The following is a 429157-nucleotide window of genomic DNA, read 5'->3' on the forward strand; positions in this document are numbered from 1 at the left end:
GCAGTGCATTGATCTCATCCATCGAGCGGAAGCTCAACAGTTCGAAGTAGCGCCACATCAACGCATCAGGAATCGACACAAGCTTTCCGTACATCACACCCGGCGCTTCCTGGATGCCCACGTAATTGCCCAAGGACTTGGACATCTTCTTAACACCATCCAACCCCTCCAATAGAGGCATGGTCAGAATGCACTGAGCCTCCTGTCCATAAGCGCGCTGCAGCTCGCGCCCCATCAGGAGATTGAACTTCTGATCCGTACCACCAAGCTCAACGTCCGCGCGCAACGCTACCGAGTCGTAACCCTGAACCAGCGGATAGAGGAACTCGTGGATCGCGATCGGCTGATTGGTGGAGTAGCGCTTGTCAAAATCATCGCGCTCCAGCATGCGTGCCACGGTGTACTGGGAGGTCAGACGGATAAAGTCTGCCGGCCCCATCTGATCCATCCAAGTGGAGTTGAACGCCACTTCGGTCTTGGCTGGGTCGAGAATCTTGAACACTTGGGTTTTGTAGGTCTCGGCATTGTCGAGAACCTGCTCGCGCGTCAACGGAGGGCGCGTCGCGCTCTTGCCACTGGGGTCACCGATCATCCCGGTGAAATCACCTATAAGGAAGATCACCTGGTGCCCCAGCTCTTGGAACTGACGTAGCTTATTAATAAGCACGGTGTGCCCTAGGTGCAGATCCGGCGCCGTCGGATCAAAGCCGGCCTTGATACGCAGGGGCTGGCCACGCTTGAGCTTTTCAATCAGCTCAGCTTCGACCAACAGTTCTTCCGCACCACGTTTTATCAGCGCTAGCTGCTCTTCAACCGACTTCATAACAGACCCGCAAGGCTCAGATTCAAAAGGGAACCAACCATACAAGATCAGGGACTAATTACAAGTTTTGCCCTGCGAACGGACACCGTTCAGCAAGCCCAGCGTTCGCGAGCTTGCGCCACAGATGATTTGGTTATATTTTATACAGTTATTTCATCTTCATCATGTCATTCATCTTTTCCATTTCATCTTTTCAAAGTCAAAATTACCTATGACCACTGAACCGTCTAAAGCGCCGCCGCTTTACCCGAAGACCCACCTGCTCGCCGCAAGTGGTATCGCCGCTCTTCTCAGCCTGGCACTCCTGGTATTCCCTTCCAGTGACGTGGAAGCCAAACGGACGTCTCTGAGCCTTGACTTGGAGACTCCGGCTGAACAACTGACACAAGATCAAGACGCTTCTGAGGTTCAACAAGCCACAAATGCTCCCGTCGAATCACCCTTCGCTCAGATAGAAAGCTCTCCCGAGGACACCCAGCAAGCCGCTCAGAGCCAGCCCGCGCCGGCTGCAACCCCTGCGAAAAACCCGCAACACCGCGAAGTGATCGTTTCTAAAGGTGACACGCTGTCTACCTTGTTCGAAAAGGTTGGCCTCCCGGCCACATCCGTAACCGAAGTGCTTGCCAGCGATAAGCAAGCCAAGCAATTCACTCAGCTCAAACGTGGCCAGAAACTTGAATTCGAACTGACCCCCGATGGCCAACTGAGCAACCTGCACACCAATCTCAGCGACCTGGAAAGTATTACGCTGACCAAGGGCGCTAAAGGTTTTGCCTTCAATCGCATCACCACCAAGCCAGTGATGCGCTCCGCCTATGTTCACGGCGTGATCAACAGCTCACTCTCGCAATCCGCCGCCCGAGCCGGCTTGTCACACAGCATGACCATGGATATGGCCAACGTGTTTGGCTACGACATCGACTTCGCCCAGGACATCCGCCAGGGTGATGAATTCGACGTGATCTACGAGCAAAAAGTCGCTAACGGCAAAGTGGTCGGCACCGGCAACATTCTTTCCGCGCGCTTCACCAATCGCGGCAAAACCTACACCGCTGTGCGCTACACCAACAAACAAGGCAACACCAGCTACTACACCGCTGATGGCAACAGCATGCGCAAGGCCTTCATCCGTACCCCGGTAGACTTCGCGCGCATCAGCTCGCGCTTCTCCATGGGTCGTAAACATCCGATCCTGAACAAGATCCGCGCCCACAAAGGTGTCGACTATGCTGCCCCGCGCGGCACGCCGATTAAGGCTGCCGGCGATGGCAAGGTCTTGCTGGCCGGCCGTCGAGGCGGTTATGGCAACACCGTGATCATCCAACACGGCAACACTTACCGCACGTTGTACGGCCACATGCAAGGGTTCGCCAAAGGCGTGACGACTGGCGGCACCGTGAAGCAAGGCCAGGTCATCGGCTATATCGGCACCACCGGCCTATCCACCGGCCCGCACTTGCATTATGAGTTCCAGGTCAACGGCGTACACGTCGACCCATTGGGCCAGAAGCTGCCGATGGCCGACCCCATCGCCAAGGCCGAGCGCGCACGCTTCATGCAACAGAGCCAACCGCTGATGGCGCGCATGGATCAGGAGCGCTCTACCTTGCTGGCATCGGCGAAGCGCTAAGCGATGCCGCGCTATATTGGAGTGATGTCCGGAACCAGCCTGGATGGCCTGGACATTGCGCTGATCGAACAAGATTCGGCGATCAAGTTGATCGCCACTCACTACATCCCGATGCCAGATACGCTGCGCGCCGACCTCCTGAGCCTGTGCGCCAGCGGGCCGGATGAAATTGCCCGCTCAGCCATCGCCCAACAACACTGGGTATCGCTCGCAGCCCAAGGCATTCATGCCTTGCTGGAACAGCAGGCGCTCAAACCGACGGACATTCGCGCGATCGGCAGCCACGGCCAGACAATTCGCCACGAGCCTTCCCGAGGCTTTACGGTCCAGATCGGCAACCCCGCACTGCTCACTGAATTGACCGGAATCACCGTCGTCAGCGACTTCCGCAGCCGCGATGTGGCTGCGGGCGGCCAAGGCGCGCCTCTGGTACCGGCCTTTCATGAGGCACTATTTGGCGAGCGCACTGGCAGCCGCGCGGTATTGAATGTGGGCGGGTTCAGCAACCTCAGCCTGATCGAGACCGACAAGCCCGTCGCGGGCTTCGACTGCGGACCAGGCAACGTACTGCTGGATGCGTGGATCCATTGGCAACGGGGCGAGCACTTTGACCGTGATGGTCAGTGGGCCGCCAGCGGTAACGTTGAGCAGCAGTTGCTCAGCACACTGCTCAGCGATCCGTTCTTCTTGACCAAGGGCCCGAAAAGCACCGGCCGTGAAGTGTTCAACCTGGATTGGCTGCAACGGCACCTTGCCCGCCTACCGACGTTCGCTCCCCAAGATGTCCAGGCAACCTTGCTGGAACTGACGTCGCTGACCATCGTCGAGTCCCTGCGAGCAGCACAAAGCCACACTGAAACCCTGCTGGTGTGTGGTGGTGGCGCCCATAACACCACGCTGATGAACCGCCTGGCCGATCTACTGCCCTCCACTCACGTCAGTACGACCGCTCCATACGGCGTTGACCCGGACTGGGTAGAGGCCATGGCATTTGCGTGGCTGGCACACTGCTGCCTGGAAGGTATCCCCGCTAACCGCCCAAGCGTCACCGGCGCGCGCGGGCTGAGAATACTCGGCGCGATCTATCCCGCCTGAACCCCAGACAGCAAAACGCCGCTTGGCCGATCAAAGCCAAGCGGCGTTTTTGTATGCGCTATCGATTAGATCGAGAACGAAGACCCGCAACCACAGGTGGTGGTGGCATTAGGGTTTTTGATCACAAAACGCGAGCCTTCCAGACCTTCCTGATAGTCCACCTCAGCGCCAGCCAGGTACTGGAAGCTCATCGGATCGACGACCAGGCTTACACCCTCGCGCTCAACGATGGTGTCGTCATCGGCCACTTCTTCATCGAAGGTAAAACCGTATTGAAACCCTGAACAACCGCCGCCCGTAACGAATACGCGCAGCTTCAAGCGATCATTACCCTCTTCATCGACCAGGCTCTTCACCTTGTGCGCAGCACCGTGGGTGAATTGCAAAGCCGTGGGGGTGAAGGATTCAACGCTCATGCTGATAATCTCCCGGCGTCGCGCCGCCATATGCGTAATGGCGGGCATTATCCGCTTCTCCTAGAAAAGCGGTCAACTATTGTTACGGTATATCAATCTGCTCGGCAGGGCTTAAAAACACAAAAGGCCCGATCAACGGGCCTTTTGCAAAGTAACAGACGCCCTTACGGCAACATGCCCGCATGGGACAAGCCCAGCTTCTCATCTAGGCCAAACAGGATGTTCATGTTCTGTACTGCCTGGCCTGACGCGCCTTTGACCAAGTTATCAATCACCGACAACACCACGACCAAGTCACCGTCCTGCGGGCGATGCACGGCGATCCGGCACACATTGGCACCACGTACGCTGCGGGTTTCCGGATGGCTGCCGGCTGGCATTACGTCGACGAACGGCTCGTTGGCATAGCGTTTTTCAAACAGTGCCTGCAGGTCTACCGAACGATCGGTCACGGTCGCGTAGAGCGTGGAGTGGATACCACGGATCATGGGGGTCAAGTGCGGCACGAAGGTCAGCCCAACGTCCTTACCGGCAGCGCGACGCAGCCCCTGACGGATTTCCGGCAAGTGACGATGCCCTTTTACCGCGTAGGCCTTCATGCTTTCCGACGTCTCGGAGTACAAAGAACCCACCGCGGCGCCGCGCCCCGCGCCACTGACACCTGATTTGCAATCAGCGATCAGACGCGAAGCATCCGCCAGGCCGGCTTCAAGCAACGGCAGGAACCCCAACTGAGTCGCGGTTGGATAGCAACCCGGCACGGCGATCAGGCGCGCCTGCTTGATCTGCTCACGATTGACTTCCGGCAGACCGTACACCGCTTCTTCCAACAACTGCGGTGCGCCGTGAGGCTGACCGTACCACTTGGCCCATTCGTCGGCGTCCTGCAGGCGGAAGTCCGCCGACAGATCGATGACCTTGGTTCCCGCAGCCAGCAACTCGCCAGCCAGTGCATGGGCGACGCCGTGGGGGGTGGCGAAAAAAACCACATCGCAGGCGCCCAAGGTTTGGGTGTCCGGGACGCTGAACGCCAGGCCGTCGTAATGGCCGCGCAGGTTCGGGTACATATCCGCCACAGCCAGGCCGGCCTCGGATCGGGAGGTGATGACCACCACCTCAGCTTGCGGATGCTGAGCCAACAGACGCAGCAATTCGACACCGGTGTAACCCGTGCCGCCGACGATACCGACCTTGACCATAAACCTGCCCTCAACGAACCCACTGGAAAGCCGTCGATAATAGGGGCCGCATCGATCTGCGACAACCGCCAACGTGACGTATGGACGCATCTGCCACTACTATCCTCGCTACCGTGAACCTGGGAATAACTAAAAATGCTCTATCTATGGGTCAAAGCCTTCCACATCGTCAGCATCGTCTGCTGGTTTGCAGCGCTGTTCTATCTGCCACGCCTGTTCGTCTACCACGCTCAAAGCGAGGACACCGTCAGCAAGGAACGCTTCAGCATCATGGAGCGCAAGCTGTACCGCGGCATCATGAATCCGGCGATGCTTGCCAGCCTTGTCTTCGGTATCTGGCTGATCGCGCTGAACCCCGGCATCTTCAGCACGGGCGGCTGGATTCACGCCAAGCTGACCCTGGTCGTGCTGCTGATCGGTTACCACCATATGTGCGGCGCTCAGGTAAAACGTTTTGCCCGTGGCGAAAACACCCGCAGCCATGTCTTTTATCGCTGGTTCAATGAAGTTCCAGTTCTGATATTGCTGGCTGTCGTAATTTTGGTGGTGGTCAAACCGTTCTAACGTCAATCAATCGGGGTACATCCAATGTCGCTGCCCGCTCTGCTCCAACAACGTCTGCGCCTACCCGTGGTGGCTGCGCCGATGTTTCTGATTTCCAACCCACAGCTGGTCCTGGCGTGTTGCCGCAACGGGATCGTCGGCAGCTTTCCGGCGCTCAACCAGCGTGAAAGCAGCGGTTTCAAAGCCTGGCTGGAAGAAATCGAAGCGGGTCTGGCGCAGTTGGATAGCCCCGCGCCCTATGCCGTCAACCTGATCGTGCATGGCAGCAACCCACGCCTTGAGGCCGACTTGGCGATCTGCGTCGAGCACAAAGTGCCGATCGTCATCACTAGCCTTGGCGCGGTCAAAGAGGTGGTGGACGCGGTGCACAGCTACGGCGGCCTGGTGTTTCATGACGTCACTACCCGGCGGCACGCCGAAAAAGCTGCCGAAGCCGGCGTGGATGGCTTGATCGCCGTGGCCGCCGGCGCCGGTGGTCATGCCGGGACCTGGAGCCCGTTCGCGCTGATCGCCGAGATCCGTCAATTCTTCGATAAAACCGTACTGCTGGCAGGCTGCCTCAACCACGGGCATGAGGTTCTCGCTGCTCAAATCATGGGCGCAGACCTGGCCTATCTGGGCACCCGTTTTATCGGCACCACCGAAAGCCACGCTCCGGATGCGTATAAAGAGATGCTGCTCACATCGCGCGCCGCTGACATCGTGCACACTCCCGCTGTCTCCGGCGTGCCTGCAAGCTTTATGCGCCAGAGCCTGGAAAACGCCGGTTTCGACTTAAATGCGTTGCAAGGCAAAGGTGAAGTCAACTTTGGCTCCAAGCTCAAACCGTTGAACGACGAAGCCAAGGCCTGGAAGACTGTTTGGTCCGCCGGCCAAGGTGTCGGTGAGATTGATGATTTACCCAGCGTCGATGAACTCGTTGCCCGCCTGAATGCCGAATACCGCGAGGCGCAAAAACAGGCGACACAGTTACACTGGCCACGCTGAACAACCCTGCAAGGCCCGCGCATTGGCACGGGCCTGCACTCCCCTAATGTTTGAATGACAAGGATGCCCGCATGAGCGACAACCGTTTCAAGATTGTGTTTGATGGAGCCTTGCTCCCGGGTGTCGAAAGCACCACGGCCAAGCTGAACCTGGCCGAACTGTTCAAAAGTGACGTCGAGGCCATCGAAAAACTCTTCACCGGCCGCACCGTCGCGCTCAAACGCGACCTGTCCCGGCCGGACGCCGAAACCTACCTGACCGCGCTGAAAAACGCCGGGGTCGATGCACGCATCGAAGCCGAGCAGCCGCTGGCCTTCAGTCTCGCCGAAACTCACGAAACGGATTCCGGCTCCACCGATTTCTCCAGCCCCGCCGCATCACCGTACGCGCCGCCACGGGCTGCCGTGGGTGACAACCTGCCGGAATATGCCACCCTCAAAGTGTTCACCATCAATGGGCGCATCGGTCGCCTGCGGTACCTGGCATGGACGCTGGTACTGACCGTCGCAATGCTTGTGGCAGCCGGCATCCTGAGCACCGTGGGTTTTGCCGTGGCGACTGCCTCGCCGACTATCGCCATCATCCTCGGCTCGCTGCTGGGTTTCGCGCTATTCGTGGCGCTCGTCGTCGTGAGCGTGCAGATCGGCGTGCAGCGCTTGCACGACCTGGGCTGGTCCGGCTGGTTGTATTTGCTTAACCTCGTTCCGCTGGTCAACAGCGTTTTCCCGCTATTACTGCTGGTATTGCCGGGTAACACAGGCGCCAACCAGTACGGCGCGCCTCCGCCGCGCAACTCCACCGCGGTCAAAGTCCTGGCTTCGCTGTGGCTGGCCTTTATCCCTTTGATGTTGATCATCGTGGTCGGCCTTGGGATGAACGGCTATCTCGATCAACTCGAAAGCAACGTAGACAGCAGCTACGAAAGCAGCTCCATGACATACGACGAGGACGCCGACCAGAGCGGTACCGTCGAGGAAGAAGACACGCAAAGTGCTGACGAAGCGGCCGACCCTGTAGACTCTCCAGATCAGTAAAGAAACGCCCCGTGTCGATGATGCCCCCATCATCGGCACGGGACGTTGCGATGGAGAAACGCATGACCCGTTACGCTCTGATCACCGGTGCCTCCAGTGGCATTGGCCTGGCTTTGGCCGAAGCATTGGCCCGTCGCGGTCGCAGCTTGATTCTGGTGGCCCGCCAGCGTGATCAGTTGGAAAGCATTGCAATCGAATTAACTCAACGCTTTGGCGTAGAGGTGCTGTTTCGCGCCTGTGACCTGGGCGAGCCGCTACGTTTATCCGGGTTTCTGCTGGAGCTTGAAGAAGGCGAGCGGCAGATCGATCTGCTGGTGAACTGCGCCGGCATCGGTACCAGCGGGCCGTTTCTGGCTCAGGACTGGATGACCGAGCAGGATCTGATCGAAGTCAACATCCTCGCCCTGACCCGCATGTGTCACGCCCTGGGGAATGCCATGGCGTTGCAGGGCGGCGGGCAGATTCTCAACGTCGCCTCGATTGCGGCTTTTCAGCCGGGCCCGTGGATGAGCAGTTATTACGCCAGCAAGGCGTATGTGCTGCATTTTTCCGAGGGCCTGCGCGAAGAGCTGAAAAGCTGCGGCATCAAGGTCTCGGTGCTGTGCCCAGGGCCGACGCGCACCGCGTTTTTCGGCACGGCAAACATGGACGCCGCCAAGCTCGAACGCAGTGACCAGTTGATGAGCCCGGAGCAAGTGGCGCTCTACACCGTACGCGCGCTGGAAAAGAACAAAGCCATCATTATTCCCGGGCGACGCAACCGCTGGCTGGCATTCAGCCCTCGATTCAGCCCGCGCTGGCTGGCCCGCAAGATCGCCGGCGCAATCAATAAGGCCTATTGCCCCCGCTGAGCGCCTGAGTACACTCAACCTGCCCTTTCATCATGGAGAAACCGCTGTGGATACTCTGTTCACCAAGATCATCAACAGAGAAATACCCGCGAAGATCATCTACGAAGATGATCAAGTCCTCGCTTTCCACGACATCGCCCCGCAGGCACCGGTGCATTTTCTGGTGATTCCGAAAAAGCCTATCCGTACATTGAACGACCTCACCGAGGCCGATAAAGGTCTGGCCGGCCATATCCTGTTCACAGCCCAGCGCCTAGCCCTGGAGCTGGGTTGCGAAGAAGGTTTCCGCGTGGTCATGAATTGCAATGAGCTGGGCGGACAAACCGTTTATCACATCCATATGCACATCCTGGGTCAGCGCCAGATGAACTGGCCGCCGGGCTGATCGCCCTATAAGCCGGGGTCAAGTCTCAAGGCTGCGACCCCATGCCCTTGATGCAGCGCAAACGCGCCCCTCTCTCTTGCGGTAAACTGGCCGCCGAGATTCTTCCCGGAGGTCAGCATGACTACCCAACGTCACTACTCGCCGATTGACCGTCTGTTGCTGCAAGCCGATACGGCCATGCGCACGCTGCTGCCCTTCAGCGGCCAACCTTACCGTCCATCTCCCGCTCTGCTGCAGCCCGATGTGCAGATGAACGAGGCCGACACCCGTCACGTCGCCGGTTTGATGCGCATCAACCATACCGGCGAAGTGTGTGCCCAGGCGCTGTATCAGGGCCAGGCGCTGACCGCCAAGCTGCCGCAAGTGCGCGCGGCCATGGAACATGCGGCAGAGGAAGAAATCGACCACCTGGCGTGGTGCGAACAGCGCATCCGTCAACTGGGCAGCCACCCTAGCGTGCTGAACCCGCTGTTCTACGGCTTATCGTTTGGCATCGGCGCCGTGGCGGGCCTGGTCAGCGACAAGGTCAGCCTGGGTTTCGTCGCGGCCACGGAACATCAGGTGTGCAAGCATCTGGACGAGCATCTGGAACAACTGCCCAGTGAAGACGACAAGTCCCGCGCCATTCTTGAACAGATGCGCGTCGACGAAGAACACCACGCCGAAAGCGCCCTGGACGCCGGCGGCTTCCGCTTCCCGGCACCGGTACGCTTCGGCATGAGCCTGCTGGCCAAGGTCATGACCAAAAGCACGTACCGCATCTGACCCAAACGGCAGACGCAAAAAAGGGCGCTTTCAAAGCGCCCTTTTCTTTGGTCGACGGGTTATCAACCCAACTCGACGATCTCGTAATCATGGGTAATGGCCACACCGGCCGCGCCCAACATGATCGACGCCGAGCAGTATTTTTCGGCCGACAATTCGATGGCACGTTTGACCTGAGCCTCTTTCAACCCCCGGCCTTTCACCACGAAGTGCATATGGATCTTGGTGAAGACCTTCGGATCTTCGCTGGCGCGCTCTGCGTCTAGGAAGGCTTCGCAGCTTTCTACGGCCTGACGGGATTTTTTCAGGATGCTGACCACATCGAAATTGCTGCAACCACCTACACCCAGCAGGAGCATTTCCATCGGGCGTACACCCAGGTTACGGCCACCGGCTTCCGGCGGGCCATCCATGACCACCACATGGCCACTGCCCGACTCACCGAGGAACATGGCTTCGCCCGCCCATTGGATGCGTGCCTTCATCGCCCAGACTCCACTGCTTAAAAAGGGTCGCCAGCTTAGCACAGGGGCCGATCACGGCAGTGCATCCCATGAAAGTGAATCGATAACAGGGTTTGCTCGGTAAATTCCCTAATCGAGTCAGAATGTGTCTGTTAAGCTGGCGTCAAATCGATGGCTCATTGCCACACTTTATCCAGCTTGTCTCTGTGCCGATACGCTGCATACAACAACGCCAACCCCTTTGCGACGCCTTTTCGGGATACAACCATGGTTGCCCTTACTCCCATACCCAAGATCAAGAACATAGACAAGTTGCTGATGCACTGCCAACGCCGACGTTATCCGGCCAAGCACAACATCATCTGTGCCGGCGAGCGTTCCGAAACGCTGTTCTTTATCGTCAAGGGTTCCGTCACCATCCTGATCGAGGATGAAGATGGCCGGGAAATGATCATTGCCTACCTCAACACAGGGGACTTTTTCGGCGAACTGGGCCTGTTCGAACAGGCCGGCAAGGAACAGGAACGCAGCGCCTGGGTGCGCGCGAAGGTGGAATGCGACGTGGCCGAGATCAGTTACGCCAAATTCCGCGAACTGGCGCAACACGATCCCGATATTCTTTACGCCCTCAGCGGCCAGATTGCCCAACGCCTGCGCGACACCACGCGCAAGGTCGGCGACTTGGCGTTCTTCGACGTCACCGGGCGCGTGGCCCGTTGCCTGCTGGAGTTGTGCAAGCAGCCGGATGCCATGACCCACCCCGATGGCATGCAGATTAAAGTCACGCGCCAGGAAATCGGGCGCATTGTCGGTTGTTCGAGGGAAATGGTCGGTCGCGTACTCAAGGACTTGGAAGAACGCAACCTGGTGCACGTCAAAGGCAAGACGATGGTGGTGTTCGGCACTCGCTAGACCGGCATGAAGCTGGCCAGCATCTGGCGGTACAGCGTGTCCAATCGACTGATGGCATCCGGCGCAGGGAACGCCTCATGCAAGGCGATGTGACGGTCGGCCCGGACTCGCTGCTCCAGCCCACAGGCTTGGTTGAAGCGATTGACCGCCGCGATCAGTTCTTCGCGATCGTTTTCCAGCAACAGCGCCCCATGCACCAGCCCCACCGGGCGGCCGCCGCTCTGGCGCCAGCGCTGGGCAGTGCCGACCATTTTGCGGCCATTGAGGTTGACGTTGTAACGACCGTCACAGAAGGCACCTTCGATTTCCCCGACGGAGGCGTCGCCGCCCAGCTCGATCAACAGATCGCAGATCGGCTGGCACAAACGCTGGTAACCGGTCTCGATGCGATTCTGATCGCCTTCGCTGCGTGGTGGAGCATAGACCAGCGCAATGTTGACCGTAGCGCTGGACTGGGGCACCGGTTCGCCGCCGGTTTCGCGCAAGAGCACCGGCCAACCGGCATCCGCAGACACGCGACTGGCGACATCGAAAGCAGGCAATCTGCTCAAGCGGCGTGGCATCACCAATGCCTGATCGCTGGGCTGCCAGAACAACAACCCAAACGCCTGCTCACCCGCGCAAACGGCGGCCAATAAGGCTTGCTCCGCGGCAAGACCTGCTTCAACACGCATCGACACTGGCTGGATCAACGAGCACCTACCTATCTGAACAAACACAAACTCAAATGTGAGAGGGGGCTTGCCCCCGATAGCGGGATGTCAGTCAAGGATGCTCCCACTGAATCGCCGCCATCGGGGGCAAGCCCCCTCCCCCACTTTGATCGCGTTTCAAATCAATCGAGGGTGGAACCGCTGACCGGTACACCACGCTCCGGGAAGAACAAGCGCTGCAATTCCGCCCCTGGATTCTCAGCGCGCATGAACGCCTCGCCGACCAGGAAAGAGTACACATTGCTGATTTCCATCAGTTCCACGTCCGCGCGGTTGAGGATGCCGCTTTCGGTCACCACCAAACGGTCGCGCGGAATACGCGGCAGCAGGTCGAGGGTGGTTTCCAGGCTGACTTCAAAGGTATGCAGGTTACGGTTGTTGACCCCCACCAGCGGTGTGTCGAGGGTTTTCAACGCACGTTCCAGCTCATCGCCATCGTGCACTTCCACCAGCACATCCAGGCCGACGCTTTTGGCCACGGCAGCCAGTTCGGCCATCTTCACGTCATCCAGCGCGGAAGCGATCAACAGCACACAGTCGGCGCCCAAGGCACGGGCTTCGACGATCTGGTACGGGTCGACCATGAAATCCTTGCGGATCACCGGCAACTTGCACGCGGCGCGAGCCTGTTGCAGGAACAGGTCGGCGCCTTGGAAGTAGTCGATATCGGTGAGCACGGACAGGCATGTCGCCCCGCCCTTTTCGTAGCTGACGGCGATCTCGGCAGGCACGAAGTGCTCACGGATCACGCCTTTGCTCGGCGAGGCCTTTTTGATCTCGGCGATCACCGCCGGCTGCTTCTTTTTGGCCTGATCGATCAAAGCCTTGGCGAACCCACGCGGCGCATCCGCAGCTTTCGCTTGGGTCTCCAGTTCAGCCAGGCTGACACGGGCGCGGCGCTCGGCGACTTCTTCTGCCTTGCGGGCCAGGATCTTTTCCAGAACGGTCGGCACGCTCATCCTTCATTCTCCATCTTGAATACGGCAGTGAATGCTCCCAGCTCTTCGAGCTTCTCGCGAGCCAGACCGGTGTGCAGTGCATCGTGGGCCAATTCGACACCTTCCTTAAGACTATAGGCATGGTCTGCTGCGTAAAGTGCCGCGCCAGCATTCAGAACAATCATCTCCGCAGCCTTTTGGCCGTTTTCGGTCTTACGACGCCCCAAAGCATCACGAATCAGTTCCAACGATGCCGCCGGGCTTTCCACCGCCAGGCCGTGCAGGCTTTGGCTCTTCATGCCCAAGTCTTCAGGCTCGACCCAATATTCGGTGACTTGATCATTCTTGAGCTCGGCGACAAAGGTCGGCGCCGCCAGGCTGAACTCGTCCAGGCCATCCTTGGAATGCACCACCAGCACATGCTTGCTGCCCAAGCGCTGCAGCACTTCTGCCAATGGCCGGCACAACGCTTGGCTGAACACCCCAACCACCTGATGCTTTACACCGGCCGGATTCGTAAGCGGGCCGAGCATGTTGAAGAGTGTGCGCAGGCCCAGGTCTTTACGTGGGCCTGCGGCGTGCTTCATCGCACCGTGGTGGGACTGGGCAAACATAAAGCCGATGCCGACGCTGTCGATGCAGCGCGCCACTTGTACCGGGGTCAGGTTCAGGTAGATCCCGGCCGCTTCGAGCAAGTCGGCGCTGCCGCTCTTGCCGGACACCGCACGGTTGCCGTGCTTGGCCACAGTGCAACCCGCCGCCGCCACGACAAAAGACGAAGCCGTCGATACGTTGAAAATATTCGCGCCGTCACCACCGGTGCCGACCACATCCACCACGCCGTCGAGGGTCTTGAGTTCGACCTTGTCCGCCAGCTCGCGCATCACCGACACGGCACCGACGATCTCGTCGATGCTCTCGCTCTTCATGCGCATGGCCATCATAAAGGCGCCGATCTGCGCGTCGGTGCATTGACCGGTCATGATCTCACGCATCACATCGCTCATTTCAGCGGTGCTCAGGTCCAGATGGCCGACGATACGGCTCAGGGCAGTCTTGATATCCATGGAAAGTCCTTAGCGCGTGCCGCCGCTCTGCTTGAGAAAGTTAGCGAACAGCTCGTAGCCCTGCTCGGTGAGGATCGACTCGGGATGGAATTGCACCCCTTCGACATTCAGTGTTTTGTGGCGCAGCCCCATGATCTCGTCGACGGAGCCGTCTTCCAGCTGAGTCCAGGCGGTCAGTTCCAGGCACTCCGGCAAAGTCTCGCGCTTGACTACCAGCGAATGGTAGCGAGTGACCGTCACCGGCAGGTTCAGGCCCTGGAAAACACCCACATTGTTATGAAACACCGGGCTGGTCTTGCCGTGCATCACCTGGCGCGCGCGCACCACATCACCGCCAAAGGCCTGGCCGATAGACTGGTGCCCCAGGCACACGCCCAGGATCGGCAGCTTGCCGGCGAAATACTTAATGGCTTCGAGGGAAATACCCGCCTCGGTCGGCGTGCAAGGGCCTGGCGAAACCACGATGCGTTCGGGGTTCAGCGCGGCAATTTCAGCCACGGTCAGTTCGTCGTTGCGCACCACCTTGACCTCGGCACCCAGCTCGCCCAGGTACTGCACCACGTTGTAGGTAAAGGAGTCGTAGTTATCAATCATCAGCAACATGGGGGAACCTCAGGAATTGGGGGTCTGTTCGGCCAGCGCCACAGCGCGGAACATTGCGCGGCGCTTGTTCAAGGTTTCTTCCCATTCGAGGGCCGGCACCGAGTCGGCGACGATTCCGCCACCGGCCTGTACATGCAGCTCCCCGTCCTTGATCACCGCGGTGCGGATCGCAATCGCGGTGTCCATGTTGCCATTCCAGGCGAAATAGCCAACCGCACCGCCGTACACGCCGCGTTTGACCGGTTCCAGCTCATCGATGATTTCCATCGCACGGATCTTCGGCGCCCCCGATAACGTACCTGCCGGCAGAATCGCCCGCAGTGCGTCCATCGCGGTCAGCCCGGCTTTCAACTCGCCGGTAACGTTGGACACGATGTGCATCACGTTGGAATAGCGCTCGATCACCATCTTCTCGGTGAGTTTGACCGAACCGATTTCCGAGACGCGCCCGGTGTCGTTGCGGCCCAGGTCGATCAGCATCAGGTGCTCGGCGATTTCCTTGTCGTCGCTCAGCAGGTCTTCTTCCAGGGCCAGATCCGCTTCTTCGGTCGCGCCGCGCGGACGCGTGCCGGCAATCGGGCGCACGGTGATCAGGTTGTCTTCGACGCGCACCAGCACCTCCGGCGAACTGCCCACCACGTGGAAGTCACCGAAGTTGAAGAAGTACATGTACGGCGTCGGGTTGAAGCAGCGCAGCGCGCGATACAGATCGATCGGCGCCGCCTTGAAGTCGATGGACATGCGCTGCGACGGCACTACCTGCATGCAGTCACCAGCGAGGATGTATTCCTTGATGGTGTCGACCGCACGCTCGTAGTCATCCTGGGTGAAACTGGAGCGGAACACCGGGTCGGCCGCCGGCGGCCGGCTGAGGTCCAGGCCGCGACGCGGAGTGATTGGCTGGCGCAGCTTTTCCAGCAGCGCTTCGAGGCTGGCCAGGCCTTGCTCGAACGCGTCCGCCTGGGCCGGGTCGGCGAGGACAATGGCGTGCATCTTGCCGGCGAGGTTATCGAACACCACCACCGCGTCGGAGACCATCAGCAGAATGTCCGGCACGCCCAAAGGATCGGGGTTCGGGCACTTGCCCAGGCGTTGCTCCACATAGCGCACGCAGTCGTAGCCGAAATACCCCACCAGGCCACCGTTGAAACGCGGCAGGCCGGCGATGGTCGGCACGTTATAGCGCGCCTTGAACGCTTCGACGAAGGCCAACGGGTCTTCTACGTCGTGACTTTCGACTTCGACGCCATCGTGGGTAATGCTGATGTGATGGTCGTAAACCCGCAGCACGGTGCGGCACGGCAGGCCGATGATCGAGTAACGGCCCCATTTCTCGCCGCCCTGCACCGACTCCAACAGGTAGGAGTTGGGGGCGTCGGCCAGTTTCAGGTAGATCGACAGCGGCGTATCGAAGTCGGCCAGGGTTTCGCAGGCCAGGGGGATGCGGTTATAGCCGGCAGCGGCCAAACGCAGGAATTCTTCACGGATCATGAGGTGCCTCGTGGTGTGAGGGTCTAACAGTCAGGTAGGCAAACGTGCCGCACAGGTGCGGCCAGGATCAGTCAGGCGCGCCAACGCCAGCGGGCCAGGGCCTTGATGACTTTCATCCAGAGTTTGCGAGTGACCACCACGATGGAATTTCCAGAAGGGGACGGATCGGTGTCGGGCAACGTTATCTCAGCGCCCGCTCCCAAGCAACCGGGGATTAGCAGTCGCAGGTCATCGATCACCAATGTCGGCGATTCTTCGGCAATCGGCCGACCATGGTTATAGCCGTAACTGAGCGCCACACACTGCACGCCGGCCGCCTTGGCCGCCAGCACGTCATTGCGCGAATCGCCGACGAACAATGACTGGGAGGCCGGGATATTGGCCATTTTCATCACGAAAAACAGCGCCGCTGGGTCGGGTTTTTTCTGTGGCAAGGTATCGCCGCCGATGATCCAGCGGAAATAACGACCGATTTTCATCTGGTCCAGCAATGGCGCAACAAAGCGCTCCGGCTTGTTGGTGATCAGGGCCATTTCCACGCCCTGTTTGCTCAACCATTTGAGGGTGTCTCGCACGCCGGGGTAGACCACCGTAAGTTCGTGGCTGCCTTCATAGGCTTCATTGAACAATTCCAGTGCCCGCTCGGCCTCGACCTCATCGACACCCTGGGCATCGATGTGATTGGCCAGGGCCCGACGCACCAGCATCTGCGCGCCGTTACCAACCCATTCGCGCACCGCTTCGATGCCCACCGGCTTGCGCCCCAGTTTGAGCAGCATGTGGTCCACCGCCGCTGCCAAGTCGGGCACCGAATCGATCAACGTACCGTCCAGATCGAACATCACCAGCCGTGGCAATTTGCCGGGGAATAACTGCTCAAAGCCGCTCATGGACGCGCCAGCGCCAGTTCAGCACGCATCTTGGCGATAACTTCCTGATAGTCCGGAGCATTGAAGATCGCCGAGCCGGCCACAAAGGTGTCAGCGCCGGCAGCGGCGATTTCGCGAATGTTGTTGACGTTCACCCCACCGTCGATTTCCAGGCGGATATCACGGCCGGAGGCGTCGATCAGTGCACGGGCTTCGCGCAGCTTGTCGAGGGTGCCGGGGATGAACTTCTGCCCGCCGAAGCCAGGGTTGACGCTCATCAGCAACACCATATCGACCTTGTCCATCACGTACTTGAGCACGTCCAGCGGCGTCGCCGGGTTGAACACCAGGCCGGCCTTGCAGCCGCCTTCGCGGATCAGTTGCAAGGTGCGGTCGACGTGCAGCGAGGCTTCCGGGTGGAAGGTGATGTAAGTGGCGCCGGCTTCAACGAAGTCGCCGATGATGCGATCCACCGGGCTGACCATCAGGTGCGCGTCGATAGGCGCGGTGATGCCGTACTTGCGCAGCGCCGCGCAGACCATCGGGCCGATGGTCAGGTTGGGCACATAGTGGTTGTCCATAACATCGAAGTGGACGAAGTCGGCGCCGGCGGCCAGTACCTTGTCCACTTCTTCGCCCAGGCGGGCGAAGTCGGCGGAGAGAATCGATGGAGCAATGACGAAGGGCTGCATGACGCACCTTTTCTGAGCTAAATCACGATGGCGCGCATTGTATACCTCATGCTTTGTCCCGCGCACCGTGACCTGGCTCAATGGCTAGTAGGCGGCTCGGTAGATTTTCTCGATGTCAGCCGCGCTGAGCTTGCGCGGGTTGTTGCGCATCAAGCGCTCAATACCTGCCGCCTCCGCAGCCATGGCGGGGATGGCATCTTCGGTTACCCCGAAACTGCGCAGCCCGGAGGGGATCTCCACATCGGCGCACAGGCGCGTCATCGCCTCGACGGCCTGATCGGCGGCAGCGTTGACACTCAAGCCGGCCACATTCACGCCCATGGCCTCGGCGATGTCGCGCATGCGTTCGACACACGCCAATTTATTCCACTGCATCACGTAGGGCAGCAGCAACGAGTTACTCACGCCGTGACCGACGTTGTAGCGCCCGCCCAGCGGGTACGCCAAGGCATGCACCGCGCCCACGCCGGCGTTACCGAAGGCCATGCCGGCCATCAGGCTGGCGGTGGCCATGTCGTCACGAGCCTTCAGGTCAACCGGGTTGGCGTAGGCCTTGGGCAGCGCGTTGACGATCAGCTTGATCGCGCCAATGGCAAGCGCATCGGTAATCGGCGAGGCATTGAGCGACAAGTAGGATTCGATCGCGTGCACCAGCGCGTCCACGCCGCTGGCGGCGGTGACGCTGCGCGGGCAGGTGAGGGTCATTTGTGGGCTGATCAGCGCGACATCCGGCAACAGGTAATCGCTGACGATGCCTTTTTTCAACTGGGCGGCCTTGTCCGAGAGGATCGCCACATTGGTCACCTCCGAGCCGGTGCCGGCGGTGGTGGGAATCGCGATCAGCGGCGGGCCCTTGCGCGGCACCTGGTCGACGCCGAACAAATCCGCCAACGCACCGTGATATCCGGCGTAGGCAGCCACGCTTTTGGCAATGTCGATGGCGCTGCCACCGCCCACGCCAATCAAACCGTCGTGCCCGCCGTCGCGGTACGCCTGCATGCAGTCTTCGACAATGGCGATTTCCGGGTCGGGTTTTACGCGGTCGAAAATCTCATAGCTGCGCCCGCCCAAATGCTCCAGAGCCAGCGCCACCGTGCCGGACTGGACCAGTGCGGCATCGGTGACAATCAGTGGGTTATCCACATCCAGGCGCGTCAGCTCGGCGGCCAGTTGCTCGATGGCACCGGCGCCGGTCAGCAGTTTGTGGGCGATCTTGAATGAGGAAGAACTCATGTGCGCGGCCTCTTTTTGATGGATGGGCTGGCACAAGAGTAGCTGACTGAAACAGGTTGTCTTTCATTCAGCGGCTGAATGGTCATAGAACCTATGTGGGATGAAGCTTGCCCCTTCCCCCATAGGTTCTGCGCTGGACTTTACACCTGAGCAGTACGCAGTTTTTCGCTGCGCCCGCGCAGCCATTCCAGGGTCAGCAACAGCAGCACCGAGAACGCAATCAGCAACGTCGCCGCCGCGGCAATGGTGGGGCTGAGGTTTTCGCGGATGCCGCTAAACATCTGACGTGGCAAGGTCGCTTGCTCGGGGCCGGCGAGGAACAGCGTCACCACCACCTCATCGAACGAGGTGGCGAACGCGAACAGCGCTCCCGAAATTACCCCCGGCGCAATCAGCGGCAACGTCACCCGACGGAATGCGGTCAACGGCGACGCCCCCAGGCTGGCCGCCGCCCGCACCAGGTTATGGTTGAAGCCCTGCAAAGTGGCCGACACGGTGATGATCACGAACGGCACACCCAACACCGCATGCACCACGATCAGCGAGAAGAAGCTGTTGCCCAGGCCCAGCGGCGCGAAGAACAGGTAGCTGGCCACGCCGATGATCACCACCGGCACGACCATCGGCGAAATCACCAAAGCCATCACCAGCGCCTTACCGGGGAAGTCGCCGCGGGTCAGGCCGATGGCCGCCAAGGTGCCGAAGACCATGGCCAGCACCGTGGCCGCCGGGGCGACGATGATGCTGTTTTTCAGGGCGCGCATCCACTCCGCCGAGGCGAAGAAATCTTGGTACCAGTGCAGAGAGAAGCCTTGCAGCGGGTACACCAGAAAGCTGCCGCTGTTGAACGACAGGGGGATGATCACCAGCACTGGCAGTATCAGAAACAGCAGGATCAGGCCGCAGAGAATCCGCAAGCTGTAAAACCACACCCGCTCCACCGGTGACATATAAGGGCTCAGCATCGCAAGGTCTCCTTAGCTCAGGCGCAGGCGGCTGGCGCCGACCAGCCGATTGTAGATCAGGTACAGCAATACGGTCGCCAACAGCAGCAAGCCGCCCAGTGCCGTGGCCATCCCCCAGTTGATGCTGGTGTTGGTGTAGAAGGCCACGAAGTAGCTGACCATCTGGTCGTTCGGGCTGCCCAGCAGCGCCGGGGTGATGTAGTAACCAATCGCCAGAATGAACACCAGCAGGCAACCAGCGCCAACGCCGGCGTAGGTCTGCGGGAAGTACACGCGCCAGAAACTGGTGAACGGGTGGCAGCCCAGGGAAATCGCCGCGCGCATGTAGGTTGGCGAGATACCCTTCATCACGCTGTAGATCGGCAGGATCATGAACGGCAGCAGAATGTGCACCATGGAGATGTAGACCCCAGTGCGGTTGAACACCAACTCCAGGGGCTTATCGATCAGCCCCATGCTCAGCAGCGCGCTGTTGATCAGCCCGCCGGATTGCAGCAGCACGATCCACGCCGCCACCCGCACCAGGATCGAGGTCCAGAACGGCAACAGCACCAGGATCATCAACAAGTTACTTTTGCGCGCTGGCAGATTGGCCAGCAGGTACGCCAACGGGTACGCCAGCAGCAAGCAAATGGCAGTGATCACCAGGCCCATCCAGAACGTACGGGCGAAGATATCCAGGTAAATCGCCTGATCCGGAGTGGCCGGCGCCACTTCGCCGAGGTCGTCGATGCGGTGATCCACCGCCGCCAGCAGGTAGAACGGCGTAAAGCTGTTGGTGTTGCGCCGGATCGCCTGCCAGTACGCTGGGTCTCCCCAACGCTCGTCGAGGTTTTCCAACGCTTCTTTATAAGAGCCGGGCACTTCGGTAAACGGCAGCGCCCGTGCGGTTTTGGTCAGCAGGCTGCGATAGCCGGCCAGTTCCATGTTCAAGCGTTTGGACAGATCGCCCAGGGTCTGATTTTTGCGCGCTTCGCCCAAATCTTCGCTGAGCGCCTGGTATACCGGTTCGCCCGGCAGACCGCGCCCATCCCAGGTTTTCACCGCCACCACGGTCCGCGGCAAACCGCCTACCACTTCTGGGTTACCGACGCTTTTGTAGAGCAATGCGACGATTGGCACCAGAAACACCAACAGCAGGAACAGCACCAGCGGCGCAATCAACGCTTGGGCTTTCCAGCGATTGAGCCGCTCGGCACGCGCCAGACGCTGCTTGAGGGTGGGGCTGTTGACCTCGTTCGAGGGAACGGCGATGGCCATGGCTGACTCCGAATCTTGAAAATGAATGCAATCTTTCACACACAAGAAATCCCTTGTGGGAGGGGGCTTGCCCCCTCCCACAGGGTTATGCGGTGTTACTTCGCAGCCCAGGAGTTGAAGCGCTGTTCGAGCTGCTCACCGTTATCAGCCCAGAAGCTCACGTCGATCTGCACCTGATTGGCGATGTTTTCCGGGGTGGTCGGCATGTCCTTGAGGATGTCCTTGGCCAGCAGCGGTACGGCTTGGGTGTTGGCCGGGCCGTAGGCAATGTTTTCCGAGTAGGTCTTCTGCTGCTGCGGCGCAACCGAGAAGGCGATGAACTTCTTCGCCGCTTCGGCGCGGTCCTTGGCCAGGCCTTTTGGAATGGCCCAGGCGTCGAAGTCGTAGATACCGCCGTTCCACACCACTTTCAGGTTGCTTTCTTTCTGCACGGCGGCGATACGACCGTTGTAGGCCGAGCTCATCACTACGTCACCAGAGGCCAGGTACTGCGGCGGTTGCGCGCCGGCTTCCCACCATTGGATCGACGGTTTGAGTTCATCGAGCTTTTTGAACGCACGGTCCTGGCCATCTTTGCCGGCCAGCACTTTGTAGACGTCTTTGGGTGCGACGCCGTCGGCCATCAATGCAAACTCCAAGGTGTACTTGGCGCCTTTGCGCAGGCCGCGCTTGCCCGGGAATTTCTTGGTGTCCCAGAAATCCGCCCAGCTGGTTGGCGCGGAGGCCAGTTTGTCGGCGTTGTAGGCCAGCACGGTCGACCAAACAAAGAAGCCCACGCCGCACGGCTGGATGGCGCCCTTCACGTAGTTCGCGCTGTCGCCGAACAGTTTCGGGTCCAGTGGCTCGAACATGTCTTCGTCGCAACCGCGGGACAGTTCCGGCGACTCCACTTCCACCAGGTCCCAGGACACGCTCTTGGTGTCGACCATGGCTTTGACCTTGGCCATCTCACCGTTGTACTCACCGGCGACGATCTTGCCGTTGCCCGCGCTTTCCCACGGTGCATAGAAGGCCTTGACCTGTGCCGCCTTGTTCGCGCCGCCGAACGACACGACGGTCAAATCCGGGCCGGCCATGGCCTGTGTTGCGCCCATCAAGCCAATTGCCAGGGCCGAATACTTCAGGGATCTCAACATTGTTGTTCTCTCCACGTGCAGGGTTGGTGAAGCCATGGGGGGCGATCAATTCGCCTCTAGAAGTGGGTCGAGTGCGCGAACGTGCTCGACTTGCCAGCCAATCGGTACCACGTCGCCGACTGCCAGGGCTGGGTCCAGCTCGGCGATCGGTTGTTTCACAAAAAAATCGGCCTTACCGCAGACTTCCAGGCGCACCCGCACGTGGTCGCCCAGGTAGATAAATTCCGCCACACGCCCCGAGAAGCGGTTGACGCAGCTTTCGCTGGAGCCATTGAGGCTGACGCGCTCCGGGCGCACCGACAACGTCACCGGGCCGCCGACCTGGCCGACGTTCACCGCCAGCGCCTCGACCTTCTCGCCCCGCGCCAGCTCCACCACGCAGCGTTCGCCGCTGCGGCTGTGCAGGCGACCGTTGAGACGGTTGTTTTCGCCGATGAAGTTGGCGACGAAGGTGTTCTTCGGCTCTTCATACAGGGTGCGCGGCGCGGCGATCTGCTGGATCTCGCCCTGGTGGAACACCGCAACGCGGTCGGACATGGTCAAGGCTTCGCCCTGGTCGTGGGTCACATACACCACGGTCACGCCGAGGCGCTGGTGTAGGTGCTTGATCTCCATCTGCATGTGTTCGCGCAGTTGTTTGTCGAGGGCGCCGAGGGGTTCGTCCATCAGCACCAGTTGCGGTTCGAACACCAGCGCTCGGGCCAAGGCCACGCGCTGTTGCTGACCGCCGGAGAGCTGCGCCGGGTAGCGCTGGGCGAAGGCGTCGAGCTGGACCATGCTGAGCACGCGTTTGACGCGCTCGCTGATGTCGGTCTTGCTCAAACCGCGCACCGACAGCGGGAACGCCAGGTTCTCGGCGACGGTCATGTGCGGGAACAACGCGTAGTTCTGGAACACCATGCCGATATCGCGCTTATGCGGCGGCACGTTGTTGATAGAGCGCCCGGCCAGCTGGATCTCACCGGCGGTCGGGGTTTCGAAGCCGGCGAGCATCATCAGGCTGGTGGTCTTGCCCGACCCTGAAGGCCCGAGCAAGGTGAGGAACTCGCCCTTGCGGATCTCCAGGTTGAGGTCTTTGACGATCAGGTTCTCGCCGTCGTAGCTCTTCTGCACGCCACGAAAGCTGACCAGCACATCATTTGAATCCACCTCGCTCATACCCGCACCTTTTATTTTGGACTGCTGTGGCACAAGCGTAGTCCAGGGGCGAGGCCCCGGAAATCGGGGGCCAGGAGAGAATCTCATCAGCCGGTTGGAAGGTTGGGGGTAGGGATCGCCCTACACCGATGGCGGGCACTGGACAGTGCGGCGGCAAGACCCTCGCTGCAAGCGGCAAGAATGGGTGCGGCGCGGTTTTGCGGGGTGTCGCAAATAGATATGCCGCTACAGAAGCTTGTGTTCCATGGCGTACCGCACCAGCTCGGCCAGGGAGGTGATATTAAGCTTCTGCATCAGGCGCGCCTTGTGGGTGCTGATGGTCTTGCTGCTGAGGGCCAGTTGCTGGGCGATGTCATTGACATTGGCGCCCTGCGCCAGGCGTTCGAACACCGAGAACTCGCGCTCCGAAAGCAATGAATGCAGTGGGCGGGCATCGGTGAGGCCGACTTCGAAGACCATCCGGTCGGCCAGGTCCGGGTCGATATAGCGCCCACCGGCCGCTACCTTGCGAATCGCCGTCAGCAGCAACGCCGGATCACTGTCCTTGGTGGCGTAGCCGGCGGCGCCGACCTTCAAGGCCCGCGCGGCCATCTGCGCTTCGTCATGCATCGACAGCACCAGGATCGCCGGCGGGTTGTTCAATGCCCGAATCCGCGCAATCGCTTCCAGGCCATTGACGCCCGGCATGGAGATGTCCAGCAACACCACCTCGCAGGCCACATGGCGCAGCGTCTCCAATAACTGCTCGCCATTGCTCGCCTCTCCCACCACCTGCAGGTCTTTGGCCAGGCCGATCAATTGCTTGATGCCTTCACGGACGATGGTGTGGTCTTCGGCTACCAGTACACGGATCACAAGGCTTTCCTCTTATTGTCAGGCATCCAATGGCACCGTCACGCTCAGGGTGGTGCCCTCCCCCAGCTCGCTGTGCAGGCTCAGTTGCCCGCCCATTATCAACACCCGCTCGCGCATGCCCACCAGGCCGAACGAGGTCGCACGGCCTTGTGCCTGAACGAAGCCGACGCCGTCGTCGCTGATGGTCAGGCGCAGGTCGGTGCCTTCAATCGCCAGGCTAAGTTCCACAGTATGCGCCTGGGCATGGCGCATCACATTGGTCAGCGCCTCTTGCAAGATACGAAACAGGCCGACGGCCTTGGCGTCGCTCAGGGCCGGTAGGTTATCCGGCACCTGCACCAGGCAAGGAATGTGCGTGCGCGCTTCAAAGCGCCGGGCCTGCCACTCGATGGCCGAGGCAATGCCCGCATCGAGAATCGGCGGGCGCAGCGCAGTGGCCACGTCGCGCACCAATTGGAAAAGCTGGGCGATCAGGCGCTTCATGCTGTTCAGGCGCTCATGCAGGCCGGGGTCCAACTGCGCGTAGGCCAGCTCGCACATGGAGGTTTCCAGCTTGAGCACGGTGAGCATCTGGCCGAGTTCATCGTGCACTTCACGGGCGATACGGGCCTTTTCTTCTTCGCGCACGGTTTCCAGGTGGGCCGACAGCTCGCGCAATTGCGCCTCGCTTTGCAGCAAGGCGGCCAGGGTGCGGCGCAGTTCGGTGACGTCGTTGAGGTACACCACCAGGTACTCGGCATCGGCAAAGCGCACAAAACTCAAGGAAACGTTGGCCGGCAGGATGCTGCCATCGGCGCGCAAACAATCGGTGGCGAAATTCTGCGGTCCTTCCTCGCTGGCCCGTGCGCGTTTCCACAGATTGAGCCAGCGGTCCATGTCCAGCGTGGGGTCGAGGTCGACCAGCGGCCGCTCGATCAAAGTGCCGGGGCCATAACCGAGCATGTTTTCGGCCGCACGGTTGGCGTAGCGCACATGACTGTCCCAGTTCACCCAGAGAATGCCGACGGTGCTTTGATCGATGGAGAACTGCGTCAACCGCAACGCCTGGGCACCGGCCGCACGGGCGGCGCTTTCTTCGCGGGCGGCAAGCAGGTCGTGTTCCAGTTGGCGTTGGTGGCGACGCTGCCAGAACACCACCGCCAGGCTGGCGAGCAGCAGCAGGCACAGCAACAGGCTCAGGTTCTGCCATAGCCCCGGGGACTGCGTTAGCCGGGGATATTGGGGTTGCAGCCAGCGGTTGTGCAGTTGGTCCAGGTCACGGGCGGGAATGGCACGCAGCGCGCTTTCCATGATGCCCGCCAGTTCCGGCCATTCGCGGCGGGTGGCTACACGCAAGAGTTGCGGTAGGCCGATATCCCCCACCACCGCCAGCCCGGCGAATTCCGCTTCGGCGGACAGACGACTCAGTTGCGCTTCATCCACCACCGCATAGCGGGCCTGTTGGCTGACCAGCAATTGCAGGGCCTGGCGCTCCATGGGCACGCCTTGCAGATTGAGATTGGGGTATGTGCTGCGCAGGTAATCGGCCACGGCACTGGGCATGCGCACCGCAACGCGGGATTGATCATCGAGCTTTTCCAGCTCCACGGCAGCGCCGCCCTCACGAATGCCCACCACACGCTGGGGCACGCGCATATAGGGGTCGGTGAACAACCACAGGCGCAGGCCGGCCGGGGTCTGCTGCAGGCCGGGAGCCATGTCCACCTCGCCCTCGCGTACGGCCTCTTCCAACTGCTCCTGGGTGGGAAAGTTGCGCCACGTCAGTTCGATATTCAGCGCTTTGGCCAGCCACTGCATCAATTCGACATTGGCCCCCGACAAACGCTGTAGGCGCCGATCGTACTGCGCGTAAGGCGCTTGCAACACTACGCCGACCCGCAGCTCCGGATGCTCGGTCAGCCATTGGCGCTGCTGCGCAGTGAGTTGCGCCTGCGGTACGCCAGGCGCGGGGGCGGCGTTCGCCATCAAGGCAACGCACAAACAGCCGATAAGCAGCAGACAGCGAAAACCCATGATCCACGTCTCACATCACTGACAAATACTGACCAACCTATTAGGCTGCTGGAATCACTTCTGGCCGGGAATTAACGATGCCCTTTCACCACCGTTCGGCACTGCCAGCATTGTGCCTGTCGCTGCTCTTTACCAGTGCCTTTTCTGTACAGGCCGCTGACGCTCCCGCGCCAGAAGCCGAAAAACCCGTAGAGCGCCAGCCGCTGCCGGAGCGCAGCCAGGCTGAAGCCAGCGCCCTGGAACGCACAATCCCACAACAAGAGCAGCAGCAATTGCAGGCCGGCAGCGATTCCTTCCTAGCCCTGTGGAAACCCGCCAACAGCGCCGAACCGGAGGGCGTGGTGATTATCGTACCGGGCGCTGGGGAAAATGCTGACTGGCCGCAAGCAATCGGCCCTTTACGCCGCAAATTGCCGGATGCCGACTGGGGCAGCCTGAGCCTGTCGTTGCCGGATGTGAGCCTAGACACCCTGCCGCCGCGCGTTATGGAAGCTCCCAAAGCCACGGTCGACACCAGCAGCAAAGAAGCCAGCACCGCGGATAAACCCATCGAGCAAGCCGCCAGCGCCGAAGCCGAGGGCACCGACCCGTCGGTGGTTCCGGGCGCCGACGAGCAGGATAAGACCGATGCCTCGCGCATTTTTGATCGCATCGACGCCGCCGTGGCCTTCGCCCAAACCCAGAGTGCGCGCAGTGTAGTGCTGCTCGGCCATGGCACCGGAGCTTGGTGGGCGGCGCGCTACTTGACCGAGAAGCAACCGTCCCAGGTGCAGAAGTTCGTCATGGTCGACGCCAAGACACCCAATGGCCGTCAGCCGGACGTGCAGCAACTGGCCCCCGGCCTGAAAATGCCGACTGCCGACGTTTTCTATCAAGACAACACACAGTCCAGCAAAAACGCCATGGCTCGCCTGCAGGCGGCCAAGCGGTTGAAGAATGACGGCTATAAACAGGTGTCGCTCAAGACCCTACCCGGCAACAGCGCCGCCGAGCAGGAACAGCTGTATCGCAGGATCAGAGGCTGGTTGAGCCCCCAAACGACACAAGACTGAAGTGGGAGGGGGCAAGCCCCCTCCCATATTTTGATAGGAGTTCTATCTTCAACGGTGGCGACTAACGAAAATCCCGGCGTTCGCGAATCAACGCATAGGCGTTGTGCAACTCGCGGGTGCGCTCGGTGGCCTCGCGTACCTGCGCTGGGCTGGCGCCGGTGCCGGCGATTTTGTCCGGATGGTGACGGCTGAGCAGGCGACGGTAGGCGCGCTTAATCGTTGACGGGTCCGCGGTGGCCGTCACCCCCAGCAACCGCAGGGCGTCCTGATACGATGCGCTGCGATTGACCAACGGCTTGCGCTCGGGCGCGTAGTCAGCGGCCAGCGCCTTGAGTTGTTGCGGCGTCCAGCCGAGCCAGCGCCCCCACTGCTCGATCAAGTCGCGCTCGGCGTCATCCGCACGGCCGTCCGCCCAGACCATCCGCCAGCAGGCGCGCAGCACGCCTTCGGCCGCATGGGGCTGAGCCTTGAGCACACGCAAGTATCTGCGCACCCGGTCGGACCCGGATTTGCCCCGATTGAAGGCCGCAATCGCACGCCGCTGAGCTGATTCGGTCATGTCCAGGGCGCGCATTTCCTGCCGCGCCTGCTGAATATGCCCATCCACCACGCGGCCATTGCTCTTGGCCAGCCGCCCCAGCAACACAAACAGCAATTCGTCATTGCGTAACGCCGGGCGACCGCCCAGGCGCTCGCGCAACTGCGCCCAACTGTGCAGTTGCAGGCGACGATCCAGCGCCTGCCCCAGCAGTGCCCCCAACAAAGCCCCCGGAATACTGGCAATGGCATAGCCAGCCCCGGCGCCGATCAGCGTCCCTGGCCACAACATGTTACTGCCCCGCTATGAGCAGGGATTCGACTTGCGCCAGGCGCTCCAGCGTACCGACATCAATCCAGCGTCCTGCCATGTGCTCCCCCGTTACCTGACCTTTCGCCATGGCTGCGCGCAGCAGCGGCGCCAACTTGAAGGCACCCACGCTGCAACCCTCAAACAACTTGGGGTCGAGCACGGAAATGCCACTGAAGGTCAGGTTATCGGCACCGGGCGCCGCATCATGAAGCAGACCGTGATCCAGGTAAAAATCACCGCCCGAAGGGTGATGCGCCGGGTTATCGACCATCACCAGATGCGCCAGCCCCTTGAGCGGTTGCTTGAGCTGGGCGAAATCGTAGTCAGTCCAGATATCGCCATTGACCACCAGAAAAGGTTGATCCCCCAGCAATGGCAGTGCCTGGAAAATCCCTCCGCCGGTCTCCAGCGGCTCGCCCTCCGGGGAGTAACGGATGCGCAGCCCGAATTGCGCGCCGTCGCCCAGATAACTTTCGATCTGCTGACCGAGCCAGGCGTGGTTGATCACGACGTCGGTGAAGCCGGCCTTGGCCAGCGCCTCCAGGTGATACTCGATCAGGCGCTTGCCACCGGCCTGCACCAATGGCTTGGGGGTGTGCAAAGTGAGCGGACGCATCCGCTCGCCTTTGCCCGCGGCCAGGATCATGGCCTTCATACAACGGCCTCGGCCGGCTGGCGCAGGCTGACCAACAGCTCGGATAGTTCACTCAACTGCGGACGCTCAGCCACTACCGCTTCTATATAAGCGAAGAAGCGCGGCACGTCGGCCAGATAGCGAGGCTTGCCGTCGCGGTGGCAGATACGCGCAAAAATGCCGATGACCTTGAGATGGCGCTGCACGCCCATCAAGTCGCTGGCGCGCAGGAATTCATCGAAGTCCGATTGCACCGGGATGCCAAGTTTCATGGCCTGCGCCCAATAACCACGCTGCCATTCCCGCACGCGGGCCTGGGGCCAACTAAGAAAGGCGTCTTTGAACAGACAAGTGATGTCGTAGGTGACCGGACCATAAACCGCATCCTGGAAATCCAGCACGCCGGGGTTGGGCTCGCTGATCATCAGGTTGCGCGGCATATAGTCGCGGTGCACCAGCACTTTGGGCTGCGCCAGGGCGCTGTCGATCAACCGATCGCTGACGCACTGCCAGAGGGCTTGTTGGTGGGTATCCAATTCGATACCCAGGTGTCGGCGCACGTACCACTCGGGAAACAGTTCCAGCTCGCGCCGCAGCAAGGCGACGTCATAACTGGGCAGCGGCGCATCCATCGGCAATTGCTGGAAAGCCAGCAAGGCATCGATGGCCTCGGCGAATAATTGATCGGCGTTGTGCTCGTCGATCACGTCCAGGTAGGTTTTTGTGCCCAGGTCATTGAGCAAAAGAAAGCCTCGCGGCAGATCTTCTGCATAAATTTTCGGAACATTTATCCCAGACCTCGCAAGTAAATGCGCGATATCGACGAAAGGTTTGCAGTTTTCCTGGGGGGGTGGCGCATCCATGACCACGAAAGTTCGGCCACCTCCCTCCCAACGGAAATAGCGCCTGAAACTCGCGTCGCTGCTGGCCGCGGTCAATGTGGCCGGGGGTACGGCACCCCAGCCGTGAGCGTTGAAAAGGATCGGCAACTGCTCATCCAGCCAGACTTCCAGCTGTTGTAAACGTAGATCTTGCTCGGGCATTACAAGGGTCTCCGACGGCGCTAGCCGTCAAGCGGGTCATGCTTTATTATCACGCATCTTTTTCAGACCATCGAGAGGCGTGCGGCCCACACCGCGGGCAGATGGCACGCAGGAAGCCCGGACTAATAAGATGGCATTGAAATCCCCCGCGTTTCGTAGAAAATTTCCGTTGCTGGTAACCGGCAGTCTGCTGGCCATGCAACCTTTCGCCACCTCATTCGTGGTCGCCGCGGAACAGTATGACTGCTCAGTCTCTGCTTCGGGTGCCTGGGATTGCGCGCCGAAAACCGCCGCTGCCCCGCTACCACCGCGCCCGGTGCATGACGGTGCAGCCGTCAGCTCGGCCAACAGCACGGCGCAAGCCGATGCCGGTGGCAGCGCTGAGGCCGAGCCCAAGACCGCACTGGTCACCGAAGCCAAGGGCCGCGGCCTGCGCTCGCGCAGCGCCGACTATAGCCACTTGGACTGGGTGCCTCGCGAAAAGTTGACCGCGGCCCAACTGGCCGAAACCGGTCCTTACTGCGCCGGTGCGTACGTCGAACCGACACGTCCTGGCATGAACGACAAGACCAACAAGAGCGACGCGCCGACCTTCATCGGCGCCAAGGCCTCTCGTTACGAGCAGGAATCGCAAGTTGCGACCCTGGCCGGTGACGTCGTCATGCGCCAGGGCAGCATGCAGCTCGAATCCCAGGAAGCCAGCCTGTACCAGGCCGAGAACCGTGGCGAGCTGAACGGCAATGTGCGTCTGCGTGACAACGGTGCACTGATCGTCGGCGACCACGCCCAAGTTCAGTTGGACACCGGCGCCGCCCAGATCGACAACGCCGAATATGTGATGCACAAGTCGCGCATCCGCGGCAGCGCGCTGTACGCCAAGCGTGCCGAAAACGCGATCATCCGTCTCAAGGACGGTACGTACACCACCTGCGAGCCGGACAGCAACGCCTGGCAGCTCAAAGGCAATAACATCACGTTGAACCCGGCCACCGGTTTCGGTACGGCGACCAACGCGACGTTGCGGGTCAAGAACATCCCGATCCTGTATACGCCTTATATCTACTTCCCGATCGACGATCGTCGTCAGTCCGGCTTCCTGCCGCCGAGCTTCGCCACTGGTGGCGAAACGGGCTTTGCGCTGACCACGCCGTACTACTTCAACCTGGCGCCGAACTATGACGCCACGTTGTACCCGCAATACATGACCAAGCGCGGCCTGTTGATGGAAGGCGAGTTCCGCTACCTCACCAAGTCCAGCGAAGGCCAGTTCGGCGGCGCGTACCTGAACGACGACAGCGACGAGCGCAGCAAGCAGACCGATTACGAAAAAACCCGCTATATGCTCAATTGGCAGCATAAGGGTGGGTTGGATTCGCGGTTGTCGACTCAGGTCGATTACACCAAGATCAGCGATCCGTTCTACTTTCAAGATTTGAAAAGTAACCAAATCGGCGTGGAATCCCAGGACTTCCTCAATCAGCAGGGATCCGTTACCTATCGCGGTGATTCTTATCAGGCTCGCTTGAATCTTCAAGCTTACCAACTGGCAACTATTTCCCAGATAACGCCGTACGACAGACTGCCGCAAATCACCTTCAATGGTGCACTGCCTTATCATCCAGGCGGACTGAACTTCAGTTATGAAACAGAAGCCGTAAGATTTGATCGAGACCTGCGCAGCGGTAGGGTTCTTGACAAAGATGGCGGCCCTGCCAATTCAGATGGCACCTTTGGTGAAAGACGCCTTGATGAAAACGTCACAGGCCTAACACGTGCTAATGGCACTCGACTTAATGTTGCCCCAGCCGTTGATTACCCAATGAACTGGACCTACGGCTTCATTACACCGAAGCTCAAGTACGTCTATACCAAATACGATCTGGACCTGGACGGAACAGGCAAGTCGCAGATGGCGAATGCCGGTCAAACCTTCAAAAGCTCTCAAGATCGTGCGGTGCCCATTGCCAGCGTGGACAGCGGCCTGTACTTCGACCGCCAGACCAACTGGTTCGGCAAAGCCTACAACCAGACCCTCGAACCGCGTGCTTACTACCTCTACGTCCCGAACAAGGACCAGAGCGATATTCCTGTCTTCGACACCAGCGAGTACGCATTCAGCTACGGCTCGCTGTTCCGCGACAACCGCTTCAGCGGCTCTGACCGGATCGGCGACGAGAACAAACTGTCCCTGGGCGTAACCAGCCGCTGGATCGAAGAGAACGGTTTCGAGCGTCAGCGCGTCAGCGTCGGCCAGGCGATTTACTTCAAGGACCGTGAAGTTCAACTTCCAGGCGTACTGGCCGCTGACCGTGCCGATGCACAGTCCGACGTATCCCCTGTCGCCTTGGAATATGAGTTCCGCTTCAACCGCGACTGGCGTGCCACTGCCGATTACAACTGGGACACAGAAGAGCACAGTGCCCGCTCCGGCAGCGCAATGTTCCACTACCAGCCGGAAGACAACCCCAACAAGGTGGTCAACCTTGGTTATCGCTATCGCAACGACCAGGTGGTCTACAACCAGCTGACTGGCAAATGGCAGTTCGGTGGGGACTACGGCACCGAAGGTCAACCGAACTTCGTGAAGGATTACTACAAAATCCAACAACACGACTTCTCGATGATGTGGCCGATCATTCCACAGTGGAACCTGATTACCCGTTGGCAGTATGACTATGCCCGCAACCGCACCCTGGAAGCGTTTGGTGGTTTCGAGTACGACAACTGCTGCTGGAAATTGCGTGTCATCAACCGTTACTGGGTTTCCAACGACGAATATACCCAGCTCGCCCCGCTTAACGAAAAGGGTGACCACGGGCTCTTCTTCCAGATCGTCCTCAAAGGACTCGGCGGCCTGACCGGCGCCAAGGTAGAGAGCTTCCTCGACAAAGGCATTCAAGGTTATCGTGAACGTGAAGATCAAGCTTTCTGATTGTCTGCGCCCGCTCCTGCTGGGCGCGCTGTTCCTGGGAACCGCAGCGGCGCATGCCGCGGTCCAGCCGCTGGACAAGGTCGTGGCCATTGTCGATAACGACGTGATCATGCAGAGCCAACTGGACCAACGGGTCAAGGAAGTTCAGCAAACCATCGCCAAGCGTGGCGGTGGCGTGCCACCTACCAGCGTCCTGGATCAACAGGTACTGGAACGCTTGATCGTCGAGAACCTGCAACTGCAGATCGGCGAACGTTCCGGCATTCGCATCTCGGACGAAGAGTTGAACCAGGCGGTAGGCACGATTGCTCAGCGCAACAATATGAGCATCGACCAGTTCCGCGCCGCCCTGGCGCGTGACGGCCTGTCCTATGAAGATGCCCGTGATCAGATCCGCCGTGAGATGATCATCAGCCGTGTACGTCAGCGCCGTGTGGCCGAGCGGGTTCAGGTGTCCGAGCAGGAGGTGAAGAACTTCCTGGCCTCGGACCTGGGCAAGATGCAGCTTTCCGAAGAACTGCACCTGGCCAATATTCTGATTCCGACACCGGACAGCGCCAACTCCGAACAGCTCAATGCAGCCGCCGCCAAGACCCAAGCGATTTATGATCGCCTCAAGGCCGGTGCTGATTTTGCGCAAATGGCTATCGCCCAGTCCGGCAGCGACAACGCCCTTGAAGGCGGTGATATGGGCTGGCGTAAGGCCGCTCAATTGCCACCGCCGTTCGACCGTGAACTGAGTGCGATGGAAGTGGGCGGCATTACCCAACCAGCGCGCACGCCGGGCGGTTTCATCATCCTGAAGTTGTTGGAGCGTCGTGGTGGCCAAACCTCGTTGAAAGACGAAGTACATGTTCGTCACATCCTGGTCAAACCAAGTGAAATCCGCACCGAAGCGCAAACCAAGGAATTGGCCCAGAAAATCTACGACCGCATCCAGAATGGTGAAGACTTCGCCACCCTGGCCAAGAGCTTCTCGGAAGATCCGGGTTCGGCCCTCAACGGCGGCGACCTGAACTGGATCGACCCGAAAGCGCTGGTGCCAGAGTTCCAGCAGGTCATGGCCGATACTCCGCAAGGTGTGTTGTCCAAGCCGTTCAAGACTCAATATGGCTGGCATGTGCTGGAAGTCCTTGGCCGTCGCGCCACCGACAACACCAGCCAAGCCCGCGAACAGCAAGCGCTGAACGTACTGCGCAACCGCAAGTACGATGAGGAGCTGCAAACTTGGCTGCGTCAGATCCGTGACGAGGCCTATGTGGAAATCAAGCTGCCAGGCGCCGAGCAAACAGGCACCGACCAGGCAGTTCAGTGAAACCTCAGCGTTTCGCGGTGACACCCGGCGAGCCCGCCGGCATCGGTCCAGACCTGTGCCTGCTGCTCGCCTCGCAACCTCAGCCACACCCCCTGATTGCCATTACCAGCCGCGACCTGCTCCTTGAGCGGGCCGCGCAGCTGGGTGTGGCTGTGGATTTGCTGGACGTGGCACCGGGCAACTGGCCCAACGTGCCGGCACCGGCAGATAGCTTGTATGTGTGGGACACCCCACTGCACGCCAAGGTCGTGGCCGGGCAGCTGGATACGGCCAATGCGGCGTTTGTGTTGCAAACCCTGACTCGCGCCGGGCAAGGCTGCCTCGATGGCGACTTCGCGGGCATGATCACCGCGCCGGTGCACAAGGGCGTGATCAATGAGTCCGGCATCGCGTTTTCCGGTCACACCGAGTTCCTTGCCGAGCTGACCCACACCACACAAGTCGTGATGATGCTTGCCACCCGCGGCTTGCGTGTAGCCCTGGTGACCACGCACCTGCCGCTGCGTGAAGTTGCCGACGCCATTACCGCCGAGCGTTTGGAGCGCGTGACGCGCATCTTGCATGCCGACTTGCGCCAAAAATTCGGCATCGCCCAACCGCGCATCCTGGTCTGCGGGCTCAACCCCCACGCCGGCGAAGGCGGCCACTTGGGCCATGAAGAAATCGACATCATCGAACCCACCCTGGAGCGTCTGCGCCAAGAAGGCATGGACCTGCGCGGCCCACTGCCCGCGGACACTCTGTTTACCCCCAAATATCTGGAGCACTGTGACGCAGTGCTGGCGATGTACCATGACCAAGGGCTGCCGGTGCTGAAATACAAAGGCTTCGGCGCCGCCGTCAACGTGACCCTGGGCCTGCCGATCATCCGTACCTCCGTCGACCATGGCACTGCCCTGGACTTGGCGGGCAGCGGCAAGATCGATACCGGCAGCCTGCACGTGGCCCTGGAAACCGCCTATCAGATGGCCGAGACCCGTATATGACCGAGCATTACCAACACCGGGCGCGCAAGCGCTTCGGGCAGAATTTCCTGCACGACGCAGGCGTGATCGACCGCATCCTGCGCTCCATTCACGCCAAGCCCGAAGACCGCCTATTGGAAATCGGCCCAGGCCAGGGCGCACTGACCCAAGGCTTGCTGGCCAGTGGCGGGCAGTTGGACGTGGTGGAGTTGGACAAGGACCTGATCCCGATCCTCAATCAGCAATTCGCCGGCAAGTCCAACTTCAACCTGCATCAGGGCGATGCGCTGAAGTTCGACTTCAATAGCCTCAACGCCGCGCCTAATAGCCTGCGCGTGGTCGGCAACCTGCCCTACAACATCTCCACACCCCTGATCTTCCACCTGCTGAACAACGCAGGGATCATCCGCGACATGCACTTCATGCTGCAAAAAGAAGTGGTGGAGCGCCTGGCCGCTGGCCCTGGAGGCGGCGATTGGGGTCGACTGTCGATCATGGTTCAGTACCACTGCCGCGTCGAGCACCTGTTCAACGTTGGGCCGGGCGCCTTCAACCCGCCGCCGAAAGTTGATTCGGCCATCGTACGCCTGGTCCCCCATGCCGTGCTGCCACACCCGGCCAAGGATCATCGCTTACTGGAGCGCGTGGTACGCGAGGCGTTCAACCAGCGCCGCAAAACTTTGCGCAACACGCTCAAGGCGCTGCTGAGCAACGCCGAAATCGAAGCCGCCGGGGTAGACGGCAGCCTGCGCCCCGAGCAACTGGACCTGGCCGCGTTCGTGCGCCTGGCTGACCAGTTGGCCATCCAGCCTGCGCCAGCCGCAGACTGAAACCTGCTGTGCATGGGCCAGACGGCATGTCTGGCCTAGTGCCCACCTCTTGGCCTAGACTGATCCGCATCTGCTGTCTTCCGCTTTTGCTTTTAAGGCCTCTTGCATGTCCGATCCTCGCTACCAGATCGACGTCAGCGTCGTCACCCGCTTCCTGGCGGAACAATCGCAACCTGAACAAAACCGCTACGCCTTTGCCTACACCATCACGGTGAAAAACAACGGGCTGGTGCCGGCTAAACTCCTCTCTCGCCACTGGGTGATTACCGACGGTGACGGCCAGGTCGAAGAAGTCCGCGGCGCCGGCGTTGTCGGCCAGCAGCCATTGATCGACAGCGGCGCCAGCCACACTTACAGCAGCGGCACGGTGATGACCTCCAAAGTCGGAACCATGCAGGGCTCTTATCAAATGAAAGCCACCGACGGTCATTTATTCGACGCCATGATCAAACCATTCCGTCTCGCCGTGCCCGGAGCCCTGCACTGATGGCGACGTATGCGGTCGGTGACCTGCAAGGTTGCCTGGAGCCCCTCAAATGCCTACTGCAACGGGTCGCCTTCGACCCGGCGCATGATCGCCTGTGGCTGGTGGGTGATTTGGTCAACCGTGGCCCCGAGTCGCTGGAAACCCTGCGCTACCTGTATAACCTGCGACATTCGTTGGTTTGCGTGTTGGGCAATCACGACCTGCACCTGCTGGCAGCGGCGAATAACATCGAACGTCTGAAAAAAGGCGATACGCTGCGGGAAATTCTCGAAGCACCTGACCGCGACGAACTGCTGGACTGGCTGCGTCGGCAAAAGATCATGCATTACGACGAAGGCCGCCGCATGGCGCTGGTGCATGCCGGCATCGCGCCGCAATGGACGCTGAAAAAAGCTCTTAAATGTGCGGCCGAGGTCGAGCACGCTTTGGCCGACGATAGCCTGTACACCGCCTATCTGGACGGCATGTACGGCAACGAGCCGGTTAAATGGGATAACGACCTCACCGGCGTCGCTCGACTGCGGGTCATCACCAACTACTTCACGCGCATGCGCTTCTGCACCGCCGAGGGCAAACTGGACCTCAAGAGCAAGGAAGGCGCGGACACCGCATTGCCCGGCTATAAACCCTGGTTTGCCCATAAAGAACGCAAGACCCGTGACACCAAGATCATCTTCGGCCACTGGGCGGCCCTGGAAGGCCAGTGCGACGAGCCCGGCGTGTTTGCCCTCGACACCGGTTGCGTGTGGGGCGGCGCCATGACCCTGATGAACATCGACACCGGCGAGCGCCATCGCTGCCAGTGCCAACCCCCTCTTCCCGTTACACAGCCGGCCGCCGCCAAGCGCTAGACGCCGCTTGCCGCCCGCCCAAGGAGCCCGCCATGAGCGAATTCAAACGTATCCCTCCCGAACAAGCCAAGGCTCTGCGCGAGCAAGGCGCGGTAGTAGTCGATATCCGTGACCAGCCGACCTACGCCGCTGCGCACATTGCTGGCGCCAAGCACTTGGACAACGTCAACATCGCTGACTTTATCCGCGACGCCGACCTCGATGCACCAGTGATCGTGGCGTGCTACCACGGTAACTCCAGCCAGAGCGCAGCCGCGTATCTGGTCAATCAAGGCTTCTCCGACGTCTATAGCCTGGATGGCGGGTTTGAGCTGTGGCGTGCGACCTTTCCTGCAGACATCGCATCAGTCGATTCGCAATAATTTTTTTCACACCCCGCTACCCCGCGTGACGCTTGGGCTCGCGCCGTTTCTGACGAACGGCGCGGTCAAACTAATTACGTATCGCGCCTTGACCTCTCCGATTCCGAACTATCCTTAAGCGCAGGCCATCCGAATCAGGGGAGAGCCGGTACACCGGCGTGCGGGTCATCGGTAGCGTTTCAGGGTGTTCTGGGGGGAAAACAACCATTGGCGATCGTCGATGGTTGCCAGCATCGACTGATTGATCCGGCGTCGGCTCCACGTATCGAGCGAGGTGACGACGTCATGAGTATTTTTAGCCACTTCCAACAACGCTTCGCATCCACACAGCAGGAGGAACTCACGCTTCAGGAGTATCTCGAGCTGTGCAAGCAGGACCGCAGTGCCTACGCATCCGCCGCCGAGCGCCTGCTGTTGGCCATCGGTGAGCCGGAGCTGGTAGACACCTCGAACAATTCGCGTCTGTCGCGAATATTTTCCAACAAGGTGATCCGCCGTTACCCGGCCTTTGAAGACTTCCATGGCATGGAAGAATGCATCGATCAGATCGTCTCCTACTTCCGCCACGCCGCCCAAGGCCTGGAAGAGAAGAAACAAATCCTCTACCTGCTCGGCCCCGTGGGCGGCGGCAAATCGTCCCTGGCCGAAAAGCTCAAGCAACTGATCGAGAAAGTGCCCTTCTACGCCATCAAGGGTTCGCCGGTGTTCGAATCGCCCCTGGGCTTGTTCAACGCCACGGAAGATGGCGCGATCCTCGAAGAAGACTTCGGCATCCCACGGCGCTATCTCAATACCATCATGTCACCCTGGGCCACCAAACGCCTGGCCGAGTTCGGCGGCGATATCAGCCAGTTCCGCGTGGTGAAGCTTTATCCATCGATTCTCAATCAGATCGGCGTGGCCAAGACTGAACCGGGGGACGAGAACAACCAGGATATTTCCGCATTGGTGGGCAAGGTCGATATCCGCAAGCTGGAAGAATTCCCGCAGAACGACGCCGACGCCTACAGCTACTCAGGCGCATTGTGCCGAGCCAACCAGGGCCTGATGGAGTTCGTGGAAATGTTCAAGGCACCGATCAAGGTGCTGCACCCACTGCTTACCGCGACCCAGGAAGGCAACTACAACAGTACCGAAGGCCTGGGCGCCATTCCATTTACCGGCATCCTGCTGGCCCACTCCAACGAATCGGAATGGCACACCTTCCGCAATAACAAGAACAACGAGGCGTTCATCGATCGGATCTACATCGTCAAGGTGCCGTACTGCCTGCGGGTCAGTGATGAGATCAAGATCTACGACAAGCTGCTGTTCAACAGCTCCCTGTCCAAGGCTCATTGCGCGCCCGACACCCTGAAGATGCTGGCGCAGTTCACCGTGCTGTCGCGGCTCAAAGAACCGGAAAACTCCAACATCTACTCAAAAATGCGGGTGTACGACGGCGAGAACCTCAAGGACACCGATCCCAAGGCCAAGTCGATTCAGGAATATCGCGACTCCGCTGGAGTGGACGAGGGCATGAACGGCCTGTCGACCCGCTTCGCGTTCAAGATCCTGTCCAAAGTGTTCAACTTCGATCCCCACGAGGTTGCCGCCAACCCGGTACATTTGCTGTATGTGCTGGAACAGCAGATCGAACAGGAGCAGTTCCAGGCAGAAACCCGCGAACGTTACCTGCGGTTCCTCAAGGAATACCTGGCACCGCGCTATATCGAGTTTATCGGCAAGGAAATCCAGACTGCGTACCTGGAGTCCTACAGCGAGTACGGCCAGAACATCTTCGACCGCTACGTGCTGTATGCGGACTTCTGGATCCAGGATCAGGAGTACCGCGACCCCGAAACCGGCGAAATTCTCAACCGTGTAGCGCTCAACGAAGAACTGGAAAAAATCGAAAAACCTGCCGGCATCAGCAATCCGAAGGATTTCCGCAACGAAATCGTCAATTTCGTACTGCGCGCCCGTGCCAACAACAACGGCAAGAACCCTACCTGGCTCAGCTACGAGAAGCTGCGGGTGGTTATCGAGAAGAAAATGTTCTCCAACACCGAGGATCTGCTGCCGGTCATCAGTTTCAATGCCAAGGCCAGCAAGGAGGATCAGCAAAAACACAACGACTTCGTTACTCGAATGGTCGAGCGTGGCTATACCGACAAACAGGTACGCCTTCTTTCGGAATGGTACCTGCGGGTCCGGAAATCGCAGTGAGAGAAGCAGCTGTAAGCTTCTAGCGACACGCGGCAAGGGAAAAGCGACAGAGCCCGTCAGTGGGCTCTGCCTTGCGGCTTGAAGCTCACGACTTGAAGCTCCCCGGAGGGGCCCCATGAGCTATGTGATCGACCGACGCCTCAATGGCAAGAACAAGAGCACGGTAAACCGCCAGCGTTTCCTGCGGCGTTACCGTGACCACATTAAAAAGGCGGTTGAAGAAGCCGTCAGCCGCCGTTCCATCACGGACATGGAGCACGGCGAACAAATCAGCATCCCCGGACGTGACATCGACGAACCCGTCCTGCACCACGGCAGAGGCGGCAAACAGACCGTCGTGCATCCTGGCAATAAGGAGTTCACCACGGGTGAGCATATCCAGCGTCCCCCAGGCGGTGGCGGCGGCAAGGGTCCGGGCAAAGCCGGCAATTCTGGCGAGGGCATGGATGAGTTCGTGTTCCAGATCACTCAGGAGGAGTTTCTCGAATTCATGTTCGAGGATTTGGAACTGCCTAACCTGGTCAAACGCAACCTGACCGGCACCGACACCTTCAAGACCGTGCGCGCCGGCATCAGCAACGAAGGCAACCCCTCACGGATCAATATCATCCGCACCCTGCGCTCAGCTCATGCGCGGCGGATTGCCTTGTCAGGCAGTAGCCGCGCCAAGCTGAAGCAGGCCAAAGAGGAACTGGCGCGCTTGAAGCGGGATGAACCGGACAACTTCGGTGATATCCAGGAGGTAGAGGCGGAAATCGAAAAACTCAGTGCGCGCATTCACCGCGTGCCGTTTCTCGATACATTCGATTTGAAATACAACTTGCTGGTCAAACAACCCAATCCCAGCTCCAAGGCCGTGATGTTCTGCCTGATGGACGTGTCCGGCTCCATGACCCAGGCCACCAAGGACATCGCCAAACGTTTCTTTATCCTGCTGTACCTGTTTCTCAAGCGGAACTACGACAAGATTGACGTTGTGTTTATCCGCCATCACACCAGCGCGCGGGAAGTCGACGAAGAGGAGTTTTTCTACTCGCGTGAAACCGGCGGCACCATTGTGTCCAGTGCCTTGAAGCTGATGCAGGAGATCATGGCCGAGCGCTACCCGGCCAACGAATGGAATATCTACGCCGCCCAGGCCTCGGACGGCGATAACTGGAACGACGACTCGCCAATCTGCCGTGACATTCTGATCAACCAGATCATGCCGTTCGTGCAGTACTACACTTACGTCGAAATTACCCCCCGTGAGCACCAGGCCCTGTGGTTCGAGTACGAGCGTATCGGCGAAGCGTTTGCCGACACGTTCGCCCAGCAGCAATTGGTCTCGGCCGGCGATATCTACCCGGTCTTCCGTGAACTCTTCCAGCGCAGGTTAGTGACATGACCGCCAAAAAAGAGACTAAGCGCCAACCCCTCTCCACCGGGTCCGAATGGACCTTTGAACTGATCCAGGCCTATGACCGGGAAATCAGCCGTATTGCGGCGGGTTATGCCCTGGACACTTACCCCAACCAGATCGAGGTGATCACCGCCGAACAAATGATGGACGCCTATGCCTCGGTCGGCATGCCCCTGGGCTACCACCATTGGTCATACGGCAAACACTTCCTTAGCACCGAGAAGTCCTACAGCCGCGGCCAGATGGGCCTGGCGTACGAAATCGTCATCAACTCCGACCCCTGCATCGCTTACCTGATGGAAGAAAACACCATCTGCATGCAGGCGCTGGTCGTGGCCCACGCCTGCTATGGGCATAACAGTTTTTTCAAAGGTAATTACCTGTTCCGCACCTGGACCGATGCCAGTTCAATCATTGATTACCTGGTGTTCGCCAAGCAGTACATCATGCAATGCGAAGAGCGCCACGGCATCGACGCGGTGGAGGATCTGCTCGACTCCTGCCATGCCCTGATGAACTACGGGGTCGACCGCTACAAAAGGCCTTATCCGATTTCCGCCGAAGAAGAGCGCCTGCGCCAGAAAGAGCGCGAAGAGCATCTGCAAAAACAGATCAATGATCTATGGCGCACGATTCCAAAACGCGCCGGCAAAAATAACGATAAGGATAATGCTCGCTTCCCCGCCGAACCCCAGGAAAACATTCTGTATTTCCTAGAAAAACACGCGCCGCTGCTGGAGCCCTGGCAAAGAGAAATCGTGCGTATCGTGCGCAAGATCGCCCAGTACTTCTACCCTCAACGCCAGACCCAGGTAATGAATGAGGGCTGGGCAACCTTCTGGCACTACACGCTGATGAACGACCTTTACGATGAAGGCCTGGTTACCGACGGTTTTATGATGGAGTTCCTCACTTCCCACACCAGCGTGGTGTTCCAGCCGGGTTTCGACAGCCCCTATTACAGCGGCATCAACCCCTATGCGCTGGGCTTTGCCATGTACCGTGATATTCGGCGCATGTGCGAAAACCCCACCGAGGAGGATCGCCGTTGGTTCCCGGAAATCGCGGGCAGTGACTGGCTTTCCACGATCAAGTTCGCCATGAGTAGCTTCAAGGATGAGAGTTTTATCCTGCAGTACCTGTCACCCAAGGTGATCCGCGACCTCAAGCTGTTCAGCATTCTGGATGACGATCTCAAGGACGATCTGGTGGTACCGGCCATCCATGACGAGACGGGTTACCGCATCATCCGCGAAACCCTGGCCGCGCAATACAACCTGGGCAATCGCGAACCCAATGTGCAGATCTACAGCATCGATGTACGCGGCGACCGCTCGCTGACGTTGCGCCATCAACAGCACGATCGTAAACCGTTGGGCGATTCCACCGATGAAGTCCTCAAGCACCTGCATCGACTATGGGGTTTCGACATCCATCTGGAAACCTTACAAGGCGATCAGGTCATGAAGACCCACCATGTCCCGCCGCGCAGCGATCACAATGACAACGACTATGGCCGCCTGGACATGGCCGTCGTGCATCTCTGAAGCAGCAAAGCCTCCATCGGTCAGGCACAGGCGGTATCCTGTGCTGCTAATGGGGGCTTTTTCATGAAAATCTACAAGGTTGGCGGCGCAGTGCGCGACCGCTTGCTAGGCATCGACGTCACAGACGTTGACCGCGTCGTTGTCGGCGCGACCACTGAAGAGATGCTGGCCAAGGGGTTCAAGCCTGTCGGCGCTGATTTTCCGGTATTTCTGGACCCGAAGAACGGCGACGAATACGCCCTCGCCCGCACCGAACGCAAGAGTGGCCGGGGTTATGGCGGCTTTGTGTTCCATGCAAGCCCAGAAGTTACGCTGGAAGAAGACCTGATTCGCCGCGACCTGACCATCAATGCCATGGCGGAGGACGATGACGGCAACCTGATCGACCCTTACAACGGCCAGCAAGACCTGAAAGCCCGCGTCCTGCGTCATGTTTCCCCGGCGTTCGCCGAAGATCCTCTGCGAGTGCTCCGCGTAGCACGATTCGCCGCGCGTTATGCACATTTGGGTTTCAAAGTCGCACCGCAAACCCTCGTATTGATGCGCCAACTCAGCGAGTCCGGAGAACTGGAAGCCCTGACCCCTGAACGCAGTTGGAAGGAAATCTCCCGCGCATTAATGGAAGATCAGCCTCAGGTATTTATTCAGGTACTGCGCGACTGCAACGCGCTGAAAACCCTGATGCCTGAAGTCGACGCCCTGTTCGGCGTACCGCAGCCCGAGGCACACCATCCTGAAATCGACACCGGCGTGCATACCCTCAGCGTGCTGGAACAGGCCGCTCTGCATCGGCAACCGTTGACCGTTCGCTGGGCCTGCTTGCTCCACGATCTGGGTAAAGGCCTGACACCTGTGGATAAGTTGCCGCAACACATTGCCCACGAACATAGGGGGCTGAAGCTGATCAAGGTGGTCAATGAACGCTTCAAAGTGCCGCGGGACTGCCAGGAGCTGGCGCTGCTGGTTGGCCAGTATCACACCCACGGCCATCGCGCCCTGGAGCTGAAAGCCTCGACACTGCTGGAGTTATTGCAGAGTTTTGATGTGTATCGCCGGCCGCAGCGTTTCGAAGAATTCGTGGTCGCCTGCGAAATGGACGCCCGTGGTCGCAAAGGCCTTGAGCAACGTAGTTATCCACAGGCGGATTATCTGCGCGGTGCGGCGCAAGCGGCACGCAGCGTTGCGGTGGCGCCGCTGCTGGAGAAAGGTTTCAAGGGCCCTGAACTGGGTGAAGCGCTCAAGCGGGAAAGACTCAAGACACTCAAGGCTTACAAGGAACAGCGCGCTTTATAACAGCGCGCTCGGCGTCAATGGCTGGCCCCGCCATTCAAATGCAACCGGCGCCAGCACCTGATCGATGTGCGAATCGCGCCATAAATGCGCCATCGTCTTGCCCGCTTCGGGGTGTAGGCGATCCGGCGCCATCAAAGACAGCGGCCATAACACAAAGGCGTTTTTCAGGATTTCCGCTCGCGGCAGCACCAAACCGTCAAAGTTGCCGACCAGTTCGCCGTACAACAGCACATCGATATCCAGGGGCAACCCTTTGCGATCCGGCGCATAGCGACCGTTATCCGCTTCAATCGACTTCAACCGGCGATCCAGCTCCATCAACGGCAGGTCGGTATACGCCGACACCACCAAGTTGAAGAACGGCCCGCTCTTGATACCGACCGGCTGGCTCTCGAACACTGCCGAACAGCGTACATCCACCAGAAAGCCCGCCAGCGCATCCAGCCCCGCGCGCAAGTGGCGTTCGCGCTCGATATTGCTGCCAAGGCCAAGGTAAATCTGAGTTAGCGACATCCGCGCTCGATCTCCACGCCGACACCCTTGGCGGCCGGGACGGCTCCGGGCTTGGTCAATTTGAGGTGCAGCCAGGGAATCTGGAATTCGCCCATCAAGACTTCGGCCAGACGCTCGGCAAAGGTTTCCACCAACTGGAACTGGGATTGCTCGGCGAACGCCTGGATCCGTGCGGATACGCTCGCGTAGTCCAGCGCCAGGGTCAGGTCGTCACCGGCCGCGGCCGGGCGATTGTCCCAGGCGAAGCTCAGGTCCAGACGCAGGCATTGTCGGATGCCGCGCTCCCAGTCGTAGGCCCCGATCACGGTGTCGACTTCCAGGCCTTCGATAAACACTCTGTCCAAGCACTTTTCTCCGCAGCACGACAAGGGCGCGATGCCCCGTTAGAATCAGGGCGTCCTCGCCCGGAATAGTTAGCATGTTTTGGTCACTGGCGACTCTCGCCTACCTGCTCGGCTCGCTGTCCTTCGCCATTTTGCTCAGCCGCCTGACGGGAAATCCCGATCCGCGAATGGGTGGCTCCGGCAATGCCGGCGCTACCAATATGCTGCGTCTGGCCGGCAAGAAACTTGCGGTCCTGACATTACTAGGCGATGTGTGCAAAGGCCTGTTGCCCGTGCTGATCGCCAGCCTTGCCGGCCTGACCCTGCAACAACAGGCCTGGGTGGGCGTATGCGCCGTACTCGGCCACCTGTTTCCCTTGTACTTTCGCTTTCGCGGCGGCAAAGGTGTCGCTACGGCGGCCGGCATGCTGCTGGGGATCTACCCGCCGGCGGCGCTGCTGGCCGTACTGGCCTGGCTGCTGACGTTCTACCTGACCCGCACCAGCTCGCTGGCAGCGCTGATCGCCACGCCCCTGACCTTGCCGCTGCTGGCCTGGCAGGAACCGGCGGCGCTATTACCGATGAGCGTGTTGACGCTGCTGATCGTCTGGCGCCATCGCGGCAATTTACGCGACCTGTTTGCTGGGCGCGAACGGCATTTTTAAATACCGGCTCACACCCCCGTTACAAAGGCGACAACTGCTCCATCGGCCAGCGCGCCTGCACGCTGATCGCTAGGCTTTCATGCTGCCCCGCCTGCAAACGCTGGCAACCGGCATAGGCAATCATCGCGCCATTATCGGTGCAGAATTCAGGGCGGGCGTAGAACACATCACCCTTCATATCGCCGAGCATTTTTTCCAGAGAACTGCGCAACGCCTTGTTGGCGCTGACGCCGCCGGCGATCACCAGACGTTTCATGCCCGCCTGCTTGAGGGCGCGCTTGCACTTGATGGTCAAAGTCTCCACCACGGCCTGCTGGAACGCCAGCGCGATGTCGCAACGGGCTTGTTCGCTGTCGTCCCCGGCGCTGATACTTTGCTGCCAGGTATTGAGCGCGGAGGTTTTCAACCCGCTGAAGCTGAACATCAGACCCGGGCGATCGCACATGGGCCGCGGGAACGTGTAGCGACCGGCGACGCCCTTTTCGGCGAGGCGGGCGATTTCCGGTCCACCGGGGTAATTGAGGCCCATCATCTTGGCGGTCTTGTCGAAAGCTTCGCCGGCCGCATCATCCAAGGACTCGCCGAGGAGGGTGTATTGGCCGATGCCGTCCACCTGAACCAGCTGCGTATGACCGCCGGATACCAACAAAGCGACGAACGGGAACTGTGGCGGTGTTTTTTCCAGCATGGGGGCCAATAAATGGCCTTCCATATGGTGCACTCCGAGGGCCGGAATGCCCCAGGCGAAAGCCAACGCCTGAGCGCAAGAGGCCCCAACCAGCAGGGCTCCGACCAATCCAGGGCCGGCGGTGTAGGCAATCGCGTCAATCTCGGTCGGCACACAACCGGCCTCGGCCAACACCTGGCGAATCAGCGGCAGCATGCGCTTGACGTGATCACGACTGGCCAGCTCCGGCACCACGCCGCCATAGGCGCGATGCAAGTCGATCTGACTGAACAGTGCGTCGGCCAAAAGCCCGCGTTCACTGTCGTAAAGTGCGACACCGGTTTCGTCGCAGGAGGTTTCAAGTCCCAGTACTAGCATGGGTTTGCGCCTTGTAGAGGCTGAATTCGAAGGCGCGCATAATAGTCGCCGCTCCACTTCCCGACTAGCGGTTTTCGATCAGAGGCTTTGCATTCCGGGCAATGAGGGGTTAACATCCGCAACCCTTAAAAACCGACGACCTCAGCCGTGAATTGTTTGCGACGAGAACGTTGATCCCGGTAATGAAAGAAGGTAGCTCTGGATGCCAGCCGTCAAAGTTAAAGAGAACGAACCCTTCGACGTAGCTCTGCGTCGTTTCAAGCGCTCCTGCGAAAAAGCCGGTGTACTGGCTGAAGTTCGTAGCCGCGAATTTTACGAGAAGCCAACTTCTGAGCGTAAGCGTAAAGCAGCAGCCGCTGTTAAGCGTCACGCCAAGAAAGTTCAGCGCGAACAGCGCCGCGCCGTTCGTCTGTACTAATACACAGACGATCGTAGCAAGCTTCTGCCAAGCCCGGCCCTCAGCCGGGCTAATGGCATTTGCGGATAACGCTTGATGCTTCATCGTCGACGCCGCACATGCGACCGAGACACTGCTTCACACGTCAGGACTGGCTCTTCTGCCAGCGGTGCACGTCTCTTCTGACGAGCCTAACAAGGCTACTGACGAGCACACTTATTTTTTACAAACAGGCGATCAACCGTGTCGGCTGTGCCCATCACCGAGCTTCCGAGGCCCACCATTGGCCAAGACCGGATGCCTGGGCGACATTTCCAAGCCGAAGACTGATAGACACTAACGTCAGCGAATGTTCGGCAGATACACTTCCTGACAGTCCAAGCAGAGAATTGATGATCAAGCCACCTGACGTGCGCTTGAATACTTCATGAGCCCTCATTTACACGCAGTGATGACGAGAACGCCATGGCCGGGCTAATTCCCCAGAGCTTTATTGACGACCTTCTGAACCGCACCGACATCGTCGATGTTGTCAGCTCGCGCCTGCAAATGAAGAAAGCCGGCAAGAACTACACCGCCTGCTGCCCATTTCACAAAGAAAAGACCCCATCCTTCAGCGTCAGCCCCGACAAGCAGTTCTACTACTGCTTCGGCTGCGGCGCAGGCGGCAATGCCCTCGGCTTTATCATGGACCACGACAACCTGGACTTCCCCCAGGCCGTCGAGGAGCTGGCCAAAGCCGCCGGCATGGAAATCCCCCGCGAAGAAAGTGGCCGCCCGCACAAACCGCGACAGCCCACCGATTCACCGCTGTACCCGCTGCTGACGGCCGCTGCCGACTTTTATCGTCAGGCGCTTAAAAGCCACCCACAGCGTAAAGCGGCCGTTGACTACCTCAAGGGGCGCGGCCTCACCGGTGAAATCGCCCGCGACTTCGGGCTTGGCTTCGCCCCACCGGGGTGGGACAACCTGTACAAACACCTGAGCAGCGACACCCTGCAGCAGAAAGCCATGATCGACGCCGGCCTACTGGTGGAAAACGCCGAGACCGGCAAGCGCTATGACCGTTTTCGCGATCGAGTGATGTTCCCGATCCGCGACAGCCGCGGACGGATCATCGCTTTCGGTGGCCGCGTACTCGGCGACGATAAACCCAAGTACCTGAACTCCCCGGAAACGCCGGTCTTCCACAAAGGCCAGGAGTTGTACGGGCTATTCGAGGCGCGCAAAAACAACCGCAACCTTGACGAAATCATCGTGGTTGAAGGTTACATGGACGTGATCGCCCTCGCCCAACAGGGCCTGCGCAATGCCGTCGCCACCTTGGGTACTGCCACCAGCGAAGAACACATGAAACGCCTGTTTCGCGTGGTGCCCAGCGTATTGTTCTGCTTCGATGGCGATCAGGCTGGCCGCAATGCCGCTTGGCGCGCACTCGAAGCCACGCTGTCGAGCCTGCAAGATGGCCGACGCGCACGCTTCCTGTTCTTGCCCGAAGGCGAAGACCCGGACACCCTGGTACGCTCCGAAGGCACCGACGCCTTCCGCGCACGCATCAATCAACATGCGCAGCCGCTGGCGGACTATTTCTTCCAGCAACTGACCGAAGAAGCTGACCCGCGCTCCCTCGAAGGCAAGGCCCACATGGCCACCCTCGCAGCGCCGCTGATCGACAAAGTTCCCGGCGCTAACCTGCGCACCTTGATGCGCCAGCGCCTTTTGGAAATCACCGGACTCAGCGGCGAAGCCGTAAGCCAACTGGTCCATAGCGCACCGCAGGACGCCCCGCCCGCCTACGACCCCGGCATGGACTATGACGCCATGCCGGACTATGCCGACTTCCATCCACAGCAGGAGGCTTACGCCCCGCAGCAGGAATGGACACCGAAAAAACCCGGCGCCGGCGGCAAGAAGTGGGACAACAAGAAACCCTGGACCAAGAACGGTAAACGCGGTGATCGCGATGAGGCATATGCCCCACGCACACCGGTCGCTGTAGAAGCGCCAACGCTGATTGCCCTGCGCACACTTATTCACCACCCGCAATTGGCGGGCAAGGTTGAAAGTGCGGATCATTTTGCCAACGAGAGCAACACTTACGCCCAGGTACTGATCGCACTGATCGAGGCGATGCAGAAAAATCCTAAGCTAAACTCTATTCAGCTGATGGCTCGTTGGCATGGCACCGAACAAGGCCGACTGTTGAAAGCGCTCGCGGAAAAGGAGTGGCTAATTGACGGCGATAACCTTGAACAACAGTTTTTAGACACCATTACTAGGTTATCCGCGGGTCAGCATACGCAGACCCTCGATGAACTTATCAAGAGAGCAAGGCAGCCTGGATTATCGGCTGAAGAGCAAATTCAGATAGCAAAACAGATGCGCGACCTCTTAAAACAGAATGTTTCCGCATCAAACCCGACCTCAGCTGGCGTGTGAGGTCATAGCTCGGGTATAATCCTCGGCTTGTTTTTTGCCCGCCAAGACCTTCAGTGGATAGGGTGTTATGTCCGGAAAAGCGCAACAGCAGTCTCGTATCAAAGAGTTGATCACACTGGGTCGTGAGCAGGGTTACCTGACTTACGCGGAGGTCAACGACCACCTGCCTGAGGATATTTCAGATCCAGAGCAGGTGGAAGACATCATCCGCATGATTAACGACATGGGGATCAACGTATTCGAAACTGCGCCAGATAAGGATTCCCTTATGCTGGCCGACGCCGATACCGACGAAGCCGCCGCTGAAGAAGCTGCCGCCGCGTTGGCTGCGGTGGAGACCGATATCGGTCGCACGACGGACCCTGTGCGCATGTATATGCGTGAAATGGGTACGGTCGAGCTGCTGACACGTGAAGGCGAAATTGAAATCGCCAAACGTATCGAAGAGGGCATCCGTGAAGTGATGGGCGCAATCGCGCACTTCCCAGGCACGGTTGACCACATTCTCTCCGAGTACACCCGTGTGACCACCGAAGGTGGCCGCCTCTCCGACGTCCTGAGCGGTTACATCGACCCGGATGACGGCATTGCGCCGCCTGCCGCCGAAGTGCCACCGCCTGTCGATGCGAAAGCCGCGAAAGCCGACGACGATTCCGATGACGACGATGCTGAAGCCAGCAGCGACGATGAAGAAGAAGTCGAAAGCGGTCCGGACCCGATCATCGCTGCCCAGCGCTTCGGTGCGGTTTCCGATCAAATGGAAATCACCCGCAAGGCCCTGAAAAAGCACGGTCGCGCCAACAAGCAGGCCATTGCCGAGCTGCTGGCACTGGCTGAGCTGTTCATGCCAATCAAGCTGGTACCGAAGCAATTCGAAGGCTTGGTTGAACGCGTTCGCAGCGCCCTTGAGCGCCTGCGTGCACAAGAGCGTGCAATCATGCAGCTCTGTGTCCGTGATGCACGCATGCCACGTACAGACTTCCTGCGCCAGTTCCCGGGCAACGAAGTGGACGAAAGCTGGACCGACGCACTGGCCAAAGGCAAGGCGAAGTACGCTGAAGCCATCGGTCGCCTGCAACCGGACATCATTCGCTGCCAGCAGAAGCTGAGCGCGCTTGAGGCCGAAACCGGTCTGACGATTGCCGAAATCAAGGACATCAACCGTCGCATGTCGATCGGTGAGGCCAAGGCCCGCCGCGCGAAGAAAGAGATGGTTGAAGCCAACTTGCGTCTGGTGATCTCCATCGCCAAGAAGTACACCAACCGTGGCCTGCAATTCCTCGACCTGATCCAGGAAGGCAACATCGGCTTGATGAAGGCTGTGGACAAGTTCGAATACCGTCGCGGCTACAAGTTCTCGACTTATGCCACCTGGTGGATCCGTCAGGCGATCACTCGCTCGATCGCCGACCAGGCCCGCACCATCCGTATTCCGGTGCACATGATCGAGACCATCAACAAGCTCAACCGCATTTCCCGGCAGATGCTGCAGGAAATGGGTCGCGAACCGACCCCGGAAGAGCTGGGCGAACGCATGGAAATGCCTGAGGATAAAATCCGCAAGGTATTGAAGATCGCTAAAGAGCCGATCTCCATGGAAACCCCGATTGGTGATGACGAAGACTCCCACCTGGGTGACTTCATCGAAGACTCGACCATGCAGTCGCCAATTGATGTCGCCACCGTTGAGAGCCTTAAAGAAGCGACTCGCGATGTACTGTCCGGCCTCACTGCCCGTGAAGCCAAGGTACTGCGCATGCGTTTCGGCATCGACATGAATACCGACCACACCCTTGAGGAAGTCGGTAAGCAGTTTGACGTGACCCGCGAGCGGATCCGTCAAATCGAAGCCAAGGCGTTGCGCAAGTTGCGCCACCCGACGCGAAGCGAGCATCTACGCTCCTTCCTCGACGAGTGATACCAAAACCCCCGGCCCAGGCCGGGGGTTTTGTTTTGCCTAGATAAAAATCCCCGCTTCACCCCTCCTGCGAAATGCCCGTCTACACTCGAAACATTCCCCGTGCCATAACGAGACCGTTATGCCCAGTTTGCCGACCGTGATACTGCTGTCGCTGCTGACCTGGACCGCAACGGCTGGCGCGTTGACTCTCACTGATGATGAGCGTGGCTGGTTGGCGGACCATCAGGAGCTGCGCCTGGGGGTGGACACTTCGTGGCCGCCCTTTGAATACCGTGACGAGAATGGCCGCTACCAGGGCCTGGCTGCGGACTATGTCCGCCTGATTCAGGATCGCCTGGGCATCAAGATAAAACTGATCGAACCAGCAAGCTGGGGCCAGGTGTTGGAGCAGGCTCGAAACAGTCAACTCGATCTCATACCGGGTGTTATGTCCACACCGGAGCGCCAGAACTATCTGGCCTTTACTCGACCTTACATCGACTTTCCGATGGTTATCCTTGCCCACGAAGGTGGGGCGCGCCCGCGCACGCTCAAGGAGCTCTATGGGTTGAAAATTGCCGTAGTGGAACACTACGCCCCTCATGAATTACTGCGTACCCATCATCCCGATATCAATCTGGTCGCCTTGCCCAATGTCAGCTCCACGCTACAGGCGCTGGCCACCGGGAAGGTGGACGCCGTAGTCAGCGACCTGGCCTCCAGCGTCTGGAGCCTGCGCGAACTCAAACTCGAAGGCTTGTATGTCAGTGGTGAAACGCCCTACCGCTATCAACTGGCGATGGGCGTACCCCGTAACGACAAAATGCTGGTAAGCATCCTCGATAAAGTACTGGCGGACCTCAGCCCTGACGAAACCAGCGCAATCCAACACCATTGGGTGGGTAACTTCTCGGATAACCGCACTTTCTGGAACGATCTGCTGCTGTACGGCCTGCCCGCACTGCTATTGATGAGCGCCGTATTGATCATCGCGATTCGGATCAATCGCCGGCTCAGCTCGGAGATTTCCCGCCGCGTCGCACTTGAACAAGAACTGCGCAGCAGCGAATACCACTACCGCAGCCTGGTGGAGAGTTTGTCGGCCATTGCCTGGGAAGCCAGCATCGCTGATTTCACCTACAGCTATGTGTCCCCCCACGCCGAGGAACTGCTGGGCTATCCACGCGCCCATTGGCTGATTCCAGGATTCTGGCGCAATATCATCCACCCCGCCGACCTGACCCGCACCGAAGCCTATTGCCACCGTGAAACCCGCGCCAAGCGCGATCACAGCGTTGACTACCGCGTAATCACTGCCGACGGCCGCTGCCTGTGGGTACGCGACATCGTTAGCCTGATCGAACACGGCCATGAGCCCGTCCTGCGCGGCTTGATGATTGATATCAGCGAAGCCAAGCGCACCGAAGAGGCGCTGCAGCTGTCCGAGCAGAAGTTCGCTTCGGTGTTCCAGCAATGCCCTGACATTCTGGTGATTGCCCGTTTCAGCGATGGACGTCTGCTGGAGGTCAATAAAGCGTTTGAAGACCAGATCGGCTTAAGCGCTGCTCAAGTACTGGGCAAAACCGCCACTGAATTGAACATCTGGGGTATCGACGACGCAGGGCCCGACTTGCTGCACCGCGTGCAGACCACCAGCATTCGCAACCTGGAAATGTCCTTTCGACGTAGCAACGGCCAAGTCTTCACCGGGCTGATTTCCGCGGAGCCGTTCCAGCTCGACACAGTGGAAGCCATTGTCGTGGTGGTGCGCGACATCACCCAGCTCAAGGAAACCCAGCAACAGCTGCAAACCTCCGAAGAGAAATTTGCCAAGGCCTTTCATGCCTCGCCCGATGGCTTGCTGCTCAGCCGCCAGCGCGACGGGCTGCTGATTGAGGTCAATGAAGGTTTCAGCCGCATCACCGGCTTCACCGCTGCCACGTCCATCGATCAGACCGCCTTGGAACTGGGGATTTGGGTCGACCTCAACGAACGCAAACACCTGCTGGAACTGATGCGCCGCGACGGGTTTGTGCGCGATTTCATCTGTCATATCCGCCGTGCCGACGGCCTGATACGCCTGTGCGAACTATCCAGCCGCCCGCTACCCATCGGCGACGAGGACTGCATGCTCACCATTGCCCGGGACATCACTGAACGCCAGCTGATGCAAGAGAAGCTGCAGCAGGCCGCCACCGTGTTCGAGAGCACCGCCGAAGGCGTCCTGATTACCGACACTCGGCAGAACATCAGCGCCGTCAACCGTGCCTTCAGCGAGATCACCGGCTACAGCGAGGCCGAAGCCTTGGGCCAGACACCACGCCTGCTGGCCTCCGGTCTGCATGACAGCGCCTTCTATGCGGCGATGTGGCATCAGTTGACCACTCACGGGCACTGGCAGGGCGAGATTTCCAACCGGCGCAAGAGCGGCGAGCTCTACCCCAGCTGGTTGACCATCAGCGCCGTGCGTAACCGTGACAATGTCGTTACCCACTTTGTGGCGGTTTTCGCCGATATCTCCAGCCTCAAACTGGCCCAGGCCCGACTCGACTACCAGGCCCACCATGACCCCCTCACCGGCCTGCCCAACCGCACGCTGTTTGAAAACAGGCTACAAGCCGCGCTCAACGGCCATCAGCAAACCGGCAAACAAGGCGCTGTGCTGTTCCTCGACCTCGATCGCTTCAAGCACATCAATGACAGCCTCGGCCACCCTGTCGGCGACCTGCTGCTTAAAGGCATCGCGCTGCGCCTCAAGGAGCAACTGCGCGACATCGACACCGTCGCGCGTCTGGGCGGCGACGAATTCATCATCCTGTTACCCGGCCTGCAACATGAGGGCGATGCCGAGCACTTGGCCAATAAACTGCTGGCATGCTTCACGCCGCCGTTCCAGGCCGGCGAACATGAGTTCTTTATCAGCGCCAGCATCGGCACCAGCCTCTATCCCCAGGACGGCACTGACGTCGCCACCCTGGTCAAGAACGCCGATGCCGCGATGTACCGCTCCAAGGCCAAGGGACGTAATCGTGTCGAGTGCTATACCCGCGACCTCACCGTTCAAGCCAAGGAGCGCGTAGCCTTGGAACATGAGCTGCGCCGTGCCATCGAGCGCAATGAGTGCAGTCTCTACTACCAACCCAAACTCTGCCTGAAGACCCACGCCCTGATTGGCGCCGAAGCCTTGATCCGCTGGCACCACCCAAGCTTTGGCGACGTGCCGCCCGAACACTTCATCCCGCTTGCCGAAGAGAATGGCATGATCCTGCAGATCGGCGACTGGGTGCTGGAACAAGCCTGTCGCCAGCTTCACGCCTGGCAAGGCACGTTCGACGATTTCGGCCCGCTGTCGGTCAACCTCGCCGGCGCACAGTTGCGTCATCCCAACCTGCTGCCGCGCATCGAACAACTGCTGCACGACTACCGCCTGGAGCCCGGCTGCCTGCAACTGGAGATCACCGAAAACTTCATCATGAGCCAGGCCGAAGAAGCCCTTGATGTGCTGCACGAACTCAAACGTTTGGGCGTTCAATTGGCGATCGACGACTTCGGCACTGGGTATTCCTCCCTCAGCTACCTCAAACGCCTGCCGCTGGATTTCCTCAAGATCGACCAATCCTTCGTTCGCGGCCTGCCCGACGACCCCCACGACGCCGCCATCGTGCGCGCCATTATCGCCCTGGGCCACAGCATGCAATTCACCATCATTGCCGAAGGCGTGGAAAACCCCGCACAACAAGCCTTCCTTGCCGACGAAGGCTGCGAACAGATGCAAGGTTACATCGTCAGCCTGCCTTTGCCGCCGGAGCTTTTTGCCGCCACGTTCCTTCGTATGACAGTTGAGGACTTTTCGGATAGCACAGCGAGGAAACCATCGCTATAATCCGCGACCTGTTAAGGGCCTATAGCTCAGTTGGTCAGAGCAGAGGACTCATAATCCTTTGGTCCACGGTTCAAGTCCGTGTGGGCCCACCAACTCCAAAGCCGCGCATTGCGCGGCTTTCGCGTTTCTGGCGTTTGATAAACAGCAGCCAATAATCTCAAAAAGCCTGATTCCGCCCACAAAACGTCCATAGCTCACTTGGCGAACAACTGCCCAATATCTTTGAACGCCTTGAATTCCAGTGCATTCCCGCACGGATCAAACAGGAACAACGTGGCCTGCTCCCCCACCTGCCCCCTGAAGCGAATATGCGGTTCCAGCACGAATTTCGTCTGCCTGGCTTGCAGGCGCTCGGCCAGGGCATGCCAGTCTTCCCACCCCAACACCACACCAAAATGCGGCACGGGCACGTCGTGGCCGTCGACTGCGTTAGTGTGCGCCGCTTGCTGGGACGCGGTCTGCGGGTGTTCGTGGATCACCAGTTGATGGCCGAAGAAATTGAAGTCGACCCAGTGTTCGCTGGAACGCCCTTCCTCCAGGCCGAAGACCTCACGGTAGAAGTACCGCGCGGCCGCCAGATCGAATACAGGAATTGCCAGGTGAAAAGGAGCGAGTGCCATCAGGTCAACCCTCTTTTGGATTTTTGAATGCCTGGGAGTTTAGCCTTGCTCCCGCCGATGCTAAGACGATAGTTTTCGCGCCAAGCTCAAATAATTTCGATGATTTAAGGGGCCGAAGCTGCGCGAATCGCAGCCCTCGTCTCGGTCTCTCGCCATGGCACCTTTGCGGCCACCAGGCTACTTGCTGGCCGGCGCAAGCCTGTAACATGCCCGCCTATCGCCGCCTTCACTGGAGTTCTGCCCTTGTCTGTTCTGGATGAAATCGATCGCCAACTGATCGCCGCGCTGCAGATCAATGCCCGCGAAAGCGTGGCCATGCTGGCCCGCCAACTGGGCATCGCGCGCACCACGGTCACCTCGCGCCTGGCGCGCCTGGAGAAAACCCAAGTGATCACCGGTTATGGCGTGCGCCTGGGCCAGCACGTGGTGGATGGCGGCCTGCAGGCCTATGTTGGCATCACCGTACAGCCGCGCTCCGGTAAAGAAGTACTGCGCAGGCTCAGCGCCATGGCTCAGGTGCAACAGCTGTGCGCGGTGAGCGGCGAGTTCGATTATGTGGCCTGGTTGCGCACCGATTCGCCGGAACAGTTGGACCAACTGCTGGACCAGATCGGCAGCGTCGACGGTGTGGAGAAAACCACCACGTCGATCATCCTCAGTAACAAATTGGATCGCGGCCAGCCAATTTGACTATTCATCTCGTCATATTGACTAAAATCAATCCAATCCGACGACACATTGCGTCTTATTAACGATCACAACCCTCCCTAAACTGGCTGCCATCTTTTCCTATACTCAGCGGGTCGCGTCCCGCCAAGCCGTCAGTAAGGTCAGCCATGAGCATTCCGTCCAGCACCATCAGCAAGACCAATCGCCACCCCGCAGACGGCAAAAAACCCATCACCATCTTTGGCCCGGACTTTCCGTTTGCGTTCGATGACTGGATCGAACATCCAGCCGGCCTGGGCAGCATTCCCGCCGAACACCATGGCGCCGAAGTGGCGATCGTCGGCGCCGGCATCGCCGGGCTGGTTGCGGCTTACGAGCTGATGAAGCTGGGCCTCAAACCGGTGGTGTATGAAGCCTCGAAAATGGGCGGCCGCTTGCGTTCCCAGGCGTTTGAAGGGGCCGAAGGCATCATTGCCGAACTCGGCGGCATGCGCTTCCCGGTGTCGTCCACCGCTTTCTACCACTATGTAGACAAACTGGGGCTGGACACCAAACCGTTCCCCAACCCACTGACGCCTGCCTCCGGCAGTACCGTGATCGACCTCGAAGGTCAGACCCACTACGCACAAAAATTGTCGGATCTGCCGGCCCTGTTCCAGGAAGTGGCTGACGCCTGGGCCGATGCGCTGGAGGCCGGTTCGCAGTTCGGCGATATCCAGCAGGCCATCCGCGACCGCGACGTACCGCGCCTCAAGGCCCTGTGGAACAAGCTGGTGCCGTTGTGGGACGACCGCACGTTCTATGATTTTGTCGCCACTTCCAAAGCCTTCGCCAAACTGTCGTTTCACCACCGCGAAGTGTTCGGCCAGGTCGGTTTCGGCACCGGCGGCTGGGACTCGGACTTCCCCAACTCGATGTTGGAGATCTTCCGCGTGGTGATGACCAACTGCGACGACCACCAGCACCTGGTGGTCGGCGGCGTGGCCCAAGTGCCCATGGGCATCTGGCGCCATGTGCCGGAACGTTGCGCCCACTGGCCGGCGGGCACCAGCCTCAGCACACTGCACCGTGGCGCGCCACGGGCTGGGGTTAAGCGTATCGCCCACGCCGCCAATGGCCGCTTTGCCGTCACCGACACCTACGGCGACACCCGCGAATACGCTGCCGTGCTGACCACCTGCCAGAGCTGGCTGCTGACTACCCAGATCGAGTGCGATGAAACCCTGTTCTCGCAAAAGATGTGGATGGCACTGGACCGCACTCGCTACATGCAGTCCTCGAAAACCTTCGTAATGGTCGACCGCCCGTTCTGGAAGGACAAAGATCCGGAAACCGGCCGCGACCTGATGAGCATGACCCTCACCGACCGCCTGACCCGTGGCACTTACCTGTTCGACAATGGCGACGACAAGCCTGGGGTGATCTGCCTGTCCTACTCGTGGATGAGCGATGCGCTGAAGATGCTGCCGCAGCCCATCGATAAACGGGTGAAACTGGCTCTGGACGCGTTGAGCAAGATCTACCCGAAAGTCGACATCAAGGCGCGCATCATCGGCGACCCGATCACCGTGTCCTGGGAGGCCGACCCGCATTTCCTCGGTGCTTTCAAAGGTGCGCTGCCTGGGCACTATCGTTATAACCAGCGCATGTATGCGCACTTTATGCAAAAGGACATGCCTGCCGAACAACGCGGGATCTTCATCGCCGGGGACGACGTGTCTTGGACACCCGCGTGGGTGGAAGGCGCGGTACAAACCTCACTGAATGCCGTATGGGGCATCATGAATCACTTTGGCGGTCGCACTCACCCCGAAAACCCGGGGCCAGGTGATGTGTTCGACGAGATCGGACCAATCGCCCTCGCCGATTAAGGAGCCAGGCCATGCGTGTTGCGATCTACCAATGCCCACCGCTGCCGCTGGATGTGGCCGCGAACCTTAAACGCTTGCACACCGTGGCGCACGAGGCATCCGGCAGCGCCGATGTGCTGGTGCTGCCGGAGATGTTTCTGACCGGCTATAACATCGGGGCCAAAGCCGCCGGGGCGCTGGCCGAAGCGCCGGACGGGGACTCGGCGCAAGCGATTGCCAAGCTGGCGAAAAACGCCGGCCTGGCCATCCTGTATGGCTACCCGGAACGGGCCGATGACGGGCAGATCTACAACGCCGCGCAACTGATCGACGCCAACGGTCAGCGTCTATGCAATTACCGCAAGACTCATTTGTTCGGCGATCTGGACCACTCGATGTTCAGTGCCGGGAACGATGATTTCCCGGTGGTGGAACTCAACGGCTGGAGGCTCGGGATACTGATCTGTTACGACTTGGAGTTCCCGGAAAACACCCGGCGCCTGGCCCTGGCCGGCGCCGAACTGATTCTGGTGCCCACCGCGAATATGGTGCCGTTCGATTTCGTCGCCGACGTAACCGTGCGGGCGCGGGCTTTCGAGAACCAGTGCTACGTGGCTTACGCCAACTATTGCGGGAACGAAGAGGACATTCACTATTGCGGGCAGAGCAGCCTGGCAGCACCGAATGGCGAGCGCATCGCCCTCGCAGGTCTGGATGAGGCCTTGATTGTCGGCACCGTTGATCACCAGGCAATCCTCAACGCGCGCATGGCCAATGACTATTTGCAGGACCGTCGCCCCGAGCTGTACGGCACGCTGCACAAGCCCTGATCCCGCAGGTTTGCTAGCATGAGCGCTTCCCACGCTTTGGAAGTGCCCATGCCCGCCCCGGCCTACCCTCACCCTGCCACCCTGACTCTGGCCAACGGCCTGCGTGTCACCCTGCACGCTGCACCCCATTTAAAGCGCTGCGCCGCTGTGGTGCGGGTGGCCGCCGGTAGCCATGACGCGCCCTTGGCGTGGCCGGGGTTGGCGCACTTTCTGGAACACCTGTTGTTCCTGGGGACCGAGCGCTTTCCGACGGGCGAAGGGCTGATGACCTACGTGCAGCAGCATGGCGGACAGGTCAACGCCAGTACCCGTGAACGCACCACCGAATTTTTCTTCGAACTGCCGGTGTCGAACGTTGCACAAGGGCTGGAGCGGTTGGCGGATATGCTGGCGCGCCCACGCCTGGCACTGGACGATCAGCTACGGGAGCGCGAAGTGCTGCAAGCGGAGTTCGTGGCCTGGTCCCAAGACGCCAAGGCCCAGCAGCAAGTGGCCTTGCTCGAAGGTGTGGCGAACGGTCATCCGCTGCGCGACTTCCATGCCGGCAACCGGGATAGCCTGCCGGTGGAAACCGAGGCCTTTCAGCAAGGCTTGAGAACATTTCACGCGCAGTTCTATCAGAGCGGGCAGATGACACTGAGCCTGGCCGGGCCCCAACCGCTAGATCAACTCCAAGCCCTGGCGCACCGTTTCGGCGAAATCATCATTCCCGGTTCCGGACACCCACAGGTGGCACCACCAGCCCTGATGCAAAGCCAGCCCCAGGCTTATCGCCATGTCGCCGGAAAGCATCTGCACCACGTCATCGCCTGCAACGCACCACGCGAAGCCCTGGAGTTCCTGTGCACCTGGCTCAACAACCCAGCGCCCGGCGGACTATTGGCTGAACTGCAAGCCCAAGGCCTGGCCACCGCGTTGCACGCCAGCGTGCTCTACCACTTCGCCGGGCAGGCGCTGTTGGACATCGACGTTACGCTCAGCCAGCCAGGCGAGCCGGCGGCTCAGGTTGAAGCGTTGCTGCACGACTGGCTGGGCTTTTTCGCACACAGTGATTGGACGTCACTGCGCGAAGAGTTCACCCGATTGACCGCGCGCCAGCGGCAGGTCCAGGGCGCATTGGCCCTGGCCCGCAACGACCGCGAAGCCCTGTCGGATCAGGACATCACCGCGCTGCACACGCTGCTGGATTCACTGCACCTGCCATCCGCTCGACACTTATGGCAACTGCCCCCCCACAACCCTTTCCTGCGCCCGCCGGTCAAAGACCAACGCGCCGGCTTGATTCGTGGCCAGACCAGCGCCCATCGCGGCTTGCGCACCTTTGCCCAGGACCGCTCGCGGGGCCGTAGGGACGCAGCCGCGCTGACCTTCAGCCAGGCCTTACCCATAGACGGCCAGGAAGGTGCGCTGTATTTGAACTGGCGATTTGACTCGCACGCGCCATCCGGGCTGGAAGGTGCGCTGCATGCTTTGAGCGAAAACGCTCGCCAAGCAGGGCTTGAGTTGACCGTTGAAACGATCGGCCATGATTGGCGGGTCAGCCTGGTCGGGCTTCACGCGCTCATGCCGACGGTACTTGAAGCGTTAGCGCAAAATCTGACGCAAGCACAGGAAACACCCGACACCACGCCGCCGCTGCTCGCCATTCGTACGCTGCTTAAAGCGCTGCCCGCCTGCTGCGCAGAGACCACGGCCGCAAATGCAAATAACACCGTGTCCTGGAGCACCGCGCGTTGGCATGGGCTGGGAGTAGGTTTGCCGCCGGCGTGCGAGGCGCTGATAAAGACAGCGGCCGCGCGACTGCCGGGGCAACCGACGAGCATTGAACGCCATACCCGTGACCTCAAAGGCGAACGCGTATGGCATGAGGTCAACACTGATGCCAGTGAAGCGGCCCTGCTGCTGTTCTGTCCGACACCCAGCCCCTCCCTGGCAGATGAAGCCGCGTGGCGCCTGCTCGCTCATCGGGTCCAGGAGCCGTTTTACCAACGCCTGCGGGTGGAACAGCAGATCGGCTACGCCGTGTTCAGTGGTATCCGACAGATCAGCGGGCAGACCGGCCTGTTGTTTGGCGTGCAATCGCCCCATCTGTCGCTGGATGAAATTGTGCAGCACCTGCACAGTTTCCTGGCGCAGCTGCCTGGGCTGATCGAAGGCGACACCGACTTGGGCAACGCGGCCCTGGCGCAGCAGTTCGCTGTCGATACCCTTCCCACCGCACAGGCGGCGCAACTGATCTGGCACGCGCACCTGGCGGGCCATCCGTCGGATTACCTGGCGCTGCTTCAACAACACATCCGCGACTGTACGCCCCCAGACCTGCAGCACGCCGCCCAGCAGTTGAACCACGCCGTCGGTGGCTGGCACTGCGTAGCCAACGGCCCACACACGACGAACGCCTGGCCGCTCAAAAATTGATCATTGCCAACCCTGCAACAGCCTTTTTCCATCAAGACAGCGCTAACTTGAAAAGAATTAAGTAACATTCCCACGCACGCATCTGAACATCTCCGACAGGAGGTGGACTATATGTATTACTTGGTAGTAAACGTCCCATCACTTCGTAGGAGTAAGAATATGACCTGGTCCAAACCTGCTTACACTGATCTGCGCATCGGTTTCGAAGTCACCATGTACTTCGCCAGCCGTTAATCCGCTGGGTATTACAACGCCTCGGTTCGCCCGGGGCGTTTTTGTTTTGAGCTTTGTTTGATGGAGCGACCATGTTTGTCCAGATCCTAGGTTCCGCCGCCGGCGGCGGTTTCCCGCAGTGGAACTGCAATTGCGTGAACTGCGCAGGCTTTCGTGACGGTAGCCTGAGGGCCCACGCGCGCACCCAGTCGTCCATCGCGATTTCCGATGACGGCGTCAATTGGGTGCTGTGCAATGCCTCGCCGGATATTCGTGCGCAACTGCAAGGCTTCGCGCCCATGCAACCGGGCCGCGCCCTGCGTGACACCGGCATCAGCGCGATCATCCTGATGGACAGCCAGATCGACCACACCACCGGCCTGCTGAGCCTGCGCGAGGGCTGCCCGCACCAAGTGTGGTGCACCGACATGGTCCACGAGGACCTGAGCAGCGGCTTCCCGTTGTTCACCATGCTGACCCATTGGAACGGTGGCCTGGCCTGGAACCGTATCGAATTGGATGCCAGCTTCACCATCCCTGCTTGCCCCAACCTGCGTTTCACTCCGCTGCCCTTGCGCAGCGCGGCGCCGCCCTACTCGCCGCACCGCTTCGACCCACACCCGGGCGACAATATCGGTCTGATCGTCGAAGACCTGCGCACCGGCGGCAAACTCTTCTATGCCCCGGGCCTGGGCAAAGTCGATGCGCCATTGCTGGACATCATGGCCAGCAGCGATTGCCTGCTGGTGGACGGCACGATGTGGGACGACGATGAAATGCAGCGCCGTGGCGTCGGCACCCGTACCGGCCGCGAGATGGGCCACCTGGCACAGAACGGCCCCGGCGGCATGCTGGAAGTGCTTGAGCAGTTGCAACAGCAGCGCAAGGTGCTTATCCACATCAACAACACCAACCCAATCCTCGACGAAGATTCCCCCGAGCGGGCTGAGCTGGTACGGCGCAATGTGGAAGTGGCTTACGACGGCATGAGCATTGAATTGTAGGAGCAAGCGAAATGACTGATACACCGCTGACGCGCGAAGCATTCGAACAGGCCCTGCGGGCCAAGGGCGCCTTCTATCATATTCATCACCCCTACCATGTGGCGATGTACGAAGGCCGCGCCACCCGCGAGCAGATCCAGGGCTGGGTTGCCAACCGCTTCTACTACCAGGTGAACATTCCGCTGAAGGACGCCGCAATCCTGGCCAACTGTCCGGACCGTGAAATCCGTCGCGAGTGGATCCAGCGCCTGCTCGACCACGATGGAGCGCCCGGTGAAGACGGCGGCATCGAAGCCTGGCTGCGCCTGGGCCAGGCCGTGGGTCTGGACCCCGACCAACTGCGTTCCCAGGAACTGGTACTGCCCGGCGTGCGCTTTGCGGTGGACGCTTACGTCAACTTCGCCCGCCGCGCCAGCTGGCAGGAAGCGGCCAGCAGCTCGCTGACCGAACTGTTCGCGCCGCAGATCCACCAGTCGCGCCTCGACAGCTGGCCACAGCATTACCCATGGATCGACCCGGCCGGCTACGAATACTTCCGTACCCGTCTGGGCCAGGCTCGCCGCGATGTGGAACACGGTCTGGCGATTACCCTGCAGCACTACACCACCCGTGAAGGCCAGGAGCGCATGCTGGAAATTCTCCAGTTCAAACTGGACATTCTGTGGAGCATGCTGGACGCCATGAGCATGGCCTATGAACTGAACCGCCCGCCGTATCACAGCGTGACCGACCAGCGGGTGTGGCATAAAGGGATCACCCTATGAGCTTTGATCGCAGCAAGACACCCACCTGGCGTCCGGGTTATCGATTCCAATACGAGCCGGCGCAAAAGGGCCATGTGCTGCTCTATCCCGAGGGCATGATCAAGCTCAACGACAGCGCGGCGTTGATCGGGGGGTTGATCGACGGTGAGCGCGACGTCGCGGCGATCATCGCCGAGCTGGATAAACAGTTCCCCGGCGTGCCAGAGCTGGGTGACGACATCGAGCAATTCATGGAGGTCGCCCGTGCAGAGCACTGGATTACCCTTGCCTGAGAAACCGCCGATTGGTCTGCCGCTTTGGCTGTTGGCTGAGCTGACCTATCGTTGCCCGCTCCAATGTCCGTACTGCTCCAACCCGCTGGACTTCGCCGAGCAGGGCAAGGAGCTGAGCACTGAGCAATGGTTCAAGGTGTTTCGCGAAGCCCGCGAGATGGGCGCCGCGCAACTGGGTTTTTCCGGGGGCGAACCGCTGGTGCGCCAAGACCTTGCGGAGCTGATCGGCGAAGCGCGCAGGCTAGGGTTCTATACCAACCTCATCACCTCCGGCATCGGCCTGACCGAGCAGAAGATCAGCGACTTCAAGAAAGCCGGCCTGGATCATATCCAGATCAGCTTCCAGGCCAGCGACGAACAGGTGAACAACCTGCTGGCCGGCTCGAAAAAAGCCTTTGCGCAAAAGCTGGAAATGGCCCGCGCGGTAAAGGCACATGGCTATCCGATGGTGCTGAACTTCGTCACCCATCGGCACAATATCGACAAGATCGACCGCATTATCGAGCTGTGCATCGCCTTGGAAGCGGATTTCGTCGAACTCGCCACCTGCCAGTTCTACGGCTGGGCGCAGCTCAATCGTGTGGGGCTTTTGCCGACTCGGGAGCAACTGGTACGCGCCGAGCGCATTACCAATGAATACCGCGCCAAGCTCGAAGCCGAAGGCCATCCGTGCAAATTGATCTTCGTAACGCCGGACTACTATGAGGAGCGCCCGAAAGCCTGCATGAACGGCTGGGGCAGTATCTTTCTGACGGTGACGCCGGACGGCACTGCACTGCCTTGTCACGGCGCCCGACAAATGCCGGTGCAATTTCCCAATGTGCGCGACCACAGCATGCAGCACATCTGGTACGACTCTTTCGGTTTCAATCGCTTTCGCGGCTACGACTGGATGCCCGAGCCGTGTCGTTCATGCGATGAGAAGGAAAAAGACTTCGGTGGCTGCCGCTGCCAGGCGTTCATGCTCACGGGCGATGCCAGCAATGCCGACCCGGTGTGCAGCAAGTCCGAGCATCACGGCATCATCCTCAATGCACGGGAAGAAGCCGAACACGCCACCCAGACCATCGAGCAACTGGCCTTTCGCAACGAGCGCAACTCACGGCTCATCGCGAAAGGCTGAAGCCTCAACGCTTGGCGATGATATACACCGCATGGACGATGCCTGGGATGTAACCGCACAGGGTCAGCAGAATATTCAGCCAGAACGCGCCGCCGAAACCTACCTGCAGGAACACACCCAATGGCGGCAACAGAATGGCGATGATGATACGAATGAAATCCATGGGTCAGCTCCAATCAATCGGCTCGTGCGAGCCGTGTAGCTAATCGACCTTGGGTGTTCGTGAGGGTTCAGTGGATCTGGCACGAAGCCATGCGTTAACGATCAGGCAAAAAAACACCCCCAGCCAAAAGAATCAGGCTGGGGGCGTTGCGGATACCGCGAGACGGTTCAGGAATTGGGGTTAAACGGCAATGCCTTTGCGGCACTGCAATTGCGCGGTGCGCACGCGGGAGAAGGCGCGGGCCAGACGCAGGAGCATTTCGTCGATGTTGCTTTTGCTCACGGTCAGCGCGGGGGTGAAGCGCAGGCAGTCGGGCTGTGGCGCGGTGAGGATCAGTCCTTCATGCAATGCCGCGTTGACCACTGCATCCGCGGAGTCTTCCGACAACGTCAGCCCCCATAGCAGGCCTTGTCCGCGCAGGGCGCCATGGTTATAGCGGTAAGCCAGGCGAGCCAGGCCTTCGCTCAGATAGAGGCCGGTCTCACACACCTGCTCAAGAAAACCGTGTTCCAGCACGCTGTTGAGAACGGCGACACCGGCCGCCGCCATCAGCGCATTGCCATGATGGGTGCCTTCCAGCTCGCCGACGTCGAAGCAGCACGCGTTGCCACGCGCCAGCAGCGCCGCCAACGGCACACCGCCGCCCAAGCCCTTGCCCAGGGTGATGATGTCGGCGCGCACGCCATAACGCTGCTCGGCCAGTAATGTTCCGCAACGGCCGATGCCGGTTTGCACCTCGTCGAGGATCAGCAAAATCCCTAATTCCCGGCACAGCCGTTCGACGCCCTTGAGGTAGTGCTCGCTGGCGGGCACCACGCCGGCGCCCTGGATCGGCTCAAGCATGATCGCCACCGTCTGAGCGTCCACGGCCGCGTGCAACGCCGGCAAATCGTTAAATGGCACATGACTGAAGCCTGGCAATTGCGGCTCAAAGCGGTTTTCCTGGGCACCAGCCGAAGCGGCGAGTGCCGCAAAGCTGCGGCCATGTCGAGCGTTGCTCGCACTGATAATGCGATAGGCCCCGCCGCGGTGCAGTTGGCCCCACTTACGCGCCAGCTTGACGGCGGCTTCACACGCCTCCGCGCCGCTATTAAGCAGGTACGCCTGGTCGCTGCCAGTGCGATGGCACAAGCGTTCGACCAAATTGAGTTGCGCACGGTTGTGCAGGGCCATGCCGGGGTTGATCAATGCTTGGGTCTGGTCGGCCAGGGCGTTGATCAACACCTGTGGGCTGTGGCCGAGGCTGTTGGCGGCATTGCCCTGACTGAAATCCAGATAGGCGCGGTCGTCGCTGTCCCACAACCAAGAGCCCTGGCCGCGTACGAACACTTGCGGGGGCTTGGCAACGGTGGGCATCAGCGCATCACTGGACGATTCATCAGGCGCCGAATCCAGTACCAAGTCATCCAGGCTTGGCGCGGGCCGGCGCAAGGTAAACAGATTCACACTTCACCCCCGACAGCAAGCGGATATTGCCCACTCACGACTTGGATGTTTTTTGAGTTGCCTATGTAAACGCTATTAAAAAGAACGCTGCTCATTGCACGATCCGGCCCTGTAAGCCCTGCGAATAGGCGCTAGACTAGGCGCCCCGGCGGCCTTCGGCCATTTCGTTTTTCCAGCTTTTTCGATAAGCAAACCTTATGGATTTTAAGCAACTGCGTTATTTCGTCGCGGTGTATGAAGAAGGCCATGTGGGCCGAGCCGCAGAACGTCTCTCGATCTCTCAGCCGGCGCTGTCGCAGCAGATCCGCCATCTGGAACAGCACTTGGACGTAAGCCTGTTCGAACGCAGCAGCAAACGCCTGCTGCCGACGCTGGCGGCGCACACGCTGTATAACCATGCACTGCCGCTGATCGATGGCATGCAACACGCCGTCGAAGCGTTGCGCAACTTCAAAGGCCAGGCATTGCGCACGTTGGCCATCGGCGTGCTGCAAACCGTGCATACCAGCCTGGTGCCACAGATGCTCGAACGGGTGCGCAAGGCCCAACCGCATCTGGTGGTGCAAATCTACGAATTGACCGGGCTGGAGATTGAACGGCGACTGCTCAACGGCTCGCTGGACATAGGCATCAGCTACCTGCCGCCGCGTCAGCCGGGGTTGCAAGGCGTGTTGCTGTACGAAGATGAGCTGAAGATGGTGATCCCTGAGGATCATCCTTTGCGGGAATTCAAGAAAGTGTCGCTGAAACAGGCGGCTGAGTTGCCGATGTTGCTGCTGGGGGAAGAGTTTCAGATCCGACAAATCTGGCAAGGCCAACTTGCCAACCTCGGGCGGCGCCCGCAGGTACAGGCCGAACTCAATACCATGGTGGGGATTCTCGACAGCTTGCCGCACACCCGGTTGGCCACCGTGCTGCCGGGACGCTCCCAGGACGAACACAACAGTCAGTCACTGCTGTGGAAACCCTTGAGCGAACCAAGGGTGCCCTTGAAAGTCGGGCTGGTGTGTCGCGATGTGCAGCGCCAACAGGCAACGATGGCTTTGTTGCGCACCTTGCTTGAAGACGTGATGAACGCCCCGCAGACGCCCGCCTGACTTTTTCGCGGGCAAAAGAAAACCCCGCCGAAGCGGGGTTTTGCAGACTGTTTCCCTGACATCCATTTCACTCCGCCGTCCTGGCAGAATCCTACGTGTCCGTGTTGTTGCTTTGCGCTTCCTGCGCGACGTCCATGTGAAGTAGATTATCGATGGATCCAATGTGGCGATAGAGGACGATTAGCAGCACGTCATGTAAGAGATTGCTTACACGCCCTCCAAGCCTTTAGAACTGGGCTTCATCCAGCAAAAATAGCGATTCGCTACCGGCTTTTACCGACGCACACAACGAGTGGATACGCGGCAGCAGGCGCGCAAAGTAGAAGCGTGCTGTGCCCAATTTGCTGGCGTAGAAGTCGTCCTCGGTTTCCTTGCCCCATGCGGCCTTGGCCATGCGTGCCCACATATAGGCATAGGCCATGTAACCAAACGCATGCAAATACTCCACCGACGCCGCGCCGATTTCGTTCGGGTTGGTTTTGGCGCGATCGAGCACCCAGGCCGTCAGCTCATCCAGGTTATCCACCGCCGTATTCAACGGACGGATGAACTCGCCCAGCTCAGCCCCGGCGGTCGCGGTGAACTGGCGAACCTCGTCGGCGAACAAACGATAGAACGCGCCGCCGCTGCCAACGATCTTGCGCCCCATCAAGTCCAGGGCCTGGATGCCATTGGTGCCTTCGTAGATTTGGGTGATGCGCACATCGCGCACCAATTGTTCCTGGCCCCATTCGCGAATGTAGCCGTGGCCGCCAAACACTTGCTGACCCAGCACGGTGGTTTCCAGGCCCAAGTCGCTGAGGAACGCCTTGGCCACCGGCGTGAGCAAGGCCACCAGGTTGTCGGCGCGCTCGCGGGCGGCGGCATCGTCGCTGAACTTGGCGATATCCAATTGGGTGGCTACGTAGGTGGAGAACGCACGGCCACCTTCGTTCGACGCTTTCATGGTCAGTAGCATGCGGCGCACGTCGGGATGCACGATGATCGGGTCGGCCACTTTGTCTTTGGCCTGGGCGCCGGTCGGCGCACGGCTTTGCAAGCGGTCACGCGCGTACTCGATGGCGTTCTGGTAGGAACGCTCACCGGACGCCAACCCCTGAATACCTACCCCCAGACGCTCGTAGTTCATCATGGTGAACATCGCCGCCAGACCACGGTTCGGCTCGCCCACCAAATAACCCACGGCTTCGTCGAAGTTCATCACGCAGGTAGCGGACGCCTGGATGCCCATCTTGTGTTCGATGGAGCCGCAGCTCACTGGGTTACGCGCGCCCAGGCTGCCATCGGCATTGACCATGAACTTAGGCACCAGGAACAGCGAGATGCCCTTGGGACCGGCCGGCGCATCGGGCAACTTGGCCAACACCAGGTGGATGATGTTTTCGGTCAGGTCGTGCTCGCCGCCGGTGATAAAGATTTTGGTCCCGCTGACCTTGTAGGAACCGTCCGCCTGCGGCTCGGCCTTGGTGCGGATAATCCCCAGGTCGGTACCGGCATGGGCTTCGGTGAGGCACATGGAACCGGCCCACTCGCCGGAATACATCTTCGGCAGGTAGGTGGCTTTCAAGTCTTCGTTGGCGTGGGTCGCGATCGACACGCAGGCGCCGGAGGTCAGCATCGGGTACAGACCGAACGCCAGGCTCGACGAGTTGATCATCTCTTCAACCTGAGCCGACACCGCCTTGGGCATGCCCATGCCGCCAAACGCGGGGTCGCCACCCACGCCCACCCAACCGCCTTCGGCGTAGGTTTTATAGGCCTGTGGGAAACCATCCGGCGTCGATACCACCGTGTCCGCCCAGCGGCAACCTTGCTCATCACCGCCGCGGCTAAGCGGGGCAATGGATTTGGCGGTAACTTTGCCGGCTTCTTCGAGGATCGCCTCAACGGTTTCGGCATCTACGCTGTCTGCCAACGCCGGCAACTGAGCCCAGGTGTTGGCGACGTCGAACACTTCGTTGAGGACGAAGCGCATATCCCGCAGCGGCGCTTTGTAATCAGCCATGGCAAACCTCGTTAGAACGTAAAAGGTGATTCGGTAGGATCGGTTTTACAGGCCCCGAGTGTAACCGAACAACTTTTGAGACACATAGGGTCTACTTGTGACTGACAGGTATTTTTAAGTCACCCAAGCAAAAAAGCTTCCGCAGGCAGACTCATCAGGCAGTCACTCCCCGCCTCCACCGCCGCACGATGGGTGATGGTGCGCGGCAACAGGCGTTTGAAGTAGAACTCGCAGGTGGCCAACTTGGCCTTGGCGAACTCGCCGTCGCTGTGGGACTGCGCGGCAATGGCCATGCGTAGCCACAAGTAGGCGAGGATGATGTACCCGCTGTACATCAAGTAATCCACAGCCGCCGCGCCCACTTCGTCCGGGTTCTTCATCGCGGCCATGCCCACCTTGGTGGTTAACTCGCCCCATTCCTGGTTCAACTGATTGAGCTGCGCCACATACCCCTTGAGCTGCGGGTGCTCGGCATTCGCAGCGCAGAACTTATGCACGATCTTGGTAAACCCACGCAACAACTTACCTTGGCTGCCCAGCACCTTACGGCCCAGCAGGTCGAGGGCCTGGATGCCGTTGGTGCCTTCGTAGATCGGTGCGATCCGCGCATCCCGCGCCAATTGCTCCATGCCCCATTCGCGGATATAGCCGTGACCGCCGAAGATCTGCATGCCGAGGTTGGTCACCTCCAGCCCGGTATCGGTCATGAAGGCTTTGCAGATCGGCGTGAGGAAGGCCAACAGGTCTTCGGCCTCCTGGCGCTGGGCGGCGTCGTCGCCCAGGTGGGCGGTGTCCAGCAGTTGAGCGGTGAAATAGGCCAGCGCCCGATTGCCTTCGTTGAAGGCCTTCATGGTCAACAGCATGCGCCGCACGTCGGCGTGCACGATGATCGGGTCGGCAGGCTTGTCCGGGGCCTTGGGGCCGGTCAGAGAACGCATTTGCAGGCGGTCATTGGCGTACTTGATCGCGCCCTGGAAACTCGCCTCGCCATTGCACAGCCCCTGCATGCCGGTGCCCAGGCGCGCGTGGTTCATCATGGTGAACATGCAGTTGAGGCCTTTGTTGGCCTCGCCGATCAGAAAGCCTTTGGCGCCGTCGAAGTTCAGCACGCACGTAGCCGAGGCCTTGATGCCCATTTTGTGTTCGATGGAGCCGCAGTGCACCGCATTGCGCTCGCCGGAATCAGCGTGGAACTTGGGCACGATAAACAACGAAATACCTTTGGTACCTGCCGGTGCGTCCGGCAGTTTGGCCAGCACCAGGTGGATGATATTGGCGCTCAGATCGTGCTCGCCGGCCGAGATGAAAATCTTGCTGCCGGTGACGGCGTAGCTGCCGTCCGCCTGGGGCACGGCGCGGGTCTTGATCAGGCCCAGGTCGGTGCCGCAGTGGGCTTCGGTCAGGCACATGGTGCCGGTCCATTCGCCGGCGGTGAGTTTGCTCAGGTAGGTGTCTTTCTGTTCGGCGGTGCCATGGGCGTGGATCGCCGACATGGCGCCGTGAGTCAGGCCGGGGTACATGCCCCACGACGTATTGCTGGAGCCGATCATCTCGCTGAGCACCAGGCCCAGTGATTGCGGCAAGCCTTGACCGCCGTAGGCCGGGTCGGCCGCGACACCGTGCCAGCCACCTTCCACATACTGGGCGAACGCTTCTTTGAAGCCCTTGGGTGTGGTCACAACGCCATTGTCGAAATGGCAGCCCTCTTCATCACCGCTACGGTTGAGCGGCGAGAGCACGTTCTCGCAGAATTTCGCACCTTCTTCGAGGATTGCACTGACCATGTCCGGACTGGCGTCCGTCGCGCCCAATGCCGCGTAGTGACCGTGGAAATCAAACACGTTGTCGATCAGAAAGCGCATGTCGCGCAGGGGAGCTTTGTACTCAGGCATGGCGATGTCTCCGGCGGCAGATCGCTCCAACCTACCGCCGGCCGGCACGCCGTTCAATCACTGTAGGGCCGCTGAATACACCGCCATCACTCAACCGGCAGCGCTCTGGGTGCGTACCGCGCCACGGCGGTTCTGGCCGGCCGCGATCACACAGTTACGTCCCGCGCCCTTGGCCGCGTACAGCGCCTGGTCGGCGGATTTGAGCACTTCTTCCGGCGTGCGCTGCTCCATCTGACGCTCGGCCACACCGATGCTGACCGTCACCGAGACACTCGACGCCCCGCTACCCGCCCGACGTTGACGGCCCTGTTGGTCATCCTGCGGGCGGTCCGAGTTGCGCAGCTTGATATCGTAGTTGGCGACGATCTCGCGGATTTCCTCCAGGTGCGGCATGCACTCATCCAGGGTCTTGCCGGCGAATACCACGGCAAACTCTTCCCCGCCGTAACGGTACGCGCGCCCGCCGCCGTTGACCTTGGACAGCTTGCTCGCCACCAGGCGCAACACCTGATCGCCCACATCATGGCCGTGGGTGTCGTTGAAGCGCTTGAAGTGATCGACGTCGGTCATCGCCAGCACATAGTTGCGCCCTAGGCGCTGCATGCGCTCGTTGAGGGCCCGCCGCCCGGGTAGGCCGGTCAACTCGTCACGGAACGCCATTTGATACGCCTCATGGGCCACGCCGGCGGCGATCATCAACATGACCTGGCTGCACATGATGTTCAGGGTGAACGGCAGGATGAACGTTTGCGGCAGCATCCAGAACAACCCCATCACACCCACCAATTGCGCCGCATGCAGCGGACGCGGCTGGTACCAGTACTGCGCGGCAAGGGTGACGAAACCAATCAGAAACATCGGGTATGACAGTTGAATCAAGCTCATCCAGTTGCCATGCAGCGCCGGCCAGCGAATTTCCGCCAGCCAGTTCAGCAGCGCCTGGGGATAACTTTGCTCCAAGGCCAGCGCGACACTGCCGACGGCCAGCAGCACGGCGCAGCGTGCGACAAAGTCGCGGAACAGATGGGTTTTTTCCTGCCACAGCGCATAAATGCTGAACAGCAACGGCAACAACAGGCAGCACAGATGAAACACCACCGCCGCGTCTTCACGCACGCGGCCGTTATCGCGGTAGTAATCGGTCTGGGTATCGAGCAGGAAGTAAGCGACGTACACCGTGATCATCAGAAACAGTTCGCGCTGACGGCGGTACACCGCGCAATACGAGCCGCCGAGCAACAGCACCAGGGTCGGCAACACGTTGAACAACGACGTGAAGAACACGTTGAGGTCCTTGACGTACGCAGCCGAGAGCCCGGCCAGTAAAAGCAGCAACGAAGGAAGGAAATGGCTGAAACGTACAGCGGACACGCGTGACAAGGGTAAAGCTCCGACCCGCAAAAAGTAATGGCACTTTGCCGTAGCGCAAACAGTTAAGCACACCTTGCGCGGGATGCGTCACATTGCCATCACTGTAACGGCAGCCAGGCGCAATCCCTGAGCGCTGAGCTGCGTTTTTTAACCGTCGAAAAAAAACCGCCGCAGCCTGTGGGCTGCGGCGGTTTCCAAGAAACCCGGTAAGGCTTAGTAAGCCAGGCCGAAGTTTTCTTCTTTCATATCCATCAGGTTGCTGGCGCCCGACAGCATGGTAGCCACATGAGTACGAGTACGCGGCAGGATGCGCTGGAAGTAGAAGCGCGCGGTCTGCAACTTGGCGGTGTAGAACGCCTCGTCGGTAGTCCCGGCGGCCAGCTTTTCAGCGGCAACCCGTGCCATATCGGCCCAGAAGTAAGCCAGGCAGGCGTAGCCGGAGTACATCAGGTAGTCCACCGACGCGGCCCCGACTTCTTCACGGTCTTTCATCGCCGCCATGCCGACCTTCATGGTCAGTTCGCCCCACTCTTTGTTCAAAGCCGCCAGCGGTGCGACAAACTCGCTGACCGCTTCGTTGCCTTCGTTGGCCTGGCAGAACTTGTGCACGATCTTGGTAAAGCCCTTGAGCGCTTCGCCTTGAGTCATCAGCACTTTACGACCCAGCAGGTCCAGGGCCTGGATGCCGGTGGTGCCTTCGTACAGCATCGAAATGCGGCTGTCGCGAACGTTCTGCTCCATGCCCCACTCGGCGATGAAGCCGTGGCCGCCGTAGATCTGCACACCGTGGTTGGCGGATTCAAAACCGACTTCGGTCATGAACGCCTTGGCGATCGGGGTCATAAAGGCCAGCAGGCCATCGGCCTGTTTCTTGGCTTCGTCGTCGGTGCCGTACTTGACGATGTCCACTTGCTTGGCGGTGAAGTACACCATCGCACGGTTGCCTTCGGCGAAGGCTTTCATGGTCAGCAGCATGCGACGAACGTCAGGGTGCACGATGATCGGATCAGCGGCCTTGTCCGGCGCTTTCGGGCCCGTCAGGGAACGCATTTGCAGGCGATCGCGAGCGTATTTCAGGCCGCCCTGGAAGCCGATCTCGGCGTGGGCCAGGCCTTGCAGCGCGGTGCCCAGGCGAGCGGTGTTCATAAAGGTGAACATGCAGTTCAGACCTTTGTTCGCCGGGCCGATCAGGAAACCGGTGGCCGCGTCGAAGTTCATCACGCAAGTGGCGTTACCGTGGATGCCCATCTTGTGTTCCAGGGAACCACAGCTCACCGCGTTGCGCTGGCCGATGGTGCCATCGGCATTCGGCAGGAACTTGGGCACGATAAACAGCGAGATGCCTTTGGTGCCGGCCGGCGCGTCCGGCAGGCGGGCCAGCACGATGTGCACGATGTTATCGGCCATGTCGTGTTCACCAGCCGAGATGAAGATCTTGGTGCCAGAGACTTTGTAGGAGCCGTCGGCCTGTGGCTCGGCCTTGGTGCGCAGCATGCCCAGGTCGGTGCCGCAGTGCGGCTCGGTCAGGCACATGGTGCCGGTCCATTCGCCCGACACCAGCTTGGTCAGGTACGCCTCTTGTTGCTCGGGCGTGCCGTGCTCGGAAATGGTGTTCATGGCGCCATGCGACAGGCCTGGGTACATGCCCCACGACCAGTTGGCTTCGCCGACCATCTCGCTGACTGCCAGGCCCAGGGATTCCGGCAAGCCTTGGCCGCCGTGCTCCACGTCGTGGGCCAGGCTTGGCCAGCCGCCTTCGACGAACTGTTTGTAGGCTTCTTTGAAACCGGTTGGGGTTTTAACGCCCGACTCACTCCAGGTGCACCCTTCCAGGTCGCCCACGCGGTTCAGCGGTGCCAGCACTTGCTCACAAAACTTGGCGCCTTCTTCAAGGATGGCGTCGACCATGTCCGGGGTAGCGTCCTGGCAAGCCGGCAGGCTCTGATAGTGCGCTTCATAGCCAAGCAGTTCGTCACGAACGAAGCGAATATCACGCAAGGGGGCCTTGTAGTCAGGCATAGCGATAAACCTCTGCTGATGTATCTGGAATGAACAACCGCGTGGATGAACTGTGGCGGTCAAACAGGTGTTTGAAACATACGTTTACGACCTGGGGATGTCAAGCACCGCTCGGATGCCGTTTGTCATGACGGGCATCAATGCCACGCACGGCAATGCTTGCGGCACGACGCCACAGGGGGTGAGTGTAGGAAATCATTAAGAAAGACGCGCGGTAAGCGAACTCATGCGCGTGGGACTGAGGGCAGTCACGAGTGTGACCGCCTCACTAGATCGGGAGAGATTAGGTATTCAGATGTCGGGCTGCTACGCAGGCCCGCTCAACAGCAAAAGTGCGGGCTAAGCGTAGGTGTCGATCAACGTACCGAGCATTTCATCCGAAGCCTTGGCAACTTTGACACCCAGCTCCACCTGAAACTTACCCTCGGCCATTTCGACCATATTGCTCGCCGAGTTGGACGGCTGGGCCCGGTCGTTGGCGCGCAGCCGGTCAACCTGTGCATCCGACGGCTGAGTCGTTGCGGCGCTGGCGATTTTACCGGCGGCCTGGTCGACGCGGTTCTGCCCCGTCTGAATGGTGCTCAGGCCCGAATAAAACGCACTGCTTCCTGAGATTTCCATGGCGTTAACCTGCCTTTAGAGAATCGTGAGCCCCGATTGAACCAGAGATCGTGGCAAAACACCCGTCAATAACACTAATGGCACAATGCCTTGCTGATAGCCAAAATCAGTCAAGCAGGTCCAATTGCAGGTAGTCGGCTACTGCCTCAGCCGTGGCCTGCTTGAGCTTGGGCACGCGCCCCAGGCATGGCGCGGGCAAGCGTTCGGCGAGGGTGGCAAGGTTTTCTTCCAGACGGGAGGTCTTGGGGTCGATGATATTGGCCACCCATCCCGCCAGCGGCAAACCGTCCCGCGCAATGGCTTCGGCGGTTAGCAAGGCATGGCTGATACAGCCCAGGCGTACGCCGACCACCAGGATCACCGGCAGCTTGAGCGCAATGGCCAGATCCGACAGGTTGGCCTGGTCGGTCAATGGCACGCGCCAGCCGCCCGCTCCTTCGATCAAGGTGAAATCGGCCTGCCGCGCCAAAACCTGTTGCATGGGTTTGAGCAGCGATTGCACCGTCAGCGCAACGCCCGCCTCCCGCGCGGCCAAATGCGGAGCGATGGCCGGTTCGAACGCCAGTGGGTTGACCTCGGCGTAACTCAGCGGCACCGAGCACTCGGCCAATAGCGCCAACGCATCGGCATTGCGCAAGCCCTTGCTTGTCACGCTACACCCGGACGCCACCGGCTTGCCCGCCGCCGTGCTCTTGCCGGCCTGCCGGGCCGCGTGTAGCAGGCCGGCGGCGATGGTGGTCTTGCCGACATCGGTATCGGTGCCGGTAATGAAATAAGCGGCGCTCATAGAGGTTTCTCCAGTACGGCATACACCACTTGGTAAGTCGCCGGCAGGCCCTGGGCCTGACGGAACTGCTCATACGCCTGGATCAGTGCAGCAACGCGCGCGCGGCCCGTCAAGCCGCCTGGCCGACCGGGGTTCAGATTGTGCGCACCGAGCGCCTTGAGTTCGTGGGTCAGGCTGCGCACGTCCGGGTAGTGCAGCACGTGGGGCTGGCGTTCCAGACACCGCACACGCAAACCGCTGGCGTCGCACAGTTGCCGATACGTGTCGAAGGTACGGAATCGATTGACGTGCACCAGACCATCGGCGGCGCGCCAGCTTTCGCGCAGTTCCTCCAAGGTCCCCACGCACAGACTCGCGAACGCCAGCACCCCGCCCGGCTGCAACACGCGGTGGGCCTCGCTGAGCACCGCATCGAAATGGGCACACCATTGCACCGCCAGGCTGGAGAAGATCAGGTCGCAGCTTTCATTCTTCAGCGGCAGCCGTTCGGCATCTCCGGCGATGAAGTGCGCCGCGCCGCCCAATGGCCGCGCGTGATTGAGCATACCTTCTGCGATATCCAACGCCACGCCGTGGCTGTCGGGCAACCGCTCACCCAACGCTCGACTGAAATAACCGGTGCCGCAGCCCATATCCAGCCAACGCGCTGGCGCGATACCGGCCGGCAAACGCGCCAGTAATTCGCCGCCCACCGCCCGTTGCAACTCGGCAACGCTGTCGTAACTGGCCGCCGCGCGCGAGAAAGACGCCGCCACCTGGCGTTTGTCCGGCAAAGTGCCGGGCAGCGGGGGAAGGGATAAATCAGTCATCTACGCACTCATGCAAAAAAGCCTGGATGGCCGCCGCAACACCGTGGGGGTCTTCCAGAAGAAAAGCGTGGCCGGCCTGTTCAATCAGGCCGATTTCAACATCGGGCAGCAGGGCCAGCAGTTCGCTGGCGGCTTCGGCGGGCACCAACTCGTCCAGGCCGCCAAACAGGTGCAATTGCGGCCCGCGATAAGCCAGCAACGCATCGCGGGTGTCCAATTGCGCGAGCAGCTCAAGGCCGGTCATCAATACGGTGGAAGGCGTAATCGGCGCACCACTGACCAACAAGCGCGCCAGACCGCGCGGGTCGTCGGCGCCCTTGGCACACAACAAGCCGAAGCGTTTGAGGGTGACCTGGGAGTCGGCGTGGCAACCGGCGAGGAAGGCATCGAACGTTTCAGCGGGCATCGCGCTGGGCCAGTGGTCATGGGCGACAAAACAAGGGTTGCTCGCCAGCGTCAGGAGCCCGCAGCAACGCGTGCCGCGCCGCGCGGCCAGCTCGGCGGCGAGCATTCCACCGAGGGACCAACCGCCCAGCCAGGCGTTGTCCGGCAGCGTGGCGTCGAGCTCGTCGAGCCACTCATTCAGGTCGCTGGAGTCCAGCGCAGGCAGCGGTTCGATATGCACCTGCAAGTGCTCATCCAAGCCACGCAAGGCAGCGGCCAACGGCTCCAGCGGTGAAACGCCGAGGCCCCAGCCCGGCAGCAAGATCAATCGATCACGCACGGTCGGGCTCCCGCAAACAGGCTTGCAACGCCTCTAACAATTGCTGCACCTGCGCCGCGGTGTGGGCGGCGGTCAGCGTCACACGCAAACGCGCACTGCCGGCGGGCACGGTGGGCGGGCGGATCGCGGTGACCATCAGGCCGCGCTCGCGCAGCATCCGGGACAAGCGCATCGCCCTGGCGCTGTCGCCGATCAGGATCGGCTGGATCGGCGTAAAGCTGGGCATCAAGTCCAAACCTAGCTGCTCGGCCCCCGCGCGGAATTGACGGATCAGTGAGTCAAGGTGCTCGCGGCGCCAGTGTTCGGTGCGCAGCAGCTCCAGGCTTTTCAACGTGGCGCAGGCCAGCGCGGGCGGTTGGCTGGTGGTGTAGATGTACGGCCGGGCGAACTGGATCAGGCTCTCGATCAGGTCATCACTGCCCGCCACAAACGCACCGGCGGTGCCGAACGCTTTGCCCAGGGTGCCGACCAGTACCGGCACATCGTCCTGGCTCAGGCCGAAATGCTCGACAATCCCGCCGCCGTTGGCGCCCAGCGGGCCGAAGCCGTGGGCGTCATCCACCATCAGCCAGGCGCCTTTGGCTCTGGCGGCGCGGGCCAGTGCGGGCAGGTCCGCGAGATCGCCGTCCATGCTGAACACGCCGTCGGTCACCACCAGGGTGTTGCCGGTGGCTTTTTCCAGGCGCGTGGCCAGGCTGGAGGCGTCGTTATGCAGGTAACGATTGAACCGCGCCCCGGACAACAGCCCCGCATCCAGCAACGACGCATGGTTGAGGCGGTCTTCAAGCACGGTATCGCCCTGCCCCACCAGCGCCGTAACCGCGCCGAGGTTGGCCATGTAGCCGGTGGTAAACAGCAGCGCCCGTGGGCGACCGGTCAGGTCGGCCAGGGCCTCTTCCAGTTCATGGTGCGGCGTGGCATGGCCGACCACCAAGTGCGAAGCGCCACCGCCTACGCCCCAGCGTGCCGCACCAGCGCGCCAGGCTTCGATCACCTGCGGGTGATTGGCCAGGCCCAGGTAATCGTTGTTACAGAACGCAAGCAAGGGTTGGCCGTCTACCACCACCTGCGGGCCTTGAGGGCTGGCAAGCAACGGCCGTTGGCGATAAAGGTGTTGGGCACGGCGGGCAGCGAGGCGCGCGGCGAGTTCGAAAGACATGCTGGCCTCGGTTTGGCAGGTTTAACTCGGTCAAAATGTGAGAGGGCGCTTGCTCCCGATGAGGGTGTGCCAGCCAGTGCATGTAATGACTGACCCACCGCTATCGGGGGCAAGCCCCCTTCCACATTTGGATCGCACTTCAATTAAACGACGGCGTTGTAGAACTGCTCGCTGCTTTTCTGCTCCACCAATGCCTGTTCGATCGCCGCCTGATGCACCTCATCGGCGTGCTCTTCGCGAGCCTCCGGCTGGATGCCCAGGCGCGCGAACAGTTGCATGTCCTTGTCAGCCTGCGGGTTGGCGGTGGTCAGCAGTTTGTCGCCGTAGAAGATCGAGTTGGCGCCGGCGAAAAACGCCAGGGCCTGCATCTGCTCGTTCATGGCTTCGCGGCCGGCCGACAAGCGCACATGGGATGTAGGCATCAGGATGCGCGCCACCGCCAGCATGCGAATAAAGTCGAACGGGTCGATGTCATCGGCATTTTCCAGCGGCGTACCGGCCACCTTCACCAGCATGTTGATCGGCACCGACTCGGGATGCTCTGGCAGGTTGGCCAGTTGGATCAGCAGGTTGGCGCGGTCGTCGAGGGACTCGCCCATGCCGAGAATGCCGCCGGAACAGATCTTCATCCCCGACTCGCGCACGTAGGCCAGGGTCTGCAGACGCTCGCTGTAGGTGCGGGTGGTGATGATCGAGCCGTAGAACTCCGGCGAGGTGTCGAGGTTGTGGTTGTAATAGTCGAGGCCCGCCTCGGCCAACGCGGCGGTCTGGTCCTGATCGAGCCGACCGAGGGTCATGCAGGTCTCCAGGCCCATGGCCTTGACGCCTTTGACCATCTGCAGCACGTAGGGCATGTCTTTGGCCGATGGGTGCTTCCACGCGGCGCCCATGCAGAACCGGGTCGAGCCGATGGCCTTGGCGCGCGCGGCCTCTTCGAGGACCTTCTGCACTTCCATCAGCTTTTCTTTTTCCAGGCCGGTGTTGTAGTGGCCCGACTGCGGACAATATTTGCAATCTTCCGGGCAGGCGCCGGTTTTGATCGACAGCAGGGTCGACACCTGCACGCGGTTAGCGTCGAAATGCGCGCGGTGCACGGTCTGCGCCTGGAACAACAGGTCATTGAAGGGCTGTACGAACAGCGCTTTGACTTCGGCTAACGACCAGTCGTGACGCAGGTGGGCGGTGGTGCTGGCGCTCATGGGCGGTTCCTTGATTATGCTTTGGCAAACGCTGCGGGCATGCAATACCCACAGGCACGACACGGATGCTCGGCATATTTAAGGAAGATTCATGCGCTGTCAACTTGGATACAAACACCAGGTTTACAACTGGTTAAAAAACGAACATAGCTGTTTAATCTGCGATGAAACCACCGAATCAGCGCTTTGTGTGTGCAACGTCTGCGAAACCGAATTGCCGTGGCTGCTGGACCAGTGCGATGTCTGCGCCCTGCCCTTGCCGATGGAAGGGCTGACCTGCGGTCAATGCCAGAAAAAGCCGCCTGCGTTTAAACAGGTGATCGCGCCCTGGTCCTACAGCTTTCCGGTCGACAGCCTGATCAGCCGCTTCAAGCACCAGGCACGCTGGCCGTTGGGGCACATGCTCGCACGACTGCTCGCGCAGCATGTGCAGCACCGCTTCGACAACACTGACCTGACGCGCCCCGACTACCTGCTGCCAGTGCCCCTGGCCCGCAAGCGCTTGCGCGAACGGGGCTACAACCAGGCATTGATGCTTGCGCGCTGGCTCAGCCAAGACCTGGGCATCGCCCACGATGAACAGCTGTTGCTACGCCCCCATGAAACCCTTGCGCAACAGGCCCTCGACGCCAAAACCCGCCAGCGCAATCTGCGCGGCGCATTTGCCCTTTGCGCCAATGCGCAGGTGCAGGGCCGCCATTTTGCCCTGGTGGACGACGTGCTCACCACCGGCGCGACGGCCCATAGCCTGAGCCGCCTGTTGATCAGTGCCGGCGCCCGCCAGGTCGATGTGTATTGCCTGGCCCGCACGCCAAAGCCCGGCGGCTGACTTGACGGCGCTCGGTCTTGCCCGCAACGTTCGGTCGATCCCACTCAAGCGTATTGCCATGCCTTTGCCGACGCCCCTCAGCCAGCACATCATCCGCCGCCCCCAACGCATCGCGTTGCTGGCCCATATTGCCGAACAAGGCTCGATCACACGCGCCGCCAAAAGCGCCGGTCTGAGCTACAAGGCCGCGTGGGACGCCATCGATGAACTGAATAACCTCGCGCAAAAGCCCTTGGTTGAACGCAATGTCGGCGGCAAAGGCGGTGGCGGCGCCAAGCTGACCGTGGAGGGCGAAAGAGTGTTGCGCCTATATCAGCGCCTGCAAGCGCTACAGGCCCAAGTGCTGGCCTCGGACGAAGCCGCCAGTGACTTCAACCTGCTCGGCCGCCTGATGCTGCGCACCAGCGCGCGCAACCAGTTGCATGGCCGGGTGGAAGCCATTGAGGCCCAGGGCCGCAATGACCTGATCCACCTGCGTCTGGCCGGCGGTGTGACAGTGAAAGCGCAAATCACCCACGACAGCACGCAACGGCTGGAACTGGAACCGGGCGTGGAAACCGTCGCCTTGATCAAGGCCGGCTGGCTGGAACTGCTTGCGGCCGATCAACCCGCAACACCTGGAAACAATTGCCTGAGCGGCTTGATCGACAATGTTCTCGACGCCGACGACGGCCCCAGCGAAGTGCGCATCAGCCTGCCCAATGGCCTGGTGCTCTGCGCTTTAGCGCAGACCACCGCACTTGCCGCATTGGGCGCCACGGTCGGCCAACCGATCCAGGTGCAATTCGCACCGAGCCAGGTGTTGCTGGGGACGCCGGTGTAAGCGGCAGCTTTCTTCAAACTGCAACAATTTCGTCACGGCGGCTGCTTAAGGTGTTGGCAAAAAGCACTCAAGGAGCCCGAGATGAGCCTATTAGAAGAGAACCAAGCCACCGACCTCGAACAGATGGTCGGCCTGACCCGCCGCCGCTTTATCGGGGCCGGCGCCCTGTGCGGCGCCGCAATGTTCCTGGGCGGCAACCTGCTCAGCCGCAGCGCCCTGGCGGTCAATGCCGCCAACGCCAGCCCACTGCTGGGGTTCGACAGCATCGCCGCCGCCACCAGCGACACCATCAGCCTGCCGCCAGGCTACAGCGCCTCGGTGCTGATCAGTTGGGGCCAGCCGCTGCACAAAAATGCGCCGGCCTTCGACCCGTCCGGCAACGGCACAGCAGTGGCGCAGGAGCAGCAGTTCGGCGACCACAACGACGGCATGAGCCTGTTCCCGTTCCCCGGCGACAACAACCGCGCGCTGATGGCGATCAATAACGAATACACCAACTATCGCTATCTCTACGCCCACGGCGGCGCGCCGCAATCGGCCGAAGAGGTGCGCAAGGCCCAGGCCAGCGAAGGCGTGTCGGTGATCGAAATTCGGCGCAAGGGCGACACCTGGCAGTTCGTTCAGGACTCACGCTACAACCGCCGCATCCACGGCAACACGCCGATCCGCCTGAGCGGCCCCGCCGCCGGCCATGACTGGTTGAAGACCAGCGCCGACAAGTCCGGCAAGAAAGCCCTCGGCACCTTCCAGAACTGCGCCAACGGCATGACCCCCTGGGGCACCTACCTGACCTGCGAAGAAAACTTCACCGATTGCTTCGGTAGCAGCAACCCGCAGCAAGCCTTTGACGCCGGGCAGAAGCGCTACGGCGTGGTGGCGGCCAGCAAGGACATCAACTGGCACCTGCACGACCCGCGCTTCGACATGGCCAAGAACCCCAACGAACTCAATCGCCATGGCTGGGTGGTGGAAATCGACCCTTTCGACCCGCAATCCACCCCGGCCAAACGCACCGCCCTCGGCCGTTTCAAGCACGAGAACGCGGCGCTGGCGCAGACCCGCGACGGTCGTGCTGTGGTGTACATGGGCGACGACGAGCGCGGTGAATTCATCTACAAGTTCATCAGCCGCGACAAGATCAATCACAAGAACCCCAAGGCCAACAAGGACTTGCTCGACCACGGCACGCTGTACGTGGCGATCTTCGACGCGGGCGACGGCAACGCCGATCATCCTCGCGGCAAGGGCCAGTGGGTCGAGTTGACCCACGGCAAAAACGGCATCGACGCCAGCAGCGGGTTTGCCAGCCAGGCTGAAGTGCTGATCCACGCGCGCCTGGCCGCCAGTGTGGTCAAGGCTACGCGCATGGACCGTCCGGAATGGATCGTGGTCAGCCCCACCGACGGCCAGGTCTATTGCACCCTGACCAACAACGCCAAACGCGGCGAGGACGGCCAGCCGGTGGGCGGGCCTAACCCGCGCGAGAAAAACGTCTACGGCCAGATCCTGCGCTGGAAGGCCAATGCCGACGACCACGGCGCCGACGACTTCAGTTGGGACCTGTTCGTGGTGGCCGGTAACCCAGCGGTACATGCCGGCGCACCCAAGGGCGGCTCGTCGAATATCAACCCGCAGAACATGTTCAACAGCCCCGACGGCCTGGGCTTCGATAAGGCTGGGCGTCTGTGGATTCTCACCGACGGCGACTACAGCAACAGCGGCGACTTCGCCGGCATGGGCAACAACCAGATGCTCTGTGCCGATCCAAACACTGGGGAAATCCGTCGTTTCATGGTGGGGCCGGTGGCGTGTGAAGTGACCGGCATCAGCTTCGCGCCGGACCAGAAAACCCTGTTCGTGGGCATTCAGCATCCGGGCGAAACCGGTGGCTCGACCTGGCCGGAGCACTTGCCCAACGGTAAGCCGCGTTCGTCGGTGCTGGCCATTCGGCGCGATGACGGCGGGATCGTCGGCGCCTGACACGGCCTTATCGGGGGCAAGCCCCCTCCCACATTTTGACCGGTGATTACCTTCAAAGGTGGGGGGAGCTTGCCCCCGATGACAATGGCACAGTCGCCCCCTATCTCCAGCCGCGTGCGTTACCATACCCGGCCGGACGCGGCGCCCTGCTGCGCGCAGGAGTTCGCATGGCCCACCCGTTTGAAACACTCACCCCCGATCTGGTGCTCGACGCCGTCGAAAGCATCGGTTTCCTCAGCGACGCCCGCGTGCTGGCGCTCAACAGCTACGAAAACCGCGTCTATCAAGTGGGCATCGAAGACTCCGAGCCGCTGATCGCCAAGTTCTACCGGCCCCAGCGCTGGACCAACGAAGCGATTCTTGAAGAACACCGTTTCACCTTTGAATTGGCCGAGTGCGACGTGCCGGTGGTGGCGCCGCTGATCCATAACGGCGAGAGCCTGTTCGAACACGCGGGGTTCCGCTTTACCTTGTTCCCCCGTCGTGGCGGCCGTGCGCCGGAGCCGGGCAATCTGGATCAACTCTATCGGCTGGGGCAGTTGCTGGGGCGTTTGCATGCCGTGGGCTCCACGCGACCGTTCGAACACCGCGAAGCGCTGGGAGTGAAGAACTTCGGGCACGATTCGCTGACCACGCTGCTTGAGGGCAACTTCATTCCCAAGAGCCTGTTGCCGGCCTACGAGTCGGTAGCGCGCGACCTGCTCAAACGGGTGGAGGAGGTATACAAGGCCACCCCACACACGAACATCCGCATGCACGGCGATTGCCACCCGGGCAACATGATGTGCCGCGACGAGATGTTCCATATCGTCGACCTGGACGATTGCCGCATGGGCCCAGCGGTGCAGGACCTATGGATGATGCTCGCCGGCGATCGTCAGGAATGCCTGGGGCAACTGTCGGAATTGATGGACGGCTATCAGGAATTCCACGACTTCGACCCGCGCGAACTGGCCCTGATCGAACCCCTGCGCGCCTTGCGCCTGATGCACTACAGCGCCTGGCTGGCACGGCGCTGGGACGACCCGGCGTTCCCCCACAGTTTTCCGTGGTTCGGCACCGAGCGGTATTGGGGCGATCAGGTCCTGGCCCTGCGTGAGCAACTCTCGGCCCTCAACGAAGAGCCGCTGAAACTCTTCTGAGTGCTTTTAATGTGGGAGAGGGCCTGCCCCCTCCCACACAAAGCAAACCTCGTGACCAAGTCAGTCCCATTGGTTGACAAATATCCTTACAATCGCGCTTTGTTAGCTGCCTAAGCAAGGATTCCGCATGCACGCCGCCAACCCCCGCAAAGGGTACATTCTGGGCCTGAGCGCCTATGTCATCTGGGGCCTGTTCCCGCTCTACTTCAAAGCCATCGCCAGCGTGCCCGCCGCCGAGATTATCGTGCATCGGGTGCTGTGGTCGGCGCTGTTCGGGGGCTTGCTGCTGATGGTGTGGAAGCACCCCGGCTGGTTCCGCGAGCTGCGCGACAACCCCAAGCGCCTGGCGATTCTGGCACTGAGCGGTTCGCTGATTGCGGCCAATTGGCTGACCTATGTGTGGTCGGTCAACAGCGGGCGCATGCTCGAAGCGAGCTTGGGTTACTACATCAACCCGCTGGTGAACGTGCTGCTGGGCATGCTGTTGCTGGGCGAACGTCTGCGCCGCTTACAGTGGGTCGCCGTGATATTGGCCGCCGTGGGTGTGGCGCAACAGGTGTGGCAAGTGGGCAGCTTGCCGTGGGTTTCGTTGGCGCTGGCGTTGACCTTCGGTTTCTACGGATTGATCCGCAAGCAGGCACCGGTCAAAGCATTGCCGGGGCTGGTGGTGGAAACCTGGATGCTGGTGCCGATCGCGGTGGCGTGGCTGCTGTTCAACCCCAGCGCACATAGCGCGCAACTGGCATTCTGGAGCACCTCCGAAGCCTGGTGGCTGGTGGCCGCAGGCCCGGTGACGCTGATCCCGCTGGTGTGTTTCAACGCCGCCGCGCGGCATTTGCCTTACACCGCATTGGGCTTTTTGCAGTACGTGGCACCCACATTGGTGTTGCTGGAAGCGGTGCTGCTGTTCGGCGAACACTTGGCGCCGAGCACGCTGCTGGCGTTCGCTTTTATCTGGGCCGGCCTGGTGGTGTACAGCGTGGATGCCTGGCTGAGCGTGCGCAAACGCTGATCAAATAACGTACAAACCTCTGCAAGCCACAGCCTGGGTGGCTTGCAGCCATTCACCCCAAGGTTATCCACAACCTGGTCCCCGCCATTTGTGCACAAGCCATTGAAACTGCTCGTTTTTTGCTCAGCTGAGCAAGAGCCACGGCGGACGTGGCCTGGCGAGGGGTCTCTACAGGTTATCCACAGGCCCATGCAAGATTTCCATGGATAACCCTGTGGCGATTACTCCTCGTGATGCAGCTCGACCATCAGGTCGTCGGCCAAGGTTTCCAGGGAGGCTTGCAACGTCTCAAGGGGCAAGCTCGAAGGCACCTGCAACAACGCCTCGGCGTTGAACAACAGGTCTCCGCTCATCGGTGCTGGAGTTACGCCGGTACTCAGGCTTTCCAGGTTGACCCCCTGGCGGCTCAACAACGCGGTGATCTCACGCACTATCCCCGCGCGATCATTGCCCACCAACGTCATCACGATGGGTTTGGACGCCGGCGCCTGCGCGGTGCTGCCCTCGCCCACCAGCACGCGAATGCCGTGTGTGGATAAGTCCTCCAACGCCCCCACCAACGCCTGACGATTGTCTGCCGGCACACTTACCCGCAGGATCCCGGCGAACTGCCCGGCCATATGGGCCATGCGGCTGTCCAGCCAGTTGCCGCCCTGGGCGGCGATGGTCTGCGCGATACGTTCAACCAGGCCGGGTTTGTCGGCGGCGATAATTGTGAGTACAAGATGGTCCATGGCGAAGCCCTCTGGAAGTCAGCCTACAAGGTGGACCCAGGGTGCCGCGAAAACAAATCGTGTACCATTTTTATATTTATCTGGAACAATCCTGTAACTTTTTGAGAACATACCGTTCTCCGCTGTGACCGTACGACCAAAGTGGGTCGCTAAACGACGTATTTAGTCTAATTTTCACAACCGCAAGTCATCATGTAGTATGCCCATCCGAGCACTACATAATGAAAATCCGAAACAGCGCATAAGCTCCGCAGAGTGAGGCAAGCAATGACTGAACACGTTCAAGTCGGTGGCCTGCAGGTCGCCAAAGTCCTGTTCGACTTCGTGAACAACGAAGCCATTCCCGGCACCGGCATCACTGCCGATCAGTTCTGGGCCGGTGCCGATAAGGTCATTCACGACCTGGCGCCGAAGAACAAAGCCCTACTCGCCAAACGCGATGATTTCCAAGCACGGATCGATACCTGGCACCAGACCCATGCCGGCCAGGCCCACGACCCGGTGGCCTACAAAGCCTTCCTGCAAGACATCGGATACCTGCTGCCAGAAGCCGCAGACTTCCAAGCCTCGACCCAAAACGTCGATGACGAAATCGCGCGCATGGCCGGCCCGCAGTTGGTGGTGCCGGTAATGAATGCCCGCTTCGCCCTCAACGCATCCAACGCCCGTTGGGGTTCGCTGTACGACGCGCTGTACGGCACCGACGCCATCAGCGAAGCCGACGGCGCCGAGAAGGGCAAAGGCTACAACAAGGTGCGCGGCGACAAGGTCATCGCCTTCGCCCGCGCCTTCCTCGACGAAGCCGCGCCGCTCAGCGCCGGCAGCCATGTCGACTCCACCGGCTACAAGATTGTCGACGGCAAGCTGATCGTCAGCCTTAAAGGTGGCAGCAACAGCGGCCTGCGCGACGACAGTCAATTGATCGGCTTCCAGGGCGACAGCGCCCAACCGATCGCGATCCTGCTCAAGCACAACGGCCTGCACTTCGAAATCCAGATCGACGCCAGCACCCCGGTCGGCCAGACCGATGCCGCCGGTGTCAAAGACGTGCTGATGGAAGCCGCGCTGACCACCATCATGGACTGCGAAGATTCCGTCGCCGCCGTGGATGCCGACGACAAAGTGGTGATCTACCGCAACTGGCTCGGCCTGATGAAGGGCGACCTGGCCGAAGAAGTGGCCAAGGGCGGCAAGACCTTCACCCGCACCATGAACCCTGATCGTGTTTACACCGGCGTGAATGGCCAGGACGTGACCCTGCACGGTCGTTCGCTGCTGTTCGTGCGTAACGTTGGCCACTTGATGACCATCGACGCGATCCTGGATAAAGACGGCAACGAAGTGCCGGAAGGCATTCTCGATGGTCTGATCACCAGCCTGGCGGCAATCCACAGCCTCAACGGCAATACCAGCCGCAAGAACAGCCGCACCGGTTCGGTGTACATCGTTAAACCGAAAATGCACGGCCCGGAAGAAGCGGCATTCACCAATGAGCTGTTCGGCCGCGTCGAAGACGTGCTGAACCTGCCGCGCAATACCCTCAAAGTCGGGATCATGGACGAGGAGCGCCGCACCACGGTCAACCTCAAAGCCTGCATCAAGGCCGCCAGTGAGCGCGTGGTGTTTATCAACACCGGTTTCCTCGACCGCACTGGCGACGAAATCCACACCTCCATGGAAGCCGGCGCGATGGTGCGCAAGGCGGCGATGAAGTCGGAAAAGTGGATTGCAGCGTATGAAAACTGGAACGTCGATATCGGCTTGAGCACCGGCCTGCAAGGTCGTGCGCAGATCGGTAAAGGCATGTGGGCGATGCCCGACCTGATGGCGGCGATGTTGGAACAGAAAATCGCTCACCCGCTGGCCGGCGCCAACACCGCGTGGGTACCTTCGCCAACGGCCGCCGCGTTGCACGCACTGCACTACCACAAGGTCGACGTGTTCGCGCGTCAGGCCGAACTGGCCAAGCGCGAACGCGCCTCGGTGGACGATATCCTGACCATTCCCCTGGCCAGCAATACCGACTGGTCCGAAGAGGAAATCCGCAACGAGCTGGACAACAACGCCCAGGGCATCCTCGGCTATGTAGTGCGCTGGATCGACCAGGGCGTCGGCTGCTCGAAGGTGCCGGACATCAACGACGTCGGCCTGATGGAAGACCGCGCGACCCTGCGCATCTCCAGCCAGCACATCGCCAACTGGCTGCGCCACGGCATCGTCAATCAAGCGCAAGTGATGGAAAGCCTCAAGCGCATGGCGCCGGTGGTGGACCGTCAAAATGCCGGGGATGCGTTGTATCGCCCGCTGGCACCGGATTTCGACAGCAACATCGCCTTCCAGGCGGCGGTGGAACTGGTGATTGAAGGGACCAAACAGCCTAACGGGTATACCGAGCCGGTGTTGCATCGTCGGCGTCGGGAATTCAAGGCTAAGAACGGCCTGTAAAAAGAAAAGCCCTGATCGTGAGATCAGGGCTTTTTCTTTGAGGCCTGGGCTGACCGCAATGGCGCCATCGGAAGCAAGCGCCCTCCCAGCGTGGGCGGATGTAAGGAGAAATCAGGACGCCATCCCCAACTCCCGCTTCACCAACCTCGCCAGTTTCACGCTATCAATCGGCTTGAGCAAAAAATCCACCACGCTCAAATGCATGGCATCAATGACATCCGGCGCTTCGGCGTCCCCGGACATGATGATGATCGGCAGCGCCGCGCGGGTGGATTCGCGCACTTGCTTGATCAGTTCCAGCCCGTTGCTGGGTTGCATGCGCAGGTCGGTAATCAACAAGCCGATGGAGCTGCTGGATTTCAACAAGTCCCACGCGCGCTCGCCACTGTCGGCGGTCATGCAGCGAATACCGTCCAGGCCCAGGATTTCCGCCAGCAACTCGCGCGCGTCCTTGTCGTCGTCGACAATCAACACGCGTTGTGGCGGCAGATCGGGCTCCAGCATCACGGCGCTGAGCGCCTCGCGCTCGGCATCACTCAAAATATCGTGGTCGGACATACGGTTCTCAGCGGTTCTAATCAATCTCCCAGCACTCGTCAGACATCTGCGGAAGGGCGAACAATGTGCACTTCGTCGGAAAGTTTGCCTAGTGGGCGTTCTACGGGGTTCGGACGATAAACATGTAGGGTTTTTCCCTAGCTCAGCGTCTTTTACACCGACCTAGACTTACGTCCAATGGGCACCCGCCGCGCAGGAGTCGACCATGCAGCTCGATAACGACAAAAAAACTGCGGTCACTGTTATGAGTAAAGCTGATGCCTTCGCCCAGGCGGGGAAAACTGCCGTGCTGCAAAATATCCAAGGCACGCTGCAGTTTCTACAACGCTTCCCGCCCTTCAACCAGATGGAAAACGCGCACCTGGCGTTTCTGGTGGAACAATGCCAATTACGTTTTTATGCCCCCGGTGACAGCATCCTCAAACCGTCGGGCGGGCCGGTCGAGCATTTCTACATCGTCAAACAAGGCCGCGTGATCGGCGAACGACCGGACACCACCGAGACCACCTTCGAAATCACCACCGGCGAATGCTTCCCCCTGGCCGCGCTGCTGGGCGAACGCGCCACGCGCACCGAGCACAAGGCCGCCGAAGACACGTTCTGCCTGCAACTGAACAAACCGGCCTTTATCAAGTTGTTCGCCCTTTCCAGCCCGTTCCGCGACTTCGCCCTGCGCGGCGTCAGCAGCCTGCTGGATCAGGTCAACCAGCAGGTGCAGCAAAAGGCCGTGGAAACCCTCGGCACCCAATACTCCCTCAACACGCGCCTGGGTGAATTGGCCATGCGCCACCCGGTCACCTGCAACCCGCGTACGCCCTTGCGCGAAGCAGTCACGCTGATGCACGAGCAGCAAGTGGGCAGCATTGTCATCGTCGACGACAACAAGGCGCCTCTGGGGATTTTTACCCTGCGCGACTTACGCCATGTGGTGGCCGGCGGTGTCAGCGATTTCAGCCAGGCCATCGACGCGCACATGACCCAGGCACCGTTCTTTTTGACGCCGGACCACAGCGCCTTCGACGCCGCCATCGCCATGACCGAGCGGCATATCGCCCATGTGTGCCTGGTCAAGGACCAGCGCCTGTGCGGCGTGGTGTCCGAGCGCGATCTGTTTTCCCTGCAACGGGTGGACCTGGTGCACCTGGCCCGTACCATTCGCAACGCCCCGCGCATCGACAACCTGGTGGCGATTCGCGGCGAGATCGGCCAGTTGGTCGAGCGCATGCTGGCCCACGGCGCGTCGTCCACCCAGATCACCCACATCATCACCCTGCTCAACGATCACACTGTGTGCCGGGTGATCGAGCTGAGCCTCGCCGAAAAAGGTGACCCTGGCGTGCCTTTCAGTTGGCTGTGCTTCGGCAGCGAAGGCCGTCGCGAGCAGACGCTGTACACCGATCAGGACAACGGTATTCTGTTCGAGGCCAAGGACGCCGCCGAGGCCGCCGCGATCCGTGGCCGTCTATTGCCCCTGGCCCAACACATCAACCAGAGCCTGGCGCTGTGCGGTTTCAGCCTGTGCAAAGGCAATATCATGGCCGGCAACCCGGAGCTGTGCCTGTCGCGGGCCGAATGGGCGCGGCGTTTTGCGGCGTTCATCCGCGAGGCGACGCCGGAGAACCTGTTGGGTTCGAGTATTTATTTTGACTTGCGCGTGGTGTGGGGCGACGAGCAAGGCTGCGAGGTATTGCGCCAGGGCATTCTCGATCAGGTCGCGGATAACCGTCTGTTCCAACGCATGCTGGCCGAGAATGCGCTGCGCCAGCGCCCCCCGGTTGGGCGTTTCCGTGACTTTGTGCTGACCCGCAAAGGTGGCGAAAAAGCCACCCTGGATCTCAAGGTGCAGGGCCTCACGCCTTTTGTCGACGGCGCGCGCCTGCTGGCCCTGGCCAATGGCATTCACGCTAACAACACCCTGGAGCGCCTGCGCCAACTGGTGGTCAAGGAAGTCATCGAGCCGCTGGACGGCGCGGCGTATGAGGAGGCCTATCACTTTATCCAGCAGACCCGCATGCAGCAGCACCAACTGCAAAGTCGCGAAAACCAGCCGTATTCCAACCGCGTCGATCCCGACAGCCTCAACCACTTGGACCGGCGCATCCTGCGCGAATCCCTGCGCCAGGCCCAGCGCCTGCAAAGCAGCCTGACCCTGCGGTATCAACTGTGAGCCTGTTCGCCTGGCTGCGCGCGGCCAAACCCCAGCTGGATGCAACCCAACAACGGCGCTTGGCGCAACTGCCCAAGCCTGCGACGCTGAGTGAAGGCGGCTTGCGCAGCCAACGCTGGGTGGTGGTGGACCTGGAAACCAGCGGCCTGAACCTCAACCGCGACCAGGTGCTGTCCATCGGCGCGGTGGTGATCGAGGATGGCGCGGTGGACTTCTCCCAGTTGTTCGAGCGCACCCTGCAACGCCCCGAAACCAAACTCAGCCCCAGTGTGCTGATCCACGGCCTGGGGCCCAGCGCCATTGCCGCCGGCAGCGATCCGGTAGAAGCCTTGTTGGACTTTATGGAGTACGTCGGCGACAGCCCACTGCTCGCGTTCCACGCGCCGTTCGATCAACACATGCTGAGCCGCGCACTCAAGGACAGCCTGGGTTATCGCCTGACCCACCCGTTTCTGGATGTGGCCGACATCGCCCCCCTGCTGTGCCCCGAGGCGCCAATCCGTGAGGCAGGGCTGGACGATTGGGTCAAACACTTCCACCTGGAAGTCGGCGAACGCCATCACGCCAGCGCCGACGCCTTGGCCACGGCGGAGCTGATGCTGATTTTGTTCAGCCGCGCGCGCCAGCAGTCAATCGATACACCGCTCGCGCTGCACACGCGGTTGAGCCAATGGAAACGCCGGCAACAGGCGCCATCGTTTTAATCTCATCTCCCCGACAGACGCCAATTGCGCCTATTCCACGCCTCTGACACAATCGCGAATAATTCTCGTTAGTTTAAACCTCTTGTTTATTCGGTGATGCCTTGTCGTCGGTCCAGAACCCTCACAGTGAGCGGGTTGGTGCGTTGTATCGCGACCATCGCGGCTGGCTGCTGGCCTGGCTGCGGCGCAACGTGGCGTGCCCGAGCCGGGCCGAAGACCTGAGCCAGGACACGTTCATGCGCCTGTTGGGGCGCGACACGTTGCCGGAACCGCGCGAGCCAAGGGCATTTCTGGTGGCCATCGCCAAGGGCCTGTTGTTCGACTATTTCCGGCGCGCGGCATTGGAGCAGGCTTACCTGGCCGAATTGATGCTGATCCCGGAAAGCGAACACCCCTCCCCCGAAGCCCAGCAACTGATCCTCGAAGACCTCAAAGCCATCGACCGATTGCTCGGCACGTTGTCGAGCAAGGCCCGCGCGGCGTTTCTCTACAGTCGTCTCGACGGCCTGGGCCACGCGCAGATCGCCCAACGCCTCGGCGTATCGGTGCCCCGCGTGCGCCAGTACCTGGCCCAGGGCATTCGCCAGTGCTATATCGCACTGTATGGCGAGCCGACATGAGTGCAGTCGGCGCCAAACCGGTCTCGGCCCGCGTGCTGGATGCGGCGATTGCCTGGCAGTTGTCCCTGGATTCGGGCGACGGCAGCGCGGTCGAGCGTGAAGAGTTCAGCAAATGGCTGGCCAGCGATGAGGAACACGCCCGCGCCTGGCGCCAGTTGGGCATGCTCGACCAACGTTTCAGCATCGCCTCGGGCCCTGCGCGCGCCGCGTTGTTGCAGTCCCGTCAGGCCATCCGTCAACGGGTACGCAAGCTCGGCAGCGGCCTGGCGAGCATTGCGCTTATCTGCGGCCTGGGGTTGCTGGTGGGCGAACGCTATGTGCCGATCCACTATTGGCTGGCCGACCAACGCACCGCCACCGGCGAGCAGCGCACGCTGAAACTGGCGGACGGTACCCAGATCAACCTCAACACCCACAGCGCCATCGACGTGCGCTTCGATGAAAAGCGCCGGCTGATCGTGTTGCAGGACGGTGAAATCCTCGTCGAAACCGGCCATAACGATGCGCGCCCGTTCTACGTGCAGACCCGCGACGGCCGCCTGCGGGCGCTGGGTACGCGGTTTATCGTCAAGCGCGAAGACGACGCCACGCGCCTGAGCGTGCTGCAGTCCGCCGTTGCGGCGCAGCCGGAGGCGCTGCCTCAGGAACAGGTGTTCAAAGCAGGCCAGCAAGTGCTGATGCGCAGCGACGGCCTCGGCCCGTCCCTGGCCGTCACCCCCGCCACGGATGCCTGGACGCGCGGCATGCTGGTGGTGGACAACGCGCGCCTGGGCGACGTGGTCGAGGAATTGAGTCGCTACCGCCCAGGCTATCTAGGCGTGGATAAAGACGTGGCCGACTTGCGCATCACCGGCAGTTTCCCGCTGCACGACACCACGCTGGCGCTCAATGCGCTGCTGCCGACGTTGCCGGTGCAAATCAGGCAGCACACGCCGTGGTGGGTGACGGTGGGTGCCAAGCGTTAGGCATCAGTTAGGCCTGGGTTGAGGCTATCGGGGGCAAGCCCCCTCCCACATTGACCTGAACAAAACCCGATCAGCTGTGGGAGGGGGCTTGCCCCCGATAGGCCTGCAAACACACCGAAAAATCCCCGGCAAAAAATATTTTCATCCAGCCCTATCACTTTTCGAATCTCGCTCGGCACATAGGCAATTGCGAATTACTTCCATTCAGGAGCCGCCCTATGTCCCGCACGCTAGACACCCTGCTGCGCCCCAGTCTGTTGGCCGTGGCCATTGCCCTCAGCACACCGCTGATCACGCCTCAGCTATTGGCGGCCGAACAGGCCTCCAGCGTACGTGCCTATAACTTGCCGGCGGCGCCTCTGGCCAGCACGCTCAACCAGATCGCCAGCCAGGCCGGCCTGGCGCTGACCCTCGATCCGGCCCTGGCCGCCGGTAAAACCTCCGCCCCCGTAAACGGCCAGTTCGATGCCCAGAGCGCGCTGCGCCAGGCACTGCGCGGCACGGGGTTGCAGCTGGAACAGAGCAGCGCCGGAACCTTCACCTTGGTGGCGATTCCGGACGGCGTAGTGGCATTGCCGGAAACCAACATCACCGGGCAAGGCAGTTATGAAAGCGCATGGGGCCCGGCCCAAGGCTACCTGGCGACACGCACCGCCGCCGGCACCAAGACCGACACCGCCCTGGTGGAAGCGCCGCGCTCGATCTCCGTCGCCACCCGCCAGCAGATGCAGGATCGCAGCGTTCATACCCTCGACGACGCGGTGAAATACATGCCCGGCATCGTGTCCGCCAGCTACGGCAGCGACACGCGCTACGACTGGATGCGCGTACGCGGCTTTGAGCCGACGCAATTTCTCGACGGCCTGCCGTTGCCGCGTGGCGTGTATGCCAACCCGAAAGCCGAGACCTGGAACCTCGATCGCCTGGCCCTGCTGCGCGGACCGGCCTCGTCGGTGTATGGCCAGACTCCACCGGGGGGCCTGCTGGACATGGTCAGCAGCCGTCCCAGCGAGCAGGCCAGCCACGCGGTGCAAGTGCAGTACGGCAGCGACAATCACCGCCAGATCAACTTCGCCAGCACCGGCAAGATCGACGACGACGGCCAGTTTCTCTATGGCCTGAGCGGCGTGGTGCGCGACTCCGGCACCCAGGTCGATCACATCGACAACAAGCGCTACAACATCGCCCCCAGCCTGACCTGGAACATCGACCCCGACACCCGGCTGACCTTGCTGTCGCAGTTCACCCGCGACGATACCGGCACCACCAGCCAGTTCCTGCCGATCCAGGGCACCAAGATCAAATCGCCGCTGGGGGAGGTGTCCCACCACAAGAACCTCAGCGATCCGGACTATGAGTTCTACGACCGTACCTACTACGCGCTGGGCTATGCCTTCGAGCATCGCCTCAACGATACCTGGCAATTCAAGCAGAACCTGCGTTACACCAAGTCTGAGCTGTCGTTCCAGCAACTGACCGTGGGCTCCTACGCCTTCTCGCCGGCCGACGCGGCGGGCAATATCAGCCGGTCCACCACCAATGTGGACGAGAACATCGGCCAGTTCGCCGTGGACAACAACTTCCAGGCCGACTTTGCCACGAGGGACATCACCCACACCCTGCTGCTGGGCCTGGATCATCAGCGTACCGACACGTCCTATCTGTCGATCTTCGGTCTGGCCTCGGGCACCAATATTTTCAACCCGAGCTACGGGGGCCCGACCGTCCGTCCTGCGCGCTCCACAGCGTTCTATGACTACAACCAGAAAACCGTGCAAACCGGGCTATACGTCCAGGACCAGATGGCGTTGGACAACTGGCGCCTGACCTTGGGCGGCCGTGAAGACTGGGTGCACCAGGGCACCACCTACTTCAACAAGAACGACGCGACCAACACTGACCGCAGCAAGAACTTCAGCGGCAACGCGGCCTTGAGCTACGTGTTCGACTCCGGTTTCGTGCCGTACTTGTCCTACGCCGAGTCGTTCCAGCCGGCGAGCAACGCCAGCGTTGACCCCGTGAAGTCGTATAAACCCACCGAAGGCAAGCAATGGGAACTGGGGGTCAAATACCAGCCGCCCGGCTCCAACACCCTGCTGAGCGCGGCGGTCTATGACCTGACCCAAAAGAACGTGCTGGTGACCAGCTTCCAGGCCGGCGGCGTTTCCGTCACCGACCAGACCGGCGAAGTGAAGGTCAAGGGCCTGGAATTGGAAGCGGTGTCTGACGTGACCGATAACCTCAAGGTGATCGCCGCCTACACCCTGGCCAAATCCGAGGTGCAAAAAGGCCAATACAAAGGCAACCGCCTGCAACTGATGCCCAACCAGCAAGCGTCGCTGTGGACCGACTACACCTGGCACACCGGGGTGCTCGATGGCTTCGGCATCGGCTTTGGCGCGCGTTACACCGGCAACACCTACGGCGACCAGGCCAACACCTGGCTGGGTAAGGCCAACGCCTACACCGTGTTCGATGGCGCGGTGCATTACGACCTCGGTCGCCTGGACAACAGCCTCAAAGGCGCGTCGCTGAAGGTGAACGCCACCAACCTGTTCAACAAGGACTACCTGTCCACCTGCGATGGCAACTACTGCTACTTCGGCGACCAACGCAGCGTCGTCGCCAGCGCCACGTACCAATGGTGATCGGCGCAGAGGCTGCAGGCTGAAACATGAAAAGCACAACCATCCGCCGCTGGTCCTTCGTCCACACCTGGACCAGCCTGATCTGCACGGTGTTCCTGCTGCTGCTCGCCCTCACCGGCCTGCCGCTGGTGTTTCACCACGAGATCGACCATCTGCTGGGCAACGAACCTCAGCTCCAGCAGATGCCGGCCGATACGCCGCGATTGAACCTGGAACAACTGGTGAACAAGGCCCTGGCCCATCGCCCCGGAGAGGCCCTGCAATACCTGGCCTGGGATGAAGACGACCCGAACGGTGTGATCGCGATCATGGCCGCCACCGCCGGCACGGAGCCAAACGCGTCCCACACCTTCATGCTCGATGCGCGCAGCGGCGACGCGCTGGAGATGCCCTCAGCCAATGGCGGTTTCACCTTGTTTTTGCTGCGCCTGCATGTGGATATGTTCGCCGGTCTGCCGGGCAAGCTGCTGCTGGCGTTTATGGGTGTGCTGTTTATGTTGGCGATCATTTCCGGCACGGTGCTGTACCTGCCGTTCATGCGCCGGCTGAAATTCGCCAGTGTGCGCCGGGACAAAACCACCCGCCTGCGCTGGCTCGACCTGCATAACCTGATCGGCGTGGTTACGCTGACCTGGGCCCTGGTGGTGGGCGTGACCGGCGTGATCAGCGCCTGCGCCGACCTGCTCATCGCCGCCTGGCGCCAGGACAGCCTTACGGCCCTGATCGAACCGTACAAGGACGCGCCGCCGCTGACCTTACGCGCCCCAGCCAGCGAGTTGCTGAGCATCGCCGCACGCGCCGCACCCGGTATGCAGCCGGACTTTATCGCCTTCCCCGGCACGCGGTTCTCCAGCGAGCACCACTATGCGGTGTTTATGAAGGGCAGCACGCACCTGACTTCGCACCTGCTCACCCCGGTGCTGATCGACGCCAGCACCCTGCAAGTCACGGCGATTGCCGAACGGCCGTGGTACATGGACGCCATGGGCATGTCCCAGCCGCTGCACTTTGGCGACTATGGCGGCATGCCGATGAAGATCCTGTGGGCGCTGCTGGATGGGCTGACCATCATCGTGCTGATCAGCGGAATTTACCTGTGGATCGCCAAACGCAGGGCGGGCAAGGCATGAGGCCGCGCCAGTCGAGTTTCTGGAAGGTGTTCGGCATTCCGTTGGGAATCGGCCTGCTCAGCGCCGCCGGGCTGTTTGCGGCGTTACTGGGGGATGGCGGGTGGGATGCGTTGAGTTGGGTGGGGTTGGGTATACCAGCGGCCATTGGTAGTTGGGGGTTGTTCAAGGGGCGTGGCTGAGGGCCTCATCGGGGGCAAGCCCCCTCCCACACTTTGAATGTGTTCACAAATCAAAAATGGGGCTTGCCCCCGATGAGGCCCTCAACCTGCCCCTCGCCAGCCACCGCACGACCCTCTAGGCTAGCCACAGTCAATCCAGAGGAATACCCATGTCCACGCCCAGCATGACCTTGTTCCACAACCCTGCATCGCCGTTCGTTCGCAAAGTCCGCGTGCTGCTGCTCGAAACCGGCCAGCAGGACCGCGTGGCCCTGCACGCCTGCATGCCGACCCCGGTCAACCCCGATGCGCAGTTGGTCGACGGCAACCCGGTGGGCAAGATCCCGGCGTTGCGTCTGGCTGACGGCTCGGTGCTGCACGACAGCCGGGTGATCCTCGATTACTTCGACCACCAGCACGTCGGCAACCCGCTGATCCCTCGCGACGGCTCCGCACGCTGGCGCCGCCTCACATTGGCCTCGATGGCCGACGGCATCATGGATGCCGCCGTGCTGGTGCGCTACGAAACCGCCCTGCGCCCGGTAGAGAAGCACTGGGATCAGTGGCTCGACGAGCAGCGCAACAAAATCCGCCGCACCCTCGCCGAGCTGGAACAGAATGCCATCGCCGAACTGGCCAGCCACTTCGACATTGCCGCGATCAGCGTGGCCTGTGCCCTGGGTTATCTGGATTTTCGCCATCCGGATATGCAATGGCCCGTGGACAACCCACAGCTTGCCGCCTGGTATGCCGACGTCAGCCAGCGGCCTTCGATGCAGCAGACCCAGCCACCGGCCTGACCTGCACACCGACCCAATGTGGGAGCGGGCTTGCCCGCGACTGCGGTATGTCATTCAGCACATCGGTTTCTGAACCACCGCTATCGCAGGCAAGCCCAATGCCACAGTGGGCAGTGGTGACAGCAAGGAATGTGGCGATCCTTGTGGCTAACTGCGCGCCTACTTGTCGATCCTCGCGCAAGCCGATCATTGCACCGCCTCCAGATCAAACTGCAGCGGCTCGCTCGCCTTGCGCTTGCCCACCCCGTACCAGTCCAATTTGCGCGTGAGCACCATCACCGTACCCAGCAGGCCGAACAACAGCAGCGAACCCATCAGCAGCGCGTAATCCTCCGCACTCAACAACCCGTACAACAAGCCATACAACGCCGCGAGCCCCGCTGAGAACCCCAGGCCGTGGGCGACGCTGCGCAGCACATGGCACACATAGAAACCGATCAACACCACACACGCACTCGCCGAGATCAGATACGCCAGGGCAAACCCCAGGTGCTCGGACAGCGACAACAACAGCAGATAAAAGAACGCCAGCGCCACCCCCACCAGGGCGTATTGAATCGGGTGCACCGCCAGGCTCTTGAGCACTTCGAACAGAAAGAAACCGGCAAAGGTCAGGGCGATAAACAGCAGCGCGTATTTGATCGCACGATCGCTCTTGAGGTACTGGTCCACCGGGTCGATGAAGTTCACGCCGAAGCTGCGGTTGTTGAAGTCGTCACAGCCTTCACGGTCCAGGCAGGTTTGCAGGGCCTGTTCGAGGTTGGTGGAGAAGAATGAGGTCTGCCAATTGGCGGTGAAGCCTTTGTCGGTGATGTCACGCTGGGCCGGCAGGAAGTTGCCGATAAAGCTGGGGTGCGGCCAATTGGACGCCAGCGATACCTGACTGGTCTTGCCCACCGGCACCACTTGCAGTTGTTCGGTGCCTTGCAGGCGCAGGTCGAAGGCGAAGTCCACCACCGCCGGTTTTTTACTGTCCTGCTCCGGCAGCGTGACATGGACGCCCTCCCCCAGCCAATCCACTTGGGTGCCCGGCGAGAACTCCAGGCGTTGGCTGCCTAGCTCCAGCTTCAGGGCGTTTTCGATGCCACGGATATCGCTGATGCCCACCGCCAGAAACGCCGGTTCGAAGCGGTAGTCTGCGAAATTTTCGTTGATGCCCAACTGCGCGGGCAGCTCGAAGCGCCCACTGATGCGGCTATCGGCATGGAACAGCCGTGCCTGGTAAATCCCCCGAGCGCGCAGTTCGGTCTGCACCTGGCCGTCGAGTTCAAAACGGTCCGGCAGGAAATACAGGCGCCCGCGTTCTTCACGGGTTTCCTCGTAGCGCTTGTTGAGTTTTTCGTTGAGTTTCCATTCACGCACGGTCTTGCGATACGGCACCACCATGACCGGGCCGGTCAGGCGCTGGGCGAAGCTGGAACTGCGGGCGATGTCCATCACGACACCGTCGCGCAGTTGCTGGCGGTCACTGATGATGCCGTTGATCATCAACAACGGAATCAGTAACAGCAGGATCAGTAGCGCAATGGCGCCAAGTTTGAAAAGCAGGCTGCGGTTCATGGGGCTCTCCCTGTTTTGATGGGCAGAGCGTGAGCCGCGCGCGTGGGGGTTTTATGTGGGTACTGTGGAGACTGTGTGGAGATGCAGCACCACCTGCACTCCACCCGGCACATTGCCGATCAGCAACGCACCGCCGTGCAGCTTCATCACTTCCTCAACGAAGTTCAAACCCAGGCCCGTGCTCTTGCGCCCACTGGCCGGACGCGGCAATGAATAGAACCGCTCACTCAAACGCGGCAAGGCATAGTCGGGAATCGGCGCGGCCTGGTTGAACAGGGTCATCTGCACATCGTTGTGCTGGCGGCTCGCACTGAAGCGCAACGTGCCACCCGGCGGGGTGAAATCCAACGCGTTATCCAGCAAGTTGCCCAGCGCCTGGCGCAACAGGAACGGCTCGCCAAACACGTTCACATCCGCCGCAATCCCTTGCTCGACGTGTAACCCAGCGCCTTCGATGCGCGCGCATTGGGCATTGAGCACATCGCTCACCAGGGCCGCCAGCGGGATGCTCACCTGCTCTTCCAGGCCCTGGCGTTGTTCGACCTGTGCCAGGTTCAACAGGCGTTCGATCAACTGCTGCAAGCGTGCGCTTTCGCTGTCGATATTGCCGACAAAACGCTGCTGTTGCTCGCGGGTCATGTCGCCCTGCAACAGCTCCGCCGCGCCGCGAATGGCCGCCAGCGGGCTTTTCAGTTCGTGGGTCAGGGTGTGTACGTAATGTTCTACGTAGGCTTTGCCTTCCAGCTGTGTGCGCATGTGCTCCACAGCGGTGGACAGTTGCTTGAGTTCGCCGCCACGGTAGTGCGGCAGCTCGGCGCGGCGGCCCTCGCTGACGGCTTCGGCATAGGCGGTCAGACGGCGCAGGGCGGCGCTCACCCACCACGACAACAGCGCGCCGAGCAGCAAACCGAGGATGACCAGCCCGGCGCCGTACCAAAGCAGGCGCCGCTCGGTACGGTCGACATAGGGCTGCAACGAGCTGTTGGGCTTGGCCACAGTGACCACGCCGATGATCTGGCCGTTATCGCGGATCGGCGCGCCCACATGCATCACCGACGAGGTGGCGTCCTGCGGGTTACTGCGGGTGGAACGCGCGCCGTATTCGCCGCGCAGGGTCAGGTAAACGTCGTTCCACTTCGAATAGTCCTGGCCCACCGCCACGCCGCTGGAGTCGAGCAACACGGTGCCGTTGGCGTCGGTGACGTAAATTCGATGGTTAACCTGGTTTTTCGGTAGCCCCCAGATGGTCGCGCCCGGCTGACGATTGCCGTAAGCCTTGAGCAGCGCGGGCCAGTGGCTCTGGCCGAGGGTGCCGTTTTTGACGTCATCGCGCAGGATCTCGGCCAGCAGGTTGGCGGTGTCCACCAGGGTTTCTTCGGTGGATTGGCGCACGCCGGGGCGGATTTCCTTCATCACGGTGCTGAGCACGAAATAGCCGGTCAGGCCGATAAACAGCGCGTACACCAGGAACATCCGCAGCCCCAGGCGCATCAGCTGTGGCTCGGGCTGTAGCTGTAGCCGAGGCCGCGGTGGGTCTGGATCGGTTCGGCTTGGGCGGCAATGCCGCGCAATTTGCTGCGCAGGCTTTTGATATGGCTGTCGATATTGCGCTCGTAGCCGGCATCGGCAGGCACGCCCACGGCGTCGAGCAACTGTTCGCGGCTGAACACCCGCTCCGGTTGTTCCAACAGGCTCTGCAGCAGACGAAACTCATGGCGCGTCAGGCTCAAGGGCTGGCCGCGATAGGCGATCTGCATGCGCTCCAGATCCACCTGAAACAGCGCCGGCGCCACACCAGGGCCGACGCGCTTGAGGATCGCCTTGACCCGCGCCGCCACTTCCCTTGGGCTGAACGGCTTGACCACGTAATCGTCGGCGCCGATCTCCAGCCCCACGACCCGGTCGATCTCACCGTCGCGGGCACTGAGGAACATCACCGGCACTTCGCTGAAGCGGCGCAATTGCTTGCAGGTTTCAAAACCACTGATGTCCGGCAGGCCGATGTCGAGGATGATCAGGTCGGCCGGGGTCTTGCGCTGATGCTCCAGCGCCGCCTGGCCCAGGCTCAGCCAGGTGGTGCCGAAGCCCTCGCCTTGCAGGGCGAATATCAGCGTGTCGGCAATCGCCGCTTCGTCTTCGACAATCAGGATGTGGGGCATGGCAGTCCGTCAGCAGTCCGGTTTGTCGGCAGTGTACCGACGGGCCGGGTTCACCGCAGCGCCGAATTCACGCAGGGCCTTGGCACCGATCAGCAACGGGTAATTGAAGCTGCTGCGGTCGGTGAGGTTGACCTCGACGGTACGCTTGACGTTGCCCAGGCACATTTCCAGATCGATCACTGGGCGCTTGGCCACGCTGGCTTCATCTTTTTCGTCGTCTTCGTCGGCGCGGCTCTTGATCTTGCTGATGCGCGAGACTTTGTGTTCGAAGACCTTATCGGATGCGTCCTTGCCGCCCAGGCGGAAACGAACCCAGTCATCACCATCGCGGGTGAAGGTTTCGATGTCGCGGGCCGACAGCGAGGCAGTCAGCGCGCCGGTGTCCATCTTGGCCTTGAAGGTTTCGCCGATCTCCGGCAACTGGATGTATTCGTAGCGACCGTAGAGGGTCGGTTCGGCGGCCATGACCGGCAGGGCAACCAGGGCGAGGGAGGCAAGGAGCAGTTTCACGAAGTGATTCCTCGGAAAAGAAGTAGGCGGATTCTAGACCGCATAAGCGCTACTTAGTTAGATCACCCGGCGTTTTGTGATTTGGCCTCTAGACTCAAGCTGCTTATCATGGCCCGCCCACACAATTCCAAGAGTTGCTTATGCGCCGCCTGCTCACCGGCTGTTTGGTTACATTGCTGCTGTTACTCAATACGCTGGTCCTGATCGGACCGCTGATGGTGTTCGCCCTGCTCAAACTGGTGGCGCCTGGCCGCTCTCGGGACTACATGTCCTGGGCGGTGATGTGGATCGCCGAGACCTGGGCCGAGATCGACAAACTGATCTTCGCCCTGTGCATTCCGACCCAGTGGGATATCCGCGGCGGCGATGAGCTGCGCCGTGACACGTCGTACCTGGTCATCAGCAACCATCAATCGTGGGTGGATATTCCCGCGCTGATCCAGGCCCTCAACCGTCGCACGCCGTTCTTCAAGTTCTTCCTGAAAAAAGAGCTGATCTGGGTGCCCTTCCTCGGCCTGGCCTGGTGGGCGCTGGATTACCCGTTCATGAAGCGCTACACCAAAGCCTTCCTGGCCAAACACCCGGAATTGGCGGGCCAGGATTTGAAGATCACCAAACAGGCGTGCGAGCTGTTCAAGCGCCAGCCGGTGACAGTGGTCAATTACCTGGAAGGCACGCGCTTCAGCCAGGCCAAACATGCGCAGCAGGCTTCACCGTTCAAGCGGCTGCTCAAGCCCAAGGCGGGCGGTGTGGCGTTTGTGCTGGCGGCAATGGGCGAACAGCTGGATGCGATTCTCGACGTGACCGTGGTGTACCCGTCGCAGAAGATCCCGGGGTTCTGGGACTTGATCAGCGGCGCGGTGCCGAAGGTGATCATCGATATCCAGACCCGCGAGCTGGACCCGGCGTTGTGGCAGGGGGATTACGAGAACGATCCGGCCTTTCGCCAGACCGTCCAGAGCTGGGTGAACCAGCTCTGGAACGAGAAGGATGCGCGTATTGACGAACTTATCCAGTGACCTGTCGGCACCAACAACTGACGCGTGGCCGACTCACTCGGTCAGAACGAAATTGACGCATCATTATCTGCGCTAAAACCCAAGCTCCCAACGCTCCCGGAAGCTTGCGCGCCGGCGGAAACCCCAACACCGCCCTCCCCAGCTTGGCCGCTGTTTTTCATGTCAGCGAACGTCATGAAACTATCACCCTCGGCTGGCTTGTCGCAGCCGCAACCTTGTGCCGACCCGTATGTAGAAAAGGAATTAAACATGTTCTGCAGTACATTGAACTCGCTCATCGAACGGTCTCCAGAAGTGGTTGGACGTCTACCCTGATACGCCACATTCGAACGTACCAGACAGCATCGATAAGTGGATAAAGCCTTGCCGCCAGTTCCTAGCTCGGCCGAATTATCGATAGATCAAAAGGCCGCCCAACAAGGGAACGGGTCGCAAGGCGACATAAAATCAGAGCCTTTCAGTTGTCAGTGCCCCAAGCCGAGGCCAGCTTGCCCAGCACCGAACTGTTGGCGCCCTGGCTGCCCAGAAATTGCAGAATCACCGGGGCAAACTGGCCGACCATGCCACTGTCCATGCCCAAGGCGCTGAAGGCGGTGTTGAGGTCGTTGGTGTTTTTTACATTGCCGAGCAGGCCGTCCAGGCCGCTGGTCTTGCTGCCGCCGGTCTGGCCGAGCATGCCGCTCAAGGCTCCAAGGCTGCCGAGGGCATTGTTGCCCGACAACTGGTCAAGCCCTGGCACGCTCTGGCCCAACTGCGAATAATCTTTGCCGCTCAACTGATTGCGCGCCAGGCCGAGCATCGCGCCGGTGCCGCCGATGGCTTGCTCCGGGGTAACGTTCAACTGCGAGGTCAGGGTGCTCAGCAGGTCGGCCGTCTGGGACGACGGTGCGGCAGCAGCGGCTTTGTTGTTACCACCCTGCATACCCGCAATGGCATTGGCCGCGTCGCCCAGGCTGAAGCCTGCGGCCAGTGCGGGCCCGGCGGCCAACGTCATCAGGCAGGACAGGGCGAAACCGCGTGAAATCTTCATGGATACAACCTCAGGATGTAGGGGCGAAAGCAGGTTTTTGACTGGGTAACCGGTCGGTTGTTCCGAGCCAGGGAGGAACCGATCCGGCCTAAGCGAGTCCATGAACTGACTACAAAATTTGTCAGGAAGAGACTTATGACTGCGATCAAACCCCAAGTGATTGAGCACAAGCCTCCATTCTGGAGCCGCCCTCGCCTGTTCATCGGTGCCTGTGTCGTGGTGGTTGCCGGTATCGGCGGCGCGATCTACACCCAGGACAGCGTCAAATCCGCTGCCACCCTGGTGACCACCACCCAGCAGCCGGCCGCGCAAATCATGGCGCACAAAGACTACCTGGAAGTGCAACCCATCGCCGCCGCCGCCGCAGAGCCGGACAAGAGCCTGGAACTGTGGGCGATTCCCAAAGACGGCACGCCGATCTCCCTGGGCCTGTTGCCGGAGGACGGCAAAGGCATTATCGGCCTGAACCCACGCCAGCAAGCGTCCATCAGCAAACCGGTGGAGTTGATGGTGAGTTCGGAAACCAAAGGCGGCTCGGTGAGCAAACAACCGACCGGGCCCACTGTCTATCAGGGCGCACTGGCCAACCGCTGATATCCCAATACCACAAGCCAATGTGAGAGGGGGCTCGCCCCCGATGGCGTCGATTCAGTCACCTGTTTACTGACTGAATCAATACCATCGGGGGCAAGCCCCCTCCCACATTTGGCTCTTGCTGTGCCTGGGTTTTACGCCGCGCTGAACAACTTGTGCGGATCAATCACAAACTTCTTCGGCACGCCCGCATCGAACTCGCCGTAGCCCCGTGGTGCGTCGTCCAGGCTGATCACCTGCACGCCGACGATCTCGGCGATGTTGATGCGGTCCCACATGATCGCCTGCATCAGCTGGCGGTTGTACTTCATCACCGGGGTCTGGCCGGTGTGGAAGCTGTGGGATTTGGCCCAACCCAGGCCGAAACGGATGCTCAGGCTGCCCATTTTCGCGGCGGCGTCGACGGCACCCGGATCTTCGGTGACGTACAGGCCTGGGATACCGATCTTGCCCGCTACGCGCACTACGCCCATCAACGAGTTGAGTACGGTGGCCGGGGCCTCTGCCTTGACGCCATCGTGGCCATGGCCGCGCGCTTCAAAGCCCACGCAGTCGACCGCGCAGTCCACTTCCGGCTCGCCCAGCAACGCGGCGATCTGTTCGTGCAGCGGCGTATCGGTGGACAGGTCCACTACTTCAAAACCCTGGGCCTTGGCGTGGGCCAGGCGGATGGAGTTGACGTCACCGACGATCACCACTGCCGCACCCAGCAGACGCGCCGACGCAGCAGCGGCCAGGCCAACCGGGCCGGCACCAGCGATGTACACAGTGCTGCCTGGGCCAACGCCGGCCGTCACCGCGCCGTGGTAGCCCGTCGGCAGAATGTCGGAGAGGCAGGTCAGGTCGCGGATTTTCTCCATGGCCTTGTCGCGGTCCGGCAGTTTGAGCAGGTTGAAGTCGGCGTACGGCACCAGCACGTACTCGGCCTGGCCGCCAGTCCAGTCGCCCATGTCGACGTAGCCATAGGCGCCACCGGCACGGGCCGGGTTGACGGTCAGGCACACGCCGGTGTGTTGCTCTTTGCAGGAACGGCAGCGCCCGCAAGCCACGTTGAAGGGGACGGAAACCAAGTCGCCGATTTTCAGGTTTTCGACGTCGCTGCCCTTCTCGATCACTTCACCGGTGATTTCGTGACCGAGCACCAGGCCGGTCTGGGCAGTGGTACGGCCGCGCACCATGTGTTGGTCGGAGCCGCAGATATTGGTGGAGACCACGCGCAGGATGACGCCGTGCTCGATCTTCCTGCCACGGGGGTCCTGCATTTTGGGATAGTCGATTTTCTGTACTTCGACCTTGCCGTTGCCGAGATACACGACACCACGATTACCAGACATGTCAGTCACCTCTATATTTATCGTTGTTGAGAGAGTGGAGCGAGCTTCAAGCGGCAAGCTACCAGCCGCAAGAAGTGTGCAGTGCCGCTTTTTCCTGCGGCTTGAAGCTTGCAACTTGCCACTAAAGAACGACCGTCCTGTTAGCGTTCAAGAACACACGTTTTTCGATGTGATACCCAACCGCCCGGGCCAGTGTCAGCCCTTCGATATCGCGGCCCTTGGCAATCAAATCCTCGGGATAGTGGCTGTGATCCACCACCTCCACGCCCTGGGCGATGATCGGGCCTTCGTCCAGGTCGTTGTTGATGTAATGCGCAGTGGCGCCCACCAGTTTCACGCCCTTGTTGTACGCCTGGTGATACGGCTTGGCGCCCTTGAACCCCGGCAGCAATGAGTGGTGAATGTTGATGGCCTTGCCATCGAGCTTGCGGCACAGCTCCGGCGACAGCACTTGCATATAGCGCGCAAGAATCACCAGTTCGGCACCGGTGTCTTCCACCACTTGCCACACCTGACGCTCCTGGGACGGTTTGTCGTTGGGGTCGAGGGGGAAATGGTAGTAGGGAATCTGATGCCAGTCGGCCAATGGCTTGAGATCGGGGTGGTTTGACACCACCGCCACCACGTCCATCGACAATTGGCCGATACGCTGGCGGTACAGCAGATCGTTCAAGCAGTGATCGGCCTTGGACACCATGATCACTACCTTTGGCCGGTAGTTCGGTGCCGTCAGCTCGAAGATCATGCCAAACGCTTCGCCCCGCGCAGCCAGCCCATCGCGAAAGGCTTGCTCGTCGAACCCGTCGGGCTGGCGGAATTCCACGCGAATGAAAAACCGGCCCGAGAGGCGGTCATCGAACGAATGGTGCTCGGTGACGTAGCAGCCCTGCTCGAACAGGTAGCGGGTGACCGCGTCCACCGTGCCGAGCACGCTGGGGCAGTCGGCGGTCAAAATCCATGTATCGGGTGCGCGGCTCATGGGTTATTCCTCAGGCTTGGACACTCAGGCCGAATTCCGCCGAGGCATCCTGCAACCACAGCCACCAGTAATCCGAGAAGCTGCGACGGATCACCAGCTCCCAGGTGTCTTCGGCGGTATGGCGGATCACCAGTTGCGACTTGGCGAACACCGTGCCTACCGCTTTGCCCACTGGGAAATTATTGGGGTGCACGTCGTAGCTGGTGGATTTCATCAGCACATCGCGCACGTTCGGGCCGCTGAGTTCGAGGATCTGCTGGCCGCCGCTGACGTTGACCACCTGAATATGCAGGTCGCCCAGCGCGGCACGCAGGTTCTGCTCTGCGGCGAATTCCTCACCGCTCGGCACCACCAACAGCCACTCATCCGGGCCGAGCCATTGCAGGCTGGTTTCGCCTTTGACAATAACTTGCAGGGCGCCAGGCAATTCGATGCCCAGGGCCTTATGCACGCCGGCGGCGAACGCGGCATCGTGGCCATCGCCACGAATGGTCAGGTGGCCGAGCAGTTTCTTTTCGCGCACGGTCACACCGGCGTTCTTGCGGCCCTTACCGACCAGGCTGGCGAGGTCGGCATGGTGCAGCGACGACTCGGCCTTGGCACCGGTAGTGGGGCGTTGTTGGTACACATTGGCTGCTGTCATAAAGCACCTGTTCTGAATTCTGTTGTGTGGCTACTGGCGTCATCGGGAGCAAGCCCCCTCCCACAGGGGAATGCATTCCAAATGTGGGAGGGGGCTTGCTCCCGATGGCCGCGCCTCGGTCTATCAAATGTTCTGGCGATCACCTTTCGGGTCGAAGAACACCGAAGACACAATCTCAGCCTCGATCACGCTGCCATCGGCCTGGGGCGAGAACACCCGTTCGCCGATGCGCTTCAAGCCGCCTTTCACCACGCCCATGGCAAACGAATAGCCCAGGGAGTTGTGCGCGTAGCTGGAGGTGACGTGACCAACCATCTTCATCGGGATCGACTGCTTCGGATCGAGCACCAGTTGCGCGCCCTCCGGCAGCCACACCTTAGGATCAATCGGCTTGAGGCCCACCAGTTGCTTGCGCTCTTCGCGCACGCAGTCTTCACGGTTCATGCCGCGCCAGCCGATCCACGAGAACGGTTTGGTACGGCCAACGCACCAGCCCATGTTGAGGTCGTCCGGGGTCATCGAGCCGTCGGTATCCTGGCCGACGATGATGAAGCCCTTCTCGGCCCGCAGTACGTGCATGGTTTCGGTGCCGTACGGAGTCAGGTTGTACTTCTTGCCGGCGGCGACAATCTGTTCCAGCACGCCCATGGCGTAGTCGGCCTGCACGTTGACTTCGTACGACAGCTCACCGGTAAACGAAATGCGGAACACCCGCGCCGGCACACCGCCCACCAAACCTTCTTTCCAGGTCATGAACGGGAAGCCGTCCTTGTCCAGGTCGATGTCGGTGACTTCCGCCAGCAGCTTGCGGCTGTTGGGGCCGGACAGGGTCATGGTTGCCCAGTGGTCGGTGACCGAGGTGAAGTACACCTTGAGGTCCGGCCATTCGGTTTGCTGATAGATTTCCAGCCACTGCAGCACGCGGGCGGCGCCGCCGGTGGTGGTGGTCATCAGGAAGTGGTTGTCGGCCAGGCACGCGGTCACGCCGTCGTCGAAGACCATGCCGTCTTCCTTGCACATCAGGCCGTAGCGCGCCTTGCCCACGTCGAGCTTGGTCCAGGCGTTGGTGTAGATGCGGTTGAGGAACTCACGGGCGTCCGGGCCCTGGATGTCGATCTTGCCGAGGGTGGACGCATCCAACAGGCCGACGCTGTCGCGCACGGCCAGGCATTCGCGTTTCACCGCGGCGTGCAGGTCTTCACCGTTGCGCGGGAAGTACCAAGGACGTTTCCACTGGCCGACGTCTTCGAACTCGGCGCCATTCTTGACGTGCCACGCGTGCAGCGCGGTGTAGCGCACGGGTTCGAAGATATGCCCACAGTGCCGGCCCGCTACGGCGCCGAAGGTGACGGGCGTGTAGTTGGGGCGGAACATGGTGGTGCCCATCTGCGGGATGGTCACGTTCAGCGAGCGCGCAGCGATAGCCAGGCCGTTAACGTTGCCCAACTTGCCCTGGTCGGTGCCGAAGCCCAGCGCGGTGTAGCGCTTGACGTGCTCGACCGACTCGAAGCCTTCGCGGGTGGCCAGTTCGATGGCGGCAGCGGTAACGTCGTTCTGCAGGTCGACGAATTGCTTCGGCGCCCGTGCGGTCGCTTTGTCGTGCGGCACCTGGTAGATCGCCAGGGTAGGTTCTTCCAGACGGCTCAGGGCCTTTGGCAGAGTGCCTTCCACCGGCGCGAAACCGGCTTCGCTGGCGGCGCGCACGCCCCCTTCGAAACCATCGGCCAGGGAATCGCCGAGGCCGTAGACGCCGTTGATACCACCGACGCACACGCGTTTCTGCGGCGCTTCGCCAGGGACGAAACCAAGAATGTCTTCACGCCAGATCGGCTTGCCGCCCAGGTGCGAAGCCAGGTGAACCACCGGGCTGTAGCCGCCGGAGCTGGCCACCAGGTCGCAGTCCAGCCACTCGCCGGGGCTGGTGACTTTATGCGCCTTGACGTCAATCGCGGCGACACGCGCAGCGGTCACGCGCTTGGTGCCACGGGCTTCGACCACGGCGCTGCCGGTGAGGATGCGGATACCTTTGGCGCGAGCTTCTTCCACCAGCGCACCGCGTGGGTTGTGGCGCACATCGGCGACGGCCACCACGGCCAGGCCGGCGTCGAACCAGTCCAAGGCCACGCGGTAGGCGTGATCGTTGTTGGTCGACAGCACCAATTTTTTACCCGGTGCCACGCCGTAACGGCGCACGTATGTGGAGACCGCACCGGCGAGCATGTTGCCCGGCACGTCGTTGTTGCCGTACACCAGCGGACGCTCGCACGCGCCGGTGGCCAACACCACGCGTTTGGCACGCACACGGTGAATGCGCTGGCGCACCACGCCGATCGGCGCACGGTCGCCGAGGTGATCGGTGAGGCGCTCGTGAATGGTCAGGAAGTTATGGTCGTGGTAGCCGTTGACCGTGGCGCGGGGCAGCAGCACCACGTCCGGCAGGCTTTTCAATTCGGCGATCACACTGGCGACCCACTCGCTGGCGGGCTTGCCGTCCAGGCTTTCGCGGGAGTCGAGCAACGAACCACCGAACTCTTCCTGCTCATCGGCGAGGATCACGCGGGCGCCGCTACGCGCAGCCGCCAGCGCCGCCGCCAGCCCGGCAGGGCCTGCGCCCACCACCAGCACGTCACAGTGACGGTTGAAGTTGTCGTAGGTGTCCGGATCGTTCTCGGTCGGCGAGCGGCCCAGGCCGGCGGCCTTGCGGATGTACTTCTCGTAGGTCATCCAGAACGATTGCGGGTACATGAAGGTTTTGTAGTAGAAACCCGGCGGCATCAGCTTGCCGCCGACCTTGCCGAGAATGCCCATCATGTCGTTGTTGACGCTCGGCCAGCCGTTGGTGCTGGTGGCGACCAAACCTTGATACAGCGCCTGTTGTGTGGCGCGTACGTTAGGAATCTGGGTGGCTTCGGTCGCGCCGATCTGCAGCACTGCGTTCGGCTCTTCGGCACCGGCGGCAAAGATGCCGCGAGGGCGCGAGTACTTGAAGCTGCGGCCAATGATATCGACGCCGTTGGCCAGCAACGCGGCGGCCAGGGTGTCGCCTTCGAAGCCTTTGTAGGTCTGGCCGTTGAAGCTGAAGGTCAGGACCTTGTTACGGTCGATCCGGCCACCGTTGGACAGGCGATTGATCTGGCTCATACCTTCTCTCCAGAAGCCTTGGCGGTGAATTGCGGCTTCTCGCCAATCTTGTAGGTTTCAAGAATTTCGTAGGTCACGGTGTCGCGGGTCGCGTTGAAATACTGGCGGCACCCGGCGGCGTGAATCCACAACTCGTGGTGCAGGCCACGGGGGTTGTCGCGGAAGAACATGTAGTCGCCCCACTGCTCGTCGGTGCAGGCGTTCGGGTCTAGCGGGCGCGGGATGTGCGCTTGGCCGGACGCGTGGAATTCCTCTTCGGAGCGCAGTTCGCCACAGTGAGGACAGAAGATATGCAACATAGGGAATTTCTCCTGTTAGTGGGCGACGGCGGCAGCGCCGTGTTCGTCGATCAACGCACCGTTGTGGAAACGGTCGATGGAAAAAGGTGCCGCCAATGGGTGCATTTCACCCTTGGCGAGGCTGGCGGCAAACACGTTGCCTGAGCCCGGCGTGGCCTTGAAGCCACCGGTGCCCCAACCGCAGTTGAAGAACATGTTTGGCACCGGGGTCTTGGAGATGATCGGGCACGCATCCGGGGTGGTGTCGACGATGCCGCCCCACTGGCGGTTCATGCGTACGCGCGACAGCACTGGGAACATCTCGACGATGGCCTGGATGGTGTGCTCGATCACCGGGTACGAACCGCGCTGGCCGTAGCCGTTGTAACCGTCGATACCGGCACCGATCACCAGGTCGCCCTTGTCGGACTGGCTGATGTAACCGTGTACGGCGTTGGACATGATCACGCTGTCGATAATTGGCTTGATCGGCTCCGACACCAGCGCTTGCAGCGGGTGGGATTCGATTGGCAGGCGGAAACCGGCGAGCGAAGCCATGTGACCGGAGTTACCGGCAGTGACCACACCAACGCGCTTGGCGCCGATAAAGCCCTTGTTGGTTTCCACACCGATGCACACGCCGTTTTCCTTGCGGAAGCCGATCACCTCGGTTTGCTGGATCAAGTCCACACCGAGGGCATCGGCGGCGCGGGCGAAGCCCCAGGCCACGGCATCGTGACGGGCCACGCCGCCACGCCGTTGCACGGTGGCGCCGAGCACCGGGTAGCGGGTGTTTTTCGAGCAGTCCAGGTACGGAATCTCGTCGGCTACTTGCTTGGCATTCAGCAGTTCGCCATCCACGCCATTGAGGCGGTTGGCGCTGACGCGGCGCTCTGAGTCACGGATGTCCTGCAGGGTGTGGCACAGGTTATAGACGCCACGCTGGGAGAACATCACGTTGTAGTTCAGGTCCTGGGACAGGCCTTCCCACAGTTTCATCGCGTGTTCGTACAGGTGCGCCGACTCGTCCCACAGGTAGTTGGAACGCACGATGGTGGTGTTGCGCGCGGTGTTACCGCCGCCCAGCCAACCTTTCTCGACCACGGCCACATTGGTGATGCCGTGTTCCTTGGCCAGGTAGTAAGCGGTCGCCAGACCATGCCCGCCGCCGCCGACGATGACCACGTCGTACACCTTTTTAGGGGTCGGCGTGCGCCACATCTTCTGCCAGTTTTCGTGATGGCTGAGTGAGTGCTTGAAGAGGCCGAAGCCCGAGTAGCGTTGCATAGTCATTACTCCAATACCGCGCTCAGCGATAAACCGGGAAATCAGCGCACAGGGCAGACACGTGCTTGGCCACGTTGGCCTCGACATCGGCGTCGCCGAGGTTGTCGAGGATGTCGCAGATCCAGCCAGCCAACTCGATGCACTGCGGCACTTTGAAACCACGCGTGGTCACCGCCGGGGTGCCGATGCGCAGGCCCGAGGTCACGAACGGCGACTGCGGGTCATTCGGCACGGCGTTCTTGTTGACGGTGATATGGGCGCGACCGAGGGCGGCATCCGCCTCTTTGCCGGTCAGGCCCTGACGGATCAGGCTGACCAGGAACAGGTGGTTATCGGTACCGCCGGACACTACATCGTAGCCGCGTTTGATAAACACGCTGGCCATGGCCTGGGCGTTGTCGATCACTTGCTGTTGGTAAGCCTTGAAACCCGGCTCCAGCGCTTCCTTGAAGCACACCGCTTTGCCGGCGATCACATGCATCAGCGGGCCGCCCTGGGCGCCAGGGAACACGGCGGCGTTGAGCTTCTTCTCGATCTCTTCGTTGGCCTTAGCCAGGATCAAACCGCCACGCGGACCGCGCAGGGTTTTGTGGGTAGTGGTGGTGACCACATCGGCGTAAGGCAGCGGGTTCGGGTACAGACCGGCGGCAACCAGGCCGGCGACGTGGGCCATATCGACGAACAGCAGCGCGCCCACCTTGTCGGCGATCTGACGGAAACGAGGGAAATCCAGAGTCTTGGAGTAGGCGGAGAAACCGGCCACCACCATCTTCGGCTTGTGCTCCACCGCCAGGCGCTCGACTTCGTCGTAGTCGATCAGGCCGGTGTCGGTGTTGATGCCGTATTGCACCGCGTTGTACAGCTTGCCCGAGGACGACACTTTGGCGCCGTGGGTCAGGTGACCGCCGTGGGCCAGGCTCATGCCGAGGATGGTGTCGCCGGCATTGATCAGCGCCAGGTACACCGCGCTGTTGGCGGACGAACCGGAGTGCGGCTGCACGTTGGCGTAATCGGCACCGAACAGTTGCTTGGCGCGCTCGATGGCCAGGGCCTCGACTTTATCCACATGCTCGCAGCCACCGTAGTAGCGCTTGCCTGGGTAGCCTTCGGCGTATTTGTTGGTGAGGCCGCTGCCTTGGGCTTCCATCACCCGCTTGCTGGTGTAGTTCTCTGACGCGATCAGCTCGATATGATCTTCCTGGCGCTGCTCCTCGGCATTCATCGCCGCCAGCAGTGCGTCGTCATATCCCTGAATCTGGTCTTGTTTGCTGAACATCGCGTCTCTCCCAGCCTTTCGTATTGTTAAGGCCCTCGCAGGGCCCTTTGATGCGATGGTAGGGCTGGCGTAGACAGGTCAAATGCCTGCGCACGCCACGCAAAGGTGCGTTTACGACATTACCGAATCAACACCAAATAAATGTGGGAGGGGTTAGGCAATGATGTGGCGCAGGAGTAGCAGCAGGAGGAAGTGCGTGGGATACAGGGCGTAGGCCCAGCGGCGCATTGCTGGCGGCGAGGTGCTGTGGGCATGTCGCAATAAGACCAACCCCGCCCATGGCGCAATCAGGCACGCGACCAGCCCCAACAGCGCCACCGGCGTGCCGCTATTGAGCAGGATCTGCCATTGATTGGCGGCCACGCAGACCAACCCTGGCAACACACTGAAATACCAAGGCCGGCGAAATACCAGCAACATCGCCAGCGGCAGCAATACACCCAACAAACCGAACATTAAGTGCGCTGAAAATACCGCCGCTATCGTGACCGCGATCAACGCCAATCCTCGATCAATAAACGTCTTCTGCTGCCATCCTCGGGCAACCAGCAGGCCCAGCGCGAGGGTCGGCAACACGTTCAACGTATCGGCATCCTCGATAAACAAGCGATACGGCACTTCGCTGATCACGCTGAACAGCAGCAACCAGCCCAGGTAGCGCCATTGACCGGTTACCGGGGCGTTGCGAACCCGGTGCAGGTTCGCCGCAATCGCCAGGCAAAACCACGGGAACGCCAGCCGACCCGGCACGTACAGGCCGTCCAGGCTCAAACCGACATAACGCAGGTGATCCAACACCATACTGAGCAGCGCCAGCCACTTGAGCAGGTCCAGAGCGCCGTCTCGGATGGGTCCGACAGGCAAGGTGTGAGCGCTGTGCATAATTCCCCAGTGACTTTGCATTTACAGTGCGTGCGCACGCCCAACAATCTTGGTTACAGTGCGCACCAATATCGACCACAGGAACGGGCCATGACCGACAAGAGCCAACAATTCGCCAGTGACAACTATTCGGGCATCTGCCCGGAAGCCTGGGCCGCCATGGAACAAGCCAACCACGGCCATCAGCGCGCCTACGGCGACGATGAATGGACCCACCGCGCCGCCGACGGTTTCCGCAACCTGTTCGAAACCGACTGCGAAGTGTTCTTCGCCTTCAACGGCACCGCGGCCAACTCCCTGGCGCTGTCGTCTTTGTGCCAGAGCTACCATAGCGTGATTTGCTCGGAAACCGCCCACGTCGAAACCGACGAATGCGGCGCGCCGGAGTTTTTCTCCAACGGCTCCAAGCTGCTCACCGCCCGCACCGAAAACGGCAAACTGACGCCGGAGTCGATCCGCGAGATCGCCCTCAAGCGCCAGGACATCCACTACCCCAAACCCCGCGTAGTTACCCTGACCCAAGCCACCGAAGTCGGTAGCGTGTACACCCCCGAGGAAATCCGCGCCATCAGCGCCACCTGCAAAGAGCTGGGCCTGAACCTGCACATGGACGGCGCGCGCTTCTCCAACGCCTGTGCGTTCCTTGGCTGCTCGCCGGCCGACCTGACCTGGAAAGCCGGGGTGGACGTGCTGTGCTTTGGCGGCACCAAAAACGGCATGGCCGTGGGCGAGGCGATCCTGTTCTTCAACCACAAGCTGGCCGAAGACTTCGACTATCGCTGCAAACAGGCCGGCCAACTGGCCTCGAAGATGCGCTTCCTCTCCGCGCCTTGGGTGGGCCTGCTGGAAAACGACGCCTGGCTCAAGCACGCCCGCCACGCCAACCACTGCGCGCAGTTGCTGAGCAGCCTGGTCGCGGATATTCCCGGCGTGGAGCTGATGTTCCCGGTGCAGGCCAACGGCGTGTTCCTGCAACTGTCGGAACCGGCCATCGCCGCGCTGACAGCCAAGGGCTGGCGCTTCTACACCTTTATCGGCAAAGGTGGGGCGCGCTTCATGTGCGCGTGGGATACCGAAGAAGAACGCGTAAGGGAACTGGCTGCGGATATCCGCGAAGTGATGAACGCCTGAGACGGGCGAATAGTGGCGCTGTGCCGAGACTGTTATTGGTTATTTCCGACAGCAACACAGCGAGTTTTCATTGACTAGCCTCTTGGAACCCGCAAGGAAATCGCCGCTGCAGCGGCTACCCTCGCGGGTATTACCATCCGCCGAACAATCGGCTGGAAACGGAAATCCAGAAGAGGTTTGAATCATGGAATATCAAAGCACCGGCAATACCCTGAAAAGCGACGGCACTGTCACCACCACCGTTATCGACTGGGACGAGTTCAGAAAAACCGCCCAGGTCGGCGACACCATCCGCGAGCCGTCGAGGACGCTGCGGATCTATGACAAAGTCTATGAATTGACAGCGTCAGGCCAGCACTTCGTGGTGCATATCTATGCCCAGTGATCGTTAACACTTGAGACTCGCGTCGCAGGCCAGCACTGCGACGCAGAGCTAGCAGATGCCTCCCTCCTCGCCGGCTTTTCGATATCGCCGTACGGTATAACAACTCGACATATAAACTCTGTCGCAACTGCAATTAAATTACTGACGCAATATTAAGTAGTAGTTGGGACAAGCAGTTACCCTAACCCACCGCACCCCATAACAAAAACCAAAACAAAAAACAAGCTGTCACTATTCACAGTTTACCAATCCACAGAGATTGTTAATTCTTACGGTGCGCGCACTTCAATGAACACCCACCCAAACCAATTGAAGGAATTTTAATCATGACAACTCAAAAAGCGGCTCCTATTCCGTATTCAGTCAAAACAACCGAAGAAAAACTTATTCTGGCCGTAAGGGAAAACGATATCATTGAAATAGATGGCCGAACTGCTCACGCAAAAAACGTGAAATACACGTTCAATTCAAATGGCGAGTTCATTAAGTCTTTTACGGCAGACCCTCATCAACCTTAAGTAATAAAAACGCTAATAGCACAGGGTGCCTCTTGTTCACCCTGCGCTATTAGTGACCCAATCAAAACTCACCCAACACTGGCGGTTATCGGCGTGTTTCAGAACTCAATCCGTACATCCCCCTTCGGCACACTGCAGCACGAAAGGATATAGCCTTCGGCTTCATCATCCTCGGTGATCCCACCGTTGTGCTCCATCTCCACTTCCCCACCCAGCTTCAGCACCTTGCACGTGCCGCAGATGCCCATGCCGCAGGCTTTGGGGATCATCAGGCCAAGCTTGGCGGCGGCGGCGTGTACGGTTTCGCCCGGCGCCACGCGGATGCTCTTGCCCGAGGTAATGAACTCCACCTGGTGCAGGTCCGCCAGGTCGACTTCCGGCGCGTCGGCGGCTTGTTCGGCTTGCTCCACCGCATCGGCGCGGGCTTCGGGTGGCGTGGCGCCGAAGGATTCCTCGTGGTAGCGCGTCATGTCGAAACCGGCGGCTTCCAGCAGGCGCTTCACGGCGGTCATGTAGGGCGTTGGGCCGCAGCAGAACACTTCGCGCTCCAGGAAGTCGGGCACCATCAGTTCGAGCATCTTGTGGTTCAGGTAACCCCGGTAACCGGCCCATGGTTCGCCCAGGCCGTGCTTTTCGCAGATCAGGTGCAGGCTGAAGTTATCGATCCGCGACGCCATGTGCTCCAGCTCGCGGTGGTAGATGATGTCTTTGGGCGAGCGGGCGCTGTGGACAAAGGTCATGTCGACATTGGCATTGGTGTCGTAGAACCAGCGCGCCATCGACATCACCGGCGTAATCCCCACGCCGCCGCTGAGGTACAGCACTTTCGGACTGGGGAAGTCGATGGCGTTGAACAGCCCCACCGGTCCGTGCACCGCCAACTCCTGGCCTTCATGCAAAGTGTCGTGCAGCCAGTTGGACACCTTGCCGCCAGGCACGCGCTTGATGGTCACCGAGAAGCTGTATGGCACCGATGGCGAGCTGGAAATGGTGTAGGAGCGCATGATCGGCTGCCCGTCGATTTCCAGCTCCAGGGTCACGAATTGCCCTGGTTTGAAAAAGAACAGGATCGGCTGGTCGGCCATAAAGCAAAAGGTGCGCACATCCCAGGTTTCCTGGATGACTTTGACGCAACGGACGATGTGCCGACCATTGGCCCAGGTCTGGGTGGTTACCGGATTCAGGAAATTATTGGACATGTTGTTCTCCACCGCCGAGGTCGGCCTTATGGTGGCGATTCTGCGTAACGCGAGAACCGCCCACTTACCTATCTGCGACATTCACATACTTATCGCGACCAGCCCCCATACCACGGGGCTTGCGCGTCGGGATCAGAGTGGGCCATGTCGCTCATGGATAAGGTTCGCCGCATCAGCAGCCCCACACTCGCTCCCAACAACGACGCTTTCTTTACGCCTTGCTGCACACCTGATCAGCCACTATTCGCCGGCCACACAGAATGGCCATGAGGACCTACACGATGGACGTCACCGCAACCTTAAGCTTGGGCGATCCGCTGGAACCCGCACGCAAGGCCACCGCGCAAATGCTGCAAGAGCGCGAGCGCACTTTTTCGCTGCCGCAGCCGTTCTACTGCGATGAGCGTTTGTTCGATATCGACATGCAGGAGATCTTCCAGAAAGAGTGGTTGATCGCCGGCATGACCTGCGAGATTCCGACCAAGGGCAACTACCTGACCCTGCAAGTGGGCAAGAACCCGATCATCGTGATCCGTGGCGCCGAGGGCGTGGTGCATGCGTTCCATAACGTGTGCCGTCACCGTGGCTCGCGCCTGTGCACCAGCGACAAGGGCAAGGTGGCCAAACTGGTCTGCCATTATCACCAGTGGACCTACGAACTGGACGGCCGCCTGCTGTTCGCCGGCACCGAGATGGGCGCCGACTTCGACATGAATCAATACGGCCTCAAGCCGGTCAACGTGAAGACCGCCGGCGGCTATATCTTCATCAGCCTGGCCGAAAACCCGCCGGCCATCGATGACTTCCTGTCGACCCTGAACCACTACATGGAACCCTACGACATGGAGAACACCAAGGTGGCGGTGCAAACCACCTTGATGGAAAAGGCCAACTGGAAACTGGTGCTGGAGAACAACCGCGAGTGCTACCACTGCGGCGGTTCGCACCCGGAGCTGCTCAAAACCCTGCTGGAATGGGACGACGTCACCGACCCACGCGCCGACCAGGCATTCAAGGACCACGTCGCCGCCTCGGCCGCTGCCTGGGACGCCGAGAAGATCCCGTACGCCCACGCCAGCTTCGGCCTGCGTAACCGCATCGTGCGGATGCCGCTGCTCAAGGGCACCGTGTCGATGACCCTCGATGGCAAACAGGGCTGCGCCAAGCTGATGGGCCGCATCAAGAACCCGGACCTGGGCTCGATGCGCATCCTGCACCTGCCACACTCGTGGAACCACTGCATGGGCGACCACATCATTGTGTTCACGGTGTGGCCGATCAGCGCGCAGGAAACCATGGTCACTACCAAGTGGCTGGTACACAAGGACGCGGTCGAAGGCGTGGACTATGACGTGGAGCGCATGCGCCAGGTCTGGGACGCCACCAACGACCAGGACCGTCGCCTGGCCGAAGAGAACCAGCGCGGCATCAACTCCACGGCCTATCAACCGGGCCCGTACTCCAAGACTTATGAGTTCGGCGTGGTGAACTTCGTGGACTGGTACAGCGAGCGCATGCTGAGCAACCTCGGCGCGGCACCGGCGCCTTACCTCAAAGGCGTGGCGGCACACGAATAAACGCTCCTAATCGTTGGAACTGTGGGAAGGGGCCTGGCCCCCTCCCACAATCGAACCTCGCACTGCTTACTATTTGATCAGTTCCCTCCCAGCCCCCTGCCCGCCTGCCCTCCAGCCTTTGCCCAACAACTTATCCACAAAGCCACCCACAGCAATTGTGGGCAACTGCGCCAACTACCCGAAAATAAGTGAAGAAAATCCGTGACTTATTCAAGTTACGGGTTGGGACGTGCATTTGATCATTTTTCGATCAATACGCTACAACCCAATAAAATCGTGGCTTTCAGCACTACGTGAACACCTTATCCACAGAAGCGCCAACAGAGTTTGGGGGCAACTTGCACAGCACTGTGGAAAACCGCGGCAACCCTGCATAAATCCAGGCTTTGGCACTGCTCCAGCGCTTCAGCCACGAAATTGATCACTTTTTAATCATTTCGATCAAAGCCTTTATCTTTAAGGCCTGTAGCCGATAGCGAACATCTTATCCACAGAAGCGCCAACAGACTTTGGGGGCAAGTACACATACCCCATCACGCTTATCCACACGGAAAACGCTTCAAAAACCGAGGCTTAGCCTGGTTATTTTTCATACAGCAGGCTGCAGCCCTTAATTTACGTGAGCTACAGGCACCCACGAACACCTTATCCACAGCCAGACACACAGCGATTGTGGGTAACGTGCCAGGCGGTATTCGTCTGTACAAAAAATACTCAGCATCTACACTCACCTTTGCAGTTAATTTCACAAGCCTGGGTTAACGCGGAAGTCCTTGGCGGGATAAACGGGAGGAACAACAGTGATGTGGCAGGGCACACCCAGCCATCACTGCGCCAAAGGTTTTACGCTGATTGAATTACTACTGACGCTGGCCTTACTGGCCACGCTGGCGACAGTGGCTTATCCGCTGACGGCATTGATGGGCAAACGCGACCGAGAACTCGACTTGCAACGTTCGTTGCGAGAGATACGCCGCGCCATTGATTCCTACAAAGAAGCCAGCGACGACGGGCGCATCGAAAAGAGCGTCACTGACAGTGGTTACCCGCCCTCTTTGCAGACATTGGTCGATGGCGTCACCGACCAGACCAACTTGCAAGGTCAAAAACTCTATTTTCTGCGACGCATTCCTCGCGATCCTCTCTGCGAATGTCCCGAACTGGCAGCAGAAAAAACCTGGCAATTGCGCAGTTACAAGAGCAGCGCCGATAACCCACAAGAGGGAGAAGATGTATTTGACGTTTCATCCCGCAGCACTCGGGAGAGTTTGAATGGAACGTTGTACAGCCAGTGGTGAGCGCGGTTTTACCCTGATCGAATTGCTGGTGGTGATGGCCATCATCGCCACACTCATGACGCTGGTCACCCCCCAGTATTTTCGCCAGCACGCCAAGGCCCAAGAGACGGTGCTGCGCCACAACCTCTCCACCATTCGCCAGGCGCTGGATCAATACCGCGAAGACCACGGCGATAACCCCGACTCCTTGCAAGCCCTGGTGGACCGCCGCTACCTGCGCGAAATCCCTCTGGACCCGCTGACCGGCAAGCGCGACACCTGGCAACTGCAACCCTCCGACGAACAAGGCCTGGGCGACGTACGCAGCGGCGCACCGGGCACCGCTAACGATGGGACGGCCTATGCAGACTGGTAAGCAGCGCCAGCACGGCTCGGTGTTCATGGGCATGCTGGTGACGGTGGCCGTCGTGGCCGTGATGCTGATGGAGACGGGCACGCTGTGGTCCAGCGTGTTGCAGCGCGAACGCGAATTGGAACTGCTGGCGCGCGGCAACGAAATCCGCCGGGCCATCGGCCTGTACTACAAGGCCGGCAATGCCTTTCCCAAGTCCCTCGAAGACCTGGTGCTTGACCGGCGCCAACCGACCGTCAAGCGCTACCTGCGCCGGGTCTACACCGACCCGCTGACCGGCACCACCGAGTGGGGCGTCGTGCCAGGGCCGGGCGAAACCATCATGGGCGTGTTCAGCCAGGCCAAGGGCACGCCGTTCAAGCAAGGCAACTTTGCGGTCATCAATCAAAGTTTTACAGGGCAAGGCAGTTATCAAGGGTGGGTGTTTCTGTATGGCTCTGTACAGAGTAACCCTGCAACCCGCGTCACTCCTCTGGGAGATCAGCCGACTCAATGATTTCAACGATATGAACACACTGATCGTTCCAGCAGTTCGGAACTTGTTTATCTGGATTGAAGGTGGACTAGAGCATGAGAAACTTACACAGATATATGCGTGCCGCCCTTAAATGGGTACTGGCAGGAATCGTGGTATTGCCGGCCTTGGCATTGGCCCATGTGGCGACAGATACGCCGGTGGCACGACAATTTTACTGTCGGGGTCAAGCGGACTTCTGGAGCCCTAATCCGTCCGATGCGGGATGCCGGGCGCTCTTGGAAGCAAATAAGGATCTCCCACACTACCCAGGCCAGCAATGGAACCAGGTATCAATTGAAATTCCGAAACCGCAGTACGAGGATCAGGCAGTCGTCGAGCAGTACATACCAGATGGAAAACTCTGCTCCGCCAACAATCCAGAAATGCGTGGCCTCGATCAGCCTTCAGATAAATGGCACAAAACTCCAATCACACCTAAAAATGGCTTTCTACAGGTCATTATTTCCGGTACGGCTCCCCATGTAAGCAGTGATGTTTATATCTATCTGAGCAAACCTGGCTATAACTCCGCGACCATGCCGCTGAAATGGAGTGACCTCGAACTGCTGAAAAAAGAAAGAGTCGATAAGGCATTGCCTGATGACGGGACGGCGCTGAACCCTCTAGGGCTAATGCAAGGCTATTTTAGAATAAACGTACCGATTCCAGCCGGTCGCTCGGGAAATGCGGTTCTATACACTCGATTTCAGCGAGACGACCCTAACGGCGAAGGTTTTTACAACTGCAGCGATGTTACATTCAGCGGTGGGACTGCCCCTGAGTGGTACGCCAAGGGGCCCTTCCTGTTGCCTGGTTTTACCCCACATCCGGGAGACAAGATCCGCTTTCGCGTACTGGGTGCGGATGACTCGCATGATGAAGTCGTAGACATCCGGCATCCCGTTACAGATGCGAATCCGGCCGTTTGGGGGCTGGGGCTGGTACAAGCGCTATCGTCATTCAAAACAATTGTGCAGATAGGTGAACTCAAAGGCACAAGCATCATCTACAACACCGTGGAGCCAGGGAACAACCAAATCTTCCTTGCCGACAAAAATGCCTCTATAGGGATGTCGATTATTACCGACGACGGTGGAACCCCTGTAGATCAACGCCCTCCTGTTGCCAATATCCAAGGCCCAGCCGAAGCCACAGAAGGTGAAACCGTCACTTTCGACGGTGGAAGCTCAGTCGGATACAACGGCAAACTTACCTATATATGGTCTACAAACGCTGCGAAAGACGCGTCAAATATACCCAACCACGAGAGCACCTTTTCTTTCACAGTGGCTCCGTATTTCGACGCCATTCCGGGTGGTCCGCAGCCTGACCACAACGTTTCCTTAACCGTTTATGATCATAAAAATCTGAAAAACGACCCGAAAAAAGTTGTTTTCGTGATCAAAAAGGCTGGGGGCGATGACGGCTTCCCTCAGTGGAAACCGAATGGCGGCTACAACAGCGGCTCACAAGTATCCAATTATGGAGTGAAGTACCGGTGCAAACAGGGATCGGCAGGCGCATGGTGCGGGCAGAATGAAAATGAACCCGGCAAACCCGGTTCCACTTTCTGGCAGCGCGCATGGGATGTTGTTCCTTGAGCCACTGGCATATGCACTGACTTGATAACAGCAAGTGCCAAACGTTATAGGGCGCCTTACGGCGCCTTATATCGCGCAACGCTACAATTGGAAGCAGTACTGGTTATAACGCAGTCCTACCGGCGGTGCCCGCTTCCCCAGCGGGCCGGAAGAGTTGATCACAACCGCCGAGTATCGCCATGCGCACACGCACACTTATTACCCCCTTCCAACGCGCCTTCACCTTGCTGGAGCTTTTGGTCGTCCTGCTGATCATCGCCCTGCTCGCCGGCTATGTCGGACCCAAGATGTTCGACCGCCTGGAGCTGGCCAAGGTGCAAACCGCCCAAGGCCAGATGAAGTCCCTCGCCGATGCGTTGAACCAGTACCGCCTGGACAACGGCAACTACCCCGACGAAACCCTCGGCCTGAATGCGCTGACCACGCGGCCCGCCAATGCGGGCAATTGGCAGGGGCCTTACTTGAAGACGTTGCCGCCTGACCCCTGGGGCAACCCATATCTCTACAAAAACCCGGGCACCCCGCCCAACGACGCCGAGATCATCTCCCTGGGCCGCGACGGCAAGGCCGGTGGTATCAACACCTACGCCGACATTGTCTACGGGCTGTAACGGACCATGTGCGCGCTGCGGATTGTTCTGCTGCTGCTGTGCCTTTCGGGCACCGCCCAGGCCAATTGCTGGCAACTGGCGGCCAGTCGTTATCACGTTGATCCGCTCTTGCTGTACGCCATCGCCAGGGTCGAGTCCGGCCTCAACCCCCGTGCGCGCAATATCAATGCCGACGGCAGCCAGGACATCGGCCTGATGCAGATCAACAGCCGCCACTTACCGGCACTGGCGCGGTTCGGCATCACCGAACAGCACCTGATCACCCAGCCTTGCACCAGCGTGATGGTCGGCGCGTGGATCCTGGCCGGTTTTATCCGCGAAAAGGGCTACGGTTGGCAGGCCGTAGGCGCCTACAACGCCGGGCCCAAGCCGGACCGTGAGGCGCGCCGCACGCGTTACGCACTGGCAGTGTGGCGTTACTACGACGAGTTGCTGCAACAGCGCCGGCAACTGGCGAGGCAAACGCCATGATCGAAATAGACGCCCGCATCATCCGCGACGGTCATTTGCAGTCCCTGCACCTGCAAGCCTTTGACCTGGCCCAGGCGCGCCAGCAATTGCAGGCCGACGGCGCCCAGGTCATCTCGCTCAAAGCCCGTCGCCAACTCAAATTGCCGAGCCGGCGCTCCAAGTTCGCCCTCGGCTTGTTCATCCAGGAATTGGTGGTGCTGCTGGACGCCGGCCTGGTGCTGGTAGAAGCGGTGGAAACCCTGCGCGACAAAGCACCGCCGGGGATCAATCGGCAGGTGATGAGCGAGCTACTGGCCTCGATGTATGAGGGCAACTCGCTGTCCAGGGCGATGCAGCTCAAGCCGCAGACGTTTCCTTCATTGCTGATCGCCACCGTGGCGTCCTCCGAACACAGCGGCCAATTGGCCGTGGCCCTGCGCCGCTACCATCACTTTGAAGCGCATTTGGAAACCGTGAAAAAACGCGTCAGCGGTGCCCTGATGTACCCCTTGGTAGTGCTTAGCGTGGGTGCGCTGATCCTGTTGTTTTTGCTGTTCTTCGTGATCCCGCGTTTCGCCTCGGTGTTCGACGCCGTCGCCGACTTACCCGCCACCGCGCGCTTCATGGTGTGGTGGGGCGCGCTGGTGGACGCACGCGGCATGGAGTTGCTGATCGGCCTGGCGCTGGCGGTGGGTGCGCTGGTGCTGCTGTTTCGCAGCGCCGGGTTCAAGCGTCGCGTGGCCGAGCTGTTCTGGAAGATTCCCAGCCTGGGCGCCCAGCGCACGCTGTTCATCCTGGCGCGTTTCTACCGCACGGCGGGCATGTTGCTGATGGGCGGGATGCCGGTGGTTACGGCGGTGGAGCTCTCCGGCGCCTTGCTGCCGGTAGAACGCCAAGCGGCCCTGCGCCAGGCCATGATCGATATCCAGGCCGGTCAGCCACTGTCCACCTCCCTGGCCCGCCAACAACTGACCACCGCCGTCGCCGAACGCCTGTTGCGGGTAGGCGAGCAAAGCGGCGAATTGGCAGCGATGTGCGAGCGCATCGCGCAGTTTCACGATGAAGCCTTGGAGCGCGCCATCGAGCTGTTCAGCAAGGTCTTCGAGCCATTGTTGATGCTGGTGGTGGGCGGGCTGATCGGCCTGATTGTCTTCATGTTGTACATGCCGATTTTTGAACTGGCAGGTTCCATCCAGGGGTGACGCAATGAGCGACAACACGCACAAGTGGCAGGCGCTGGCGAGCCAACGGGGCATCACATTGGCGGCCTACCTCACCGAATTGCTCAACACCGCTCCAGACCAACTGCACACGGTCGCCGAGCCGTTGGGGCTGCTCGCCATCAGCCCTGAGCAGCTCAGCGAAGACTGGCGTTTCGACCTGTTGCCCCTGCCCCAGGCCCTGATGCATAACGTACTGCCTCTGGATCACCTGGGCCAACCCTGCCTGGTGCTGGGCGACCCCTTTACCCTGGCCAGCCGACACTGGTTGCAGTCTTCCAGTACCTTGCGCCAACTGCCTCTGGCCATGAGCCTGCCCGGTGCGGTCAACGCCCAGTTGACCAAAGCCGAAGCCAGCCAGCGGGTGATGCAACCCTTCGGCGAAGACGACCCTGACGCACCAATCGGCCAGGCCGCCCAGGAAATCTCCTTGAGCAGCATCGCCCGCGACGACAATCCGGTGGTGCGTCTGGTCAATTCCATGCTGTTCGATGCGCTACAAAGCCGCGCCAGTGACATCCATGTGGAAACCACTCCCGGCGGCCTGGTGATCAAGTACCGCATCGACGGCGTGTTGCAGCAGATGGGCCAGGCCAGCGGCATGGACATGGCCGAGCAGGCGCTGTCGCGGATCAAGGTGTTGTCGGAGCTGGATATCGGTGAGCGACGCGTGCCCCAGGACGGGCGTTTCAAGATGAAGATCCAGGGGCGCGAAGTGGATTTTCGCGTGTCGATCATGCCCAGCATCCACGGCGAAGACGCGGTGCTGCGCATCCTCGACAAATCCCAGCGCGGCGAATCCCTGAGCCTGGAGGCCCTGGGCCTGGCCGCCGACACCATCGCCCGCATCCGTGCCCTGGCCAGCGAACCCTACGGTATGCTGCTGGTCACCGGCCCCACCGGCAGCGGCAAATCCACGACCCTGTATGCCGCGTTGTCGGAGACCAATACCGGCGAGAAAAAAATCATCACCATCGAGGACCCGGTGGAATACGAACTGCCCGGCGTGCTGCAAATTCCGGTCAACGACAAGAAGGGCCTGACCTTTGCCCGTGGCCTGCGCTCGATCCTGCGCCACGACCCGGACACGATCCTGGTGGGCGAAATCCGCGACGGTGAAACCGCGGGCATCGCCGTGCAGGCGGCGCTGACCGGGCACCTGGTGATGTCGTCGGTACACGCCAACAGCGCGTTCAGCGTGCTCGAGCGTTTTACTTATATGGATGTGGACCCGGCGAGTTTCGTCGAAGCCCTCAACGGCGTAGTCGCCCAACGCCTGGTGCGGCGCATCTGCGCGGATTGCGCGGTGGAGGCCGAACCCGACCCGGACATTGCCCGTCTCGCCCAACTGCCCGAGGCCCAGTTAAAGCAAGGCCGCTACCGCGTGGGCAAGGGCTGCGAGGCTTGCCGCCACACAGGCTATCGCGGCCGGCTGGCCCTGGCAGAGGTTCTGAGCATGAACGACACGATCAAGGAGGGACTGTTGGTGCGCAGCTCAGCGTCCACTCTGCGGGAGCTGGCCCGGGAAGCCGGCCATGTGTTTATTCGCGACATAGCCCTGGCCCACGCCGCCCGGGGCGACACCACGCTCAAGGAGATCCACCGTGTCATTTCCCTTTATTGAGCATGTGGTGTGGCTGCATCGCGACGCAGCTGAATGGGCCGCACGCGCGCGCTGGCGTGGTGCGCCTGTCTGGCATGCGCAATGCCAGGGTACGCCGCTGGCCGCCTGCGCCGAACTGTTGGAGCAGGCGCCGCGCGGGCGCGTGAAGTTCCTCGACCGGGCCACGGTGCTGCTGGGTTTTCCCCATGTGCATTACCTGATGCTGCCCTGGCAACCCGAGGTGTACAGCCCCCAGGACTGGCAAGGCCTGGCCGAGGCAATGTTCAGCCGGCAAGCCAATATCGATGCCGAGCACTGGCAAGTGCAGGTCGCCGATAGCTCGTTCGGTCAACCGCGCCTGGCGGTCGCCACACCACGGGAGTTACTGCTGGACCTGCGCGAACTGTTCCAGCTCAACCGCTTGCCGCTGGTGACCTGCACCCCCGTGCTGACGGCGGTCGCCCAACAGTACTGGCGGCACCTGCCTGACGATTGCGTGGTGGCCGTGCCCGAGGCCGGCAGCCTCAGTTGCATGTATCGACACTTGGGCATCATCGATCAGGTATGCGTGATCCCCACCCAACCCGGCAGCACCTTGAGCGACAACTTGTTTACCGCCGACCTGCTGGTCGAGCGGCATGCCCCGGCCACGCTCGTGGTCAGCAACGCGCCGGCGGAGCATCGCCTGGGGCCCGTGCACCCGTGGCTGGAGGAGGCGCCATCATGAAAGCCAGGCTCGCCGGTGTCTGGCAGCAATTGCGCGCGCCCCGTGCACCGCGTGTCGATTTCCAGCGCCCCGCCCCCACCCATCGCGCCCTGGTGGCCGCGCTGTGGCTAATGGCGAGCCTGTTGCTGGTGAGCACTTGGCATCACTGGCAACGCATGGTGCATCAGCAGCAACAGACCGATGTGCTGGAGCAGCAATTTATCCAACTGACCCGCCGTCAGGAGCAGTTGATTCAGGCGGCCATCCGCTTGTCGCCCCAGCAAAGACAACAACTGGCGAGCTTCGCCCAGCAAAAGGTCACACCGTTTGCCTTGATGGATGGCGTGGCCCAGGCCTGGTCCAAGGAGATCGCCCTGACCCGCGTAGAGGTCAACACCCAGGCCCAATTGCTGCACCTGGATCTGGAGGTCAAACAACTGGGCGATGCCTTTCGCTTCGTGGACCGGCTCAAGGCCCAGCCTGGGGTGCGAGTGAACCTGCAACAAAGCGCACTGAAGAGCAATGACCCGCAGCATCCGGTGCAGGTCAAACTCACCGTTGGCGCAGGGTAGCCGGCCATGGACACCCTCGTTCGCCACCTGCCGCGCCTGCGCTGGCACCTGATGCAATGGCGCCAGCGCCTGGGCTTCTGGGGCCTGTTGGCGGTGGGCGTGATGGCGGCGGTGCTGTTGATCGAAGTCGTGCTGATTCAACCGGCCAGCAGCGCCGACAGCCAGCGACGCCAGGCGCTGCAAGCGGGTATCGACGAGCAGCCCCAAGACGTTCAAGTGACTGAACCGGCAGTAGTGGAAGCCCTGCCCACGGCACAAGACTTTGCCCCGCGCCTGGAAAAACTGCTGGGCCTGCTGAGCCAACGCGGTTTCATCATTGAGCAAACCACCCTGGCCTACTCCACGCCGGGGGATACCGGCCTGCAACGCCTGGATGCGCAGATCCCCCTCTCCGGCCCCTACTTCCTACTGCGCGAGGCCTTGACCGAGATCGCCAAAGAGCCGGCGGTACGCATCGAAAACCTCACCCTGGAGCGCAAGGAAATCACCAGCGGCCTGCTCACCATCGACCTCAAAATCAGCGTGCTGGGGGTGGTGGAATGAAACTTCCGTTGTACCTGCGCATCCTGCTGGTGCTGACGTTGATCGGTTGCGGCTGGCTGTTCTGGCAAGACCAGCCCGAGCCCCTCGACAGCGCACCGCCCCCCGTCACCACCAAGGCAGCGCCGAGCGAGCCGGCGGCGCCCACACCCACCGCCGAACCCGCGGAGACGATCGTCGACCTGTTTCCCATACAGACCTGGACCCCGCCGCCGCCCCCCCCACCAGTGGACAACGCACCGCGCAGGCCGCCAGCGCTGCCCTTCAAGGTCAGCGCGCAATGGCGCTACGAGAACCAGGCGAAAATCGTCGTGCTCAGCGGCAACGGCGCCCAATACACCTTATGCAACCGCTGCTCGGTGCCGGGGCGCATTGTGCCCGGCAAGATGCTGGACGCCCATTACCGCTTGGACAAACTCACTGACACCGCCGTGGTGCTGACCTACATGCCGTTGAAGCATGTCAGCACCCTGCGCCTGGACAAGCACTGACCCGGGAGGGGCACGATCATGCGGCTTAGATGGATTCCCTTGGGCCTGGCGCTGTGCGCAGTGAGTGCGTGTGAAACCCAGCGGGCGATCAAGCAAAGCGATGAGTTGCGCCAACAGGGCGATATCGTGCGTTCGGTCGAGGTGCTGCAAGCCGAGGCCAAGGAAGACCCCGACGATATACAGCTGCGCACCGCGCAGTTCAGCAAGCTGGAGTTGCTGGTGGCCCAGTACAGCCGTGAAGCCAACGCCGCCATGGTGCGTGGCGATGACACCGCTGCTATCCGCGCCCTGCAGACCATCCTCAAGTACGACCCCAGCAACCTGGGCGCACGCCAGCAAATCCAGAGCATCCAGGCGATGAAGCAACTACGCCCGCAACTGGCGCGGGCCTATGAGATGAAACGCTCCAACCCGGTGGAAGCGCTCAACCTGGTGCGCCAGATCATCGCGCAGAAGCCCAACTACCGAGAGGCCCTGGACCTGCGCAACGCCTTGACCCGCGAGCTGGTGAGTGCCGACCACCTCAGCGCCGACCTCTCCGAGGCCATGCGCAAGCCTTTGAGCCTGGAGTTCAGTTCCCAAAGCCTGACCACGATTTTCGAGACCATCGCACGGTTATCGGGGGTCAATTTCGTCATCGACAAAGACGTCAACCCCAGCGCGTCGGCCAGCATGACCGCCAGCCGCACCACCGCCGAAGATGCGCTGAACCTGTTGCTAACCACCCAGGGCCTGGACAAGAAGATCCTCAACAACAACACCGTGCTGATTTACCCAAAGCGCCCGGACAAAGAACGTGAATACCGCGAGCTGGCGGTGCGCACCTTCTACCTCAGCCATGGCGATGCCAAGGTCGTGGCCGCTGAGATCAAGCAAGTGCTCAAACCCAAGGAAGTGCTGGTGGACGAGCGCCTAAACGCCGTTCTGGTGCGCGATGGCCTGGACACCCTGAGTGCCGTGGAAAAACTGGTGGAGGCCATCGATATCGCGCAGTCGGAAGTGACCATCGATATCCAGGTGCTGGAAGTCAGCCTCAGCGACGAACTGAACCTGGGTATCCAGTACCCCGGCAGCATCGGCGTGTCGGTCGGCAACCTGAGCAATGTCCCGGCCGGGCTGGCGGGCATCCCGATCAGCGCCCTGCGCGGCATCAACGGCGACAATATTCTGCTGGATGCCAACAGCACCGAGGCGCGGATCAATATGCTGCAACGCAGCGGCAATACGGTGACCCTGGCCAACCCCAGGGTGCGCGTGCGTAACCGTGAAGAAGCGCAGGTGAACATCGGCGATAAAATCCCGGTGGTGACCACCACCACGGCCAACCAGATCACCACCTCGTCGGTGTCTTACCAGGATGTGGGGCTGCAGATCACCGTCAAACCGATCATCAGCCTGAGCGATGAAGTGAACCTGGAACTGAACGTGGAGATGAGCCATATCACCAAGCGCATCCCCAGCTCGGACAACGTACCGGCCACCTTTGAACTGGGCTCGCGCGCCACCAAGACCCTGCTCACCGCCCGCAACAATGAGACCCAGGTGGTTTCAGGCCTGATCCGCACTGCCGACGTCGACGAGGGTTCTGGCCTGCCCTGGTTAAGCAAAATCCCGTGGATCGGCAAAAAACTGTTCGGCACCAATGTGAATACCCAGCAGAAAACCGAAATCATCCTGCTGCTGACGCCCCGGATCGAACGCAACCTGGACTTGCCGATTTCCCAGATCAGCACCTTTCACAGCGGCACCGAAGCGCGCAGTTCGACGCAGGGCATGATCCTGCGCGACACCACGGAAAAGATGATCCTCAAACCCACCGGAGGCGACCCGACGCCCGCGCTGCCGCCACCGATGCAGCAACCGGACGCCAACTGGCAGCCCTTGCCGCCGCCGTTACCGGATCTGGTGCCAAAGTCCGAGCCAGCCGCCCCTTAATCTCAGACCCTGAAGAGGATCAAAACTGTGGGAGGGGGCTTGCCCCCGATATAGGTGAGTCAGTCAATGATGCTGTGACTGTCCTACCGCTATCGGGGGCAAGCCCCCTCCCACTTTGATCACCTTGAGCCGCTTGGGCCGGTTTACCGGATCTGGTGCCGAAGCCTGAGCCAGCCGCCCCTTAATCTCAGAACTTGAAGAAGATCAAACTGTGGGAGGGGGCTTGCCCCCGATAGCGGTGGTTCAGTTAAAAATACTCAGGCTGACACACGGCAATCGGGGGCAAGCCCTCTCCCACACTGATCACCTTGAGCCGCTTGGGCCGGGGTTACCGGACCTGGTGCCGAAGCCCGAGCCAGCCGCCCCTTAATCTCAGACCTTGGAGAAGATCAAACTGTGGGAGGGGGCTTGCCCCCGATATAGGTGAGTCAGTCAATGATGCTGTGACTGTCCTACCGCTATCGGGGGGCAAGCCCCCTCCCACTTTGATCACCTTGAGCCGCTTGGGCCGGGGTTACCGGACCTGGTGCCGAAGCCCGAGCCAGCCGCCCCTTAATCTCAGAACTTGAAGAAGATCAAACTGTGGGAGGGGGCTTGCCCCCGATATAGGTGAGTCAGTCAATGATGCTGTGACTGTCCTACCGCTATCGGGGGCAAGCCCCCTCCCACTTTGATCACCTTGAGCCGCTTGGGCCGCTTGAGCCGCTTGAGCCGGGGTTACCGGATCTGGTGCCGAATCCCGAGCACGCCGCCCCTTAATCTCAGAACTTGAAGAAGATCAAACTGTGGGAGGGGGCTTGCCCCCGATAGCGGTGGTTCAGTTAAAAATACTCAGGCTGACACACGGCAATCGGGGGCAAGTCCCCTTCCACATTGGTTTTGCAGTATGGGTGGGTCAGCGTACGACGCCTTCTTCGATCAGCAACTTGAGGATGGCTTGGGCGCCTTCTTCGGCGCTGACGCCTTTGAGCACCTGCCCACCGCCGCCACTGGCCTTGGCCGTGGCCGCTTTCATGCGGTCGGCGCCGCTCTTGGCCTTGATCACCTTGAGCCGCTTGGGCCGGGGCTTGGCCGGTTGCAGGGTGGCACCCATCAACAGCGCATCGTCTTCGACCTCGACCTCATGGGCCGCCAGTTCCCCGCGCTGGCCCGGGCCATAGGCGCTCTGTCGTGGTTTGGGCGCGGCATTATCCACCGTGGCTAGAAACGGCAGGCGCACCTTCAAGCGCCGCCGCTGGCCCCGTGGCAAGGCTTGCAGCACATGCGCCACGCCGCCGTCGATGGACTCCACCTGGGCCAGCCCCACAATCAGCGGCCAACCCAATTGCTCGGCCAGCAAAAACGGCAGCATTCCCGAGCCTTCGCCGGTTTCCGCCTGGCTGCCGGTGAGCACCACCTGGGCTCCGGCATCACGCAGGTACTCGCTGAGTACCGGCAGTGCGTCGGCGGTGGCCGGTTGCTCCAGCACATGCAGTTGCGGCAAACCCATGCCCAGATAGCTGCGCAGGGTCGGCTCGGCGATGTTGCCGGCATGCAGCACCTGCAACTTATCCCCAGCCAGCTGCAAACCCAGCTCGACCGCGCGGGCGTCCTGCTCGGCGCGGCGCGGGCGACCGGAAGTCGGGTGGGCGCCGATGGACACCAGGCTGATTACATTCGTGCTCATGCTCATATCCTCAAGCCGCGTCGCGCTTGGCGCCGTTGCGGTAGGCCTCGACCGCATCGATCAAGGCGTGCAGTATCGCGGCGCTTTCGCCGATCACCGACAGGTCGGCCCGCTTGATCATGTCGCAACCCGGGTCGAGGTTGATCGCCACCACCTTGTCGCAGGCACCGATGCCTTGCAGGTGTTGGATCGCCCCGGAAATCCCCACGGCCACATACACCCGCGCGGTGACCCAGGTGCCGCTGGCGCCGACCTGGCGATCACGCGCCATAAAGCCATCGTCCACCGCCACCCGCGAGGCGCCTTCGGTGGCGCCCAGTGCGGCGGCAGTCTGGTGGAACAGGGCCCAGTCCTTGACGCCGTTGCCGCCGGAGAAAATAAATTCCGCTTCGGCCATGGGAATGGCCGCCGGGTCCACCGCCACCGCGCCGAGATCCTCGATACGCGGCAAGCTGCGCGCCAGGGTTGTGGATAACTCCACGGGCAACACTTCGTGGCGGGTTTCGCTGACCGGGTCGGCACATTCGGCGGCGGCCAGAATCAGGCGTGGCAGCGGCCGCGCCAAATCCTCCTGGCCCGCGCCGGCGCGGCCGGTGCAGGTGTTGTCTTTGATCTGCCACACCCGCGTGGCCGGGCGCTCCTTGAGGCTGGCGGCAAAACGCCGGCCCAGCTCGCCGCCACCGCTGCGACTGTCAGGCAGCAGCCAGTGGCGTGGATTGAATTGGTTATCCACAGCCCGCAGACCTTGCACCCGTTGTTCCGGCGAATAACCGTCGAATTCGGCGCCGTCGAGCACCAGCAGGCGATCAACGCCGGCCGTGGCAAACGCACTTTCCTTGTGTTCACCAAACACCACCGCCAACACCGCGCCGTCGTCGCCGGCCAGCTGCCGAGCCAGGCCAAGCAGGTCGCGGTCATGGCTACTCAGGCGGCCACCGACCATGTCCGGCACCACGTTGATATAGAACACCGGCGCAGCGACTTGATGCAGCGGCAATTGCACTTCGGCGGCTGCGGTACGTTTACTGGCGCCACCTTGCTGGGCGCCGCTGCGGTCGATGCGTTTGATGCCGTTGGGGCCGATAAAACCGATGCCATGCACGTTCTTGCGGATGACGCCATTGGGCCCCATCCAGCTGTGCTGCACCGGCTGCATCGCCGCATGCAGCGGGTGCAGGCGGTTACGGGCGATCCATTCGGCCCGTGGGTCGCGGCGGATTATGTCGCTCATCAGTGCACCTCCGCAGGTTCACGCTTGGTCGGTGATTTGGCCGGTTGAGCCTCCTCAAGCAAGGCGTCGGCCACCAGTTCGGCGATGTCCTTGATCAATGGGCGCGGTTCGACCACCCCTTCGAGCATCGCGGTGCATTGCGGGCAGCCAACGGCCACCAGCTCGGCGCCGGTTTCGCGGATGTCTTCCATGCGCATATCGGGGATCCGTTGCTTGCCGGGAATGTCAGTGATCGGCGCGCCGCCACCGCCACCGCAGCACCGTGAGCGGAAACCGGAGCGCTGCATCTCCTTGACCTCGATACCCAATGCCCGCAGCACTTGGCGCGGCGCTTCGTACTCACCGTTGTAACGGCCCAGGTAGCACGGGTCGTGGTAGGTCACGCTGTCGCCTTTGTGCTGGCCCAGGTTCAGCGCGCCTTCGCCGATCAGCTCGGCCATAAAGGTGCTGTGGTGTTGCACAAGGTAGTTGCCGTTGAAGGCGCCGTACTCGTTCTTCAGCACATGGAAGCTGTGGGGGTCACAGGTGACGATGCGTTTGAAACTGTACTTGGCCAGGGTCTGGATATTGCGCGAGGCCAGCAGTTGGAAGGTCGCTTCATCGCCCAGGCGCCGCGCCACGTCGCCGCTGTCGCGTTCTTCGAGGCCCAGCACGGCGAAGTCGACCTTGGCCGCTTTCAGCACTTTGACGAACGCACGCAGCGTACGTTGGTTGCGCATGTCGAAAGCGCCGTCGCCGACCCAGAACAGCACGTCGGTGCTGCCTTTTTCGCTGAGCAATGGCAGGTTCAGGTCCGCCGCCCAGTTCAGGCGACCGCCCGGAGCGAAGCCGCCGGGGTTGTCGGTGGCGATCAAATTTTCCAGGACTTCGGCGCCTTTGTTCGGCGTCGCGCCTTTTTCCAGGGTGAGGTGGCGGCGCATGTCGACGATGGCGTCCACATGCTCGATCATCATCGGGCACTCTTCCACGCAGGCGCGGCAGGTGGTGCAGGACCATAGGGTCTCGGCGTCCACCAGGCCGTTGACGATCGGCTGATGCGGATTGCCGCCGTGCTCGCCTATGGCTTTGCCCGGATACGGGCTGCCGGCGAACTTGGCATCGGTGCCGCCCGCCAGGCCGACCACCATGTCCTGGATCAGCTTTTTCGGGTTCAGCGGCTGGCCGGCGGCGAACGCCGGGCACGCGGCCTCACACTTGCCGCACTGCACGCAGGCGTCGAAACCGAGCAGTTGGTTCCAGGTGAAGTCCTTGGGCTTTTCCACGCCCAGGGGCGCGGCTTTGTCGCTCAGGTCCAACGGTTTCAACCCGGTGGAACGGCCGCCGCCGAAGCGCTCGGCGCGGCGGTGCCAGGCCAGGTGCAGGGCACCGGCGAAGGCGTGTTTCATCGGGCCGCCCCAGGTCATGCCGAAGAACATCTCGCTCACGCCCCACAGCACGCCCACGCTGAGCAGCGCAGCCAGCAGCCAACCGCCAAAGTCCGCGGGCAGGATGCCCGCCACCGGCAGGGTCACCAGGAAGAAACTCACCGAGAACGCCATCAGGCTTTTCGGCAAGCGCATCCACGGGCCTTTGGACAGGCGCGACGGCGGGTTGCGCCGACGCAGGTACACGAAGGTGGCGCCGACAAACATCAGCACCGACGCCAGCAGCAAGGCGTAGCCGAGGATCCGGTTCTGCAGGCCGAAGCCGTGCACCAGGATCGCCAGCAGCGCCGACAGCACAAAGCCCAGCGCCGTGGCGACGTGGGTGTTGGCGATGTATTTGTCGCGGGCGACCACATGGTGCAGGTCGACCATGTAGCGCTTGGGCATGGCCAGCAGGCCGCCCAGCAGGTCGACCTTGGACGCGCGGCCACGGCGCCACATGTTTACCCGGCGCAGGGCGCCGAGGACGGCGAGGCCGAGGGCGGCAAACAAGAGAATAGGCAGCAAGGTGTTCAACATGGTGAAGCTCCCACAGACCGCACAGGTCTACTGTGAAACTGGCCCGAATGTGGGAGGGGGCTTGCTCCCGATGGCGGACTGTCAGTTGGTACAGTTGTCGCTGAACCACCGCTATCGGGGGCAAGCCCCCTCCCACATTTGACCGCGTTCACCTCATCAAAAGTCTTTGCACAGGCGCAGGGCGTCGTAGATCGCAGCGTGGGTATTACGCTGCGCCACACAGTCACCGATGCGGAACAGCAAGTACCCATCGCCCGTCTCGCTCAGGCACGGCTGCGGTTTGATCGCGAACAAGGCTTCCACGTCGATCTGGCCTTTGTTGCGCGAACCTTCCTTGAGCCCGTAGTAAATGGCTTCGTCCGGACGCACGCCGTTCTCGACCACCACCTGATCGACCACCCGCTCCTCTTTGGCGCCGGTGTATTCGTTTTCCAGCACCGCCACCAACTTGTCGCCCTCGCGGTAGACCTTTTCCAGCATCATGTCGCCGGTCATGATCACTTCCTTGGGGTACATGCTGCGGTAGTAGGTCGGGAACGACGTACCGCCGATGGCCACGCCAGGCTTGATGTCGTCGGTGACGATCTCCACCTGGCTGCCTTTGTCCGCGAGGAAATCCGCCACCGACATACCGGTGAATTCGCAAATGGTGTCGTACACCAGCACGTTCTTACCCGGCGCGACTTTGCCGTCGAGCACATCCCAACTGCTGACCACCAAACCTTCGGCGGCGCCCCAGTGTTCGTTCTGCTCGATGTACGGATGACCGCCGACGGCCAGCACTACCACGTCTGGACGCAGGTCCAGGATGGTGTCCGCATCGGCGGCCACGCCCAGGCGCAGGTCGACTTTCAGGCGCGCCAACTCCAATTGGTACCAGCGGGTGATACCGGCGATCTGATCGCGCTGCGGGGCTTTGGAAGCCGTGGTGATCTGCCCGCCGATAAACTCTTTTTTCTCCAACAGGGTTACGTCGTGGCCACGTTCGGCGGCTACGCGCGCCGCTTCCATCCCGGCCGGGCCGGCACCGACCACCACCACCTTGCGTTTCGGCCCGGTGGATTTCTCGATGATGTGCGGCACGCCCATGTATTCACGGGAGGTCGCGGCGTTCTGGATGCACAGCACATCCAGGCCCTGGTACTGGCGGTCGATGCAGTAGTTGGCGCCGACGCACTGTTTGATCTGGTCGACCTGCCCCATTTTGATCTTGGCGATCAGGTGCGGATCGGCGATGTGCGCACGGGTCATGCCGACCATGTCCACATAGCCGCCTTCGAGGATACGCGTGGCCTGGTTGGGGTCCTTGATGTTCTGCGCGTGCAGCACCGGCACCTTGACCACTTCCTTGATCCCGGCGGCCAAATGCAAAAACGGCTCCGGCGGGTAGCTCATGTTGGGGATCACGTTGGCCAGGGTGTTGTGGGTGTCGCAACCCGAACCCACCACGCCGATGAAATCCAGCATGCCAGTGTCGTCGTAGTACTTGGCGATCTGCTTCATATCTTCGTGGGACAAACCGTCCGGGTGGAACTCGTCGCCACACAGGCGCATGCCCACACAGAAGTCGTCACCCACTTCGGCGCGCACGGCTTTCAACACTTCCAGGCCGAACTTCATGCGGCCTTCGAAGCTGCCGCCCCATTCGTCGGTACGTTTGTTGACCCGTGGGCTCCAGAACTGGTCGATCATGTGCTGGTGCACGGCGGACAGTTCCACACCGTCCAGGCCACCGGCCTTGGCGCGGCGCGCGGCCTGGGCGTAGTTGCCGATCACGCGCCAGATTTCTTCCGGCTCGATGGTCTTGCACGTCGCACGGTGCACCGGCTCGCGCACACCGGACGGCGACATCAGGGTCGGCCAGTTGAAGCCGTCCCAACGCGAGCGACGGCCCATGTGGGTAATCTGGATCATGATCTTGGCGCCATGCTTGTGCATGGCGTCGGCCAGGTTCTGGAAGTGCGGGATGATGCGGTCGGTGGACAGGTTCACCGAACTCCACCATTCCTGGGGACTATCGATGGCCACCACCGAGGAGCCGCCGCAGATCGCCAGGCCGATGCCGCCCTTGGCTTTCTCTTCGTAGTACTTCACATAGCGGTCGGTGGTCATACCGCCGTCGGTGGCGTACACCTCGGCGTGGGCGGTGCTGAGCACGCGGTTGCGGATGGTCAGTTTGCCGATCTGGATCGGCGCGAACATTGCTTCGAAAGCCATGGCAGGGTTCCTCGACTTACAACGGCTTGACGATGAACAGGCCGTCGTCGTGGCCTTCTTCGGAGCCGCCGTAGACTTGCTCGGCGACGGTGCGCAGGCTGCTGCCGCGCGCTTGCAGAATCTGATCCATGGCCCCGGCGAACCAGCCGGTGAACATGTAATCGACCTTGCGCCCGACCTTGCCGTACACGTAGACGAACGCCGAGTGTTCCAGCTTGACGCTGGCGGTGCCCTTGTCGAGGTCGATGTCTTGGATCTTGAACAGGCCCCAGCCGCGTTGCGACAGGCGCTTCATGTAGTGCTCGAACACCGCGACGCCTTCCAGGCCATGGCATTCGGCTTCTTTTTCGCACCAATGCCAGGCGGATTTGTAGCCGGCTTTGTAGAGGATCTCGGCATAGGCTTCGGCGCCCAGCACCTCTTCGATGCCCATGTGGTTGTTGACGAAGAAATGACGCGGCACATACAGCATCGGCAAGGCGTCGGAGGTCCAGACACCGGTTTCGCTGTCGACTTCGATAGGCAATTGCGGGGCGATCTTGGCCATGGAAACTTAACTCCAGAAAATTCGTGTTGATGCCCGTCGCGCGGAGGGCGACGGGTTAAGGATGAGGAGAGCGGCGGCTTATTCGCCCCACACGTCTTTAAGGACGTTGACCCAGTTTTCGCCCATGATCTTGCGCACCACGCGCTCGCTGTGGCCGCGCTTGAGCAGGGTCTCGGTGAGGTTGGGGAACTCGCCCACGGTGCGGATGCCCAGCGGGTTAATGATCTTGCCGAAGCTGGTCAGGCGGCGGGCGTAGCCTTTGTCGTGGGTCAGCATTTCAAAGAAATCCTGGCCATGGCCCTGGGTGAAGTCGGTGCCGATGCCGATGGCGTCTTCGCCGACGATATTCATGGTGTATTCGATGGCTTCGGCGTAGTCGTCGATGGTCGAGTCGATGCCCTTGGCCAGGAACGGCGCGAACATGGTCACGCCGACGAAACCGCCATGGTCGGCGATGAACTTCAATTCTTCATCGGACTTGTTGCGCGGGTGCTCTTTAAGGCCGGACGGCAGGCAGTGGGAGTAGCACACCGGCTTTTTCGATTCGAGGATGACTTCTTCGCTGGTCTTGGAGCCGACGTGGGACAGGTCGCACATGATGCCGACGCGGTTCATCTCGCCGACGATCTCACGGCCGAAGCCCGACAGGCCGCCATCGCGCTCGTAGCACCCGGTGCCCACCAGGTTCTGGGTGTTGTAGCACATCTGCACCACGCCCACGCCGAGCTGCTTGAAGATCTCCACGTAGCCGAGCTGGTCTTCGAACGCATGGGCGTTCTGAAAGCCAAAGATGATGCCGGTCTTGCCTTGTTCTTTAGCTTTGCGGATATCGGCGGTGGTTTTTACCGGGATCACCAGGTCGCTGTTCTCGCGGATCAGGGTCTGGCTGGCCACGATGTTATTGATCGTGGCCTGGAAGCCTTCCCACACCGACACGGTGCAGTTGGCGGCAGTGAGGCCACCTTTGCGCATGTCCTCGAACAGGTCGCGGTTCCACTTGGCAATAATCAGCCCGTCGATAACGATGCTGTCGGCGTGCAATTCGGCTGGGCTCATCAGGCGTCCCCTTATTGGCGATTCATGCGCCGAATCGTATGCCGGCGCTTTGGGGTCAGCATATGCCCAGGGACTGAACGGACCCGGTGCAAAAACGACAGGGGAATTGCCGAAAGCGTCAATCCACGACAAAGGCTATGCAGACGCGTCAGACGGGTGACTGTTCTTTGTCTTACGCTTGAGCCAGAATTCGGCCATCCACTGATATGAGACGGCGCAATGAAATCGATTTTCCTGGCTTTGGCACTCATCGCAACCGGCGTCCACGCGGCCGAAGACACCGACAGCACGCCCTGCGACGGCATCGAGAACGACAAACAAACCCTGGAATGCGCCACCTATAACAAGACCACCGCCGAGCAATTGCTCAAGGACAACTACCAGAGCCTGCTCGAACGCATGGGTTCGACCTACGGCAGCAACAAGACCCAACTGGCCGACATTACCGCTCGTCTGAAGGACGCCCAGCAGAAGTGGGAAAAACTGCGGGATGCCGACTGCGCCGTGGACACCTTCCCCGCCAAGCCCGGCACCAAGGACTACGCGATTGCGCAGAACGACTGCCTGGCGCGGATGAGTGATGAACGGTCGGAGTTTTTGGAGTCGATCGGGCAGGAATAAGCGACAATCGCCGCCACTTTTTAATCTGACCAAGGCCATTCATGACCCTCTGCGGCATCGAAATCAAAGGCAGCGAAGCCATCATCGCAGTCGCCTCCCTCGACAACCAGGCGCTGACCCATGTCGCCCTGGCCACCAAAAAAATCGCTCTGGAAGATGACGACGAGGCGGCGAATGTCAAAGCCTTCGCCGCACAGGTGAAGGCGTTTGTGCAGGACAATGCCATCACCCGCATCGCCATCAAGAAACGCAGCAAAAAAGGTGAATTCGCCGGTGGGCCGACGACGTTCAAGATCGAGGGAGTGTTTCAGTTGCTCGACGGTGTGGAGGTGACGCTGCTGTCGCCCCAGACCATCAATGCGCAGAACAAGAAACACAACTTTGAACTGCCCGCGACGCTGAACAAGTATCAGCATGAGGCGTTCAAGACGGCGTGCTCGGCACTGCTGAAGAAATAAGCCCCGCCGAAAATCCAATGTGGGAGGGGGCTTGCCCCCGATAGCGGTGGGTCAGCCAAATCAGTATCCACTGACAGCCCGTCATCGGGGGCAAGCCCTCTCCCACATTGGATGTGTGTTGTTTTTAGTGGGGGGTATGGCGCTTGTACAGCAGCCAATCCCCGAACGACTTGTCCTCCAGGGCATACCCGCCCCGACCCGATTTCCACACCAGTTCCTTGTCGCGCAGGGCATCGATGCAGGCCTGGATGGTCTGGGTGCCCGGCACCACGTCGCTGCCCATGTCCTCCAACGCCTTGCTAACCGCGGTGAGGGTGCTGTCGGTAAACGGCGCGAAAGGTTCGTTGTTCAGCGAGCGTTCCACCATCACCTGCAAGACGGCGCGTTGCGGGATGGTCAGGGCGTTCCAGGCGCTTTCGAATTCGGTCCACACACCTGCGCGCAGCAGTTCGGCGCGACTGTGCAGCAACTGGCCCAAGTTGCTGGCCTCGCCCAGCTCCAGCGCTACTTCACCGATGATCGTACGCAGCATCTCGGGTCGGCGGCCGACCAACTCGAAGGCTTCATCGATATCGGCGGCGTTGAATTGGTTGGTCGGGGCCAGGTTCGCGTTGAGGTGTGCGGTGTAGGCCTGGGTGAAGGCTTTGCCCAGCAGTGGAAACGGCGTGATGCTGGAGCCAAAAAACGGCTGGCTTTTACCCAATACCAGATAGGCCAGCTTGTCGCGATTGGAACCGGTAAAGACTAAATGCAGGCCGCTGCCCTCCTCGTCACGCCCTTGGTTGAGCTGATCCCGGGCGGCCTTGAGCGCGAACATGGCGTTGATCCCCGAATCGCTGGTCAAGGCATGCTGGGCTTCATCGATCACCAGCACGACGGGTTTTTCCGCCGCGTGGTGGAGCAACTCCAACGCTTGGGTCAGGGTCGCGCCCACCGGCAATTGCGGCTTGCTGAAGTCCCAGGACAGGGTCCGCAGAAAACTCAACCTTTCGATGCCAAGGTTCTTGGCCAGCTTGCGAATGCCCTTTTCGTAGGGCGCAAGCGCGGCGGCAATGGCGCTGGCGATCAACTCCGCGGGATCTTTTTCTTTGTCGGCCCACAGATCCACATACACGGTGAGCCAACCGCGCAGTTGGCACTCCGGGATCAGGTCTTCGCGCAAGAACGTACTTTTACCAGTGCGACGTGGCGCGGCGAGGAACAGGCCAGAGGTGAAATCCTGAAGGCCGGCGCCCACCAGGCCATCGGCAATGCTGCTGGCCAGCGCGGGACGGCGGAACACAAAACCGCTGAGCTTGGACATGGCTTATACCAAATTATTGAAACGGCTATAAATTATAGCCTTGAGTATAATCAACTATAATTGCCCGTCAAACCGACTCCCGTCGCCGATCCTCCCTGGGGCATTTGGCAAACCGCGCCCGGTAACTGCGCGTGAAATACGACGGCGATTCAAACCCGCAGGCAATGCTCACTTCCAGCACGCTCAAACCGCTCTGGCGCAGGAGTTGCCGGGCTTTTTCCAGGCGCAGGCCCAGGTAGAAATTGCTCGGGGTGTCGTTCAGATGCAGGCGGAACAGGCGCTCCAACTGGCGCCGGGTGACCTTGATCGCCTCAGCCAAGGCGAGGGTGCTCAGGGGCGGTTCGGTGTGCTGTTCCATCTCGCCGATCACTTGCACCAGTTTCTGATTGTTGATGCCGTAGCGCGTGGCGATCTGCATGCGCTGGTGGTCTTTGCGTGGGCGAATGCGGCCGAGCACAAACTGTTCGGACACCTGAATGGCCAGGTCGGCGCCGTGGGCCTGGGCGATCAGGTCGAGCATCAGGTCGATGGAGGCGGTGCCACCGGCACAGGTGATGCGGCGGCGGTCGATTTCGAACAGCTCTTGGGTTACCGCCAGGTGCGGATAGGACTCTTTGAAGGCGTCGATGGCTTCCCAGTGCAGGGTCACGCGATGGCCGTCGAGCAGACCGGCTTGGGCCAACACACAAGCGCCGGTGTCGATACCGCCCAGCGTCACGCCATCGTGATCGAGACGGCGCAGCCACTGTTCCAGTGCGGGTGTGGCGAACTGCAGAGGCTCGAAACCGGCGACCACCAGCAGGGTGGTGCCCTTTTTCAGCGGTTCCAACGCGGCGTCGGCGTTGACTGACATGCCGTTGCTCGCCAGTACCGCACCGCCGTCGGCGCTCAGTACATGCCAGCGGTACAGCTCGCCGCGAAAACGGTTGGCCACCCGCAGCGGCTCAAGGGCCGAGATAAAGCCCATCGCCGAGAAACCCGGCATCAGCAAAAAGTAGACATCCTGGGACATGGTGGCGCTCTCATCGGACGGCCAGCGTGGCACTGTGATACTCCCGTTCAGAGGTGGATTCAAGGGGTCAGGTCGCTGCAGTGCAAGAGTCGGTCGCCGCCGTGCGTTTTGTCGCCCTACAAGCTGCGTAACGTGGCGTCACGGTGCACAAAGACACCGGCAACCACAACAACAACCTGCCGAGGGCTCCACCATGAACCGACTGATCCGCCGCTGCGTGTTCGCACTCAGCGCCAGCGCCATCTTGAGCACCAGCGTTCTCGCGGCCGATGCCGCCTCTTGCAAGAACGTGCGCATGGGCGTGGTGAACTGGACCGATGTGATCGCCACCAGCGCCATGACCCAAGTGCTGCTCGATGGCCTCGGCTACACCACCAAGCAAACCAGCGCTTCCCAGCAAATCATCTTCGCCGGCATCCGCGACCAGCGCCTGGACCTGTTCCTCGGCTACTGGAACCCGTTGATGACCCAGACCATCACCCCGTTCGTTGACGCCAAGCAGGTCAAAGTCCTCGACAAGCCCAGCCTGGAAGACGCCCGCGCCACCCTCGCGGTGCCGAGCTACCTGGCCGAGAAAGGCCTGAAAACCTTTGCCGACATTGCCAAGTTCGAGAAGGAGCTGGGCGGCAAGATCTACGGCATCGAACCCGGCTCCGGCGCCAACACCCAGATCAAGGCGATGATCGCCAAGAACCAGTTCGGCCTCGGCAAGTTCCAGTTGGTGGAATCCAGCGAGGCCGGCATGCTCGCCGCCGTCGACCGCGCGGTGCGCCGCAAGGAAGCCGTGGTGTTCTTCGGCTGGGCGCCGCATCCGATGAACGTCAACATTGCCATGACCTACCTCACCGGCAGCGACGACGCCCTGGGCCCGAACGAAGGCATGGCCACGGTATGGACAGTGACGTCGCCGAACTACGCCGAACAGTGCCCCAACGTGCACAAACTGCTGACCAACCTGACCTTCACCGCCGCCGATGAGAGCCGCATGATGCAGCCGTTGCTTGACCACAAAGACGCCCTGGAATCAGCCCGGCAGTGGCTCAAGGACCACCCGCAGGACCAGGCGCGCTGGCTGGAAGGTGTGACCACCTTCGACGGCAAACCGGCGGCGGCCAACCTGCAACTCACCAGCAAATAAGCTTTTTCCGAACCACCGTTTCGCGGTCATTACCGACCGCGAACGGCATCACCACGCCTGTAAGGAACCTGCCCCATGAACCACGACGTCATCATCACCTGCGCACTCACCGGTGCTGGCGACACGACCGCCAAGAGCCCACACGTGCCGGTCACCCCCAAACAGATCGCGGCCGCCGCCGTAGAAGCCGCCAAGGCCGGCGCTACCGTCGTGCACTGCCATGTGCGCGACCCCGACACCGGCAAATTCAGCCGCGATGTGGCCCTGTACCGCGAAGTGATGGAGCGCATCCGCGAGGCTGACATCGACATCATCGTCAACCTTACCGCCGGCATGGGCGGAGACCTGGAGATCGGCAGCGGCGAAAACCCGATGGAATTCGGCCCCAATACCGACCTGGTCGGGCCGCTGACGCGCCTGGCCCATGTCGAAGAGTTATTGCCGGAAATCTGCACCCTGGACTGCGGCACCCTCAACTTCGGCGATGGCGACACCATTTACGTGTCCACCCCGGCACAACTGCGTGCCGGCGCCAAACGTATCCAGGAACTGGGCGTAAAGGCCGAGCTGGAGATTTTCGACACCGGCCACCTGTGGTTCGCCAAGCAGATGATCAAAGAAGGCCTGCTCGACGATCCGCTGTTTCAACTGTGCCTGGGCATCCCTTGGGGCGCCCCGGCCGACACCACCACCATGAAGGCCATGGTCGACAACCTGCCGGCAGGTGCAGTGTGGGCCGGCTTCGGCATCGGCCGCATGCAAATGCCGATGGCCGCACAGGCGGTGTTGCTGGGCGGCAACGTGCGAGTCGGTTTGGAAGACAACCTGTGGCTGGACAAAGGCGTGCTCGCCACCAATGGCCAACTGGTCGAACGCGCCGGCGAAATCCTCAGCCGCCTGGGCGCGCGGGTCATGACCCCGGCGGAGGGTCGCATCAAGATGGGCCTCACCAAGCGCGGCTAGCCCCCGCCAAAACCTCATCAAATATGTGGGAGGGGGCTTGCCACCGATAGCGGTGGATCAGTACCGAAGATATCGCTGACTCAGCGTCATCGGCGGCAAGTCGAATCGTCGCACCGCCCCTTCCACAAGGGATCACTGAACTCTTTAGGACGTCGCCATGCGCTTTATCACTGAAATCAAAACCTTCGCCGCCCTCGGCAGCGGCGTTATCGGCAGCGGCTGGGTGGCCCGTGCCCTGGCCCATGGGCTGGATGTGGTGGCCTGGGACCCAGCGCCCGGCGCCGAAGCCGCGTTGCGCAAACGCGTGGCCAATGCTTGGGGTGCCCTGGAAAAAAATGGCCTGGCGCCCGGCGCGTCCCAGGACCGCTTGCGCTTTGTGAGCACCATCGAAGACTGCGTAAAAGACGCTGATTTTATCCAGGAAAGCGCCCCGGAACGCCTGGAGTTGAAACTGCAACTGCACAGCCAGATCAGTGCGGCGGCCAAGCCCGATGCGCTGATTGGCTCGAGCACCTCAGGGCTGTTGCCGAGTGAGTTCTACGAGAGCTCGACCCACCCGGAACGCTGCGTGGTCGGCCACCCTTTCAACCCGGTCTACCTGCTGCCGCTGGTGGAAGTGGTCGGCGGCAAGCACACCGCGCCCGAGGCTGTGCAGGCGGCGATCACAGTGTATGAATCCCTCGGCATGCGCCCCTTGCATGTGCGCAAGGAAGTCCCCGGTTTTATCGCCGACCGCTTGCTGGAAGCCTTATGGCGCGAGGCGCTGCACCTGGTGAACGACGGCGTGGCAACCACTGGCGAAATCGACGACGCAATCCGTTTTGGCGCCGGCTTGCGCTGGTCGTTCATGGGCACTTTCCTCACCTACACCCTGGCCGGCGGCGATGCTGGCATGCGCCACTTCATGGCCCAGTTCGGCCCGGCGTTGCAGTTGCCGTGGACCTACCTGCCGGCGCCGGAGCTGACGGACAAGTTGATCGACGACGTGGTCGATGGCACCAGCGCTCAACTGGGCACCCACAGCATTTCGGCGCTGGAGCGCTATCGTGATGATTGCCTGCTGGCGGTACTCGAAGCGGTGAAAACCACCAAAGCCAAGCACGGCATGACCTTCGCCGAATAATGGAATGCAGACAATGCCCGCACTGACCACCTACACCACACAGATCCAGCCCGATTGGGTGGACTACAACGGCCACCTGCGCGACGCGTTCTACCTGCTGATCTTCAGCTACGCCACCGACGCGTTGATGGACACCCTCGGCCTGGACAGTGAAAACCGCGCAGCCAGCGGCCATTCGCTGTTCACTCTGGAGTTGCACCTGAACTACCTGCATGAAGTGAAACTTGGCGCCGAGGTGCAAGTGCAGACCCAACTGATCGCCCATGACGCCAAGCGCCTGCACCTGTATCACAGCCTGCATCGGGTTGGGGATGAGCAGGCACTGGCCGGCAACGAACAGATGCTGCTGCACGTCGACCTGGCCGGGCCGCACGCGGCGCCGTTTACCCAGGCGACGCTGGAGAAAATCGCGGCCATCCGCACCGAGCAAGCCGACCTGCCGCCCCCGGCGCTGCTCGGACGCGTGATCGGTTTGCCACCGAAGAAATAGCGCAAAAAAAGCCCCGATCCAGCCGTGACAGGATCGGGGCAGAGGAGGCCTTGTGAGAGCGATGCATTTCGAGGGTGACCAAACCTTCAAGCTGCTTGCTGAGGCCAGTGTGCCGATTAGTGCAGCCGGCAAGTGGCCCGAAAACGACCTGTTCATAGCCATCTAAGCCATCCGGGCCACACGCCCTTGCCGATGGCGTCGGGGGCTACCAGAATCCAGGCAGATCCCCGCTCCCCTAACCAGGATAAACGTCATGATGCACGCGGATTTGATTGACCAGGATGACCTGCTGAGCCAGTTGCGCTCGCTGGGTTTCGAAGTATCCAGCGGCGCCAGCGCCGAGCAGGCGTGTGAGTGCGCGGTACGCGGTTTGAGCGAAGCACGGGCCAAGGCGCTCAAGGGCATGGTCGAGCGGATGTACGGCGGCAGCGCGACGATTTTGCCGGCGGTGCGTCAGGCTATCGATAAGCAGTTGTTGCCGGCGTTGATGCAGTTCAAGCAGAACTCTGGGGCCTGACCGATGGCTATCGGGGGCAAGCCCCCTCCTACCTTTGACTGTGTTCACAAATCAAAATGTGGGAGGGGGCTTGCCCCCGATACAGACGCCTCGGTCTAGAGCCTTACACTGGCAAACGTCGACTCATTGCGCGCCTGGCTCAATGCCGACATCGGCCCCGACAACGGTGACAACACCAGCGCCTGCGGAATCGGCATCATCGCCACTTGTTGGGTGGTGTTGGAACCGACGCGCTCATCCCGTGGCGGGATGCCGAAGTATTCGCGGTAGCACTTGGAGAAGTGCGGCGTGGAGACGAACCCGCACACCGAGGCCACTTCGATGATCGACATCGGTGTTTGCTTGAGCAACTGCCGCGCACGGATCAGGCGCAACTTGAGGTAGTAACGCGACGGCGAACAGTGCAGGTACTTCTGGAACAGCCGCTCCAGTTGACGCCGGGATACGGCGACGTAGACCGCCAGTTCGTCCAGGTCGATGGGTTCTTCCAGGTTGGCTTCCATCAGCGCGACGATTTCCTGCAGTTTCGGCTGGTTGGTGCCGAGCATGTGCTTGAGCGGAACGCGCTGGTGGTCTTGTTCGTTGCGGATGCGTTCGTACACGAACATCTCGGAGATCGCCGCCGACAGTTCACGGCCGTGATCGCGGCTGATCAGGTGCAGCATCATGTCCAACGGCGCGGTGCCGCCGGAACTGGTGAAGCGGTTGCGGTCGAGGGTAAACAGGCGCGTGCTCATGGACACACGGGGGAAGGCTTCCTGCATCGACGCCAGGCATTCCCAGTGCACGCTGCAATCGAAACCGTCCAGCAGGCCGGCACACGCCAGCGCCCAACTGCCGGTGCACACCGCGCCGAGGCGACGGGACTGGCGCGCTTGGCTTTGCAGCCATGACACATGTTCACGGGTAACGGTGCGCTGGATGCCCACGCCGCCGCACACGATCACGGTGTCCAGCACCGGGGCTTTGTGCATGGCCGCGTCAGGGGTGATTTGCAAGCCATCGCTGGCCCAGACCTGGTTGCCGTCGACACTCAGTGTGGTCCAGCGGTACAGCTCACGGCCGGACAGCTGGTTGGCCATGCGCAATGGTTCCACTGCGGACGCCAGGGAAATCAGCGTGAAATTGTCCAGCAGCAAAAAGCCGATGGATTGAGGCGCACGGTTCTGGGGTTGGGCCCCTGAGTTGAACGACGTCATCGCGGTATCTCCTCACACAAAGCAGGTGATGGCCTCAGGCGAGGCTCTTGTTATGGCGCTCTTCATCCGGACAAGGTGAGAGGCTTTGAATGGATAGAGCAATTGCCGTGCCTAAACTTGAATACCTATTCAATAAATCCTGAAAACGACCTGCTGACGCGTCTATATAGCCCTTGCGTAGAGTACGGAATATGCCCGGGAAGGGGCATAGAAGGGGCAACCCTCAAGGGGTGTGAGCAGTTCGGTAGCACTTGTGGGAAGGCGCTTTCAGCGCGTAGGAAAAGTCTGTCACCACACGCACGGGGGACGGATGGTCGGAGGGAAAATCGTTCGTGAGCTACTTATCTGTTTGCGACGCGCTAAAAGGTGGCGCGTTGGGATGCTGGTGTTCACTTTTTGAGCAGTTTTGTTTGAACTGCCGCTATCGGGGGCAAGCCCCCTCCCACATTTAAATTGGTGAACACAGTCACAGAGTGGGATGGAGCTTGCCCTCTCCCACATTCTGATTTGTGAACACAGCCAAGGGTGGGCAGGAGCTTGCCCCCTCCCAATTCTGATTTGTGAACACAGTCAACAGTGGGAAGGAACTTGCCCTATCCCACATTCTGATTTGTAAACACAGCCAAGGGTGGGCAGGAGCTTGCCCTCTCCCACATTCTGATTTGTGAACCCGGTCAAGGGTGGGAGGGGGCTTGCCCCCGATGCAGGCGGCTGGGTCTTAACACTCGACCGCGCTTACCGCCAACCCACCCCGCGACGTTTCTTTGTACTTGTCATGCATATCCGCCCCGGTATCGCGCATGGTGCGGATCACCCGGTCCAGGGAGATAAAGTGCTGGCCGTCGCCGCGCAGGGCCATTTGCGCCGCGTTGATCGCCTTGACCGCTGCAATCGCGTTGCGCTCGATGCACGGCACCTGCACCAACCCGCCCACTGGGTCGCAGGTCAGGCCGAGGTTGTGTTCCAGGCCGATTTCGGCGGCGTTGCACAGTTGCTCCGGCGTGGCGCCGAGGATCTCCGCCAGGCCGGCCGCCGCCATTGCGCAGGCAGAACCCACCTCGCCCTGACAGCCCACTTCGGCACCGGAGATGGAGGCGTTCTTCTTACACAGAATCCCCACCGCCGCCGCACCGAGCAGGTAGTCGACCACGTTGGCTTCGGTGACCTCTTCGCTGAACTTCATAAAGTAGTGCAGCACTGCCGGGATGATCCCCGCCGCACCGTTGGTAGGGGCAGTGACCATGCGCCCACCGGCAGCGTTTTCTTCGTTGACGGCCAGGGCAAACAGGTTGACCCATTCCATGGCGCTCAAGGTTGAGCCGATCACATTGGGCTTGTTCAATTCCTGCAGGCTACGGTGCAACTTGGCGGCGCGGCGGCGTACGTTGAGGCCGCCAGGCAAGATGCCTTCATGCTTGAGGCCCTGCTCCACGCAATCCTGCATGGCGTGCCAAAGCTTCATCAGGCCGCTGCGGATTTCTTCTTCGGAACGCCACACCTTTTCATTGGCCATCATCAATTCAGCGACGCGCAACTGGTGGGTGTTACACAGCTGCAACAGCTCAACAGCGCTGGAAAAATCGTAAGGCAACTCAGTGCGGTCCATGTCCGCCACACCGCTTTGCGCCTGGGCTTCATCCACCACAAAACCGCCGCCTACCGAGTAGTAAGTGTCGCGGTGCAGCTCACCGTCATCGCCGTACGCCACCAGTGTCATGGCGTTGGGGTGGAACGGCAGGTTTTCGTCCAGCAGGCGCATGTCCCGGGCCCAGACGAAGGGCACCGGCAAGCGCCCGTCGAGCAGCAGTGTGTCGGTTTCGCGCAGGGTGCTGATGCGACCGGCGATCTGCGACGGGTCGATCGCGTCGGGCCACTCGCCCATCAAGCCCATGATGGTGGCCGTGTCGCTGCCATGGCCGATGCCGGTGGCCGACAACGAGCCATACAGCTGAACTTCGACACGCCGCACCCGTTCCAACCACTCACGTTCACGCAGTGCTTGAACGAACAACGCTGCGGCGCGCATAGGGCCGACGGTGTGCGAACTCGAAGGCCCGATGCCGATCTTGAACAGGTCGAAAACGCTGATAGCCATTAACGTGAAACTCCTCGATAAGCACGGGCCGGGCTCGAACGAGGTGCTACGCTCAGATCGCCCAGATGGCGGCATCATCAAGGTTTTATTCGCTGCCTCGGCGTCTCACACCGACGTAACCATGCTCACCAGCGTCGCTTGCATGTGATCACCTGTTTTGGCCGTTTTTAACGGTGCAGACGGGCAAAAACAGCAGTTTTGCCCTGGTAAAAACCTGTAAACGACGTCACCAACACTGGATACGACCCTGCCTGTACTGGATACGACGCCCCCTGTAGGCGTCAGATTTTCACTGGTACATGATCAGTTCCGACTCGTTTGCAAGGCACCGTGCCAGAGCTGTCATCGCACGCTCCAACCGCAACACTGAATAAAGCGCGGCAGATGCCGCCAGAAAAAACACAGGAGTCTAGCCTCATGAAAGCTTCACCCTCGTTGTTGTTGGCCGCCATGCTGAGTCTGCCAGTCCTGGCGCACGCGGCAGAACCGGAACAGTGCAAGACCGTCAACTTCTCCGATGTCGGCTGGACCGACATCACCGTCACCACCGCGACCACCAGCGAAATCCTCAAGGCCCTGGGCTACAAGACCAAAACCACGATGATTTCGGTACCCGTGACCTACAAGTCCCTGGCCGACGGCAAGAACATGGATGTGTTCCTCGGCAACTGGATGCCGACCATGGAAAACGACATCAAGCCGTACCGTGATGCCGGCACCGTGGAAACCGTGCGCGCCAACCTGGAAAACGCCAAGTACACCCTGGCGGTGCCCGAGGCGCTGTACGAAAAAGGCCTTAAAGACTTCGCAGACATTGCCAAGTTCAAGGACCAACTGGGCGGGAAGATCTACGGCATCGAACCGGGTAACGACGGCAACCGCACCATCCAGACCCTGATCGACAAGAACGCGTTCGGCTTGAAAGACGCAGGCTTCAAAGTGGTCGAATCCAGCGAAGCCGGCATGCTGTCCCAAGTGGAACGGTCTACCAAGCGTGACCAGGCCATCGTGTTCCTCGGCTGGGAACCGCATCCGATGAACACCCGCTTCAAGATGAAGTACCTGACCGGCGGTGACGATTCGTTCGGCCCCAACTACGGCCAGGCCACCATCTACACCAACGTGCGCAAGGGCTACACCCAGGAATGCAGCAACGTGGGCCAGTTGCTGAAAAACCTGGTGTTCACCCTGAACATGGAAAGCACGCTGATGGGCAATGTCCTGGACGACAAGATGAAGCCCGACGCCGCCGCCAAAGCCTGGCTGCAGAAAAACCCGCAAGTGCTCGACACCTGGCTCGCCGGCGTTACCACCGTCGACGGCAAACCCGGCCTTGAGGCCGTCAAAGCCTACCTCGCCAAATAACACCCGCTGACCCCGGGGCGGTGCGCTGCCCCGGGATGTTTTCCCCTTCGCATGTGGACATTCACTACCATGCTGACTGAACAGAAAATCCCACTAGGCCAGTACATCGCTGCCTTCGTCGAATGGTTGACCCAACACGGCGCCAACTACTTCGACGCAATCGCATCGACACTGGAAACGATGATCCACGGCGTGACGTTTGCGCTGACCTGGTTCAATCCGCTGGCATTGATCGGTCTGATTGCGCTGCTGGCTCACTTTATTCAACGTAAATGGGGCCTGACGGTTTTTGTCATCGCCTCCTTCCTGCTGATCCTCAACCTGGGGTACTGGCAGGAAACCATGGAAACCCTCGCGCAGGTGCTGTTCGCCACCCTGGTCTGCGTGGTCATCGGTGTGCCGCTGGGCATTGTTGCCGCGCACAAACCGTTGTTCTACACCATGATGCGGCCGGTGCTCGATCTGATGCAGACCGTACCGACCTTCGTCTACCTCATCCCTACCCTGACCCTCTTCGGGCTGGGTGTGGTGCCTGGGCTGATTTCCACGGTGGTGTTCGCGATTGCCGCGCCGATCCGTCTGACTTACCTGGGCATCCGTGATGTACCGCAAGAGTTGATGGACGCCGGCAAAGCCTTCGGCTGCTCGCGCCGTCAATTGCTCTCGCGCATTGAACTGCCACACGCCATGCCGAGCATTGCCGCCGGCATTACCCAATGCATCATGCTGTCGTTGTCGATGGTGGTGATCGCGGCCCTGGTGGGTGCCGACGGCCTCGGTAAGCCGGTGGTCAACGCACTCAACACCGCCGACATCGCCCTGGGCTTTGAAGCGGGCCTGGCGATCGTATTGCTGGCCATCATGCTCGACCGCATCTGCAAACAACCCGATGCCAAAGTAGGGGGTGATGCATGAGCATTATCCGATTCGACAAAGTCGACGTGATCTTCTCCAAAGACCCACGCGAAGCGCTCAAGCTGCTGGACCAGGGCATGAGCCGTAACGAGATTCTGAAAAAGACCGGGCAGATTGTCGGCGTTGAAAAGGCCAGCCTGGATATCGAAAAAGGCGAGATCTGCGTGCTGATGGGCCTGTCGGGCTCCGGCAAATCCAGCCTGCTGCGCTGCATCAACGGCCTCAACACCGTCAGCCGCGGGCAGCTGTTCGTGGAGCATGAAGGTCGGCAGATCGACATCGCTTCCTGCACCGACGCTGAGCTGAAAATGATGCGCACCAAGCGCATCGCCATGGTGTTCCAGAAGTTCGCCCTGATGCCCTGGCTGACGGTGCGCGAGAACATCAGCTTCGGCCTGGAAATGCAGGGCCGTCCGGAAAAAGAACGGCGCAAGCTGGTGGACGAAAAGCTCGAACTGGTGGGCCTGGCCCAGTGGCGCAACAAGAAGCCCGACGAGTTGTCCGGCGGCATGCAGCAGCGCGTCGGCCTGGCCCGCGCCCTGGCGATGGACGCCGACATCCTGCTGATGGACGAACCTTTCTCCGCCCTCGACCCGCTGATCCGCCAAGGCCTGCAGGACGAGTTGCTGGAACTGCAACGCAAGCTGAGCAAAACCATCGTATTCGTCAGCCATGACCTGGACGAGGCGCTCAAACTGGGTAGCCGTATTGCGATCATGAAGGACGGCAAGATCATCCAGTACAGCGTGCCGGAAGAGATCGTGCTGAACCCGGCGGACGACTATGTGCGCACCTTCGTCGCCCACACCAACCCGCTGAACGTGCTGTGCGGCCGTAGCCTGATGCGCACCCTGGACAACTGCAAGCGCGTCAACGGTTCGGTGTGCCTGGACCCGAGCGGCGACTCGTGGCTGGACCTGGCCGAAGGCAACACTATCCAGGGCGCCCGCCAGAACGGTGCGGTGATGAACCTGCAGAACTGGGCACCGGGGCAACCGGTGGAAGGTCTGGGCCGCGTACCGACCTTGGTGGATTCGAATATCGGCATGCGTGATGCGCTGCAGATTCGTTATCAGACGGGTAACAAGCTGGTGTTGCATGACAACAACCAGGTGGTGGGGATCCTCGGCGACAGTGAGCTCTACCATGCCCTGCTGGGCAAAAACCTGGGCTAGCACACACTGCAAAACAACGGTGGGAGGGGGCTTGCCCCCGATAGCGGTGGATCAGTAACAGACGGACTGACTGACACACTGCAATCGGGGGCAAGCCCCCTCCCACATTTTTTGCCCCAGTGGGGTCAGTGACACCACCGGGCTTTCAACGCATCAGCTATAGACACGGCCAAGGAGCTGCCGATGGCTTTCAAACTGATCGAGCACATCCCGGGTGATTTGCTCCGGGGTGAAGCCCATCAGGTCGTATTCCTGAGGCCCGTTGTGCAGGTAGACCTCGGCACGGTAATAGCGCGTGCGCTCTTCTTCGGGCACATCGTTGGGCGCCGACGAGTAAGCATCCAGGCTCACCTCATAAACGAACGGATTGCCCTCTTCCATCTCGATGCGCACACCGATGCAGCGCTTGGACTTGCCCAACAGTGTCTGCACTTGCAAACCTTGTTCACGCAGCGCAGTCGCCGCTTCTTCCAAGGCCGGGGTGACGTGCTTGTCCATAAAGCGCTGCACCGTGGCCTGGCTCGGTTGCAAATCCAGTGCGGTCAAACGCTCGCTGAAGCCACGACGCCCACGTTCGGCCAGTTGCGCCTGCTCCTGTTCGACCGCCACGTCCTGACGCATGGCCTTGTGCAAACCGAACATAAAGAAAATCAGCACCACCGAGAACGGCAGCCCCGCCAGCACCACCATGGTCTGCATGGCTTCGAAGTTACCGGCGAACAGCAGGCCGATGGTCACCAGGGTGATCACCGCCGACCAGAAGATCCGCAGCCAGTGCGGCGCATCTTCATCTACGTTGCCGCCTTTGCAGGAAAGGTTGGCCATCATCACCGCGCCGGAATCCGCCGGGGTCAGGAACAGTACAAAGCCGACAAAGATCGACACACCAATCACGACTTTCGACGCTGGGTAGTACTCCAGCAATTGGTAGATCGCCATGGACGGCTGTTCCAACGCCGTCTTGCCCAACTCCACCGCGCCATGGTTCAGCACCAGGTCCAGCGCCGAGTTACCGAAGATCGACAACCACGCCAGGGTAAAGCCCAGCGGAATCAACAGTACGCCCGCCACCAGTTCACGCACCGTACGGCCACGGGAAATCCGCGCGATGAACATGCCTACGAATGGCGCCCAGGAAATCCACCAGGCCCAGTAGAACAGAGTCCACAGGCCCATCCAGCGTTCGGTCTTGGCACCGTCGCCTTCGTAGACGTACAGGTCGAAGGTTTTCAACACCAGGCCGTTCATGTAATCGCCGATGTTCTGCACGAAGCCGTTGAGCAGGTGCAGGGTCGGGCCGAACAACAACACAAAGATCAGCAAACCGCTGAACAGCACGATGTTGAGGTTGGACAAACGACGGATACCGTTCTCCACCCCCGACACGGCGGCGATGGTCGCCACGGTGCTCATCACGATGATCACGATCAGCAGGTTGGTGTTGCTGTGCTGCATGCCGAACAGGTTTTCCAGGCCGGACGACACCTGCATCGCGCCGATGCCCAGGTTGGTCACCAGGCCCAGCAGGGTCACGAACATGCCGAAACCGTCCACCGCGTGGCCGGCCGCGCCCTTCACCCAGCGCTCGCCCACCAGCGGGTACAACGCCGAGCGCAAGGCCAGCGGCTGGTTATGCCGGTAGGCGAAGTACGCCACGGCCAGGCCGACGAGGGCGTAGATCGCCCAGCCGTGCAGGCCCCAGTGCAGAAAGGTCAGTTGCAGCGCCTGGCGCGCGGCCAGGTTGCTGCCGGCCACGCCTTCGGGCGGGTTGAAGTAATGGTCCAGCGGCTCCGAAGCGCCGAAGTACAGCAGCGAAATGCCGATCCCCGAGGAGAACAACATGCCGGCCCAGGCGCCGTAGCTGAAGTCCGGGGTGTCGTCCTTGCTGCCCAGTTTCAATTTGCCGTAGGACGAAAACGCCAGCCCCACCACAAACACCAGGTAAGCGGCGATGACTACCATGTAGTACCAGCCAAAGCTTTTGGACAGCCACGCCTGGGCGACCCCAAGCATGCGCCCGGCCTCCTGCGGGGCGGCGATCAGGACAGCGGTCAACAACAGAATCAGCGCGGTGGAGGTGTAAAACACCCAACCGTTGACCCGGACCTTTTCCGGCGGGGTCTTTATAAGAGAGGCAGAACTCATGGCGCAGATGCTCCGGGCAGTGCGAGAGAGAAACACAAGGCAACGGTTATCCCGGGACATCGATTTTTCGGCAGTCGACGGACGGGTGTTATAAAGACACCCCGAAAATCCCCGCCCCCGCGAAAGCGGCGGCAGGCCCTTGAGCGGGCCCTTCCAGGGATGTTCCAGGTGTCAGATGTCGCTGTCAGAACGGGCTGAAAACCTGCCAGCAGCGACGATTTGTCGCAGAGCTTATTCTTTGTTGATTGAACGTTCAATCAAAACAAAATAGACTGGCCTTCAAGCCGATGGACGTGATCGCCCGCCGGCAGGCCTAAGGAGACGTGCTACATGCCCAAGGTCGGTATGCAACCCATACGCCGCCAACAGTTGATCGAAGCCACGTTGACGGCCATCGATCAAGTGGGGATGGCAGACGCCAGCATTGCGCTGATCGCCCGTCTGGCCGGTGTATCGAACGGCATCATCAGTCACTACTTTCAAGACAAGAACGGCCTGATCGCCGCAACGATGCGGTACTTGATGAATGTGCTGATCGAGAACGTCTACGAGCGCAGGCTTGCGCTGAAGGATGACAGCCCACGGGCACACATTCAGGTGATCATCGGAGGCAACTTCGACGCCAGCCAGGTCAATGGCCCGGCAATGAAAACCTGGCTGGCCTTCTGGGCCGCCAGCATGCATCACCCGTCATTGCACAGGTTGCAGCGGATCAACGATCAACGTCTGTATTCCAACCTGTGCTGCCAGTTCCGCCGAGCGCTGCCGCTGCCCGAAGCCCGCAGCGCGGCTCGCGGCCTGGCGGCGTTGATCGACGGTTTGTGGTTGCGCGGCGCTCTGTCGGGAGACGCTTTCGACACGGAGCAGGCGCAACGCATCGCTTACGAATACATGGATTTCCAATTGGCCAAGCAGGTGAGTTAGAGCCCTTATAAATGCTCAACCCCTGAACGTCCGCCGCGCAGTGATGCCACACCCTCATGGCCCACTGTCGGCGGGTAACGCCAACCACTTATGCACTTGCGAGGACTTTATGGCCCGTTTCGACCTGCAAAAACTCTACATTGACGGCGGCTACAGCGACGCTGGCAGCGATGTCACTTTCGAAGCCATCAACCCGGCTAACGGTGAAGTTCTCGCCCAAGTGCAACGTGCAACGAAAGAAGACGTTGAACGTGCCGTGGTCAGCGCTGAAAAAGGCCAGAAAATCTGGGCCGCAATGACTGCCATGGAGCGCTCGCGCATCCTGCGTCGTGCCGTCGACATCCTGCGCGAGCGCAACGATGAGCTGGCCGCCCTGGAAACCCTGGACACCGGTAAAGCCTTCTCCGAAACCAAGTACGTCGACATCGTTACCGGCGCCGACGTGCTGGAATACTACGCAGGCCTGGTGCCGGCCATCGAAGGCGAGCAGATCCCGCTGCGCGACACTTCCTTCGTCTACACCCGCCGCGAACCGCTGGGCGTGGTCGCCGGTATCGGTGCGTGGAACTACCCGATCCAGATCGCCCTGTGGAAATCCGCCCCGGCCCTGGCCGCCGGCAACGCGATGATCTTCAAGCCGAGCGAAGTCACCTCGCTGACCACCCTGAAACTGGCCGAAATCTACACCGAAGCCGGTGTTCCCGCCGGTGTGTTCAACGTCCTGACCGGCAGTGGCCGTGAAGTCGGCACCTGGCTGACCGAGCACCCGCGCATCGAAAAAGTCTCGTTCACCGGCGGCACCGACACCGGCAAGAAAGTCATGGCCAGCGCGTCGAGTTCCTCGCTCAAAGACGTCACCATGGAACTGGGCGGCAAGTCCCCGCTGATCATCTTCGACGACGCCGACCTGGATCGCGCCGCCGACACCGCCATGATGGCCAACTTCTACAGCTCTGGTCAGGTCTGCACCAACGGCACGCGCGTGTTCGTGCCCAAGCACCTGCAAGCGGCGTTCGAAGCCAAGATCGTCGAGCGCGTGGCGCGCATCCGCATCGGCAACCCGGAAGACGAGAACACCAACTTCGGCCCGCTGGTCAGCTTTGCCCATATGGAAAGCGTGTTGGGCTACATCGCCAAGGGCAAAGAGCAAGGCGCACGCCTGCTGTGCGGCGGCGATCGCCTGACCGATGGCGACTTCGCCAAAGGCGCATTCGTGGCACCGACCGTGTTCACCGACTGCACCGACGACATGACCATCGTGCGTGAAGAAATCTTCGGCCCAGTGATGAGCATCCTCACCTACGAGACCGAAGAAGAAGTGATCCGCCGCGCCAACGACACCGACTTCGGCCTGGCCGCGGGTCTGGTGACCAAGGACCTGAACCGCGCCCACCGCGTGATTCATCAACTGGAAGCGGGCATCTGCTGGATCAACGCCTGGGGCGAGTCCGACGCGAAAATGCCGGTGGGCGGCTACAAGCAATCGGGTGTGGGCCGTGAGAACGGCATCAGCTCGCTGAACAACTTCACCCGCATCAAATCGGTACAGGTTGAGCTGGGCGATTACGCATCAGTGTTCTGATGAGCCTCAAGCGGCGAGCTTCAAGCTGCAAGCTCGCCGCACCTCCCAGATACACCGCTCGCTGCTCTTTCTTGCAGCTTGAAGCTTAGAGCTTGCCGCTCTAAAGGAGACCCCATGACTCAAGAATACGACTACATCATTGTTGGCGCAGGTTCTGCGGGCAACACTTTAGCAACCCGCCTGACCGAAGACGAAGGCGTCACCGTCCTGCTGCTGGAAGCCGGCGGCCCCGACTATCGTCTGGATTTCCGTACCCAGATGCCAGCCGCCCTGGCGTTCCCGCTGCAAGGCCGTCGCTACAACTGGGCCTACGAGACCGATCCAGAGCCACACATGGACGGCCGCCGCATGGAATGCGGTCGCGGCAAGGGCCTGGGTGGTTCGTCGCTGATCAACGGCATGTGCTACATCCGTGGCAACGCCATGGACTACGACAACTGGGCGAAGCTGCCGGGTCTGGAAAACTGGACTTACCTCGATTGCCTGCCGTACTTCCGCAAGGCAGAAACCCGCGACATCGGCCCCAACGACTACCACGGTGGCGACGGTCCGGTCAGCGTAACCACGCCCAAGGCCGGCAATAACCCGCTGTTCCACGCCATGGTCGAAGCCGGCGTGCAGGCCGGTTACCCGCGCACCGAAGACCTCAATGGCTATCAGCAGGAAGGTTTCGGCCCGATGGACCGCACCGTCACGCCGAACGGCCGCCGCGCCAGCACCGCGCGCGGTTACCTGGACACCGCCAAGAAGCGCTCCACGCTGACCATCGTCACCCACGCGCTGACCGACAAAGTCTTGTTCGAAGGCAAGCGCGCCGTGGGCGTGCGTTACCTGATCGGCGCCGCCGAAGAACGCGTTGAAGCCCGCGCGCGCAAAGAAGTGCTGGTGTGCAGTGGCGCAATCGCTTCGCCGCAACTGCTGCAACGCTCCGGTGTTGGCCCGGCCAAATTGCTGGAAAGCCTGGATATCCCGGTGGTCCACGACCTGCCCGGCGTCGGTGAAAACCTGCAGGACCACCTTGAGCTGTACCTGCAATACGCCTGCACTCAGCCAGTGTCGCTGTACCCGTCGCTGCTCTGGTACAACCAGCCGGCCATCGGTGCCGAGTGGCTGTTCAACGGCACCGGCATCGGCGCCAGCAACCAGTTCGAAGCGGGCGGTTTTATCCGTACCCGTGAAGAGTTCGAATGGCCGAACATCCAGTATCACTTCCTGCCGGTGGCGATTAACTACAACGGCAGCAACGGTGTGAAAGAGCACGGTTTCCAGGCGCACATGGGTTCCATGCGTTCGCCGAGCCGTGGCCGTGTGCAGCTGAAATCGAAGAACCCACGGGACTACCCGAGCATCCTCTTCAACTACATGGCCACCGAGCAGGACTGGCAGGAATTCCGCGACGGCATCCGCCTGACCCGGGAAATCATGCAACAGCCGGCGCTGGACCCTTTCCGTGGCCGCGAAATCAGCCCAGGCATCGACGTGCAAACCGACGAGCAGCTCGACAAGTTCATCCGCGAACACGCCGAGACCGCGTTCCACCCGTCCTGCTCGTGCAAGATGGGCACCGACGAGATGGCGGTGGTGGACGGCGAAGGCCGCGTGCATGGCATGCAGGGTCTGCGCGTAGTCGATGCGTCGATCATGCCGATCATCACCACCGGCAACCTGAATGCACCGACGATCATGATCGCCGAGAAAATCGCCGACAAGATCCGTGGCCGCCAGCCGCTGCCACGCAGCACCGCCGAATACTACGTGGCGGGCGACGCGGCGGTACGTGGCAAGCCGTTGCGTGAAGTGGGGCCGACTGCGCAGTAACTGATACACCGCGGTGCCTTCATCGGGGGCAAGCCCCCTCCCACATTTTGACCGTGTGTGGGAGGGGGCTTGCCCCCGATAGCGCCCGACCCGCCAATGCAAAACGCCTCCTTGATAAGCTACTCTGTTGCCTGCCCGCACCGAGCCGCCCACAAGGAAGGCCCTATGTTCGACCACCACGCCACACTCAAAAAACATTTCGGTGCCCTGCGCACCACCGCTGACTTCTTCTCCCTGCGTTACGTACGCGAGTCCGGCCAATACCTGTCGGTGCGCAAGAATGTCGCCGAACCGCCGCACATGAACCACGACGAGGGCGTCATGCTCACCGTGCGTCTCAACGGTGTGGAGGCTTACGCCGCGACCCACGATATTTCCCTGGCCGGCCTGCAAGCCGCCCTCGAACGCGCCGAACAGCAGGCGCTGCGGATCAAGCCCCATGCGCTGCTCGACCTGCGCGCTCAGCAGGTGTCCAGCGACGTGGCCGACTATCTGTCGCCCGAACTCAACCAGCCCTTCCCGTCCTTGAGCGACTGCTATCAATTGCTGGGCGACGAGTCTGCCGCCGTGCCGAAAGACGAGCGCCTGGTCAGTTGGGACGTCAGCCTTGGCCTGACCCAGGTCGAGCAGATCTACCTCAATAGCGCCGGCGCCGAGTTGCGTCAGGCCCAACGTTTTGTGTTCCCCGGCGTGAGTGTCACCGCCTACGACAGCACTGACAGCCAGACCCGCACCCTGGGCGGTACCAACTTCGGCCAGCAAGGCGGCTATGACGTGATCCGCCGCTTCGGCCTGGTAGGCGCCGCACCACGGGTGGCCGACGAAGCCCTGCAACTGTTGCTGGCGCCCAACACGCCCCAGGGTCCGCGCGACCTGCTGCTGATGCCCGACCAGATGATTCTGCAGATCCACGAATCCATCGGCCATCCGCTGGAGCTGGACCGCATCCTCGGCGATGAACGCAATTACGCCGGCACCAGTTTCGTCAAGGCCAGCGACTTCGGCCACCTGCAATACGGCTCCCGCCTGCTCAACGTAACGTTCGACCCGAACATCCCCGAACAGCTCGCCAGCTACAGCCATGACGACGATGGCAGCGCCGCCAGCAAGCAGTTCCTGATCCGCGAAGGCTTGCTGCTCAAGCCGTTGGGCGGTGCGTTGTCGCAATTTCGCGCCGGCATGGGCGGTGTGGCCAACAGCCGGGCCAGCAGTTGGAACCGCCCGCCGATCGACCGCATGGCCAACCTGAATATCGAGGCCGGCGACCAGAGCCTGGCGCAAATGATCGGCGGTATCGAGAGCGGCATCCTGATGTCGACCAACCGCTCGTGGTCCATTGATGACGCGCGCAACAAGTTCCAGTTCGGCTGCGAATGGGGCCAGTTGATCGAAAACGGCGAACTCAAAGGCGTGGTGAAGAACCCCAACTACCGCGCGATTTCCGCGCAGTTCTGGCGCAACCTCAGCGCGGTGGGCGACGCCAGTACCTTCCAGGTGCTGGGCACACCCAACTGCGGCAAGGGCGAGCCCAACCAGGTGATCCGTGTCGGCCATGCCTCGCCGGCCTGCGTGTTCAGCAACGTCGACGTTTTCGGAGGAGATGCCTGATGAATGATTTCAAGGCATTGGTGCAGTGGCTCACCCAAGCCATCACCGACAAGGAACAGTTTCATCTGGGCTATGCCGCCGAAGCGTCGGAGTTCGTGCGTTTCAACCACGCCAAAGTGCGCCAGGCCGGGCAGGTGCAGCAGGCCAGCGTGAACCTCAAGTTGATCAGTGACGGGCGTCACGCCGACCTGAGCATCACCCTGGCCGGCGATTCGGAACTGGATCGCCAGCGTTTGGCCGAAGGCCTGCAGCAGTTGCGCGAAACCTTGCCGCTGCTGCCACCGGATCCCTACCTGTTGCTCAACCACGACGCCTGGCACAGCCACAACGAACAAGCCCAACCCTTGCCGGAACTGGCCCAGGTGTTGGCCGAAATCAGCCAGGCCGCAGACGCGCTGGACCTGGTGGGCTTCTATGCCGCCGGCCCAATCAGCCGTGGCTTTGCCAGTTCCGACGGCGCATTCGGCTGGCACCAGGCCAATAGCTTCAACTTCGATTTCAGCCTGTTCCATGCCAATGGCGAAGCGGTCAAAGCCAGTTACGCTGGGCACACCTGGGACAGCGCCGAGTTCGCCCGGCGCTTGCAGCAAGCCCGCGACCAGCTCGACTTCCTCGGCCGGCCGCTGCACACCCTGGCACCGGGTCAATACCGCGCTTACCTGGCACCGGCAGCGCTTGAAGAAATCATCGGCATCATCACCTGGGGCGGTTTTTCCGCCCAGGCTATCGCCAGCAAAGGCAGCTCGCTGCAACGTCTGTATGCCGGCGAGCAACACCTCAATGAACGAGTGACGGTGCAAGAACGCATCAGCGGCTCCCTGAGCCAGGCGTTCTCCAGCGAAGGCTACCCGCGCAGCGATGTAACGCTGATCGACGCCGGCCAGGCGAGCGGCCAACTGGTCAATTCGCGCAGCGCCGCCGAATACGGCCTGAGCGCCAACGGCGCCAGTGGCGACGAATCCCCCAGCGCCCTGCAAATGGCGGCAGGCGACCTGGCCCACGCCGACATCCTCAAGCAGTTGGGCACCGGGCTGTATATCAGCAACCTGTGGTACCTGAACTACTCCGACCTGCCGGCCGCGCGCCTGACCGGCATGACGCGCTTCGCCACGTTCTGGGTGGAGGACGGCGAGATCAAGGCGCCGGTCAGCACCATGCGTTTTGATGACAGCGTGTACAGCCTGCTCGGGTCGCAGCTGGAAGCACTGACCGCCGAGCGGGAGTTACTGCTGTCACCCAGTACCTACGGTCAGCGCAACACAGCCTCCAATCTGTTACCGGGGGCGCTGATAAAACGCCTGACCCTGACGTTGTAAAGACTCTCCCTGTGGGAAGGGGCTTGCTCCCGATAGCGGTGTTCAACCAAGTGCTCATTGACTGACACACCGCTGTCGGGGGCAAGCCCCCTCGCACATTGTCTTGTGCTGGTTTCAGACAGCTCGGCTTTACCCATTCCTACGGTCATTTCTCTTGCACATCGTGCGCGCGGGCAGCCTGTTGTCGCCTGCAAAAAACCTCGTTATAAGGGTTAGTGGCATCCCGCCACCCTACCCGCGTGCCCGCACGCAAAGCATTACCTTGTCCGGGGAAGGACAAGCTGGAGCGTTGACATGAACCATGGAAGTTTTGTCATTGAACGGCTGTACAAGCACTACAACGTCCACGTTGAGCGACTGGGAAACGATCCACACAAGAACACCGTCCTGCTGGTCAATGGGGCGCTCTCCACCACGCGGTCTTTCGCGCGTACCAGCAAATGCCTGGCCGAACACTTCAATGTGCTGCTGTTCGACCTGCCGTTCTCCGGCTATTCACGCGAACACAACGGCGACCTTGACCTGGTCACCAAGGACGACGAGGTGCAGATCCTGCGGGCGCTGGTGGAGCGTTTCGAGGTCAACCATTTGGTGTCGGCTTCCTGGGGCGGCATTTCCACCCTGCTCACCCTGGCGCACAACCCGCCCTCCATCAAAAGCTCGGTGGTGATGGCCCTGGCGCCCAACCTCAACCAAGCCATGCTCGACTACGTGGACCGCGTGCGCGTGCTGATCGAGGCCGATGACAAATCCGCCGTCGGCCATTTGCTCAACGAAACCGTAGGCAAATACCTGTCGCCGCGTCTCAAGCGCAATAACCATCGGCACCTGTCGAACATGGCCACCACCGAATACCGGCAAGCGCGCTTTCATATCCACCAGGTGCTGGCATTGGGCGACGGCAATTACCTGCCGGCGCTGCGGCAAATCGAAACGCCGGTGCATTTTCTCAACGGCGCGCTGGACGAATACACCCCCGCCGCCGACGCTCAATTGTTCAAGCAATACGTGGGGCGCAGCAGTTTTGCGGTGGCGCAACACACCGGTCACCTGTTGGATCTGGAATCCCGCGAGGCCGCCCTGGCGGTGCATCGCGCGCTGTTGGACTTCCTGGTGGGCGAGCACGCGGTGTTGTCGGACTTAGACCAACCGCCAGTGGGAAAAGGCGCGATGGATGGCGCATAATCGCCAACACATAGCCGGCTAACAAAAAGGTCCCCCATGCCCGATCGCGCCCCTCTCGATGCCAAGACCGCCCGCTGGCTCCCCTGGGTGGTGGCGATTGCCTTCTTTATGCAGTCACTCGATGGGACGATTCTCAACACCGCCCTGCCGGCCATGGCCAGGGACCTGGCGGAAAACCCGTTGCGCATGCAGGGGGTGGTGATCGCCTACATGCTCACGGTCGCCTTGCTGATCCCGGCATCGGGCTGGATCGCCGACCGTTTCGGTACCAAGAAGATCTTCTTTGGCGCAATCATGCTGTTCAGCATCGGCTCGCTGCTGTGCGCGCTGTCCAGCAGCCTGACCATGCTGGTGGGGGCTCGGGTCGTGCAGGGTCTGGGCGGCGCGCTGATGCTGCCGGTGGGACGCCTGGTGGTATTGCGCGCCTACCCGCGCTCCGAGCTGGTGCGGATCATGGGCTTCATCACCATCCCTGGCCTGCTCGGCCCGCTGCTTGGCCCGACCATGGGCGGCTGGATGGTGCAATACCTGACCTGGCACTGGATCTTTCTGATCAACCTGCCGGTGGGCATGATCGGGTGCTACGCCGTGTGGAAGTTCATCCCGGACCTGCGCGGCAGTGAACGCACGCGCTTTGACGGAATGGGCTTTGTACTGTTCGGCGCGGCGATGGTGCTGATCACCATCGCTATGGAGGGCCTGGGCGAACTGCACCTGCCGCACCTGCGGGTGATGTTGCTGCTGTTCGGCGGGCTGGCGTGCCTGGCGGCGTACTGGCTGCGCGCCGGGCATATCGATAACCCGCTGTTTTCGCCGGTGCTGTTCAAGACCCGCACCTTTGCCGTGGGCATTCTGGGTAACCTGTTCGCCCGCCTGGGCAGCGGCGCGTTGCCGTTTCTGGTGCCGCTGCTGTTGCAGGTGGCGCTGGGGTATTCACCGTCGGAGGCGGGCATGAGCATGCTGCCGTTGGCGGCGGCGGCGATGTTCGCCAAGTCCGTGGCGCGGCCGCTGATCGAACGCCTGGGCTACCGCGTGGTGCTGACCGGCAACACCCTGGCGCTGGGCATCATGCTGGCGAGCATGGGCCTGGTCAGCGAGCAGACGCCCTACCCGCTGCTGCTGGGCATGCTGGCGGTGCTGGGGGCGATCAACTCCCTGCAATTTACCGCGATGAACACCGTGACTTTGATCGACCTCGACGACGCCCAGGCCAGCAGCGGCAACAGCCTGCTGTCGGTGGTGGCGCAATTGTCCCTGAGCCTCGGCGTGGCCTGCGCCGGCGCATTGCTGGGCGGGTTCACCGCCGAAGCCGGCAATGACGGGGTCAATACCGTGCTCGGCGCGTTCCAGTTGACCTTCCTCACCGTGGGCGTCATGGCGATGTTGGCGGCGGCGATTTTCCTGCAACTGTCGCCAAAAGACGGCAAACGGGCGGCCAGCCCGGAGCAGCACATTGAGCATTGAAGTAGTTGCGAGCGTTAAGCGTTAAGCTTCAAGCTTCAAGCTTCAAGCTTCAAGCTTCAAGCTTCAAGCCTTAAGCTTCAAGCTTGCCGCTTGCCGCTCATAACTTGCCGCTGCCCCCCCCCCCTCGTCTGAACCATGCGAAAAAACCTACGGGGGGCTGCTACACTGCGCGACATTTTGTTTTTGCAGAGCCCGCCCCGTGACCACCATCGCCACCGCTTTTAATACCTTGCCGCTGTCCGCCGCCATGCTGGCTAACCTCGACTCGCTGGGTTACGTCGAGATGACGCAGATCCAGGCACAAAGCTTGCCGGTGATCCTCAAGGGGCTGGACCTGATTGCCCAGGCCAAGACCGGCAGCGGCAAGACCGCCGCCTTCGGCATCGGCCTGCTGAACCCGATCAACCCGCGCTACTTCGGTTGCCAGGCCCTGGTGATGTGCCCGACCCGCGAGCTGGCCGACCAGGTGGCCAAGGAAATCCGCCGCCTGGCCCGCGCCGAAGACAACATCAAGGTGCTGACCCTGTGCGGCGGCGTGTCCCTCGGCCCGCAGATCGCTTCGCTGGAACATGGCGCCCACGTGATCGTCGGCACCCCGGGCCGTATCCAGCAACACCTGCGCAAGGGTTCGCTGGTGCTGGACGGCTTGAACACGCTGATCCTCGATGAAGCCGACCGCATGCTCGACATGGGTTTCTATGACGCCATCGAAGACATCATCAGCAAGACCCCGCCACGCCGTCAGACCCTGCTGTTCTCGGCCACCTACCCGGTGAGCATCAAGCAGTTGGCCTCCAAGTTCATGCGCGCGCCACAGCAGGTGAAGGCCGAAGCGTTCCATTCCGACGAGCAGATCGAGCAGCGTTTCTATGAGATCTCCCCGGAAGAACGCATGGACGCGGTGACCAAGGTGCTGGCGCATTTCCGTCCGGCCTCGTGCGTGGCGTTCTGCTTTACCAAGCAGCAAGTGCAGGAAACCGTCGACCACCTGACGGCCAAGGGCATCTCCGCCGTCGGCCTGCACGGCGACCTGGAACAGCGCGACCGCGATCAGGTACTGGCGATGTTCGCCAACCGCAGCACCTCGGTGCTGGTGGCCACCGACGTCGCCGCCCGTGGCCTGGACATTGACTCGCTGGACATGGTGATCAACGTCGAACTGGCCCGCGACTCGGAAATCCACATCCACCGCGTCGGCCGCACCGGCCGCGCCGGTGAGACCGGCATCGCCATCAGCCTGGTGGCGCCGTCCGAGGCGCATCGTGCCCAGGCCATCGAGCAGTTGCAAAAGTCGCCGCTGAACTGGGACCAACTGGACAACCTCAAGCCACAAAGCGGTGGTCCGTTGCTGCCGCAGATGAGCACTCTGTGCATTGCCGCTGGCCGTAAAGACAAAGTGCGCCCAGGTGACATCCTCGGTGCATTGACCGGCGAAGCCGGCATCCCCGGTGCCCAGGTTGGCAAGATCGCGATCTTCGACTTCCAGGCGTTCGTGGCCGTGGAACGGGGCATCGCCAAGCAAGCACTGCAACGCTTGAACGACGGCAAGATCAAGGGCCGCTCGTTGCGCGTGCGGATCCTGTAACCCGATCTGCGACCTATATGAATATCCAATGTGGTAGGGGGTTTGCCCCCTCCCACCGTTTTGATTGCATTCAGACCCGTATTTTTATGAGGACATTGCTGTGCGCTCGACCGAAGTTGTGATCATTGGCGCCGGCGCCGCAGGCTTGATGTGCGCACTGACCGCCGCTGGTCGTGGGCGCAAAGTGATGTTGATCGACCATGCGAACAAGGCCGGCAAGAAGATCCTGATGTCCGGCGGTGGCCGCTGCAACTTCACCAATATGTACACCGAGCCGGCTAACTTCCTGTCCCACAACGCGCACTTCTGCAAGTCGGCCCTGGCCCGTTACACCCAATGGGACTTCATCGGGCTGGTGGCCAAGCACGGCGTGCCGTACCACGAGAAGAAACTCGGCCAACTGTTCTGTGATAACAAATCCAGCGACATCCTCGGCATGTTGCTCGATGAGTGCATCCAGACCGGTGTAAGCCTGCACCTGGACACCTCCATCCAGGAAATCGCTAAGCTCGACAGCGGCTATCAGCTGCAAACCACCCTCGGTGAGCTGCGCTGTGAATCCCTGGTGATCGCCACCGGCGGCCTGTCGATCCCAACCCTGGGTGCCACAGGTTTTGGCTATCAGGTGGCCAAGCAGTTCGGCCATGAACTGCTGCCGACCCGCGCAGGATTGGTGCCGTTCACCATCACCGATCAGCTCAAGGCGCTGTGCACCGAGTTGTCCGGCACCTCCGTGGATTGCGTGGCCAGCTGCAACGGCCAGAGTTTTCGCGAGAATCTGCTGTTTACCCATCGCGGCCTGAGCGGGCCGGCGATCCTGCAGATTTCCTCATACTGGGAACCGGGCGATACGGTCGAAATCAACCTGCTGCCCGAGCACGACGCCCACACCTGGCTGCAACAGCAACAGGTCGAGCGGCCGAACAGCGAGTTGAAGACCCTGCTCGGTGAGATCTTCACCAAAAAGATGGCCAACCTGCTGGCAGACACTTGGTTCGCGTCCAAGCCGATGAAGCAATACACCCATGCCGAAGTCGCAGACATCGCGCAGAAGTTGTCGAGCTGGCAGTTCGTGCCCGCCGGCACCGAGGGCTATCGCACCGCCGAAGTGACGCTGGGCGGTGTGGACACGCGGGAAGTCTCGTCCAAGACCATGGAGTCGCTGAAAAGCCCAGGGCTGTACTTTATTGGCGAAGTGCTGGACGTGACCGGCCACTTGGGCGGGTTTAACTTCCAATGGGCCTGGGCATCGGGCTACGCCGCCGCGCAATACGTCTGACGAAGCCTCCCATCTTCCGATTTGCGGTGTGCCTGGGGAATAATTTGCGGTGAGATGTGATCACCACGCTTGCCGTGGCGTCCTTACTGCCTCAATTTAGCGGCATCGTTCCGGAAGACTCCAGCCTTCATGTCATCGACCTCGTTCAAGCAGTCCATGCGGCGCCTATGGGCGCTGGATAAATTCAGCTACAGCGTTCGGGTGTTCATCGCCCTCACCGGCAGCATGGCGCTGTGCTGGTACCAGGATGAAATGACCCTGCTCATCCCGCTGTTCCTGGGGATTATCGCCAGTGCTCTGGCCGAGACCGATGACAGCTGGCAAGGCCGCCTCAATGCCCTGGCAGTAACCCTGGTGTGTTTCAGCATTGCCGCGCTGTCGGTGGAACTGTTGTTCCCCTACCCCTGGCTGTTCGCGATTGCCCTGGCGCTGGCGAGTTTCTGCCTGACCATGCTCGGTGCCCTTGGCGAGCGCTACGGTGCGATTGCCTCGGCGACGCTGATTCTGTCGGTCTACACCATGATCGGTGTGGATCAGCGCGGAGGGGCGGTGTCGGACTTCTGGCACGAACCACTGCTGCTGGTGGCCGGCGCTGCCTGGTATGGCGCGTTGTCAGTGTTGTGGCAGGTGCTGTTTTCCAACCAGCCGGTGCAACAGAGCCTGGCGCGTTTGTTTCGCGAGTTGGGGCGTTACCTCAAGCTCAAATCGTCGCTGTTCGAACCGATCCGCCAACTGGATGTAGAAGCCCGTCGTCTGGAGCTGGCCCAGCAGAATGGTCGCGTAGTCGCTGCGCTGAATGCGGCCAAAGAAATCATCCTGCACCGCGTGGGCAATGGTCGCCCGGGTTCGAAGGTCAGCCGCTACCTGAAGCTGTACTTTCTGGCCCAGGACATCCACGAACGCGCCAGTTCTTCGCACTATCCCTACAACGCCCTGGCGGAGGCGTTTTTCCACAGCGACGTGCTGTTCCGCTGCCAGCGCCTGTTGCGCCAGCAAGGCAAGGCCTGCCAGGCCCTCGCTGAGTCGATCCAATTGCGCCAGCCGTTCGTCTACGACGACAGTTTTGCCGAAGCCCTCGGTGACCTGAACGCCTCCCTGGAACACCTGCGCATCCAGAGCAACCCGGCCTGGCGCGGCCTGCTGCGCTCGTTGCGCGCCCTGGCGGCCAACCTGTCGACCCTCGACCGCCTGCTCGGCGACGCCAGCAACCCCGACGCCCTGGCCGACGCCACCGACAGCAATCTGCTCGATCGCGCGCCGCGTAACCTCAAGGAAATGTGGACACGGCTGCGCACGCAGCTGACGCCGACGTCATTGCTGTTCCGCCATGCGTTGCGCCTGTCGTTGGCGCTGACCATCGGCTACGGCACCTTGCATGCGATTCACGCATCCCAGGGTTACTGGATCATCCTCACGACGCTGTTCGTGTGCCAACCCAACTACGGCGCCACCCGGCGCAAACTGGGCCAACGGATCGTCGGCACCGCCATCGGCCTGACCGTGGCCTGGGCGCTGTTCGATCTGTTCCCCAGCCCGCTGGTGCAATCGATGTTCGCCATCGCTGCCGGCCTGGTGTTCTTTATCAATCGCACCACCCGCTACACCCTGGCCACGGCGGCGATTACGCTGATGGTGCTGTTCTGCTTCAACCAAGTGGGCGATGGCTACGGGCTGTTCCTGCCACGGCTGTTCGATACGTTGCTCGGCAGCCTGATCGCGGGGCTGGCGGTGTTCCTGTTTCTGCCGGACTGGCAGGGCCGGCGCCTGAACAAAGTGCTGGCCAACACCCTGACCTGCAACAGCATCTACCTGCGGCAAATCATGCAGCAGTACGCCGCCGGCAAGAGCGACGACCTGGCCTATCGCCTGGCCAGGCGCAATGCGCACAACGCCGATGCGGCGCTGTCCACCACCTTGGCCAACATGCTGATGGAGCCGGGGCACTTTCGCAAAGAAGCCGACGTGGGCTTTCGCTTCCTGGTGCTGTCACACACTTTGCTCAGCTATTTGTCGGGGCTGGGCGCACACCGCGACACCGCACTGCCGGCCGACGTGCGCGAACACCTGATCAACGGCGCCGGCCACAGCCTGGCGGCCAGCATTGACGAAATCGCCACGGGGCTGGCCAACAAACAACCGATTGCGATCCAGAGCGACGCCGAAGAAGCCCTGGCCGCCGAGCTGGAGCAGATGCCGGATGAGATCGACGAAGGGCAGCGCTTGGTGCAAACGCAACTGGCGCTGATCTGCCGACAGCTGGGGCCGTTGCGCACACTGGCGGCACATTTGATCAAGGACACCGACGCGGCTTAGGTCGCTATCGAGGGCAAGCCCCCTTCCACATTGATCTGATTCACACGGTCCGCCCGATAAGGCCCGCACAGGCACTACATACCATGGGCCTTCATCAACCGCTCGTAACTGCCATCGGCTTTCATCTTGGCAATTTCCCGGTCAAAGCCCGCCACAATCTGTGCATGCTCGGGGTGCTTGAGGCTGACCAGAATGTGCAGGCTGTTTTCACTCAGCGGCTTGGGCAAAAACTCTATGGCGTTGCGCACCCGGGGCGATTCGCGGGACAGGTAATAGCGCGCCACATACTCATCCTCCACCGTCAGCCGCACCCGCTGCGCCGCCAGCATGCGTACGGCCATGGCGAAGTTATGCACCGGTACTTTCTGCAGTTGCGCGTCCCCGTCGAACGCCGCCGAATAGGCATAGCCGCGCACCACGGCAATCGGGAAATCGTGTAGTTGCTCCAGGGTCTGGTAGTCGATAGGGTCGTCGCGACGCTTGATGAAGCGCACGCGGTTGATCAGGTATTCATTGGAGAATTCGCCCAGTTGCGTGCGGGCGTCGTCGTACCAGGCGTTGATCAGCACGTCATAGCGCCCGTCGCCCACGCCCATCAATGCCCGGGCCCAGGGCACCTGTTCGAATTCACTGGCATAACCTGCACGGGCCAGGGCCGTGGTGACGATATCGGTGGCCAGCCCGCCATTGATCAAGGTCGCATCGGTAAACGGTGGCCAGGCATCCGCAACCAGGCGCAAACGCTGCGCAAACGCCGGCTGAGCCAGCAACAACACTCCAATTAAAGCAACGGCACGAGAAAATCGCGGCATGCTCAAAATCCTTGGCGAGCCTAGCTCAGGCCATACCTGAGGTGTTAACAGTAGCCCAGATTACACAAAGAAACGGGGAAACAGAGCACTCAGTGATGGCTAATTGATTTCATTCACCACAATAGACCATTTAGACAGAGTTGCCCGTCGCGCTTACTATCAAGAACAGACATCTATTCGAGAACACACCATGACAGTTGATTGGGTCTGCAAACACCACAATGACCTGGGCAAGGATCAGCTCTACGCCATCCTGCGGTTACGCAACGAAGTCTTCGTAGTGGAGCAGAAATGCATCTATCAGGACGTCGACGGGCAGGACTTGATCGGCGACACCCATCACCTGATGGGCTGGCAGAATGACGAGCTGGTGGCCTACCTACGGCTGCTGGACCCCGATACCCAAGGGGGTGACGTGGTGGTCGGCCGAGTGATCATTGCCCCAGCGGCACGGGGCACCGGGTTGGCGCACCGGATGATGGAAGAAACCCTCAAGCAGATTGACGATATCTGGCCTGATACGCCGATATTTCTGTCAGCCCAAGCGCATTTGCAGGGTTATTACGGCCGCTACGGTTTCGTGGTGGCGGGAGAGGAATACCTGGAGGACGACATTCCTCATATCGGCATGCGGCGCGCCTGAGAAAGCCACCCAGAGCACTGCGATCAACTGCGGGAAGGGGCTTGCCCCCTATGATGCCAGTGAATCAAACAAGACCTCAGGGATAACCCAGCACGCGCTTGATCGAGGCCAGATTGGCTTCGATCCAGCGCCGATCGATCGCGCCCCAATCGCGAATCCGATAACACCCGGCATGGTTGCGGGCGCCGTCTTCCTGTTCGAACTCACACACGATATCCAAGTCGGCGAGCGCGGCAATGGTGTCCTGGGCCGTGCGCCGAGGCATGCCGGTCATCTCCGTCAGCGCCGGTACGTTGCTGGCCTGGCCGCTGTCGATCAGGTAGGCCACGTAGAGGCGGCGGTAGAAGCTGCTTTTGGTCTTGCTCACATCCATGGTCATTGGCCTTGTGCGGTCAGGGTTTGCCCAGCAGGTCGCGATACGTGAGGTATACCCGCAGGTCGAATTCCACCTGATGGTAATCCGGCATCATGTATTGGCAGAGTTTGTAGAACGCCTTGTTGTGGTCCGATTCCTTGAAGTGCGCCAGCTCATGCACCACGATCATGCGCAGAAATTCCGGCGCGGCCTCTTTGAACAAGGCGGCGATGCGAATCTCTTTCTTGGCTTTGAGGTTGCCGCCCTGCACCCTGGAAATGGTCGTGTGCAGGCCCAGGGCTCGATGCGTCAGGTCCAGGCGGTTATCGAACAGCACTTTGTCGATAGCCGGCGCGTTGCGCAGGTGTTCCTGCTTCAAGGCCAGCGCGTAGGCATACAAGGCCTTGTCGCTCTGCACCCCATGGCGCTCGGGATAACGCTGTTCCAGATAGGCGCCCAATTGGTCCTTGGCGATCATCTGGCGCACTTGCTCCTGAAGAGTGACAGGGTAGGCCTGGAGGTATTTCAGCGTAGTCATGGCGTGCGCGGCAGGATTCAAAGGGCGTCAGTGTAACCAATTCAACTCACGCGGGTGCGGGACCAGTCGACCATTTCCTCGGCCATCAACGGCAATGCCGCCCATGGCCCTTGAACGAACGGACAGCCGTGCGCCCTGAGCCAGTGGGCCTGCTCTTGGGTTTCCACGCCCTCGGCCACCACCAGCACTTCAAAATGCGCACACAACTCAATAATGCTGCGGGCCATGGCCGCATCGCGCGCCGAGCCCGGCAGGCGCGCCACTAATTTCGGATCGAGCTTGAGGGTGTCGAACTCCAGATCGCGCAGATGGGCCAGGGAACACTGCCCGGAACCAAAGTCATCCAAGGCGATACGCACACCAATGCGACGCAACAACTTGAGTTGCTTGATGGCCTCCTCGCGGTTGCTCATCAGGCAATCCTCGCCGATCTCCACCTCCAACTGACGCCCGTTCAAACCGTAGCACTCCAGCATCTGCTGCAGCTGGTTGGCCAGGTTGGGCATATTGAACTGGCTGCTGCTCAGGCTCACGCTCAGCACCAGCTCTTCATCGAAAGTGCTGTGCCAGGCATGACGCTGGGCGGCGACCTGCTGGTAGATCCACGCGCTCAATTGGCTGATCAGCCGCGCCTCCTCCAGCAATGGCAGGAACAACCCCGGCGGCACGTCGCCCACACTGGGGTGTTGCCAGCGCAACAAGGCTTCCACGCCGCGCAAGCGCCCATCCTCCAACGACACTTGCGGCTGGTAGACCAGGGTGAACTCTTTATTTTCGATTGCCGTGCGCACGCTGTCTTCGAGCATCAAGCGTGAGCGGGCACGCCCGTTCATTTCCTGGTCGAAATAGCGATATTGCTGACGCCCTGCGCGTTTGGCTTCGTACATAGCGATATCGGCCGCGCGCAGCAGACCATTCAAATCCGCGCCGCAGTCCGGAAACGTGGCGATGCCGATACTCACGCCGAGCATCACATCCAAACCGTCGACTTGCTGACAGACAGACACCCGTTCGATCAGTTTTTCCGAAATTTTTGCCGCCTGCTCCGGAAACTCCAGCTCCACCAACGCGGTAAATTCATCACCGCCCATGCGTCCGATGATGTCGTAGGAACGCAGGCAACCTTGCAATTGTTCCGAGACCCAGCGCAGCACCCGGTCCCCAGCATCATGGCCCAGGGAATCGTTGACCCTCTTGAATCCATCGAGGTCCAGGTACAGCAGCACCAGCGACTGCTCCCCCCGCTCGCCACGCAACAGGCTGTTTTCCACGGCTTGATAGAACCCACGGCGATTGAGCAAACCAGTGAGTGGGTCGGTGACCGCTTGAAACTCCAGTTGCTGATGCAGGTGGCGCACCTCGGACATGTCCAGCACCGTCACCACCATCGCCTTCTGCTCGGACGGCAGCGGCGCGCAGGATAACGCCACAGGCACCTGCTGACCGCGACCGGTGCGCAGCAGGGCATCATGCAGGCGCCAGGTCTGGCCCGTTTGGTAACCGGCATACATCTGCGAATCCTGCCAACTGGGCACATGGGGCTTTTGCAGAAAACTCAGAAACGGCTGGCCCTGCAGCTCATTGTGCGTGGCGTTAAGCAAGCGCGAGATCGCCGGGTTGGCGTACTGAATCACGCCCTCCTCGCTGACCACCAGAATGCCTTCGGCAGCGTTGTCGAGCACCGAGGCATTGAAGGCGCGGGCCGACTCCAGGTCGTGGCTCAAGCGCTGCAAAGCCCGGCGGTTGCGCTGGTGCTCCAACAACGCCTGGACCTTGGGTTTGAGAATATGTGGGTCGAAAGGCTTGAACAGGTAATCGATGGCGCCGCTGGCATAGCCTTCCAGGACGGAAGCAGGCGATTGCGCATTGGCACTCAGAAAAATGATCGGGGTCATGCGCGTACGTTGACTGCCGCGCATCAGGCGGGCGACTTCAAAACCGTCCATGCCCGGCATCATCACGTCCAGCAATACCAAATCGACGTCATGCTGCAGCAGCAATTCCAGCGCTTCCACGCCGGACGCGGCGGTCACCACGTGCCAATCCTCGCGTTGCAGAAGGGCGCGCATGCTGATCAGGTTTTCGGGGTAGTCGTCGACCACCAGAAGAACCGAACTGCCATCGCCGTGGTGTGGAGCGCATTCCATGCTACGTCTCATCCTTAGATTGCCGCTCCGGTCACTTCTGAGATAAAACCCGGATAAACACTGAGGCTTCACTCTAGCTCTGGTTCTGAAAAATCAGAAGGGAAGTGGATGCCATCATTGCGCCAAAGTTCGGGCAGCCGACTAACGGTCAACCGCTACAGCCCCCGATTCATGGGAAACATGGCATTTTGACATTCCGTTGACGCCAATAAACTGCCATCGATTGTTTAACAATTGGACAGCCACCGCCTATAAAGAACGTTTAAGGCCCCGTGCCAGAGCTTTCACCCCCCGTAAAAGGCCAATGCCATGATCGACCTCTCTACTTGGAACCTGAGCATTCCGGTCGGCTCGCCCCCCGCGACCATCGAAACCCCGAAACTGCTCAGCGGCTTCAACGACCAATATTTCCAGGCCGAAGGCAGCAATGTGCAATTCTGGACACCCGTCACTGGTACCCGCACCGAAAACGCCATCTACCCCCGCAGCGAACTGCGCGAAACCTACGCCGATGGACGCCTGCGTAACTGGACCTACCCCGACGCCGACAACTTCCTACGCGCCACCCTCACCGTCAACCAGGTGCCTTCCACTGGCAAAATCGTGATTGGCCAAATCCACGCGTATGAGAGCCAGAAACCGCTGATCAAACTTGAGTATCAATTCAAGGAAAAAACCCAGACCGGCAACATCGTCGCCAAAGTGCGCATGCGTCCGGACGAAGAGGAGAGCCGCGTGATCACCGTGGCCTCCAACGTACCGCTGGAAAAGAGCTTCACCTACGTGATCAACCTCAACAAGGCCGGACTGCTGAGCGTCTACGCCGCCGATGGCGAATGGAACGAACGCATTGGCGCCGCCTGGGGCGCCAAGCCGCTGTACTTCAAGGCCGGCGCTTATGTGCAGGACAACAGCGGGGATAGCAAGGAAGGAGCGAAGGTGACGTTCGACAAGCTAGATATTGATCACGAGTAAAGGATTCTGTGGGAGCCGGCTTTGCTCGGCCCCCACATTTGCGAGGGGCTTTTCACCTGCTTATTGCACAGGCAATTTAATCGGAGCAGGTCCTTTTGAATTCATTACGTTAAAGGCGCATTTAGAAACACTGCTCTGGATACATTCGTTGTTCTCATTCCAATTAGAGCCCTGTGCCACGGGAGACGAAACGAATCTCTGGGCCATTCTCAAGTAGTCGTCACTTCCTGCTCCGACGTAATTACAAGCCACATAGTAATAAGCGTGGCTGGTCTCACTATCTGTACCTTGTTTGATGGCTGCACCTTGGAACTTAAATGCGGCTGTAATAGAACTGTCTTCCATGTTCTGCTCACCCTTCCAAACACCGCTCTGATCCGCAAACTGGCGACTGACAGCCTTGATGGTCGAGACCTCAGGGCAATTAAACTCCACTCCGTATACCTGCCCTATAAGCATAAAAGCACCGATTGCTGCACCCATTTTCAAGCACTTTGAAAGTGTCATGACCGCGTACTCCTTTACTGGATTGATAGCCCAATAATGAGAACAAACCGCAATCGATGACACTGTAAACTTTGACAGTCTTATAGATGAATTCGAAATAACCACAAACCCATAGATAACCTAATGATAGGTCAGCACACCGCCCCCATTAATGAGCCTGGTAGGGGCTCGGTTTCTCCGATCAAGCTCTCGAAATTAAGCCACAAAGAAGACTATGTGAATCACAACGACAATCAGATCTTTCGCACATATGCAACCAAATATTACATAACTGCGTATTGCTTAATATTTTCAAAAATCAGCGGTAGCGCGAAATGTAGGAAATATCAATCAGAATAACCCGACAAGCTCATACAAAAAAACAAACAAGAACTTAGCTAAAAATAATACAGCTGAAAAAAACACATTGACAATCAAAATAAACCTTCATACGGTTTGAGTGCATCGCCAATCTGCGAATGCAATAACACTGGGGAACTATATATGAAACGTGTAATTATAGAACCTACGTTCAACAATCAGTCAAACGATGCATACCAGCCCCTCACTTTTCTATTAAGACAGAGAAAATCTCGTTAGATTAAACAAAATCAAGAAACGCGAAGGGTTTCGCACTATAGCTCCGATATGTTTAGAAGAATGTATGGCTGAATACTTCTATCCCCCTGACCCCTCACCCTTCATGCTGGAATTTCGCAAAGTTATCTCAGCTAGCATACCGGCGGTGACACACGTCGATAACTCAGCGCGTCCGCAATCAGTCAATAAATTACAGAATATTCGTATGCACCAATTACTCAGCACCTATCATGCCGTATCAGGAGTCGGCGTACTTTGTAACACCTCTTTAAATTTCAACGGATGCGGCTTTATAAATAGACTAAGCGACTTGTATCGATTCGCCAGTGAAAATGAACTGGATGGCTTCGTATTTGAAGATACGCTTTTTCTGCATTCAGACCGTCATAATGAAAACGTCAAGTAAGCTTATTTGCGTGCAAGCGCTATCCAGTTTCTCACTGTGGCTCGATATTTTTTTAATTTTCACGGTTCCCGTTTATCTATGGCATGCCTCTCCTTCTTCGATAGCGTTCCTGGCTTTTTGCCTGGGTGCGCCTATGTTGTTTCTAGGTCCGATTATAGGATCGCTGATAGATCGATATGATGTAAGGAAAACACTAGTATCCGGCGCTTCACTCCGCATACTGTCTACTTTAGGGCTAGCAGTGTCTCCAGACCTTAACAGCTTTTTGCTTTTCGTCATATTCAAAGGCATGTCAACCTTATTTTACCTTCCATCAATAACCATTCTTGTTCGGCAATTGATACATGCTGATGAGCACAAATCTTTTTTCAGCCACGTAAGTTTATTTGATCAATCGTCAAAAATTCTTGCACCTTTACTTGCAGGCGTGTTAGCGGCAGTATTATCACCTAAAGATTTATTCTTTTTCTCGGCTACCGCAGTTTTATTAACCTTTCCACTCCTGAGGTCTATTTGCCTGTCACTCCGAACGCAAATGAAGGCCAGCTCCATCAAAGCCTTACCACTTTATCTCGATATAATAAGAGGACTATCTATATTCAACGCCTTACCTTTTCAACTACGCATAGGCTTTTTGTACTCCCTGCTTACATCGTTGGCTTTAGGTATTTATGACCCACATTTGGCGTCTTTTCTGGCGTATGAAGGTTTACCTCCAGTCAATTTTTCAATAATCGTATCAGCGACGGCAGGAGGTGCGATATGTGCCGCATTGATGATGAAATTTAAATTGAGAAACTTCGATGAAACTCTTCTTCGGTCAGGCGCATTACTTATTTTCTCTACAGCATTAATCCTGACCGCAATTTTAGTATTTTTTCAAATACCTGGAAGAGCCTATTTTTATCCAATAGTTTGGTTTTTGAATGGCTTCGGCTATGAGACGCTCATAATATCTTCAAATATAATTCTTCAGCAATTATGTCCTACAGACAATATTGGAAGAATATCCCTATCATTTAGAAGCATTCAAATACTGTGCGTGATAACGGGCCCCTCTTTAGGAACAATGCTAATAATCGCGGGTGGTCGCCCAGCACCTTTTATTGTGGCAGCAGGCATGGCATTTCTAACTGCGTCGGCGTCCGTTATGGTCTATTTATACTTGCAAAAAAAACAAGCGCACACACCTGTCAGCTAGTGCAGAATCAAAAAGTTCATTCCGTGAATCTCCTGTCTTGCGAACCCACCTAGCCAAATCTCAACAAGAAAAAGCCCGCATCACTGCGGGCTTCTTTTTAAACGCCTGAGGCTTAGTTCACCTTAGCGTTCAACTCACCTTTCAAGTAACGCTGGTACATGGCTTCCAACGAGATCGGCTTGATCTTCGACGCATTGCCCGCAGTACCAAATGCTTCGTAACGAGCGATACACACATCACGCATCGCGGTGACGGTGGCGCCGAAGAATTTGCGTGGGTCGAATTCGCTCGGGTTGGTGGCCATCAGGCGACGCATTGCGCCGGTGGAGGCCAGGCGCAGGTCGGTGTCGATGTTGACTTTGCGCACGCCGTACTTGATGCCTTCGACGATTTCTTCAACCGGTACGCCGTAGGTTTCTTTGATGTCGCCGCCGTACTGGTTGATGATCGCCAGCCATTCCTGCGGTACCGAGGAAGAACCGTGCATCACCAGGTGGGTGTTAGGGATGCGCTTGTGGATTTCCTTGATACGGTCGATGGCCAGTACGTCGCCGGTCGGCGGCTTGGTGAACTTGTAGGCGCCGTGGCTGGTGCCGATGGCGATGGCCAGGGCGTCGACCTGGGTCTTTTTCACGAAGTCAGCCGCTTCTTCCGGGTCGGTCAGCATTTGGCTGTGATCCAGCACGCCTTCGGCGCCGATGCCGTCTTCTTCACCAGCCATGCCGGTTTCCAGGGAACCCAGGCAGCCCAACTCGCCTTCCACCGAAACACCGCAAGCGTGGGCCATGGCCACGGTTTGCTGGGTAACGCGGACGTTGTATTCGTAGTCAGTAGGGGTCTTGCCGTCTTCGCCGAGGGAGCCGTCCATCATGACCGAGCTGAAGCCCAGTTGGATGGAGCGTTGGCACACGTCAGGGCTGGTGCCATGGTCTTGGTGCATGCACACCGGAATGTGCGGGAATTCTTCGATCGCGGCCAGGATCAGGTGACGCAGGAACGGCGCGCCGGCGTATTTGCGGGCACCGGCCGAAGCCTGGACGATCACTGGGGAGTCGGTCTTGTCAGCGGCTTCCATGATGGCGCGCATCTGCTCAAGGTTGTTGACGTTAAAGGCTGGGACGCCGTAGCCGAACTCGGCTGCGTGGTCCAGCATTTGACGCATGCTGATAAGTGCCATTGTGTTGTCTCTCCCGGTCGAGGGTCGTTAATCGTGCAAGCCTGCCGTAGCGGCGGCTGCTATTCAAGTTATTGCAGGCCAGGCGTTATGGGCCTGGCCTGCTGAATCGTTACTGCTGTGTCCGACCCACAACCTATGCCACTTTGGAGCCGGATTTAATGTGGGAGGGGGCTTGCCCCCGATGACAGTGGATCAGCCAGCACATGGGTGTGCTGAAAAACCGCTATCGGGGGCAAGCCCCCTCCCACATTGGATCTCACCAAATTTGAAATCTTATTGGGCCTTGCAGCCACGCCCGATCAAATCGTCGGTGGCGACCCAGTAAACCAGGCCTTCCTCACCTTTGGTGTGAAACGCCAGTTGGTCGTTGCTGTACAGCACGCCCGAGGCGGCAACCTCCTGTTTAAGGCGGTAGACCTGGTCGGAACCGCCGAGGCGCACATCCACCTCGCTGCGGGCCGCATTGGCAAAGCGCCAGTTAACCTCGGCCTTGCTGTCGCAGGTCCAGGTGGTCCACTTATCGGCAGGCTCTGCCTTATTGAACATGTTGATGCTGCTGCAACCGGCCAACAGAGCCAGTGCCGCCACGGCGAAAACGCCTTTCATTGCCAATCCTCGAACGGCGACCCAAAGGCCGCCACTGCTGTCGGTTAGTTGATCAGACCCGTCAAGGGCAACCCTGTTCCTGACCGTTGGGCGCGGAGTCGTATTTCTCCAGCCGTTCATTGCCGATGCGCTTGTTGATCACCGGCATGGTTTCAGCCTGCCAGTCAGCCTGGTAGCAGCTCTGTTTCTGCTGCGCCGCAGGCTGTTCGGGCGTCGACGCCGCAGTGGGCGCGCTGCCGCAGCCGGCCAGCAGGCCCGCCGCGAACACCAGTGCCAATGACTTGATCATAGGAATGCTCCTTTTCCGGATCACGAGCCTTAACCCTTGGCTCGGGTTTCCAGCACTTCAACGGCCGGCAGCACTTTGCCTTCGACGAATTCGAGGAATGCGCCACCACCGGTAGAAATGTAGGAGATTTGGTCAGCCACGCCATATTTATCGATGGCCGCCAGGGTGTCGCCGCCACCGGCGATGGAGAATGCCGAGCTGTCGGCGATGGCCTTGGCCAGCACCTTAGTGCCGTTGCCGAACTGGTCGAACTCGAACACGCCGACCGGACCGTTCCACAGAATGGTCTTGGAGGCCTTCAACAACTCAGCGAAGTTAGCCGCGGTTTGCGGGCCGATATCCAGAATCATGTCATCGGCGGCTACGTCAGCGATCAGCTTGACGGTAGCTTCGGCGCTTTCGGCGAATTCCTTGGCCACGACCACATCCACCGGCAACGGCACGCTGACTTTGGCGGCGATGGCGCGGGCGGTGTCGAGCAGATCCGGCTCGTACAGGGACTTGCCCACCGGATGGCCAGCTGCGGCCAGGAAAGTGTTGGCGATGCCGCCGCCGACGATCAACTGATTGCAGATCTGGCTGAGGCTGTTAAGTACGTCCAACTTGGTGGACACCTTGGAGCCCGCCACGATGGCGGCCATCGGCTGTGCCGGCGCGCCCAGGGCCTTGCCCAGGGCTTCCAGCTCAGCGGCCAACAGAGGGCCGGCAGCCGCAACCTTGGCGAACTTGGCCACGCCGTGGGTCGAACCTTCGGCGCGGTGAGCGGTGCCGAAGGCGTCCATGACGAACACATCGCACAGCGCAGCATATTGCTGGGCCAGTTCGTCGCTGTTCTTTTTCTCGCCTTTGTTGAAGCGCACGTTTTCGAACAGCACGATATCGCCGGCCTTCACGTCAACGCCGCCCAGGTAGTCAGCCACCAGCGGCACTTCACGGCCCAGGGCCTTGCTCAGGTAATCGGCTACCGGCTTGAGGCTGTTTTCAGCGGAGAACTCACCTTCGGTCGGACGACCCAGATGGGAGCAGACCATCACGGCCGCGCCTTTTTCCAGGGCCAGCTTGATGGTCGGCAGCGAGGCCAGGATTCGCGCATCGCTGGTGACAACACCGTCCTTGACTGGGACGTTGAGGTCTTCGCGAATCAGTACGCGCTTACCTTGCAGATCGAGGTCGGTCATCTTCAACACGGTCATGGGTCGCAGTTCCTGAATTACTGTTGAGGTTGTTTAGAGGCGATGTGCAGATAATGTTCCGCAACATCCAGCATTCGGTTGGCAAAACCCCATTCGTTATCGAACCAGGCCAGGATGTTCACCAGCCTCGGGCCGGAAACGCGGGTCTGGCTGGCATCGACAATCGCCGAATGCGGGTCATGGTTGAAATCGCAACTGGCGTGGGGCAACTCGGTGTAGGCCAGCAAACCTTTGAGCGGACCGCCGGTGGCGGCCTCGCGCAGGATCCGGTTCACCTCCACGGCATCGGTGTCGCTGACGGTTTGCATGGTGATATCCAGGCAAGACACGTTCACCGTCGGCACACGTACGGCTTTGGCCTGGATTCGCCCGGCAAGTTCCGGCAGCAAGCGTTCGATGCCGCGCGCCAGGCCGGTAGACACCGGAATCACTGACTGGAACGCCGACCGCGTGCGGCGCAGGTCTTCGTGGTGGTAAGCGTCGATCACCGGCTGGTCGTTCATGGCCGAGTGGATCGTGGTGATCGACACATAATCCAGGCCGATCGCCTGATCCAGCAGGCGCAACAACGGCACACTGCAGTTGGTGGTACAGGACGCATTGGACACCAACCGCTCATCGCCAGTCAGGCAATCCTGGTTGATGCCATAGACGATGGTGGCGTCGACATCCGCCTCGCTGGCCATCGGCTGGGAAAACAGCACACGCGGCGCGCCGGCGTCGAGAAACCGCTGGCCATCGGCGCGGGTGTTATAGGCACCGGAACATTCCAACACCAGGTCGACGTCCAGCGCCGCCCAGTCGATGCCCTCGGGGGTGGCACTGCGCAGGACTTTCACGCAGTTGCCATTGATATGCAGACAATCGCCGTCGACCCGCACTTCGCCGGGGAATCGGCCATGGGTGGAGTCAAAGCGTGTCAGGTATTCGATGCTGGCCATGTCGGCCAAATCGTTGATGGCAACAATCTCGAACCCGGCTGCCGCCCCTCGCTCGAACAGAGCACGCAAGACGCAACGACCAATGCGGCCGTAGCCGTTGAGTGCAACTTTGTAGGGACGCGTTTGGGGCATGGGGCTCTCGATCAATAGTTCGCTCAGTGTTGAATGTTCCGACGCCATCGCGGGCAAGCCCGCTCCCACCTTCAGATCGCGATCCAATGTAGGAGCGGGCTTGCCCGCGATAGCGCCAGTACAGACAACGCAGACTGACTTAGTCTTCCAGCAGCTCTTCAGCCTGACCCAGGATGTTTTCCAGGGTGAAGCCAAACTCTTCGAACAAGGCTGGCGCCGGCGCCGACTCACCGTAGGTGGTCATGCCGATCACGCGGCCTTCCAGGCCCACGTACTTGTACCAGTAGTCGGCGTGTGCCGCCTCGATGGCGATACGCGCGCTGACCTGCAACGGCAGCACCGATTGCTTGTAGCCGGCGTCCTGGGCTTCGAACACGCTGGTGCACGGCATGGATACAACGCGCACGTTGCGGCCCTGCTCGGTCAGCTTGTCGTACGCCTGAACCGCCAGGCCCACTTCAGAACCGGTGGAGATCAGGATCAGCTCCGGCTCGCCCACGCAGTCCTTGAGCACGTAACCGCCACGGCTGATGTCGGCGATCTGCGCGTCGGTGCGCGCCTGGTGCTGCAGGTTCTGACGGGAGAAGATCAGCGCCGTAGGGCCGTCCTTACGCTCGATGGCGTGCTTCCAGGCCACGGCGGATTCCACCGCGTCGGCTGGGCGCCAGCAATCCAGGTTCGGCGTGGTACGCAGGCTGGTCAGTTGTTCGACCGGCTGGTGCGTCGGGCCGTCTTCGCCCAGACCGATGGAGTCGTGGGTGTACACATGGATGACGCGCTTCTTCATCAGCGCGGCCATGCGCACGGCGTTGCGGGCGTATTCCATGAACATCAGGAAGGTTGCGCCGTAAGGCACCAGACCACCGTGCAAGGACACGCCGTTCATGATGGCGCTCATGCCGAACTCGCGCACGCCGTAGTACATGTAGTTGCCGCTGGCGTCTTCGGCCGTGACACCTTTGCAGCCTTTCCACAGGGTCAGGTTGGACCCGGCCAGGTCGGCCGAACCACCGAGGAACTCAGGCAGCAGCGGGCCAAAGGCGTTCAGGGTGTTCTGGCTGGCTTTACGGCTGGCGATGGTCTCGCCCTTGGCCGCAACTTCGGCGATGTAGGCAGATGCCTTTTCCGAGAAGTCAGCAGGTAGATCACCGGCCAGGCGGCGGACCAGCTCGTTGGCCAGTTCCGGGAATTCGGCGGAGTAGGCAGCGAAACGCTGGTCCCACTCGGCTTCGGTGGCCAGGCCTTTTTCCTTGGCATCCCATTCGGCGTAGATGTCAGCCGGGATTTCGAACGGGCCGTGGTTCCACTTCAGCGCTTCGCGGGTCAGGGCGATTTCCGCGTCACCCAGTGGAGCGCCGTGGCAGTCTTCCTTGCCTTGCTTGTTCGGCGAGCCGAAACCGATGGTGGTCTTGCAGCAGATCAGGGTCGGCTGCGCGCTCTTGCGGGCGGTGTCGATCGCGGTTTTGATCTCTTCCGGGTCGTGACCGTCGACGTTGCGGATCACCTGCCAGTTGTAGGCTTCGAAACGCTTCGGGGTGTCATCGGTGAACCAGCCTTCGACTTCGCCGTCGATGGAGATGCCGTTGTCATCGTAGAAGGCGATCAGCTTGCCCAGGCCCAGGGTGCCGGCCAGGGACGCGACTTCGTGGGAAATGCCTTCCATCATGCAACCATCACCCAGGAACACATAGGTGTGGTGATCGACGATGTCGTGGCCAGGGCGGTTGAACTGCGCGCCCAGCACTTTTTCAGCCAGGGCGAAACCCACGGCGTTGGCCAGGCCTTGGCCCAGCGGCCCGGTGGTGGTCTCGACGCCTGGGGTGTAGCCGAATTCCGGGTGGCCCGGCGTGCGGCTGTGCAGCTGGCGGAAGCTCTTGAGGTCGTCGATGGTGACGTCGTAGCCGGTCAGGTGCAGCAGCGAATAGATCAGCATCGAGCCATGGCCGTTGGACAGCACGAAACGGTCACGGTCGGCGAACGATGGGTTGTTCGGGTTGTGTTTCAGGTAGTCACGCCAAAGCACTTCGGCGATATCCGCCATGCCCATCGGGGCACCGGGATGGCCGCTGTTGGCTTTTTGCACGGCATCCATGCTGAGGGCACGAATGGCGTTGGCACGCTCACGACGGCTGGGCATCGCTGTTCTCCTGCGGATATAGAAAGAAACGGAAAAAAGGACCGGCATTTTCCCTCAGCCACCGCCTGCGGGCAATGACAGATAGTCACTTGAGGCGGTTTTTCCTGTGGTTTGCGCGGTAATCGTCTGCGCAAACCTTTCATGTGTTCGTCTAAAGGTTATAGCGACTGCTTATAACCGCCACTTATCGATCAATATCAAAACTTTTTGATATTGACCTTGCGAGCGACCAGCCCCACCACTAGACTGCTGGCCTTATGAACCTATCTGTGCCCTCCCTGCGTCCCGACGATGGTGAAGAGCTGGCCGCTTTGTGCAAAGCCGCCGGCGACCCCTTGCGCCTGAATGTTTTACGGGCCCTGACCAACGATTCTTTCGGAGTGCTGGAGCTGGCGCAGATTTTCGCCATCGGCCAATCGGGCATGAGCCATCACTTAAAGGTGCTGTCCCAGGCCGAGTTGGTCGCCACCCGCCGCGAAGGCAATGCGATTTTTTACCGCCGCGCCCTGCCCCACACCGACCTGCTCGGCGGCAAGCTGCACGCCGCCCTACTGGAGGAAGTGGACAACCTGAGCCTGCCGAACGATGTCCAGGCACGTATCGGCCAGGTCCACGGGCAACGTGCCGCGGCCAGTCAGGACTTTTTCGCACGGGTCGCCGAGAAGTTTCGCGCCCAGCAGGATTTGATTGCCGGTTTACCGCAGTACCGCGACAGCGTGCTGGCGTTGTTGGACAAGCTGAGCTTCAGTGAAGAGGCCACGGCACTGGAAGTCGGCCCCGGCGACGGCGGTTTTCTGCCGGAGCTGGCACGCCGCTTTCAGCAAGTCACGGCGCTGGACAACAGCCCGGCAATGCTGGAGCTGGCACGCCAGCTCTGCGAGCGAGAAGCCTTGGGCAACGTCAACCTGCAGTTGGCCGACGCCTTGAAAGACAGCAGCCTGCGGGCCGACTGCGTGGTGCTGAACATGGTCTTGCACCATTTCGCCGCCCCCGCCGACGCCCTCAAGCAAATGGCCGGGTTACTGCACCCCGGCGGCAGCCTGCTGGTGACGGATTTATGCAGCCACAACCAGAGTTGGGCCAGGGAGGCCTGCGGTGATCTCTGGTTGGGTTTTGAACAGGACGATCTGGCCCGTTGGGCCACCGCTGCGGGACTCGTTCCCGGGGAAAGCCTCTATGTAGGTTTACGTAATGGTTTCCAGATCCAGGTCCGCCACTTTCAGCGACCGGCTGGCGACACTCACCATCGGTAAATATCAGGAAAACATCGAGATGAGCGAATACTCCCTTTTCACCTCCGAGTCCGTGTCTGAAGGGCATCCGGACAAAATCGCCGACCAGATTTCTGATGCGGTGCTGGACGCCATCATCGCTGAAGACAAGTTCGCCCGCGTGGCGTGCGAGACCCTGGTGAAAACCGGTGTAGCGATCATCGCCGGCGAAGTGACCACCTCCGCCTGGGTCGACCTGGAGCAACTGGTCCGCGACGTGATCACCGACATCGGCTACAACAGCTCCGACGTCGGCTTCGACGGCGCCACCTGCGGCGTGATGAACATCATTGGCAAGCAGTCGCCCGACATCAACCAGGGTGTCGACCGCGCCAAACCGGAAGACCAAGGCGCAGGCGACCAGGGCCTGATGTTCGGCTACGCCAGCAACGAAACCGACGTGCTGATGCCGGCCCCGATCACCTTCTCCCACCAGTTGGTCAAGCGCCAGGCCGAAGCCCGTAAATCCGGCCTGCTGCCTTGGCTGCGTCCGGACGCCAAGTCCCAGGTAACCTGCCGTTACGAAGGCGGCAAAGTCGTCGGCATCGACGCGGTGGTGCTGTCGACTCAGCACAACCCGGATGTGTCCTACGCCGACCTGCGCGAAGGCGTGATGGAACTGATCGTCAAACACGTACTGCCGGCCGAACTGCTGAGCAAGGACACCCAGTTCCACATCAACCCGACTGGCCAGTTCATCATCGGCGGCCCAGTGGGCGACTGCGGCCTGACCGGTCGCAAGATCATCGTCGACAGCTACGGCGGCATGGCCCGCCACGGCGGTGGTGCGTTCTCCGGCAAAGACCCGTCCAAAGTGGACCGTTCGGCCGCCTACGCCGGTCGTTACGTGGCCAAGAATATCGTGGCCGCCGGCCTGGCCGAACGTTGCGAAATTCAGGTTTCTTACGCTATCGGCGTGGCTCAGCCTACGTCGATCTCGCTGAATACCTTCGGCACCGGCAAGATCAGCGATGACAAGATCGTCAAACTGGTGCGTGAAGTCTTCGACCTGCGCCCCTACGCGATCACCACCATGCTTGACCTGCTGCACCCGATGTACCAGGAGACCGCAGCCTACGGCCACTTCGGTCGTACGCCTGAGCAGAAGACTGTCGGCGATGACACCTTCACCACCTTCACCTGGGAAAAAACCGACCGCGCCAACGACCTGCGTACCGCCGCCGGCCTGTAACAGTCGCGCTACTCAAACAGCCCTGCCCGGTCCGCCCGGCAGGGCTTTTTATTGCCCGATGAATCGGGCGGGCGTTCACATTTTTTGGCTCCCAACCTTGCAGGCAAAATAATGGCTCTCTAGAATCCGCGCCCTCTCGGGCCCCCACCCTATTTGGATATTGCCTTGCGCCAGTCCGGGATCACCCGGCGCGGCAATCGAACATTGAGGTTTTTCATGCGCATCTCCACGCTCGCCCCCGCCGCCCTTCTGCTCAGCTTGTTCGCCCTGCCGGCCCACACCGCCGATCTGAGCGCACTGAGCAGCGTCCTGGGCGCACATACAGGTGGCGGCAATGCCGGCGACTGCCAGAAGCAAGCCAACGACCTGCAGGCCAAGATCGATGCGGCCAACGCCCAGAACGACGTGTTGAAAGTGCGTGCGTTTGAAGCCGCGCTGGAACAGGTCAACAAAGGTTGCAACAAATTGGCTGAGTCCCAGGCCAAGGCCGACGCCAAGCAGCAAAACCAGGCGGCCAAAGCGGATAAGAACGATGCAGTGAAAGCCCTGGGCGGTCTGTTCAAGTAAACAGAAACACCCGGTAAAAAGCCCCGCACTGTCGGGGCTTTTTTGTGGGCAAACCGATCATTTAGGCTAGGCGCCCCTTCCGAGCAAGGATGCTCATGATGCGTTTTTTGATTGCTCTTTTACTCAGCGCGTTAACCTTTGGGGCCTTGGCCGAGGGCTGCCCCGACGAAGCCCGTCATCAGGTCGATGCCCTGGCCGAACAGGTACGCGTGTGGGACGACCGTTACCACCGCCTCGGCCAATCCCCCGTCAGCGACGAGCTCTACGATCAAGCCCGCCAACGTCTGGCTCATTGGCGCCAATGCTTCCCTTCCCCCACTGCTCCACCCGACCGGCCGCTGGCCAGTTCACGCGGCACCTTGCGCCACCCGGTCGCTCACACCGGCCTGGAAAAACTCTTGGACGAACAAGCAGTCGGGGCCTGGCTGGCGACGCGGCAGGACGTGTGGGTTCAACCCAAGGTAGATGGCGTCGCGGTGACCCTGGTTTATCGCAAGGGTCGGCTGGCGCAGGTGATCAGCCGTGGCGATGGAGTGCTTGGCCAGGACTGGTCGGCGTCTGCGCGCAAGATTCCCGGAATTGTCCAGCAGTTGCCAGACCCCATCGACCTGGTGTTGCAAGGTGAACTCTATTGGCGCCTGGATGCCCATGTGCAATCGCTACAGGGCGGGCTGAATGCTCGCAGCAAGGTGGCCGGGCTGATGAACCGCCGCCAGTTGAGCGACGCCGACGCCGCAGGTATTGGCCTGTTCGTCTGGGCCTGGCCCGATACCCCTTCTGGGTTCAGCGAGCGTCTGGCGACCCTGGCGCGCTGGGGCTTCACGGACAGCCAGCGCTACAGTCACCCCGTCCAGAGCCTCGACGAAGCCGCGCACTGGCGCACCTATTGGTATAACCATGCGCTGCCCTTTGCCAGTGATGGGGTCGTGTTGCATCAGGCATCGCGCGCGCCCGCCGAACGCTGGCAAGTCAGCACGCCTTACTGGGCCGTAGCCTGGAAATATCCGGCCACCAAGGCGCTGGCCCTGGTGCGCCAGGTGCGATTCAAGATCGGTCGCACCGGGCGGATCACTCCCCTCCTGGAGTTGGAACCGGTGCGGCTGGACGACCGGCAGATCAAACGGGTCAGCGCTGGCTCCCTGAAGCGCTGGCAAACCTTGGATATTCGCCCCGGCGACCAAGTGTCCATCACGCTTGCGGGCCAGATCATTCCGCGGTTGGACCAAGTCATCCTGCGCAACCCCAACCGAGTCGCCTTGGCCGTCCCCAATCCACAGGACTTTCACGCTTTGAGTTGCTGGCAACTGGACCCAGGCTGCGAAGAGCAATTGCTCGCGCGCCTGACCTGGCTCAGCGGCAACCAGGGCCTGGCGCTACCTCATATGGGCCGCGAGACCTGGAACGTATTGATCCAGGCCGGTCTAATCGCAGGCTTTCTCGATTGGTTAACCCTGGATGCGGCGCAGCTTGCTAACATTGATGGCTTTGGTGAGCAAAGCCGCACGCGGGTGCTCGACAGCCTCCACCGCGCTCGACAACGGCCCTTTGCGCAATGGCTCAAAGCCTTGGGCGTCCCGCCTGTGGCACGCAACAACCTCAAGGGTGACTGGCACACGCTGGTCGCCCGCGACACCCAAGCCTGGATGGCCGAAGATGGCATCGGGCCGGGTCGAGCGGCGCAATTGAGCGCTTTTTTTCACGACCCGCAGGTGCGGGTCTTGGCGGAAACACTACATGCGGCCGGGATAGACGGGTTCTGAACCCGCCAGACACCGCTTTAACAGTCGGCAGAATTCATCCTGCCATTTGCGATCCAGGAGTTCCCTATGAAATGTTTAGCCCCATTTGCCTTATCGATTGTCGCAAGCCTGATGACCACGCCGTTGCTGGCGGCCGATGATGCAGAACCCCTCACCGGCTGCGCCGCCAAGCGCCAAGCCATCAGCACCCAGATCGAGCAAGCCAAGGCCCACGGCAACAGCGAACAGCAAGCCGGCCTGGAAAAAGCCCTGAGCGAAGTCACCGCCCATTGCAACGACGCCACCCTGAAAAAAGAGCGGGAGAACAAGGTGCTCGACGCCAAGCATGAAGTCAGCCGTCGTCAGGCCGACCTCGACAAGGCCATGAAAAAGGGCGACCCAGACAAGATCAACAAGCGCAAAGACAAGCTGGCCGAGTCACGCAAAGAGTTGCAGAACGCAGTGGAAGAACTCGACCAGTAATACCGATCAATGGTCCCGGAACTGTTTATGGCAGGCACTGCAGGCATCTTCGACTTTCTGCACCGCAGGCCCGAGGTTGTTGGCCTTGTAAGGCTGAACCTGGCTGGCGATCACCAATTCACCGGTGGCCGCTTCCAGGTCGCGCGCCAGTTGCTGGAACTGCGCCTGCTTTTGCCACACGTCGTCCTTGGCGCTGGTGTGATCTTCTTCACGTACGCTCGGAAAGTGCCGCCACGGTTCGTGGGCCAACGTATCGAGTTTGGCCGCGCCTTCGGCGAACTTCGCGCCATCGAACGGGATACGCCCACGCAACATGCCGCCCAAGTCTTCGCTGGTCTTGAGCATCTGTTTGAAGATCGCCTTGCGCTGACCCAGAGGCGAATTCGGATCCACTCCGCCACAGGCGGACAAAGTCAGGCAGGCCAGCAATACAACGGTCAGTCTTTTAAAAGTCATGATGGCTTCAAGGTCACGGGAAACGGCGGCCAGTATCCTCGCCCCGTCCGCAAAGACCAATAGCCCTATTAATAATAAGGGTTGCCCAGCGCCGCTTCGGCGTGGGTGATCGCTTCAGGAATTGCTTGGATGACTATCACATTGAAACCCTGGAGCCGCCGTCTGGCGTGGGCTCTACCCCTCATCGCGCTGCTGGCCGGCTGCGACGCTGGCAAGGACACAGGCAAAGAAGTCGGCAAAGATGAAACCGTCAAACCTCACGCCGTCGCCACCTACGTGAATACTCCGTGGGAAGCCTTGCCGGTGGTGTCCGACAACGACTTAATGGCCGGTTTCGAAGCCTGGCGTAGCGCCTGCCAACGCCTCAAGGCCGACCCGGTCTGGGGCGCGACCTGCGCCGCAGCGGCTACGGTCCCGGCCGATGCGCCGGCAGTGCGCGGTTTTCTCAAGGAGCGCCTGGACGTTTTCGGCCTGCGCTCGGCGGACAACACGCCCAACGGCTTGATCACCGGCTATTACGAGCCGGTCTACCCCGGCAGCCTGACCAAGACCGCCACTGCTCACGTGCCGGTCTACGGGGTGCCGGATGATCTGATCATCGTCAATCTGGAGAGCATTTACCCCGAACTCAAAGGCAAGCGCCTGCGTGGTCGCCTGGAAGGCCGCGTGCTCAAACCGTATGACGATGCCAGTGTGATCAACGGCCAGGGCTCCAGCGCCAAGCCGATCGCCTGGCTCACCGACCCGATGGACCTGCAATTCCTGCAGATCCAGGGTTCGGGGCGCATCCAACTCAAAGGCGGGCGCCAATTGCGCGTGGGTTACGGCGACCAGAACGGCTACCCCTACCGCCCTATCGGCCGCTGGCTGGTGGAACAGGGTGAACTGAAGAAAGAAGAGGTCAGCATGGGTGCCATCAGCGCCTGGGCCAAGGCTCACCCGCAACGCATTCCGGAACTGTTGGCAAGCAACCCCAGCTATGTGTTCTTCAGCGCCCGCCCCGACAGCAACGAAGGCCCACGGGGCTCGCTGAATGTGCCGCTGACCGCCGGCTACAGCGTGGCGGTGGATCGTAAGGTGATTCCGTTGGGCAGCCTGTTGTGGCTGTCGACCACCAAGCCAGACGGTTCGCCGATTGCCCGCCCGGTCGCCGCCCAGGACACCGGTGGCGCCATCACTGGCGAAGTGCGTGCGGACCTGTTTTGGGGCACCGGCGATGCTGCGGGTGAGTTAGCGGGGAATATGAAACAGCAGGGCCAGATCTGGATGCTATGGCCCAAGGGCGCAACGTTGCCGCAAGTGCCGGACGCGCCCACCGGCACCTGACCAACGCTGAAAGCCCAATGAGGGAGGGAACACACCTCTCCCACATTGGGCAGCGGCGCCGCGCCTCAGATCGAGACGAAGAAGAAACTCGCGATCAACGCCATCCCCACCGCCCACACCAGCGAACGCAGGATCGCCCAGTCCGCCAGGTAGCAAATGATGTACAGCAGACGGCTGGTGATAAACAGCACCGCCAGCACGTTAATGGTCACCAATTCGGCCGTACCCGCCAGATGGGCGATAATCACCGCCGCCGCGAATGCCGGGGTGACCTCAAAACCGTTGAGCTGCGCGCTGTGGGCACGCTTGGCCACACCGTCCAGGCCCTCCAGAAAAGCCCGCGGGTCATGGTTGTGGCGCAACCCGAACTTGCCCCCACTGAACTTGGCCACCCCCGTGCACAAGTACGGCAAAAAAATGGCGATCAACACACACCAGAAAGCGACTGTCATGACTTATTCCTTTTGTCGTTTTATGCAGCGATTAGAGTTCTAGCACTACATACGCAAAACCGCACGTATCCGCTATGAGCCATGGCACACCGAAAGGTTCTATCGCACGATTGCCCGAGGTTCACTGATTTTTGTCGATACGCTGCGGATGTCGCGGGTCCGCAGCTTTTTTGTTTGGCAGGCTGCTCTCGCTGCGAATCTGCGCATGGCTGATCAATGCGAAGATAAAGCTGCCACCGATGATATTGCCGGCCAGGGTTGGGCCGGCAAACACTAGCCAGAAGTCATGCCACGACAGTTCGCCGGCAAACACTAGGTACGAAACCTCTGCCGAGCCCACGACGATGTGCGTGAAATCCCCCAGGGCCATCAGGTAGGTGATCACAATGATGATCCACATCTTGGCGCTTTCCATCGACGGGATCATCCACACCATGGTGGCAATCATCCAGCCCGAGACGATGCCCTTGGCGAACATCTGGCCGGCGTCGTTTTCCATGACCTTGCGGCCGATCTCCAGGAAGGCCTGATCGGTCTTGGTGTCGAAAATCGGCAAGTGCAGCATCACGTAGGCCACCAGCAAGGTGCCGCACAGGTTACCCACCAGCACCACCGACCACAGCCGCAACAAGCGCCCGGCATTGGCCAAAGTCGGCTTGCTCATCACCGGCAGCACGGCGGTCAGGGTGTTTTCCGTAAACAGTTGCTGGCGCGCCAGGATCACTGCGAGGAAACCTGCGCAGTAGCCGAAGCTGGCGATGACCTTGAACGCCTCACCGTCGGGCAGGCGCGAATTGAGCAATCCCATGGCCATCAACGACAACCCCATGGTCAGGCCGGCGGCCAGCGCCGACCACCATAGGGCGGCGACGCTGCGCTCCAGTTCCTGATCGCCTTGGGTGCGGATGATTTCGTGCAGCACCGCCGCGCGGGGTGGTTGGTTCTCGTCGACATCCTGCTGCTCTTCCTGCGACAGGTTCGGAGTTTTACCGTCTTCGTGTGTGGCCATGATTTACCAGAGTCCAAGGGATGCCTGTAGCTACGACACGCCGTGACAGTGGCTGTTCAGTGGCCAGGCAACTAAACCGGTATACGCCAGGCTTTGGCCATCTCTATCGTCGTGGCGCTGCTCGGCTCACGCCAAGGTTTGTTGCGCGCCCTGTAATTGCGAATGATGCCGTCGAGCACTTGGTTGAACTCGGCTGGCGTGGTTGCCTTGGCCAATTCGCGGGCCGCTTGCTGCAACAGGTTGACATTGCTATCTGGCTGGCCCAGGCGGTATTGCGAGGGATAAATGACTTCTCGGATGAAGCGCTCGGCCTTCACCGCGATATCGCGCTTGCCCATTTCAATAACTGCCGCTCTCATGACCTTGGATAGAGGTGTGTCATCCAGTCCGCCCTTGGCACACACTTGCAAAAGTTGCTGAAAATTGCGCTGCCCCGACACGTTAAGGTGCCGTGACAACCATTCAACATGCTCCGGACGACAGGCAAGTGCATCCAGGTTGCGCACAGCGCTAGCCAATTTCGGTGTGAGCGTCAGGGTATTGCTCGATTGATTAGCCTCGCAAATCGCACTGTCCAGTTGGTGCAGCGCCTGCTGCGCCTCCTTGCGAAAACGCACGACATCCATGGCCGCGGGCTCGTTCTTGAGCGAGTCTTGCACACTGGCCAGCATTTCATCATCCATCGCCAGAACCGCCTGTTCCAACGTGGCGAAGTGGTGATGCTCACGGATCGTAGCGCGCTTTTCGAGGTGGGCCGCCACTGTTTGGTACGCTTGGTCCTGCAGGTGGTCTTTCTGTGCAGGCGTCATGGTGAAATTGACAGTACCGTGCATGCCACGAAAGTCACCTTCGACGGTATTCATGGGTAATGTCACCGTCTGATCGGCAAGCGCAATGAGCCGGTCATTTTGATAGGCGTCAGCAGCCGTGTGTGAGGTTCCGGTGAAGGTATCGACCAGATGACTGAAAAGTCCGCCGGCCCTCGTTGGCTCCGCCGGTTGTTCGGATTCGAATTGAACAATCAGCGACCTGTCTTTGCTCAGAGGGCTTTCTGGAAACGAACGCTCAATCACACCCGGTGCCGGGACGTTGACCAGCAGTCCGCCGTCCTGAAAAGCGCTGACGTCAGTGGCTGCCTGGAACGCATGCCCCTGCTCAAGCGGGCTCTTGAACAGCACAGGCAATGCCCCTGAGATATGTGCGGCGCGAGCGATATCCATGTCCGGGGTCAAATCGGCGTTGAACACCACCAATTGAGGGCGGCCGTCGAACATGCCGGTGCCGGTGATATTGAGTTGCTTGATAGCAGGGATATGGCGACTCAAGGTGGCGAGGTCGGCGAACGTAGGGTCGCTTCCAGCGCTCAGCCGGTCGGCAATCTTCATCAGTTCGGCAGGCCGGGTAGACCTGGGCGTGTCGGCAACATGGGTGAGAATCGATTGGCGTGCCTGGTCGCGCAACATCGCTTGCAATGCAGGCGCCTCAGTCTGCAGACGCGGTATCAGAGTCAAGAGCAATTGGGAAATGCCGCCGCCCGGCAAGTGACGAGTAACATTGCCCAGTGCAGAACTGGCGTTTTGCAACCAAGCCGTTACAGGGTCCTGACTGTTGAGCAGGCTGGGCAAGTCGATACGGTCCAGTAGTAAGTCGAACGCATCGCCCCCCAATCCACTGGCAATCAGCACGCCGGAAATCGCCCCGGCTGAAGAGCCGGAAACCACCCTGATATCTTGCAGCTTCCCAGTGTCTTCAAGCGCCCGCATCATGCCCGAGAAGGCAACGCCTTTGGCGCCGCCGCCGCTGAGTACAAGATGCTCAGGTGCAGCGGGCGATAAAAACACATCCACCCGCCCGCTGGCATCGCGATAGATATCCAGCTTGCGCGGACCTGCCCCCTCGACTAACGGCACATCAGCATGCCGAACCAAGTTTGCGGGCCATGTTGCTTGATGCTGGACGGCCGAGCTGGACACTTTCATATACGGACTCCTTTCACTTCAGTTGTAACCCTGAGTGAGCAGAGTCCGCAGAAAGGTCCATACGGAATAATTCAGTAACCTAACTGATGGCTGCCAAGGCGTTACTGGGGAAGCGTGTCGTCCTTGAACTGATCCTTCACGTACTTGATCTCGGTCCGCCCATGGGGCGCCGGCAACCCGTCTTCGCCCAGGTTGACGAATACCATTTTTTCCACGGTGAGGATGCTTTTGCGGGTGATCTTGTTGCGCACTTCACAGGTCAGGGTAATCGAGGTGCGACCGAATTCAGTGGCGGTGATACCCAACTCAATGATGTCGCCCTGGCGCGAGGCGCTGACAAAGTTGATTTCGGAGATGTACTTGGTGACGACCCGCTGGTTACCCAACTGGACAATCGCATAGATCGCGGCTTCTTCGTCGATCCAGCGCAGCAGGCTGCCACCGAACAGTGTGCCATTGGGGTTGAGGTCTTCAGGCTTTACCCATTTGCGGGTGTGGAAGTTCATGGGGGCGGACTCCGAGGTGTTTGAGAGACGCCAGCTTCAAGTTTTAAGCGACAAGCTGCAAGTTAAAAGCCGATTCGCTCTTACTTGCCGCTTGTAGCTTGTCGCTTGCCACCAGCCAACCAAAGAAAGCTATAATCGCCCCCGATTCCGAACGGCTACTGCCGTTTTCCCGCCACCTGTCCGAGGGGCGCTGCAGCAGGTTCAACCTGTCAGGCTCGGATGGGGCGTTGTCCGGCCTGGTTGCCCTGGCCTGATACTAAACGCACAACGGCGCCCATTCGCACACTACGAATGGAGGCTCTTCATGAGCGCTGTCAACACGCCTGCAGATTTCACCGACTACAAAGTCGCCGATATGTCCCTCGCTGCCTGGGGCCGTCGCGAAACCTTTATCGCCGAATCCGAAATGCCTGCCCTGATGGGCCTGCGTCGCAAGTACGCCGCCGAGCAACCGCTCAAAGGCGCGAAGATTCTCGGCTGCATCCACATGACCATTCAGACCGCCGTGCTGATCGAAACCCTGGTTGCCCTGGGTGCCGAAGTGCGTTGGTCGTCCTGCAACATCTTCTCGACTCAAGACCAGGCCGCCGCCGCTATCGCTGCTGCCGGTATTCCGGTGTTCGCCTGGAAAGGCGAGACCGAAGAGGAATACGAGTGGTGCCTGGAGCAAACCATCCTCAAGGATGGCGCACCTTGGGATGCCAACATGATCCTTGACGACGGCGGCGACCTGACCGAGCTGCTGCACAAGAAATACCCGCAGATCCTCGATCGCGTCCATGGCGTGACCGAAGAAACCACCACCGGCGTACACCGCCTGCTGGACATGCTGGCCAAGGGCGAGCTGAAAATCCCGGCCATCAACGTCAACGACTCGGTAACCAAGAGCAAGAACGACAACAAGTACGGCTGCCGTCACAGCCTCAACGACGCCATCAAGCGCGGCACCGACCACCTGCTGTCGGGCAAGCAAGCCCTGGTGATCGGTTACGGTGACGTGGGCAAGGGTTCGTCCCAGTCCCTGCGTCAGGAAGGCATGATCGTTAAAGTGTCCGAAGTCGACCCGATCTGCGCCATGCAGGCCTGCATGGACGGTTTCGAAGTGGTTTCGCCATTCATCGACGGCGTCAACGACGGCAGCGAAGCCAGCATCGACAAAGCCCTGCTGGGCAAGATCGACCTGATCGTCACCACCACCGGTAACGTGAATGTCTGCGATGCCAACATGCTCAAGGCCCTGAAAAAGCGCGCCGTGGTGTGCAACATCGGTCACTTCGACAACGAGATCGACACCGCTTTCATGCGCAAGAACTGGGCGTGGGAAGAAGTAAAACCTCAAGTGCACAAGGTTCACCGTACCGGCGCTGGGGATTTCGATCCACAGAATGACGATTACCTGATCCTGCTGGCCGAAGGCCGCCTGGTTAACCTGGGCAACGCCACCGGCCACCCAAGCCGCATCATGGACGGCTCCTTCGCCAACCAGGTGCTGGCACAGATCTTCCTGTTTGAACAAAAGTACGCCGATCTGTCGCCTGCCCAGAAAGCCGAGCGCCTGACCGTGGAAGTACTGCCTAAGAAACTCGACGAAGAAGTGGCCCTGGAAATGGTTCGCGGCTTCGGCGGCGTGGTGACCAAGCTGACCAAGACCCAAGCCGATTACATCGGCGTGACTGTCGAAGGTCCGTTCAAGCCGCACGCGTATAGGTACTGACAGCAGCGGCAAGCTTTCAGCTACAAGCGGCAAGTAAAAGCGTTTGTGTGAAGGCTTGCTACTTCCTTGCTCTTTAAGCAGTTGTGGGTTGAGAGCTTCATGCTGCAAGACAGGCACACCGCCCTCTTGCAACTTGAAGCTCGCAACTTGCAGCTGGAGACCCCCTCCATGTCCCAAGACCGTCGCTACAGCTTCGAGTTCTTCCCGACCAAGACCGATGCTGGGCATGAAAAACTGATGGCCACTGCCGCGCAATTGGCCAGCTACCAACCCGACTTTTTCTCCTGCACCTACGGTGCCGGCGGCTCGACCCGCGACCGCACGATCAACACCGTGTTGCAGCTGGAAAGCCAGGTCAATATTCCCGCCGCACCGCACTTGTCGTGTGTGGGCGACAGCAAGGCCGACCTGCGCGGCCTGCTGACCCAGTACAAAGACGCCGGGATCAAGCGCATCGTCGCCCTGCGTGGCGATTTGCCGTCCGGTATGGGTATGGCCAGCGGTGAGCTGCGCCACGCCAATGACTTGGTGAGTTTCATCCGTGAAGAAAGCGGTGATCACTTCCATATCGAAGTAGCTGCTTACCCGGAGATGCATCCACAAGCACGTAATTTCGAAGACGATTTGCAGAATTTCGTGCGTAAGGCTAACTCCGGCGCCAACAGCGCGATCACCCAGTACTTCTTCAACGCTGACAGCTACTTCTACTTTGTCGAGCGTGTACGGGCTCTGGGTGTAGATATCCCAATCGTGCCGGGCATCATGCCGATCACTAACTACAGCAAATTGGCGCGTTTCTCCGACGCTTGCGGCGCAGAGATCCCACGCTGGGTTCGCAAGCAACTGGAAGCCTATGGCGACGACGTCAAGAGCATCCAGGCGTTCGGTGAGCACGTTATTACCGAAATGTGCGAACGCTTGTTACAAGGCGGCGCACCAGGGTTGCACTTCTATACCCTTAACCAGGCTGAACCCAGCCTCGCCATCTGGAATAACCTGAAGCTGCCACGCTGAAGTCATTCCAAGCAGCAAATAGGCCTCCGTACTACGGGGGCCTTTTTTTGAAGGGTGTGTGCTCCTACTCGATCCACCCGTTGTAAACCCAACCCCCATGCCAGAGCTTCTCTTTAACGCGATGGCGTCGTAACCTCAGGGCATGCACGCCCTTCTCAAGTTGTTGACCGCTGCGCTTTTCACTTGCCTGAGCCTGGCCGCTTATGGCGAGAAGCTGCGCATTGTCACCGAGCCGTGGGCGCCTTATGTGTATGAAGACCAGGGCGCCATGTACGGGCTGGACTATGAAACCACCGTTATCGTGTTCCAGCGCCTGGGGATTGAGGTGCAGTGGCAATTTCTGCCTTGGAAACGCTGCCTGGTCATGCTCGATCAAGGCAGCGCCGACGGCGCGTTGGATATTTTCCACAGCCAGGAGCGCGACGCCCAGTTGCTGTACCCCAGCGAACCGCTGTCGGACGTGGACTTCGTGCTGTTCTATGCCAACGAGCGCCCCCACCCGGCGCAGCATCTGGGTGACCTGCGCGGGCTGACAGTGGGCACCTCGCCGGGCTATCTGTACGGCGCTGAATTCAGCGATTCGGCGCTGTTCAACCGCGAACCCGCGCCCAGTCACGAGGCGAACTTCGGCAAATTGCTGCTGGGGCGTATCGATCTACTGATCACTGATCGCCGGGTCGGCCAGCATCTGATCAAGACATTGGGCCTGGAGGGCAAGGTCAGCCAGGCGCCGCTGGTGGTCAGCCGCCAACCGCAGTTTCTGGCCGTACGCCGTGGCGCGGGCATGGACCTGCTGGTGCAGCGTTTTGCCGCCGAATTAAAGCGCTTCAAACAAGAGCCAGGCTACGCCGCCTTGAGCGCACGTTACGGCGGAATTCCAAGTATTGCAGCTGCAGAACGCACCGTTGAGCAGCAGGAAAGCGGCGCGCCGTGATTGCTCTGTTATACTCCGGCCTTTCCGCCAGGCTTACGCCCGGCCGCTGAGGTCTTGAAAAAGGCACCCAACCCCGCTACAGCGCAGCTTTGCAGCCCGCGCGAGCCGGTGGAGTGCTCGCCAGACGCAGCAGGACCGGACGGGATTTCGCTCCCCTAAGCGCCATTCACGCCCGGCAAGATTATCCCTTTGGGCCAAGCCCTAACTAAAACAGGATTACTCATGTCCTTTGCTTCCCTCGGTCTCTCCGAGGCTTTAGTCCGCGCCATCGAGGCAGCGGGCTATACCGAGCCTACTCCCGTGCAACAGCGGGCCATTCCCGCCGTGTTGCAAGGTCGCGACCTGATGGTCGCAGCCCAGACAGGTACTGGTAAAACCGGCGGTTTCGCCCTCCCTATCCTGGAGCGGTTGTTCCCCAACGGTCACCCGGACAAATCCCAGCGTCACGGCCCGCGCCAACCGCGCGTACTGGTCCTGACCCCTACCCGCGAACTCGCCGCCCAGGTCCATGACAGCTTCAAGCTGTATGCCCGCGACCTCAAGTTCGTCAGCGCCTGCATCTTCGGCGGCGTCGGCATGAACCCTCAGGTTCAGGCCATGTCCCGTGGTGTCGACGTGCTGGTGGCGTGCCCCGGTCGTTTGCTCGACTTGTGCGGCCAGGGCAGCGTCGATTTGTCCCACGTAGAAATCCTCGTGCTGGACGAAGCCGACCGTATGCTCGACATGGGCTTCGTCCATGACGTGAAGAAAGTCCTCGCCCGCCTGCCGGCCAAACGTCAGAACCTGCTGTTCTCGGCAACGTTCTCCCAGGACATCACCGCCCTGGCCGGCAAGCTGCTGCACAACCCGGAGCGCATCGAAGTCACGCCGCCGAACACCACGGTCGAGCGTATCGAGCAACGCGTGTTCCGCCTGCCCGCCAGCCACAAACGTGCGCTGCTGGCCCACCTGATCACCGCTGGCGCCTGGGAACAGGTCCTGGTGTTCACCCGCACCAAGCATGGCGCCAACCGCCTGGCCGAGTACTTGGACAAGCACGGCCTGACCGCCGTCGCCATCCACGGCAACAAGAGCCAGAACGCGCGCACCAAAGCCCTGGCCGACTTCAAGGCCGGCACCGTGCGCATCCTGGTGGCCACCGATATCGCCGCCCGCGGCCTGGATATCGACCAATTGCCACACGTGGTCAACTTCGAGCTGCCGAACGTCGATGAAGACTACGTGCACCGTATCGGCCGTACCGGCCGTGCCGGTCGTTCGGGCGAAGCCATCTCCCTGGTGGCGCCGGACGAAGAAAAACTGCTGAAAAGCATCGAGCGCATGACCAAGCAGAAAATCGCCGACGGCGACCTGATGGGCTTCGATGCCAGCACCGTAGAAGCCGAGAAGCCTGAGGCGCGCGAGCGTCCCGATGTGCGTAACCCACGCAACCCGCGCGGTCCGAAGGGCGATGGCCCGAACGGCGGTGGCGGTGGCGGCGGTCGTCGCGACAAGGGCAAGGACAAGGGCAAGGAAAAATCCGCCAGCAACGGACGTGGCGAACGCCCGGCCCGTGAGCAGAAGCCCCGCGAAGGCACCCCGGCCCGCGAACAGCGCCAGCCGACCCAACCGCCACGCGCCGCCGCTGACCGCGCTCCGGACGAGTTCCTCGACGACGATGTGGATAACTTCGGTAACCGCGTTGACTACGTCCCTCAGGCCAAGCCGGCCCAGGGCCGTGGCCGTCGCCCAGGTGCTCCGGCACAGGGCGCGGGCGCTCCCCGCGGCGGTCAGCCACAGGGCGGCCGTCAGAATGGTCCGCGTAACAGCAGCGGCGGCACCACCGGCACCCCGCCAGCCAAGCGCAATGGCCCACGCAACGGTGCACCGCGTGATGGCCAGGCCCGTCGCGAAGACTCGCGTAATCGCCGCCCGGCCCGTGACGACCAATCACGTTCGTCCGAGCCAGCCGTGCAAAACCCGCGTGGCGGCCCCGCTCCGAAGATTATCCACAAGGAGTCGAAGGTCGATCGTTTCCCGACTCCAGAGCAATTGGATCAATTGCCCGGCCGTCCTCGTGGCGAGAAACCAGCGTTGCTGACCCGCAACCGCTGAGTTTCTACACAGTATAAAAAATGCCCCGCTCTTTCGAGACGGGGCATTTTTTTGGGCTCAACAAAACAAATATGGGAGGAGGCTTACCCGATAGCTGTGTATCAGTATCAGCCGGCAGACCGAGCCAATGACATCGGGAGCAAGCTCCCTCCCACACTGAGCGCATTCCAGACACAAAAAACCGGATCCTGAGATCCGGTTTTTTTAACTGCGCAGAATTACTTCTGCTTCACGCCTTCCAGCGAGATATCCAGGTCCAGGGTCTGGGAGGACGGGCCTGGGCCTTTGATGCCGAAGTCGTTCAGGTTCAGCGTGGTCTTGGCGTTGAAGCCGGCACGCTCGCCGCCCCATGGGTCTTTGCCTTCACCGTTGAACGTGGCCTTGAAAGTAACAGGCTTGGTCACGCCGTGCAGGGTCAGGTCGCCGGTCACGTCAGCAGTTTTGTCGCCGGTGGATTTAACGGCGGTGGACACGAACTTGGCGTCAGCGAACTTGGAGACGTCGAGGAAGTCTTTGCTGGCGATGTGCTTGTCACGCTCAGCGTGGTTGGACCACAGGCTGGCGGTTTTCACGTCGACTGCAATTTTGCTGGCTTCTGGCTTGGCCGAATCCCAGCTGAACGTGCCGTCCCAGTCCTTGAAGGTACCGTGGATGAAGCTGTAGCCCAGGTGGCTGATTTTCCAGTCGATGAAGGCGTGCTGGCCTTCTTTGTCGATCTTGTAGTCAGCCGCCATGACCTGGCCTGCGGACAGCAAAGCAGTACCGATTGCCAGTGCAGCGAGTGTCTTTTTCAACATGCTTTCTATTCCTTGTGAGTCGAGGTTGAACATCAGGCTTTGCGCCCCAGCATTCGCGTCAGGGTCGCATCACGATCGATAAAGTGGTGTTTCAACGCAGCCACGCCGTGCAAACCGGCGAAGACCACCAATACCCAGGCCAGGTACAAGTGCACCAGACCCGCGTTGTCTGCCTGGTCCGGTAGACCGGAAACCAAGGCAGGAATTTCAAACAGGCCAAACACCGGAATACCGACACCGTCTGCGGTGGAAATCAGGTAACCGGCGATCATTACCGCAAACAGGCCGACGTACAGGAACATGTGGCCAAACGCCGCGCCGATACGGGTCAGGCGGCTGTAACTGGCCAGCGGCGGTGGCGGCGGGCTGATCAAGCGCCAGACGATCCGCACCAGCATCACGGCAAACAGCGTGATACCAATGCTCTTGTGCAGGTCCGGCGCCTCTTTGCGCCAGGCACTGTAGTAATCGAGTCCGACCATCCACAGGCCCAGGGCGAACAAACCAAACACCACCAGGGCTACGCCCCAATGCAAAACCATGCTGACCCAGCCATACCGGGCCGGTGAGTTACGTAGCTGCATGTACTTAATCCCGTAAGAGCTGCGCCCAAGACTAGCGTGTTAACTATCGAATTAAAGCGGAAAATTTCGCTTTGAAATATCGAGAAATGCGATCTAGAGCCTAGGCACGATAAGTTAACCAAGGATTAAGGACTATTCCTGAGAAACGTGACAGTCCGTCCTGTGTTTACTGCCAATTCACACGCCATGGGTTGTGACACCGCCCTGCTTTGCATAGGCTTGCGCGATTGTTTCACCTGCGCCGGTCGCAGGACCGCTTCGAGGAGAGACACGATGGGCCTGAACAACCAGTGGATGCAACGCGACCTGGCGGTGCTGTGGCATCCCTGCACCCAGATGAAAGACCACCAGCAATTGCCGCTGATCCCCATCAAGCGTGGCGAGGGCGTGTGGCTGGAAGACTTCGAAGGCAAGCGCTACCTCGACGCCGTCAGCTCCTGGTGGGTCAACGTGTTCGGGCATGCCAACCCGCGCATCAACCAGCGCATCAAGGACCAGGTCGATCAACTGGAACATGTGATCCTCGCCGGTTTCAGCCACCAGCCGGTGATCGAGCTGTCCGAGCGCCTGGTGGCGATGACGCCCGAGGGCCTGACCCGTTGCTTCTACGCCGATAACGGTTCGTCGTGCATCGAAGTCGCGCTGAAAATGAGCTTCCACTATTGGCTCAACCGCGGCCTGCCGAACAAAAAGCGCTTTGTGACCCTCACCAACAGCTACCACGGCGAAACCATCGCCGCGATGTCGGTGGGCGATGTGCCACTGTTCACCGAAACCTACAAGGCGCTGCTGCTCGACACGATCAAAGTACCCAGCCCAGATTGCTACCTGCGCCCCGAGGGTATGAGCTGGGAAGAACACTCACGCACGATGTTCCTGGCCATGGAACAGACCCTGGCCGAGCACCATGCCACGATCGCTGCGGTGATCGTCGAGCCGCTGATCCAGGGCGCCGGCGGCATGCGCATGTATCACCCGGTGTACCTCAAGCTGCTGCGCGAAGCCTGCGACCGCTACGGCGTGCACCTGATCCATGACGAAATCGCCGTAGGCTTCGGCCGCACCGGCAGCATGTTCGCCTGCGAACAGGCCGGCATCCGTCCGGACTTCCTGTGCCTGTCCAAGGCCCTTACCGGCGGCTATCTGCCCTTGGCCGCCGTGGTGACCACCGAGGACGTGTACAGCGCGTTCTACGACGACTACCCGACCCTGCGCGCCTTCCTGCATTCCCACAGCTACACAGGCAACCCGCTGGCGTGCGCGGCGGCGTTGGCGACCCTGGATATTTTCGAAGAAGACAACGTCATCGAGAACAACAAGGCCCTGGCCCAGCGCATGGCCACCGCCACCGCGCACCTGGTGGACCACCCCCATGTGTCAGAAGTGCGCCAGACCGGCATGGTGCTGGCCATCGAGATGGTCCAGGACAAAGCCACCAAGACCGCCTACCCATGGCAGGAACGCCGTGGCCTGAAGGTATTCGAACACGCCCTGGAGCGCGGCGCGTTGCTGCGGCCGTTGGGCAGCGTGGTGTATTTCCTGCCGCCCTATGTGATCACGCCGGAGCAAATTGACTTCCTGGCCGAAGTGGCCAGTGAAGGCATAGACATCGCCACCAACAGCAGCGTCAGCGTCGCAGTGCCACAGGACTTCCACCCAGGCTTTCGCGATCCGGGTTGATTCCCCACCTTTTTAGGCACCCTCGCCACCGTTATCTTGCTCCTGCACAGAATTTTCCAGAGAACAGAAATGAGATTGTCCCGCTTTTTCACCGACACCCCGCTGAGCCTCGGCGACGTAGAACTGCCCGAGGCCCAGGCGCATTACATCAGCCGCGTGTTGCGCATGGTCGAAGGCGACGCCGTGCAATTGTTCGACGGCTCGGGCCAGGAATTCCTCGGCAGCTTGCTGGAAGTCGGCAAGAAGCGCGTCACCGTGCAACTGAGCGAAAGCTTCGCGGGCCAGGCCGAATCCCCGCTGCACATCCACCTCGGCCAGGGCCTGTCCCGGGGCGAGCGGATGGATTGGGCGATCCAGAAAGCTACCGAGCTTGGGGTCAACGCGATCACGCCGATTTTCAGCGAACGCTGCGAAGTGCGCCTCAAGGACGAACGCGCCGACAAGCGCCTGCTGCACTGGCGCCAGGTGGCGATCAGCGCGTGCGAGCAATGCGGGCGTTCGACGGTGCCGGTGATTCACCCGCCGCTGCTGCTGGCCGATTGGTTGAAGCAAACCGCGGCGGACCTGAAGCTGGTGCTGCACCCGGTGGCTGAACCGATGATCAGCCATGCCAAGCCGTCGAGCCTGGCGTTTTTGATCGGGCCAGAAGGTGGGCTGACCGACAATGAAGTCGAAACAGCCCAAGCCGCCGGCTACCACGCCGCCCGCCTTGGGCCGCGGGTGTTGCGTACCGAAACCGCTCCCGTTGTTGCATTGGCCGTGGCCCAACAACTCTGGGGCGACTTCTAACGCCCTTACTTTGCAAACCCAATCAAAACTGTGGGAGCGGGCTTGTGTGGGAGCCGGGCTTGCCCGCGATGCAGTCACCTCGGTCTTTCAGTAACACTTGAGTGATGCTATCGCAGGCAAGCCAGCTACCACAGTTAGATTGGGTTACCACATCAGCACATCACTCCAACGGGTCGCTGACCGGCTTGGCAATGATCGCCTTCAGCTCGCTGGTCATCGGGAACTCAAGGTTCAAGCCCTTGGGCGGAATCGGCTGTTCAAACCAGCGCTGGTAAATCCCGTTGATTTCCCCGCTGCGGTACAGGTCACCGAGGGTCTCGTTGACCACCGCCAGAAACTGCGGGTCATCCTTGCGCACCATGCAGCTGTAGATCTCCCGCGACTGCTCCTCGCCTACCACCACCCAGTTGTGCGGGTCTTTGGCCTTGGCGCGTTCGCCGTAGAGCAGCGCGTCGTCCATGTAGAACGCGGCCGCGCGGCCAGTCTCAAGCATCTTGAATGCCTCGCCATGGTCCTTGGCGCTGATCACAAAGATATTGGCCTTGTGCTCGGCGTTGTAGCTCTTGAGGAAGCGCTCGTTGGTGGTGCCGGCGGTGGTCACCACGTTCTTGCCCTGCAGATCGGCAAACCCCTTGATGCCGCTGTCTTTGGCAGTCAGCAACTGGCCCTTCACGTAGATAAACCCGTAGGAAAACGCCACCTGCTTCTGCCGTTCGGCGGTCACGCCGGTGGAGCCGCATTCCAGGTCGACGGTGCCGTTCTGCACCAGCGGGATACGGGTCTGGGAGGTCACCAGGTTGAATTTGACGTTGAGGTTGGGCACCCCGGTTTTCTGCTGGATGCGTTCGACGATCTTGTTCGCCAGGTCCACCGAATAGCCCATGGGTTTGCCGCTATGGTCGCCCACGTACGAAAACGGTACCGAGGCGTCGCGATAACCCAAGGTAATCGACTTGGCGTTGGCGATCTTGCTCAGCGTACCGCTCAAGGCCGCTTCGTTTGCCACGGCCTGCGCGCCCCACAACAGCCCCATCGCGCAGCCGGTCAACAGGATTTTTTTCATTGTTATGCTCCGTTGGTTTTTTTGGTTATTTACGTACAGCAATCACACTGATTTCCACCAGCACGCTCGGCCGTGCGAGCTGGGCTTGCAGGGTGGTCCGGGTGGGCGCCATCCCCGGCGTCAGCCACGCGGACCACACTTCATTCATCGGCGCAAAACCGCTGTCGATGTCCTTGAGATAGATGGTCGCATTGAGCAAGTGGTCCTTGTCGCTGCCGGCCTGGGCCAACAGCGCGTCGATCCTGGCCAAGACTTCGCGGGTCTGGGTCGCCACGTCCTGGCCGTCACCCGGCACCTGGCCCGACAGAAACACCAGCTCATTGAAAGTCACAGCGCCGCTGAGGCGTTCGTTGGTGTTGATTCGTTGGAGGGTCATGGATGCGTCCTCACGCGGCGCGGGGCGAAAGGCCCTGCATATCGATGGAAGGTTGGTGCTGGCCGATCAGTTCGGCGAGCAGTTGGCCGCTGCCGCAGGCCAGGGTAAAACCGAGGGCGCCGTGGCCCAGGTTGAGCCACAGGTTGCGGTAAACGCTCGCGCCGATCAGTGGCACACCGGTTGGCGTGGCCGGGCGCATGCCGGCCCATTCCAGCGCATGGCTATAGTCACCAGCGGTAGGAAAAGTCTCGATCGCCTGGCGTTTCATCAGCGCCAGGCGCTTAGGCTCAAGGCTGGCGTCGAAACCGACGATATCCACCATGGCCGCCACCCTCAATTGTTCGCCGATGCGTGCGTAGACGATCTTGCGATCGTAGTCGGTGATGCTCACGTTCGGAGCGCGATGCTGCTCGCCTATCGGCACGCTCAGGCTGTAGCCCTTGAGCGGATACAACGGCAGCGACACGCCAGGCAACGCCAATTCAGCGCTGCGGTGCCCGGCGGCCAGCACCAGGTGCTCCACCGGCATGACCTCCTCGCCCAGTTCCAGCGCCTGCACCGCCCCCTCGGCATGACGAATACCGGTGACCTTGCGCCCCAACATAAATGTGCAACGCCCTGATGCCTCCAGGCGCGCCGCCAGACGCTGACAGAACGCATGGCAATCGGCGACTTCCTCGTTTGGCGTGTAGATACCGCCGACAAAACCGCCCGCCGCCAGCGTCGGCTCCAGGCGTGCGCAGTCCAGGGCGGACAGCACCTGTTGTTGCAGGATGTCGGTGACCTTGCTGCGCGCATGCTCAAAGGTCGTCGCGTTGCGAAAGGCCACCAGCTTGCCATTGCGCCGCCAGTCGAAGCCGTCCAGGCGATCGTCGACGCGCCATTGCTGCAAGGTGTTTTGGCTCAGGGTCGCCAGACGCAGCAGGTGCGCGGCGTTGCGTTTATTCACCGAGCCTCGGCAGGCGCCGACAAACGCCGCCATCCAGCGCCATTGTTGGGGGTCCAGACGCGGGCGCAGTTTCAACGGCGAGTCACCGCGCAGCAGCCAGCCAATCGCTTGCAGCGGCACACCGGCATCGGCCAGCGGCGCGACGTAGCGGTAAGACAATTGCCCACCGTTGGCAAAGCTGGTTTCGCTGCCGAGGCGCTCGCGCGCGTCGATCACCGTGACCTCATGACCGGCACGCACCAGCGCGTACGCACTGGCCAAGCCGATGACCCCACCGCCGATAATGCAAACCTGCCTGGCCATGCTCGCCCCTGCCGTTGATTGAGAGGGCCCCAGCGTAGGGGCAGGTGACACGCCACCGACAATGAATAAAGATAGGTCGCCTATAAACAAAGGTTATGGACGTGCCATGCGCTTGCGTCATATCGAAATCTTCCAGGCTATCCGCCAGACCGGCTCCGTCAGTGCCGCCGCGCAGTTGCTGCATGTATCGCAGCCGGCGGTGACCAAGGTGCTGCAACATGCCGAAATGCAGCTGGGCTTTCCGCTGTTTCTGCGGGTGCGCGGTAAATTGCAGGCAACTCCGGAAGCCTTGGCGCTGGAGCGGGAAGTCGAGAAAGTCACCGAGAGCCTGCAAGGCGTGCGGCGCCTGGCCAAGAGCCTGCGCAGCGCACCGGGGCATAGCGTGCGCATTGGTGCGATTCCGGCATTGGCCCTGGCCCTGCTGCCGCCGGCGATTCTGGAATGGAAGCGCGACTACCCGGACATTGCCTGCGAACTGTCCAGCGACCATAGCCGCGAGCTGGTGCAAAAACTGTTGATGCGCGAGATCGACCTGGCGTTGACCCTCAACTTCTCCGGCCATCCGGGCTTGACCACCCAAGTGCTGGCCAACGGTGCGCTGGTGGCGCTGGCCTCCAAGGGTTATTGGCCCGAGGAGGCGCTGAGCACGCCATTGGCCCTGACGGACCTGGCCGGCGCGCCGCTGATTGGCCTGTCCAGCGCCGACCCGCTGTCGGCCAGGCTCGACAATTATCTGGAAAGCGTCACGCCACCACCGCGCGTGACCCTCTCGGTGCAGACCTACGCCCTGGCGCGGGCCATGGTCGAGTCCGGCGCCGGGCTGACGGTAATCGACCCCTTCACCGCCCTCGGCGCTTCCCCCGCCACCACCTGCATCCGCACGCTGACCCCACCGCTGCCGATCACCCTCTACGCCCTGACCCGCGCCGATGAGCCGCCACCGCACACGCTGGCCAAGCTGTTGGAGATCTTCGGCCAGCGCGCCGACGCGATGCTGCAGCGGCTATAGCACGTAGTGCATGATCGCCACGAAATGCAGCACGCTGCCGCCGATCACGAACAAATGCCAGATCCCATGGGAATGCCGCAGGCGGTGCTCCAGGGCAAAAAAGATGATGCCAACGGTGTACAGCACGCCGCCCGCTGCCAGCCAGATAAACCCCGCCGTGCCCAGCGCGGCCATCAGCGGCTTGACCGCCACCAGCACAATCCAGCCCATCACCGCATAAATGACGATGGACAAAATGCGCGCCTCGGAACGCGGTTTGATCTCCTGCAAAATGCCGATCACCGCCAGCCCCCACACAATCCCGAACAGCGTCCAGCCCCATGGCCCGCGCAGGGTCACCATGCAAAACGGCGTGTAACTGCCGGCAATCAACAGGTAGATGGAAAAGTGATCGACCTTCTGCATGATCTCTTTTCGCCGCCCCTGCACGCTGTGGTACACGGTGGACGCGCTGTACAGCACCATCAGCGTAAAACCATAGATCGCCACGCTGACGATCTTCCAGGGGCTGCCATCCAGACTGGCCACCACCAGCATCCATACGGCGCCAATACACGCCGCGACAGCACCGAGCAAATGGCTCCAGGCGTTGAATCGTTCCCCGTGGTACATGTGTCACTGACCTCCCGTAACCGTTGACGACTGGCCGCAAGCCTCCGGCCTTGGGCATCAGAGTGCAAGTGCCATGTGACGTTCCGAGGACGCCGCGCGCATTTGCGGGCACAATCGAGCCCTTGCGAACCCGAGCCACGGCCATGCTGATCGACGAAGAACTCACCCTCAAGAAACTCGAAATCTTCCTGGCGTTCATGCGCACCGGCAACCTCACCCGTGCCGCGGCCGAGCTGCAGACCAGCAACGTCAGCGTGCACCGAGCCATCCATTCCCTGGAAAACGCCCTGCGCTGCCCATTGTTCAAACACGAGGGGCGCAACCTTACGCCGCTGGAAAGCGCCTACGTATTGGAAGAACGTGCGCAGAGACTGGTAGCCGACGTGGTCGACAGCGTGCGCCTGACCCGCGAAGCCGCCGGGTTCTCTGCCGAGCGTTTCAAGTTGGGCTCGCTGTATTCGCTGACTGTCAAAACCGTGCCGCAGTTGATCATGGGCCTGAAGATTCGCCGCAGCGAACTCAATATCGACCTGATCCTCGGCTCCAATTTCGACCTGCTCTACAAGCTCAAGAACATGGAGGTGGACGCGATTCTCATCTCCCTCGACGAACACGCCAGCGACCCGGACTGCGAGCAGATCGAGCTGTTCTGCGACGATATTTTCCTCGCCACACCGGCCGACTCGCCGTTCGACCGCGAACAGCAAATCGACCTGGCGGACGTGCGCGACGCCACCTTCATCACCCTCACCCAAGGCTTCGCCACCCATCAGGATGGCAATCGGGTGTTCAAGCAGGCGGGGTTCGAGCCGAAGGTGGCGATGCAGGTCAATGACATCTTCACCTTGCTGAGCATGGTCAGTTCAGGCGTGGGCTATGCACTGTTGCCGGGGCGGATTGCGGCGGTCTATGAGAACCGCGTGAAGCTCATACCACTGCAACCGCGCTATCGGTTGCAGCAGCATATCGGCGTAGTGTTTTTGAAGGCCAAGGAGCGCGACCCGAACTTGCTGGCGTTGCTCGCGGAGTGTCGGATGTATGCCAATCGCGGTAGTTAACCGGCAAGCCCACGCACAATCAGAAACAACAGCGACGGGCCCAGCAAGCACCCCAGCGCGGTGTAAAACGCCGCAGTCAGGCAGCCATAGGGCACCAGTTTCGGATCGGTCGCCGCTAACCCGCCGGCCACACCGCTGGAGGTGCCCATCAAGCCTCCGAAAATCACTGCGCTGCGCGGGTTATTAAGGCCGATGAACGGCGCCACGAACGGCGTCAACACCATCACCAGGATCGCCTTGATCAACCCGGCGGCGATGGACAGCGCCATGACTTCGGAGCTGGCACCGATCGCCGCCCCCGTCACAGGGCCGACGATGTAGGTGACCGCGCCGGCACCGATGGTGGTCAGGCTGACCGCGTCGGTGTAGCCAAACCCGATGGCCACCGCCACGCCAGCGACAAACGAGGAGCCCACCCCGAAAAACAGCGCAAGCACGCCCACGAACCCTGCGCGCTTGAGCTCATCGACGCTCACGCCGAAAGCCGTAGCGACAATGGCGAAGTCGCGCAGCATCGCCCCACCCAGCAGGCCGATGCCCGACAACAGCGGGATGTCCACGACCCCCTTGGAGCCCCCGGTAAATGCTCCGCCCACGTACGACAGCACCAACCCCAGCAGAATAGCGATGGCCGAACCGTGCAAACGCCCTTTGGTAAAGGTATCGGAAAGCCAGTACGAGACCCACATGGTCAGGCCAATCACGGCGAAACCGCTGATCAGGCCGTAGCCAGTAATCACTTTCATCATGGATTCATACATGGCAATCACCCGGCTTCTTTAGTGTGAACGGTCGCGCTCGGCTCGCGATTGCCGATACGCACCAGCACGGGTACCAGGGCAAAGCCCAGTACCACGGCCAACGTTCCAGCCAGTATCGCCATGGGGCCGCCGCTGATGGCGCCATAAACGTTCTGCTGGGCGGCCATGGCCACCACAATCGGAATGTAGATTGCGGCCCAAAAGCTCACACCTTGCTCGGATTTGCCGGTAAACAACCCGCGGTTACCCAGATAACTGCCCAGGCCGATCAACAGCAGCATGGCAATCCCAACCCCGCCGACGTTGGCCGGAATGCCCATCCACTTGCCCAGCAGTTCACCGATAAACAAGCCGGTCAACGTACACAGCGCCAAAAACGCCACACCGTAAATAATCATTGTTGTTGTCCTCAAAGTGCTCGATCGAAATTGTTGTTGTTGTGCTTCGAAAGCCTTGGGTAGTGCTTTATCGGTGGCGGCGCTCCTCCTCTTCCAGCAAAGCCTGCAGAGTGTCCAGACGTGCTCCTTCGCAGGCGATCACCGTGCCTTGCTCAAACACCCGGCGCGAGAGGCCAGTGAGCACGGCGCCCGGTGGCAGTTCGATCTGCAAGCGCACACCGCGCTCGTAGGCGCTTTGCACAGTGCCGCGCCAGTCGACCACGCGGCACAGGTTGAAGGCCAGGTCGTCGCGCAGGTGTTCGGGGTTGTGAATCGGCCGCGCGCGGGTGCTGCTCAGGTAGGTGGTGCGCGGCGCTTTGAGCGATACCTGGGCAAACGCTTCGGCCAAGCGCTGGGCGGGTTGCTCCAGCAGCGCGCAGTGGGACGGCACACTGACCGCCAGGCGCCGCGCAACGCCGTTACCTTTGATGCGTTCTGCGACACGCTGCATCGCCGCGTCGCTGCCGGCGATCACGGTTTGGTTGTCGGCGTTGATATTGGCCAGGTACACCGGGGTCTGCGGCGTGTGGACCTCGGCCAGTAGCGCCTCGACCGTGGATAGCGCCGGACCGATCAACGCGGTCATGCCGTAGCCCTGTGGATAAGCCTGCTGCATCAATTCGCCGCGCAGACTGACCAGCCTGACCGCGTCGGCAAACTCCAGGGCACCGGCGACCACCGCCGCCGGATAAGCGCCGATAGACAGGCCGGCGACGTAATCCGAGGTGCGTTGTAACTGGCGTGCATGGCCCACACCGGCGATCAACAGGCACAGTTGCACGGCGCGGGTGCTGGCCAGGGCATGGGCTGAATCGAGCTGGCGTACATCTTCGCCCAGGGCATCGCTGGCTTCTTCCAGCACAGGTTCGGGCAAGGACTGGAGCATGCCTGCTCGCTGGGCACCCTGCCCTGGGAACACCAGCAGGCTGCTCATGCCACGGCCTGCCAGGGGTCGAGCACAAGCTGTGCGCCGCTGGCGGTCTTCAGCAGCACGCGGCGTGAGCCGCTGGCCCATTCGCGCAAGGCGACTGCGCCGAACGGGGTTTGCAATTGCAGATCGACGGGGCACACCGTCGTGTCCAGGATTGCCAGCAGGTCTTCAGCATCGGCGCGTTCAAGACGCTTGGGCGTACGCAGGATCAAATCCAGATCGCTTCGGGCATGCAAGGCTTCGATACCGGTGGCCAATTCAAACCCTGCGCTACCGCTGACGCCCCATGTCTCTTGCTCCAGTACCGAACGCAATTGAGCGAGCGCTTGCAGCGCGGGTAAATCCCGTGACGAAACCACGTCGCGCAGGGCTTCGGGGGCCACGCGCCGCTGCACCGCCGCCAGCGGCATCTCGGCGGCGAAACGCTGCTCACGCAAGCGTCCGCGCACACCGACCGCCACGTAACCCAGTTCGGCGATGGCACGGCGCACCACCACCGGGTGACCGGCGCTGATCGCGTCTACCGCCCAGGCCGGTGCATCGGCAGGCAGGTGCGCCGGGCTCATGCCCCAGAGCAGGTCATGGGCGTTCACCATTGCTCCCGCAGCAGTTGGCGCACATGGCTGGAGGCCGCGCGGTTCGTCGCGCCCAGGCGCCCGCGCAAATCGCTGCTGCCGACATCCTTGATCGCATTCACCAGGCAGTCACTGACCCGCGCCACATCGTCCGCCGTGGGCTGTTCGATCCGGCTGACCGACAAGGTCTCCCACAGCAGACCGAGGCTGGCATAGCTGTCGATGTCATAGGCCATGGGCGGCACGCTGGCGGCCAGGGCTTCGAGCTCCTCAACGCTGCGCAAGGTCACCCGCGCGGCCGAGACCTTGCCCATGGCGTGCACCATCACACCCGGGTCGCGCAGGGCGATCAGGCGGTTGGCCTGATAACCGTGGGCAAGAAACGCACCCGACATGGCCTTGCCCACCAACAGCGCAATCACCGGGTGCCCGGCCAGACGTGCACGGGCATAACTGTCGGCGGCAGCGGCCAGGGCCTGATGGATACCGAGGGCTTCTTCGCGACGGCCGTAGGCTTGGCTGGGCACATCGACGATGGCGATGATGGGGCGTTTGTCGCCACGGGCGATGACCTCATCGACGGCCTTGGCCAGCCCCCAGCCTTCGAGCAGGCCGACTTCGCCATTGCGCGCCCGAGGGAAGCGGTTTTGTACGTCCGTGACCACGGCGACAAAGCGCACCGGTTGCTCACCCAATACACCGTCGGCAACCCTCAGCGACTCCGGCAAACCGTCTACCAGTGGAGCGCCGGCGCTCAATGCGTTGAACCACTGCAACCCTCTCATGGGCGTTCTCCCTGATACAGTTCGCAAACCGCCGCCGGGACGATTTGCGCCGTGGTGTCCAGCTCAGCCAGGCGTGCGAGGTAGAAATCGACCTGCCGACTGCGCTGTTGAGCGGGCAAGCCTGCGTGCATCAACGCGGTGACGGTCTGTTGGATCTGCGCCATATCGTCGGCGACATAACGGTCGACCAGGCCACTGTTGAAGCGCTGCTCACCACCGGTCAGGCTCCAGATAAACGGCCGATCGCGCGAGTCGTATTCGTCCAACCCGGCTTCCTGTTCGATCACCTGCGGGCCATTGAGGCCCAGGCGTGCCTCGCGGGTCACCACCAGATAGCTGCATAACCCCGCGGCGATGGACATACCGCCAAAGCAGCCAACGCTGCCGGCCACCACACCGATCACCGGCTGGTACTGGCGCAGGTCGACTATGGCCGCGTGGATATCGGCAATTGCGGCCAGGCCCAGATTGGCTTCCTGCAAGCGCACACCGCCGGTCTCCAGGAGCAGCACGGCGCGGGTGGGGATGCCGTTGCGGTTATCGTCGGCGGCCAGTTCCAGCGCACCGGCGATTTTTGCACCGCCGACTTCACCGAGGCTGCCGCCCTGGAAGTTACCTTCGATGGCCGCTACTACCACCGGCATGCCACCGATACTGCCCTTAGCGATGATCACCCCGTCATCGGCCTGGGGCACCACGCCCTGGCGGCCGAGCCAGGGCGACATGACCCGTTGAAACGGGTCGATCAACTCGCGAAAGGTGCCGGCATCCAACAGGGCCTTGGCCCGTTGCCGAGCGCCCAGTTCCACGAAGCTGTGTTTGGTCAGCAGGTCAGTCATGGCCGATCTCCTCGAAACCCTGTTCCAGGCGTAGACGCACCACGCCGGGGGTGGCACCGAAGTCATGGATATCAATGTGCATCGCCGGTGGCATCTGTTCTTGGAAGATGCGCTCGAAAAGGTGCTGCCAACGCTGTTCGGCACCGTTCACCGATGTTTGCACCTCAATGGTCAGTCGCCCGGGCGTGCCCGGTTCCAGCAGCACTTCCAGGTCACCGGAGCCCACGCACCCGACCAGCGCGCGGCCTTTGAGCGGCTGCCCGGCGGGGAATTCAAAGGATAAGGTTTCCATCACAACGCTCCGTCGAGGCGGTCGATAAACAGGCAAGCGGCCAGCAAGTCGGCGGCGCCGCCAGGGGACGCATTCAGAGCCAAGAGTTGGTTGTCCAGTTCGTGTAGACGGCGGCGGCCGGCCAGGGTGGCGCTGCCGCCGGCGTCGAGCACCGCTTGGGCGCCGTGTTGCATGGCTTGTAGGCCTTCGGTGCCGGCGCGGTAGAGCACACAGGTGTCGGCCAGCTCGGTCATGATTGCGAGCAAGGCGTCAAGACGCGCGTTCTGCTCACCGGCGTTCTGGCGGCGACTCTTGTGCAGTTGCGGCAAGCCGCGTTGGGTCACGGCGGGGAAGCCCAGCTGCGCTTCTTCACGGGCACCGCGCGCGCCGTAACGTTGCTCGACCTGGGCGCCGTGGCTCAGCGGTTGAGGTGCGTAACGGTCGTTGAGCAGCGCTAAGCGGGCGGCGGTCAGCGTTATGGCACGCGGGGCCAGAGCGGCCGATGCGGTCAGCAAGCCGAGGGCCCAGATCGCACCGCGATGGGTGTTCACCCCACCGGTGGTGACGAGCATGGCCTGCTCGCCGTCGCGGCCAATACGACCGAGGGCTTCGCGCAGTGGCAAACCGACTTCGCCGAACTCAATCGCCGCTTCGGCCATTTCCTTGAACATCGGCCACAGCGACAGCGCCGACGCGTGCATCAGGCCCAGGTGCAAATCGCAGTGGGCGCCATTACCGCGACGGTCCACCAGCGCGGGTTTGGGCGACAGGTCGGCTTCGTCGATCAGGGCATCGACGGCCATATCCGCCAGGCGATCGGCCAGACTCAGTTCGTGCAGTTTGAGGGCGCGCATTTACCAGCTCCTGAATTTGGCGGGCGGGTTGTACAAGCCACCGGACCAGTCCACCAGGTCGGCCACGCTCTTGGCGGCCAATAGCTCACGGGTGGCGTCGGTGCGGCGGATGCCGAGGTCTTCGGGCAAGGCGATCAAGCCTTCGCGGCGCATGCGCGCGGTGTCTTTAGGGTTGTGACGCAGACCAATGGCCGTCACCCCGGCGACGGCGGCGATCATCGCCTGGCGCTCTTCCAGGGACCGCGCCTTGTACAGGTAGGCGATGCCTTCTTCGGTGAGCAAGTGGGTAACGTCGTCACCGTAAATCATGATCGGCGCCAGGGGCATGCCGCTTTTGCGCGCCACCTCCACGGCATCGAGGGTGTCGACAAAGGTCGGTTTACCGCCCTCCTGGAAGGTTTCAACCATCTGCACCACCAGTTTTTTGCCGCGTTCGAGCAGCGCTTGCGGTGCGTCGCCGTGGCGCATATCCAGCCACGCCGGGGTGCCATGGCGACGGCCGCGCGGGTCGTGGCCCATGTTCGGCGCCCCGCCAAAGCCGGCAAGGCGACCACGGGTCACGGTGCTGGAATGCCCGTCGCCATCGACTTGCAGGGTGGCGCCGATAAACAGGTCCACCGCGTATTGGCCGGCCAGTTGGCAGACCATGCGGTTGGAGCGCATGGAGCCATCGCGGCCGGTGAAGAACACATCCGGGCGCGCGGCGATGTAGTTTTCCATGCCCAGCTCGGTGCCGAAGCAATGCACGCTGTCCACCCAACCGCTTTCGATGGCGGGGATCAGCGTTGGGTGCGGGTTAAGGGTCCAGTTGCGGCAGATCTTGCCCTTCAGCCCCAGGGATTCGCCGTAGGTGGGCAGGATCAGTTCGATGGCGGCAGTGTTGAAACCGATACCGTGGTTGAGCGACTGCACGTTGTGTTTTTCGTAGATGCCCCGAATCGCCATCATCGCCATCAGCACATGCACGGGCTTGATGTGGCGAGGGTCGCGGGTGAACAGCGGCTCGATGTAGAACGGCTTGTCGGCCACCACCACAAAATCCACCCAACTGGCGGGGATGTCGACACGGGGCAGGTCGGTGACGTCGTCCACCAACTGGTTGACCTGCACGATCACAATGCCATCGCTGAAGGCTGCGGGCTCGATCAGCGCGGGGGTGTCCTCGGTGCTGGCGCCGGTGTAGATATTGCCGGCGCGGTCGGCCATAAAACCGGCGGAGAGTACGACGTTGGGGATCAGGTCCACCACCAGTCGCGCATAGAGTTCGATGTAGGTGTGGATCGCACCGATTTCCAGCAAGCCATCTTCGAGCAACTGGCTGATGCGCAGGGATTGGGTGCCGGCAAAGGAGAAGTCGAGCTTGCGCGCGATACCTTTTTCAAACAGATCCAAGTGCTCGGACCGCCCGACACTGGGCATGATCATGTGCAAATCGTGAAGTATGGCCGGGTCGGCTTTGGCCAGGGAGCGGGAGAGGAAGTCAGCTTGCTTTTGGTTGTTGCCCTCAAGCACCACACGGTCGCCGGGGAGGATCAGCGCCTCCAGCGCTTGCACGATTCTGTCACTGGGCAACACCGCCCCGTCTGCATACTGCTTGACCCGCCCGAGCCGCCGTAGCTTCTCGTCGCGCCGCCGCGTCCAGCGCGAGTCGGGGGTTATTGTTGTTGTCATGGTCGCTCCACGGGTTTGCTGTCGTGGGCTGTACCTTAGGAGCGATTCAGGGGGCCATCAATCAAGCTGGGCGGCGAACCATTACGGCTGGAGTAATGGAGTATCAGCAAAGGCTTGGCCGAGCCAAAAGAAAATCTAAATGTGGGAGAGGCGCTTGCCCCCGATGGCAGTAGGTCAGCTAAGTGATGTATCAACTGACACTCAGCCATCGGGGGCAAGCCCCCTCCCACATGTGCTCATATGGACCCAAAATCTTGCAGGAGAAATCCGAAGCCCCCAGGCCTACAGCCTCATATCAATGCTCACCGTCCCCAAGCCTTCAAGCGGATAGCTGCGGTATTCATAAACCTCCCCACGAACAATGAGATGGAGAGCTCCATCCTTCTGGATCACTTGGACATCAGGCTCTTTGGTTTTTAGAAATGGATGTGCCGAGACCAATGACGTGAGTATTTCGTAATCATTATCCAGATCCATATGCACGTAATACCTGTAGGAAAAACCTACTGTCGCGCCACCCTGACTATCCCGCACGCCATAAAGGGAGTTGCCGTTGCCCAAGGAGTGCTTGAGTACCACCTCATCCAACTCCGGTGTACCGGGACTCATCAACCAACCAACGCCCAAGTACCCGAGAAACACCACCAGCAGCCCATTGAGCAAGACCTGGACCGGCCACTCAATACCTTTGAGCTCTGGCATATTCGATGCCCTCCTTGATCCAGTGCTGGTCGCTATGGTCATCGCCATAAGGCGCTTCACCCCACCAGTCTCCAAACTCCGGCCGAGATGCCCCCGCCGTTTTTTGCGCAGCACCGGCTGCTCTCAATAACACGCCTTCAGGAATCCCCAACACCGTACCGGTAACCCCACAGTTAAAGTTACCGAACGCCTCGTACTCGCGACTGTTCTGTTTGTAATCCCAAGGGCCACGCCCTCTGACTTGTGAATAAAACCATGAATAGGTGAACGCCGAACCAGGCTTCATATGCATCCTGCGGTTGTTGGCCAGGGCGATATTGTCTTGCAGCGAAACGCCTGGGGGCATTGGAGGGACAGCCATTTGCGAGTCCTTGCTGATGGGGTTGAGCGTCAAAAGCTAGCACTCAAAAATCAACAAAAACGCCGAGGCCGTACTTACAGAAATTTCAGGCAGCCATTCGATCCAAGCCTTACGTATACCCGGGCCTCAGGCAAAGTGCCCAAGACTTGTAACAGGCAGAGCATCGGGAGCCGCCGATGATTGAGCGGTTTGCGCGGATTGAGTGAACCTTACAGGCTGTGGGAGGGGGCTTGCCCCCTCCCACATTGGTCTTCACAGGTTTTAGAGTCAGGCCAAGCCTGACTCGACCAGCAAGGCTTCCAGCCCCATCAAATCCGGCACCTTCGCCACATGTTCGCCCACCTGCACCGCTGCCAGCTCCAGCGGGCTGAGCGGCACGTCCACGTAGCTCAACTCGCTGTCGAGCTTGTAGGAGCGTGGAATGCCTTGGATCACCAGGGCGATGAACTTCAAGGTTGGCCGCCCGCCCAGGGCATTCAGCACCACGATGCGTGAGCGTTCGCCGACGACAAGGGCTTCGCCGCAAGCAGCTTCAAAGCTGATCAGGGGGATTTGCCGCTCACGCCAGGTGACTTGCCGCAAGTACCAAGGCGGGGCGTCGCTGGCCGGTTCGCCGCGTTGGAAGTCGATCAGTTCGGCGATGGCGACGTTGGGCAGGATCAAATGCCGGTCGGCCAGGGGCAGCAGCAAGCCGGTGACTTGGCTGGCGCGGTGGTCAAGCATGGGACTTGCTCCAGTAGGCGATGCTCTCCAACAGCACCGACTCCTGGTACGGCTTGCCCAGGTAGTCGTTGACGCCGATGGCCATGGCGCGGTCGCGGTGTTTCTGGCCGGTGCGCGAGGTGATCATGATGATCGGCAGGCGCATCAGCCGTGGGTCGTTGCGCACTTGGATCGCCACTTCGAAGCCGTCCATGCGGGGCATTTCGATGTCCAGCAGCATCAAGTCCGGGGTGTGTTCTTCAAGCACGGCCAGGGCGTCGATGCCGTCCTTGGCGGTGAGCACGTTCATGCCGTTGCGTTCCAGCAGGCGGCTGGTGACTTTGCGCACCGTCACCGAATCGTCGACCACCAGCACCAGCAGCGGGCGTTTTTTCAACGGGTCGTTGAGGATCAGCGGCGCATCGCTCGCCTGGGCCGGCAACACTGGTGGCCGGGCGCGGATATGCGCCAGCAGGTCGATGATCAGCACCACGCGACCGTCCCCCAGAATGGTCGCCCCCGACACGCCTTTTACCCCGGCAAATTGCGGGCCCAGGCCCTTGACTACAATCTCGCGCGTACCGGCCATGGCGTCCACATGCACCGCCACATGCCGCTCATTGCACTGCACCAGCAGCACCGGCACCGGCTGGTACTGGCCCAGCAGCTTCGGCCGCGTGACGGTGTGCAGCAGGTCGCCCAAGTAGAACAGCTCATAGCGCTGGCCGGCGTACTCGTAGCACGGCGGGTCCTGCTGATAGTGGCCCGCCAGTTCATGGGGCAGCACACGCACCAGGCCCTCGATGGTGTTGAGCGGGATCGCGTATTGCTCGTCCGCGCACTGCACCATCAAGGCACGATTGACCGACACGGTGAACGGCAGGCGGATGCGAAAATGCACGCCCTGTCCCGGCGTCGAGTCGATCACCATCGAACCGCCGAGCTGGCGCACTTCTTCATGCACCACGTCCATGCCCACGCCGCGCCCGGAAATCTGGGTGATTTTTTCCGCAGTGGAAAAGCCCGGTTGCAGGATGAACTGCAACACGTCGCGGTCGCTGATCTCTTGCTGAGGGCCCAGCAGGCCGCGCTTGATCGCCTTGCGCCGCACCGCGTCCAGCGGCACGCCGGCGCCGTCGTCGCGCATGTCGAAAATGATATCGCCGCCTTCGTGGGTCAGGTCCAGGGTGATGCGGCCCTTCTGCGGTTTACCGGCGGCCAGGCGCACCTCCCGAGACTCCAGGCCGTGGTCGACGGCATTGCGCAACATGTGCTCCAACGGCGCCACCATGCGCTCCAGCACGTTGCGGTCCATTTCGCCCTCGGCATTGCCGACGACGAACTCGACATCTTTGCCCAACTCACTCGCCACCTGCCGCACGATGCGTTTGAGCCGTGGCAGCATGCGTTCGAACGGCACCATACGGGTGCGCATCAGGCCTTCCTGCAACTCGGTATTGATGCGTGCCTGTTGCTGCAACAAGTTGTGCGCATCCTGGTTGCGCCGCTCCAGGGTTTCCTTGAGGTCGAGCAAGTCCGAGGCCGACTCGAACAACGCGCGGGACAGCTGTTGCAGTTGCGAGTGGCGGTCCATTTCCAGCGGGTCGAAGTCTTCATAGCCCAGGCGCTCAGCCTCGACCTGTTGGCGACTGAGAATGCGGCCCTGGGTTTCGGTGTCCAGGCGGCGCAATTGGTCGCGCATGCGCTCGATGGTGGTTTCCACCTCGTTGAGGGCGACACTGGCATCGTTGATCTGCTGCTCGATGCGCCCGCGGAAGATCGAGGTTTCGCCGGCCAGGTTGACCAGATCATCGAGCAGATCCGCCGAGATTTTCACCGTATCGGCGGCCGGGTCCACCGCCGCCTCGGCCTTGCCCGCCGGCAATGCCACCGGTGTCGGCGATTCGTTGCTGGGGTGCACCAGGCTCTTGATGCGCTCGATCAGTTTGTCCACCGAGCCCACCGGCAAGCCGTCGGCCACCGCGTCGATCATCTGCGCCAGGCGGTCGTGGCAGCCTTGCAGCAGCGCGAACAGCTCCGGGCTCGCAACCAGTTGGCCAGCGGACAACCCTTCGTAGAGAAACTCCAGTTCATGGGCCAGGTCGCCAATCGGGCCGATCTCGACCATGCGCGCGCCGCCCTTGAGGGTGTGCAGGTCGCGCAGCAGGGTTTCGACCTCCTGGCGGCTGCTCGGCTCGGCCTGCCAGCGCAGCAGCGCGGCGCCGGAGCTATCAAGGATGTCGGCGGCCTCTTCGAGGAAAATCTCCAGCAGTTCCGGGTCGGCGCTTGATGCTTCCACCGCCGGTACCGGGGCCGTGGGGGTGCCGTTATGACGCAACGCCCGGACCTTGGCGACCAGTTCCGTGCTGTCGCTCAAGGGCTGGTGCTGGTGCAGCTCTTCCAGTTGCAGCGCCAGCCGTTCATGGCTGGCCATCAACACCTGTGAGAGTTCGTTGGAATAGTTGTAGCGACGGTCGACCAGGCCTTCGTAAAGGCATTCCAATTCGTGGGCCAGCTCGGCCACCGCGTCGATCTCGGCCATGCGCGCGCCGCCCTTGAGGGTGTGCAGGTCACGCTGCAACGACGACAACGGCGCCATGCTCTCGGGCTCCAGCAACCAGCGCTTGAGGGACTGCCCGGCGCTGTCGAGGATATCCACCGCTTCTTCCAGGAAAATCTCGACGATCTCGTCGTCCACAGTGGTGGCGTGATCCAACTGCCGCGTCGCCGCGCCCAGTTCGGCGATGCTCGGCGCACCGCCGCCCTGGTGGGTGATCAGGCCGGTGGCGGACGGATCGAGGGCTTCGTCCAGCAGCTCGCGCAAGGCGTGTACCCGGGCCGGTGCGGGGCTGATTTCCTGGCCGGCGGCGAGCTGGTCGAGCATGTTGATCAACGCGTCATGGGCCTGTTCGGCCTCTTGGAAAAACCGCGCGCTGACTGCCAGGCTGCTTTCTTCCACGGCGCCGTACAGGTCGAGCAAGGCTTCGCAGAGTTCGTCGATGGCATGCAGGTCGGCGTGCTGCGCGCCTTCGCCGAGGGTGGTCAACTCATCCAGCAAGGCCGTGAGTTCCTGGCGCTCGCCGGGGTGTTGCTGCCAGCGACGCAGCAGGTTTTCGGCGTCGAGCAGGATATCCATGCCCTGGGCCAGGAAGTCAGCGATCAGTTGCGGATTGCGCTTGATGCGCGGGCCGGCGGTGGGCGCATCAAGCAGCGCCTGGAGCTGGCGTTCGAGCAACTGTTGGGTGCGAGCGATCAGGTCCGCCGCGCCTTTGATCGGCGCCAGGGGGTTGCTGTCCAGCTGGCGCAACCCCCGCTGGAACAGGCCTTCGGCTTCCAGCAGCAGTTCCACTTCATCCAGATCCAGCGGCAGGCGGTGAGCCTTGTATTCGCGGGTCAGGTGGTCGAGCGGCCGCGCCAGTTCGGCGATGGGCGACACACCGGCCATGTAGGCACTGCCCTTGAGGGTGTGCAGGGCGCGTTGCAGTTCATCGCTGACTTGCAGCGGCACATGCTCGGCGGCTTGCTCCAGGAAGTGGTTGAGGCTGTCGAGATGGCTCTGGGCTTCGTTGCGGAAAATCTCCAGCAGCATCGGGTCATGGGCTTCGGCGGACGCTACCGCGGCACCGCTGGCCAACCCATGGGCACGAGCGGCCAGGGCGTCGACTTCATCGCGCTGGCGTTGGACGCCCTGGGCAAAATCGTCGATCAACTCCGGCAACAGTGCCACGGTTTCATCCAACACCTGTTGCACCTCGGGGCCCAGAGCCACGCTGCGCTCCAGTACGCGGTTGAGCAGGTTCTCCACCGCCCAGGCCAGCTCCGCCAGCACCAGAGCGCGCACCATGCGGCCACTGCCTTTTAGGGTGTGGAACGCGCGGCGCATCTCCCCTTGGGCGGTTTTATCCGCGCTGTTCGGCAAATAGCGGTGCAGCACCTCAAGGACTTCCTCAGTCTCTTCGAGGAAGACCTCACGCAGCTCGTCGTCGATAGGCGCTTCGTCGGCGGGCGGCGGCAACAGGCTGCCGGGGCGCTGCAACGCGGGAGGGTTGAGGCGCGAGGTGGGGCTGGCCAATGCGTCGAGTTGGGATTGGTTGGGGGCCGTGTCGGTGGAGAGTGCGCCGTCCGGTGCGACCAGCGCCTGGCGCCAGGGTTTTTCCTCCGGCAGGTATCCGAGGGCAGCCAAGCCCTGGGTGGCCAGTTCCAGCACCCGTTCGCCGGCTGCATCCGGGTCTTGGAGCATGCGTTCGAGGTAGTACTCCAGGCTGCTGATCACGTCGGCGAAGTGCGCCAACTGCGTCTCGCTCGGCGGCTGTGCGTCGATCATCAACTGCGCATTCACGTAATCGCTGCAACCGCGCATCAGGCTGGCCGCCCGTGGCAGCGGGATCATGGCCAGCGCGCCGCGCACCTGGCTCAGCAGTTCCGGCAGGGATTCCAGGCGCTGCCGGTCCCAGTCGGCGTCGAGGCAATCGATCACCAGTTCTTTGGCCTGGCGCAGGCACTGGCAGGATTCACGGATCACCAACTGGTGGATCTGGGTCAGGTCGGTGGTGGGCAGGCGGCTTTCTTCGCGGCTTTCCGGCTCAACGGTTCCGGCCATACCGGCCAACGTGGCTTCGACATACAGCAACGCGCCGGCCACATCCATCAGCACCGCATCGTCTGGTTCGCGATGCCCCTGGGCCAGGCTCAACACCACGGCGAGCTGGTCGATGATCACTTTGCGCGGCTGGCCGAAGCCCAGCACCGCCAGGGTATCGGCGATCTGTCGCAACGGCGCCAGCAGCGCCTCAAGGTCACTGGCGTGCTGACGGTCGCTGCGCACGAACAGGTCCAGACGCTCCTTGACCCGCACCAATTCCTCGCACAAGGCGCCGAGCACCGACCCCATGGCATTGCGATCGGGCCCGGCCATGCGCGCGCGCTCGGCATCCACCACAGCGCTGTCGGGCAAGGCTTCGTCCAGGCCGTAACGTTCTTTCAGGCTCTGCATGCGCGGCGTCGGCCGGGTGACCTTGGCGACATAGAACAGCAGGCTTTTGAGTAACTCATCCGGTGCCGGTTGGTTGATGCCGTTGATGCCTTGGGCCAGCAGGCGCTTGAGTTGCTTGTCGCTGGCCTTGAGCAGGCTGCGCAGCGCCGGGCTGTTGGCAATCACACCAGTGAGCATGCCCTCGACCAGCGCCGAGGTCACTTGCCAGAGCGGCAACAGTGGCGCGCCCTGGCACAGCGCTTCGAGACGCGCGAACACCCGCGCCATGTCTTCCAGATTGCTCGGGCCGTGATCTTCGCGCAGCAGCCCGACCAAGGCCTGTTGCAGCAGGTGGTGCCATTGGCGCAACTGGGTCGGCAGATCGGGCCCGGCGCGCTGAGCCAGGGCTTCTTCGGGTAAAGGTGCGATCGACAGCAGTTGCGGGCTGAACAGGCTGGTTTCCGAGAGCAGGCTTTCACCGCGCGCACTGCGCAGGTCGTTGAGCAGCGGCAGCACCACCAGCGGCAGGTCGCGGCGGGCGCTGTGTACGCGTTCGAGGTACAGCGGCAATTGGCCGAGCGCTTGTTGCAGCAGGCCGATGCTCTCATCGCGCTGCCCCACCTGCCCGTCGCGCAGGGCCAGGGCCAGGGCCTCGATCTCCTCGGCCAGCAGCGCCGCGCCGTAGAACTCGACCATTTGCAGCGCGCCATGCACCTGATGGATACCGGCCAGGCATTCGTCGATCACATCGCCGTCGGCGGTTTCGACATAAGCGTCCAGCGCCGAGCGGGCGTGTTGCAGGGTCTCGGCAATGTCGCCCTTGACCCATTCGAGGGCCACGTAGTCGTGCCGGTCAACCATAACTGCTCCGCTTTGAATTCATGAGTTGCTGGTGTTCTTGAAACCTGTACCTATCAACTGTCGATCGGTTTGGGCGGCGGCAGGGTGAAGCCCGACACCGACCGGCGTAACTGGCTGGCCATCTTCGCCAGGTTACCGATGCTCTCGGCAGTGGCGGTGGAGCCCGAGGAGGTCTGCGTGGTGATCTGCTGGATCACATTCATGGTCAGGGAGATCTGCCCCGCCGACGAGGTTTGCTGTTGCGCCGCGTTGGAAATGCTCTGGATCAGCGCCGCCAGGGTTTTCGACACGCCTTCGATTTCCTCCAGCGCCACCCCGGCGTCCTGGGCCAACCGCGCGCCGCGCACCACTTCGGTGGTGGTCTGCTCCATGGAGATCACGGCTTCGTTGGTGTCGGCCTGGATCGCCCGCACCAGGGTCTCGATCTGCCGAGTGGCGGCCGACGAGCGCTCGGCCAGGCGTTGCACTTCATCGGCCACCACCGCGAAGCCACGCCCGGCATCCCCGGCCATGCTGGCCTGGATCGCCGCATTCAGGGCGAGGATGTTGGTTTGGTCGGCAATATCGTCGATCAGGCTGACGATATCGCCGATCTCCTGGGACGATTCGCCCAGGCGCTTTATGCGTTTGGCGGTGTCCTGGATCTGTTCGCGAATGTTGTCCATGCCATGGATGGTGTTGTGCACCACCTCATTGCCCTTGTTGGCGATTTCCACCGAGCGCTCGGCCACGGCCGAGGATTCGGCGGCGTTGGCCGACACCTGATCGATGGACTGGGCCATCTGATTGATCGCGGTGGACGCCTCGGCGATCTGCTGAGCCTGGTGCTCGGACGCCTGGGCCAAGTGCATGGCGGTGGCCTGGGTTTCCTGCACCGCGCCGGCCACTTGGCCGGCGGTGAGGTTGATGGTGGCCACCAGATCGCGCAACTGATCCACGGAGTAGTTGATGGAATCGGCGATGGTGCCGGTGAAGTCTTCGGTGACCGACGCCGTCACGGTGAGATCGCCGTCGGCGAGGTCTTCGATTTCATCGAGCAGGCGCATGATCGCGTTCTGATTGCGCTCGTTCTTCTCGGCGGTTTCGTGCAGTTGGCGATTGGTCTCGCGCACCATCACCAGGCCGATCAGGATGATCGAGGTCAGCGCCAGCAAGCCCAGCACATAGCCGCCGATAGTGTCGAAGCTGCGCCCGCTGGCCAGGTTCTCGAAACCGGTGGCCAGGTGCGAGGCTTCATCGAGCAGGGTCTGGGACAGGTTGAAGATATTGCTCGCCGAGGCGCGCACCTGAAACAACTGCGGCGAGGTTTCGAGGATTTCATCCACCGAGCCGGACACGAACTCGAACAACTCGGAGATTTCCGCCAGCCGCGCGCGGGCATCGCGGTCTTCAACCTGGGTGATGCGCAGTCCTGGGTTGCCGTTGAGCATGCCATTGAGCACCTGGCCGAAGCGGTTGGCGTCACGGCCAAAGGCGTCGGCGGCTTGCACGGCGGTTTCGTCGCCGGCCAGCACGGTGTTGACCGCGCCCAAGATACGTTCGGCCAGCAACGATTGGCGCTGGGCCACGGCCACCTGGCTGGCGGGCGCGCCGCGCTGCAACAGGATCTCGACGACCTTTTCCGACTCCATCTGCAATTGCGGCACGGTTTCGGCCAGGGTCGCGGCCACTTGATGCAGGGACAGCACCGTCTGCTCGCTGGCCAGAATCGCGTCAGTGTTCTTCAGCAGGGCTTCCCAATCGGTCTGCACCGCACGCATTTCGGCGCGCACGGCGCTGGGGGCGGCGGGCAGGCCGGTTTGCGGGTCGCCTTTTTTCAGGTAGCCCCAGCGCTGGGCAAAGTCGTTGCGCGCTTCGCCCAGCAGCTTGAACGCCGCGGCTTTGCCGGCGGCGGCCTCGGTGGCGTTCTTGGCGATACGTTGGGACAGCACGCGCAATTCACCGGCGTGGCCGATGTACTGTTTGTCGTAGGTGGACTGGGTATTGAGGTAGGCGAAGTTGGCGAACAACAGCATGATGAACACGATCAGCGCGATAAACAGCACGATGATCTGCGAGCGGCTACGCGAGCCGGCCTGGGGTTTGACGGTGGTCGCGGTGGTCATGGGGCAACATCCATGAAACCTGGCGTCTGGGCCAGGGCGAACGGGCTGAAGACCTGCCACGACGGGTCGCCGTCGAAATGCCCCTGAATAAACGGCGCGCCCGGCGCGGCGTTGGCCAATAAGGCGTCCTGTGCGAAATGCTGCATGCCCACCACCTCGTCCACCAGCAACCCAACAAACAGGTCATTGAATTCCACCACCAGCACCCGCCGTTGCTTGCGCGCCCTGGACAGCGCCTCGCCAAGGAACCCACCAAGGTCCATCACCGGCAATAAACGCCCGCGCAGGTTAGCCACACCTCGTACCCAGGTCTTGACCCCGGGCATTAAAGTGCAACGTGGCTCATGCAAAACTTCGGCGACTTCTCCCATTGGCGCCACGAACCAATGGGCGCCCACCCGAAAGCCGATCCCGCTCCAGCGCTGCAAGCCGGCCTCCTGGGAGGGCAGGTCGGCGGCCAGCAGGCGGCAGCGGCGGTCGATGTCCAGCAACAGCTCGAAGGCGGTTTGCGACTCGGTCATGATGGCGTGCCGTCAGCCGGCCAGCACCTTGTTCAGGGTGGCGATCAGGGTGTCTTCGTCCACCGGTTTGGTCAGGTAATCCTTGGCACCCTGGCGCGCGCCCCAGATTTTGTCGGTTTCCTGATCCTTGGTGGTGATGATGATGATTGGGATGCCGTTGGTTTCCGGCTCTTTGGACAGCTGACGGGTGGCCTGGAAGCCATTGAGGCCCGGCATCACGATGTCCATCAGCACGGCGTCGGGTTTTTCCTGGCGGGCCAGGGCCACGCCGTCCGCGCCGTTTTCGGCCTTGAGCACTTCGTGGCCGTGCTTTTCCAGCATGCCGGTGAGTTTGTACATTTCGGTCGGCGAATCGTCGACGATCAGAACACGTGCCATGGTTTTTCCCCACTACATTGGTCGGCGCCGGCCCTTGTGAGGCGACGTCAGTGTGCTTGTTCCACTGCGGCGAACCCAGGCACATAGGCCTTGATTGCACCCAGCAGTTCTTCCTTGCTGAAAGGCTTGGTCAAAAACTGATCGACCCCCACGATGCGTCCCTTGGCCTTATCGAACAGGCCGTCCTTGGACGACAGCATGATCACCGGGATCGCCTTGAACGCCGGGTTGTTCTTCACCAGCGCGCAGGTCTGATAGCCATCCAGGCGCGGCATCATGATGTCGACAAAGATGATGTGCGGGTGATGATCCACGATCCGCGCCAGGGCATCGAAACCGTCGATGGCCGTAATGACATCGCACCCCACGTTCTTCAACAGCGTCTCGGCGGTGCGGCGGATCGTTTTCGAATCGTCGATCACCATCACTCTCAAGGCGTTGGAATGCTGTTCCATATCTGCTCTACCATCGCCACAGCGAATCGGTTTTCGGTGTGTACTGCCTGACATTGCCCACGATGAACGCCGCAAGCCTTGGAATTCAAGGGCTGCTGCGCCGTGGCAGCCTTTTTAGCACAGTCTCGGGGAGCAATCTATCGAGGCACTGGCCAGGTGGTTTTTCCTTGACCCACAACAGCGTCAGCGCCACTCTGACGCCACTTTTATGCGCCCCATTTGCTAGAGGAAATCCCCCATGAGCGTTCGCGTCGGCATTGTCATGGACCCTATCGCCAGCATTTCCTATAAAAAGGACAGCTCGCTGGCCATGCTCCTGGCCGCCCAGGCCCGCGGCTGGACCCTGTTCTATATGGAGCAGCGCGACCTGTACCAGGGTGAAGGCCTGGCCCGCGCACGCATGCGCCCGTTGCAGGTGTTCGCCAACCCTGAAAAGTGGTTCGAACTGCAAGACGAAATCGACAGCCCCCTGAGCGACCTGGACGTGATCCTGATGCGCAAGGACCCGCCGTTCGACATGGAATTCGTCTACTCCACGTACCTGCTTGAGCAGGCCGAACGCGACGGCGTGCTGATCGTCAACAAGCCGCAAAGCCTGCGCGACTGCAACGAAAAGCTGTTCGCTACCCTGTTCCCACAATGCACCCCGCCCACTGTGGTGAGCCGCCGCGCCGATGTGCTGCGTGAATTTGCCGCCAAGCACGGCGACGTAATCCTCAAACCCCTGGACGGCATGGGCGGCACTTCGATCTTCCGGCACCGCGCTGGTGACCCCAACCTGTCGGTGATCCTGGAAACCCTGACCGTGCTGGGTAGCCAGCAGATCATGGGCCAGGCATACCTGCCGGCGATCAAGGACGGCGACAAGCGCATCCTGATGATCGACGGCGAGCCGGTGGACTACTGCCTGGCGCGCATTCCTGCCGCCGGCGAGACCCGTGGCAACCTGGCCGCCGGTGGGCGCGGTGAGGCGCGGCCGCTGTCGGACAAGGACCGTTGGATCGCCGCCCAGGTCGGCCCGACCCTGCGGGAAAAAGGTCTGCTGTTTGTCGGCCTGGACGTAATCGGCGAGCATCTCACCGAAATCAACGTGACCAGCCCGACGTGCATTCGCGAGATCGACAACGCATTTGGCACGAACATCGGCGAAATGTTGATGGCCGCGATAGACGCGAAGCTGCAGGTGGCAAGCTCCAAGCGGCAAGTTTAAGGCCGACCGCGCCAAAGCTTGCAGCTTGTAGCTTGTCGCATGAAGCTAAAAACCAACATTGCGTTATCATGCCGAACCTCGAAATACGCGATGTTGGTTTTATGTCCCGCCGGTCCGAAACGCATTTGGCACGAACATCGGCGAAATGTTGATGGCCGTGGTAGACGCGAAGCTGCAGGTGCCAAGCTCCAAGCGGCAAGTTTAAGGCCGACCGCGCCAAAGCTTGTAGCTTGTAACTTGTAGCTTGTCGCATGAAGCTAAAAACCAACATTGCGTTATCACGCCGAACCTCGAAATACGCGATGTTGGTTTTTATGTCCCGCCGGTCCGAAACGCATTTGGCACGAACATCGGCGAAATGTTGATGGCCGCGGTAGACGCGAAGCTGCAGGTGGCAAGCTCCAAGCGGCAAGTTTAAGGCCGACCGCGCCAAAGCTTGTAGCTTGTCGCTTGTCGCATGAAGCTAAAAACCAACATTGCCTTATCACGCCAAACCTGGAAATACGCGATATTGGTTTTTATGTCCCGCCGGTCCGAAACGCATTTGGCACGAACATCGGCGAAATGTTGATGGCCGTGGTAGACGCGAAGCTGCAGGTGGCAAGCTCCAAGCGGCAAGTTTAAGGCCGACCGCGCCAAAGCTTGTAGCTTGTAACTTGTCGCATGAAGCTAAAAACCAACATTGCGTTATCATGCCGAACCTCGAAATACGCGATGTTGGTTTTTATGTCCCTCCCGTCCGAGCTGCCCCCCGAACTCTCCCACAGTGGCGTGCGCCCGGCTGATCGGCTCGGTTTCACCCTGTTCCTGGCGGCGTTGATTCACCTGGCCGTCCTCCTCGGCGTGGGTTTCACCATGGTCGAGCCCAAGCAGATCACCAAGACCCTGGAAATCACCCTCTCCACCTTCAAAAGCGAAAAAAAACCCGAGAAGGCCGATTTTCTTGCTCAGGACAACCAGCAAGGCAGCGGCACGCTGGACAAGAAAGCCATCCCCAAGACCACTGAAGTGGCGCCTTTCCAGGACAACAAAGTCAATAAAGTCACGCCGCCGCCAGCGCCCAAGCCCGAGGTCAAACAGGCTGCGCCCAAAGCGGCCGTGACCACCGTCGCCCCCAAGCCGCAGAAAGCCCCGACCACGCGCGAAAAGACCAAGACCGAGCCGCAGCCCGAACCGGTGAAACCGGCGCCGACGTTCGACAGCTCACAGTTGTCCGATCAGATCTCCAGCCTGGAAGCCGAACTGGCCAACGAACAACAGCTGTACGCCAAGCGCCCGCGTATCTACCGCCTGAACGCCGCCTCCACCATGCGCGACAAAGGCGCCTGGTATAAGGACGAATGGCGCAAGAAGGTCGAGCGCATCGGCAACTTGAATTACCCGGAAGAGGCCCGCCGCCAGCAGATCTACGGCAATTTGCGCCTATTGGTGTCGATCAACCGCGACGGCACCCTGTATGAGGTGCAGGTGCTGGAATCCTCCGGCCAGCCGCTGCTGGACCAGGCCGCGCAACGCATCGTGCGTCTGGCTGCGCCGTTTGCGCCCTTTACCGGGGACTTGAACGATGTGGACCGCCTGGAAATCATCCGCACCTGGAAATTCGCCAGGGGCGATCGCCTTTCCAGCAACTGATCAGCGCTCACACCCGGCTTGTCAGTTCGCCCCTGCGCCGCCACACTAGCGGGCATGAAAAATGTTAGCCCGACCTACCTCAAGCACCAATTCCTGATCGCCATGCCCCATATGGCCGACCCGAACTTTGCGCATACCTTGACCTACATCGTCGAGCACACCGCCAAGGGTGCCATGGGGTTGGTCGTCAATCGCCCGCAAGAGCTGAACCTGGCCGATATCCTTGAGCAATTGCGCCCCGAAGTAGACCCGCCTGCTCGTTGCCAGGGCGTGCCGATCTACATTGGCGGCCCGGTGCAGACCGATCGCGGTTTCGTGCTACACCCCACCGGGCCAACGTTCCAGGCCACGGTGGACCTGGACGGTGTGTCGCTGTCCACTTCCCAGGACGTATTGTTCGCCATCGCCGACGGCGTGGGGCCCGAGCACAGTGTGATCACCCTCGGCTATGCCGGCTGGGAGGCAGGACAACTGGAAGCCGAGCTGGCCAGCAACGCCTGGCTGACCTGCCCGTTTGACGCCGAGATTCTGTTCGGCACCGCCAGCGAACTGCGCCTGGACGCAGCGGCGGCCAAGCTGGGGATCAACCTCAACTTGTTGACCAGCCAGGCGGGGCACGCCTGATGGCTTTGCGCTTGATCCTCGGATTTGACTACGGCACCAAGCAGATCGGCGTGGCGGTCGGCCAGGTCATCACCGGCCAGGCCCGCGAACTGTGCACGCTCAAAGCCCAGAACGGCATCCCGGACTGGAATCAGGTCGAAGCCCTGATCAAGGAATGGAAACCCGACGCCGTGGTGGTCGGCCTGCCCTTGAACATGGACGGCACGCCCAGCGATATGTGCCTGCGTGCGGAAAAGTTCGCCCGCCGCCTCAATGGCCGCTACAACATCCCCTTCTATACCCACGACGAACGCCTGACCACCTTCGAAGCCAAAGGTGAACGCAGAGACCGTGGCGGGCAGAAGGGCAGCTACCGCGACAATCCCGTGGATGCCATCGCCGCCGCCTTGCTGTTGCAGGGTTGGCTGGATGAAAACACTGCTTTATTTGAATCCTGACTGACGCGGCTTGCCGCGTCTTTTTACGTTTGAGCCCGAACCCTGCCGCCACCTCGACGCGCAAGGCCTAGAAGGAGCCACCATGAGCCTGCCCAATCCCGCCGAACTGATCAGCCAGATGGCGATACGCCTCAAGGCGCACCTGGAACACCGCGGCATCCGCGAACCGCGTTTTATCGGCATCCGCACCGGTGGCGTATGGGTCGCCCAGGCGTTGCTCGAAGCGCTGGGCAGCGACGCGCCACTCGGCACGCTGGATGTGTCCTTCTACCGCGACGACTTCAGCCAGAACGGCCTGCACCCGCAAGTGCGCCCCTCCGCCCTGCCCTTTGAGATCGAAGGCCAGCACCTGGTGCTGATCGACGACGTGCTGATGAGCGGCCGCACCATTCGCGCGGCCATGAACGAATTGTTCGACTATGGCCGCCCGGCCAGCATCACCTTGGTGTGCCTGCTGGATCTGGATGCCGGCGAGCTGCCGATCAGCCCCGATGTGGTGGGCGCCACCCTGTCTTTGGCGGCCCATCAGCGGGTAAAATTGTCCGGTCCCACGCCGCTCGAACTCGAACTGCAAGACCTCGCCCCTTAAACCGCCTTGTAAAGAGTCCCCGCGATGACGCCTCTAGATGCCAAGCGCCCGCTGCAGCTCAATGCTCAGGGCCAGTTGCAACACTTCTTGTCCCTCGACGGTTTGCCCCGCGAACTGCTCACCGAAATCCTCGACACCGCCGATTCGTTCCTCGAAGTCGGCGGCCGGGCGGTGAAGAAAGTCCCGTTGCTGCGCGGCAAAACCATCTGCAATGTGTTCTTCGAGAACTCCACGCGCACCCGCACCACCTTTGAACTGGCGGCCCAGCGGCTATCGGCCGACGTGATCACGCTGAACGTGTCCACCTCGTCGGCGAGCAAGGGCGAAACCCTGCTCGACACCCTGCGCAACCTGGAAGCCATGGCCGCCGACATGTTCGTGGTGCGCCACGGCGACTCCGGCGCCGCGCACTTCATCGCCGAACACGTCTGCCCGCAGGTGGCGATCATCAACGGCGGCGACGGCCGTCACGCCCACCCGACCCAGGGTATGCTCGACATGCTCACGATCCGTCGGCACAAGGGCAGCTTTGAAAACCTCTCGGTGGCCATCGTCGGCGACATCCTGCACTCGCGGGTGGCACGCTCGAACATGCTGGCCCTGAAAGCTCTGGGTTGCCCGGATATCCGCGTAATCGCGCCGAAAACCCTGCTACCCATCGGTATCGAGCAGTACGGCGTGAAGGTCTACACCGACATGACCGCAGGCCTCAAGGATGTGGACGTGGTCATCATGCTGCGCCTGCAACGCGAGCGCATGGCCGGCGGCCTGCTGCCGAGCGAAGGCGAGTTCTACCGCCTGTTCGGCCTGACCACCACGCGCCTGGCCGGCGCTAAGCCGGATGCCATTGTGATGCACCCGGGGCCAATCAACCGCGGGGTGGAGATTGAGTCGGCGGTGGCCGACGGCAACCAATCGGTGATCCTCAACCAGGTGACCTACGGCATCGCCGTGCGCATGGCGGTACTGTCCATGGCCATGAGCGGGCAAACCGCGCAACGTCAATTCGAGCAGGAGAACGCCCAGTGAAGCTCAGCATTCTCGGCGCCCGAGTCATCGATCCGGCCAGCGGCCTGGATCAAATCACCGATCTTCATGTGGAAGCCGGCAAGATCATCGCCATCGGCGCCGCCCCTGGCGGTTTCAGTGCCGGTCAGGTTATCGACGCCAAAGGCCTGGTGGCCGCACCTGGCCTGGTGGACCTGAACGTCGCCCTGCGCGAGCCGGGTTACAGTCGCAAAGGCAGCATCGCCAGCGAAACCCGCGCCGCCGCCGCCGGTGGCGTGACCAGCTTGTGCTGCCCGCCGCACACCAAGCCGATCCTGGACACTTCGGCGGTGACCGAGCTGATCCTGGACCGCGCCCGCGAAGCCGGCAATTGCAAAGTATTCCCCATCGGCGCCCTGAGCAAAGGCTTGGAGGGCGAGCAACTGGCCGAGCTGATTGCCCTGCGCGATGCCGGTTGCGTGGCGTTCGGCAACGGCCTGGAAAGTTTCCGCAGCACCCGCACCCTGTGCCGCGCTTTGGAATACGCGGCCACCTTCGACCTGACGGTGATCTTCCACTCCCAGGACCGCGACCTGGCCGAAGGCGGCCTGGCCCATGAAGGCGCCGTGGCCAGCTTCCTCGGCCTGCCGGGCATTCCCGAAACCGCCGAGACCGTGGCCCTGGCCCGTGACCTGCTGCTGGTGGAACAAAGCGGCGTGCGCGCGCATTTCAGCCAACTGACCAGCGCCCGGGGCGTGGCCCTGATCGCCCAGGCCCAGGCCCGCGGTTTGCCGGTGACGGCGGATGTGGCGTTGTATCAGTTGATCCTGACGGATGAGGCGCTGATCGACTTCTCCAGCCTGTACCACGTACAACCGCCCCTGCGCACCCTGGCCGACCGTGACGGTTTGCGCGCAGCGGTGAAGTCCGGCGTGGTCTCGGCGATATCCAGCCATCACCAACCCCACGAGCGCGATGCCAAACTGGCACCGTTCGGCGCGACCGAGCCCGGCATCAGCAGCGTCGAGCTGTTGTTGCCACTGGCGATGACATTGGTGGAAGAAGGCTTGCTGGACCTGCCGACGCTGCTGGCACGCTTGAGCAGCGGGCCTGCCGAGGCATTGCGCCTGCCGGCGGGCAAGTTGGCGGTGGGGGCGGCGGCGGACCTGGTGCTGTTTGATCCGGCCCGCTCCACCGTGGTGGGCGAGCAGTGGCTGTCCAAGGGCGAGAACTGCCCGTTCGTCGGCCATAGCCTGCCTGCGAGCGTGCGCTATACCTTGGTGGATGGGCGCATCAGCTACCAGGCCTAAAAGGTCGTCGCGAAAAAGGGTGGGAGGGAGCTTGGCCCCTCCCACCTTTTCAGCTTGAGAGATCAGCGCCCGTTATTGCGCTCGGCATTGCGGATGGATATCTGGGTATTCAACGTCCAGAAGTCATACAACACCCCCACCAGGAATAAACCACCGGTCAGCAGGTAGATCAGCCCGGTGATCCATTTGCCCTGGTACATGCGGTGCACGCCGAATACGCCTAGAAATGCCAACAGTATCCATGCGACGTTGTATTCGATGGGCCCGGCAGTAAATCGCAGGTCAGCTTCGCGGTCCATGGCGGGGATCAGAAACAGGTCGATCAACCAACCGATACCCAGCAAACCAAACGTGAAAAACCAGATCGTGCCGGTCACGGGCTTGCCGTAATAAAAGCGATGGGCACCGGTAAAACCGAAAATCCAGAGCAGGTAACCAATCACCTTGCTGTGGGTATCTTGCTGCGGACCAATCTGTTGATAGGTGTTCATCGCGTACCTCTTTTGCCTCGATAGATAAATTTTTTCACTTTCTTTGTGACTTTTTTACAGGCGCCCGACGTACGGCAAATGGTATCTTCGCTTCCCTGAAAGCCTTATGCCACCTGACCTGTGTAGGACAATTGCGGCGATTCGTCGCGTTTTTCCTGAATTTGACCCCAAGGTTCAGTCGACAAACGGCCTGAGAACGACACAAAAAGCTGTTATAAAGTTGCGCGCAAACCCATAAGAGCCACGCCTAATGCGACCATTTTTCAAGACATGGCTAACCATTTGCCTATTAATGCCACTGGCCGCCCACGCCACCAATCGTGAGCAACGACTTCCCAACGTCAACGGTTTCACCCCTAAAGTCCACAGCACACCGAGCACCGCCAAAGCGGCCAAGCCGACCGTCAGCCGTCCGACTCAACTGAGCAAGGCCCACGGTAAAACGACGCCAGGCCTGATGGCCGTCAACACCAAGCAGAGCAGCAACGTGCTCAGCCGCGCGGTGAATGTGCTCGGTACTCCTTATCGTTGGGGCGGCAGCAGCCCAAGTAAAGGGTTCGACTGCAGTGGTTTGGTGAAATATGCCTTTAACGATGTAAAAGCGGTGGATTTGCCACGCACCTCCAACGCCATGGCTGCCGGCCACGGCTTGAAGGTCGACCGCAAAGACCTGAAACCGGGCGATCTGCTGTTCTTCAAGTTGAAGAGCCGCCAGGTCAACCACGTTGCCATCTACCTGGGCAATGACCGTTTCATCCACGCGCCACGGCGTGGCAAGTCGGTGAGCATCGACACGCTGAAAAAGCCGTTCTGGGACAAGAACTACGTGATTGCCAAGCGGGTTCTGCCGAAAGAGCAGAACAACAACCTGCGCATCGTGCAACGCTGATCCTGAGCTGAAATGCAGTAGTAAATGTGGAAAGGGGCTTTTGGCCCCTTTCCACATTTGATTTGTGTCACCCACAAACCGTCAGATATCTCCAGGCGCCCTCGCCTTCTCCCGCGCCTCGTCCCGACTGATCACGCCCTGGGCAACCAGCGCCTTCAAACTCATATCCAGTGTCTTCATACCCAACGCCGCGCCGGTCTGCATCGCGGAGACCATCTGCGCCACCTTTTCCTCGCGGATCAAATTACGAATGGCTGGCGTACCCAGCATGATTTCATGAGCCGCCACGCGCCCGCCGCCGAGTTTTTTCACTAACACTTGCGATACCACCGCTTGCAGCGACTCCGACAGCATCGAGCGCACCATAGCCTTTTCCCCTGCGGGAAAGACATCCACCAGCCGATCCACAGTCTTCGCCGCCGACGTGGTGTGCAAGGTGCCGAACACCAGGTGCCCGGTCTCGGCGGCGGTCAATGCCAGGCGGATGGTTTCCAGGTCGCGCAGCTCCCCCACCAGGATGACATCCGGGTCTTCCCGCAAGGCCGAGCGCAACGCGACTGAAAAACTGTGGGTATCACGGTGCACCTGTCGTTGATTGATCAGGGCGGTTTTCGGCGTATGGATAAATTCGATGGGGTCTTCCAGGGTCAGGATGTGCTGGCGACGGTGCTGGTTGAGGTGGTCGATCATCGCCGCCAGGGTGGTGGACTTGCCTGAACCGGTAGGCCCGGTCACCAGCACCAGACCGCGTGGCAACTGGGCGATACGCTGGAATACATCGCCCAGGCCCAGTCTCTCCAAACTCAGCACCTCGTTGGGAATGGTGCGAAACACGGCCCCCATGCCACGGTCCTGTTGGAACACATTGACGCGGAATCGCGCCACGCCGGGCAATTCGAACGCAAAATCCGTTTCAAGAGATGTTTCGAAATCCTTTTGCTGATAGTTGTTCAGCAAAGGGCTAAGCAGATCGGCCACTTCGGGCGCAGAGAGTGCCGGCCAGTCCATCGGCCAAACCTCTCCATCCACACGTAGCATCGGCGCCAGGCCGGCCGATAAATGCAGGTCGGAGGCGCCACGGCGCACGCTGGCCTCCAGCAATTGAGTGATATCCATAGGGCTTTCCATTTCCAGTAGAATGCCGCGGACTCCATATCCACGGGCGCAACTTGAATGTCGACGATAGCAGACAACATTGGCGCGGTTAGCCAGCGCATCCGCGCCGCGGCCGAGGCCGTGCAACGTGACCCCGACAGCGTCCACTTGCTGGCCGTGAGCAAGACCAAACCCGCGCAAGCCGTGCGCGAAGCTTACGCCGCCGGCCTGCGTGACTTTGGCGAGAATTACCTGCAAGAGGCGTTGAGCAAACAGGTCGAATTGACCGACCTGCCCTTGAGTTGGCACTTCATCGGCCCCATTCAATCGAACAAGACTCGTGCGATCGCCGAGCACTTCGCTTGGGTGCATTCCGTGGACCGTCTGAAAATTGCACAACGCCTGTCCGAACAACGCCCAGCCGAGCTGCCGCCCCTGAACATTTGTATTCAGGTCAACGTCAGCGGTGAGGCCAGCAAGTCCGGCTGTACGCCCGCCGACTTGCCGGCACTGGCCAACGCCATCAGCGCCCTACCGCGCCTGACGTTGCGTGGCCTGATGGCTATTCCGGAGCCGACCGATGATCGCGCCGCGCAAGACGCCGCGTTTGCCACGGTGCGCGACCTGCAAGCCAGCCTGAATCTGCCGCTCGACACACTTTCCATGGGCATGAGCCACGACCTTGAATCGGCCATCGCCCAAGGCGCCACTTGGGTGCGGATCGGTACTGCCCTGTTTGGCGCCCGCGACTACGGCCAGCCATGAAATGGCTGACTTCCCTCTGAGTAAGGACCTGTCATGAGTAACACGCGTATTGCCTTTATCGGCGCCGGTAACATGGCGGCCAGTCTGATCGGCGGTCTACGGGCCAAGGGGCTGGAGCCGGCGCAGATCCGCGCCAGCGATCCGGGCGCCGACACCCGTGCCCGCGTCAGCGCCGAGCACGGCATCGAAACCTTCGCCGATAACGCCGAGGCCATCCGTGGCGTCGACGTGATCGTACTGGCGGTCAAGCCGCAGGCCATGAAAGCGGTGTGCGAAAGCCTGCGCCCCCATCTGCAGCCGCATCAGTTGGTGGTGTCCATCGCCGCCGGCATCACCTGCGCCAGCATGAACGCCTGGCTTGGCGCACAGCCGATCGTACGTTGCATGCCCAACACCCCGGCGCTGGTGCGCCAGGGCGTGAGCGGGCTGTATGCCACCGCCCAAGTGAGCGCCGAACAGCGCGACCAGGCGCAGGAACTGCTGTCCGCCGTGGGCATTGCCCTGTGGCTGGAGCAGGAGCAGCAACTGGACGCAGTCACCGCCGTGTCCGGCAGCGGCCCGGCGTATTTCTTTCTACTCATCGAATCCATGACCGCCGCCGGCGTGAAACTGGGCCTGCCCAAGGACGTCGCCGAGCAACTGGCCGAGCAGACGGCCCTGGGCGCCGCGCATATGGCCGTGTCCAGCGATGTGGACGCCGCAGAGTTGCGCCGCCGCGTGACCTCGCCGGGTGGCACCACCCAGGCCGCCATCGAAGCGTTCCAGGCCGGTGGCTTTGAAGCCTTGGTGGAGAAAGCCCTGGGTGCCGCGGCACACCGTTCGGCCGAGCTGGCCGAGCAACTGGGCAAATAATCGTCCCTTACGAAGGAATTAATGATGCTTGGACTCAATGACGCCCTCATCTTCATCATCCAGACCCTGGGCAGCCTGTATCTGCTGATCGTGTTGATGCGCTTTATCCTGCAACTGGTGCGGGCGAACTTCTACAACCCGCTGTGCCAGTTCGTGGTCAAGGCCACCCAGCCGCTGCTCAAGCCGCTGCGTCGGGTGATCCCGAGCCTGTTCGGGCTGGACATGTCGTCGCTGGTGCTGGCGCTGCTGCTGCAAATCCTGTTGTTCGTGGTGGTGCTGACGCTGAACGGCTACCAGGCCTTTACGGTGCTGCTGTTGCCTTGGGCGCTGATCGGTATCTTCTCGCTGTTCCTGAAGATTCTGTTCTGGTCGATGATCATCAGCGTGATCCTGTCCTGGGTGGCCCCAGGCAGCCGCAGCCCAGGCGCCGAACTGGTCTACCAGATCACCGAGCCAGTGTTGGCGCCGTTCCGTCGCCTGATCCCTAACCTGGGCGGCCTGGATATTTCGCCGATCTTCGCGTTTATTGCCATTCAACTGATACAGAGTTGGGTGATTCCGCGCCTGGCGTTCTATGCATTCATGCCCAAAGAGCTGTTTGGCCTGATCTGACGCGCCGCAACGGTGGGAGGGAGCTTGCTCCCTCCCACTTTTTGTATCTGCGCCATTGGATTGCATCCATGCAGGCCTTTGCTTGCCGCTGGGGTCCCCGCTCTTTAGACTTACGCCTCATTTAAACGAGAGCAGGGTCGATGCCAGCTGCCTTCCCCCCCGATTCTGTTGGACTGGTGGTGCCCCAAGTGGCGCACTTCAGCGAACCGCTGGCCCTGGCCTGCGGCCGGTCGCTGCCAGCCTATGACCTGATCTACGAAACCTACGGCCAACTGAACGCCACGGCGAGCAACGCCGTGCTGATCTGCCACGCCTTGTCCGGCCATCATCATGCGGCGGGCTTCCACAGCGTCGACGAGCGCAAGCCAGGCTGGTGGGACAGTTGCATCGGCCCCGGCAAGCCCATCGACACCAACAAGTTCTTTGTGGTCAGCCTCAACAACCTCGGCGGTTGCAACGGCTCCACCGGCCCCAGCAGCCTCAACCCGGAAACTGGCAAACCATTTGGCGCCGATTTCCCGGTGCTCACCGTGGAAGACTGGGTACACAGCCAGGCCCGCCTGGCCGACCTGCTGGGCATCAGCCAATGGGCCGCGGTGATCGGCGGCAGCCTGGGCGGCATGCAGGCGCTGCAATGGACCATCACCTACCCGGACCGCGTGCGCCATTGCCTGGCTATCGCTTCGGCGCCCAAATTGTCGGCGCAGAACATCGCCTTCAACGAAGTGGCGCGCCAAGCCATCCTCACTGACCCCGAGTTTCACGGCGGCTCGTTCCAGGAAGCCGGCGTGATTCCCAAGCGCGGCCTGATGCTGGCGCGCATGGTCGGCCACATCACTTACCTGTCCGATGACTCCATGGGCGAGAAATTCGGCCGTGGGCTCAAGAGCGAGAAGCTCAACTACGACTTTCACAGCGTCGAGTTCCAGGTGGAAAGCTACCTGCGTTATCAGGGCGAGGAGTTTTCCGGGCGTTTCGACGCCAACACCTACCTGTTGATGACCAAGGCCTTAGACTACTTCGACCCGGCCGCCCAATTTGATGACGACCTGGCGAGAACCTTCGAAGCCGCTAAGGCCAAGTTCTGCGTGATGTCGTTCACCACTGACTGGCGTTTCTCGCCGGCCCGCTCCCGCGAGCTGGTGGACGCCCTGATGGCCGCGCGCAAGGATGTCTGCTACCTGGAGATCGATGCTCCGCAAGGCCACGATGCCTTCCTGATCCCGATCCCGCGCTACCTGCAGGCCTTTAGCAACTACATGAACCGCATAACTGTGTGAGAACGCCATGAGAGCCGACCTGGAAATCATCCAAGACTGGATACCCGCCGGCAGCCGCGTGCTCGACCTGGGCTGCGGTGATGGCGAACTGCTGAGCTGGCTGCGGGACAACAAGCAAGTCACCGGTTACGGCCTGGAAAACGACCCGGACAACATCGCCGAGTGCGTGGCCAAAGGCATCAACGTGATCGAGCAGGACCTGGACAAGGGCCTGGGCAACTTTGCCAGCAACAGCTTCGACATCGTGGTGATGACCCAGGCCCTGCAAGCCGTGCATTACCCGGACCGCATCCTCGACGAAATGCTGCGCGTGGGCCGTCAGTGCATCATCACCTTCCCCAATTTCGGGCATTGGCGCTGCCGCTGGTACCTGGCCACCAAGGGCCGCATGCCAGTTTCGGATTTCCTGCCCTACACCTGGTACAACACGCCGAACATCCACTTCTGCACCTTCGAAGACTTCGAAGCCCTATGCGGTGAGCGGGAAGCCAAGGTGATCAACCGCCTCGCCGTCGACCAACAGCACCGTCACGGCTGGGCGAGTAAACTATGGCCCAACCTGTTGGGCGAAATTGGCATCTACCGGGTCAGCAGCCCCGGTCTGGCCGACCACAAGATTGCCGTCTAATCACTTTCAAGAGGGACGCTCATGAGCCGCCTGGCTGTATTTCTATTGACCGCGTGCCTGGGCGCCAGCGCCATGGCCGCAGACGCTATCGACGCTAATCGCAAGAAAGACTTCGGTGATATCACCGTCCACTACAACACCTTCACCTCCAGCTTCCTGCAACCGGAGACCGCCCAGAACATCGGCGTGGTCCGCAGCAAAGAGAAAGGTCTGATCAACGTCACGGTGATCAAGGGCGTCACCCCGGTGGCCGCGCAAGTAACGGGCACTATCAAGGATTTGGGCGGCAAGAGCGAAATCCTCACCTTCAAGCAGATCAACGAAAAAGGTGGCATCAACTATCTCGCGCCGTACTCAGTGACCCAGCGGGAATACAAAACCTTCACCATCAACGTTGAAACCGGCGGCAAAGCGCATAGCTTCCAATTCAACCAAGAACTGTTTCCGGCCGAATGATGAACCTTAATCAACTGGTACTGGCCAGCCATAACGCCGGCAAACTCAAAGAACTGCAGGCGATGCTCGGTCAATCCGTGCAACTGCGCTCGATTGGTGAATTCAGCCAGGTGGAGCCGGAAGAAACCGGCCTGTCGTTCGTCGAGAATGCCATCCTCAAGGCCCGCAATGCCGCGCGCATCTCCGGCCTGCCGGCGTTGGCGGATGACTCGGGCCTGGCCGTGGACTTCCTAGGCGGTGCCCCGGGCATCTACTCGGCGCGCTATGCCGACGGCAAGGGCGACGCGGCCAACAACGCCAAGCTGCTCGATGCTCTTAAGGACGTACCGGATGCCGAGCGCGGCGCGCAATTCGTCTGCGTTCTGGCGCTGGTGCGGCACGCCGATGACCCGCTGCCGATCCTCTGCGAAGGCTTGTGGCACGGGCGCATCCTGCACGCGGCCAGTGGCGAGCATGGGTTTGGCTATGACCCGCTGTTCTGGGTGCCGGAGCGCAATGTTTCCAGCGCCGAACTGAGCCCGGCCGACAAAAACCAGATCAGCCATCGCGCCCGTGCCATGGCGTTGCTGCGCCAGCGCCTGGGCCTGAAATGACCCAGAACACCTCCGCGCAGCCGCTGATCCACGGCGGCGCGCAAACACCTCGGGCAGCCTTGCCGGTGCTGCCGCCCTTGGCGCTGTACATCCATATCCCGTGGTGCGTGCGCAAGTGCCCCTATTGCGACTTCAACTCCCACACCGCCGGCCCGGCGTTGCCGGAAGAGGCGTATGTGGAGGCCCTGCTGGCCGATCTCGACCAGGATCTGCACGCGGTCTATGGCCGAGAATTGAGCTCGATCTTTTTCGGCGGCGGCACTCCAAGCCTGTTCAGCGCGACGGCACTGGGCCGTCTGCTGGAGGGCGTGCAAGCGCGCATCCCGTTCGCCGACGATATCGAGATCACCCTGGAGGCCAACCCCGGCACCTTCGAGCAAGAGAAATTCGTGGCCTATCGCAAGCTGGGGATCAATCGCTTGTCCATCGGCATTCAGAGTTTCCAGCAGGACAAACTCGAAGCCCTGGGCCGCATCCACAACGGCGACGAGGCCATCCGCGCTGCCGGCATGGCGCGGCAGGCCGGTTTCGATAACTTCAACCTGGACCTGATGCACGGCTTGCCCGATCAGTCCCTGGATGACGCCCTGAGCGACCTGCGCCAGGCCATCGCGCTCAAACCGACGCACTTGTCGTGGTACCAACTGACCCTGGAACCCAACACGGTGTTCTGGAACCAGCCGCCGGCGCTGCCGGAAGATGACACGTTGTGGGATATCCAGGAAGCCGGCCAGGCCCTGCTGGCTGAACACGGTTACGCGCAATATGAAGTGTCGGCCTATGCCCAACCGGGGCGCCCGGCGCGGCATAACCTCAACTACTGGAGCTTTGGCGACTTTATCGGCATCGGCGCCGGGGCCCACGGCAAGCTCAGCCATCCGGATGGGCGCATCGTGCGCACCTGGAAAACCCGCGCACCGAAGGACTACCTCAACCCGTCCAAAAGTTTCCAGGCCGGCGCGAAGGAGCTGACCAACGAAGAACTGCCATTCGAGTTCCTGATGAACGCCCTGCGCCTCACCGATGGTATCGACGCCAGGCTCTACACAGAGCGCACAGGCCTGGACCTGGCCAGCCTCGACGAAGGGCGCCGCGACGCAGAACAAAGCGGCTTAATGCAGGTCGAACCGTCACGCCTGGCGGCGACCGACCGCGGGCAACTCTTTCTCAATGACCTGTTGCAGAAGTTTTTGAGCTGACGCTCTAAGGAATTCGAATGGATTTGGTACTCGACCTGCTCGCCACCGTATCCCGCTGGAGCCGCAGCAACCTATCGGAAATCTCCCTGGCACTGGTCGGCTGCTTGCTGGTGCTGTTCGGCGCCGACATCAAAGGCTGGGTCGAAGCCCGCCTGGGCAGCATCGCCGGCGCCTTGCGCGTGCCCTTGATGGCGCTGGTCTGCATGATCGGCAGCGGCGCCGCGCTGATCTACGCCACCCCGTGGATCGTGCGCGGGTTGAGCCAGTTCAACAACTACAGCCTGGCGCCGGTGCTGGTGGTGGTGCTGGTGTTGATTGGGGTCGTCGCGGATCGCCGCTGATCTCAAATCCAACACAAAAAAATGTGGGAGGGGGCTTGTCCCCTCCCACATTGAGTTGCCTTTCAAGTCAGTAGCGCGTTACGCCAACTTCTCGAACTTCAAATCCCACACTCCATGCCCCAACCGCTCGCCACGGCGTTCGAACTTGGTAATAGGGCGTTCGGCCGGGCGCGGTACGCATTTGCCGTCTTCGGCCAGGTTGCGGTAGCCGGGGGCGACGTTCATCACTTCCAGCATGTACTCCGCGTAGGGCTCCCAGTCGGTGGCCATGTGCAGGATGCCGCCCACTTTCAGCTTGCTGCGTACCAGCTCCGCGAAGGAAGCCTGCACGATGCGGCGCTTGTGGTGACGGGCTTTGTGCCATGGATCGGGGAAGAACAGCATCAAGCGGTCGAGGCTATTGTCGGCGATGCAGCGGTTAAGCACCTCGATCGCGTCGCAGTCGTACACCCGAAGATTGGTCAGGCCCTGGGTTAGCACGCCGTTGAGCAGCGCGCCGACACCCGGACGGTGCACTTCCACCCCGATGAAATCCTGGTCCGGCGCAGCGGCGGCCATTTCCAGCAAGGAATGGCCCATGCCGAAGCCGATCTCCAGGGAACGCGGGGCCGAACGGCCGAACACCTGGTCATAGTCCACCGGCGCGTCGGCAAGCGGCAGCACGAACAGCGGCGCACCTTGCTCCAGGCCCTTTTGCTGGCCTTCGGTCATGCGACCGGCGCGCATCACAAAACTCTTGATGCGGCGGTGCTTGGACGCGTCGTCGGCTTCGGGTGTGTTCGGCGTTTCGTGTGATTCAGTCATCAATGGCTCTTACTTGATCAGACCATCCAGCGGCGAAGAGGCGCTGGCATAGAGTTTTTTCGGCATGCGCCCGGCGAGGTAGGCCAGGCGACCCGCGACGATGGCGTGGTTCATGGCTTCGGCCATCATGATCGGTTGCTGGGCATGGGCGATGGCCGAGTTCATCAGTACCGCGTCGCAGCCCAATTCCATGGCAATGGTCGCGTCGGAGGCGGTGCCAACGCCCGCATCCACCAATACCGGGATCGTGGCTTCTTCGAGGATGATCTGCAGGTTGTAGGGATTGCAGATTCCCAGGCCTGAACCGATCAGGCCGGCCAGCGGCATCACCGCGATACAGCCGATCTCGGCCAATTGGCGCGCGATGATTGGGTCATCGCTGGTGTAGACCATCACGTCGAAACCTTCCTTGACCAGGGTTTCGGCGGCCTTGAGGGTTTCGATCACGTTGGGGAACAGGGTTTTCTGGTCGGCCAGCACTTCCAGCTTGACCAGGTTATGACCGTCGAGCAGCTCACGGGCCAAGCGACAGGTGCGCACGGCTTCGACGGCGTCGTAGCAACCGGCGGTGTTCGGCAAGAAGGTGTAGCGGTCCGGCGACAGCACTTCGAGTAGGTTCGGCTCGCCCTCGATCTGGCCGAGGTTGGTGCGGCGTACGGCGAAGGTCACGATTTCGGCACCGGAGGCTTCGATGGCCAGGCGTGTTTCTTCCATGTCGCGGTACTTGCCGGTGCCGACCAGCAGACGGGACTGGTAGGTACGGCCGGCCAGGACGAAGGGCTTGTCGTTACGAACGATGCTCATGGGAAATCCTCGTAATGGGGTGAGGTTCTGCAGAATCCGGGGCGGCGCCATCGCGCCAAGGGGGCGACTAGCCGCCGCCGATGGCGTGGACCACTTCGACCTGGTCGCCGTCGCTCAACGTGGTGCCCTCGTGCTGGCTACGCGGGACGATGTCCTGGTTGAGTTCCACTGCGACGCGACGCCCGGTCAAGTCCAGGCGGGTCAGCAGGGCCGCGACGGTTTCACCGTCGGGCAGTTCAAAGGATTCGCCGTTCAACTGAATGCGCATGCCACGGGCCGCCATCGTTTTAAGGGGCCCGCATTCTAGCTCGATTGGCCGCCAAAGGTCAGCTCCAAGCGTCAAGCGGTCAGTTGCATGCGCCAGGCAGCCAGGCCCAGAAAGAACCAGCCAAGCAGAAAGGCCAGGCCACCGAAGGGGGTGATGATGCCGAGCTTGCTGATACCGGTCATGGTCAGCACATACAGGCTGCCGGAGAACAGCAGGATGCCGACGACAAACGACACGCCCGCCCAGGTCACCAGCCGACCGGGAATGTGAGCGGCCAGCAAAGCAACGCCGAACAGTGCCAGGGTATGCACCAACTGGTAGGTTACGCCGGTGTGGAAGATCGCCAGATAATCGGCGCTCAGGCGGTTTTTCAGGCCATGGGCGGCGAAGGCGCCAAGAGCAACGCCCGTGAAGCCAAAAAAGGCAGCCAACATCAGAAAACTACGCAGCATGGGAACTCCAGTCAGACTCATCGGGCAGGGTCTGTATAATGGCCCGCTCAACGGGTTCGGCCAAGCCATCTCTATGCTGCGTGTCCTCTTCAGTCGCTTACTCAAAGTCGTGAAATGGTTTGCCATTGGCAGTGTGTTGCTGGTGCTGCTGTTCCGTGTCGTCCCACCGCCGTTCACTGCGCTGATGGTGGAGCGCAAGATCGAGTCTTGGGTCGACGACGAGCCCATCGACCTGCAGCGCACCTGGGTGCCATGGAATGAGATCTCCGACGAGCTCAAGGTGGCGGTGATAGCCGGCGAAGATCAACGTTTCCCACAGCATTGGGGCTTTGATTTCGGCGCGATCCAAGCGGCATTAGCTCACAACGAGCGCGGCGGCTCGATACGCGGCGCCAGCACATTGAGCCAGCAGGTGTCGAAGAATTTGTTCCTCTGGTCCGGCCGCAGTTACCTGCGCAAAGGCCTGGAAGCGTGGTTTACCGGACTGATCGAGGTGCTGTGGCCCAAGCAACGGATTCTTGAGGTATACCTCAACAGCGTGGAATGGGACGACGGGGTGTTTGGCGCGGAAGCGGCGGCGCGGCATCACTTTGGAGTGAGTGCCAAAGGGCTTACCCGTCAGCAGGCCAGCTATCTGGCGGCCGTTCTGCCTAACCCTCGCGTGTGGAGTGCCAGTCACCCAACAGCGTACGTGGCGCGACGCGCGGCGTGGATTCGACAACAGATGAGCCAGCTGGGCGGGGATGGTTATCTGGCGGAACTGAACAACGCGCGAAAAGCCCCCTGGTCCGACTGACTCAACACAGAACAAATGCAGGAGGGGGCTTGCCCTCGATGACGGAGTGCCAGTCAACTTCTGTGTGACTGATCCACCGCAATCGGGGGGCAAGCCCCCTCCCACATTGTTAAGCGGCGATGGACAATTTCAGCTTGTTCATCGCGCTTTTTTCAAGCTGGCGAATCCGCTCAGCCGACACGTTGTACTTCTGCGCCAAGTCGTGCAGCGTGGCTTTCTCTTCCGCCAACCAGCGCTGGTAAAGAATGTCACGGCTGCGCTCGTCCAGCACTTCCAGCGCTTCGTGGAGGTTGTGATTGGAGTTGTCGCTCCAGTCCGCATCTTCCAGCTGACGCGCCGGGTCGTACCGGTGGTCTTCCAAGTAATTGGCCGGCGATTGGAAAGCGCTGTCGTCGTCCGCTTCGGCGGCCGGGTCAAAGGCCATGTCATGGCCAGTCAGACGGCTTTCCATCTCGCGCACTTCACGGGGCTCCACGCCGAGGCTTTCGGCCACGCGGTGGACTTCCTCGTTGTTCAGCCACGCCAGGCGTTTTTTCTGGCTGCGCAGGTTGAAGAACAGCTTGCGCTGAGCCTTGGTGGTGGCGACTTTCACGATGCGCCAGTTGCGCAGGATGAACTCGTGAATTTCCGCCTTGATCCAGTGCACGGCAAACGACACCAGGCGCACGCCCATTTCAGGGTTGAAGCGCTTGACCGCCTTCATCAGGCCGACGTTACCTTCCTGGATCAGGTCTGCCTGGGCCAGACCGTAGCCGCTATAGCTACGGGCGATATGTACGACAAAACGCAGGTGGGCGAGCACCATCTGCCGAGCCGCCCCCAAATCCTGCTCATAGTAGAGACTCTCGGCCAGTTCACGCTCCTGCTCAGGCGTCAGCAATGGAATGCTGTTGACCGTGTGCACATAGGCTTCCAGGTTCGCACCTGGGACCAAGGCATAAGCAGGTTGCAAAGAAGTGGTCATACGAAAAAACCTCCGACTCACATAACTCGTGCAGTTCAGCACTGCGAAAATTGACCGGAAACCGTAGGACAAGTTCCCTAAACCACTGATACGGTCAATACAAACGAAACCACATTAATCTGACATTAACTACTTCGGTGCCAGCTCACGTAAATGCCGTGCGACCGCAATCCACGCACCGATATACCCCAACAATACCGCGCCGAGCAAGAGTGACAGACCATCGGCAACCGGCACGCCCGCCAGGGCGAAATCGCTGCCGTACAGCCCGGCCAGCCCGACCACCGCATCGTTCAGCCAGTTCAGCCCGAACGCCAGCACACCCCAGGACAAAATCCCCGCACCGAAGCCATAAAGCGCGCCCATGTACAGAAAAGGCCGACGCACATAGCTGTCCGTGCCGCCGACCAGTTTAATCACTTCTATCTCGGTGCGACGGTTTTCAATATGAAGACGAATGGTATTACCTATCACCAAAAGTAATGCAGACACCAACAACACCGTCAAACCGAACACAAACCGGTCACCCAGCTTGAGAATCGCGGCCAGGCGCTCTACCCAGACTAGATCAAGTTGCGCTTGTTGCACCTTGGGCAGCTCTGCGAGTTTTTGTCGCAGGGCTTCAAGGGCGGTCTTGTCGACCTCGTTCGGCGTCACCAGCACCACGCCCGGCAGCGGGTTCTGCGGCAGCTCCTTGAGCGCCTCGCCCAGGCCGGACTGTTGCTGGAACTCCTCAAGCGCCTGATCACGGCTGACGTACTCGGCATCCGCCACGCCCGGCATGTTCTTGATGTCATCGCGCAGCGCTTCGCCCTCCTTGGCGCTGGCGTCCAGATTCAGATACAGCGAAATCTGCGCCGCGCGCTGCCAGGAACCACCCAGACGCTCCACATTATTGAGCAACAGCGACAAACCCATCGGCAGGCTCAGGGCCACGGCCATCACCAGGCAGGTGAAAAAGCTGCCGATCGGCTGCTTGCCCAGGCGACGCAGGCTGTCCAGCAAGCTGGCACGATGGCTTTCGATCCACGCGCGCAACAGGGTGCCGAAGTCCGGCCCGTCGTCATCGTCGTGTTTTTTCTTCTTCGGTTGCGGATCGGCGGGCTTGGGGGCCACGCGCTCGGAAACCTTGGGACTGCGTGTTGCACTCATACGCCAGCCTCCCCGTCACCGATCAAACGACCGCGCTGCAAGGTCAGCATGCGATGGCGCATGCGCGCGATCAGCGCCAGGTCGTGACTGGCGATCAGCACGCTGGTGCCCAGTCGGTTGATATCTTCAAACACCCCCATGATCTCGGCGGCCAGGCGCGGATCGAGGTTACCGGTGGGTTCGTCCGCCAGCAGCAAGGCCGGACGGTGGACGATGGCGCGGGCGATACCGACGCGCTGTTGCTGGCCGGTGGACAGGTCGCCGGGGTAAAGGTCGGTCTTGTCCGACAGCGCTACGCGCTCCAGGGCCGAATCCACGCGCTTGATGATCTCGGCCTTGGACAACCCGAGAATCTGCAACGGCAACGCGACGTTATTGAACACCGTGCGATCAAACAGCAACTGGTGATTCTGGAACACCACGCCGATCTGGCGGCGCAGGAAAGGAATCTGCGCATTGCTGATGGTGGCCAGATCCTGGCCCGCCAACAGCAGCTTGCCGGTGGTCGGGCGTTCCATGGCCAGCAGCAGGCGCAGCAGGGTGCTTTTGCCCGCGCCCGAATGGCCGGTCACAAACAAGAATTCGCCGCGACGCACTCGAAAGCTCAGCTCATGCAAGCCGACATGCCCGTTGGCATAGCGTTTACCGACCTGTTCGAATCGAATCATGAACGCTCCCGCTCGGCAAACAGTGCCTGGACAAAGGGTTCGGCTTCAAAGGTGCGCAAGTCGTCGATACCCTCACCGACACCGATATAGCGAATCGGCAACCCGAACTGTTTGGCCAGGGCGAAGATCACGCCGCCCTTGGCCGTGCCGTCGAGCTTGGTCAAGGCCAAGCCGGTCAACTGCACCGTCTGGTTGAACTGCTTGGCCTGACTGATAGCGTTCTGGCCCGTGCCGGCGTCCAGCACCAGCAGCACTTCATGGGGCGCGTCGGCATCGAGCTTGCCGATCACGCGACGCACTTTTTTCAGCTCTTCCATCAAGTTGTCTTTGGTGTGCAGGCGACCGGCGGTATCTGCAATCAGCACATCAATGTTGCGGGCCTTGGCGGCCTGCACAGCATCGAAGATTACCGACGCAGAATCGGCGCCGGTGTGCTGGGCGATGACCGCGATCTTATTGCGCTCACCCCAGACTTGCAGTTGCTCCACGGCAGCGGCGCGGAAGGTGTCGCCGGCGGCGAGCATGACTTTTTTGCCTTCCGACTGCAGCTTCTTGGCCAACTTGCCAATGGTGGTGGTTTTACCGGCGCCGTTGACGCCCACCACCAGAATCACAAATGGTTTGTTCGGCGTGATCACCAGCGGAGCTTCGACCGGTTTGAGCATCGCTGCCAGTTCGGCCTGCAGAGACTTGTAGAGCGCGTCGGCGTCGGTCAACTGTTTGCGCGCGACCTTCTGGGTCAGGCTCTGGATGATCACCGCAGTGGCTTCGACGCCGACGTCAGCGGTCAGCAGACGGGTTTCGATGTCTTCAAGCAGTTCGTCATCGATGGTCTTGCGGCCCAGGAACAGGCTAGCCATGCCTTCGCCGATGCTGGCGCTGGTCTTGCTGAGGCCCTGCTTGAGGCGGGCAAAGAAGCCAGTCTTGCTGGTTTCGGCGGGCGCCGGGGCGATGACCGCAGGCGCGACCTCCTGCACTGGCACCGCAGCGGGCGTCGGCTCGACGACCACAGGTTGCAGCTCGGGCTCGATCACCGGCGGAATCGGCGGCACCACATGCTCAGCCTGCACATCGTCGACCAGCGCAACAGGCTCCTCGGCCACCGGCAGTTCCGGCCACGGCTTGTGCTCTGGCTCTGGCTCTGGCTCTGGCTCTGGCGCCGCTTCGACCACCGGCTGCAATACCGGCTCGGCCAGAGGCAACACCACGGGCGCCGGTGTCTCGGCAACCGGTGCGGCTTCTATCAGAGGCTCGGGAATAGGCTCAGGTTGAACCTGGGGCTGTTCGACGACGGTTTCCTGCGGCTTTTTGCGCAGCCATCCGAACAGGCCTTTTTTCTCGCCAGCCGCAGCTGGGGTCTTCTTGTCGTCGTTGGAACCAAACATGGAGGACGGCTATCTCAAAGTAGCGACGCGCCAGGGCGCCTCGGTAAATAAAATTCGATGCAGAACAGACTGCTTTAACGCCCGCTTGTTCATGCGCAACATTTTTTAAGGCCAAATAAAGCCTCAGGAAAACGATTCAATACAGGGCTTTAGCGACACAAAATCGGCGAAAAATAGAATAACGTCAGGGAAAACCACTGTTTATTCCATGATTCCTACGGCTGCATACGAGGCGACGTAAGCACCCCGAGCCTGATAGCCGTGGCCGTCGTTAAATCGGATCAGTATCCTAGCACCTCCTCGCCCGCCGACGCTAAGACCAAGCGGGCCGCCCAACAGGTTAAAAAACGAATGAATGCTCTCGCCCGCCGCGCCGCAGGCCTGCTGTTCAGCACAGTTTGTCTGCCTCTTTCAGCCTTGGCTGCCGATCCACAACCGACCCATGAATTCACCCTCGATAACGGCCTCAAGGTGGTCGTACGCGAAGACCATCGCGCGCCTGTGGTGGTTTCCCAGGTTTGGTACAAGGTCGGCTCAAGCTATGAAACCCCGGGCCAGACCGGTTTGTCCCACGCTCTGGAGCACATGATGTTCAAGGGCAGCGCCAAGGTCGGCCCGGGCGAAGCCTCGCTGATCCTGCGCGACCTCGGCGCCGAAGAAAATGCGTTCACCAGCGACGACTACACCGCCTACTACCAAGTACTGGCCCGCGACCGCCTGGGCGTTGCCTTCGAGTTGGAAGCGGACCGCATGGCCAGCCTGCGCTTGCCGGCCGATGAGTTCAGCCGCGAGATCGAGGTCATCAAGGAAGAGCGCCGTCTGCGTACCGACGACAACCCGATGTCAAAAGCCTTCGAACGCTTCAAGGCGATGGCTTTCCCGGCCAGCGGCTATCACACGCCGACCATCGGCTGGATGGCGGACCTGGAACGCATGAAGGTCGAGGAGCTGCGCCACTGGTACCAATCCTGGTATGTGCCCAACAACGCCACCCTCGTGGTGGTCGGCGACGTGACCCCGGACGAGGTGAAGAACCTGGCCCAGCGCTACTTCGGCCCGATCCCCAAACGTGACGTGCCACCGGCCAAGATCCCCATGGAGCTGGCCGAACCCGGCGAGCGCCTGCTGACAATGCGCGTGCAGACCCAACTGCCAAGCGTAATCCTCGGCTTCAACGTACCCGGCCTCGCCACTGCCGAAGACAAACGCTCGGTGCAGGCCCTGCGCCTGATCTCGGCTCTGCTGGATGGCGGCTATAGCGCGCGTATTTCCGAGCAATTGGAACGTGGTGAAGAGCTGGTATCCGCCGCCTCTACCAATTACGACGCCTATACCCGTGGCGACACCCTGTTCACCCTCTCGGCCACGCCGAACCAGCAGAAGAAAAAGACCATCGCCCAAGCCGAGGCCGGCCTGTGGCGCCTGCTGGACGAATTGAAAGCCAAACCGCCGACCGCTGAAGAACTGGAACGCATCCGTGCCCAGGTCATCGCCGGCCTGGTCTATCAGCGGGACTCCATCACCAGCCAGGCCACGGCCATCGGCTCCCTGGAGACGGTGGGGCTGTCATGGAAACTCATGGACAGCGAACTCGCCGACCTGCAAAGCGTGACCCCGCAAGACATCCAGAAAGCCGCCCGCACCTACTTCACCCGCGAACGTTTGAGCGTCGCCCATGTTCTGCCCGAGGAGACCGCTCATGAGTGATCGCAAAAGCAGCCGTCTGATTCTGCCCGGCCTGATCGCCGTTACCTTGATCGCCGCGAGCGCCGTGTACTTCCTGCGGCCCAGCGAGTCGGTGGCCAGTCAGGCGCTGGATCAAGCGCAATCGGCCAACAAGCTGCAATCCCTGGCAGAACTGGACGGCAAGGCGCCGACCAACCGCAAGCTGGATGTGCAGACCTGGACCACCGCCGAAGGCGCCAAAGTGCTGTTCGTCGAAGCCCATGAACTGCCCATGTTCGACATGCGCATCCTGTTCGCCGCCGGCAGCAGCCAGGACGGTGACGTGCCAGGTCTGGCGTTGATGACCAACGCCATGCTTAACGAAGGCGTGCCGGGCAAGGATGTCAGCCAGATCGCCAGTGGTTTTGAAGGCCTGGGTGCCGACTTCGGCAATGGCGCCTACCGCGACATGGCGCTGGTGTCCCTGCGCAGCCTCAGCGACAGTGCCAAGCGCGATGCAGCCCTGGCGCTATTCGACCAGGTGATCGGCCAACCGACTTTCCCGGCCGATTCCCTGGCGCGCATCAAGAACCAGATCCTCGCCGGCTTCGAGTATCAGAAGCAGAACCCCGCCAAACTGGCGAGCCTTGAGTTGTTCAAGCGTCTATATGGCAATCATCCGTATGCCCATGCCAGTGAAGGCACGCCAGAAAGCGTGCCGAACATCACCCTGGCGCAGTTGCAGGCCTTTCACGCCAAAGCTTATGCCGCCGGTAATGCGGTGATTGCGGTAGTGGGCGACTTGTCCCGCGCCGAAGCCGAAGCCATGACCGCCAAGGTGTCCGCCTCGCTGCCCAAGGGCCCTGCCCTGCCGAAAATCGCCCAGCCCGACGAGCCCAAGGCCGGCCTGAGCCATATCGAGTTCCCTTCCAAGCAGACTCACCTGCTGTTCGCCCAACTGGGCATCGACCGCGCCGACCCGGACTACGCAGCCTTGTCCCTGGGCAACCAGATCCTCGGTGGCGGCGGTTTCGGCACACGCTTGATGAGCGAAGTACGCGAGAAGCGCGGCCTGACCTATGGCGTGTACTCCGGTTTCTCGCCGATGCAGGTGCGTGGCCCGTTCATGATCAACCTGCAGACCCGCGCCGAAATGAGCGGCGGCACCCTGCGTCTGGTGGAGCAAGTGCTGGCCGATTACCTCAAGACCGGCCCCACCCAGAAGGAGCTGGATGACGCCAAGCGCGAGCTGGCCGGCAGCTTCCCGCTCTCGACCGCGAGCAACGCCGATATCGTCGGCCAGTTGGGGGCGATGGGTTTCTACAACCTGCCGCTGAGCTATCTGGAAGATTTCATGAAACAATCCCAGGCTTTGACCGTAGAGCAGGTCAAGGCTGCGCTGAACAAACACTTGAGCGCCGACAAGATGGTCATCGTGACCGCCGGCCCGACCATTGCGCAGAAGCCACTACCGCCCCCTACTGATAAACCCGCCGAGCAGCCGCTCGGGGTCCCGGAGCATTAATGGCCAGTTCATCTCGCCCGAAAAAACCTGTCCACAACGTACATAACGGTGTGGGCCAACTGCGCATCATTGGCGGTGAGTGGGGCAGCCGCAAGCTAAGCTTCCCCGACGTGGTGGGCCTGCGCCCAACACCGGATCGCGTGCGCGAAACCCTGTTCAACTGGCTCGCGCCGTACATCGGCGGGGCCAAGGTGCTGGACCCGTTTGCCGGCAGCGGCGCGTTGTTCCTGGAAGCGTTGTCCCGTGGCGCCGCCCAGGCCCAGGCGCTGGACGCCAGCAATGTCGCGGTGTCCAGCCTCAAGGAGCATCTGGGCACCTTGCGCTGCACCAATGGTCAGGTGCAAACCGCCGACGCCCTGCGCTATCTGGAAACCCAGCCCGCCAGTGAATACGACGTGGTATTCCTCGACCCACCGTTCAACCAGAACCTGTTGCCCACGGTGTGTGCGCTGCTGGAAGAACGCCAATGGCTGGCAGCCGATGCGTGGATCTACACTGAAAGCGAAACCGCACCCTCTACCCTGGGCCTGCCTGGCGCATGGCGCCTGCATCGGGAGCAAAAATCCGGGCGGGTGTTTTACGCGTTGTGGCATCGGTTGGTCGAAAGCGGCGCTTAATGCTTTTCAGCACGCGGATTCTTGTGGCGGGCAGGCTCGCCACAGACTGAGAGTTTCATGACACCGACCTCCGACCTGTTCACCCCCGCCTTCGGCCTCGGCAACCCCCACCTGCAAACACTGTGGGGGCCGCTGTTGCGCCCCACAACCCACATTGAGCGCCAACGCGAGCGTCTGTGGCTGGACGACGGCGACTTTCTCGACCTTGACTGGCATGGCCCTCACGACGCACACGTGCCGCTGGTGCTGGTGCTGCATGGGCTGACCGGCTCATCCAACTCCCCCTATGTCGCGGGCTTGCAGAAAGTCCTCGCCGGTCAGGGCTGGGCCAGTGTCGCGCTGAACTGGCGGGGCTGCTCCGGCGAGCCGAACCTGTTGGCGCGCAGCTACCACTCCGGCGCCAGCGAAGACCTCGCGGCGACCATTACGCACCTGCGCGCCAAGCGACCGTTGGCGCCCTTGTACGCGGTGGGTTACTCCCTGGGTGGCAACGTGTTGCTCAAGCATTTAGGGGAAACAGGGGAAATGTCCGGCCTGCAAGGCGCAGCGGCGGTGTCGGTGCCGTTTCGCCTGGATCAGTGCGCCGATCGCATCGGGCTGGGGTTTTCGCGGGTGTATCAGAAACACTTCATGCGCGAAATGCTCGCGTATATCCGCGTCAAGCAACGCCGCTTCCTACAGGATGGCCAGGTGGAGGGACTGAAAACCCTGGAGGCCCTCGGCTCGCTGGAGAAGATGCACACGTTTTGGGACTTTGACGGCCGGGTCACCGCGCCGCTGCACGGTTTTCTGAGTGCCGAGGATTATTACCGCCGCGCGTCGAGCCGTTACTATCTGGGCGGCATCCGCACCCCAACCCTGATTATCCAGGCCGCCGACGACCCGTTCGTGTTTGCCCATAGCTTGCCTGAGGCCAGCGAGCTATCGGATTGCACCGAGTTTGAGCTAACGACCAAGGGTGGCCATGTGGGCTTTGTCGATGGCTCACTGAAACGCCCCGGCTACTACCTGGAGCGTCGAATCCCCCAATGGCTATTGGCCCAGCACGGCTAAACGAGTGGGCGATCAATCGCCCGTAGCAATCGCCCGCTTCGAATCGGTGATCCACTCGCTCCACGACCCCGCATACAACTTACCCAGTGGATAACCTGCCAGGCTCAGGGCGAACAGGTTGTGGCACGCCGTCACTCCCGAACCGCAATAGGCCACCAGTTCTTCCGGCGAGCGCCCCTGCAACTGCGCAGCGAAGCGTTGCTTGAGTTGTTCGGCCGGCAGAAAGCGCCCGTCGCTGCCGAGGTTTTCATTGAATGCCGCGCACTGCGCACCGGGAATATGCCCGGCAATTGGGTCGATGGGTTCGACTTCGCCGCGAAAACGCGCGGGGGCGCGGGCATCGATCAAGGTCATGCCCGGCTGGCCCAGGCGTTTTTGCAGGTGTTCGGCGTCCAGCAGCAGATGATTGTCCGGCTGGCCGACAAAGCTCCCCGGTTCGGTTACCGGCACGTCAAGGCTCAATGGGAACCCGGCGCTGTGCCAAGCCTTGAGGCCGCCATCCAGAATGGACACGCCGTCGCGCTTGCCCAGCCAGGCCAGCAGCCACCATGCCCGCGCGGCATAAGCGCCGGGGCCGTCGTCGTACAGCACGATATCGGTGTCGGCACTGATGCCCCAGGCCCGCAGTTGCTCGGCGAAGGTGTCCGCCGCCGGTAAAGGGTGGCGGCCGGTCACGCCTTTTACCACCGGACCGCTGAGGTGGCGCTCAAGATCGGCATATTGCGCGCCCTCGATATGGCCTTCGGCATAGCTGCAACGCCCGTATTCCGGGTCTTCCAGGGCGAAACGGCAATCCAGCATCACCAGGCCTCCGGCCTTGCGGCGCTCGGCCAATTGCTGGGGGCTGATCAGTTGGGCAAGCGGCATGGCGGACTCCTGTAAACAGATTCGAGAAAGGGCCTACTTCACTTCTTCCAGTGCCTGATTCAACGGCACGTAAAATTCTTTGAACAGTGCGTCCACCGCATCTTTCGCCTGGGGCGTGACGAAGCCGGCCTCCAGCACCAGCACCTGATACACCCCGCGCTTGATCGCTTCGGCACTCAGGTGGGCAGAATTCTCATTGGTGGTGCACAGAAAACGCACCCAGGACGTGAGAATAATCCAGGCATTCAGGGTCAGGGCTTCGGTTTGCACCGGGTCCATATTGAGAATGCCGGCATCGACAAACCCCTGGTAGATAGCGCCGCCCTGGATCAGGCAACGCTGGGAAAAACGCCGATAGCCAGTGGCCAATTCCGGGTCGCTTTCCAGCAGGTGCTCAAGGTCGCGGTGCAGGAAACGGTAGCGCCACATGCCGGCCAATACGGCTTGCAGGTAGAAACGCTTATCCTCCACCTGCATCGCACGCCCTTGGGGCGGACGCAGGAAACTGTCCACCAGCGCTTCGTACTCGCGAAACAGCACGGCGATGATCGCCTGCTTGTTGGGGAAGTGGTAGTACAGGTTGCCCGGCGAAATTTCCATATGGGCGGCGATATGGTTGGTGCTGATACTGCGCTCGCCCTGCTGGTTAAAAAGCTCCAGGCTGGTTTGCACAATACGCTCGCTGGTCTTTACTCGTGGTGCCATAGGGGATCAGCTTCTATACACGGGATGGAGCATCTTACGGGCTATCCCGGCCTGGATAAATCCATCATGTTGCTGCAATGTTATTTGACAATTTAGAGTAATGACTCTAAAAATCCACGCAGACCAATAACAATCGGTACTGCGCCATGTCTGCCAACGTTGCCTACCTGCAAGATTCTCAGGCACTGGATCAACTCCAGGGTCTGTTCGACGCACAGCAGCGTGCCTACGCTGCCAATCCCATGCCGCCGGCTGCGCAGCGTCAACAATGGCTCAAAGCCCTGCGGGATCTGCTCAGCAATGAACGCCAGGCGTTGATCGATGCGATCAGCCAGGACTTCAGCCACCGCAGTGCCGACGAAACCCTCTTCGCCGAACTGATGCCCAGCCTGCATGGCATTCACTACGCCAGCAAACACCTCAAGCGTTGGATGAAACCCTCCCGACGCGCCGTAGGCATTGCCTTCCAACCGGCGTCAGCCAAAGTCATCTATCAGCCGCTGGGCGTCGTTGGCGTCATCGTGCCGTGGAACTACCCGCTGTACCTGGCCATCGGCCCGTTGGTCGGCGCGTTGGCGGCCGGTAACCGGGTCATGCTCAAGCTCAGTGAATCCACGCCGGCCACCGGGCAACTGCTCAAGACGTTGCTGGCGAGAATCTTCCCCGAAGACCTGGTGTGCGTGGTGCTCGGCGAGGCCGATATGGGGATCGCGTTTTCCCGGCTGCGCTTCGATCACTTGCTCTTCACCGGCGCCACCAGTATCGGCAAGCATGTAATGCGCGCGGCGGCGGAACACCTCACGCCGGTGACCCTGGAACTGGGCGGCAAATCGCCCGCCATCGTTTCCACGGAGGTACCGCTCAAGGACGCCGCCGAACGCATCGCCTTCGGCAAAGCGCTGAACGCCGGGCAGACCTGCGTAGCGCCGGATTACGTGCTGGTGCCAGAAGACCGTGTCGAGGGGTTTATCGAGGCTTACAGCAACGCCGTTCGCGGGTTTTATCCCACGCTGGCCGACAACCCGGACTACACCGCAATTATCAATGAGCGACAACTGGCCAGGCTCAACGCGTACGTCAAAGACGCCACAGACAAGGGCGCCACCCTGATCCCGCTGTACGACCAAGGCCAGGGGCGACGCATGCCTCACAGCCTGCTCCTTAACGTCAGCGACGACATGACCGTGATGCAGGACGAAATCTTCGGCCCGGTGCTGCCGATCGTGCCGTATCGCGGCCTCGATCAGGCCTTTGCCTACATCAACCAACGGCCTCGCCCGCTGGCGCTGTACTACTTCGGCTACAACAAGGGCGAACAACAGCGCGTGCTGCACGAAACCCATTCCGGTGGCGTGTGCCTGAACGACACCCTGCTGCACGTAGCCCAGGACGATATGCCGTTCGGCGGCATCGGCCCCTCGGGCATGGGCCACTACCACGGTCACGAAGGTTTCCTGACGTTCAGCAAGGCCAAGGGGGTGCTGATCAAGCAACGTCTGAACGCGGCGAAGCTGATCTACCCGCCCTACGGCAAGTCCATACAGAAGTTGATCCAGAAGCTGTTCGTCCGCTGATTCCGCCACCTACGGGATAACAACAACAATGAACCCTAGCCTCACGGATTCCCCCGCGCTGTCACGGCGCGGCGTCTTGAAAATCGGCCTGTGCGCCAGTGCCTTCCTGGCCACAGCAGGGCTGGGCGCCAGCCTTACTGGCTGCTCCAGCAGCACTCCGGCCAGCGGCTTTGCCATGCTGCGCAACAGCGATCTGCCGTTTTTGCGCGCGGTGATCCCTGTCTTATTGGAGGGCGTAGCAAGCGCCCAGGCGGTCGCCAGCGGCATCGACGGCACGCTGAAAAAACTCGACTTCAGTCTGCAGCACCTGTCGCCGGAAATGTTCAAGCTCACCCAGCAATTGTTCGACGTGCTGAGCATGGGCCTCACTCGCGGCCCGCTTACCGGAATCTGGGGCAGTTGGGAAAACGCCAGCGCTGAACAGATCCGCCACTTTCTGCAGCGCTGGGAAAACAGTTACCTGAACCTGCTGCGCATGGGCCAGGGCTCGCTGCTCAAGCTGGTGATCATGGCCTGGTACTTCCAGCCGGTGTCCTGGGCCCATTGCGGCTACCCCGGGCCGCCGAAGATCTGATCCGCATCCCCCACAATAAAAACAAGAGACGACCCTGATGCCCGTACCCGATCTGTTCCGCGAAGGCCTGGCCCGTGGCTGGAAAACCCACAATGGCAGCGCCCTCGATCAAGACCTGACCCTGGAAGCCGACGTGGCGATCATCGGCAGCGGCGCTGGGGGCGGCACCACTGCTGAAATTCTCAGCGCGGCCGGTTACAAGGTGCTGCTGATCGAAGAAGGCCCGCTCAAGACCAGCAGCGACTTCAAGTTGCTTGAGGACGAGGCCTACACCAGCCTGTATCAGGAAGGCATTGGCCGCATGAGCAAGGACGGGGCGATCACCATCCTCCAGGGCCGCGCGGTGGGCGGTACGACACTGATCAACTGGACCTCAAGTTTTCGTACACCGGACGCGACCCTTTCCCACTGGGCCAGCGAATATGCGGTCAAGGGCCACAGCAGCGCCGAGATGGCGCCGTGGTTCGAAAAAATGGAGCAACGCCTGGGCATCGCCCCGTGGGCCGTCCCGCCCAACCCCAACAACGATGTGATCCGCAAGGGCTGCGAAAAACTCGGCTACAGCTGGCATGTGATCCCGCGCAACGTGCGTGGCTGCTTTAACTTGGGTTATTGCGGCATGGGCTGCCCGGTCAATGCCAAGCAATCGATGCTGGTCACCACCATCCCCTCCACCTTGGAACACGGCGGGGAGCTGCTCTACCTGGCGCGGGCCGAGCATTTCAAATACCGCGGCGACACCGTCAGCAGCCTGGAATGCATGGCGATGGACGCCCGCTGCGTAGCACCCACAGGGCGCAAAATCACGGTCAACGCCAAACACTATGTACTGGCCGGGGGCGGCATCAACAGCCCGGCGTTGCTAATGCGTTCGGACGCGCCGGACCCACATTCGCGGCTGGGCAAGCGGACCTTTCTGCACTTGGTGAATTTCTCCGCGGCGCTGTTCGACGAGGTGATCAACCCGTTCTACGGCGCGCCGCAGTCGATCTACTCCGACCATTTCCAATGGCAGGACGGCACTACCGGTAAAATGTCCTACAAACTCGAAGCGCCACCGCTGCATCCGGCGCTGGCCAGCACTCTGCTGGGCGGCTACGGCACACAGAATGCGCTCGATATGAGCCAGTTGCCCAATACCCACGCGATGCTGGCGTTGCTGCGCGACGGTTTCCACCCTGACAGCCCGGGCGGCAATGTGGAACTGCGCGGCGACGGCACGCCAGTGCTCGACTATCAGGTCTCAGATTACGCCTGGGACGGTCTACGCCGGGCCTTCCAAAGCATGGCCGAGATCCAGTTCGCGGCGGGTGCCAAGTCGGTCAAACCGCTGCATCACGATGCACGCTATGTGAAAACCCTGGCCGAAGCCCGCACGCTGATCGAGGGTCTCAATCTGGAACTGCACCGCACCTGCCTGGGCAGCGCTCATGTGATGGGCGGTTGCGCCATGGGTGAAGACCCCAAAATGGCCGTGGCCGACAGCCTTGGCCGTCATCACCAATTGCGCAATCTGTCCATCCACGATGGCTCATTGTTCCCCACCAGCATCGGAGCCAACCCGCAATTATCGGTGTATGGATTGACCGCGAAACTGGCGACTTCATTGGCCGAACGTCTGAAAACGGCGTGAAAACACCTAGGATTCACGGCATTTATCTACGTAAGTCGACTTGGCCGACCGGGAAGGCTGCGATACCATCCGGTTCCCCAACGGACTCCGCCAGGACGACGCGATGAACCGAGTGTTGTACCCAGGTACCTTCGACCCGATTACCAAAGGCCATGGCGATCTGGTCGAACGCGCCTCTCGCTTGTTCGACCATGTGATCATCGCGGTCGCTGCCAGCCCCAAGAAAAACCCGCTGTTTCCCCTGGAACAGCGCGTGGAGCTGGCGCGTGAGGTCACCAAGCATTTGCCTAACGTGGAAGTCGTCGGCTTCTCCACGTTGTTGGCGCATTTCGCCAAAGAGCAGAACGCCAATGTATTCCTGCGTGGCCTGCGGGCGGTGTCGGACTTCGAATACGAATTCCAACTGGCCAACATGAACCGCCAACTGGCGCCGGATGTCGAGAGCCTGTTCCTCACGCCGTCGGAGCGTTATTCGTTTATTTCCTCGACGTTGGTCCGAGAAATCGCGGCATTGGGCGGGGATATCACCAAGTTCGTGCATCCGGCCGTGGCCGATGCGCTGACGCTGCGCTTCAAGAAGTAAGACCGCTCAATCGGCGCCTGCTCGCACTGCGGGCGCCAATGCGGCACAATTGCGCGCATTCGTTTTCAGATGCCTTGGCTGACGGCCTTGGCAGGAGTTTCCATGTCCCTGATCATCACCGACGATTGCATCAATTGCGACGTCTGCGAACCCGAGTGTCCGAACGCTGCAATCTCTCAAGGCGAAGAGATCTACGTGATTGACCCCAACCTCTGCACCCAGTGCGTCGGCCATTACGACGAGCCTCAATGCCAGCAGGTGTGCCCGGTAGATTGCATTCCGCTGGATGAAGCCCATCCGGAGACGCACGAGCAGTTGATGGATAAGTACCGGAAGATTACCGCTAAGAATTGAGCCTATTTAGTGCCTGTTAGGGCCTTATCGGGGGCAAGCCCCCTCTCACATTTTTTGAATGTATTCACAAACTGTGGGAGTGGGCTTGCCCCCGATAGCGATACCAGCCATCACCCAGCAATCAGCTCTGGCACCTGGGGCAAAACACACTGGCCCGCTGCCCCAGCACCACATTGCGCAGCTCAGTCCCGCAGACCTTGCACGCCTCGCCGCCTCGGCCGTAGACGAACAGTTCCTGCTGGAAGTACCCCGGCTGCCCGTCGCCACCAATGAAATCCCGCAACGTCGTGCCGCCGCGCTCGATGGCCGCCGCCAGCACGCGCTTGATCTCGATCGCGAGCTTTAAATAACGCCCGCGTGAAATGCCGCCGGCCGCGCGACGCGGATCGATCCCCGCCGCAAACAACGCTTCCGTCGCATAGATATTGCCCACACCGACCACCACCGCGTTGTCCATGATGAACGGTTTGACCGCCATGGACTTGCCGCGCGACTGTTGAAACAGGCGCTCGCCGTCGAACAGGTCGGTCAACGGTTCCGGCCCCAGGCGCAGCAGCAGCTCGTGGTTGTGCGGGTCCTGGCTCCAGAGCATCGCGCCGAAACGCCGCGGGTCGGTGTAGCGCAGGGCCAGGCCGGATTCGAGTTCGATGTCCACATGCTCATGCTTGGCCGCCGGCATGCCGGTTTCCACCAGACGCAAATTACCGGACATGCCCAAGTGGCTGATCAGGGTGCCCACTTCGGCATTGATCAACAGGTACTTGGCGCGCCGTTCAACCAGCACGATGCGCTGCCCGGAGAGGCGCACATCCAGGTCTTCGGGAATCGGCCAGCGCAGGCGCCGCTCGCGCACCACCACACGGCTGACGCGCTGCCCCTCCAGGTGCGGGGCGATCCCGCGTCGGGTGGTTTCGACTTCAGGTAACTCGGGCATGTACGCCTCTTGGGTAATAAATCAGTTCGCGCCCAATTCGCGGATCGACAACTTCATGCTCTCGAAGTCGTAGTCCGACAGGCCCACGTAATCGAGCACCAGGTGGCCGACGGCATTCCACTCATGGTCCACCGACTGGTTGCCCAGCACCCGATAGGACGCGCAGATGTGCTCGGCCATTTTCAGGATCGCCAACAAGTTCTTCAGCGGCGCATTGCGCGAGGACTCATCGCTGAAAACCGCCAGGGCGTTGTGGTGGTTGGCAATCGCGTCGGTCACATGTTCCGGCAAACGCCAGGACTTGGCGGTGTAGTAACCCACCACCGCATGGTTGGTATTGAACGCGTTGTTCTCGGTATCGACCACGCGGCAGTCCGGCCCGGCGTTGGCGTAGGCCTCTTCGAGCACCGGCATATAGTTGGGGAACCGTTTGAGCATCAGCGGCACGCCGCAATCGTGGAACAGCCCCAGAGCATAAGCTTCGTCCACCGCCTGAGAACCGGTGCGTTTGGCCACGCTCAGGCTGGTCATGGCCACATCCTGGGCGGTGTCCCAGAAACGGTTGAGGGTGACGATGGTTTCATCGCTCATCTCGCCCCGGATAGACAGAGCGTTGATTAGGTTGATCACCGAACGGCTGCCCAGCAGGTTCACCGCGCGTTGGATCGAGGCGATCTTGTTGCTCAGGCCGTAATGCGCCGAGTTGACGATTTTCAGCAGCGCGCCGGACAGGCCCGGGTCCTGGGAGATCAGCCGCGCGATCACGTCCAGATCCGGATCGGGCATGTACTGCTCCATCTGCAAATCCACCATGATCTGCGGCTGCGGCGGCACGCTGATGCCTTGCAGGGCCTGTTGAATCTGTTCGGCGGTAAGCTCTTGGGACATAAGTACACACTCCGGGCTAGGCCGCGATTCTAACCCTTAAGCAAAGCTGACCGACACCTCAAAAACCCGATCAATGTGAGAGCTGGCTTGCCTGCGATAGCATCGCCGCCGTACGTCAGATACACCGCGCCGTCGGCATGCAGGCAAGCCAGCTCCCACATGAACCGGCGCGCAAAGGGTATACTCCCGCTCTTTTTTCCGGAGCGACGTCATGTCCCTGCCAAGCCTGCGTCTCAAAGCCAACGCCGATCGTCGTTTGCGCAACGGCCACCTGTGGGTCTACAGCAACGAAATCGACGTGGCCGCCACCCCACTCCACGGTTTCCAGGCAGGCGACCAGGCCATCCTGGAAGCTGCCGGCGGCAAGACCCTGGGCATCGTGGCCATGAGCCCGAACAACCTGATCTGCGCCCGCCTGCTGTCGCGCGACATCAAGTTGCCATTGGACAAGTCGCTGCTGGTGCACCGCCTGAACGTTGCCCTGTCCCTGCGTGATCGCCTGTTCGACAAGCCGTTCTACCGCCTGGTCTACGGCGATTCCGACCTGCTGCCGGGCTTGGTGGTCGACCGTTTCGGCGACATTCTGGTGGTGCAGATCGCCTCGGCGACCATGGAAGCCCATAAAGACGACGTGATCGCCGCGCTGACCCAAGTGCTCAAGCCCAGCGGTATCCTGTTCAAGAACGACTCCGCCGCACGCGACGCCGAAGGTCTGAACCGTTACGTCGAAACCGTGTTCGGCCTGGTGCCGGAGTGGGTGGCGCTGGAAGAAAACGGCGTGAAGTTCGAAGCCCCGGTGATCCAGGGCCAGAAAACCGGTTGGTTCTACGACCACCGCATGAACCGTGCCCGTCTGGCGCCGTATGCCAAAGGCAAACGCGTACTGGACCTGTACAGCTACATCGGCGGCTGGGGTGTGCAAGCCGCGGCGTTCGGCGCCAGTGAAGTGTTCTGCGTCGACGCTTCGGCCTTCGCCCTCGACGGCGTGGAGCGCAATGCCGCGCTGAACGGCTTTGCCGAGAAAATGACCTGCATCGAAGGCGACGTCTTTGAAGCCCTCAAGGAGCTCAAAGCCAGCGAAGAGCGCTTCGACGTGATCGTCGCCGACCCACCGGCCTTTATCAAACGCAAAAAAGACATGAAAAACGGCGAAGGCGCTTACCGCCGCCTCAACGAGCAAGCCATGCGCCTGCTCAGCAAGGACGGCATCCTGGTCAGCGCTTCGTGCTCCATGCACCTGCCGGAAGACGACCTGCAAAACATCCTGCTGACCAGCGCACGCCACCTGGACCGCAATATCCAGATGCTGGAGCGCGGCGGCCAGGGCCCGGACCATCCGGTGCACCCGGCGATTGCCGAGACGCGGTATATCAAGAGCATTACGTGCCGGTTGTTGCCCAATAGCTGATGCTGGCCTGACCGTTCATTTGTAAACGGCTCATGTGTGGGGGCAGCCGCCCCCACACTTCTTTGCGAAATTTCAGACAACACTGATCGCCCTATGAGGCATTGACCGGGTCTCTCTTCAAATCGATTCTCAGCCCTCATTCAAGGTCTGAGCACCCCTCGATGACCCACCTGACCTCCCCCGCCCGAAAAACCGCCGCCATCGCCTTGCTGATGAACATGACGATCCTCGGCGTATTCCCCCTGGACGTGATTCTGCCCTCCTTTCCCTCCATGGCTCGCTACTTCGATACGGCCGTGGCCGATATCGCGTTATCGGTGAGTCTGTTTTCAATCGTTTTATCGTTGTCGCTGCTGCTGGTCGGACCATTGTCCGACCGCGTGGGGCGCAAGCGTGTGTTGATAATCGGTATGGGCGTCGCCGTCATGGGCTCGGCGGGTTGTGCCATGGCGCAGGACTTTGCCTGGTTTATGGTCTTCCGAATGATCCAGGCGGTCGGGTGCGGCAGTTTCGTACTGTCCCAGGCACTGGTGCAGGATCTATTCATCGGCAAAGAACAAGAGCGATTGCGCATTGCCATGGTCACGGCCAGCGGCATCTGTATTTCCGTGTCACCGTTGTTCGGGAGTTGGCTGCAGACCTGGCTCGACTGGCGCGGCAGCTTTCAGGTGTTTGTCATCATTGGCCTGCTATTGATCCTCAAGGCTTGGCTCCTGCTCGACGCTCCAAGCCCGCCCTCCGATACTCGACTCTCGATTGTGAACGCGTACCGACAGGTGCTGCGTGATCGAAGTTTCGTCGGTTACTGGCTGATCTCGGCACTGGCCTTCAGTTGCCATTTCGCCTTTATCGTCGTGTCGCCCATCATCCTGATGGAGCAATTGGGCCTTACGCCTTATCGGTTCGCACTGGTCTTGCTGCTCTATGGCGCCGCCTACGTGCTGGGTGGCATCGCTGCGGGCTGGATGAACCGATGGATGGACGGCAATACGCAGATCGTCACCGGTCAGCGACTGATCGCATCGGCGGGCGTATTGATGCTGGCGCTCTATCACTTGTGGGGCCTGACGGTCATGACAGTGATGCTGCCGATGATCCTCTGTACCGCCGGAACGACCATCACCCGCCCCATTGCAACCTCCCGCGCCATGGGCCGATTCCCCCTGGCCGCCGGGACCTGCGCGTCGGCGGGAAACGTGATTATTTTTGTCTGTGGCGGTTTGGTCAGCAGCCTGGTCAGCCAGTCGGGCGAACAGGTGATGGACGTGCTGGCGGTCACCTTTATGGTTCTGAGCGGTATCGGCATGGGCCTGAACGCCAGAGAGCAAAGGTCTGCGCACGCGGCCTAAGGGCTCACTTCACGCTTGCGCCCATTCCCTCCAGCCGCCAGCGGTGTAGAATCGGCCCTATTCATCGCCAGTCATCCCCCGGCGGGTTTATGAGCTCAAGGCCACGGCGCGCGGCGATCCCGCAGCGTTAGAGGCAACCTCCGGACACACGGCTATTTCTGAGTGTTCCAGACGTCAATAGAAGCTCACTCCCCTGTTTAGTACCTGATTAGCCGCCCGGAGTGCTCCATGCCAGATTACCGCTCGAAAACATCCACCCACGGCCGCAACATGGCCGGCGCCCGCGCATTGTGGCGCGCCACGGGGATGAAAGATGACGACTTCAAGAAGCCGATCATCGCGATTGCCAACTCCTTTACTCAGTTCGTACCCGGCCACGTCCACCTCAAGGACCTGGGCCAACTGGTCGCCCGCGAGATCGAACGCGCCGGTGGCGTGGCCAAGGAATTCAACACCATCGCCGTGGACGACGGCATCGCCATGGGCCATGACGGCATGCTGTATTCGCTGCCGAGCCGCGAAATCATCGCCGACTCCGTGGAATACATGGTCAACGCCCACTGCGCCGACGCCATCGTGTGCATTTCCAACTGCGACAAGATCACCCCCGGCATGCTGATGGCCGCCCTGCGCCTGAACATCCCGGTGATCTTCGTCTCCGGCGGCCCGATGGAAGCCGGCAAGACCAAGCTCGCCTCCCATGGCCTGGACCTGGTGGACGCCATGGTCATCGCCGCCGATTCCAGCGCTTCTGACGAGAAGGTCGCGGAATACGAGCGTAGCGCCTGCCCGACCTGCGGTTCATGCTCCGGCATGTTCACCGCCAACTCGATGAACTGCCTCACCGAGGCCCTCGGCCTGGCGCTGCCGGGCAACGGTTCCACCCTGGCCACCCACAGCGACCGCGAGCAATTGTTCCTGCAAGCCGGTCGTACCATCGTCGAGCTGTGCAAGCGTTACTACGGCGAGAACGATGAGTCGGTGTTGCCGCGCAATATCGCCAACTTCAAGGCCTTCGAAAACGCCATGACCCTGGACATCGCCATGGGCGGTTCCACCAACACCATCCTGCACCTGCTGGCCGCGGCCCAGGAAGCCGAGATCGATTTCGACCTGCGCGATATCGACCGCCTGTCCCGCCATGTGCCGCAACTGTGCAAAGTCGCGCCGAACATCCAGAAGTACCACATGGAAGACGTGCACCGCGCCGGCGGGATCTTCTCGATCCTCGGCTCCCTGGCCCGTGGCGGCCTGCTGCACACCGACCTGCCGACCGTGCACAGTAAGACCATGGCCGAAGGCATCGCCAAGTGGGACATCACCCAGACCGACGACGAAGCCGTGCATACCTTCTTCAAGGCCGGCCCGGCGGGCATCCCAACCCAGACCGCATTTAGCCAGTCGACCCGCTGGGACACCCTCGACGACGACCGTGAAAGCGGCTGCATCCGCAGTGTCGAGCACGCCTACTCCAAGGAAGGCGGCCTGGCCGTGCTGTACGGCAACATCGCCCTCGACGGCTGCGTGGTCAAAACCGCCGGGGTGGATGAGTCCATCCATGTGTTCGAAGGCAACGCCAAGATCTTCGAAAGCCAGGACAGCGCCGTACGCGGCATCCTCGCCGACGAAGTCAAAGAAGGCGACATCGTGATCATCCGCTACGAAGGCCCCAAAGGCGGCCCGGGTATGCAAGAGATGCTCTACCCAACCTCGTACCTGAAATCCAAGGGCCTGGGCAAAGCCTGTGCGCTGCTGACCGACGGGCGTTTCTCCGGCGGCACCTCGGGCCTGTCCATCGGCCACGCTTCGCCGGAAGCTGCTGCCGGTGGCGCGATTGGCCTGGTGCAGGATGGCGACAAGGTGCTGATCGACATTCCGAACCGCTCGATCAACCTGTTGATCAGCGACGAAGAACTGGCGGCGCGCCGGATTGAGCAGGACAAAAAAGGCTGGAAGCCCGTGGAGAAGCGTCCGCGCAAGGTCACTACCGCGCTGAAGGCTTACGCCCTGCTCGCTACCAGTGCCGACAAAGGCGCTGTGCGTAACAAGGCGATGCTCGACGGTCTGTAAGTCTTGCGCCCATAAAAATGCCCCGCCAAGTGCGGGGCATTTTTTTGCCTGGCCAAATCTCAATGCCAGCGTGGCAGTTAGCACATTTGCAACTGAACTATTGCAATCGGGGGCAAGCCGCCTCTCACATTTTTGATCAGTTACTGAATCTCCTCCGGCTTGACGATCACCCAGTTCTTGTCTGCCGTCACCGGCAAGCCTTCCTTGGCCTGGGCCGCGGCGTGCTTGGCCATCATGCCGTTGAGCTGGGCCATGTATTTGTCCTTGCGGTTGACCCACAGGTGGATACCGCCCTTGGCCACGTCCACATCGTGGAACAACATGTAGCCGTCGCTGGTCGGGGTGTCGCCGCCGACGATCACCGGCTTTTTCCATTCGTCGATGTAGGTGAGGATCGCCGCGTGCTTACCGGCCATCCAGGTCGCCGGGGTCCACAGGTAGGGGGTGAGCTCCAGACCGAGGTTGGCCTTCTCGTCATACTTGCCGGCGCTGATCTGTTTGCGCGCGGTGGTCAGTTCGCCGGTCTTGCGGTCCTTGAGCAAAGTGGTCACGCCAATGACGTTCTCGGGTTTGACGTTGTAGCCGTACTTCGGATCGGCAGCGACCATGCGCACCAGCTCTTCGGAAGCGGCGGTCATCACATACACCTCGATGCCGTTTTCCGTCAGCTTGTTGTACAGCTCGGCCTGGCCGGTGAAGACTTTCGGCGGCTGCACTTCGGACGTCTTGACCACATCGCCTTCGTAATAACTGACCGGCACGGGCTTGCCGGAGGCCATCAGTTCGTCGACCTGGACCTTGAGCTCCTTGAGGGTGAAGCCGGAGAACACTTGAGCGACCCATGGGTAGCAGACCATGTCGTCCACTTCGCACAGGCGATAGTAGTAACTGAACAGGCTTTCCTTGTGGTCGGCAGTGTCTTTGAACGGCATCAGCTTGAGCGATGGATCCAGGCTTTCGCGGGTGATGAGCCCCTTGTTTTCCATGTAGGGCAACAGCGACTCTTCGAGGTCGTAGCGGTAGCTGGTGTTGTCCATGTCGAACACCGCGAAGTTACCTTTATTGGCATTGGCGGCGATCATCTCGTTCAGTTGCTTGGCGGCCGGGGCGGGCCAGTGTTTCAACTCGGTGGCGGCGAACGCCTGGCTGGCCAGGCCAAGGCAGAATGCGGCGGATACCAATAGTGTCGGCGCGAGCTTCATAGGCGTTGTCTCCCTGAGTGAAAGACACCGACGCTAGCAAATCCCTGTGACAATTCCCGCTTCGAGCGCGACCGCACGCGTCCCGTTTCCGTCAAGGCCATGCGCGTGAGCGTCAAACACTTATTCCAAAAACGACAGTTACCATTCCATATCGGTATTAATTCATTATTTATCAAGCTGTTAGGCTCCCCGGTTGGCAATCGCAGGCTCACGCGATTGGCGCACTCACAATGGAGTTCAAATGAATCTGCCGCTGATTCTCAACCTACTGGTGTTCCTGGCCCTGTTGCTGGGCCTGGCACAAACCCGCCGCACTCAGTGGAGCCTGGCCAAAAAGGTTCTGTTGGCGCTGGTACTGGGCGTGGTGTTCGGCGTGGTGCTGCATGCCATCTATGGCGCCGGCAACCCGGTGCTCAAAGCCTCCATCGGATGGTTCGATCTGGTCGGCAATGGCTACGTGCAACTGCTGCAAATGATCGTGATCCCGCTGGTATTTGCCTCGATCCTCAGCGCAGTGGCGCGCCTGCATAACGCGGCGTCCCTGGGCAAGATCAGCTTCCTGACCATCGGCACCCTGCTGTTCACCACCGCAATTGCGGCGATGATCGGTATCGGTCTGACCAACCTGTTCGGCCTCACCGCCGAGGGCCTGGTGGCCGGTACTCAGGAAATGGCGCGCCTGCAGGTGATCCAAAACGATTACGCCGGCAAAGTCGCCGACCTGAATATCCCGCAGCTGCTGCTGTCGTTCGTACCAGCCAACCCATTCGCCGACCTGGCGCGGGCCAAGCCGACGTCGATCATCAGCGTGGTGATTTTCGCCGCGTTCCTGGGGGTGGCCGCGCTGCAACTGCTCAAGGACGATGTGGAAAAAGGCCAGAAAGTGCTCAATGCCATCGACACCCTGCAAGCCTGGGTGATGCGCCTGGTGCGCCTGGTGATGAAGCTCACGCCCTACGGTGTGTTGGCGCTGATGACCAAGGTCGTGGCCAGTTCCAACCTGCAAGACATCATCAAGCTCGGTAGCTTTGTGCTGGTGTCCTACCTGGCCCTGGGCCTGATGTTCGTGGTGCACGGCCTGCTGTTGTCGGCGGCCGGGATCAATCCGCTGCGCTTCTTGCGCAAAGTGTGGCCGGTGCTGACCTTCGCGTTCACCAGCCGCTCCAGCGCAGCGACCATTCCCTTGAGCATCGAAGCGCAGACCCGTCGACTGGGCATCCCGCAGTCCATCGCCGGTTTCGCCGCCTCGTTTGGCGCCACCATTGGCCAAAACGGCTGCGCAGGCCTCTACCCTGCCATGCTGGCCGTGATGGTGGCGCCGACCGTGGGCATCAACCCGCTGGACCCGCTGTGGATCGCAACCCTGGTGGCAATTGTGACCTTAAGTTCGGCAGGCGTTGCCGGCGTGGGCGGCGGCGCGACCTTTGCCGCGCTGATCGTGCTGCCGGCGATGGGCTTGCCGGTGTCACTGGTGGCGCTGCTGATTTCCGTGGAGCCGCTGATCGACATGGGCCGCACGGCGTTGAACGTGAACGGTTCGATGACAGCCGGTGCGATTACCAGCCAGATCATGGGGCAGACGGATAAGGGGTTGTTGGAGGCGGATGAGCATGCGCAGTTAGCGCAGGCCTGATAGACCGCTATCGGGGGCAAGCCCCCTCCCACACTTGAAGGTATTCACAAATCAAAATGTGGGAGGGGGCTTGCCCCCGATGCTTTTAGGCTTTTTCCCAGACTTCAAAGTTGTAGGCTGGCTTGTCGCCCTCAGCCGCATTCTCAGCATTCGACACCAGCGTCCACTGGCTGCGGTCAAACTCCGGAAACCACGCATCCCCTTTCGGACTCAACGCCACCCGCGTCAAATACAGGCGATCGGCCTGTTCCAGGCCCTGCGCATACAACTGCGCGCCGCCGATCAACATCAGCTCGTCCACGCCCTGCTCCAGTGCCCATGCCTCGGCGCGCTCGACGGCGGCCTCCAGTGACGGAAAAACTTCCGCACCTTCAAGCGCCAGGCCGGTCTGACGGCTGACCACCAGGTTCAAGCGCCCCGGCAGCGGTCGGCCCAGGGAGTCCCAGGTTTTGCGCCCCATGATGATCGGCTTGCCGAGGGTGGTGGCCTTGAAATATTTGAAATCCCCCGGCAAATGCCAGGGCATGCGGTTGTCGACGCCGATCACGCGGTTTTCACCGAGGGCTGCGATCAGGCTTAGAGGGAGAGTTTTTTTCATGGCGACGAGAATACCAGAGCCGCGAGTCAGCGGTTATGCTCCAGGCTCACTTGCTCAACAGGACAGCGCGTGACTGCACTGAACTCGCTCCACACACTCTGGCTGACCGAAACCGTGCGCCTGCGTGAAGAACACGCCGGCAACCTCGAAGACTTGGAAGCCAACCGCCTGACCCGCGCGGCCGGAGGCGACCTGCCAACGCGCATTCAACGCCGCGCCTTGCACCTGGCCGAGCGCGATGGCCTGGTGGCCGCCCTTACCCGCTGGTTACAAGGCGCGCGCCTGGCCCTGGTGCTGCTGGCGATATTCGCGGTGGTCAGCGGCGCCGGCCTGGCGTTTGCCGCGCTGGGCAACGGATCGGCGCCAGTGAACGTGTTCTGGGCCTTGGGCAGCCTGCTCGGCCTGAACCTGATTCTGCTGATCAGTTGGGCCTTGGGCCTGCTATTTGCCGGCGAACATAGCGCCAGCGTCGGGCGCCTGTGGCTGTGGCTCAGCGAAAAATTCGCGCGCGATGCCAAGGCCGCGCAGTTGGCGCCGGCCCTGTTACTGCTGTTGCAGCGGCAGAAACTCAATCGCTGGGCCGTAGGCGTACTGGTCAACAGCCTGTGGCTGCTGGCATTGCTCAGTGCATTGGTGATCCTGCTGACATTACTCGCCACCCGTCGCTACGGCTTCGTGTGGGAAACCACCATCCTCGGCGCCGATACTTTCGTGGCCGTGACACAAGCACTGGGCACCTTGCCTGCCCTGCTCGGCTTCAATGTGCCGACTGTAGAGATGATCCGCGCCAGCGGGGATTCCGCCCTGAATATCGAGAGCGCCCGCCAAGCCTGGGCCGCCTGGCTGGTCGGTGTGTTGCTGGTCTACGGCCTGCTGCCGCGCCTGATCCTAGCCCTGCTGTGCCTGTGGCGTTGGAAACGCGGGCGCGCGGCGCTGCGCCTGGACCTCAACCTGCCCGGCTATAGCCAACTGCGCGAACGCCTGATGCCGAGCAGCGAGCGCCTTGGGGTCAATGATGCTGCGCCCGAACACCTGCACGCCGTCACTGGCGGCGTGAGTGAACAGCACAGCGCCGGCGCCCTGTTGGTAGCCATCGAGCTGGACGACCAATACCCCTGGCCGCCCAAACTGCCCGCCAGCGTCAGTAACGCCGGCATCCTCGACAGCCGCGAATCGCGCCACAAACTCCTCGAACAGCTCAGCCGCTTCCCGCCCGCGCGCCTGGCCATCGCCTGCGACCCTCGGCGCTCGCCGGATCGCGGCAGCTTGGCGCTGATCGCCGAACTGGCCCGCAGCGCCAGCGCCACCCGCGTCTGGCTGTTACAGGCGCCGCCCGGCCAGGCGCTGGACGCCGAGCGCCTGGGCGACTGGCACAACGCGCTGCAACAGCTCGAACTTCCCTTCGCCGACTGCGCGCCGCTGAACTGGCTGGAGACCGGTCATGACTAAGCCTCTGAAACTCGCCGTGGTCGGCCACACCAACGTCGGCAAAACCTCGCTGTTGCGCACGCTGACCCGTGACGTGGGCTTCGGCGAAGTGTCCCATCGCCCCAGCACCACGCGTCATGTGGAAGGCGCACGCTTGTCGGTGGACGGTGAAGCCTTGCTGGAGCTGTACGACACGCCCGGCCTGGAAGATGCCATCGCCTTGCTCGATTACCTGGAACGCCTGGACCGTCCGGGTGAACGCCTCGACGGCCCGGCACGCCTGGCGCGCTTCCTGGAGGGCAGCGAAGCGCGCCAACGCTTCGAACAAGAAGCCAAAGTGTTGCGCCAACTGTTGGCCTCGGACGCCGGCCTGTACGTGATCGATGCCCGCGAACCGGTGCTGGCCAAGTACCGCGACGAGCTGCAGGTGCTGGCCAGTTGCGGCAAGCCGTTGTTGCCGGTGCTCAACTTTGTCAGCAGCAGCGACCACCGCGAGCCCGATTGGCGCGAAGCCTTGGCCCGCCTGGGTTTGCATGCGCTGGTGCGCTTCGACAGCGTGGCACCGCCCGAAGACGGCGAACGGCGTCTGTATGAAAGCCTGGCACTCCTGCTCGAAAACGCCCGGCCGCAGTTGGAGCGGTTGATGCTCGATCAGCAAGCCCAGCGCCAGGCTCGCCAGCAAAGCGCCGCGCGGTTGATCGCCGAGCTGCTGATCGACTGCGCCGCGTGCCGGCGCAGTGTGGTCAGCGAGGACGAACACAACGCCATCGGCGAACTGCGCAAGGCCGTGCGCCAACGGGAACAAAAGTGTGTGGAAGCCTTGCTCAAACTGTTCGGGTTCCGCCCCCAGGACGCCGCCGCCAGTGATTTACCGTTGCTGGACGGGCGTTGGGGCGACGACCTGTTCAACCCGGAAACCCTCAAGCAACTCGGCGTGCGCGTCGGCGGTGGCATCGCTGCCGGTGCGGCGGCCGGCGCGGGGGTGGACCTGCTGGTCGGCGGCCTGACCCTCGGCGCCGCCGCCCTGGCCGGCGCCATCGCTGGGGGCGCGCTGCAAACCGCGCGCAGCTACGGCAATCGCTTGATGGGCAAGCTCAAGGGCCACCGCGAGTTGACCGTGGACGACAGCGTCCTGCGCCTGCTCGCCCTGCGCCAACGCCAGTTGCTCAAAGCCCTCAACCTGCGCGGCCATGCGGCGATGCACAGCATCAAAGTCGACACACCCCAGGACAAAACCTGGCGCGAAGGCAAATTACCCGACGCCCTGCATAAGGCCCGCGCCCACCCGCAATGGTCGTCCCTCAACCCTCACGCCAAACTGAGCCAGGCCGAGCGCCAGGAACAGATCGACGCCCTCGCCGAGCGCCTCGATCAGGACTGAGCCGTCAGCAACCGCCGAGCCTTGGCTTTGAGCCATTCAAGGTCGAGCAGCGGCACGTTGGCCTGCTTGGCCTGCTCATCCCAATACCGCAGACGCACACTCACCGCGCAGAGCGGGTCCTGTTCGAAGGCCCGGGCCTCGACGGCACTCATCACGCCGCCTTGATACGCCAGGGTGCGGCGGCTGGCCTCGCTCAGTTGTGCGTAGTAGTCGGGCTGGCTGAAGGTCAGGTAACGCTTGGCCTGGACGTGATATTCCACAAGCCTGGCCAAGCGTTCGCTGAAACCGGCCCGGCGCAGGTAATCCGCCCCCAGCCGCTCATGACTGACCACGCCGTAACCGCCCATGCTCTCGGCACGTTGGTCGCAGAGATGGCCGATATCGTGGAAAAACGCCGCCAATACCACTTCGTCATCGAAGCCTTCGGCCACGGCCTGTTGCGCGGCCTGGGACATATGTTCGATCTGCGACACCGCTTCGCCGATGTAGTCCGCCGTGCCGTGCTGTTCGTACAGACCGAACACCTCGGCAATCACCTGTTCAGGATGCATCACGCCTCACCCCACAGTGCCGCGACGTTGCGCTCGCCCAGCGCCGGCCCCACGCTCATGCCCACGCCGGTATGCATCAACGCGGCACTGACCCCCGGCGCCGCCCGTACGAAAGAAAACGGTCCCGGCCCGCGCGCGCCATAGACCCCCTGCCAGCGCTCGACCACCTGGATCCCACAGCCCAGGGTCTGCTCGGCCAGTTCGAGCATCCAGTTGTCCACCTGTTCGCCGTTGAAGGGCGACGCATCCAGGCCGTAATCATGGGAATCGCCGATGATCAGCTCGCCATAGGGCGTAGGACTGATCAACAGATGAATTCCGTGCTCGTGCAGGTGCGGCGCTTCGCGCAGGATTTGCGCCTGAACCGCCGCCGCTTCCGGTAAGTCGGCAAATGCGCCGTAATGCACGCAACTGAGACCCGTAAGCAAGGCATGCTGCAGGTTCAGATTCAGCGCCGGTCGCGCCCGCAGCATTTGCAGGCGGCAGATACTCGGATTGAGCTCGGCCAGCGCTTCGGCCAATAGGGTTTGGTAGTCATGGCCGGAGCAAACGATGATCTGTTCGCCGCGAAAGCTGCCGGCGGTGCTGTGCAACAGGCCCGGCTCGACATCGCGCACCAGGGTGGAAAAGTGAAATTCCACGTTCAGGTGCTGCCTCAGGTAGCGGATCAGCGCCGGGAGCGCCTCGCGTGAATACAGTTGCTGATCGTCGCGGCCATGCAAAGCGGCCCGGTGATGGCGGAACTGGCCGCCGTACAAATCGCGCATCGCCGCACCTTGCAGCAACTCCACGTTGTACCCGTGTTCCTGCGCGCGCCCGGCGCAGAAGGCTTCCAGCAGGTGTTCTTCCGCTTCGGTGCGGGCGAACAGGTAGGCGCCGTTGCGCTTGAGTTGCAGACCCGCCACCTGAGCCCAATGCCCCCAGATATCACGGCTTTGCTGCGCCAGATCGAGCATCGCTCCCGGTGGCTGGCCAGTGACCAAAGCCTGGCCGAAGTTGCGTACCGAGGCGCCCAAGGGCGTAGCGCTGCGTTCGAACACCTTGACCTTGAGGCCGCGTCGAGCCGCGGCGTAGGCGTGGGAAAGGCCGAGGACGCCGGCGCCGACAATCAGTAGGTCGCTGTGCTGTGTCATGTAGTGATGTCCTGTTTTCAAGACCGCTATCGGGGGCAAGCCCCCTCCCACCTTTTGAATGCCTTTCAATGTGGGAGGTGGCTCGCCCCCGCTAGGACCTTCAGCCAAAACCGAGTAATTACTGGCCCGCGACCTTCTCCGACTTACCGTCATAGCGCTTGCGCCATTCGGCCAGGATGCTGTCGCGGTTTTTCGAAGCCCAGGCAAAGTCATTCTTGATCAGGCGTTGTTCGTAGTCGGCCGGCAATTCGGTTTGCGGCTTGGCAATGCCCGGCTGGGCGAGGACTGCGAAGTTGTCCTTGTACAGCTCCATGGCTGCGGGGCTGGCGGAGAAGTCGGCGAGTTTTTTCGCCGCATCGGCATGGGCGGTGCCTTTCATCACGGCGGTGGCTTCGATGTCCCAGCCCAGGCCTTCCTTGGGCAGGATGATGTCCAGTGGCGCGCCCTGGCGTTTCAACTGCACGGCCGGGTACTCGAAGGAAATCCCGATCGGAAACTCACCGGAAGCCGCCAACTTGCACGGCTTGGAACCGGAGTGAACGTACTGGCCGATGTTCTGGTGCAGGTCATCCATGTACTGCCAGCCTTGCTTCTCGCCATAGGTCTGCAACCAGGCGCTCACGTCCAGAAAACCGGTGCCGGATGAGGCCGGGTTGGGCATCACGATCTTGCCTTTGTACTCAGGCTTGGTCAGGTCTTGCCAGCTCACCGGCTTGGTCAGGCCCTGCTTCTCGGCTTCGACGGTGTTGAAGCAGATTGTCGCGGCCCACACGTCCATGCCGACCCACGCGGGCGGGTTGGCAGGGTCGCGGTAATTCTTGCCGATCTTGTCCAGGTCCTTCGGCGCGTAGTTATCCAGCATGCCTTGCTGGTCGAGGATCGCCAGGCTCGATGCAGCCAGGCCCCACACGGCATCGGCTTGGGGGCGGTCTTTTTCGGCCAGCAGCTTGGCGGTGATGATGCCCGTGGAATCGCGCACCCATTTGATCTCGATATCGGGGTTGGCCTGTTCGAAGGCCTTTTTATAGCTCTTCAACTGCTCGGCTTCGAGGGCCGTATACACGGTGAGATCAGTTTTGGCGAAGGCATTCAGGCTGAATGCGGTGAGTACGGCAGCGACCAGCGCCAGGGGCTTGAACATGAGGAACCTCCTTCAGGGTTGTTTATTGGCCGGGCGCGCTCTGGCGCCAGGCTTGGGAGCGACGCAGCGCGCCGCGCGATGCCCACGCCAGCAGCAGCGAAACGCTGGCCGAGGTGAACAGGATCAGGGTGGACATGGCCGCCGCACCGCCCACGTTCCCGGCGTCGTCCATGTTCAACACGGCGACGGCGGCAAGAATGGTGTCGGGGCTGTAGAGGAAAATCGCGGCGGACACGGTAGTCATCGCCGACACGAACAGGTAGCGCACGATATCCAGCAAGGCCGGCAGGCAAATCGGCACCGTGACTTTCAGGTAATGGCGGTACAGCGGCGCCTTGAGGGACAGCGCGGCGGCTTCGAATTCGGCATCGAGCTGACGCAGCGCGGTCGTGGCGGTCATCTGCGCAGTGGTCAAATAGTGAGCAATGGTGCACACCACCAGCAGGGTCATGGTCCCGTAGAACACATGCAGCGGGTTGCCGTTGAGGTTGAAAAAGAACACGTAGCCCAGGCCCAGCACCAACCCCGGCACCGCCATCGGTACGAAGCTGAGCATGCGCAGCGCTAGGTTGAGGTGCTTCTGGCCCTTGGTCTTTTCCATCAGATAGGCGCCGGTGAAGATCAGGACGCTGCCGATCACGGCCGTACACAGCGCCATGGTCAGGCTGTTGCGGTAGGCCAGCCAACCACCGCCGGCGGTGTCCTCGAACTGGTAATGAGCGAGGGACAGCGACAGGTTGTACGGCCAGAACTTCACCAGCGAGGAATACACCGCCATGCCAAATACCAGCAGCAACAGCGCGCAGATCAGCAGCACGATGACCAGGTAGCAACCGTCCCTCAAGCGCGACGGCGCCGGGCGGAAGACTTGGGCGCGGCCGCTCATGGCATCGCCGTGGCGACGGCGCAACCAGGCGTCCACAGCGAAGCTGAACAGCGCCGGCACCAGCAACACCATGCCGATCAACGCACCGCGACCGAACTGCTGCTGGCCGACCACCGCCTTGTAGGCTTCCAGCGCCAGCACCTGATAATCGCCGCCGACCACCACAGGCACGCCGAAATCGGTGATGGTCAGCGTGAACACCAGGCAGAACGCGGCGAACACCGCCTGGCGCGTGGCCGGCCAGGTGATGCTGCGAAACGCCCGCGCCGGGCTGGCCCCCATACTTGAGGCGGCATCGAACAGGCGCGCATCGGCCAGCGAGAGCGCCGACAGCAAAATCATCAGGGCGTGTGGGAAGGTGTAGATCACTTCACCGAGCACGATGCCCCAGAAGCCGTAGATATTTTCCGCGATCAACCCGCGCAACAGGCCTTGGTTGCCGAACAGGTACACCAGCGCAATGCCCGGCAACATCGACGGCGCCATCAGCGGCAACAGCGACAAGCCGCGCCAGATCGCTTTGCCGGGGATCAGCGTGCGTTGCAGCGCGTAGGCAAACAGATAGGCCAGCGGTACGACGATGGCCGCCACGCTGAGGGAGACTTTCAGGCTATTGCCCAGCAACCAGTGGAAGTTGGCGCCGGTGAGCAGTTCCCGCGCCGCGACCAGGCCGCCACCCTGCCCGGCCTCGTTGCTGAAACCACGCCAGAAGATCGCCAGCAACGGCAGCAACACCGCGACACTCAGCAGGCTCAGCCAGAGCCATTTGCCGCCGACCACAAAAATGCGGTCGCCCCACTCGGCACGGGACACCTGACGCATCGCAGGCAAGCTCATCACTGCGGCCATCTCAGGCAAACACCTGTAGGCTGCGCGGCGGCAAAGCCACCCAGATGTCCTGGGCACCCAGGCGCGGCATGGCTTCGGGGGCGAGTTCGGCCAGCAGCGGATGACCGGGCAGGTGCTCCAGCTCAAAACTCATGCGGCAGCGGTTGCCGAGAAAGGTGATCTCACGGACCTTGGCCGGGAAGAGGTTTTCTTCGTGCACGGGAGGGTTGACGCTGATCGCTTCCGGGCGGCAGAACAGCCGACCGGACTTGGCTCTACCGGCGTCATCGGCCAGGCGCATCGTCATCCCGCCGACCTGAGCATGGCTGATGCTGTTGCGGCTGAACGGCAACCAGTTGCCCTGGCCGACAAACTCCGCCACGAACGGCGTGGCCGGGCGGTCGTAGATTTCCTGCGGCGTGGCGTATTGCTCGACCTTGCCGTTGTTCATCACGGCAATGCGGTCGGCCATCAACATGGCTTCGTCCTGGTTGTGGGTCACCATCAAGGTGGTGATGCCCAGGCGCCGTTGCAGCTGACGCAGTTCGGTGCACAAGTGCTCGCGCACCCGTGCATCGAGGGCCGACATCGGCTCATCCAGCAGCAGCAACGACGGCGCCGGCGCGAGCGCGCGGGCCAGGGCGACCCGCTGCTGCTGGCCGCCGGAGAGTTGACCGGGGTACTTCTTTTCGCTGCCGAGCAGGCCGACCAACTCCAGCATCTGGCCGACACGCTGGCGCACTTCGTCGCGGCCGCTGCCGGTGAGGCCATAGCCGATATTCGCTTCGACGGTCAGGTTGGGAAACAGCGCGTAGGACTGAAACAGAATGCCGTAGTCCCGGGCCTGCGGCGGCAGCAGGGAAACGTCACGGCCGCCCAGGTAAAGTTCGCCGTTGTCCTGGCGCTCCAAGCCGGCAATGCAGCGCAACAAGGTGGTCTTGCCGCAGCCGGACGGGCCCAGCAGGCACACCAGTTCGCCAGCGGCGACGTCCAGGGAGACGTTGTCCAGCGCGGTGAACGCGCCGAAGCGCTTCTGGATACCGCGCACTTTCATGGGCGCGCCGGGTTGGGTCAGGGCTGTGTTCATGGTGGCACCTCATCAAACTGATGAAGGCCATGCTAGGCAGGCAATGCGTCGCTCTTGTGGCAGGAAGGCAAAACGCGGCGATAGTGGTATTCGCAGATTTGTGTAGGACTCTTCGAAGTGAGTTGCTGGGGTATCGCCAATCGGGGGCAAGCCCCCTCCCACACTTGAAGCCATTCACAAATCGACATGTGGGAGGGGGCTTGCCCCCGATTGGCCCTCCAGGCCGCCAAAAAAAGCCTAGATTGGCGACATTTCCTGGGCCAACCCCAAAAACGCTGCCGGCAGGCGAGCGCCTTTTCGTTCTTTGAGGCAGTACAGATACTCCGGAATCTGCGGCGCATGCTCAAGGGTCAGCACCTTGAGCTGCGGGTCATGGGGCACTTCCTGGCGGGCGATGATGCTGATGCCGATATTGCGCAACACCGCCTCGCGGATCGATTCACGGCTGCCGATTTCCAGCAGCGGCCCGTAGTTCACCCCGGCGCCGCGCAGCATGTCTTCGGTCAGGCGGCGTGTGGTGGAGCCGACCTCGCGCATCAACAGGGTGTGTCCGGCGAGCGCACTCAGCGGCACATGATCGAGTTTGGCCAGGGGATGGTTGCGATGCACCGCCAGCACCAGCGGGTCGGTGCCGAGGACGCGACGTATCAGCCGTGGGTCGTCGAGCAGCTGTGAGGACGCCGCCACATCGACGCGGTAGTCATCCAGCGCTTCGAGCACCTGTTGGGAGTTGCCGATTTCCACCGACACCTCCACTTGGGGTAGGCGCTCGCGAAAGGCTTTGACCAGATCCAGGATGTAGTACGGCGCCGTTGCGGCAATCCTGAGTGCGCCCTGGACCTGACCGTTGTTGCGCAGGAAAAACTCGATATCGGCTTCCTGCTGCAACAGCGCCTTGACCATCGGCAACAGCCGCGCGCCTTCGTCACTGACGGTGAGGCGGCGCCCGCCGCGATAGAACAGCTCGACGCCGTATTGGCTTTCCAGGTTGCGGATCTGGGTAGTGACCGTGGGCTGGCTCAGGCCGAGTTTTTTCGCCGCCTGGGTGATGCTGCCCAGGCGGGCGACCATAAAAAACGCCTTCAGCTCGGCACTCAGCACACCACCCTCTCTTGTCTATTTGCGCAACAGGCGCAGGCCATTGAACACCACCAGCAGGCTCACGCCCATGTCGGCGAACACCGCCATCCACATGGTGGCCATGCCCATGAACGTCACCGCGAGGAAGATCGCCTTGATCACCAATGCCAGGGCGATGTTCTGCTTGAGGATACTCGACGTTTGCCGCGACAACCGAATGAATGCCGGAATCTTGCGCAGATCATCGTCCATCAACGCCACGTCGGCGGTCTCGATGGCGGTGTCGGTGCCGGCGGCGGCCATGGCGAAGCCGATTTCGGCGCGGGCCAGGGCCGGAGCGTCGTTGATGCCGTCGCCGACCATGCCCACTCGACGGCCTTGGGTGTAGAGGGTTTCGATGGCGTGGAGTTTGTCGGTGGGCAGCAAATCGCCCTGGGCTTGATCGATACCTACCTGCGCCGCAATCGCCTGGGCGGTGTGGGTGTTGTCGCCGGTGAGCATCAGGGTCTTGATGCCCAATTCATGCAACTGCTGGATGGCTTCTCGGCTGCTGTCCTTGACGGTGTCGGCCACGGCGAACAGCGCCATCGGGCCGGATTTGTCCAGTAGGAGCACGACCGACTTGCCTTGTTTCTCCAGGGCGAAGAGTTTCTCTTCCAGCGCTGGCGAGCACAGGCCCAGGTCCTCCACCAGGCGGTGATTGCCCAGGTGATAGGTTTCGCCGTTGATATCGCCTCGCACGCCGCGCCCGGCCAGGGCCTCGAAGTTATCCACAGTATGGGTCGGCAGGTTTTTATCCACAGCTGCGTTGGCGATTGCCAGGGACACGGGGTGGTCGGAACGCCCAGCCAGGCTGGCGGCGAGGGCCGGCGCGCTGTCTTCGACAGTGGGGAACAGCGCCAGGTAGTCGGTCTGCACGGGTTTGCCGTGGGTGATTGTGCCGGTCTTGTCGAGGGCCAGGTAATCGAGCTTGTAACCGCCCTCCAGGTACACGCCGCCCTTGATCAGGATGCCTTTGCGCGCCGCAGCGGCCAGGCCGCTGACAATGGTCACCGGCGTGGAGATCACCAGCGCACAGGGGCACGCGACCACCAACAGCACCAGCGCGCGGTAGATCCAGTCGAACCAGGCGCCGGCCATGAACAGCGGTGGAATCACTGCCACGCCGAGTGCGAACAGGAACACAGCCGGGGTGTAGATCTTGGAAAAACTGTCCACAAAGCGCTGGGTCGGAGCCCGCGCGCCCTGGGCTTGTTCCACCGCGTGAATGATCCGCGCCAGGGTGGAGTTGTTGGCCGCCGCCGTCACGCTGTATTCCAGGGAACCGGCCTGGTTGATGGTGCCGGCGAAGACTTTATCGCCCACCGTCTTCTCAATCGGCAGGCTTTCACCGGTAATCGGCGCCTGATCGACAGTGGATTGACCCGCGGTCACCTCACCGTCCAGGCCGATGCGCTCACCGGGCTTTACCCGCACCACAGCGCCCAGTTCAATGCTTTTAACCTCCTGTTCAACCCAACTGCCGTCCGGCTGCCGCACGGTGGCCTGTTCCGGGGTCATCTGCATCAAACCGCTGATGGCATTGCGCGCGCGGTCCAGGGACTTGGCTTCGATCAGCTCGGCCACGGTAAACAGGAACATCACCATCGCCGCTTCCGGCCATTGGCCGATAAGAATCGCGCCGGTGACCGCGATACTCATCAGCGCGTTGATGTTCAAATTGAGGTTTTTCAGGGCGATCCAGCCCTTTTTATAGGTGCCAAGGCCGCCGCTGAGGATCGACACCAGCGCCACCAAGGCAATCACCCAGGTCGGCGCGGCATTGGTGAAGTGCAGCACTTCGGCGCCCAACGCCCCAAGACCCGACACGGCCAGCGGCCACCAATGTTTCTTGGCCGGGGGAGTAGCGGCGGGCGCGCCCTCTTCGATGGGGTCGGCTTGCATGCCGATGGATTTGATCGCATCGATAATCGGCGCAGTACTCGGCAGGTCGTGGGTGACGCCGAGAATGCGGTTGATCAGGTTGAATTCCAGCTGCTGCACGCCAGCGAGCTTGCCCAGCTTGTTCTGGATCAGCGTCTGCTCGGTGGGGCAGTCCATGGCTTCGATACGGAAGGTGCTCAGGCGCGAACCGGCGGTGGGTGCTTCGCTCAGTGTCACCACCGCAGGCGCGGGGCCACCGGAACAGCAGGAGCCGCCGTGGCCGTGATTGTGTACGGGCGTGAGTTTTTCAGTGCCATGATCGTGGGTGTGATCATGTTTATGCGGGGTGTGGTGGGAATCGCTCATGCTGTGGCGTCCGTAAGAGTGCTTGTTGCCAAGTAAAGACCCTGTAGCCACTATAGGGTCAAGCACCCATTTGGAGATTGCTGCGATGAAGATCGGCGAACTGGCCAAACTCACCGACTGCCCGGTGGAGACCATCCGTTACTACGAGAAGGAAGGCCTGCTGCCGCCCCCGGCGCGCACCGATGCCAACTACCGCGTGTACACCCAGGCGCACAGCGAACGGCTGGTGTTTATCCGCAACTGCCGCAGCCTGGACATGACCCTTGAAGAAATCCGCAGCCTGCTCAGCCTGCGCGACAGCCCTCAGGACCAGTGCGAAAGCGTCAATGCGTTGATCGACGAGCATATCCAGCATGTAAAGACGCGCATCGACGGGCTGCTGGCCTTGCAGGAGCAATTGCTGGACCTGCGCCAACGCTGTGGGGGCGGGGATCACTGCGGGATTTTGCAGCGGTTGGAGGTCAACGGCGGGGTAGTCGCCAGCGAGGCCGAGCCCTCACACGTAGGCAGGAGCCACGGGCATTGACTCAAGCGAACACTGTTCGAATGTGGGGTGGGGGCTGCCCTGGATGCGGAATTTCAGCTGACCCACCGCAATCGGGGGCAAGCCCCCTCCCACATTTAACAGCGTCAGGCTCTAACCCTCTCCCACTTCGGACAGCGTCAGGCTCTAGATAGCGACATCGGCCTTGATGCTCGGATCGGCGTCGTAACCCACGATCTCGAAGTCTTCGAACTTGTAGTCGTAGATCGACGCAGGTTTACGCTTGATCACCAATTCCGGCAGCTTCTTAGGCGTGCGCGCCAGCTGGGTCTGGATCTGTTCCATATGGTTGCTGTAAGCGTGGGTGTCGCCGGTGGTGACGATGATCTCGTGGGGGATCAGGTCGCACTGTTGAGCCAGCATATGGGTCAGCAACGCCAGGGCGGCGGTGTTGTACGGCAAGCCGAGGAACACATCGGAGCTGCGGATATACAACTGCATCGACAGGTGACCGTCATGCACGAACGCCTGATACAGCAGATGGCACGGCGGCAGGGCTTGTTTGCCGTTGCGCGCGTTTTCCTGGGGGCTCTTGGTTTCGTCGGGCAGGTACTCGACGTTCCAGCCGTGGAACAGGATGCGGCGGCTGTTGGGGTTGGTCTTGAGGGTGTGAACCATATAGTCGATCTGATTGATCGTGCCGCCGTCCTTGGTCGGCCAGGCGGTCCATTGCTCGCCGTAGACCGGGCCCAGGTCGCCGTCTTCGGTGGCCCATTCGTCCCAGATGCGCACGCCGTTTTCATTGAGCCATTTGATGTTGGTGTTGCCGCTCAACATCCAGATCAACTCGTTGGCGATGCTTTTGAAGTGCAGCTTCTTGGTGGTCAGCAGCGGGAAGCCGTCGGCCAGGTTGTGCCGATACTGGCGAGCGAACACGGCCTTGGTGCCGGTGCCGGTGCGGTCGCCCTTGGTCAGGCCATTGGTCACGACGTCGTGCAGCAGTTCGAGATATTGCTTCATGTGGATACCCGTTTCGTTGAAGCCTGGGCCCATCGCGGCTGGGCCCAGGCGTTCGAATTTAAAGCGCGGTGTTCTTCAGCGGCTGCGGGCGATTGTACGCCCACCACAGCAGGCCCAGGCCGACCAGGATCATCGGCAGGCTGAGGATCTGGCCCATGGTCAGCCAGCCCCACGCCAGGTAACCCAGCTGCGCATCCGGCACCCGTACGAATTCGACGATAAACCGGAAGATCCCGTAGAACAGCGCGAACATGCCGGACACGGCCATGGTCGGGCGCGGTTTGCGCGAGAAGATATACAGAATCAGGAACAGTGCCACACCTTCCAAGGCGAACTGGTACAGCTGCGACGGATGGCGCGGTAACTGGGCCGGGTCGCTGAACGGCGGGAATACCATGGCCCACGGCACGTCGGTCGGCTTGCCCCACAACTCGGCGTTGATAAAGTTACCGATGCGCCCGGCGCCCAGGCCGATCGGCACCAGCGGCGCGACAAAGTCCATCAATTGGAAGAACGACTTGCCGTTGCGCCGACCGAACCACCAGGCCGCGATCATCACGCCGATAAAGCCGCCGTGGAACGCCATGCCGCCCTTCCACACTTCGAAAATCAGCATCGGGTTGGCGATATACGCCGACAGGTCGTAAAACAGCACATACCCCAGGCGTCCGCCGACGATCACCCCCATCGACAACCAGAACACCATGTCGGAGAGTTTCTCCTTGGTCCAGGTTGGGTCGAAACGGTTCAGGCGCCGAGACGCCAGCAGCCACGCGCCGCCGATGCCGATCAGGTACATCAACCCGTACCAGTGGATTTTCAGCGGACCGATGGCCAGGGCCACCGGGTCGATCTGCGGGTAAGGCAGCATTGCGACTCCTCGTTAAATCATTCGTTATGGCGTCCGGACCATGCCCGGGCGCGATTAAGCCTTCGTTACAGCAAAAAATTCAAACCGACGCACAATAGCAATCCGGCAAACAGCCGCTTGAGCAGGCGGGGCGACAGCCGGTGCGCCAGGCGTGCACCGAAGCGCGCGAACACCATGCTGGTCAGGGCAATGCCCAGCAGGGCCGGCAAATACACGAACCCCAGACTATGAGCGGGCAACAGCGGGTCATGCCAGCCCAGAATCATGAAACTTAATGCACTGGCCAGCGCAATCGGCAGGCCGCAGGCCGACGACGTCGCCACTGCCTGCTGCATCGGCACGCTGCGCCAGGTCAGGAATGGCACGGTCAGCGAGCCGCCGCCAATCCCGAAAATCGCCGAGGCCCAGCCGATCACGGTGCCGGCCAGGGTCAGACCGACCTTGCCCGGCACCGTTCGACTGGCCTTCGGCTTGACGTCCAGGCCCAGTTGCAGCGCCACCAGCAGGGCAAATACGCCAATGATCTTCTGCAAGTGCGGCCCGGAAATCGCTTCGGCGGTCAGCGCGCCAAAACCGGCGCCGATCAGAATGCCGACGGTCATCCACACAAAGATCGGCCAGCGCACCGCGCCACGCCGATGGTGCTCGCGCACGGCATTTACCGAGGTAAAGATGATAGTCGCCAGGGACGTCCCCACCGCCAAGTGCGTCAGTACCTGCGGGTCGAAGCCCTGCAAGGTGAAGCTGAACACCAGCACCGGCACGATGATGATCCCGCCGCCCACACCGAACAGCCCGGCGAGCACGCCCGCACAGGCGCCAAGCACCAGATACAGCAGAAATTCCATGGGAGCCCCCGAAACAAGTCCGGCATGTTAACGGATGGAAGGCATGCGACCCAACTGGAGACGATGGAACGCTTCTGCTTGAGTGAGTAGAGTGGCAAAAAACACAAAAGGGATCGCCTGATGTGCTTGATCGTTTTCGCCTGGCGGCCGGGTCATGCCCAGCCGCTGATCGTCGCGGCCAACCGCGATGAGTTCTACGCCCGCCCTACGCTGCCGCTGGCCCAGTGGCCGGATGCGCCTCACGTGTATGCCGGCCGCGATCAGGAAGCCGGCGGCACCTGGCTGGGGGTGAGTGCCGATGGGCGGTTTGCGGCACTGACCAATATCCGCGATCCGCACCAGCCGCCGGCGCGTAAGTCCCGCGGCGAGCTGGTGGCGCGGTTTCTCAGTGGTTCGCTGCCGATTGACCAGTATTTGGCCGAAGTAAATGGCCGATCCATCGAATATGCCGGCTTCAACCTGCTGGTGGGGACGCGGGAAGAGATGTGGCATTACAACGCCAATCACACCGAGCCTGCCCGATTGGAGGCGGGAGTGTATGGGTTGTCCAATGCCGGGTTGGATACGCCGTGGCCGAAGCTGCTCAAGGCCAAGGCAGCGTTAAGCCAGGCGCTGGATAATCCGCACCCGCATACCTTGCTGGCGTTGTTGAGTGACCCGCAGACCGCACCGTTCGCCGAGTTGCCGGATACCGGCGTGGGGCTGGCGACTGAAAGCCTGTTGTCGAGCGTGTTTATCGCCAGTCCTACTTATGGGACCCGAGCCAGCACAGCATTGATCGTGAATGCCGACGGCACACGGTGGATGGTGGAGCGTAGTTTCGGGCCCAAGGGCGGGCGGCTGGGCGAAGTGGAGATCAATCTCTAGCCACACCACAACGCCGATGTGGGAGGGAGCAAGCCCCTCTCACAATTCTGATTGGTGTCAGCGTTATAGGGTTTTCGCCGAAGCCGGATTGATCATCCGCGTCAGCCCCAGATTTTTCAGGGCCAATTGCAGCGAGCTGTGGATAACTTGCGGGTTGTCGATGGTCATCACCTGCGCCAACAGATCCTTGGCCATGCTCAGGTTGACCTGGCGCAGCAGCCACTTCACTTTCGGCAGGTTGGTGGCGTTCATCGACAAGCTGTCAAAACCCATCGCCATCAACAACACCGCCGCCGCCGGGTCGCCGGCCATTTCGCCGCAGATACTCACCGGTTTGCCTTCGGCATGGGCGTCGCGAACCACATGTTGCAGGGCTTGCAGCACGGCCGGGTGCAGGTAGTCGTATAGGTCGGCAACCCGAGGGTTGTTGCGGTCCACGGCCAGCAAATACTGAGTCAGGTCGTTGGAACCTACCGACAGGAAGTCCACCTGCCGCGCCAGCTCCTTGGCCTGGTACACAGCTGCCGGGATTTCGATCATCACGCCAATCGGCGGCATCGGTACGTCGGCGCCTTCGTCGCGCACTTCACCCCAGGCCCGGTGGATCAGGTGCAACGCTTCTTCCAGCTCATGGGTGCCGGAGATCATCGGCAACAGAATGCGCAGGTTGTTCAGGCCCTCGCTGGCCTTGAGCATGGCGCGGGTCTGCACCAGGAAAATCTCGGGATGGTCGAGGGTCACGCGAATACCGCGCCAGCCGAGGAACGGGTTGTCTTCCTTGATCGGGAAGTACGACAGCGACTTGTCGCCGCCGATATCCAGGCTGCGCATGGTCACCGGCAACGGGTGGAACGCCGCCAACTGCTCACGATAGATCGCCAGCTGTTCCTTCTCGCTCGGGAAACGCTGGTTGATCATGAACGGCACTTCGGTGCGGTACAGCCCCACGCCTTCGGCGCCTCGCTGTTGCGCGCGGGCTACGTCGGCCAGCAAGCCCGTGTTGACCAGCAGCGGCACGCGGTGGCCGTCGAGGGTCACACACGGCAACTCGCGCAGCGAATCGAGCCCCAGCGCCAATTGCTTCTCTTCTTCCACCACCTCGGCATATTGCTTGCGCAGCACTTCGCTGGGGTTGGTAAAGACTTCGCCGCGATGGCCGTCGACGATCATGTCGATGCCGTCGACTTTGGAATACGGCAGGTCCACCAGGCCCATCACCGTCGGAATACCCATGGCCCGAGCCAGGATCGCGACGTGGGAGTTACCCGAACCGAGTACCGACACCAGGCCCACCAGCTTGCCTTCCGGCACTTCGCCGAGCATGGTGGCTGTCAGTTCTTCACTGATCAGGATGGTGTTGTCGGGGTAGACCAGGTTGGTGCTGCGATCTTCCTGCAGGTAGGCCAGCAGACGGCGACCGAGGTCACGCACATCCGAGGCGCGCTCACGCAAGTAGGCGTCGTCCATCATTTCAAAACGGTTGACGTGATCGCTGACCACCTGACGCAACGCGCCCTGGGCCCACTGGCCGGTCTTGATCACGGTCTTGACTTCGTTCCCGAGGGACGCGTCGTCAAGCATCATCTGGTACACCTCGAACAACGCCCGCTCTTCGGGGCGCAACTGGGTGGCCAGCTTGTTCGACAGGTTGCGCATGTCGGCGCGCACGCCTTCGAGGGCGGTCTTGAACAGTTTGATTTCGGCGTCGATGTCGGTGATGGCTTTGTCCGGCACCACATCGAGGTCGGCCGGCGGCAGCATGACCACCGCCGTACCCACAGCAGCACCTGGCGAACCCGGCACGCCGACGAACTTGGCTTCCTGAATACCCTTGCCCTGACGGCCCAGGCCACGGATGGAACCGGTGGCCTCGGCGTGGGCGATAACCCCGGCCAATTGCGCGCTCATGGTCACGAGGAAGGCTTCTTCACCTTCGTCGAACTGGCGGCGTTCTTTCTGTTGAATGACCAGCACGCCGACAACGCGGCGGTGGTGAATGATGGGTGCGCCGAGAAATGAGGCGTAGCGCTCTTCGCCGGTTTCGGCAAAGTAGCGATAACGCGGGTGATCGGCCGCATGTTCAAGGTTCAGGGGTTCTTCACGCGTCCCCACCAAGCCAACCAGACCTTCATTGGGCGCCATGCTGACCTTGCCGATGGAGCGCTTGTTCAAGCCCTCGGTGGCCATCAGCACAAAACGGTTGGTCTCGGGGTCCAGCAGGTAAACCGAGCAGACCTGGCTGCCCATGGCTTCCTTGACGCGCAACACAATAATCCCCAACGCCGCCTTGAGATCCTTGGCGGAGTTAACTTCCTGGACGATCTTGCGCAGCGTATTGAGCATGGCTCGGGGTCGAACTCCGTCGTCAGTCGCGCGCTAAAAGGCGCGGGGCAAGCTCTTTGAGAGCGCGACGATAAACTTCGCGCTTGAATGTCACCACCTGGCCCAGCGGGTACCAATAACTGACCCAACGCCAGCCATCGAACTCCGGTTTACCGGTCAAATCCATCCGCACCCGCTGCTCATTGGAGATCAGGCGCAGGAGAAACCATTTCTGCTTCTGGCCGATGCACAGCGGTTGGCTGTGGGTACGCACCAGGCGTTGCGGCAAACGATAGCGCAACCAGCCACGGGTACAGGCCAGAATTTGCACATCTTCGCGCTCAAGGCCGACTTCTTCGTTCAACTCACGGTACAAGGCGTCTTCAGGGGTTTCGTCGGGGTTGATTCCGCCCTGAGGAAACTGCCAGGCATCTTGGTTGATTCGGCGAGCCCATAGCACCTGTCCGGCATCATTCGTAAGAATAATCCCGACATTTGGACGGAAACCATCGGGGTCGATCACGGCAACAACCTCGCAAACGCATGTCGCCGCATTGTTCCACAAAGCTTGCGCAAGCGGCAACGAGGCTTCTTAGCTTATGTGCACTCTTGTGAAAAGACCGTATTCTGGACGCCTTTTTACAGACATTTCAGCGAGTAACTGCAATGCGCCTGGCTTTATTCGACTTGGACAACACCCTTCTCGGCGGTGACAGCGACCACGCCTGGGGCGATTACCTGTGTGAACGCGGGATTCTCGACCCGGTGGCCTACAAGGCTCGCAACGACGAGTTCTACCAGGATTACCTGGCCGGCCAACTGGACAATGCCGCTTACCTGAACTTCTGCCTGGAAATCCTCGGCCGCACCGAGATGGCCCAGCTGGACGCCTGGCATAACGACTACATGCGCGACTGCATCGAACCGATCATGCTGCCACGCGCCTCAGAACTGCTGGCCAAGCACCGCGACGCCGGCGATAAGCTGGTGATCATCACCGCCACCAACCGTTTCGTCACGGCGCCGATTGCCGCACGCCTGGGCGTGGACACCCTGATCGCCACTGAATGCGAGATGGAAAACGGCCGCTATACCGGACGCAGCACGGATGTGCCGTGTTTCCGTGAAGGCAAGGTGACGCGTTTGAATCGTTGGCTGGAAGAGACCGGGCATAGCCTGGAAGACAGTTACTTCTATAGCGACTCGATGAACGACTTGCCGCTGTTGGAGCAGGTGGCGAACCCGGTGGCGGTCGACCCGGACCCGAATTTGCGCGCCGAAGCCGAGAAGCGGGGTTGGCCGGTGATTACCCTGCGTAGCTGATAGCGCTATCGGGGCAAGCCCCCTCCCACAAGGACTCGGTTAAATGTGGGAGGGGCTTGCCCCCGATACAGGCGACACGATCCAACGGGTTAAACCGGCTTGGCCCCCATCAACCCGGCAATCGCCACAAACCCCACCAGGCTGACCACCGCTAGCACCAAAGTGAAATTCAGGCTACCGCCCTCGCCCTTGCGCAACCGGTTGAGCCGCGCTACCAGCCAGAACCAGGCCAGCGCCGCCACGGTGTAGAGCAGGCTGGAGCCCAGAATCCAGGTCTGCCCCAACGGCCAGCCCACCAGGTGCACCAGCCACCAGCCGGTAAACGGCATGCTGAGCAGACAAACCCCCATCAGCAACCATACGAACGCCCAAGGGCGCTGCACGACCACCGCCGGACCGACGCTGCGTTTGCGCCATGCCAGCAGCGCCAGGCCCAGGCCGCAGAGCAGCAACACCGCAGTGGCCGCAATGTGGATAACTTTGAGGGTGATCAGGGTTTGCATGTGTCTATTCCTTAAAGGCCGCCCCAATCAGCGTAGTCGCTCAACCGAGGAACAGTTTGTAGGCCGGGTTATCGCTTTCGTCCCAGTACGGGTAACCGATTTCCGCCAGGGCCGCCGGTACCAGGTGACGTTCGTTCGCCGGCACTTGCAGGCCGGCGACCACACGGCCATCCGCCGCGCCGTGGTTGCGATAGTGGAACATTGAGATGTTCCAGCGCCCGCCCAATTTGTTAAGAAAGTTGAACAAGGCCCCCGGCCGCTCCGGAAACTCGAAGCGCAACACCACTTCATCGCTCACCTTGGCCGCATGCCCACCGACCATATGGCGGATGTGCAACTTGGCCAATTCGTTCTCGGTCAGGTCCAGCACCGGAAAACCCTGCTGGGTGAGGCTGGCGATCAAGGCGCTGCGCGGGTCGCTTTCCGGATGCGTCTGCACACCGACGAAAATGTGCGCTTCGCTGCCGGTGTGATAGCGGTAGTTGAACTCGGTAATCTGGCGTTTGCCCACCGCCTCGCAGAACGCCTTGAAGCTGCCAGGCTTCTCGGGAATGGTCACGGCGATGATCGCTTCGCGGCCTTCACCCAGCTCGGCGCGCTCGGCCACATGGCGCAGCCGGTCGAAGTTGACGTTGGCGCCGGAATCGATAGCCACCAGGGTTTGCCCGCTGACGCCTCGGGTTTCCACGTATTTCTTGATGCCCGCCACGCCCAGCGCCCCCGCCGGCTCGGTGATGGAACGGGTGTCGTCGTAGATGTCCTTGATCGCCGCGCAGATTTCGTCGGTGCTGACGGTGATCACTTCATCCACGTAGTCCTTGCAGATGTCGAACGTGTGCTGACCGATCTGCGCCACCGCCACGCCATCGGCAAACAGGCCCACGGTCGGCAACACCACGCGCTCGCCCGCTGCCATCGCGGCTTGCAGGCAGTTGGAGTCATCCGGCTCGACACCGATGATCTTGATTTCCGGGCGCAGGTATTTCACGTATGCCGCAATACCCGCGATCAGGCCACCACCGCCCACCGGTACGAAGATCGCGTCCAGCGGCCCTGGGTGCTGGCGCAGAATCTCCATCGCCACGGTGCCCTGCCCGGCAATGGTGTGCGGATCGTCGTAGGGGTGAATGTAGACGTAGCCTTTTTCGTCGACCAGCTTGAGCGAATAGGCCAGGGCTTCCGGGAACGAATCGCCGTGCAGCACCACTTTGCCACCACGGGAGCGCACGCCTTCGACCTTGATCTCGGGGGTGGTCTTGGGCATCACGATAGTGGCCTTGACCCCCAGCACCTTGGCCGCCAGGGCCAGGCCCTGGGCGTGGTTGCCCGCCGAGGCGGTGACCACACCGCGCGCACGTTCTTCGGCGCTCAGTTGGGTCAGCTTGTTGTAGGCGCCGCGAATCTTGAACGAGAACACCGGCTGCAGGTCTTCCCGCTTGAGCCAGACCTTGTTGCCCAAGCGCTCGGAGAGCTGGCGGGCGGTCTGCAACGGGGTTTCTACGGCAACGTCGTAGACGCGCGAGGTGAGGATCTTTTTGACGTACTGTTCAAGCATCGGAAAGCATCACTGGGCGGGTTGGGCAGGGCCAAGGAGTCTAACCCGGCTTTTAGCCATACGACCACACGAATCCCGAGGTTTTGTTGGGGTATACTCGCCGCCCTCGATAACTCCCCGCCCGTTCCGGAGCCCGCATGACCCAGGATCAACTCAAACAGGCCGTGGCCCAGGCCGCCGTCGATTTAATCCTTCCCAAACTCGACGACAAGAGCATCGTCGGCGTCGGCACCGGCTCCACCGCCAACTGCTTTATCGATGCGCTGGCCCTGCACAAGGGCGCGTTCGACGGCGCCGTGGCCAGCTCCGAAGCCACCGCCGCGCGCCTCAAGGGCCACGGCATTCCGGTGTATGAGCTCAACACCGTTAGCGACCTGGAGTTCTACGTCGATGGCGCCGATGAAAGCGACGAACACCTGCACCTGATCAAAGGCGGCGGCGCAGCCCTGACCCGCGAGAAGATCGTCGCGGCCGTGGCCAAGACCTTCATCTGCATCGCCGATGCCAGCAAACTGGTGCCGGTGCTCGGTACATTCCCACTGCCGGTGGAAGTCATCCCCATGGCCCGCAGCCACGTAGCCCGGGAATTGGTGAAGCTGGGCGGCGACCCGGTGTACCGCGAAGGCGTGTTGACCGACAACGGCAACATCATCCTCGATGTGTTCAACATGCAGATCACCAACCCGGTCGAACTGGAAACCCGGATCAACGCCATCGTCGGCGTGGTCACCAACGGCCTGTTCGCCGCGCGGCCGGCGGATGTGTTGCTGCTGGGCACGCCTGAAGGCGTGAAAACCCTCAAGGCTTAAGCACAGGTTGACTGTGGGACGGAGCCAGCCTCCTCCCACAGCCCCTGTCCATGTAACAAAAACGCTACCTTTCGCAGCACCCCTCTCCAAAATCGTGCGCCAAATCACGACATTCAATGCCGTCGCTGGTATCAAATCCGTTACAACTTACAACCACGCGACCCCGCCGTTTAACAATGCGCCAATTCACAATCGCCCAGGGAATGAGGCGCACATTGTGCAAAGGGTCTCGGCTCAACAACTCCGTCACTTCAAGGAAGACCCTGTGATAAAGCCCCTCGCCTTCGCGATCGGCGCGACCTGCGCCCTGGTGTCCCTGCAAGCCTCAGCCTACGAATACGGCGAGCACGCCAACACCACCCTGGAAAAGCTGATCAACGACTACCCCGGCCGGTATCGTGGCACGGCCAATTTCGCCGGCGCGGCCGACTGGATGCAAAGCCAGATGGGCACGGCCTACACCATCAGCCGTCAGGACTTCACCTGGAACAACGGCAGCCGCGCCTCGCAGAACGTAGTGGCCTACGCCGCCGGCACTCGGCCGCAGTACGTGGTAATTGGCGCGCATTTCGACACTTACTTTGGCCGCCCTACCCTGCAAGGCCTGGATGACAACGGTTCCGGCGCCAGTGTGCTGACCGAAGTGGCGAAGAACCTGGGCGGTCTGCAGCTGGAAAACGGGCTGCAGGTTGTCGGTTTCGGCGCGGAAGAAGAAGGCTTGCGCGGCTCCCGGGCGTTCGTCGACTCGCTGAGCGCCAGCCAGCGCGCGAATATGCTGGCGATGATCAACCTCGACAGCCTGATCACCGGCGACATGATGTACGCCCACGCCGGCCAGAACAGCACCGCCAACCCCGCACTGGCGGCATTGCGCGAACACACCTTCCAGATCGCCAAGGAATTGAATATTCCTTTGTTCACCAACCCCGGCCTCGACCCGCAATACCCCACAGGCACAGGTTGCTGCAGCGACGGCGAAGCATTCGAAGCGCTGAACATACCAATTCTCTATATAGAGGCCACTAACTGGGAACTGGGCGACCTGGACGGCTATACCCAGACCAATAACCCGAAAATCCCCGGCGGCTCGACCTGGCACGACCCTGCCGAAGACAACAAAGCAGTACTCACCGATGCCTTCGGCCAAGCGCGCATTGACCAGCGCCTGCGCGACTATTCGCGCCTGCTCAGCCGCTTGGTGCTGGAGCTGACCAACGCTGACCTGCTGGCCTCAACCGCTTCCGGCGGCGCCGTCGCGCGCAATATGCAGGACAACCTGCAGCGCCAGCACCAAGCGATGGTGCGCCTGCACGATCGCCGCTGGCTGACCTTGCAATCGGCCAGCCGCGAGGTAGGCAGCTTTGACGGCGAGATTGGCGTGGACGGCGAATACAACCCCGACAGTGGCTTCGACACGGCGCCCAACCCAGAGGCCCGGCGCGTGGGCCTGCACGCCCTGGGCGATTACCAACTCAGCGCGAGCCTGAACATCGGCGCCAGCCTCAGTTACCTCAACGGCCGCGACAAACTGGAGCACCGCGGCAAACTCGACAGCGACACCTGGCAAGCTGCCGCCTATGCGCTGCTTAACGATGGCGGGCCGAGCTGGCTGGCCGGCGACCTGAGCATCGGCCACAGCCGCTTCGATAGCCGGCGCAACCTGCTGATCCAGGCCAATGGCGGGCCGATCCTGCTCAATCAACAGCTGACCGGCAGCACTGACGCATTGACGCTCGGCGCGCGGGTGCTGGGCGGCTACGACTTTGACCTCGGCGCAATCAAGAGCGGCCCGTTCGCCGGCCTGGACTACAGCCACTCACGCATCGATAAATTCCACGAGAAACAAAACCTGCGCACCGCCCTTGAGTACGAGGAACAATCCTTCGACTCCCTGGAAGCCAGCCTTGGTTGGCGAGTACGCGGTACCGTGGCACTGCCTCATGGCCTAAGCCTGATGCCCTACGGCGACATTGCCTGGGTTGAGGAATTGGCCGACGGCCGCCTGGACGATCTGCAATTGACCGCCCGCGCCGATGGCCAGGCGCGTACCGCGCGACTCGGCGCTGTGGATAAGCATTTTGGTCGCGCCCAACTGGGCAGCCAGTTGGCGATTACCCCACAGCTGGGGGTGTATGCCGAGGTCAATAGCCGCCTGGGCCATACCGAAGGCAGCCAGACCGGCTATTCACTGGGTGTGCAATGGATGTTCTGATCAGGGCTTTTTGAATACGTAGAACAGGTTCGGCTCGCTGACCAGGTACAGCGCGCCATCGTCATCCATGGCAATGCCTTCGGCCTGGGGCACGCGTTTTTTCAAACCTTGGCGCCCGTTAAGCAGAGACAGACTGCTCAACGGGCGACCGTCGATGTCCAGCTCCAGCACCAGAAACGACTCATCCGACAGCGCCAGTAAATGGCCGCTGCGCTCGTCGTATTGCAGGCTCGACAGGTCGCGCACAAACAGCCCGGCGTCACGCTTGGGGTTGTTGATCACATGCACCGAGTAGGTTTTTTCCGGCTTGAAATGAGGAAAGCCGTGCACCTCGTAGATCAGCATCGGGTCGCGCTCCTTAGCGACGAACAGACGCTTGCCCACCGAATCGTAGGCCAAACCCTCAAAGCCCTTGTTGCCGCCGACATGCACGCCCAAGGTCATTTGTTCAGCGTCGGCCGCGTCGAGGAATTCGGTGTCATCGTCCACATGCACTTTGATCAGCCGTTGCTGGCGCTCATCGCTGATAACGTAGATGTTCTCGCTGATGAACTCCACGGCCTCGGCATCGCCAAACCCGACCAGGGGAATACGCCGCAGGATCTTGCCCTCCAGGGACAGCTCGATCAGCTCGGCGTTTTTATTGGTCACGGTAAACAGGCTTTTGCGGATCGGATCGTAGGTGAGGGCTGACACGTCGTCGTCCAACCCCTCAATCACCTGCGCCTCCAGCACCACGCGGTAATCCGCCAGGCCAATGGATTGCTCATTGGTAGGCTGGCGCCACGCCTGCCAGTTGAACCAGGCGCGCTCAAAGAGACGGAAGTACTGCGCAACAGCGACGGCGCTGATCACGATGACCAGCGCAAGCATCAAAAGAATAGGTTTGGGGCGGGCAAGTCGACGCATTGGGCGAGCTCAAAGTCAAAAGTGGCGAATAAATATCACGCCGGTCTGAATTTAAACTTAAACGCGCCCCACTGTCTGGCGAATGCCGTTGAAAGAGAAATGTCCGACGTATTTCGTCAGCTACTTCTGCTTTTCGAAACGATAGAACAGGTTCGGCTCGCTCACCACGTACAGGTTGCCATCCTCGTCCATGGTCACCCCTTCGGCCCGCGGAATCGTGTCCTTGAGGCCATTGAAGCCACCGAGCAAGGTCATGAAGCTGACCTGATCGCCCTTTTCATCCAACTCCAGCAACAAGTGAGAGTCGGCCGATAACACCAGTAGATGGCCCGTGCGTGGGTCGACGGCCAGGGCCGAGAGGTTGCGCATGTCCAACTCTTTGCTGGCCAGCTTTTGTTTATCGCCAGTCAGGCTCTGGCTGCCGTCGCTTTTCCAGGTGAACAATGCCGGCGGACGCTCCTCACCGAGCACCAGTTGCTGAGTGCGCTTGTCCCAAGTCACGGCCTCAAACGCTTTGTTCTGGTCCTTGGAGGGGCCCAGGTCGTAACTGGTGAAGTCGGCTTTGTTCAACTGCTGGGTCGTGGCATCGACCTTGACGATGGTCAGCGTGTGTTGACGTTCATCGACCACCGCCATCAGGCCGTTTTCCAGCATCGCGACGCCTTCCGGATTACTCCAGCCGTTGAGCGGCATCTTGCGTAGCACGTCGCCTTGCAGGTTCAGCTCCACAAGAAACGGGTTTTTGCCCATGACAGAGAACAGGGTCTTGGTCTGTGGGTTATAGGTGAGGTCCGACGCTTCGTCTTTTTCCATGCCCGGCAGCACCTTGGCATCGATCACCGCCTGATAGTCCGGCAGCCAGACACTTTCCTTGCGCTCGGCAGCGCTTTCAAATCGCTCCAGCACCCACAGCACGCCTCGATCGTCCCAATGCATGGCCCACGCCACGCCATACACCACCGCCCCGACCAGAAACAGCCAGGAATACCAGCGCAGGGCAAAGCGGGAGCGGGGCTTGGATGATGCAGAGGGCAGAGGCACGGCCATTGAGCGCTTTTCCGAGAAGTGATTAGGGGATTAGCACAGGATCAATGGGCTCGCGTGCTGGAGCCTGAAGATTATCCGGATCGCGTGTGAAAAAAATGCAAAAGCCGTGATGTGAGACGTGCTCGCCCCCCTTTTATAGAAGGGGGCAAGCCCCCTCCTACGGCGTGCTTAGCGGACGACGCTTTCGAAGCGACTTACGCCCGGCAATTCCAGCACCAGTTCATCGCCTGCATTCAACGGGCCTACGCCGGCCGGGGTGCCGGTGAGGATCACATCCCCCGCCTGCAGCGAGAAGCAGCCGGCCATGTACTGGATCATCGGAACGATAGGGTTGAGCATCTGCGCGCTGTTACCGTCCTGGCGCACTTCGCCATTGATGGTCAGGCGAATGCCGATGTCGGTCAGGTCCGGGAAGGTGCTGCCGACCACGAAGGGCGCAATCACCGCCGCGCCGTCGAACGACTTGGCGACTTCCCACGGCAGGCCCTTGGCTTTCAGTTCGGCCTGCTTGTCGCGCAGGGTCAGATCCAACGCCGGGGCGAAGCCGGAAATGGCATCCAGCACTTCTTCACGGCTGGGCTCGGCCGACAATGGCTTGCCGATCAACACCGCGATTTCCGCCTCGTAATGCACCGAACCACGCTCTGCGGGAATAGCGAAACCGCCTTCCAACGGCACCACGCAACTGCCCGGCTTGATGAACAGCAAAGGTTCGGTCGGCACCGGGTTATCCAGTTCCTTGGCATGTTCGGCGTAATTGCGCCCAATACACACCACTTTCCCCACAGGAAAATGGATATTGGTGCCGTCGACATACTTGTGCTGGTAGCTCATGAAACGACTCCTTCAGGGGCGGTTTAAACAGCGAAGATCTTGCCGGGGTTCATGATCCCGTTCGGGTCGAACACCGCTTTGACGGCTTTCATGTATTCGATTTCAACTGGCGAACGGCTGTAGGTCAGGTAATCGCGTTTGGTCATGCCCACGCCGTGCTCAGCGGAGATCGACCCGTTGTATTTCTCGACGGTTTCAAAGACCCACTTGTTGACGGTGGCGCACTTGGCGAAGAACTCATCCTTGCTCAGATTTTCCGGCTTGAGGATGTTCAGGTGCAGGTTGCCGTCACCGATGTGGCCGAACCAGACGATTTCGAAGTCCGGGTAGTGTTCGCCGACGATTGCGTCGATTTCCTTCAAGAATGCCGGCACTTTACTGACGGTCACCGAAATATCGTTCTTGTAAGGCGTCCAGTGGGAAATGGTCTCGGAGATGTACTCGCGCAGTTTCCACAGGTTGTGCAATTGGGTTTCGCTTTGGCTCATCACGCCGTCCAGCACCCAGCCCTGCTCGACACAGTGCTCGAAGGTTTCCAGGGCATGGTTGGCGACTTCTTCGGTGGTGGCTTCGAATTCCAGCAGCGCGTAGAACGGGCACTCGGTTTCGAACGGCGCCGGCACATCGCCACGCCCGAGGACTTTGGCCAGGGCCTTGTCGGAGAAGAACTCGAAAGCCGTCAGGTCCAACTTGCCCTGGAAGGCATGCAGCACCGGCATGATCGAGTCGAAATCGGTGGTGCCCAGCACCATGGCGGTGAGGTTCTTCGGTGCACGGTCCAGGCGCATGGTGGCTTCGACCACAAAGCCCAGGGTGCCTTCGGCGCCGATAAACAGCTGGCGCATGTCATAGCCGGTGGCGTTCTTGATCAGGTCGCGGTTCAGCTCCAGCACGTCGCCCTTGCCGGTGACGACTTTGATGCCGGCCACCCAGTTACGGGTCATACCATAGCGAATGACCTTGATCCCGCCGGCATTAGTGCCGATATTGCCGCCAATCTGACTGGAACCGGAGGATGCAAAGTCCACGGGATAGTACAGGCCGTTTTCTTCGGCGACGTTTTGCAACTGCTTGGTGACCACGCCCGGCTGGCACACGGCGGTGCGGTCGGTGAGGTTTACGTCGAGGATCTGGTTCATATAGTCGAAAGACACCACCACCTCGCCATTAGCCGCAACGGCTGCGGCCGACAGCCCCGTACGCCCGCCGGACGGCACCAGCGCCACCTTGCGCTCATTGGCCCAACGCACAACCGCCTGCACCTGCTCGATGGTCTTGGGAAACACGATGGCGGTCGGCGCGGGAGCGAAGTGCTTGGTCCAATCCTTGCCGTAAGCCTCCAGGGAGTCGGCGTCGGTCAGCACTTTGCCGGGCTCAACCAGGGTCTTTAGCTCATCAATCAGGGCAGGATGGGTCATCGACAGAACTCTCGAACAATTCATGGTCATCCTGAGAACGCTTCACGTCGCAGGATAGGTGTTTAGCGGGGCGCATATGCTAGCATACCGCCCCCGCAGGACAGAGCCCAAGGGCGTTTCTGCGGTGACGGCTTTCCTGCCGTCCGGGTCAGCTTAAGTGATCCGACTCCCTGCCATTTTTCTCCGGGATACAGGTTTACGCAGATGAGCAAGACTTCTCTCGATAAGAGCAAGATCAAGTTCCTTCTTCTGGAAGGCGTCCACCCATCGGCTGTCGACGTTCTGAAAGCCGCCGGGTACACCAGCATTGAGTACATCACCAGTTCTCTGCCGGAAGCCCAGCTCAAGGAAAAGATCGCCGACGCGCACTTTATCGGCATTCGCTCACGCACTCAGTTGACCGAAGAGATCTTCGATCACGCCAAGAAACTCGTGGCGGTCGGCTGTTTCTGCATCGGCACCAACCAGGTCGACCTCAACGCCGCACGCGAGCGCGGTATTGCGGTGTTCAACGCACCGTACTCCAACACCCGTTCCGTGGCGGAGCTGGTGTTGGCCGAGGCGATCCTGTTGCTGCGCGGCATCCCGGAGAAGAACGCTTCCTGTCACCGTGGCGGCTGGATCAAAAGCGCGGCCAATTCCTTCGAAATCCGTGGCAAAAAGCTGGGCATCGTCGGTTACGGTTCGATCGGCACGCAGTTGTCGGTGCTGGCTGAAGGCCTGGGCATGCAGGTGTTCTTCTACGACACCCTGACCAAGCTGCCGCTGGGCAACGCCACTCAGGTGTCGAGCCTGACCGAGTTGCTGGGCATGTCCGACATCGTGACCCTGCACGTTCCGGAAACCGCTGAAACCCAGTGGATGATCGGCGAGAAGGAAATCCGCGCCATCAAGAAAGGCGGCATCCTGATCAACGCCGCGCGCGGCACCGTGGTGGAGCTGGACGCCCTGGCCGACGCGATCAAGGACAAGCACCTGATCGGCGCCGCCATCGACGTATTCCCGGTAGAACCTCGCTCCAACGACGACATCTTCGAAAGCCCGCTGCGTGGCCTGGACAACGTGATCCTGACCCCGCACATCGGCGGTTCCACCGCTGAAGCCCAGGCCAACATCGGCCTGGAAGTGGCCGAGAAGCTGGTCAAGTACAGCGACAACGGTACGTCGGTCTCGTCCGTCAACTTCCCGGAAGTGGCCCTGCCGGCTCACCCTGGCAAGCACCGCCTGTTGCACATCCACCAGAACATTCCGGGTGTGATGAGCGAGATCAACAAGGTTTTCGCGGAAAACGGCATCAACATCTCCGGTCAGTTCCTGCAGACCAACGAGAAAGTCGGCTACGTGGTAATCGACGTCGACGCCGAGTACTCGGACCTGGCGCAAGAGAAGCTGCAGCACATCAACGGCACTATCCGTAGCCGCGTGTTGTTCTAAGGCTTTAACCGCTGCACAAAAAATGGGAGACCCGCAGGGGTCTCCCATTTTTTTGTCCGCAGAACGCTTACTTGACGTTAACGGTGATGACTTTCGAGGCGACCGTTGGCTCGAACTGGCGATGCACGTTGTCGCCAGCCACCAGTTGCAAGGTGTGCTTGCCTGGGGCCAGGGTGAGTTCGGTTTCGGTTTGCGCCTTGCCGAAGTGGATCGAGGTGGCGGTGGCCGGGATCGCCTCGTCGGCTTTAAGCGCCGTCACGTCCTGATCGACCAGCAGGTGATGGTGGCCGGCGTTAGGCACTTGCTTATCGATAGGTTCCAGGTCCAGGTTCTTGACGCCGAATTTGACGGTGAAGGTTTTGTCGACGGTCGCGCCATCCTTCGGCGAGACGATAAACACTTCGGCACCTTCAGGCGCCGGCGTACGTGGAAGGTCGGCGGCGCTGGCCAACATCGAGGCACCCAGCAACAGGCTGGCAATCGTTGCACGGGACAAAAGGGCTTTCATTCGCTTCTCCAGTTTTTCTGTGAAATCTGTAGGTTTATGACAACTTCGCGGCAAATTGCTGTCCAAGGCACTCAACACCATAGCAAAGCGATGCTGAACGGCGCCTCGCACATTCGAATTCTCTAGGAGTGACCATGCGCTTTTCGCCTGGCCTGTTACTGCTGCTTCCTCTTCTGAGCCCTTTGGCCCATGCCGAACTGATCGACGATGTGAACGATCGCGGCGAACTGCGCATCGCCCTTGAAGCCACTCACCCGCCGTTCAACTTCAAGGAGGGCGACAAGCTCACCGGCTTTGAAGTGGAGCTGGGCGAGCAACTGGCCAAGGAAATGGATGTGCGCCCGTCCTTCATCACCACCGATGACACTGACTTGCTGCAAGGGGTGGAAAGCGGCAAATACGACGTGGCCATCAACCATATCGCTATGACTGCCGAGCTGCGTGATCGGTTCGATTTCAGCGAGAGCTATAACCAGGCGCCTGACCTGGCGATCCCGTTCCAGAAGGGCAATCCGGCGTTCAAGGCCAGCCTGGACAAAGCCTTGGAGCGGGTGAAGGCGGATGGGCGGTTGAAGGCGCTGTCCCACAAGTGGCTTGAAAGCGACGCCCAGTAACGCCAATGCGCTGGCAGCCCTCTCCCGCCTTTTTGATTAGGTCGGGATTGAAAGCTGAGCCAGCGCGGTGGCAGCCTCGGGCAACTCCAGCTCGCTGAACACCTGCACGCCATGGCGCTTGAGTAGCGCCGCCGTGACCCCTTCGCCGCTGACTTTGACGCCTGTGAACGTACCGTCATAGGTGAGCAGATTGCCGCAGGAGGGGCTATTGGCCTTGAGCACAGCGATACGGATGCCGTGGCGCTGCACCAGCGCCAATGCCTGGCGCGCGCCGTCGAGGAACGCGGCGCTGAAGTCTTCGCCCGCGGCGGTGAGCACCTGGGCCCGGCCTTCCCACACATCGATGCCCTGCCCGCCCGGAATCTCCGCAGACGGGCGCGGCGTCGGCAAGCCGCCCGCGACTTCCGGGCAAACCGCCACTACCCGCCCTTCTGCCTGCCAAGCCGCCAATTGGTCGAACGGCCCACTGGCCCCACCGTCGTAGCGCACCTTATGCCCGAGCAGGCAGCGGCTGATCAGTATCTTGTGCATGCTCAGAACGGCTCGTTGCCCCGCCGACGGAACCAGCCGGTCAGGGACAGCCGTTCGCGCGTGGCGGGCATGACTTCGTGGGGGATGACGCCGGACAGGAACACCACCAGGCAACCGCCGACAGGGGTCACGTCGTATTCGACGTCGTCCTTGAGGTACATGCGCAACTGGCCGCCGTGTTCGGGCAGCCAGGCGTCATTCAGGTAGATCACCGCCGAGACCATGCGCCGGTCATCATCGCGAAAGCGATCCAGATGTTTGAGGTAAAACGCCCCTGGCGGGTACATGGCGAAATGGCTTTCGAAATCTTCCAGGCCGAGGAACAGCCCCCGGTTCATCGCCAGGCGGAGGCTATCCATCACCGCCATGTAGGTGTCGCAGACGGCGGCGTCACCCTCCTCCAGCCATTGGATACGGTCGCCGCGAATACCCTCGCGGATCTCCTGGGCCGGGCCGCGCCCAACCGCCGCGGGCGCCAATTCACCCTCGGCGGCACGTTTACGGCACTCAGCCGCCAGTTCCAGGGTCAGAGCCTGGGGCAGGAAGCCGTTCTGCTGCGACCAACCTTTCTCGGCCAGGTCGTCGACAATACGTTGCAGCAGGGGATGATCGAAGGGTATTTGCATGGCGCGCATAGTATCCATACGCCTGTGAATCCGACAGAGCCGCCGAGCGTCTGAACACAGATTAGTTCATGTGACTGACAGGATTTCTCGACAAATCCTACGCCCCACACGGACAATAGTGGCCGACTGACAGGAGTCCATATGCGTCGTTTGTTTTTTTCCTTGCTGATGTTCTGCGTTTTGCCCGCCTGGGCAGACGGCCATGACCAGTTGTACAAGGTTGCCGGCTGGGCCGAACAACGTGCGCATTTCACCGATGCCCTCGCGGCGGCCCAACAGCGCTACCGCAATAGCCTGCCGCCGGCGGTATATCAGGCACTGGTGGACAACAGCAACCAACGCTTCGCCGCCCAGGCCATGGATCAGCGCGCCGAAGCGCAGTTGCGCAAGCACCTGGCGGACCCGGCACCGGCGCTGGCGTTCTTTCAGTCACCCTTGGGGCGCAAGATCGTCGCCGCCGAATTACTCGCTACCCGCCGCGATCAATTGGCCAAAAACGCCCAGGGCCTGCCGAAGATCCAGGCCGACGCCACCCGCAGCCTGATCATCGGCCACCTGGCCCAAGCCCTGCCCGCCCGTGAGGCCGGCGCAGAGGTCAGCCTGGCGATTGCCGGCGTGGCGGCCGACAGCCTCAGCCAGATGATCCCTGGCCTGCTGGGCGGCGGTCAGGCCCAGGGCATGTTGAATGGCCAACGTGAGCGCTTGATGCAGCAGATCGGTAATGACCTGAACAACACGTTGCTGTACGTCTATCGCGATTTGTCCGACCCGGAGCTGGAAGAATTCGCCACGTTCGCCGAGTCGCCGGAGGGTAAGGCGTATTACCAGGCGGCGCTGGCGGCGATTCGCGCAGGCCTGGCAGTCGGCCAGAGCACCTCAAGCCTGACGCAGTAGAAATGTGGGAGGGGCTTGCCCCCTCCCCCACTTGCACCGCGTTATTTCAGATGGTCCGTCAAATACCGGAAGTACTCTTCGCGAATCTCTGGAATCTCATTGGCCAGGTGATGCCGTCCACGGGACAGCATCAGCACCTCGGGCCGGTCGAACTTGCCGCGCAGCACGTGCAGGTTGTGCTGCCAGTCCACCGTCATGTCTTCCTCCCCCTGCACGATCACCGGCCGCCGCGTGCTGCGCGGGGCGGCCTCGATGCGTTTGATCCAGCGCGCCAGGGCGCCTACCCAGGCGGTGGGCAGTTGCCGCGGCTGCAGCGGATCGGCTTCCAGGAACGGCCGGAAGGCCGGGTCGTTGGAGTTGTCGCTGAACCGCCGCGCAATACCTTTGACGAACGGCCTCAGCAGGTAATAGCTGACCTGGGACCAGCCCCACGCGCGCGGACGCACCAGCGGCGACAGCAGCAGCACTTTGCCTTGCGCCGGGCTCTGGGCGCCGTGATAAAGCAGATGATCCACCACGATCGCGCCGCCGGTGCTTTGCCCGAACAGGTGCCAGGGCTTGGGCGGTTGCAGTGCCTCGGCCTGGGCGAACAGGGCTTGAACCACATCTTGGTACACCGCGAAATCATCGATGCTGGCGCGCGCGCCACTGGACAGGCCATGCCCCGGCAAATCGCAGGCGATCACAACGAAGCCCTGGTCCAGTGCCCAGTCCACTACGTTGCGGTACAGCCCCATGTGGTCGTAGAAGCCGTGAAACAAAAACATCGTCGCCACCGGCACCGGCGGCCACCACACCTGCGCCACCACGTCGAAACCGTCCACCTCAAAGCGCCCCAGGCGACTCACCGCCGGCACTTTGCGCGCGGGCAGGTCCAGCCCGTAAAAACGCTGGTAGACCCGCGCCTCGGCGCTGAGCGGTTGCGCATCCGACAAGGGGCGCAAGCTGTCGCGCAGATGATCCGGGTCAAAGGTGACGGGCATAAAGGATTTCCAGGCTCACAATATCGAGCTGCGATATTCATCTGTCAGGGCAGGCATGGCAAGCTACGCGACCTGCGAGGATAGATCCGAATGCGACAGACCCACCGTACCGCCCTGTTCGCCAGCCTGATCCTGATTATCTGCACCGGCGTGCTGTGGACGGCGTATGACTGGTTTCAGGGCCGCTATCTGCGCGCTTTCAGCGAGCACACGGCGGTTTTTTCCGGCGATGCGCTGCAACTGCCTGCCGAACTCAGCGGCCCAGGCCCGATCCGCCTGGTGCATTTCTGGGACCCGGCGTGCCCGTGCAATGTGATCAACCAGCAACATCTGGGCGAGCTGATCGAGCAGTACGCGTCCAAAGGCGTTGAGTTCTACGCCCTGCAAAAAGCCGGCAGCCATGGCCAATTACCGGACAACCTGCGCCAGATGAAAATCCTCACTGCCCTGCCCGGTGCCGACCAGGTGCCGGCCAGCCCCGCCGTGGGCATCTGGGACCGCAGCGGCAAGCTCGCGTATTTCGGGCCCTACAGCGAGGGCCTGACGTGCAATGCCAACAACAGTTTTATCGAGCCGATCCTGCAAGCGCTCGACGCCGGGCGCGAGGTGAATGCCACGCACACCCTGGCGGTGGGCTGCTATTGTTCGTGGTCAACCGGGCCGTAGGCCGCCACCCCATTCTTGGTAAGGACTCTTCATGAAGCGCGTCTTGCAGGCTCTCGCGGCTGTGGTGGTACTGCTCGCTCTCGGCGCCGGTTGGTATGTGTACAGCAAACAGCCCACGCGCCAGGGCACGGTGACACTGGCCCATCTGCAAGGCTCAGTCACAGTGCGCTATGACGACCGTGGCGTGCCGCATATCCGTGCCGAGAACGAAACCGATCTGTATCGCGCCCTGGGCTATGTGCACGCCCAGGACCGGCTATTCCAGATGGAGATCATGCGCCGCCTGGCCCGTGGCGAACTCGCTGAAGTGCTGGGCCCCAAGGTGGTCGACACCGACAAACTGTTCCGCAGCCTGCGCATCCGCGACCGCGCCGCGACCTATGTGGCGCAACTGGATCATGCATCGGCGCACTGGAAGGCGCTGCAAGCCTATCTGGATGGGATCAACCAGTATCAGGACAGCCACCCCAGCCCGATGGAGTTCGACGTGCTGGGCATCCCCAAGCGGCCCTTCACGGCTGAAGACACCATCAGCGTGGCCGGGTATATGGCCTACAGCTTTGCTGCCGCGTTTCGTACCGAACCATTGCTGACTTACATCCGCGATCAATTGGGCAGCGACTACCTGAAGGTTTTCGACCTCGACTGGCAACCCAAGGGCGCCCTTAACCTGGCCGCCAGCGACTGGCAATCCCTCGGCGCCCTCGCCGCCCTGAGCGACCAGGCCCTGGCCGACAACGGCCTGCCGCAGTTCGAGGGCAGCAACGCCTGGGCCATCAGCGGCAGCCGTACCCGCAGCGGCAAACCGTTGCTGGCGGGCGACCCGCATATCCGTTTTTCCGTGCCGTCGGTGTGGTACGAGGCGCAACTGTCGGCGCCGGGTTTTGAGTTGTACGGCTATCACAATGCATTGGTGCCGATGGCATTCTTGGGGCATAACCTGGATTTCGGGTGGAGCCTGACCATGTTCCAGAACGACGACCTCGACCTGATCGCCGAGAAGGTCAACCCGGACAATCCCAATCAGGTCTGGTATCAGGGCCAGTGGGTCGACCTGATTCGCAGCGAACAACAGATCGCGGTCAAGGGCCAGGCACCGGTCACCCTCACCCTGCGCCAGTCGCCCCATGGGCCGATCATCAATGACGTGCTTGGCGAGACGGCAGGCAACATTCCCATCGCGATGTGGTGGGCGTTTCTCGACACTCAGAACCCGATCCTTGAAGGCTTCTACCAGCTCAACCGCGCCGATACGCTGGCCAAAGCCCGCGCTGCTGCGGCCAAGGTCTCGGCACCCGGCTTGAATATCGTGTGGGCCAATGCCAAGGGCGATATCGGCTGGTGGGCGGCGGCGCAGTTACCGATTCGTCCGGCAGGCGTGAACCCCGGGTTTATCCTCGACGGCAGTACCACCCAGGCCGACAAACTCGGCTTCTACCCCTTCAGCGCCAACCCCCAGGAAGAAAACCCGGCGCGCGGCTATGTGGTCTCTGCCAACGCCCAGCCAGCGTCGCCTACGGGCATGGAAATCCCCGGTTATTACAACCTGGCCGACCGTGGCCAGCAGTTGAACGCCCAGTTGAGCGATGCCCGAGTGAAGTGGGATGTGACCAACAGCCAAGCCTTGCAACTGGGCACCACCACCGCGTTCGGCCCGCGCCTGCTGGCACCGCTGCTGCCAGTGCTGCGTGAGGTGGTCAAGGACCCGGCGCAACTCAAGCTGGTGGACCAACTGGCCAACTGGAAAGGCGACTACCCGCTGGACTCCATCAGCGCCACGCTGTTCAACCAGTTCCTGTTCAACCTCGCCGATGCGGCCTTCCACCCCAAACTCGGCGACGCGATGTTCAAGACCCTGATCAGCACCCGCGTGATCGACGCGGCCCTGCCACGCCTGGCCGCCGCTGCGGACTCGCCCTGGTGGGACGGCAAACGCACCGACACCGTCAAGCTCGCCTGGGACAGCAGCCTCGCCCACCTCAAGGCCACCCTCGGCGACGACCCGAACCAGTGGCAGTGGGGCAAGGCACATACGTTGACCCACGGTCATCCGCTGGGCATGCAGAAGCCACTGGATAGGGTATTCAACGTCGGCCCGTTCCCCGCACCGGGCACCCATGAAGTGCCGAATAACCAATCCGCTGCCATCGGCCCGGCGCCCTGGCCAGTGACATACGGCCCATCCACCCGCCGCTTGATCGACTTCGCCGATGTAGCCCACGCCCTGACCATCAACCCCGTGGGGCAAAGCGGCGTGCCGTTCGACAAGCATTACGGCGACCAGGCCGAGACCTATATCGAAGGGGGTTATGAGCAGGCGCATTTGAGCGATGAAGAAGTCACGGCCAATACCCGCGGCACGCTGAAGCTATTGCCCGCTCGATAACGGCTAGAAGCGCGAGCAAAAAAGTGTGGGAGGGGGCTTGCCCCCGATAGCAGTGGGTCAGTCACTTCATCTGTTGACTGATTCACCGCTATCGGAGGCAAGCCCCCTCCCACATTTGGATCGCGTAGATCTTTAGACCGGTGCTGGCGCGCGGCGCTTGTCCGGTTGCTGCCAGCCGTCGGCGGCGGCCTCTTCGATGGCTTGTTGGATGGCCTTCTTGCGCATCTCTTCGGCACGCCTGCTGAAGAACCACACCAGGAAGGTCACCAGCGACACTGCCAGCAGAATCAGGCTGGCCACGGCATTGATCTCGGGCTTAACCCCCAGACGCACGGCCGAGAACACTTCCATCGGCAGGGTCGTGGAACCTGGGCCCGACACGAAGCTGGCGAGTACCAGGTCATCCAGGGACAACGCGAACGACATCATGCCGCCCGCCGCCAATGACGGCGCGATCATCGGGATGGTGATCAGGAAGAACACCTTCCACGGCCGCGCGCCCAGGTCCATCGCGGCTTCTTCGATCGACAGGTCCAGCTCACGCAAGCGCGCCGACACCACCACCGCCACATACGCGGCACAGAACGTGGTGTGGGCGATCCAGATGGTGACGATGCCACGCTCCTGGGGCCAGCCGATCATCTGCGCCATGGCCACGAACAGCAGCAACAGCGACAGACCGGTGATCACTTCCGGCATCACCAGCGGCGCGGTCACCAGGCCGCCGAACAGGGTGCGGCCCTTGAAGTGGCTGATGCGCGTAAGCACAAAGGCCGCCAGGGTGCCCAGCGCCACCGCAGCGATTGCGGTGTAGCAGGCGATTTCCAGGGAGCGGGCCACCGAGCCCATCAATTGGGTGTTATCCAACAGGCCCACGTACCACTTGATCGACCAACCGCCCCACACCGTCACCAGTTTGGATTCGTTGAACGAGTAGATCACCAGAATCAGCATCGGCAGGTAGATGAACAGCAACCCCGCCACCAGCATGAAGCTTGAGAAACTGAAGCGCTTCATATCTTGCCCTCCATCTCTTTGGCTTGGCTGCGGTTGAACAGGATGATCGGCACGATCAGGATCGCCAGCATCACCACCGCCAGTGCAGAGGCCACCGGCCAGTCACGGTTATTGAAGAATTCCTGCCACAACACTTTACCGATCATCAGGGTTTCCGGGCCGCCCAGCAGTTCCGGGATCACGAACTCGCCCACCACCGGAATGAAGACCAGCATGCAGCCAGCGATGATGCCGTTCTTGGACAGCGGCACGGTGATCTTCCAGAAGCTGTTGAAGGTGCTCGAACCCAGGTCAGACGCGGCTTCCAGCAGGCTCTGATCGTGCTTCACCAGGTTGGCGTACAGCGGCAGGATCATGAACGGCAGGTAGGAATAGACCACGCCGATGTACACCGCGATGTTGGTGTTGAGGATCTGCAACGGTTCGCTGATCAGCCCGATGGACATCAGGAATCCGTTGAGCAAGCCGTTGTTGCTGAGGATGCCCATCCACGCATACACGCGGATCAGGATCGCGGTCCAGGTCGGCATCATGATCAGCAGCACCAGCACGGTCTGCATCTCTTTGCGCGCGCTGGCGATGGCGTAGGCCATCGGGTAACCGATCAGCAGGCACAGCAGCGTGCTGAAGAACGCCATTTTCAGCGAGCCCAGGTACGCGGCGATGTACAACTCGTCGTCGCCAAGCATCGCGTAGTTGGCCAGGTTGAGCACCAACTGCAGCTTCTGCTCAATGAAGGTGTAGATCTCGGTGTACGGAGGGATCGCTACATCGGCTTCGGCAAAGCTGATTTTCAGCACGATGAAAAACGGCAGGGCGAAGAACAGGAACAGCCACAGGAATGGAATCCCGATGACCACCTGCTTGCCGCTGGGGACGATGCGGAGCAAGCGCCGCTTGAGCTTCTTCATGTTCATGAGCGAAGTACCACGCCGCTGTCGTCTTCCCACCAGACGTAAACCTGATCACCCCAGGTGGGCCGCTGGCCACGGCGCTCGGCGTTGGCCACGAAGGACTGCACCAGCTTGCCGCTCGGCAGCTCCACATAGAACACCGAGTGGCCGCCCAGGTAAGCGATGTCGTGGACCTTGCCGCTGGACCAGTTGTGTTCGCAGGTCGGCATTTCGGTGGTAACCAGCAGTTTTTCCGGGCGGATGGCGTAGGTCACCGACTTGTCTTCCACCGAGGTGGCAATGCCGTAGCCTACGTAAATGTCGCGGTCCAGGTCCGCGCACTTGAGCACCGCGTGGCCTTCGGCGTCGTCCACCACTTGGGTGTCGAAGATGTTGACGTTGCCGATGAACTCGCACACCAGGCGGCTGGTGGGGGTTTCATAGATATCGATCGGGCTGCCGATCTGGGCGATCCAGCCCAGGTGCATGATTGCGATGCGCTCGGCCATGGTCATGGCCTCTTCCTGGTCGTGGGTCACCATCACGCAGGTCACGCCGACGCGCTCGATGATTTCCACCAGCTCCAGCTGCATCTGCGAACGCAGTTTTTTGTCCAGGGCGCCCATAGGCTCATCGAGCAGCAACAGCTTCGGGCGCTTGGCCAAGGAGCGGGCCAGGGCCACGCGCTGACGTTGGCCGCCGGACAACTGATGCGGCTTGCGCTTGGCGTACTGGCTCATCTGCACCAGCTTGAGCATCTCGGCCACGCGGGCGTCGATCTCGGCCTTGGGAATCTTGTCCTGTTGCAGGCCGAAGGCGATGTTCTGCGCCACGGTCATGTGCGGGAACAGCGCATAGGACTGGAACATCATGTTGATCGGCCGCTCATAGGGCGGCATATCGGTGATGTCCACACCGTCGAGGTAGATGCGGCCTTCCGTTGGCCGTTCGAAGCCCGCGAGCATGCGCAGCAAGGTGGATTTGCCCGAACCCGAACCGCCGAGCAAGGCGAAGATCTCGCCTTTCTTGATTTCCAGGGACACATCGTCCACGGCAATCGTCTCGTCGAACTTCTTCGTGACCCGGTCGATTTTGACCAGCACCTTTTTCGGTGTCTGGTCGCCCTCGAGGGCTTTCTTATAGGCGCCGGAGGCAACTGCCATTTACGAAACTCCCAAAAAAATAGACTGCGGTTCACCCGAGGCGGGCGAACCCAGGAAAGTTGTGCCTTATTTGCCCGTCTTGACCTTGGTCCAGCTACGGGTCATTAAACGCTGCACCTTCGGGGGTAGCTCGAAGTTGACGAATGTCCGGTCGAGAACCGCCTGCGGTGGGTAAACCGCTTCGTCGGTGCGTATCGATTGCTCCATCAGCTTGTCCGCCCCGGGGTTAGGGTTGGCGTAGCCGACGGCGTCACTGACCTGAGCGATCACCTCAGGTTGCAGCAAATAGTTGATGAAGGCATGGGCCTCCTTGACGTTGGTGGCATCCTTGGGGATGGCCAGCACGTCGAACCACAGGTTGCCGCCTTCTTTCGGAATGACGTAGGCGATGTTCACACCTTTGCCCGCCTCGCTTGCGCGAGCCTTGGCCTGGAACACATCGCCGGAGAACCCGGCGGCCACGCAGATATTGCCGTTGGCCAGGTCAGAGATGTATTTGGACGAGTGGAAGTAGGTCACGTAGGGCCGCACTTTCAGCAGCTTTGCTTCGGCCTTTTTGTAGTCTTCCGGGTTGGTGCTGTTGGGGTTCAGGCCCATGTAGTTGAGCACCGCCGGCAGCATTTCATCCGCCGAATCCATGAACGACACACCACAGGTGGCCAGTTTTTTCATGTTTTCCGGTTCGAACAGGACGGCCCAGGAGTCGATATGGTCGACGCCCAGCACTTCTTTGACTTTGTCGACGTTATAGCCGATGCCATTGGTGCCCCATAGGTACGGCACGGCGTACTGGTTGCCCGGGTCGTTCTTTTCCAGGCGCTTGAGCAGTGCCGGGTCGAGGTTGGCGTAATTGGTCAGCAACGATTTGTCGAGCTTCTGGAACGCCCCGGCCTTGATCTGCTTGCCGAGGAAGTGGTTGGACGGCACCACCACGTCGTAGCCGGTGTGCCCGGCCAGCAATTTGCCTTCCAGGGTTTCGTTGGAGTCGAACACGTCGTACACAGGTTTGATGCCGCTCGCCTTCTCGAAGTTGGCCAGGGTGTCGGTGCCGATGTAATCCGACCAGTTATAAATATGCACAGTCGGCGCAGCCTGCACGCTGACAGCCAGCGTGATACCAGCGCCCACCAACATGGCTTTGCGAAATAAAGAAATTGGCAAGTGGAGGTCCTCTTAAATAGTTGGGCCCAAAGTTGTTGCCCGGCAACAAAACCGGCGCGCAACTTACCCTCGATAAACCGATCCGGCAAAACTTTCTGTCATTTAATTAATGTGTGGGAGAGCGTTTCCCCCTCCCACAGGTTTCAAGGCTTACTTGCCCGATTTGATCTTGGTCCAGCTGCGTGTCATTTCACGCTGGGTCGCGGCTGGTAGGTCAGCAATGGCATAGAGCTTGGCTTGCACATCCGCCGGTGGATAGATGCCTGGGTCGCTGGTGATGTCTTTGTCGACCAGGGCGGTGGCCTTCTCGTTACCGTTCGGGAAACGCACGCTGTTGGTGATCGACGCCATGACTTCCGGCTTGAGCAGGTAGTTCATGAACTTGTAGGCCGCGTCGACATTTTCGGCATCCTTAGGAATGGCGACCATGTCGTAGAAACTGCCGGCGCCTTCTTTCGGAATGTCGTACGCCACTTTGACCTTGCCACCGGCTTCAGCCGCGCGGGACTTGGCCTGCTGGATGTCACCCGAATAACCCACGGCTACGCAGATGTTGCCGTTGGCCAGGTCGGAAATGTACTTGGAGGAGTGGAAGTAACCGATCGAAGGACGGATCTTCAGAAACAGTTCTTCGGCTTTCTTCAGGTCGTCTTTCTTCTGAGTGTCGGTCGGCAGGCCCAGGTAATGCAGGGCAATCGGCAACATTTCGGTCGGCGAATCAAGGAAGCTCACGCCGCAGCTTTTGAGCTTGGCGATGTTTTCAGGCTTGAGCAGCGTGTCCCACGAGTCGATCTTGTCCACGCCCAGCGCAGCCTTGACCTTCTCCGGGTTGTAGCCGATGCCGATCGAGCCCCACATGTACGGGAAGGCGTGCTTGTTGTCAGGGTCGCTGACCGACACGGCTTTGAGCAGGGATTTGTTCAGGTTGTCGTAGTTGGACAGCTTGGACTTGTCCAGCTCCTGATAAACGCCGGCCTTGATCTGCTTGGCGAGGAAGTTGTTCGACGGTACGACGATGTCATACCCGGACTTGCCGGCCAGCAATTTGGCCTCCAGGGTCTCGTTGCTGTCGAACACGTCGTACACCACTTTGATGCCCGACTCTTTTTCAAAGTTGGCGATGGTGTCCGGTGCGATGTAGTCGGACCAGTTGTAGACGTGCAGCACTTTATCGTCTGCCTGGGCCGCGCCTGCCATTGCGCCCATCAGGGACAAGGCGAGGAGGGTCTTGCCCGCGTTCTTCAAACCTAATGCCTTCATTTGGTGATGCTCCAATTTTTTCTTTTTTGGGCCACAAGCTATGTATGTTCCGCAGCCCAGCCAATGGGCAACAAAACAGGGCGACAGTCTGGCAAGTTCAGGGGCCGGCTTTCAACCAAAGCCCCCACATTTATAACCACTCGGTGCGCTGAGCACTGAGCCTAGCACTTAGCCTTGCAATGCCGCCAAAGTCAGGTCCAGGCACTGGCGAGCCTTGGTCACCAGCTCGTCGATTTCCGTCTTGCTGATCACCAGCGGCGGCGAAATGATCATGGTGTCGCCCACGGCGCGCATGATCAGGCCATTCTCGAAGCAGAACGTGCGGCAAATCATGCCAACGCCCTTGCCTTCGTAACGCTTGCGCGTGGCCTTGTCCTGCACCAGTTCAATCGCACCGAGCATGCCGACGCCACGCACTTCACCCACCAGAGGGTGATCCGCCAGCTCCCTCAGACGTTTCTGCAAATAGGGTGCCGTTTCGTCATGTACACGCTTAACAATCTGTTCATCGCGCATGATGCGGATGTTTTCCAGCGCGACTGCCGCCGCTACCGGATGACCGGAGTAGGTGAAGCCATGGTTGAAATCGCCGCCTTCGTTAAGCACGGCCACCACGTCATCGCGCACGATCAGGCCGCCCATGGGGATGTAACCCGAGGTCAGGCCCTTGGCGATGGTCATCATGTGCGGCTTGAGGCCATAGAAATCGCTACCGAACCACTCACCGGTACGGCCGAAACCGCAGATCACTTCGTCGGCGACAAATAGAATGTCGTACTTGGCGAGGATTTCCTTGATGCGCGGCCAGTAAGTCTCAGGCGGTACGATCACGCCGCCGGCGCCCTGGATCGGCTCGGCAATAAAGGCACCGACATTGTCCACGCCCAGTTCCAGGATCTTCTCTTCAAGCTGGTTGGCAGCCCACACGCCGAACTCTTCGGGGCTCATATCGCCGCCTTCGCCGAACCAATACGGCTGGGCGATATGGACGATGCCCGGAATCGGCAAATCGCCCTGCTCGTGCATATAAGTCATGCCGCCCAGGCTGGCGCCGGCCACGGTGGAGCCGTGGTAGCCATTCTTGCGGCTGATGATGGTTTTCTTGTTCGGCTGGCCTTTGATCGCCCAGTAGTGGCGGACCATGCGCAACATGGTGTCGTTGCCTTCGGAGCCGGAACCGGTGAAGAACACGTGGTTCATGCCGGCTGGAGCGATGTCGGAAATGGCCTTGGCCAACTCCAGCACCGGCGGGTGAGCGGTCTGGAAGAACAGGTTGTAGTACGGCAGTTCTTTCATTTGCTTGGCGGCGGCGTCGGCCAGTTCATCGCGACCGTAACCGATCGCCACGCACCACAGGCCGGCCATACCGTCGAGGATCTTGTTGCCTTCGCTGTCCCACAGGTATACGCCGTGGGCTTTGGTGATGATTCGTGGGCCTTTCTCTTTCAATTGCTTGAAATCGCTGAACGGCGCCAGGTGGTGATCACTGCTCAAGGATTGCCATTCACGGGTTTGCGGGTTGTTGCTGGACATACCGATCTCCTAGACTTTTCAGTGAAGGGCGCACCGTTCAAAGGGCGCGCCCGGCGCATCAGACGGCAAAGAGCAGGAATTCCCGCTCCCACGAACTGATGACGCGCTTGAAGTTTTCATGCTCGGCCCGCTTGACCGCGACGTAGCCTGTGATGAATTTGTGCCCCAGGTATTTCTCGATGGTCTTGCTGTTTTCCATACGCTCCAGGGCGTCTTCGATGGTCAGCGGCAAGCGCAGATTGCGCCGCTCGTAACCACGACCCACCACCGGCGCGCTCGGGTTATGGCCTTCGACCATGCCGATAAAACCGCACAGCAGGCTGGCGGCAATCGCCAGATACGGGTTGGCATCGGCGCCCGGCAGGCGGTTTTCCACGCGGCGGTTCTGCGGGCCGGCATCCGGTACGCGCAGGCCCACGGTGCGGTTTTCTTCGCCCCATTCCACGTTCACCGGCGCCGAGGTATCCGGCAGGAAGCGGCGGAACGAGTTCACATTCGGCGCAAACAACGGCAGCAATTCAGGGATGAATTTCTGCAAGCCGCCGATGTGGTTGAGGAACAGCTCACTCATGGTCCCGTCTTCATTGGAGAAGACGTTCTTGCCGGTGGTGATGTCGATGATGCTCTGGTGCAGGTGCATGGCGCTGCCGGGCTCGCCGGTCATGGGCTTGGCCATGAAGGTGGCGGCCACATCGTGCTTGAGCGCGGCTTCACGCATGGTGCGCTTGAACACCAGAATTTGGTCAGCCAGGGACAGCGCATCGCCGTGACGGAAGTTGATTTCCATCTGCGCGGTGCCGTCTTCGTGGATCAGGGTGTCGAGGTCCAGTTCCTGCAGCTCGCACCAGTCGTAGACGTCTTCGAACAATGGGTCGAATTCGTTGGCCGCTTCTATAGAGAAGGACTGGCGACCGGTTTCCGGGCGACCGGAACGACCAATCGGCGGTTGCAGTGGGAAGTCCGGGTCTTCGCAGCGTTTGGTCAGGTAGAACTCCATCTCCGGCGCCACGATGGGCTGCCAGCCTTTATCGGCGTAGAGCTTGAGGACTTTCTTGAGCACGTTGCGCGGCGACAGCTCGATGGGGTTGCCTTGCTTGTCATAGGTGTCGTGGATCACCTGTGCGGTGGGCTCGATGGCCCAGGGCACCAGGAACACCGCGTTCTGGTCGGGGCGACAGATCATGTCGATGTCGGCCGGGTCGAGCAATTCGTAATAAATGTCGTCTTCGACATAGTCGCCGGTCACGGTCTGCAACAGAACGCTCTCGGGCAGGCGCATGCCTTTTTCGGCGATGAACTTGTTGGTCGGCGAAATCTTGCCTCGGGTGATACCGGTGAGGTCGCCAATCATGCATTCGACTTCTGTGATCTTGTGGTCTTTCAACCAATCGGTGAGCTGGTCGAGGTTGTTACTCATAAATGCCTCTGGGCTGGGTTTCCTGGCATCCATTAAAGGCCAGGCGTTGGTTGACGCAGCATCCGCGTCGTTTCTTCACTCAGGGTAGGAGCTTACCTGCCATTTGGGGTGGTAATGCATTCCTCACGCCAAAGTCGTGCAGAATCATGAGCGGCACCCGGGGTCGGCGCCCTTCAGAGGCGAAGGCGCGGTGAGTGAAGGGGGAGAAAAAAGGTCGCCCGAGGCGTCAAGAATATTGGCCGGGGCATGGGTATTCACGCAGGATGGGTGAACGGATGACAAAGCCCGTGAGAAGCAGGCCGAGACGCCGATTAGCGGCAGGCGAGACATGAAGCACCCCGGTATTATTGCTGTTATGGGTTTGAATCGAGCTTAGCCTTGTTCATTTTTTTACACAACACCCCCGTAAAAAATACAACACGGCCCGCTCAAGCCTGCGGTGCCCAAGCCGTTCAAAGCGGAAAAAACGCCCCGAAAAGCCCCAAAAAAGCCGTCACGGCGCTTTTTTAGGGCAAAAAAGGCCTCGCTTGACTTCGGCATGCCGTTCGGGTTGACTGAAACCAGAAAAGATCAATGATTGATATTTTTAACAACAAAGGTGTTGCATCATGTCGGTACCCCCGCGTGCCGTTCAGCTTAACGAAGCGAACGCGTTCCTTAAGGATCATCCTGAGGTTCTGTACGTAGACCTTCTAATTGCGGATATGAATGGTGTGGTGCGCGGCAAGCGCATCGAACGCACCAGCCTCCACAAGGTTTACGAGAAGGGCATTAACCTGCCTGCCTCTTTATTTGCCCTGGATATCAACGGCTCGACGGTGGAAAGCACCGGCCTGGGTCTGGACATCGGCGATGCTGACCGAATCTGTTATCCAATCCCCGACACCCTGTGCAATGAACCTTGGCAAAAGCGCCCTACCGCGCAGCTGCTGATGACCATGCACGAACTGGAAGGTGAACCTTTCTTCGCCGATCCGCGCGAAGTCCTGCGCCAGGTTGTTAGCAAATTTGACGACCTTGGGCTGACCATCTGCGCCGCCTTCGAACTTGAGTTCTACCTGATCGACCAGGAGAACGTGAACGGCCGCCCACAACCGCCCCGCTCGCCGATCTCCGGCAAACGCCCGCACTCGACACAGGTCTACCTGATCGACGACCTCGACGAATACGTCGACTGCCTCCAAGACATTCTGGAAGGTGCCAAAGAGCAAGGCATCCCGGCCGACGCCATCGTCAAGGAAAGTGCCCCGGCGCAGTTCGAAGTGAACCTGCACCACGTCGCCGACCCAATCAAGGCCTGCGACTACGCCGTGCTGCTCAAGCGCCTGATCAAGAACATCGCCTACGACCATGAGATGGACACCACCTTCATGGCCAAGCCTTACCCAGGCCAGGCAGGCAACGGTTTGCATGTACACATTTCGATCCTGGACAAGGACGGCAAGAACATCTTTGCCAGCGAGGATCCCGAGCAGAACGCCGCATTGCGTCACGCGATCGGCGGTGTGCTGGAGACCCTACCCGCCCAAATGGCGTTCCTGTGCCCTAACGTCAACTCCTACCGCCGTTTCGGCGCACAGTTCTACGTGCCGAACTCGCCGTGCTGGGGCCTGGACAACCGCACCGTGGCGATTCGCGTACCAACCGGTTCGGCCGATGCGGTGCGTATCGAACACCGCGTGGCGGGCGCCGACGCCAACCCTTACCTGCTGATGGCTTCGGTCCTGGCAGGCGTGCACCACGGTCTGACCAACAAGATCGAGCCTGGCGCTCCGGTGGAAGGCAACAGCTACGAGCAAAACGAGCAGAGCCTGCCGAACAACCTGCGCGATGCCCTGCGCGAGTTGGACGACAGCGAGGTGATGGCCAAGTACATCGATCCTAAGTACATCGATATCTTCGTTGCCTGTAAGGAAAGTGAGCTGGAAGAGTTCGAACACTCCATCTCCGACCTTGAATACAACTGGTACCTGCATACCGTGTAAGCGGTTGCGGCGATAAAAAAACGCCACAGGCTTTGGGTCTGTGGCGTTTTTTTATGGGGCTGTTCTGAGAGACCGGGTCGGTCTTATCGGGGGCAAGCCCCCTCCCACATTTTGGATCTGTGAATACATACCAAGTGTGGGAGGGGGCTTGCCCCCGATAGCTGCCTGGCAGACAACACAGATTCCTGCTCATACAATGCCCGCTGCCTTGTAGGAGACTTCCATGACCACCCGCCCCGCCGCCCCTCGCAAACCCCGCGCCCGCAGCCAGGCGCGGATCGATGCGATTCTCGATGCCGCCCGCACCCTGCTGGCCGCCGAAGGCGTGGCAAGTCTGTCGATCTACAGCGTGGCCGAACGCGCGCAGATTCCGCCGTCGTCGGTGTATCACTTCTTCGCCAGCGTGCCGGCGCTGCTGGAGGCGTTGACCGCCGATGTGCATGGGGCGTTTCGTGCGGCGATTCAGGCGCCCATCGATCACGAACCCCTCAAGCAATGGCGCGATCTGTCCTGCATCGTCGAGCAACGCATGCTCACCATCTACGACCAGGATGCCGCCGCGCGCCAATTGATCCTGGCGCAGCATGGCCTCACCGAAGTAACCCAGGCCGACCGCCAACATGATCTGGAACTGGGCGACCTGATGTTCAAGGTTTTCAACCACCACTTCGAGGTGCCGACACTGCCCAGCGATGTGGATGTGTTCGCCCTGGCGCTGGAGCTGAGCGACCGCGTGTATGCGCGCTCGGTGCATCAGCATGGGCTGATCACGCCGCGCATGGCCGAGGAAGGCATGCGGGTGTTCGATGCGTATGTGGGGCTGTATCTGCCAGCTTACTTGCCCAAGCGTTGAGCCTTGCGTTGACTGGGGCGATCCCATCGGGGGCAAGCCCCCTCCCACACTTTGACTTGTGAATACTTTCAAAAGGTGGGAGGGGGCTTGCCCCCGATGACGACCTCAAGCCTGTTCACAACTTGGCGATCGACACCTCGGTTGATTTCACAAAGGCAATCACTTCACTGCCAATGACCAGCTCCAGCTCTTTGACCGAGCGAGTGGTGATCACTGAGGTGACGATGCCGGAGGCGGTCTGCACGTCGATTTCCGACAACACGTCACCGACCACGATTTCCTTGATGGTGCCTTTGAACTGGTTACGCACGTTGATGGCTTTAATAGTCATGTCGTTCTCTCTTCATGGGGATAGGTGAGTTATTGCGCCCAACGCAATTGCGTCGGCAGCGGTGAAACAGGTTCGGGGTCGGGCGGTGTACCGGGCAGTGACAGCACGCGGTTGAGTACCTCGGCTTCCAGCGCGGCCAGGCGGTGGGAGCCACGGGCCCGTGGGCGGGGCAGGTCAACGATCAGGTCCAGACCGATTTCACCGTCTTCGATCAGGATCACCCGGTCGGCAATCGCCACGGCTTCGTTGACGTCATGGGTCACCAGCAGCACGGTAAAGCCATGCTGCTGCCAAAGGTTTTCGATCAGTTGCTGCATCTCGATGCGGGTCAGGGCATCCAGCGCGCCCAGCGGCTCATCCAGCAACAGTAGGCGCGGCTGGTGGATCAGCGCGCGAGCCAACGCCACGCGTTGCTTCTGGCCACCGGACAAGGCCGCCGGCCATTCATTGGCGCGCTCGGCCAGCCCCACCGCGTCCAAGGCTTGCAGTGCTTTGGCACGCCAGTCGCCTTTGAGGCCCAAGCCCACGTTGTCGATGATCTTTTTCCACGGCAGCAGACGCGCTTCCTGGAACATCAATCGCGTGTCTTCACGGGCCGCGCTCAGGGGTGCGGAACCGGCTAGCAGCTCTCCGCCGCTGGCGTCGTCCAGCCCGGCCAGCAGGCGCAGCAAGGTACTTTTGCCGCAACCGCTGCGCCCCACCACGGCGACGAATTGCCCCGCCGGAATGTGCAGATCGATGCCCTTGAGCACTTCCCGCGTGCCGAAGGCTTTGCGCAACTTACGCACCGCCAGGGGAATCCCCTTGAGCAGGCGTGGAGGTTGTTGAGCGGTCATGCCGCACCTCCTTTATGCATTTGGTACGCCGGATGCCAGCGCAGCCACACCCGCTCCAGACCGCGCGCGGCCAGGTCCGCCAGTTTGCCGAGGATCGCGTACATCACGATCGCCAGCACCACCACGTCGGTTTGCAGGAATTCGCGGGCATTCATCGCCAGGTAACCAATACCGGAACTGGCCGAAATAGTTTCCGCCACGATCAGCGTCAACCACATAAAGCCCAGCGCAAAGCGCACGCCCACCAGGATCGACGGCAACGCACCCGGCAGGATCACCTGCCAGAACAGGCTGAACCCGGACAACCCGTAACTGCGCGACATCTCCACCAGCGCCGGGTCGACGTTGCGAATGCCGTGGTAGGTGTTCAGGTAGATCGGGAACAGCGTGCCGAGGGCCACCAGGAAAATCTTCGCCGTTTCGTCAATGCCGAACCACAGGATCACCAGCGGGATCAGCGCCAGGTGCGGCACGTTGCGAATCATCTGCACCGAGCTGTCGAGCAGGCGCTCGCCCCATGTCGACAGCCCGGTGATAAAGCCCAGCGCCAGGCCGATAGCGCCGCCGATCACAAAACCCAGGCCCGCGCGCCAGCCGCTGATGGCCAGGTGCGTCCAGATTTCACCGCTGCGCACCAGGTTAACCCCGGCCTCGATCACCGCGCTCGGCGCCGGCAGGATGCGCGTCGACAACCACCCCGCCGACACCGACACCTGCCACACCGCCAGCAACAGCAGCGGCAGCACCCAAGGCGCCACGCGATGGCTCACTTTTTCAAGGTTCATCGCGCCGCCTCAGCTCTGTGACGCCGCTTTGGGAAGGATATCGTTGGCGACCATTTCGCCGAACGGGCTCACGTATCCGGCGCTTTTCGGTAATTCGGGACGTTCGATATCCAGGTGCGGGAACAGCAATTCGGCCACGCGGTACGACTCTTCCAGGTGCGGATAACCGGAGAAGATGAAGGTGTCGATACCCAGCGCTGCGTACTCCTTCACGCGCTCGGCCACGGTTGCGCCGTCGCCTACCAGCGCCGTACCCGCCCCACCGCGAACCAGGCCGACGCCGGCCCACAGGTTGGGGCTGACTTCGAGGTTGTCGCGGTTGCCGCCGTGCAAGGCGGCCATGCGTTGCTGGCCCACCGAATCAAAGCGCGCCAGTGAGGCTTGGGCGCGGGCGATGGTGTCGTCGTCCAAGTGGGAAATCAGTTTGTCGGCAGCTTTCCAGGCTTCGTCATTGGTTTCGCGCACGATCACATGCAGACGAATGCCGAAGCGCACAGTGCGCCCGAGTTTGGCGGCCTTGGCCCGCACTTGTTCGATTTTCTCGGCCACGGCGGCCGGTGGTTCGCCCCAGGTCAGCACCATTTCCACCTGCTCGGCCGCCAGGTCCTGGGCCGCTTCGGAGGAGCCGCCGAAGTACAGCGGCGGCCGTGGCTGCTGGATCGGCGGGTAGAGCAATTTGGCGCCTTTGACGCTGATGTGTTGGCCGTCGTAATCCACGGTTTCGCCTTCAAGTACGCGACGCCAGATACGGGTGAACTCCACCGAGGCCTGGTAGCGATCTTCGTGGCTGAGGAACAGGCCATCACCGGCCAGTTCTTCGGGATCGCCACCGGTCACCAGATTGAACAACGCCCGCCCGCCGGACAAACGATCCAGGGTCGCGGCCTGGCGCGCGGCCACCGTCGGGGAAATGATCCCCGGGCGCAGTGCGACCAGGAACTTGAGACGTTGGGTCACCGGGATCAGAGAAGCGGCCACCAGCCACGAGTCTTCGCAGGAACGCCCGGTGGGGATCAGCACCCCGCCGAAGCCCAGGCGATCGGCAGCCTGGGCCACTTGTTGCAGGTAACCGTGATCCACGGCGCGAGCGCCTTCGGCAGTGCCAAGGTAATGACCGTCGCCGTGGGTAGGCAGGAACCAGAAAATATTGAGGCTCATGGAGTTGTCTCCTGAAGAAGTCGGATTACGGCGCTTTAGCAACAGCGGCCGGAGGCGTCCAGATCACGTCCTTGATGCTCAAGGGCTTGGGGATCAATTTGAGTTGGTAAAAGCTGTCGGCGATTTTCTGTTGAGCGGCCACCACTTGCGGGGTCAGGAACAGCGCGCCGTAGCCCTGGCGTTTTACCGAGGTGAGGGTGATGTCGGCCGGCAGGCCGAGCAGCGGTGCGACTTGGTCGGTGACTTCCTGCGGGTTGGCTTTGGACCACTCGCCCACGGCACGCACCTCTTCCACCAACGCGGTGATCACGTCGGGGTGCTGTTCGGCGTAGGGTTTGGTTGCCAGGTAGAACTGATGGTTGTCGGCGATGCCAGTGCCGTCACGCAGGGTACGTGCTTGCAGTTGTTGCTCGGCGGCGGCCTGGTACGGGTCCCAGATCACCCACGCATCCACACTGCCCCGCTCGAACGCCGCACGGGCATCGGCAGGCGGCAGGAATACTGTCTGCACATCGCTGTATTTCAGGCCGGCGTCCTCCAAGGCGCGCACCAACAGGTAATGCACGTTGGAGCCTTTGTTGAGCACGATTTTCTTGCCCTTGAGCTCGGCCACCGATTTGATCGGTGAGTCTTTGGGCACCAGGATCGCTTCGCTGGTCGGCGCCGGTGGCTCGTAGGCCACGTAGAGCAGATCGGCACCGGCCGCCTGGGCGAAGACCGGCGGAGTTTCGCCGGTCACGCCGAAGTCGATGGAGCCGACGTTCAGACCTTCAAGCAACTGCGGGCCGCCAGGAAACTCGGTCCACTGCACCTGCACGCCTTGGGCCGCCAGACGTTTTTCCAGGGTGCCCTTGGCCTTGAGCAGGACCAAGGTGCCGTATTTCTGATAACCGATCCGCAGGGTCTCGGCGGCGTGAGCTTGAACAATGGCGCCGAAGGACACAGCCGCAGCAAACAGTGCGACCAGACCACGACGCAAGATGACAGTGCGCATGGCGCTCTCTCCAAAAATGCGATGAGGGGTTTTGGCTGCACCTGCTTGGCCGTTGGCGGCTGAGTAAGGTGAGTGTTTCCAGGTTTCAGGTACGGCTTAAATGCTCCAGCGAGCACTCAACAAACGTTCATTCAATACATGCGGATCAAGGGGTTTCGGGCGACGGGCCATGGCGCCGTAGAGCGTCTCCAGCGCCTCGTACAACCGCTGCTCCAGCACCGGCACCAGTTGCGCCTGGGCGCTGCCTTCGCCATAGGCGATCTGGCTGTCTTCGGCAAAAATGCCGTGGAGCAACTCCTGCGCCTTGAGCGCCGACAGCACTGGCTTCAACGCGTAATCCACCGCCAGCATGTGCGCGATGCTGCCGCCGGTAGCCATTGGCAGCACCACCTTATGGGCCAAGGCCCGTTCAGGCAGCAGATCGAGCACGGTTTTCAACGCACCGGAGAACGAAGCCTTATAAACCGGCGTGGCGATCACCAGGCCGTCGGCGTTGGCCACCTGCTCCAGCAGGTCGATGACCTTTGGGCTGTCGAACCGCGCGTGCAGCAAGTCTTCGGCCGGGAAGTCCCGTACCTGGTAACTCACTACTTCCACGCCTTTGTGTTGCAACCACTGACGGGTTTTTTCCAGCAAGACCCCGGAGCGGGAACGCTGGCTGGGACTGCCTCCGAGTGTTACGACCAACATGCAGGAATTCCTTGAGCAAGTGCCGGCGGTTCGCTGAAGTGGCGATGGCGCCAAGATGGAACAGACCTTATCAGTTGATTCATATATCTATAAATCTTATTTTTTCATTTGTTTATTCCTTAAAAACATATGCACTTTATCAATCGCCAGGCGAAAAAAAAGGCCGTGGAAACGGCCTGAAAACCCCTGCTTTGATTCAGTTACAGATGCGGTGCATCGACGGTGGTAGGGGGCTTGCCACCAGAGCGATATCCGCGTCAACGATTGGGCTGCGGGGTCAGCCGCAAGTACGGCTTCACTGCTCGATAGCCTTTTGGAAAGCGTTTCTTGATCTCGTCTTCGTCCTTGAGCGACGGCACGATCACCACTTCATCACCGTCCTGCCAGTTGGCGGGCGTGGCGACCTTGTGGTTATCGGTCAATTGCAGCGAGTCGATCACCCGCAGGATTTCATGGAAGTTGCGCCCGGTGCTGGCCGGGTAGGTGATGGTCAGGCGAATCTTTTTGTTCGGGTCGATTACGAACAACGATCGCACGGTGAGGGTATCGCTGGCATTGGGGTGGATCAGATCGTAGAGATCAGAGACCTTGCGGTCGGCATCGGCCAGGATTGGGAAGTTGACGGTGGTGTTCTGGGTTTCGTTGATGTCTTCGATCCACTTGTGGTGCGAGTCCACTGGGTCAACCGACAGCGCGATGGCTTTGACGCCGCGCTGGGCGAATTCGTCCTTGAGCTTGGCGGTAAAGCCCAGCTCGGTGGTGCATACCGGCGTGAAGTCGGCCGGGTGGGAAAACAACACTCCCCAGCTATCGCCCAGCCACTCGTGGAAACGAATTTTGCCGGCGCTGGAATCCTGTTCGAAGTCGGGGGCGATATCGCCCAGTCTTAGGCTCATGGTGTGGCTCCTGATGAGTGCTTATGGAGCCCACTGTGCATGGGTTGTGGCTATTTTAAAAAGAATAAATATCGATTTATCTAGATGATAAAAGAATATTAAAAATCGTTCATTGGACGCTCAACCGGGTGCAAGGCACCATCGTCACCAAGGTTCGAGAAGGCCTTGAGACGCTGTAAAAGAGGGGTTCAGGAAGGGCTTACGGGGGTGAGCCTGACTTGAAAAGCAAGACACCTTGCCCGGCGTTGCGCCGGGCAAGGTTTTGACGTCTTACAACTGCTTAGAACAGTGGCAGAGAGTAGCTGACGATGAGGCGGTTTTCATCCTGGGAACGAGTGTTCGCCAGGTCGGTGCGCCACATTGCGTTTTTCCAGGCTACGCCGAGGTTTTTCAGCGGGCCTTCTGGAATCACGTAGGCAACGGTGATGTCACGCTCCCACTCGGACTGGCCAGTGGTTTCTGTGCGGGCAGCAGTGTTGGCAATGGTATCGATGTCGCTACCTTTGAGGTATACGACACCTGCAGTCAGGCCCGGAACACCCACTTTGGCGAAATCATAAGCGTAACGCGCCTGCCAGGTACGCTCACCGGCGCGGGCGAACTTCTGGATTTGCATGTCAGTGGTCAGATAAGCCGAAGAACCATCGCCTTGGTTCAACCAAGGGAAATCACTGCTGCCGTTGCTCACCTGGTAGCCACCACCAAAGGTATGACCTTCCACGGTGTACAGGAACAACCCGCTGTACAGGTTGTTATCAACCTTGCCCTTACCCGCACGGAAACCGTTGTAGTTACCGTTGGTGTAGTAAGCGGAGTTATTGCCGTTCAGGCCATCATCGGAGCTATTGAAGTAGCGCAGGTCAGATTTCAATACGCCCGGGCCGATCGCCCAGTTGTGGGTCAGGCCGAGGAAGTGCTGTTTATAGAAGTCTTCCAGATTGCCGTAGTAGTACTGAGCGGTAAGGTCTTTGGTGAGCTTGTAGTCACCACCCGCGTAGTAGAACTTGTTAACGAACTTACCGGCGGTGTAATTGGAGCTGCCGTTAGCGCCACCCAGCGACAAACCTTCGTTGTTACTGGAGTTACGACCTTTGGCATGCTCGATCTGACCGCCAACCAGCGTCAGATCCTTGATGTCGTTGGACGTGATCTGACCACCTTGGAAGGTTTGCGGCAGCAGACGACCATCGTTGGTCACGATAACAGGCAGTTTAGGCTGCAGAGTACCCAGCTTAAGCTCGGTCTGAGAGATCTTGACCTTACCGGTTACGCCCAGGCTGGCGTAATCATGAACAGCCTTGTTGCCGTCGCTTGGGAACACAGTGCCGCCGGATGCGGTACCACTGTAGTTACCATGCTCGGCACGGCTCGAATCCAGTCGTACACCGTACAGGCCGATGGCGTCGACACCGAACTGAACGGTACCTTGGGTATAACCCGAGATGAAACGCAGATCGAAGCCCTGGCCCCACTCAGCGTTCTTGTTGCGAGTAGTCGTGCCTGGGGCGCCATCACGGTTATCCGTGTTGATGTAAAAGTTACGCAGCCCCAGAGTTGCCTTGCTGTCTTCGATGAAACCAGCAGCGCCTGCGTGCTGGGCGATTACGCCCAAAGCGACAGACAGTGCCAAGGTGGACTTCTTCATGTACCGCTCCTCTCGTTTCTAATTTTTGTAGTTCTTTGGTCTCGGGTCTGACGCCCTCGATCCACAGATGCGCGATTAGCGCCAGATAGTGACTACCAAGTCAATCGTAACCTAGTGTGTCTACTACTTTCGTCTAACCACCGTTGATTTGGTCCCTGCAGGGTAATGAGTTTTTCATACACCCAAAAAGAATTGTTTCATTCTTTTTCATACAAATTTGGAATAAGCCTTTGCGTAGATCGGGTTGGTCAGCGTAGACGAACCTATCGAAATGCTAATTCCTAAAAAGTATTTTTTAACGCCATCTAGATCAGTAAAGAATAAACGTAACGCTGCAAACGTCACCTACGATCAAAAAAGCGACGCCATGATGGCCAAACGCATATCCTCCAGTCAATTTGTTACAGTTTTTGTATCGGAATAGTTTCTTTTGATGACAAGCCCGGCACTCAACGGCCGAGCAACACCTTCTTCACGCAATCTGCTCCTTGCCGCGCTTACCGTATCGGCCCTTACCGAGCGTTCTGAAGGGTTTATAGCCCTTTATGACAGCCACGTTGTCGCACCCCGGCACACGGCGAGGTCTGAAGGAACCTAAAAAGGTTGGCGCGAGCTAGCTCGCGCCTGCAACAAGGTCGCGAGGGTTAGAGGGCTTTTTCGAAAATCTTCGAATTGCGCTGGTAGTTGTACAGCGAGGCGCGCGCGGACGGCAGACGGTCCACGCTGCTTGGCACAAACCCACGCTCCCGGAACCAATGGGCAGTGCGGGTGGTGAGGACGAACAACGTCTTCAAGCCCTGGGCCCTGGCGCGGGTTTCAATGCGCTCAAGCAGTTCATCGCCGCGCCCGCCGTGGCGGTATTCGGGGTTCACTGCCAGGCACGCGAGTTCACCGGCATCCGAATCGGCGATCTGGTACAGCGCCGCGCAGGCGATGATCATGCCTTCGCGTTCGACCACGCTGAACTGCTCGATTTCGCGCTCCAGCACTTCCCGCGAACGGCGCACCAAAATGCCCTGCTCTTCCAACGGGCTGATCAGGTCGAGCAGGCCACCGACGTCTTCAATCGCCGCCTCGCGTACCAGTTCGAATTGCTCCTGAGCCACCAACGTACCGCCACCGTCGCGGGTGAACAGTTCGGTGAGCAGCGCGCCGTCTTCGGCATAGCTGACGATATGGCTGCGCCCTACCCCGCCCCGGCAAGCCTGGGCCGCTGCGTCGAGCAATTCGGCCTGGTAGTTGCTGCTGCCCAGGCGCTGCAGATGTGCCGGCACCTGCTGCGGACGCAGCTCGCGCACCAAACGCCCATGTTCATCGATCAGGCCGAGATCGGCACCGAACAGCAGCAATTTATCGGCCCCCAAGTCGATCGCGGCGCGAGTAGCGACATCTTCGCAGGCCAGGTTGAAAATCTCTCCGGTGGGCGAGTAACCCAAGGGCGACAGCAAGACGATAGAGCGTTCGTCCAGCAGGCGATTGATGCCCTTGCGGTCGACCCGGCGCACTTCGCCGGTGTGGTGGTAGTCCACGCCTTCGAGTACGCCGATGGGGCGTGCAGTTACCAGATTGCCGCTGGCCACCCGCAGGCGCGAGCCCTGCATGGGAGAAGAGGCCATGTCCATCGACAGGCGTGCTTCGATGGCGATACGCAGATGGCCAACCGCATCGATCACGCACTCCAAGGTGGCGGCATCGGTGATGCGCATGCCTTCGTGGTAAGACGGGGTGAGGCCGCGCGCTTCAAGGCGCGCTTCGATCTGTGGACGCGAACCATGCACCAGCACCAGACGCACGCCCAGACTGTGGAGCAGCACCAGGTCGTGGACGATATTGCCAAAGTTAGGATGGTCCACACCATCGCCCGGCAACATGACCACAAAGGTGCAGTCGCGGTGGGCATTGATGTAAGGGGAAGCATGACGAAGCCAATTGACGTATTCGGGCATAACACCTGGGCCTGTAATAAAAAGCAGCCAAAAAAGGATGAATCGTGAAAGCGCACGGCGGGCTGATGGTTATCGTCGGAACAGGCTTGGCGACACGCTCACTCTCCTTCTATGTACGAACAGGCAGGGGTTAATTTATGCGGGTTTCAGGCAGTAATGTTCGATCAATTCCCGCAATAGACGCACTGTAGGCGTCAGGCGTGACATTTCGAGGTATTCGCCCGGCTGGTGCGCACAGGCGATATCGCCAGGGCCGAGCACTAGGGTTTCACAACCAAGGCGCTGAAGATAAGGCGCTTCGGTGCCGAACGCTACTGCTTCGGCACGATGACCGGTCAAACGTTCCGCAACCCGCACCAGCTCTGCGTCTTCCGGCTGCTCGAATGGCGGCACCGCCGGGAACAGCGGCGCGTAGTCGATCTTGACTTCATGGCGCTCGGCCAACGGTTGGAGCTTCTGCCGAATGGCATCGCGCAACACTTGAGGGTCCATGCCGGGCAGGGGGCGCAAATCGAACTCCAGGGAGCATTGGCCACAGATGCGGTTGGGGTTGTCACCACCGTGGATGCAGCCGAAGTTCAGGGTCGGTTGCGGCACGCTGAATTGCGGATTGCGGTACTCGCGCTGCCAGGCCAGGCGCAGGCCGCGCAGTTCACCGATAGCATCGTGCATAGCCTCAAGGGCGCTGCGGCCGAGGCTGGGGTCCGACGAATGGCCGCTGCGACCGAGAATGTCGATACGCTCCATCATCACGCCTTTATGCAGGCGGATCGGTTTAAGGCCCGTCGGCTCGCCGATCACCGCCGCGCGGCCCAGCGGGCGACCGGCCTCGGCCAGCGCACGGGCGCCGGACATGGAGCTTTCCTCATCGCACGTAGCGAGGATCAGCAAGGGCTGCTTGAACGGTTGATCCAGCAGCGGCAACAGCGCCTCGATGATCAAAGCGAAAAAGCCCTTCATGTCGCAACTACCCAATCCTACCCAGCGACCGTCGATTTCCGTCAGTTTCAGCGGGTCGGTTTTCCACAACGCGGGGTCATAGGGCACGGTGTCGCTATGCCCGGCCAGCACCAGGCCGCCAGGGCCGCTGCCGAAACTGGCGAGTAGATTGAATTTGCCTGGGCTGACGGTCTGGATGTCGATGCTGAACCCCAGATCGCCCAGCCAGCCGGCAAGCAGGTCGATCACGGGGCGGTTGGTCTGGTCCAGGGACGCCTGGGTGCAACTGACCGACGGCGCGGCAATCAACGCGGCGAACTGCTCTTTCATGGACGGCAACGGCATATACAGTCTCCCCACTTCCCGGATGAACCTCACTATAGAGGCATCTGCACGACACAATAAACCGTTGCGGCGCGTTGCCGGGCTCAGTCCTGTACACTGCACGACCTTGGCAGCCACTCTTTTCCCCGGCTGCGCTCCCGATCCTGGATTTTCCGGCCATGCAGAAAGAAACCGAAATCAAGCTCCGCGTCAGCCGCGAAACACTCGCCGCGCTGCGTGAGCACCCGTTACTGAAAAAACGCAACAAAAGTGGCTGGGAACGCCGTGAGTTGATGAACCAGTATTTCGACACCCCCGAGCGCGACCTGGCCCAGGCCAAGGTTGCCCTGCGCCTGCGCAAGGACGGTGACGACATCATTCAAACCCTCAAGACCCGTGGCCAGAGCGTCGCCGGCTTGTCGGAACGCAACGAGTACAACTGGGACTTGCCCAAAGCCAAGCTCGACGTGAAGAAACTCGACGGCGAGTGCTGGCCCGAGCAACTGGCCGAACTGGACAAAAAAACCCTCAAGCCGATTTTTACCACCGACTTCGTGCGTGAACGCGCCGAAATCGCCTGGGGCCGCGGCAAGGCCAAGGTGGTGATCGAAGCGGCTCTGGACCTGGGCCATGTAGTGGCCGGCAAACAGAAAGAAGAAATCTGCGAGCTGGAACTGGAACTGCGCGAAGGCGAGCCGGCCGCCCTGCTGGAACTGGCCGCCGAACTGGCCGCCACCCTGGCGCTGATGCCATGCGATATCAGCAAGGCCGAGCGCGGCTACCGCCTGTATGACGCCAGCAGTTACTCCCTGAGCCTGCCGGCGCCACAGCTACACGCCGAAATGCCGCTGGACGATGCTTTCGCCGCCCTGATGTGGCACCTGCTCGGCAGCAGCCAGCGCCTGGCTGAACAATACCGTTTCAACGGCCACTGGCGCCTGCTGCAGGACTGGGTCGATAACCTCGGCGAACTGCGCGCTCTGGTCGGCAGCCTCGGCCAGGCCGCGCCCCGCCAGTCCACCAGCGAACTGCGCACTGCGCTGGACGCGCTGCTGGAAGACTGGCGCCCACTGGTGCAGGCCGGTGACGATGATGAAGACATCCGTAAAGCCGCACCGGAACAATTCGCCGAAGAATTGGAAGACGTGCGCTGGGGCCTGTTCTCACTCAACACGTCGCGCTGGCTGATGGCCCGCACCTGGACCGCCGACCGCAACGTGCGTGGCAACCGCCAGGGCGCCGCGCAAATCGCCAACTGGTTGCCGCGCCTGCTGGCCGACGACGCCGTCGCCTTGCAACTGCCACGCTACCAACAGCAGCCGGAAGACTTGGCCGAGCAACTGCCACGTATCGAACGCATCCAGGCCTGGCTGCACCACGCCCGCCATGTGCTGGACATTCCGGAACTGGATCGTCTCTACGGCGAGCTGAACAAGTTGGCGCTACTGGCCAACCAGCCGATCACCGATGAGTCGCTGGATGCGCGGATGCACCAGGCGATTGCGGTGTATCAGAACCGTGCGTGGAAGACCCTGCTGCGTTTGTAACATTGCAATCGGCCGCCAGCCCTCCTTCCACATATGAAATGCATTCCAAGTGTGGGAGGGGGCTCGCCCCCGATAAGATCCACCCGATCAGCGCAATACTGGCAGGCTGGTGGTCGACTTGATTTCAGACAGCGCCACAATCGAATTGACCTCCTGAATCCCAGGCACCATCGACAGCTTCTCGAAGAAAAACCGTTCGTACGCCTCGATGTCCGACGTCACGATGCGCAGCAGGAAATCCACCGCGCCCATCAGCACGTAACACTCCAACACTTCCGGAAACCCGCGAATCGCCTCGGTGAACTCAGTGAAGTTGGAACGGCCGTGGGCGTTGAGTTTGACCTCGGCGAATATCTGCGTGTTAAGGCCGATTTTCTTGCGATCCAGCAACGTCACCTGACCGCGTATCACCCCTTCCTCCTTGAGCCGTTGAATCCTGCGCCAACAAGGCGACTGGGACAGACCGACCTGCTCAGCGATCTGCGCGCTGGACAGCGACGCATCTTCTTGCAGCAAGGCCAGGATGCGGCGATCGTAGGCGTCCAATTCACTGTGCATAAAAATACCTTCTTTGGACCGTCTATTGGATTGAATACGTTTTTATGTCCGTATTTACGCCAATATTAGATAAGAAATCTCCGAGGTTGGATGTAAAAATTCCTCCACTCAATTTGGAGAGTCAGCATGCACGCCGTCGAAACCACTCCGCCTGTCACCCGCGTCGATGCATGGGCCGTCAACACCGCCCACTGTCAGGCCCACTACCAGATCGTCGCCGAAGCCGAGCCCGATGTGCTGTGCCGCGTGCTCAACTATTTCGCCCTGCAATTTCTTACGCCTCGGCAGGTCTCGGTGAGTCGAGACGTAGACGTACTGAATATCCAAATTGTGCTCGATGGTCTGAGCTGGCATCGGGCCCAGGTGATCGGCGAAAAGATTCGAAACCTGATCAGCGTATGTTCTCTGGACGTGTGGACGCCCGATGCACTGGGGGCCGGCGTCCAGATGGCGATGGCCAGGTAAAAACCTGCAACACAGGTTGACGGGGCGAGCGTCGGAGGCTGACTAGCCTGGGAGAACATCCAAGGCCATCCGGAAACCTCTTCATGCCTGCTGATCGTCGTTTGGAACTGCACCCGTTGCTGCCTCCCTTGGTGGAATATGGGCTGATTACGCCCGACATCGCGCACCGCTTATCGGCGTTGCCAGCCGATACGACCCGCCACCCACTGGAGCGCATCGCGGAGCTGGGGCCATGCCTGGAACGCCTCACTCAGTGGCTTGCCGAGCAGGCCGGGCAAATCTATCTACGCATCGACCCGCTGAAGATCGACGTCGCGACGGTGGTGCCGCTAATGTCCCATGCGTTCGCCCAACGCCACGGCATCCTGGCGGTGGCCGTGGACGCGCAAACCGTCACCGTTGCCAGCGCGCAACCCTATGTGACCTGCTGGGAGGCCGGCCTGGCGCAGGTGCTCAAGCGTTCGATCACGCGCGTGGTGGCCAACCCGCAGGATATTCAGCGCTGCATCGGCGAATTCTATCGGCTGGCAAAATCGGTCAACGGTGCTGAGCAGAAGGTCACCGCGCCAGGCCATCCGGACCTGCTCAACCTTGGGGGCAGCGATCAGGAGCCGGACGCTAACGATGCGCACATTGTCCATATCGTCGATTGGCTGCTGCAGTACGCCTTTGCCCAGCGGGCCAGCGATATCCATATCGAACCCTGCCGGGATCAAGGTCGCGTGCGCTTTCGCATTGACGGGCTGCTGCACGATGTCTATCAATTCCCACCCCAGGTTGCGGTGGCTGTGGTCAGCCGCCTCAAGAGCCTGGGCCGCATGAACGTGGCGGAGAAACGTAAACCCCAGGACGGTCGGGTGAAGACCAAAAGCCCGGCGGGTATGGAAATCGAGTTGCGCCTGTCGACCCTACCCACGGCCTTCGGCGAAAAACTGGTGATGCGGATTTTCGACCCTCAGGTCCTGCTCAAGAGTTTTGACCAGTTGGGTTTGTCGGATGACGACCGGCACCGCTGGAATGCCATGACGCGCCAGACCAACGGCATCATCCTGGTCACCGGGCCTACCGGCTCAGGCAAAACCAGCACGCTCTACACCACGCTCAAACAGCTCGCGACCCGTGAGGTCAACCTGTGCACCGTGGAGGACCCGATCGAGATGGTCGAGCCGGCGTTCAATCAGATGCAGGTGCAACACAATATCGACCTGACCTTTGCCAGCGGCATCCGCGCCCTGCTGCGCCAGGACCCGGACATCATCATGATCGGCGAGATCCGCGACCAGGAAACCGCAGAAATGGCTATCCAGGCCGCGCTGACCGGGCATCTCGTGCTGTCCACCCTGCACACCAACGACGCGCCCAGCGCCATCAGTCGGCTACAGGAGCTGGGTATTGCTCATTATTTGATCAAGGCTACCTTGTTGGGGGTGATGGCGCAGCGCTTGGTAAGGGTGCTTTGTCCTTATTGCAAGCGTATGGGCGATGACGGCCATGAAGCGGTGGGATGTGCGGAGTGCCGTCACAGCGGTTACCGGGGACGAGCCGGTGTTTACGAAATCATGATATTGGACGAGTCGCTCAAAGCGCTGATTACCCCGGGCGCCGATGTTCAAGCCCTGCGTCAGGCGGCGATGGCGCACGGGATGTGCAGCTTGCGCATGGCGGGCATGCAGAAGGTCAGGACGGGGCAGACCTCCTTGGCTGAAGTGCTGCGGGTCACCCCCTCAGATTCAGTAACAAATCCCTAGATTACGGCGCGGACAGATCGTTCTTATCGCAGACAACACCATTACAATCAGCAAACGTTGCGTCACTGACATCATCAGATAGGGAATCGTCATGCAAATCGGAACCGTACTGCTGCTCTTTGTAGGATTGGCCATCGCCATTCTGTTCATGGGCTTCAAAGTCGTGCCCCAGGGTTACCAATGGACGGTCGAGCGCTTTGGTCGCTATACCAACACCCTCAAGCCAGGCCTGAACATCATCATCCCGGTCATGGACCGTATCGGTCGCAAGATCAACGTAATGGAAAGCGTGCTGGATATCCCGCCGCAGGAAGTCATCACTGCCGATAACGCCACCGTGCAGATCGATGCCGTGTGTTTCTTCCAGGTGGTCAATACCGCTCAGGCTGCCTACGAGGTCAACAACCTCGAACACGCCATTCGGAATCTGCTGCAAACCAATATCCGAACCGTACTCGGCTCGATGGAACTGGATGCCATGCTGAGCCAGCGCGATGGCATCAATGAAAAACTGCTGAAGACCGTGGACGAAGCCACCGCGCCCTGGGGCATCAAGATCACACGTATCGAAATCAAAGACATCAGCCCCCCGGCCGACCTGATGGCAGCCATGTCCGGTCAGATGAAAGCCGAGCGGATCAAGCGTGCGCAAATCCTCGAAGCTGAAGGGCTGCGGGCATCGGCGATCCTCACCGCAGAGGGTAAAAAGCAGGCCCAGATTCTGGAGGCCGAAGGTAGCCGGCAAGCGGCGTTCCTCGAATCCGAAGCCCGTGAACGCCAGGCCGAGGCCGAAGCACGGGCAACCCAAGTGGTGTCGGAAGCCATCGCCTCGGGCAACGTGCAGGCGGTCAACTACTTCGTCGCGCAAAAGTATATCGACGCCCTGGGCAAGCTGGCCTCGGCCAACAACAGCAAGGTCATCCTGATGCCGCTTGAAGCCAGCCAGGTGATCGGTGCGGTCGGTGGCATCGGCGAGATCGTCAAGGCAACGTTCGATAACAAGAAGGGCTGAGGCCATCGCCATGTGGGATTTCCTGCTGCACCTGTCGTTTTGGGATTGGCTGGCCTTGGGCACGGTGCTGTTGATTCTTGAGGTCTTCGGCGCCGGTGGTTACCTGCTATGGATGGGTATCGCAGCGGCAGCCGTGGGCGTGATCAAGTTTCTGGTTCCGCCCCTCGCGCTGGAATGGCAACTGCTGTTGTTTGCCGTGCTGTCGATATTGACGGCGGTGTACTGGTGGAAGCGCCAGCGCAGTAGCGCCAAGGTCAGTGACCAACCGGGGCTGAATGAACGCGGCTCAGAGTTGATCGGCCGCACATTCGTGGTGCACCAGGCGATTGTGGATGGAAGAGGTAAGGTGAAGGTCGGCGATGGTGTGTGGATGGTCAGCGGCCCCGACTGCCCGGTAGGCGCTCAAGTACGCGTGATTGCCCAGGAAGGCGTGGTGTTGAAGGTTGAAACTGTTTAGTCAATGACGGAACTCGATTGGGCTAACCACGATCCAAACGTACAGATCACCCACCCGGAGTCACCCATCATGCGTCTCAAATATGCTGTCGCAACCCTCGCTGTGCTTTCCCTTCCTGTCGGTTCAGCCATGGCCGACAGTTTCTGGCGCAATGTCATCTCTTCCGGTGCCACCACCGGCTCGACCTACCTGACATTCAAAGACCACAAACTGGTGGTCGCCGCTCAAGATGACGCCGGCAGCTTCGTAGCCAGCGACGGTGGTATCCGTGGCCCTTACCTGGAGGCCGCAATGCAGAAAGTCCGCGCCGACAACCCAGGCTTGCAAGCCACGGACATGGAGTTGGCCAACGCCATCCTCGCGAAAAACGCTGTCACCGAGTGATAGCTTCTCGCTGAAAAATGCCGCTTTTGAAGCGGCATTTTTTTGCCCGTAAGGTGACGATTCATTCACAGGCGACAGGCTATATTCAGTCGAACCGTGCAACCATGCCGGTGCGCACACGCCTCACCACCATCGCCAATCAGAACGGATGCCGTCATCGTCATGAGCCAACAGCCTTTCCTGCCGTTTTCCAAACCCACCATCGATGAAGCCACCATTTCGGCGGTAGGCGACGTATTGCGCTCCGGCTGGATCACCAGTGGGCCGAAGGTGCAGGCGTTCGAGGCGCAACTGTCGGAATATTTTGGCGGCCGTCCGGTGCGCACGTTCAACTCCGGCACCTGCACCATGGAGATTGCCTTGCGCATCGCGGGCATCGGGCCGGGCGATGAAGTCATCACTACACCGATCTCTTGGGTAGCCACCGCCAACGTCATTCTGGAAGTCGGCGCCACACCGGTATTCGCCGATATCGACCCTGTTACCCGTAATATCGACCTGGCCCAAGTGGAAGCCGCGATCACACCACGCACCAAGGCAATCATTCCTGTCTATCTGGCCGGTTTGCCGCTGGACATGCCGATGCTTTATGCACTGGCCAATAAGTACAACTTGCGTATCGTCGAAGATGCCGCCCAGGCGCTGGGCTCCACCTGGGACGGCGAGCGCATCGGCGCCACTGGGGATTTCGTGTCGTTCAGTTTCCAGGCAAACAAGAACATTACCTGCTCCGAGGGCGGCTGCCTGGTGCTGAACAATGCCGATGAGGCGCGGCTGGCCGAAAAGTACCGCCTGCAGGGCGTGACCCGTACCGGCTTCGACGGTCTGGATGTGGATGTACTAGGCGGCAAGTTCAATATGACCGACATTGCTGCCGCCATTGGGCTGGGACAATTCGCTCATATCGAGCAGATCACTGCCCATCGCCAGAATCTTGCGCGTCACTACTTCAACTGTTTTGGCAATGACTTCGAAGAAAAGTACGGGGCGCAACTGCCGCCGGCCGACTTCGAAAACAGCAACTGGCACCTGTTCCAACTCGTGCTGCCGGAACGCCAGGACGGTTTGCCCGCCCGCGCCACATTTATGGAGCGGATGCAGGCCCACGGTGTTGGCATTGGCTATCACTACCCGCCGATCCACCTGCTGAGCCTGTATCGGGCGCAGGGGTTCAAGGAAGGCATGTTCCCGGTGGCGGAAAAGGTCGGGCGTTTGATCGTGTCGTTGCCGATGTTCATGGCGATGACGGAGGCGGATGTGGAGCGCTCGGTGGCGGCGGTAAAGGCCGTCTTGACGGCGAGCTGAACACTCACGGCTCAATGTGGGAAGGAATTGTCGCCCTCCCACATGAGACGTGCGTTATTCGCCGATGGAAGCTTTGTAGCCGGCGGCATCCAGCAATTGGTCCAACTCAGCCGGATTGCTTGGCTTGAGCTTGAAGATCCATGCCGCGTACGGGTCGGAGTTCAGCAGTTCAGGGCTACCGCTCAATTCCTCATTGACGGCAGTCACTTCACCTGCGATCGGGGCGTAGATATCCGAAGCCGCTTTCACCGACTCAACCACCCCAGCCTGGCCGCCGGCCGCGAACGTGGCGCCCACCTCAGCCAACTCAACAAACACCACATCCCCCAACGCTTCCTGGGCGTGATCGGAAATACCGACGGTCACCGTGCCGTCAGCTTCCAAACGGGCCCATTCATGACTCTCGGCAAAACGCAGGTCGGCTGGGATATTGCTCATTGTCTGTGTCCTCAAGAAGAAATGTCAGCGGCCATTGGCCCGCCGGAATAGTTAGATCAAGGTTTTGCCATGACGTACAAAGGTCGGTTTGACCACTCGAACCGGGTACCACTTGCCGCGGATTTCCACTTCGGCCCGGTCGGCGGTTGCCTTCGGTACACGCGCCAGGGCAATGGATTTGCTCAGCGTAGGAGAGAAACTACCACTGGTGATCTCCCCTTCGCCAACATTGGCGATACGAACCACCTGATGAGCGCGTAAAACCCCACGTTCTTCCAGCACCAGCCCCACCAATTTGAACCGCACACCCGCCGCCTGCTCTGCTTCCAGCGCGGCGCGACCGATGAAATTGCGCTCGGCCGGCTCCCAGGCGATGCTCCAAGCCATATTGGCGGCCAGGGGCGAGACGTCTTGGTGGATGTCCTGGCCATAGAGGTTCATACCGGCCTCAAGGCGCAACGTGTCACGAGCGCCCAGGCCGATGGGCGAGATGCCGGCGCCAACAAGGTCGTTGAAGAAACCCGGCGCCTGATCGGCAGGCAGCACAATTTCCAGGCCGTCTTCGCCGGTGTAACCCGTGCGGGCGATAAACCAATCGCCATCGGCCTGGCCTTCGAAAGGCTTGAGTTGATGAATCAAGGCGCCACGCGACTGAGTGACCAGCTCGGCAATTTTATGCCGGGCTTGGGGGCCTTGGATGGCCAGCATCGCCAGTTCCGGCCGTTCACGCAGTTGCGCTTGGTACTCGCCCAGTTGCGCCTGCATCCAGGCCATGTCCTGGTCACGGGTGGCGGCGTTGACCACCAGCCGATAACCGGTTTCGGTGCGGTACACGATCATGTCGTCCACCACACCGCCCCGCTCGTTGAGCATGGCGCTGTACAACGCATGGCCGCAGCCATGCAAACGACCGACATCATTGGCCAGCAGGTGCTGGAGCCATTCCTTGGCCTGGGGGCCTGTGACATCGATCACGGTCATATGAGATACATCGAACACCCCGCAGTCGCGTCGCACCTGATGGTGCTCTTCAACTTGCGAGCCGTAGTGCAAAGGCATATCCCAACCGCCAAAATCGACCATTTTCGCGCCGAGGGCGAGATGCAGGTCATACAGAGGCGTACGCTGTCCCATGGGTTTCTCCTTCCGGGCTTGGCGAAGGTGCGCAGCGTTACCAAGCGTGCTGGAGGCCTTGAACGACAAGGTCTGCATGACGCTCAGCGCGCCGATCCGAAGGATGGACCGCACCGAATGCCGCGCATTGTAGCCGCAAGCCGTAGGACTGGCACCTAACCGATTTGCCGAGCTGAACGACGGATCAGCCCGATGACCGGCAGCAGCCCCACCAACACCAGCGTCAATGCCGGCAGAGAGGCCCGCGCCCACTCGCCCTCACTGGTCATTTCAAACACGCGTACCGCCAGCGTGTCCCAGCCGAACGGGCGCATCAGCAGGGTCGCGGGCATTTCCTTGAGCACATCGACAAACACCAACAACGCCGCGCTCAAGGCGCCGGGAAGCAACAGCGGCAGATACACTTTGCAAAACAGTCGCGGACCACTCACACCCAGGCTGCGCGCAGCCTCCGGCAACGACGGACGGATTCGCGCCAGGCTGTTTTCCAGTGGCCCGAACGCAACCGCCAGGAAGCGCACCAGATACGCAAGCACCAACGCGGCGAGGCTACCGAGCAGCAACGGTCTGCCCGCACCGCCCAGCCAGACAGACAGCGGCACCACCAGTTCGCGGTCCAGATAGCTGAAGGCCAACATGATCGACACCGCCAGCACCGACCCCGGCAAGGCATAGCCCACATTGGCCAGGCTGATCCCGGAACGAATCGCCCGAGTCGGCGACAGACGATTGGCGAAGGCCAGCACCAAGGCCACGCTCACAGTAATCAGCGCCGCGATACCGCCGAGATACAGGGTGTGGACGATCAAGCCGGCGTAGCGCTCATCCAGGTCGAAGCGACCGCGTTGCCAGAACCAAGCCACCAGCTGCAGCAGCGGAATCACAAAGGCGCACGCAAATACCAGCCCGCACCAGGTACTCGCCGCCGCCGCTTTGAACCCTCGCAGGTGATACAGCGCCTTGCTCCGCGGCCGTTCATTGCTGGGGCGGCTGGCACCTCGCGCGCGGCGCTCACCGTAGAGCACCAGCATAACCACCAGCAGCAACAAGCTAGCCAGCTGGGCTGCGCTGGACAGGCTGAAAAATCCGTACCACGTCTTGTAGATGGCGGTGGTGAACGTATCGAAGTTGAACACCGACACGGCGCCAAAATCCGCCAGGGTCTCCATCAGGGCCAGGGCCACACCCGCCCCGATTGCCGGTCGCGCCATGGGCAGCGCCACACGCCAGAACGCCTGCCAGGGCGATTGCCCCAGCACCCGCGCGGCTTCCATCAAGCCCTTGCCCTGGGCCAGGAACGCGGTGCGTGCCAATAGGTAGACATAGGGATAGAACACCAGCACCAACACGATGATCACGCCACTGGTGGAACGCACCCGGGGCAGGCGCAGGCCCGTACCGAACCACTCACGCAGCAGCGTCTGCACCGGACCCGAAAAGTCCAGCAAGCCGACAAAGACAAAAGCCAGCACATAAGCCGGAATGGCGAAAGGCAACATCAATGCCCAGTCGAGCCAGCGCCGTCCGGGAAATTCGCAGAGACTGGTCAGCCAGGCCAGGCTAACCCCCAGCAGCGTCACGCCTACGCCCACACCCAGCACCAACGTGAGGGTATTGCCCAGCAGGCGTGGCATCTGGGTATCCCAGAGGTGAGACCAGATTTGCGCGTCGATGCTTTGCCAGGACAACACCAGCACGCTCAGCGGCAGCAGCACCAGGGCGGCGACGGTAAAGACCGGCAGGTACCAGCGGCGTTGGGCGGGGTGGGCCAAAGGGGGGCTCTCGGTAATGAATATCTTGAAATCACCGCAACCCAATGTGGGAGGGGCTTGCCCCCGATGGCAGAGTGTCAGTCTACTGATCAGTGACTGATCCGCTGCCATCGGGGGCAAGCCCCCTCCCACATTTGGATCTGCGGCGTCCTACAAATTGTACTTAGTTCCAGCCGGCGCGATCCATCAACCGAATGGCTTCTGCCTGACGTTTACCTGCGACTTCCACCGGCAGGGTATCCGCAACGAACTTACCCCAGGTCGCCACTTCGGCCGACGGCGGCACTGCCGGGTTGGCCGGGAACTCCTGGTTCACGTCGGCGAAAATCTTCTGTGCTTCAGGAGTGGTCATCCATTCCACCAGAGCCTTGGCGGCGTCCGGATGTGGCGCGTATTTGGTCAGGCCGATGCCAGACAGGTTCACATGCACGCCTCGGTCGCCCTGGTTGGGCCAGAACAGTTTTACCGGCAGGTCAGGCTTCTGTTTGTGCAGACGGCCGTAGTAGTAGGTGTTGACGATGCCTACATCGCACTGGCCCGCATTGATGGCCTCCAACACGGCGATGTCATCGGAGAACACGTCGGTAGACAGGTTATTGACCCAGCCCTTGATGATTTCTTCGGTCTTGGCCGCGCCGTGGGTTTCGATCAGGGTCGCGGTCAGGGACTGGTTGTAGACCTTTTTCGCCGTGCGCAGGCACAGGCGACCCTCCCACTGCTTGTCTGCCAGGGCTTCGTAGGTGGTCAGATCGCTGGGTTTAACCCGGTCGGTGGAATACGCGATGGTCCGCGCGCGCAGGCTCAAGCCGGTCCAGGCATGAGCCGATGAGCGGTATTGAAGGGGAATGTTCTTGTCGATCACCGGGGAGGTGAACGGTTGCAGGATGCCCATTTGCTCGGCTTGCCAGAGGTTGCCGGCGTCGACGGTGAGCAACAGATCGGCGGTGGCGTTTTCACCCTCGGCCTTGATGCGCTGCATCAGCGGGGCTTCCTTATCGGTAATGAACTTCACCTTCACGCCGGTCTTTTGGGTATAGGCGTCGAACACCGGCTTGATCAGTTCGTCGATGCGCGAGGAGTAGACCACCACCTCATCAGCGGCCTGCGCGGCGCAGGTGCCGACGAGCGTAAGTGCCAGGGCAGTCAGGAGGCGCTTGGGTACCAGCATGGGGGCGGTCTCTCATTTGCAAATAGAGGGCAAATGATAAGGACTCACATTTGGTACCTCAATCAATCGCTCGGCGGAGGCGTTACCAGATGTTGCACGACCCGTTCAGGGCCTGGCCAACTCCGGCAAGTCCCCGCTCAAGCCCAGGGCCTGACGCACGAACAGCGCTTTGGCTTCCGGCATTTGGTCGACCATTTTCAAGCCCGCATTGCGCAACCAGCGCAGCGGCAGTTGGTCGGCCTGGAACAACCGCTCGAATCCCTCCATCGAGGCCATCAGCGCCAGGTTATGCGGCATGCGGCGCCGCTCGTAGCGGCTCAGCACTTTCACATCCGCCAGGCGCTCACCGCGCTCAGTGGCCGCCAGCAGCACTTCGGCCAGCACCGCCGCGTCGAGAAACCCCAGGTTCACGCCCTGCCCCGCCAGCGGATGGATGACGTGGGCGGCATCGCCGATCAGCGCCAGGCCTTCAGCCACGTAGCGTTTGGCATGGCGCTGGCGCAATGGCACGCACACCCGCGGGTCGGCGCTCACCACGCTGCCCAGGCGGCCTTCGAAGGCGCGCTCCAGTTCACGGCAGAAGCTGTCTTCATCCAATGCCATCAAGCGTTCGGCTTCAGTCGGCGTGGTCGACCAGACAATCGAGCACCAATCCTGCTGGCCGTCACGCTCCAGCGGCAAAAACGCCAGGGGGCCAGTATCGGTAAAGCGCTGCCAGGCCGTGCGCTGGTGCGGCTGACTGCTGCGCACGCTGGTGACGATGGCGTGATGCAGGTAATCCCACTCACGGGTCGCGGTGCCGGTAAGGCGGCGCACGGCGGAGTTCGCTCCGTCGGCAGCCACCACCAGCGGCGCCCGCAGCGTGCGGCCATCGGCCAGGGTCAGCAGCCATTCATCGCCGGAGCGCCGCATCTGCTCAAGTCGCGCATTGGCCAAAAGCCCGAGGTCGCAGTCGTGCAGGCGGTCGAGCAAAGCGTCCTGAACCACACGGTTCTCGACGATATGCCCGAGCACCTCGGCGTGCACGCTGGCTGCCGAAAAGTGGATCTGCCCCGTGCCGCTGCCGTCCCACACCTGCATCTGGCCATAGGGGCTGGCGCGGCGCGAGGCGATGCCGTCCCAGGCGCCCAGTTGTTCGAGAATGCGCTGGCTGGCGGCCGACAACGCGCTCACACGGGGTTCGAAGGCCGCGTCGCGGTCGAACGGCTTGACACTCAGCGGGCTGCCATCGAGCAGCAGCACCTGTAGGCCGCTGCCTTGCAACGCCAGCGCCAGGGCGCTTCCGACCATTCCGGCCCCGACAATCAGCACATCTGCGCGCATGTCCATGCTTTAAGCCTGTCTCGCTGGCGGCTTGCGCCGCACGTAAAGGGTTTTGTCGACTCGCGCCACCAGGGTGCCAGAGCCGTCATGAATCTGGACCTTGAGGTGGGGCAAGTATTTATCGCCCCCTTCGGTCTGGCGACGCACCTCGTCGAGCAAGGTTTCGTCGATAAAAAACTCGGCATACACCGGGCCTTTACCCGGCGAGATGAAATCGATGCTGGCCGCTTTGTCCCAGACGATGTAATCGCGCCCCAGGTTCTCCATGAGCATCAGCATGTAGAACGGGTCGACCATCGAATACAGGCTGCCGCCGAATTGCGTTCCCACATAATTGCGGTTGTACCACCCCAGGCCCATGCGCACTTTGACGTGCCGAAAGTCGGCGCTCATGTGCTGCACGCTGATGCCCGCGCCCAGGTACGGCGGGTACAGGGTCATGACCCAGCGCAACAGACGCGCCTTGCCCAGGCGCTCGATCAGCCATTTACGCATCGGGGCGCGTACCCAGGCCCATGGCCTGACGGGCAAACCAGCGCTTGGCCGGCGGTAGAAGATCCAGGCCCAGCAGGCCCACATTGCGGCCCAGCGCCACCAAGGGTTGCGCGCTGCCGAACAAGCGCGTGACCTGGTCGGAGAAGCCCACGGTAAGCTTCTGGTCCATACGTTGGCGGTCACGATAGGCTTGCAGGGTCGCCAGATCGCCTGGCACGGCCGGCCCAGCCAGCAGCGCTTCGGCTAAAGCATGGGCGTCACGCAGGGACAGGTTGAAACCCTGTCCGGCAATCGGGTGCAGGCTGTGGGCGGCGTTGCCGATTATGGCCAGGTGCGAGCGCACTTGTTCTTCGGCTTCCACCAACGTCAGCGGATACAGATGACGCGCGCCAACCTGCTTGAGCGTGCCCAGGCGATAGCCGAACACGCCCTGCAACTCGCTGAGAAAACTGCGCTCGTCAAGGTCGGCCAGGCGCTGGGCGTCCATGCCGACACGGGTCCACACCAGCGCGCAGCGGTTGTCCGGCAACGGCAGCAAAGCCATCGGACCATCATCGGTGAAGCGCTCGAAGGCTTCGCCGTTATGGGCTTCGCTAGGGGTGATATTGGCGATCAGCGCACTCTGGTTGTAGGGCCGGGTTTTCACGCCGACGCCCAGTTGCTCGCGCAAACCGGAACGGCCGCCATCGGCCAGCACGGCCAAGTCGCACTCCAGCTCGGTTTCATCGTCGAGGGTCAGGCGATAGCCATCGGGCAGCGGCACCATGCGGGTAACTTGCGCGGGGCAGCGCCAGCTCACCACGTCGCTGTCCAGGCCTTGCCACAGGCACTGGCCCAGCCAGGCGTTTTCCACCACATAGCCCAAGGCCGGCACGCCCTCTTCCATGGCGGACAAGCGCGCAGTGGAAAAACGCCCACGGTCCGACACATGAATCTGCTTGATCGGCTCGGCGCGGCGGGCAATGGCCTGCCACAGGCCCAGCCGCTGATAGATCTGCCGAGCGCCAAACGACAGCGCCGAGGAGCGCGCGTCGTAGCTGGGCTGGTAACTGTCGCCGGGGGCGAACGGTTCGATCAGCACGATCTTCCAACCGCGCGCCTTGGCACCGGCCTGCAACGCCAGCGCCAGGCTGGCGCCCACCAAGCCGCCGCCGATAATCGCCAGGTTGACCCGGCTCATCGGGCGGCCGCCATCAATGCTTCGATATCGGCGACGGTCTTGGGCACGCCGCCGGTCAGGATTTCACAGCCTTGCTTGGTCACCACCACGTCGTCCTCGATGCGCACGCCAATGCCACGCCATTTCTTTGCTACGTTCTGGTTGTCCGGCGAAATATAAATCCCCGGTTCCACCGTCAGCGCCATGCCGACTTCCAGCACGCGCCACTCACCGCCCACTTTGTACTCGCCCACATCGTGCACATCCATGCCCAGCCAATGGCCGGCGCGGTGCATATAGAAAGCTTTGTACGCTTCGCTGGCGATCAATTCGTCGACATCGCCTTGCAACAACCCCAGTTTCACCAGCCCGGCGGTGATCACCTGCACGGTGGCCTCATGGGCCTGGTTCCAATGCTTGTTGGGGGCGATCTGGGCAAACGCGGCCTCTTGGGAGGCCAGCACGATTTCATAGATCGCCTTCTGCTCCGGCGAAAACCGGCCATTGACCGGCCAGGTGCGGGTGATATCGCTGGCGTAGCAGTCGATTTCACAACCGGCGTCGATCAACACCAGATCGCCGTCCTTGAGCAGTGCGTCATTTTGCTGGTAGTGCAGGATGCAGCTGTTGCGACCAGCAGCGACGATAGACCCATAGGCCGGCATCTTTGCGCCGCCCTTGCGGAACTCGTAGTCCAGCTCGGCTTCCAGGCTGAACTCGTACAAACCGGCGCGGCTGGCCTGCATCGCTCGCACATGGGCGGCACAGGAAATCCGTGCAGCTTCGCGCATCACCTTCAGTTCCGCCGCCGATTTATACAGGCGCATGTCGTGGAGCAAATGATCCAGGGCAACGAATTCGTTCGGGGGCTGGGCACCCAGGTGGGCCTTGGAGCGGATCACGTTGATCCATTCCATCAAATGCCGGTCGAATTCGGCATTGCTGCCCATGGCTGAGTACACGCGGTCGCGGCCCTCAATGAGGCCCGGCAGGATGTCGTCGATATCGGTGATGGGGAAGGCGTCGTCGGCGCCAAAGTCACGGACCGCGCCTTCAGTGCCGGCGCGCAGGCCGTCCCACAGCTCGCGTTCGGCATTGCGCTCGCGGCAAAACAGCACGTACTCGCCATGTTGACGACCGGGCATCAGCACAATGACTGCTTCTGGTTCCGGGAAACCGCTCAGGTATTGGAAGTCGCTGTCCTGGCGGTAAACATGCTCCACATCGCGATTGCGGATAGCTACGGCGGCGGCTGGCAGGATCGCGATGCTGTTGGGTTCCATCTGCGCCATGAGCGCCTTGCGGCGTCGGGTGTATTCCGCTTTGGGGATATGGATCATGGGCAGATGGGCTTCCTTTCTCAGTGCAGCGACGGCTTGGGCGCGGCAGGTTCAGCGGATTTCTTGGTCTCGGTGAACAGCAGCAGCGGCGCGACGCGCAAGTACTCCATGACTTCCATGTAATCGCTTTCGCCGTCCTCGGACTCTTCCAGGGCGTCTTGCACCTGAGAGATGGCGGCCAGGTCCTGCAACACTTCCTTGGCGTCGGTGCTCAGCTCCAGGCCGCCGGCGTTCACGCCGAAACCGTGGAGGAAGCCCTGGCACCATTGGCCCACCGCTGCGGCGCGGTCGGCCAGCGGTGCGTCGTCAGTCGGCAGCAGCAGGACCACGGTGATGTCATCACCGGTCAGTTCGCCCTTGACCATTTCCTGCAGGCCGACCAGCGCATTGCGCACGTTATCTTCGGGCTCTTTTTCCAACAGTTCGGCCACATCGGCCAACCAGTTGTCGGGGTCGAAGCCGACACCGGTGCAACTGCGGCCCAACAGCACGCCGTGCAGTTCGGCCGGGGAGCAAGGGTGGCCGCTGGCGTTCAGCAGAGCGGAGAAAGCGTCGTATGGGGAATTCTTAATGGGCATGATGAGCTAGGCGCCAGGCGGCGCGATGTCTAGAATGAAGCGCTGTATCCTAGCACCGGCAGACGCACCCGACTATCAAGGGCGTCAGATCGTTTATCCTGCAGTTGCCATTCATCAGACAAATCCAGTGGAACCCAATGGAAGACACCGACCTGCAAGCGCTGATGGCCAGACTCGAGCTGCTAATTACTCGGGTCGAGCAACTTAAGAGTCAAAACAGACTCCTATTAGCTCAGGAAAAGACCTGGCGCGAGGAACGCGCTCACCTCATTGAAAAAAACGAAATCGCCCGGCGTAAGGTCGAATCGATGATTTCGCGCCTGAAGGCCCTGGAGCAAGACTCATGAGTTCAAGCAATAGCGTCACCGTGCAGATCCTGGATAAAGAGTATTCGATCATCTGCCCCCAGGAAGAGCGCAACAACCTGGTGAGCGCCGCCCGCTACCTGGATGGCAAGATGCGTGAAATCCGCAGCAGCGGCAAAGTCATCGGCGCCGACCGCATCGCTGTGATGGCTGCGCTGAACATTACCCATGACTTGTTGCACAAGCAGGAACGCCCGGACGTACAGGCCAGCGGCTCGACGCGCGAGCAAGTGCGTGACCTGCTGGAACGCGTGGATCTGGCGCTTGCCAGCGACTCGGATGCACCCAAGGGCTGATTGCCGCGTCTGTTTAAGGTATACTCGCCCTCACTCCCTGGCGTGTTTGCCAGTCGGCGATGTCCCTGAGCCGATTCGCACTACCCTGGAAGTTGCACGTTGGGCTGGTGTGCATGTCCGCTAGACGGAAAGCCTTAAAGCCTACTGCTTCTTCCACCTTGAACTTTCGGGTTCAAGGGCTAAGTCGACAGCGGCTCTGTCGGGGAGCCTGAATTCCCAAACTCAATGCCAGTCTCAGGACTGGCATTGTTTTATGAGCCGAACAGCCATGACCGAAACTGCGCCGCTTTCCCGTCCGCAACTTCGACGCCTGTTGCGCAAGGCCCGCCGCGCCCTCACGCCGAGCGAGCAACGCCAGGCCGCTCAGGGCCTGTACCGGCAGCTGGCACAGCACCCGCTGTTTCGCCGAGCCAAACATATCTCCCTTTACCTGCCCACCGACGGTGAAATCGATCCGAGCCTGCTGCTGCGTGCTGCGCAGCGCCGGGGCAAAGCCACGTATCTGCCGGTGCTTAGCGCTTGGCCGCGCACGAAGATGGTATTCCAGCGTGTGCGCCCCGGGGAAAAGCTGCTGCCCAATCGCTTTCGCATCCTGGAGCCACGGGTGAATATCCGCCGGCAACGCAAGGTGTGGGCGCTGGACCTGGTGCTGATGCCGCTGGTGGGATTCGACGATGAAGGTGGCCGCCTGGGTATGGGTGGGGGTTTCTATGACCGCAGCCTGGCGTACCTCGCACGCCGCCAGCGCTGGCGCAAGCCGACGTTGCTGGGCCTGGCCCATGAATGTCAGAAAGTCGATCGGTTGGCGCAGGCAAGTTGGGATGTGCCGATGGCTGGCACGGTGACGAATAAGCAATGGTATATCGCAGAAGCGTCGCTGGAATCAGCGACGCCTTGAAGTCGTATTAACGCTTGTACTGTTGTTGCACTGGTGACAATTCAACTGGGGCATCGGTCTTGTTCGACCACAGACTTTGCGCATACCCGGTGGTCACGACGCCCAGACCAAACAAAATAACCAATATCCATAGTAAATCCGGTTTACGTTGCATCGATTGCCCCCCTTCAGGCACCTCGTACACGATGACAACAACGTTCCAAAGTAGTCCGTTGCAGCTGAGTCAAGCTTAAAATCCCGGCATTTTGCGTTAACGTGAACCAACACGCAAACCTTGACGCCAACCGACTGTCGGTTTGTGCGGCAATTGCCCGACAACTTGCCCAATGCCTGTTTGAGGAGCCTAAAAATGGCCTATTGGCTGATGAAATCCGAGCCCGACGAACTGTCCGTCAAGGGCCTGGAAAAACTCGGAAAAGCCCGCTGGGATGGCGTGCGTAACTACCAGGCACGTAACTTTCTGCGCGCCATGGCGGTGGGTGACGAATTCTTCTTTTACCATTCCAGCTGCCCCGAACCGGGCATTGCCGGCATCGGCAAAATCATCGAGGCGGCCTATCCAGACCCGACCGCACTGGAGCCCGACAGCCATTACTTCGACGCCAAGGCCAGCCCGGAGAAAAACCCGTGGAGCGCGATCACGGTCGCCCATGTCCAGACCTTCCCCAAGGTGCTGGGCCTGGGTTACCTGAAACAGCAGGCGGCACTCGCCGAACTGCCCCTGGTGCAAAAAGGCAGCCGCCTCTCGGTCATGCCGGTGACCGCCGAGCAATGGGCCGCCGTACTGGCTCTGCGCTAGGCGCCAGAACCCTACAGTCACGCTCGCGACGCATGCGCTTGGGCCGCAATCGCGCTAGGCTTGCGCTTCATTTGACCGGTATCAACGCCCACAGCGGCAATACCGTCAAACTAGGACGCTAACGCCGCAGGATGCTTCCATGTCGACGAACCATCGCACCTCTCAGCTGTTTGCCACGCTCCTGATCGCATTGTTGCTCGCCGCCGGCGGGTTCGGTTACTGGAAATCCACTCAAGACCGCCTGCCCGAAGGCCTGAGCATGGGCAATGGTCGCCTGGAATCCACCGAAGTGCAGATCGCCGCCAAAATTCCCGGTCGCCTGGCCGAAGTGCGGGTGGACGAAGGCGACAAGGTGCTCAAGGGCCAATTGCTGGCGCGCATGGACACCCGCACGCTGGAGGCCCAGCGCGCCCAGGCAGAAGCCGAAGTGTTGCGCGCCAAGGAAAATCTCGCCGCCGCCGAAGCCAATGTGCAATTGCGCCAGAGCGAACAGTTGCTGGCCAACCAGGAACTCAAGCGCACCCAAGAGCTGTACAAGCGCGGCTTCGCCAGCAGCCAACTGATCGATCAGCAACAGGCGCGGCACAACACCGGCAATGCTGCCGTAGTCGCCGCACAGGCCCAGGTCAATTCGGCCAAGGCCGCCATCGGCGCCGCCCAGGCGCAGGTGGCCCAACTCAGCAGCGAAATCGATGACAGCAGCCTGCGCGCCCCCATCGACGGCATCATTCAACTGCGCCTGGCCGAGCCCGGTGAAGTGCTGGGTGCCGGTGGCCGCGTGTTGCTGCTGATCGATCCCGAAGATCAATACATGAACCTATATTTGCCCGCGTCGGTGACCGGTCGCCTGACGGTGGGCAGCGACGCCCGCATCCTGCTCGATGCCCTGCCCCAGCAAGCGCTGCCGGCGAAAATCACCTTTGTCGCGGCCAAGTCGCAGTTCACCCCCAAAGAAGTGGAAACCCGCGATGAGCGGCAAAAACTGGTGTTCCGCGTCAAGCTGCGCCTGACCCAACCCAGCGCCGTGCCCCAAGCCAAACCCGGCATGCCGGGCGCAGGTTACGTGCGCACGGCCGACATAGACTGGCCGGCCAACCTGCAATGACGGGCCTGGCGCTGCACGCCACGGGGATCAACCACCGCTATGGCCAGCAACAGGCGCTGGTCGATATAGCCTTCAGCCTGCCCGCCGGTACGCGTTGCGGGCTGATTGGCCCGGACGGCGCGGGCAAGTCCAACTTGCTGGGCTTGATTGCCGGGGTTAAAAAGCTGCAGGACGGCCAGCTCGACGTACTCGGCGGCTCCATCACCGACCGCCGCCACCGCAACAGCTTGTACCCGCGCATCGCCTTCATGCCCCAGGGACTGGGCGGCAACCTGTACCCCGAGCTGTCCATCTGCGAAAACATTCGCTTCTTCGCCACTCTGTTCGGGTTGTCGAAGGCCGAGTGTGACCAGCGCATGCACAGCCTGCTGCTGGCCACCGACCTTGAACGCTTCGCCGAGCGCCCTGCCGGCAAGCTGTCCGGCGGGATGAAACAAAAGCTCGGCCTGTGCTGCGCGTTGATCCATGAACCAGACCTGCTGATCCTCGACGAGCCCACCACTGGTGTCGACCCGCTGTCGCGCCGACGTTTCTGGGAACTGGTCGAAACGGTGCGCGGCGAACGTCCGCAACTGACGCTGCTGGTCGCCACCGCCTACATGGAAGAAGCCGAGCAGTTCGAACACTGCCTGATGCTTGATCGCGGCACGCTGATCGCCAATGGCTTGAGCCGTGAACTGGCCGCCGCCACTCCCAGCGGAAAATTGGATGAAGCATTCACCCACTTTCAGGGCGACGGCGCTCACGACAAACCGCCGCTGGTGATTCCACCGAGGGAAAGCACCAGCGCCGACATCGCCATCGAGGCCCACGACTTGACCCTGCGCTTTGGCGACTTCACTGCGGTCAACAAGGTCAGCTTCGCGATTGGCCGAGGGGAAATCTTCGGTTTCCTCGGTTCCAACGGCTGCGGCAAGACCACCACCATGAAGGTCCTCACCGGGCTGATGCCCGCCACTGAAGGCAGCGCGAAACTGTTGGGCAAGACGGTGGACGCCAAAGACCTGGCCACCCGCAAGCGCGTGGGGTTCATGTCCCAAAGTTTTTCCCTGTATGGCGAACTCAGCGTGCGCCAGAACCTGGCGCTGCACGCCCAACTGTTCGACTTGCCCAAGGCCGACAGCGGCCCGCGCATCGACGAACTGATCCAACGCTTCGAGTTGGGCGACGTGGCCGGGCAACCGTCGGGGGAGTTACCCCTGGGCCTGCGTCAGCGCCTGTCCCTGGCGGTCGCGGTGCTGCATCGCCCGGAAGTGCTGATCCTCGATGAGCCGACCTCCGGCGTCGACCCGGCCGCCCGGGATGATTTCTGGCGGTTGCTGATCGAGCTGTCCCGCGAGCAAGGGGTGACGATATTTCTGTCCACCCACTTCATGAACGAGGCCCAGCGCTGCGACCGCATCTCACTGATGCACGCAGGTAAAGTGCTGGCCTGCGACACGCCGCACGCGCTGCAACAACAATTCAAGGGCGAGACCCTGGAAGCCGCGTTCGTCACCTGCCTGGAGCAGGCTCAAGGCGAAGCCGAACCCGCCGCGCCGAGCCAAACCGCCAGCGAAGCCAGCGCACCGCCGCAGAGCAAGCGCGGCTTCAGCCTGGCGCGCCTGTTGGCGGTGGCCAGCCGTGAAGGCAAAGAGCTGTTGCGCGACAAAGTGCGCATGGCCTTCGCGCTGCTCGGGGCGATGTTCATGATGGTGATCTTTGGCTACGGCATTTCCCTGGATGTGGAAAACCTGGCGTTCGCCGTTTATGACCAGGACCAGACCCCGCAAAGTCGCGCCTACTTGGAAGCGTTTCGCAGCTCGCGCTATTTCGCCGAACGACCGCCCATTCAAGATGCGAACGAACTGCACCGGCGCCTGCAACGCTCGGAAATCAAACTGGCATTGGAAATCCCACCGGGCTTTGGCCGCGACCTGTACGCCGGGCGCCAACCCACGGTGGCCGCATGGCTCGACGGCGGCATGCCGTTCCGCGCGGAAACCAGCCGTAACTATGTCGAAGCCGTACACCTGGGCAACCTCCAGCAATTGGCCGAGCTGAGCAGCCTGCCGCGCGGCAGCCAGGGCGCCGCCAAACTCGAAACCCGCTTTCGCTACAACCAAGACGTGGTCAGCGTGAACGCCATCGGCCCTGGGGTGATGGCACTGATCCTGGCGTTTATCCCGGCCATGCTTACCGCGTTGGGCATCGTGCGGGAAAAAGAGCTGGGCTCGATCACTAATTTTTACGCAACACCCCTGACGCGCCTGGAGTTTCTGCTGGGCAAACAGGCGCCATACCTGGTGGTGAGTCTGGTCAACCTGGCCGTGCTGGTGGCCATGAACCGCTGGCTGTTTGGCGTGCCGTTCAAGGGCAGCGGCCTGACGCTGGCGTTCGGTGGGCTGCTGTATGTGCTGGCCACCACCAGCATGGGCCTGCTGATTTCTGCATTCACACGCACCCAGATCGCGGCGATCCTCGGCACGATGATCATCACCAGCCTGCCGACCATCCAGTTCTCCGGGCTGATCGTGCCGCGCTCATCCCTGGAAGGCGCCGCGGCGCTGATGGGCATGCTGTTTCCGGCCGGGCACTTTTTGGATATCGCGGTGGGCACCTTTACCAAGGCTCTGGATCTGCGCCAGCTGTGGCCGCAATGCCTGGCGCTGTTCGGGTTCTTTGTCGGGTTCACCGGGTTGAGCCTGGTCATGCTCAAGAAGCAGGAGGTCTGATGCATAAGTTCGCGCACATCCTGCGCTTGGGCCTGAAAGAACTCACCAGCCTGCGCCACGACAGCGTACTGCTGCTGTTTCTGTTCTACGCGTTCACCGTGGCCATCTATATGCCCGCCGCCGGCTCAGTGATCGGTGTGCATAACGCCAGCGTGGCGCTGGTGGATGAAGACCACAGCGCCCTGTCCCGACAACTGGGCGAAGCGCTGCAACCGCCGGAGTTCCAGACGCCAGTGCCGTTGCCTTACAACCTGTTGGACAAGGCCATGGACAGCGGCGAGTACACGTTCGTGATCAATGTGCCGGCCAATTTCCAAGCCGACTTGCTGGCCGGGCGCCAACCCAGCGTGCAGGTCAACGTGGATGCAACGGCCATGAGCCAGGCATTCATGGGTGCCGGTTACATTGGCAGGATTTTCCAGCGCGAATTGTTGAGCTACAGCGGCCAGGCCGATGCCGCCGCACAGACACCGGCGCTGCTGACCACCCGCTCGCTGTTCAACACCAACCTGGAAGGCGGCTGGTTTTTGGCGGTGATCCAGATCGTCAACAACATCACCATCCTGGCCATCGTGCTGACCGGCACCGCCCTGCTGCGCGAACGCGAACACGGCACGCTCGACCATTTGCTGGTGCTGCCCCTGACGGCGCTGGAAATCATGCTGGCAAAAATCTGGAGCAACATGCTGGTAGTGGTGCTGTGCACGTGGGTGTCATTGGAAGTGGTGGTCAAAGGCTTGCTGGGTGTGCCGCTGGCCGGCTCATTGGGGTTGTTTCTGTTTGTGACGGCGTTGTACCTGTTCGCCAGTACGGCGCTGGGGATTTTCCTCGCCACCCTCGCCCGCTCGACCCCGCAATTCGGGCTGCTGGCGATTCCGGTGATCATCCCGATGCTGTTGCTATCAGGCGGCAGCACGCCTTTGGACAGCATGCCGGAGTGGCTGCAATGGGTGATGCAGGGCTCGCCGTCGACGCATTTTGTGAGTTTGAGCGCGGCGATTCTATTCCGCGATGCGGGGGTAAGCGTGGTATGGCCGGATTTGCTGGCGCTGGCGGGAATCGGCCTGCTGTTTTTCGCCGTGGCGCTGGCGCGGTTCAGGAAGAGCCTGGCGTCCTGAGACCGCGCACCTGGCGCGCTTACTGGATGATCAAGTTGTTGAACAACAGGTCTTCGACCATGGGCTTGCCGGTCTCGTCGTTCATCACTTGCTGGGTTTGCTTCAGGGCTTCCTGGCGCAGTTTTTCCTTGCCCTCCACGGTGCTCATCGCCTCGTTGGTCTGCTGGGTGAACAACGCCACCAGTTGATTGCGGATCAACGCGTCGTTGGCTTTAACGGCGGCGGCGGCTTCGGTGCCGGTCACGCGCAGGGCGATGTCGGCCTTGAACACCTTGAGTTTCGCCGTGCCATCCAGGCCGTAATTACCCACGAACGGCGGGCTCAAGCTGATATAGCTGACTTTCGGCGCCTCGCCCTCTTTGCCTTCCTTGGCTTCTTCGGCCTGTACCGCCATCGGCAGGATCAGGGCCAGCATCAACAGAATCCGCGCTTTCACAATTCATTCCTCACATTCGGTGCCCGGTAGCATAACGCTAGCAAGGCTGAGCACAAGCTTATGGCGACTTATCAGGCCGGGGCATGCTTGTTGACCCTGGGGCCTGCCCTCCTACACTTATCGGCCACGACGCCAAAAGGAATAGTCCGATGAAAGCTGTGCTGTGCAAAGCCTTCGGCCCCGCCGAAACCCTGGTGCTGGAAGATGTCGCCAGCCCGGCGATCAAGAAAAACGAAATCCTGCTGGACGTGCATGCCGCCGGGGTCAACTTCCCGGACACGCTGATTATCGAGGGCAAATACCAGTTCAAACCGCCCTTTCCGTTCTCGCCGGGTGGTGAAGCCGCAGGGGTGGTCAGCGAAGTGGGGGAGAAAGTCAGTCACTTGAAGGTCGGCGATCGGGTCATGGCCTTGACCGGCTGGGGCAGCTTTGCCGAACAGGTCGCAGTGCCCGGCTATAACGTGCTGCCGATCCCTGCCAGCATGGATTTCAACACCGCCGCCGCGTTCAGCATGACCTACGGCACCTCAATGCACGCGCTCAAACAACGGGCCCACCTGCAACCCGGCGAAACCCTGCTGGTGCTCGGTGCCTCCGGTGGCGTGGGCCTGGCCGCGGTGGAAATCGGCAAAGCCATGGGCGCCCGGGTGATTGCTGCCGCCAGCAGCGCCGACAAGCTCGCAATCGCCAAGGCTGCGGGCGCCGACGAATTGATCAATTACAGCGAAGCCAGCCTGAAGGATGAGATCAAGCGCCTCACCGACGGCAATGGCGCGGATGTGATCTACGACCCAGTGGGCGGCGACCTGTTTGACCAGGCTATTCGCGCGATTGCCTGGAACGGCCGCCTGCTGGTGGTGGGGTTTGCCAGCGGGCGCATTCCCGAGCTGCCGGTGAACCTGGCGCTGCTTAAAGGCGCGGCGGTGGTCGGCGTGTTCTGGGGCTCCTTCGCTCAGCGCCAGCCGCAGGATAACGCGGCGAATTTCCAGCAATTGTTTGGCTGGTATGCCGAGGGCAAGCTCAAGCCGCTGGTGTCGCAGGTGTATCCGCTGGAACAGGCGGCCCAGGCTATCAACGATCTTGGGCAGCGCAAGGCTGTCGGGAAGGTCGTCGTCCAGACCCGCTGATCGCCATCTGAATGTGAGTAATGTGGGAGGGGCAATCCCCCCACATTCCTAGAAAAGCCTAAAACGACATAAACCTGCCTATTTGCGGCATGTTCATAAAAGAACATGCAGTTACGCCGTTTTCCTGTGTTTGACCTCAAGAGGCGATGCTATTTTCGGTAACGAAACTGTAACATTCGCATCCGCAGTCAAAACAAGAAATCTGGAGCTCTTGAATGTTTGCTTTCTTTCGTCCTGCCGCGCACCAGGCGCCCCTGCCTGAAGAAAAAATCGACAGTACCTACCGACGTCTACGCTGGCAGATCTTCGCTGGCATTTTCTTCGGTTATGCCGGGTACTACCTGCTGCGCAAAAACTTCTCCCTGGCCATGCCTTACCTGATCGAAGACGGTTACAGCCGCGGCGAACTGGGCTTGGCGATGTCGGCTATCGCGATTGCCTACGGCCTGTCCAAGTTTCTGATGGGCCTGGTGTCCGACCGTTCCAACCCGCGCTACTTTTTGCCCTTTGGCCTGTTGGTCTCGGCGGGCGTGATGTTCATTTTCGGTTTCGCGCCTTGGGCGACGTCCAGCGTGACCATGATGTTCATATTGCTGTTCATCAACGGCTGGGCCCAGGGCATGGGTTGGCCGCCGAGCGGGCGCACCATGGTGCATTGGTGGTCACAGAAAGAACGCGGCGGCGTGGTGTCGGTGTGGAACGTGGCGCACAACGTCGGCGGCGGCCTGATCGGCCCGCTGTTCTTGCTGGGCATGGCCTGGTTCAACGATTGGCACGCGGCATTCTACGTGCCTGCCACGGTGGCCTTGGCAGTGGCGGCGTTTGCGTTCATCACGATGCGTGACACCCCACAATCGGTTGGCCTGCCGCCTATCGAGCAATACAAGAACGACTATCCCGAAGGCTACAACGCCAGCCACGAAGACGAATTCAGCGCCAAGGAAATCTTCGTCAAATATGTGCTGCGCAACAAAATGCTCTGGTACATCGCCTTCGCCAACGTATTCGTCTACCTGCTGCGCTATGGCGTACTGGACTGGGCACCGACTTATCTCAAGGAAGCCAAACACTTCACGGTGGATAAATCCTCGTGGGCTTACTTCTTCTATGAGTGGGCGGGTATCCCGGGCACGCTGCTGTGCGGCTGGATGTCGGACAAAATCTTCCGTGGCAACCGTGGCCTGACCGGCATTGTGTTCATGGGCCTGGTGACCGTGGCGACGCTGGTGTACTGGCTCAACCCGCCGGGCAATCCGACGGTGGACATGATTGCGCTGGTCTCGATCGGCTTCCTGATCTATGGCCCGGTAATGCTGATCGGCCTGCAGGCGCTGGAGCTGGCACCGAAGAAAGCCGCCGGCACCGCCGCGGGTTTCACGGGTCTGTTCGGTTACCTGGGCGGCTCGGTGGCGGCAAGTGCGGCCATGGGCTACACCGTTGACCATTTCGGCTGGGACGGCGGCTTCGTGCTGCTGATCGGCGCGTGCCTGCTGGCCATCGCATTCCTGATACCGACCCTGTGGCACACCAACAGTGTCAGCTCGGCCCGTTAAGCGCCTGAGCATCCTTTTGCACACCGCTTGAGCCGCGCCTCCAGGTTTTTATCTGGCATGGCGTGGCTGCGCAGGGCGTTGACGGTCTGCTCGACATAATCGCGGGTCGTACCGTAACGCCCACTCGCGCTTTGCAGCACATGGTTGAGCACGATATCAGGCAAGTTGCCGGCGTAGCTGGGCAAATGCCGCTCCAACACAAACCCCAGCGCTTGCACCTGCGTGCCATCCTCCAACCGACAACTGAGCCAGTGCGGCCGGTACGAGGGATAGGGCATCTCGCGCTGCCACAAGGCATACAGCGAGGCTTCCAGTTGATCTTCCGGCAAGCGATAAGCAAACCCGCTGCATGACCCACCGCGATCCAAACCGAATACCAACCCTGGCAATTCCGGCGTACCACGGTGCTCGTGGGACCACAAATACAGGCCACGGTGATATCCGTGGACCCGGGCCCGTACCCGCTCGGTCGACGAGCATTCCGGCCGCCAAATCAATGAACCATACGCAAATAGCCAGACCGGCCCACCCTTATGCCGGGCCATGGTGGCCTGCATGGAGCTCATCAACTGTTCGTGGGTAAGTTGCGGTCCCAGATCGAGCCGCGGAGGGTAAGCCAACTGCAGAAGATCGGTTTCAATGGCGGTCATGGCGAAAAGCGGTGCGCCTCCTGTGTAACCAGCTGTAAGCGACTTTAGCGCAATAAAACGCGCCGCAGGAACCGTTTAGGCCAAAAGTATGGGGTGTGCTGAACCTGCGGCCTTGGGGATATAGCTTAGGGATATCCACCGGGGACAATAAATACCGGAAGTGAATAAGCAGAGATATAAGGCCAACGGCCATTCGTCAGGATTGAAACCCATAATCCCGCTACTTTCAGCCCCGGTTCAGCCTGGGGCACGTTCCTGCCGTCAAAATGATGTGCCGATCACGACCCACTAGCCGCCGCCCCCACCGACTACCGAGGTCGCCCCATGAAAAAATTTCGACTGCCAGGACTGTTGTTTCTGGCCCAGGCCACCACCGCACTGGCCGCCGAAGCGCCGCCTGGCGAAGACGACAAAGGTTTCTGGTATGCGCAGACCAGCGTCTACACCCGGCATTTCTCCCCCGACCCAGACCACAATAACCATCAGGACCTGATCGGCCTTGAACGCAATGAAGCCTCAGGCTGGGTGTATGGCGGGGCGACCTTCCGCAACTCGTTCAGCCAGCGTTCGTACTACGTCTATGGGGGCAAACGCTATGACATGGCGGATTACCCGGTGTACGTAAAACTGACCGGCGGCGCGCTTCAGGGCTATCGCGGCAAGTACCGCGACAAGATCCCACTGAACGGCCTCGGCGTGGCGCCGGTGATCATTCCATCGGTGGGCACCCATTACGGGCCGGTGGCGGCGGAGCTGGTGCTGTTGGGCTTCAACGCGGCGATGCTCACCGCGGGCGTGCGCTTCTAGGGTCGGGGGGCGTAGGCAAATACGTCAGCGCGCATCTGATGCGCGTCCATGCCGGCTTCGACCAGCGCATCCAACGTGCCATAGATCATCGCCGGTGAACCGCTGGCATAGACATGCACGGCCTTCAGGTCGCGGATGTCTTCGCACACCGCTTCATGCAATAGCCCACAGCGCCCTTCCCAACCGCACAGGTCGCTGACGACCTTGTGCAGAAACAGGTTGGGCAGTTGCTGCCATTGCGTCCAATGCTCGATTTCGTAGAAGTCTTCCGGGCGGCGCACGCCCCAGTACAGGTGTACCGGGTGCTTGAAACCGGAAGCGCGGCAATGCTCGATCAGGCTGTGCATCTGCGCCATACCGGTGCCTGCGGCGATCAGCACCAGCGGGCCGTCGGGCAGCTCGGCCAGGTGAGTGTCGCCAAACGGCAGTTCCACACGCGCTATCTGATCACGCTGCAGTTGGGCCAGCAGGTTGCGTGCGCTGTCTTCACGGGCAAGTACATGCAGTTCCAGCTCACGCCCAGAATGGGGTGCCGAGGCCAGGGAAAACGCCGACTTCTCCCCGTTATCCCGTTCGATCATCAGGTATTGCCCGGCGTGGTAACGCACCGCCTTGCCGGCAGGCGCGCGCAGGCGCACTCGCCACACATCGCCACCCACGTCGACGCACTCGCTCAATTGGCACGCCAACTTGCGCAGCGGCAGCTCGCCGGGGGCCAGCACGCCGTCCCACAACACAACGCAGTCTTCCAGTGGCTCGGCGATGCAGGTGAAGAATTCACCGTGGTCACGCACTTCACCGGCTTGCTGCACGCGGCCTTCCACCAGCAGCGCGGCGCACACATGGCATACACCGTTGCGGCAGGCCTGGGGGCATTCATAACCCAGGCGACGGGCGCCTTCGAGAATCCGCTCGCCAGGGACCAGTTCCAGTACAGCACCGGAAGGTTGCAGGGTTACACGCATCAATCTATTCCCAATTCTTTCCAGATCGCATCGACACGCGCGGTCACGGCTGCATCCTTGACGATCACCCGGCCCCATTCGCGGGTGGTTTCACCCGGCCATTTATGGGTGGCATCCAGGCCCATCTTCGAGCCCAGGCCCGACACCGGCGACGCAAAGTCGAGGTAGTCGATTGGCGTGTTATCGATCATCACCGTATCGCGCTTGGGGTCCATGCGCGTGGTGATGGCCCAGATCACGTCGTTCCAGTCACGGGCGTTGATGTCGTCGTCGGTGACAATAACGAACTTGGTGTACATGAACTGTCGCAAAAACGACCACACACCCAGCATGACCCGCTTGGCATGGCCTGGGTACGACTTCTTCATAGTGACCACGGCCATGCGGTACGAGCAGCCTTCCGGCGGCAGGTAGAAATCGGTGATTTCCGGAAATTGCTTCTGCAGAATCGGCACGAACACTTCGTTGAGGGCCACGCCGAGGATGGCCGGCTCATCCGGCGGACGGCCGGTGTAGGTGCTGTGGTAGATCGGCTTGATCCGATGAGTGATGCGTTCGACCGTGAACACCGGGAAGCTGTCGACTTCGTTGTAATAACCGGTGTGGTCGCCATAGGGGCCTTCATCGGCCATCTCGCCGGGGTGAATCACACCTTCCAGGATGATTTCCGCGGTGGCCGGCACTTGCAGGTCGTTGCCACGGCACTTGACCAGTTCGGTGCGGTTGCCACGCAACAGTCCCGCGAAGGCGTATTCGGAAAGGCTATCCGGCACCGGCGTTACGGCACCGAGGATGGTGGCCGGGTCGGCGCCCAAGGCCACGGAGACCGGGAACGGCTGGCCGGGGTGTTTTTCACACCACTCACGGAAGTCCAGAGCGCCGCCACGGTGGCTCAGCCAACGCATGATCACTTTGTTACGGCCGATCACTTGCTGGCGATAGATGCCCAGGTTCTGGCGATCCTTGTTCGGGCCCTTGGTGACGGTCAGGCCCCAGGTGATCAACGGGCCGACGTCGCCGGGCCAGCAGGTCTGCACCGGGAGCATGCCCAGGTCGACGTCATCGCCTTCGATGACCACTTCCTGGCACACGGCGTCCTTGACCACTTTGGGCGCCATCGCAATGATCTTGCGGAAAATCGGCAGCTTGGACCAGGCATCCTTCAAGCCTTTGGGCGGCTCGGGCTCCTTGAGGAACGCCAGCAGCTTGCCGATTTCACGCAACTCGCTGACCGACTCGGCACCCATGCCGAACGCGACGCGCTCGGGCGTGCCGAACAGGTTGCCCAACACCGGGATATCGAAGCCGGTCGGCTTTTCGAACAGCAGCGCCGGGCCCTTGTTACGCAGGGTGCGGTCGCAAATCTCAGTCATTTCCAGCACCGGGGAAATCGGCATCTGGATACGTTTCAACTCTCCGCGCTGCTCAAGTTGCTGCACGAAATCCCGAAGATCCTTGAATTTCATTAACCATGCCACCCGTAAAATAGGCGTACATCCTACCTGCTCTTACGAGCGCTGGCAGCTTATTGAACGACATTGCGGCTTACATCCGACTCAATCGACGCGTTGCGCAAGGTACGGAAGAAGGGCTCGAGAAAACCTTGTACGAACAGGGTGCCAGAGATCGAGAGATGGTTGTCATCGGTATACAACGACTTGCCAGCCAGTTCGACCCGACACCATCCATTTGTATCGCAGAGCTTCGGCGCAGGGTCGAGCAACTGAACGCCTGAGTCGGCCGCCGCCATGCGCTCAAATAGACTGCTGATATAGGCCTGTCGCTGCATGTGCTCGGCCAGAGGCAGACCTTCTCGGTCGGTCGGGCGCCCCAACATCGCCAGGCGGCTGAGCCGGTATGGCACGTTGAAATCCTGCAACGGCACCTCTTTGACCAACCATACGCGGTGCCCCTGAGCACGCAGCTGCTGCACCAGCGCGCCAAGCCCTTCGGTGAAGAGCTGCTCAGCGGTGGCACGGTCATATTTCCCCGTTGCCGGATCATGAATAGAAGCGCCCGTATCACCATTGCGCTGACCATACACGTAGAGACTCCAGCGAGCCGCCAGTACCACATCGCTGAACGGTTCGTCCTTTATCAACTGCGTTACACGATCATTGAACGCTCTGCAGCCAGGCGTATTTTCTTTGCGATAAAACGGCAGACAACCGGCGTAACCAGCCTGGGTAATGTTGAGGTGATACTGGTTCGCGCTGTCTTTCAACGCAGGAATCAAGGCCGATGCGTGACTGTCACCCCAGACCAACGCCTTGGGCGCCGCGGCCTGAGGACCGAAATGGCAGAACGCTCGGTGCTTGTTTTTTTTGTCATCCGACAAGCAATTCATGAGTGCCGGGCTCCAAGTGTGGGTTTGCGCGAACTGCAAGGCCTCGGGCGACAATCGCCACGCAACCCCGCTCGACCACACCAAGCCTTTGCCCATCATGCCCAGGCCCAGCAGCACGATGACACCCGTTACCAGAATCGAGCGGTTCCCGGCCAAGAGTCGGCGCTCACGAAACGGCCCCTCCACAAATCGCCAGGATAAATACCCTAGAACCAGGCTGAGTACGAACAGCGCTGCGAGCGCCCAAGTCGACAGCCCATAAATACTGGCGTACTTGCCAAAAACCAGTACCGGCCAGTGCCACAGGTACCAGGAATAGGAAATCAAGCCTATGCCCACCAGCACACGGCTACCCAGCAAACGTGCGACCAGTGTGGGGTGTTGGCCATTAGCCCAAATCAGCCCGACCACGCCCAATACTGGCAGTAAGGCTGCAGCTCCAGGGAAGGCCGTGTCCGCGTCGTAACCCAATATAGCCACAAGGATCAGGCCCAGGCCGAGCAAACTGACTGTTTGCGCCAACGCTGGGCTCATTTGTTTGGCCCGTACCGGCATAACCGCCAGCATGGAGCCTGCCAGCAGCTCCCAGGCACGCATGGGTAGCAGGAAAAAAGCCTTTTCCGGGTGATGAAACACCGCCCAGGCGCTCGCTCCAAACGACACAAGCATCAGTACGCACAATACGCTGCGCCATTGCTTGATCCGACTCGATACAAATACCAGCACGAGCGGAAAGGCCAGGTAGAACTGCTCTTCGACAGATAAGGACCAGGTATGCAGCATTGGCTTCATATCGGAGGCGGTCTCGAAGTAACCGTCCTGACGCATGAAGAACAGGTTGGAGATAAAGATCACCTGATTGTGTATCGAGCGCCCCAACTCGGAGTAATCCTTTGGCGCCATCAGAAACCAACCAACCACCAACGATATGGACATCATGACAATCAGCGCTGGCAGGATACGCCGGGCTCGCCTTGCCCAAAAATCGAGAAAGCTGAAACGTCCAGCTTCACGCTCGCGCCAGATGATCGACGTGATCAGAAATCCTGAAATCACGAAAAACACATCAACGCCGACAAATCCCCCGGAAACTCCTGGAACCCCATAGTGGAACAGAACGACAGCCAGGACAGCGATAGCACGCAGGCCGTCGATGTCTCTGCGGTAAGCAAGAGTGGTCATAAGAAATGTGGTCAGTCTCTGACGAAAGGGATAAGCGTAGTCGCGCGTACAATTTTTGTTACTTAACGGACAGTTATGCCATGAGAAATGCTGCATCAGGACGCAAAAAAAATGGCGCCCTATTCGGGCGCCATTTTTTTAAGCTGAAGCGTCGTATTACTTGCGCTTCATCGACAAGAAGAACTCATCGTTGGTCTTGGTGGTTTTCAGTTTATCCACCAGGAACTCGATGGCTGCCACTTCGTCCATCGGGTGCAGCAGCTTGCGCAGGATCCACATACGCTGCAGCTCGTCGTCGGCGGTCAGCAACTCTTCGCGGCGGGTGCCGGAACGATTGATGTTGATAGCCGGGAAGACGCGTTTTTCCGCGATACGACGGTCCAGGGGCAGTTCCATGTTGCCGGTACCCTTGAACTCTTCGTAGATCACTTCGTCCATCTTCGAGCCGGTCTCAACCAGCGCGGTGGCGATAATGGTCAGCGAGCCGCCTTCTTCGATGTTCCGCGCGGCGCCGAAGAAACGCTTGGGTTTCTCCAGGGCGTGGGCATCGACACCCCCGGTCAATACCTTGCCGGAGCTAGGGATGACGGTGTTGTAGGCACGGGCCAGACGGGTGATGGAGTCGAGCAGGATCACCACGTCTTTCTTGTGTTCGACCAGGCGCTTGGCCTTCTCGATCACCATCTCGGCAACCTGCACGTGGCGGGTTGGCGGCTCATCGAACGTGGAGGCAACCACTTCACCGCGCACGGTGCGCTGCATCTCGGTCACTTCTTCCGGACGCTCATCGATCAGCAATACGATCAGATGAACTTCAGGATTGTTACGTGCGATGTTCGCTGCAATGTTCTGCAGCATGATGGTCTTACCGGCTTTCGGCGGCGCAACGATCAAGCCACGCTGGCCCTTGCCGATCGGTGCGCAAAGGTCGATCACGCGGCCGGTCAAGTCTTCGGTGGAACCGTTACCGGCCTCCATCTTCATGCGCACGGTCGGGAACAGCGGCGTCAGGTTCTCGAAGAGAATCTTGTTTTTCGCGTTCTCGGGACGATCGAAGTTGATCGTGTCGACCTTGAGCAGGGCGAAATATCGCTCGCCTTCCTTCGGAGGACGGATCTTGCCCACGATGGTGTCACCGGTGCGCAAGTTGAAGCGGCGGATCTGGCTCGGCGAGACATAAATATCGTCTGGGCCGGCGAGGTAGGAAGCGTCTGCAGAGCGGAGGAAGCCGAAGCCGTCCTGGAGAATCTCCAGCACGCCATCACCGGAGATTTCCTCGCCGCTTTTCGCGTGCTTTTTCAGCAGGGAGAAAATCACGTCCTGCTTGCGCGAACGGGCCATATTTTCTATGCCCATTTCTTCGGCCAATTGGAGCAGGTCGGTAATCGGCTTTTGCTTGAGTTCAGTCAGATTCATATAGGAATGACGTAATCATTTATGGAGGGGGAAATTAAGCTTTTGGCTTAATGAGGCCGCGCCGCGGAGAAGGCGACAGGATCGCGTACTAATCGAAAAGGAGTGCGTCGGCGACGGCTTGCAGGGGGCAGTGGAGAAACCAGTGCGGGGCCGAATGTAACACCTGAATTTCGGAGCGTCTAGCCCTGTTTTACGAAAAAGCCCCGCTATTTGCGGGGCTTTTTTGACGACGCTTAGATGTTCGCGTCGATGAATGCAGCCAACTGCGACTTCGACAATGCGCCTACTTTGGTCGCTTCAACGTTGCCGTTCTTGAACAGCATCAGCGTAGGAATACCACGTACGCCGTGTTTGGCAGGCGTTTCCTGGTTGTCGTCGATGTTGAGTTTGGCAACGGTCAGTTTGCCTTCGTAGGTGGTTGCAATGTCGTCCAGAACCGGAGCGATCATTTTGCAAGGGCCGCACCACTCAGCCCAGTAGTCAACCAGCACCGGGCCTTGAGCCTTGAGTACTTCGGCCTCAAAGGTCGCGTCCGTGACGTGCTTGATAAGATCGTTGCTCATGGATGTCTCCGGATTGTAAGCAAAAAAAACGTTGCCCATCATAGCCGCCCTTCCCCCGTTCAGGAAGCCGCCTCTGATTGAGTCTCGCTATGGCGATCAATGAGTTTGGATATTGCCTTATTCAGGGGGTGGCAGGGGTCAGGAACGCGATGCCGGTACGTAACGCCGCGTTGCGTACGTGCTGCTGCATGGTTTTCTGCGCTGCTGCACTGTTGCGTTGAGCCAGGGCGCGGAGGATTTTGCGATGCTCTTGCCAGGTTTCCATGGCCCGCTCCGGCCGGATGAACGGTAGTTTCTGACTCTCCAGAAACACCTCGGCGCTGGCACTGAGGATGCTGACCATCGCTCGGTTACCGCTGGCGAGGAGAATGCGCTGGTGAAATTCAAAGTCCAGCCGCGCAGCCGCTTCGAAATCACCGGCCTTGAGCACCTGACGCATTGCCTCGACGTTGTCTTCCAGGCTGTCTAACGCCTCGATGGTCAGCGTGACCGCCGCCAACCCCGCGGCAAAGCCCTCCAGGGCATAGCGCAACTGAAAAATCTCCAACGGCGTGGCCTGCGCCGCGAAAGGCCAGGCAAAACCCGCCGGCGGCTCCTGCGCGGTTTGCACGAACACACCTTTACCCGGTTGCACACTGACCACACCCAGAGCGCTCAGGGACGACAACGCTTCGCGCAATGACGCCCGACTCACGCCCAGTTGCACGGCCAACTCACGCTGAGACGGCAGGGCATCGCCTGGGCCGAAACCCTGCTCCTTGATCAGTTTGCGGATGGCCTGCAACGCCGCCTCCGGTACCGCTTGGGCGATGGAATTCATAAAAAACTCAAGGTTTCAGTCAACTGAGCGGCTAGTTGTAAAGCTATTCGCAGTCGCCGGCAAGCCACGCCCTAAAGGCGCTCGCGAGGTTTTAGCGGCGCTCGAAAAGGGTGCAAAAAACTTGCTTACTGTTCAGACCAGTAAGACCAATACACGCCAGTAAAACCCAGCCTCGCAGCGCAATCGGCTACGACTGGCATGGGCTGTGCACTGACCACTGACAGAACATTCCTTCGCCTTTCTCGGAGAGTTGCCATGACCAAGCGCTACAGCGCCCTGCTGACTGCCCTGTTTGCCAGTCTGATGCTGAGCCACGCACCCGCCCAGGCCAACGGGCTGGACGATATCGTGGCCCGTGGCACCTTAAAGGTTGCCGTGCCGCAGGATTTCCCGCCGTTCGGCTCGGTCGGCCCGGACATGAAGCCCCGTGGCCTGGACATCGACACCGCCAAGCTGCTGGCCGACCAGCTCAAGGTCAAGCTGGAGCTGACCCCGGTCAACAGCACCAACCGTATCCCCTTCCTCACCACCGGCAAAGTCGATCTGGTGATATCCAGCCTGGGTAAAAATCCCGAGCGCGAGAAGGTCATCGACTTTTCCAAGGCCTACGCGCCCTTTTACCTCGCCGTGTTCGGCCCGCCCGAGGCCGCCATCGCCAGCACCGACGACCTCAAGGGCAAAACCATCAGCGTGACCCGTGGCGCCATCGAAGACATCGAGCTGACCGCCGTGGCGCCCAAAGAAGCCACGATCAAACGCTTCGAAGACAACAACTCGACGATCGCCGCCTACCTGGCCGGCCAAGTCGACCTGATCGCCAGCGGCAACGTGGTGATGGTGGCGATCAGCGAGCGCAACCCCAAACGCGTACCGGCGCTGAAAGTGAAGCTCAAGGATTCGCCGGTGTACGTGGGCGTGAATAAAAACGAGCCGGCGCTGCTGGAGAAGGTCAATCAGATCCTGGTCGCGGCCAAGGCTGACGGCAGCCTGGAAAAGAACGCGATGCAATGGCTGAAAGAGCCGCTGCCCGCCGATCTGTGAAGCCACGGAGCTGACTGATGGCGTATCAATTTGACTTTGTTCCGGTGCTGGCCAACACCGACCTGTTGTTGCGGGGTGCGCTATTTACCCTGGAATTGACGGCTATCGGCGCGATCCTCGGCGTCGCCCTGGGCACCGTCGGTGCAGTAGTGCGTGCCTGGAAAATCCAGCCTCTGGCCTGGTGCTTTGGGGTCTATGTCGAGTTGATCCGCAATACGCCATTCCTGGTGCAGCTGTTCTTCATCTTCTTCGGCCTGCCGTCGTTGGGATTGAAAATCACCGAATGGCAAGCCGCCGTACTGGCGATGGTGATCAACCTGGGGGCTTATTCCACGGAGATCATCCGCGCGGGCATCCAGGCCGTTCCTCGCGGGCAACTGGAAGCCGCCGCCGCACTGGCGATGACCCGCTTCGAAGCCTTCCGTCATGTAGTGCTGCTGCCGGCGCTGGGCAAGGTGTGGCCAGCCCTGAGCAGCCAGATCATCATCGTGATGCTAGGGTCGGCGGTGTGTTCGCAGATCGCCACCGAAGAATTGAGTTTTGCCGCCAACTTCATCCAATCCCGCAATTTCCGCGCCTTTGAAACGTATGCCCTCACCACGCTGGTGTACTTGTGCATGGCGCTGATGATTCGCCAGTTGCTCAATTGGATCGGCCGTCGCTTTGTGATGAGGAATAGCCGATGAGTGATTTTTCATTCTGGGACATTGTGCGCAACCTGCTTACGGGCCTGCAGTGGACGTTGCTGCTGTCGCTGGTGGCATTTATCGGCGGCGGCCTGATCGGTTTGCTGGTGATGACTCTGCGCATCAGCAGCAAGGCATTTCCACGCAATGTTGCGCGGACCTATATAGAGCTGTTCCAGGGCACACCGCTGTTGATGCAGTTGTTCTTGGTGTTTTTCGGCATCGCGCTGCTCGGCGTGGATATTTCGCCCTGGCTGGCGGCGGCGATCGCCCTGACTTTGTTTACCAGTGCCTACCTCGCCGAGATCTGGCGCGGCTGCGTCGAGTCAATCGCTCATGGGCAGTGGGAAGCCTCCGCCAGCCTGGCACTCAACCCGCTTGAGCAACTGCGTTATGTGATCCTGCCTCAGGCCCTGCGTATCGCCGTGGCGCCGACCGTGGGGTTCTCGGTACAGGTCGTAAAAGGCACCGCCGTGACCTCGATTATCGGCTTCACCGAACTGACCAAGACCGGCGGCATGCTCGCCAATGCCACGTTCGAGCCCTTTATGGTCTACGGCCTGGTGGCCCTTGGTTACTTTTTGCTCTGCTACCCCTTGTCCCTCAGTGCGCGCTACCTGGAAAGGAGACTGCATGCCTCTGCTTAGAATTTCGGCCCTGCATAAGTATTACGGCGACCATCATGTCCTCAAAGGCATCGACCTCACGGTTGAAGAAGGCCAGGTCGTGGCGATCATCGGTCGCAGCGGCTCGGGCAAATCCACCTTGCTGCGCACCCTCAATGGCCTGGAGTCGATCAACGATGGGGTGATCGAAGTCGACGGAGAGTACCTCGACGCCGCACGCGCCGACCTGCGCAGCCTGCGGCAGAAAGTCGGGATGGTGTTCCAACAGTTCAACCTGTTCCCGCACCTGACCGTGGGCGAAAACGTCATGCTCGCGCCCCAAGTGGTGCAGAAAGTGCCCAAGGCCAAGGCCGCCCAACTGGCTCGGCAAATGTTGGAGCGCGTTGGGCTGGGTGAGAAATTCGATGCCTTCCCCGATCGTCTGTCCGGCGGCCAGCAACAACGGGTCGCCATTGCTCGCGCCCTGGCCATGTCGCCCAAGGTGCTGTTGTGTGACGAAATCACCTCGGCCCTGGATCCGGAACTGGTCAACGAGGTACTCAGCGTGGTGCGCCAGTTGGCCAAGGACGGGATGACGCTGATCATGGTGACCCACGAAATGCGCTTCGCCCGGGAGGTCGGTGATAAGTTGGTCTTCATGCACCAGGGCAAGGTGCATGAAGTGGGCGATCCCAAGGTATTGTTCGCCAACCCACGTACCCCCGAATTCGCGAACTTTATCGGCTCAGTGGAGCAGTCGGGCTGACCAGCTCGAAACGGCCCCTCCCCTCCAGCACCGCGTGACTGCGCACCTGCAGGGCGTCGGAGGGCAGTTCGGTGTCGATTTGCACCTGGGCGGTCAAGCGCTTGCCAACCGCCCGGGTGGACAGTACCTGCCCTGGCAATAGCTGCCCGCCAACGGGCTCACCGGCAAGCTGTACCGGCGCCCAATCGACAGCATGCCCATCCACCTGGGCCTGCTTGAGTGTCAGACGGAAGTGCCCCTGACGGCCAAACCGGAAACCTTGCCCATCGGCTGCTCCGACAAATCGCAGCGCGATGGTCGCAGGCTCCATGCACAGCACGCTCAAGTGCAACATGCGCGTTCCCAGTGCGAGGGTGGGGCTGTGTGTCAGCGGCTCATTGCGAATCACCCCATAGTCGACCGTCGGCTGGCTCACGGACAACCGGCAGTTCTGCGCCTGTACTGCCTCGCTCATCGCCATCGTGCAGAACAGTAAGAGGCCCAGTTTCTTCAGCTTAACGGCCATGGCACACCGCCGATGTTGTCTCGTAGAACGTGTCATTGTCGGGCTGGGTCCCGGGAGTAAGCCTGAGCTGGCAAGTAGAAGAATCCGACAAAGAAACCCGCAACGCCTGGGAGTCGTTCATGTCATTCAGGAAAATCATGCCGTCACCCACGACGCTGGTCAGGAAACGGTTGTTTTTATCGAACACCGAAGCACCCTGAGGCAATGGTCGGCCCTGTTCATCGGTGCCGGTGACCAGCACCCGGCGCACTTTCACCACGTCGAACGCCACGCTGTTCACCGACCCGCGGGCGGCAGCGAGGGTGTGCGTGCCGTTCTTCAGGTCCACACGTTTGGGCAAGGACTGGGTCTGTACTTCGATACGACTGTCGGTATAGGCCGGCAACCCGGGGATCACCGCCTGCCCGCTGAAATCGGTCCATACCGGGCCGTGCGGGGTACTGATTTTGGCGGCTCCGATATCGCCCACCGAGACAATGCCAAAGGTGTCCTGCACGGCATACGGCGAGAACGTCAAACCGCCTCCGTGGGCCACGACGCCGCCGCGCAACTGCCCGGAATAATCGGTGCCCTGGGGGTTGCGACTGACCCCCATGCCCACTCGGGTGTAGCGTGGCATCAGGTCCAACTGACCGCGCAACGTTTGCTCCCGCGCACTGAGGTCACGCTCGACGCCCACTTCGTAGTTCACGTAGTCGTTGACCCGCTCGGTAAGGGCGGTGCCAGCCCGCGCGCGGTCCCCACGCCGACTGATATAGCTGTTGACCCGACGATCACCGCCCAGGGGCACGGTCACCTGCAAGCGCACAGACAGATCATCGTCGGGCGCCGAATCACGCCGGCTACCGCCTTGGGTAACGTCATGCCGTTTGCGGGTGCCACCCACCTGCGAATCGGCGATCAAGGTGACGTCGGCATGGCTGAATGAGCGGTTCCATGAGGCGAACAGATGCTCGGTGGTGTGCCCGTCGAATGAGTTGCTGCGCGTATAGCCCAAAGAGAATGCCCCCAGCGCGGGGTCGATCCAGCTCACTCCGGCGGTGTATTGATGCTTGAAACGAGAGTCCAATTCATCGGTCTTGGACGAGCGACCCGCCTCAAGCACTTCGCGATAACCACGCGTCTGGGTGGTAGCGCTGAGGCTCAGGTCAATATCGGCGGACACCGGGCTGCTCACGCTTAGGCTGCTGCGTGAACCGGACACCGCATTAAGACTATCTCGGGAAAGGTTATGGCGAGCACCCACGTTCACGCGTTGGAAAAACACGCTGCTCAGCGTGCCTCCGGCCGCCCAGTAATCATCGGTACTCAACAGGCCAAAGCCGGCGGATGAGTCGCGCCCCAGGCCCCAGGTGCCACTGCCCATGGCGACGATGGGTGACGGCGCGTCTTCATGGGTGTTCTCACGCACCTTGCCCAAGGCGAAGTAATAGCCGGGTGCCGCGGGAGCAGCACCGGCAAACGAAGCCGCCGGCACCACAAAACTGCGCGTGCCTCCTCGCACATCGATCACGCTGACTTCCAGGTCGCTGGTGCCATTGAGCAGCGGCAAACCGGTCAACCGAAAAGGCCCTTCGGGCACCAGCGTGCTATGGATCAAGGCACCCGACTGACGCACTTCGATCCTCGACTGGCTCTGGGCCAGCCCCTCAACCACGGCATTGTTGCTGCCCGCCGGCACGCGGGATTGACCATCTGGAAAAAACTGCACACCGGACAGTTGGAGGCCACCGAACTGAGGGTTATTGCTGGACAACTGGCCGACCTGGAAGGTCGATTGCAACGCGCCGATATCCCGCTGGGCATAGGCATTCAAATGTTCGGCGCGGGCCTCGCCATTGTCGGACACATAGTATTGGCGACTGCGAACGATCCAATCTCCAAGGTTGAACCCCGCCTCGGTATAAGCCGATACGAACCGGCTCGCACCGCTGCGCGAATGGCTATCGAACCCCTGCACGTCATAGTTGAACAGCGCCGCCGCCCCGCCCCGGGCAAAGTGCCCAGCCTCCCATTGCGGCTCGCGCAGCGCCTGCGTCGGCACCACCAGCGCGACCTCATCGTTACCGGGCCGCAGCCGCACCATCGTATTAGGGAAAGCCCCCAGGAAGTCATGACAGGCCTGAGTCGCATCAGCCGTCTCTTGGATAATGCCACTCGGTTTGACTAACCCGGCCTTATCGAGCAGCCCGGCGGTAAAACACAGTTGCCCATGCGCATCGAACCGCGCCTCCACCAACCCGAGCGGGTTGCCATTGAGCCGCAACCCGACCACATGCACACCCTCACGAAAACGCGGGGCCGTGCGGAAATAGTCGGAGACCTTCGGATCAATACCGTGGGCAGTCAGCGCCGCCAGGTCAAACCCCTCGCCCAATTCCAGGGCAGGCAGCGCGCCAGGCAAACTCCACAAAGTCGCGACCCCCATCAACAGCGTGGGCCGACAGGGCCAGAGCGATGCCAGAAGTCGGTTACTCGACAGGTTTATCATGAGTCGATCAACCCTCGCCGGCATTGATCAAAGCTCGGTAGTTGTCTGCGGAAAAACCGTAGACAGTGGCGGGCTGAATCTCTACAGCAGCCACCCCCTCCAGAGCGCCTTCGACGCTCAATGTCAGCGCCTCCCCCGGCAAAATGTAGGTTCGGGGCAATGTTGCCAGGGCCTTCTGTGGCAGCAGCAGCACCTCCGGCGCTAGACGCACGACGTAGGCACTGTCGTTGTGAACGCTGAGCGCCTCGCCCACGTGCTTCCACTTCAACAGCTCCCAGGGGCTGTGATGCAGAGGCAGACCGCGCGGATGCAGGATCAGCGGCAAGTTCTGCCGCAAGGTGATACCGATGGTCGCACGGCCTGGCGCACGGGCCTGGGGGATGCCTTCGAAGGACACGCGTTTCAATCGCTGGGTTTTCAGCGGCTCCTTCAAGGTGCCGATGAAGCGCACCAACTGGGTTTCGCCCGCCTCCACGCGCGTAATGGGCGGCGTCACGATTAAAAGCGGCTCCACATCTTCCGGTACGTTTTCGATCACCGAGTGAAGCAACGCCGGCGTCGCGTCAGTATTTTTGATAGATATCGTCGCTTCGCCCTGGTCTTCATAAAATACAACTACCGTGGTCTCCGGCAACATACCGTCTGCTATCACAGCACCGCTAAACCAAAGGCAAAAACTGGCACATAACACACGCGCACTATTTATTACTGAAAGACTAAGCACTCAGTGTTCCCCACGCCCTTTAAGTTGACCATTGATAGCCAAGCCCACCTATAAAAACAGCCGATCGGAAATAGGAAACTTCTGATCGGCCGCAAATAAGTGGCTTAGATGTAACTCAACTCAAGCGTCGCACGCCCATCCAGAACGGTATCGCGCGACAGGTCCAGGTCCTGGCCCCGATTAATGACGGCGCGCACTTCGAGGGTGCCGGTCAGTTGACTGATCGCGGCTGGAGTGACAGCCGTGGTGCTGCGCCAGGAATACTGACTAGGGGCCTGGGCCACTTTGCCATCCGAGTTTTGCCAGGCGCCGGTGCCGACACGCACGATGGGAGCCAGCGTGCTGGTGGACGAACGCAGGTCTTTGAGGGTGATGGCGAAACCACCGGTCCTGCGGCCGCCAACGGCACCCAGGCCATAGTTGTGGGCTTCGGTATAGCCGGCCCCCAACGCATTGAGGATGCCAGGCACCTTGCTGGCGCCCTGCAGGTCGACGAACTTCAATCCGAACTTGGCTGGGGTAGTGCCGCAGTTGATGCTTAGGGGAGCGGTCTTGGGCAGCAATGGGTTGAACGCCGTTGGCAGCAATTGGCCGGAAGGGATGGTGCCGTAATCGACAATGCCGCCACCGGTCATGCTGAGGTTGCAGGCAGCGGGTTTGATCGTGCCCCTGACGATCAGTTCGGCGCTGCTGGAAGCGTGGGCGTTGATGGCCGCAGCCAGGCAAGCGATACCGAAAGTCAATCCAACAATCTTTTTCATAAGGGTCCTGTCACAGAAGTTATCAGGCGCATTTATTTATTGTTCCTAACGGCAACAATAAATAAATAACACCACGGCACTATTGCCGAGTGACAGTCTGTCCCTTTAGCACCCGACTAAAAAATGAGACAACACCTCAGTTACTGTGGGAGCGATAAAAGATTATTGTCGGCCAAGCGTAAACCCAGGGTAGGCCCCGACAAGGCAATAAATAAAATACCGACATGAAAGGTGTAGGCAAAATCATAATTCGCACTACAACAGGCAAAAGTTAAAACTTCCTACAAGAACACACGAGGACGCTACAGCCACCAAGAAAGATAACCTACTTTTCCTACAGCCAATTCTTATGGGCGGCCTCGGTGCAATTCCCTAAGCACTACGCGTTGGCGTCAGCGGTCGATCGTGGCACGATGGCGAGGTTATCGACCGAGACCCCCAAACCATGCCGCAATCCCAAGCCAAGAATCTGTCCCTGATCGCCGCCATCGACCTGGGCTCCAACAGCTTTCACATGGTCGTGGCCAAGGCCCAGAACGGTGAGATCCGCATCCTTGAGCGGCTCGGCGAAAAGGTGCAATTGGCCGCCGGGATCGACGACGAGCGCCAGCTCAATGAAGAATCCATGCAGCGCGGGCTCGATTGCCTCAAGCGTTTCGCTCAATTGATCAACGGTATGCCCCTGGGCGCCGTTCGAATCGTAGGTACCAACGCCCTGCGCGAAGCGCGCAACCGTGGCGAATTCATCCGCCGCGCCGAAGAAATCCTCGGCCACCCCGTGGAAGTCATCTCCGGCCGTGAGGAAGCACGCCTGATCTACCTCGGCGTGTCACACACCCTGGCCGATACCCCCGGCAAACGCCTGGTGGCGGACATCGGTGGCGGCAGCACCGAGTTCATCATTGGCCAGCGTTTCGAGCCGCTGCTGCGCGAAAGCCTGCAGATGGGCTGCGTCAGCTACACCCAGCGTTATTTCAAGGACGGCAAGATCACCCCGGCGCGCTACGCCCAGGCCTATACGGCTGCGCGACTGGAGATCATGAGCATCGAGCACGCCCTGCACCGCCTGACCTGGGATGAAGCCATTGGCTCATCCGGCACCATCCGCGCCATCGGCCTGGCTCTCAAGGGGGGCGGGCACGGCACCGGCGAGGTCAACGTCGAAGGCCTGGCGTGGCTCAAGCGCAAACTGTTCAAGCTGGGGGATGCCGAAAAAATCGACTTCGACGGCATCAAGCCCGACCGACGCACGATCTTCCCGGCCGGCCTGGCGATTCTCGAAGCGATTTTCGACGCCCTCGAACTGCAACGCATGGACCACTGCGATGGCGCCCTGCGTGAAGGCGTGCTGTATGACCTGCTGGGCCGTCACCACCATGAAGACGTGCGTGAGCGCACGCTCAGCTCATTGATGGAGCGTTATCACGTCGACCTGGAGCAAGCGGCCCGCGTTGAACGCAAGGCGCTGCATGCCTTCGACCAAGTGGCCGAGGACTGGGGCCTGGAAGACGGCGTCTGGCGCGAACTGCTGGGCTGGGCGGCCAAGGTGCATGAAGTGGGCCTGGACATCGCTCACTACCACTACCACAAGCATGGTGCTTACCTGATCGAGCATTCGGACCTGGCCGGTTTCTCCCGGGAAGACCAACAGATGCTCGCGCTGCTGGTGCGCGGCCATCGCCGTAATATCCCCAAGGACAAATTCGCGGAATTTGGTGACGACGGCATCAAACTGATTCGCCTGTGTGTGCTGCTGCGTTTTGCGATCCTGTTCCACCACATCCGTGGCACGCAGGAGATGCCCCAGGTCAAACTGCGGGCCGATGGCGACAGCCTGGAAGTGATGTTCCCCAAAGGCTGGCTGGAGGAAAACCAGCTGACCCAGGCGGATTTTGCCCAGGAAGCAGAATGGCTGACGCGGGTGGGGTTCAGTCTGAACCTGCGCTAGAGAACACCGAAAACAAATTTGGGAGGGGGCTTGCCCCCGATGAGGGAGTGTCAGTCAACAGATTCATTGACTGCTCCACCGTCATCGGGGGCAAGCCCCCTCCCGCCTTTCAGACATCGTCGGTTTTTAGTTCACCGCCAGGATCGGGCTACCCAACTTTTCCAACAACGTTGCCTGCGCGCTGCGCGGGTTCTGGTTGCCGGTCGGGGTGTTGCGCACGTAGCGCCCGTCGGACTGCAGGCTCCAGCTGTGGGTGTTATCGGTCAGATAACTCTCCAGCTCTTTCTTGACCCGCATGATCAGCTTCTTGCCTTCCACCGGGAAACAGGTCTCGACGCGCTTATCGAGGTTGCGTTCCATCCAGTCGGCGCTGGAGAGGAACATCTGCTCTTCGCCGCCGTTGAGGAAGTAGAACACGCGGGTATGCTCCAGGAAGCGACCAATGATCGAACGCACATGGATGTTGTGCGAAACCCCGACGATTCCCGGACGCAGGCAGCACATGCCACGCACCACCAGGTCGATACGCACACCGGACTGGCTGGCCTTGTACAGCGCACGGATGATTTTCGGGTCGGTCAACGAGTTGAACTTGGCAATGATGTGCGCCGGTTTGCCGTCGAGGGCGAACTGGGTTTCGCGGGCAATCATGTCGAGCATGCCCTTCTTCAGGGTGAACGGCGCGTGCAGCAGCTTCTTCATGCGCAAGGTCTTGCCCATGCCGATCAACTGGCTGAACAACTTGCCGACGTCCTCGCACAAGGCGTCGTCGGAGGTCAGCAGGCTGTAGTCGGTGTAAAGCTTGGCGTTACCGGCGTGGTAGTTGCCGGTGCCCAGGTGGGCATAACGCACGATCTCGCCGGCCTCGCGGCGTAGGATCAGCATCATCTTGGCGTGGGTTTTGAAGCCCACCACGCCGTAGATCACCACCGCACCGGCCGCTTGCAGGCGGCTGGCCAGTTGCAGGTTGGATTCTTCGTCGAACCGCGCACGCAGTTCGATAACCGCGGTAACTTCCTTACCGTTACGCGCAGCGTCCACCAGCGCATCGACGATTTCCGAGTTGGCGCCGGAGCGGTACAGGGTCTGGCGCACCGCCAATACATGGGGGTCCTTGGCGGCCTGACGCAGCAGGTCCACCACAGGCGTGAACGACTCGAAGGGGTGCAGTAGCAGAATGTCCTGCTTGCTCACCACGCTGAAGATGTTCTCGCTGTTTTGCAGCAGCTTGGGGATCTGCGGGGTGAACGGCGTGTATTGCAGCTCCGGGTGGCTGTCCAGACCGGTGATGCTGAACAGACGCGTGAGGTTGACCGGGCCATTGACCTGATACAGCTCGCTCTCGCCCAGGTTGAACTGCTTGAGCAGGTAGTCCGACAGGTGTTTGGGGCAGGTATCGGCCACCTCTAGGCGCACCGCATCGCCGTAGCGCCGCGAGAACAGCTCGCCGCGCAGGGCACGGGCCAGGTCTTCGACGTCTTCGGAATCCAACGCCAGGTCGGCGTTACGGGTCAGGCGGAACTGGTAGCAGCCCTTGACCTTCATGCCTTGGAACAGGTCATCGGCGTGGGCGTGGATCATCGACGACAGGAATACATAGTTGTCGCCAGCGCCCCCCACCTCTTCCGGTACCTTGATGATCCGTGGCAACAAGCGCGGCGCCGGGATAATCGCCAGGCCGGAGTCGCGGCCAAAGGCGTCGATGCCTTCCAGTTCGACGATGAAGTTCAGGCTCTTGTTCACCAGCAGCGGGAACGGGTGAGTCGGGTCAAGGCCGATGGGGGTGATGATCGGCGCGATCTCGTCGCGGAAGTAGCGACGCACCCAGGTCTTGATCTTGGTGGTCCAGTGACGGCGACGGATAAAGCGAACCTGATGCTTTTCCAGTTCCGGCAGGAGAATGTCGTTGAGGATCGCGTATTGGCGATCCACATGGCCGTGGACCAGCTCGCTGATGCGCGCCAGCGCCTGGTGCGGCTGCAGGCCGTCGGCGCCGGCCTGTTCGCGGGCAAAAGTGATTTGCTTTTTAAGGCCCGCCACGCGGATTTCGAAGAACTCATCCAGGTTGCTGGAGAAGATCAGCAGGAACTTCAGCCGCTCCAGCAAGGGATAGGACTCATCCAGCGCCTGCTCCAACACGCGAATGTTGAATTGCAGTTGCGACAGCTCGCGATGAATGTACAGGCTGCTGTCATCCAGGTTGACCACCGGCGGCGCCGGGGCTGGCACCGGCACTTCAGCAGCGACGACGGGCGCGAGCGGCTCATGTTCCGGGGGTGTCTCGGAGACTTGCTCCACCACCGGGTGGGCGTCTTTTACGGCAACTTCGGAGAGTCCTTCGGTATTCATCGAGTGTCCTGTGAGAGCTACGGTTGCGCTCTAAGCAATTGGGCGGCGCGGGCGGCAAAGTAGGTCAGAATGCCATCAGCTCCGGCACGTTTAAAGGCAGTCAGGGATTCAAGGATCACTCCCTCACTCAACCATCCATTCTGTATTGCGGCCATGTGCATCGCGTATTCGCCGCTGACCTGATAAACGAAGGTCGGCACCTTGAACTCCTCTTTGACCCGATAAAGGATGTCCAGGTACGGCATTCCGGGCTTGACCATCACCATGTCAGCCCCTTCGGCCAGATCGGCGGCCACTTCGTGCAAGGCCTCATGGCTGTTGGCCGGGTCCATCTGGTACGAAGCCTTATTGGCTTTGCCCAGGTTCAGCGCCGAGCCCACCGCGTCGCGGAACGGGCCGTAGTAGGCGCTGGCGTACTTGGCCGAGTAGGCCATGATCCGCACATTGACGTGACCGGCCAGCTCCAGGGCTTCGCGAATCGCCTGGATGCGCCCGTCCATCATGTCCGACGGCGCCACCACCTGCGCCCCGGCCGCGGCGTGGGACAGCGCCTGCTTGACCAGCGCATCGACGGTGATGTCGTTCTCAACATAGCCGTCGGCGTCCAGAATGCCATCCTGACCATGGGTGGTGAACGGGTCCAGCGCCACGTCGGTGATCACCCCCAGCTCCGGGAAGCGTTCGCGCAATGCGCGGGTGGCGCGCTGAGCAATACCTTGCGGGTTCCAGGCTTCGGCAGCATCCAGGGACTTGAGTTCAGTGGGCGTGACGGGAAACAACGCCAGCGCCGGAATACCCAGTTCAACCCAGCCAGCCGCCTCCTCAAGCAGCAGGTCGATGGTCAAACGCTCCACCCCCGGCATCGACGCCACAGCTTCGCGGCGGTTCTCACCGTCCAGCACAAACACCGGCAGGATCAGATCATCGGTCGTCAGCACGTTTTCACGCACCAGGCGGCGAGAAAAATCATCACGGCGATTGCGACGCAGGCGGGTAGCGGGGAACAGGCGATTGGCAGGGGTAAAGCTCACGACAGACTCCTGAGCCCGGGTTCACGGGCGAGCGTTGCAGTTATAAGCGGCCATTATGACGAAGGAATGACAGTTGTGCTTATCGATGCGACCTGTCGTCGCATTCGTCGTTTATGTAGGAATTGTTCACTTCGTGACACATCTCGATACTTTCATGAATGTTCGCGAAGGCGTAGGCTGCGCGTTCATTTCGCCAGCACCCAGACCATGCTTCAACAATTTCTGCATGACTTCGGCTACTTTGCCCTCTTCCTCGGCACCTTCTTCGAAGGCGAAACCATCCTGGTGCTCGCAGGCTTTCTGGCGTTCCGTGGTTACATGGATATCAACCTGGTGGTGGTCGTTGCCTTCTTCGGCAGCTACGCCGGCGACCAGCTCTGGTACTACATGGGACGCAAGCATGGCCGCAAGCTGCTAGCGCGCAAGCCGCGCTGGCAACTGATGGGTGACAAGGCTCTGGAGCATATCCGCAAGCATCCGGACATCTGGGTGCTGAGCTTTCGTTTCGTCTATGGCTTGCGCACCGTGATGCCGGTGGCGATCGGGCTGTCCGGCTACCCGCCGTTGCGCTACTTGATCCTTAATGGCATCGGTGCCGCGATCTGGGCCGCCGCGCTGGGCGCAGCGGCTTACCACTTTGGCGCCGTGCTCGAAGGCATGCTCGGCAGCGTCAAGAAGTACGAGCTGTGGGTGTTGGGCGCATTGCTGGTACTGGGTTTTGGCCTGTGGGTGCGCCGCCGCTTCAAAAACGCGCGTATCGCCCGTCAGGCATGCGCCGACGCACAAGCCCAGAGCGCTGCCGAGCCGGTGCCGGTGGAGAAACCTAAGACGCCAGTCGAGTAAGCCGGCTTCTGCAGCAGTAGAGGCCGATCATGCTGAGCAGGCTATAACTGGCCAGGCCCAGCCAGCCCAGGCTGCTTGCCGGCCATAGCCCGACCAACGGCGCCAGCCATACCAGCGGCGCATTCAGCGCCAGGCGCAGCAGCTCAGCCTTCAACGCCCACGGGCGATTCTCCAGGGCCACGCCTAAGGTAAACAGCCCCAACGCCATCGCCCCCCAGCCCAGGACCAGCGCCGCCGTGGGCAGACCTTCGCCGACGTTCATCAAGTAACTGCCAAACCCCACATACGCCGCAAATTGCACGGCGACGTACACCTGCTGACGCACATCCAGCGGCACTTCGTATTTGCGGAACTGGCTCAAGTCGGGCTTGGCCAATGGGTATTTGGCCTTCACATCCGCCGGGCGCCAGCCGGTGCGCATAAACCAGATACGCAGCTTGTCCCACAGGCTCTGCGTTCGCCGCGCATCGCTACACAGTTGCGCATAGAACTGCAGATTGGCCCACAGCGGGTTCCAACTGGCCAGGGGCGTGGTCACGCCGAAAATCACCGGTTCGTTTTCGTCTTCTTCTTGGAAACTGCCGAACAGGCGGTCCCAAATAATGAACACCCCGCCGTAGTTGCGATCCATGTAGAGAGCGTTCTGTGCATGGTGGGCCCGATGATTGGACGGAGTAACGAAGAACCACTCGAACCAGCCGAGCTTGGGCACATGCCGTGTATGGACCCAGAATTGATACAGCAAATTGAGCGACGCCACGCTGATAAACACCACCAATGGCACGCCGGCCACCGCCAGGGGCAGGTAGAAGATCCAGCTCAGCAGAAACCCCGTGCTGGTCTGGCGCAGGGCGGTGGTGAGGTTGTAGTCCTCGCTCTGATGGTGCACCGAGTGCGCGGCCCACAGAATATTGCGCTCATGCCCCATGCGATGCAGCCAGTAGTAGCAGAAGTCATAGAAAACAAAGGCGAACAGCCACGTCCAAGGGCTCTGCGCCGGCAAATCGAACAGCGCCAGATGCTTGAGAGCGAACGCGTAGGTCAACACGCCCACGCCCTTGGTCAACAGGCCCGTGGTGGTAGACAGCACACCGGTGCTCAGGCTGTTGATGGCATCCGCCACCCGGTAATTGCGCTGTCCGCGCCAACGGTCGGCAAGCAGCTCCACCACGATCAAGGCAATGAAAAACGGTACCGCGTAAGGCACGAAGTCCATGGGCAAGTCCGGTCTATTTTTGTTACATCAAGATTAGGTGCAGCGCTGTGAGATCCCATTGGCAACAGGTTACAAATTAGTAGACATTTAACGCCAAGAACCCAGGAGAAATGCCCATGAGCAAAAAGATTGCAGTGATCCTTTCCGGCTGCGGCGTGTACGACGGCGCAGAGATCCACGAAAGCGTGATCACTTTGCTGCGCCTGGATCAGCGCGGCGCTCAGGTCCAATGTTTCGCACCCGATATCGAGCAACACCACGTCATCAATCACCTGACCGGCGAGGAAATGCCAGAAACGCGCAACGTGCTGGTGGAGTCGGCGCGCATCGCCCGTGGCGAGGTGAAGGACATCAGCCTGGCCAATGTCGACGACTTCGATGCTCTGATCGTACCCGGCGGGTTTGGCGCGGCGAAGAACCTGTCGAATTTTGCCAGCGAAGGCACCGCATGCAGCGTCAACCCGCAGGTACTGGCGTTGGCGGAGGCCTTCGCCGAGGCGAGCAAACCCGTAGGGCTGATCTGCATCTCGCCGGCCCTGGCCGCGAAGATCTACGGCCCGGGCGTAACCTGCACCATCGGCAACGATGCCGACACCGCAACCGCCCTGGGCAAGATGGGCGCCACTCACCAGGAGTGCACGGTTGAAGACATCGTCGAGGACAAAGCGCGCAAACTGGTAAGCACGCCGGCCTATATGTTGGGCAAGAACATCGGCGAGGTGGCGTCAGGCATCAATAAGTTGGTGGATCGCGTGCTGGAGCTGACCCACGAGAACGACGAGTGATCGCCTGACCGGCCCGATGCGGTAAGCCGCTCCACCCTCAACCCTGGCGCATCAGTTGCGTAAGGATTCGGTCCAGCGCATTGGCAAACGCCTGCTTATCCTTCTCCCCATGGGGCGGTGGTCCGCCGCCCATCTGGCCCTGTTCACGCAAGTCGGTGAACAGGTTGCGCACCGCCAACCGCTCGCTCATGTTCGCCGGGCTGAACTCCTTGCCTCGCGGGTCCAGCGCGGTGACGCCCTTTTTCACCAAGCGATCGGCCAGTGGCACGTCGCTGCAGATCACCAACTCGCCGGGCACCGCGTGCTCCACCAGGTAGTCATCGGCGGCGTCCGGGCCGCTGGGTACCACGATCAGCTTCACGCAGGCAAAAGCCGGCTTGATCTGGCTCTGCCCGGCCACCAGCACCACCTCGAACTGGCGCTTGAGGGCGAACTTCACCACCAGGTCCTTGGCCGCGCGCGGGCAGGCGTCGGCATCGATCCAGACGCGCACGGTTATACCGCCACTCGGCGCTTCTCGGCCAAACGACTGCGGCCGTACAGCACCACAATCGCCAGGATCGCCACCACCTGCGCACTCAGCGAGTAAGCGTCGGCGTGGATGCCCAGCCAGTCGAAGTCAAAGAACGCCACCGGCCGTGTACCGAAGACACCCGCCTCCTGCAATGCCTTGACACCATGCCCAGCGAACACCACCGACAGCGCGCACAGCAGCGCCGCGTTAATACCGAAGAACAGCGCCAGCGGCAGCTTCGCCGAGCCGCGCAGGATCACCCAAGCCAAACCCACCAGCAGCACCAGTGCGGTGGCGCCCCCCGCCAGCACTGCGTTATGCCCAGCCGGGCCGGCTTGCAGCCACAGGGTTTCGTAGAACAGGATCACTTCGAACAGCTCGCGGTATACCGAGAAAAACGCCAGCACCGCAAAACCGAAGCGCCCACCGCCGCCCACCAGGCTGCTCTTGATGTAGTCCTGCCAGGCCGCTGCGTGGCGCCGGTCGTGCATCCACACTCCCAGCCATAGCACCATCACGCTGGCGAACAACGCCGTGCACCCTTCCAGCAATTCACGCTGGGCACCGCTGACATCAATCACATACGCCGCCAACGCCCAGGTAGCCAGGCCGGCCAACAGCGCCAAACCCCAGCCGGCGTTGACGCTACGCACCGCCGATTGCTGGCCGGTGTTACGCAGGAACGCCAGGATCGCCGCCAGCACCAGGATCGCTTCCAGGCCCTCACGCAGCAGGATCAGCAAACCGGAGATATAACTCAACGACCAGCTCAGGCCATCGCCACCGAGCAAACCGGCCGATGCGGCGAGCTTGGCCTTGGCCACGTCCAGGCGCTGCTGCACTTGATCGATCGGCAACCCGTCCTGCAACGACTGCCGATAGGCCATCAGGGCCTTTTCGGTGTCTTTGCGCACGTTGGCGTCGACGTTGTCCAGGGAGCTTTCCACCAGCTCGAAGCCTTCCAGGTACGCCGCTACCGACAGGTCATAGGCTTGTTCGTGATCGCCATTGCGGTACGCGGCCAGGCTCTTGTCTAAGGTGCTCGCGGTGTAGTCGAGCAACTGTGCCGGGCCGCGCTTGACCTGCGGCGGCTGCGCACGCTGGGCGCGGAAGGTCGCGGCAGCTGCGGCACCGTCAGCGGCCAGCACTTCATTGGGGGTACGACGGGCCAGGTCGGCGAGGTTGAACGGCTGCTCGCTCTTGGCGGCCGCCGGGTCGGCGGTAAATTCGGCGATGTAGGTGGCCAGGTCCCAACGCTGGCGGTCATCCAATTGATCGGCGAACGCCGGCATGTCGGTGCCTTCGACGCCCAGGCCCAAGGTGTTGTAGATCGCGTAGAGACTCAGGCGATCCAGCCGCGCGGCGTCCCGCAGATTCGCCGGCGGCGGCGTAAGGCCCACACCTGCCGGCCCATCGCCAGCGCCAGAATTGCCGTGGCACACCGAGCAATGCTGGGCGTAGAGGGGTGCACCGCGCGTTGGGTCGGGCGTGATGGCCGGGGCCTGGCTCACTTCATAAGCCACCGCCAACTTGGCGCCCAATTGCCGAGCCTGTCGGGCAACGACGGCACCGTCCTGACGAGCGGTCACCGCCACGCTCAATTCTTCGACGCCCGTTACCAGTTCGGCGCGTTCCGGCTTGGCCGGCAAGTCCGCCACCAAACCCTGCAACACCCCAAGGAACTCAACTTGTTCACGGTATTCCGAAGGGTCCACCACCTTGCCCGCGTCCACCGTCGGCGGGTAATCCGCACCGATGTAGTCCAGCAAATGCAGGGCTTGGGGCGCGCCCTCGGCCGTCGCGGCCAACAGGTTGAAGCTGCACGACATCAACGCCGGCAACACCAGCCAGGCGAGAAAACGGTGGGGGGCAGTCATGAATGAATCTCAAAGGGAAATACGAAGTAACACATTGTTTAACGTTAAAGGCTTTGACTCAAGCCGTTCGTGATTTAGCACACCTGAGCGCAACCGTTTAATCCGCCAGTAGTGGCATTTTTGTCGATCGCATAACAGCAAAAAGCCATTGTTTTGCCAGTTATGGCGCCTATAATGCCGCGCCCTGTTAGTGCGAAAGGGAATGTCATTCCGGATTTTTATGCGAAATGACCACATTGGCTGACAACTTTCAGGGAAGAAATCTGCATGGCATTTCGCGCTTTAACCCCGCTCACGCTCGCGGCGGTAACCTTGCTGTCCGGTTGTTCGATGTTCCGCAGCTACGACACCGAGCTGCAAGCCACTAACCAGCAACTGGCCACCGGCAACGTCGATGCCGCCCTGACCTTGCTGGAGAAGAACAACACCGGCGAAGACAAAGACCTGCTCTATTTCTTCGAAAAAGGTGAATTGCTGCGCGCCAAAGGCGACCTCACCGGCAGCCAGACCGCCTGGCGCAGCGCCGACCTGCAAGTCTTCAAATGGGAAGAGTCGGTCAAGTTCGACAGCGCCAAGTACCTCGCCCAGTTCGGCAGCTTCCTGGCCAACGACAAGGTTCGGCGCTACGAAGGCTACGACTATGAAAAAGTCATGCTGACCACCCAGATGGCCCTGAACCTGCTGGCCGTGAACGACTTCGACGGCGCCCGCACCGAGATTAAGAAAACCCACGAACGCGAAGCAGTGATCGCCGAGCTGCGCGATAAGGAATACCTCAAGCGCGAGGGCGAAGCCGAGCGCGAAGGCGTGACCACCCAGTTGAAAGACCTGAACGGTTACCCGGTGGAAGCCCTGAACGCTCCGGAGGTGGTCGGCCTGAAAAACAGTTACCAGAGCGCGTTCAGCCATTACCTGGCCGGCTTCGTCTATGAAGCCCTGGGCGAAAAAGACCTGGCCGCCCCTGGCTATCGCAAGGCAGCCGAATTACGCCCTAACACTCCGCTGCTGGAACAGGCCTTGCGGGACCTGGACAAGTCCAAGGTCGGCGCCAATGAAACCGACGTGCTGATTGTGGTCCAGAGCGGCCTGGCGCCGGCCCGCGACTCGATACGCCTGCCGTTGCCGATCCCGATCAACGGCAACCTGGTGATTACCCCGCTGTCGTTCCCGGTGATCAAAGCCGACACCTCCACCGCCACCTTCGCCCAGATCGGGGTGGACGGCCAGCAACAGAACCTCACCGCGCTCAACAGCACCACTGCCATGTCCCGCCGCGCCCTGCGTGACGACATGCCGGGGATCATCCTGCGCACTACCGTACGCGCGGTCAGCCGTGGTGTGGCGCAGAACAACCTGAACAAGACCAACCCCATGGCGGGCCTGGTGCTGGGCATCGCCTCGGCCGTGACCGAAGGCGCCGACACCCGCACTTGGCGCACCTTGCCGGACATGACCCAAGTGACGCGCCTGCGCCTCAAGCACGGCGAGCACCAGGTCAGCCTGCCCAACGCATTGGGCGGCACGCTGGTGACGGTCAAGGCCGATCAGCGCTACCAGGTGATCACCCTGCGCGTGGTGAGCAATCAGGTGTTCGCCGGCGGCCTCGCGGCCCATGTGGTGCCGAGCAACACGCCCCAGGCGATCGCCACCCTCAAACAACCTTAAGGAGCACGCTATGCGTCATTTCATCCTCGGCGCTTTGGCGCTGGTCCTGCTCGCCGGCTGCGCCACCCCGCCGCCACCGGCACCCGGCAGCGCCGCCAGCAAAATCGTCGTGATGGGTAAATTCAAGGGCATCGCCGTCGGCGCCATCCGCGTCGCGCGCGAGAACGGCTTCCTGACCGCCAAAGTGCAACTGAGCAACATCACCAGCAGCAACCAGACGATGTATTACCGCTTCGCCTGGCTGGGCGCCGACGGCTTCCCGGTAGGCGACGAAGAAACCTGGAAAGTGCTCAACCTGTATGCCAACCAGGCCACTTTCCTGCCGGCCATCGCCAACCTGCCCCAGGCGGCGGACTTCCGTCTTGAAGTGAAAACCCCTTGAGCCGCTCATCCTTTCTGAGAGATTTCCCCATGTTTGCACGCTTCTCGATGCTCGCCGTGGTCGCCGTTCTGGCCAGCGGCTGCGCCAATACCTCGCCAGTACTCGGCAGCAAGAACATCAACTACGGCGATACCAAGGCCGTGGAAACCGTCACCAACGAGTTCGGCTCCACCGACTTGCAGATAATCGCCGAAAGCATGACCCGCTCCCTGGCCCAGTCCGGCGTGCTGCGAGGCCGCCCGGTGGTGCAGGTGTATGACGTGAAGAACAAGACCAGCGAGTACATCGATACCCGCGAGATCACCACGTCGATCAAGACTCAGTTGATGAAGACCGGCACCGCGCGCTTCGCCAGCGACAACACCGACATGCAGAGCCAGGTCGACCAGCTCAAGCTGCAAAACCAGAGCGGCCTGTACAAGAAGTCCACGGTCAGCAAAACCGGCAACATGATCGCCGCCCAGTACCGTCTGGAAGGCTCCATCAGTTCCATCGTCAAGCGCAGCGCGGACTACAAGGACGTGTTCTACAAGTTCAGCCTGCAACTGATCGACGTCGAAAGCGGCGTGGCCGAATGGATGGACGAAAAAGAAATCCGCAAAACCACGGAGCGCTAAACAATGCGTGCATGGATCGGCATGATCGGCCTGCTGTGCGCCTTTGGCGCCTCGGCCGCGCCTAAGATCGCGGTAACCGACCTGGCCTACGAGGCGCGGGTCGAGGAATACATCCACCAGGTCTCGGCCAGCGACACCTTCCAGGCCAGCGCTTATCACGCCAGTGGCGCCTCCAATTACAGCGAGTACGAAAGCCGTACCAGCTATATCGAGCAGACCGAGCTGCGTAAATTCAGCGGTGATATCAAGGGCGAGATCCTCAAGTCACGGCAGTTCCAGCTGGTGCAGGGCACGCCCTACACCGCCGCTGCCAAGGGTGACGTCTACGACGTGATCAAACGCATCAAGGCCGGCCACTTCAAGGGTGCCGATTACGTGCTGTTCGGCACGTTGTCGGACATCGACTTCACCCAGGACATCAACGCGCTGGACCACACCAACAGCTACTCGGCGGTACTGGGCCTGACATTGGTGGCGGATTTCAGCTTGATCAACACCCGTACCTACGAGATCACCTCGGCGTTTACCGCCATGGGCGAAGGCCAGGACACCAAGCTGGTCAACAGCCGTGACATCCGCGTGAGCTTGAACCGGCCACGGGTGGTGAAGGAAGTGTCGAAAGCGCTGGGTGAGGATGTGGCCAGGCAGTTGGCAGAACAGTTGGGCGGTGGCTATCAGGAACCTGGCCAGCCGGCACCGCATAACAACCTGCCAAGGGATGAAGCGCCGAAGATTCTGCGCTGAGCGGTAATCCCCCAGGCAACACAAAACCAATGTGAGAGGGGGCTTGCCCCCGATGGCGGTGCCTCAGCTACAGCTAAGCTGACTGACACCCTGCTATCGGGGCAAGCCCCCTCTCACACGTTTAGCGACCGAGCTTTACGCCGTTGCGCGATGCAAGCTGGCCAGGAAACCCGCTGCCCCCACGAACAATCCGGCAAACGTCCGGTTTACCCGCTTTTGCTGCGTGGGCGTGCGCAACAGGCGCAGGACTTTGGACGCCAACCCCGTATACCCCGCCATCACGATCATATCGACGCTGATCATCGTCGCGCCGATGATCAAATACTGAGCCAGCAACGGCGCCTGCGGGTTCACGAATTGCGGCAACACCGCGAGCATGAACACCAAGGCCTTGGGGTTGCTGGCGTTGACCAGGAAGCCACGGAACATCATCGCCATCGGCTTGCCGATGGGGCGTACGGCCGCGTCATCGGTCATGTCCAGCGGCAAGGCACGCCATTGCTTGATGGCCAGGTACACGAGGTACGCCACACCAAACCATTTGATCGCATAGAACGCGGTGGACGACGCAGCCAGGATGGCACCCAGGCCACCCGCCACCACGGCAATCTGCATCGCCAGGCCCAGTTGCAGGCCGATGGCGTTCCAGTAACCGCGTAAAAAACCGTATTGCAGACCGCTGGACATCGACGCAATGGCGCCGGCGCCCGGGGAAAGGGAGATGATCCAACTGGCCAGGAAAAAGGCCAGCCACGTATCGAGAGCCATGACATACCTCGTGCGACAATAAGCGGTGGAGCCTTAAGCTAACTCCACCGACCAGAGGCTGGCTATCGGTTTTTATCACCGTGCAGGCTAGCGATCGCCCGGAAACACGTGGGTACCAGGCCAACGCCGTACCGAACGCTGGAAAAACAGACTGTTAGGCACCTGCACGATCGCGCTGTCGGTACCGGCGGCCTCCACTTCAACCAGTGTGGTGTAGAGCAAATTGATTGCCACCACCCGCCCCTTGACGCCCGGTTTGTCGACGGTATCCACCAACTCGACAATGTCGCCGAGGCGAAATGGGCCGACGGTAAAGATCAGAATCGCGCAAAGCAGGTTGGACAATACCGACCACATGGCGAAGAACGCCACGGCGGCGACCGCCACGAAGCCCGACAGTGCCGTCCACAACACGGTGGCGGACACACCCAGGCGCTCCAGAACAAAAATCAGCGCACTCCCCATGATCAGCCAGCGCAGGCCGCCGCGTAGTGGCATCAGCAGTTGCGGTGGGAATGGGTAGCGCTCGCCCAGGCGCGTAAGGACTTTGCTCACAAAGCGCTGAGCCAGGTAACCGGCCAGCAGGATCAATAGGATCTGCACGCCAATCCACACGGGTTCGATCCACTGTGCCGGCAACTGCAACGCTTCCATCAGGACAGCGCCTCCAGCTCCGCTTGCAGGGTTTCGAGCAGTTCGAGGGCTTCCATCCAGGCTTCCTCCAATTGCCCTTCGCGCACCTTGAGCTTGGCCTGTTCGGCGAGCAGGTCACGCAGTTCGTCCTTGCGCGCGGCTTCGTACACGGCGCTGTCGCCGAGGCTGGCTTCGATCTTGGCCAAACGCTCATGCACCTTGCCCAGCTCAGCTTCCAGCTTATCGGCTTCGCGCTTGTGCGGCGCCAATTGCTGACGCAACGCGGCGGCGGCCTGGCGCTGAGCCTTCTTGTCGGTTTTGTCCGGATTCACCGGGGTATTGCTCACCGGCGCATTGCGCAGGCGGTAATCGGTCAGCCAACGGGCGTAGTCGTCGAGGTCGCCATCGAATTCTTCGACTTTGCCATCGGCCACCAGCAGGAAGTTATCCGTGGTGCTCTTGAGCAAGTGCCGATCGTGGGACACCACCAATACCGCACCACTGAACTCTTGCAACGCCATGGTCAGCGCCAGGCGCATTTCCAGATCCAAGTGGTTGGTCGGTTCGTCGAGCAGCAACAGGTTCGGACGATCCCAGGCGATCAGGGCCAAGGCCAAGCGGGCTTTCTCGCCGCCGGAAAAATTCAGCACCGGCTCATCGATGCGCGCGCCACGGAAGTCGAAGCCACCGAGGAAGTCACGCAGGGTCTGCTCGCGCTCGGTCGGCGCCAGGCGTTGCAGGTGCAACAATGGGCTGGCCTTGGCGTCGAGGGAGTCCAACTGATGCTGGGCGAAGTAACCCACCACGGTGTTCTCGCCACGGGTCAAGCGACCGGCCAGGGGTTCCAGCTCACCCGAGAGGTTCTTGATCAGGGTCGATTTACCCGCGCCGTTAGGCCCCAGCAAACCGATACGCGCCCCCGGCGTGAGTTGCAGCTTGACCTTCTCCAGGATGGTTTTGTCGCCATAACCCAGGCGCGCATCCGAAAGATCCAGCAGTGGGCTCGAAATCTTCACCGACTCGCGGAACACGAAGTCGAACGGCGAATCGACGTGAGCTGCCGACAATTCTTCCATGCGCTCCAGCGCCTTGATCCGGCTCTGTGCCTGGCGGGCCTTGGTGGCCTGAGCCTTGAACCGGGCAATGTAACTTTCCATATGCGCACGTTGCGCCTGCTGCTTCTCGTAGGCCTGTTGTTGCTGGGCCAGGCGTTCGGCACGCGCACGCTCGAACGCGGTGTAGCCGCCGCGGTAGAGGGTGATTTTTTTCTGCTCGACATGGGCGATGTTATCGACCACGGCGTCGAGGAAATCCCGGTCGTGAGAGATCAGCAGCAAGGTGCCCTGATAGCTCTTGAGGAAGTCTTCCAGCCACAGGATCGCGTCGAGGTCCAAGTGGTTGGTCGGTTCGTCGAGCAGCAACAGGTCCGAGGGGCACATCAGCGCCTGGGCCAGGTTCAGGCGCATCCGCCAGCCACCGGAGAAGTCGGCGACCGGGCGGTCCATCTGTTCGTTGGTAAACCCAAGGCCGGCGAGCATCTTGCGAGCGCGGGCGTCGGCGGTGTAGCCGTCGGCGCTGTCGAGCTCCGAGTGCAGACGCGCCAGAGCTGCGCCATCCTGGGCCTTCTCGGCTTCGGCCAGGTCGTGTTGCACCTGGCGCAAGCGCAGGTCGCCATCGAGCACGTAGTCGATCGCGATGCGGTCCAGGGTGTCGATCTCCTGGCGCATATGAGCGATGCGCCAGTCGGCCGGCAGCAGGCAGTCGCCGGAGTCCGGGGTCAGCTCACCCAGCAACAGGGCGAACAGCGTGGATTTGCCGGCGCCGTTGGCACCGATCAGGCCGGCTTTGTGACCGGCGTGCAGGGTCAGCTCGGCGTCTTCGAGAAGACGTTGCGGGCCACGCTGTAATGTTAGGCTTTGAAGTCGGATCATAATGGCGGCGGAGTCTACCAGCTTCGTTGGCCGCTGGCTTGGGTGTGACTATGTGCGCTGACCTGTGGAGCTTTGCTCTCTCGATTTACGCCCGTCCGGGTATGGAAGCCGCCTGCCTGCGGTTGCAGGCGCAAGGGGTGGATGTGTGCCTGATGCTGTGCGGCGTCTGGCTGGAACAGCGCGGCGTCATCCTGACCGACGAGCGAGTGCAGGCCCTCAAGCACATCGCCGGGCCTTGGCAGACGCAGGTGATCGAGCCGTTGCGCCAATTGCGCGTGCAATGGCGAGCGAGCGCGCAGCACGACCAGCCGCTGGCGGCCTTAAGGGAACGGATCAAGTCGATGGAGCTGGAAGCCGAACGGCACTTGTTGATGCGTCTGGAAGGACTGGCCGACACATGGCCATCGGGCAAGCGGGCAGATCAACAAAGATGGTTGGAAAGACTGGCGGCCGAGGATGCCGCCAACCTTGACCACGACGCGCTGCAGCAGCTGCGCGTCGCGGCCACCGGCGCTTAGGAAGCGCTGGTTGGGGTAGTGCTTGGCGCTGCCGGTGCAGGGGTGCTGCTCGCCGGTGCGGTTGGAGCGGTGGCGGCTGCCGGGGTCGCTGCCGAAGTGGCCGGCGCAGGCTTTGCAGCGGCCGGCTTGGCGGCAGCAGGTTTGGCTACTGGCTTAGCGGCGACGGGCTTAGCTGCTGGTTTGGCTGCTGGCTTAGCGGCAACGGTTTTAGCCGCTGGTTTAGCTGCTGGCTTAGCGGAGGCGGTTTTAGCTGCTGGTTTGGCGGCTGGCTTAGCGGTGGCGGGCTTAGCTGCTGGTTTGGCTGCTGGCTTAGCGGCAACGGTTTTAGCCGCTGGCTTGGCTGCTGGCTTAGCGGCGGCGGTTTTTGCTGCTGGCTTGGCGGCTGGTTTAGCGGCGGCGGTTTTTGCTGCTGGCTTGGCGGCTGGTTTAGCGGCAGCGGTTTTAGCTACTGGCTTGGCGGCTGGTTTAGCGGCAGCGGTTTTGGCTGCTGGCTTGGCGGCTGGTTTAGCGGCAGCGGTTTTAGCTACTGGCTTGGCGGCTGGCTTAGCGGCAGCGGTTTTAGCTGCTGGTTTGGCGGCTGGCTTAGCGGCAGCGGTTTTAGCTACTGGCTTGGCGGCTGGCTTAGCGGCAGCGGTTTTAGCCGCTGGTTTGGCCGAAGTCTTCTTCGCCGCGCTTGCTGCAACAGCTTTTACCGGTGTACGAGCACCCAGCACTTTAGCCACGGCTTCTTTTACACGGCCAACGCCCTGGGCCAGTTTCAGGCTTTCCTGAGCATCTTTTTTGAGTTGAGAAATGTAGGCGCGGGTTTCAGCTTGGCGATCCTTGAGCGCGTCCAGCAAGTCCTCAAGTTCTTTAACAGCGTCTTTGGCTTTGGCTTGTGCCTTGGCCTTGCCGGCGGTGGCGGCATCTTGCAATTTGGTGCGGGATTTGTGCAGCTTTTCTTGCGCCTTACCGCGCTGTTTTTCCAACTTGGCGAGCAGTTTTTCTGCATCGGCCAACGCTTGGGAACAGGCGCTTTCCAGATGTTCGAGCAAGCTGCCCGACAGTTGTTGGAGTAAGTGCAACGGGGTATTAACAGGCTTCTGTTTGGCCGACATGGTTTACCTCCTGGCTGACGTGGGTGCGGCTCATACTAGCCCTCTGCTCTTACCGCCGCTAGCGCATGTTGACAGTATCGATTGCCTCGCGTTGCACCGTACGAAAATTCTTATCGTGAGAACGAAAATGGGCGACACTTTTTACGTTTCCACACTGGCATAATCCATCGCACTTTCGGCCGGAGAATGTCCATGTCGCGTTACCTTTTTCTTGTGCTTGGCCTGGCAATTTCGGTAGCCAATGCGAGCGCGCCGTCGCCGTCTAAAACCATCGAGCCGGATCAGCATGACCTCGCCTACAGCCTGGGCGCCAGCCTCGGTGAGCGCCTGCGCCAGGAGGTTCCAGACCTGCAGATCCAGGCCCTGATCGACGGCCTCAAACAAGCCTATCAAGGCAAGCCACTGGCCTTGGATAACGCGCGTATCGAGCAGATCCTCGCGCAGCACGAAGCGCAGAGCGAAGCGGACGCCCAAGCGCCCCTGAGTGAAAAAGCACTCGCTGCCGAACAACAATTCCTGACCCAGGAAAAAACCATGAAAGGCGTTCGTGAATTGGCGGATGGAATTTTGCTCACGGAACTCACGCCAGGTACCGGCCCCACGCCGAAAGCCAATGGTCAGGTTCAGGTGAAATATGTCGGTCGGCTACCCGACGGGACGGTTTTCGACAAGAGCACACAGCCTCAGTGGTTTCGCCTGGACAGCGTGATCAGCGGCTGGAGCAGCGCTCTACAACAGATGCCCGTGGGTGCGAAGTGGCGCCTGGTTATTCCATCGGCGCAGGCCTATGGCGCCGACGGTGCCGGCGAATTGATCCCGCCGTACACGCCCTTGGTTTTCGAGATCGAATTGCTCGATACCCGTTCTTGAGCCAATAAAAAACGGTGCGACCTGCGCACCGTTTTTTTATCGCGTATCTCGAAGTCAGGCCTGAGCGACAGTGTTTTCTTTGTGAGCGTTGTGCAGCACTTCAATCAGGCAGTCTTCGAGCTCGAAACGCTCGTGGAGCAGCGCACCCAATTCTTTGAATTTCTCGGCGACACACTTGCCTTGATCGCACAGGTCGGTGAATGCCAGCAGCTTCTCGGTGATCACATCGATGCGTGGGTAAAGGGTCTTGGCAAAATCCAGACCGCGCTGGTCTTTGAAGGCTTCCGCCTCCTTCGTGAGCTGGGTGTAGATGCTCAAATGCCCCGCGGACACGTAATCCACCAACACAACGCAGAAATCCTGCAACGGTTCACGCTTCTGGGCCAACGCCTCGGGCTCGGCACCGAGCGCATCAAAAGCCCGAATCAATTCGTGACGTGCCTTCAACCAGCTGTCGATCAGCTTGTGCACCCCGCCCCAGCGTTCGCGAGCATTCTTGCAACGTTCCAACATGATGATCTCTCTTCCCTATTAGGGGCGCTGCCGCCTGATGCCCGCGAATACTTCAAGGATAAAACAGCAGCGGGACAAGGCTGCATCAGACAACCGGTTTGAATAACGCGTGCGGGCCAGATTATGCCCGCATGACTATGGCTTCAAGGTACGCAGGACAGAAAGTTCATACAAGTGTTTAATCCCGTCCTACAAACCTCAGCCTGCTTTTAAGGCCTCATCGGGTACAGGCGACGGCGAAGTAACGGTCGTGAAAACTGCGTGATGCCCAGAATCAGCATCCCCACGAAAAACAGCAGACTCCACTCCGGCAGGCTTAAATCGAACAACGTCCAGTTGATTTCCACGCAGTCGACAGTGCCTTCGACGGCCTGTTGCAGCGCCTGCCAAAGCGAAAGATTGTCGAGCATATGGTTGAGACTGGGCCAGCAATCGGCGGCCTGGTCGGGTGCGGCATTTTGCAGCAGTATCTGGCGTACAGCTGTGATAGCGCCCAGCGTTGCGCACGCCACGCTGGCCAGCCCATATAGCGAGATGACAGGACGTTTGGGGTTATGGAGGGCAGCGATCAAATTGATCAGCGTGAAAGCAGCCAGAAAAACCCGCTGCAGTTGGCATAAAAAACACGGGCGTAACGAGACGCCGAACTCAAGGTAATAGGATGCGCCCAACGTCAGCGCACCGGCCAGGAACGCCAGAAAAAACAAGGAGCGAGAAGGGGCCAAAGACATGCTTTATCCGCATCGCGAAAAGTAGATCGCTACGGTAGAGGAAAGGCCTGAACGCTTTCAATATACGTTAGACCAGACAATTCCGTGAGAGCCTGCAGACATCCCGCCAGAGGATGGAAGACTTCAGGCGACGGCGCGTAGGAGTTTGCTGCCAGACACTTACCCTACCTATTCGCGTGCATCAAAGGGGTGAGGGTTTGCCATATCTGAGTCAACCCTCCGCTCCTTCCTACATCAAACCCGGGCAGGGACTGGCAACGGTGACGCCAATAGACGGCTATCCAACAACCCCAGGCCTTCCTGGAACAACTGGTTGCTGCGTTCGGTATCTCCCAACTGCGCCAACAGACGCGCCAGCTCGGCGCAAGCCTCAGGGTTGCGCTGCACCTGCAGGCTACTTTCCAGATAGTCGCGCGCCTTGCCCCACAAGCTGTTTTGCAGGCACAAGCGCCCCAAGGTCAGTAGCAGGCTGGCATCACCGGGATGATCCTTGAGCCAACCTTCGGCGAACTTCAACTGCCGAGCCGAGTCGCTGCCGCGTAAAAGACCGTAGAGGCGAATGAGATGGCTGTCGTAACCGCGCTTGATCGCACCACGCAGGACCTCTTCGGCCTTGGCGTCGGCGCCCAATTGGCGCAGTTGCTCGGCGTAAGCCAGCACCAACTGCGGCTCCTGACGCTGGGCCGAGGTAAGTTGTTGCCAAGCCCGCTCCAGGGATTGCTGGCCAGCTTCGTCGTGCTCCTCACGCTGAGCCGCAAGGCTGAGGTTTTCACCCCATGCGCGACGTTCCAGCTCGGCCAGTTCGCCGGCGGGCAGCACCTTGTCCTTACGCAGCTGCGGCAAAAGGTGAATCACCGACGACCAGTCACCGCGCTGTTGATGCAAACGCTGCAACTGACGTAGCACCTGCGCGTTATGCGGATGACGCTCGTGCATTGCCTGTAGCGTGACCAGCGCACCGTCCGTATCGCCACGGTCCAGTTGCAGTTGCGCATGACTCAAGGCGACCGCCAGCTCAGCCTGGGGCTGGCGCTCCAAAGCGCGCTCAAGCAAAGCATCGCACTCTTCGTAACGCCCCTGTTCATTGGCGGCTCGCGCCGCGCCCAGGTAGTACAACAACGGTTGGCGTTCGGCTTCGGCGGCACGCCGCAAATGGCGTTCGGCACTGGCCCAGCGCCCTTCGGCGAGGTCCATCTGGCCCTGTTCGATAGCGATCTGTGTACGGCGGCTGCGATTACGCCGCGACCAAGGGTTGACCACGCCGCCCGACGTGGTAACCAGGCTCAGCAAGACGCGGACCAGGTAGATCGCCAGAATGATGGCAAACACGGCGAACAGGGTCGCCCACAGGCTCGACTCGTAATGCAGCACATGTGGATAAGTAATCAGCACGTAGCCGGTGTGTTTCGAGATGCCCACAGCCAGTGCCAGGGCGATCGCGATCGCCAGCACCAGGATCACATAGAAACGCTTCATCGGCTCTACTCCTGGGACGCCGGCTTGGCAGCCGCCTTGGCTTCATCGGCAGACAGGTGGCGACGATCAAGATACGCCTGCACCGCGGCGAGGCTCGCGGCCAGGTCCGGTGTCACCACCGACACGGCTTTGGGCTCAAGCTCGGCGATGCGCGCCAGCATCGCTTTGCTCTGCGGGTTGTCCTGATTGAAGTTGTCCTGCAGCACGCTGCGCGCCTCACCCAGTGAGCGGCTATACACCGCCGACTCACCATTGAGCGCCGCCCATTGCGCCTGTTCGAGCGCCAGGCTCAGGGCCAGACGCACTTGGTTCAGGCCCTGACCGGCAAGCAACGGACGGATGTTGTCGTCTGGGTTGAAATCAATGCGGAAGTAGCGGGAAATCTGCTCCCACCACTGGCTCCAACGTCCCTCGGTATCGGTGGTGGGACGACCTTCAGCGGCAGGTTCAGTCAGTTGATACTCCGGCGCAATCGCCGCCAGCTGCACCACTTGATCGCGCAGGGCGGCCAATTGCAGGTACAGCCCGGTGCGGTCCGGCTGTTCGGTACTGCGCAGAGCGACCAGGCTCTTGGCCAACTGCTCGCGGGCCGCGTAGGCGCCGGGATCGCTTTGCTCGCGCAGAATCTCGTCAGCGCCCTGCACCAGCGCCTGAGCGCTATTGATGTCCTGCAAAGCCGACAGGCGCAGGCTCGCCAGGCGGATCAAGTGCTCGGCCTCGGCCAGACGCCAGTCCTGACGGCTGGCACCCAAAACAGTTTCCAGGCGCTGGCTCAGGTGTTGCTGATCACCCTGCAACTGGGCCACCAGACGGCGACGCTCCTCCAGCTCATCCGCACCCGGCAGTTGGGCCAGGCGCGCGGCCAATTGTTGCTGGGTTTGCTTGAGAGTTTGGGATTGCTCATCCAGGGTCTGCACTTGGCCCAGTTGCTGCTGGTGACTGGCTTGCAGGGCACGGACCTGCCAGATCCCCCAACCGCCGGCGGCCACTCCGGCAGCGCCGAGCAGCAAGGCGACGACCGCCAGGCCATTGCCACGGCGCGGCGCGGTGACCGGTGTCTCGACCGGCGCATCAAGTGCGGGTTGAGCTTCATCTTTAGGCAAGGCTGTTTCGCTCACGTATCCGTCCTTTGCGTATCAGAGAGTGGGGGCGGGATGTTTTTATAAGACATAGCCGCCTAACGCCACTAACAAAGCCGCGGCACTCGCGCCGCGACAATCCACCACTTTTTCTGCACCGGCAGCCCGCGCCATTTCCTGGACTCTTGGGCTGGGCACGAACAACGGCAGCTGTGCCACCTCCGGCCAATCGGCGCCGGCCAGGGCTTGCAGGTGCAAGAAACCCTGCCCACTGCTGACCACCACGCCGTTCAAGCGTTCCAACTGGATGCGCTGCATCAACTCACCGGCGTCGTAGGTCGGAAGGAACCGCCGGTACAACTCCAGGTAGTCGACACTAGCACCTCTCTCGCGCAAACGCTCTGCCAGCAATTCGCGGCCGCCCTCACCCCGCAGGATCAGCACCCGTGCATCGGGGCGCGCAATAGCCTCGCGTAATGCCGGCAGTTCAAGCAAGGCCTCGCTGTCATCGCCGGTGTGCGGATAGTGAACCGTGTAGCCTTGATCGGCCAGCACCTGCGCAGTAGCTGCCCCCACACTGAACCAGGGCATCTCGGACCATTGGCGATCCAGCTGTTGCAAGGCCAGGCGCGCGGCGGGTTTGCTGACGACAATCACGGCACAGTAGCGGCCGAGGTCACGCAACAGCGCTTGCTGGTCAGGGGTGATCGGCAAGGGCTCGATATCCAGCAAGGGCAGGCTGCTGCTGTAGATCCCGACGTCAGACAACACCGTCGCCAGCGCCGCCGATTCCTCGGCGGGCCGCGTCAGCAGCACACGCCAGCCGGTCACTGCGGGCCGGCCTCGCCGTAGACTTTTTGCAGGATGGCGCCGGCGCCTTTCTCCAGCAGCTCTTGCGCCACTTGGATGCCCAAAGCCGTCGCTTCGCATTGCGGGCCACGCACCTCGGCGGTCAGCAAGGTGCCGCCTTCCGGATCGCCCACCAGACCGCGCAGCCACAAGTTATCGCCTTCAAGTACGGCGTAGCAGGCAATCGGCACTTGGCAGCCGCCATTGAGGTGCTTGTTCAAGGCACGCTCGGCGGTGACGCGAACTTCGGTATCACGATGGTCGAGAGGCTTGAGCAGAGTATGGATTTCACTGTCGGCGCTGCGACATTCGATACCCACGGCGCCCTGCCCACCGGCGGGCAGGCTGTCTTCGACACTGATGGCCGAGGTGATGCGGTCTTCGAAGCCAAGGCGGATCAAACCGGCGGCGGCGAGGATGATCGCGTCATACTCACCGGCATCCAGCTTGGCCAGACGCGTATTGACGTTGCCGCGCAGAAAGCGAATCTGCAGATCCGGACGGCGCGTCAACAGCTGGGCCTGACGGCGCAGGCTGGAGGTACCGACGATGCTGCCCAGGGGCAACTCGTCCAGTGAAGCGTAGGTATTGGAAACGAAAGCGTCGCGGGGGTCTTCGCGCTCGCAAATGCAGAACAGGCCCAGACCGTCGGGGAAGTCCATGGGCACGTCTTTCATCGAGTGCACGGCGATGTCGGCTTCGTTCTCCAGCAACGCGGTTTCCAGTTCTTTGACGAACAGGCCCTTGCCGCCGATCTTCGACAACGGTGAGTCGAGCAGCTTGTCGCCGCGACTGACCATGGGCACCAGGGACACCTTGAGGCCGGGGTGGGCCAGCTCAAGGCGAGCTTTGACGTATTCGGCCTGCCATAGGGCCAAGGCGCTTTTTCGGGTGGCGATGCGGATTTCGCGAGGGGACATGGATCAATCCGTACTGAATAGATACGGCAGATAATAACAGCTCAGGCAAATACGCCTTGATTTGAATCAGCAAGTGCGGGGCCTCCCTGGCCTCGTCGCACCGGGATAAGGAATGCAGTCCCGCTACAGCCCTCGGGCTAAAGCTGCTGCATCATTTTGCGCACGCCGGCGACATGCCGACGACTGACAATCAAGGCATCGCCGTTGAGCCCTTTGAGGAACAACTGAAAGTGCCCCAGCGGCGTACGTTGCAGACGCTCGATACGCTCACGGGCCACCAACGCATTGCGGTGGATACGCACGAAGCGGTCGCCGAACTCGTCTTCAAGGGCCTTGAGCGGTTCATCCAACAAGACTTCACCCGCTTCGTGACGCAGAGTGACGTACTTGTGATCGGCGATGAAGTAGACCACTTGATTCAGGGGGATCAACTCGATGCCCTTGCGGGTACGTGCACTGATATGGCTGCGGGGGCCGTTGCCACTTTGGGCGGCAGGCTGGGTCAACGCGGCGAGCTGGGCGCGGTTGGGACGCTCGGCCTTCTTCAGGGCTTTGAGCAACGCTTCGGCCGTCACCGGTTTGGTCACGAAGCTCACGCCACTGTCTTCCAGCGTCTGCGCGGGAAACTCATCCTGAGCCGCACACAACACCAAGGCCGGAGGCGATTCGCGCTCACTCAGGCGGGCAGCAACCTGCAGGCCATCCAGGCCCGGCATACGGATATCGAGCAACAGCACATCGGGCTTGAGGCTGTCGATCAGCGTCAACGCCTCCTCACCGGTGGTGGCGCTCGGTTCAAGAACGGTATAACCCTCGAGTTCACTGATTAAACGACTCAGTCGCTCGCGGGCTTGGGGTTCGTCATCAACGATCAGGACATTCATATTGCGCTGGATTCCTGCGTGAGTCTCGCACAAGGATAACGTAGACAGGTGCGGTGACTTGCGTCACAGCGATCCACGCTAAGACTCGTGCGAGCGGCAAAAAGTGCCCCGAAGGTGGCACCCATATTTACCCGGACCTGTTCAATAGCGCCCAAGACCCGCTGCCTTCGGGCATCGTCGTAGGGTTTGCTGATACACAATCCGAATACCCCCCTTGTTTAATGGTTAGTCTGGGCTCTGACCGCGTTACCCGACTTTGGTGCATTCACACACTATCAGTCCAACTGTAGACGCTTGCCGAGACGACATTGCTCAATCGTCAAATATCGTTTCAATAAGTCTCTTTTTCCAGTCTCATCCCGGACGCGATCGACGGCAAGGCACTTAGCCATCCTTTGCACAAATAAAAATGCCAACGACCCGCGCCACCGCCTCCGCGAGCAACCCTGTTATGATCGGCGCCACACTTCCACGCCTTTTTATTAAAGCAACTCACGAGCGAATCCATGAGCACCGACAAGACCAACCAGTCCTGGGGCGGCCGCTTCAGTGAACCCGTCGACGCCTTCGTCGCGCGCTTCACCGCCTCCGTCACCTTCGACCAGCGCCTGTACCGCCACGACATCATGGGCTCCATCGCCCACGCCACCATGCTGGCCAAGGTCGGCGTGTTGACCGAGGCCGAGCGCGACAGCATCATCGACGGCCTGACCACCATCCGCGGTGAGATCGAAGCCGGTACGTTCGACTGGCGCGTCGACCTGGAAGACGTGCACATGAATATCGAGGCCCGCCTCACCGATCGTATCGGTGTGACTGGCAAGAAATTGCACACCGGACGCAGCCGTAACGACCAAGTCGCTACCGATATTCGCCTGTGGCTGCGTGACGAAATCGACCTGATCCTGTCCGAAATCACCCGCCTGCAAAAAGGCCTGCTTGAGCAGGCCGAGCGTGAATCGGACACCATCATGCCCGGCTTCACCCATCTGCAGACCGCACAGCCCGTGACCTTCGGCCACCACCTGTTGGCCTGGTTCGAAATGCTCAGCCGCGACTACGAACGCCTGGTGGACTGCCGCAAGCGCGCCAATCGCATGCCTTTGGGCAGCGCCGCGCTGGCCGGTACGACCTACCCGATCGACCGCGAATACACCGCGCAACTGCTGGGTTTCGACGCCGTGGGCGGTAACTCTCTGGATGGCGTTTCGGACCGTGACTTCGCCATCGAATTCTGCGCCGCCGCCAGCATCGCGATGATGCACTTGTCGCGGTTCTCCGAAGAGCTGGTGCTGTGGACCAGTGCACAATTCCAGTTCATCGATTTGCCGGACCGTTTCTGTACCGGCAGCTCGATCATGCCGCAAAAGAAAAACCCCGACGTGCCGGAGCTGGTACGTGGCAAGAGCGGCCGTGTATTCGGCGCACTGATGGGCCTGCTGACCTTGATGAAGGGCCAGCCATTGGCCTACAACAAGGACAATCAGGAAGACAAGGAACCGCTGTTCGACGCCGCCGACACTTTGCGCGATTCGTTGCGCGCGTTTGCCGACATGATCCCAGCAATCAAGCCCAAGCACGCCATCATGCGCGAAGCGGCTTTGCGCGGGTTCTCCACGGCGACTGACCTGGCGGACTACCTGGTGCGTCGTGGCCTGCCGTTCCGCGACTGCCACGAAATCGTCGGCCACGCCGTGAAATACGGCGTGGACACCGGCAAGGACCTGGCGGAAATGAGCCTGGAAGAACTGCGCCAGTTCAGCGATCAGATCGAGCAAGACGTGTTTGCCGTGCTGACCCTGGAAGGTTCGGTCAACGCCCGTAACCATGTGGGCGGCACCGCGCCGGCGCAGGTCAAGGCAGCGGTCGCGCGCGGCCAGGCCCTGTTCGCCAGCCGCTGAGTACAGTAGTGGGAGGGGCTTGCCCCCTCCCACACTTGATCACTTTTTCGCCGCCACCATGGCCAGGAACGCCGGCATCGCGGCTTGCCTGTCCGCCTCCACTTTTTGCGCGTTGGGCATTGCGTTAAGGCGATCCAGCAACGCTTTGGCCGCCGGCAACTGCGCCAGCAAGTCTAGCCCGAACAACTTCTCGCCGACCCCGCAGGCCAGGTTCAAGCTGTACATGAAGTACAGATCCGCAATGGTGAAGCTCTCCCCCGCTACAAACGGCGCAAACTTGCCATGCCGCCCCAGCGAGGCGATGCCCAAGAGCAATTCCGCCTTGGATTTTTCCTTGATCGCCTCCGCAACCGCTACGCCAAAAAACGCTTCGCCAAAGCAAGCGCGCGCGGGCAGTTCGATATAGAGCTCGATTTCCCGGCACAAGGCCAACACCTGGGCGCGCTCGAACGGGTCGGCCGGGAGCAGTGACGGCCCTTCCTGGGTTTGTTCGATATATTCCAAGATCACGCTGGTTTCATTGATAAAGCCCTGCTTCACCTCCAGCACCGGCACCTTGCCGCGCGGGCTGACCGCCAGTACGTCAGGGGCCTGCCCGGCATAAAACAGTACTTCTTCGAAGGGCAGGCCCTTCTCCAGCAGCGCCAGTTTCACCATGTTGTAGTAGTTGCTGACCGAAAATCCGTAAAGCTTGAGCATCGCAAAGCCTCCAGGCCGTGTGCGGGGTTGGCTGCAAGCGTTATAGACGCCCGGTGGCCGCTTGACCAGCAGCATCACCTGCTTGAATGGGGGTAGACTGGCGCCCTTTCCTTGAGGAGCACCGCCATGAGCGAGCCCACTGATATCGACAATGACGAAGAAGCTTTTGCCGAACATACGCTGATCGGAGCGATCGAAAACCAGATCGAAAGTGACAACCCACCCGCCGCCAAGGCCACATTCAACAAGCTGACGTTGGTGGGCTATGAGCGGGAAGAAATTCTAAACCTGATGGCTCATGTGCTGGCTTTCGAAATTGATGCCATGCTGGACGAGGATCGCGCGTTCGATACCCAATGGTACGAAACAGCGCTGCGCGCACTGCCCGAGCTGCCGCCGGAAAAGGAATAGCTCCGAGACGCAGCAACACGCTGGACAGTTCGGCAAAGTGAGTTCACCTTATGGCCTGCTAGCCTCTAATAAATTTAGAAAGTCTGGAGTCCTTATGTCGTATACCCCTGAGTTGGTTGCCGAACTGGAAATCCTCGCACTCTTCCCCTTGGACAGCACCCAGGAAGGCTTGAAAGTCCATCAGACCGCCGCGCCCAGCGCTATCGCCGCAGTCAAACGTCTCTTCGATAAAAAACTGATCGACCAGCCGGATGGGGGCTATCTGACCAGCCTTGGCCGCGATGCTGCCGAGCAAGCGCAAACCCTGCTGACCATCTTGACCACTGCCACGAACAAAGAAGCCGCCTGATTCCGGATGCCGCCCATGGAGTCCGCCGCCGCGGATTCCGAGGGCGTCGCCTGAGCGACTGTAAAATTCTGACGCCAAAAAACCATTTCCCTCTAAACCTCCTACGTTTCTGACTGTAAACTCCTACACGGCCGCCCACGCCGGGCTCTGCGAGCCAACGAGTTCGACATGACCCGCACCCATGAAATCCGCCCCGACTTGGACGAAGGCATCGACCGCAAGGTGCTGGCACAGTTGCGCGCGCGTTTCATGGCGCTCAATGAAGGCCGCATGGCCCGCGCCGTCGAGGGGCTGACACCTCGCCAGCAAAGCGTACTGACCCTGTTGCCGCTGTTCTTTCACGTCAATCACCCGCTCTTGCCCGGTTATGTCTCGGGCAGCACGCCGGCGGGGCTGTCGAATTTCGAGCCTACCCCCCAAGCACTGATCGAAGCCCAGCGCCTGACGCGCTCGTTCGCCTATAAACCGCGCCATGGCAACCCACCCCGACCGATCCATGGGCTGTTCCTGATGGGCAGCCTTGGCACGTTGGCCCAGGCCGACCAAAGCGACATGGATGTGTGGGTATGCCACGCGGCGGATCTGGGCGAAAACGAGCTGGCCGAACTGCGCAAAAAGTGCCAATTGCTGGAGGCCTGGGCCCAGAGCATGGGCGCCGAGGCGCACTTTTTTCTGATCGAACCGACGCGCTTCGTACTCGGCGAGCGCGACACCCAACTCAGCTCCGACGACTGCGGCACGACCCAGCACTATTTGCTGCTCGATGAGTTCTATCGCACCGCCATCTGGCTGGCCGGGCGTACACCGATCTGGTGGCTGGTGCCGGTATATGAAGAAACCCGCTACGCCGAATTCACCCATACGCTGCTGTCCAAGCGCTTTATACGCGCCGACGAAACTCTGGACCTTGGCCATCTGGCGCGCATCCCACCGGGCGAATTCATGGGCGCCGGGCTGTGGCAGTTGTTCAAAGGCATCGAGTCGCCGTACAAGTCGGTGCTCAAGCTGTTGCTGACCGAGGTGTACGCCAGCGAACACCCGCAGGTGCAATGCCTGAGCCTGCGCTTCAAACAGGCCGTGTACGCCAATCAAATGGACTTGGACGAGCTGGACCCCTACGTTGTGGTCTACCGCCATATCGAGGGCTACCTCAAGCAGCGTAACGAGCCGGAACGGCTGGAGCTGGTGCGGCGCAGTCTGTACCTGAAGGTCAACCGCAAGCTCAGCGCCGGGCAGCGCGCCAGCAGTTGGCAACACCTGTTGCTCGAACGCCTGGCCCAGGAATGGGGTTGGGATCCGCGCCAACTGGCGTTACTGGATAGCCGAAGCCAGTGGAAGGTGCGCCAAGTGGCTTCCGAACGCCGCGCCCTGGTCAACGAGCTCAACCACAGCTACCGCTTCCTGACCCAATTCGCCCGCACCGAACAGACCGTCAGCTTGATCAACAAGCGCGACCTCAATGTGCTGGGCCGGCGCCTGTACGCCGCGTTCGAACGCAAAGCCGGCAAAGTCGAATTTATCAACCCGGGTATCGCCCCAGACTTGGCCGAAGACACCCTCACCCTGCTTCAATCGCCTAACCGCAAAGAGCCGGGCCAGCATCACTGGAGTTTATATAACGGCAATCTCACTGCTCTGGAGTGCGAACACTTCGCGCCGATCAAGCGCAGCCGCGATCTGCTGGAAATGCTCACCTGGTGCCATCGCAACGGCGTCATCGACAGCAGCACACGGCTGGCCCTGCACCCCGGTGTCAGCGACATGACCGAATTCGAGCTGTTCAATCTGTTGGGCAGCCTGCAACAGACCATCGCTTTGCCCCTGGCCAGCGTCGATGAAGAGCGCCTGCTGCGTTCGGCGGTACCCGAGGAGGTGCTGTTGCTGATCAATGTCGGCGTCGACCCGCTCAAGCATCACCGCGAGCTGAACATCCTGATGACCACCGAGCGCACCGATTCCCTGAGTTACGCCGGGGTGCGCGATAATCTGGTGCTGACCCTCGACCAAGTGACCCTCAACAGCTGGAACGAGGTGATGGTCAGCCGCTACGACGGCCCCCATGCGTTGCTCGATTGCTTACGGGATTACCTCAACCAGCTGCCACCGGGTCATCTGCCGCGCCTGCGGGTGCGCTGCTTCTGTCACAACCGTGCGCAATTCATCGCGCAACGTGTGGAGGAAGTCTTCGACACCGCGCAACACCTGCTGCTGGGTCAGTCCAACCATCGCTATCTGCTGCAAGTGCAGCAGCACTACCATGTGATGGAGTTGATGCCGGGCCAGGCCACCCACGTTTCGTTGGCCACTCAGGAGGCGCTGATCGCTTACCTCAGCGAAGAATTGGCCAGCTACAGTCCGCTACACCTGGACGCCATGGCCCTGGAAGATCACGACCTGGCGCTCTTGCTGCCCATGGGCATGGCGGCCTGCGTGCAGGTGTTCTACCGGGTCAATGAAGATTTCGCCGAGTTGTACGTGCTCGATGAGTTCAACTCGCTCTGGCAACAGCGCTTGCCCTTCCATGATGAACAGAGCCTGTTGGTGCCGTTGCAGCGCTTTTTGCAATCGATCATTTATCGCCGCGATGCGCTGTCGCCGCTGGACCCGCAGCAACCGATGAGTGCCGTGCAAACGCTGTATTACCAGTTGTTGCCATCAGGCAGCGGCCGCGCCCGTGGCGTCGAACCTCGGCCAGCGCCTTTGACCCCGGCGAACAAACCGTTCTATGACGTGCAGGCGATTATCGGCAAGGCGGCACCGGGCCAAGTGAGCATCACCCTGTACTGCAATCAGCGGGAGTTTTCCGAGCTGGAATTCGGTGATCAACTCTTCACCGTGGTCGCCCAGGAGATTGTCGGGCAGCGCCGGGAACCCGAGCGCTACCGCTGCTACATCACCGACCTGGACCTGTCAGGCCTGCTCGGTGATGTGCAAAGCCCAAGCAACCTGTATCTGCGCTATAAGGCCGAGCTGGAACGATCGCTCAACGAAGCGCTGAGCCAGATTTAGAGAGGAAAGTCGCCACCATCTTTTGGCTGGCCTTCGACACTGAGCAGTTCCAGTTTGAGGGTCTTGCCACCCGGAGCCGGCCAGTCGATATGCTGGCCCACCTGCAGGCCGAGCAGCGCGCTGCCGACAGGCGCCAGGATCGAGATCTTGCCGGCGTCGGCGTTGGCGTCTTTGGGGTAGACCAGGGTCAGGTGATAGTCCTTACCGCTGCCTTGCTCGCGGCAATGCACGCTGGAATTCATGGTCACGACACCCGCAGGCACTTCATCGTGGCCGACCACATCTTCGGCGCGGTCGAGTTCGGCTTGCAACGCTTCGACGCCGGGAGACTCGTCGCCCAAGCGATCGATCAGTTGCTCCAGACGCTGCACGTCAAGGCGGGTGAGGATGATGGACGGTGCGGTGGTCATGATTCAGGCAGACTCCTTTTTTCTGCACAAAAAAGCAAAACCCCGCCAGAAAAAGGCGGGGTTCTCACGGGCCTCGATGAGTTGAGGCGTAGCCGGACACTAACACAGCGTCACAAATAAACAAGACGGCCTCAGGCGCGGGCCCTGCGCTGCTCGGCTTCGGCGCGGATCACCCGACGCCGATCATCGTCGGCGGAGCGCCATTCGCGAATGTCTTCGACATGCCGGAAGCAGCCAAGGCAGACTTTGTGCTCATCCAGACGACACAAACTGATACAAGGTGACGGCACCGCCGGGCTGACATTGCTGAACAGCGGCTTGGGCGGGCGTACGGGTGCAGGCTGGGTCACGGTCAGATCTCGTCGAATTCCAGCTCGACGCCGGCTTGTTCCAGGGTGAGGCGCGCGAGCATTTCACTCAACAGCTCATCGCTGGTATCGCACTGCCAATTGCTGTCTTCTTCGTTGTAATCAAAGTGAAAACCACCCGAACGTGCTGCCAGCCATAGCTGACGCAGCGGCTCCTGGCGACTGAAGATCAACTGGGTGCCGTTCTCGAACTTGACCGTCAGCACGCCTGCCGAGTTTTCCAAGTCCACGTCCAGGCCGCTGTCATCAAAAATATCCTCCAGCGCCTGCTGGGTCGCATCCACCAAGTCGTGAAAACGGGCTTCGGTCAAACTCATTGTGGCAACCTCGAAAGTGTCTGGTTTTGCTCAAGCGCCGCACGATACGGGCGAGCTTCGCCGATTGCAAAGGATACCGATTTCATTACCGATCTCGGTATGAAATATCCCAAGCCAGCGTAGTCTGCTTCGCGCTTAAGACGGCAAACCCCCGCCGGACGGGTATTCCAGCGCATAGGCAAGCTGGCGGGTGGTGGGTATACTCGGGCGCAATTAATGCATATTCAAGGATTTCGCCATGAAGCGCCTGATCTCTTCCCTTGCTGCGCTCGTCGCGGTCGCTTGCCTCGTTAGTGCCTGTGGTCAAAAAGGCCCACTGTACCTGCCCGATGACAGCAAAGACCCGAACGAACAGGCGCAATCGTCGCAAAAGCCAGCAAAAGCGCATAAGCACGACACCTTCGAATAAGGGAACCCCATGGACGCTTTTAACTACCGGGACGGCGAGCTGTTCGCGGAAGGCGTGGCGCTGTCCGCGATTGCCGAACGCTTTGGCACCCCGACGTACGTGTACTCCCGTGCGCACATCGAAGCGCAATACCGCTCGTTTACCGATTCGTTGAATGGCGTGCCGCACCTGGTGTGCTACGCGGTCAAGGCCAACTCGAACCTGGGTGTGCTCAATGTCCTGGCGCGCCTGGGCGCCGGTTTCGACATTGTGTCCCGTGGCGAGCTGGAACGTGTTTTGGCCGCCGGCGGCCAGGCCGACAAAATCGTGTTCTCCGGCGTCGGCAAGAGCCGCGAAGATATGCGCCGCGCCCTGGAAGTCGGCGTGCATTGCTTTAACGTCGAGTCCAGCGAAGAGCTGGAGCGCCTCCAGGTCGTGGCCGCCGAGATGGGTGTTCGTGCGCCGATCTCCCTGCGCGTCAACCCGGATGTCGATGCTGGCACCCACCCGTATATTTCCACCGGTCTCAAAGAGAACAAGTTCGGCATCGCGATTGCCGACGCCGAGGACGTGTACATCCGCGCCGCCCAACTGCCGAACCTGGAAGTGCTGGGTGTCGATTGCCATATCGGCTCGCAATTGACCACGCTGCCACCGTTCCTGGATGCGCTCGACCGCCTGCTGGCACTGATCGACCGCCTGGGCGACTGTGGCATTTACCTGCGCCACATCGATCTGGGCGGTGGCGTCGGCGTGCGTTATCGCGATGAAGAGCCGCCGCTGATTGCCGATTACATCCAGGCCGTGCGCGAGCGCATCGAGGGCCGCGATCTGGCGCTGATGTTCGAACCGGGCCGCTATATCGTCGCTAACGCGGGCGTACTGCTGACCCAGGTCGAGTACCTCAAGCACACCGAGCATAAGGATTTCGCCATCGTCGACGCGGCGATGAACGATCTGATCCGCCCGGCGCTGTACCAGGCCTGGATGAATGTCACCGCCGTAACGCCTCGCAACAGTGAAGCGCGCGCCTATGACATCGTCGGCCCGATCTGCGAGACCGGTGACTTCCTGGCCAAGGATCGTCAGCTCGCCCTGGAAGAAGGCGATCTGCTGGCCGTGCATTCGGCCGGTGCCTACGGGTTTGTCATGAGTTCCAACTACAACACCCGCGGCCGTACCGCCGAGGTGCTGGTGGACGGTGATCAAGCGTTTGAAGTGCGTCGCCGCGAGACGGTAGCCGAGTTGTATGCTGGCGAAAGCCTGCTGCCGGAGTAAGCCATGCTGCTGCGTTTTACCAAGATGCACGGGCTGGGCAATGATTTCATGGTTCTCGACCTGGTCAGCCAGCACGCGCATATCCTGCCCAAGCACGCCAAACAGTGGGGCGACCGGCATACCGGCGTCGGCTTCGACCAATTACTGATCGTTGAAGCGCCCACTAACCCGGAGGTGGATTTCCGTTACCGGATCTTCAACTCCGACGGTTCCGAAGTGGAACAGTGCGGCAATGGTGCGCGCTGCTTTGCGCGCTTCGTGCTGGACAAACGCCTGACCGCCAAACGCCAGATTCGCGTCGAGACCAAGAGCGGCGTGATCGAGCTGGATATCCGCAACGACGGCCAGATCAGCGTCAACATGGGCGCGCCACGTCTGGTGCCGGCGGATATTCCGTTCCAGGCCAGCGAGCAGGCGACCAGTTATGCCGTAGAGGTCGACGGCAAAGTGGTCGACCTGGCGGCCGTGTCCATGGGCAACCCCCACGCCGTGCTGCGCGTCACCGATATCAATAACGCCCCGGTGCATGAACTGGGGCCGAAAATCGAAAACCACCCGCGCTTTCCGGCGCGGGTCAATGTGGGCTTTTTGCAGGTGATCGACCGTCACCGCGCGCAATTGCGCGTGTGGGAACGGGGCGCCGGCGAAACCCAGGCCTGCGGTACCGGCGCCTGCGCCGCTGCCGTCGCCGCGATCACCCAGGGGTGGATGGATTCGCCGCTGCTGATCGACCTGCCCGGTGGGCGCTTGTCCATCGAATGGGCGGGCCCGGGCCACCCGGTGATGATGACCGGGCCGGCCACGCGCGTATACGAAGGACAGGTCCGTCTATGAGTGAGCCAATCCAATGACCGATAAGCCTCAAGTACCCGCACAAGCATCCCCGAGCGAAACTCTGGAGGCCGCTGCCGTCGCGGCGTACCTTGAGGCTCATCCGGATTTCTTCGTCGAACATGACGAACTGCTGCCGGCCTTGCGCATCCCCCACCAGCGCGGCGATACCGTGTCGTTGGTGGAACGACAAATGAAGATCCTGCGCGAGCGCAATATCGAAATGCGCCATCGGCTCTCGCACCTGATGGACGTGGCCCGCGACAACGATCGCCTGTTCGACAAAACCCGCCGCCTGATACTGACCCTGCTGGACGCCACCAGCCTGGAAGAAACGGTGATGGCCGTGGAAGACAGCCTGCGCCAGGACTTCCAGGTGCCTTTTGTCAGCCTCATTCTGTTCAGCGACAACCCGATGCCGGTGGGCCGCTGGGTCAGTGGCAGCGAAGCTCAAACCGCTATCGGCGGGCTGCTGTGCGAAGGCAAGACCGTCAGCGGCACCTTGCGCGAACATGAACTGGACTTCCTGTTCGGCGCCGAACAGCGAAAACAGATCGGCTCCACCGCCGTGGTCGCCCTCAGCCATCAAGGCTTGCATGGCGTATTGGCTATTGGCAGCCGCGACCCTGCGCACTACAAAAGCTCGGTGGGCACGCTGTTCCTGACCTATATCGCCGAAGTGCTCGGCCGCGTCCTGCCGCGCTTCACCACTTCCCTGCGCGCGGTGCGCTAGTTATGGAACGGCAACTGGACGCTTACTGCGCGCACCTGCGCAACGAGCGCCAGGTGTCGCCCCACACGCTGGAAGCCTACCGGCGGGACTTGAACAAGGTTCTGACCTACTGCGAAAAGCAGCAGATCGGCAGCTGGAAGGCGCTGGATATCCAAAGCCTGCGCAGTTTGATCGCACGCCTGCATCAGCAGGGGCAATCCTCGCGCAGCCTGTCTCGTCTACTGTCGGCGGTGCGCGGGCTTTATCACTACCTCAATCGCGAAGGCCTGTGCGACCACGACCCGGCCAATGGCCTGTCACCACCCAAGGGCGAACGGCGCCTGCCCAAGACCTTGGATACCGATCGCGCCCTGCAATTGCTGGAAGGCGCGGTAGAGGATGACTTCCTCGCCCACCGCGACCAGGCAATCCTTGAGCTGTTCTATTCCTCAGGCCTGCGCTTGTCGGAGCTGACCAGCTTGAATCTCGACCAACTGGATCTGGCGGACGGCTTGGTGCAAGTGCTCGGTAAAGGCAGCAAGACCCGCGTACTGCCCGTGGGCAGCAAGGCCCGCGAAGCGTTGCAGCATTGGTTGGCGCTGCGGGCTTTGGCCAACCCGGCGGACGATGCCGTCTTCATCAGCCAGAAGGGCCGTCGCCTCGGGCCACGGGCGATTCAGGTCCGGGTCAAGGCCGCGGGCGAGCGCGAATTGGGGCAAAACCTGCACCCGCATATGCTGCGGCACTCCTTTGCCAGTCATCTGCTGGAATCGTCCCAAGACCTGCGCGCCGTACAGGAACTGCTCGGGCACTCCGATATCAAGACCACACAGATCTACACCCACCTGGATTTTCAACACCTGGCAACGGTGTACGACAGCGCCCATCCAAGGGCCAAACGCATCAAGGGCGGCGACTCATGACTATCAAGCTGATCACTTTCGACCTGGACGACACGCTCTGGGACAACGTACCGGTCATCATCAGCGCCGAAGCGTCGATGCGCGAATGGCTGGCGACCCACGCGTCCAAAGTCGGCGACCTGCCTCTGGAGCATTTCGCCAGATTGCGCCAACAGGTGCTGGAACGTCACCCGGAACTCAAGCACCGCATCAGCCTGTTGCGCCATCGGGTACTGACGCACGCATTCGAAGAGGCTGGTTATCCACAGCCCGAGGCCACCGAAATGGCGGATGTGTGCTTTGAGGCGTTCATCCATGCACGCCATCAACTGACAGTCTTCCCCGAGGCCGAACCCATGCTGCAGGCGCTACATCGCCAATACCTGCTGGGGGTTATCACCAACGGTAACGCTGACGTACAGCGGGTCGGCCTGGCGGACTACTTTCACTTCGCCCTGCGGGCCGAGGATGTCGGCATTGCCAAACCGGATGCACGGTTGTTTCAGGAAGCCTTGCAGCGTGGCGGCGTGAATGCCGACGCGGCAGTGCATGTGGGTGATCATCCAGGGGACGACATTGCCGGCGCACAGCAGGCGGGGCTGCGTGCAGTGTGGTTCAACCCGACGGGCAAGGATTGGGAGGCGGATAAGCGCCCGGATGCGCAGATTCGCAGCCTGACGGAGTTGCCGGAACTGCTCCGCAGCTGGCAATAACCTCGTAGATCCAGCGGTGGGAGAGGACTTGCCCCCGATTACTATAGGTCAGCCAGCAATTGAGGGACTGATCCCCTGCTATCGGGGGTAAACCTCCTCCCACATTTGAATCGCATAAGACTCAAAAACATCAGGCATGAAAAAGCCCGCAGCGACGGCGGGCTTTTTCTTACAAGCGGGTGGCTGACCTCAGATAGGTCGGCTGCCGTACTTGTTATCCGGCTTCTTGGGCGGATCGGCTACCACGTTGGGCTCGACTTCGACCACTTTGCCGCCTTTAGCGAGGAACTCTTCCATCGCACGGGCCAGGGCATCACGCTCTTTGTTCTTGGCTTCAACGCTTGGCAACTCATCGACCGAAACCGCGGCCTTGGCTTTGCCTTTGGCTTTAGGAGCTGCGTCATCGCCGACACTGTCATCGGCCTCGCCAGTAACGTCGTCGTCAACAGCTGCCGCGTCGAGACTATCATCAGCCTCGTCGTCGTCACCCACTTCAAGTTCGTCGTTTTCCAGATCATCGTCGCTCATGTTCTACCTCATGACTTGCGAAAAGCAGATTAGTTATAGCCCAGCTTGATCCTCTGTCGAGGCGGCTGGAAAAAAATCAACGTCCACCGGCCAACCAGTGGCTTATGCCCCATCACCGTGCAAAGTGGCGAGGACTTTACGAGCACCGCCATGATCACGGTGCTCGCCCAGATAAACACCTTGCCATGTCCCCATCGCCAAGCGGCCGGCCTTCACCGGCAAACTCAGCTGGCACCCCAGGAGACTGGCCTTGAAGTGCGCCGGCAGATCGTCCGGACCTTCGTCGTTGTGTTCGAACCCTGCACGGCCTTGTGGTACCAGCGAGTTGAAAAAACGTTCGAAGTCACGGCGAACCGCCGGGTCGGCGTTCTCGTTGATAGTCAACGAGGCCGAAGTGTGCTGCAGCCACAGGTGCAACAGTCCTACACGACATGCCTTCAATTCAGGCAAGCCGGCAAGCAACTCGTCGGTCACCAAGTGAAAGCCCCGGGGCCTGGCCCGCAGGGTAATCAGGGTCTGTTGCCACATACAGTTCTCCGCCCATCGGCGCGCATTCTAGCGCGCTCTGGGAAAAAACAAAGTGTCGAATACGCCTACATGCCTGTAAGACATTCGCACGCTGAAAAATGCCGTGTGCGTCCCTTCACAAACGCTGCACAAAAATGGCCGCACGCCCTATGACTGACAAACGCCAGACAAAAAAATGCCCGGCAAGCCGGGCATCTTTTTTTCGCGTACTTACAAGTTGTAGCCGCGCTCGTTGTGTTGCGCCAGATCGAGGCCAACCGCCTCTTCCTCTTCGGTGACACGCAGGCCCATGACCATGTCCAGCACCTTGAGGATGACGTAGGTGAGGATCGCCGTGTAGATCACGGTGAAGCCCACACCTTTGCACTGGATCCATACTTGTGCCGCTACGTCCGTCACGGTGCCGAAGCCGCCCAACGCAGGGGCTGCGAACACACCGGTGAGGATCGCACCGACGATACCGCCGATACCGTGCACACCGAAGGCGTCCAGGGAGTCGTCATAGCCCAGCTTGCGCTTGAGGCTGGTGGCGCAGAAGAAGCAGATCACACCGGCCACCAAGCCAATCACCAGGGCGCCCATCGGGCCTACGGTGCCGGCAGCTGGCGTGACGGCAACCAGACCTGCGACCACGCCCGAAGCGATGCCCAGTGCGCTTGGCTTACCGTGGGTAATCCACTCGGCGAACATCCAGCCAAGCGCGGCAGCAGCGGTGGCGATCTGAGTCACCAGCATCGCCATGCCGGCGGTGCCGTTGGCGGCCGCCGCGGAACCGGCGTTGAAACCAAACCAGCCGATCCACAGCATGGCCGCGCCGATCAGGGTGTAACCCAGGTTGTGCGGCGCCATCGGCGTGGTCGGGTAGCCTTTACGCTTGCCGAGCACGATGCACGCCACCAGGCCCGCGACACCGGCGTTGATGTGCACCACGGTGCCGCCGGCGAAGTCCAGCACGCCCCAGTCCCACAACAGGCCGCCGTTGCCGCTCCACACCATGTGTGCGATCGGTGCGTAGACCAGAGTGAACCAGATGGCCATGAAGATCAGCATGGCGGAGAACTTCATGCGCTCGGCGAAGGCGCCGACGATGAGTGCCGGGGTGATGATCGCGAAGGTCATCTGGAAGGTGATGAACACCGCTTCGGGGAACAACGCCGCCGGCCCGGTGATGCTGGCCGGGGTGACACCCGCCAGGAACGCCTTGCCCATGCCGCCGAAGAAGGAATTGAAGTTGACCACGCCCTGTTCCATACCAGTGGTATCGAACGCGATGCTGTAACCGTAGATAACCCACAGGATGCTGATCAGGCCCGTGATGGCGAAGCACTGCATCATCACCGACAGAATATTTTTGGAGCGAACCATGCCGCCGTAGAACAGCGCCAGGCCAGGGATGGTCATGAACAGCACCAGCGCAGTGGATGTCAGCATCCACGCGGTGTCGCCGGAATTGAGGACTGGAGCAGCCACTTCGTCTGCCGCCATGGCCAGGCTTGGCATTACGATGGACAACAGGGCTCCGAGCCCTGCGAATTTACGCAGAGTCATATTGTTTTCTCCTGGGGCGTTGGGGTTTGGCGGCTTAGATTGCGTCGGTATCGGTTTCGCCGGTACGGATGCGAATAGCCTGTTCCAGATTGACCACGAAGATCTTGCCGTCACCGATCTTGCCGGTGTTGGCGGCCTTGGTTATCGCCTCGATAACCCGGTCAAGATCCTTGTCGTCAATGGCGACATCAATCTTCACCTTCGGCAGGAAATCCACTACGTATTCCGCGCCGCGATACAGCTCGGTGTGACCCTTCTGCCGACCGAAGCCTTTGACCTCAGTAACGGTAATGCCCTGCACGCCGATCTCGGACAACGACTCGCGTACATCGTCCAACTTGAACGGCTTGATGATGGCAGTGACTAGCTTCATGAAAACTCTCTCCCGAATTGGTGGACTTGCCCCAGGAAAACAAACCCGTCTCAAGTCTAAGCGCAGTGCCTGGCTTTGTAACGCGTCGTCGCCTCGGCTATGCCGTTGCGACGCCAGCTAACCACTGGTGACAAACCTGTACCCCTGATCCATCGGCGCACTGCATTCGTCACAGCGACTGCATCAGTGCATGGGTCATGATCGTCTAAGCAGAAACCTTGCCAGCTCCGTAAAAACCACTGAAATCAATCCTTTGCCCACTTATGCCCACCTGCGGGTCGTTTTGGTGAGCGTAATGCGCACGAAAACGGTGCGTGGCCCGCCGCCCCTCTGCGCGAAAAGCGTGCGCCCAAGGCCGTGAAAAAGACTATAGACGGCGCGTGATACACTGCCCGCCAACAGTTTTTCCGGAATATTTCCCATGCTCGCGCCCAAAGATTTCCTCGACGCCCTGAGCGGCCACGCCTCTCGCCTATTCAGCGGAGAAACTCCGTTGCCCCGCAATGAAATCGAAAGCCAGTTCAAGGCCTTGCTGCAAAGCGGTTTCAGCAAGCTCGACCTGGTCAGCCGTGAAGAATTCGACAGCCAGATGGTCGTGCTGGCCCGCACGCGTGCGCGGCTGGAGAGCCTGGAGGCGAAGGTGGCGGAGTTGGAAGCGCGGCTGACGCCTGATCAGAAATAGCCCATACCTCTGTTGAGACGAGCCTGTTCGCGCAGATCTTCGCGAACAGGCTCACGCTCCCCCTACCCAAGATACGTTCAGTAAAACCTCCCCGCCCCGCTCTTACCCACCTCGTCTACCCTTGAAAAACCGCAGGAAGCGGCCCTCACTTTTCAAGGAACGAGCATGTCCCTCGCCATCGTCCACAGCCGCGCCCAGATCGGCGTCGAAGCGCCCGCCGTCACCGTCGAAGTGCATATGGCCAACGGCCTGCCGTCCCTGACGCTGGTGGGGCTGCCCGAAACCGCAGTCAAGGAAAGCAAAGACCGCGTGCGCAGCGCCATTCTCAACTCCGCGCTGCAATACCCTGCCCGTCGCATCACCCTCAATCTCGCGCCCGCTGACCTGCCCAAGGACGGCGGGCGTTTTGACCTGGCGATTGCCTTGGGCATCCTGGCGGCGAGTGTGCAAGTGCCGGCACTGATGCTCGATGACGTGGAGTGCCTGGGCGAACTGGCCCTGTCCGGCGAGGTACGCGCGGTGAAAGGTGTACTGCCGGCGGCACTGGCTGCGCGCAAGGCGGGACGCACGGTGATAGTGCCGCGTGCGAACGCCGAAGAAGCCTGCCTGGCATCGGGCTTGAAGGTGATTGCAGTGGATCACTTGCTACAAGTGGTGGCGCACTTGAACGGCCAGGTGCCGATAGAGCCATACAAGTCCGATGGCTTGCTGTATTTGAACAAGCCCTATCCGGACCTTAGTGAAGTGCAGGGCCAATTGGCGGCCAAGCGTGCTTTGCTGCTTGCTGCGGCCGGTGCGCATAACCTGCTGTTCAGCGGCCCGCCCGGCACCGGCAAAACCTTGCTCGCCAGCCGCCTGCCCGGTCTGCTGCCGCCTTTGACCGAACACGAAGCCCTGGAAGTCGCGGCCATCCAGTCGGTGGTCAGCCTGGCGCCTCTGAGCCATTGGCCCCATCGGCCGTTTCGCCAGCCCCATCACTCCGCGTCCGGGCCGGCCTTGGTGGGCGGTGGCTCGAAACCCCAGCCGGGGGAAATCACCCTGGCCCATCACGGTGTGCTGTTTCTGGATGAATTACCGGAATTCGATCGCAAGGTGCTGGAGGTACTGCGCGAGCCGCTGGAGTCAGGGCATATCGTGATTTCCCGCGCGCGCGACCGCGTAAGGTTCCCGGCGCGTTTCCAACTAGTGGCCGCAATGAACCCCTGCCCCTGCGGTTATCTGGGTGACACCACCGGGCGCTGTCGCTGCACGCCGGAGCAGATCCAGCGCTATCGCAACAAACTGTCCGGGCCGTTGCTGGACCGGATCGACTTGCACCTGACGGTTGCACGGGAAACCACGGCGCTGAACCCGGCACTGGCAGCCGGGGATAACACAGCAACAGCGGCCGCACAGGTTGCCAACGCGCGGGAGCAGCAGGAAAAACGCCAGGGCTGTGCCAATGCGTTTCTGGATCTGCCGGGGTTGCGCGAGCATTGCAGGCTGGCGAAGGCCGACGAGAGCTGGCTGGAGAGTGCCTGCGAGCGGCTGACACTATCCTTGCGCGCGGCTCACCGCTTACTCAAGGTGGCCCGCACGTTAGCCGATCTGGAGCAGGAGGCTACGATCACTCGCGAGCATCTGAAGGAGGCGCTGCAATACCGCCCGGCGGCTATCACGTGAGCCTCCCCCCTGGTCAACAGCGCTTCAGCGGAAGCGATCCACCTCATGCCGCAAGCCCGACGCCAGCGTCTCCAACTCCTTGGCGGTGATCGCCAGGTTCGAGACGACTTCGCGCTGTTCACTGTTGGCCAGCGCAATGCTCTGCAGGTTGCTGCTGAGCAAAGTCGCGGTGCTGCTCTGTTCCTGGGTAGCCGTGGTAATCGCAGCGAACTGCTGACCGGCCGAGCGGCTTTGTTCGTCGATACGCGCCAGGGCCGACGCCACGTCGGCGTTGCGCGACAAGCCTTCCTGCATCAGCACCTTGCCTTGCTCCATGGTGCTGATGGCGTTGCCGGTTTCTTTCTGAATGCTTTGGATCATCCCGGAAATTTCATCGGTGGCTTCACGTGTACGCGAAGCCAGGTTGCGCACTTCGTCCGCCACTACAGCGAAACCACGGCCTTGCTCACCGGCCCGCGCAGCCTCAATGGCGGCGTTGAGCGCCAGCAGGTTGGTCTGTTCGGCAATGGCGGTGATCACACCGACGATGCCGCCGATCTCCTGGGAACGCTGACCCAATGTGTTGATCACCGTTGCGGTGCTGTTCAGTGCCGTGGCGATATGCTCCAGGGACGACGAGGCTTCCTGCATCGAGTTGCGTCCGATCCGGGTCTGTTGGGCGTTCTCTTGAGCCAGACGTTCGGTGTTGCCCATGTTGTCGGCGATGTTCAGCGATGTGGCGCTGAACTCTTCCACCGCGCCGGCCATGCTGGTGATTTCGCCGGACTGCTGCTCCATGCCCTCATAGGCGCCCCCGGACAACCCGGACAGCGCCTGAGCACGACCGTTGACCTCTTCGGCCGCCTTGCGGATATGCGACACCATGGTCGACAGCGCTTCACCCATCTGGTTGAAGGCCCGCGCCAGTTGGCCGATCTCGTCATGGCTGGAGACGTTCAGGCGAGCACTCAAATCCCCAGCGCCCAGGGCTTCGGCCTGACGCACCAAATCGCCCAACGGCGCCAGTTTGCTGCGCAACAACCAGACCGTCGCACCCACCGCCAGCAACATTGCCAACACACTGCCGATCACCAGACGCAGGCCGACGGCCCAGGTGACCGCGCGAATTTCCGCCTTTGGCATGCTGGCGACCACTGCCCACGGACCGCCGTCGAACGGCACCGATACGCTGTAGAAGTCTTCGCTCTTATCGCTCCAGAAACGCCCCTTGCCTGGGGTCTTGGCCAGATCCAGCATCACCGGCACCGCTTGCTCCGGGGCCTGCACACCCGTCGGCGACACCAGCCAATGTTTCTGTTCATCCAGCAAGGCCAGCGAACCGGTCTGGCCGATGCGGAAGCGTTTGAGGTTCTCGAACTGGGCGTTCTGCGCATCGGTGTAGTCAAAACCGATAAACAGCACCGCGATAACTTTGCCGCTGGCGTCACGCACAGGGCTGTACTGAGTCATGTAGGAGCGATCGAACAACACCGCCCGACCAATATAGGCCTGCCCGCTGAACACCCGTGCATACGCCGGGCTCTGGCGGTCCAGCACAGTACCAATGGCGCGACTGCCGTCCTGCTTGGTCAGGGAGGTGCTGACCCGGATAAAGTCGTCGCCACTGCGCACGAACACCGTGGCTACGCCGCCGGACATCTGCTTGAACTCATCCACTTCGGTGAAGTTGTTGTTCAGCACCTCGCTGCCCAGGTACAGGCTCGGGGTCTGCACACCGGCGACCGCGATGGGCTGGTCCGCGCGCACGCTCAAGCCGGCGCTGAAGCGCTTCTCGAACAGCCCCGTCAGGCGCTGAGTGCTTTCACGCAGCGTGCTATGGAACGTATTCAGCTGGTCGGCGAGCAGCCGCGCCTCGCTGGCCAAATGTTCCTCGCGGGTGTCAAGGTTGGCGGCATCCAGGGAACGCAGGGCAAAAACAGTACTGCCGCCAATGGCGACAGCCAGGATCACGGCAAGGGCCATACCGAGTTGGGAGGCAATCCGGGCACGAGGTTGAGACATGAGAGCTCCTGGCCGAGGCCAGGATCATCCTGATCTCATAGCGCTGCTCGGCAAATTATCTAAGTGGGCAAACGTTGGTGCACGATGGTTCCAACACACCTACTTCGGCGGGTGACCGCAATACTTGAGCGAATCGCAGGGGTATCACGCAAACGGTTGCGCGCCAGCGCTACAAGCGCTTCAATCGAAGCGTTCCACCGCAGGCAACACCATCGCTTGCACTTCACTTTGCAGGAAATCCGCCAGGCGTCGCAGGCGCTCGCCACCCGGACGGGTTTTCGGCCAGACCAGATAATAGTGCTCGCCACTGGCCACAGCGCTGGGCCATGGCAGGCTCAGCCTCCCCTGCGCCACGTCTTCGGCCACCATCAGCAGGTCGCCCATGGACACGCCGTACCCCCGCGCCGCCGCGATCATGCCTAGTTCCAGGGTATCGAAGACTTGCCCCCCCTTGAGCGACACTTGGGACGACAGCCCCATGCGCTCCAGCCAGTAGCGCCAATCGCGTCGATCCGGCGTCGGGTGCAGCAGCTCGGCCGTGGCCAGTCGCGCCGCGTCCCAGGGGCCGTCGTCGAGCAGGTTGGGGGCGCCGACGGGAATCAGCATCTCGGGGAACAGGCGACACGCCTCCCAATCCGTGGGGAAATGGCCATTGCTGAGTAGGACGGCACAGTCGAACGGCTCTTGGTTGAAGTCCACTTCGTCAACGCTCATCCACGCGCTGGTCAGTTGCACCTCATTGCCCGGCTGCAAATGCCGAAAACGACTGAGCCGCGCCAGCAGCCAACGCATGGTCAGGGTGGAGGGGGCCTTCATGCGCAGGATGTCGTCCTCGCTATTGAGGGTATGGCAGGCCCGCTCCAACGCGGCGAACCCCTCGCGCACGCCGGGCAACAGCAGCCGTGCGGCCTCGGTAAGTTGCAGGTGGCGACCGCTGCGCTGGAACAGGCGACAGGCAAAATGCTCTTCGAGGGTGCGGATATGCCGGCTCACCGCACTTTGGGTGATGGACAGTTCTTCGGCGGCGCGAGTGAAAGAGTTGTGCCGGGAAGCGGCCTCAAAGGCGCGCAGGGCATAAAGCGGTGGAAGACGACGAGACATTGGGAAAGCTCCGACAACTCAATACGAGAACCCTACCAGACTCGATAGGAGCATGAGTTTTAATCATGCAAACGATCGCATTTATCCCTTTGTGCAATGGGCTGAGAGCGCCGAGAATCAACCCTCCCCCAATTCTATGACTTTCAGAGCGTGATGATTATGCAGCATCCGGCACGTACCGAACTCTGGGCCATTCTGCGGCTTTCCGGGCCGCTGATCGCCTCGCAGTTGGCCCACATGCTCATGGTGCTGACCGACACTTTGATGATGGCGCGCCTGAGTCCCGAAGCCTTGGCCGGCGGTGGCCTGGGCGCTGCGAGCTATTCGTTCGTGTCGATCTTCTGCATCGGCGTGATCGCCGCCGTGGGTACGCTGGTGGCCATCCGTCATGGCGCGGGCGACATCGAAGGCGCCACGCGTCTGACCCAGGCAGGGCTTTGGCTCGCTTGGTTGATGGCCCTGGCGGCCGGCCTGCTGCTATGGAACCTCAAACCGGTGTTACTGCTGTTCGGCCAGACCGAAACCAACGTGCAGTCGGCGGGGCAATTTCTGACGATCCTGCCGTTCGCCCTGCCTGGCTACCTGAGCTTCATGGCCCTGCGTGGCTTCACCAGCGCCATAGGTAAAGCCACGCCGGTGATGGTGATCAGCCTCGGCGGCACGGTGCTCAACTACCTGCTCAACCATGCACTGATCGAAGGTATGTTCGGCCTGCCGAAACTGGGCCTGATGGGCATTGGCCTGGTCACGGCGATCGTCGCCAATGGCATGGCGCTGACGTTGATGTGGTACATCCGCAGCAATCGTGCGTATGCCGCCTACCCGCTGAGCAGCGGCCTGCTGCGCCTCAATACCCACTATCTGCGCGAACTGTGGCGGCTGGGGCTGCCGATTGGCGGCACCTATGCGGTGGAAGTCGGGCTGTTTGCCTTCGCGGCGCTGTGCATGGGCACCATGGGCAGCACGCAACTGGCTGCGCATCAGATCGCTCTGCAGATCGTCTCGGTGGCGTTCATGGTGCCGGCGGGGATGTCCTACGCAGTGACCATGCGCATCGGCCAGCACTACGGCGCCGGGCAGTTGCTGCGGGTCCGTCTGGCAGGACGCGTCGGAATCGGTTTCGGCGCCTTGGTGATGTTGGGGTTTGCCGCCGTGCTGTGGCTGTATTCCGACCCGCTGATCGGACTGTTCCTCGACCATAACGACCCGGCGTTCCATGACGTCATCGTCCTGGCCGTCAGCCTGTTGGCCGTGGCGGCCTGGTTCGAACTGTTCGATGGCGTGCAAACCATCGCCATGGGCTGCATTCGTGGGCTCAAGGACGCCAAAACCACCTTCCTGGTCGGTTTGGGTTGCTACTGGCTGATCGGTGCGCCGTCAGCCTGGTTGATGGCGTTCACCCTGGGTTGGGGCCCCACCGGTGTATGGTGGGGATTGGCACTGGGGCTGGCCTGCGCGGCAGTGAGCCTGACCTGGGCGTTTGAAGCGAAGATCAAACGCATGATTCACCAGGAACCTGCGGCCCCAGTAGCGTTTCAGACTGCGCAAACGGACTAGAAGCCTATTGCGTCGCTTCGCCGCGCTAGTTGGCCGCGCTCGGCATGGCTTGCCGGCCATCGCCGATAGTCAGGTAGTCCACCAGCTCAGGCAATGGCAACGGCTTGCTAATCAAGTACCCCTGGGCCTGGTCGCAACCGAACAAACGCAACAGCGCCAATTGCTCTGGGGTTTCGACGCCTTCGGCCACCACTTCCAGGTTGAGGTTGTGAGCCAGGTTGATCATGGCGTGCACCAATTTGCGGTTCTCTTCGCGCTCCTCCATGCCGCCAACGAAGCTCTTATCGATTTTCAGTAGGGCAATCGGCAGGCTGTTGAGGTGCACGAACGATGAGAAACCGGTACCAAAGTCATCCAGGGAAAACCGCACGCCCAGGCGACCAAGGGCATCCATGGTTTGTTTGACCAAGTCACTGCGGCGCATCACGGCGGTTTCGGTCAGTTCGAACTCCAACCATTGCGCCTCCACCCCACGCTCAGCAATCAGGCGGCTGAGGGTAGAGAGCAATTGGCTGTCCTGAAACTGACGGAACGACAGGTTGACCGCCATGTGCAGCGGCGGCAGGCCGCGTTCGCGCAAATCCTGCATGTCGCGCAGGGCACGGGAGATCACCCAATAGCCCAGCGGCACGATCAAGCCGCTTTGTTCGGCCAGGGGCACGAACTCGCTGGGCGGGAGCAGGCCGCGCTCGCCGTGGCGCCAGCGCACCAGGGCTTCGAGACCGACGATATGGCCGTCATCCAGGTCCAGGCGCGGCTGGTAATGCAGCTCCAGCTCATCGCGCCGCAGGGCACGACGCAGTTCGCTCTCCAGATCGGCCAGACTGCGGGCGTTGCGATTGATGCGTTCGTTGAAGATATGAAAGGTGCAACCCTGGGTGCTTTTAGCTTGCTGCATAGCGATATGGGCGTGCCACATCAGCGGGTCGGCGCCGGCGCGAGCGCGGGCATGGGCCACGCCCAGGCTGCAGCCGATCAGCAGGCTTTCGCCATCCACCCAGTAGGGTTCGGCCATGGCTTCGATGATGCGTTCGGCCATCCATTCAGCACGCTGCGGCGCACGGCGGGTGTCGATCAGCAGGGCGAATTCGTCGCTGCCCAGGCGGGCGAGCTGGTCGCCGATTTCGAGCTGGCTCTTGAGCCGCGACACTACCTGCAGAATCAGGCGATCGCCGGCCTGGTGGCCGAGGGCATCGTTGGCATGGCGAAAATTGTCCAGGTCCAGATGGCCGAGGGCCAGGCCGCGACCGTCATTCTCGGCCAGCCGCGCAGCCAGCAAAGTCTGGAAGCCCTGGCGGTTGGCGATGCCGGTGAGCGGATCCTGCTCGGCCAGGCGTTGCAGGGTCGTCTCCAGTACACCGCGCTCGCGCACATGGCGCAGGCAGCGGCGTAGCGTGTCGACAGCTATTGCATCACGCACCAGCCAATCGCTGACGCCAAGGGGCGAAACCAGCGGTTCCTGCTCCAGCAGCAGCACACAGGGCAAGCTGCAACGGCCGGGGGCAGGTTGCAGGGCCGGTGTGGTCAACAGCACCGCGCTCTGGTCGTCATCGAACAGACGACTCACGGAATCCCAATTTGGCGCGCTGATCAGCACAGCCCCATCGCCCATCGGCGCCAGGCACTCGCGCAACAACGCCGCCCACTCAGGCGTATCGGCCAGAAGCAGCAAACGCAAGGGTTCGACAGGCGTAGACAAGCTAGCTCCCTAGACTCTGCAAAATTTCATTGGCGGCGGGCATTATGACGTGCGGCCTGATAATCACCAATGATAAGAGTTATCAAACACGCCAGCTGTAATCATTTGTCAGTGCTTCAACCACAAGAAGCCCCGACATCCTGCGGCAAAGTAGCAAAACCGGCAAATTTAGATCGAGTGGTACGTCACACCGTCGATCCAGAGCAGCAGAATCTTGCCAGCCTGTTAAAATGCCCGCCCTTTTGACCAACGACCCCAAAAAATCCGT

At 60.9% G+C, this 429157-nt stretch carries 403 protein-coding genes, 1 tRNA gene, 1 other RNA gene, 3 pseudogenes and 1 riboswitch (1 of these 409 only partly in view); of the genes and pseudogenes, 197 read left to right on the plus strand and 211 right to left on the minus strand.

Annotation, left to right across the window (positions count from 1 at the left end):
* On the minus strand, positions 1-823 hold the 5' portion of the coding sequence (tyrS, locus tag HRH33_RS24285; RefSeq protein ID WP_167417609.1) for a tyrosine--tRNA ligase. The gene continues 377 nt to the left of window position 1, outside the view; 823 of the gene's 1200 nt are visible here — the first part of the coding sequence; it begins with the start codon at positions 821-823; the stop codon falls past the left edge of the window.
* Between the two features lie 211 nt (positions 824-1034).
* On the opposite strand from tyrS, the gene HRH33_RS24290 reads away from it, so the two are divergent.
* Together HRH33_RS24290 and HRH33_RS24295 are read left to right on the plus strand one after the other, a co-directional pair.
* Complete coding sequence (locus tag HRH33_RS24290; RefSeq protein WP_167417610.1) at positions 1035-2453, plus strand: peptidoglycan DD-metalloendopeptidase family protein; 1419 nt, start codon at positions 1035-1037, stop codon at positions 2451-2453.
* Between the two features lie 3 nt (positions 2454-2456).
* Positions 2457-3548, plus strand: a complete 1092-nt coding sequence (locus HRH33_RS24295; RefSeq protein ID WP_034139523.1) for an anhydro-N-acetylmuramic acid kinase — start codon at positions 2457-2459, stop codon at positions 3546-3548.
* A 65-nt stretch (positions 3549-3613) separates the two neighbouring features.
* Here HRH33_RS24295 and erpA read toward each other — a convergent pair whose 3' ends face one another.
* Positions 3614-3964, minus strand: coding sequence for an iron-sulfur cluster insertion protein ErpA (gene erpA, locus HRH33_RS24300; RefSeq protein WP_007906865.1), 351 nt, complete (start codon positions 3962-3964; stop codon positions 3614-3616).
* A gap of 164 nt (positions 3965-4128) precedes the next feature.
* On the minus strand, positions 4129-5163 hold the full coding sequence (gene argC / locus HRH33_RS24305; protein WP_034115262.1) for an N-acetyl-gamma-glutamyl-phosphate reductase: 1035 nt from the start codon (positions 5161-5163) through the stop codon (positions 4129-4131).
* A gap of 135 nt (positions 5164-5298) precedes the next feature.
* Between argC and hemJ the strand changes: the two genes are divergently transcribed.
* The 6 genes from hemJ (at position 5299) to coq7 (ending at position 9749) form a co-directional block, all read left to right on the plus strand.
* Positions 5299-5727, plus strand: coding sequence for a protoporphyrinogen oxidase HemJ (gene hemJ, locus HRH33_RS24310; protein ID WP_094064192.1), 429 nt, complete (start codon positions 5299-5301; stop codon positions 5725-5727).
* Between the two features lie 24 nt (positions 5728-5751).
* The gene (locus HRH33_RS24315; protein WP_167417611.1) at positions 5752-6714 is read left to right on the plus strand and encodes an NAD(P)H-dependent flavin oxidoreductase; all 963 of its coding nucleotides are present in this window, start codon (positions 5752-5754) and stop codon (positions 6712-6714) included.
* Positions 6715-6785: 71 nt separating this feature from the next.
* On the plus strand, positions 6786-7748 hold the full coding sequence (locus tag HRH33_RS24320; protein WP_167417612.1) for a DUF805 domain-containing protein: 963 nt from the start codon (positions 6786-6788) through the stop codon (positions 7746-7748).
* 62 nt (positions 7749-7810) lie between these two features.
* Positions 7811-8599 carry an SDR family NAD(P)-dependent oxidoreductase gene (locus tag HRH33_RS24325; protein WP_047882516.1) on the plus strand — a complete coding sequence of 263 codons (789 nt, stop codon included), beginning with the start codon at positions 7811-7813 and terminating at the stop codon, positions 8597-8599.
* Between the two features lie 46 nt (positions 8600-8645).
* Positions 8646-8984, plus strand: a complete 339-nt coding sequence (locus tag HRH33_RS24330; RefSeq protein ID WP_167417613.1) for a histidine triad nucleotide-binding protein — start codon at positions 8646-8648, stop codon at positions 8982-8984.
* A gap of 117 nt (positions 8985-9101) precedes the next feature.
* On the plus strand, positions 9102-9749 hold the full coding sequence (gene coq7 / locus HRH33_RS24335; protein WP_083377941.1) for a 2-polyprenyl-3-methyl-6-methoxy-1,4-benzoquinone monooxygenase: 648 nt from the start codon (positions 9102-9104) through the stop codon (positions 9747-9749).
* Between the two features lie 62 nt (positions 9750-9811).
* Here the strand turns inward: coq7 and HRH33_RS24340 are convergent, their stop codons facing one another.
* On the minus strand, positions 9812-10234 hold the full coding sequence (locus tag HRH33_RS24340) for an OsmC family protein (protein WP_034101039.1): 423 nt from the start codon (positions 10232-10234) through the stop codon (positions 9812-9814).
* Between the two features lie 246 nt (positions 10235-10480).
* On the opposite strand from HRH33_RS24340, the gene crp reads away from it, so the two are divergent.
* Positions 10481-11125: a cAMP-activated global transcriptional regulator CRP gene (crp, locus tag HRH33_RS24345; RefSeq protein ID WP_034101041.1), complete on the plus strand. Its 645-nt coding sequence runs from the start codon at positions 10481-10483 to the stop codon at positions 11123-11125.
* Here the strand turns inward: crp and HRH33_RS24350 are convergent.
* The 14 genes from HRH33_RS24350 to HRH33_RS24415 form a co-directional block, all read right to left on the minus strand.
* A complete protein-coding gene (locus tag HRH33_RS24350) occupies positions 11122-11817 on the minus strand; it encodes a lipoate--protein ligase family protein (RefSeq protein ID WP_040267161.1) in 696 nt (231 codons plus the stop codon). The genes crp and HRH33_RS24350 overlap by 4 nt on opposite strands.
* 143 nt (positions 11818-11960) lie before the next feature.
* Positions 11961-12797, minus strand: coding sequence for an indole-3-glycerol phosphate synthase TrpC (gene trpC / locus HRH33_RS24355; RefSeq protein ID WP_173603566.1), 837 nt, complete (start codon positions 12795-12797; stop codon positions 11961-11963).
* Positions 12794-13843, minus strand: a complete 1050-nt coding sequence (trpD, locus tag HRH33_RS24360) for an anthranilate phosphoribosyltransferase (protein ID WP_034115267.1) — start codon at positions 13841-13843, stop codon at positions 12794-12796. The genes trpC and trpD overlap by 4 nt, the downstream gene beginning before the upstream one ends.
* A 9-nt stretch (positions 13844-13852) precedes the next feature.
* Entirely contained in the window at positions 13853-14446 is a 594-nt protein-coding gene (locus tag HRH33_RS24365; RefSeq protein WP_034101046.1) for an aminodeoxychorismate/anthranilate synthase component II, read from the minus strand.
* 9 nt (positions 14447-14455) lie between these two features.
* Positions 14456-15937, minus strand: coding sequence for an anthranilate synthase component I (gene trpE / locus HRH33_RS24370; protein ID WP_034101048.1), 1482 nt, complete (start codon positions 15935-15937; stop codon positions 14456-14458).
* Positions 15938-16008: 71 nt separating this feature from the next.
* A complete protein-coding gene (locus tag HRH33_RS24375; RefSeq protein WP_034139534.1) occupies positions 16009-16827 on the minus strand; it encodes a phosphoglycolate phosphatase in 819 nt (272 codons plus the stop codon).
* Positions 16824-17498: a ribulose-phosphate 3-epimerase gene (rpe, locus tag HRH33_RS24380; RefSeq protein ID WP_034101050.1), complete on the minus strand. Its 675-nt coding sequence runs from the start codon at positions 17496-17498 to the stop codon at positions 16824-16826. The genes HRH33_RS24375 and rpe overlap by 4 nt, the downstream gene beginning before the upstream one ends.
* A gap of 84 nt (positions 17499-17582) precedes the next feature.
* Complete coding sequence (locus HRH33_RS24385; RefSeq protein ID WP_034139535.1) at positions 17583-18731, minus strand: iron-containing alcohol dehydrogenase; 1149 nt, start codon at positions 18729-18731, stop codon at positions 17583-17585.
* 140 nt (positions 18732-18871) lie between these two features.
* The gene (locus tag HRH33_RS24390) at positions 18872-19696 is read right to left on the minus strand and encodes an ABC transporter permease (protein ID WP_034115270.1); all 825 of its coding nucleotides are present in this window, start codon (positions 19694-19696) and stop codon (positions 18872-18874) included.
* A 12-nt stretch (positions 19697-19708) separates the two neighbouring features.
* Complete coding sequence (locus HRH33_RS24395) at positions 19709-20956, minus strand: ABC transporter permease (protein WP_034101053.1); 1248 nt, start codon at positions 20954-20956, stop codon at positions 19709-19711.
* A 95-nt stretch (positions 20957-21051) separates the two neighbouring features.
* Positions 21052-22092, minus strand: a complete 1041-nt coding sequence (locus tag HRH33_RS24400) for an ABC transporter substrate-binding protein (protein ID WP_034139536.1) — start codon at positions 22090-22092, stop codon at positions 21052-21054.
* A gap of 45 nt (positions 22093-22137) precedes the next feature.
* On the minus strand, positions 22138-23250 hold the full coding sequence (locus tag HRH33_RS24405; RefSeq protein ID WP_034139537.1) for an ABC transporter ATP-binding protein: 1113 nt from the start codon (positions 23248-23250) through the stop codon (positions 22138-22140).
* A gap of 225 nt (positions 23251-23475) precedes the next feature.
* The gene (locus HRH33_RS24410; protein WP_034101058.1) at positions 23476-24105 is read right to left on the minus strand and encodes a response regulator; all 630 of its coding nucleotides are present in this window, start codon (positions 24103-24105) and stop codon (positions 23476-23478) included.
* Positions 24106-24123: 18 nt separating this feature from the next.
* Entirely contained in the window at positions 24124-26118 is a 1995-nt protein-coding gene (locus HRH33_RS24415; protein WP_167417615.1) for a PAS domain-containing sensor histidine kinase, read from the minus strand.
* Positions 26119-26195: 77 nt separating this feature from the next.
* Between HRH33_RS24415 and HRH33_RS24420 the strand changes: the two genes are divergently transcribed.
* Positions 26196-27170, plus strand: coding sequence for an alpha/beta hydrolase family protein (locus HRH33_RS24420; protein WP_094064202.1), 975 nt, complete (start codon positions 26196-26198; stop codon positions 27168-27170).
* Between the two features lie 61 nt (positions 27171-27231).
* On the opposite strand, the gene HRH33_RS24425 is transcribed toward HRH33_RS24420, so the two are convergent.
* The 3 genes from HRH33_RS24425 to HRH33_RS24435 are packed head-to-tail and all read right to left on the minus strand — an operon-like array spanning position 27232 to position 29697.
* The gene (locus tag HRH33_RS24425) at positions 27232-27999 is read right to left on the minus strand and encodes a TerB family tellurite resistance protein (RefSeq protein WP_167417616.1); all 768 of its coding nucleotides are present in this window, start codon (positions 27997-27999) and stop codon (positions 27232-27234) included.
* 1 nt (position 28000) lies between these two features.
* Entirely contained in the window at positions 28001-28675 is a 675-nt protein-coding gene (murU, locus tag HRH33_RS24430; protein ID WP_167417617.1) for an N-acetylmuramate alpha-1-phosphate uridylyltransferase MurU, read from the minus strand.
* Positions 28672-29697: an aminoglycoside phosphotransferase family protein gene (locus HRH33_RS24435; RefSeq protein WP_167417618.1), complete on the minus strand. Its 1026-nt coding sequence runs from the start codon at positions 29695-29697 to the stop codon at positions 28672-28674. Before HRH33_RS24435 ends, murU begins: the two co-directional genes overlap by 4 nt.
* A gap of 130 nt (positions 29698-29827) precedes the next feature.
* On the opposite strand from HRH33_RS24435, the gene HRH33_RS24440 reads away from it, so the two are divergent.
* From HRH33_RS24440 to HRH33_RS24490, 11 genes are all read left to right on the plus strand, one after another.
* Complete coding sequence (locus tag HRH33_RS24440; protein WP_034139543.1) at positions 29828-32629, plus strand: LPS-assembly protein LptD; 2802 nt, start codon at positions 29828-29830, stop codon at positions 32627-32629.
* Positions 32604-33944: a peptidylprolyl isomerase gene (locus HRH33_RS24445; RefSeq protein WP_167417619.1), complete on the plus strand. Its 1341-nt coding sequence runs from the start codon at positions 32604-32606 to the stop codon at positions 33942-33944. Before HRH33_RS24440 ends, HRH33_RS24445 begins: the two co-directional genes overlap by 26 nt.
* On the plus strand, positions 33941-34930 hold the full coding sequence (pdxA, locus tag HRH33_RS24450; RefSeq protein ID WP_167417620.1) for a 4-hydroxythreonine-4-phosphate dehydrogenase PdxA: 990 nt from the start codon (positions 33941-33943) through the stop codon (positions 34928-34930). Before HRH33_RS24445 ends, pdxA begins: the two co-directional genes overlap by 4 nt.
* On the plus strand, positions 34927-35739 hold the full coding sequence (gene rsmA, locus HRH33_RS24455; protein WP_034101068.1) for a 16S rRNA (adenine(1518)-N(6)/adenine(1519)-N(6))-dimethyltransferase RsmA: 813 nt from the start codon (positions 34927-34929) through the stop codon (positions 35737-35739). Before pdxA ends, rsmA begins: the two co-directional genes overlap by 4 nt.
* A gap of 106 nt (positions 35740-35845) precedes the next feature.
* Complete coding sequence (gene apaG / locus HRH33_RS24460; RefSeq protein ID WP_034101069.1) at positions 35846-36226, plus strand: Co2+/Mg2+ efflux protein ApaG; 381 nt, start codon at positions 35846-35848, stop codon at positions 36224-36226.
* Entirely contained in the window at positions 36226-37077 is an 852-nt protein-coding gene (locus tag HRH33_RS24465; protein WP_167417621.1) for a symmetrical bis(5'-nucleosyl)-tetraphosphatase, read from the plus strand. Before apaG ends, HRH33_RS24465 begins: the two co-directional genes overlap by 1 nt.
* Before the next feature lie 32 nt (positions 37078-37109).
* Positions 37110-37439, plus strand: coding sequence for a thiosulfate sulfurtransferase GlpE (gene glpE / locus HRH33_RS24470; protein WP_167417622.1), 330 nt, complete (start codon positions 37110-37112; stop codon positions 37437-37439).
* A 285-nt stretch (positions 37440-37724) separates the two neighbouring features.
* Positions 37725-39647: a PrkA family serine protein kinase gene (locus HRH33_RS24475; protein WP_167417623.1), complete on the plus strand. Its 1923-nt coding sequence runs from the start codon at positions 37725-37727 to the stop codon at positions 39645-39647.
* 115 nt (positions 39648-39762) lie between these two features.
* On the plus strand, positions 39763-41034 hold the full coding sequence (locus tag HRH33_RS24480; RefSeq protein WP_034139548.1) for a YeaH/YhbH family protein: 1272 nt from the start codon (positions 39763-39765) through the stop codon (positions 41032-41034).
* Complete coding sequence (locus tag HRH33_RS24485; RefSeq protein WP_167417624.1) at positions 41031-42596, plus strand: SpoVR family protein; 1566 nt, start codon at positions 41031-41033, stop codon at positions 42594-42596. Before HRH33_RS24480 ends, HRH33_RS24485 begins: the two co-directional genes overlap by 4 nt.
* Before the next feature lie 63 nt (positions 42597-42659).
* Positions 42660-43889: a multifunctional CCA addition/repair protein gene (locus tag HRH33_RS24490; protein ID WP_167417625.1), complete on the plus strand. Its 1230-nt coding sequence runs from the start codon at positions 42660-42662 to the stop codon at positions 43887-43889.
* On the opposite strand, the gene folK is transcribed toward HRH33_RS24490, so the two are convergent.
* Together folK and folB are read right to left on the minus strand one after the other, a co-directional pair.
* Positions 43884-44402, minus strand: coding sequence for a 2-amino-4-hydroxy-6-hydroxymethyldihydropteridine diphosphokinase (gene folK / locus HRH33_RS24495; RefSeq protein ID WP_034101079.1), 519 nt, complete (start codon positions 44400-44402; stop codon positions 43884-43886). The genes HRH33_RS24490 and folK overlap by 6 nt on opposite strands.
* Positions 44393-44746 carry a dihydroneopterin aldolase gene (gene folB, locus HRH33_RS24500; protein WP_034101080.1) on the minus strand — a complete coding sequence of 118 codons (354 nt, stop codon included), beginning with the start codon at positions 44744-44746 and terminating at the stop codon, positions 44393-44395. The genes folK and folB overlap by 10 nt, the downstream gene beginning before the upstream one ends.
* 74 nt (positions 44747-44820) lie before the next feature.
* Between folB and plsY the strand changes: the two genes are divergently transcribed.
* Positions 44821-45390, plus strand: coding sequence for a glycerol-3-phosphate 1-O-acyltransferase PlsY (plsY, locus tag HRH33_RS24505; RefSeq protein WP_167417626.1), 570 nt, complete (start codon positions 44821-44823; stop codon positions 45388-45390).
* Between the two features lie 19 nt (positions 45391-45409).
* Here the strand turns inward: plsY and tsaD are convergent, their stop codons facing one another.
* Positions 45410-46435 (minus strand): tRNA (adenosine(37)-N6)-threonylcarbamoyltransferase complex transferase subunit TsaD, encoded by a 1026-nt coding sequence (gene tsaD, locus HRH33_RS24510; protein ID WP_034139550.1) that lies wholly within the window; start codon positions 46433-46435, stop codon positions 45410-45412.
* A 202-nt stretch (positions 46436-46637) separates the two neighbouring features.
* On the opposite strand from tsaD, the gene rpsU reads away from it, so the two are divergent.
* The 5 genes from rpsU to HRH33_RS24535 all read left to right on the plus strand — a co-directional run bounded on the left by rpsU (position 46638) and on the right by HRH33_RS24535 (position 55146).
* Complete coding sequence (gene rpsU, locus HRH33_RS24515; RefSeq protein ID WP_002551877.1) at positions 46638-46853, plus strand: 30S ribosomal protein S21; 216 nt, start codon at positions 46638-46640, stop codon at positions 46851-46853.
* Between the two features lie 444 nt (positions 46854-47297).
* Complete coding sequence (gene dnaG, locus HRH33_RS24520; RefSeq protein ID WP_167417627.1) at positions 47298-49271, plus strand: DNA primase; 1974 nt, start codon at positions 47298-47300, stop codon at positions 49269-49271.
* 67 nt (positions 49272-49338) lie between these two features.
* On the plus strand, positions 49339-51189 hold the full coding sequence (gene rpoD / locus HRH33_RS24525) for an RNA polymerase sigma factor RpoD (RefSeq protein ID WP_034101087.1): 1851 nt from the start codon (positions 49339-49341) through the stop codon (positions 51187-51189).
* A gap of 121 nt (positions 51190-51310) precedes the next feature.
* Positions 51311-55054, plus strand: coding sequence for an EAL domain-containing protein (locus HRH33_RS24530; protein ID WP_167417628.1), 3744 nt, complete (start codon positions 51311-51313; stop codon positions 55052-55054).
* A 15-nt stretch (positions 55055-55069) separates the two neighbouring features.
* A tRNA-Ile gene (locus tag HRH33_RS24535) sits at positions 55070-55146 on the plus strand.
* Between the two features lie 102 nt (positions 55147-55248).
* On the opposite strand, the gene HRH33_RS24540 is transcribed toward HRH33_RS24535, so the two are convergent.
* Positions 55249-55674 (minus strand): VOC family protein, encoded by a 426-nt coding sequence (locus HRH33_RS24540; RefSeq protein ID WP_167417629.1) that lies wholly within the window; start codon positions 55672-55674, stop codon positions 55249-55251.
* Between the two features lie 243 nt (positions 55675-55917).
* Between HRH33_RS24540 and HRH33_RS24545 the strand changes: the two genes are divergently transcribed.
* From HRH33_RS24545 to pqqE, 9 genes are all read left to right on the plus strand, one after another.
* A complete protein-coding gene (locus HRH33_RS24545) occupies positions 55918-56364 on the plus strand; it encodes an Lrp/AsnC family transcriptional regulator (RefSeq protein ID WP_167417630.1) in 447 nt (148 codons plus the stop codon).
* A 167-nt stretch (positions 56365-56531) separates the two neighbouring features.
* Complete coding sequence (locus tag HRH33_RS24550; protein ID WP_034101758.1) at positions 56532-58214, plus strand: flavin monoamine oxidase family protein; 1683 nt, start codon at positions 56532-56534, stop codon at positions 58212-58214.
* 11 nt (positions 58215-58225) lie between these two features.
* A complete protein-coding gene (locus HRH33_RS24555) occupies positions 58226-59023 on the plus strand; it encodes a carbon-nitrogen hydrolase family protein (RefSeq protein ID WP_167417631.1) in 798 nt (265 codons plus the stop codon).
* A gap of 48 nt (positions 59024-59071) precedes the next feature.
* Entirely contained in the window at positions 59072-61441 is a 2370-nt protein-coding gene (gene pqqF / locus HRH33_RS24560) for a pyrroloquinoline quinone biosynthesis protein PqqF (RefSeq protein ID WP_167417659.1), read from the plus strand.
* A gap of 159 nt (positions 61442-61600) precedes the next feature.
* Positions 61601-61675, plus strand: a complete 75-nt coding sequence (gene pqqA, locus HRH33_RS24565) for a pyrroloquinoline quinone precursor peptide PqqA (protein ID WP_003194766.1) — start codon at positions 61601-61603, stop codon at positions 61673-61675.
* Between the two features lie 71 nt (positions 61676-61746).
* A complete protein-coding gene (gene pqqB / locus HRH33_RS24570) occupies positions 61747-62658 on the plus strand; it encodes a pyrroloquinoline quinone biosynthesis protein PqqB (protein WP_167417632.1) in 912 nt (303 codons plus the stop codon).
* Between the two features lie 11 nt (positions 62659-62669).
* On the plus strand, positions 62670-63422 hold the full coding sequence (gene pqqC, locus HRH33_RS24575) for a pyrroloquinoline-quinone synthase PqqC (protein ID WP_034139565.1): 753 nt from the start codon (positions 62670-62672) through the stop codon (positions 63420-63422).
* Positions 63419-63694, plus strand: coding sequence for a pyrroloquinoline quinone biosynthesis peptide chaperone PqqD (pqqD, locus tag HRH33_RS24580; RefSeq protein WP_034101097.1), 276 nt, complete (start codon positions 63419-63421; stop codon positions 63692-63694). Before pqqC ends, pqqD begins: the two co-directional genes overlap by 4 nt.
* Positions 63687-64817, plus strand: coding sequence for a pyrroloquinoline quinone biosynthesis protein PqqE (gene pqqE, locus HRH33_RS24585; RefSeq protein ID WP_034115288.1), 1131 nt, complete (start codon positions 63687-63689; stop codon positions 64815-64817). The genes pqqD and pqqE overlap by 8 nt, the downstream gene beginning before the upstream one ends.
* A gap of 4 nt (positions 64818-64821) precedes the next feature.
* Here the strand turns inward: pqqE and HRH33_RS24590 are convergent, their stop codons facing one another.
* A complete protein-coding gene (locus HRH33_RS24590) occupies positions 64822-64980 on the minus strand; it encodes a YqaE/Pmp3 family membrane protein (RefSeq protein WP_003228885.1) in 159 nt (52 codons plus the stop codon).
* Between the two features lie 180 nt (positions 64981-65160).
* Entirely contained in the window at positions 65161-66426 is a 1266-nt protein-coding gene (locus tag HRH33_RS24595) for an aspartate aminotransferase family protein (protein ID WP_167417633.1), read from the minus strand.
* Positions 66427-66623: 197 nt separating this feature from the next.
* Between HRH33_RS24595 and HRH33_RS24600 the strand changes: the two genes are divergently transcribed.
* Complete coding sequence (locus HRH33_RS24600) at positions 66624-67523, plus strand: LysR family transcriptional regulator (protein WP_167417634.1); 900 nt, start codon at positions 66624-66626, stop codon at positions 67521-67523.
* 226 nt (positions 67524-67749) lie between these two features.
* On the opposite strand, the gene HRH33_RS24605 is transcribed toward HRH33_RS24600, so the two are convergent.
* The 10 genes from HRH33_RS24605 to bioB all read right to left on the minus strand — a co-directional run bounded on the left by HRH33_RS24605 (position 67750) and on the right by bioB (position 80109).
* On the minus strand, positions 67750-69528 hold the full coding sequence (locus HRH33_RS24605) for an acyl-CoA dehydrogenase C-terminal domain-containing protein (protein ID WP_094064221.1): 1779 nt from the start codon (positions 69526-69528) through the stop codon (positions 67750-67752).
* 119 nt (positions 69529-69647) lie between these two features.
* A complete protein-coding gene (locus tag HRH33_RS24610) occupies positions 69648-71420 on the minus strand; it encodes an acyl-CoA dehydrogenase C-terminal domain-containing protein (RefSeq protein WP_123479331.1) in 1773 nt (590 codons plus the stop codon).
* 90 nt (positions 71421-71510) lie between these two features.
* Complete coding sequence (locus HRH33_RS24615; RefSeq protein ID WP_167417636.1) at positions 71511-72800, minus strand: GGDEF domain-containing protein; 1290 nt, start codon at positions 72798-72800, stop codon at positions 71511-71513.
* 204 nt (positions 72801-73004) lie between these two features.
* On the minus strand, positions 73005-74810 hold the full coding sequence (locus tag HRH33_RS24620; RefSeq protein ID WP_034101105.1) for a phenylacyl-CoA dehydrogenase: 1806 nt from the start codon (positions 74808-74810) through the stop codon (positions 73005-73007).
* 339 nt (positions 74811-75149) lie between these two features.
* Positions 75150-75431, minus strand: coding sequence for a hypothetical protein (locus HRH33_RS24625; protein WP_034101107.1), 282 nt, complete (start codon positions 75429-75431; stop codon positions 75150-75152).
* Positions 75432-75537: 106 nt separating this feature from the next.
* On the minus strand, positions 75538-76218 hold the full coding sequence (gene bioD, locus HRH33_RS24630) for a dethiobiotin synthase (protein ID WP_167417637.1): 681 nt from the start codon (positions 76216-76218) through the stop codon (positions 75538-75540).
* A complete protein-coding gene (gene bioC / locus HRH33_RS24635; protein WP_094064226.1) occupies positions 76215-77027 on the minus strand; it encodes a malonyl-ACP O-methyltransferase BioC in 813 nt (270 codons plus the stop codon). The genes bioD and bioC overlap by 4 nt, the downstream gene beginning before the upstream one ends.
* The gene (locus HRH33_RS24640; RefSeq protein ID WP_167417638.1) at positions 77020-77751 is read right to left on the minus strand and encodes an alpha/beta fold hydrolase; all 732 of its coding nucleotides are present in this window, start codon (positions 77749-77751) and stop codon (positions 77020-77022) included. Before HRH33_RS24640 ends, bioC begins: the two co-directional genes overlap by 8 nt.
* The gene (bioF, locus tag HRH33_RS24645; protein ID WP_167417639.1) at positions 77744-78910 is read right to left on the minus strand and encodes an 8-amino-7-oxononanoate synthase; all 1167 of its coding nucleotides are present in this window, start codon (positions 78908-78910) and stop codon (positions 77744-77746) included. The genes HRH33_RS24640 and bioF overlap by 8 nt, the downstream gene beginning before the upstream one ends.
* A 143-nt stretch (positions 78911-79053) precedes the next feature.
* The gene (gene bioB, locus HRH33_RS24650) at positions 79054-80109 is read right to left on the minus strand and encodes a biotin synthase BioB (protein ID WP_034101112.1); all 1056 of its coding nucleotides are present in this window, start codon (positions 80107-80109) and stop codon (positions 79054-79056) included.
* A 91-nt stretch (positions 80110-80200) separates the two neighbouring features.
* On the opposite strand from bioB, the gene HRH33_RS24655 reads away from it, so the two are divergent.
* The 5 genes from HRH33_RS24655 (at position 80201) to rarD (ending at position 85895) form a co-directional block, all read left to right on the plus strand.
* Positions 80201-80938 (plus strand): ComFC family protein, encoded by a 738-nt coding sequence (locus tag HRH33_RS24655; RefSeq protein WP_167417640.1) that lies wholly within the window; start codon positions 80201-80203, stop codon positions 80936-80938.
* Between the two features lie 58 nt (positions 80939-80996).
* Positions 80997-81761: a TOBE domain-containing protein gene (locus tag HRH33_RS24660; protein WP_167417641.1), complete on the plus strand. Its 765-nt coding sequence runs from the start codon at positions 80997-80999 to the stop codon at positions 81759-81761.
* A gap of 81 nt (positions 81762-81842) precedes the next feature.
* Positions 81843-83741 (plus strand): PhoX family protein, encoded by a 1899-nt coding sequence (locus HRH33_RS24665; RefSeq protein ID WP_167417642.1) that lies wholly within the window; start codon positions 81843-81845, stop codon positions 83739-83741.
* A gap of 167 nt (positions 83742-83908) precedes the next feature.
* Complete coding sequence (locus HRH33_RS24670) at positions 83909-84883, plus strand: serine/threonine protein kinase (RefSeq protein WP_094064230.1); 975 nt, start codon at positions 83909-83911, stop codon at positions 84881-84883.
* Positions 84884-85010: 127 nt separating this feature from the next.
* Complete coding sequence (rarD, locus tag HRH33_RS24675) at positions 85011-85895, plus strand: EamA family transporter RarD (RefSeq protein ID WP_034101117.1); 885 nt, start codon at positions 85011-85013, stop codon at positions 85893-85895.
* A 221-nt stretch (positions 85896-86116) separates the two neighbouring features.
* On the opposite strand, the gene HRH33_RS24680 is transcribed toward rarD, so the two are convergent.
* Entirely contained in the window at positions 86117-86629 is a 513-nt protein-coding gene (locus tag HRH33_RS24680; RefSeq protein WP_094064232.1) for a glycine cleavage system transcriptional repressor, read from the minus strand.
* A gap of 267 nt (positions 86630-86896) precedes the next feature.
* Here HRH33_RS24680 and HRH33_RS24685 point away from each other — a divergent pair, with 267 nt between their 5' ends.
* Positions 86897-89074: a malate synthase G gene (locus HRH33_RS24685; protein ID WP_034101119.1), complete on the plus strand. Its 2178-nt coding sequence runs from the start codon at positions 86897-86899 to the stop codon at positions 89072-89074.
* Positions 89075-89185: 111 nt separating this feature from the next.
* On the opposite strand, the gene HRH33_RS24690 is transcribed toward HRH33_RS24685, so the two are convergent.
* Positions 89186-89632 (minus strand): response regulator, encoded by a 447-nt coding sequence (locus tag HRH33_RS24690; RefSeq protein WP_034115298.1) that lies wholly within the window; start codon positions 89630-89632, stop codon positions 89186-89188.
* Positions 89633-89876: 244 nt separating this feature from the next.
* On the opposite strand from HRH33_RS24690, the gene HRH33_RS24695 reads away from it, so the two are divergent.
* From HRH33_RS24695 to HRH33_RS24730, 8 genes are all read left to right on the plus strand, one after another.
* On the plus strand, positions 89877-91799 hold the full coding sequence (locus tag HRH33_RS24695) for a putative nucleotidyltransferase substrate binding domain-containing protein (RefSeq protein WP_173603590.1): 1923 nt from the start codon (positions 89877-89879) through the stop codon (positions 91797-91799).
* A complete protein-coding gene (locus tag HRH33_RS24700) occupies positions 91796-92503 on the plus strand; it encodes a 3'-5' exonuclease (RefSeq protein WP_167417644.1) in 708 nt (235 codons plus the stop codon). Before HRH33_RS24695 ends, HRH33_RS24700 begins: the two co-directional genes overlap by 4 nt.
* 101 nt (positions 92504-92604) lie before the next feature.
* On the plus strand, positions 92605-93123 hold the full coding sequence (locus HRH33_RS24705; RefSeq protein WP_034101123.1) for an RNA polymerase sigma factor: 519 nt from the start codon (positions 92605-92607) through the stop codon (positions 93121-93123).
* Complete coding sequence (locus HRH33_RS24710) at positions 93120-94088, plus strand: FecR domain-containing protein (protein ID WP_167417645.1); 969 nt, start codon at positions 93120-93122, stop codon at positions 94086-94088. Before HRH33_RS24705 ends, HRH33_RS24710 begins: the two co-directional genes overlap by 4 nt.
* Before the next feature lie 218 nt (positions 94089-94306).
* Positions 94307-96736: a TonB-dependent siderophore receptor gene (locus tag HRH33_RS24715; protein WP_167417646.1), complete on the plus strand. Its 2430-nt coding sequence runs from the start codon at positions 94307-94309 to the stop codon at positions 96734-96736.
* A 26-nt stretch (positions 96737-96762) separates the two neighbouring features.
* Complete coding sequence (locus tag HRH33_RS24720) at positions 96763-97866, plus strand: PepSY-associated TM helix domain-containing protein (protein ID WP_167417647.1); 1104 nt, start codon at positions 96763-96765, stop codon at positions 97864-97866.
* Positions 97863-98045, plus strand: coding sequence for a hypothetical protein (locus tag HRH33_RS24725; RefSeq protein WP_034101129.1), 183 nt, complete (start codon positions 97863-97865; stop codon positions 98043-98045). The genes HRH33_RS24720 and HRH33_RS24725 overlap by 4 nt, the downstream gene beginning before the upstream one ends.
* 149 nt (positions 98046-98194) lie before the next feature.
* Positions 98195-98824: a glutathione S-transferase N-terminal domain-containing protein gene (locus HRH33_RS24730; protein ID WP_167417648.1), complete on the plus strand. Its 630-nt coding sequence runs from the start codon at positions 98195-98197 to the stop codon at positions 98822-98824.
* A gap of 186 nt (positions 98825-99010) precedes the next feature.
* Here HRH33_RS24730 and creD read toward each other — a convergent pair whose 3' ends face one another.
* Genes creD through rloA2 form a run of 4 tightly spaced genes read right to left on the minus strand, consistent with a single transcriptional unit; the run spans position 99011 to position 103053 of the window.
* Entirely contained in the window at positions 99011-100384 is a 1374-nt protein-coding gene (creD, locus tag HRH33_RS24735) for a cell envelope integrity protein CreD (protein ID WP_034101132.1), read from the minus strand.
* A 51-nt stretch (positions 100385-100435) separates the two neighbouring features.
* The gene (gene creC, locus HRH33_RS24740; RefSeq protein ID WP_167417649.1) at positions 100436-101875 is read right to left on the minus strand and encodes a two-component system sensor histidine kinase CreC; all 1440 of its coding nucleotides are present in this window, start codon (positions 101873-101875) and stop codon (positions 100436-100438) included.
* On the minus strand, positions 101875-102543 hold the full coding sequence (creB, locus tag HRH33_RS24745) for a two-component system response regulator CreB (RefSeq protein ID WP_034101136.1): 669 nt from the start codon (positions 102541-102543) through the stop codon (positions 101875-101877). Before creB ends, creC begins: the two co-directional genes overlap by 1 nt.
* 9 nt (positions 102544-102552) lie before the next feature.
* Entirely contained in the window at positions 102553-103053 is a 501-nt protein-coding gene (rloA2, locus tag HRH33_RS24750; protein ID WP_034101138.1) for a retropepsin-like aspartic peptidase RloA2, read from the minus strand.
* A 140-nt stretch (positions 103054-103193) separates the two neighbouring features.
* Between rloA2 and HRH33_RS24755 the strand changes: the two genes are divergently transcribed.
* The gene (locus tag HRH33_RS24755) at positions 103194-104072 is read left to right on the plus strand and encodes an acyltransferase (RefSeq protein WP_034139590.1); all 879 of its coding nucleotides are present in this window, start codon (positions 103194-103196) and stop codon (positions 104070-104072) included.
* 41 nt (positions 104073-104113) lie between these two features.
* Here HRH33_RS24755 and HRH33_RS24760 read toward each other — a convergent pair whose 3' ends face one another.
* Both HRH33_RS24760 and HRH33_RS24765 read right to left on the minus strand, forming a co-directional pair.
* A complete protein-coding gene (locus HRH33_RS24760; protein ID WP_123479312.1) occupies positions 104114-104350 on the minus strand; it encodes a hypothetical protein in 237 nt (78 codons plus the stop codon).
* A 179-nt stretch (positions 104351-104529) separates the two neighbouring features.
* On the minus strand, positions 104530-105102 hold the full coding sequence (locus tag HRH33_RS24765; protein WP_167417650.1) for a DUF2780 domain-containing protein: 573 nt from the start codon (positions 105100-105102) through the stop codon (positions 104530-104532).
* Between the two features lie 135 nt (positions 105103-105237).
* Between HRH33_RS24765 and HRH33_RS24770 the strand changes: the two genes are divergently transcribed.
* Entirely contained in the window at positions 105238-105696 is a 459-nt protein-coding gene (locus tag HRH33_RS24770; RefSeq protein WP_034139593.1) for an anti-sigma factor, read from the plus strand.
* A 134-nt stretch (positions 105697-105830) separates the two neighbouring features.
* Here the strand turns inward: HRH33_RS24770 and fdhA are convergent, their stop codons facing one another.
* The 8 genes from fdhA to HRH33_RS24810 all read right to left on the minus strand — a co-directional run bounded on the left by fdhA (position 105831) and on the right by HRH33_RS24810 (position 115516).
* Positions 105831-107030 carry a formaldehyde dehydrogenase, glutathione-independent gene (gene fdhA, locus HRH33_RS24775; protein ID WP_017530750.1) on the minus strand — a complete coding sequence of 400 codons (1200 nt, stop codon included), beginning with the start codon at positions 107028-107030 and terminating at the stop codon, positions 105831-105833.
* 121 nt (positions 107031-107151) lie between these two features.
* The gene (gene purU / locus HRH33_RS24780) at positions 107152-108009 is read right to left on the minus strand and encodes a formyltetrahydrofolate deformylase (protein ID WP_167417651.1); all 858 of its coding nucleotides are present in this window, start codon (positions 108007-108009) and stop codon (positions 107152-107154) included.
* A gap of 10 nt (positions 108010-108019) precedes the next feature.
* Complete coding sequence (locus tag HRH33_RS24785) at positions 108020-108652, minus strand: sarcosine oxidase subunit gamma (RefSeq protein WP_024077781.1); 633 nt, start codon at positions 108650-108652, stop codon at positions 108020-108022.
* A gap of 123 nt (positions 108653-108775) precedes the next feature.
* Complete coding sequence (locus HRH33_RS24790; protein ID WP_034101146.1) at positions 108776-111793, minus strand: sarcosine oxidase subunit alpha; 3018 nt, start codon at positions 111791-111793, stop codon at positions 108776-108778.
* Complete coding sequence (locus HRH33_RS24795) at positions 111790-112092, minus strand: sarcosine oxidase subunit delta (RefSeq protein ID WP_003194855.1); 303 nt, start codon at positions 112090-112092, stop codon at positions 111790-111792. Before HRH33_RS24795 ends, HRH33_RS24790 begins: the two co-directional genes overlap by 4 nt.
* A gap of 15 nt (positions 112093-112107) precedes the next feature.
* Positions 112108-113358 (minus strand): sarcosine oxidase subunit beta, encoded by a 1251-nt coding sequence (locus tag HRH33_RS24800; protein WP_010207084.1) that lies wholly within the window; start codon positions 113356-113358, stop codon positions 112108-112110.
* Positions 113359-113380: 22 nt separating this feature from the next.
* Positions 113381-114634, minus strand: coding sequence for a serine hydroxymethyltransferase (glyA, locus tag HRH33_RS24805; protein ID WP_034101149.1), 1254 nt, complete (start codon positions 114632-114634; stop codon positions 113381-113383).
* A 153-nt stretch (positions 114635-114787) separates the two neighbouring features.
* Positions 114788-115516, minus strand: coding sequence for a TraX family protein (locus HRH33_RS24810; protein ID WP_094064245.1), 729 nt, complete (start codon positions 115514-115516; stop codon positions 114788-114790).
* Between the two features lie 90 nt (positions 115517-115606).
* Between HRH33_RS24810 and HRH33_RS24815 the strand changes: the two genes are divergently transcribed.
* The 3 genes from HRH33_RS24815 (at position 115607) to HRH33_RS24825 (ending at position 117550) form a co-directional block, all read left to right on the plus strand.
* A complete protein-coding gene (locus HRH33_RS24815; RefSeq protein ID WP_034115309.1) occupies positions 115607-116647 on the plus strand; it encodes a threonine aldolase family protein in 1041 nt (346 codons plus the stop codon).
* 184 nt (positions 116648-116831) lie between these two features.
* Positions 116832-117032 (plus strand): hypothetical protein, encoded by a 201-nt coding sequence (locus HRH33_RS24820; RefSeq protein ID WP_034139597.1) that lies wholly within the window; start codon positions 116832-116834, stop codon positions 117030-117032.
* Positions 117033-117358: 326 nt separating this feature from the next.
* Positions 117359-117550 (plus strand): hypothetical protein, encoded by a 192-nt coding sequence (locus HRH33_RS24825; RefSeq protein WP_167417652.1) that lies wholly within the window; start codon positions 117359-117361, stop codon positions 117548-117550.
* A gap of 98 nt (positions 117551-117648) precedes the next feature.
* Here HRH33_RS24825 and gbcB read toward each other — a convergent pair whose 3' ends face one another.
* The gene (gbcB, locus tag HRH33_RS24830; protein ID WP_034139598.1) at positions 117649-118749 is read right to left on the minus strand and encodes a glycine-betaine demethylase subunit GbcB; all 1101 of its coding nucleotides are present in this window, start codon (positions 118747-118749) and stop codon (positions 117649-117651) included.
* Positions 118750-119030: 281 nt separating this feature from the next.
* Between gbcB and gbcA the strand changes: the two genes are divergently transcribed.
* The 14 genes from gbcA (at position 119031) to HRH33_RS24900 (ending at position 132222) form a co-directional block, all read left to right on the plus strand.
* On the plus strand, positions 119031-120326 hold the full coding sequence (gene gbcA, locus HRH33_RS24835; protein WP_034101156.1) for a glycine-betaine demethylase subunit GbcA: 1296 nt from the start codon (positions 119031-119033) through the stop codon (positions 120324-120326).
* Between the two features lie 803 nt (positions 120327-121129).
* Positions 121130-121624 carry a type II secretion system protein gene (locus HRH33_RS24840; RefSeq protein WP_123479309.1) on the plus strand — a complete coding sequence of 165 codons (495 nt, stop codon included), beginning with the start codon at positions 121130-121132 and terminating at the stop codon, positions 121622-121624.
* A complete protein-coding gene (locus tag HRH33_RS24845) occupies positions 121599-121979 on the plus strand; it encodes a type II secretion system protein (protein WP_034139601.1) in 381 nt (126 codons plus the stop codon). The genes HRH33_RS24840 and HRH33_RS24845 overlap by 26 nt, the downstream gene beginning before the upstream one ends.
* Positions 121966-122472, plus strand: coding sequence for a type II secretion system protein (locus tag HRH33_RS24850; RefSeq protein ID WP_173603567.1), 507 nt, complete (start codon positions 121966-121968; stop codon positions 122470-122472). The genes HRH33_RS24845 and HRH33_RS24850 overlap by 14 nt, the downstream gene beginning before the upstream one ends.
* A 74-nt stretch (positions 122473-122546) precedes the next feature.
* A complete protein-coding gene (locus HRH33_RS24855; RefSeq protein ID WP_167417653.1) occupies positions 122547-124094 on the plus strand; it encodes a lytic polysaccharide monooxygenase in 1548 nt (515 codons plus the stop codon).
* 179 nt (positions 124095-124273) lie between these two features.
* Positions 124274-124705 carry a type II secretion system major pseudopilin GspG gene (gene gspG / locus HRH33_RS24860; protein ID WP_034139603.1) on the plus strand — a complete coding sequence of 144 codons (432 nt, stop codon included), beginning with the start codon at positions 124274-124276 and terminating at the stop codon, positions 124703-124705.
* Between the two features lie 6 nt (positions 124706-124711).
* The gene (locus tag HRH33_RS24865; RefSeq protein WP_034139604.1) at positions 124712-125176 is read left to right on the plus strand and encodes a transglycosylase SLT domain-containing protein; all 465 of its coding nucleotides are present in this window, start codon (positions 124712-124714) and stop codon (positions 125174-125176) included.
* Entirely contained in the window at positions 125173-126357 is a 1185-nt protein-coding gene (locus HRH33_RS24870) for a type II secretion system F family protein (protein ID WP_167417654.1), read from the plus strand. Before HRH33_RS24865 ends, HRH33_RS24870 begins: the two co-directional genes overlap by 4 nt.
* 4 nt (positions 126358-126361) lie before the next feature.
* Positions 126362-127999: a GspE/PulE family protein gene (locus tag HRH33_RS24875; RefSeq protein ID WP_123479306.1), complete on the plus strand. Its 1638-nt coding sequence runs from the start codon at positions 126362-126364 to the stop codon at positions 127997-127999.
* Complete coding sequence (locus HRH33_RS24880) at positions 127980-128705, plus strand: hypothetical protein (RefSeq protein WP_244962429.1); 726 nt, start codon at positions 127980-127982, stop codon at positions 128703-128705. Before HRH33_RS24875 ends, HRH33_RS24880 begins: the two co-directional genes overlap by 20 nt.
* On the plus strand, positions 128702-129256 hold the full coding sequence (locus HRH33_RS24885) for a hypothetical protein (protein ID WP_167417656.1): 555 nt from the start codon (positions 128702-128704) through the stop codon (positions 129254-129256). The genes HRH33_RS24880 and HRH33_RS24885 overlap by 4 nt, the downstream gene beginning before the upstream one ends.
* A 6-nt stretch (positions 129257-129262) precedes the next feature.
* Complete coding sequence (locus tag HRH33_RS24890; RefSeq protein ID WP_094064255.1) at positions 129263-129799, plus strand: hypothetical protein; 537 nt, start codon at positions 129263-129265, stop codon at positions 129797-129799.
* Positions 129796-130287, plus strand: a complete 492-nt coding sequence (locus HRH33_RS24895) for a hypothetical protein (protein ID WP_167417657.1) — start codon at positions 129796-129798, stop codon at positions 130285-130287. The genes HRH33_RS24890 and HRH33_RS24895 overlap by 4 nt, the downstream gene beginning before the upstream one ends.
* A gap of 18 nt (positions 130288-130305) precedes the next feature.
* A complete protein-coding gene (locus HRH33_RS24900; protein WP_167417658.1) occupies positions 130306-132222 on the plus strand; it encodes a secretin N-terminal domain-containing protein in 1917 nt (638 codons plus the stop codon).
* Positions 132223-133117: 895 nt separating this feature from the next.
* Here HRH33_RS24900 and etfB read toward each other — a convergent pair.
* From etfB to HRH33_RS24930, 6 genes are all read right to left on the minus strand, one after another.
* Complete coding sequence (gene etfB, locus HRH33_RS24905) at positions 133118-133888, minus strand: electron transfer flavoprotein subunit beta (RefSeq protein ID WP_034139613.1); 771 nt, start codon at positions 133886-133888, stop codon at positions 133118-133120.
* 10 nt (positions 133889-133898) lie between these two features.
* The gene (gene etfA / locus HRH33_RS24910; RefSeq protein WP_167417807.1) at positions 133899-135119 is read right to left on the minus strand and encodes an electron transfer flavoprotein subunit alpha; all 1221 of its coding nucleotides are present in this window, start codon (positions 135117-135119) and stop codon (positions 133899-133901) included.
* Positions 135119-137062, minus strand: coding sequence for a dimethylglycine demethylation protein DgcB (gene dgcB, locus HRH33_RS24915; protein ID WP_167417808.1), 1944 nt, complete (start codon positions 137060-137062; stop codon positions 135119-135121). Before dgcB ends, etfA begins: the two co-directional genes overlap by 1 nt.
* A 156-nt stretch (positions 137063-137218) precedes the next feature.
* On the minus strand, positions 137219-139279 hold the full coding sequence (gene dgcA, locus HRH33_RS24920; RefSeq protein ID WP_167417809.1) for a dimethylglycine demethylation protein DgcA: 2061 nt from the start codon (positions 139277-139279) through the stop codon (positions 137219-137221).
* A gap of 16 nt (positions 139280-139295) precedes the next feature.
* Positions 139296-139826 carry a 4-vinyl reductase gene (locus HRH33_RS24925; protein WP_034101179.1) on the minus strand — a complete coding sequence of 177 codons (531 nt, stop codon included), beginning with the start codon at positions 139824-139826 and terminating at the stop codon, positions 139296-139298.
* A 78-nt stretch (positions 139827-139904) separates the two neighbouring features.
* Positions 139905-140882: a dipeptidase gene (locus HRH33_RS24930; protein WP_015373138.1), complete on the minus strand. Its 978-nt coding sequence runs from the start codon at positions 140880-140882 to the stop codon at positions 139905-139907.
* A gap of 219 nt (positions 140883-141101) precedes the next feature.
* On the opposite strand from HRH33_RS24930, the gene HRH33_RS24935 reads away from it, so the two are divergent.
* Positions 141102-141503: a lysozyme inhibitor LprI family protein gene (locus HRH33_RS24935; protein ID WP_034101181.1), complete on the plus strand. Its 402-nt coding sequence runs from the start codon at positions 141102-141104 to the stop codon at positions 141501-141503.
* 41 nt (positions 141504-141544) lie between these two features.
* Positions 141545-141961: a DUF3010 family protein gene (locus HRH33_RS24940; RefSeq protein ID WP_094064259.1), complete on the plus strand. Its 417-nt coding sequence runs from the start codon at positions 141545-141547 to the stop codon at positions 141959-141961.
* A gap of 124 nt (positions 141962-142085) precedes the next feature.
* Here HRH33_RS24940 and HRH33_RS24945 read toward each other — a convergent pair whose 3' ends face one another.
* Both HRH33_RS24945 and HRH33_RS24950 read right to left on the minus strand, forming a co-directional pair.
* On the minus strand, positions 142086-143264 hold the full coding sequence (locus HRH33_RS24945) for an AAA family ATPase (protein WP_034139619.1): 1179 nt from the start codon (positions 143262-143264) through the stop codon (positions 142086-142088).
* 67 nt (positions 143265-143331) lie between these two features.
* Positions 143332-144276 carry a GlxA family transcriptional regulator gene (locus HRH33_RS24950; RefSeq protein ID WP_167417810.1) on the minus strand — a complete coding sequence of 315 codons (945 nt, stop codon included), beginning with the start codon at positions 144274-144276 and terminating at the stop codon, positions 143332-143334.
* Positions 144277-144469: 193 nt separating this feature from the next.
* On the opposite strand from HRH33_RS24950, the gene HRH33_RS24955 reads away from it, so the two are divergent.
* The 5 genes from HRH33_RS24955 to HRH33_RS24975 all read left to right on the plus strand — a co-directional run bounded on the left by HRH33_RS24955 (position 144470) and on the right by HRH33_RS24975 (position 148507).
* Positions 144470-145414 carry a choline ABC transporter substrate-binding protein gene (locus HRH33_RS24955; RefSeq protein WP_034101185.1) on the plus strand — a complete coding sequence of 315 codons (945 nt, stop codon included), beginning with the start codon at positions 144470-144472 and terminating at the stop codon, positions 145412-145414.
* A gap of 75 nt (positions 145415-145489) precedes the next feature.
* Positions 145490-146377, plus strand: a complete 888-nt coding sequence (gene cdhC, locus HRH33_RS24960; RefSeq protein WP_034115323.1) for a 3-dehydrocarnitine:acetyl-CoA trimethylamine transferase CdhC — start codon at positions 145490-145492, stop codon at positions 146375-146377.
* 157 nt (positions 146378-146534) lie between these two features.
* Positions 146535-147500, plus strand: coding sequence for an L-carnitine dehydrogenase (locus tag HRH33_RS24965; protein ID WP_034139621.1), 966 nt, complete (start codon positions 146535-146537; stop codon positions 147498-147500).
* Between the two features lie 13 nt (positions 147501-147513).
* A complete protein-coding gene (locus HRH33_RS24970; protein WP_034101189.1) occupies positions 147514-147990 on the plus strand; it encodes a thioesterase family protein in 477 nt (158 codons plus the stop codon).
* A gap of 253 nt (positions 147991-148243) precedes the next feature.
* On the plus strand, positions 148244-148507 hold the full coding sequence (locus tag HRH33_RS24975) for a hypothetical protein (protein WP_034101191.1): 264 nt from the start codon (positions 148244-148246) through the stop codon (positions 148505-148507).
* A 95-nt stretch (positions 148508-148602) separates the two neighbouring features.
* Here the strand turns inward: HRH33_RS24975 and gbdR are convergent, their stop codons facing one another.
* A complete protein-coding gene (gene gbdR / locus HRH33_RS24980) occupies positions 148603-149706 on the minus strand; it encodes a choline metabolism transcriptional regulator GbdR (protein ID WP_034139622.1) in 1104 nt (367 codons plus the stop codon).
* Between the two features lie 718 nt (positions 149707-150424).
* On the minus strand, positions 150425-151801 hold the full coding sequence (locus HRH33_RS24985) for an L-serine ammonia-lyase (protein WP_034101194.1): 1377 nt from the start codon (positions 151799-151801) through the stop codon (positions 150425-150427).
* 417 nt (positions 151802-152218) lie between these two features.
* Between HRH33_RS24985 and HRH33_RS24990 the strand changes: the two genes are divergently transcribed.
* The 3 genes from HRH33_RS24990 (at position 152219) to choV (ending at position 155256) form a co-directional block, all read left to right on the plus strand.
* A complete protein-coding gene (locus HRH33_RS24990; RefSeq protein WP_094064264.1) occupies positions 152219-153166 on the plus strand; it encodes a choline ABC transporter substrate-binding protein in 948 nt (315 codons plus the stop codon).
* Positions 153167-153235: 69 nt separating this feature from the next.
* On the plus strand, positions 153236-154081 hold the full coding sequence (gene choW / locus HRH33_RS24995) for a choline ABC transporter permease subunit (RefSeq protein ID WP_016972877.1): 846 nt from the start codon (positions 153236-153238) through the stop codon (positions 154079-154081).
* Positions 154078-155256 (plus strand): choline ABC transporter ATP-binding protein, encoded by a 1179-nt coding sequence (gene choV / locus HRH33_RS25000; protein WP_034101196.1) that lies wholly within the window; start codon positions 154078-154080, stop codon positions 155254-155256. The genes choW and choV overlap by 4 nt, the downstream gene beginning before the upstream one ends.
* Before the next feature lie 153 nt (positions 155257-155409).
* On the opposite strand, the gene HRH33_RS25005 is transcribed toward choV, so the two are convergent.
* Positions 155410-157344, minus strand: a complete 1935-nt coding sequence (locus tag HRH33_RS25005; RefSeq protein ID WP_243269822.1) for a BCCT family transporter — start codon at positions 157342-157344, stop codon at positions 155410-155412.
* A gap of 387 nt (positions 157345-157731) precedes the next feature.
* On the opposite strand from HRH33_RS25005, the gene betI reads away from it, so the two are divergent.
* The 10 genes from betI to yccS all read left to right on the plus strand — a co-directional run bounded on the left by betI (position 157732) and on the right by yccS (position 172475).
* Positions 157732-158325 carry a transcriptional regulator BetI gene (gene betI / locus HRH33_RS25010; RefSeq protein WP_034101198.1) on the plus strand — a complete coding sequence of 198 codons (594 nt, stop codon included), beginning with the start codon at positions 157732-157734 and terminating at the stop codon, positions 158323-158325.
* A gap of 109 nt (positions 158326-158434) precedes the next feature.
* Positions 158435-159907, plus strand: coding sequence for a betaine-aldehyde dehydrogenase (gene betB / locus HRH33_RS25015; protein WP_167417812.1), 1473 nt, complete (start codon positions 158435-158437; stop codon positions 159905-159907).
* Positions 159908-160021: 114 nt separating this feature from the next.
* Positions 160022-161725 carry a choline dehydrogenase gene (gene betA / locus HRH33_RS25020; RefSeq protein WP_167417813.1) on the plus strand — a complete coding sequence of 568 codons (1704 nt, stop codon included), beginning with the start codon at positions 160022-160024 and terminating at the stop codon, positions 161723-161725.
* A 165-nt stretch (positions 161726-161890) separates the two neighbouring features.
* Positions 161891-163333: a TldD/PmbA family protein gene (locus HRH33_RS25025; protein ID WP_167417814.1), complete on the plus strand. Its 1443-nt coding sequence runs from the start codon at positions 161891-161893 to the stop codon at positions 163331-163333.
* The gene (locus tag HRH33_RS25030; RefSeq protein WP_167417815.1) at positions 163333-164649 is read left to right on the plus strand and encodes a TldD/PmbA family protein; all 1317 of its coding nucleotides are present in this window, start codon (positions 163333-163335) and stop codon (positions 164647-164649) included. Before HRH33_RS25025 ends, HRH33_RS25030 begins: the two co-directional genes overlap by 1 nt.
* Positions 164650-164943: 294 nt before the next feature.
* The gene (locus HRH33_RS25035; protein ID WP_034101204.1) at positions 164944-165834 is read left to right on the plus strand and encodes an alpha/beta fold hydrolase; all 891 of its coding nucleotides are present in this window, start codon (positions 164944-164946) and stop codon (positions 165832-165834) included.
* Positions 165835-165870: 36 nt separating this feature from the next.
* Positions 165871-167298, plus strand: a complete 1428-nt coding sequence (gene mdtD / locus HRH33_RS25040; protein WP_034139628.1) for a multidrug transporter subunit MdtD — start codon at positions 165871-165873, stop codon at positions 167296-167298.
* Between the two features lie 247 nt (positions 167299-167545).
* The gene (gene dbpA / locus HRH33_RS25045) at positions 167546-168883 is read left to right on the plus strand and encodes an ATP-dependent RNA helicase DbpA (RefSeq protein ID WP_231980942.1); all 1338 of its coding nucleotides are present in this window, start codon (positions 167546-167548) and stop codon (positions 168881-168883) included.
* A 100-nt stretch (positions 168884-168983) separates the two neighbouring features.
* On the plus strand, positions 168984-170162 hold the full coding sequence (locus tag HRH33_RS25050) for a BaiN/RdsA family NAD(P)/FAD-dependent oxidoreductase (RefSeq protein WP_034101207.1): 1179 nt from the start codon (positions 168984-168986) through the stop codon (positions 170160-170162).
* Positions 170163-170291: 129 nt separating this feature from the next.
* A complete protein-coding gene (gene yccS / locus HRH33_RS25055) occupies positions 170292-172475 on the plus strand; it encodes a YccS family putative transporter (protein WP_167417816.1) in 2184 nt (727 codons plus the stop codon).
* Between the two features lie 74 nt (positions 172476-172549).
* Here the strand turns inward: yccS and HRH33_RS25060 are convergent, their stop codons facing one another.
* Positions 172550-173287 carry a substrate-binding periplasmic protein gene (locus tag HRH33_RS25060; protein ID WP_034139630.1) on the minus strand — a complete coding sequence of 246 codons (738 nt, stop codon included), beginning with the start codon at positions 173285-173287 and terminating at the stop codon, positions 172550-172552.
* A gap of 190 nt (positions 173288-173477) precedes the next feature.
* Here HRH33_RS25060 and HRH33_RS25065 point away from each other — a divergent pair, with 190 nt between their 5' ends.
* Positions 173478-173930, plus strand: a complete 453-nt coding sequence (locus HRH33_RS25065) for a GNAT family N-acetyltransferase (protein ID WP_034101761.1) — start codon at positions 173478-173480, stop codon at positions 173928-173930.
* 76 nt (positions 173931-174006) lie between these two features.
* Here the strand turns inward: HRH33_RS25065 and HRH33_RS25070 are convergent, their stop codons facing one another.
* Genes HRH33_RS25070 through HRH33_RS25080 form a run of 3 tightly spaced genes read right to left on the minus strand, consistent with a single transcriptional unit; the run spans position 174007 to position 176970 of the window.
* Entirely contained in the window at positions 174007-174303 is a 297-nt protein-coding gene (locus tag HRH33_RS25070) for a winged helix-turn-helix domain-containing protein (RefSeq protein ID WP_034139632.1), read from the minus strand.
* A gap of 19 nt (positions 174304-174322) precedes the next feature.
* Positions 174323-174823: a M48 metallopeptidase family protein gene (locus HRH33_RS25075; RefSeq protein ID WP_094064272.1), complete on the minus strand. Its 501-nt coding sequence runs from the start codon at positions 174821-174823 to the stop codon at positions 174323-174325.
* A gap of 41 nt (positions 174824-174864) precedes the next feature.
* Positions 174865-176970, minus strand: coding sequence for a putative bifunctional diguanylate cyclase/phosphodiesterase (locus tag HRH33_RS25080; RefSeq protein WP_167417818.1), 2106 nt, complete (start codon positions 176968-176970; stop codon positions 174865-174867).
* A 309-nt stretch (positions 176971-177279) separates the two neighbouring features.
* Here HRH33_RS25080 and HRH33_RS25085 point away from each other — a divergent pair, with 309 nt between their 5' ends.
* Complete coding sequence (locus HRH33_RS25085; protein ID WP_034101214.1) at positions 177280-177945, plus strand: polysaccharide lyase family 7 protein; 666 nt, start codon at positions 177280-177282, stop codon at positions 177943-177945.
* A 60-nt stretch (positions 177946-178005) separates the two neighbouring features.
* On the opposite strand, the gene HRH33_RS25090 is transcribed toward HRH33_RS25085, so the two are convergent.
* Complete coding sequence (locus tag HRH33_RS25090) at positions 178006-178452, minus strand: DUF3757 domain-containing protein (RefSeq protein ID WP_167417819.1); 447 nt, start codon at positions 178450-178452, stop codon at positions 178006-178008.
* Positions 178453-179038: 586 nt separating this feature from the next.
* Between HRH33_RS25090 and HRH33_RS25095 the strand changes: the two are divergent.
* Together HRH33_RS25095 and HRH33_RS25100 are read left to right on the plus strand one after the other, a co-directional pair.
* Positions 179039-179437 (plus strand): annotated as a pseudogene (locus tag HRH33_RS25095) (carbamoyltransferase C-terminal domain-containing protein); the annotation flags it as partial.
* A complete protein-coding gene (locus tag HRH33_RS25100; protein WP_243269821.1) occupies positions 179421-180638 on the plus strand; it encodes an MFS transporter in 1218 nt (405 codons plus the stop codon). The pseudogene HRH33_RS25095 and the gene HRH33_RS25100, both read left to right, overlap by 17 nt.
* A 112-nt stretch (positions 180639-180750) precedes the next feature.
* Here the strand turns inward: HRH33_RS25100 and fba are convergent, their stop codons facing one another.
* The 6 genes from fba to tkt form a co-directional block, all read right to left on the minus strand.
* A complete protein-coding gene (fba, locus tag HRH33_RS25105) occupies positions 180751-181815 on the minus strand; it encodes a class II fructose-bisphosphate aldolase (protein WP_003177554.1) in 1065 nt (354 codons plus the stop codon).
* 273 nt (positions 181816-182088) lie between these two features.
* Entirely contained in the window at positions 182089-182421 is a 333-nt protein-coding gene (locus tag HRH33_RS25110; protein ID WP_167417820.1) for an MliC family protein, read from the minus strand.
* A gap of 61 nt (positions 182422-182482) precedes the next feature.
* A complete protein-coding gene (locus HRH33_RS25115) occupies positions 182483-182710 on the minus strand; it encodes a lipoprotein (protein ID WP_034101218.1) in 228 nt (75 codons plus the stop codon).
* 29 nt (positions 182711-182739) lie between these two features.
* Positions 182740-183903 carry a phosphoglycerate kinase gene (locus HRH33_RS25120; protein WP_034101219.1) on the minus strand — a complete coding sequence of 388 codons (1164 nt, stop codon included), beginning with the start codon at positions 183901-183903 and terminating at the stop codon, positions 182740-182742.
* A 17-nt stretch (positions 183904-183920) separates the two neighbouring features.
* A complete protein-coding gene (gene epd, locus HRH33_RS25125) occupies positions 183921-184976 on the minus strand; it encodes an erythrose-4-phosphate dehydrogenase (protein ID WP_040267040.1) in 1056 nt (351 codons plus the stop codon).
* A 139-nt stretch (positions 184977-185115) separates the two neighbouring features.
* Positions 185116-187113, minus strand: a complete 1998-nt coding sequence (gene tkt, locus HRH33_RS25130) for a transketolase (RefSeq protein WP_123479291.1) — start codon at positions 187111-187113, stop codon at positions 185116-185118.
* A gap of 257 nt (positions 187114-187370) precedes the next feature.
* Here tkt and HRH33_RS25135 point away from each other — a divergent pair, with 257 nt between their 5' ends.
* The 5 genes from HRH33_RS25135 to HRH33_RS25155 all read left to right on the plus strand — a co-directional run bounded on the left by HRH33_RS25135 (position 187371) and on the right by HRH33_RS25155 (position 192365).
* A complete protein-coding gene (locus HRH33_RS25135) occupies positions 187371-188366 on the plus strand; it encodes an ArsR/SmtB family transcription factor (protein ID WP_034139640.1) in 996 nt (331 codons plus the stop codon).
* A 19-nt stretch (positions 188367-188385) separates the two neighbouring features.
* Positions 188386-189576: a methionine adenosyltransferase gene (gene metK, locus HRH33_RS25140; protein ID WP_034115338.1), complete on the plus strand. Its 1191-nt coding sequence runs from the start codon at positions 188386-188388 to the stop codon at positions 189574-189576.
* 216 nt (positions 189577-189792) lie between these two features.
* Positions 189793-190143 (plus strand): DUF1090 family protein, encoded by a 351-nt coding sequence (locus HRH33_RS25145; RefSeq protein ID WP_034101224.1) that lies wholly within the window; start codon positions 189793-189795, stop codon positions 190141-190143.
* A gap of 95 nt (positions 190144-190238) precedes the next feature.
* Entirely contained in the window at positions 190239-191903 is a 1665-nt protein-coding gene (ligB, locus tag HRH33_RS25150) for an NAD-dependent DNA ligase LigB (RefSeq protein WP_167417821.1), read from the plus strand.
* Positions 191904-191969: 66 nt separating this feature from the next.
* A complete protein-coding gene (locus tag HRH33_RS25155; protein ID WP_034115340.1) occupies positions 191970-192365 on the plus strand; it encodes a DUF1090 domain-containing protein in 396 nt (131 codons plus the stop codon).
* A gap of 6 nt (positions 192366-192371) precedes the next feature.
* Here the strand turns inward: HRH33_RS25155 and HRH33_RS25160 are convergent, their stop codons facing one another.
* Positions 192372-192821: a c-type cytochrome gene (locus HRH33_RS25160; protein ID WP_167417822.1), complete on the minus strand. Its 450-nt coding sequence runs from the start codon at positions 192819-192821 to the stop codon at positions 192372-192374.
* Positions 192822-192950: 129 nt separating this feature from the next.
* Between HRH33_RS25160 and mltA the strand changes: the two genes are divergently transcribed.
* Positions 192951-194147 carry a murein transglycosylase A gene (mltA, locus tag HRH33_RS25165; protein WP_034115341.1) on the plus strand — a complete coding sequence of 399 codons (1197 nt, stop codon included), beginning with the start codon at positions 192951-192953 and terminating at the stop codon, positions 194145-194147.
* Between the two features lie 65 nt (positions 194148-194212).
* On the opposite strand, the gene HRH33_RS25170 is transcribed toward mltA, so the two are convergent.
* The 4 genes from HRH33_RS25170 to HRH33_RS25185 all read right to left on the minus strand — a co-directional run bounded on the left by HRH33_RS25170 (position 194213) and on the right by HRH33_RS25185 (position 198093).
* Entirely contained in the window at positions 194213-194599 is a 387-nt protein-coding gene (locus HRH33_RS25170; RefSeq protein ID WP_034101230.1) for an MAPEG family protein, read from the minus strand.
* A gap of 121 nt (positions 194600-194720) precedes the next feature.
* Entirely contained in the window at positions 194721-195608 is an 888-nt protein-coding gene (locus HRH33_RS25175) for a formate/nitrite transporter family protein (protein WP_167417823.1), read from the minus strand.
* Between the two features lie 71 nt (positions 195609-195679).
* Positions 195680-197587 (minus strand): patatin-like phospholipase family protein, encoded by a 1908-nt coding sequence (locus HRH33_RS25180; RefSeq protein WP_167417824.1) that lies wholly within the window; start codon positions 197585-197587, stop codon positions 195680-195682.
* Between the two features lie 101 nt (positions 197588-197688).
* Positions 197689-198093 carry an acyl-CoA thioesterase gene (locus HRH33_RS25185; protein WP_034139645.1) on the minus strand — a complete coding sequence of 135 codons (405 nt, stop codon included), beginning with the start codon at positions 198091-198093 and terminating at the stop codon, positions 197689-197691.
* Positions 198094-198269: 176 nt separating this feature from the next.
* Positions 198270-198376, plus strand: a riboswitch (S-adenosyl-L-homocysteine riboswitch).
* 21 nt (positions 198377-198397) lie between these two features.
* Between HRH33_RS25185 and ahcY the strand changes: the two genes are divergently transcribed.
* The 4 genes from ahcY (at position 198398) to rhlE2 (ending at position 203849) form a co-directional block, all read left to right on the plus strand.
* On the plus strand, positions 198398-199807 hold the full coding sequence (gene ahcY / locus HRH33_RS25190) for an adenosylhomocysteinase (protein ID WP_034139646.1): 1410 nt from the start codon (positions 198398-198400) through the stop codon (positions 199805-199807).
* A 168-nt stretch (positions 199808-199975) separates the two neighbouring features.
* Complete coding sequence (gene metF, locus HRH33_RS25195) at positions 199976-200821, plus strand: methylenetetrahydrofolate reductase [NAD(P)H] (protein WP_034139906.1); 846 nt, start codon at positions 199976-199978, stop codon at positions 200819-200821.
* 142 nt (positions 200822-200963) lie between these two features.
* Positions 200964-201755: a substrate-binding periplasmic protein gene (locus HRH33_RS25200; protein WP_167417825.1), complete on the plus strand. Its 792-nt coding sequence runs from the start codon at positions 200964-200966 to the stop codon at positions 201753-201755.
* Between the two features lie 222 nt (positions 201756-201977).
* On the plus strand, positions 201978-203849 hold the full coding sequence (rhlE2, locus tag HRH33_RS25205; protein WP_167417826.1) for an RNA helicase RhlE2: 1872 nt from the start codon (positions 201978-201980) through the stop codon (positions 203847-203849).
* A 218-nt stretch (positions 203850-204067) separates the two neighbouring features.
* Here rhlE2 and HRH33_RS25210 read toward each other — a convergent pair whose 3' ends face one another.
* Both HRH33_RS25210 and HRH33_RS25215 read right to left on the minus strand, forming a co-directional pair.
* The gene (locus HRH33_RS25210) at positions 204068-204646 is read right to left on the minus strand and encodes a YceI family protein (protein ID WP_034139649.1); all 579 of its coding nucleotides are present in this window, start codon (positions 204644-204646) and stop codon (positions 204068-204070) included.
* A gap of 32 nt (positions 204647-204678) precedes the next feature.
* Positions 204679-205230: a cytochrome b gene (locus HRH33_RS25215; RefSeq protein ID WP_167417827.1), complete on the minus strand. Its 552-nt coding sequence runs from the start codon at positions 205228-205230 to the stop codon at positions 204679-204681.
* A 273-nt stretch (positions 205231-205503) separates the two neighbouring features.
* Here HRH33_RS25215 and HRH33_RS25220 point away from each other — a divergent pair, with 273 nt between their 5' ends.
* Together HRH33_RS25220 and HRH33_RS25225 are read left to right on the plus strand one after the other, a co-directional pair.
* A complete protein-coding gene (locus HRH33_RS25220) occupies positions 205504-206910 on the plus strand; it encodes an adenosylmethionine--8-amino-7-oxononanoate transaminase (RefSeq protein ID WP_034101240.1) in 1407 nt (468 codons plus the stop codon).
* 69 nt (positions 206911-206979) lie between these two features.
* Positions 206980-207699 carry a 16S rRNA (uracil(1498)-N(3))-methyltransferase gene (locus HRH33_RS25225; protein ID WP_034101241.1) on the plus strand — a complete coding sequence of 240 codons (720 nt, stop codon included), beginning with the start codon at positions 206980-206982 and terminating at the stop codon, positions 207697-207699.
* A gap of 160 nt (positions 207700-207859) precedes the next feature.
* Here the strand turns inward: HRH33_RS25225 and HRH33_RS25230 are convergent, their stop codons facing one another.
* Genes HRH33_RS25230 through HRH33_RS25240 form a run of 3 tightly spaced genes read right to left on the minus strand, consistent with a single transcriptional unit; the run spans position 207860 to position 210390 of the window.
* Entirely contained in the window at positions 207860-208732 is an 873-nt protein-coding gene (locus HRH33_RS25230) for a transporter substrate-binding domain-containing protein (RefSeq protein WP_425326829.1), read from the minus strand.
* A gap of 55 nt (positions 208733-208787) precedes the next feature.
* The gene (locus HRH33_RS25235) at positions 208788-209138 is read right to left on the minus strand and encodes a RidA family protein (protein ID WP_034101243.1); all 351 of its coding nucleotides are present in this window, start codon (positions 209136-209138) and stop codon (positions 208788-208790) included.
* A 10-nt stretch (positions 209139-209148) separates the two neighbouring features.
* Positions 209149-210390, minus strand: coding sequence for a D-amino acid dehydrogenase (locus HRH33_RS25240; protein ID WP_034101244.1), 1242 nt, complete (start codon positions 210388-210390; stop codon positions 209149-209151).
* A 106-nt stretch (positions 210391-210496) separates the two neighbouring features.
* Between HRH33_RS25240 and HRH33_RS25245 the strand changes: the two genes are divergently transcribed.
* Positions 210497-211399 (plus strand): LysR family transcriptional regulator, encoded by a 903-nt coding sequence (locus HRH33_RS25245; protein WP_034101245.1) that lies wholly within the window; start codon positions 210497-210499, stop codon positions 211397-211399.
* On the opposite strand, the gene trhA is transcribed toward HRH33_RS25245, so the two are convergent.
* Entirely contained in the window at positions 211394-212011 is a 618-nt protein-coding gene (trhA, locus tag HRH33_RS25250; RefSeq protein WP_167417829.1) for a PAQR family membrane homeostasis protein TrhA, read from the minus strand. The genes HRH33_RS25245 and trhA overlap by 6 nt on opposite strands.
* Before the next feature lie 143 nt (positions 212012-212154).
* Between trhA and HRH33_RS25255 the strand changes: the two genes are divergently transcribed.
* On the plus strand, positions 212155-213069 hold the full coding sequence (locus HRH33_RS25255; RefSeq protein WP_040267021.1) for a LysR family transcriptional regulator: 915 nt from the start codon (positions 212155-212157) through the stop codon (positions 213067-213069).
* On the opposite strand, the gene madM is transcribed toward HRH33_RS25255, so the two are convergent.
* The 17 genes from madM to pilG form a co-directional block, all read right to left on the minus strand.
* Positions 213066-213830, minus strand: coding sequence for a malonate transporter subunit MadM (gene madM / locus HRH33_RS25260; RefSeq protein ID WP_034139907.1), 765 nt, complete (start codon positions 213828-213830; stop codon positions 213066-213068). The two genes, HRH33_RS25255 and madM, sit on opposite strands and share 4 nt — an antisense overlap.
* A gap of 5 nt (positions 213831-213835) precedes the next feature.
* Positions 213836-214228, minus strand: coding sequence for a malonate transporter subunit MadL (gene madL / locus HRH33_RS25265; protein ID WP_167417830.1), 393 nt, complete (start codon positions 214226-214228; stop codon positions 213836-213838).
* Positions 214229-214295: 67 nt separating this feature from the next.
* Positions 214296-215201 carry a malonate decarboxylase subunit epsilon gene (gene mdcH / locus HRH33_RS25270; RefSeq protein WP_167417831.1) on the minus strand — a complete coding sequence of 302 codons (906 nt, stop codon included), beginning with the start codon at positions 215199-215201 and terminating at the stop codon, positions 214296-214298.
* Positions 215198-215794 carry a malonate decarboxylase holo-ACP synthase gene (locus HRH33_RS25275; RefSeq protein ID WP_167417832.1) on the minus strand — a complete coding sequence of 199 codons (597 nt, stop codon included), beginning with the start codon at positions 215792-215794 and terminating at the stop codon, positions 215198-215200. Before HRH33_RS25275 ends, mdcH begins: the two co-directional genes overlap by 4 nt.
* Positions 215788-216558: a biotin-independent malonate decarboxylase subunit gamma gene (mdcE, locus tag HRH33_RS25280; protein WP_167417833.1), complete on the minus strand. Its 771-nt coding sequence runs from the start codon at positions 216556-216558 to the stop codon at positions 215788-215790. The genes HRH33_RS25275 and mdcE overlap by 7 nt, the downstream gene beginning before the upstream one ends.
* Positions 216555-217397: a biotin-independent malonate decarboxylase subunit beta gene (locus HRH33_RS25285; protein ID WP_167417834.1), complete on the minus strand. Its 843-nt coding sequence runs from the start codon at positions 217395-217397 to the stop codon at positions 216555-216557. The genes mdcE and HRH33_RS25285 overlap by 4 nt, the downstream gene beginning before the upstream one ends.
* Positions 217390-217689: a malonate decarboxylase subunit delta gene (locus HRH33_RS25290; protein ID WP_167417835.1), complete on the minus strand. Its 300-nt coding sequence runs from the start codon at positions 217687-217689 to the stop codon at positions 217390-217392. Before HRH33_RS25290 ends, HRH33_RS25285 begins: the two co-directional genes overlap by 8 nt.
* Entirely contained in the window at positions 217689-218522 is an 834-nt protein-coding gene (locus tag HRH33_RS25295) for a triphosphoribosyl-dephospho-CoA synthase (RefSeq protein ID WP_167417836.1), read from the minus strand. The genes HRH33_RS25290 and HRH33_RS25295 overlap by 1 nt, the downstream gene beginning before the upstream one ends.
* The gene (gene mdcA / locus HRH33_RS25300; protein ID WP_167417837.1) at positions 218523-220193 is read right to left on the minus strand and encodes a malonate decarboxylase subunit alpha; all 1671 of its coding nucleotides are present in this window, start codon (positions 220191-220193) and stop codon (positions 218523-218525) included.
* Between the two features lie 282 nt (positions 220194-220475).
* Positions 220476-220895 (minus strand): hypothetical protein, encoded by a 420-nt coding sequence (locus HRH33_RS25305; protein WP_167417838.1) that lies wholly within the window; start codon positions 220893-220895, stop codon positions 220476-220478.
* Entirely contained in the window at positions 220873-221256 is a 384-nt protein-coding gene (locus HRH33_RS25310) for a polymorphic toxin type 44 domain-containing protein (protein ID WP_173603568.1), read from the minus strand. The genes HRH33_RS25305 and HRH33_RS25310 overlap by 23 nt, the downstream gene beginning before the upstream one ends.
* Positions 221257-221523: 267 nt before the next feature.
* Positions 221524-221979, minus strand: a complete 456-nt coding sequence (locus HRH33_RS25315) for a chemotaxis protein CheW (RefSeq protein WP_034115350.1) — start codon at positions 221977-221979, stop codon at positions 221524-221526.
* Positions 221972-227791: an Hpt domain-containing protein gene (locus HRH33_RS25320; protein ID WP_167417839.1), complete on the minus strand. Its 5820-nt coding sequence runs from the start codon at positions 227789-227791 to the stop codon at positions 221972-221974. The genes HRH33_RS25315 and HRH33_RS25320 overlap by 8 nt, the downstream gene beginning before the upstream one ends.
* Before the next feature lie 53 nt (positions 227792-227844).
* The gene (locus HRH33_RS25325) at positions 227845-229896 is read right to left on the minus strand and encodes a methyl-accepting chemotaxis protein (protein WP_167417840.1); all 2052 of its coding nucleotides are present in this window, start codon (positions 229894-229896) and stop codon (positions 227845-227847) included.
* Positions 229893-230417, minus strand: a complete 525-nt coding sequence (locus tag HRH33_RS25330) for a chemotaxis protein CheW (RefSeq protein WP_034101257.1) — start codon at positions 230415-230417, stop codon at positions 229893-229895. The genes HRH33_RS25325 and HRH33_RS25330 overlap by 4 nt, the downstream gene beginning before the upstream one ends.
* 12 nt (positions 230418-230429) lie before the next feature.
* Complete coding sequence (pilH, locus tag HRH33_RS25335) at positions 230430-230795, minus strand: twitching motility response regulator PilH (protein ID WP_034101258.1); 366 nt, start codon at positions 230793-230795, stop codon at positions 230430-230432.
* Between the two features lie 47 nt (positions 230796-230842).
* A complete protein-coding gene (pilG, locus tag HRH33_RS25340) occupies positions 230843-231250 on the minus strand; it encodes a twitching motility response regulator PilG (RefSeq protein ID WP_034101259.1) in 408 nt (135 codons plus the stop codon).
* A gap of 238 nt (positions 231251-231488) precedes the next feature.
* On the opposite strand from pilG, the gene gshB reads away from it, so the two are divergent.
* From gshB to HRH33_RS25375, 7 genes are all read left to right on the plus strand, one after another.
* The gene (gshB, locus tag HRH33_RS25345; protein ID WP_167417841.1) at positions 231489-232460 is read left to right on the plus strand and encodes a glutathione synthase; all 972 of its coding nucleotides are present in this window, start codon (positions 231489-231491) and stop codon (positions 232458-232460) included.
* A gap of 726 nt (positions 232461-233186) precedes the next feature.
* Positions 233187-234092, plus strand: coding sequence for an energy transducer TonB (locus HRH33_RS25350; RefSeq protein ID WP_034139909.1), 906 nt, complete (start codon positions 233187-233189; stop codon positions 234090-234092).
* 54 nt (positions 234093-234146) lie between these two features.
* Entirely contained in the window at positions 234147-234716 is a 570-nt protein-coding gene (locus tag HRH33_RS25355; protein ID WP_034139671.1) for a YqgE/AlgH family protein, read from the plus strand.
* Complete coding sequence (gene ruvX / locus HRH33_RS25360; protein ID WP_003176676.1) at positions 234716-235153, plus strand: Holliday junction resolvase RuvX; 438 nt, start codon at positions 234716-234718, stop codon at positions 235151-235153. The genes HRH33_RS25355 and ruvX overlap by 1 nt, the downstream gene beginning before the upstream one ends.
* 82 nt (positions 235154-235235) lie before the next feature.
* Positions 235236-235742, plus strand: coding sequence for a bifunctional pyr operon transcriptional regulator/uracil phosphoribosyltransferase PyrR (gene pyrR, locus HRH33_RS25365; protein WP_034139672.1), 507 nt, complete (start codon positions 235236-235238; stop codon positions 235740-235742).
* A gap of 24 nt (positions 235743-235766) precedes the next feature.
* On the plus strand, positions 235767-236771 hold the full coding sequence (locus tag HRH33_RS25370; RefSeq protein WP_034101265.1) for an aspartate carbamoyltransferase catalytic subunit: 1005 nt from the start codon (positions 235767-235769) through the stop codon (positions 236769-236771).
* Complete coding sequence (locus HRH33_RS25375; RefSeq protein ID WP_047881716.1) at positions 236768-238039, plus strand: dihydroorotase; 1272 nt, start codon at positions 236768-236770, stop codon at positions 238037-238039. Before HRH33_RS25370 ends, HRH33_RS25375 begins: the two co-directional genes overlap by 4 nt.
* Before the next feature lie 62 nt (positions 238040-238101).
* On the opposite strand, the gene HRH33_RS25380 is transcribed toward HRH33_RS25375, so the two are convergent.
* Complete coding sequence (locus HRH33_RS25380; RefSeq protein ID WP_034101268.1) at positions 238102-238530, minus strand: NINE protein; 429 nt, start codon at positions 238528-238530, stop codon at positions 238102-238104.
* Between the two features lie 250 nt (positions 238531-238780).
* Here HRH33_RS25380 and HRH33_RS25385 point away from each other — a divergent pair, with 250 nt between their 5' ends.
* Complete coding sequence (locus tag HRH33_RS25385; RefSeq protein WP_034101269.1) at positions 238781-239419, plus strand: C40 family peptidase; 639 nt, start codon at positions 238781-238783, stop codon at positions 239417-239419.
* Positions 239420-239500: 81 nt separating this feature from the next.
* Here the strand turns inward: HRH33_RS25385 and HRH33_RS25390 are convergent, their stop codons facing one another.
* Positions 239501-240535, minus strand: a complete 1035-nt coding sequence (locus HRH33_RS25390) for a type IV pilus twitching motility protein PilT (RefSeq protein ID WP_167417042.1) — start codon at positions 240533-240535, stop codon at positions 239501-239503.
* 57 nt (positions 240536-240592) lie between these two features.
* Here HRH33_RS25390 and HRH33_RS25395 point away from each other — a divergent pair, with 57 nt between their 5' ends.
* From HRH33_RS25395 to HRH33_RS25435, 9 genes are all read left to right on the plus strand, one after another.
* Positions 240593-241279, plus strand: coding sequence for a YggS family pyridoxal phosphate-dependent enzyme (locus HRH33_RS25395; protein ID WP_167417041.1), 687 nt, complete (start codon positions 240593-240595; stop codon positions 241277-241279).
* Positions 241280-241312: 33 nt separating this feature from the next.
* Entirely contained in the window at positions 241313-242131 is an 819-nt protein-coding gene (gene proC / locus HRH33_RS25400) for a pyrroline-5-carboxylate reductase (protein ID WP_094064303.1), read from the plus strand.
* Between the two features lie 24 nt (positions 242132-242155).
* Positions 242156-242743 (plus strand): YggT family protein, encoded by a 588-nt coding sequence (locus HRH33_RS25405; protein ID WP_034101273.1) that lies wholly within the window; start codon positions 242156-242158, stop codon positions 242741-242743.
* A gap of 140 nt (positions 242744-242883) precedes the next feature.
* Positions 242884-244023 carry a homoserine O-succinyltransferase MetX gene (metX, locus tag HRH33_RS25410; RefSeq protein WP_034139676.1) on the plus strand — a complete coding sequence of 380 codons (1140 nt, stop codon included), beginning with the start codon at positions 242884-242886 and terminating at the stop codon, positions 244021-244023.
* A gap of 7 nt (positions 244024-244030) precedes the next feature.
* A complete protein-coding gene (gene metW, locus HRH33_RS25415) occupies positions 244031-244651 on the plus strand; it encodes a methionine biosynthesis protein MetW (protein ID WP_034101277.1) in 621 nt (206 codons plus the stop codon).
* A 21-nt stretch (positions 244652-244672) separates the two neighbouring features.
* Positions 244673-245107: a DUF4426 domain-containing protein gene (locus HRH33_RS25420; protein WP_034101278.1), complete on the plus strand. Its 435-nt coding sequence runs from the start codon at positions 244673-244675 to the stop codon at positions 245105-245107.
* Entirely contained in the window at positions 245104-245700 is a 597-nt protein-coding gene (gene rdgB, locus HRH33_RS25425; RefSeq protein ID WP_167417040.1) for an RdgB/HAM1 family non-canonical purine NTP pyrophosphatase, read from the plus strand. The genes HRH33_RS25420 and rdgB overlap by 4 nt, the downstream gene beginning before the upstream one ends.
* Positions 245697-246899, plus strand: coding sequence for a radical SAM family heme chaperone HemW (gene hemW, locus HRH33_RS25430; protein WP_243269803.1), 1203 nt, complete (start codon positions 245697-245699; stop codon positions 246897-246899). Before rdgB ends, hemW begins: the two co-directional genes overlap by 4 nt.
* Before the next feature lie 17 nt (positions 246900-246916).
* Positions 246917-247240: a DUF3392 domain-containing protein gene (locus HRH33_RS25435; RefSeq protein ID WP_016972961.1), complete on the plus strand. Its 324-nt coding sequence runs from the start codon at positions 246917-246919 to the stop codon at positions 247238-247240.
* 78 nt (positions 247241-247318) lie between these two features.
* Here HRH33_RS25435 and trmB read toward each other — a convergent pair whose 3' ends face one another.
* From trmB to HRH33_RS25455, 4 genes are all read right to left on the minus strand, one after another.
* Positions 247319-248044: a tRNA (guanosine(46)-N7)-methyltransferase TrmB gene (trmB, locus tag HRH33_RS25440; protein ID WP_034101282.1), complete on the minus strand. Its 726-nt coding sequence runs from the start codon at positions 248042-248044 to the stop codon at positions 247319-247321.
* Positions 248045-248053: 9 nt separating this feature from the next.
* Positions 248054-248848, minus strand: a complete 795-nt coding sequence (locus HRH33_RS25445) for a thiazole synthase (RefSeq protein ID WP_034101284.1) — start codon at positions 248846-248848, stop codon at positions 248054-248056.
* A 67-nt stretch (positions 248849-248915) separates the two neighbouring features.
* Positions 248916-249116, minus strand: coding sequence for a sulfur carrier protein ThiS (thiS, locus tag HRH33_RS25450; RefSeq protein WP_167417039.1), 201 nt, complete (start codon positions 249114-249116; stop codon positions 248916-248918).
* A gap of 71 nt (positions 249117-249187) precedes the next feature.
* Positions 249188-249568 (minus strand): DUF423 domain-containing protein, encoded by a 381-nt coding sequence (locus HRH33_RS25455; protein WP_034139680.1) that lies wholly within the window; start codon positions 249566-249568, stop codon positions 249188-249190.
* A gap of 73 nt (positions 249569-249641) precedes the next feature.
* On the opposite strand from HRH33_RS25455, the gene mtgA reads away from it, so the two are divergent.
* Complete coding sequence (gene mtgA, locus HRH33_RS25460; protein ID WP_167417038.1) at positions 249642-250364, plus strand: monofunctional biosynthetic peptidoglycan transglycosylase; 723 nt, start codon at positions 249642-249644, stop codon at positions 250362-250364.
* 109 nt (positions 250365-250473) lie between these two features.
* Here the strand turns inward: mtgA and rpoH are convergent, their stop codons facing one another.
* From rpoH to ftsY, 4 genes are all read right to left on the minus strand, one after another.
* The gene (gene rpoH / locus HRH33_RS25465; protein ID WP_005792286.1) at positions 250474-251328 is read right to left on the minus strand and encodes an RNA polymerase sigma factor RpoH; all 855 of its coding nucleotides are present in this window, start codon (positions 251326-251328) and stop codon (positions 250474-250476) included.
* Positions 251329-251457: 129 nt separating this feature from the next.
* Positions 251458-252480, minus strand: a complete 1023-nt coding sequence (ftsX, locus tag HRH33_RS25470; protein WP_034101290.1) for a permease-like cell division protein FtsX — start codon at positions 252478-252480, stop codon at positions 251458-251460.
* Positions 252477-253148, minus strand: coding sequence for a cell division ATP-binding protein FtsE (gene ftsE / locus HRH33_RS25475; RefSeq protein ID WP_003176700.1), 672 nt, complete (start codon positions 253146-253148; stop codon positions 252477-252479). Before ftsE ends, ftsX begins: the two co-directional genes overlap by 4 nt.
* On the minus strand, positions 253145-254533 hold the full coding sequence (gene ftsY, locus HRH33_RS25480) for a signal recognition particle-docking protein FtsY (RefSeq protein WP_167417037.1): 1389 nt from the start codon (positions 254531-254533) through the stop codon (positions 253145-253147). The genes ftsE and ftsY overlap by 4 nt, the downstream gene beginning before the upstream one ends.
* A 351-nt stretch (positions 254534-254884) precedes the next feature.
* Between ftsY and HRH33_RS25485 the strand changes: the two genes are divergently transcribed.
* The 4 genes from HRH33_RS25485 to HRH33_RS25500 are packed head-to-tail and all read left to right on the plus strand — an operon-like array spanning position 254885 to position 259393.
* Positions 254885-256240: a M16 family metallopeptidase gene (locus HRH33_RS25485; RefSeq protein ID WP_034101292.1), complete on the plus strand. Its 1356-nt coding sequence runs from the start codon at positions 254885-254887 to the stop codon at positions 256238-256240.
* The gene (locus tag HRH33_RS25490; protein WP_167417036.1) at positions 256233-257723 is read left to right on the plus strand and encodes a M16 family metallopeptidase; all 1491 of its coding nucleotides are present in this window, start codon (positions 256233-256235) and stop codon (positions 257721-257723) included. The genes HRH33_RS25485 and HRH33_RS25490 overlap by 8 nt, the downstream gene beginning before the upstream one ends.
* Positions 257723-258340: a 16S rRNA (guanine(966)-N(2))-methyltransferase RsmD gene (gene rsmD, locus HRH33_RS25495; protein ID WP_034101294.1), complete on the plus strand. Its 618-nt coding sequence runs from the start codon at positions 257723-257725 to the stop codon at positions 258338-258340. Before HRH33_RS25490 ends, rsmD begins: the two co-directional genes overlap by 1 nt.
* Positions 258341-258397: 57 nt before the next feature.
* The gene (locus tag HRH33_RS25500; protein WP_167417035.1) at positions 258398-259393 is read left to right on the plus strand and encodes a hydrolase; all 996 of its coding nucleotides are present in this window, start codon (positions 258398-258400) and stop codon (positions 259391-259393) included.
* A gap of 12 nt (positions 259394-259405) precedes the next feature.
* On the opposite strand, the gene HRH33_RS25505 is transcribed toward HRH33_RS25500, so the two are convergent.
* Positions 259406-260260 carry a sulfurtransferase gene (locus HRH33_RS25505; protein WP_167417034.1) on the minus strand — a complete coding sequence of 285 codons (855 nt, stop codon included), beginning with the start codon at positions 260258-260260 and terminating at the stop codon, positions 259406-259408.
* Between the two features lie 33 nt (positions 260261-260293).
* Positions 260294-260965: a TetR/AcrR family transcriptional regulator gene (locus HRH33_RS25510; protein ID WP_034101297.1), complete on the minus strand. Its 672-nt coding sequence runs from the start codon at positions 260963-260965 to the stop codon at positions 260294-260296.
* A 146-nt stretch (positions 260966-261111) separates the two neighbouring features.
* On the opposite strand from HRH33_RS25510, the gene HRH33_RS25515 reads away from it, so the two are divergent.
* From HRH33_RS25515 to HRH33_RS25535, 5 genes are all read left to right on the plus strand, one after another.
* The gene (locus HRH33_RS25515; RefSeq protein ID WP_173603569.1) at positions 261112-262539 is read left to right on the plus strand and encodes a coniferyl aldehyde dehydrogenase; all 1428 of its coding nucleotides are present in this window, start codon (positions 261112-261114) and stop codon (positions 262537-262539) included.
* Between the two features lie 28 nt (positions 262540-262567).
* On the plus strand, positions 262568-263113 hold the full coding sequence (locus tag HRH33_RS25520; protein WP_167417033.1) for a twin-arginine translocation pathway signal protein: 546 nt from the start codon (positions 262568-262570) through the stop codon (positions 263111-263113).
* A 37-nt stretch (positions 263114-263150) separates the two neighbouring features.
* Positions 263151-264746: a GMC family oxidoreductase gene (locus HRH33_RS25525; protein ID WP_040266975.1), complete on the plus strand. Its 1596-nt coding sequence runs from the start codon at positions 263151-263153 to the stop codon at positions 264744-264746.
* 103 nt (positions 264747-264849) lie between these two features.
* Positions 264850-265329: a pantetheine-phosphate adenylyltransferase gene (gene coaD / locus HRH33_RS25530; RefSeq protein WP_003176711.1), complete on the plus strand. Its 480-nt coding sequence runs from the start codon at positions 264850-264852 to the stop codon at positions 265327-265329.
* A 102-nt stretch (positions 265330-265431) separates the two neighbouring features.
* The gene (locus tag HRH33_RS25535; protein WP_040266972.1) at positions 265432-265683 is read left to right on the plus strand and encodes a YfhL family 4Fe-4S dicluster ferredoxin; all 252 of its coding nucleotides are present in this window, start codon (positions 265432-265434) and stop codon (positions 265681-265683) included.
* A gap of 121 nt (positions 265684-265804) precedes the next feature.
* Here the strand turns inward: HRH33_RS25535 and mutM are convergent, their stop codons facing one another.
* A complete protein-coding gene (gene mutM / locus HRH33_RS25540) occupies positions 265805-266617 on the minus strand; it encodes a bifunctional DNA-formamidopyrimidine glycosylase/DNA-(apurinic or apyrimidinic site) lyase (protein WP_034101302.1) in 813 nt (270 codons plus the stop codon).
* Positions 266618-266638: 21 nt separating this feature from the next.
* Positions 266639-267451: an HDOD domain-containing protein gene (locus HRH33_RS25545; protein WP_173603591.1), complete on the minus strand. Its 813-nt coding sequence runs from the start codon at positions 267449-267451 to the stop codon at positions 266639-266641.
* 265 nt (positions 267452-267716) lie between these two features.
* Between HRH33_RS25545 and HRH33_RS25550 the strand changes: the two genes are divergently transcribed.
* The 3 genes from HRH33_RS25550 (at position 267717) to ilvD (ending at position 272332) form a co-directional block, all read left to right on the plus strand.
* A complete protein-coding gene (locus HRH33_RS25550) occupies positions 267717-268913 on the plus strand; it encodes a class I SAM-dependent rRNA methyltransferase (RefSeq protein ID WP_034101304.1) in 1197 nt (398 codons plus the stop codon).
* A gap of 161 nt (positions 268914-269074) precedes the next feature.
* Positions 269075-270262, plus strand: coding sequence for an MFS transporter (locus HRH33_RS25555; RefSeq protein WP_167417032.1), 1188 nt, complete (start codon positions 269075-269077; stop codon positions 270260-270262).
* A gap of 228 nt (positions 270263-270490) precedes the next feature.
* A complete protein-coding gene (ilvD, locus tag HRH33_RS25560; RefSeq protein ID WP_167417031.1) occupies positions 270491-272332 on the plus strand; it encodes a dihydroxy-acid dehydratase in 1842 nt (613 codons plus the stop codon).
* 140 nt (positions 272333-272472) lie between these two features.
* On the opposite strand, the gene HRH33_RS25565 is transcribed toward ilvD, so the two are convergent.
* Positions 272473-273534 carry a haloacid dehalogenase-like hydrolase gene (locus HRH33_RS25565; protein WP_243269802.1) on the minus strand — a complete coding sequence of 354 codons (1062 nt, stop codon included), beginning with the start codon at positions 273532-273534 and terminating at the stop codon, positions 272473-272475.
* Between the two features lie 241 nt (positions 273535-273775).
* Between HRH33_RS25565 and HRH33_RS25570 the strand changes: the two genes are divergently transcribed.
* Entirely contained in the window at positions 273776-275167 is a 1392-nt protein-coding gene (locus HRH33_RS25570; RefSeq protein WP_167417030.1) for an L-cystine transporter, read from the plus strand.
* 85 nt (positions 275168-275252) lie between these two features.
* Here the strand turns inward: HRH33_RS25570 and HRH33_RS25575 are convergent, their stop codons facing one another.
* On the minus strand, positions 275253-275765 hold the full coding sequence (locus HRH33_RS25575) for a dihydrofolate reductase (RefSeq protein WP_167417029.1): 513 nt from the start codon (positions 275763-275765) through the stop codon (positions 275253-275255).
* Positions 275766-275834: 69 nt separating this feature from the next.
* On the opposite strand from HRH33_RS25575, the gene HRH33_RS25580 reads away from it, so the two are divergent.
* Positions 275835-277214, plus strand: a complete 1380-nt coding sequence (locus HRH33_RS25580) for a DUF2868 domain-containing protein (protein ID WP_167417028.1) — start codon at positions 275835-275837, stop codon at positions 277212-277214.
* A complete protein-coding gene (locus HRH33_RS25585) occupies positions 277207-278574 on the plus strand; it encodes a DUF3482 domain-containing protein (RefSeq protein WP_034101312.1) in 1368 nt (455 codons plus the stop codon). Before HRH33_RS25580 ends, HRH33_RS25585 begins: the two co-directional genes overlap by 8 nt.
* Here HRH33_RS25585 and HRH33_RS25590 read toward each other — a convergent pair.
* From HRH33_RS25590 to HRH33_RS25620, 7 genes are all read right to left on the minus strand, one after another.
* A complete protein-coding gene (locus HRH33_RS25590) occupies positions 278565-279125 on the minus strand; it encodes a phosphonate degradation HD-domain oxygenase (RefSeq protein WP_094064318.1) in 561 nt (186 codons plus the stop codon). The genes HRH33_RS25585 and HRH33_RS25590 overlap by 10 nt on opposite strands.
* Positions 279125-280258: a TIGR03364 family FAD-dependent oxidoreductase gene (locus tag HRH33_RS25595; RefSeq protein ID WP_167417027.1), complete on the minus strand. Its 1134-nt coding sequence runs from the start codon at positions 280256-280258 to the stop codon at positions 279125-279127. The genes HRH33_RS25590 and HRH33_RS25595 overlap by 1 nt, the downstream gene beginning before the upstream one ends.
* Positions 280259-280376: 118 nt before the next feature.
* Positions 280377-281399 (minus strand): putative 2-aminoethylphosphonate ABC transporter substrate-binding protein, encoded by a 1023-nt coding sequence (locus HRH33_RS25600; RefSeq protein ID WP_094064320.1) that lies wholly within the window; start codon positions 281397-281399, stop codon positions 280377-280379.
* A gap of 22 nt (positions 281400-281421) precedes the next feature.
* Entirely contained in the window at positions 281422-283134 is a 1713-nt protein-coding gene (locus HRH33_RS25605; protein ID WP_167417026.1) for a putative 2-aminoethylphosphonate ABC transporter permease subunit, read from the minus strand.
* Position 283135: 1 nt separating this feature from the next.
* Positions 283136-284200 carry a putative 2-aminoethylphosphonate ABC transporter ATP-binding protein gene (locus HRH33_RS25610; protein ID WP_034139701.1) on the minus strand — a complete coding sequence of 355 codons (1065 nt, stop codon included), beginning with the start codon at positions 284198-284200 and terminating at the stop codon, positions 283136-283138.
* Positions 284201-284437: 237 nt separating this feature from the next.
* Positions 284438-285301, minus strand: a complete 864-nt coding sequence (locus HRH33_RS25615; RefSeq protein ID WP_167417025.1) for a LysR family transcriptional regulator — start codon at positions 285299-285301, stop codon at positions 284438-284440.
* 15 nt (positions 285302-285316) lie between these two features.
* Positions 285317-287569: a heavy metal translocating P-type ATPase gene (locus tag HRH33_RS25620; protein WP_167417024.1), complete on the minus strand. Its 2253-nt coding sequence runs from the start codon at positions 287567-287569 to the stop codon at positions 285317-285319.
* Positions 287570-287654: 85 nt separating this feature from the next.
* Between HRH33_RS25620 and cadR the strand changes: the two genes are divergently transcribed.
* Positions 287655-288095 (plus strand): Cd(II)/Pb(II)-responsive transcriptional regulator, encoded by a 441-nt coding sequence (cadR, locus tag HRH33_RS25625; RefSeq protein WP_094064325.1) that lies wholly within the window; start codon positions 287655-287657, stop codon positions 288093-288095.
* A 144-nt stretch (positions 288096-288239) separates the two neighbouring features.
* Here cadR and HRH33_RS25630 read toward each other — a convergent pair whose 3' ends face one another.
* From HRH33_RS25630 to HRH33_RS25640, 3 genes are all read right to left on the minus strand, one after another.
* Positions 288240-289073 (minus strand): thymidylate synthase, encoded by an 834-nt coding sequence (locus tag HRH33_RS25630; protein WP_034101322.1) that lies wholly within the window; start codon positions 289071-289073, stop codon positions 288240-288242.
* A 58-nt stretch (positions 289074-289131) separates the two neighbouring features.
* Positions 289132-289944, minus strand: a complete 813-nt coding sequence (gene lgt / locus HRH33_RS25635; RefSeq protein WP_034101323.1) for a prolipoprotein diacylglyceryl transferase — start codon at positions 289942-289944, stop codon at positions 289132-289134.
* A gap of 65 nt (positions 289945-290009) precedes the next feature.
* Positions 290010-290792, minus strand: coding sequence for a sulfite exporter TauE/SafE family protein (locus HRH33_RS25640; protein WP_034101324.1), 783 nt, complete (start codon positions 290790-290792; stop codon positions 290010-290012).
* 120 nt (positions 290793-290912) lie between these two features.
* Here HRH33_RS25640 and HRH33_RS25645 point away from each other — a divergent pair, with 120 nt between their 5' ends.
* Positions 290913-291659, plus strand: coding sequence for an NRDE family protein (locus tag HRH33_RS25645; protein WP_167417023.1), 747 nt, complete (start codon positions 290913-290915; stop codon positions 291657-291659).
* A gap of 63 nt (positions 291660-291722) precedes the next feature.
* Here the strand turns inward: HRH33_RS25645 and ptsP are convergent, their stop codons facing one another.
* Together ptsP and HRH33_RS25655 are read right to left on the minus strand one after the other, a co-directional pair.
* Positions 291723-294002, minus strand: a complete 2280-nt coding sequence (gene ptsP, locus HRH33_RS25650) for a phosphoenolpyruvate--protein phosphotransferase (RefSeq protein WP_034139705.1) — start codon at positions 294000-294002, stop codon at positions 291723-291725.
* 22 nt (positions 294003-294024) lie between these two features.
* Positions 294025-294504 carry an RNA pyrophosphohydrolase gene (locus HRH33_RS25655; RefSeq protein ID WP_003176750.1) on the minus strand — a complete coding sequence of 160 codons (480 nt, stop codon included), beginning with the start codon at positions 294502-294504 and terminating at the stop codon, positions 294025-294027.
* Between the two features lie 143 nt (positions 294505-294647).
* On the opposite strand from HRH33_RS25655, the gene HRH33_RS25660 reads away from it, so the two are divergent.
* Positions 294648-295304 carry a histidinol-phosphatase gene (locus HRH33_RS25660; protein WP_034101327.1) on the plus strand — a complete coding sequence of 219 codons (657 nt, stop codon included), beginning with the start codon at positions 294648-294650 and terminating at the stop codon, positions 295302-295304.
* Positions 295305-295393: 89 nt separating this feature from the next.
* Here the strand turns inward: HRH33_RS25660 and HRH33_RS25665 are convergent, their stop codons facing one another.
* Both HRH33_RS25665 and ilvA read right to left on the minus strand, forming a co-directional pair.
* Positions 295394-295807: a DUF2269 family protein gene (locus HRH33_RS25665; protein WP_167417022.1), complete on the minus strand. Its 414-nt coding sequence runs from the start codon at positions 295805-295807 to the stop codon at positions 295394-295396.
* A 40-nt stretch (positions 295808-295847) separates the two neighbouring features.
* Positions 295848-297362: a threonine ammonia-lyase, biosynthetic gene (ilvA, locus tag HRH33_RS25670; RefSeq protein WP_034101330.1), complete on the minus strand. Its 1515-nt coding sequence runs from the start codon at positions 297360-297362 to the stop codon at positions 295848-295850.
* 137 nt (positions 297363-297499) lie between these two features.
* On the opposite strand from ilvA, the gene rpiA reads away from it, so the two are divergent.
* Together rpiA and HRH33_RS25680 are read left to right on the plus strand one after the other, a co-directional pair.
* A complete protein-coding gene (gene rpiA, locus HRH33_RS25675) occupies positions 297500-298171 on the plus strand; it encodes a ribose-5-phosphate isomerase RpiA (protein WP_094064329.1) in 672 nt (223 codons plus the stop codon).
* Between the two features lie 265 nt (positions 298172-298436).
* Positions 298437-300383: an autotransporter domain-containing protein gene (locus HRH33_RS25680; RefSeq protein WP_034101334.1), complete on the plus strand. Its 1947-nt coding sequence runs from the start codon at positions 298437-298439 to the stop codon at positions 300381-300383.
* On the opposite strand, the gene HRH33_RS25685 is transcribed toward HRH33_RS25680, so the two are convergent.
* From HRH33_RS25685 to HRH33_RS25700, 4 genes are all read right to left on the minus strand, one after another.
* Entirely contained in the window at positions 300384-301292 is a 909-nt protein-coding gene (locus HRH33_RS25685) for an SdiA-regulated domain-containing protein (protein ID WP_167417021.1), read from the minus strand.
* 120 nt (positions 301293-301412) lie between these two features.
* Entirely contained in the window at positions 301413-302339 is a 927-nt protein-coding gene (locus HRH33_RS25690; RefSeq protein WP_034139710.1) for an SdiA-regulated domain-containing protein, read from the minus strand.
* A 168-nt stretch (positions 302340-302507) separates the two neighbouring features.
* Positions 302508-303173, minus strand: coding sequence for a fumarylacetoacetate hydrolase family protein (locus HRH33_RS25695; RefSeq protein WP_167417020.1), 666 nt, complete (start codon positions 303171-303173; stop codon positions 302508-302510).
* A gap of 23 nt (positions 303174-303196) precedes the next feature.
* Positions 303197-304591 (minus strand): FAD-binding oxidoreductase, encoded by a 1395-nt coding sequence (locus HRH33_RS25700; RefSeq protein ID WP_034101339.1) that lies wholly within the window; start codon positions 304589-304591, stop codon positions 303197-303199.
* A gap of 204 nt (positions 304592-304795) precedes the next feature.
* Between HRH33_RS25700 and serA the strand changes: the two genes are divergently transcribed.
* Positions 304796-306025 carry a phosphoglycerate dehydrogenase gene (gene serA / locus HRH33_RS25705; RefSeq protein WP_034101340.1) on the plus strand — a complete coding sequence of 410 codons (1230 nt, stop codon included), beginning with the start codon at positions 304796-304798 and terminating at the stop codon, positions 306023-306025.
* 67 nt (positions 306026-306092) lie between these two features.
* Here serA and HRH33_RS25710 read toward each other — a convergent pair whose 3' ends face one another.
* Positions 306093-306533 carry a DUF4399 domain-containing protein gene (locus HRH33_RS25710; protein ID WP_034139712.1) on the minus strand — a complete coding sequence of 147 codons (441 nt, stop codon included), beginning with the start codon at positions 306531-306533 and terminating at the stop codon, positions 306093-306095.
* A gap of 134 nt (positions 306534-306667) precedes the next feature.
* Here HRH33_RS25710 and HRH33_RS25715 point away from each other — a divergent pair, with 134 nt between their 5' ends.
* The gene (locus HRH33_RS25715; RefSeq protein ID WP_034101343.1) at positions 306668-307147 is read left to right on the plus strand and encodes a transporter substrate-binding domain-containing protein; all 480 of its coding nucleotides are present in this window, start codon (positions 306668-306670) and stop codon (positions 307145-307147) included.
* A gap of 36 nt (positions 307148-307183) precedes the next feature.
* Here HRH33_RS25715 and HRH33_RS25720 read toward each other — a convergent pair whose 3' ends face one another.
* Both HRH33_RS25720 and HRH33_RS25725 read right to left on the minus strand, forming a co-directional pair.
* Positions 307184-307678, minus strand: a complete 495-nt coding sequence (locus tag HRH33_RS25720) for a 2-thiouracil desulfurase family protein (protein WP_040266921.1) — start codon at positions 307676-307678, stop codon at positions 307184-307186.
* 2 nt (positions 307679-307680) lie between these two features.
* Positions 307681-308313, minus strand: a complete 633-nt coding sequence (locus HRH33_RS25725; RefSeq protein ID WP_047881737.1) for a 2OG-Fe(II) oxygenase — start codon at positions 308311-308313, stop codon at positions 307681-307683.
* Positions 308314-308445: 132 nt separating this feature from the next.
* On the opposite strand from HRH33_RS25725, the gene HRH33_RS25730 reads away from it, so the two are divergent.
* Positions 308446-309198, plus strand: a complete 753-nt coding sequence (locus HRH33_RS25730) for a DUF2059 domain-containing protein (RefSeq protein ID WP_034101347.1) — start codon at positions 308446-308448, stop codon at positions 309196-309198.
* A gap of 41 nt (positions 309199-309239) precedes the next feature.
* Here the strand turns inward: HRH33_RS25730 and bipL are convergent, their stop codons facing one another.
* Positions 309240-310181, minus strand: a complete 942-nt coding sequence (bipL, locus tag HRH33_RS25735) for a phospholipase BipL (protein ID WP_167417019.1) — start codon at positions 310179-310181, stop codon at positions 309240-309242.
* A gap of 90 nt (positions 310182-310271) precedes the next feature.
* Between bipL and HRH33_RS25740 the strand changes: the two genes are divergently transcribed.
* The gene (locus HRH33_RS25740; RefSeq protein WP_034101350.1) at positions 310272-310847 is read left to right on the plus strand and encodes a DUF6436 domain-containing protein; all 576 of its coding nucleotides are present in this window, start codon (positions 310272-310274) and stop codon (positions 310845-310847) included.
* A gap of 31 nt (positions 310848-310878) precedes the next feature.
* Complete coding sequence (locus tag HRH33_RS25745) at positions 310879-313233, plus strand: penicillin acylase family protein (RefSeq protein ID WP_167417018.1); 2355 nt, start codon at positions 310879-310881, stop codon at positions 313231-313233.
* Positions 313234-313365: 132 nt separating this feature from the next.
* On the opposite strand, the gene HRH33_RS25750 is transcribed toward HRH33_RS25745, so the two are convergent.
* From HRH33_RS25750 to HRH33_RS25780, 7 genes are all read right to left on the minus strand, one after another.
* Positions 313366-314250 carry an ABC transporter permease subunit gene (locus HRH33_RS25750; RefSeq protein WP_034101352.1) on the minus strand — a complete coding sequence of 295 codons (885 nt, stop codon included), beginning with the start codon at positions 314248-314250 and terminating at the stop codon, positions 313366-313368.
* Positions 314247-315167: an ABC transporter permease subunit gene (locus HRH33_RS25755; protein WP_034139718.1), complete on the minus strand. Its 921-nt coding sequence runs from the start codon at positions 315165-315167 to the stop codon at positions 314247-314249. The genes HRH33_RS25750 and HRH33_RS25755 overlap by 4 nt, the downstream gene beginning before the upstream one ends.
* Positions 315164-316306 (minus strand): ABC transporter ATP-binding protein, encoded by a 1143-nt coding sequence (locus HRH33_RS25760; RefSeq protein WP_034101355.1) that lies wholly within the window; start codon positions 316304-316306, stop codon positions 315164-315166. The genes HRH33_RS25755 and HRH33_RS25760 overlap by 4 nt, the downstream gene beginning before the upstream one ends.
* A gap of 66 nt (positions 316307-316372) precedes the next feature.
* Entirely contained in the window at positions 316373-317467 is a 1095-nt protein-coding gene (locus tag HRH33_RS25765; RefSeq protein ID WP_034139719.1) for a polyamine ABC transporter substrate-binding protein, read from the minus strand.
* A 150-nt stretch (positions 317468-317617) separates the two neighbouring features.
* Complete coding sequence (locus tag HRH33_RS25770) at positions 317618-318712, minus strand: polyamine ABC transporter substrate-binding protein (RefSeq protein WP_167417046.1); 1095 nt, start codon at positions 318710-318712, stop codon at positions 317618-317620.
* 183 nt (positions 318713-318895) lie between these two features.
* Positions 318896-320260, minus strand: a complete 1365-nt coding sequence (locus HRH33_RS25775; protein ID WP_167417017.1) for an aspartate aminotransferase family protein — start codon at positions 320258-320260, stop codon at positions 318896-318898.
* Between the two features lie 58 nt (positions 320261-320318).
* Entirely contained in the window at positions 320319-321677 is a 1359-nt protein-coding gene (locus tag HRH33_RS25780) for a glutamine synthetase family protein (protein ID WP_034139720.1), read from the minus strand.
* A gap of 608 nt (positions 321678-322285) precedes the next feature.
* Here HRH33_RS25780 and HRH33_RS25785 point away from each other — a divergent pair.
* Together HRH33_RS25785 and HRH33_RS25790 are read left to right on the plus strand one after the other, a co-directional pair.
* Positions 322286-323662, plus strand: coding sequence for a glutamine synthetase family protein (locus tag HRH33_RS25785; protein ID WP_034101359.1), 1377 nt, complete (start codon positions 322286-322288; stop codon positions 323660-323662).
* Between the two features lie 223 nt (positions 323663-323885).
* On the plus strand, positions 323886-324515 hold the full coding sequence (locus tag HRH33_RS25790) for a TetR/AcrR family transcriptional regulator (protein WP_034101360.1): 630 nt from the start codon (positions 323886-323888) through the stop codon (positions 324513-324515).
* Between the two features lie 115 nt (positions 324516-324630).
* On the opposite strand, the gene HRH33_RS25795 is transcribed toward HRH33_RS25790, so the two are convergent.
* The 10 genes from HRH33_RS25795 to argE form a co-directional block, all read right to left on the minus strand.
* Positions 324631-324846: a TOBE domain-containing protein gene (locus HRH33_RS25795; protein WP_003176783.1), complete on the minus strand. Its 216-nt coding sequence runs from the start codon at positions 324844-324846 to the stop codon at positions 324631-324633.
* 29 nt (positions 324847-324875) lie between these two features.
* Positions 324876-325682 carry an aliphatic sulfonates ABC transporter ATP-binding protein gene (gene ssuB, locus HRH33_RS25800; protein WP_034101361.1) on the minus strand — a complete coding sequence of 269 codons (807 nt, stop codon included), beginning with the start codon at positions 325680-325682 and terminating at the stop codon, positions 324876-324878.
* Positions 325679-326467, minus strand: coding sequence for an aliphatic sulfonate ABC transporter permease SsuC (ssuC, locus tag HRH33_RS25805; protein ID WP_167417016.1), 789 nt, complete (start codon positions 326465-326467; stop codon positions 325679-325681). The genes ssuB and ssuC overlap by 4 nt, the downstream gene beginning before the upstream one ends.
* 9 nt (positions 326468-326476) lie before the next feature.
* Positions 326477-327625, minus strand: a complete 1149-nt coding sequence (gene ssuD, locus HRH33_RS25810) for an FMNH2-dependent alkanesulfonate monooxygenase (RefSeq protein ID WP_040266913.1) — start codon at positions 327623-327625, stop codon at positions 326477-326479.
* 25 nt (positions 327626-327650) lie between these two features.
* Complete coding sequence (locus HRH33_RS25815) at positions 327651-328619, minus strand: sulfonate ABC transporter substrate-binding protein (RefSeq protein WP_034101364.1); 969 nt, start codon at positions 328617-328619, stop codon at positions 327651-327653.
* A gap of 96 nt (positions 328620-328715) precedes the next feature.
* Positions 328716-329309 carry an NADPH-dependent FMN reductase gene (gene ssuE / locus HRH33_RS25820; RefSeq protein WP_034101365.1) on the minus strand — a complete coding sequence of 198 codons (594 nt, stop codon included), beginning with the start codon at positions 329307-329309 and terminating at the stop codon, positions 328716-328718.
* Between the two features lie 257 nt (positions 329310-329566).
* A complete protein-coding gene (locus HRH33_RS25825) occupies positions 329567-330205 on the minus strand; it encodes a peroxiredoxin (RefSeq protein ID WP_034115410.1) in 639 nt (212 codons plus the stop codon).
* A gap of 280 nt (positions 330206-330485) precedes the next feature.
* Positions 330486-331850, minus strand: coding sequence for an OprD family porin (locus HRH33_RS25830; RefSeq protein ID WP_167417015.1), 1365 nt, complete (start codon positions 331848-331850; stop codon positions 330486-330488).
* A 644-nt stretch (positions 331851-332494) separates the two neighbouring features.
* Positions 332495-333796 carry an amino-acid N-acetyltransferase gene (gene argA / locus HRH33_RS25835; protein WP_034139727.1) on the minus strand — a complete coding sequence of 434 codons (1302 nt, stop codon included), beginning with the start codon at positions 333794-333796 and terminating at the stop codon, positions 332495-332497.
* Between the two features lie 135 nt (positions 333797-333931).
* Complete coding sequence (gene argE, locus HRH33_RS25840) at positions 333932-335080, minus strand: acetylornithine deacetylase (RefSeq protein WP_167417014.1); 1149 nt, start codon at positions 335078-335080, stop codon at positions 333932-333934.
* 158 nt (positions 335081-335238) lie between these two features.
* On the opposite strand from argE, the gene HRH33_RS25845 reads away from it, so the two are divergent.
* Positions 335239-336606: a CYTH domain-containing protein gene (locus HRH33_RS25845; protein WP_034101370.1), complete on the plus strand. Its 1368-nt coding sequence runs from the start codon at positions 335239-335241 to the stop codon at positions 336604-336606.
* Between the two features lie 87 nt (positions 336607-336693).
* Here the strand turns inward: HRH33_RS25845 and HRH33_RS25850 are convergent, their stop codons facing one another.
* Positions 336694-337164, minus strand: a complete 471-nt coding sequence (locus HRH33_RS25850) for an Lrp/AsnC family transcriptional regulator (RefSeq protein WP_003195279.1) — start codon at positions 337162-337164, stop codon at positions 336694-336696.
* Positions 337165-337290: 126 nt separating this feature from the next.
* Between HRH33_RS25850 and HRH33_RS25855 the strand changes: the two genes are divergently transcribed.
* From HRH33_RS25855 to HRH33_RS25880, 6 genes are all read left to right on the plus strand, one after another.
* The gene (locus HRH33_RS25855; RefSeq protein ID WP_167417013.1) at positions 337291-337629 is read left to right on the plus strand and encodes a hypothetical protein; all 339 of its coding nucleotides are present in this window, start codon (positions 337291-337293) and stop codon (positions 337627-337629) included.
* An 83-nt stretch (positions 337630-337712) separates the two neighbouring features.
* A complete protein-coding gene (locus tag HRH33_RS25860; protein WP_167417012.1) occupies positions 337713-339377 on the plus strand; it encodes a GspE/PulE family protein in 1665 nt (554 codons plus the stop codon).
* 91 nt (positions 339378-339468) lie between these two features.
* Positions 339469-340389: an SPFH domain-containing protein gene (locus HRH33_RS25865; RefSeq protein WP_010207363.1), complete on the plus strand. Its 921-nt coding sequence runs from the start codon at positions 339469-339471 to the stop codon at positions 340387-340389.
* 10 nt (positions 340390-340399) lie between these two features.
* Complete coding sequence (locus tag HRH33_RS25870) at positions 340400-340846, plus strand: NfeD family protein (RefSeq protein WP_034101373.1); 447 nt, start codon at positions 340400-340402, stop codon at positions 340844-340846.
* Positions 340847-340915: 69 nt separating this feature from the next.
* Positions 340916-341230 carry a DUF2388 domain-containing protein gene (locus HRH33_RS25875; protein ID WP_003176799.1) on the plus strand — a complete coding sequence of 105 codons (315 nt, stop codon included), beginning with the start codon at positions 340916-340918 and terminating at the stop codon, positions 341228-341230.
* Positions 341231-341392: 162 nt separating this feature from the next.
* Positions 341393-342535, plus strand: coding sequence for a DegT/DnrJ/EryC1/StrS family aminotransferase (locus HRH33_RS25880; RefSeq protein WP_167417011.1), 1143 nt, complete (start codon positions 341393-341395; stop codon positions 342533-342535).
* 54 nt (positions 342536-342589) lie between these two features.
* Here the strand turns inward: HRH33_RS25880 and gcvH are convergent, their stop codons facing one another.
* From gcvH to HRH33_RS25925, 9 genes are all read right to left on the minus strand, one after another.
* Positions 342590-342973 (minus strand): glycine cleavage system protein GcvH, encoded by a 384-nt coding sequence (gcvH, locus tag HRH33_RS25885; RefSeq protein ID WP_167417010.1) that lies wholly within the window; start codon positions 342971-342973, stop codon positions 342590-342592.
* A gap of 51 nt (positions 342974-343024) precedes the next feature.
* Entirely contained in the window at positions 343025-344107 is a 1083-nt protein-coding gene (gene gcvT, locus HRH33_RS25890) for a glycine cleavage system aminomethyltransferase GcvT (RefSeq protein ID WP_167417009.1), read from the minus strand.
* 155 nt (positions 344108-344262) lie between these two features.
* Positions 344263-345879: an ABC transporter permease gene (locus HRH33_RS25895; RefSeq protein WP_167417008.1), complete on the minus strand. Its 1617-nt coding sequence runs from the start codon at positions 345877-345879 to the stop codon at positions 344263-344265.
* A gap of 163 nt (positions 345880-346042) precedes the next feature.
* Complete coding sequence (locus tag HRH33_RS25900; protein ID WP_040266898.1) at positions 346043-347047, minus strand: extracellular solute-binding protein; 1005 nt, start codon at positions 347045-347047, stop codon at positions 346043-346045.
* A gap of 105 nt (positions 347048-347152) precedes the next feature.
* Positions 347153-348370 carry a 2-octaprenyl-3-methyl-6-methoxy-1,4-benzoquinol hydroxylase gene (locus HRH33_RS25905; RefSeq protein WP_167417045.1) on the minus strand — a complete coding sequence of 406 codons (1218 nt, stop codon included), beginning with the start codon at positions 348368-348370 and terminating at the stop codon, positions 347153-347155.
* Positions 348371-348379: 9 nt separating this feature from the next.
* The gene (locus HRH33_RS25910; protein ID WP_167417007.1) at positions 348380-348865 is read right to left on the minus strand and encodes a DUF4442 domain-containing protein; all 486 of its coding nucleotides are present in this window, start codon (positions 348863-348865) and stop codon (positions 348380-348382) included.
* Positions 348858-350045, minus strand: a complete 1188-nt coding sequence (gene ubiH, locus HRH33_RS25915; protein ID WP_034139737.1) for a 2-octaprenyl-6-methoxyphenyl hydroxylase — start codon at positions 350043-350045, stop codon at positions 348858-348860. Before ubiH ends, HRH33_RS25910 begins: the two co-directional genes overlap by 8 nt.
* Positions 350042-351364 carry a Xaa-Pro aminopeptidase gene (gene pepP / locus HRH33_RS25920; protein WP_034115419.1) on the minus strand — a complete coding sequence of 441 codons (1323 nt, stop codon included), beginning with the start codon at positions 351362-351364 and terminating at the stop codon, positions 350042-350044. The genes ubiH and pepP overlap by 4 nt, the downstream gene beginning before the upstream one ends.
* Before the next feature lie 20 nt (positions 351365-351384).
* Positions 351385-351942 (minus strand): YecA/YgfB family protein, encoded by a 558-nt coding sequence (locus HRH33_RS25925; protein ID WP_167417006.1) that lies wholly within the window; start codon positions 351940-351942, stop codon positions 351385-351387.
* A gap of 137 nt (positions 351943-352079) precedes the next feature.
* Here HRH33_RS25925 and HRH33_RS25930 point away from each other — a divergent pair, with 137 nt between their 5' ends.
* The 4 genes from HRH33_RS25930 to HRH33_RS25945 all read left to right on the plus strand — a co-directional run bounded on the left by HRH33_RS25930 (position 352080) and on the right by HRH33_RS25945 (position 353501).
* Positions 352080-352289 carry a TIGR02449 family protein gene (locus HRH33_RS25930; RefSeq protein ID WP_034101384.1) on the plus strand — a complete coding sequence of 70 codons (210 nt, stop codon included), beginning with the start codon at positions 352080-352082 and terminating at the stop codon, positions 352287-352289.
* On the plus strand, positions 352286-352603 hold the full coding sequence (locus tag HRH33_RS25935) for a cell division protein ZapA (RefSeq protein ID WP_034101385.1): 318 nt from the start codon (positions 352286-352288) through the stop codon (positions 352601-352603). Before HRH33_RS25930 ends, HRH33_RS25935 begins: the two co-directional genes overlap by 4 nt.
* A 31-nt stretch (positions 352604-352634) precedes the next feature.
* A non-coding RNA gene (ssrS, locus tag HRH33_RS25940) (6S RNA) lies at positions 352635-352813 on the plus strand.
* 58 nt (positions 352814-352871) lie between these two features.
* Positions 352872-353501, plus strand: coding sequence for a 5-formyltetrahydrofolate cyclo-ligase (locus tag HRH33_RS25945; protein ID WP_034101386.1), 630 nt, complete (start codon positions 352872-352874; stop codon positions 353499-353501).
* Positions 353502-353508: 7 nt separating this feature from the next.
* Here HRH33_RS25945 and HRH33_RS25950 read toward each other — a convergent pair whose 3' ends face one another.
* The gene (locus HRH33_RS25950; RefSeq protein WP_094064348.1) at positions 353509-353655 is read right to left on the minus strand and encodes a hypothetical protein; all 147 of its coding nucleotides are present in this window, start codon (positions 353653-353655) and stop codon (positions 353509-353511) included.
* 195 nt (positions 353656-353850) lie between these two features.
* Between HRH33_RS25950 and HRH33_RS25955 the strand changes: the two genes are divergently transcribed.
* The 4 genes from HRH33_RS25955 to HRH33_RS25970 all read left to right on the plus strand — a co-directional run bounded on the left by HRH33_RS25955 (position 353851) and on the right by HRH33_RS25970 (position 359237).
* Positions 353851-354300 carry an EVE domain-containing protein gene (locus HRH33_RS25955; RefSeq protein ID WP_167417005.1) on the plus strand — a complete coding sequence of 150 codons (450 nt, stop codon included), beginning with the start codon at positions 353851-353853 and terminating at the stop codon, positions 354298-354300.
* Positions 354301-354439: 139 nt separating this feature from the next.
* Positions 354440-355405 (plus strand): HlyD family secretion protein, encoded by a 966-nt coding sequence (locus HRH33_RS25960; RefSeq protein WP_034101388.1) that lies wholly within the window; start codon positions 354440-354442, stop codon positions 355403-355405.
* A complete protein-coding gene (gene rbbA, locus HRH33_RS25965; RefSeq protein WP_167417004.1) occupies positions 355402-358119 on the plus strand; it encodes a ribosome-associated ATPase/putative transporter RbbA in 2718 nt (905 codons plus the stop codon). The genes HRH33_RS25960 and rbbA overlap by 4 nt, the downstream gene beginning before the upstream one ends.
* On the plus strand, positions 358119-359237 hold the full coding sequence (locus HRH33_RS25970; RefSeq protein WP_094064351.1) for an ABC transporter permease: 1119 nt from the start codon (positions 358119-358121) through the stop codon (positions 359235-359237). Before rbbA ends, HRH33_RS25970 begins: the two co-directional genes overlap by 1 nt.
* A 19-nt stretch (positions 359238-359256) precedes the next feature.
* Here HRH33_RS25970 and HRH33_RS25975 read toward each other — a convergent pair whose 3' ends face one another.
* Positions 359257-359673 carry a flagellar basal body-associated FliL family protein gene (locus HRH33_RS25975; protein ID WP_034101391.1) on the minus strand — a complete coding sequence of 139 codons (417 nt, stop codon included), beginning with the start codon at positions 359671-359673 and terminating at the stop codon, positions 359257-359259.
* A gap of 149 nt (positions 359674-359822) precedes the next feature.
* Here HRH33_RS25975 and HRH33_RS25980 point away from each other — a divergent pair, with 149 nt between their 5' ends.
* Both HRH33_RS25980 and glpT read left to right on the plus strand, forming a co-directional pair.
* Positions 359823-360800, plus strand: coding sequence for an NADPH:quinone oxidoreductase family protein (locus HRH33_RS25980; protein ID WP_034139743.1), 978 nt, complete (start codon positions 359823-359825; stop codon positions 360798-360800).
* A 215-nt stretch (positions 360801-361015) separates the two neighbouring features.
* The gene (gene glpT / locus HRH33_RS25985) at positions 361016-362353 is read left to right on the plus strand and encodes a glycerol-3-phosphate transporter (protein ID WP_034139744.1); all 1338 of its coding nucleotides are present in this window, start codon (positions 361016-361018) and stop codon (positions 362351-362353) included.
* Here the strand turns inward: glpT and HRH33_RS25990 are convergent.
* Positions 362350-363003, minus strand: coding sequence for a gamma-glutamylcyclotransferase (locus HRH33_RS25990; RefSeq protein ID WP_034101394.1), 654 nt, complete (start codon positions 363001-363003; stop codon positions 362350-362352). The genes glpT and HRH33_RS25990 overlap by 4 nt on opposite strands.
* 324 nt (positions 363004-363327) lie before the next feature.
* Between HRH33_RS25990 and HRH33_RS25995 the strand changes: the two genes are divergently transcribed.
* On the plus strand, positions 363328-363810 hold the full coding sequence (locus HRH33_RS25995; protein ID WP_167417003.1) for a sn-glycerol-3-phosphate transporter: 483 nt from the start codon (positions 363328-363330) through the stop codon (positions 363808-363810).
* Here HRH33_RS25995 and HRH33_RS26000 read toward each other — a convergent pair.
* From HRH33_RS26000 to HRH33_RS26025, 6 genes are all read right to left on the minus strand, one after another.
* A complete protein-coding gene (locus tag HRH33_RS26000) occupies positions 363807-364775 on the minus strand; it encodes a CDP-6-deoxy-delta-3,4-glucoseen reductase (RefSeq protein WP_034101396.1) in 969 nt (322 codons plus the stop codon). The genes HRH33_RS25995 and HRH33_RS26000 overlap by 4 nt on opposite strands.
* Entirely contained in the window at positions 364775-366241 is a 1467-nt protein-coding gene (gene ubiD, locus HRH33_RS26005; protein ID WP_034101397.1) for a 4-hydroxy-3-polyprenylbenzoate decarboxylase, read from the minus strand. The genes HRH33_RS26000 and ubiD overlap by 1 nt, the downstream gene beginning before the upstream one ends.
* 59 nt (positions 366242-366300) lie before the next feature.
* Complete coding sequence (locus HRH33_RS26010; RefSeq protein WP_167417002.1) at positions 366301-368304, minus strand: acyltransferase family protein; 2004 nt, start codon at positions 368302-368304, stop codon at positions 366301-366303.
* Positions 368305-368460: 156 nt separating this feature from the next.
* Positions 368461-369720, minus strand: coding sequence for a transcription termination factor Rho (rho, locus tag HRH33_RS26015; RefSeq protein WP_016973082.1), 1260 nt, complete (start codon positions 369718-369720; stop codon positions 368461-368463).
* 233 nt (positions 369721-369953) lie between these two features.
* Positions 369954-370283, minus strand: a complete 330-nt coding sequence (trxA, locus tag HRH33_RS26020; RefSeq protein WP_034101399.1) for a thioredoxin TrxA — start codon at positions 370281-370283, stop codon at positions 369954-369956.
* A 121-nt stretch (positions 370284-370404) separates the two neighbouring features.
* Positions 370405-371103, minus strand: coding sequence for a FadR/GntR family transcriptional regulator (locus tag HRH33_RS26025; protein WP_034101400.1), 699 nt, complete (start codon positions 371101-371103; stop codon positions 370405-370407).
* A 255-nt stretch (positions 371104-371358) separates the two neighbouring features.
* Between HRH33_RS26025 and HRH33_RS26030 the strand changes: the two genes are divergently transcribed.
* The 4 genes from HRH33_RS26030 to HRH33_RS26045 are packed head-to-tail and all read left to right on the plus strand — an operon-like array spanning position 371359 to position 374201.
* Positions 371359-372144, plus strand: coding sequence for a transporter substrate-binding domain-containing protein (locus HRH33_RS26030; protein WP_034139749.1), 786 nt, complete (start codon positions 371359-371361; stop codon positions 372142-372144).
* A gap of 17 nt (positions 372145-372161) precedes the next feature.
* Positions 372162-372830, plus strand: coding sequence for an amino acid ABC transporter permease (locus HRH33_RS26035; protein ID WP_034139750.1), 669 nt, complete (start codon positions 372162-372164; stop codon positions 372828-372830).
* On the plus strand, positions 372827-373477 hold the full coding sequence (locus HRH33_RS26040) for an amino acid ABC transporter permease (protein WP_034115425.1): 651 nt from the start codon (positions 372827-372829) through the stop codon (positions 373475-373477). The genes HRH33_RS26035 and HRH33_RS26040 overlap by 4 nt, the downstream gene beginning before the upstream one ends.
* The gene (locus HRH33_RS26045) at positions 373464-374201 is read left to right on the plus strand and encodes an amino acid ABC transporter ATP-binding protein (protein WP_034101404.1); all 738 of its coding nucleotides are present in this window, start codon (positions 373464-373466) and stop codon (positions 374199-374201) included. The genes HRH33_RS26040 and HRH33_RS26045 overlap by 14 nt, the downstream gene beginning before the upstream one ends.
* Here the strand turns inward: HRH33_RS26045 and HRH33_RS26050 are convergent.
* The 4 genes from HRH33_RS26050 to HRH33_RS26065 all read right to left on the minus strand — a co-directional run bounded on the left by HRH33_RS26050 (position 374173) and on the right by HRH33_RS26065 (position 378682).
* Entirely contained in the window at positions 374173-374706 is a 534-nt protein-coding gene (locus tag HRH33_RS26050; protein ID WP_167417001.1) for a DUF1120 domain-containing protein, read from the minus strand. The two genes, HRH33_RS26045 and HRH33_RS26050, sit on opposite strands and share 29 nt — an antisense overlap.
* Positions 374696-377197 carry a fimbria/pilus outer membrane usher protein gene (locus HRH33_RS26055; protein WP_167417000.1) on the minus strand — a complete coding sequence of 834 codons (2502 nt, stop codon included), beginning with the start codon at positions 377195-377197 and terminating at the stop codon, positions 374696-374698. The genes HRH33_RS26050 and HRH33_RS26055 overlap by 11 nt, the downstream gene beginning before the upstream one ends.
* Before the next feature lie 7 nt (positions 377198-377204).
* Positions 377205-377903, minus strand: a complete 699-nt coding sequence (locus HRH33_RS26060) for a fimbria/pilus chaperone family protein (protein ID WP_318253860.1) — start codon at positions 377901-377903, stop codon at positions 377205-377207.
* A gap of 122 nt (positions 377904-378025) precedes the next feature.
* On the minus strand, positions 378026-378682 hold the full coding sequence (locus tag HRH33_RS26065; protein ID WP_167416999.1) for a DUF1120 domain-containing protein: 657 nt from the start codon (positions 378680-378682) through the stop codon (positions 378026-378028).
* 445 nt (positions 378683-379127) lie between these two features.
* Between HRH33_RS26065 and ppx the strand changes: the two genes are divergently transcribed.
* Positions 379128-380630 carry an exopolyphosphatase gene (gene ppx, locus HRH33_RS26070; RefSeq protein WP_034139755.1) on the plus strand — a complete coding sequence of 501 codons (1503 nt, stop codon included), beginning with the start codon at positions 379128-379130 and terminating at the stop codon, positions 380628-380630.
* Positions 380631-380756: 126 nt separating this feature from the next.
* On the opposite strand, the gene ppk1 is transcribed toward ppx, so the two are convergent.
* Both ppk1 and hemB read right to left on the minus strand, forming a co-directional pair.
* The gene (ppk1, locus tag HRH33_RS26075; protein ID WP_034139756.1) at positions 380757-382979 is read right to left on the minus strand and encodes a polyphosphate kinase 1; all 2223 of its coding nucleotides are present in this window, start codon (positions 382977-382979) and stop codon (positions 380757-380759) included.
* 17 nt (positions 382980-382996) lie between these two features.
* Positions 382997-384010 (minus strand): porphobilinogen synthase, encoded by a 1014-nt coding sequence (hemB, locus tag HRH33_RS26080; RefSeq protein ID WP_034101411.1) that lies wholly within the window; start codon positions 384008-384010, stop codon positions 382997-382999.
* Between the two features lie 207 nt (positions 384011-384217).
* On the opposite strand from hemB, the gene HRH33_RS26085 reads away from it, so the two are divergent.
* Positions 384218-384853 carry a DedA family protein gene (locus tag HRH33_RS26085; protein WP_034115429.1) on the plus strand — a complete coding sequence of 212 codons (636 nt, stop codon included), beginning with the start codon at positions 384218-384220 and terminating at the stop codon, positions 384851-384853.
* Here HRH33_RS26085 and HRH33_RS26090 read toward each other — a convergent pair.
* The gene (locus HRH33_RS26090; RefSeq protein WP_173603570.1) at positions 384834-386069 is read right to left on the minus strand and encodes a sterol desaturase family protein; all 1236 of its coding nucleotides are present in this window, start codon (positions 386067-386069) and stop codon (positions 384834-384836) included. The two genes, HRH33_RS26085 and HRH33_RS26090, sit on opposite strands and share 20 nt — an antisense overlap.
* A 116-nt stretch (positions 386070-386185) precedes the next feature.
* Here HRH33_RS26090 and elbB point away from each other — a divergent pair, with 116 nt between their 5' ends.
* Positions 386186-386854: an isoprenoid biosynthesis glyoxalase ElbB gene (elbB, locus tag HRH33_RS26095; protein ID WP_167416997.1), complete on the plus strand. Its 669-nt coding sequence runs from the start codon at positions 386186-386188 to the stop codon at positions 386852-386854.
* Between the two features lie 37 nt (positions 386855-386891).
* On the opposite strand, the gene HRH33_RS26100 is transcribed toward elbB, so the two are convergent.
* Both HRH33_RS26100 and HRH33_RS26105 read right to left on the minus strand, forming a co-directional pair.
* On the minus strand, positions 386892-387347 hold the full coding sequence (locus HRH33_RS26100; RefSeq protein ID WP_034101415.1) for a YaiI/YqxD family protein: 456 nt from the start codon (positions 387345-387347) through the stop codon (positions 386892-386894).
* A 2-nt stretch (positions 387348-387349) separates the two neighbouring features.
* Complete coding sequence (locus HRH33_RS26105) at positions 387350-389245, minus strand: FTR1 family protein (protein WP_167416996.1); 1896 nt, start codon at positions 389243-389245, stop codon at positions 387350-387352.
* 267 nt (positions 389246-389512) lie between these two features.
* Between HRH33_RS26105 and HRH33_RS26110 the strand changes: the two genes are divergently transcribed.
* The 4 genes from HRH33_RS26110 to HRH33_RS26125 are packed head-to-tail and all read left to right on the plus strand — an operon-like array spanning position 389513 to position 392653.
* Positions 389513-390910 carry a COG3014 family protein gene (locus HRH33_RS26110; protein ID WP_167416995.1) on the plus strand — a complete coding sequence of 466 codons (1398 nt, stop codon included), beginning with the start codon at positions 389513-389515 and terminating at the stop codon, positions 390908-390910.
* A gap of 10 nt (positions 390911-390920) precedes the next feature.
* Positions 390921-391292, plus strand: a complete 372-nt coding sequence (locus HRH33_RS26115) for a YcfL family putative periplasmic lipoprotein (RefSeq protein WP_034101418.1) — start codon at positions 390921-390923, stop codon at positions 391290-391292.
* Between the two features lie 29 nt (positions 391293-391321).
* Positions 391322-391909, plus strand: a complete 588-nt coding sequence (gene lpoB / locus HRH33_RS26120) for a penicillin-binding protein activator LpoB (RefSeq protein WP_167416994.1) — start codon at positions 391322-391324, stop codon at positions 391907-391909.
* A gap of 3 nt (positions 391910-391912) precedes the next feature.
* The gene (locus HRH33_RS26125) at positions 391913-392653 is read left to right on the plus strand and encodes a penicillin-binding protein activator LpoB (protein WP_167416993.1); all 741 of its coding nucleotides are present in this window, start codon (positions 391913-391915) and stop codon (positions 392651-392653) included.
* Positions 392654-392788: 135 nt separating this feature from the next.
* Here the strand turns inward: HRH33_RS26125 and HRH33_RS26130 are convergent, their stop codons facing one another.
* From HRH33_RS26130 to HRH33_RS26140, 3 genes are all read right to left on the minus strand, one after another.
* Positions 392789-393421 carry a LysE family transporter gene (locus tag HRH33_RS26130; RefSeq protein ID WP_034101421.1) on the minus strand — a complete coding sequence of 211 codons (633 nt, stop codon included), beginning with the start codon at positions 393419-393421 and terminating at the stop codon, positions 392789-392791.
* An 87-nt stretch (positions 393422-393508) separates the two neighbouring features.
* Positions 393509-394075 carry a mechanosensitive ion channel family protein gene (locus HRH33_RS26135; RefSeq protein WP_167416992.1) on the minus strand — a complete coding sequence of 189 codons (567 nt, stop codon included), beginning with the start codon at positions 394073-394075 and terminating at the stop codon, positions 393509-393511.
* Positions 394075-395985: an ATP-binding cassette domain-containing protein gene (locus HRH33_RS26140; RefSeq protein ID WP_034101423.1), complete on the minus strand. Its 1911-nt coding sequence runs from the start codon at positions 395983-395985 to the stop codon at positions 394075-394077. Before HRH33_RS26140 ends, HRH33_RS26135 begins: the two co-directional genes overlap by 1 nt.
* 50 nt (positions 395986-396035) lie before the next feature.
* Between HRH33_RS26140 and HRH33_RS26145 the strand changes: the two genes are divergently transcribed.
* Positions 396036-396503: a TIGR02444 family protein gene (locus HRH33_RS26145; protein WP_034139764.1), complete on the plus strand. Its 468-nt coding sequence runs from the start codon at positions 396036-396038 to the stop codon at positions 396501-396503.
* On the opposite strand, the gene HRH33_RS26150 is transcribed toward HRH33_RS26145, so the two are convergent.
* Complete coding sequence (locus HRH33_RS26150) at positions 396500-397600, minus strand: AlgP family protein (RefSeq protein ID WP_167416991.1); 1101 nt, start codon at positions 397598-397600, stop codon at positions 396500-396502. The two genes, HRH33_RS26145 and HRH33_RS26150, sit on opposite strands and share 4 nt — an antisense overlap.
* Positions 397601-397792: 192 nt before the next feature.
* Here HRH33_RS26150 and HRH33_RS26155 point away from each other — a divergent pair, with 192 nt between their 5' ends.
* Positions 397793-398470, plus strand: coding sequence for an FKBP-type peptidyl-prolyl cis-trans isomerase (locus HRH33_RS26155; RefSeq protein WP_034139767.1), 678 nt, complete (start codon positions 397793-397795; stop codon positions 398468-398470).
* A gap of 54 nt (positions 398471-398524) precedes the next feature.
* On the opposite strand, the gene rsd is transcribed toward HRH33_RS26155, so the two are convergent.
* From rsd to HRH33_RS26830, 8 genes and pseudogenes are all read right to left on the minus strand, one after another.
* A complete protein-coding gene (rsd, locus tag HRH33_RS26160; RefSeq protein ID WP_123479221.1) occupies positions 398525-398983 on the minus strand; it encodes a sigma D regulator in 459 nt (152 codons plus the stop codon).
* Between the two features lie 209 nt (positions 398984-399192).
* Entirely contained in the window at positions 399193-399714 is a 522-nt protein-coding gene (locus HRH33_RS26165; protein WP_167416990.1) for a disulfide bond formation protein B, read from the minus strand.
* Positions 399715-399948: 234 nt separating this feature from the next.
* A complete protein-coding gene (locus HRH33_RS26170) occupies positions 399949-401190 on the minus strand; it encodes a heme biosynthesis protein HemY (RefSeq protein ID WP_094064368.1) in 1242 nt (413 codons plus the stop codon).
* Positions 401191-401195: 5 nt separating this feature from the next.
* Positions 401196-402308, minus strand: a complete 1113-nt coding sequence (locus HRH33_RS26485) for a uroporphyrinogen-III C-methyltransferase (RefSeq protein WP_034101432.1) — start codon at positions 402306-402308, stop codon at positions 401196-401198.
* A gap of 42 nt (positions 402309-402350) precedes the next feature.
* Positions 402351-403100: a uroporphyrinogen-III synthase gene (locus HRH33_RS26490; protein WP_167416989.1), complete on the minus strand. Its 750-nt coding sequence runs from the start codon at positions 403098-403100 to the stop codon at positions 402351-402353.
* A complete protein-coding gene (hemC, locus tag HRH33_RS26180) occupies positions 403097-404038 on the minus strand; it encodes a hydroxymethylbilane synthase (RefSeq protein ID WP_034139773.1) in 942 nt (313 codons plus the stop codon). The genes HRH33_RS26490 and hemC overlap by 4 nt, the downstream gene beginning before the upstream one ends.
* Positions 404039-404175: 137 nt before the next feature.
* Positions 404176-404922 (minus strand): LytR/AlgR family response regulator transcription factor, encoded by a 747-nt coding sequence (locus tag HRH33_RS26185; protein ID WP_034139774.1) that lies wholly within the window; start codon positions 404920-404922, stop codon positions 404176-404178.
* Positions 404919-405035 (minus strand): annotated as a pseudogene (locus tag HRH33_RS26830) (sensor histidine kinase); the annotation flags it as partial. The gene HRH33_RS26185 and the pseudogene HRH33_RS26830, both read right to left, overlap by 4 nt.
* A gap of 393 nt (positions 405036-405428) precedes the next feature.
* Here HRH33_RS26830 and argH point away from each other — a divergent pair.
* A complete protein-coding gene (argH, locus tag HRH33_RS26190; protein WP_167416988.1) occupies positions 405429-406823 on the plus strand; it encodes an argininosuccinate lyase in 1395 nt (464 codons plus the stop codon).
* Positions 406824-406862: 39 nt separating this feature from the next.
* On the opposite strand, the gene HRH33_RS26195 is transcribed toward argH, so the two are convergent.
* A complete protein-coding gene (locus tag HRH33_RS26195) occupies positions 406863-407522 on the minus strand; it encodes a glutathione S-transferase family protein (protein WP_034139776.1) in 660 nt (219 codons plus the stop codon).
* A gap of 126 nt (positions 407523-407648) precedes the next feature.
* On the opposite strand from HRH33_RS26195, the gene HRH33_RS26200 reads away from it, so the two are divergent.
* From HRH33_RS26200 to HRH33_RS26210, 3 genes are all read left to right on the plus strand, one after another.
* Complete coding sequence (locus HRH33_RS26200) at positions 407649-407933, plus strand: hypothetical protein (protein WP_094064371.1); 285 nt, start codon at positions 407649-407651, stop codon at positions 407931-407933.
* Positions 407934-408027: 94 nt separating this feature from the next.
* Positions 408028-408282 carry a TIGR02647 family protein gene (locus tag HRH33_RS26205; protein ID WP_034101439.1) on the plus strand — a complete coding sequence of 85 codons (255 nt, stop codon included), beginning with the start codon at positions 408028-408030 and terminating at the stop codon, positions 408280-408282.
* A 168-nt stretch (positions 408283-408450) separates the two neighbouring features.
* A complete protein-coding gene (locus HRH33_RS26210) occupies positions 408451-411291 on the plus strand; it encodes a class I adenylate cyclase (RefSeq protein ID WP_167416987.1) in 2841 nt (946 codons plus the stop codon).
* Here HRH33_RS26210 and rnk read toward each other — a convergent pair.
* The 3 genes from rnk to cyaY all read right to left on the minus strand — a co-directional run bounded on the left by rnk (position 411288) and on the right by cyaY (position 412386).
* Positions 411288-411701, minus strand: a complete 414-nt coding sequence (rnk, locus tag HRH33_RS26215) for a nucleoside diphosphate kinase regulator (protein WP_167416986.1) — start codon at positions 411699-411701, stop codon at positions 411288-411290. The genes HRH33_RS26210 and rnk overlap by 4 nt on opposite strands.
* A 131-nt stretch (positions 411702-411832) precedes the next feature.
* Positions 411833-412051, minus strand: coding sequence for a DUF1289 domain-containing protein (locus tag HRH33_RS26220; protein ID WP_034101442.1), 219 nt, complete (start codon positions 412049-412051; stop codon positions 411833-411835).
* Between the two features lie 2 nt (positions 412052-412053).
* Entirely contained in the window at positions 412054-412386 is a 333-nt protein-coding gene (gene cyaY / locus HRH33_RS26225; protein WP_034139780.1) for an iron donor protein CyaY, read from the minus strand.
* 238 nt (positions 412387-412624) lie between these two features.
* On the opposite strand from cyaY, the gene lptM reads away from it, so the two are divergent.
* From lptM to HRH33_RS26255, 6 genes are read left to right on the plus strand one after another with little or no spacing between them, the layout of a single operon-like run.
* Positions 412625-412795 (plus strand): LPS translocon maturation chaperone LptM, encoded by a 171-nt coding sequence (lptM, locus tag HRH33_RS26230; RefSeq protein WP_034101444.1) that lies wholly within the window; start codon positions 412625-412627, stop codon positions 412793-412795.
* A gap of 9 nt (positions 412796-412804) precedes the next feature.
* The gene (gene lysA / locus HRH33_RS26235; protein ID WP_034101445.1) at positions 412805-414052 is read left to right on the plus strand and encodes a diaminopimelate decarboxylase; all 1248 of its coding nucleotides are present in this window, start codon (positions 412805-412807) and stop codon (positions 414050-414052) included.
* 3 nt (positions 414053-414055) lie between these two features.
* Positions 414056-414886, plus strand: coding sequence for a diaminopimelate epimerase (dapF, locus tag HRH33_RS26240; RefSeq protein ID WP_034101446.1), 831 nt, complete (start codon positions 414056-414058; stop codon positions 414884-414886).
* A 13-nt stretch (positions 414887-414899) separates the two neighbouring features.
* Positions 414900-415616, plus strand: coding sequence for a DUF484 family protein (locus HRH33_RS26245; protein WP_034101447.1), 717 nt, complete (start codon positions 414900-414902; stop codon positions 415614-415616).
* A 2-nt stretch (positions 415617-415618) separates the two neighbouring features.
* On the plus strand, positions 415619-416518 hold the full coding sequence (gene xerC / locus HRH33_RS26250; protein ID WP_094064376.1) for a tyrosine recombinase XerC: 900 nt from the start codon (positions 415619-415621) through the stop codon (positions 416516-416518).
* On the plus strand, positions 416515-417210 hold the full coding sequence (locus HRH33_RS26255) for an HAD family hydrolase (protein ID WP_167416985.1): 696 nt from the start codon (positions 416515-416517) through the stop codon (positions 417208-417210). The genes xerC and HRH33_RS26255 overlap by 4 nt, the downstream gene beginning before the upstream one ends.
* Positions 417211-417399: 189 nt before the next feature.
* Here HRH33_RS26255 and sutA read toward each other — a convergent pair whose 3' ends face one another.
* The 4 genes from sutA to glnK form a co-directional block, all read right to left on the minus strand.
* Positions 417400-417738, minus strand: coding sequence for a transcriptional regulator SutA (gene sutA, locus HRH33_RS26260; RefSeq protein WP_034101450.1), 339 nt, complete (start codon positions 417736-417738; stop codon positions 417400-417402).
* Between the two features lie 102 nt (positions 417739-417840).
* A complete protein-coding gene (locus tag HRH33_RS26265) occupies positions 417841-418266 on the minus strand; it encodes a secondary thiamine-phosphate synthase enzyme YjbQ (RefSeq protein WP_034101451.1) in 426 nt (141 codons plus the stop codon).
* Positions 418267-418476: 210 nt separating this feature from the next.
* Positions 418477-419814 carry an ammonium transporter gene (locus tag HRH33_RS26270; RefSeq protein WP_167416984.1) on the minus strand — a complete coding sequence of 446 codons (1338 nt, stop codon included), beginning with the start codon at positions 419812-419814 and terminating at the stop codon, positions 418477-418479.
* A gap of 34 nt (positions 419815-419848) precedes the next feature.
* Positions 419849-420187, minus strand: a complete 339-nt coding sequence (gene glnK, locus HRH33_RS26275; RefSeq protein WP_002555808.1) for a P-II family nitrogen regulator — start codon at positions 420185-420187, stop codon at positions 419849-419851.
* Between the two features lie 421 nt (positions 420188-420608).
* Here glnK and HRH33_RS26280 point away from each other — a divergent pair, with 421 nt between their 5' ends.
* Together HRH33_RS26280 and HRH33_RS26285 are read left to right on the plus strand one after the other, a co-directional pair.
* Positions 420609-420869 (plus strand): accessory factor UbiK family protein, encoded by a 261-nt coding sequence (locus HRH33_RS26280; protein WP_034101453.1) that lies wholly within the window; start codon positions 420609-420611, stop codon positions 420867-420869.
* A gap of 165 nt (positions 420870-421034) precedes the next feature.
* Positions 421035-422531, plus strand: a complete 1497-nt coding sequence (locus HRH33_RS26285; protein ID WP_094064378.1) for a YifB family Mg chelatase-like AAA ATPase — start codon at positions 421035-421037, stop codon at positions 422529-422531.
* Positions 422532-422555: 24 nt separating this feature from the next.
* Here HRH33_RS26285 and HRH33_RS26835 read toward each other — a convergent pair whose 3' ends face one another.
* From HRH33_RS26835 to HRH33_RS26295, 3 genes and pseudogenes are all read right to left on the minus strand, one after another.
* Positions 422556-423416 (minus strand): methyl-accepting chemotaxis protein, encoded by an 861-nt coding sequence (locus HRH33_RS26835; RefSeq protein ID WP_371263985.1) that lies wholly within the window; start codon positions 423414-423416, stop codon positions 422556-422558.
* Between the two features lie 42 nt (positions 423417-423458).
* Positions 423459-424532: pseudogene (locus HRH33_RS26840) on the minus strand (Cache 3/Cache 2 fusion domain-containing protein); the annotation flags it as partial.
* A gap of 180 nt (positions 424533-424712) precedes the next feature.
* Positions 424713-425633 (minus strand): LysR substrate-binding domain-containing protein, encoded by a 921-nt coding sequence (locus HRH33_RS26295; protein ID WP_034101456.1) that lies wholly within the window; start codon positions 425631-425633, stop codon positions 424713-424715.
* Between the two features lie 153 nt (positions 425634-425786).
* Between HRH33_RS26295 and HRH33_RS26300 the strand changes: the two genes are divergently transcribed.
* Positions 425787-427190: a NorM family multidrug efflux MATE transporter gene (locus HRH33_RS26300; RefSeq protein ID WP_167417043.1), complete on the plus strand. Its 1404-nt coding sequence runs from the start codon at positions 425787-425789 to the stop codon at positions 427188-427190.
* 25 nt (positions 427191-427215) lie between these two features.
* Here the strand turns inward: HRH33_RS26300 and HRH33_RS26305 are convergent, their stop codons facing one another.
* Positions 427216-428889 carry a putative bifunctional diguanylate cyclase/phosphodiesterase gene (locus tag HRH33_RS26305; RefSeq protein ID WP_167416970.1) on the minus strand — a complete coding sequence of 558 codons (1674 nt, stop codon included), beginning with the start codon at positions 428887-428889 and terminating at the stop codon, positions 427216-427218.
* Positions 428890-429157 lie beyond the last annotated feature (268 nt).

The organism is Pseudomonas rhodesiae, from assembly GCF_013285305.1.
GTDB lineage: Bacteria > Pseudomonadota > Gammaproteobacteria > Pseudomonadales > Pseudomonadaceae > Aquipseudomonas > Aquipseudomonas rhodesiae.

What these genes read in the sequence shown, in the direction of transcription:
- HRH33_RS25790 (WP_034101360.1), top strand. Translation starts at nt 323,886, where the DNA reads ATGACCACCCGCCCCGCCGCCCCTCGCAAACCCCGCGCCCGCAGCCAG.
- HRH33_RS25995 (WP_167417003.1), top strand. Translation starts at nt 363,328, where the DNA reads ATGAAAAAATTTCGACTGCCAGGACTGTTGTTTCTGGCCCAGGCCACC.
- HRH33_RS26040 (WP_034115425.1), top strand. Translation starts at nt 372,827, where the DNA reads ATGAGTGATTTTTCATTCTGGGACATTGTGCGCAACCTGCTTACGGGC.
- HRH33_RS26835 (WP_371263985.1), bottom strand. Translation starts at nt 423,416, where the DNA reads ATGGGTGAAGCGCTGTCGACCATGGTGTCGCATATCCGCAAGGCGGCC.
- HRH33_RS25235 (WP_034101243.1), bottom strand. Translation starts at nt 209,138, where the DNA reads ATGACCCTCCAACGAATCAACACCAACGAACGCCTCAGCGGCGCTGTG.
- HRH33_RS24685 (WP_034101119.1), top strand. Translation starts at nt 86,897, where the DNA reads ATGACTGAACACGTTCAAGTCGGTGGCCTGCAGGTCGCCAAAGTCCTG.
- HRH33_RS25085 (WP_034101214.1), top strand. Translation starts at nt 177,280, where the DNA reads ATGATCGACCTCTCTACTTGGAACCTGAGCATTCCGGTCGGCTCGCCC.
- HRH33_RS25110 (WP_167417820.1), bottom strand. Translation starts at nt 182,421, where the DNA reads ATGAAAGGCGTTTTCGCCGTGGCGGCACTGGCTCTGTTGGCCGGTTGC.
- HRH33_RS24435 (WP_167417618.1), bottom strand. Translation starts at nt 29,697, where the DNA reads ATGCCCGAGCAAGATCTACGTTTACAACAGCTGGAAGTCTGGCTGGAT.
- HRH33_RS25405 (WP_034101273.1), top strand. Translation starts at nt 242,156, where the DNA reads ATGCTTGGACTCAATGACGCCCTCATCTTCATCATCCAGACCCTGGGC.
- HRH33_RS25900 (WP_040266898.1), bottom strand. Translation starts at nt 347,047, where the DNA reads ATGCTGGTACCCAAGCGCCTCCTGACTGCCCTGGCACTTACGCTCGTC.
- HRH33_RS25395 (WP_167417041.1), top strand. Translation starts at nt 240,593, where the DNA reads ATGTCGACGATAGCAGACAACATTGGCGCGGTTAGCCAGCGCATCCGC.
- glpT (WP_034139744.1), top strand. Translation starts at nt 361,016, where the DNA reads ATGTTTGCTTTCTTTCGTCCTGCCGCGCACCAGGCGCCCCTGCCTGAA.
- cyaY (WP_034139780.1), bottom strand. Translation starts at nt 412,386, where the DNA reads ATGAGTTTGACCGAAGCCCGTTTTCACGACTTGGTGGATGCGACCCAG.
- HRH33_RS25295 (WP_167417836.1), bottom strand. Translation starts at nt 218,522, where the DNA reads ATGCGCGCCCTCAAACTGCACGAACTGAGTCTGGCCGATCGCCTGGCG.
- xerC (WP_094064376.1), top strand. Translation starts at nt 415,619, where the DNA reads ATGGAACGGCAACTGGACGCTTACTGCGCGCACCTGCGCAACGAGCGC.
- mutM (WP_034101302.1), bottom strand. Translation starts at nt 266,617, where the DNA reads ATGCCCGAGTTACCTGAAGTCGAAACCACCCGACGCGGGATCGCCCCG.
- bipL (WP_167417019.1), bottom strand. Translation starts at nt 310,181, where the DNA reads ATGCCCGTCACCTTTGACCCGGATCATCTGCGCGACAGCTTGCGCCCC.
- HRH33_RS25685 (WP_167417021.1), bottom strand. Translation starts at nt 301,292, where the DNA reads ATGCGTCGACTTGCCCGCCCCAAACCTATTCTTTTGATGCTTGCGCTG.
- HRH33_RS24900 (WP_167417658.1), top strand. Translation starts at nt 130,306, where the DNA reads ATGCGGCTTAGATGGATTCCCTTGGGCCTGGCGCTGTGCGCAGTGAGT.
- HRH33_RS24680 (WP_094064232.1), bottom strand. Translation starts at nt 86,629, where the DNA reads ATGGACCATCTTGTACTCACAATTATCGCCGCCGACAAACCCGGCCTG.
- argC (WP_034115262.1), bottom strand. Translation starts at nt 5,163, where the DNA reads ATGGTCAAGGTCGGTATCGTCGGCGGCACGGGTTACACCGGTGTCGAA.
- HRH33_RS25120 (WP_034101219.1), bottom strand. Translation starts at nt 183,903, where the DNA reads ATGACCGTGTTGAAGATGACCGACCTCGATCTGCAAGGTAAGCGCGTA.
- madM (WP_034139907.1), bottom strand. Translation starts at nt 213,830, where the DNA reads ATGTATGAATCCATGATGAAAGTGATTACTGGCTACGGCCTGATCAGC.
- HRH33_RS25550 (WP_034101304.1), top strand. Translation starts at nt 267,717, where the DNA reads ATGTCCCTGCCAAGCCTGCGTCTCAAAGCCAACGCCGATCGTCGTTTG.
- HRH33_RS25145 (WP_034101224.1), top strand. Translation starts at nt 189,793, where the DNA reads ATGCGCATCTCCACGCTCGCCCCCGCCGCCCTTCTGCTCAGCTTGTTC.
- HRH33_RS25330 (WP_034101257.1), bottom strand. Translation starts at nt 230,417, where the DNA reads ATGACCGAGTCGCAAACCGCCTTCGAGCTGTTGCTGGACATCGACCGC.
- creC (WP_167417649.1), bottom strand. Translation starts at nt 101,875, where the DNA reads ATGCGCCTGGGGCTGCGGATGTTCCTGGTGTACGCGCTGTTTATCGGC.
- HRH33_RS26105 (WP_167416996.1), bottom strand. Translation starts at nt 389,245, where the DNA reads ATGACTGCCCCCCACCGTTTTCTCGCCTGGCTGGTGTTGCCGGCGTTG.
- glnK (WP_002555808.1), bottom strand. Translation starts at nt 420,187, where the DNA reads ATGAAGCTAGTCACTGCCATCATCAAGCCGTTCAAGTTGGACGATGTA.
- coq7 (WP_083377941.1), top strand. Translation starts at nt 9,102, where the DNA reads ATGACTACCCAACGTCACTACTCGCCGATTGACCGTCTGTTGCTGCAA.
- HRH33_RS26055 (WP_167417000.1), bottom strand. Translation starts at nt 377,197, where the DNA reads ATGATAAACCTGTCGAGTAACCGACTTCTGGCATCGCTCTGGCCCTGT.
- HRH33_RS25255 (WP_040267021.1), top strand. Translation starts at nt 212,155, where the DNA reads ATGCTGATCGACGAAGAACTCACCCTCAAGAAACTCGAAATCTTCCTG.
- ftsY (WP_167417037.1), bottom strand. Translation starts at nt 254,533, where the DNA reads ATGTTTGGTTCCAACGACGACAAGAAGACCCCAGCTGCGGCTGGCGAG.
- HRH33_RS25240 (WP_034101244.1), bottom strand. Translation starts at nt 210,390, where the DNA reads ATGGCCAGGCAGGTTTGCATTATCGGCGGTGGGGTCATCGGCTTGGCC.
- HRH33_RS24875 (WP_123479306.1), top strand. Translation starts at nt 126,362, where the DNA reads ATGAGCGACAACACGCACAAGTGGCAGGCGCTGGCGAGCCAACGGGGC.
- HRH33_RS24770 (WP_034139593.1), top strand. Translation starts at nt 105,238, where the DNA reads ATGACTGCGATCAAACCCCAAGTGATTGAGCACAAGCCTCCATTCTGG.
- HRH33_RS26295 (WP_034101456.1), bottom strand. Translation starts at nt 425,633, where the DNA reads ATGTCTCGTCGTCTTCCACCGCTTTATGCCCTGCGCGCCTTTGAGGCC.
- HRH33_RS24935 (WP_034101181.1), top strand. Translation starts at nt 141,102, where the DNA reads ATGAAATCGATTTTCCTGGCTTTGGCACTCATCGCAACCGGCGTCCAC.
- HRH33_RS24720 (WP_167417647.1), top strand. Translation starts at nt 96,763, where the DNA reads ATGAAAAGCACAACCATCCGCCGCTGGTCCTTCGTCCACACCTGGACC.
- HRH33_RS26135 (WP_167416992.1), bottom strand. Translation starts at nt 394,075, where the DNA reads ATGGAAGCGTTGCAGTTGCCGGCACAGTGGATCGAACCCGTGTGGATT.
- HRH33_RS25785 (WP_034101359.1), top strand. Translation starts at nt 322,286, where the DNA reads ATGTCGGTACCCCCGCGTGCCGTTCAGCTTAACGAAGCGAACGCGTTC.
- HRH33_RS25845 (WP_034101370.1), top strand. Translation starts at nt 335,239, where the DNA reads ATGCAGAAAGAAACCGAAATCAAGCTCCGCGTCAGCCGCGAAACACTC.
- serA (WP_034101340.1), top strand. Translation starts at nt 304,796, where the DNA reads ATGAGCAAGACTTCTCTCGATAAGAGCAAGATCAAGTTCCTTCTTCTG.
- hemJ (WP_094064192.1), top strand. Translation starts at nt 5,299, where the DNA reads ATGCTCTATCTATGGGTCAAAGCCTTCCACATCGTCAGCATCGTCTGC.
- HRH33_RS24845 (WP_034139601.1), top strand. Translation starts at nt 121,599, where the DNA reads ATGGAACGTTGTACAGCCAGTGGTGAGCGCGGTTTTACCCTGATCGAA.
- rsmD (WP_034101294.1), top strand. Translation starts at nt 257,723, where the DNA reads ATGGCCAGTTCATCTCGCCCGAAAAAACCTGTCCACAACGTACATAAC.
- HRH33_RS25610 (WP_034139701.1), bottom strand. Translation starts at nt 284,200, where the DNA reads ATGAACACAGCCCTGACCCAACCCGGCGCGCCCATGAAAGTGCGCGGT.
- HRH33_RS24665 (WP_167417642.1), top strand. Translation starts at nt 81,843, where the DNA reads ATGAGCCTATTAGAAGAGAACCAAGCCACCGACCTCGAACAGATGGTC.
- HRH33_RS26265 (WP_034101451.1), bottom strand. Translation starts at nt 418,266, where the DNA reads ATGTGGCAACAGACCCTGATTACCCTGCGGGCCAGGCCCCGGGGCTTT.
- fdhA (WP_017530750.1), bottom strand. Translation starts at nt 107,030, where the DNA reads ATGTCTGGTAATCGTGGTGTCGTGTATCTCGGCAACGGCAAGGTCGAA.
- HRH33_RS25855 (WP_167417013.1), top strand. Translation starts at nt 337,291, where the DNA reads ATGCACGCCGTCGAAACCACTCCGCCTGTCACCCGCGTCGATGCATGG.
- HRH33_RS25075 (WP_094064272.1), bottom strand. Translation starts at nt 174,823, where the DNA reads ATGACTACGCTGAAATACCTCCAGGCCTACCCTGTCACTCTTCAGGAG.
- HRH33_RS25245 (WP_034101245.1), top strand. Translation starts at nt 210,497, where the DNA reads ATGCGCTTGCGTCATATCGAAATCTTCCAGGCTATCCGCCAGACCGGC.
- HRH33_RS24610 (WP_123479331.1), bottom strand. Translation starts at nt 71,420, where the DNA reads ATGCCTGAGTACAAAGCTCCCCTGCGCGACATGCGCTTTCTGATCGAC.
- ilvD (WP_167417031.1), top strand. Translation starts at nt 270,491, where the DNA reads ATGCCAGATTACCGCTCGAAAACATCCACCCACGGCCGCAACATGGCC.
- pqqB (WP_167417632.1), top strand. Translation starts at nt 61,747, where the DNA reads ATGTTTGTCCAGATCCTAGGTTCCGCCGCCGGCGGCGGTTTCCCGCAG.
- HRH33_RS25930 (WP_034101384.1), top strand. Translation starts at nt 352,080, where the DNA reads ATGGAAGACACCGACCTGCAAGCGCTGATGGCCAGACTCGAGCTGCTA.
- HRH33_RS25870 (WP_034101373.1), top strand. Translation starts at nt 340,400, where the DNA reads ATGTGGGATTTCCTGCTGCACCTGTCGTTTTGGGATTGGCTGGCCTTG.
- HRH33_RS25865 (WP_010207363.1), top strand. Translation starts at nt 339,469, where the DNA reads ATGCAAATCGGAACCGTACTGCTGCTCTTTGTAGGATTGGCCATCGCC.
- HRH33_RS24760 (WP_123479312.1), bottom strand. Translation starts at nt 104,350, where the DNA reads ATGAGCGAGTTCAATGTACTGCAGAACATGTTTAATTCCTTTTCTACA.
- HRH33_RS25575 (WP_167417029.1), bottom strand. Translation starts at nt 275,765, where the DNA reads ATGAAAAAAACTCTCCCTCTAAGCCTGATCGCAGCCCTCGGTGAAAAC.
- metK (WP_034115338.1), top strand. Translation starts at nt 188,386, where the DNA reads ATGAGCGAATACTCCCTTTTCACCTCCGAGTCCGTGTCTGAAGGGCAT.
- HRH33_RS24320 (WP_167417612.1), top strand. Translation starts at nt 6,786, where the DNA reads ATGAGCGACAACCGTTTCAAGATTGTGTTTGATGGAGCCTTGCTCCCG.
- rbbA (WP_167417004.1), top strand. Translation starts at nt 355,402, where the DNA reads ATGACGGGCCTGGCGCTGCACGCCACGGGGATCAACCACCGCTATGGC.
- HRH33_RS26145 (WP_034139764.1), top strand. Translation starts at nt 396,036, where the DNA reads ATGTGCGCTGACCTGTGGAGCTTTGCTCTCTCGATTTACGCCCGTCCG.
- HRH33_RS24815 (WP_034115309.1), top strand. Translation starts at nt 115,607, where the DNA reads ATGACCGACAAGAGCCAACAATTCGCCAGTGACAACTATTCGGGCATC.
- lptM (WP_034101444.1), top strand. Translation starts at nt 412,625, where the DNA reads ATGAAGCGCCTGATCTCTTCCCTTGCTGCGCTCGTCGCGGTCGCTTGC.
- HRH33_RS25620 (WP_167417024.1), bottom strand. Translation starts at nt 287,569, where the DNA reads ATGAGCGATTCCCACCACACCCCGCATAAACATGATCACACCCACGAT.
- HRH33_RS25315 (WP_034115350.1), bottom strand. Translation starts at nt 221,979, where the DNA reads ATGCTTGACCACCGCGCCAGCCAAGTCACCGGCTTGCTGCTGCCCCTG.
- ruvX (WP_003176676.1), top strand. Translation starts at nt 234,716, where the DNA reads ATGGCTTTGCGCTTGATCCTCGGATTTGACTACGGCACCAAGCAGATC.
- HRH33_RS25760 (WP_034101355.1), bottom strand. Translation starts at nt 316,306, where the DNA reads ATGGCAGTTGCCTCCGGCGCCTATAAGAAAGCCCTCGAGGGCGACCAG.
- HRH33_RS25585 (WP_034101312.1), top strand. Translation starts at nt 277,207, where the DNA reads ATGACTAAGCCTCTGAAACTCGCCGTGGTCGGCCACACCAACGTCGGC.
- ligB (WP_167417821.1), top strand. Translation starts at nt 190,239, where the DNA reads ATGATGCGTTTTTTGATTGCTCTTTTACTCAGCGCGTTAACCTTTGGG.
- HRH33_RS24825 (WP_167417652.1), top strand. Translation starts at nt 117,359, where the DNA reads ATGACAACTCAAAAAGCGGCTCCTATTCCGTATTCAGTCAAAACAACC.
- HRH33_RS26200 (WP_094064371.1), top strand. Translation starts at nt 407,649, where the DNA reads ATGAGCGAGCCCACTGATATCGACAATGACGAAGAAGCTTTTGCCGAA.
- HRH33_RS26085 (WP_034115429.1), top strand. Translation starts at nt 384,218, where the DNA reads ATGCTTCAACAATTTCTGCATGACTTCGGCTACTTTGCCCTCTTCCTC.
- bioC (WP_094064226.1), bottom strand. Translation starts at nt 77,027, where the DNA reads ATGACTGATTTATCCCTTCCCCCGCTGCCCGGCACTTTGCCGGACAAA.
- HRH33_RS25775 (WP_167417017.1), bottom strand. Translation starts at nt 320,260, where the DNA reads ATGTCCAGCAACAACCCGCAAACCCGTGAATGGCAATCCTTGAGCAGT.
- HRH33_RS25520 (WP_167417033.1), top strand. Translation starts at nt 262,568, where the DNA reads ATGAACCCTAGCCTCACGGATTCCCCCGCGCTGTCACGGCGCGGCGTC.
- ssuC (WP_167417016.1), bottom strand. Translation starts at nt 326,467, where the DNA reads ATGAACCTTGAAAAAGTGAGCCATCGCGTGGCGCCTTGGGTGCTGCCG.
- HRH33_RS25630 (WP_034101322.1), bottom strand. Translation starts at nt 289,073, where the DNA reads ATGAAGCAATATCTCGAACTGCTGCACGACGTCGTGACCAATGGCCTG.
- HRH33_RS26185 (WP_034139774.1), bottom strand. Translation starts at nt 404,922, where the DNA reads ATGAATGTCCTGATCGTTGATGACGAACCCCAAGCCCGCGAGCGACTG.
- HRH33_RS24945 (WP_034139619.1), bottom strand. Translation starts at nt 143,264, where the DNA reads ATGTCCAAGCTCAGCGGTTTTGTGTTCCGCCGTCCCGCGCTGGCCAGC.
- HRH33_RS26285 (WP_094064378.1), top strand. Translation starts at nt 421,035, where the DNA reads ATGTCCCTCGCCATCGTCCACAGCCGCGCCCAGATCGGCGTCGAAGCG.
- yccS (WP_167417816.1), top strand. Translation starts at nt 170,292, where the DNA reads ATGTCATCGACCTCGTTCAAGCAGTCCATGCGGCGCCTATGGGCGCTG.
- HRH33_RS25065 (WP_034101761.1), top strand. Translation starts at nt 173,478, where the DNA reads ATGACAGTTGATTGGGTCTGCAAACACCACAATGACCTGGGCAAGGAT.
- HRH33_RS25600 (WP_094064320.1), bottom strand. Translation starts at nt 281,399, where the DNA reads ATGTTCAAGCCCCTGGCGCTGGTCGCTGCCGTACTCACCGCATTCAGC.
- HRH33_RS26025 (WP_034101400.1), bottom strand. Translation starts at nt 371,103, where the DNA reads ATGAATTCCATCGCCCAAGCGGTACCGGAGGCGGCGTTGCAGGCCATC.
- trmB (WP_034101282.1), bottom strand. Translation starts at nt 248,044, where the DNA reads ATGACTGAATCACACGAAACGCCGAACACACCCGAAGCCGACGACGCG.
- HRH33_RS24405 (WP_034139537.1), bottom strand. Translation starts at nt 23,250, where the DNA reads ATGAGCGAGGTGGATTCAAATGATGTGCTGGTCAGCTTTCGTGGCGTG.
- gshB (WP_167417841.1), top strand. Translation starts at nt 231,489, where the DNA reads ATGAGCGTTCGCGTCGGCATTGTCATGGACCCTATCGCCAGCATTTCC.
- HRH33_RS25030 (WP_167417815.1), top strand. Translation starts at nt 163,333, where the DNA reads ATGAATGATTTCAAGGCATTGGTGCAGTGGCTCACCCAAGCCATCACC.
- HRH33_RS24820 (WP_034139597.1), top strand. Translation starts at nt 116,832, where the DNA reads ATGGAATATCAAAGCACCGGCAATACCCTGAAAAGCGACGGCACTGTC.
- betI (WP_034101198.1), top strand. Translation starts at nt 157,732, where the DNA reads ATGCCCAAGGTCGGTATGCAACCCATACGCCGCCAACAGTTGATCGAA.
- HRH33_RS26195 (WP_034139776.1), bottom strand. Translation starts at nt 407,522, where the DNA reads ATGCTCAAGCTTTACGGATTTTCGGTCAGCAACTACTACAACATGGTG.
- HRH33_RS25960 (WP_034101388.1), top strand. Translation starts at nt 354,440, where the DNA reads ATGTCGACGAACCATCGCACCTCTCAGCTGTTTGCCACGCTCCTGATC.
- HRH33_RS25320 (WP_167417839.1), bottom strand. Translation starts at nt 227,791, where the DNA reads ATGGTTGACCGGCACGACTACGTGGCCCTCGAATGGGTCAAGGGCGAC.
- HRH33_RS25090 (WP_167417819.1), bottom strand. Translation starts at nt 178,452, where the DNA reads ATGACACTTTCAAAGTGCTTGAAAATGGGTGCAGCAATCGGTGCTTTT.
- pilH (WP_034101258.1), bottom strand. Translation starts at nt 230,795, where the DNA reads ATGGCACGTGTTCTGATCGTCGACGATTCGCCGACCGAAATGTACAAA.
- HRH33_RS26065 (WP_167416999.1), bottom strand. Translation starts at nt 378,682, where the DNA reads ATGAAAAAGATTGTTGGATTGACTTTCGGTATCGCTTGCCTGGCTGCG.
- HRH33_RS26280 (WP_034101453.1), top strand. Translation starts at nt 420,609, where the DNA reads ATGCTCGCGCCCAAAGATTTCCTCGACGCCCTGAGCGGCCACGCCTCT.
- HRH33_RS25490 (WP_167417036.1), top strand. Translation starts at nt 256,233, where the DNA reads ATGAGTGATCGCAAAAGCAGCCGTCTGATTCTGCCCGGCCTGATCGCC.
- HRH33_RS24975 (WP_034101191.1), top strand. Translation starts at nt 148,244, where the DNA reads ATGATGCACGCGGATTTGATTGACCAGGATGACCTGCTGAGCCAGTTG.
- HRH33_RS25970 (WP_094064351.1), top strand. Translation starts at nt 358,119, where the DNA reads ATGCATAAGTTCGCGCACATCCTGCGCTTGGGCCTGAAAGAACTCACC.
- gbcB (WP_034139598.1), bottom strand. Translation starts at nt 118,749, where the DNA reads ATGTCCAATAATTTCCTGAATCCGGTAACCACCCAGACCTGGGCCAAT.
- glyA (WP_034101149.1), bottom strand. Translation starts at nt 114,634, where the DNA reads ATGTTCAGCAAACAAGACCAGATTCAGGGATATGACGACGCACTGCTG.
- HRH33_RS24790 (WP_034101146.1), bottom strand. Translation starts at nt 111,793, where the DNA reads ATGAGCCAGATCAATCGCCTGTCCAACGGTGGCCGGATCGACCGTAAC.
- HRH33_RS25645 (WP_167417023.1), top strand. Translation starts at nt 290,913, where the DNA reads ATGTGCTTGATCGTTTTCGCCTGGCGGCCGGGTCATGCCCAGCCGCTG.
- HRH33_RS24670 (WP_094064230.1), top strand. Translation starts at nt 83,909, where the DNA reads ATGGCCCACCCGTTTGAAACACTCACCCCCGATCTGGTGCTCGACGCC.
- HRH33_RS25290 (WP_167417835.1), bottom strand. Translation starts at nt 217,689, where the DNA reads ATGGAAACCTTATCCTTTGAATTCCCCGCCGGGCAGCCGCTCAAAGGC.
- HRH33_RS25730 (WP_034101347.1), top strand. Translation starts at nt 308,446, where the DNA reads ATGCGTCGTTTGTTTTTTTCCTTGCTGATGTTCTGCGTTTTGCCCGCC.
- HRH33_RS25455 (WP_034139680.1), bottom strand. Translation starts at nt 249,568, where the DNA reads ATGCTGCGTAGTTTTCTGATGTTGGCTGCCTTTTTTGGCTTCACGGGC.
- pyrR (WP_034139672.1), top strand. Translation starts at nt 235,236, where the DNA reads ATGAGCCTGCCCAATCCCGCCGAACTGATCAGCCAGATGGCGATACGC.
- HRH33_RS25700 (WP_034101339.1), bottom strand. Translation starts at nt 304,591, where the DNA reads ATGACCCATCCTGCCCTGATTGATGAGCTAAAGACCCTGGTTGAGCCC.
- purU (WP_167417651.1), bottom strand. Translation starts at nt 108,009, where the DNA reads ATGAGCCGCGCACCCGATACATGGATTTTGACCGCCGACTGCCCCAGC.
- dgcA (WP_167417809.1), bottom strand. Translation starts at nt 139,279, where the DNA reads ATGGCTTTCGAAGCAATGTTCGCGCCGATCCAGATCGGCAAACTGACC.
- ssuE (WP_034101365.1), bottom strand. Translation starts at nt 329,309, where the DNA reads ATGTTGGTCGTAACACTCGGAGGCAGTCCCAGCCAGCGTTCCCGCTCC.
- tkt (WP_123479291.1), bottom strand. Translation starts at nt 187,113, where the DNA reads ATGCCCAGCCGTCGTGAGCGTGCCAACGCCATTCGTGCCCTCAGCATG.
- crp (WP_034101041.1), top strand. Translation starts at nt 10,481, where the DNA reads ATGGTTGCCCTTACTCCCATACCCAAGATCAAGAACATAGACAAGTTG.
- HRH33_RS26255 (WP_167416985.1), top strand. Translation starts at nt 416,515, where the DNA reads ATGACTATCAAGCTGATCACTTTCGACCTGGACGACACGCTCTGGGAC.
- HRH33_RS25745 (WP_167417018.1), top strand. Translation starts at nt 310,879, where the DNA reads ATGAAGCGCGTCTTGCAGGCTCTCGCGGCTGTGGTGGTACTGCTCGCT.
- HRH33_RS25070 (WP_034139632.1), bottom strand. Translation starts at nt 174,303, where the DNA reads ATGGATGTGAGCAAGACCAAAAGCAGCTTCTACCGCCGCCTCTACGTG.
- rnk (WP_167416986.1), bottom strand. Translation starts at nt 411,701, where the DNA reads ATGACCACCGCACCGTCCATCATCCTCACCCGCCTTGACGTGCAGCGT.
- trpE (WP_034101048.1), bottom strand. Translation starts at nt 15,937, where the DNA reads ATGATCCGTGAAGAATTCCTGCGTTTGGCCGCTGCCGGCTATAACCGC.
- HRH33_RS25955 (WP_167417005.1), top strand. Translation starts at nt 353,851, where the DNA reads ATGGCCTATTGGCTGATGAAATCCGAGCCCGACGAACTGTCCGTCAAG.
- lpoB (WP_167416994.1), top strand. Translation starts at nt 391,322, where the DNA reads ATGTTTGCACGCTTCTCGATGCTCGCCGTGGTCGCCGTTCTGGCCAGC.
- HRH33_RS25445 (WP_034101284.1), bottom strand. Translation starts at nt 248,848, where the DNA reads ATGAGCATCGTTCGTAACGACAAGCCCTTCGTCCTGGCCGGCCGTACC.
- HRH33_RS24855 (WP_167417653.1), top strand. Translation starts at nt 122,547, where the DNA reads ATGAGAAACTTACACAGATATATGCGTGCCGCCCTTAAATGGGTACTG.
- HRH33_RS25825 (WP_034115410.1), bottom strand. Translation starts at nt 330,205, where the DNA reads ATGAGCCTAAGACTGGGCGATATCGCCCCCGACTTCGAACAGGATTCC.
- HRH33_RS24695 (WP_173603590.1), top strand. Translation starts at nt 89,877, where the DNA reads ATGAGTAAAGCTGATGCCTTCGCCCAGGCGGGGAAAACTGCCGTGCTG.
- rpsU (WP_002551877.1), top strand. Translation starts at nt 46,638, where the DNA reads ATGCCAGCCGTCAAAGTTAAAGAGAACGAACCCTTCGACGTAGCTCTG.
- HRH33_RS25640 (WP_034101324.1), bottom strand. Translation starts at nt 290,792, where the DNA reads ATGGAATTTCTGCTGTATCTGGTGCTTGGCGCCTGTGCGGGCGTGCTC.
- HRH33_RS25690 (WP_034139710.1), bottom strand. Translation starts at nt 302,339, where the DNA reads ATGGCCGTGCCTCTGCCCTCTGCATCATCCAAGCCCCGCTCCCGCTTT.
- HRH33_RS26140 (WP_034101423.1), bottom strand. Translation starts at nt 395,985, where the DNA reads ATGATCCGACTTCAAAGCCTAACATTACAGCGTGGCCCGCAACGTCTT.
- HRH33_RS26130 (WP_034101421.1), bottom strand. Translation starts at nt 393,421, where the DNA reads ATGGCTCTCGATACGTGGCTGGCCTTTTTCCTGGCCAGTTGGATCATC.
- cdhC (WP_034115323.1), top strand. Translation starts at nt 145,490, where the DNA reads ATGAACCACGACGTCATCATCACCTGCGCACTCACCGGTGCTGGCGAC.
- mtgA (WP_167417038.1), top strand. Translation starts at nt 249,642, where the DNA reads ATGCTGCGTGTCCTCTTCAGTCGCTTACTCAAAGTCGTGAAATGGTTT.
- mltA (WP_034115341.1), top strand. Translation starts at nt 192,951, where the DNA reads ATGACTATCACATTGAAACCCTGGAGCCGCCGTCTGGCGTGGGCTCTA.
- trpC (WP_173603566.1), bottom strand. Translation starts at nt 12,797, where the DNA reads ATGAGCGTGCCGACCGTTCTGGAAAAGATCCTGGCCCGCAAGGCAGAA.
- HRH33_RS24315 (WP_167417611.1), top strand. Translation starts at nt 5,752, where the DNA reads ATGTCGCTGCCCGCTCTGCTCCAACAACGTCTGCGCCTACCCGTGGTG.
- HRH33_RS25420 (WP_034101278.1), top strand. Translation starts at nt 244,673, where the DNA reads ATGAGCCGCCTGGCTGTATTTCTATTGACCGCGTGCCTGGGCGCCAGC.
- HRH33_RS26050 (WP_167417001.1), bottom strand. Translation starts at nt 374,706, where the DNA reads ATGGCCGTTAAGCTGAAGAAACTGGGCCTCTTACTGTTCTGCACGATG.
- HRH33_RS24480 (WP_034139548.1), top strand. Translation starts at nt 39,763, where the DNA reads ATGAGCTATGTGATCGACCGACGCCTCAATGGCAAGAACAAGAGCACG.
- HRH33_RS25875 (WP_003176799.1), top strand. Translation starts at nt 340,916, where the DNA reads ATGCGTCTCAAATATGCTGTCGCAACCCTCGCTGTGCTTTCCCTTCCT.
- HRH33_RS25305 (WP_167417838.1), bottom strand. Translation starts at nt 220,895, where the DNA reads ATGCCAGAGCTCAAAGGTATTGAGTGGCCGGTCCAGGTCTTGCTCAAT.
- HRH33_RS24660 (WP_167417641.1), top strand. Translation starts at nt 80,997, where the DNA reads ATGCCTTTGCCGACGCCCCTCAGCCAGCACATCATCCGCCGCCCCCAA.
- HRH33_RS25160 (WP_167417822.1), bottom strand. Translation starts at nt 192,821, where the DNA reads ATGACTTTTAAAAGACTGACCGTTGTATTGCTGGCCTGCCTGACTTTG.
- HRH33_RS25525 (WP_040266975.1), top strand. Translation starts at nt 263,151, where the DNA reads ATGCCCGTACCCGATCTGTTCCGCGAAGGCCTGGCCCGTGGCTGGAAA.
- HRH33_RS25740 (WP_034101350.1), top strand. Translation starts at nt 310,272, where the DNA reads ATGCGACAGACCCACCGTACCGCCCTGTTCGCCAGCCTGATCCTGATT.
- ubiD (WP_034101397.1), bottom strand. Translation starts at nt 366,241, where the DNA reads ATGAAATTCAAGGATCTTCGGGATTTCGTGCAGCAACTTGAGCAGCGC.
- trhA (WP_167417829.1), bottom strand. Translation starts at nt 212,011, where the DNA reads ATGTACCACGGGGAACGATTCAACGCCTGGAGCCATTTGCTCGGTGCT.
- HRH33_RS25715 (WP_034101343.1), top strand. Translation starts at nt 306,668, where the DNA reads ATGCGCTTTTCGCCTGGCCTGTTACTGCTGCTTCCTCTTCTGAGCCCT.
- HRH33_RS25590 (WP_094064318.1), bottom strand. Translation starts at nt 279,125, where the DNA reads ATGCATCCTGAACAGGTGATTGCCGAGGTGTTCGGTCTGTACGAACAG.
- rsmA (WP_034101068.1), top strand. Translation starts at nt 34,927, where the DNA reads ATGACCGAGCATTACCAACACCGGGCGCGCAAGCGCTTCGGGCAGAAT.
- HRH33_RS25880 (WP_167417011.1), top strand. Translation starts at nt 341,393, where the DNA reads ATGAGCCAACAGCCTTTCCTGCCGTTTTCCAAACCCACCATCGATGAA.
- HRH33_RS25665 (WP_167417022.1), bottom strand. Translation starts at nt 295,807, where the DNA reads ATGCAAACCCTGATCACCCTCAAAGTTATCCACATTGCGGCCACTGCG.
- argA (WP_034139727.1), bottom strand. Translation starts at nt 333,796, where the DNA reads ATGCCCGAATACGTCAATTGGCTTCGTCATGCTTCCCCTTACATCAAT.
- HRH33_RS24425 (WP_167417616.1), bottom strand. Translation starts at nt 27,999, where the DNA reads ATGTTGTGGCCAGGGACGCTGATCGGCGCCGGGGCTGGCTATGCCATT.
- HRH33_RS24800 (WP_010207084.1), bottom strand. Translation starts at nt 113,358, where the DNA reads ATGCAACGCTACTCGGGCTTCGGCCTCTTCAAGCACTCACTCAGCCAT.
- HRH33_RS25225 (WP_034101241.1), top strand. Translation starts at nt 206,980, where the DNA reads ATGAGATTGTCCCGCTTTTTCACCGACACCCCGCTGAGCCTCGGCGAC.
- HRH33_RS25780 (WP_034139720.1), bottom strand. Translation starts at nt 321,677, where the DNA reads ATGAGTAACAACCTCGACCAGCTCACCGATTGGTTGAAAGACCACAAG.
- HRH33_RS24655 (WP_167417640.1), top strand. Translation starts at nt 80,201, where the DNA reads ATGCGCTGTCAACTTGGATACAAACACCAGGTTTACAACTGGTTAAAA.
- cadR (WP_094064325.1), top strand. Translation starts at nt 287,655, where the DNA reads ATGAAGATCGGCGAACTGGCCAAACTCACCGACTGCCCGGTGGAGACC.
- HRH33_RS24530 (WP_167417628.1), top strand. Translation starts at nt 51,311, where the DNA reads ATGCCCAGTTTGCCGACCGTGATACTGCTGTCGCTGCTGACCTGGACC.
- choV (WP_034101196.1), top strand. Translation starts at nt 154,078, where the DNA reads ATGAGCATTATCCGATTCGACAAAGTCGACGTGATCTTCTCCAAAGAC.
- betA (WP_167417813.1), top strand. Translation starts at nt 160,022, where the DNA reads ATGACTCAAGAATACGACTACATCATTGTTGGCGCAGGTTCTGCGGGC.
- HRH33_RS25155 (WP_034115340.1), top strand. Translation starts at nt 191,970, where the DNA reads ATGAAATGTTTAGCCCCATTTGCCTTATCGATTGTCGCAAGCCTGATG.
- gspG (WP_034139603.1), top strand. Translation starts at nt 124,274, where the DNA reads ATGCGCACACGCACACTTATTACCCCCTTCCAACGCGCCTTCACCTTG.
- HRH33_RS24440 (WP_034139543.1), top strand. Translation starts at nt 29,828, where the DNA reads ATGGCATTGAAATCCCCCGCGTTTCGTAGAAAATTTCCGTTGCTGGTA.
- HRH33_RS24415 (WP_167417615.1), bottom strand. Translation starts at nt 26,118, where the DNA reads ATGGGTTTTCGCTGTCTGCTGCTTATCGGCTGTTTGTGCGTTGCCTTG.
- HRH33_RS25725 (WP_047881737.1), bottom strand. Translation starts at nt 308,313, where the DNA reads ATGCGCGCCATGCAAATACCCTTCGATCATCCCCTGCTGCAACGTATT.
- choW (WP_016972877.1), top strand. Translation starts at nt 153,236, where the DNA reads ATGCTGACTGAACAGAAAATCCCACTAGGCCAGTACATCGCTGCCTTC.
- HRH33_RS25100 (WP_243269821.1), top strand. Translation starts at nt 179,421, where the DNA reads ATGAAAACGTCAAGTAAGCTTATTTGCGTGCAAGCGCTATCCAGTTTC.
- ppx (WP_034139755.1), top strand. Translation starts at nt 379,128, where the DNA reads ATGCCGCAATCCCAAGCCAAGAATCTGTCCCTGATCGCCGCCATCGAC.
- gcvT (WP_167417009.1), bottom strand. Translation starts at nt 344,107, where the DNA reads ATGGGACAGCGTACGCCTCTGTATGACCTGCATCTCGCCCTCGGCGCG.
- hemC (WP_034139773.1), bottom strand. Translation starts at nt 404,038, where the DNA reads ATGTCCCCTCGCGAAATCCGCATCGCCACCCGAAAAAGCGCCTTGGCC.
- HRH33_RS24325 (WP_047882516.1), top strand. Translation starts at nt 7,811, where the DNA reads ATGACCCGTTACGCTCTGATCACCGGTGCCTCCAGTGGCATTGGCCTG.
- HRH33_RS24395 (WP_034101053.1), bottom strand. Translation starts at nt 20,956, where the DNA reads ATGGCCATCGCCGTTCCCTCGAACGAGGTCAACAGCCCCACCCTCAAG.
- HRH33_RS24940 (WP_094064259.1), top strand. Translation starts at nt 141,545, where the DNA reads ATGACCCTCTGCGGCATCGAAATCAAAGGCAGCGAAGCCATCATCGCA.
- rpe (WP_034101050.1), bottom strand. Translation starts at nt 17,498, where the DNA reads ATGCAGCCCTTCGTCATTGCTCCATCGATTCTCTCCGCCGACTTCGCC.
- HRH33_RS25910 (WP_167417007.1), bottom strand. Translation starts at nt 348,865, where the DNA reads ATGCGTAAATGGCTGATCGAGCGCCTGGGCAAGGCGCGTCTGTTGCGC.
- dbpA (WP_231980942.1), top strand. Translation starts at nt 167,546, where the DNA reads ATGCTGGCTAACCTCGACTCGCTGGGTTACGTCGAGATGACGCAGATC.
- HRH33_RS24385 (WP_034139535.1), bottom strand. Translation starts at nt 18,731, where the DNA reads ATGAGTTCTTCCTCATTCAAGATCGCCCACAAACTGCTGACCGGCGCC.
- HRH33_RS25180 (WP_167417824.1), bottom strand. Translation starts at nt 197,587, where the DNA reads ATGAAAGTGTCCAGCTCGGCCGTCCAGCATCAAGCAACATGGCCCGCA.
- HRH33_RS25035 (WP_034101204.1), top strand. Translation starts at nt 164,944, where the DNA reads ATGAACCATGGAAGTTTTGTCATTGAACGGCTGTACAAGCACTACAAC.
- HRH33_RS26210 (WP_167416987.1), top strand. Translation starts at nt 408,451, where the DNA reads ATGACCCGCACCCATGAAATCCGCCCCGACTTGGACGAAGGCATCGAC.
- ilvA (WP_034101330.1), bottom strand. Translation starts at nt 297,362, where the DNA reads ATGCTTGAACAGTACGTCAAAAAGATCCTCACCTCGCGCGTCTACGAC.
- dgcB (WP_167417808.1), bottom strand. Translation starts at nt 137,062, where the DNA reads ATGTTGAACACCTTGCTGCCTATTCTCTTGTTTGCCGCCCTCGGCCTC.
- HRH33_RS25905 (WP_167417045.1), bottom strand. Translation starts at nt 348,370, where the DNA reads ATGCGCGCAGATGTGCTGATTGTCGGGGCCGGAATGGTCGGAAGCGCC.
- HRH33_RS24870 (WP_167417654.1), top strand. Translation starts at nt 125,173, where the DNA reads ATGATCGAAATAGACGCCCGCATCATCCGCGACGGTCATTTGCAGTCC.
- HRH33_RS25990 (WP_034101394.1), bottom strand. Translation starts at nt 363,003, where the DNA reads ATGACCGCCATTGAAACCGATCTTCTGCAGTTGGCTTACCCTCCGCGG.
- HRH33_RS24625 (WP_034101107.1), bottom strand. Translation starts at nt 75,431, where the DNA reads ATGGAAATCTCAGGAAGCAGTGCGTTTTATTCGGGCCTGAGCACCATT.
- HRH33_RS26155 (WP_034139767.1), top strand. Translation starts at nt 397,793, where the DNA reads ATGTCGCGTTACCTTTTTCTTGTGCTTGGCCTGGCAATTTCGGTAGCC.
- erpA (WP_007906865.1), bottom strand. Translation starts at nt 3,964, where the DNA reads ATGAGCGTTGAATCCTTCACCCCCACGGCTTTGCAATTCACCCACGGT.
- rpoD (WP_034101087.1), top strand. Translation starts at nt 49,339, where the DNA reads ATGTCCGGAAAAGCGCAACAGCAGTCTCGTATCAAAGAGTTGATCACA.
- HRH33_RS25570 (WP_167417030.1), top strand. Translation starts at nt 273,776, where the DNA reads ATGAATCTGCCGCTGATTCTCAACCTACTGGTGTTCCTGGCCCTGTTG.
- HRH33_RS25950 (WP_094064348.1), bottom strand. Translation starts at nt 353,655, where the DNA reads ATGCAACGTAAACCGGATTTACTATGGATATTGGTTATTTTGTTTGGT.
- HRH33_RS26000 (WP_034101396.1), bottom strand. Translation starts at nt 364,775, where the DNA reads ATGCGTGTAACCCTGCAACCTTCCGGTGCTGTACTGGAACTGGTCCCT.
- HRH33_RS25505 (WP_167417034.1), bottom strand. Translation starts at nt 260,260, where the DNA reads ATGCCGCTTGCCCAACTGATCAGCCCCCAGCAATTGGCCGAGCGCCGC.
- argH (WP_167416988.1), top strand. Translation starts at nt 405,429, where the DNA reads ATGAGCACCGACAAGACCAACCAGTCCTGGGGCGGCCGCTTCAGTGAA.
- HRH33_RS25370 (WP_034101265.1), top strand. Translation starts at nt 235,767, where the DNA reads ATGACGCCTCTAGATGCCAAGCGCCCGCTGCAGCTCAATGCTCAGGGC.
- HRH33_RS24985 (WP_034101194.1), bottom strand. Translation starts at nt 151,801, where the DNA reads ATGGCTATCAGCGTTTTCGACCTGTTCAAGATCGGCATCGGGCCTTCG.
- bioB (WP_034101112.1), bottom strand. Translation starts at nt 80,109, where the DNA reads ATGAGCGCCAGCACCACCGCCCACCTGCGTCACGACTGGTCGTTAGCC.
- rhlE2 (WP_167417826.1), top strand. Translation starts at nt 201,978, where the DNA reads ATGTCCTTTGCTTCCCTCGGTCTCTCCGAGGCTTTAGTCCGCGCCATC.
- ftsX (WP_034101290.1), bottom strand. Translation starts at nt 252,480, where the DNA reads ATGAGTGCAACACGCAGTCCCAAGGTTTCCGAGCGCGTGGCCCCCAAG.
- HRH33_RS25935 (WP_034101385.1), top strand. Translation starts at nt 352,286, where the DNA reads ATGAGTTCAAGCAATAGCGTCACCGTGCAGATCCTGGATAAAGAGTAT.
- HRH33_RS25135 (WP_034139640.1), top strand. Translation starts at nt 187,371, where the DNA reads ATGAACCTATCTGTGCCCTCCCTGCGTCCCGACGATGGTGAAGAGCTG.
- HRH33_RS26045 (WP_034101404.1), top strand. Translation starts at nt 373,464, where the DNA reads ATGCCTCTGCTTAGAATTTCGGCCCTGCATAAGTATTACGGCGACCAT.
- ftsE (WP_003176700.1), bottom strand. Translation starts at nt 253,148, where the DNA reads ATGATTCGATTCGAACAGGTCGGTAAACGCTATGCCAACGGGCATGTC.
- ubiH (WP_034139737.1), bottom strand. Translation starts at nt 350,045, where the DNA reads ATGAGCCGGGTCAACCTGGCGATTATCGGCGGCGGCTTGGTGGGCGCC.
- lgt (WP_034101323.1), bottom strand. Translation starts at nt 289,944, where the DNA reads ATGCTGCCTTACCCGCAGATCGACCCGGTGGCCCTGGCCATCGGTCCG.
- HRH33_RS25175 (WP_167417823.1), bottom strand. Translation starts at nt 195,608, where the DNA reads ATGGCCACACACGAAGACGGTAAAACTCCGAACCTGTCGCAGGAAGAG.
- HRH33_RS25750 (WP_034101352.1), bottom strand. Translation starts at nt 314,250, where the DNA reads ATGAAGCGCTTCAGTTTCTCAAGCTTCATGCTGGTGGCGGGGTTGCTG.
- HRH33_RS25850 (WP_003195279.1), bottom strand. Translation starts at nt 337,164, where the DNA reads ATGCACAGTGAATTGGACGCCTACGATCGCCGCATCCTGGCCTTGCTG.
- HRH33_RS24715 (WP_167417646.1), top strand. Translation starts at nt 94,307, where the DNA reads ATGTCCCGCACGCTAGACACCCTGCTGCGCCCCAGTCTGTTGGCCGTG.
- fba (WP_003177554.1), bottom strand. Translation starts at nt 181,815, where the DNA reads ATGGCACTTATCAGCATGCGTCAAATGCTGGACCACGCAGCCGAGTTC.
- HRH33_RS24865 (WP_034139604.1), top strand. Translation starts at nt 124,712, where the DNA reads ATGTGCGCGCTGCGGATTGTTCTGCTGCTGCTGTGCCTTTCGGGCACC.
- HRH33_RS25945 (WP_034101386.1), top strand. Translation starts at nt 352,872, where the DNA reads ATGACCGAAACTGCGCCGCTTTCCCGTCCGCAACTTCGACGCCTGTTG.
- HRH33_RS26030 (WP_034139749.1), top strand. Translation starts at nt 371,359, where the DNA reads ATGACCAAGCGCTACAGCGCCCTGCTGACTGCCCTGTTTGCCAGTCTG.
- HRH33_RS24725 (WP_034101129.1), top strand. Translation starts at nt 97,863, where the DNA reads ATGAGGCCGCGCCAGTCGAGTTTCTGGAAGGTGTTCGGCATTCCGTTG.
- HRH33_RS26125 (WP_167416993.1), top strand. Translation starts at nt 391,913, where the DNA reads ATGCGTGCATGGATCGGCATGATCGGCCTGCTGTGCGCCTTTGGCGCC.
- gbdR (WP_034139622.1), bottom strand. Translation starts at nt 149,706, where the DNA reads ATGACGTCGTTCAACTCAGGGGCCCAACCCCAGAACCGTGCGCCTCAA.
- HRH33_RS25755 (WP_034139718.1), bottom strand. Translation starts at nt 315,167, where the DNA reads ATGAACATGAAGAAGCTCAAGCGGCGCTTGCTCCGCATCGTCCCCAGC.
- etfB (WP_034139613.1), bottom strand. Translation starts at nt 133,888, where the DNA reads ATGAGCACGAATGTAATCAGCCTGGTGTCCATCGGCGCCCACCCGACT.
- HRH33_RS24795 (WP_003194855.1), bottom strand. Translation starts at nt 112,092, where the DNA reads ATGTTGCATATCTTCTGTCCTCACTGTGGCGAACTGCGCTCCGAAGAG.
- HRH33_RS25115 (WP_034101218.1), bottom strand. Translation starts at nt 182,710, where the DNA reads ATGATCAAGTCATTGGCACTGGTGTTCGCGGCGGGCCTGCTGGCCGGC.
- HRH33_RS24290 (WP_167417610.1), top strand. Translation starts at nt 1,035, where the DNA reads ATGACCACTGAACCGTCTAAAGCGCCGCCGCTTTACCCGAAGACCCAC.
- HRH33_RS25325 (WP_167417840.1), bottom strand. Translation starts at nt 229,896, where the DNA reads ATGACCACCGCGACCACCGTCAAACCCCAGGCCGGCTCGCGTAGCCGC.
- HRH33_RS24785 (WP_024077781.1), bottom strand. Translation starts at nt 108,652, where the DNA reads ATGACAGCAGCCAATGTGTACCAACAACGCCCCACTACCGGTGCCAAG.
- plsY (WP_167417626.1), top strand. Translation starts at nt 44,821, where the DNA reads ATGTTTTGGTCACTGGCGACTCTCGCCTACCTGCTCGGCTCGCTGTCC.
- trxA (WP_034101399.1), bottom strand. Translation starts at nt 370,283, where the DNA reads ATGAGCAACGATCTTATCAAGCACGTCACGGACGCGACCTTTGAGGCC.
- betB (WP_167417812.1), top strand. Translation starts at nt 158,435, where the DNA reads ATGGCCCGTTTCGACCTGCAAAAACTCTACATTGACGGCGGCTACAGC.
- HRH33_RS24540 (WP_167417629.1), bottom strand. Translation starts at nt 55,674, where the DNA reads ATGGCACTCGCTCCTTTTCACCTGGCAATTCCTGTATTCGATCTGGCG.
- HRH33_RS24555 (WP_167417631.1), top strand. Translation starts at nt 58,226, where the DNA reads ATGCGTGTTGCGATCTACCAATGCCCACCGCTGCCGCTGGATGTGGCC.
- HRH33_RS26110 (WP_167416995.1), top strand. Translation starts at nt 389,513, where the DNA reads ATGGCATTTCGCGCTTTAACCCCGCTCACGCTCGCGGCGGTAACCTTG.
- HRH33_RS24850 (WP_173603567.1), top strand. Translation starts at nt 121,966, where the DNA reads ATGCAGACTGGTAAGCAGCGCCAGCACGGCTCGGTGTTCATGGGCATG.
- rsd (WP_123479221.1), bottom strand. Translation starts at nt 398,983, where the DNA reads ATGTTGGAACGTTGCAAGAATGCTCGCGAACGCTGGGGCGGGGTGCAC.
- creB (WP_034101136.1), bottom strand. Translation starts at nt 102,543, where the DNA reads ATGCCCCACATCCTGATTGTCGAAGACGAAGCGGCGATTGCCGACACG.
- HRH33_RS24400 (WP_034139536.1), bottom strand. Translation starts at nt 22,092, where the DNA reads ATGTTGAGATCCCTGAAGTATTCGGCCCTGGCAATTGGCTTGATGGGC.
- HRH33_RS24925 (WP_034101179.1), bottom strand. Translation starts at nt 139,826, where the DNA reads ATGGCCAAGATCGCCCCGCAATTGCCTATCGAAGTCGACAGCGAAACC.
- sutA (WP_034101450.1), bottom strand. Translation starts at nt 417,738, where the DNA reads ATGAGCGACGATGATCTGGAAAACGACGAACTTGAAGTGGGTGACGAC.
- HRH33_RS25275 (WP_167417832.1), bottom strand. Translation starts at nt 215,794, where the DNA reads ATGGTGAACGCCCATGACCTGCTCTGGGGCATGAGCCCGGCGCACCTG.
- mdcH (WP_167417831.1), bottom strand. Translation starts at nt 215,201, where the DNA reads ATGAGCAGCCTGCTGGTGTTCCCAGGGCAGGGTGCCCAGCGAGCAGGC.
- HRH33_RS24620 (WP_034101105.1), bottom strand. Translation starts at nt 74,810, where the DNA reads ATGCCTGACTACAAGGCCCCCTTGCGTGATATTCGCTTCGTTCGTGAC.
- pqqF (WP_167417659.1), top strand. Translation starts at nt 59,072, where the DNA reads ATGCCCGCCCCGGCCTACCCTCACCCTGCCACCCTGACTCTGGCCAAC.
- bioD (WP_167417637.1), bottom strand. Translation starts at nt 76,218, where the DNA reads ATGAGCGCCGCTTATTTCATTACCGGCACCGATACCGATGTCGGCAAG.
- trpD (WP_034115267.1), bottom strand. Translation starts at nt 13,843, where the DNA reads ATGGATATCAAGACTGCCCTGAGCCGTATCGTCGGCCATCTGGACCTG.
- proC (WP_094064303.1), top strand. Translation starts at nt 241,313, where the DNA reads ATGAGTAACACGCGTATTGCCTTTATCGGCGCCGGTAACATGGCGGCC.
- HRH33_RS24810 (WP_094064245.1), bottom strand. Translation starts at nt 115,516, where the DNA reads ATGCACAGCGCTCACACCTTGCCTGTCGGACCCATCCGAGACGGCGCT.
- rdgB (WP_167417040.1), top strand. Translation starts at nt 245,104, where the DNA reads ATGATGAACCTTAATCAACTGGTACTGGCCAGCCATAACGCCGGCAAA.
- HRH33_RS24950 (WP_167417810.1), bottom strand. Translation starts at nt 144,276, where the DNA reads ATGTCCCAGGATGTCTACTTTTTGCTGATGCCGGGTTTCTCGGCGATG.
- HRH33_RS26245 (WP_034101447.1), top strand. Translation starts at nt 414,900, where the DNA reads ATGACCGATAAGCCTCAAGTACCCGCACAAGCATCCCCGAGCGAAACT.
- HRH33_RS25660 (WP_034101327.1), top strand. Translation starts at nt 294,648, where the DNA reads ATGCGCCTGGCTTTATTCGACTTGGACAACACCCTTCTCGGCGGTGAC.
- HRH33_RS25510 (WP_034101297.1), bottom strand. Translation starts at nt 260,965, where the DNA reads ATGGCACCACGAGTAAAGACCAGCGAGCGTATTGTGCAAACCAGCCTG.
- ptsP (WP_034139705.1), bottom strand. Translation starts at nt 294,002, where the DNA reads ATGCTCAATACGCTGCGCAAGATCGTCCAGGAAGTTAACTCCGCCAAG.
- HRH33_RS24605 (WP_094064221.1), bottom strand. Translation starts at nt 69,528, where the DNA reads ATGGCTGATTACAAAGCGCCGCTGCGGGATATGCGCTTCGTCCTCAAC.
- etfA (WP_167417807.1), bottom strand. Translation starts at nt 135,119, where the DNA reads ATGAGCGACATAATCCGCCGCGACCCACGGGCCGAATGGATCGCCCGT.
- tsaD (WP_034139550.1), bottom strand. Translation starts at nt 46,435, where the DNA reads ATGCTAGTACTGGGACTTGAAACCTCCTGCGACGAAACCGGTGTCGCA.
- thiS (WP_167417039.1), bottom strand. Translation starts at nt 249,116, where the DNA reads ATGCGCATTCAGTTGAACGGCGAATCCTTTGAACTGCCCGACGGTGAA.
- HRH33_RS26270 (WP_167416984.1), bottom strand. Translation starts at nt 419,814, where the DNA reads ATGACTCTGCGTAAATTCGCAGGGCTCGGAGCCCTGTTGTCCATCGTA.
- HRH33_RS26170 (WP_094064368.1), bottom strand. Translation starts at nt 401,190, where the DNA reads ATGAAGCGTTTCTATGTGATCCTGGTGCTGGCGATCGCGATCGCCCTG.
- metF (WP_034139906.1), top strand. Translation starts at nt 199,976, where the DNA reads ATGTCCCAAGACCGTCGCTACAGCTTCGAGTTCTTCCCGACCAAGACC.
- HRH33_RS25795 (WP_003176783.1), bottom strand. Translation starts at nt 324,846, where the DNA reads ATGACTATTAAAGCCATCAACGTGCGTAACCAGTTCAAAGGCACCATC.
- argE (WP_167417014.1), bottom strand. Translation starts at nt 335,080, where the DNA reads ATGCCGTTGCCGTCCATGAAAGAGCAGTTCGCCGCGTTGATTGCCGCG.
- HRH33_RS24390 (WP_034115270.1), bottom strand. Translation starts at nt 19,696, where the DNA reads ATGCTGAGCCCTTATATGTCACCGGTGGAGCGGGTGTGGTTTTACAGC.
- glpE (WP_167417622.1), top strand. Translation starts at nt 37,110, where the DNA reads ATGAGCGAATTCAAACGTATCCCTCCCGAACAAGCCAAGGCTCTGCGC.
- folK (WP_034101079.1), bottom strand. Translation starts at nt 44,402, where the DNA reads ATGTCGCTAACTCAGATTTACCTTGGCCTTGGCAGCAATATCGAGCGC.
- HRH33_RS26090 (WP_173603570.1), bottom strand. Translation starts at nt 386,069, where the DNA reads ATGGACTTCGTGCCTTACGCGGTACCGTTTTTCATTGCCTTGATCGTG.
- HRH33_RS24365 (WP_034101046.1), bottom strand. Translation starts at nt 14,446, where the DNA reads ATGTTGCTGATGATTGATAACTACGACTCCTTTACCTACAACGTGGTG.
- pqqC (WP_034139565.1), top strand. Translation starts at nt 62,670, where the DNA reads ATGACTGATACACCGCTGACGCGCGAAGCATTCGAACAGGCCCTGCGG.
- hemW (WP_243269803.1), top strand. Translation starts at nt 245,697, where the DNA reads ATGACCCAGAACACCTCCGCGCAGCCGCTGATCCACGGCGGCGCGCAA.
- dnaG (WP_167417627.1), top strand. Translation starts at nt 47,298, where the DNA reads ATGGCCGGGCTAATTCCCCAGAGCTTTATTGACGACCTTCTGAACCGC.
- rpoH (WP_005792286.1), bottom strand. Translation starts at nt 251,328, where the DNA reads ATGACCACTTCTTTGCAACCTGCTTATGCCTTGGTCCCAGGTGCGAAC.
- lysA (WP_034101445.1), top strand. Translation starts at nt 412,805, where the DNA reads ATGGACGCTTTTAACTACCGGGACGGCGAGCTGTTCGCGGAAGGCGTG.
- HRH33_RS26300 (WP_167417043.1), top strand. Translation starts at nt 425,787, where the DNA reads ATGATTATGCAGCATCCGGCACGTACCGAACTCTGGGCCATTCTGCGG.
- HRH33_RS24765 (WP_167417650.1), bottom strand. Translation starts at nt 105,102, where the DNA reads ATGAAGATTTCACGCGGTTTCGCCCTGTCCTGCCTGATGACGTTGGCC.
- coaD (WP_003176711.1), top strand. Translation starts at nt 264,850, where the DNA reads ATGAACCGAGTGTTGTACCCAGGTACCTTCGACCCGATTACCAAAGGC.
- HRH33_RS25980 (WP_034139743.1), top strand. Translation starts at nt 359,823, where the DNA reads ATGAAAGCTGTGCTGTGCAAAGCCTTCGGCCCCGCCGAAACCCTGGTG.
- HRH33_RS25380 (WP_034101268.1), bottom strand. Translation starts at nt 238,530, where the DNA reads ATGAACACCTATCAACAGATTGGTCCGCAGCAAGATACCCACAGCAAG.
- HRH33_RS25200 (WP_167417825.1), top strand. Translation starts at nt 200,964, where the DNA reads ATGCACGCCCTTCTCAAGTTGTTGACCGCTGCGCTTTTCACTTGCCTG.
- HRH33_RS24600 (WP_167417634.1), top strand. Translation starts at nt 66,624, where the DNA reads ATGGATTTTAAGCAACTGCGTTATTTCGTCGCGGTGTATGAAGAAGGC.
- HRH33_RS25230 (WP_425326829.1), bottom strand. Translation starts at nt 208,732, where the DNA reads ATGGGGCTGTTGTGGGGCGCGCAGGCCGTGGCAAACGAAGCGGCCTTG.
- HRH33_RS24895 (WP_167417657.1), top strand. Translation starts at nt 129,796, where the DNA reads ATGAAACTTCCGTTGTACCTGCGCATCCTGCTGGTGCTGACGTTGATC.
- HRH33_RS24755 (WP_034139590.1), top strand. Translation starts at nt 103,194, where the DNA reads ATGCGCCGCCTGCTCACCGGCTGTTTGGTTACATTGCTGCTGTTACTC.
- gbcA (WP_034101156.1), top strand. Translation starts at nt 119,031, where the DNA reads ATGGACGTCACCGCAACCTTAAGCTTGGGCGATCCGCTGGAACCCGCA.
- HRH33_RS25385 (WP_034101269.1), top strand. Translation starts at nt 238,781, where the DNA reads ATGCGACCATTTTTCAAGACATGGCTAACCATTTGCCTATTAATGCCA.
- HRH33_RS25830 (WP_167417015.1), bottom strand. Translation starts at nt 331,850, where the DNA reads ATGAAGAAGTCCACCTTGGCACTGTCTGTCGCTTTGGGCGTAATCGCC.
- HRH33_RS25435 (WP_016972961.1), top strand. Translation starts at nt 246,917, where the DNA reads ATGGATTTGGTACTCGACCTGCTCGCCACCGTATCCCGCTGGAGCCGC.
- gcvH (WP_167417010.1), bottom strand. Translation starts at nt 342,973, where the DNA reads ATGAGCAATATCCCAGCCGACCTGCGTTTTGCCGAGAGTCATGAATGG.
- HRH33_RS25080 (WP_167417818.1), bottom strand. Translation starts at nt 176,970, where the DNA reads ATGGAATGCGCTCCACACCACGGCGATGGCAGTTCGGTTCTTCTGGTG.
- mdcA (WP_167417837.1), bottom strand. Translation starts at nt 220,193, where the DNA reads ATGACAACAACAATAACCCCCGACTCGCGCTGGACGCGGCGGCGCGAC.
- HRH33_RS25720 (WP_040266921.1), bottom strand. Translation starts at nt 307,678, where the DNA reads ATGCACAAGATACTGATCAGCCGCTGCCTGCTCGGGCATAAGGTGCGC.
- HRH33_RS25285 (WP_167417834.1), bottom strand. Translation starts at nt 217,397, where the DNA reads ATGACTGACCTGCTGACCAAACACAGCTTCGTGGAACTGGGCGCTCGG.
- pqqD (WP_034101097.1), top strand. Translation starts at nt 63,419, where the DNA reads ATGAGCTTTGATCGCAGCAAGACACCCACCTGGCGTCCGGGTTATCGA.
- HRH33_RS25485 (WP_034101292.1), top strand. Translation starts at nt 254,885, where the DNA reads ATGAATGCTCTCGCCCGCCGCGCCGCAGGCCTGCTGTTCAGCACAGTT.
- HRH33_RS25220 (WP_034101240.1), top strand. Translation starts at nt 205,504, where the DNA reads ATGGGCCTGAACAACCAGTGGATGCAACGCGACCTGGCGGTGCTGTGG.
- HRH33_RS25170 (WP_034101230.1), bottom strand. Translation starts at nt 194,599, where the DNA reads ATGACAGTCGCTTTCTGGTGTGTGTTGATCGCCATTTTTTTGCCGTAC.
- HRH33_RS24590 (WP_003228885.1), bottom strand. Translation starts at nt 64,980, where the DNA reads ATGGATTTCATTCGTATCATCATCGCCATTCTGTTGCCGCCATTGGGT.
- metW (WP_034101277.1), top strand. Translation starts at nt 244,031, where the DNA reads ATGAGAGCCGACCTGGAAATCATCCAAGACTGGATACCCGCCGGCAGC.
- HRH33_RS24930 (WP_015373138.1), bottom strand. Translation starts at nt 140,882, where the DNA reads ATGAGCCCAGCCGAATTGCACGCCGACAGCATCGTTATCGACGGGCTG.
- HRH33_RS25500 (WP_167417035.1), top strand. Translation starts at nt 258,398, where the DNA reads ATGACACCGACCTCCGACCTGTTCACCCCCGCCTTCGGCCTCGGCAAC.
- HRH33_RS25925 (WP_167417006.1), bottom strand. Translation starts at nt 351,942, where the DNA reads ATGCCCATTAAGAATTCCCCATACGACGCTTTCTCCGCTCTGCTGAAC.
- metX (WP_034139676.1), top strand. Translation starts at nt 242,884, where the DNA reads ATGCCAGCTGCCTTCCCCCCCGATTCTGTTGGACTGGTGGTGCCCCAA.
- rho (WP_016973082.1), bottom strand. Translation starts at nt 369,720, where the DNA reads ATGAATCTGACTGAACTCAAGCAAAAGCCGATTACCGACCTGCTCCAA.
- elbB (WP_167416997.1), top strand. Translation starts at nt 386,186, where the DNA reads ATGAGCAAAAAGATTGCAGTGATCCTTTCCGGCTGCGGCGTGTACGAC.
- HRH33_RS26165 (WP_167416990.1), bottom strand. Translation starts at nt 399,714, where the DNA reads ATGTCTTTGGCCCCTTCTCGCTCCTTGTTTTTTCTGGCGTTCCTGGCC.
- HRH33_RS26035 (WP_034139750.1), top strand. Translation starts at nt 372,162, where the DNA reads ATGGCGTATCAATTTGACTTTGTTCCGGTGCTGGCCAACACCGACCTG.
- HRH33_RS25710 (WP_034139712.1), bottom strand. Translation starts at nt 306,533, where the DNA reads ATGAAAGCCCTTTTGTCCCGTGCAACGATTGCCAGCCTGTTGCTGGGT.
- HRH33_RS26150 (WP_167416991.1), bottom strand. Translation starts at nt 397,600, where the DNA reads ATGTCGGCCAAACAGAAGCCTGTTAATACCCCGTTGCACTTACTCCAA.
- HRH33_RS24840 (WP_123479309.1), top strand. Translation starts at nt 121,130, where the DNA reads ATGTGGCAGGGCACACCCAGCCATCACTGCGCCAAAGGTTTTACGCTG.
- HRH33_RS24690 (WP_034115298.1), bottom strand. Translation starts at nt 89,632, where the DNA reads ATGTCCGACCACGATATTTTGAGTGATGCCGAGCGCGAGGCGCTCAGC.
- creD (WP_034101132.1), bottom strand. Translation starts at nt 100,384, where the DNA reads ATGAACCGCAGCCTGCTTTTCAAACTTGGCGCCATTGCGCTACTGATC.
- dapF (WP_034101446.1), top strand. Translation starts at nt 414,056, where the DNA reads ATGCTGCTGCGTTTTACCAAGATGCACGGGCTGGGCAATGATTTCATG.
- HRH33_RS25565 (WP_243269802.1), bottom strand. Translation starts at nt 273,534, where the DNA reads ATGAAGCTCGCGCCGACACTATTGGTATCCGCCGCATTCTGCCTTGGC.
- HRH33_RS25390 (WP_167417042.1), bottom strand. Translation starts at nt 240,535, where the DNA reads ATGGATATCACTCAATTGCTGGAGGCCAGCGTGCGCCGTGGCGCCTCC.
- HRH33_RS24420 (WP_094064202.1), top strand. Translation starts at nt 26,196, where the DNA reads ATGCCCTTTCACCACCGTTCGGCACTGCCAGCATTGTGCCTGTCGCTG.
- HRH33_RS25310 (WP_173603568.1), bottom strand. Translation starts at nt 221,256, where the DNA reads ATGGCTGTCCCTCCAATGCCCCCAGGCGTTTCGCTGCAAGACAATATC.
- epd (WP_040267040.1), bottom strand. Translation starts at nt 184,976, where the DNA reads ATGCCCCAAACGCGTCCCTACAAAGTTGCACTCAACGGCTACGGCCGC.
- ppk1 (WP_034139756.1), bottom strand. Translation starts at nt 382,979, where the DNA reads ATGAATACCGAAGGACTCTCCGAAGTTGCCGTAAAAGACGCCCACCCG.
- HRH33_RS24340 (WP_034101039.1), bottom strand. Translation starts at nt 10,234, where the DNA reads ATGAAGGCACGCATCCAATGGGCGGGCGAAGCCATGTTCCTCGGTGAG.
- HRH33_RS24465 (WP_167417621.1), top strand. Translation starts at nt 36,226, where the DNA reads ATGGCGACGTATGCGGTCGGTGACCTGCAAGGTTGCCTGGAGCCCCTC.
- HRH33_RS24490 (WP_167417625.1), top strand. Translation starts at nt 42,660, where the DNA reads ATGAAAATCTACAAGGTTGGCGGCGCAGTGCGCGACCGCTTGCTAGGC.
- HRH33_RS24485 (WP_167417624.1), top strand. Translation starts at nt 41,031, where the DNA reads ATGACCGCCAAAAAAGAGACTAAGCGCCAACCCCTCTCCACCGGGTCC.
- HRH33_RS26205 (WP_034101439.1), top strand. Translation starts at nt 408,028, where the DNA reads ATGTCGTATACCCCTGAGTTGGTTGCCGAACTGGAAATCCTCGCACTC.
- HRH33_RS24885 (WP_167417656.1), top strand. Translation starts at nt 128,702, where the DNA reads ATGAAAGCCAGGCTCGCCGGTGTCTGGCAGCAATTGCGCGCGCCCCGT.
- bioF (WP_167417639.1), bottom strand. Translation starts at nt 78,910, where the DNA reads ATGTCTTTCGAACTCGCCGCGCGCCTCGCTGCCCGCCGTGCCCAACAC.
- HRH33_RS25555 (WP_167417032.1), top strand. Translation starts at nt 269,075, where the DNA reads ATGACCCACCTGACCTCCCCCGCCCGAAAAACCGCCGCCATCGCCTTG.
- rarD (WP_034101117.1), top strand. Translation starts at nt 85,011, where the DNA reads ATGCACGCCGCCAACCCCCGCAAAGGGTACATTCTGGGCCTGAGCGCC.
- HRH33_RS25215 (WP_167417827.1), bottom strand. Translation starts at nt 205,230, where the DNA reads ATGCAGCTACGTAACTCACCGGCCCGGTATGGCTGGGTCAGCATGGTT.
- HRH33_RS25815 (WP_034101364.1), bottom strand. Translation starts at nt 328,619, where the DNA reads ATGCGCACTGTCATCTTGCGTCGTGGTCTGGTCGCACTGTTTGCTGCG.
- HRH33_RS24375 (WP_034139534.1), bottom strand. Translation starts at nt 16,827, where the DNA reads ATGAGCGGCTTTGAGCAGTTATTCCCCGGCAAATTGCCACGGCTGGTG.
- HRH33_RS26115 (WP_034101418.1), top strand. Translation starts at nt 390,921, where the DNA reads ATGCGTCATTTCATCCTCGGCGCTTTGGCGCTGGTCCTGCTCGCCGGC.
- HRH33_RS25025 (WP_167417814.1), top strand. Translation starts at nt 161,891, where the DNA reads ATGTTCGACCACCACGCCACACTCAAAAAACATTTCGGTGCCCTGCGC.
- HRH33_RS25350 (WP_034139909.1), top strand. Translation starts at nt 233,187, where the DNA reads ATGTCCCTCCCGTCCGAGCTGCCCCCCGAACTCTCCCACAGTGGCGTG.
- HRH33_RS25515 (WP_173603569.1), top strand. Translation starts at nt 261,112, where the DNA reads ATGTCTGCCAACGTTGCCTACCTGCAAGATTCTCAGGCACTGGATCAA.
- HRH33_RS25060 (WP_034139630.1), bottom strand. Translation starts at nt 173,287, where the DNA reads ATGCCGCGATTTTCTCGTGCCGTTGCTTTAATTGGAGTGTTGTTGCTG.
- pepP (WP_034115419.1), bottom strand. Translation starts at nt 351,364, where the DNA reads ATGATCCATATCCCCAAAGCGGAATACACCCGACGCCGCAAGGCGCTC.
- ssuD (WP_040266913.1), bottom strand. Translation starts at nt 327,625, where the DNA reads ATGAGCCTCAATATTTTCTGGTTCCTGCCTACCCACGGCGACGGTCAT.
- HRH33_RS25605 (WP_167417026.1), bottom strand. Translation starts at nt 283,134, where the DNA reads ATGGCCGCAGTGATGAGCTTGCCTGCGATGCGTCAGGTGTCCCGTGCC.
- rpiA (WP_094064329.1), top strand. Translation starts at nt 297,500, where the DNA reads ATGACCCAGGATCAACTCAAACAGGCCGTGGCCCAGGCCGCCGTCGAT.
- ssuB (WP_034101361.1), bottom strand. Translation starts at nt 325,682, where the DNA reads ATGACCGCTCAACAACCTCCACGCCTGCTCAAGGGGATTCCCCTGGCG.
- pilG (WP_034101259.1), bottom strand. Translation starts at nt 231,250, where the DNA reads ATGGAACAGCATTCCAACGCCTTGAGAGTGATGGTGATCGACGATTCG.
- HRH33_RS24965 (WP_034139621.1), top strand. Translation starts at nt 146,535, where the DNA reads ATGCGCTTTATCACTGAAATCAAAACCTTCGCCGCCCTCGGCAGCGGC.
- HRH33_RS25860 (WP_167417012.1), top strand. Translation starts at nt 337,713, where the DNA reads ATGCCTGCTGATCGTCGTTTGGAACTGCACCCGTTGCTGCCTCCCTTG.
- mdtD (WP_034139628.1), top strand. Translation starts at nt 165,871, where the DNA reads ATGCCCGATCGCGCCCCTCTCGATGCCAAGACCGCCCGCTGGCTCCCC.
- HRH33_RS25535 (WP_040266972.1), top strand. Translation starts at nt 265,432, where the DNA reads ATGTCCCTGATCATCACCGACGATTGCATCAATTGCGACGTCTGCGAA.
- HRH33_RS25210 (WP_034139649.1), bottom strand. Translation starts at nt 204,646, where the DNA reads ATGTTGAAAAAGACACTCGCTGCACTGGCAATCGGTACTGCTTTGCTG.
- HRH33_RS24890 (WP_094064255.1), top strand. Translation starts at nt 129,263, where the DNA reads ATGGACACCCTCGTTCGCCACCTGCCGCGCCTGCGCTGGCACCTGATG.
- HRH33_RS26010 (WP_167417002.1), bottom strand. Translation starts at nt 368,304, where the DNA reads ATGACCACTCTTGCTTACCGCAGAGACATCGACGGCCTGCGTGCTATC.
- apaG (WP_034101069.1), top strand. Translation starts at nt 35,846, where the DNA reads ATGTCCGATCCTCGCTACCAGATCGACGTCAGCGTCGTCACCCGCTTC.
- HRH33_RS24730 (WP_167417648.1), top strand. Translation starts at nt 98,195, where the DNA reads ATGTCCACGCCCAGCATGACCTTGTTCCACAACCCTGCATCGCCGTTC.
- HRH33_RS24990 (WP_094064264.1), top strand. Translation starts at nt 152,219, where the DNA reads ATGAAAGCTTCACCCTCGTTGTTGTTGGCCGCCATGCTGAGTCTGCCA.
- ahcY (WP_034139646.1), top strand. Translation starts at nt 198,398, where the DNA reads ATGAGCGCTGTCAACACGCCTGCAGATTTCACCGACTACAAAGTCGCC.
- HRH33_RS24475 (WP_167417623.1), top strand. Translation starts at nt 37,725, where the DNA reads ATGAGTATTTTTAGCCACTTCCAACAACGCTTCGCATCCACACAGCAG.
- HRH33_RS25185 (WP_034139645.1), bottom strand. Translation starts at nt 198,093, where the DNA reads ATGAACTTCCACACCCGCAAATGGGTAAAGCCTGAAGACCTCAACCCC.
- murU (WP_167417617.1), bottom strand. Translation starts at nt 28,675, where the DNA reads ATGAAGGCCATGATCCTGGCCGCGGGCAAAGGCGAGCGGATGCGTCCG.
- HRH33_RS24970 (WP_034101189.1), top strand. Translation starts at nt 147,514, where the DNA reads ATGCCCGCACTGACCACCTACACCACACAGATCCAGCCCGATTGGGTG.
- mdcE (WP_167417833.1), bottom strand. Translation starts at nt 216,558, where the DNA reads ATGAGAGGGTTGCAGTGGTTCAACGCATTGAGCGCCGGCGCTCCACTG.
- HRH33_RS24955 (WP_034101185.1), top strand. Translation starts at nt 144,470, where the DNA reads ATGAACCGACTGATCCGCCGCTGCGTGTTCGCACTCAGCGCCAGCGCC.
- HRH33_RS25595 (WP_167417027.1), bottom strand. Translation starts at nt 280,258, where the DNA reads ATGACACAGCACAGCGACCTACTGATTGTCGGCGCCGGCGTCCTCGGC.
- HRH33_RS25355 (WP_034139671.1), top strand. Translation starts at nt 234,147, where the DNA reads ATGAAAAATGTTAGCCCGACCTACCTCAAGCACCAATTCCTGATCGCC.
- HRH33_RS24295 (WP_034139523.1), top strand. Translation starts at nt 2,457, where the DNA reads ATGCCGCGCTATATTGGAGTGATGTCCGGAACCAGCCTGGATGGCCTG.
- HRH33_RS25695 (WP_167417020.1), bottom strand. Translation starts at nt 303,173, where the DNA reads ATGAGCTACCAGCACAAGTATGTCGACGGCACCAATATCCATTTTCCT.
- madL (WP_167417830.1), bottom strand. Translation starts at nt 214,228, where the DNA reads ATGATTATTTACGGTGTGGCGTTTTTGGCGCTGTGTACGTTGACCGGC.
- HRH33_RS24710 (WP_167417645.1), top strand. Translation starts at nt 93,120, where the DNA reads ATGAGTGCAGTCGGCGCCAAACCGGTCTCGGCCCGCGTGCTGGATGCG.